The organism is Providencia rettgeri (assembly GCF_001874625.1).
In the GTDB taxonomy this organism is placed as follows: Bacteria; Pseudomonadota; Gammaproteobacteria; order Enterobacterales; family Enterobacteriaceae; genus Providencia; species Providencia huashanensis.
The window spans coordinates 2363151-2824523 of sequence record NZ_CP017671.1 but is presented as its reverse complement, the minus strand read 5'-3'; the positions used below and the strand labels follow the sequence as shown (position 1 = coordinate 2824523).

General features: G+C 38.8%; 426 protein-coding genes, 2 tRNA genes, 13 pseudogenes, 1 riboswitch and 1 other annotated feature (2 of these 443 running past the window's edge). Of the genes and pseudogenes, 216 read left to right on the top strand and 225 right to left on the bottom strand.

Going from position 1 to position 461373, the window contains the following annotated elements; all coding sequences use genetic code 11:
* Together RB151_RS13035 and RB151_RS13030 are read right to left on the bottom strand one after the other, a co-directional pair.
* Positions 1-332, bottom strand: the 5' portion of a protein-coding gene (locus RB151_RS13035) for a sensor histidine kinase (protein WP_042844390.1). It extends 1030 nt beyond the left edge of the window; 332 of the gene's 1362 nt are visible here — the first part of the coding sequence; it begins with the start codon at positions 330-332; the stop codon falls past the left edge of the window.
* Positions 322-993, bottom strand: coding sequence for a response regulator (locus RB151_RS13030; RefSeq protein WP_042844387.1), 672 nt, complete (start codon positions 991-993; stop codon positions 322-324). The genes RB151_RS13035 and RB151_RS13030 overlap by 11 nt, the downstream gene beginning before the upstream one ends.
* Before the next feature lie 170 nt (positions 994-1163).
* Here RB151_RS13030 and RB151_RS13025 point away from each other — a divergent pair, with 170 nt between their 5' ends.
* Entirely contained in the window at positions 1164-1406 is a 243-nt protein-coding gene (locus RB151_RS13025) for a hypothetical protein (RefSeq protein ID WP_129466086.1), read from the top strand.
* A gap of 207 nt (positions 1407-1613) precedes the next feature.
* Here the strand turns inward: RB151_RS13025 and RB151_RS13020 are convergent, their stop codons facing one another.
* A complete protein-coding gene (locus tag RB151_RS13020; protein WP_042844385.1) occupies positions 1614-1871 on the bottom strand; it encodes a DinI-like family protein in 258 nt (85 codons plus the stop codon).
* A 236-nt stretch (positions 1872-2107) separates the two neighbouring features.
* On the opposite strand from RB151_RS13020, the gene RB151_RS13015 reads away from it, so the two are divergent.
* Positions 2108-2641: a GNAT family N-acetyltransferase gene (locus tag RB151_RS13015; protein ID WP_042844384.1), complete on the top strand. Its 534-nt coding sequence runs from the start codon at positions 2108-2110 to the stop codon at positions 2639-2641.
* Positions 2642-2650: 9 nt separating this feature from the next.
* Here RB151_RS13015 and RB151_RS13010 read toward each other — a convergent pair whose 3' ends face one another.
* Positions 2651-3079, bottom strand: coding sequence for a GNAT family N-acetyltransferase (locus RB151_RS13010; RefSeq protein ID WP_042844383.1), 429 nt, complete (start codon positions 3077-3079; stop codon positions 2651-2653).
* 525 nt (positions 3080-3604) lie between these two features.
* Positions 3605-4129, bottom strand: coding sequence for a hypothetical protein (locus RB151_RS13005; RefSeq protein WP_042844382.1), 525 nt, complete (start codon positions 4127-4129; stop codon positions 3605-3607).
* Between the two features lie 398 nt (positions 4130-4527).
* Here RB151_RS13005 and RB151_RS13000 point away from each other — a divergent pair, with 398 nt between their 5' ends.
* Positions 4528-4860, top strand: coding sequence for an MliC family protein (locus tag RB151_RS13000; RefSeq protein ID WP_042844381.1), 333 nt, complete (start codon positions 4528-4530; stop codon positions 4858-4860).
* Between the two features lie 234 nt (positions 4861-5094).
* On the opposite strand, the gene RB151_RS12995 is transcribed toward RB151_RS13000, so the two are convergent.
* Positions 5095-6618, bottom strand: coding sequence for a phosphoethanolamine transferase (locus RB151_RS12995; RefSeq protein WP_052219290.1), 1524 nt, complete (start codon positions 6616-6618; stop codon positions 5095-5097).
* 606 nt (positions 6619-7224) lie between these two features.
* Between RB151_RS12995 and RB151_RS12990 the strand changes: the two genes are divergently transcribed.
* Together RB151_RS12990 and RB151_RS12985 are read left to right on the top strand one after the other, a co-directional pair.
* Positions 7225-7533 (top strand): hypothetical protein, encoded by a 309-nt coding sequence (locus RB151_RS12990; RefSeq protein ID WP_052219272.1) that lies wholly within the window; start codon positions 7225-7227, stop codon positions 7531-7533.
* Between the two features lie 577 nt (positions 7534-8110).
* On the top strand, positions 8111-9289 hold the full coding sequence (locus RB151_RS12985) for a hypothetical protein (RefSeq protein ID WP_048607467.1): 1179 nt from the start codon (positions 8111-8113) through the stop codon (positions 9287-9289).
* 412 nt (positions 9290-9701) lie between these two features.
* Here the strand turns inward: RB151_RS12985 and RB151_RS12980 are convergent.
* The 3 genes from RB151_RS12980 to RB151_RS12970 form a co-directional block, all read right to left on the bottom strand.
* Positions 9702-9778, bottom strand: a tRNA-Pro gene (locus tag RB151_RS12980).
* Between the two features lie 73 nt (positions 9779-9851).
* Complete coding sequence (gene yejM, locus RB151_RS12975) at positions 9852-11567, bottom strand: LPS biosynthesis-modulating metalloenzyme YejM (RefSeq protein WP_042843396.1); 1716 nt, start codon at positions 11565-11567, stop codon at positions 9852-9854.
* Between the two features lie 21 nt (positions 11568-11588).
* On the bottom strand, positions 11589-11816 hold the full coding sequence (locus RB151_RS12970) for a YejL family protein (RefSeq protein WP_004911940.1): 228 nt from the start codon (positions 11814-11816) through the stop codon (positions 11589-11591).
* Positions 11817-12058: 242 nt separating this feature from the next.
* Between RB151_RS12970 and yejK the strand changes: the two genes are divergently transcribed.
* On the top strand, positions 12059-13060 hold the full coding sequence (gene yejK, locus RB151_RS12965; RefSeq protein ID WP_071548178.1) for a nucleoid-associated protein YejK: 1002 nt from the start codon (positions 12059-12061) through the stop codon (positions 13058-13060).
* 136 nt (positions 13061-13196) lie between these two features.
* On the opposite strand, the gene rplY is transcribed toward yejK, so the two are convergent.
* Together rplY and RB151_RS12955 are read right to left on the bottom strand one after the other, a co-directional pair.
* Positions 13197-13478 (bottom strand): 50S ribosomal protein L25, encoded by a 282-nt coding sequence (gene rplY, locus RB151_RS12960; RefSeq protein WP_042843399.1) that lies wholly within the window; start codon positions 13476-13478, stop codon positions 13197-13199.
* Positions 13479-13643: 165 nt separating this feature from the next.
* Positions 13644-15401, bottom strand: a complete 1758-nt coding sequence (locus RB151_RS12955) for a DEAD/DEAH box helicase (protein ID WP_071548176.1) — start codon at positions 15399-15401, stop codon at positions 13644-13646.
* Positions 15402-15624: 223 nt separating this feature from the next.
* On the opposite strand from RB151_RS12955, the gene rsuA reads away from it, so the two are divergent.
* From rsuA to RB151_RS12940, 3 genes and pseudogenes are all read left to right on the top strand, one after another.
* Positions 15625-16332 carry a 16S rRNA pseudouridine(516) synthase RsuA gene (rsuA, locus tag RB151_RS12950; protein ID WP_071548175.1) on the top strand — a complete coding sequence of 236 codons (708 nt, stop codon included), beginning with the start codon at positions 15625-15627 and terminating at the stop codon, positions 16330-16332.
* A 75-nt stretch (positions 16333-16407) separates the two neighbouring features.
* Positions 16408-17534, top strand: a pseudogene (locus RB151_RS12945) (Bcr/CflA family multidrug efflux MFS transporter).
* 681 nt (positions 17535-18215) lie between these two features.
* Positions 18216-18557: a hypothetical protein gene (locus RB151_RS12940; RefSeq protein ID WP_042843404.1), complete on the top strand. Its 342-nt coding sequence runs from the start codon at positions 18216-18218 to the stop codon at positions 18555-18557.
* Between the two features lie 280 nt (positions 18558-18837).
* On the opposite strand, the gene mepS is transcribed toward RB151_RS12940, so the two are convergent.
* Positions 18838-19422, bottom strand: a complete 585-nt coding sequence (gene mepS / locus RB151_RS12935) for a bifunctional murein DD-endopeptidase/murein LD-carboxypeptidase (RefSeq protein ID WP_042843406.1) — start codon at positions 19420-19422, stop codon at positions 18838-18840.
* A gap of 704 nt (positions 19423-20126) precedes the next feature.
* Entirely contained in the window at positions 20127-20726 is a 600-nt protein-coding gene (locus tag RB151_RS12930; RefSeq protein ID WP_048607453.1) for a YrbL family protein, read from the bottom strand.
* Between the two features lie 326 nt (positions 20727-21052).
* Here RB151_RS12930 and RB151_RS12925 point away from each other — a divergent pair, with 326 nt between their 5' ends.
* Positions 21053-21397, top strand: a complete 345-nt coding sequence (locus tag RB151_RS12925; protein WP_042843408.1) for a hypothetical protein — start codon at positions 21053-21055, stop codon at positions 21395-21397.
* Between the two features lie 120 nt (positions 21398-21517).
* On the opposite strand, the gene yeiP is transcribed toward RB151_RS12925, so the two are convergent.
* From yeiP to RB151_RS12910, 3 genes are all read right to left on the bottom strand, one after another.
* On the bottom strand, positions 21518-22090 hold the full coding sequence (gene yeiP, locus RB151_RS12920; RefSeq protein WP_042843409.1) for an elongation factor P-like protein YeiP: 573 nt from the start codon (positions 22088-22090) through the stop codon (positions 21518-21520).
* A 151-nt stretch (positions 22091-22241) separates the two neighbouring features.
* The gene (gene mtr / locus RB151_RS12915) at positions 22242-23486 is read right to left on the bottom strand and encodes a tryptophan permease (protein ID WP_042843410.1); all 1245 of its coding nucleotides are present in this window, start codon (positions 23484-23486) and stop codon (positions 22242-22244) included.
* Positions 23487-23647: 161 nt separating this feature from the next.
* Positions 23648-24088, bottom strand: coding sequence for a nucleotide triphosphate diphosphatase NUDT15 (locus RB151_RS12910; RefSeq protein ID WP_071548174.1), 441 nt, complete (start codon positions 24086-24088; stop codon positions 23648-23650).
* Between the two features lie 164 nt (positions 24089-24252).
* On the opposite strand from RB151_RS12910, the gene fruK reads away from it, so the two are divergent.
* Positions 24253-25188: a 1-phosphofructokinase gene (gene fruK, locus RB151_RS12905; protein WP_042844300.1), complete on the top strand. Its 936-nt coding sequence runs from the start codon at positions 24253-24255 to the stop codon at positions 25186-25188.
* A 95-nt stretch (positions 25189-25283) separates the two neighbouring features.
* On the opposite strand, the gene nfo is transcribed toward fruK, so the two are convergent.
* The gene (gene nfo, locus RB151_RS12900) at positions 25284-26129 is read right to left on the bottom strand and encodes a deoxyribonuclease IV (protein WP_042843412.1); all 846 of its coding nucleotides are present in this window, start codon (positions 26127-26129) and stop codon (positions 25284-25286) included.
* A gap of 100 nt (positions 26130-26229) precedes the next feature.
* Positions 26230-27309, bottom strand: a complete 1080-nt coding sequence (locus RB151_RS12895; protein ID WP_048607451.1) for a YeiH family protein — start codon at positions 27307-27309, stop codon at positions 26230-26232.
* A gap of 193 nt (positions 27310-27502) precedes the next feature.
* Between RB151_RS12895 and yieE the strand changes: the two genes are divergently transcribed.
* The 10 genes and pseudogenes from yieE (at position 27503) to dld (ending at position 40340) form a co-directional block, all read left to right on the top strand.
* Complete coding sequence (gene yieE / locus RB151_RS12890; RefSeq protein WP_042843414.1) at positions 27503-28366, top strand: DNA-binding transcriptional regulator YeiE; 864 nt, start codon at positions 27503-27505, stop codon at positions 28364-28366.
* Positions 28367-28648: 282 nt separating this feature from the next.
* On the top strand, positions 28649-30139 hold the full coding sequence (locus RB151_RS12885) for an amino acid permease (RefSeq protein WP_071548173.1): 1491 nt from the start codon (positions 28649-28651) through the stop codon (positions 30137-30139).
* Between the two features lie 253 nt (positions 30140-30392).
* On the top strand, positions 30393-31532 hold the full coding sequence (locus tag RB151_RS12880) for an ABC transporter substrate-binding protein (protein WP_042843416.1): 1140 nt from the start codon (positions 30393-30395) through the stop codon (positions 31530-31532).
* 100 nt (positions 31533-31632) lie between these two features.
* A complete protein-coding gene (locus RB151_RS12875) occupies positions 31633-32643 on the top strand; it encodes a FecCD family ABC transporter permease (RefSeq protein ID WP_370661204.1) in 1011 nt (336 codons plus the stop codon).
* Positions 32637-33425 carry an ABC transporter ATP-binding protein gene (locus tag RB151_RS12870; protein WP_094301210.1) on the top strand — a complete coding sequence of 263 codons (789 nt, stop codon included), beginning with the start codon at positions 32637-32639 and terminating at the stop codon, positions 33423-33425. Before RB151_RS12875 ends, RB151_RS12870 begins: the two co-directional genes overlap by 7 nt.
* Before the next feature lie 261 nt (positions 33426-33686).
* A complete protein-coding gene (locus RB151_RS12865; RefSeq protein ID WP_071548172.1) occupies positions 33687-35669 on the top strand; it encodes a ligand-gated channel protein in 1983 nt (660 codons plus the stop codon).
* A 360-nt stretch (positions 35670-36029) separates the two neighbouring features.
* Positions 36030-36242, top strand: coding sequence for a hypothetical protein (locus tag RB151_RS12860; protein WP_071548171.1), 213 nt, complete (start codon positions 36030-36032; stop codon positions 36240-36242).
* Positions 36232-37616: pseudogene (locus tag RB151_RS12855) on the top strand (APC family permease). Before RB151_RS12860 ends, RB151_RS12855 begins: the two are co-directional and overlap by 11 nt.
* A gap of 146 nt (positions 37617-37762) precedes the next feature.
* Positions 37763-38437, top strand: coding sequence for a hypothetical protein (locus tag RB151_RS12850; RefSeq protein WP_071548170.1), 675 nt, complete (start codon positions 37763-37765; stop codon positions 38435-38437).
* A gap of 163 nt (positions 38438-38600) precedes the next feature.
* Complete coding sequence (dld, locus tag RB151_RS12845; protein ID WP_048607443.1) at positions 38601-40340, top strand: D-lactate dehydrogenase; 1740 nt, start codon at positions 38601-38603, stop codon at positions 40338-40340.
* A 55-nt stretch (positions 40341-40395) separates the two neighbouring features.
* On the opposite strand, the gene sbcB is transcribed toward dld, so the two are convergent.
* On the bottom strand, positions 40396-41823 hold the full coding sequence (sbcB, locus tag RB151_RS12840; protein ID WP_048607441.1) for an exodeoxyribonuclease I: 1428 nt from the start codon (positions 41821-41823) through the stop codon (positions 40396-40398).
* 333 nt (positions 41824-42156) lie between these two features.
* On the opposite strand from sbcB, the gene RB151_RS12835 reads away from it, so the two are divergent.
* Complete coding sequence (locus tag RB151_RS12835) at positions 42157-43440, top strand: MFS transporter (RefSeq protein WP_071548169.1); 1284 nt, start codon at positions 42157-42159, stop codon at positions 43438-43440.
* Positions 43441-43563: 123 nt separating this feature from the next.
* Positions 43564-43896, top strand: coding sequence for a PTS system regulator TmaR (tmaR, locus tag RB151_RS12830; protein WP_042843427.1), 333 nt, complete (start codon positions 43564-43566; stop codon positions 43894-43896).
* Between the two features lie 138 nt (positions 43897-44034).
* On the opposite strand, the gene RB151_RS12825 is transcribed toward tmaR, so the two are convergent.
* Positions 44035-44727 carry a helix-turn-helix domain-containing protein gene (locus RB151_RS12825; RefSeq protein ID WP_071548168.1) on the bottom strand — a complete coding sequence of 231 codons (693 nt, stop codon included), beginning with the start codon at positions 44725-44727 and terminating at the stop codon, positions 44035-44037.
* 207 nt (positions 44728-44934) lie between these two features.
* Between RB151_RS12825 and RB151_RS12820 the strand changes: the two genes are divergently transcribed.
* Genes RB151_RS12820 through RB151_RS12810 form a run of 3 tightly spaced genes read left to right on the top strand, consistent with a single transcriptional unit; the run spans position 44935 to position 48634 of the window.
* Positions 44935-47265: a molybdopterin-containing oxidoreductase family protein gene (locus RB151_RS12820; protein WP_042843429.1), complete on the top strand. Its 2331-nt coding sequence runs from the start codon at positions 44935-44937 to the stop codon at positions 47263-47265.
* 2 nt (positions 47266-47267) lie between these two features.
* Positions 47268-47816 carry a 4Fe-4S dicluster domain-containing protein gene (locus RB151_RS12815; protein ID WP_187265060.1) on the top strand — a complete coding sequence of 183 codons (549 nt, stop codon included), beginning with the start codon at positions 47268-47270 and terminating at the stop codon, positions 47814-47816.
* 2 nt (positions 47817-47818) lie between these two features.
* Positions 47819-48634 carry a dimethyl sulfoxide reductase anchor subunit family protein gene (locus tag RB151_RS12810; protein ID WP_071548167.1) on the top strand — a complete coding sequence of 272 codons (816 nt, stop codon included), beginning with the start codon at positions 47819-47821 and terminating at the stop codon, positions 48632-48634.
* A gap of 215 nt (positions 48635-48849) precedes the next feature.
* Here the strand turns inward: RB151_RS12810 and RB151_RS12805 are convergent, their stop codons facing one another.
* Positions 48850-49140, bottom strand: a complete 291-nt coding sequence (locus RB151_RS12805; protein ID WP_042843432.1) for a putative quinol monooxygenase — start codon at positions 49138-49140, stop codon at positions 48850-48852.
* A 222-nt stretch (positions 49141-49362) separates the two neighbouring features.
* Here RB151_RS12805 and RB151_RS12800 point away from each other — a divergent pair, with 222 nt between their 5' ends.
* Positions 49363-49653, top strand: a complete 291-nt coding sequence (locus RB151_RS12800) for a colicin E1 family microcin immunity protein (protein WP_048607436.1) — start codon at positions 49363-49365, stop codon at positions 49651-49653.
* 18 nt (positions 49654-49671) lie between these two features.
* Here the strand turns inward: RB151_RS12800 and RB151_RS22970 are convergent, their stop codons facing one another.
* On the bottom strand, positions 49672-50043 hold the full coding sequence (locus tag RB151_RS22970) for a colicin-like pore-forming protein (protein WP_315984921.1): 372 nt from the start codon (positions 50041-50043) through the stop codon (positions 49672-49674).
* Positions 50044-50245: 202 nt separating this feature from the next.
* Positions 50246-53536, bottom strand: coding sequence for a ribonuclease E (gene rne, locus RB151_RS12790; protein WP_048607433.1), 3291 nt, complete (start codon positions 53534-53536; stop codon positions 50246-50248).
* A gap of 540 nt (positions 53537-54076) precedes the next feature.
* Between rne and rluC the strand changes: the two genes are divergently transcribed.
* Positions 54077-55036 (top strand): 23S rRNA pseudouridine(955/2504/2580) synthase RluC, encoded by a 960-nt coding sequence (rluC, locus tag RB151_RS12785; protein WP_071548165.1) that lies wholly within the window; start codon positions 54077-54079, stop codon positions 55034-55036.
* Positions 55037-55091: 55 nt separating this feature from the next.
* On the opposite strand, the gene RB151_RS12780 is transcribed toward rluC, so the two are convergent.
* Positions 55092-55676, bottom strand: a complete 585-nt coding sequence (locus RB151_RS12780) for a Maf family protein (RefSeq protein ID WP_071548164.1) — start codon at positions 55674-55676, stop codon at positions 55092-55094.
* 143 nt (positions 55677-55819) lie between these two features.
* Between RB151_RS12780 and yceD the strand changes: the two genes are divergently transcribed.
* From yceD to umoD, 22 genes are all read left to right on the top strand, one after another.
* Positions 55820-56344 carry a 23S rRNA accumulation protein YceD gene (yceD, locus tag RB151_RS12775; RefSeq protein ID WP_048607428.1) on the top strand — a complete coding sequence of 175 codons (525 nt, stop codon included), beginning with the start codon at positions 55820-55822 and terminating at the stop codon, positions 56342-56344.
* 12 nt (positions 56345-56356) lie between these two features.
* A complete protein-coding gene (gene rpmF / locus RB151_RS12770) occupies positions 56357-56527 on the top strand; it encodes a 50S ribosomal protein L32 (RefSeq protein ID WP_006660802.1) in 171 nt (56 codons plus the stop codon).
* 12 nt (positions 56528-56539) lie between these two features.
* A complete protein-coding gene (gene plsX, locus RB151_RS12765) occupies positions 56540-57580 on the top strand; it encodes a phosphate acyltransferase PlsX (RefSeq protein ID WP_071548163.1) in 1041 nt (346 codons plus the stop codon).
* A 9-nt stretch (positions 57581-57589) separates the two neighbouring features.
* A complete protein-coding gene (locus RB151_RS12760) occupies positions 57590-58540 on the top strand; it encodes a beta-ketoacyl-ACP synthase III (RefSeq protein ID WP_042844304.1) in 951 nt (316 codons plus the stop codon).
* 18 nt (positions 58541-58558) lie between these two features.
* On the top strand, positions 58559-59491 hold the full coding sequence (gene fabD / locus RB151_RS12755; protein WP_071548162.1) for an ACP S-malonyltransferase: 933 nt from the start codon (positions 58559-58561) through the stop codon (positions 59489-59491).
* A gap of 7 nt (positions 59492-59498) precedes the next feature.
* Entirely contained in the window at positions 59499-60233 is a 735-nt protein-coding gene (gene fabG / locus RB151_RS12750) for a 3-oxoacyl-ACP reductase FabG (RefSeq protein ID WP_048607423.1), read from the top strand.
* A 155-nt stretch (positions 60234-60388) separates the two neighbouring features.
* Complete coding sequence (gene acpP, locus RB151_RS12745; protein WP_042843441.1) at positions 60389-60625, top strand: acyl carrier protein; 237 nt, start codon at positions 60389-60391, stop codon at positions 60623-60625.
* A 77-nt stretch (positions 60626-60702) separates the two neighbouring features.
* The gene (fabF, locus tag RB151_RS12740; protein WP_042843442.1) at positions 60703-61953 is read left to right on the top strand and encodes a beta-ketoacyl-ACP synthase II; all 1251 of its coding nucleotides are present in this window, start codon (positions 60703-60705) and stop codon (positions 61951-61953) included.
* Positions 61954-62103: 150 nt separating this feature from the next.
* Positions 62104-62934 carry an aminodeoxychorismate lyase gene (gene pabC, locus RB151_RS12735; protein WP_071548161.1) on the top strand — a complete coding sequence of 277 codons (831 nt, stop codon included), beginning with the start codon at positions 62104-62106 and terminating at the stop codon, positions 62932-62934.
* Between the two features lie 52 nt (positions 62935-62986).
* Entirely contained in the window at positions 62987-64009 is a 1023-nt protein-coding gene (gene mltG, locus RB151_RS12730; protein WP_042843444.1) for an endolytic transglycosylase MltG, read from the top strand.
* A gap of 7 nt (positions 64010-64016) precedes the next feature.
* On the top strand, positions 64017-64643 hold the full coding sequence (gene tmk, locus RB151_RS12725; RefSeq protein WP_048607418.1) for a dTMP kinase: 627 nt from the start codon (positions 64017-64019) through the stop codon (positions 64641-64643).
* Positions 64644-64672: 29 nt separating this feature from the next.
* Positions 64673-65665, top strand: coding sequence for a DNA polymerase III subunit delta' (holB, locus tag RB151_RS12720; RefSeq protein WP_048607416.1), 993 nt, complete (start codon positions 64673-64675; stop codon positions 65663-65665).
* 12 nt (positions 65666-65677) lie between these two features.
* A complete protein-coding gene (locus RB151_RS12715) occupies positions 65678-66469 on the top strand; it encodes a metal-dependent hydrolase (RefSeq protein WP_042843447.1) in 792 nt (263 codons plus the stop codon).
* Between the two features lie 48 nt (positions 66470-66517).
* Positions 66518-66871 carry a purine nucleoside phosphoramidase gene (hinT, locus tag RB151_RS12710; RefSeq protein WP_048607414.1) on the top strand — a complete coding sequence of 118 codons (354 nt, stop codon included), beginning with the start codon at positions 66518-66520 and terminating at the stop codon, positions 66869-66871.
* An 18-nt stretch (positions 66872-66889) separates the two neighbouring features.
* Positions 66890-67288, top strand: a complete 399-nt coding sequence (locus RB151_RS12705) for a YcfL family protein (protein WP_042843449.1) — start codon at positions 66890-66892, stop codon at positions 67286-67288.
* The gene (lpoB, locus tag RB151_RS12700; protein ID WP_042843451.1) at positions 67285-67863 is read left to right on the top strand and encodes a penicillin-binding protein activator LpoB; all 579 of its coding nucleotides are present in this window, start codon (positions 67285-67287) and stop codon (positions 67861-67863) included. The genes RB151_RS12705 and lpoB overlap by 4 nt, the downstream gene beginning before the upstream one ends.
* Positions 67856-68728, top strand: a complete 873-nt coding sequence (locus RB151_RS12695) for a phosphotransferase (RefSeq protein ID WP_071548160.1) — start codon at positions 67856-67858, stop codon at positions 68726-68728. Before lpoB ends, RB151_RS12695 begins: the two co-directional genes overlap by 8 nt.
* Before the next feature lie 54 nt (positions 68729-68782).
* The gene (gene nagZ, locus RB151_RS12690; RefSeq protein WP_042843453.1) at positions 68783-69805 is read left to right on the top strand and encodes a beta-N-acetylhexosaminidase; all 1023 of its coding nucleotides are present in this window, start codon (positions 68783-68785) and stop codon (positions 69803-69805) included.
* A 1379-nt stretch (positions 69806-71184) separates the two neighbouring features.
* Positions 71185-72537 carry an OprD family outer membrane porin gene (locus tag RB151_RS12685; RefSeq protein WP_042843454.1) on the top strand — a complete coding sequence of 451 codons (1353 nt, stop codon included), beginning with the start codon at positions 71185-71187 and terminating at the stop codon, positions 72535-72537.
* Between the two features lie 39 nt (positions 72538-72576).
* Entirely contained in the window at positions 72577-74196 is a 1620-nt protein-coding gene (locus RB151_RS12680; protein ID WP_071548159.1) for a bifunctional metallophosphatase/5'-nucleotidase, read from the top strand.
* A gap of 410 nt (positions 74197-74606) precedes the next feature.
* Positions 74607-75911, top strand: a complete 1305-nt coding sequence (locus RB151_RS12675; protein ID WP_042843456.1) for an NAD(P)/FAD-dependent oxidoreductase — start codon at positions 74607-74609, stop codon at positions 75909-75911.
* Positions 75912-76529: 618 nt separating this feature from the next.
* Entirely contained in the window at positions 76530-77126 is a 597-nt protein-coding gene (umoD, locus tag RB151_RS12670) for a UmoD family flagellar biogenesis regulator (protein WP_042843457.1), read from the top strand.
* 74 nt (positions 77127-77200) lie between these two features.
* On the opposite strand, the gene mfd is transcribed toward umoD, so the two are convergent.
* Positions 77201-80644 (bottom strand): transcription-repair coupling factor, encoded by a 3444-nt coding sequence (gene mfd / locus RB151_RS12665; protein WP_071548158.1) that lies wholly within the window; start codon positions 80642-80644, stop codon positions 77201-77203.
* 277 nt (positions 80645-80921) lie between these two features.
* Here mfd and lolC point away from each other — a divergent pair, with 277 nt between their 5' ends.
* Genes lolC through lolE form a run of 3 tightly spaced genes read left to right on the top strand, consistent with a single transcriptional unit; the run spans position 80922 to position 84065 of the window.
* Positions 80922-82124 (top strand): lipoprotein-releasing ABC transporter permease subunit LolC, encoded by a 1203-nt coding sequence (gene lolC, locus RB151_RS12660; RefSeq protein WP_071548157.1) that lies wholly within the window; start codon positions 80922-80924, stop codon positions 82122-82124.
* Entirely contained in the window at positions 82117-82818 is a 702-nt protein-coding gene (lolD, locus tag RB151_RS12655) for a lipoprotein-releasing ABC transporter ATP-binding protein LolD (protein WP_042843461.1), read from the top strand. Before lolC ends, lolD begins: the two co-directional genes overlap by 8 nt.
* On the top strand, positions 82818-84065 hold the full coding sequence (lolE, locus tag RB151_RS12650) for a lipoprotein-releasing ABC transporter permease subunit LolE (protein WP_042843462.1): 1248 nt from the start codon (positions 82818-82820) through the stop codon (positions 84063-84065). The genes lolD and lolE overlap by 1 nt, the downstream gene beginning before the upstream one ends.
* 55 nt (positions 84066-84120) lie before the next feature.
* Here the strand turns inward: lolE and RB151_RS12645 are convergent, their stop codons facing one another.
* Positions 84121-84672 carry a class IV adenylate cyclase gene (locus RB151_RS12645; RefSeq protein WP_048607406.1) on the bottom strand — a complete coding sequence of 184 codons (552 nt, stop codon included), beginning with the start codon at positions 84670-84672 and terminating at the stop codon, positions 84121-84123.
* A gap of 168 nt (positions 84673-84840) precedes the next feature.
* Positions 84841-85329 (bottom strand): TIGR00645 family protein, encoded by a 489-nt coding sequence (locus RB151_RS12640; protein ID WP_042843464.1) that lies wholly within the window; start codon positions 85327-85329, stop codon positions 84841-84843.
* Between the two features lie 411 nt (positions 85330-85740).
* On the opposite strand from RB151_RS12640, the gene cobB reads away from it, so the two are divergent.
* A complete protein-coding gene (gene cobB, locus RB151_RS12635) occupies positions 85741-86574 on the top strand; it encodes a Sir2 family NAD+-dependent deacetylase (RefSeq protein ID WP_042844305.1) in 834 nt (277 codons plus the stop codon).
* A gap of 48 nt (positions 86575-86622) precedes the next feature.
* Here the strand turns inward: cobB and RB151_RS12630 are convergent, their stop codons facing one another.
* Positions 86623-87333 (bottom strand): SDR family oxidoreductase, encoded by a 711-nt coding sequence (locus tag RB151_RS12630; protein WP_042843465.1) that lies wholly within the window; start codon positions 87331-87333, stop codon positions 86623-86625.
* A gap of 386 nt (positions 87334-87719) precedes the next feature.
* Between RB151_RS12630 and pepT the strand changes: the two genes are divergently transcribed.
* Positions 87720-88955 carry a peptidase T gene (gene pepT / locus RB151_RS12625; protein ID WP_042843466.1) on the top strand — a complete coding sequence of 412 codons (1236 nt, stop codon included), beginning with the start codon at positions 87720-87722 and terminating at the stop codon, positions 88953-88955.
* A 93-nt stretch (positions 88956-89048) separates the two neighbouring features.
* On the opposite strand, the gene RB151_RS12620 is transcribed toward pepT, so the two are convergent.
* The 9 genes from RB151_RS12620 to rluE form a co-directional block, all read right to left on the bottom strand.
* A complete protein-coding gene (locus tag RB151_RS12620; RefSeq protein WP_042843467.1) occupies positions 89049-89648 on the bottom strand; it encodes a LysE family translocator in 600 nt (199 codons plus the stop codon).
* Between the two features lie 343 nt (positions 89649-89991).
* Positions 89992-91116 carry a cupin domain-containing protein gene (locus RB151_RS12615; protein WP_042843468.1) on the bottom strand — a complete coding sequence of 375 codons (1125 nt, stop codon included), beginning with the start codon at positions 91114-91116 and terminating at the stop codon, positions 89992-89994.
* Between the two features lie 262 nt (positions 91117-91378).
* Positions 91379-92836: a two-component system sensor histidine kinase PhoQ gene (phoQ, locus tag RB151_RS12610; protein ID WP_173424794.1), complete on the bottom strand. Its 1458-nt coding sequence runs from the start codon at positions 92834-92836 to the stop codon at positions 91379-91381.
* A 1-nt stretch (position 92837) separates the two neighbouring features.
* Positions 92838-93512: a two-component system response regulator PhoP gene (phoP, locus tag RB151_RS12605; protein ID WP_048607402.1), complete on the bottom strand. Its 675-nt coding sequence runs from the start codon at positions 93510-93512 to the stop codon at positions 92838-92840.
* Positions 93513-93763: 251 nt separating this feature from the next.
* Positions 93764-95134: an adenylosuccinate lyase gene (gene purB, locus RB151_RS12600; RefSeq protein WP_042843471.1), complete on the bottom strand. Its 1371-nt coding sequence runs from the start codon at positions 95132-95134 to the stop codon at positions 93764-93766.
* A 17-nt stretch (positions 95135-95151) separates the two neighbouring features.
* Entirely contained in the window at positions 95152-95778 is a 627-nt protein-coding gene (gene hflD, locus RB151_RS12595) for a high frequency lysogenization protein HflD (RefSeq protein WP_042843472.1), read from the bottom strand.
* Between the two features lie 2 nt (positions 95779-95780).
* Positions 95781-96884 (bottom strand): tRNA 2-thiouridine(34) synthase MnmA, encoded by a 1104-nt coding sequence (gene mnmA, locus RB151_RS12590; protein WP_042844306.1) that lies wholly within the window; start codon positions 96882-96884, stop codon positions 95781-95783.
* Positions 96885-97024: 140 nt separating this feature from the next.
* Complete coding sequence (locus tag RB151_RS12585; RefSeq protein WP_042844307.1) at positions 97025-97474, bottom strand: NUDIX domain-containing protein; 450 nt, start codon at positions 97472-97474, stop codon at positions 97025-97027.
* Positions 97467-98126, bottom strand: a complete 660-nt coding sequence (gene rluE, locus RB151_RS12580) for a 23S rRNA pseudouridine(2457) synthase RluE (protein WP_071548853.1) — start codon at positions 98124-98126, stop codon at positions 97467-97469. Before rluE ends, RB151_RS12585 begins: the two co-directional genes overlap by 8 nt.
* A 543-nt stretch (positions 98127-98669) precedes the next feature.
* Here rluE and icd point away from each other — a divergent pair.
* Positions 98670-99923, top strand: coding sequence for an NADP-dependent isocitrate dehydrogenase (gene icd, locus RB151_RS12575; protein ID WP_042843473.1), 1254 nt, complete (start codon positions 98670-98672; stop codon positions 99921-99923).
* Between the two features lie 146 nt (positions 99924-100069).
* On the opposite strand, the pseudogene RB151_RS23700 reads toward icd, so the two are convergent.
* Positions 100070-100234: pseudogene (locus RB151_RS23700) on the bottom strand (integrase); the annotation flags it as partial.
* Between the two features lie 6 nt (positions 100235-100240).
* Here RB151_RS23700 and RB151_RS24620 point away from each other — a divergent pair.
* Positions 100241-100402: an antitermination protein gene (locus RB151_RS24620; RefSeq protein ID WP_410054826.1), complete on the top strand. Its 162-nt coding sequence runs from the start codon at positions 100241-100243 to the stop codon at positions 100400-100402.
* Between the two features lie 80 nt (positions 100403-100482).
* Here the strand turns inward: RB151_RS24620 and RB151_RS12570 are convergent, their stop codons facing one another.
* A complete protein-coding gene (locus RB151_RS12570; protein ID WP_048607399.1) occupies positions 100483-101193 on the bottom strand; it encodes a tetratricopeptide repeat protein in 711 nt (236 codons plus the stop codon).
* 202 nt (positions 101194-101395) lie between these two features.
* Entirely contained in the window at positions 101396-101551 is a 156-nt protein-coding gene (locus RB151_RS23340; protein WP_158516026.1) for a hypothetical protein, read from the bottom strand.
* 40 nt (positions 101552-101591) lie between these two features.
* Between RB151_RS23340 and RB151_RS12565 the strand changes: the two genes are divergently transcribed.
* A complete protein-coding gene (locus RB151_RS12565; RefSeq protein WP_048607397.1) occupies positions 101592-101813 on the top strand; it encodes a hypothetical protein in 222 nt (73 codons plus the stop codon).
* Positions 101814-102565: 752 nt separating this feature from the next.
* On the opposite strand, the gene RB151_RS23695 is transcribed toward RB151_RS12565, so the two are convergent.
* Positions 102566-102967, bottom strand: a complete 402-nt coding sequence (locus RB151_RS23695) for a hypothetical protein (RefSeq protein ID WP_221081333.1) — start codon at positions 102965-102967, stop codon at positions 102566-102568.
* 1158 nt (positions 102968-104125) lie between these two features.
* Here RB151_RS23695 and RB151_RS12550 point away from each other — a divergent pair.
* Complete coding sequence (locus RB151_RS12550) at positions 104126-104584, top strand: Hsp20 family protein (RefSeq protein WP_042843480.1); 459 nt, start codon at positions 104126-104128, stop codon at positions 104582-104584.
* Positions 104585-104696: 112 nt separating this feature from the next.
* On the opposite strand, the gene RB151_RS12545 is transcribed toward RB151_RS12550, so the two are convergent.
* The 6 genes from RB151_RS12545 to RB151_RS12520 form a co-directional block, all read right to left on the bottom strand.
* Positions 104697-105587, bottom strand: coding sequence for a dihydrodipicolinate synthase family protein (locus RB151_RS12545; protein WP_042843481.1), 891 nt, complete (start codon positions 105585-105587; stop codon positions 104697-104699).
* A 172-nt stretch (positions 105588-105759) separates the two neighbouring features.
* The gene (locus RB151_RS12540; protein WP_048607391.1) at positions 105760-106647 is read right to left on the bottom strand and encodes a MurR/RpiR family transcriptional regulator; all 888 of its coding nucleotides are present in this window, start codon (positions 106645-106647) and stop codon (positions 105760-105762) included.
* Between the two features lie 192 nt (positions 106648-106839).
* Positions 106840-107313: an N-acetylneuraminate anomerase gene (gene nanQ, locus RB151_RS12535; protein WP_048607389.1), complete on the bottom strand. Its 474-nt coding sequence runs from the start codon at positions 107311-107313 to the stop codon at positions 106840-106842.
* 12 nt (positions 107314-107325) lie between these two features.
* A complete protein-coding gene (locus tag RB151_RS12530; RefSeq protein ID WP_042843484.1) occupies positions 107326-108816 on the bottom strand; it encodes a sodium:solute symporter in 1491 nt (496 codons plus the stop codon).
* 51 nt (positions 108817-108867) lie between these two features.
* The gene (gene nanK / locus RB151_RS12525; RefSeq protein WP_042843485.1) at positions 108868-109737 is read right to left on the bottom strand and encodes an N-acetylmannosamine kinase; all 870 of its coding nucleotides are present in this window, start codon (positions 109735-109737) and stop codon (positions 108868-108870) included.
* Positions 109734-110432 (bottom strand): N-acetylmannosamine-6-phosphate 2-epimerase, encoded by a 699-nt coding sequence (locus RB151_RS12520; RefSeq protein WP_042843486.1) that lies wholly within the window; start codon positions 110430-110432, stop codon positions 109734-109736. The genes nanK and RB151_RS12520 overlap by 4 nt, the downstream gene beginning before the upstream one ends.
* Positions 110433-111182: 750 nt before the next feature.
* Here RB151_RS12520 and RB151_RS12515 point away from each other — a divergent pair.
* Positions 111183-111599, top strand: a complete 417-nt coding sequence (locus RB151_RS12515) for a hypothetical protein (protein WP_048607383.1) — start codon at positions 111183-111185, stop codon at positions 111597-111599.
* A gap of 742 nt (positions 111600-112341) precedes the next feature.
* On the opposite strand, the gene RB151_RS12510 is transcribed toward RB151_RS12515, so the two are convergent.
* Positions 112342-112656, bottom strand: coding sequence for a BON domain-containing protein (locus tag RB151_RS12510; RefSeq protein ID WP_042843490.1), 315 nt, complete (start codon positions 112654-112656; stop codon positions 112342-112344).
* Positions 112657-112902: 246 nt separating this feature from the next.
* Complete coding sequence (locus RB151_RS12505; protein ID WP_042843491.1) at positions 112903-113112, bottom strand: hypothetical protein; 210 nt, start codon at positions 113110-113112, stop codon at positions 112903-112905.
* Positions 113113-114041: 929 nt separating this feature from the next.
* Between RB151_RS12505 and RB151_RS12500 the strand changes: the two genes are divergently transcribed.
* Complete coding sequence (locus RB151_RS12500; protein ID WP_042843492.1) at positions 114042-114431, top strand: limonene-1,2-epoxide hydrolase family protein; 390 nt, start codon at positions 114042-114044, stop codon at positions 114429-114431.
* A 68-nt stretch (positions 114432-114499) separates the two neighbouring features.
* Here the strand turns inward: RB151_RS12500 and RB151_RS12495 are convergent, their stop codons facing one another.
* Both RB151_RS12495 and RB151_RS12490 read right to left on the bottom strand, forming a co-directional pair.
* Positions 114500-115342 (bottom strand): MBL fold metallo-hydrolase, encoded by an 843-nt coding sequence (locus tag RB151_RS12495; RefSeq protein WP_071548156.1) that lies wholly within the window; start codon positions 115340-115342, stop codon positions 114500-114502.
* A 201-nt stretch (positions 115343-115543) separates the two neighbouring features.
* Positions 115544-117196 carry a methyl-accepting chemotaxis protein gene (locus tag RB151_RS12490; RefSeq protein ID WP_042843496.1) on the bottom strand — a complete coding sequence of 551 codons (1653 nt, stop codon included), beginning with the start codon at positions 117194-117196 and terminating at the stop codon, positions 115544-115546.
* A 366-nt stretch (positions 117197-117562) separates the two neighbouring features.
* Between RB151_RS12490 and RB151_RS12485 the strand changes: the two genes are divergently transcribed.
* Both RB151_RS12485 and RB151_RS12480 read left to right on the top strand, forming a co-directional pair.
* Positions 117563-117901: a GlpM family protein gene (locus RB151_RS12485; RefSeq protein WP_042843497.1), complete on the top strand. Its 339-nt coding sequence runs from the start codon at positions 117563-117565 to the stop codon at positions 117899-117901.
* A 163-nt stretch (positions 117902-118064) separates the two neighbouring features.
* Positions 118065-118463 (top strand): hypothetical protein, encoded by a 399-nt coding sequence (locus RB151_RS12480; RefSeq protein WP_042843498.1) that lies wholly within the window; start codon positions 118065-118067, stop codon positions 118461-118463.
* A 44-nt stretch (positions 118464-118507) separates the two neighbouring features.
* On the opposite strand, the gene RB151_RS12475 is transcribed toward RB151_RS12480, so the two are convergent.
* Complete coding sequence (locus RB151_RS12475) at positions 118508-119290, bottom strand: class I SAM-dependent methyltransferase (RefSeq protein ID WP_071548155.1); 783 nt, start codon at positions 119288-119290, stop codon at positions 118508-118510.
* 87 nt (positions 119291-119377) lie between these two features.
* Positions 119378-119869, bottom strand: coding sequence for a hypothetical protein (locus RB151_RS12470; RefSeq protein WP_042843500.1), 492 nt, complete (start codon positions 119867-119869; stop codon positions 119378-119380).
* Positions 119870-119995: 126 nt separating this feature from the next.
* Between RB151_RS12470 and RB151_RS12465 the strand changes: the two genes are divergently transcribed.
* Entirely contained in the window at positions 119996-120340 is a 345-nt protein-coding gene (locus RB151_RS12465; RefSeq protein ID WP_042843501.1) for a DMT family protein, read from the top strand.
* A gap of 48 nt (positions 120341-120388) precedes the next feature.
* Here RB151_RS12465 and RB151_RS12460 read toward each other — a convergent pair whose 3' ends face one another.
* From RB151_RS12460 to RB151_RS12450, 3 genes are all read right to left on the bottom strand, one after another.
* Entirely contained in the window at positions 120389-121540 is a 1152-nt protein-coding gene (locus RB151_RS12460) for a pyridoxal phosphate-dependent aminotransferase (protein ID WP_048607374.1), read from the bottom strand.
* A gap of 306 nt (positions 121541-121846) precedes the next feature.
* Positions 121847-122191 (bottom strand): hypothetical protein, encoded by a 345-nt coding sequence (locus tag RB151_RS12455; protein ID WP_042843503.1) that lies wholly within the window; start codon positions 122189-122191, stop codon positions 121847-121849.
* Positions 122192-122387: 196 nt separating this feature from the next.
* The gene (locus RB151_RS12450) at positions 122388-122612 is read right to left on the bottom strand and encodes a HEAT repeat domain-containing protein (RefSeq protein ID WP_071548852.1); all 225 of its coding nucleotides are present in this window, start codon (positions 122610-122612) and stop codon (positions 122388-122390) included.
* 293 nt (positions 122613-122905) lie between these two features.
* Here RB151_RS12450 and RB151_RS12445 point away from each other — a divergent pair, with 293 nt between their 5' ends.
* Positions 122906-123283, top strand: a complete 378-nt coding sequence (locus tag RB151_RS12445; protein ID WP_042843504.1) for a hypothetical protein — start codon at positions 122906-122908, stop codon at positions 123281-123283.
* Positions 123284-123333: 50 nt separating this feature from the next.
* Here RB151_RS12445 and RB151_RS12440 read toward each other — a convergent pair whose 3' ends face one another.
* Together RB151_RS12440 and RB151_RS12435 are read right to left on the bottom strand one after the other, a co-directional pair.
* Positions 123334-123705, bottom strand: a complete 372-nt coding sequence (locus RB151_RS12440; RefSeq protein WP_042843505.1) for a hypothetical protein — start codon at positions 123703-123705, stop codon at positions 123334-123336.
* Between the two features lie 387 nt (positions 123706-124092).
* Positions 124093-124341, bottom strand: a complete 249-nt coding sequence (locus RB151_RS12435) for a DinI-like family protein (RefSeq protein WP_042843506.1) — start codon at positions 124339-124341, stop codon at positions 124093-124095.
* Between the two features lie 584 nt (positions 124342-124925).
* Between RB151_RS12435 and RB151_RS12430 the strand changes: the two genes are divergently transcribed.
* Positions 124926-126386 (top strand): alanine/glycine:cation symporter family protein, encoded by a 1461-nt coding sequence (locus tag RB151_RS12430; RefSeq protein WP_071548154.1) that lies wholly within the window; start codon positions 124926-124928, stop codon positions 126384-126386.
* Positions 126387-126569: 183 nt separating this feature from the next.
* Positions 126570-127463, top strand: coding sequence for an aromatic amino acid DMT transporter YddG (gene yddG / locus RB151_RS12425; protein WP_042843509.1), 894 nt, complete (start codon positions 126570-126572; stop codon positions 127461-127463).
* 63 nt (positions 127464-127526) lie between these two features.
* Here the strand turns inward: yddG and yidA are convergent.
* Positions 127527-128326, bottom strand: a pseudogene (gene yidA, locus RB151_RS12420) (sugar-phosphatase).
* A gap of 235 nt (positions 128327-128561) precedes the next feature.
* Positions 128562-128945: a helix-turn-helix domain-containing protein gene (locus RB151_RS12415; RefSeq protein WP_042843512.1), complete on the bottom strand. Its 384-nt coding sequence runs from the start codon at positions 128943-128945 to the stop codon at positions 128562-128564.
* Between the two features lie 348 nt (positions 128946-129293).
* Between RB151_RS12415 and mgrB the strand changes: the two genes are divergently transcribed.
* Together mgrB and RB151_RS12405 are read left to right on the top strand one after the other, a co-directional pair.
* The gene (gene mgrB, locus RB151_RS23215; protein ID WP_370661207.1) at positions 129294-129425 is read left to right on the top strand and encodes a PhoP/PhoQ regulator MgrB; all 132 of its coding nucleotides are present in this window, start codon (positions 129294-129296) and stop codon (positions 129423-129425) included.
* A gap of 230 nt (positions 129426-129655) precedes the next feature.
* Positions 129656-131038, top strand: coding sequence for an amino acid permease (locus RB151_RS12405; RefSeq protein ID WP_042843515.1), 1383 nt, complete (start codon positions 129656-129658; stop codon positions 131036-131038).
* Positions 131039-131124: 86 nt separating this feature from the next.
* Here RB151_RS12405 and pagP read toward each other — a convergent pair whose 3' ends face one another.
* The gene (gene pagP / locus RB151_RS12400; RefSeq protein ID WP_042843516.1) at positions 131125-131700 is read right to left on the bottom strand and encodes a lipid IV(A) palmitoyltransferase PagP; all 576 of its coding nucleotides are present in this window, start codon (positions 131698-131700) and stop codon (positions 131125-131127) included.
* Between the two features lie 689 nt (positions 131701-132389).
* Here pagP and RB151_RS12395 point away from each other — a divergent pair.
* The 3 genes from RB151_RS12395 (at position 132390) to thiD (ending at position 135800) form a co-directional block, all read left to right on the top strand.
* Positions 132390-133946 (top strand): YjjI family glycine radical enzyme, encoded by a 1557-nt coding sequence (locus tag RB151_RS12395; RefSeq protein WP_094301208.1) that lies wholly within the window; start codon positions 132390-132392, stop codon positions 133944-133946.
* Positions 133918-134784, top strand: a complete 867-nt coding sequence (locus tag RB151_RS12390) for a YjjW family glycine radical enzyme activase (RefSeq protein WP_071548153.1) — start codon at positions 133918-133920, stop codon at positions 134782-134784. Before RB151_RS12395 ends, RB151_RS12390 begins: the two co-directional genes overlap by 29 nt.
* Before the next feature lie 218 nt (positions 134785-135002).
* Complete coding sequence (thiD, locus tag RB151_RS12385; protein ID WP_071548152.1) at positions 135003-135800, top strand: bifunctional hydroxymethylpyrimidine kinase/phosphomethylpyrimidine kinase; 798 nt, start codon at positions 135003-135005, stop codon at positions 135798-135800.
* A 35-nt stretch (positions 135801-135835) separates the two neighbouring features.
* Here thiD and yegS read toward each other — a convergent pair whose 3' ends face one another.
* The 7 genes from yegS to RB151_RS12350 all read right to left on the bottom strand — a co-directional run bounded on the left by yegS (position 135836) and on the right by RB151_RS12350 (position 148225).
* Positions 135836-136735, bottom strand: a complete 900-nt coding sequence (yegS, locus tag RB151_RS12380) for a lipid kinase YegS (protein WP_042843519.1) — start codon at positions 136733-136735, stop codon at positions 135836-135838.
* A gap of 436 nt (positions 136736-137171) precedes the next feature.
* Positions 137172-138557, bottom strand: a complete 1386-nt coding sequence (gene yegQ / locus RB151_RS12375) for a tRNA 5-hydroxyuridine modification protein YegQ (protein WP_042843520.1) — start codon at positions 138555-138557, stop codon at positions 137172-137174.
* 124 nt (positions 138558-138681) lie between these two features.
* Positions 138682-139371 carry a two-component system response regulator BaeR gene (gene baeR, locus RB151_RS12370; protein WP_042843521.1) on the bottom strand — a complete coding sequence of 230 codons (690 nt, stop codon included), beginning with the start codon at positions 139369-139371 and terminating at the stop codon, positions 138682-138684.
* Positions 139358-140761, bottom strand: a complete 1404-nt coding sequence (baeS, locus tag RB151_RS12365) for a two-component system sensor histidine kinase BaeS (RefSeq protein ID WP_042843523.1) — start codon at positions 140759-140761, stop codon at positions 139358-139360. Before baeS ends, baeR begins: the two co-directional genes overlap by 14 nt.
* Before the next feature lie 2 nt (positions 140762-140763).
* The gene (gene mdtC / locus RB151_RS12360) at positions 140764-143853 is read right to left on the bottom strand and encodes a multidrug efflux RND transporter permease subunit MdtC (RefSeq protein WP_048607365.1); all 3090 of its coding nucleotides are present in this window, start codon (positions 143851-143853) and stop codon (positions 140764-140766) included.
* Positions 143853-146975 carry an MdtB/MuxB family multidrug efflux RND transporter permease subunit gene (locus tag RB151_RS12355; protein ID WP_071548151.1) on the bottom strand — a complete coding sequence of 1041 codons (3123 nt, stop codon included), beginning with the start codon at positions 146973-146975 and terminating at the stop codon, positions 143853-143855. The genes mdtC and RB151_RS12355 overlap by 1 nt, the downstream gene beginning before the upstream one ends.
* Positions 146975-148225 carry an MdtA/MuxA family multidrug efflux RND transporter periplasmic adaptor subunit gene (locus RB151_RS12350; protein WP_048607361.1) on the bottom strand — a complete coding sequence of 417 codons (1251 nt, stop codon included), beginning with the start codon at positions 148223-148225 and terminating at the stop codon, positions 146975-146977. Before RB151_RS12350 ends, RB151_RS12355 begins: the two co-directional genes overlap by 1 nt.
* 400 nt (positions 148226-148625) lie before the next feature.
* Between RB151_RS12350 and RB151_RS12345 the strand changes: the two genes are divergently transcribed.
* Positions 148626-149114, top strand: a complete 489-nt coding sequence (locus tag RB151_RS12345) for a hypothetical protein (RefSeq protein WP_071548150.1) — start codon at positions 148626-148628, stop codon at positions 149112-149114.
* Positions 149115-149196: 82 nt separating this feature from the next.
* Complete coding sequence (locus tag RB151_RS12340) at positions 149197-150417, top strand: hypothetical protein (protein WP_071548149.1); 1221 nt, start codon at positions 149197-149199, stop codon at positions 150415-150417.
* A 71-nt stretch (positions 150418-150488) separates the two neighbouring features.
* Here RB151_RS12340 and RB151_RS12335 read toward each other — a convergent pair whose 3' ends face one another.
* The 7 genes and pseudogenes from RB151_RS12335 to purM all read right to left on the bottom strand — a co-directional run bounded on the left by RB151_RS12335 (position 150489) and on the right by purM (position 160213).
* Positions 150489-151844: an MFS transporter gene (locus tag RB151_RS12335; protein ID WP_042843530.1), complete on the bottom strand. Its 1356-nt coding sequence runs from the start codon at positions 151842-151844 to the stop codon at positions 150489-150491.
* 583 nt (positions 151845-152427) lie between these two features.
* Positions 152428-153698: pseudogene (gene mgtE / locus RB151_RS12330) on the bottom strand (magnesium transporter); the annotation flags it as partial.
* A gap of 372 nt (positions 153699-154070) precedes the next feature.
* Positions 154071-155600, bottom strand: coding sequence for an exopolyphosphatase (gene ppx, locus RB151_RS12325; protein WP_071548148.1), 1530 nt, complete (start codon positions 155598-155600; stop codon positions 154071-154073).
* Between the two features lie 4 nt (positions 155601-155604).
* A complete protein-coding gene (ppk1, locus tag RB151_RS12320) occupies positions 155605-157674 on the bottom strand; it encodes a polyphosphate kinase 1 (RefSeq protein ID WP_042843534.1) in 2070 nt (689 codons plus the stop codon).
* Positions 157675-157730: 56 nt separating this feature from the next.
* Positions 157731-158318: a spermidine N1-acetyltransferase gene (gene speG, locus RB151_RS12315; protein WP_042843535.1), complete on the bottom strand. Its 588-nt coding sequence runs from the start codon at positions 158316-158318 to the stop codon at positions 157731-157733.
* Between the two features lie 204 nt (positions 158319-158522).
* Entirely contained in the window at positions 158523-159173 is a 651-nt protein-coding gene (purN, locus tag RB151_RS12310) for a phosphoribosylglycinamide formyltransferase (RefSeq protein WP_042843536.1), read from the bottom strand.
* Positions 159173-160213 (bottom strand): phosphoribosylformylglycinamidine cyclo-ligase, encoded by a 1041-nt coding sequence (purM, locus tag RB151_RS12305; protein WP_042843537.1) that lies wholly within the window; start codon positions 160211-160213, stop codon positions 159173-159175. Before purM ends, purN begins: the two co-directional genes overlap by 1 nt.
* A gap of 354 nt (positions 160214-160567) precedes the next feature.
* Here purM and upp point away from each other — a divergent pair, with 354 nt between their 5' ends.
* The 3 genes from upp (at position 160568) to hda (ending at position 163427) form a co-directional block, all read left to right on the top strand.
* A complete protein-coding gene (gene upp, locus RB151_RS12300) occupies positions 160568-161194 on the top strand; it encodes a uracil phosphoribosyltransferase (RefSeq protein WP_042843538.1) in 627 nt (208 codons plus the stop codon).
* 109 nt (positions 161195-161303) lie between these two features.
* Entirely contained in the window at positions 161304-162599 is a 1296-nt protein-coding gene (gene uraA / locus RB151_RS12295; RefSeq protein WP_042843539.1) for a uracil permease, read from the top strand.
* Between the two features lie 126 nt (positions 162600-162725).
* The gene (hda, locus tag RB151_RS12290; protein WP_042843540.1) at positions 162726-163427 is read left to right on the top strand and encodes a DnaA inactivator Hda; all 702 of its coding nucleotides are present in this window, start codon (positions 162726-162728) and stop codon (positions 163425-163427) included.
* Positions 163428-163571: 144 nt separating this feature from the next.
* Here the strand turns inward: hda and arsC are convergent, their stop codons facing one another.
* On the bottom strand, positions 163572-163928 hold the full coding sequence (arsC, locus tag RB151_RS12285) for an arsenate reductase (glutaredoxin) (protein WP_048607347.1): 357 nt from the start codon (positions 163926-163928) through the stop codon (positions 163572-163574).
* A gap of 12 nt (positions 163929-163940) precedes the next feature.
* Entirely contained in the window at positions 163941-165404 is a 1464-nt protein-coding gene (locus tag RB151_RS12280) for a tetratricopeptide repeat protein (RefSeq protein WP_042843542.1), read from the bottom strand.
* 197 nt (positions 165405-165601) lie between these two features.
* Between RB151_RS12280 and RB151_RS12275 the strand changes: the two genes are divergently transcribed.
* Positions 165602-166666, top strand: coding sequence for an AI-2E family transporter (locus tag RB151_RS12275; RefSeq protein ID WP_042843543.1), 1065 nt, complete (start codon positions 165602-165604; stop codon positions 166664-166666).
* A gap of 52 nt (positions 166667-166718) precedes the next feature.
* Here RB151_RS12275 and bcp read toward each other — a convergent pair whose 3' ends face one another.
* Together bcp and RB151_RS12265 are read right to left on the bottom strand one after the other, a co-directional pair.
* A complete protein-coding gene (gene bcp, locus RB151_RS12270; RefSeq protein ID WP_042843545.1) occupies positions 166719-167189 on the bottom strand; it encodes a thioredoxin-dependent thiol peroxidase in 471 nt (156 codons plus the stop codon).
* A gap of 14 nt (positions 167190-167203) precedes the next feature.
* Positions 167204-167761 (bottom strand): glycine cleavage system transcriptional repressor, encoded by a 558-nt coding sequence (locus RB151_RS12265; protein WP_042843546.1) that lies wholly within the window; start codon positions 167759-167761, stop codon positions 167204-167206.
* Positions 167762-168085: 324 nt separating this feature from the next.
* On the opposite strand from RB151_RS12265, the gene dapA reads away from it, so the two are divergent.
* The 3 genes from dapA to purC all read left to right on the top strand — a co-directional run bounded on the left by dapA (position 168086) and on the right by purC (position 171217).
* Entirely contained in the window at positions 168086-168958 is an 873-nt protein-coding gene (gene dapA, locus RB151_RS12260) for a 4-hydroxy-tetrahydrodipicolinate synthase (protein WP_042844313.1), read from the top strand.
* A 16-nt stretch (positions 168959-168974) separates the two neighbouring features.
* On the top strand, positions 168975-170027 hold the full coding sequence (gene bamC, locus RB151_RS12255) for an outer membrane protein assembly factor BamC (RefSeq protein WP_042843547.1): 1053 nt from the start codon (positions 168975-168977) through the stop codon (positions 170025-170027).
* 476 nt (positions 170028-170503) lie between these two features.
* Positions 170504-171217 (top strand): phosphoribosylaminoimidazolesuccinocarboxamide synthase, encoded by a 714-nt coding sequence (gene purC, locus RB151_RS12250; RefSeq protein WP_042843549.1) that lies wholly within the window; start codon positions 170504-170506, stop codon positions 171215-171217.
* Between the two features lie 66 nt (positions 171218-171283).
* On the opposite strand, the gene RB151_RS12245 is transcribed toward purC, so the two are convergent.
* From RB151_RS12245 to RB151_RS12225, 5 genes are read right to left on the bottom strand one after another with little or no spacing between them, the layout of a single operon-like run.
* Positions 171284-172114 (bottom strand): energy-coupling factor ABC transporter ATP-binding protein, encoded by an 831-nt coding sequence (locus tag RB151_RS12245; protein WP_071548147.1) that lies wholly within the window; start codon positions 172112-172114, stop codon positions 171284-171286.
* Positions 172098-172964 carry an energy-coupling factor ABC transporter ATP-binding protein gene (locus RB151_RS12240; RefSeq protein WP_048607342.1) on the bottom strand — a complete coding sequence of 289 codons (867 nt, stop codon included), beginning with the start codon at positions 172962-172964 and terminating at the stop codon, positions 172098-172100. The genes RB151_RS12245 and RB151_RS12240 overlap by 17 nt, the downstream gene beginning before the upstream one ends.
* A complete protein-coding gene (locus tag RB151_RS12235) occupies positions 172955-173659 on the bottom strand; it encodes an energy-coupling factor transporter transmembrane component T (protein ID WP_042843552.1) in 705 nt (234 codons plus the stop codon). Before RB151_RS12235 ends, RB151_RS12240 begins: the two co-directional genes overlap by 10 nt.
* Positions 173660-174241 (bottom strand): membrane protein, encoded by a 582-nt coding sequence (locus RB151_RS12230; RefSeq protein ID WP_042843553.1) that lies wholly within the window; start codon positions 174239-174241, stop codon positions 173660-173662.
* Positions 174242-174275: 34 nt separating this feature from the next.
* Positions 174276-174701: a PPC domain-containing DNA-binding protein gene (locus RB151_RS12225; protein WP_042843555.1), complete on the bottom strand. Its 426-nt coding sequence runs from the start codon at positions 174699-174701 to the stop codon at positions 174276-174278.
* Positions 174702-175418: 717 nt separating this feature from the next.
* Between RB151_RS12225 and RB151_RS12220 the strand changes: the two genes are divergently transcribed.
* A complete protein-coding gene (locus RB151_RS12220; protein WP_004911348.1) occupies positions 175419-175871 on the top strand; it encodes a DUF441 domain-containing protein in 453 nt (150 codons plus the stop codon).
* A gap of 7 nt (positions 175872-175878) precedes the next feature.
* A complete protein-coding gene (locus RB151_RS12215; protein WP_071548146.1) occupies positions 175879-177900 on the top strand; it encodes a tRNA(Met) cytidine acetyltransferase TmcA in 2022 nt (673 codons plus the stop codon).
* Here RB151_RS12215 and RB151_RS12210 read toward each other — a convergent pair.
* Positions 177881-178072 (bottom strand): YpfN family protein, encoded by a 192-nt coding sequence (locus RB151_RS12210; protein WP_042843559.1) that lies wholly within the window; start codon positions 178070-178072, stop codon positions 177881-177883. The two genes, RB151_RS12215 and RB151_RS12210, sit on opposite strands and share 20 nt — an antisense overlap.
* Positions 178073-178930: 858 nt before the next feature.
* Between RB151_RS12210 and RB151_RS12205 the strand changes: the two genes are divergently transcribed.
* Complete coding sequence (locus RB151_RS12205; protein WP_094301207.1) at positions 178931-179323, top strand: DUF454 family protein; 393 nt, start codon at positions 178931-178933, stop codon at positions 179321-179323.
* Positions 179324-179380: 57 nt separating this feature from the next.
* Here the strand turns inward: RB151_RS12205 and RB151_RS12200 are convergent, their stop codons facing one another.
* From RB151_RS12200 to RB151_RS12185, 4 genes are all read right to left on the bottom strand, one after another.
* Complete coding sequence (locus tag RB151_RS12200; RefSeq protein WP_042844315.1) at positions 179381-180049, bottom strand: M15 family metallopeptidase; 669 nt, start codon at positions 180047-180049, stop codon at positions 179381-179383.
* An 11-nt stretch (positions 180050-180060) separates the two neighbouring features.
* A complete protein-coding gene (gene dapE, locus RB151_RS12195) occupies positions 180061-181191 on the bottom strand; it encodes a succinyl-diaminopimelate desuccinylase (RefSeq protein WP_071548851.1) in 1131 nt (376 codons plus the stop codon).
* A 13-nt stretch (positions 181192-181204) separates the two neighbouring features.
* Complete coding sequence (locus RB151_RS12190; RefSeq protein WP_042843560.1) at positions 181205-181579, bottom strand: ArsC family reductase; 375 nt, start codon at positions 181577-181579, stop codon at positions 181205-181207.
* A gap of 168 nt (positions 181580-181747) precedes the next feature.
* Entirely contained in the window at positions 181748-182368 is a 621-nt protein-coding gene (locus RB151_RS12185; RefSeq protein ID WP_042843561.1) for a LuxR C-terminal-related transcriptional regulator, read from the bottom strand.
* Positions 182369-182992: 624 nt separating this feature from the next.
* Here RB151_RS12185 and maeB point away from each other — a divergent pair.
* From maeB to RB151_RS12160, 5 genes are all read left to right on the top strand, one after another.
* Entirely contained in the window at positions 182993-185272 is a 2280-nt protein-coding gene (gene maeB / locus RB151_RS12180) for an NADP-dependent oxaloacetate-decarboxylating malate dehydrogenase (protein WP_042843562.1), read from the top strand.
* A gap of 128 nt (positions 185273-185400) precedes the next feature.
* Positions 185401-186273, top strand: coding sequence for a ChaN family lipoprotein (locus tag RB151_RS12175; RefSeq protein WP_071548145.1), 873 nt, complete (start codon positions 185401-185403; stop codon positions 186271-186273).
* A 110-nt stretch (positions 186274-186383) separates the two neighbouring features.
* On the top strand, positions 186384-187196 hold the full coding sequence (locus RB151_RS12170; protein ID WP_225832949.1) for an energy transducer TonB: 813 nt from the start codon (positions 186384-186386) through the stop codon (positions 187194-187196).
* Between the two features lie 117 nt (positions 187197-187313).
* On the top strand, positions 187314-189368 hold the full coding sequence (locus RB151_RS12165; protein ID WP_237071444.1) for a S9 family peptidase: 2055 nt from the start codon (positions 187314-187316) through the stop codon (positions 189366-189368).
* A 141-nt stretch (positions 189369-189509) separates the two neighbouring features.
* Positions 189510-191768, top strand: a complete 2259-nt coding sequence (locus tag RB151_RS12160; RefSeq protein WP_071548143.1) for a TonB-dependent receptor domain-containing protein — start codon at positions 189510-189512, stop codon at positions 191766-191768.
* A gap of 62 nt (positions 191769-191830) precedes the next feature.
* Here the strand turns inward: RB151_RS12160 and xseA are convergent, their stop codons facing one another.
* Positions 191831-193198, bottom strand: coding sequence for an exodeoxyribonuclease VII large subunit (xseA, locus tag RB151_RS12155; RefSeq protein ID WP_071548142.1), 1368 nt, complete (start codon positions 193196-193198; stop codon positions 191831-191833).
* A 171-nt stretch (positions 193199-193369) separates the two neighbouring features.
* Here xseA and guaB point away from each other — a divergent pair, with 171 nt between their 5' ends.
* The 5 genes and pseudogenes from guaB to RB151_RS23060 all read left to right on the top strand — a co-directional run.
* Complete coding sequence (gene guaB, locus RB151_RS12145) at positions 193370-194836, top strand: IMP dehydrogenase (RefSeq protein ID WP_042843566.1); 1467 nt, start codon at positions 193370-193372, stop codon at positions 194834-194836.
* Positions 194837-194919: 83 nt separating this feature from the next.
* Entirely contained in the window at positions 194920-196497 is a 1578-nt protein-coding gene (gene guaA, locus RB151_RS12140; protein WP_071548141.1) for a glutamine-hydrolyzing GMP synthase, read from the top strand.
* Positions 196498-196880: 383 nt separating this feature from the next.
* The gene (locus tag RB151_RS12135) at positions 196881-198161 is read left to right on the top strand and encodes a DUF262 domain-containing protein (RefSeq protein WP_042843568.1); all 1281 of its coding nucleotides are present in this window, start codon (positions 196881-196883) and stop codon (positions 198159-198161) included.
* Positions 198158-200110, top strand: coding sequence for a DUF262 domain-containing protein (locus RB151_RS12130; protein ID WP_071548140.1), 1953 nt, complete (start codon positions 198158-198160; stop codon positions 200108-200110). Before RB151_RS12135 ends, RB151_RS12130 begins: the two co-directional genes overlap by 4 nt.
* 384 nt (positions 200111-200494) lie before the next feature.
* Positions 200495-200763: pseudogene (locus RB151_RS23060) on the top strand (tyrosine-type recombinase/integrase); the annotation flags it as partial.
* Positions 200764-200969: 206 nt separating this feature from the next.
* Here the strand turns inward: RB151_RS23060 and RB151_RS12120 are convergent.
* Both RB151_RS12120 and RB151_RS12115 read right to left on the bottom strand, forming a co-directional pair.
* Positions 200970-201821: a universal stress protein gene (locus tag RB151_RS12120; protein WP_042843571.1), complete on the bottom strand. Its 852-nt coding sequence runs from the start codon at positions 201819-201821 to the stop codon at positions 200970-200972.
* A gap of 10 nt (positions 201822-201831) precedes the next feature.
* A complete protein-coding gene (locus RB151_RS12115) occupies positions 201832-203319 on the bottom strand; it encodes a SulP family inorganic anion transporter (RefSeq protein ID WP_071548138.1) in 1488 nt (495 codons plus the stop codon).
* 573 nt (positions 203320-203892) lie between these two features.
* Here RB151_RS12115 and RB151_RS12110 point away from each other — a divergent pair.
* Positions 203893-204762 carry an SDR family oxidoreductase gene (locus RB151_RS12110; RefSeq protein ID WP_071548137.1) on the top strand — a complete coding sequence of 290 codons (870 nt, stop codon included), beginning with the start codon at positions 203893-203895 and terminating at the stop codon, positions 204760-204762.
* 55 nt (positions 204763-204817) lie between these two features.
* Here the strand turns inward: RB151_RS12110 and RB151_RS12105 are convergent, their stop codons facing one another.
* The 3 genes from RB151_RS12105 to RB151_RS12095 are packed head-to-tail and all read right to left on the bottom strand — an operon-like array spanning position 204818 to position 206736.
* Positions 204818-205135 (bottom strand): DUF1634 domain-containing protein, encoded by a 318-nt coding sequence (locus RB151_RS12105; protein ID WP_042843574.1) that lies wholly within the window; start codon positions 205133-205135, stop codon positions 204818-204820.
* Entirely contained in the window at positions 205132-205983 is an 852-nt protein-coding gene (locus tag RB151_RS12100; protein WP_071548136.1) for a sulfite exporter TauE/SafE family protein, read from the bottom strand. Before RB151_RS12100 ends, RB151_RS12105 begins: the two co-directional genes overlap by 4 nt.
* A gap of 3 nt (positions 205984-205986) precedes the next feature.
* Positions 205987-206736, bottom strand: coding sequence for a GntR family transcriptional regulator (locus RB151_RS12095; RefSeq protein WP_042843576.1), 750 nt, complete (start codon positions 206734-206736; stop codon positions 205987-205989).
* Positions 206737-207143: 407 nt separating this feature from the next.
* Here RB151_RS12095 and alr (RB151_RS12090) point away from each other — a divergent pair, with 407 nt between their 5' ends.
* The 3 genes from alr (RB151_RS12090) to rlmA all read left to right on the top strand — a co-directional run bounded on the left by alr (RB151_RS12090) (position 207144) and on the right by rlmA (position 210451).
* The gene (gene alr / locus RB151_RS12090; protein WP_042843577.1) at positions 207144-208376 is read left to right on the top strand and encodes an alanine racemase; all 1233 of its coding nucleotides are present in this window, start codon (positions 207144-207146) and stop codon (positions 208374-208376) included.
* 224 nt (positions 208377-208600) lie between these two features.
* Positions 208601-209338 (top strand): phosphatase, encoded by a 738-nt coding sequence (locus RB151_RS12085; protein ID WP_042843578.1) that lies wholly within the window; start codon positions 208601-208603, stop codon positions 209336-209338.
* A 288-nt stretch (positions 209339-209626) separates the two neighbouring features.
* Positions 209627-210451, top strand: a complete 825-nt coding sequence (gene rlmA / locus RB151_RS12080) for a 23S rRNA (guanine(745)-N(1))-methyltransferase (protein ID WP_042844319.1) — start codon at positions 209627-209629, stop codon at positions 210449-210451.
* Positions 210452-210494: 43 nt separating this feature from the next.
* Here the strand turns inward: rlmA and mntP are convergent, their stop codons facing one another.
* From mntP to pabB, 8 genes and pseudogenes are all read right to left on the bottom strand, one after another.
* Positions 210495-211076, bottom strand: coding sequence for a manganese efflux pump MntP (gene mntP / locus RB151_RS12075; protein WP_042843579.1), 582 nt, complete (start codon positions 211074-211076; stop codon positions 210495-210497).
* A 47-nt stretch (positions 211077-211123) separates the two neighbouring features.
* Positions 211124-211266: riboswitch (yybP-ykoY riboswitch) on the bottom strand.
* A 151-nt stretch (positions 211267-211417) separates the two neighbouring features.
* Complete coding sequence (locus RB151_RS12070) at positions 211418-211876, bottom strand: DUF986 family protein (protein ID WP_042843580.1); 459 nt, start codon at positions 211874-211876, stop codon at positions 211418-211420.
* An 89-nt stretch (positions 211877-211965) separates the two neighbouring features.
* A complete protein-coding gene (locus RB151_RS12065) occupies positions 211966-212817 on the bottom strand; it encodes a PTS mannose transporter subunit IID (RefSeq protein ID WP_042843581.1) in 852 nt (283 codons plus the stop codon).
* 13 nt (positions 212818-212830) lie between these two features.
* Positions 212831-213631, bottom strand: a complete 801-nt coding sequence (locus tag RB151_RS12060) for a PTS mannose/fructose/sorbose transporter subunit IIC (RefSeq protein WP_042843583.1) — start codon at positions 213629-213631, stop codon at positions 212831-212833.
* 82 nt (positions 213632-213713) lie between these two features.
* Positions 213714-214676 (bottom strand): PTS mannose transporter subunit IIAB, encoded by a 963-nt coding sequence (manX, locus tag RB151_RS12055; protein ID WP_215573047.1) that lies wholly within the window; start codon positions 214674-214676, stop codon positions 213714-213716.
* 669 nt (positions 214677-215345) lie between these two features.
* Positions 215346-216710, bottom strand: a complete 1365-nt coding sequence (locus RB151_RS12050; protein WP_042843584.1) for an L-serine ammonia-lyase — start codon at positions 216708-216710, stop codon at positions 215346-215348.
* Positions 216711-216989: 279 nt separating this feature from the next.
* A pseudogene (locus RB151_RS12045) lies at positions 216990-217549 on the bottom strand (CoA pyrophosphatase).
* A complete protein-coding gene (pabB, locus tag RB151_RS12040) occupies positions 217542-218912 on the bottom strand; it encodes an aminodeoxychorismate synthase component 1 (protein WP_042843586.1) in 1371 nt (456 codons plus the stop codon). Before pabB ends, RB151_RS12045 begins: the two are co-directional and overlap by 8 nt.
* A gap of 127 nt (positions 218913-219039) precedes the next feature.
* On the opposite strand from pabB, the gene RB151_RS12035 reads away from it, so the two are divergent.
* Together RB151_RS12035 and yebF are read left to right on the top strand one after the other, a co-directional pair.
* Positions 219040-219219 carry a YoaH family protein gene (locus RB151_RS12035; protein WP_042843587.1) on the top strand — a complete coding sequence of 60 codons (180 nt, stop codon included), beginning with the start codon at positions 219040-219042 and terminating at the stop codon, positions 219217-219219.
* A 191-nt stretch (positions 219220-219410) separates the two neighbouring features.
* Complete coding sequence (gene yebF / locus RB151_RS12030) at positions 219411-219776, top strand: protein YebF (RefSeq protein ID WP_048607312.1); 366 nt, start codon at positions 219411-219413, stop codon at positions 219774-219776.
* A 153-nt stretch (positions 219777-219929) separates the two neighbouring features.
* Here yebF and RB151_RS12025 read toward each other — a convergent pair whose 3' ends face one another.
* Complete coding sequence (locus tag RB151_RS12025) at positions 219930-220160, bottom strand: DNA polymerase III subunit theta (RefSeq protein WP_042843589.1); 231 nt, start codon at positions 220158-220160, stop codon at positions 219930-219932.
* 289 nt (positions 220161-220449) lie between these two features.
* Between RB151_RS12025 and ftnA the strand changes: the two genes are divergently transcribed.
* The 4 genes from ftnA to RB151_RS12005 all read left to right on the top strand — a co-directional run bounded on the left by ftnA (position 220450) and on the right by RB151_RS12005 (position 222884).
* Positions 220450-220953 carry a non-heme ferritin gene (ftnA, locus tag RB151_RS12020; protein WP_042843590.1) on the top strand — a complete coding sequence of 168 codons (504 nt, stop codon included), beginning with the start codon at positions 220450-220452 and terminating at the stop codon, positions 220951-220953.
* Positions 220954-221186: 233 nt separating this feature from the next.
* A complete protein-coding gene (copC, locus tag RB151_RS12015; RefSeq protein ID WP_042843591.1) occupies positions 221187-221573 on the top strand; it encodes a copper homeostasis periplasmic binding protein CopC in 387 nt (128 codons plus the stop codon).
* Between the two features lies 1 nt (position 221574).
* The gene (copD, locus tag RB151_RS12010; RefSeq protein WP_042843594.1) at positions 221575-222471 is read left to right on the top strand and encodes a copper homeostasis membrane protein CopD; all 897 of its coding nucleotides are present in this window, start codon (positions 221575-221577) and stop codon (positions 222469-222471) included.
* Positions 222472-222536: 65 nt separating this feature from the next.
* Positions 222537-222884, top strand: coding sequence for a YebY family protein (locus tag RB151_RS12005; RefSeq protein WP_042843595.1), 348 nt, complete (start codon positions 222537-222539; stop codon positions 222882-222884).
* A 427-nt stretch (positions 222885-223311) separates the two neighbouring features.
* On the opposite strand, the gene RB151_RS11995 is transcribed toward RB151_RS12005, so the two are convergent.
* From RB151_RS11995 to yebS, 3 genes are all read right to left on the bottom strand, one after another.
* Positions 223312-223545 (bottom strand): DUF1480 family protein, encoded by a 234-nt coding sequence (locus tag RB151_RS11995; protein WP_042843596.1) that lies wholly within the window; start codon positions 223543-223545, stop codon positions 223312-223314.
* A gap of 146 nt (positions 223546-223691) precedes the next feature.
* On the bottom strand, positions 223692-226031 hold the full coding sequence (locus RB151_RS11990) for a PqiB family protein (RefSeq protein WP_048607308.1): 2340 nt from the start codon (positions 226029-226031) through the stop codon (positions 223692-223694).
* Positions 226006-227232 carry a membrane integrity lipid transport subunit YebS gene (gene yebS / locus RB151_RS11985; RefSeq protein ID WP_071548134.1) on the bottom strand — a complete coding sequence of 409 codons (1227 nt, stop codon included), beginning with the start codon at positions 227230-227232 and terminating at the stop codon, positions 226006-226008. The genes RB151_RS11990 and yebS overlap by 26 nt, the downstream gene beginning before the upstream one ends.
* Before the next feature lie 132 nt (positions 227233-227364).
* Here yebS and RB151_RS11980 point away from each other — a divergent pair, with 132 nt between their 5' ends.
* The 7 genes from RB151_RS11980 to RB151_RS11950 all read left to right on the top strand — a co-directional run bounded on the left by RB151_RS11980 (position 227365) and on the right by RB151_RS11950 (position 235188).
* Positions 227365-227847 (top strand): GAF domain-containing protein, encoded by a 483-nt coding sequence (locus RB151_RS11980; RefSeq protein WP_042843599.1) that lies wholly within the window; start codon positions 227365-227367, stop codon positions 227845-227847.
* Between the two features lie 110 nt (positions 227848-227957).
* Complete coding sequence (proQ, locus tag RB151_RS11975; protein ID WP_071548133.1) at positions 227958-228647, top strand: RNA chaperone ProQ; 690 nt, start codon at positions 227958-227960, stop codon at positions 228645-228647.
* A 19-nt stretch (positions 228648-228666) separates the two neighbouring features.
* The gene (gene prc / locus RB151_RS11970; protein WP_048607305.1) at positions 228667-230712 is read left to right on the top strand and encodes a carboxy terminal-processing peptidase; all 2046 of its coding nucleotides are present in this window, start codon (positions 228667-228669) and stop codon (positions 230710-230712) included.
* 232 nt (positions 230713-230944) lie between these two features.
* Entirely contained in the window at positions 230945-231667 is a 723-nt protein-coding gene (locus RB151_RS11965) for a cell envelope integrity/translocation protein TolA (RefSeq protein WP_048607303.1), read from the top strand.
* Positions 231668-232098: 431 nt separating this feature from the next.
* The gene (gene htpX / locus RB151_RS11960; RefSeq protein ID WP_042843603.1) at positions 232099-232980 is read left to right on the top strand and encodes a protease HtpX; all 882 of its coding nucleotides are present in this window, start codon (positions 232099-232101) and stop codon (positions 232978-232980) included.
* A 329-nt stretch (positions 232981-233309) separates the two neighbouring features.
* The gene (locus tag RB151_RS11955; protein ID WP_042843604.1) at positions 233310-234692 is read left to right on the top strand and encodes an alanine/glycine:cation symporter family protein; all 1383 of its coding nucleotides are present in this window, start codon (positions 233310-233312) and stop codon (positions 234690-234692) included.
* A gap of 217 nt (positions 234693-234909) precedes the next feature.
* Complete coding sequence (locus tag RB151_RS11950; protein WP_042843605.1) at positions 234910-235188, top strand: hypothetical protein; 279 nt, start codon at positions 234910-234912, stop codon at positions 235186-235188.
* A 189-nt stretch (positions 235189-235377) separates the two neighbouring features.
* Here the strand turns inward: RB151_RS11950 and RB151_RS11945 are convergent, their stop codons facing one another.
* Positions 235378-235599 (bottom strand): DUF2594 family protein, encoded by a 222-nt coding sequence (locus RB151_RS11945; RefSeq protein ID WP_042843606.1) that lies wholly within the window; start codon positions 235597-235599, stop codon positions 235378-235380.
* A gap of 352 nt (positions 235600-235951) precedes the next feature.
* Between RB151_RS11945 and RB151_RS11940 the strand changes: the two genes are divergently transcribed.
* From RB151_RS11940 to RB151_RS11925, 4 genes are all read left to right on the top strand, one after another.
* The gene (locus RB151_RS11940) at positions 235952-237151 is read left to right on the top strand and encodes a sugar transporter (RefSeq protein WP_405127784.1); all 1200 of its coding nucleotides are present in this window, start codon (positions 235952-235954) and stop codon (positions 237149-237151) included.
* A gap of 140 nt (positions 237152-237291) precedes the next feature.
* Positions 237292-237624 (top strand): DMT family transporter, encoded by a 333-nt coding sequence (locus RB151_RS11935; protein WP_042843608.1) that lies wholly within the window; start codon positions 237292-237294, stop codon positions 237622-237624.
* 48 nt (positions 237625-237672) lie between these two features.
* Positions 237673-237978 (top strand): DUF333 domain-containing protein, encoded by a 306-nt coding sequence (locus tag RB151_RS11930; RefSeq protein WP_042843609.1) that lies wholly within the window; start codon positions 237673-237675, stop codon positions 237976-237978.
* Positions 237979-238271: 293 nt separating this feature from the next.
* The gene (locus RB151_RS11925; protein ID WP_042843610.1) at positions 238272-240554 is read left to right on the top strand and encodes an FdhF/YdeP family oxidoreductase; all 2283 of its coding nucleotides are present in this window, start codon (positions 238272-238274) and stop codon (positions 240552-240554) included.
* Between the two features lie 92 nt (positions 240555-240646).
* On the opposite strand, the gene dsbB is transcribed toward RB151_RS11925, so the two are convergent.
* On the bottom strand, positions 240647-241162 hold the full coding sequence (gene dsbB, locus RB151_RS11920; protein ID WP_048607298.1) for a disulfide bond formation protein DsbB: 516 nt from the start codon (positions 241160-241162) through the stop codon (positions 240647-240649).
* A gap of 152 nt (positions 241163-241314) precedes the next feature.
* On the bottom strand, positions 241315-242865 hold the full coding sequence (gene nhaB, locus RB151_RS11915; protein ID WP_042843612.1) for a sodium/proton antiporter NhaB: 1551 nt from the start codon (positions 242863-242865) through the stop codon (positions 241315-241317).
* 221 nt (positions 242866-243086) lie between these two features.
* Here nhaB and fadR point away from each other — a divergent pair, with 221 nt between their 5' ends.
* Positions 243087-243803: a fatty acid metabolism transcriptional regulator FadR gene (gene fadR / locus RB151_RS11910; RefSeq protein ID WP_042843613.1), complete on the top strand. Its 717-nt coding sequence runs from the start codon at positions 243087-243089 to the stop codon at positions 243801-243803.
* A gap of 102 nt (positions 243804-243905) precedes the next feature.
* Here the strand turns inward: fadR and RB151_RS11905 are convergent, their stop codons facing one another.
* Positions 243906-244295, bottom strand: coding sequence for a hypothetical protein (locus RB151_RS11905; RefSeq protein WP_158516025.1), 390 nt, complete (start codon positions 244293-244295; stop codon positions 243906-243908).
* 353 nt (positions 244296-244648) lie between these two features.
* Here RB151_RS11905 and RB151_RS11900 point away from each other — a divergent pair, with 353 nt between their 5' ends.
* From RB151_RS11900 to RB151_RS11890, 3 genes are all read left to right on the top strand, one after another.
* The gene (locus tag RB151_RS11900) at positions 244649-245950 is read left to right on the top strand and encodes a D-amino acid dehydrogenase (RefSeq protein ID WP_048607295.1); all 1302 of its coding nucleotides are present in this window, start codon (positions 244649-244651) and stop codon (positions 245948-245950) included.
* 68 nt (positions 245951-246018) lie between these two features.
* Complete coding sequence (gene alr, locus RB151_RS11895) at positions 246019-247098, top strand: alanine racemase (RefSeq protein ID WP_042843617.1); 1080 nt, start codon at positions 246019-246021, stop codon at positions 247096-247098.
* A gap of 129 nt (positions 247099-247227) precedes the next feature.
* A complete protein-coding gene (locus RB151_RS11890; protein ID WP_042843619.1) occupies positions 247228-247980 on the top strand; it encodes a MipA/OmpV family protein in 753 nt (250 codons plus the stop codon).
* Between the two features lie 84 nt (positions 247981-248064).
* Here the strand turns inward: RB151_RS11890 and RB151_RS11885 are convergent, their stop codons facing one another.
* A complete protein-coding gene (locus RB151_RS11885) occupies positions 248065-248946 on the bottom strand; it encodes a D-hexose-6-phosphate mutarotase (protein WP_042843620.1) in 882 nt (293 codons plus the stop codon).
* Between the two features lie 341 nt (positions 248947-249287).
* Entirely contained in the window at positions 249288-250283 is a 996-nt protein-coding gene (gapA, locus tag RB151_RS11880; protein WP_004911198.1) for a glyceraldehyde-3-phosphate dehydrogenase, read from the bottom strand.
* 355 nt (positions 250284-250638) lie between these two features.
* Here gapA and msrB point away from each other — a divergent pair, with 355 nt between their 5' ends.
* Complete coding sequence (gene msrB, locus RB151_RS11875; RefSeq protein WP_071548132.1) at positions 250639-251052, top strand: peptide-methionine (R)-S-oxide reductase MsrB; 414 nt, start codon at positions 250639-250641, stop codon at positions 251050-251052.
* Between the two features lie 162 nt (positions 251053-251214).
* On the top strand, positions 251215-251472 hold the full coding sequence (locus RB151_RS11870; RefSeq protein ID WP_048607291.1) for a YeaC family protein: 258 nt from the start codon (positions 251215-251217) through the stop codon (positions 251470-251472).
* Between the two features lie 131 nt (positions 251473-251603).
* Here RB151_RS11870 and pncA read toward each other — a convergent pair whose 3' ends face one another.
* From pncA to sppA, 3 genes are all read right to left on the bottom strand, one after another.
* Positions 251604-252230: a bifunctional nicotinamidase/pyrazinamidase gene (pncA, locus tag RB151_RS11865; protein ID WP_042843624.1), complete on the bottom strand. Its 627-nt coding sequence runs from the start codon at positions 252228-252230 to the stop codon at positions 251604-251606.
* Positions 252231-252244: 14 nt separating this feature from the next.
* Positions 252245-253264 (bottom strand): asparaginase, encoded by a 1020-nt coding sequence (ansA, locus tag RB151_RS11860; RefSeq protein ID WP_042843625.1) that lies wholly within the window; start codon positions 253262-253264, stop codon positions 252245-252247.
* A 170-nt stretch (positions 253265-253434) separates the two neighbouring features.
* A complete protein-coding gene (sppA, locus tag RB151_RS11855; RefSeq protein WP_071548131.1) occupies positions 253435-255291 on the bottom strand; it encodes a signal peptide peptidase SppA in 1857 nt (618 codons plus the stop codon).
* Between the two features lie 460 nt (positions 255292-255751).
* On the opposite strand from sppA, the gene RB151_RS11850 reads away from it, so the two are divergent.
* The 3 genes from RB151_RS11850 to RB151_RS11840 are packed head-to-tail and all read left to right on the top strand — an operon-like array spanning position 255752 to position 259287.
* Complete coding sequence (locus tag RB151_RS11850) at positions 255752-256303, top strand: NAD(P)H nitroreductase (protein WP_042843627.1); 552 nt, start codon at positions 255752-255754, stop codon at positions 256301-256303.
* An 11-nt stretch (positions 256304-256314) separates the two neighbouring features.
* Positions 256315-257358 carry a selenide, water dikinase SelD gene (gene selD, locus RB151_RS11845; RefSeq protein WP_071548130.1) on the top strand — a complete coding sequence of 348 codons (1044 nt, stop codon included), beginning with the start codon at positions 256315-256317 and terminating at the stop codon, positions 257356-257358.
* A gap of 3 nt (positions 257359-257361) precedes the next feature.
* Entirely contained in the window at positions 257362-259287 is a 1926-nt protein-coding gene (locus RB151_RS11840) for a DNA topoisomerase III (RefSeq protein ID WP_042843630.1), read from the top strand.
* A 59-nt stretch (positions 259288-259346) separates the two neighbouring features.
* Here the strand turns inward: RB151_RS11840 and xthA are convergent, their stop codons facing one another.
* On the bottom strand, positions 259347-260159 hold the full coding sequence (gene xthA / locus RB151_RS11835) for an exodeoxyribonuclease III (protein WP_042843631.1): 813 nt from the start codon (positions 260157-260159) through the stop codon (positions 259347-259349).
* A 545-nt stretch (positions 260160-260704) separates the two neighbouring features.
* Between xthA and RB151_RS24345 the strand changes: the two genes are divergently transcribed.
* On the top strand, positions 260705-261580 hold the full coding sequence (locus RB151_RS24345) for a LysR family transcriptional regulator (RefSeq protein ID WP_042843632.1): 876 nt from the start codon (positions 260705-260707) through the stop codon (positions 261578-261580).
* A 1-nt stretch (position 261581) separates the two neighbouring features.
* On the opposite strand, the gene RB151_RS11825 is transcribed toward RB151_RS24345, so the two are convergent.
* The 3 genes from RB151_RS11825 to RB151_RS11815 form a co-directional block, all read right to left on the bottom strand.
* Positions 261582-261666 (bottom strand) — tRNA-Tyr (locus RB151_RS11825).
* A 158-nt stretch (positions 261667-261824) separates the two neighbouring features.
* Positions 261825-262673, bottom strand: a complete 849-nt coding sequence (gene purU / locus RB151_RS11820; protein WP_042843633.1) for a formyltetrahydrofolate deformylase — start codon at positions 262671-262673, stop codon at positions 261825-261827.
* 99 nt (positions 262674-262772) lie between these two features.
* Positions 262773-263252, bottom strand: a complete 480-nt coding sequence (locus RB151_RS11815) for a YchJ family protein (protein WP_042843634.1) — start codon at positions 263250-263252, stop codon at positions 262773-262775.
* Positions 263253-263377: 125 nt separating this feature from the next.
* Here RB151_RS11815 and rssB point away from each other — a divergent pair, with 125 nt between their 5' ends.
* Together rssB and galU are read left to right on the top strand one after the other, a co-directional pair.
* Entirely contained in the window at positions 263378-264379 is a 1002-nt protein-coding gene (rssB, locus tag RB151_RS11810) for a two-component system response regulator RssB (protein ID WP_042843635.1), read from the top strand.
* A 166-nt stretch (positions 264380-264545) separates the two neighbouring features.
* Positions 264546-265466 (top strand): UTP--glucose-1-phosphate uridylyltransferase GalU, encoded by a 921-nt coding sequence (gene galU, locus RB151_RS11805; RefSeq protein ID WP_042843637.1) that lies wholly within the window; start codon positions 264546-264548, stop codon positions 265464-265466.
* A 427-nt stretch (positions 265467-265893) separates the two neighbouring features.
* Here galU and hns read toward each other — a convergent pair whose 3' ends face one another.
* On the bottom strand, positions 265894-266304 hold the full coding sequence (gene hns / locus RB151_RS11800; protein ID WP_042843638.1) for a histone-like nucleoid-structuring protein H-NS: 411 nt from the start codon (positions 266302-266304) through the stop codon (positions 265894-265896).
* 530 nt (positions 266305-266834) lie between these two features.
* On the opposite strand from hns, the gene RB151_RS11795 reads away from it, so the two are divergent.
* Positions 266835-267464 (top strand): thymidine kinase, encoded by a 630-nt coding sequence (locus RB151_RS11795; RefSeq protein WP_048607277.1) that lies wholly within the window; start codon positions 266835-266837, stop codon positions 267462-267464.
* A 199-nt stretch (positions 267465-267663) separates the two neighbouring features.
* Here RB151_RS11795 and adhE read toward each other — a convergent pair.
* A pseudogene (gene adhE, locus RB151_RS11790) lies at positions 267664-270353 on the bottom strand (bifunctional acetaldehyde-CoA/alcohol dehydrogenase).
* 465 nt (positions 270354-270818) lie between these two features.
* On the opposite strand from adhE, the gene RB151_RS11785 reads away from it, so the two are divergent.
* The 7 genes from RB151_RS11785 (at position 270819) to oppF (ending at position 279289) form a co-directional block, all read left to right on the top strand.
* Positions 270819-271463, top strand: a complete 645-nt coding sequence (locus RB151_RS11785; RefSeq protein ID WP_042843640.1) for a YchE family NAAT transporter — start codon at positions 270819-270821, stop codon at positions 271461-271463.
* Between the two features lie 549 nt (positions 271464-272012).
* Positions 272013-273635, top strand: a complete 1623-nt coding sequence (locus tag RB151_RS11780) for an ABC transporter substrate-binding protein (protein WP_187265074.1) — start codon at positions 272013-272015, stop codon at positions 273633-273635.
* 99 nt (positions 273636-273734) lie between these two features.
* Positions 273735-275375, top strand: a complete 1641-nt coding sequence (gene oppA / locus RB151_RS11775) for an oligopeptide ABC transporter substrate-binding protein OppA (RefSeq protein WP_042843642.1) — start codon at positions 273735-273737, stop codon at positions 275373-275375.
* Positions 275376-275447: 72 nt separating this feature from the next.
* Entirely contained in the window at positions 275448-276368 is a 921-nt protein-coding gene (gene oppB / locus RB151_RS11770) for an oligopeptide ABC transporter permease OppB (protein ID WP_042843644.1), read from the top strand.
* 14 nt (positions 276369-276382) lie between these two features.
* Entirely contained in the window at positions 276383-277291 is a 909-nt protein-coding gene (gene oppC, locus RB151_RS11765; protein WP_042843645.1) for an oligopeptide ABC transporter permease OppC, read from the top strand.
* 10 nt (positions 277292-277301) lie between these two features.
* Positions 277302-278291: an ABC transporter ATP-binding protein gene (locus tag RB151_RS11760; RefSeq protein WP_042843646.1), complete on the top strand. Its 990-nt coding sequence runs from the start codon at positions 277302-277304 to the stop codon at positions 278289-278291.
* Positions 278288-279289, top strand: coding sequence for a murein tripeptide/oligopeptide ABC transporter ATP binding protein OppF (oppF, locus tag RB151_RS11755; protein ID WP_042843647.1), 1002 nt, complete (start codon positions 278288-278290; stop codon positions 279287-279289). Before RB151_RS11760 ends, oppF begins: the two co-directional genes overlap by 4 nt.
* 77 nt (positions 279290-279366) lie before the next feature.
* On the opposite strand, the gene RB151_RS11750 is transcribed toward oppF, so the two are convergent.
* A complete protein-coding gene (locus RB151_RS11750; RefSeq protein ID WP_042843648.1) occupies positions 279367-279699 on the bottom strand; it encodes an HI1450 family dsDNA-mimic protein in 333 nt (110 codons plus the stop codon).
* 22 nt (positions 279700-279721) lie between these two features.
* The gene (cls, locus tag RB151_RS11745) at positions 279722-281182 is read right to left on the bottom strand and encodes a cardiolipin synthase (RefSeq protein WP_048607274.1); all 1461 of its coding nucleotides are present in this window, start codon (positions 281180-281182) and stop codon (positions 279722-279724) included.
* Between the two features lie 287 nt (positions 281183-281469).
* On the opposite strand from cls, the gene RB151_RS23205 reads away from it, so the two are divergent.
* Positions 281470-281643, top strand: a complete 174-nt coding sequence (locus RB151_RS23205; protein WP_129465958.1) for a YciY family protein — start codon at positions 281470-281472, stop codon at positions 281641-281643.
* Between the two features lie 125 nt (positions 281644-281768).
* On the top strand, positions 281769-282503 hold the full coding sequence (locus RB151_RS11740) for a TonB family protein (RefSeq protein WP_042843650.1): 735 nt from the start codon (positions 281769-281771) through the stop codon (positions 282501-282503).
* Positions 282504-282574: 71 nt separating this feature from the next.
* Here RB151_RS11740 and yciA read toward each other — a convergent pair whose 3' ends face one another.
* Positions 282575-283003 (bottom strand): acyl-CoA thioester hydrolase YciA, encoded by a 429-nt coding sequence (gene yciA / locus RB151_RS11735; protein WP_042843651.1) that lies wholly within the window; start codon positions 283001-283003, stop codon positions 282575-282577.
* Between the two features lie 279 nt (positions 283004-283282).
* Between yciA and RB151_RS11730 the strand changes: the two genes are divergently transcribed.
* Positions 283283-283480 carry a YqaE/Pmp3 family membrane protein gene (locus RB151_RS11730; protein ID WP_042843652.1) on the top strand — a complete coding sequence of 66 codons (198 nt, stop codon included), beginning with the start codon at positions 283283-283285 and terminating at the stop codon, positions 283478-283480.
* Between the two features lie 68 nt (positions 283481-283548).
* Here the strand turns inward: RB151_RS11730 and RB151_RS11725 are convergent, their stop codons facing one another.
* The gene (locus tag RB151_RS11725; RefSeq protein ID WP_042843653.1) at positions 283549-284106 is read right to left on the bottom strand and encodes a septation protein A; all 558 of its coding nucleotides are present in this window, start codon (positions 284104-284106) and stop codon (positions 283549-283551) included.
* Positions 284107-284331: 225 nt separating this feature from the next.
* On the opposite strand from RB151_RS11725, the gene RB151_RS11720 reads away from it, so the two are divergent.
* Positions 284332-286146 carry a SulP family inorganic anion transporter gene (locus tag RB151_RS11720; RefSeq protein ID WP_080750848.1) on the top strand — a complete coding sequence of 605 codons (1815 nt, stop codon included), beginning with the start codon at positions 284332-284334 and terminating at the stop codon, positions 286144-286146.
* Between the two features lie 108 nt (positions 286147-286254).
* On the opposite strand, the gene RB151_RS11715 is transcribed toward RB151_RS11720, so the two are convergent.
* The gene (locus tag RB151_RS11715) at positions 286255-287007 is read right to left on the bottom strand and encodes a YciC family protein (RefSeq protein WP_042843654.1); all 753 of its coding nucleotides are present in this window, start codon (positions 287005-287007) and stop codon (positions 286255-286257) included.
* A 416-nt stretch (positions 287008-287423) separates the two neighbouring features.
* On the opposite strand from RB151_RS11715, the gene ompW reads away from it, so the two are divergent.
* Positions 287424-288074: an outer membrane protein OmpW gene (gene ompW / locus RB151_RS11710; protein WP_042843655.1), complete on the top strand. Its 651-nt coding sequence runs from the start codon at positions 287424-287426 to the stop codon at positions 288072-288074.
* Positions 288075-288430: 356 nt separating this feature from the next.
* Here the strand turns inward: ompW and RB151_RS11705 are convergent, their stop codons facing one another.
* The 8 genes from RB151_RS11705 to RB151_RS11670 form a co-directional block, all read right to left on the bottom strand.
* Positions 288431-290113 carry a ShlB/FhaC/HecB family hemolysin secretion/activation protein gene (locus tag RB151_RS11705; RefSeq protein ID WP_071548129.1) on the bottom strand — a complete coding sequence of 561 codons (1683 nt, stop codon included), beginning with the start codon at positions 290111-290113 and terminating at the stop codon, positions 288431-288433.
* Between the two features lie 563 nt (positions 290114-290676).
* Entirely contained in the window at positions 290677-292836 is a 2160-nt protein-coding gene (locus tag RB151_RS11700) for a filamentous hemagglutinin N-terminal domain-containing protein (RefSeq protein WP_042843656.1), read from the bottom strand.
* Positions 292837-293326: 490 nt separating this feature from the next.
* Positions 293327-294133 (bottom strand): tryptophan synthase subunit alpha, encoded by an 807-nt coding sequence (gene trpA, locus RB151_RS11695; protein WP_048607265.1) that lies wholly within the window; start codon positions 294131-294133, stop codon positions 293327-293329.
* Positions 294133-295323 (bottom strand): tryptophan synthase subunit beta, encoded by a 1191-nt coding sequence (gene trpB, locus RB151_RS11690; RefSeq protein WP_042843659.1) that lies wholly within the window; start codon positions 295321-295323, stop codon positions 294133-294135. Before trpB ends, trpA begins: the two co-directional genes overlap by 1 nt.
* A gap of 76 nt (positions 295324-295399) precedes the next feature.
* Entirely contained in the window at positions 295400-296776 is a 1377-nt protein-coding gene (gene trpCF / locus RB151_RS11685; RefSeq protein WP_048607264.1) for a bifunctional indole-3-glycerol-phosphate synthase TrpC/phosphoribosylanthranilate isomerase TrpF, read from the bottom strand.
* Between the two features lies 1 nt (position 296777).
* Entirely contained in the window at positions 296778-297779 is a 1002-nt protein-coding gene (gene trpD / locus RB151_RS11680; RefSeq protein WP_042843661.1) for an anthranilate phosphoribosyltransferase, read from the bottom strand.
* A 21-nt stretch (positions 297780-297800) separates the two neighbouring features.
* Positions 297801-298412, bottom strand: a complete 612-nt coding sequence (locus RB151_RS11675) for a glutamine amidotransferase-related protein (protein ID WP_042843662.1) — start codon at positions 298410-298412, stop codon at positions 297801-297803.
* A complete protein-coding gene (locus tag RB151_RS11670) occupies positions 298412-299986 on the bottom strand; it encodes an anthranilate synthase component 1 (protein ID WP_071548128.1) in 1575 nt (524 codons plus the stop codon). The genes RB151_RS11675 and RB151_RS11670 overlap by 1 nt, the downstream gene beginning before the upstream one ends.
* Before the next feature lie 26 nt (positions 299987-300012).
* Positions 300013-300114: a sequence feature (Trp leader region), on the bottom strand.
* A 164-nt stretch (positions 300115-300278) separates the two neighbouring features.
* Here RB151_RS11670 and rnm point away from each other — a divergent pair.
* From rnm to aphA, 4 genes are all read left to right on the top strand, one after another.
* The gene (rnm, locus tag RB151_RS11665) at positions 300279-301151 is read left to right on the top strand and encodes an RNase RNM (RefSeq protein ID WP_048607286.1); all 873 of its coding nucleotides are present in this window, start codon (positions 300279-300281) and stop codon (positions 301149-301151) included.
* Positions 301152-301300: 149 nt separating this feature from the next.
* The gene (locus RB151_RS11660) at positions 301301-301921 is read left to right on the top strand and encodes an L-threonylcarbamoyladenylate synthase (protein ID WP_042843664.1); all 621 of its coding nucleotides are present in this window, start codon (positions 301301-301303) and stop codon (positions 301919-301921) included.
* 201 nt (positions 301922-302122) lie between these two features.
* Entirely contained in the window at positions 302123-303040 is a 918-nt protein-coding gene (gene rluB / locus RB151_RS11655) for a 23S rRNA pseudouridine(2605) synthase RluB (RefSeq protein ID WP_071548127.1), read from the top strand.
* A 437-nt stretch (positions 303041-303477) separates the two neighbouring features.
* Positions 303478-304191, top strand: coding sequence for an acid phosphatase AphA (aphA, locus tag RB151_RS11650; protein WP_042843666.1), 714 nt, complete (start codon positions 303478-303480; stop codon positions 304189-304191).
* Positions 304192-304254: 63 nt separating this feature from the next.
* Here the strand turns inward: aphA and RB151_RS11645 are convergent, their stop codons facing one another.
* From RB151_RS11645 to RB151_RS11635, 3 genes are all read right to left on the bottom strand, one after another.
* Positions 304255-306405, bottom strand: coding sequence for a filamentous hemagglutinin N-terminal domain-containing protein (locus RB151_RS11645; RefSeq protein WP_048607259.1), 2151 nt, complete (start codon positions 306403-306405; stop codon positions 304255-304257).
* A gap of 523 nt (positions 306406-306928) precedes the next feature.
* The gene (gene cobO / locus RB151_RS11640; RefSeq protein WP_042843668.1) at positions 306929-307519 is read right to left on the bottom strand and encodes a cob(I)yrinic acid a,c-diamide adenosyltransferase; all 591 of its coding nucleotides are present in this window, start codon (positions 307517-307519) and stop codon (positions 306929-306931) included.
* A gap of 6 nt (positions 307520-307525) precedes the next feature.
* The gene (locus tag RB151_RS11635) at positions 307526-308290 is read right to left on the bottom strand and encodes a YciK family oxidoreductase (protein WP_042843669.1); all 765 of its coding nucleotides are present in this window, start codon (positions 308288-308290) and stop codon (positions 307526-307528) included.
* Between the two features lie 179 nt (positions 308291-308469).
* Here RB151_RS11635 and sohB point away from each other — a divergent pair, with 179 nt between their 5' ends.
* A complete protein-coding gene (gene sohB / locus RB151_RS11630; RefSeq protein ID WP_071548126.1) occupies positions 308470-309516 on the top strand; it encodes a protease SohB in 1047 nt (348 codons plus the stop codon).
* Between the two features lie 95 nt (positions 309517-309611).
* Here the strand turns inward: sohB and RB151_RS11625 are convergent, their stop codons facing one another.
* Positions 309612-309869 carry a DUF2498 family protein gene (locus RB151_RS11625; RefSeq protein WP_042843671.1) on the bottom strand — a complete coding sequence of 86 codons (258 nt, stop codon included), beginning with the start codon at positions 309867-309869 and terminating at the stop codon, positions 309612-309614.
* Between the two features lie 289 nt (positions 309870-310158).
* Here RB151_RS11625 and topA point away from each other — a divergent pair, with 289 nt between their 5' ends.
* On the top strand, positions 310159-312765 hold the full coding sequence (topA, locus tag RB151_RS11620) for a type I DNA topoisomerase (RefSeq protein WP_042843673.1): 2607 nt from the start codon (positions 310159-310161) through the stop codon (positions 312763-312765).
* A gap of 277 nt (positions 312766-313042) precedes the next feature.
* Positions 313043-313567: a superoxide dismutase family protein gene (gene sodC, locus RB151_RS11615; RefSeq protein WP_042843675.1), complete on the top strand. Its 525-nt coding sequence runs from the start codon at positions 313043-313045 to the stop codon at positions 313565-313567.
* 213 nt (positions 313568-313780) lie between these two features.
* On the opposite strand, the gene RB151_RS11610 is transcribed toward sodC, so the two are convergent.
* Positions 313781-315814: a M13 family metallopeptidase gene (locus RB151_RS11610; RefSeq protein ID WP_042843676.1), complete on the bottom strand. Its 2034-nt coding sequence runs from the start codon at positions 315812-315814 to the stop codon at positions 313781-313783.
* 314 nt (positions 315815-316128) lie between these two features.
* Here RB151_RS11610 and cysB point away from each other — a divergent pair, with 314 nt between their 5' ends.
* The 4 genes from cysB to RB151_RS11590 all read left to right on the top strand — a co-directional run bounded on the left by cysB (position 316129) and on the right by RB151_RS11590 (position 322150).
* Positions 316129-317103 (top strand): HTH-type transcriptional regulator CysB, encoded by a 975-nt coding sequence (gene cysB / locus RB151_RS11605; RefSeq protein ID WP_042843677.1) that lies wholly within the window; start codon positions 316129-316131, stop codon positions 317101-317103.
* Between the two features lie 298 nt (positions 317104-317401).
* On the top strand, positions 317402-320074 hold the full coding sequence (gene acnA / locus RB151_RS11600; RefSeq protein WP_071548125.1) for an aconitate hydratase AcnA: 2673 nt from the start codon (positions 317402-317404) through the stop codon (positions 320072-320074).
* A 284-nt stretch (positions 320075-320358) separates the two neighbouring features.
* Positions 320359-320802, top strand: coding sequence for a hypothetical protein (locus RB151_RS11595; protein WP_048607251.1), 444 nt, complete (start codon positions 320359-320361; stop codon positions 320800-320802).
* A gap of 253 nt (positions 320803-321055) precedes the next feature.
* On the top strand, positions 321056-322150 hold the full coding sequence (locus RB151_RS11590; RefSeq protein WP_048607249.1) for a hypothetical protein: 1095 nt from the start codon (positions 321056-321058) through the stop codon (positions 322148-322150).
* A gap of 118 nt (positions 322151-322268) precedes the next feature.
* Here the strand turns inward: RB151_RS11590 and hemB are convergent, their stop codons facing one another.
* Together hemB and ribA are read right to left on the bottom strand one after the other, a co-directional pair.
* Positions 322269-323219 carry a porphobilinogen synthase gene (gene hemB, locus RB151_RS11585; RefSeq protein WP_423810736.1) on the bottom strand — a complete coding sequence of 317 codons (951 nt, stop codon included), beginning with the start codon at positions 323217-323219 and terminating at the stop codon, positions 322269-322271.
* Between the two features lie 223 nt (positions 323220-323442).
* Positions 323443-324039, bottom strand: a complete 597-nt coding sequence (gene ribA / locus RB151_RS11580) for a GTP cyclohydrolase II (RefSeq protein WP_042844326.1) — start codon at positions 324037-324039, stop codon at positions 323443-323445.
* A 216-nt stretch (positions 324040-324255) separates the two neighbouring features.
* Here ribA and RB151_RS23690 point away from each other — a divergent pair, with 216 nt between their 5' ends.
* From RB151_RS23690 to yciH, 7 genes are all read left to right on the top strand, one after another.
* Positions 324256-324543, top strand: a complete 288-nt coding sequence (locus RB151_RS23690) for a hypothetical protein (RefSeq protein ID WP_237071442.1) — start codon at positions 324256-324258, stop codon at positions 324541-324543.
* Positions 324544-324572: 29 nt separating this feature from the next.
* Positions 324573-324812: a phosphatase PAP2 family protein gene (locus RB151_RS23685; RefSeq protein ID WP_237071440.1), complete on the top strand. Its 240-nt coding sequence runs from the start codon at positions 324573-324575 to the stop codon at positions 324810-324812.
* 44 nt (positions 324813-324856) lie between these two features.
* On the top strand, positions 324857-324976 hold the full coding sequence (locus tag RB151_RS24615) for a hypothetical protein (RefSeq protein ID WP_423810729.1): 120 nt from the start codon (positions 324857-324859) through the stop codon (positions 324974-324976).
* Between the two features lie 145 nt (positions 324977-325121).
* A complete protein-coding gene (locus RB151_RS11570; protein ID WP_042843684.1) occupies positions 325122-325439 on the top strand; it encodes a LapA family protein in 318 nt (105 codons plus the stop codon).
* 6 nt (positions 325440-325445) lie between these two features.
* Positions 325446-326618, top strand: a complete 1173-nt coding sequence (gene lapB, locus RB151_RS11565) for a lipopolysaccharide assembly protein LapB (RefSeq protein ID WP_042843685.1) — start codon at positions 325446-325448, stop codon at positions 326616-326618.
* A 46-nt stretch (positions 326619-326664) separates the two neighbouring features.
* The gene (gene pyrF, locus RB151_RS11560; protein WP_071548124.1) at positions 326665-327390 is read left to right on the top strand and encodes an orotidine-5'-phosphate decarboxylase; all 726 of its coding nucleotides are present in this window, start codon (positions 326665-326667) and stop codon (positions 327388-327390) included.
* Positions 327387-327713: a stress response translation initiation inhibitor YciH gene (gene yciH / locus RB151_RS11555; protein WP_042843687.1), complete on the top strand. Its 327-nt coding sequence runs from the start codon at positions 327387-327389 to the stop codon at positions 327711-327713. The genes pyrF and yciH overlap by 4 nt, the downstream gene beginning before the upstream one ends.
* 86 nt (positions 327714-327799) lie before the next feature.
* Here yciH and osmB read toward each other — a convergent pair whose 3' ends face one another.
* The 10 genes and pseudogenes from osmB to RB151_RS11505 form a co-directional block, all read right to left on the bottom strand.
* A complete protein-coding gene (gene osmB, locus RB151_RS11550) occupies positions 327800-328018 on the bottom strand; it encodes an osmotically-inducible lipoprotein OsmB (RefSeq protein ID WP_042843689.1) in 219 nt (72 codons plus the stop codon).
* Positions 328019-328219: 201 nt separating this feature from the next.
* Complete coding sequence (locus RB151_RS11545; RefSeq protein ID WP_071548123.1) at positions 328220-330163, bottom strand: exoribonuclease II; 1944 nt, start codon at positions 330161-330163, stop codon at positions 328220-328222.
* Between the two features lie 138 nt (positions 330164-330301).
* On the bottom strand, positions 330302-330943 hold the full coding sequence (gene nth / locus RB151_RS11540) for an endonuclease III (RefSeq protein ID WP_042843692.1): 642 nt from the start codon (positions 330941-330943) through the stop codon (positions 330302-330304).
* A 20-nt stretch (positions 330944-330963) separates the two neighbouring features.
* Positions 330964-331677 carry an electron transport complex subunit E gene (locus tag RB151_RS11535; RefSeq protein ID WP_071548122.1) on the bottom strand — a complete coding sequence of 238 codons (714 nt, stop codon included), beginning with the start codon at positions 331675-331677 and terminating at the stop codon, positions 330964-330966.
* Positions 331677-332306 (bottom strand): electron transport complex subunit RsxG, encoded by a 630-nt coding sequence (gene rsxG / locus RB151_RS11530; RefSeq protein WP_042843694.1) that lies wholly within the window; start codon positions 332304-332306, stop codon positions 331677-331679. The genes RB151_RS11535 and rsxG overlap by 1 nt, the downstream gene beginning before the upstream one ends.
* Before the next feature lie 9 nt (positions 332307-332315).
* Positions 332316-333400: pseudogene (gene rsxD, locus RB151_RS11525) on the bottom strand (electron transport complex subunit RsxD).
* An 11-nt stretch (positions 333401-333411) separates the two neighbouring features.
* Positions 333412-335871, bottom strand: coding sequence for an electron transport complex subunit RsxC (rsxC, locus tag RB151_RS11520; protein ID WP_071548121.1), 2460 nt, complete (start codon positions 335869-335871; stop codon positions 333412-333414).
* Positions 335864-336478 carry an electron transport complex subunit RsxB gene (gene rsxB, locus RB151_RS11515; protein WP_071548120.1) on the bottom strand — a complete coding sequence of 205 codons (615 nt, stop codon included), beginning with the start codon at positions 336476-336478 and terminating at the stop codon, positions 335864-335866. Before rsxB ends, rsxC begins: the two co-directional genes overlap by 8 nt.
* A complete protein-coding gene (gene rsxA, locus RB151_RS11510; protein ID WP_042843698.1) occupies positions 336478-337059 on the bottom strand; it encodes an electron transport complex subunit RsxA in 582 nt (193 codons plus the stop codon). Before rsxA ends, rsxB begins: the two co-directional genes overlap by 1 nt.
* An 84-nt stretch (positions 337060-337143) precedes the next feature.
* Entirely contained in the window at positions 337144-337584 is a 441-nt protein-coding gene (locus RB151_RS11505) for a DUF2569 domain-containing protein (protein WP_042843700.1), read from the bottom strand.
* 139 nt (positions 337585-337723) lie between these two features.
* On the opposite strand from RB151_RS11505, the gene RB151_RS11500 reads away from it, so the two are divergent.
* A complete protein-coding gene (locus RB151_RS11500) occupies positions 337724-338767 on the top strand; it encodes an oxidoreductase (protein ID WP_071548119.1) in 1044 nt (347 codons plus the stop codon).
* Positions 338768-338824: 57 nt separating this feature from the next.
* Entirely contained in the window at positions 338825-339802 is a 978-nt protein-coding gene (locus RB151_RS11495) for a bile acid:sodium symporter family protein (RefSeq protein WP_042843702.1), read from the top strand.
* Positions 339803-340007: 205 nt separating this feature from the next.
* Here RB151_RS11495 and add read toward each other — a convergent pair whose 3' ends face one another.
* The 3 genes from add to manA all read right to left on the bottom strand — a co-directional run bounded on the left by add (position 340008) and on the right by manA (position 344128).
* Positions 340008-341009, bottom strand: coding sequence for an adenosine deaminase (gene add, locus RB151_RS11490; protein ID WP_042843703.1), 1002 nt, complete (start codon positions 341007-341009; stop codon positions 340008-340010).
* Positions 341010-341199: 190 nt separating this feature from the next.
* Positions 341200-342846, bottom strand: coding sequence for a YdgA family protein (locus tag RB151_RS11485; RefSeq protein WP_071548118.1), 1647 nt, complete (start codon positions 342844-342846; stop codon positions 341200-341202).
* A gap of 106 nt (positions 342847-342952) precedes the next feature.
* Positions 342953-344128: a mannose-6-phosphate isomerase gene (gene manA / locus RB151_RS11480; RefSeq protein ID WP_042843705.1), complete on the bottom strand. Its 1176-nt coding sequence runs from the start codon at positions 344126-344128 to the stop codon at positions 342953-342955.
* A gap of 179 nt (positions 344129-344307) precedes the next feature.
* Here manA and fumC point away from each other — a divergent pair, with 179 nt between their 5' ends.
* Entirely contained in the window at positions 344308-345705 is a 1398-nt protein-coding gene (fumC, locus tag RB151_RS11475) for a class II fumarate hydratase (protein ID WP_042843706.1), read from the top strand.
* Positions 345706-345774: 69 nt separating this feature from the next.
* Here fumC and tus read toward each other — a convergent pair whose 3' ends face one another.
* On the bottom strand, positions 345775-346692 hold the full coding sequence (gene tus, locus RB151_RS11470; protein ID WP_071548117.1) for a DNA replication terminus site-binding protein: 918 nt from the start codon (positions 346690-346692) through the stop codon (positions 345775-345777).
* A gap of 340 nt (positions 346693-347032) precedes the next feature.
* On the opposite strand from tus, the gene RB151_RS11465 reads away from it, so the two are divergent.
* Positions 347033-347272: a hypothetical protein gene (locus RB151_RS11465; protein WP_071548116.1), complete on the top strand. Its 240-nt coding sequence runs from the start codon at positions 347033-347035 to the stop codon at positions 347270-347272.
* Positions 347250-347807, top strand: a complete 558-nt coding sequence (locus RB151_RS11460; RefSeq protein WP_071548115.1) for a hypothetical protein — start codon at positions 347250-347252, stop codon at positions 347805-347807. Before RB151_RS11465 ends, RB151_RS11460 begins: the two co-directional genes overlap by 23 nt.
* A gap of 68 nt (positions 347808-347875) precedes the next feature.
* Here RB151_RS11460 and RB151_RS11455 read toward each other — a convergent pair whose 3' ends face one another.
* On the bottom strand, positions 347876-348442 hold the full coding sequence (locus RB151_RS11455) for a lytic polysaccharide monooxygenase (RefSeq protein ID WP_071548114.1): 567 nt from the start codon (positions 348440-348442) through the stop codon (positions 347876-347878).
* Positions 348443-348528: 86 nt separating this feature from the next.
* Positions 348529-349797, bottom strand: a complete 1269-nt coding sequence (locus RB151_RS11450) for an MFS transporter (RefSeq protein WP_042843712.1) — start codon at positions 349795-349797, stop codon at positions 348529-348531.
* A 115-nt stretch (positions 349798-349912) separates the two neighbouring features.
* Between RB151_RS11450 and RB151_RS11445 the strand changes: the two genes are divergently transcribed.
* From RB151_RS11445 to bioD, 3 genes are all read left to right on the top strand, one after another.
* Positions 349913-350818 carry a LysR family transcriptional regulator gene (locus tag RB151_RS11445; protein ID WP_042843713.1) on the top strand — a complete coding sequence of 302 codons (906 nt, stop codon included), beginning with the start codon at positions 349913-349915 and terminating at the stop codon, positions 350816-350818.
* A gap of 252 nt (positions 350819-351070) precedes the next feature.
* Complete coding sequence (locus RB151_RS11440) at positions 351071-352126, top strand: ROK family protein (RefSeq protein ID WP_237071436.1); 1056 nt, start codon at positions 351071-351073, stop codon at positions 352124-352126.
* Between the two features lie 142 nt (positions 352127-352268).
* On the top strand, positions 352269-352943 hold the full coding sequence (bioD, locus tag RB151_RS11435; protein ID WP_048607224.1) for a dethiobiotin synthase: 675 nt from the start codon (positions 352269-352271) through the stop codon (positions 352941-352943).
* 64 nt (positions 352944-353007) lie between these two features.
* On the opposite strand, the gene RB151_RS11430 is transcribed toward bioD, so the two are convergent.
* From RB151_RS11430 to RB151_RS11415, 4 genes are all read right to left on the bottom strand, one after another.
* Positions 353008-353241, bottom strand: a complete 234-nt coding sequence (locus RB151_RS11430; RefSeq protein ID WP_042843716.1) for a DUF1161 domain-containing protein — start codon at positions 353239-353241, stop codon at positions 353008-353010.
* 43 nt (positions 353242-353284) lie between these two features.
* Complete coding sequence (locus RB151_RS11425) at positions 353285-353653, bottom strand: DUF1283 family protein (protein ID WP_042843717.1); 369 nt, start codon at positions 353651-353653, stop codon at positions 353285-353287.
* Positions 353654-353738: 85 nt separating this feature from the next.
* Complete coding sequence (ydfG, locus tag RB151_RS11420; RefSeq protein WP_042843718.1) at positions 353739-354488, bottom strand: bifunctional NADP-dependent 3-hydroxy acid dehydrogenase/3-hydroxypropionate dehydrogenase YdfG; 750 nt, start codon at positions 354486-354488, stop codon at positions 353739-353741.
* A gap of 74 nt (positions 354489-354562) precedes the next feature.
* Positions 354563-356191 (bottom strand): DUF4139 domain-containing protein, encoded by a 1629-nt coding sequence (locus tag RB151_RS11415; RefSeq protein WP_071548113.1) that lies wholly within the window; start codon positions 356189-356191, stop codon positions 354563-354565.
* Positions 356192-356445: 254 nt separating this feature from the next.
* Between RB151_RS11415 and RB151_RS11410 the strand changes: the two genes are divergently transcribed.
* From RB151_RS11410 to RB151_RS11380, 7 genes are all read left to right on the top strand, one after another.
* Positions 356446-357243 carry a hypothetical protein gene (locus RB151_RS11410; protein ID WP_071548112.1) on the top strand — a complete coding sequence of 266 codons (798 nt, stop codon included), beginning with the start codon at positions 356446-356448 and terminating at the stop codon, positions 357241-357243.
* Positions 357244-357263: 20 nt separating this feature from the next.
* Positions 357264-358172, top strand: a complete 909-nt coding sequence (locus tag RB151_RS11405; RefSeq protein ID WP_071548111.1) for a ChuX/HutX family heme-like substrate-binding protein — start codon at positions 357264-357266, stop codon at positions 358170-358172.
* A gap of 76 nt (positions 358173-358248) precedes the next feature.
* Positions 358249-358599: a hypothetical protein gene (locus RB151_RS11400; RefSeq protein WP_042843722.1), complete on the top strand. Its 351-nt coding sequence runs from the start codon at positions 358249-358251 to the stop codon at positions 358597-358599.
* A 113-nt stretch (positions 358600-358712) separates the two neighbouring features.
* Positions 358713-359360, top strand: coding sequence for a glutathione S-transferase family protein (locus RB151_RS11395; protein ID WP_042843723.1), 648 nt, complete (start codon positions 358713-358715; stop codon positions 359358-359360).
* 162 nt (positions 359361-359522) lie between these two features.
* Positions 359523-360119: a glutathione S-transferase family protein gene (locus RB151_RS11390; RefSeq protein WP_071548110.1), complete on the top strand. Its 597-nt coding sequence runs from the start codon at positions 359523-359525 to the stop codon at positions 360117-360119.
* A gap of 44 nt (positions 360120-360163) precedes the next feature.
* Positions 360164-360394, top strand: a complete 231-nt coding sequence (locus RB151_RS11385) for an ASCH domain-containing protein (protein WP_197679460.1) — start codon at positions 360164-360166, stop codon at positions 360392-360394.
* A gap of 330 nt (positions 360395-360724) precedes the next feature.
* Positions 360725-361003: a VF530 family DNA-binding protein gene (locus RB151_RS11380; RefSeq protein ID WP_042843736.1), complete on the top strand. Its 279-nt coding sequence runs from the start codon at positions 360725-360727 to the stop codon at positions 361001-361003.
* Between the two features lie 31 nt (positions 361004-361034).
* On the opposite strand, the gene RB151_RS11375 is transcribed toward RB151_RS11380, so the two are convergent.
* Both RB151_RS11375 and RB151_RS11370 read right to left on the bottom strand, forming a co-directional pair.
* Entirely contained in the window at positions 361035-361367 is a 333-nt protein-coding gene (locus RB151_RS11375; RefSeq protein ID WP_167363355.1) for a DUF1801 domain-containing protein, read from the bottom strand.
* A gap of 191 nt (positions 361368-361558) precedes the next feature.
* Positions 361559-362128: a DJ-1/PfpI family protein gene (locus RB151_RS11370; RefSeq protein WP_197679459.1), complete on the bottom strand. Its 570-nt coding sequence runs from the start codon at positions 362126-362128 to the stop codon at positions 361559-361561.
* A gap of 81 nt (positions 362129-362209) precedes the next feature.
* On the opposite strand from RB151_RS11370, the gene RB151_RS11365 reads away from it, so the two are divergent.
* Together RB151_RS11365 and RB151_RS11360 are read left to right on the top strand one after the other, a co-directional pair.
* Positions 362210-362749, top strand: a complete 540-nt coding sequence (locus RB151_RS11365) for a TetR/AcrR family transcriptional regulator (RefSeq protein ID WP_071548109.1) — start codon at positions 362210-362212, stop codon at positions 362747-362749.
* 252 nt (positions 362750-363001) lie between these two features.
* Positions 363002-363913: a DMT family transporter gene (locus RB151_RS11360; protein ID WP_423810728.1), complete on the top strand. Its 912-nt coding sequence runs from the start codon at positions 363002-363004 to the stop codon at positions 363911-363913.
* 74 nt (positions 363914-363987) lie between these two features.
* On the opposite strand, the gene RB151_RS11355 is transcribed toward RB151_RS11360, so the two are convergent.
* On the bottom strand, positions 363988-364851 hold the full coding sequence (locus tag RB151_RS11355) for a LysR family transcriptional regulator (RefSeq protein ID WP_042843741.1): 864 nt from the start codon (positions 364849-364851) through the stop codon (positions 363988-363990).
* 111 nt (positions 364852-364962) lie between these two features.
* Between RB151_RS11355 and RB151_RS11350 the strand changes: the two genes are divergently transcribed.
* Both RB151_RS11350 and RB151_RS11345 read left to right on the top strand, forming a co-directional pair.
* A complete protein-coding gene (locus RB151_RS11350) occupies positions 364963-365574 on the top strand; it encodes a GrpB family protein (RefSeq protein ID WP_042843742.1) in 612 nt (203 codons plus the stop codon).
* A 13-nt stretch (positions 365575-365587) separates the two neighbouring features.
* Positions 365588-366199, top strand: a complete 612-nt coding sequence (locus RB151_RS11345) for an FMN-dependent NADH-azoreductase (protein WP_071548107.1) — start codon at positions 365588-365590, stop codon at positions 366197-366199.
* 382 nt (positions 366200-366581) lie between these two features.
* Here the strand turns inward: RB151_RS11345 and RB151_RS11340 are convergent, their stop codons facing one another.
* The 3 genes from RB151_RS11340 to RB151_RS11330 form a co-directional block, all read right to left on the bottom strand.
* Positions 366582-366905, bottom strand: coding sequence for a cupin domain-containing protein (locus RB151_RS11340; protein WP_071548106.1), 324 nt, complete (start codon positions 366903-366905; stop codon positions 366582-366584).
* 35 nt (positions 366906-366940) lie between these two features.
* On the bottom strand, positions 366941-368239 hold the full coding sequence (locus RB151_RS11335) for an MFS transporter (protein WP_042843744.1): 1299 nt from the start codon (positions 368237-368239) through the stop codon (positions 366941-366943).
* A gap of 69 nt (positions 368240-368308) precedes the next feature.
* The gene (locus RB151_RS11330) at positions 368309-369469 is read right to left on the bottom strand and encodes a mandelate racemase/muconate lactonizing enzyme family protein (RefSeq protein WP_071548105.1); all 1161 of its coding nucleotides are present in this window, start codon (positions 369467-369469) and stop codon (positions 368309-368311) included.
* A gap of 240 nt (positions 369470-369709) precedes the next feature.
* Between RB151_RS11330 and RB151_RS11325 the strand changes: the two genes are divergently transcribed.
* Positions 369710-370438, top strand: coding sequence for a GntR family transcriptional regulator (locus tag RB151_RS11325; RefSeq protein ID WP_052219276.1), 729 nt, complete (start codon positions 369710-369712; stop codon positions 370436-370438).
* Positions 370439-370604: 166 nt separating this feature from the next.
* Here the strand turns inward: RB151_RS11325 and RB151_RS11320 are convergent, their stop codons facing one another.
* The 11 genes and pseudogenes from RB151_RS11320 to RB151_RS11270 all read right to left on the bottom strand — a co-directional run bounded on the left by RB151_RS11320 (position 370605) and on the right by RB151_RS11270 (position 382246).
* Positions 370605-371342, bottom strand: a complete 738-nt coding sequence (locus RB151_RS11320; RefSeq protein WP_042843747.1) for an SDR family oxidoreductase — start codon at positions 371340-371342, stop codon at positions 370605-370607.
* 1 nt (position 371343) lies between these two features.
* Positions 371344-371592, bottom strand: coding sequence for an acyl carrier protein (locus RB151_RS11315; RefSeq protein ID WP_042843749.1), 249 nt, complete (start codon positions 371590-371592; stop codon positions 371344-371346).
* A complete protein-coding gene (locus RB151_RS11310) occupies positions 371585-372400 on the bottom strand; it encodes a hypothetical protein (RefSeq protein ID WP_071548104.1) in 816 nt (271 codons plus the stop codon). The genes RB151_RS11315 and RB151_RS11310 overlap by 8 nt, the downstream gene beginning before the upstream one ends.
* A 1-nt stretch (position 372401) precedes the next feature.
* Positions 372402-373640 (bottom strand): beta-ketoacyl-[acyl-carrier-protein] synthase family protein, encoded by a 1239-nt coding sequence (locus RB151_RS11305; protein WP_071548103.1) that lies wholly within the window; start codon positions 373638-373640, stop codon positions 372402-372404.
* A 20-nt stretch (positions 373641-373660) separates the two neighbouring features.
* Entirely contained in the window at positions 373661-375034 is a 1374-nt protein-coding gene (locus tag RB151_RS11300; protein ID WP_042843752.1) for a TolC family protein, read from the bottom strand.
* Complete coding sequence (locus RB151_RS11295; RefSeq protein WP_237071537.1) at positions 375031-376914, bottom strand: ATP-binding cassette domain-containing protein; 1884 nt, start codon at positions 376912-376914, stop codon at positions 375031-375033. Before RB151_RS11295 ends, RB151_RS11300 begins: the two co-directional genes overlap by 4 nt.
* Before the next feature lie 59 nt (positions 376915-376973).
* A complete protein-coding gene (locus tag RB151_RS11290) occupies positions 376974-378146 on the bottom strand; it encodes an efflux RND transporter periplasmic adaptor subunit (RefSeq protein WP_042843754.1) in 1173 nt (390 codons plus the stop codon).
* Positions 378143-380328 (bottom strand): annotated as a pseudogene (locus tag RB151_RS11285) (peptidase domain-containing ABC transporter). The gene RB151_RS11290 and the pseudogene RB151_RS11285 overlap by 4 nt, the downstream one beginning before the upstream one ends.
* 6 nt (positions 380329-380334) lie before the next feature.
* A complete protein-coding gene (locus RB151_RS11280) occupies positions 380335-381291 on the bottom strand; it encodes an ABC transporter (protein ID WP_071548102.1) in 957 nt (318 codons plus the stop codon).
* Between the two features lie 2 nt (positions 381292-381293).
* Entirely contained in the window at positions 381294-381974 is a 681-nt protein-coding gene (locus RB151_RS11275) for a DsbA family protein (protein ID WP_071548848.1), read from the bottom strand.
* A gap of 83 nt (positions 381975-382057) precedes the next feature.
* The gene (locus tag RB151_RS11270; RefSeq protein WP_042843756.1) at positions 382058-382246 is read right to left on the bottom strand and encodes a DUF4762 family protein; all 189 of its coding nucleotides are present in this window, start codon (positions 382244-382246) and stop codon (positions 382058-382060) included.
* A gap of 988 nt (positions 382247-383234) precedes the next feature.
* Here RB151_RS11270 and RB151_RS11265 point away from each other — a divergent pair.
* Positions 383235-385619 (top strand): M66 family metalloprotease, encoded by a 2385-nt coding sequence (locus RB151_RS11265; protein WP_071548101.1) that lies wholly within the window; start codon positions 383235-383237, stop codon positions 385617-385619.
* Positions 385620-385664: 45 nt separating this feature from the next.
* Here the strand turns inward: RB151_RS11265 and RB151_RS24340 are convergent, their stop codons facing one another.
* From RB151_RS24340 to RB151_RS11210, 11 genes are all read right to left on the bottom strand, one after another.
* A complete protein-coding gene (locus RB151_RS24340) occupies positions 385665-386498 on the bottom strand; it encodes a prepilin peptidase (RefSeq protein WP_071548100.1) in 834 nt (277 codons plus the stop codon).
* A gap of 1 nt (position 386499) precedes the next feature.
* On the bottom strand, positions 386500-387720 hold the full coding sequence (locus tag RB151_RS11255; RefSeq protein ID WP_042843759.1) for a hypothetical protein: 1221 nt from the start codon (positions 387718-387720) through the stop codon (positions 386500-386502).
* 14 nt (positions 387721-387734) lie between these two features.
* Positions 387735-388763, bottom strand: a complete 1029-nt coding sequence (locus RB151_RS11250; RefSeq protein WP_042843760.1) for a type II secretion system F family protein — start codon at positions 388761-388763, stop codon at positions 387735-387737.
* A complete protein-coding gene (locus RB151_RS11245; RefSeq protein WP_071548099.1) occupies positions 388747-390291 on the bottom strand; it encodes an ATPase, T2SS/T4P/T4SS family in 1545 nt (514 codons plus the stop codon). Before RB151_RS11245 ends, RB151_RS11250 begins: the two co-directional genes overlap by 17 nt.
* Before the next feature lie 2 nt (positions 390292-390293).
* Positions 390294-390809 (bottom strand): hypothetical protein, encoded by a 516-nt coding sequence (locus tag RB151_RS11240; protein WP_071548098.1) that lies wholly within the window; start codon positions 390807-390809, stop codon positions 390294-390296.
* Positions 390797-391618: a hypothetical protein gene (locus RB151_RS11235; protein ID WP_071548097.1), complete on the bottom strand. Its 822-nt coding sequence runs from the start codon at positions 391616-391618 to the stop codon at positions 390797-390799. Before RB151_RS11235 ends, RB151_RS11240 begins: the two co-directional genes overlap by 13 nt.
* A gap of 10 nt (positions 391619-391628) precedes the next feature.
* On the bottom strand, positions 391629-392171 hold the full coding sequence (locus RB151_RS11230; protein WP_071548096.1) for a hypothetical protein: 543 nt from the start codon (positions 392169-392171) through the stop codon (positions 391629-391631).
* A 3-nt stretch (positions 392172-392174) separates the two neighbouring features.
* Positions 392175-393650 carry a hypothetical protein gene (locus RB151_RS11225; protein ID WP_042843765.1) on the bottom strand — a complete coding sequence of 492 codons (1476 nt, stop codon included), beginning with the start codon at positions 393648-393650 and terminating at the stop codon, positions 392175-392177.
* A 15-nt stretch (positions 393651-393665) separates the two neighbouring features.
* Positions 393666-394118 carry a TcpQ domain-containing protein gene (locus tag RB151_RS11220; RefSeq protein ID WP_052219277.1) on the bottom strand — a complete coding sequence of 151 codons (453 nt, stop codon included), beginning with the start codon at positions 394116-394118 and terminating at the stop codon, positions 393666-393668.
* Between the two features lie 18 nt (positions 394119-394136).
* The gene (locus RB151_RS11215; protein ID WP_071548095.1) at positions 394137-395786 is read right to left on the bottom strand and encodes a prepilin-type N-terminal cleavage/methylation domain-containing protein; all 1650 of its coding nucleotides are present in this window, start codon (positions 395784-395786) and stop codon (positions 394137-394139) included.
* 65 nt (positions 395787-395851) lie between these two features.
* Positions 395852-396586 (bottom strand): type IV pilus major pilin, encoded by a 735-nt coding sequence (locus RB151_RS11210; RefSeq protein ID WP_042843767.1) that lies wholly within the window; start codon positions 396584-396586, stop codon positions 395852-395854.
* Between the two features lie 631 nt (positions 396587-397217).
* On the opposite strand from RB151_RS11210, the gene RB151_RS11205 reads away from it, so the two are divergent.
* Positions 397218-397469, top strand: coding sequence for a hypothetical protein (locus RB151_RS11205; protein WP_042843768.1), 252 nt, complete (start codon positions 397218-397220; stop codon positions 397467-397469).
* Between the two features lie 125 nt (positions 397470-397594).
* Here the strand turns inward: RB151_RS11205 and RB151_RS11200 are convergent, their stop codons facing one another.
* Positions 397595-397858 carry a DUF3811 domain-containing protein gene (locus tag RB151_RS11200; RefSeq protein WP_042843769.1) on the bottom strand — a complete coding sequence of 88 codons (264 nt, stop codon included), beginning with the start codon at positions 397856-397858 and terminating at the stop codon, positions 397595-397597.
* A gap of 159 nt (positions 397859-398017) precedes the next feature.
* Between RB151_RS11200 and mnmH the strand changes: the two genes are divergently transcribed.
* A complete protein-coding gene (mnmH, locus tag RB151_RS11195) occupies positions 398018-399109 on the top strand; it encodes a tRNA 2-selenouridine(34) synthase MnmH (protein WP_071548847.1) in 1092 nt (363 codons plus the stop codon).
* A 62-nt stretch (positions 399110-399171) separates the two neighbouring features.
* Here the strand turns inward: mnmH and RB151_RS11190 are convergent, their stop codons facing one another.
* The 4 genes from RB151_RS11190 to alkB form a co-directional block, all read right to left on the bottom strand.
* Positions 399172-399816: a LysE family transporter gene (locus RB151_RS11190; RefSeq protein WP_071548094.1), complete on the bottom strand. Its 645-nt coding sequence runs from the start codon at positions 399814-399816 to the stop codon at positions 399172-399174.
* A gap of 107 nt (positions 399817-399923) precedes the next feature.
* Complete coding sequence (locus RB151_RS11185; protein WP_042843771.1) at positions 399924-400385, bottom strand: YaiI/YqxD family protein; 462 nt, start codon at positions 400383-400385, stop codon at positions 399924-399926.
* A gap of 394 nt (positions 400386-400779) precedes the next feature.
* Complete coding sequence (locus RB151_RS11180) at positions 400780-401805, bottom strand: threonine aldolase family protein (RefSeq protein ID WP_042843772.1); 1026 nt, start codon at positions 401803-401805, stop codon at positions 400780-400782.
* Positions 401806-401992: 187 nt separating this feature from the next.
* Positions 401993-402628, bottom strand: coding sequence for a DNA oxidative demethylase AlkB (alkB, locus tag RB151_RS11175; RefSeq protein ID WP_071548093.1), 636 nt, complete (start codon positions 402626-402628; stop codon positions 401993-401995).
* A gap of 264 nt (positions 402629-402892) precedes the next feature.
* On the opposite strand from alkB, the gene RB151_RS11170 reads away from it, so the two are divergent.
* From RB151_RS11170 to RB151_RS11160, 3 genes are all read left to right on the top strand, one after another.
* Positions 402893-403282, top strand: a complete 390-nt coding sequence (locus RB151_RS11170; RefSeq protein WP_042843774.1) for a RidA family protein — start codon at positions 402893-402895, stop codon at positions 403280-403282.
* Positions 403283-403309: 27 nt separating this feature from the next.
* The gene (locus tag RB151_RS11165; RefSeq protein ID WP_071548092.1) at positions 403310-404275 is read left to right on the top strand and encodes a threo-3-hydroxy-L-aspartate ammonia-lyase; all 966 of its coding nucleotides are present in this window, start codon (positions 403310-403312) and stop codon (positions 404273-404275) included.
* Positions 404276-404358: 83 nt separating this feature from the next.
* Positions 404359-404988 carry a helix-turn-helix transcriptional regulator gene (locus tag RB151_RS11160; RefSeq protein WP_042843776.1) on the top strand — a complete coding sequence of 210 codons (630 nt, stop codon included), beginning with the start codon at positions 404359-404361 and terminating at the stop codon, positions 404986-404988.
* 10 nt (positions 404989-404998) lie between these two features.
* Here the strand turns inward: RB151_RS11160 and RB151_RS11155 are convergent, their stop codons facing one another.
* Positions 404999-405535 carry a metallophosphoesterase gene (locus tag RB151_RS11155; protein ID WP_071548091.1) on the bottom strand — a complete coding sequence of 179 codons (537 nt, stop codon included), beginning with the start codon at positions 405533-405535 and terminating at the stop codon, positions 404999-405001.
* A 245-nt stretch (positions 405536-405780) separates the two neighbouring features.
* Here RB151_RS11155 and RB151_RS11150 point away from each other — a divergent pair, with 245 nt between their 5' ends.
* Positions 405781-406671 (top strand): alpha/beta fold hydrolase, encoded by an 891-nt coding sequence (locus tag RB151_RS11150; RefSeq protein ID WP_071548090.1) that lies wholly within the window; start codon positions 405781-405783, stop codon positions 406669-406671.
* A 51-nt stretch (positions 406672-406722) separates the two neighbouring features.
* On the opposite strand, the gene RB151_RS11145 is transcribed toward RB151_RS11150, so the two are convergent.
* Together RB151_RS11145 and RB151_RS23335 are read right to left on the bottom strand one after the other, a co-directional pair.
* Entirely contained in the window at positions 406723-407607 is an 885-nt protein-coding gene (locus RB151_RS11145; protein ID WP_071548846.1) for an ATP-binding protein, read from the bottom strand.
* Positions 407608-407850: 243 nt separating this feature from the next.
* On the bottom strand, positions 407851-408009 hold the full coding sequence (locus tag RB151_RS23335; protein WP_158516024.1) for a hypothetical protein: 159 nt from the start codon (positions 408007-408009) through the stop codon (positions 407851-407853).
* Between the two features lie 138 nt (positions 408010-408147).
* Between RB151_RS23335 and RB151_RS11140 the strand changes: the two genes are divergently transcribed.
* Both RB151_RS11140 and RB151_RS11135 read left to right on the top strand, forming a co-directional pair.
* Positions 408148-409305, top strand: a complete 1158-nt coding sequence (locus tag RB151_RS11140) for an iron-containing alcohol dehydrogenase (protein WP_071548089.1) — start codon at positions 408148-408150, stop codon at positions 409303-409305.
* A gap of 594 nt (positions 409306-409899) precedes the next feature.
* Positions 409900-411089: pseudogene (locus tag RB151_RS11135) on the top strand (MFS transporter).
* A gap of 24 nt (positions 411090-411113) precedes the next feature.
* Here RB151_RS11135 and RB151_RS11130 read toward each other — a convergent pair.
* Positions 411114-412280, bottom strand: a complete 1167-nt coding sequence (locus tag RB151_RS11130; protein WP_071548088.1) for an MFS transporter — start codon at positions 412278-412280, stop codon at positions 411114-411116.
* A 523-nt stretch (positions 412281-412803) separates the two neighbouring features.
* Between RB151_RS11130 and RB151_RS11125 the strand changes: the two genes are divergently transcribed.
* Positions 412804-414036: an MFS transporter gene (locus tag RB151_RS11125; protein WP_071548087.1), complete on the top strand. Its 1233-nt coding sequence runs from the start codon at positions 412804-412806 to the stop codon at positions 414034-414036.
* 212 nt (positions 414037-414248) lie between these two features.
* Here RB151_RS11125 and ada read toward each other — a convergent pair whose 3' ends face one another.
* A complete protein-coding gene (gene ada, locus RB151_RS11120) occupies positions 414249-415307 on the bottom strand; it encodes a bifunctional DNA-binding transcriptional regulator/O6-methylguanine-DNA methyltransferase Ada (protein WP_071548086.1) in 1059 nt (352 codons plus the stop codon).
* A 103-nt stretch (positions 415308-415410) separates the two neighbouring features.
* Positions 415411-416589, bottom strand: coding sequence for an MFS transporter (locus tag RB151_RS11115; protein WP_042843779.1), 1179 nt, complete (start codon positions 416587-416589; stop codon positions 415411-415413).
* Positions 416590-416704: 115 nt separating this feature from the next.
* Between RB151_RS11115 and RB151_RS11110 the strand changes: the two genes are divergently transcribed.
* A complete protein-coding gene (locus RB151_RS11110) occupies positions 416705-417601 on the top strand; it encodes a LysR family transcriptional regulator (protein WP_071548845.1) in 897 nt (298 codons plus the stop codon).
* Between the two features lie 5 nt (positions 417602-417606).
* On the opposite strand, the gene RB151_RS11105 is transcribed toward RB151_RS11110, so the two are convergent.
* Positions 417607-418461 (bottom strand): helix-turn-helix domain-containing protein, encoded by an 855-nt coding sequence (locus tag RB151_RS11105; RefSeq protein WP_042843781.1) that lies wholly within the window; start codon positions 418459-418461, stop codon positions 417607-417609.
* A 148-nt stretch (positions 418462-418609) separates the two neighbouring features.
* Here RB151_RS11105 and RB151_RS11100 point away from each other — a divergent pair.
* The 5 genes and pseudogenes from RB151_RS11100 (at position 418610) to RB151_RS11080 (ending at position 423313) form a co-directional block, all read left to right on the top strand.
* A pseudogene (locus RB151_RS11100) lies at positions 418610-419151 on the top strand (GNAT family N-acetyltransferase).
* A gap of 177 nt (positions 419152-419328) precedes the next feature.
* A complete protein-coding gene (locus tag RB151_RS11095) occupies positions 419329-420756 on the top strand; it encodes a Na+/H+ antiporter NhaC family protein (RefSeq protein WP_071548085.1) in 1428 nt (475 codons plus the stop codon).
* Positions 420757-420772: 16 nt separating this feature from the next.
* Complete coding sequence (locus RB151_RS11090) at positions 420773-421762, top strand: D-cysteine desulfhydrase (protein ID WP_071548084.1); 990 nt, start codon at positions 420773-420775, stop codon at positions 421760-421762.
* Positions 421763-421903: 141 nt separating this feature from the next.
* Positions 421904-422425 (top strand): GNAT family N-acetyltransferase, encoded by a 522-nt coding sequence (locus RB151_RS11085; protein WP_071548083.1) that lies wholly within the window; start codon positions 421904-421906, stop codon positions 422423-422425.
* A gap of 21 nt (positions 422426-422446) precedes the next feature.
* A complete protein-coding gene (locus RB151_RS11080) occupies positions 422447-423313 on the top strand; it encodes an SDR family oxidoreductase (protein ID WP_042843788.1) in 867 nt (288 codons plus the stop codon).
* Between the two features lie 197 nt (positions 423314-423510).
* Here the strand turns inward: RB151_RS11080 and yqfB are convergent, their stop codons facing one another.
* Positions 423511-423834, bottom strand: coding sequence for a N(4)-acetylcytidine aminohydrolase (yqfB, locus tag RB151_RS11075; protein WP_042843790.1), 324 nt, complete (start codon positions 423832-423834; stop codon positions 423511-423513).
* A gap of 177 nt (positions 423835-424011) precedes the next feature.
* Here yqfB and RB151_RS11070 point away from each other — a divergent pair, with 177 nt between their 5' ends.
* Positions 424012-424794 carry a GNAT family N-acetyltransferase gene (locus tag RB151_RS11070; RefSeq protein WP_071548082.1) on the top strand — a complete coding sequence of 261 codons (783 nt, stop codon included), beginning with the start codon at positions 424012-424014 and terminating at the stop codon, positions 424792-424794.
* A 53-nt stretch (positions 424795-424847) separates the two neighbouring features.
* Here RB151_RS11070 and RB151_RS11065 read toward each other — a convergent pair whose 3' ends face one another.
* Positions 424848-425768, bottom strand: a complete 921-nt coding sequence (locus RB151_RS11065; protein WP_071548081.1) for an alpha/beta hydrolase family protein — start codon at positions 425766-425768, stop codon at positions 424848-424850.
* Between the two features lie 469 nt (positions 425769-426237).
* On the opposite strand from RB151_RS11065, the gene RB151_RS11060 reads away from it, so the two are divergent.
* Complete coding sequence (locus RB151_RS11060; RefSeq protein ID WP_071548080.1) at positions 426238-427398, top strand: MFS transporter; 1161 nt, start codon at positions 426238-426240, stop codon at positions 427396-427398.
* A 54-nt stretch (positions 427399-427452) separates the two neighbouring features.
* On the opposite strand, the gene RB151_RS11055 is transcribed toward RB151_RS11060, so the two are convergent.
* Positions 427453-428280: a PhzF family phenazine biosynthesis protein gene (locus tag RB151_RS11055; protein WP_042843793.1), complete on the bottom strand. Its 828-nt coding sequence runs from the start codon at positions 428278-428280 to the stop codon at positions 427453-427455.
* Between the two features lie 152 nt (positions 428281-428432).
* Between RB151_RS11055 and RB151_RS11050 the strand changes: the two genes are divergently transcribed.
* From RB151_RS11050 to RB151_RS11035, 5 genes are read left to right on the top strand one after another with little or no spacing between them, the layout of a single operon-like run.
* Entirely contained in the window at positions 428433-429533 is a 1101-nt protein-coding gene (locus tag RB151_RS11050; RefSeq protein WP_042843794.1) for an NAD(P)/FAD-dependent oxidoreductase, read from the top strand.
* 3 nt (positions 429534-429536) lie between these two features.
* Complete coding sequence (locus RB151_RS24335) at positions 429537-430310, top strand: GNAT family N-acetyltransferase (protein WP_042843795.1); 774 nt, start codon at positions 429537-429539, stop codon at positions 430308-430310.
* Positions 430294-430557, top strand: coding sequence for a hypothetical protein (locus tag RB151_RS11040; RefSeq protein WP_071548079.1), 264 nt, complete (start codon positions 430294-430296; stop codon positions 430555-430557). Before RB151_RS24335 ends, RB151_RS11040 begins: the two co-directional genes overlap by 17 nt.
* Before the next feature lie 54 nt (positions 430558-430611).
* Complete coding sequence (locus RB151_RS24330) at positions 430612-430767, top strand: hypothetical protein (protein WP_158516023.1); 156 nt, start codon at positions 430612-430614, stop codon at positions 430765-430767.
* A gap of 12 nt (positions 430768-430779) precedes the next feature.
* On the top strand, positions 430780-431322 hold the full coding sequence (locus tag RB151_RS11035; protein ID WP_042843796.1) for an AAA family ATPase: 543 nt from the start codon (positions 430780-430782) through the stop codon (positions 431320-431322).
* A gap of 80 nt (positions 431323-431402) precedes the next feature.
* Here the strand turns inward: RB151_RS11035 and ddlA are convergent, their stop codons facing one another.
* Both ddlA and RB151_RS11025 read right to left on the bottom strand, forming a co-directional pair.
* Positions 431403-432506, bottom strand: a complete 1104-nt coding sequence (ddlA, locus tag RB151_RS11030; RefSeq protein ID WP_042843797.1) for a D-alanine--D-alanine ligase — start codon at positions 432504-432506, stop codon at positions 431403-431405.
* A gap of 138 nt (positions 432507-432644) precedes the next feature.
* Entirely contained in the window at positions 432645-433523 is an 879-nt protein-coding gene (locus tag RB151_RS11025; RefSeq protein ID WP_071548078.1) for a LysR substrate-binding domain-containing protein, read from the bottom strand.
* Positions 433524-433671: 148 nt separating this feature from the next.
* Here RB151_RS11025 and RB151_RS11020 point away from each other — a divergent pair, with 148 nt between their 5' ends.
* A complete protein-coding gene (locus RB151_RS11020) occupies positions 433672-434286 on the top strand; it encodes a LysE family translocator (protein WP_071548077.1) in 615 nt (204 codons plus the stop codon).
* A 19-nt stretch (positions 434287-434305) separates the two neighbouring features.
* Here RB151_RS11020 and RB151_RS11015 read toward each other — a convergent pair whose 3' ends face one another.
* Together RB151_RS11015 and RB151_RS11010 are read right to left on the bottom strand one after the other, a co-directional pair.
* The gene (locus RB151_RS11015) at positions 434306-434770 is read right to left on the bottom strand and encodes an NUDIX hydrolase (RefSeq protein ID WP_042843800.1); all 465 of its coding nucleotides are present in this window, start codon (positions 434768-434770) and stop codon (positions 434306-434308) included.
* Positions 434771-434793: 23 nt separating this feature from the next.
* Positions 434794-435180: a cytidine deaminase family protein gene (locus tag RB151_RS11010; RefSeq protein WP_042843801.1), complete on the bottom strand. Its 387-nt coding sequence runs from the start codon at positions 435178-435180 to the stop codon at positions 434794-434796.
* 418 nt (positions 435181-435598) lie between these two features.
* On the opposite strand from RB151_RS11010, the gene RB151_RS11005 reads away from it, so the two are divergent.
* Positions 435599-436057 carry a GNAT family N-acetyltransferase gene (locus RB151_RS11005; RefSeq protein WP_042843802.1) on the top strand — a complete coding sequence of 153 codons (459 nt, stop codon included), beginning with the start codon at positions 435599-435601 and terminating at the stop codon, positions 436055-436057.
* A 59-nt stretch (positions 436058-436116) separates the two neighbouring features.
* On the opposite strand, the gene leuE is transcribed toward RB151_RS11005, so the two are convergent.
* Entirely contained in the window at positions 436117-436758 is a 642-nt protein-coding gene (gene leuE, locus RB151_RS11000; protein ID WP_048607183.1) for a leucine efflux protein LeuE, read from the bottom strand.
* Between the two features lie 686 nt (positions 436759-437444).
* On the opposite strand from leuE, the gene RB151_RS10995 reads away from it, so the two are divergent.
* The 5 genes from RB151_RS10995 to RB151_RS10975 all read left to right on the top strand — a co-directional run bounded on the left by RB151_RS10995 (position 437445) and on the right by RB151_RS10975 (position 440119).
* Entirely contained in the window at positions 437445-438146 is a 702-nt protein-coding gene (locus tag RB151_RS10995; protein ID WP_042843804.1) for an AzlC family ABC transporter permease, read from the top strand.
* Positions 438143-438457 carry an AzlD domain-containing protein gene (locus RB151_RS10990; protein ID WP_042843806.1) on the top strand — a complete coding sequence of 105 codons (315 nt, stop codon included), beginning with the start codon at positions 438143-438145 and terminating at the stop codon, positions 438455-438457. Before RB151_RS10995 ends, RB151_RS10990 begins: the two co-directional genes overlap by 4 nt.
* 185 nt (positions 438458-438642) lie before the next feature.
* Positions 438643-439110 carry a DUF1456 family protein gene (locus RB151_RS10985; protein WP_042843807.1) on the top strand — a complete coding sequence of 156 codons (468 nt, stop codon included), beginning with the start codon at positions 438643-438645 and terminating at the stop codon, positions 439108-439110.
* 89 nt (positions 439111-439199) lie between these two features.
* Positions 439200-439661: a type II RES/Xre toxin-antitoxin system antitoxin gene (parS, locus tag RB151_RS10980; protein WP_042843808.1), complete on the top strand. Its 462-nt coding sequence runs from the start codon at positions 439200-439202 to the stop codon at positions 439659-439661.
* Entirely contained in the window at positions 439658-440119 is a 462-nt protein-coding gene (locus RB151_RS10975) for an RES family NAD+ phosphorylase (RefSeq protein ID WP_042843809.1), read from the top strand. The genes parS and RB151_RS10975 overlap by 4 nt, the downstream gene beginning before the upstream one ends.
* Before the next feature lie 8 nt (positions 440120-440127).
* On the opposite strand, the gene RB151_RS10970 is transcribed toward RB151_RS10975, so the two are convergent.
* The 6 genes from RB151_RS10970 to RB151_RS10945 all read right to left on the bottom strand — a co-directional run bounded on the left by RB151_RS10970 (position 440128) and on the right by RB151_RS10945 (position 445608).
* Positions 440128-441018, bottom strand: coding sequence for a LysR family transcriptional regulator (locus tag RB151_RS10970; RefSeq protein WP_042843811.1), 891 nt, complete (start codon positions 441016-441018; stop codon positions 440128-440130).
* Positions 441019-441061: 43 nt separating this feature from the next.
* Complete coding sequence (accA, locus tag RB151_RS10965; protein ID WP_048607175.1) at positions 441062-442021, bottom strand: acetyl-CoA carboxylase carboxyl transferase subunit alpha; 960 nt, start codon at positions 442019-442021, stop codon at positions 441062-441064.
* 106 nt (positions 442022-442127) lie between these two features.
* Positions 442128-442550: a helix-turn-helix domain-containing protein gene (locus RB151_RS10960; RefSeq protein ID WP_042843814.1), complete on the bottom strand. Its 423-nt coding sequence runs from the start codon at positions 442548-442550 to the stop codon at positions 442128-442130.
* Between the two features lie 56 nt (positions 442551-442606).
* Positions 442607-443140, bottom strand: coding sequence for a GNAT family N-acetyltransferase (locus RB151_RS10955; protein WP_225832931.1), 534 nt, complete (start codon positions 443138-443140; stop codon positions 442607-442609).
* A 16-nt stretch (positions 443141-443156) separates the two neighbouring features.
* Positions 443157-444584: an AMP nucleosidase gene (locus RB151_RS10950; protein WP_370661193.1), complete on the bottom strand. Its 1428-nt coding sequence runs from the start codon at positions 444582-444584 to the stop codon at positions 443157-443159.
* A 115-nt stretch (positions 444585-444699) separates the two neighbouring features.
* Entirely contained in the window at positions 444700-445608 is a 909-nt protein-coding gene (locus RB151_RS10945; RefSeq protein WP_048607173.1) for an AEC family transporter, read from the bottom strand.
* 320 nt (positions 445609-445928) lie between these two features.
* Between RB151_RS10945 and RB151_RS10940 the strand changes: the two genes are divergently transcribed.
* From RB151_RS10940 to RB151_RS10925, 4 genes are all read left to right on the top strand, one after another.
* Positions 445929-446696: a basic amino acid ABC transporter substrate-binding protein gene (locus RB151_RS10940; protein WP_048607209.1), complete on the top strand. Its 768-nt coding sequence runs from the start codon at positions 445929-445931 to the stop codon at positions 446694-446696.
* Between the two features lie 67 nt (positions 446697-446763).
* A complete protein-coding gene (locus tag RB151_RS10935) occupies positions 446764-447528 on the top strand; it encodes an amino acid ABC transporter permease (RefSeq protein ID WP_042843817.1) in 765 nt (254 codons plus the stop codon).
* Positions 447515-448237 carry an amino acid ABC transporter ATP-binding protein gene (locus RB151_RS10930; RefSeq protein WP_042843818.1) on the top strand — a complete coding sequence of 241 codons (723 nt, stop codon included), beginning with the start codon at positions 447515-447517 and terminating at the stop codon, positions 448235-448237. The genes RB151_RS10935 and RB151_RS10930 overlap by 14 nt, the downstream gene beginning before the upstream one ends.
* Before the next feature lie 104 nt (positions 448238-448341).
* Positions 448342-448881 carry an NADAR family protein gene (locus RB151_RS10925; RefSeq protein WP_071548075.1) on the top strand — a complete coding sequence of 180 codons (540 nt, stop codon included), beginning with the start codon at positions 448342-448344 and terminating at the stop codon, positions 448879-448881.
* A gap of 107 nt (positions 448882-448988) precedes the next feature.
* On the opposite strand, the gene RB151_RS10920 is transcribed toward RB151_RS10925, so the two are convergent.
* Positions 448989-449447 carry a GNAT family N-acetyltransferase gene (locus tag RB151_RS10920; RefSeq protein ID WP_042843820.1) on the bottom strand — a complete coding sequence of 153 codons (459 nt, stop codon included), beginning with the start codon at positions 449445-449447 and terminating at the stop codon, positions 448989-448991.
* A 103-nt stretch (positions 449448-449550) separates the two neighbouring features.
* Between RB151_RS10920 and RB151_RS10915 the strand changes: the two are divergent.
* Positions 449551-451037, top strand: a pseudogene (locus tag RB151_RS10915) (PLP-dependent aminotransferase family protein).
* Between the two features lie 94 nt (positions 451038-451131).
* The gene (locus RB151_RS10910) at positions 451132-451713 is read left to right on the top strand and encodes a YebB family permuted papain-like enzyme (RefSeq protein ID WP_048607169.1); all 582 of its coding nucleotides are present in this window, start codon (positions 451132-451134) and stop codon (positions 451711-451713) included.
* A 30-nt stretch (positions 451714-451743) separates the two neighbouring features.
* Here RB151_RS10910 and RB151_RS10905 read toward each other — a convergent pair whose 3' ends face one another.
* From RB151_RS10905 to RB151_RS10870, 7 genes are all read right to left on the bottom strand, one after another.
* Positions 451744-452415 (bottom strand): CerR family C-terminal domain-containing protein, encoded by a 672-nt coding sequence (locus tag RB151_RS10905; protein ID WP_071548074.1) that lies wholly within the window; start codon positions 452413-452415, stop codon positions 451744-451746.
* Positions 452416-452436: 21 nt separating this feature from the next.
* Entirely contained in the window at positions 452437-453702 is a 1266-nt protein-coding gene (locus tag RB151_RS10900; RefSeq protein ID WP_071548844.1) for a M24 family metallopeptidase, read from the bottom strand.
* 205 nt (positions 453703-453907) lie between these two features.
* Entirely contained in the window at positions 453908-454255 is a 348-nt protein-coding gene (gene yajD, locus RB151_RS10895; protein WP_042843825.1) for an HNH nuclease YajD, read from the bottom strand.
* Between the two features lie 235 nt (positions 454256-454490).
* Positions 454491-456098 (bottom strand): GMC family oxidoreductase, encoded by a 1608-nt coding sequence (locus RB151_RS10890; protein ID WP_071548073.1) that lies wholly within the window; start codon positions 456096-456098, stop codon positions 454491-454493.
* A gap of 379 nt (positions 456099-456477) precedes the next feature.
* On the bottom strand, positions 456478-457509 hold the full coding sequence (locus tag RB151_RS10885) for a methionine synthase (RefSeq protein ID WP_042843827.1): 1032 nt from the start codon (positions 457507-457509) through the stop codon (positions 456478-456480).
* A 28-nt stretch (positions 457510-457537) separates the two neighbouring features.
* Positions 457538-458515: a DUF1852 domain-containing protein gene (locus tag RB151_RS10880; protein ID WP_048607165.1), complete on the bottom strand. Its 978-nt coding sequence runs from the start codon at positions 458513-458515 to the stop codon at positions 457538-457540.
* A 717-nt stretch (positions 458516-459232) separates the two neighbouring features.
* Positions 459233-459409 (bottom strand): hypothetical protein, encoded by a 177-nt coding sequence (locus RB151_RS10870; protein WP_225832928.1) that lies wholly within the window; start codon positions 459407-459409, stop codon positions 459233-459235.
* Positions 459410-459574: 165 nt separating this feature from the next.
* Here RB151_RS10870 and RB151_RS10865 point away from each other — a divergent pair, with 165 nt between their 5' ends.
* Positions 459575-460081, top strand: coding sequence for a DUF4431 domain-containing protein (locus RB151_RS10865; RefSeq protein ID WP_006661783.1), 507 nt, complete (start codon positions 459575-459577; stop codon positions 460079-460081).
* 112 nt (positions 460082-460193) lie between these two features.
* Here RB151_RS10865 and RB151_RS10860 read toward each other — a convergent pair whose 3' ends face one another.
* Positions 460194-460442, bottom strand: coding sequence for an ogr/Delta-like zinc finger family protein (locus tag RB151_RS10860; RefSeq protein ID WP_071548071.1), 249 nt, complete (start codon positions 460440-460442; stop codon positions 460194-460196).
* A gap of 80 nt (positions 460443-460522) precedes the next feature.
* Between RB151_RS10860 and RB151_RS10855 the strand changes: the two genes are divergently transcribed.
* Positions 460523-461373, top strand: partial view of a hypothetical protein gene (locus tag RB151_RS10855; protein ID WP_071548070.1) — the 5' portion only. It continues 517 nt past the right edge of the window; only the first 851 of its 1368 coding nucleotides appear in the window; it begins with the start codon at positions 460523-460525; its stop codon lies off the right edge, out of view.

Genomic DNA, 461373 nt, shown 5'->3' with positions numbered 1-461373 from the left:
AGCAGTTTATCGTTATTGCGATAATAAACATTTCCTTGTTTATCCCTTACTAACATGAATGGGCGATAGCTTATATCATCCCCATTTTCCATGGCTTCCATATATAAGGCTTGTAAGCTATCAGCTATTTCATTGAATTGTTCAGGGTCATCGGAAACCACGCTGAGTGTTCTAGCGAAACCTTGTGTAATTATATTTTGTTGTTCATTTAATTCGTCATGAATAGCTGGCCAATAATAAAATTGTAACCAGCCAACTAATAACAACCATAAAAAAATGACAGAGGTAATTTGTAAACCGAATGTATAAATAAAAAATGATTTAACCTTCATGGCTGTACTTCTTTTTTAATAAGTAACCAATACCTCGGATAGTAATAATACGCTCTTTTCCTATTTTACGGCGCAGATTATGAATATGAACCTCTAAGGAGTTGCTTTCTATATCATCTACACCAAATAGACGTTGCTCTAAGTCGACTTTTCTAACAACGTTATCGGCATTTCTTATTAATTCATACAATAGTAAATATTCTTTACCAGATAGAAAAAGTAATTGACCATTAAGTGAAACTTGGTGATTAACTGGATTTAATTGTAGGTTATCTAATTGCCATATTTCAGACGAAAACCCAGCCATACGGCGGCTAACTGCTTTAACTCGAGAAATAAGCTCTGGCATTGCAAATGGTTTCGTCAAAAAATCGTCTGCACCTGAATCTAAACTGGAAACCAAATTATCCATTTGATTTCTAGCCGTTAGAATAATAATTGGGATAGATTCCCCCGCATTACGCCATGCAATTAACTCTTGATGACCATCACCATCTGGCAAGCCTAAATCTAATAACATCAAATCAAAATTCCGAGAAGCGAGTTGTTGCTTTGCATCAGCCAGTAGTCGTACCCAACATGGATTGAATCCAGCAAGTTCCAGCCCTCGGCAAAGCGCCTTCCCCAGTTGGAGATCGTCTTCTACTAAAAGGATATTCATTTTATCACCTCTGCTTACAAGTATAAGCATTCAAACACTGACAAACAACATATCTAACTCTTGGCTTAACTAGATTTAAGCTTATCTTAAGGATAGTTTAACCGCTCTTTAAGGTATAAAAAAATAGTCTGTTTATGATTATCCTACATACTAAGAATAAGGGCATTAAAATGAAAAAAACCTTATATGGAGTAGCAATATTCATTGTAATTATCCTGATAACATTGACTTTTATTACTAAAGATTATAATAAAATGCCAGTTGTAAGTATTTCAAATCTAGCGATAAGTGAGATCTCAACTTGTACAGAACTAAAAAAATGTATTTCTCAAATTAAGATTGCAGATAATAAAAAAGATAAAACAAGTTTATTAAAAGTTATTAAGGATTTTTTAAGGAAAAAAATTTACTAATAATAAATGAATGTGATTACGGTATGAATGGGGCTCATGCTAAATACTGGGATAGGGCGTTATAACTTAATTGGAATATAGGCAAAAAGTAGGTTAACAGGCCAATGATTGGGATAAATAGCTTAACAAGCTTTAGTACGAATTTTAGCTTTATAAAAATAAAGGAATGAGTTAGTAGTAAACAGCATTCCTTTATTTAGGTACCGATTATTCTGTAATTTCTTCGGGAACCCAGCCGTCATCCATCCAAATTTCCTCCAATATTTCTTCAATACGAGTTTTATCCTCCGATATTTTTGTACCTGAAATATTTACACGTTGTTGAGAGCTAAAGCCAACTCGAGTGACCATATCTGGGTACTGATTCTGTAGTTTACGTAAGATCTCAGACTCAAGAGCATGTAAAACAGTTGAACTTGGTTTCTGTGGTGCATTTTTATCAAATAACACTTCAATCCGTAACATAATGACCTCTAGTAAGGACTGTATTAATATACAGTATTTTTAAATGTATCAGTGTGAAAAGTCAATATCGATAAGTAAATATTTTATTGGTAAAAATAGAGTCAGAATAATATTAATATAAAACAAAAAGTTAATGTTACTTCTTTCGCTGCTTAGGGCAATAAACGGGTTGTCAGGCAACAAAAAATCCGTATTCTTAAGAAAAAACAGGGTTTATTAAAGTGAGTTTAGTCTAAATGTTACGATCTAGCCGTATGTCGAGGGAAAATATTGAGGAAATAAATGCCATTAATCAACTTTATGATAAGGCATTTCCTTTGTACGAACAGAGAAGTTATCAAGGGCGTAAAGCAGTATTAGGCCAAGATGACTATTACTTATATTACTTTGCTAATAGCTCTATTTTTGTTGGTTTTATAGGTTGCTGGAAAATTAATGATTATTTCTATATTGAGCACTTTGCTATTTCCGCAGAATTAAGAGGGCAAGGATATGGTCAAAAAGTATTGAAACAATTTTGCGGGAATGTAGGTAAAGTTATTCTTGAAATTGACCCTGTAATTGATGAGATAAGCAAAAAAAGGCTCAAATTTTATCAACATTGCGGGTTTCAACGAAATCGATACTCGCATACTCATCCAAGCTATTACCCAGAAAATAAGCCTCATCAGCTCGAAGTATTAAGTTATCCTAGCGCCATTTGTGATGACGCATATCAGCTTTTTGCTCATCAGTTACAACAGAGGATTATGGATAATTCGTTGTTATAATAAGGGTACCTAGATAGTTTTAACTCGGTTATAGTAGTAAATGAGTTCTGGGTCATTATCGTCTAGGTTATCAATATAGCCGCTAGGAACAAAGCCAGTTTTCTCAAGGAGCTTTTGTGTAGCCAGATTTGACTGATTAGTCGATGTGAAAATTTTATCCGTTTTGCTTTGCTCTTTTAATTTATTAATCAGTATGTGACCAAAGCCTTGACGCCGATATTTGTTATTTACCATTAATAATTCAATAAAACCATGTGAATAAAAATGATGGGTTAATACACCATAAGCCAATATTTCATCATTTGCTTCTAATACAAAACACGCATTTTGCTTTACCCACTGCGTGATTTCCAGCAGTCTTTCTGGTGTTGCTACAGTATCAATAAGAAAAATAGCGCTCACATCATGAGATGTGGTTAATCTGAAATTTATATTCATTAGCTATTGTGAGCCTGCCTTTGTGTAAATGGAATCACAGTTTAGTCTTTAGTCCCATGAAATCAATAAGTTGTTATCAATCTATAGAATTATTGTTTTTGGTGACAAGACCGATTATATGATTAAAATAGCAAATAAACACGGCTATAACTATGAGTATTGAAAGCTATAGCGGGTATTAATATCCTCTGATTAACTCACCAACATATGAATCAATAGCGGATTCGATACGCCAACGCTTTATGGATATGTTCCCAAAATATCTATCGATAAGATTGATTTTTAACATTTTTCTCTCACCTTGATCTTGTTTTTAGTACTGTTCTAATTATTTTCACTGTATCGGCTATTGTTAAGTTTAAATACTTACTGTATTTGTATTAATAAAATCTAATATGGTTAAAAACAATATTACAAGATAAGGGGGCTGACAGATGATTAAACTGGAAATAAAACAATAAAAACGCGCCTTATACAATGTAGACCGTTTTTATTGTGAGAGTAAAAAAACAAGGAATAAATCAGTTATTTTACAGGTGGTACTTTTACATCTAGGTCATATAGCCTTAGTATTGAAGGAGCATCATCTACTTCTGAAAACTTAAGCTTCACTTTAGATGCCGCTCTTTTGGGAATACTAATATCACTTTGAACCCCATTTAAATAAGATGTAAACCCATCTTGGTCTAAGATATAAATGTTATTTTTATCATCAAAATTTGTTAAGCGAATTGCTGACTCTGATTTATTTTTTATAGCTAATGTCAGCAGATACTCAGTATCAGCAGTTTTTTCAGATTTTAATACTTTTATCTCAGTGTATTTATTCAGGTTTTCCAAGTCGTAAATGATAATAGCACCATCAACGCTGCTCCCAGAAGCTCTCCCTTCATCAATACCTTCCTTGAATCCGGATAGTGCATCTTTACTTGAACTTGTTATTGATGATGTTATTGATTTCATGCCATCTTTAATGAGGCTAGTGTCATTGTTACTATCAGAGAGAGCGTATGTGGATATAAGTAAAAACATATATGCTAATTTTTTCATTGGTACCCCAAAAAGTTTTTTCAAATTATAGCAATAGCATATGATAAATATATTATGTAATGAGTAGTCTTATTCTTAGATTAATCAGTTGAACAGTCAGCTGTTTTTGAAATGCTCGCATTTTTTCGACACATTGGTTTATTATGTTGGATATTCAAGTTCCTACACCTAGTCACATTTAAATAAGCGGAGCTATGTAGAATTTAAAAAGATGCTCACCTAACTAATTAGTCTGAACTTACTAAACCACTAAGGTATTTTTTGTTCTTTTGGGGGGCTTGATTCTGAATATCGAATATAATGCAGATCTTTGGTTACGGAATTGTCTTATTATTTTACTCAATATAGGAGTTTAAAATCATTAACGGATTTAATACTTTTATATGATGGAGCATTACATGAGTAAAATTAAATTTATCCCTGCTATTATTTTAGCTTCTATTTTCATGGCACAGCCTGCACTGGCCGCTAAAACAGATACTTATAACTGTGAAGGTCAGAAAATTAAAGCGTCATTCCCAAATGATAAAATCGCAGTAATCTTATATTCCGGTGAAATTATAGTCTTGAATGAGGCACCAAGTGCAAGTGGTGCAAGATATACGGGTGAAAGCTTTCAATTGTGGTCTAAAGGTAAGAATGAATTTAATTTAGCAACCATATCAGAGGATGATATTGTAAACGGAAAAACCTCTGACGATAAAGGCCGTACGTGTAAATTGGTTAAATAAATTCAATTACTTTATCAATAACCTTAGTAATAAGGACTACTCTATTAAGAGCCCCCAATTACTGGGGGCTTTATTCGATCGTGTAAAATCTTACCTGTCTATAGACCTAATTGAAAAGTATTCTAAACTAGCCTAGTCAAGGCGAAAATTTCACGTTTTGAAGCACTAGGGTTACCCAGCCGACTAGGCGTTGAACTCATCGACTAAAAACATAAACTAATGGCTACGAATATTTTAGTGATACTGGTATGGGTATTTTATATCATCATTTGGTAGTTTATTAAAATCAATAATGTGTTGATCAAAATCGATCACATTACTTTGCCCTTTGCACTCATTATTGGATAGCATTTTACATGTGGGTTTTATATTATTAGCATTAATACCCAACCACTCTGCAAATAATTGAAATAAATTAAGCCCATTTCTTTGTGCTGATATTATTTCACGGTCAACAGAATTAGAAGATGTAATAAATAAAGGGACTTCAAAATTTTGTTTACGTTTATCACCATGAATTAAATCTTGTTGATTATCAATAAAAGACAGGCCGTGATCTGCAAAATAGAGCATAGACCACGAGTTTTTGCTCTTTAATAATTCTGAATATATTTGAGACAGTAGTAGATCAGTGTTTTTTATACTTTGTACGTAGCAAGATAAATCTTTGCTTTTATAAAACTGCTGATATGAATTTGAAATTCTCGCACAAAATGGTGAATGGCTACCAATCAAATGGATCACAATCAGTTTTTTCTGTGTGGGGTTATCTAAGGAATGTATAAACTTATCAATAACAGGTCCATCCTCAGATGATACATTTGTAGCAATATTTGATTTTCCGCCTACAAAGTAAGTTTGTTCTGCTCTCTTTGCTATAGTTGCAACAGGGCCATCGTGTTTTCCACTTTGTCCTTGTCTAGAAATCCAAGTGGTATAAAACCCAGCCTTATTTGCTAGTGTAATAATATTATTGGGCATTTTGGGATATATTGAAAGACTTCTCGATAACGAGAGATTTGTAGAACCAGCGGCAGAAATATAGTTATTAAAAAATACACCGTTAATGCTATCCATAAAAGGAGTATTGTTGATTGGGAAACCATAATTATGCATAAAGTCACGGCGAACGCTTTCACCAATAATGATAACATAAGTATCATACGGATTGTTTGCACTAACATTGCTAAAAGAGTCATTTCCTTCGATAGATTTTTTTTCTTTTGCTAAGTAATCTAAATAATATAAACTTTCAGTGAAAAACCGAATTTCAGGCAACCCTGATGTTAAAACCAGTTTAATACTATTATTATAAACCGCTTTAACGGGCTGTATTATCGTTATAATTACAAAAATTGATAATGATATAATATTTGTTATTTTCTTTGTATTTAGCTTAAGTTGACATATTAGTATGCCAAAGACAAGAATAAGTACAGATAGGATATAATATTTTAAATTTATATTAGTGATGAAGCCCTTAGCTTCTTCAGTATTTGTATAATAGAAAGATGAAAAAATATTATAATCAGGAGGTCCGTAAAGTACACCAACAGGAAAGTATAAACATGCAATGAAAGAATAGAACAATATGATAGCTATATATAGTTTACGATACTGATTCAGGTATACCATCAGCCCAGTAATTGCGATGACGTAAAATGGCTTAAAATGATAACCCATAGAATAATGTATAATTGAAAAAAATGTAAATAAAACTAATATGCTTAATACCGTTTTACTTTTTAAAAATGACATTGTTTTGCTCATTAATCGTTCAACTAAATAGTAACAGTATTTGTAGTTTATATATCTACATTTATAAAAATAATAAGTAACCTACTATAGTGTAAATTATAAACTGTTCAGTGTTACTTATGTTAGCAAATAAAGTAGCTAGCTAAAAGTGATAAGTTATATTACAGATAAATTTGTCACTTTTGGTGCCTTATCATAATGTTTATCTTATGCTCTCTTATCTCTTTTTAAAGCTGTTGACTTGAAATGACAAGCAAATCTAAAAATGACTTTTAATCAAAGTTATATATAAATCAGCACTATTTATGTGTTATGTGATGGTCAGTACCGGTGAGTATATCTATATACTAGAGATATACTGAGGCTGAGAGTATTCAGAGATGGAAAGGAAATTGCCACTTTATCAGCTAAAATAAATATTGAAGTGGTTTTACTAGGATTTACCATTAGTAAACTTTAGGAATAAGGAGATAACTATAAGTAATTGGTTTATATATAAAAAACATTATGATAGGGGTTAAACCTTAACACTTTAAACTCGTTAATTCGTTTTTTATCGCTAAAGGTAAATCACTTCTAATTCTTAATGATAATTAAAAATTAGAAGTGACAAATTGGATTGAATCACAAGAAGGCGTGAAACTGCTGGTGGGTCCAATTGAGAATGAACATTACCGTACAACAAGCGCAATTATCTATCGCCACTTTGAGTGGCTTGATAACAAAATGAACGTAGGCACACCCGAGTCTGATATCACTCACCCTTCTGATGACTTATTAATGACGATATCTGTGTGCTACTTATTGAACGGTAGGGAAGGTGTTGGTGAGTTGAATGCGAAAGATAGAAAAGTTGCCACTGAACTAGGACAAGAAGAATCTGAACATGTGGAGGAAATAGTAAAAAAGCCATAGAAGCTCAAAAGTGGTTTACTGAGTTTGGGCGCTACAAGGCGGTAAAGCCAAGTGGAAGAGAATATAATTAGAGCTTCCCGATATCCCGGTCCTTAAATTTAATGGTGCTACTAACGAGCTTTTAATTACCTACAGTGTTATTAGTCGCAACTACCGACATGCTGTAATGACCGCCTGCCTATACCTTTATCCCTCTGAGATATCGATCATTATCTTTGTTAAAGCTTACCGCGATAAGTTGTAGAGAGTTTTATGTGGCTATTTTTCACTTGATGAGCAATTCCGTGAAGAATAGTTGAAAGAGCAGGAAATGAAGGGGAAAAATAGGGCACAGGCTCTAGGGTTATTGTGTATGGGCGGTGTTTTGGTGTTATACAGGCCGGTCTTTAAGTGATTTTTCAATGTTGTTATTTATAGTGTATGTACTATTTTTAATTATTATCTTGGTGTTTAACTCTGTTATAACGCATGATTGGTGTAATTTTTTGTTGTAACTTATGTGGTTATTTCATGCTCAAATAGGAAAAGAGCCATATAATTAATAAAACGTGAAATTATTAAAAATAATAGGTCATCTATGAATAAGTGTATAAATGGTTTGTTGTCGGCGGTGGCATTAATACTAGGAGGAATTATAGCTACTTCTCATGCTAATGATTTACGTGTACCTGTGGGAGCAATCGGGTATTTAGGTGAGGTTTCCCCACCTGTGCGTACTGTTTATTTTGAACAGGTTTTAAATAACAGTGATATACTTCCAAATTTCCCATTTATTGAGTTGATTACATGGAAGTGGAGGGAAGGTCCTGATTCAGCATTTGCCTACTATCCTCAAGAAGGAGCCTATGGGATCTCGTTATTTAATGAATTTGATGAGAGCAACCGTATAATATTATTGATAAATGGGGTGTTTTCCACTACATACGCTAGATATAATATTCCTTATGATTGGAGTTCAGGAGTGCGCTGGGAAACTGCATCGTTTTCATTAAGGCATTCTAAAATAAGCTCATCAAAAGGTATGTACCATGTGCCGTACGGTATAAACTATAGTGGTTATTTTGATTTTGGGCTCGAACCTAAGTCAGGTACACCTGGAGTTTTATATACTACTTTTACTCACCCCGCTAAATTTACAGGTGTTATAACAAGTTATTCAGCATATGCTCCACAGCCCTTAAAAAAAGGGCGCTACCTTGCAGATGATACTATTATGATGGCCCACCGAAATAGGTATGGAGATGGATACCCTAAAGATAAATCTGAAGCGGTATTTATTGGTGAGCATCAGTACATGGGGATATTTGTTGTTGATACATGTAAAGTATCCGCAATAACAAACACGAAGATTGATTTCGGGGTACAGTTAGCGGGGACTTATCCAAGTCCTAAGAATTTAGCTAATGCTCTTGCTCAGGTTAATGTTAATTGTCCAGATACTGGTAAGTATTTGATCTCTATTAAGCCAAACAATGCTCTAGTGGATGGAAATTATACTGGAATGGTGCTGGATCCGTTAGATGGAAATTCAGATGATTTGCCTTATATAGCCACATCGATTGATGCGACTGCTAAAGGTGATGAAGTTTGTATTGCTGACTCTTCTCAAGCCATTAATTATACAAAAAGTAAGCAGGTTTATAGCTCCGTTGGGGGAAATTTTATCCAAGGGTTAAACTTTGCTTTATGCGTTAATGGAAAAATAGCTCCAGGAAAATACCGCGGTAGCTTAGATGTCAATTTTCTGGTTGAATAATACAGTTTCTGTATAGCTTATATTCCGTATTAGGCCGCTTATGCGGCCTTTTTGTTCACTTCAATTTGTACTATTGCTAACCTAATACTCAGTGGGAATCTATCACTTCTAGGCTTGTAATCTTAATACGCTTCTTAATTGGGGATTTTGGCTTTATTTTGGTCTTTACGGTTAGTTACCATGAATTAAAACCAGCAGGGGAACGTGAAGCAAATCTTATTAAGTACTTTTTTGTATTAGGTTCATTCCTATCAATGTCTGCAAATAAACACTAATACGCCAGCTTGAGTGGTTGGGGCACTTTGATATTGAAATAGAAACTATTGCGATGGAGTTTTACCCCCATTTTACCCCGCTTAAAATTTAGGCATAAAAAAACCAACCTTAAGCGGTTGGTTTCTCTATAAAAAGTTGGTCGGCATGATAGGATTTGAACCTACGACCCCCGACACCCCATGACGGTGCGCTACCAAGCTGCGCTACATGCCGAACTTTGTTTTATACTACTCAATTTGTCTCTAAAAGCAATAGACTAATGATACGACTGGTTGATATTTAAGCATTAATTCTCATTAAAACGCTTTAATTCTGTGAAAATTTTCAACAGCTCAGCCAAATCTGGTTTTTCGTCTTTTTCGATAGCCCCTTGTTTATCGTAGATATTAAACTGACCATTATGATCCATATAGAGCGTGGCGGTATCGGTAGTAATAACGACATCATCATTGTCACCAGTGATCACCCATGGATAAACGCGTTGATTACTAAACAAATCCTCACCCTGACTATAATCATCAGGCGGGTTGTTTACATGTAATAAACGCTGCATTAACGTGGTCATTACATCTTGATGGCTTGTAAGCTTATCAATCTGTTGAGCGGGTGTATTTGGCCAATAAATAAATAATGGCACTTGCATTTTGTCACGATTGAAGCGTTTATTATTCAACCATTCATTTTCTGCTTTTCCATTGTTATTGTAATTTGCAGTCACGATAACAATGGTATTTTGTAAGCGACCATCACGTTTTAATGTAGCCATCACACTGTTAATTTGTTCATTGGTTTTTGCGCTACCAGGGGCCCCTTTAATATTAAGGAAAGAGAACCAAGGGGAATCGTGTTTCAAATTACTTAGCCAGTGATTCCATTGTGAGATGGTTAAATTGTCGTTATCTGCAGTTTTTGCAGGTAACGAGTAGTCAGATAAAATAGCTTGCCTAAATAAAGGTGAATTGAATCCATCGGTCGAGAATAAACCAAATTGATAACCTTGGTGTTGCAGAGCCGAAATTAAAGCGGATGGATGCCTACCGTTTAAAATGTTATCAAAATAAGTTGATGATATTCCATAGAATAAGCCAAATAATGCGGTATCGTTACGCAAACCCGTTGTATAGTGGTTGGTAAATTGCGTACTAATCTCTTTAAACGCATTAAGTGAATTCATTGAATCCTGCTGGGACTTGTCCCCGAGGTCATCAATCACTAACAACAATAAGTTATAGCCAGCACCTTGGTCATAGTAACTTAACGGTTTTAGTGGGTAGTTTAGTTTCAATGCCGTAGGGCTACCTTGTTGGAATACGCGGTTTTGATGTTCGGTTAAGTTTAATAAACCATACTTATCAAGTAGCTTACGTGCCGTCATTGGTTGCGATAATGGGTAATTATAACGTTGCATAGTAATAGGGCGATAAAAGTTGGCATCAGCCCAAGCATACATAAGGTGTGACATAATAAAAGTCACAATAAAAATACTCGCAAGCGGCTTACCAAAAGTTTGCCGGTTTAGGCTACGAAGTTTTTGCCAGCTCCAAGTGGCAAATAGCATCTCAAGTAGAAAGATAATAGGGATGCTAATAAACATTAACTGCCATTCACGGGCCATCTCCCCCTTGGTTGGGTTGATGACGAGATCCCAAACTTGTGGTGTTAGGTGAAGACCGAACTGACTAAAAACACGTATATCAAAAATTAACAGTGTCATCCCTGCTGTCGCAAGGGCAACACAAAGTAGCCTCAGTAGCCTCTGAGACATCACAATAAAGGTCAGTGGAAAAATAATGAGTAGGTAAGCGGCAAAGACCACAAAACTAAAATGACCTAACCAACTGACGAAAGCATAAACACGGCCAGTTAAGGTATCTGGCCAATCAAAAATAAACAGATAGCTACTGCTTAGTACAAGACTAAGCAGTATATTGAATAGTGCAAACCAGTGTCCCCAACCAATCATGGCAGAGACTTTGTCACGGTAGCGCAGGTGGGTGACCATACTGTTTATTTCATTAATCAATTAGTGTGATTGATCTTCTTTAACAGAAGAAAGTAATGCGTTTGCAAAGGATTCTGCAATCATTTTACGTTGCGCTGGCGCAACAGAAGTATTGAGCAGATTCGTTACCATATTACCTAACACCATAAGGGAAAGGTCAACAGGTGTATGGTTTTTTTCTAACACACTCACGAGGTCAGAAAGTAAACCTTCAACTTTTTCATCACTATAGCGAGATGATTGTGGCATAAATTGAGACATCCTAAATTAATGAAAGCTCCATATCATAGCGTATAGCTGCTGTTTTTTCTTCTTTCTTCGCAACAAATTTTCGTTTAAGTGATAATAATGTTTATTCAGATTCGTAAAGTGCGTATTAGTTCAGCATTTTGAGGTTGAAAAAAGAACAAATGATAGTTTCTATTGCAGAGTGATAATATCAGTGTTTGAATACGCGCGACAATATTTCTGCTATAAAAAAGGAGCCAACAATGAGTCTGGAAATTACCCAGATAGCTTTACATCAGTTGATTAAGCGAGATGAACAAACCTTTGAGGTGATGTTACGGGATTCTTTATTAACAGCGGATGATGTCGTACAGGACATGATGGCAGAATTACACCGAGTCTATAGTGCAAAAAGTAAAGCATTCGGTGAGTTTAATGAAGAAAGTGAACTGGCTGATGCTTTAAAGTTACTGCGTAAAGGTGAAGAAGAGTTTTTAGGTTTCAGCCGTGCGATGACGGTACGTTTAAAGGATGAACTCGCTAAATACCCCTTTGCTGAAGGGGGGATCGTTCTTTTCTGTCAGTATCGCTACCTTGCTGTTGAATATCTTTTGATTTCAGTTTTGAGTAGTTGCGATAGCATGTTTGTCACGGACACTTTAGATTTAGGAACGACACATTATTTAGATATACCTCATGCGGATATTGTCGCTCGTATTGATTTAACCGAGTGGGAAACAAACCCTGAATCAAAACGTTATTTAACCTTTTTAAAAGGGCGGGTAGGGCGTAAAGTCTCTGATTTCTTTATGGATTTCTTGGCGGCTTCTGAAGGGTTAAACGCAAAAGTACAAAATAAGGGGTTAGTTCAAGCGTTAGATGATTTTTGTGACAATGCTCAAATGGATAAAAATACGCGCCAAGCGTACCGCCAGCAAGTCCATAGTTATTGCACTGAACAACTTCAATCAGGCGAGGAAATTGAATTGCAGGCATTGGCAAAAGAGTTGCCAATGGTGGAAGAGCAAAGCTTTGATGATTTCGCACGTCAAAATGATTATCAACTAGAAGAAAGTTTTCCTGCTGATAGAGGAACACTAAAGCAACTGACCAAATTTTCAGGAAGTGGAGGGGGGATCACTATCAGTTTCGATGCTATGTTGATGGGGGAGCGTATTTTTTGGGACCCAGTAACTGATACATTAACTATTCGTGGTACCCCACCTAATTTGCGTGACCAGTTACAACGACGTGGTAGTAAGTAAAATTACTGAAGGGAAATTAGTTCTTTGCCAGAATAGCGAAGGCTAAAAATAAATACCCTAGAAATAAATAACGCCGCAATTGCGGCGTTATTTACTCGGCGTCCCGAAATTTCTAAAGCTCGGCTGTGGGCTTTAATTAAGCGCGCAGGAAGTCAATGTGCGTCACTTTTGGCTTAAATGGGTGACGTTGAACAGCCTGAACTTTTACTTTAGTTTCTTTACCATCGATAACCAGATTCAGAACTTCGTAAAATTCTGCTTTGCTTTCTTGGTTAATGATTTCATCGTGGTTTAAAGTCACAGAGATAGGCTCTTGGTTGCCACCGTAAACGATAGCTGGAAGTTGGTTATCTCTGCGCAGGCGGCGGCTCGCACCCTTACCCTGCTCTTTACGTTCAATTGCATTGATAGTTAACATTACTATTTCTCTATAAAAAGAAAAGATAAATCCTGCTACAGGCGACCCAGCAGCAGGTTCGAGATTTGGCCTAAGAATATTTCATTCAGAGAATGTGATATATGAAGGCGGGCGGCATTTTAACGAAAAATCCGCCATCCAGCAATCATTAAGATCGCCTTAGCTTTAAGATAGGCTGTCAGCAACGCGAAAACGCCCTTGATAATCGAAGATTTTTTCACGTATTTCCCAATAGCGTTCTTTTTTCCGAGCCACGATAAATTGTGGATAACGTAATAATGATTGTTGTAATAAAATATCATTAGCATTATTCCACTTAAATGGAACCCCAGGCGCACGTTGATGTTCGCGTAAAAATCGAAATTCAAAGGCTTGTCGCTGAGCTGGTGTTGTTAAACGAAACCTTTCAGAAACGCTGGTTCCGTCCTCATCATAATAATTAATCTTAAGCCATTCACCTTTTGCATCATGGCCTGTCAACAGTTGCATCCCACCGCAACGTAAAATTAGGGCATCCTTTAATTTTAGTGCAGCTTTTAGCATATCATCAGGGTCAGTGAGGACTTCTTGGCATTGTTGGCAACGACGTGCGGCAATATCATTTTCTGCGCCACAATGGGGGCACTGTTTAAATCGAAAACGGAATTCACATTGTTGTTTTTGTCCGTGTTGATTTTCTTCCCAACCTTGGCAGCGACGACCATAGTGTTCGATAATTTGCCCATCAGAAGTGCATTTCCCCCAAAAAGTATTGGCAAATTGGCATAATGGGCAAAAAACTTGCACGGGTACACTCGTTGAATTGGGTTTACTTGAGCCGACTTCCGGTCGAAATAGGTCATGAGGGTTGCCTGCATAATCTAAAATGAGGCATTTTGTTTTCCCGGTGGCAAGTCGCAGGCCTCTGCCGACAATTTGTTGATACAAGCTTACGGATTCGGTAGGGCGTAAAATAGCTATTACATCAACATGGGGAGCATCGAAGCCCGTGGTTAATACAGAAACATTGACTAAATAATGTAATTGCTTGTTTTTAAAACGTTGAATGATGTCTTGCCTATCAGCAGCGGGGGTATCTGCCGTCACAAGCGCAGCCGTATTTTTAGGTAGATAACCCAGTATTTCCTTTGCATGTTCTACTGTTGCCGCAAAAATCATACAGCCTTGTAATGGCGATGCATACTCAATAATTTGAGAAACGATTTTTGGCGTGATCCTTTGTTGCTTTTTAAGTGATAAATTGAGCTCTTGTTCATTAAAAATACCAGATGAGCTCAGTGAAACCTGACTAAAGTCATATTGCAAAACGGGCATATCCAACCGTTCAGGAGGGACGAGAAACTTATTTTTAATCATATAATGTAGTGGCAATTCATAAATACATTCACGGAAAAAACAGTTTTCATCGCCCCGCACCATACCATGATAGTGGTATTGGTAAATCCAGCCACTGGCAAGCCTATAAGGCGTCGCTGTTAACCCCAAAATACGTAACGTAGGGTTATGAATTTGTAAGGCTTGAATAATTTGCTGGTATTGGCTTTTGTCATTCAGGCTGATACGGTGGCATTCATCAATGATAATTAAAGAAAAGTGAGTATTGAAAGCATCAAGGTTCCGGGCAACCGATTGTACACTCCCAAATACGACCTTACTTTGTGAATCTTTTTGATTCAGTCCAGCGGCAAAAATATCAGCCTGTAAGCCATAAGCGAGGTATTTTCCATGGTTTTGCTCAACGAGTTCTTTAACATGGGCTAACACAAGAACACGACCACGCGCAAGGCGAGCTAACTCTGCGATGACTAAGCTTTTCCCCGCGCCAGTAGGTAGAACAATAACCGCAGGTTGGGTGTGCTTGCGGAAATAATGCACTGTTGCATCAACGGCTTCTTGTTGATAAGGACGTAAAACAAAAGACATATTATTCAGTATAGAGTTAATAAGTTGGGAAAAAGGCGTTAAATTTAATTTAAAACCATGGCTCTGTCTAAAGATCTGAGTTGCTGCTAGGAAACTATCCCTTCACTAGGGTTATTGATATAATGAATTATGTGATAATAATCACAGCAACCTTTCATTCTATATTCTGACAGTTGAGTGCTATTGTACGCCTCACTGGCATTCCATCAAGTTAAGAGAATCTATGCGACTGGATAAATTTTTGTCCCAGCAATTAGGGATAAGCCGCAGTTTGGTAGCGCGTGAATTGCGCTCAGGGCTGGTGACAGTTGATGATGTAATCGTCAAATCGGGAGCCTTTCAAGTTACGATCGACCATGAAGTCGCTTATGATGGCAATGTTCTTGTGCAAGTAACAGGGCCTCGTTACTTTATGTTGCATAAACCCCAAGGGTATATTTGCTCGACAGATGACCCAACGCATCCCACTATACTTTATTTTATCGATGAGCCGCTCGCTCAAAAACTTCATTCAGCAGGGCGCTTAGATATTGATACGACAGGGTTAGTATTGCTAACTGATGATGGGCAATGGTCTCATCGGATTACATCACCAAAACATCATTGTGAGAAAACCTATCGTGTGCAATTAAGTGACGATATCGCAAATGGCGTGGCTGCACAGTTTGAGCAAGGTGTAATGCTTAACGGTGAAAAAACCGTCACTAAGCCAGCGAAACTTGAAATCATTAGTCCGCGTGATGTTAGATTGACGATTAGCGAAGGGCGCTACCATCAGGTAAAACGTATGTTTGCAGCGGTGGGTAACCATGTTTGCGGCTTGCATCGGGAACGAATCGGGGAAATATGGCTCGATGATTCGCTTGAGCCCGGTGAGTATCGGCCGTTAACTGAAGCTGAAATTAACAGTATTAATGTATCACGTAAATAAAATGCAGGAGTTTAAAGAGTGCAACAGCAGCGTTCATCCTATTTGGGGCTGATATTAATTTTAGGTTTATTATCGATGCTAATGCCATTGGCTATCGATATGTACCTACCTAGCTTTCCGACGATGATGCATTATTTTAATGTAGATGAAGGGCGTATTCAGATGACGCTTAACAGCTACATTTTTGGTTTTGCCATTGGGCAACTATTCTATGGTCCGATGGCGGATAGCATTGGGCGTAAGCCAGTAATTTTAGGTGGTGTAATCGTCTTTGCTATTGCATCTGCTGCCTGTGCAATCACGGAATCCATTGAATCATTGATCTGGTTACGGTTCTTACATGGGTTTGCTGCTGCGGCTGCGAGTGTGGTGATTAACGCATTAATGCGCGATATGTTCACTCGTGACGAATTTTCAAGAAGCATGTCATTTGTGGTGTTAGTCATGACGATTGCACCATTATTAGCCCCGATCCTTGGGGAGAACTAATGCGTTGGTTCTCATGGCATGCGATTTTTTGGAGCATTGCAATCGCAGCAGTGATAGCGGTTATTTTAGTGAGTTGTTTTGTGCGAGAGACACTACCTGCCGCTAAACGGCAGAAATTCCATGTCGGCACTACACTCAGGCAGTTTGCGACGTTATTTAGAGCTAAACAGGTTTTGTTCTATATATTAGCTAGCTCATTTTCTTTCGCTGGTATGTTCTCGTTCTTAAATGCGGGCGCATTTGTTTATATTGATTTAAATGGCGTGTCACCGCAGCATTTTGGCTACTATTTTGGTATCAATATTATTTTTCTATTTATTATGACCACAATAAATAGCCGCTACGTTAGGCATTTTGGCGCGGAAAAAATGCTGTACTTTGGCATTATTATCCAATTTGTGATGGGGTTATGGTTGTTAGCGACGACTGCTTTTGCGCTGGATTTTTGGACTCTAGTCATTGGTGTGGCCATTTATGTTAGTGGGATAGCGATGATCACATCAAACGCAATGGCTGTTATCTTGGATAATTACCCACATATAGCAGGGACTGTCTCCTCCTTAGCTGGAACCATTCGTTTTTCAATTGGGGCTCTGGTCGGAACATTGTTATCTTTGATACCCGCTAAAAATGCATGGCCAATGGTTGGGTCAATGGTGGCTTGTGTTGCATTATCCATGCTATTTGTTTTATTGGCGAAAAGAACAAAGTAATTTCATTAATTTTTCAGTTTCACGGATGAAACTGAAAATGTCATAGATGTCTATCCTTCCTTTTGTCCGATTATTCCGAATTGATTCAGTTCATCTCATAAGATACAGCTATTCTCAATGTTTATAGCTACCTTTAATTCGTTAAATACGAATAGTAAAGTAGGGGGATTAAAATATTTGGTGAAAAATGATCTAAATCAATTACCGTTAGTAGGTAATTTGTTAAATTTATGTTTTTTATCACACCGTATTCTTTGCTGTAACAAGTTGGCAAAAATTTGTGCGTACTTCAAAAAATAGCTTAGTTATTGCGGTTTTTATGTCAAAGATGTAAAAAAAAGTTAGGTGTTTTGTGGTGAATGTTGAGTTCAAATATCAAAAAAAATTTAATATTTAATTAATTTACCATAAAAATTGATGTGCAATGATTTGTGTCACAAAAATTTAACGACATGTTGTATTTTTAATGTTATATTTAGGTTTTAGAATTTAACATTACTGTTACTTTTGTGGTTGTTAAAAACTCGGTTTGAACGATGAGTTAGTTTAAAGAGGGTTTTATTCACGTTTAAATAGCATATAAGCGTAATAGGGTTGGTTCGATCCTCGTGTTAGGTCTAGTGGGGCGGTAACCCCCGGGTCACTTGGCTAAATACTAAAATGTTTTAATAGGATATCTTTGTGGAAAAATCAGGTCTTTCGGTGGTGCACAGGCTACCGCAAAGCTACCGCTGGTTATCAGGCAAAATAGGGACTGATGTTGAAGTCGTACCTATGAATGATGTCGATAGCGATAAGCTTGTGGGGCTAAAATTACTTAGTCATGACTGTGCAACAGATTGTATTGCGATGCAGCAGTTATCTGAGTCGTTATCGGATATGCAAATTGCTAATGCTATTTTGGAGTGGCAGAAAGAAGTGTGCTTGTTCATTCACGCAAATGATGAATTAGCAGCTATGTGTCGTTTGAAAGCCTCTGGTGTGGCTATTGCAGAGCTATCATCTGGTTTTTATTGTGCTTAATTTGAGTGCAAATAAATATATATGGGTTATTTATTGATTTACGTTATTGCTAATGTATCGGTGATAGGCGGTGGCGATTTGCTCTGCTGCTAAGTTGCTTTACTAAAATACAGACTGATATTATTAGGCACTTTTGCGTACAGCGTCTCTCATTTTTTTGATGGCGTTAAATAACAACCGCTAGGCTCAGAAATTAAATATGAATTACCAATAAAAAAGCTTCCAGTATCTGTTACTTGGAAGCTTTTTTATTGGTAAGGGGATAAGGTATGGCAGAAAGTTAGGACCCGTTAATGATCCGACGGCTAGCGTAGTACCTTTTGCTCCAGTAGGAATTCGTCATTTCAGAAACAATAACGCCACTGCTTGTGGAGGCGTGAACAAATTTTTCATCGCCGATATAGATCCCAACATGCTTCATTGTGCGACCTGTTTTAAATAAAACGATATCGCCAACTTTTAAATTATTACGTTTTACGCTTTTACCCGAGTACTCTTGTTCTGAGGTTGTGCGAGGGAGTTCCACACCAAACTGTTCAAAAAATGTGCGCTGAACAAAGCTTGAACAATCCACACCTTTTTTGGTTGTGCCACCGAGGCGATAAGCAACACCTTTCCAGCTTGCATATTGGTTCATGATTTTGGATTTAGTATCAACACTTTGTACTAGCTCTTCGAATTCATCTTGAGATGCCATAGTTAAAGAGTCCCCCGCGGAACCATTTAACATACGTACATCTGATTTAGCAGTATTTTGTGTATTCTTAGCTGACTTAGGATTGGTACATGCTGAGAGTGTCACGGCGATAGCAATTGCCGGTACAATGCGCCAAGCATAGCGCTTAAGTTTTTCAGATGTTAACATTCTTATATATATCCCTTACCATTCTTTTATCGCATTATCGTGTAAATAGACACGACAAAATTAAACCTATCCTTGTGAAAAACGCATTTGGCGATAAGAGTGTGTTTTTCGCAAGAAATGTTTATGACAACAATTTATAGCAAACAACCCAAACTAGGTGTTGTACGCTTTAGCCATTTTCAATGACTTATTGAGTATAGAACAGATACCAATATTTACTAAAAGAATTTTACGTGAATTGGTAGCCTAACAAGCCTGAAAATAAACCTTAAAGAGCATACATAAACAAAGCCGAAATGGCGAGGCAATAGGTCTATAATTTACAAAACATTAGATAGAACTGCCTATTCACTATTGGTTTATGTGATTTCTATCATATGTAAGGGCATTTTGCGCGGTATTGCACCGTTTTGAGTAAATAAAGTATGAACTTGTTCACATTTTCTTACGTCTTGTTTCAGTCTATTTACGAAGTAAATGCCTAACATCTACCTCTAATGTAAAGAAGTTTAAATTTATCTAAGTTAGAAAGGTTTTTAGTCATCAAGTCATGCACTAATTATAGGTGGCCGTTAGGTGATTGACTTTAAAAAATCATAGCTACTGTTTATTTATAAGTATTCTGATAACAAAAAATACTTATATTGAAGTTTTGATTAATTTTAAATCTAAAAAATGAATGGTAGTAAGACAGGTATTGAAAACTATATTTTGATTTGAAATTCTCTATAAAGCCGATTTTCAAAATCTGCGAAACGACGATTTAATGTTGAACGCGCAATAGTGGCTGAAAAATAATCTAGGGGGATCAAATTGGCTGAACCAAGGTTATCAATAATAAAAAATTGGCCGTGAGGTTTATAGCCTAATTGATAAACAATATTATAAGTTTTTAGTGCCATTGTTGCTATGGCTTCTTCATAGATTGTTTTTTTAAATTGTTCATAGGCAATTCTCATATTTTTTTTATGTTTTAAAAGTATGTTTTTATTTTTTAGGTAATACTCTAATGTATGTGAAACATTCCCTGTTTTATCTTTAATGAGTTGGAAAACATACCCTAAGCCGAAATTAGTTTCTTGGGTTCCATAATAATGAGAAATAGTGTTGGTACTTAAACTTTTTTTATATAACCGCTTGTAATAGCGTATTTCTCGTAGCGTTTCTTTATCACTTCTCCCATTTAAATGCACTTTGATGCATAAATCATCATACTCTGGATGTTGATAGCAAGCACGTTGCCGACCCGCAGCTATCAACTGTTTGGGGGATAGGTAAATTTTAGTAGCAAGGTTTTTTTTCATATTAATAAATACTTATTTTATAAGTTAAATACAAAAATGATTTGTAAACAATAAATATGACGTTTTTTACAATATATAGGGCTGATTTTAATAGATAAAATTCTAAAGATGTTGCATTTCGTGTGGTAATAAAAAAGTCATTTAAATAGGTGATTTTATTTTGAGTAATAACGATTCAAAAAAATAAAAAACTACGACTATAAATGAAATCACTAATATTTCGTTGAGATTAGTATGTCGTCCTCAGTCACGCAGAGTGAAAAATATTTTAAGTATAAATAAATCACGAAAAGTGACGATAACTTAACTTTAAGAGGGCGATTCTTATGGATAACTCAGTAAAAAAAATTGTAGCGACTATTTTTACAGTAACAGTATTGGTTTCAAGTTTTTCGGCAGTAGCATCAAAAAATAGTGGGATGAAACGTGCTAGCTCTGGTGTCATTTTATTTACAGGAGCGATTGTCGCGCCACCTTGCATGATAGAAGCAACGCCTAAAAGTGTGATAACCAAATGTTGGAGTGATACTGGAGATGAAAAAACGACGTCTGTTGATATTCGAAAACTCAGAGGGCAAACAACACTACTTCCTAATTCAAAGGGAACTCAAGAGTTTAATTGGATAAACAAAGACCATACATTGGGAATCTATACGATTAAATATGATTAAACATGAGTGAAGCCGAAGAGCAGGTCGTTAGGAGGGGATAATGCTAAGTGATTGTGGCATATGCCTATGAACAATTAATTCATAGGCATATAAGGTCATAGGTTAGATAACATATTGTAATTAATCACAACGCCCCATATAACGGCGTTCAGGGATATGGATACGAATTTTTTCGCCACTCGATAAATACTCAGGAACTTGGATAGTAAGCCCTGTAGCCATAGTCGCAGGCTTAGTTCTGGCACTCGCTGATGCACCTTTAATGCTAGGTGTTGTTTCCATTATGACCATATCAACGGTTTGAGGAAGTTCTAAAGCCAAGACTTGACCTTCTATGGTAAGCACTTGCATTCCTGGCAAACCCTCTTCAGGGATGAACAATAGGTCTTCTTCAATATCTGATTTTTTGAACATGTAAGGTGTATAGTCTTCATTATCCATAAAAACATATTCATCACCGTCAATATAAGAAAAAGTCACTCCACGGCGTGTTAACGAAATCGTTTCTAAAATATCATCTCCTTTGAAACGTTCCTCAACTTTTTGGCCAGTTTTGATATCTGTAAAACGCATTTTATACAAGGTACTTGCGCCACGAGCACTAGGTGCTTGAATATCAATATCTTTTACAAGTAGTAATTTGCCATTATAGTTAACTGCTAAACCGCGTTTAATTTCATTGGCCTTGGCCATAAATAACCTTCTTTGGGATTGTCAAAAAGAGTGCGACAAAATTACTCGCAGATAAGCGATTAGGCAAGATGTTGCGGTTAATTTTCGGTGAAAAATTTTATGGGGGAGGGAATGGTGAATATTGCGTAAAAGCGATATTCACCAAAGGCCGTTAATAAATAGGGAGTAAACCAGCTAAAGATAGCAAATGTGCTACAGCATTAATCACACCAAATAAGATAACGAAAACAATAATAAATGTTCCACCAGGTGCTTTATAACTATTATTTGGATAGCGTACACGGCTCGCTTTTGCCATTAGAGCAGGGACAATTACCGCCCAGATGGTTGCTGCTAGCCCTGCAAAACCAATGGCATAAATAAAACCATTTGGAAAAATTAACGCAAGGATGGTAGGCGGTACAAAGGTGACTAAAACAGATTTGAAACGCCCTTGTTGATTGTCCTTAAATTTAAAGAAGTCTGCAATAAAATCAAATAAGCCAAGAGAGACACCTAAGAATGAGCTGGCTAACGCCATATAAGAAAACAAGTTTAGGAATTGTGAAATAAAACTGTTTTTCGTCGAGATATTCATTTGAGTCAACAGGGCATCAATATTATTGCCACTTTCTCTTATCTCAATAAAGGCAGAGCGTGGGATATTGCCTTGGATGGCATACTGCCACAAGATATAGATAACAACCGTAATGGTTGCTCCAAACACTAAACTCATGACTACACTGCGACTGTCTTTATTATAATATTTAACTAGCCCAGGTACATTGCCATGATAACCAAAAGAGGTTAATAAATAAGGTAATGCGGCGAGAGCGTAAGGTAAATACTGATGATCACTTTGTTCAACTTGGTTAAATAAAATGGCAGGAGATGCCGTTGAGATCATCCCACCAATTGACATGATAAATGTGATAACCATACCACCGATTAAAATAGTACTTAACCTATCTACAGCACGAGTAGAAAGCCAAACAATAAAAGCGACGATGAAGGCAAAAATAAAGCCTGCACCCGCTTGTGGAATTTGTATATGACCTGACAAGTTTGCGGTAATGATAGAACTACCCGCGGAAATGTAGGCGTAAGTCAGTATGTAGAGAACAAAGGTGACGGATAAGCTATTAATTGAATTCCAAGTTGTTCCCAACAGGTCTTTGACCATAGTGTGAAAACTGGCTCCAGCAGGGTAATTCATATTTGCTTCTAGGATCATTAACCCCGAAAGTAACATACAAATAAATGTATAGATTAATAGCACGACTGAGCCTGAAAACCATACACCTGAAGTCACCATTGGAATTGAAAACATACCCGCACCGACTGCAGTCCCTGCGATAATCATTGCACCACCCAAGATGGAAGGGCGTTTGTGTTGTGTTGTAGTATCAACGGCCATGGTGGCTCCTAATAGAATGTTTCACTGTACTAGCTAAATGATACGGTAAGCACATGACGTTGTAAATATGGTAAAGGCAATTAAATAGGAAAAAGCGAGTAATAAGAAAGAGATGAATAAAAAACGTACAAACAAAATCGTTTATACGTTAAAGGTTAATATTAGGCTTTATGGTGATAAAGATTCTGGTTTAGCCAAAGGTCAATGGCATTGCGGCTGGCTTCAAAGTGAGGCTCAGGTAATGCATCAGGTGAAACCCACATTAGGCTTTCACATTTGTCTGTTTCCATTATTTGAGGTGCAGCTTCACCATTGTATTCAACATGCATACAGATAGAGACCGTATGCTTCCCTTCTTGTTGATAAGTTTGCAAGTTATTACTGATACCAAATACGGTTGGTGCTTGAATATCAATACCGATTTCTTCTTTTATTTCACGAATAGCGCAATGTTCGAATGTTTCCCCAGGGTCAACATGCCCCCCAAAAATTGACCAGTAAGGGGCATGTTTACTGCTGCGTTTACCCATGAGTATTTGCCCGTGCGAATTGGTGATGATCACACCGACACCGACGACGACGACGTTAACAGGCTCAGACATATTTTCTCCTGATTATTTTATTTTTTAGCGCGCTGATTTTGCCATGGTACAACAGAAAAACAAGCAGGGAAAAATACAAATATCACTGAAAACAATATGCTTTAATGTTATAACTATGATTATATTTTAAGATACGATAATCATGATAAGGGAGATTAGTGGTTATGACTCGCCGGGTTGCTACAATTACATTAAATCCTGCTTACGACCTTGTAGGGCTGTGTTCTACAATCGAAGTTGGTGAAGTCAATTTAGTCAAAACCGCTAGCCTCAATGCGGGTGGTAAAGGTGTAAACGTAGCGAAAGTGCTGCGTGATTTAGGCATTGATATCACAGTTAGTGGTTTTATGGGGAAGGATAACCAAGAAGAATTCCAACATTTTTTCAGTGAAAATGGGATGGCTAATCGCTTTAGTATGGTACCGGGACGTACACGTATTAATGTAAAACTTACTGAAAATAATGGGGAATCAACAGATTTTAATTTTTCAGGTTTTGATGTAAGTAAAGAGGATTGGAACCGCTTTTCTACAGAGTCATTAAATTGGCTAGGCCATTTTGATATGGTTGTCGTTAGCGGCAGTTTACCAAATGGTATTGACCCTGAAGAATTTACTCGTTGGATGACCAGACTTCGGCAATTATGTCCATGTATTATTTTTGATAGTAGCCGAGAGGCCTTGAAAGCCGGTCTTAAAGCATCACCTTGGTTAGTAAAACCGAATAGACATGAATTAGAGAGCTGGGTTGGTAGAAAACTTCCTGATTTAAAAGATGTTATTGCAGCAGCCCATGAATTACGTGATAAGGGCATTTCTCATGTTGTCATTTCATTAGGAGAAGAAGGGGCTTTGTGGGTAAATGCCTCAGGGTCTTGGTTGGCCAAACCACCTCATTGTGATGTGATAAGTACGGTAGGGGCTGGGGACTCAATGGTTGCTGGGCTTGCTTATGGTTTACTCAATGGGGAGTCGAGTGAGCATACATTACGTATGGCGACGGCTATTTCCGCGTTATCAGTTTCTCAGCCCGATGTTGGGCTAAAAAATCGTAATAAATTAGCGGATATGATGGCTAAAATTGAGATGAAATCATTGTAATTGGTGAAAAATAGCCAGTTCGCGGCATTAACAATGTGGTGTTTTCGATATTATAGTCAAGCTCTAGGGCTAACCTAGAGCTTAACAATAAAGTATTAGTTTTGTTGCTGAGATTTCAACCATGCAATTTCTTGCGGCCAAATATCTGGGTTGATCGTTTCTAAAATCAAAGGGATACCATCAAAACGCTTATCTTGCATAATGTAGGTGAATGGTGTGAAGCCAATATTTCCCTCACCTAAACTATGATGGCGGTCAACACGGCTGGCGAATTCGCTTTTTGCATCATTAAGGTGCATTCCTTTCAGAAATTCAAAACCGACAATGTCAGAAAATTGTGTAAAGGTGTTATCGCAATCTTCAATTGTGCGTAAATCGTAACCTGCTGCGAACGCGTGGCAAGTGTCAATACAAACGCCAACACGGCTTTTATCTTTTACACCTTCAATAATTTTAGCTAAGTGAGTGAAGTCAAACCCCAAGTTAGTACCTTGCCCTGCCGTATTTTCAATAACAGCAGTGACACCTTCTGTTTCAGCAAGAGCAATATTAATCGACTCGGCAATTCGAGCTAAGCAGTCATCAACCTCAATTTTTTTTAAGTGGCTTCCTGGATGAAAGTTAAGTAAACCGATGCCTAATTGTTCACAACGTTGCATTTCATCAATAAATGCAACCCGTGATTTTTCCAAAGCTTCAAACTCTGGGTGACCTAAGTTTATTAAGTAACTGTCATGGGGGAGAATTTGCTGTTTGCCATAACCGTATTTTGTACAGTTATCTTTAAACTTGCGGATCACTTCTTCACTTAGTGGTGCGGCTTTCCACTGGCGTTGGTTTTTAGTGAATAACGCGAAAGCCGTTGCTTCGAGTTCATGGGCGCGAATAACAGCCTGATCAACGCCACCAGATGCGCTGACGTGTGCTCCAATATATTTCATTTTTGACTCCTTTTTGTGGGAGTATGCCATTAATAAGCTAATAAATGAAATCAACAAAAAAGCCACCGGTTAAGGTGGCTAATAATAAGAATATAAATCGTTAAAAGATATTTTGGATCATCACATTAATTAATAACCCACCCACAATTAACCAAACAAATAAAATCAATGCCATCAGTAACGGCTTAATACCTGCTTGGCGAATGGCACTAACATGGGTGGTTAAGCCTAATGCGACCATCGCCATTGCGAGTAAAATAGTATCTAATGCGATGATTTGTTGAACTAATACACTAGGCAATAAGTGTAATGAATTAAAACCTGCTACAACGATAAAGAATACAGCAAACCAAGGAATAGTAATTTTGCTTTTTTGGTTGCTTGCCGTTTGATTGTGGCTTGCTTTTCGACTCAAAAAGGCAGATAAAATAATTAAGAACGGTGCAAGCATCATGACACGGATCATTTTAGCGATCACGGATGCATTTTCTGCGTCAGTACCTATGGTGTGACCAGCAGCAACAACTTGTGCAACTTCATGAACCGTTGAGCCAATATAAATACCAAATGTTTCTTCAGTCGCAGGGAACCAACCAAAGTGGGCATTTAATTGGTACATCCAAGGGTAGACAAATATACAGATTGTCCCGAATATGACGACAGTTGAAACGGCAACCGCGACTTTACTTGCGGAGGCTTTTACCACCGGTTCAGTTGCCATGACTGCTGCAGCACCACAAATACTGCTTCCTGCACCAATCAGCAATGTTGTTTCTTCATCAAGACCGAATACTTTTTTACCCAGCCAATAAGCTAATAAGAATGTCGATGTTAATGTTAAGGCATCAATGATGACGCCTGTTGCACCTACATCAGTAATTTGCTGAAAAGTAAGACGGAACCCGTACAGAATGATCCCCGCTCGAAGGAAATAGTGCTTAGCAAATTTAATACCACTGTCACAAGATTTGCTCGCAACAGGATAAAAAGTATTACCAACAACGATGCCTAATAAGATAGCAAGGGTTAATGCACCTAAACCGATATCCATAAACCAAGGCTGTTCGCCGAGGTAAATTGAGATAGCCGTTAAAATACCAGCTAAAATAATGCCAGGTATTAATTTAAAAATAGGATGCAGGCTATTTTGCTCTAAGCTGTTAGCTTCACTTTTATTCATGACAATGCTCTTCATTACCGCTTATAAGATTTGGTAATAAGCATATAATAAAATCAATAATAATTTAAATTCATTATTTGTGTATAATCTATCGAAAAAATTGATTATAAGTTTCTTCTGGAATATTGCTAATAAATCATTAATATTAACAATATTATTACAAATACTAAAAATCACGTTGGGGCTTACCTTTATGCGAATTACACTTAGGCAACTTGAGGTCTTCACGGAAGTATTAAAAAGTGGCTCCACGACGCAAGCATCTCAATTATTAGCACTTTCTCAATCTGCAGTAAGTGCGTCGCTAACGGATTTAGAAGGTCAATTAGGTGTTCAGCTATTTGACCGCGTGGGTAAACGACTTGTTACAAACGAGCACGGAAGGCTTTTATACCCTAAAGCATTAGCATTATTAGAACAAGGGTTAGAAGTCGAGCAATTATTTAAGAAAGAGATGGGCGCCGTGCGTCTCGCAGCAAGTACGACGATTGGCAACTATATGCTACCGGAAATTTTAGCGGGTTATCGTCATGACCACCCTGATATTCCTTTGGAACTGTTTATTAGTAATACAGAAGAAGTTATCAAAGGTGTCATGGAGTTTAGAGCCGATGTCGGTTTAATCGAGGGGGTTTGCCATAGCCCTGAGTTGATTTCTAAACCGTGGTTAAAAGATGGATTGGTTGTTTTTGCTTCACCACAAAACCCACTAGCAAATAAAAAAGTATCACTAAAAGATTTACAAGATGCTCCATGGATTTTGCGGGAAAGGGGCTCAGGGACAAGAGACGTTCTTGACCAACTATTATTTGCTCACCTTCCCGGGTTTCATATTTTAATGGAGCTTGGAAATTCAGAAGCGATTAAACACGCTGTTCGTTTCGGTATGGGGATCAGTTGTTTATCAAGGCGTGTTATTGAAGAACAATTGGAAAATGGTTCATTAGTGGAATTAGAAATAGAAGAACTGCAATTAGAAAGAACCTTATATTTGATTTACCATCGTCAAAAGCACCTTTCGAACGCGATTACTAATTTGCTAGCCTACTGTAATTAAAAATCCTCGTCATCTTTTAACTTGTCGCGTTGTTGGCTGCAATCGACTATCCAAGTCACATACTGGTGTATGCTCCTTGGATAGTCTCATTTGCCGTCTAGCGACAAGCCAAAATATTTAGAGGATTGCAATGAATGTGTTGTGATTGCGATAACGCGTTTTACTTATAATTTGCTACGGATTATGAAGGTATCTTATAACAGCAAAGAGTTGCTTAGTTCTGGCAGTCTATTTTGCTAGAATTCCTCCGATATTAGCTGAATAATAAAATACAGGGAACAAATGTCAGAACAACATACCAATACTATCTCGCAAGGCGGCCCACAAAAGCTACGCCGTGAATTAAAAGCACGCCACCTTGCGATGATTGCTATCGGGGGCTCAATCGGTACCGGTTTATTTGTCGCATCAGGTGCAACCGTTGCACAGGCAGGTCCTGGTGGGGCACTTCTTTCATACGCTATCATCGGTTTAATGGTTTATTTTTTAATGACCAGCTTAGGTGAGTTAGCTGCTTATATGCCAGTTTCAGGTTCATTTGCGACCTATGGTGCTAAGTATGTTGATGAAGGCTTTGGTTTCGCATTAGGTTGGAACTATTGGTATAACTGGGCGGTCACTATTGCGGTTGACCTTGTAGCAGCGCAATTAGTGATGACTTATTGGTTCCCAGATACCCCCGGCTGGATTTGGAGTGCAATATTCCTTGCTATTATTTTCTTGCTAAACTTTATTTCAGTTAAAGGGTTTGGTGAGGCTGAATATTGGTTCTCCTTAATTAAAGTCACTACCGTCATTATTTTTATTGTCGTGGGCGTGTTAATGATTTTCGGCATCATGAATGGTGCAGAAAATGCAGGATGGCATAATTGGGAAATCGGTGATGCACCTTTTGCTGGTGGCTTTTCAGCGATGATTGGTGTTGCAATGATTGTTGGTTTCTCCTTCCAAGGTACTGAACTAATCGGTATTGCTGCAGGGGAATCAAAAGATCCGGCAAAAAATATTCCAAAAGCGGTACGTAAGGTTTTCTGGCGTATTCTGTTATTTTACATTTTTGCAATTCTGATTATTAGTTTGATCATTCCTTATACCGACCCTAATTTATTGCGTAATGACGTTAAAGATATCAGTGTAAGTCCATTTACATTGGTATTTGAAAATGCAGGTTTACTCTCCGCAGCGGCAGTAATGAATGCCGTCATTTTAACCGCGGTTTTATCGGCGGGTAACTCAGGGATGTATGCATCCACCCGTATGTTGTATACCTTAGCGCGTGAAGGTAAAGCTCCGCGTATTTTTGCCCGCCTATCAAAAGGTGGCGTACCACGCTATGCTTTATTAGCTACAACAATTATTGCCGGTCTATGCTTTTTAAGTTCGATGTTCGGTAATCAAACCGTTTATTTATGGTTATTGAATACGTCGGGAATGACGGGTTTTATTGCATGGTTAGGAATTGCGATTAGCCATTATCGTTTCCGTAGAGGGTACATCGCACAAGGTAAAGATCTTAACGATTTACCATATCGCTCAGGCTTCTTCCCGGTCGGCCCTATTTTTGCATTTATTTTATGTTTAACGATTACGTTAGGTCAGAACTATCAAGCCTTCTTAGAAGATAGGATTGATTGGGTTGGGGTAACCGCGACTTATATCGGAATTCCGCTATTTTTAGCCATATGGTTTGGTTATAAAATTGCCAGAAAAACCACATTTATTCGCTATAAAGACATGAACTTTCCAAGTTACAAAGAAAATTTAGATAAATAAAATTCGTATCTTGTTTACTAAAATAGCACCTCCATTGAGGTGCTATTTTTTTATCACGCCAGAATAAAATGTTAGAAGTGCCAAATTAGCAGGTTAATTTGGCAAGATGCATAACTTTTCGATATGGCTCACATAATTTCATTGAGTTAAGTCATGTTAGATTCAATAATCGTATTGATAAGTATTCTTATTTGCTTTATTGTTACCGCAATAAAAAATTCAGTCAATGAGGTTGATGGTGGAGCTTAATACTATGTCGTCGGTAGCCAAGAAATCAGTAGCTAGGTCGGTAGTAAAAGGAATAAGTTTAGCATTATTAGTGAGTGCAAGTTTGAACTCGTGGGCCGCTACTGTAACTGATGTTGCAGGCCGTACTGTTGAAGTCCCTGATAATGTTAATCGTATTTTACTTGGCGAAGGGCGTTTATTTAGCGCTATAGCTCTCCTTGAAGGTGATAAACCCATTGAACGTATCGTAGGCTGGCAAGGGGATTTGCGTAAATTAGACCCGCAAACGTATGCGGTTTATAAAGCGAAATTTCCAGAAATTGATAATATTCCTCTAATTGGTAATACCAGTGCCGATAGTGTCAGTTCAGAAAAAGTATTAACACTAAATCCCGATATCGCCATTTTTGGTCTGTCAGGGCATGGTCCGGGCAAAAATAGTGAATTAGTGAACCAGTTAGAAAAAGCGGGTGTGCCTGTCATTTTTGTCGATTTCCGTGACAACCCATTGAAAAATACATTGCCGAGTATGCGTTTACTTGGTCAAGCGTTAAATCGGGAACAGGTAGCCAATAAATATATCGATTTTTATGAAAAAAACCAAAAGCTAGTCACCGATATTACCGCTAAAGTTCCGGAAGATAAAAAACCGACGGTGTTCATTGAATTAAGAGCCGGTGCTTTTGAAGATTGTTGTGGTACTGCAGGTGACGGTAACATGGGGAACTTTATTGACTTAGCGGGTGGGAAAAATATTGCTAAGGGGGTATTGCCCGGCGCATTAGGTACAATGAACCTTGAGAAGGTCATTGCATCAGACCCCAGTATTTATATCGCATCTGGTGTCAAAGCACCGGGTAGCAAAGATGTTGGTGTTCAATTAGGCGCTCAAGGTACTTTAATTGATGCGAAAGAAAGTCTAAAAAGGGTCACAGAACGTAAAGGCATTAATTCATTATCAGCCATTAAAGATAAGCAAGATTACGCTATCTGGCATAACTACTATAACTCTCCATACAATGTGATTGCGACACAAGTATTTGCTAAATGGTTTTATCCTGAGCAATTTGCGGATTTAGACCCGCAAAAAACACTTGAACAGCTGCACAGTGAGTTTCTCGCAGTAGAACCAAGTGGTGTATATTGGGTCAGCGAAAAGCAATGAGAGTAGGTGGGAATTAATGAGTATTACAAGTGAACCGATAGCAGCTGCAGAGCAAGCCATCAAACAAGCTGATAATGGTGTGAAGCAGCATTATCAAAATATGTTACGCCGTAGGCTAACATGGATTGGGGTTATTGTTGCTGCAATTTTATTATCTTTAATTATTGATTTTACGTTGGGCCCTTCGGGCTTATCTCTTGAACGATTGTGGCAAACCTTGGTAACACCAGAAACGGTGGATGCAGGGACTCGGGTTATTGTTTGGGATATTCGGTTGCCATATGCATTGATGGCTGTTGTTATCGGTATGTCATTAGGGCTTGCTGGGGCAGAGATGCAAACGATTTTAAACAACCCGCTGGCGAGCCCATTTACTTTAGGTGTATCAAATGCGGCGGCTTTTGGTGCTGCTCTAGCCATTGTTTCAGGTATCGCAATTCCAGGGGTGCCTGACCAATGGGTAATATCGGCAAATGCCTTTATTTTTGCACTACTAGCAGCGTTGATGCTAGATGCGGTTACCCGCTGGACTCGAGTTGCTACTTCCGGTGTGGTTTTATTTGGTATAGCTTTGGTATTTACATTTAATGCATTGGTTTCCATGATGCAATTTATTGCGACGGAAGATACCTTACAAGGGCTTGTTTTCTGGACGATGGGGAGCCTTTCAAAAGCGACATGGGTAAAACTGGGCGTGATGGCGCTAGTTTTCGCCTTAGTTTTCCCAATTGCGATGATGAGTTCATGGAAGTTAACGGCCTTAAGGCTCGGTGAGGATAGGGCTATTAGCTTTGGTATTGATGTCCGGCGGCTAAGGCTGACAACGTTATTGCGGATCAGTATTTTGTCTGCATTGGCGGTTGCGTTTGTTGGGCCGATTGCCTTTATTGGGCTGGTTGCACCACATATTGCCCGTTTGATATTTGGTGAAGATCACCGCTTTTATCTGCCAGCAAGTGCATTAATTGGAGCATTAATTTTATCGATGGCATCTATTGCCTCGAAGAACATTATTCCAGGTGTGATTATTCCTGTGGGTATTGTGACATCGTTAGTGGGTGTTCCGTTCTTCTTAAGTATTATTTTACGTCATCGGGGTAATGTATCATGAGTGGTTTGATTATTAACCAATTTAATGCAGGCTACCCAAAACGTGCAGTGATTGAAAACTTATCGACCGATATTTTACCCCGAGGAAAGATCACGGTATTACTTGGGCCAAATGGGAGTGGTAAATCAACATTATTACGCTCTTTAGCTGGCTTAAATAAGGCAACGGGGCAGTTATTATTGGACGGCTTGGATCTCACGCAGCAGAATTTTGCTCAACGTGCGCAAAATGTGGTGTATTTACCGCAAACATTACCTGCGGGGGTTCACTTATATGTTTTAGAGTCTGTGATTGTTGCTCAGCGTGCCTCGGGTGGTTTGAGTAATCAAAATAATAAAGACGAAGTCATGCATTTATTACGCCAACTTGGTATTGAACATTTGGCATTAAGTTATTTAGATCAACTTTCAGGTGGCCAAAAACAATTAGTCGGTTTGGCACAATCATTAATTCGTCAACCAAATTTATTATTATTGGACGAACCTTTAAGCGCTTTAGATTTAAATTATCAATATCATGTGATGGATTTAGTGGCAAAGGAAACTAAACGTCGAAATATAATTACCGTTGTGGTTGTTCATGATATTAATATTGCGTTAAGGCATGCGGAACATGTATTAATGCTTAAGCAAGGGAAACTCATCGCACAGGGAGAGCCTGCTGAGGTTATCACGCCTGAAAGCCTTGCAGAGGTTTACGGTGTAAGAGGGCGTATTGAAAGGTGTTCGCAAGGGGTACCTCAAGTGTTAATTGATGGGCTAGTTGATAAATTAGCAAGTTAATACCGCACAATAAATGATGTGCTTGTGGCGTCGTGCGACAAGCACATTAATAAAGAAAAAGGGGCAATATAAAAAAACAAACGAATTAAATATTAAGATTAATTACCCACAGGAAATTTAATTGATTTATAAATGGTTTTTTACCATGAATTTCTTATGGGTATTTAAATATCCAAATAATAAAAAGCGTTTTTAAAATTTAATGCAATCAATGTGAGCAAATCAATTCATATATAAAAAATATCTCTTGGAGAGTTGGGAATGGTTGTTTTTAATAAAAGAAAAGTTGCAATTAGCATAATTGCCGCTATCGCTGCGACACCTGCATTTGCTGATGACAGTAAAGATAAAATCTATGTAACGACTGCATCAGGTTATCAGCAAAAAATTGAAGATGCCCCAGCATCCATTTCAGTAGTAACGCGCGAACAACTTGAAACTAAAGCTTACCGTGATGTGACTGACGCTTTAAAAGATGTACCGGGTGTTTTAGTTACCGGTGGCGGCAGTAGCTCTGATATTAGCATTCGTGGTATGGATGCTAAATACACCATGATTTTAATCGATGGTAAACGTATTGATACACGCAGCACTCGCCCAAATAGTGATGGTTCTGGTATTGAACAAGGTTGGTTACCACCATTACCCGCCATTGAGCGTATTGAAGTAGTACGTGGCCCAATGTCATCGTTGTATGGTTCGGATGCGATGGGTGGGGTAATTAATATTATCACTCGCCGTGTTCAACAAGAGTGGACCACAAGTTTACGAGCGGATACTACACTAACTGAACGCAAAAATTCAGGTAATACAGGGCAAGGCAGCTTTTACACCTCAGGTCCATTAATTGATGGTTTACTTGGTGTGAAACTACAAGGCCAATATTCGCATCGTGGTGAAGATAAAATCATTAATGGTTTTAATCGCCAAATCATGGCGAGTGGTGGAGCAACGGTATCGTTGACTCCAGATGACAAAAATACCTTCGACGCAGAATTTAAACGTGATAACCAACATCGTGATGACCGTGAGGGTTATACCAGCAAAAGAGGCGACGGTAGCGGTTTTAGCAAATATGAGTTGACTCATATGGCATTAACCCATACGGGTATTTATGATATTGCATCAACAGATACCTATGTTCAATACGATGAGACAAAAAACCCAGGCCGTAAAATGACGGCAGAAGACCTTGTTTTCCGTAATCAAAGTGTCTTTTTATTGGGTGATCATAGTTTAAGCCTTGGTGGTCAATATCGTAAAGAGAAGTTGAAAGACGAAGGTAATAAATTTAAACAGTATAATAAGCTTGAACGATATAGCTGGGCGTTATTTGCAGAAGATGAATGGTTAATGACCAATGATTTTGCGTTAACCGGTGGTATTCGTATGGATAAAGACGAAAACTACGGTTCACACTGGACTCCACGTTTATATGGTGTGTGGCATGCTGATGAACAGTGGACAATTAAAGGTGGAGTAACTACAGGTTATAAAGCACCAAGCTTGCGTGAATCGTCCGCAAACTGGGGACAAGCAACAGGCGGTAGTGCAGGAAATGCCGTTATTTATGGTAATCCTGATTTAAAACCAGAGAAAAGTATTACTGAAGAAATAGGTGTTATTTGGAACAATCAGGATAATATTACTGCTGGGATAACTATCTATAACACTGACTTTAAAGATAAAATTACTGAAATTAGGCGTTGTGAAGAAAATAGTAGTACAGTAAGAGCATGTACAGTAGCTCAAGATGGTGAAGGTGACAAGCCTAACAAACCGTATCGTTTCATCAGCGATAAAGCGAACGTTGATAAAGCAAGAATGCGTGGTGTTGAACTCACCTTCAACTGGCGTATTGTGGATGATTTAAGCTTTGCAGCTAACTACACGTATACTGATACTGAACAAAAAAGTGGTGTAAATAAAGGTAAGCCATTAAATAAACAGCCTAAACATATGGCTAACTCCACATTGACATGGCAAACTACTGAAGATTTAGAAACATGGACGCGTATGAATTTCCGTGGTAAAACCTCTGAATACCAAGGTCGTGGACAAAAAATGTCAAGTGGTACAGCATCTTATGCTTTATTTGATTTAGGTGCGAGTTATCAGCTTAACAAGAACGCGAACATTGTTGGTGGTGTCTATAACGTATTAGATCGCCGAATCGATAATGCGACTTACGGTGCTGAATTAGAAGGCCGTCGTTACAATATCGGTATCAACTACAACTTCTAATCGTATAATTAATCTCGATTAATCCAAACCCTTTGGCTTCTACCAAAGGGTTTTTTGCTGATTAAAACCTGATTAAAACCATAAGAAAAAAAAGTTATAAGCAGATAGGACAAAAAGTCAGAAATAATCAAAATTTCTCATCGAAAATAGGGTGATTTGTTAACAATTTAACTTGCTATTTGTGGTTATGGCGTGCAAAATGCGCGAACTAAAAAATAACTGATGCTTAATCAAATGAAGCATCGGTTTTTTTGTTTTTAGGAACGTTCATTCTAGCGGGGCCGGACATAGAGCCGGAGAGATAATTTTAATATTTACGTGTAGCAAACATTTTACGCTACCGATTTGAGGAATGCTTTTATGGCTTACTTTTTCGCATTCGCAGCAGGGCCAGGCGCTGGCGGCTGCCGTATCGATGACTACGGGGCTCTCGGTGGCTTCGCTCACACGCCTTTCTTCCTTTCTTCGTTTTTCTCTGCCTATAGGCAGATGCAAAGTCTTCCCAGTAACTGTCGATTAAGCCGAAGTAGTATGCAATCGAAAGTTATGGGAGGGCTTGATAATGTCAAATAATACTCCAATTCCATTAGACATTGGTCACAACCAAACCGGTGCGAATAATCGCGTACAACTTGCAAAAACGTTAACGCTTGTACAAGTGGTCATGATAGGTATCGCCTATATCCAACCGATGACCATCTTCGATACTTTCGGTATGGTATCAGATAAGACCGGTGGACACGTTCCAACTTCATACATTATTGCATTAGCGGCGATACTGTTTACGGCTCTGAGCTACGGTAAGCTGGTGAAACGCTTCCCATCTGCTGGCTCAGCGTATACTTATGCTCAAAAATCAATGAGCCCGCATATCGGCTTCTTGGTGGGCTGGACATCTTTGTTGTCCTACATTTTTATGCCAATGATTAACATATTATTGGCTAAAATTTATTTGCAAGACATTTTCCCCAATGTGGAGCCAGCGATATTTGTCGTTGGGCTGGTTATTTTAATGACCGCGGCTAACTTACGTGGTATCAACGTAATCGCCAACCTAAGTACAGTCATTGCGATTATCCAAATTGGGGTAATGGCCGTGTTTACAGGCTTAGTGATCCACGGTGTTTCAAATGGCGAGGGGTCGGGAGAAATTTGGACCTTTAACCCATTTGGTAATGAAAAAACTGAAATGATCCCATTGATAGCTGGGGCTACCATTTTGTGTTTTTCATTCTTAGGCTTTGACGGTTTAAGTTCATTGTCAGAAGAAACGCCAAACGCAGGTAAAGTGATCCCTCGTGCTATTTTCTTAACGGCACTTATTGGGGGGTTATCTTTATTACGGTTTCCTTCTTCTTACAACAATATTTTCCAGACGTATCACGCTTTAAGAATATCAATGAAACTCAGCCAGATATTATGCGCTTTGTTGCTGGTGCATTCTTCCAGTCAATTATTTTGGTATTCTCATGCGTGACAGTATTAGCTTCAGGAATGGCAGCCCACGCAGGTAGTGCTCGTTTAATGTATGTAATGGGCCGCGATGGGGTATTCCCAGAAAAAGTTTTTGGCTATGTTAGTCCAACATGGCGTACACCGGCATATAACGTATTGATGGTCGGTTTCTTAGCGTTAGGGGCAATTTGGTTTGAAATGGATTTTGCGACCGCATTAATCAATTTCGGGGCATTAATAGCATTTACCTTTGTTAATATTTCTGTGATTAGCCAATTCTTTATCCGTGAACGTCGGATGACAGGCTTCAAAAATATTTTGAATTACTTAATTTTACCTGTTATAGGTACACTAACAGTGTGCGTTTTATGGTTAAATATTGAAGAAGATTCAATGGTTTATGGATTGATTTGGACAGCGGTTGGTTTAGTTTATATGGCTATACTGACTCGCATGTTTAAGAGACCGATGCCGCAGATGAGTGATATCTAGTTATTTTCTACTAATGGAATAGCGCCTTTTGGCGCTATTTTTGTTTCAATAATGTATGCAAGTTGTAACTTGTTATCGCGAATATTCTTATTGACTGATATACCCAACTCCTCATAATTCAACTATAAGAATTTTAAGGAGAATTTATGAATCCCTTCCATTTTGATGTTACTGCACAAGAACAGCCTTTTTACAAAATTGATATTCAATACACCCCTTCAAGTTATAAAGAAATGATAACTGATTTTAAAAATAACTTAATTCGTAATTATAAAAGAAAGTTTAAACTTATTAGGTGGGTAGTATTTATTGAGTTATTTTTAATCGCAGCATCATTTATACGCTTTACGTTTGATGACCCGCAATATTTTCATAAAAACATACCTTATTACCACACAGTAATGCAAACAGTGGGTATCACATTTATTATTTTTGGGTTGTTTATATTAGCGTTTAAAATTGGGTTAAAGGGGGCTGTATCATTACAAGAATCGTATCTTAGCAAAGGATTAATTAAAGAGGAGGATATTAATCACTATACTTTTTACCCTGAAGGCTTTGTATTTAATGAATTTAATCAAAATATGAGCCTTTACTGGGATGCTTTGCACTATGTTGCAGTCTACGATACTAGCTTAGTCTTTGCTTTTTGCCCCCCTAAAACTGAAAAAGGTAAATATACCGCAGAGTATGATGAAGTCATCATCCCATTAAAACTGATCCAAGAGAAAGATTACCTTATCAATGCACTAAAAGAGTTGGGTAAACACCATTTTGATTTTGAAGATCAAAGAAAACGTGGAGCTAAAAATGTGAACTGACATACAGTGATAGCGTAAATAGGCTCAGGTATTTTTTGCCTGTTAAGAATTATTTAAGATAAAACGTGTAGCCTATCAACATCATAATATTATGTGATACTGTTGTTACAATGAATAGTTCACAAATCATCATAAACATGAATTCGATTAAGAAGGCACACAAATGAATGATGTAAAAAAACCTGAGAATCAACGATTATTACTCACCCTCAGGAATATTGTTGGTAAGAAAAACATTCTAACAGAACCTCATAAGACAGAACGTTATCGCAAAGGTTTTCGATCAGGCGTTGGGGATGCAATAGCGGTTGTATTCCCTACAACACTGCTTGAGCAATGGCATGTATTTAAAGCGTGTGTTGAAGCCGATAAAATTGTTTTAATGCAGGCGGCAAATACCGGGCTGACAGAAGGCTCAACACCAAGCGGTTATGACTATGATCGCGATATTGTGATCATCAGTACACTACGTTTGAACCAAATACAAGTCCTTCCTGAATTCAATCAAGTGGTTGCGATGCCGGGAAGTACGTTATATGACTTAGAGAAGATTCTTAAACCCTTGGGGCGTGAACCACATTCGTTGATTGGCTCATCTTGTATTGGTGCATCTGTTGTGGGCGGGATTTGTAATAGTTCTGGTGGCTCCTTAGTGCGTAGAGGCCCCGCTTATACCGAGCTTGCGTTGTATGGCCGAGTAAATGATGATGGTAAAGTGGAACTTGTGAACCATTTAGGTATTGATTTAGGGAATACCCCAGAAGAAATACTGACTAACTTACAAAACCGGGGTTATAGCAGCGAAGATGTCCATGTTAGCGAAAAACTAGCTTCTGATCATGAATATGCACAGCGTGTTCGTGATGTTGATGCAGATACGCCGTCTCGCTTTAATGCTGATGAACGCCGTTTATTTGAAGCATCCGGTTGTGCCGGTAAATTAGCAGTATTTGCAGTTCGTTTGGATACTTTTCCAGCGGATAAAAAAACACAAGTATTTTATATTGGCTCAAATAACCCCGATGTTTTAGAAGATATTCGTCGCTATATTTTAAGTGAGTTTAAAAATTTACCCGTAGCGGGTGAATATATGCACCGTGGTTGTTTCGATATTGCAGAAATTTACGGTAAAGATACCTTTTTAATGATAGATAAATTTGGCACGGATAAAATGCCAATGTTTTTCACGATAAAAGGCCGTATTGATGCGGTATTAAATAAAGTCCCATTTTTACCCTCTAATTTAATTGACCGTACTATGCAAGTACTGAGTAAATTATGGCCATCCCATTTGCCGCCGCGAATGAAAGAGTTTCGTGACCGTTATGAACATCATCTAATGCTAAAAATGGCAGGTGATGGGATTGATGAAGCTAAAGTTTGGTTAAAGTCATATTTCGCAACCGCGGATGGTGGTTATTTTGAATGTACCCCAGAAGAAGGTGCGAAAGCTTTCTTACATCGTTTTGCAGCTGCGGGGTCAGCAGTACGATACCATGCGGTACATAATAAAGACGTAGAAGATGTTTTGCCGTTAGATATTGCGTTACGACGCAATGATAGAAACTGGTTTGAAACGTTACCACCGGAAATTGAAAAGTTATTAGTCCATAAACTGTATTGTGGTCATTTTATGTGCCATGTTATGCACCAAGATTATGTGTTGAAAAAAGGTGTGGACCCAAAAGAATTAAAAGAAAAAATGTTAGCGCTATTAGATGAACGAGGGGCGCAATACCCAGCAGAACACAATGTTGGTCACTTATATAAAGCGGCACCACAGTTAAAATCATTCTATAAGCAAGCGGACCCAACGAATACGATGAACCCAGGTTTAGGGAAAACAACGAAACGGAAAAATTGGGAAGGGGATTGCGGTTGTAGCCATTCTAATGAACATTAAAACCACATTAATCTAAAATAAAAATGGGCAACGATTTTGCCCATTTTTTTACAGTTTAGCTAGCCAACTCCATTGCATAATTCACCAGTGCTTTTAATTGCTGGCAACGCTTTTCATCGTGCTGATGTTCAGCAAGTAACATCTGTATTTGTTGCATATATTCTGTTAAGCGTGCTTCACTAAAGTAATCTCTGCGATGTTGTAACCAGCGTTGTTGCTCATCATAGGATAAGGTCGTTGGGAAATTACGTGCTTTATAACGAAAAAATAATTCCTTCATTCGCTTATCTTGAAAACTTAAATCTAAAGCAGGTAATTTTTGTGGAGGTGTTTCACGAATAATATCCATGGTTGACCTGTCCGACGGGCTAAAGAAACCATTATATATTTGTGCATCGACATCAGTGACTTCGTCATAGATTTGTGGCTCACTAAATAGCTCTATTAGTTTATTACGAATATCAGGGTTTTTACGCAGGGTTTCTAAATTACGCATGCAGAGGTCACGGTCTATCCCTGTGCGTAGTGCATCATTGGGTCGAAGCGTTTTTTCTGGTGCTAATATTGGGCACTTATTAATATGCACAAGTTTGACTGGGACAGGAGACGCTCCCGCAAGTTCGGCCTTAGGCGTATACAGGCGGGTACGTAATTGCTGCACATCTAATTCGAGTAATGGGGAGATATCCGCAGATAAGTCACACATAATCACGGCATTGCGGTTGTCTGGGTGCCATGCGAGAGGAGCAACTAGGCTTATATAAGAGCGTAATGCACCGAACATTCCAGAAACATGAACAAGCGGGGCAATATCAACAATATCAATTAGTTGGCTTATTTTGTTTTTGTTTCTCATCTGATAAAAATAATCAAACATCCGAGGCTGAGCGGCTTTCAATAACTTGGCCATATTGATTGTAGCCAGTACATCAGACATCGCATCGTGAGCATTTTCATGGGCAACCCCATTGGCTTTGGTTAGGTGCTCCAAGCGCATGCTTGGTAGGCCATCTTCATTTTCTGGCCATTCAATTCCTTCAGGGCGAAGTGCAAAGCAAGCTCGCAAGGCATCAAGTAAGTCCCAGCGAGAGTTTCCTTGCTGCCAACTATAAGCGTATGGGTCATAAAAATTACGGTAGAAAATATTACGAGTCACTTCATCATCGAAACGAATATTGTTATAGCCCATAATACAGGTATTCGGCACACTGAAAGCATGGTGGATACGCTTAGCAAATTCAGCTTCATTAACCCCTTCGGATAATGCAAGTTGTGGCGTGATACCTGTGATCATGACGGCTTCTGGTTGTGGCAGATAGTCATCAGCAGGTGCACAATAGAAAACCTCAGGTTCTTCAATGATATTAAACTCTAAATCGGTACGAACACCCGCAAATTGGGCCGGCCTATCTAATGCAGGCCGTTTACCAAAGGTTTCATAGTCATGAATAAAAAAAGTGGGCTGTTTTTTATTATCTTGCAACGTTTTCACCGTTTTGATGGGTTATAAGTTGGTTCTGATAGTGATGATTTTGTTGGTATTCACTATGCTTTGTGAGTTAATGATACCTTATCTGCTGTGAAAGCTAAACTCAGACCGCCTGATTTAGTGTGGGACAATGAGGTCATGCCACAATGGGATAATGCTATTTAGTACTCGAACTTCATTCTATTTTTATTGTGAGTTTAGTCACGAATATTTATTGTTAACGTTAACAAAAGTGAGTAACATCACAAATGGCAAGGTTTTTTGTAGTTTCATGAAAATGTTAACCTTAACATTGCGGCAATAAAAATTATTGATAGGTGATTAGATATGAATAGTGGCTCAAAAAAGTATTATGCCTCTTTGAGTGCATTATTGTTTTTTTTCTTTTTTACATGGTCATCTACATTTTCGGTGGTTGCAATATGGCTACGTAAATATGTGGGCTTAGAGGGGTCAGATACGGGGTTTATTTTTTCTTGTATCTCGCTTGTCGCTCTCTGCGCTCAACCTTTATATGGTTTTATACAGGACAAACTAGGGCTACGGAAAAACCTACTATTATTTATTGCTATATTATTAATCGCTTCTGGGCCATTTTTTATGGTTTTTGGGTCGTTATTAAAATGGAACCTAGTGTTTGGTAGTATTCTTGGCGGGCTATTTATTGGGATGACATTCCATGCAGGGATCGGCGTTCTTGAGTCATACACTGAAAGAGTGGGGCGCTTACGAAATTTTGAATACGGTAAGGCAAGAATGTGGGGGTCTTTAGGGTGGGCTGCTGCGACCTTTTTTGCGGGGCGTAATATTAATATTGACCCTGACTATAATTTCATTATGGCGACCATTTCTGGGTTAATATTTTTAGCCATATTACTTAATTTAAAGACAGCTAATGCGGATGCATATAATAGCCTTGAACATGGGAAACCTTCAGCAATAACGGTAGGTGACGCATTGCAATTATTGGCTTTACCCCGTTTTTGGGCATTGATACTGTTTGTCTTGGGGACCTGTATTTATAGTGTTTATGACCAGCAATTTATGGTGTATTTTGCCCATCAATTTCCAGATGAGCAATTTGGCAATGAGATGTACGGTTATCTAAATTCGTTGCAAGTTTTCCTAGAGGCTGGGGGGATGTTTTTAGCGCCATTTATTGTTAACCGTATTGGTGCTAAAAATGGCTTGTTATTTGCGAGTTCAGTGATGGCTTTGCGGATCATAGGTTCTGGCTTAGTTGACGGACCAATCATGATATCAGCAATGAAGCTATTACATGCGGTTGAGCTTCCCATCTTGTTAATCGCTATTTTTAAATATAACAGCCGCCATTTTGATAAACGTTTATCATCAACATTGTATTTAGTTGGGTTCAGTTGTGTAACTTCGATTGTTGCAAGCATTTTATCGCCATTAGCAGGATGGGGCTATGACAAAATTGGCTTTGCGGATACTTATCTTGTGATGGGGGCTTTTGTGGTGGTGACAACGATATTGTCTGCTTTTTGTCTTAGAAGTGACGATATTGGCGATCAACCCATAGATAATGCGCAACAATTAAACGCCCAAGATAAAAGCGATGAAGAAAATTTAGTGCTAAAAGTATAAATCAAGGTACTTTTCGAACGAATAATTAGATAAATATGCGAAACGTACTTGTAACGCGGTAGGATTAGAATGTATTGTGTTAATAGATAATAGGTTTTAAATATTGACTAGAGGGTTTTAAACATGGACAACGCTAGCAAGCCGTCTTTCCAAAATGTACTGGAATTTGTGCGTATGTTTCGTCGTAAAAACAAGATCCGTCGTGAAATTACTGACAATGAGAAAAAAATTCGTGATAACCAGAAACGAGTTTTGTTACTGGATAACTTAAGCGAATATATTAAGCCTGGGATGTCAATTGAAGAGATCCAAGCAATTATTGCAAATATGCGTAGCGACTATGATGACCGTGTTGATGATTATATCATCAAAAATGCAGAGCTCTCCAAAGAACGCCGTGAAATCTCTAAAAAGCTAAAAGAGATGGGGGAGTTACCGAGGATTGATGTTAAGTAAGTGATATTATAAGTGATAAGCCGAGGCAACCTCGGCTTATCAAAGTAACATATTGAATATAAATAATATGTTACAGTATGGTCACTTTAGCATGGGGGCGAGTCAAAAACTAAGTAGCCCCAAGTATTTATCGTTGAACTACTGTAAAATCAAAGTATTAACTCGTTTAATCAATTCTTGAGCTAATCGCTCCATTTCATTTTTATCGATAAAACCCATCGTTACCGCAGCTGCAATCAACTGACCTTCACTATTAAAGACAGGGCATGCGATTGATTGCGCCCCAGGGATCCCCTCTGTTGGTTGATAGCGCACGGCATAGCCTTGCTTGATGATTTTTTCCAACTCTTGCGGGGAGTAATAATTTGATTGAAATTGGTTATCGAACGCAGAGTAAATCAGCCCTGCCGCGCTTTTTTCTATCGGTAATGGGGTGTTGGGTAAAAAATCAATCTCAACATTTTTAAAGCTACGGTTGTACGTCACTAATGAGAGTGCTTTTCCTAAACGTGTGGCGACACCAGTCGAAACGTTTTGCTCATCACGAAATTGAATCAAGCTTTTATTGATGGTTTCTAGATAAGAACTCTCAGGTTTAACAAAATTAGCTAAAAAAGTTAAGTTACGCCCTAAACCATACCGGCTTGTTTGTGTGTCTTGATATAACATTTGTGTGCGACACAATGAAACCAAGTATTTATGTAAACGGCTTTTCGATATGTCACAGCCTTTTGATATATCAGCTGCGCGCGCAATGCCCCCATTTTGAGCAATATAATTTAAAATGCTCACCGCTATATCAACAGAATTAACACCTTGCAGAGAATACATAGATAAACCTCAGTTTAACAAGTCCTCATATTTTACCATGAGTTGCCCTAAGCCGCTAACAACCATCACGCATAGAATACTAATACTAAAGAAGTAGTTAATTTTTACTCATAAATAATGAGTGTATTTGATATTACTCAAGTTCACCATTTGTGAATAAGGTATATATATAGTGAACTTTAAAAAGCAATGTCGAGGTTTACTATAATGAAAACAATAAATGAATTACGAATAAAACGCCGAACTCTATTAAAAGGGCTCGGCGTGGTTGGTTTAGCTACCATAGCTCCTTGTTCTTTCGCTGAGGCGAATAATAATCAACCTTTACCTAGGGTGAGATTAAAACTATCTGACTACAAAACCTTTCGATCAACTTGTGCTATGGAATGTTTGCACTGCAACCTTACAGCGTATACATACCAAGGTAAGTTGATGAAAATACAAGCAACTGAAGGGTTTAATGTTAAATGTTGTTTAAGAGGAATGAGCCGGACTAAATGGGTTTATCATGACCAACGCATAACAACACCACTATTAAGGGTCGGTGAAAAAGGGAAAGCTGAGTTCAAACCAATAAGTTGGGATGAAGCTCTCGACCTTATCGAAAAAAATATCAGAGAAACGATTACCAAATATGGAAATGAAGGGCTATTCATATCGACCCATGCCGGAAATATGGATTCTATTAAAAATGATATGGGTAAAGCGTTTTTTGATTATTTAGGTGGCTCAACAAAGCAAGCGGGCTCTTTATGTTGCTCGGCAGTCACTGCTGCGATGATACCGATGCTAGGGCTACGTTATGCCGATACGCGGGATACCATCGCGGATAGTCGTTATATTTTGTGTTGGGGGAATAACCCAGCAGTGACGATGCAAGCCTATTTTAAAAACTATAACCAAGCCCGAAAAAATGGAGCTCGGCTGGTGGTGATTGACCCTCGTTTTAATGAAACCGCAGCAAAAGCAGATGAGTGGATACCGATTATACCGGGTACTGACACCGCACTTGCTTTGGGGATGATCAAAATTATCATTGAAGAAAACCGTATCGATGAGGATTTTCTCAGGGCTCATACTGGAGCCGTGTACTTAGTTGATGATAAACAACAGCAAGTTAGGCAAGATAATAACGATAAAGACAGTTACTTAGTGTTTGACCTGTTAAGTGGGCAATTGGCTCGCCATGACACACCGAATATCAAACCCGCATTATTCCAAAATGAATTACCGGATAACCTGGGTTACACCACGGTCTTTGAGCAAATTTACCAGCAGGCAAAAGGTTGGGATGTCAAACGTGTTAGTGAAGAAACCGATGTTCCCGTTGAAACTATCGTACGCCTTGCTCGTGATTATTCATCGATTACACCTTCAATGATTGTACAAAATATGTCCGGTGCTCAGCGCACAGAACATGGGGCTTATGTGGCTGCTAGCCAGTTTTATCTTGCACTACTGACAGGGAATATAGGTAAGCGCGGGGCAGGTGTTTGTGATGCGGGTGGTGCTCGGCAAATGGCGAATTTTAGCCCGATAGTGCCACCTGCACCGAATGCCAAAAAAATTACCCCTATTCCTGTTGCTAAAGTCGGCGACTATATTGTGAATGATAAACCTCATCCGATTAATTTTTGGTGGATTATGACCATGGGGGTAATGACGCAATTACCTAACACGAATAAGGTTCGAGAAGCATTGAAGAAAGTCCCATTTGTTGTGGTAGCGGATAATCTAATGAGCTCCACGGCACTGTATGCAGACCTTGTATTACCCGTCACTACAATCTTCGAAGATACCAGCCTAATGGCCGGAGTTCGCAGCCAATATGTACAATTAATGGAAAAAGCCGTTGAACCAGCTGGGGAAGCAAAACCTGATTATTGGATTTTTGCCCGCTTAGCAGAACGATTTGGTTTTGGTGAGGTATTTAATCAACCGATTGAACATTATATCGATGCTTGTTTAGCTGGTTCTGGGATCACTCGTCAGATGCTGGAAAAAGGGCCTGTACGGCCTGTTGAAGGGGATTGGATACCGTTCAAAGATGGTGTTTTTAGAACATCAACCAAGAAAGCACATTTGTTTATTGAAGATTGGCAAAAGAAAAATTTCTCACCTGTCGTTGCTTACTACCAAGTGACTGAATCGGTGAAAGGTTCCCCTGAGTTAGCTAAAAAATATCCTTTAATGGCGGTGCAACGTAAGTTGGCGCGGAGTGTACACTCAAGCCATGGCATGAATGAATGGATACTTGAGGTTCAGCGCAATCAGCCTAATGTGTTAATCCACCCAGAAGATGCAAAACAACGAGGTATTAAGAATGGTGAATGGGCAATTACATTCAATGACCGAGGCGAGCATCGCGCTATCGCGGTAGTGACTACTCATATTAAAAAAGGGGTTATTTCTCTCGATAATGGCTGGTGGGAGCAGCAAGGGGGAAGTAGTAGTCATGTCACGAATGACCAAGTGGAACATTTAGGAACCGGGCATTGCTGCAATAGTACGTTGGTTGATGTGAGAAGGGAGGCTTAGTCATGGCTAAACAATATGGTTTTTTAATCAATACTAAAGATTGTTACGGTTGCCGTACTTGTTCAATGGCGTGTAAGTCGGAAAATGTGACACCACCAGGAGTACTTTGGCGCCGAGTTCGTGAGTTTAATAGTGATGCTCCAAATACCCAAGCATTTATTACGATGTCTTGTAATCACTGCGATGACCCTCAATGCTTAAAGGTTTGCCCTGCGGATACCTATACAAAACGAGCAGATGGCATAGTCGTCCAAGACCATGAAAAGTGCATAGGTTGCCAGATGTGTATTATGGCATGCCCATATCACGCGCCTGTATTTGACCCAGTAGAAGGTAAAACCAGCAAATGTAATATGTGTGCGGAACGGTTAGATGAAGGGTTATTACCAAGGTGTGTGGAATCTTGTCCAACAGGGGCTATCGAATTCGGTGAAATTACAGAACTACGTAAAAAACACACAACAAATTGGGCGCTGTTAGAACAACGTTACAATATGCCAGACCACACTATCAGCAATCCAAATATTGTGATTATTGGTATGGAGGATTAATCATGGATATTAAATATATGGAACTTCCTCTGGTATTTTTTACGGTAATGAGCCAGTGGGGAATTGGCGCTATTCTTGCATTAACTATTTATCAAATGAATGCTAGCAAGGAAAATATTTTATCAGGCGGAGTGCTACGCAGAGCAGTATTAGCGATTTGGTTAATCGAGGTGATCGGCTCTTCTATGTCAATGGGGCATTTGGGAGTACCACTAGAAGCGTATCGCTCCATACTTGGGTTAAGCCATTCATGGTTGAGCCGTGAAGCGGTGACATTTATTTTATTAAATGGTCTTGTCACGTTATGGGCACTCTCGTGTTGGGTATCACCCCAAGTGAATGTGCGAAATCAGTTACTTGGCTGGTTAAGCGCCCTTGGTGGTATTGCGGCTATTTTTGTAACTGCACAAGTGTATTATCAAATGGTTGCGCATCCATTATGGCACACGCCAGCGACGCAAATCGCGTTCATTGGTAGTGCGATTGTCCTTGGTTTTAGTCTAGTTGCCTTATTCGTTATTGGACAAGGGAAACCATTACTATCCATTATCAAAGTAGGGGTGCTGATAGGTGTTATGTTGGTATTAGCTGCGCAAATCATTCGCTTGCAATTACCCGCTAGCCAAGGAGGAAGCTATTTACTGTGGTGGCAAGTTGTAATGAGTATGCTATTGCCATGTATTGTGGCAATGAAAGCATATAAGGAACGACCATCGGTTATGGTAATGGTTTTGGTGATGTTGGCGATTTTTAGCGGAGAATTGGCCGGCCGTGCGCTGTTCTATGGTTCGGTGATGATCCAAGCACCTTGGTTCTAAAAATCCTCGTCATATTTCACCTTGTAGCGTTGTTGGCTTCACACACTCGCCCTAGTCACATACTGATGTATGCTCCTAGGGCCTCGTTTAGTTTGCCGCCTAGCTACAAGTCGAACTATATAGAGGATTATCTAGGTTTTGTCGATATTAGAATTCGGCCTGTAGTGTTGTGCATGGGTTCTCGCCATATGCTGGGGTATGTTTAGCTCATGCACTTATTCAAAGGCACCATTCATCAGTATGATAATAGGATCAGAACGTTTATAGCTGTTGATTAGGGGAACGAGACGTTTGAAATGTTCGCTGGCACAGTGAATATCTAGCGCTTCTTGGTTCGGCCACTCCTCGATAAAAATAAAGTGCCCAGGATCTTTTTGGTCAACATAAAGGTCATAGCTGATACACAATGGTTCTTGTTTGGTCGCAGCGACCAATTCACGGTATAGCGGCATAACAATCTCAATCGCTTCGTTTTGGATAAAATCTTCTGCAATGACTTTCAACATAATGCCATCCTTTGTAATGAATGATAGGTAATCACACATTAACACAAAGTAATTATTAAGTGCTGATGAATCAGTGACTTTAAGATATCAATATATACTAATAACTAGAGTTAATATGAGTTCTTATTCTCATATGGGATTTGCCATCATACTCCAAAGTAAAGTAAGGAAATGGTTAATGAATAAAAAATATTATATTCAAAATATGTGTTGGGCTGGTTTATGGGGGATTTGTTTTTATATTCTTATTTGGGTAGTGAACTCAAATATAAGTCACTGATGTTATTTATTAGTGTTGTTGGTATTATCATTTTCCCATTTGCAAAATGGGCAGTTGAAAGCTTTTTTCTAATGTTTACCACTAGAGAATTTTGGAATAGAGGCTTATTTATGGACACAGCGGGTAAGGCTGGAGGATTAGCCATATATGGTGGTGTCGTATTTTTATTATCTATTCCAATTACGTTGGTTTTTATTATAACTCTATTTATAACAAGATTGTCAGCGAAGTAAATAGCATCTATTTTATGGCTAAATACCAATCAAATTATTTGCTTCTTCGACTAAACTATCATTAATTAATGCGCCTGTCCCTGCAATAATTAAGCCATATCCTAGTATACCAATAGGCCCGCCAAGCAATGCATTAAAAGCGAATCCAGCAAGAGCTGTAGCTGTCATTCCAGCCGCTATTGTTTCTGTTTTAACAAAAAAAGGTCTCCAATTATTAGTGTCGATTGCTTTTATTAATTCATTTGACCAATCAATAAAGTCAATTGCTCGGCTTGTGTATAACATACCCTTACTAGATTTCTTGAAATTTTTTGCAATATCTTCAGCTTTAACTGACTTTAATACTGCTGTAATGGCTTTGCGATCTTTTGCATCAATTTTCCTACTGATATTATTGATATACTTATTATAAGCTTTTAATGCATCCTCAACATCACGGTCTTTTTTCCTTTAGCTTGTCTTCCATAGCTTTAGCCAATTTCTCTGCATTTTCACCGTAAGTATTAAAAACTTCTTTATAAAAATCAGCTGTAAATAAGAAAAGCCTTGATAGTTTCCTATCAAGGCTTTTATGTTTACAGCTAGCTAGTTCTTAGAAATCAGCAGGTTTTGCCATTTCAGAGGTTGCGACGTTTGAAGCAACATGGCCACCTGCGCCACCTTTACCTTCAAAGGTTGAGGCATCGCGTAGGTATTCTTTAATTTCAAATGGCGCACCCGAAGTTTCAGGGGCAGGCGCTTTAGTCATTGGTGAATACGCATGGCGTTTATGTAAGCTTACAGCGACAACAGTTGATTCGGTGACCTTAACGGGTTCAACCTCTTTAACTATTACGGGCTCTTTTGCTGTCTCAACGATAACCTCAGACGTTGATGTTTCTTCAACGAATTGAGTCACAGTTTCATCAACAGCTTCAGTTTGAGCGGGAGCTTCTTCTACAACGAGCTCAGTTGTTTCTGACTTAACAACAGATTCAACAGGAGACTCAATCACTTGCTCTGTTGTTTCAGGCGCTTTCTCGACGATTGCTGTAGTTTCAGTTAGTGTGTTTTCAGATTGAGTCACTTCAACGGCCTCAATCTCAACAGGTACTGCTTCTACTGGTTGTTCATCGGCAGGGGCTTTAACTTCAGCTTCCACAACAGGGGATGCAACCGTTTCTGATACTTCTACCTGAGTAACCTCAACAGCGGTAGCCGTTACAGCAGGAACAATAACCTCTGGCTGTGACGCTGTCACTTTTGTTTTTTCAGCCGAAGAGGCTTCATCAACACTTTGTTGTTCCAGCATTTCTTCATTAGTAATGATCGCCATACCTTCTTGTTGTGGTTGGGCGATAGGATAATGAATAAATACTTTACCTGATGCTAGTTCAGGTGAGGCAACCGCAGCGATTAATGGCATTGGCGACTTATTCAAATGACGCTCATCACGGTAGCGACGACGACGTTGCCCACTTACGCGTAAGTGGCGTGGCGAACGACGTGAACGACGAGGAATGATGGTGTCTTGCTTTTCTTCGTCATCTGCATGAGTGTTTACGCCTTGCAGGTCTTCTGTTTTAACTTCACCTTCAGACTGATTGACAGGCGTTACAACGACAGGCAATGCGGCAAGAGGTTGCGTAGCCACCACTTCCTGTGATGTTTCAACCGAATCTACAACTTGGTCGTTATCGGTAACACGGATTTTCTGTGATAACTGGCGACGTTGGCGACGAGGTGTAACAGGGCGTTGTTGTTCCTCTTTCTCCGCAACATTTTCGACGTTATCTTGTTGAGCATCTTGTTGTGCTTTTGCAGCTTGCTGCTGACGTTTTTCGTCCTGACGGCGACGACGCTCTGCACGTTGCTCACGACGTTGTTGCTGATTATCGCGATTGTTGCTATCAGTTGTTTGCTCATCTTGTTGGCTCGTATTTTTATTATTACGGCCTTTATTACGATTGTTGGTTTCATCCGCAGTCGCATTACGATTATTGCGATTGTCGCGATTGTCACGAGTTTCGCGATTTTCATTATCATCGCGGTCACGACGGTTATTATTACGGCGATCATTGTTACGACGACGATCGTTATTACGGCGGCGGTCATTATTATTGCGAGGTTTCGGTGCTGGTTTCTCAACCACCTTTTCTTCTTCCTCACCAAATAGCTTCTTGAAGAAGGCCGCAATTTTACTGAATAAGCCTGGCGTTGCCTGCTCTGTTGTCACGGGTTTTGCTGGGGTTTTTGAAACGGTTTCTTTAGGTTTCACCGCAGGCATGTCGACAGGTTCTTGCAGGGCAAAAGCCGAAATCGCTGGTTGCTCAGGAAGTTTACGCTCTGCAGTCGTTTCATCAATTTGATTTAACGTTTCTGTCTCATGATATTGCGCTAAATTGTAGCTTAGAGTGTTAACTTCTTCGCCTTTACGAATACGGATCACATGGAAGTGAGGCGTTTGCATTTGGTCATTAGGGACAATCACCACACGCACATGGCTTTGGCGTTGTTCAATATCACTGACTGCTTTGCGTTTTTCGTTTAGTAGATAAGACGCGATTTGGACTGGCACAATCGCGTGTACTTCATGGGTATTCTCTTTTAAGGCTTCTTCTTCAATAAGACGAAGCACAGACAACGATAGTGACTCGTTATCACGAATTGTCCCTGTCCCCATGCAACGAGGGCAGACGTGATGGCTTGACTCACCAAGAGAAGGACTCAAACGTTGACGTGACATCTCCAGTAAACCGAAACGAGAAATACGTGCAATTTGAATGCGCGCACGGTCTTGTCGTACGGCTTCACGTAGACGATTTTCAACTTCACGCTGATGGCGAACCGGTGTCATATCGATAAAGTCAATGACAATCAAACCGCCCAAGTCACGTAGACGTAGCTGGCGAGCAATCTCATCAGCCGCTTCTAAGTTGGTATTGAATGCAGTTTCTTCGATATCACCGCCACGGGTTGACCGTGAGGAGTTGATATCGATAGCGGTTAATGCTTCAGTCGTATCGATGACTAATGCGCCACCTGAAGGCAAACGAACTTCACGTTGGAATGCAGACTCAATTTGCGACTCGATTTGATAATGGCTAAATAAAGGAACATCACCACTATAGTGTTTAATTTTGCTGGCGAAATCACCGCGACCGATAGCTTCAATATGGTTACGAGCCATTTCGACCACTTTCGGGTTATCAATAAGAATTTCACCAATGTCAGGGCGTAGATAATCACGGAACGCACGAACAATAACGTTACTTTCTTGATGAATAAGGAACGGTGCAGGGCGGTTTTCAGCCGCTTTTTGGATAGCATCCCAATGGCGTAAGCGATAAAGTAAATCTTGTTGCAGTGATTCTGCTGATTTGCCTACACCTGCAGTACGGACAATTAACCCCATACCGTCTGGAATTTCTAAAGAAGATAAAGCTTCTTTAAGTTCTGTACGGTCTTCACCTTCAATACGACGGGAAATCCCCCCTGCGCGAGGGTTATTTGGCATTAAAACTAAATAGCTCCCAGCCAAACTAATAAAGGTCGTTAGTGCTGCACCTTTATTGCCTCGTTCTTCTTTATCAACTTGGACAATAACTTCTTGGCCTTCCTTTAACACATCTTTAATGTTAGGACGGCCCTGAGAGTGGTAGTTGCTTGGGAAGTATTCACGAGCGATTTCTTTGATAGGAAGGAAACCGTGCCTTTCAGCGCCGTAGTCAACAAATGCGGCTTCAAGACTGGGTTCAATGCGGGTGATTTTACCTTTGTAAATATTGGCCTTTTTTTGCTCATGACCTGGACTTTCGATATCCAGATCATAAAGACGTTGCCCGTCTACAAGGGCAACACGCAACTCTTCCTGTTGAGTTGCGTTTATTAGCATTCTTTTCATGTTATTACTTACTCAATTATTTTCTTTAAATAAAGAGCAGCGAAAGAATGAGCTACTGTAAACCGATGGCCTCGTGATTTTTACAAAACCGTCTGCCTCGCGGCAGTCGTTCGTATAGAGACGCGCAGTATTCGGTGAACCTGATTTTTAGATTAAAAATTCAGCGTTCTTAATCAGGATGCCGTATGTTATTGAAAACGGAAGTTCCTAACCCAATAAGCTAAAATTCGTTGCTCGCTAATTTATTTGATGTTGCTAAATGTCTTACGCCATTGCTGCATTGTTACGTCATCAAATAAGAAATCCTATATAACGCCAATTTTCGTTTTTTAAACATTTCGGCGACTTCGTATTATTCCATTGCCATAGACATTATAGCAAGTCGATACGGAAGTTATATGGAAATTTTATTTAGAAATAGGATAAATCAGCCAGAAAATAGACAAATTAAAAAAAAAGATAAAAAATTTTGTGGAGTCGGTATGATAGAGAGAGCGAATAAGAGCATATTTTAATCAATTAGAGTTAACGCATTCCCGAATGAATATACAAAACCAAGTTCAATTTATTGAGATCAGCGATGACGAAGCTGGGCAACGCATCGACAATTTTTTGCTCACCAAACTCAAAGGTGTGCCAAAAAGTATGATTTATCGCATTATCCGTAAAGGGGAAGTGCGTGTTAACAAAGGGCGGATAAAACCAGAATATAAATTGCTGGAAGGGGACCAAGTTCGCGTACCGCCAGTTAGGGTTGCTGAGCGTGAAACAGCGCCAGTATCAGCTAAATTAGGGAAAGTGGCAGCGCTTGCTGACTGTATTTTATTTGAAGATGATTATATCTTAGTGCTGAACAAACCTTCTGGAACGGCGGTACATGGCGGAAGTGGGCTCAGTTTTGGGGTGATTGAAGGGCTTAGAGCGCTACGCCCAGAAGCTCGTTTTCTTGAGTTAGTTCATCGCCTTGATAGGGATACATCAGGTATTCTATTGGTGGCCAAAAAACGCTCAGCCCTTAGGGCATTACACGAACAATTGCGCTTAAAGCAAATGCAAAAAGATTATTTAGCGCTAGTTCGAGGAAATTGGCAGTCGCATACTAAGGTCGTTCAAGCGCCGCTACTAAAAAATATCCTCCAAAGTGGTGAGCGAGTAGTAAAAGTTAACAGTGAAGGTAAGCCTTCAGAAACGCGTTTTAAAGTTGAAGAGCGCTTTGAAAATGCAACCTTAATTAAGGCTAGCCCAGTGACAGGGCGTACTCACCAAATCCGTGTACATACTTTATACGCGGGGCATCCCATTGCATTTGATGACCGCTATGGTGACAGGCAATTTGATAGCCAATTGGCGGATACAGGTTTAAACCGTTTATTTCTGCACGCCAGTGCGCTGAAATTCACACACCCAAATACAGGGGAAGAAATGCGCTTACAGGCACCTATGGATGCAGGGTTAACCCGTTGCTTAAAAGTGTTGCGTAACCGTAAAACAGCAATTTAATAGTTTTGGCAGTGACAGAGAGTGAACCCCTGTCACTGCGCCATGCTCTATTTAGTTAATCGCTTAGGGGGTTAACACCGCACTTTCTCAACATTTCTAATAACAATATGATAGGTAACCCGATTAATGTATTAGGGTCTCTTCCTTCGAGCCGTTCAAACAAAGCAATGCCCAATCCTTCAGATTTAAAACTACCAGCACACTGGAAAGGTTCTTCTTTATGCAAATAATGAGTGATTTCGTCATCCGTTAGTTGGCGAAAATAGACATCGAACAATTCACATTGCACATCAAACTTACCTATTTCAGTATTAAGTAAACATAAACCAGTATAAAAGGTAATTTTATTTCCTGATGCGGCTTGTAATTGTTTGAAGGCGTTATCAAAGCTATGAGGTTTGCCAACTATTTTTCCATCAATGACACAGACTTGGTCGGAACCAATGATGAGGTGTTGTGGGTATTGGTTCGCCAAAGCGGCGGCTTTTGCATGGGCTAACCGCATGACCAGTTCTTGAGCCGACTCATGTAAAATAGGCGATTCATCAATGTTAGGTGGAACCGCTAAAAAAGGTAATCCTAATTTTTTTAGCAAGGTTTGTCGGAACTCTGAAGTTGACGCCAAAATAATCGATTTCATGATTTTTCTCGAAACTCGTAGCCAAAAGGGTTAACTCATTTTAAACTATAAAACGCAAAACCTGCGATTTTTTGGTGAAAAGGCGAGTTTACCCCGCCTTTTTCTTTGACTATAGCTCATTACAAAGTTAATATGCGCGCCTTATGCAAAAGGTAAAATTACCCCTGACTATCGATGCGCAGCGTGCAGCTCAGAAAAACCTCGACTATGTCGGGAGTTATACACCTGAGCAAGTTACACGTATTGCCGAATCAGTAGTCAGTGTAGATAGTGATGTAGAAACCGAATTATCATTTAAAATTGATAATCAGCGTTTGACTGTCATTGAGGGGAAATCCCAAGTGGATGTCACCTTAAAATGTCAACGTTGCAGAACTGATTTCAAGCATCATGTCTACGTATCGTATTGTTTTAGTCCTGTCGTCAATGACGAAAAGGCCGAAGCATTACCGGAGCTCTACGAGCCAATTCAAATTGATGAATTTGGTGAAATAGATTTGCTGGGAATGATAGAAGATGAAATAATTCTTTCCTTACCAGTGGTTCCGGTTCATGATTCTGAACACTGTGAAGTGTCCGAAGCGGATATGGTCTTTGGCGAACTGCCTCCTGAGGCAGAAAAACCAAACCCATTTGCCGTATTAGCCAGTTTAAAGAAAAGTACTTAAGGAGTAAGGTCAATGGCCGTACAACAGAATAAACCAACTCGTTCAAAACGCGGTATGCGTCGTTCACATGATGCACTGACTGCTACCCTAGTTTCTGTAGATAAAACTTCCGGTGAAACTCACCTGCGTCACCACGTGACTGCAGATGGTTACTACCGTGGCCGTAAGGTTATCAGCAAGTAATTTGTTGTTACCTTGGCTAATCTAACCATTGCGTTAGATGCTATGGGCGGGGATGTTGGTCCCCGCGTCACGGTGCCTGCTGCATTGCAGGCACTGGCATCTAATCCAGCGCTAAAATTACTGCTAGTCGGTCAACCCGATGCCATTCAACCTTTGCTTGCACAATGTCGTGCAGAGCAACTTTCGCGTGTCGAAATAATCCCTGCGGACGGTGTTATCGCAAATGATGCTAAGCCATCGAATGCCATAAGACAAAGTAAGGGGACGTCAATGCGAGTGGCTTTGGAGTTGGTAAAAACTGGGCAGGCACAAGCGTGCGTGAGTGCAGGCAATACCGGTGCACTGATGGGGTTAGCTAAATTGATGTTAAAGTCGATAGACGGAATTGAACGTCCTGCGTTAATGACCATCTTACCTAATCAGCAAAAAAGCCAAACGGTTGTGCTTGATTTAGGCGCTAATGTCAATTGTAGTAGTGATATGTTAGTGCAATTTGCTGTAATGGGTTCAGTTATGGCCGAAGAAGTGGTCAATATTTCTAAACCTAGAGTCGCTTTGCTCAATATTGGCGAAGAAGAGAGCAAGGGGCTAGATAATATCCGCGAAGCCGCCTCCGTGTTAAAAGAAACAACGTCAATTAACTATATTGGTTATGTAGAAGGTAATGAATTACTGACAGGCAAAACTGATGTATTAGTATGTGACGGCTTCGCAGGTAACGTCTCTTTAAAAACAATGGAAGGTGTCATCCGAGTGATCCTTTCATTGATAAAATCATCAAGTGATCAAAATAAAAAACGCAGTTGGTTGATGCAACTGGCGAAAAAATGGCTAAAAAAACGTTTAATGAAGCGTTTTGGGGATATGAACCCCGACCAGTATAATGGTGCGACTCTGTTAGGATTAAAAGGTATTGTCATCAAGAGTCATGGTGCAGCGAATGAAGGCGCTTTTAAAGCCGCAATTGACCGCGCAGTACAAGCTGTTGAAAAGCAAGTCCCAGAAAGAATAACAGCGCGACTAAATATTGTTTTACCCAGGAGTGATCAATAACCTATGGCTATGTACAGTAAAATCTTAGGAACAGGCAGCTACTTGCCAGCGCAAGTGCGCACCAATGCTGATCTGGAGAAAATGGTTGATACTTCTGATGAGTGGATTGTGACACGCACTGGAATACACGAAAGAAGAATTGCAAACGAAGACGAAAGTGTCTCAGTGATGGGGTTACATGCTGCAAAAAATGCGCTAGAAATGGCTCAAATTGAGGCGGCTGAAATAGGCTTGATTATTGTTGCAACAACATCAGCGACGCATGCCTTTCCAAGCGCAGCTTGCCAAATACAGCAACTGTTAGGTATTAATGATTGCGCTGCTTTTGATGTCGCCGCAGCTTGTGCTGGTTTTACTTATGCAATCAGCATTGCGGATCAGTTTGTCAAAACAGGTATGACGAAGAAAGCCTTGGTGATTGGCGCTGATGCATTATCAAAAACATTAGACCCTGAAGACCGTGGTACTATTATTTTATTCGGTGATGCAGCAGGGGCTGTGGTTATTGGTGCATCTGAAGAGCCGGGTATTATTTCTACTCATCTGCATGCGGATGGTCGTTATGGTGATTTATTAACATTACCTAACCGCAGTCGCTGTTCTGAAGACCCAGCGTATTTAACGATGACGGGTAATGAAGTATTTAAAGTTGCAGTGCGCGAATTAGCCCATATTGTTGATGAAACATTGACTGAAAGTGGTATTGCAAAAGAAGAACTTGATTGGTTAGTGCCACATCAAGCAAATTTAAGAATTATATCTGCGACGGCTAAAAAGTTAGATATGACAATGGATAAAGTTGTTGTCACCCTTGACCGTCATGGTAATACTTCTGCAGCATCAGTTCCAACCGCTTTGGATGAAGCGGTTCGAGATGGCCGTATTCAACGTGGTCAACTGGTGCTTTTAGAGGCCTTTGGTGGTGGTTTCACTTGGGGCTCTGCATTAGTTCGTTTTTAATTAACTGAGAAAATAGACATGACACAATTTGCTATGGTATTTCCCGGACAGGGTTCTCAGTCTTTAGGTATGTTAGCGGCACTGGCTGAGGAAAATCAGCTAGTTGAGCAGACATTCGCTGAAGCATCGGAAGCATTGGGTTACGATCTTTGGGCACTAGTACAAAATGGGCCAGAAGAAGAATTAAATAAAACATGGCAGACTCAGCCCGCATTGTTAGCCGCATCCGTGGCTATCTTCCGTGTTTGGAAAGACAAAAATGGTGCGATGCCAGCGATTATGGCGGGTCATAGCTTAGGTGAATACTCCGCGTTGGTTTGCGCAGGGGTTATTGATTTTAAACAAGCAATTAAACTTGTTGAATTACGTGGCAAATTAATGCAAGAAGCTGTTCCTGAAGGGACGGGTGCGATGTATGCCATTATCGGTTTAGATAACGAATCCATTAAAAAAGCTTGTCAAGAATCTGCACAAGGCCAAGTTGTTTCTCCGGTTAATTTTAATTCACCTGGGCAAGTCGTTATCGCCGGTGAAAAAGCTGCAGTAGAACGTGCAGGGGCTGCATGTAAAGAAGCAGGAGCAAAACGTGCATTGCCGTTATCTGTGAGTGTTCCTTCTCACTGTGCATTAATGAAGCCTGCTGCTGATAAATTAGCCGATGCGTTAGAAAAAATTGATTTTTGTGAGCCAGACTATCCAGTTATCAACAATGTTGATGTTAAAATAGAGCAATCGGCGCAAAATATTCGTGATGCTTTAGTCCGTCAGCTGTATAATCCAGTCCGTTGGACGGAAACAGTAGAATTGATGGCAGATCAAGGTGTTGAACACCTTATCGAAGTAGGGCCGGGTAAAGTATTGACTGGTCTTACCAAGCGAATTGTCTCTAATTTAACTGCCGTAGCAATCAATGATCCTGTATCATTGAGCACTGCTTTAGAAAATAGCTGAGGAAGACATGGGCTTTGAAGGAAAAATTGCACTGGTAACAGGTGCTAGCCGTGGGATAGGTAAAGCGATAGCTTTAACCTTAATCGCACGCGGTGCAACTGTTATTGGGACCGCAACAAGCGAAAAAGGCGCAGAAGCTATTACCGCTTACCTTGATGGTAAAGGTAAAGGTTTAGCGTTAAACGTGACTGATGCAGCATCAATCGAAGAAACTTTGACCAAGATCCGTAAAGAATTTGGTGAAATTGACATTTTGATTAATAATGCAGGTATCACACGTGATAACCTATTGATGCGTATGAAAGATGATGAATGGCAAGATGTTATTGACACCAATCTTTCATCCGTTTACCGTTTGTCTAAATCCGTTTTGCGTGCCATGATGAAAAAACGTTATGGTCGTATTATTTCTATCGCATCTGTTGTTGGGGTGATGGGAAATGCGGGGCAAACAAACTACGCGGCAGCGAAAGCTGGGCTGATTGGTTTTAGTAAATCATTAGCTCGTGAAATCGCTTCTCGTGGTATTACTGTCAACGTCGTTGCACCTGGTTTTATCGAAACTGATATGACTAAAGCATTGACAGATGAACAGCGTGCAGGCATTTTATCTCAGGTTCCTGCTGATAGACTGGGTGATGCACAAGAAATTGCCAGTGCTGTAGCGTTTTTAGCTTCTGACGAAGCGGCTTACATCACAGGTGAAACATTGCATGTCAATGGTGGCATGTACATGATCTAAAGAAATGATGGAACTATTTGCATTATTAGTGTTATCCAACGCTAAATAATGCAAAATAATGGTTCCAACAGTCGGGATTGGGTTGTATCTTTTCCTGTATTTCATAAACTACGAAAACCATCGCGAAAGCGAGTTTTGATAGGAATTTTAATAGTATGAGCACTATCGAAGAACGCGTTAAGAAAATCATCGTTGAACAACTGGGTGTTGAAGAGAAAGAAGTTGTAAATACAGCTTCATTTGTTGATGACTTGGGCGCTGATTCTCTTGACACAGTTGAGCTGGTTATGGCTCTAGAAGAAGAGTTCGATTGCGAAATCCCTGACGAAGAAGCTGAAAAGATCACAACAGTACAGGCAGCGTTGGATTACGTCGGCAACGCATCTAAATAATTGTACGAAAACTTATCTAGGCGATCACTCGATCGCCTATGTTTCCTTTGTAACTTTTCCCTCCTTGGAGGAAATACGTGTCTAAGCGTCGTGTAGTCGTAACCGGACTGGGCATGTTATCTCCTGTCGGCAACACAGTTGAGTCATCATGGAAAGCTGTTTGTGACGGACAGAGTGGTATCAGCCTAATTGAGCATTTTGATACTATTAACCACGCAACTAAATTTGCTGGCTTAGTAAAAGATTTCAATTACGAAGATTTTGGCATCTCTCGTAAAGATGCGAAAAAAATGGACCCATTTATCCAATACGGCATCGCAGCAGGCTTTCAGGCCTTTAAAGATGCAGGGTTGGAAGTAACAGAAGCCAATGCTACTCGGATTGGTGCAGCGATTGGTTCTGGTATTGGTGGGTTAGGGTTAATTCAGGATAACTGTGAATCTCTATTACACGGTGGTCCTAGAAAAGTTAGCCCATTCTTCGTACCGTCAACCATCATTAATATGGTGGCTGGTCATTTAAGTATTATGTACGGTTTCCGTGGTCCCAGTATTTCTATTGCTACAGCCTGTACATCGGGTGTGCATAATATTGGTCATGCGGCGCGTATGATTGCTTATGGTGATGCAGAAGTAATGGTTGCAGGCGGTGCTGAAAAAGCAACAACCCCGCTTGGTGTTGCGGGTTTTGGCGCAGCAAGAGCGTTATCAACTCGTAATGATGACCCACAAGCAGCAAGTCGCCCTTGGGATAAAGACCGTGATGGTTTTGTTCTTGGTGATGGTGCAGGTATCATTATTCTTGAAGAATATGAACATGCCAAAGCGCGTGGTGCGAAAATTTATGCCGAAATTGCAGGCTTTGGGATGAGCAGTGATGCCTACCATATGACTTCGCCTCCAGAAAATGGGGAAGGCGCAGCGCTTGCAATGGAAAACGCACTGAAAGATGCAGGTATTCAAGCAAGTGACGTAGGGTATATTAATGCTCACGGTACTTCGACACCTGCGGGTGACTTAGCCGAAGCACAGGCTGTTGTGTCTGTATTTGGTGAGGGTACTGATGTACTCGTTAGCTCAACCAAATCCATGACAGGGCATCTTTTAGGTGCAGCGGGTGCTATTGAGTCAATCTTTACCATCTTATCATTGTGTGATCAAACTGTTCCACCAACCATTAATCTGGATAACCCAGATGAAGCATGCAAACTGGACTTTGTCCCAGGTCATGCACGCAAGGTTGAGAACATGGAGTATGCTCTGTGTAACTCATTTGGTTTTGGTGGTACAAACGGTTCATTGATTTTCCGTCGTTATCACGGCGAGTAAATAATCTATCACCGTTATTAATTAGCCCTAGTCGCTGAAAGTGACTAGGGCTTTATTTTGCCCATCTCTTTGCACAGCCATTCGCTTTAGTTTATGATGACTCATCTTGTTTACTGTCTGATTTATCAGCTTTTATTATAAGTATTATCAATGTCATATTGGGTTAATGGGCAAGTTTGCCAGCAAATAAGCGTAACTGATCGTGCAGTCTCTTTTGGGGACGGCTGCTTTACGACCGTACATGTCGTTAATCAGCAAGCTAAAATGTTAGATGAGCACATTGCACGTTTGCAGCATGACAGCCAGCGGTTGAAAATAACTCAGCCTGACTGGGGTATGCTGAAACAGCATTTATTGCATATTTGCGCGCAGCAAGTAGAAGATGAACTGGTGCTAAAGGTGATAATTAGCCGTGGTGCAGGGGGGCGGGGTTATAGTTCTAGAGGCTTTAATTCACCAACAGTGATTGTCAGTGTTTCTCCCTTTCCACAAAACTATGTTCAACTACAATGTAAAGGGGCTGCGTTAATCTTAAGTGAGATCCCATTGGCACGTAGCCCATTATTAGCAGGTATGAAACACCTCAACCGGTTAGAGCAAGTTCTTATCAGACAAGAAATTGATGAGTATAACGCGGATGAGGCCATCGTACTTGATACCAACGGCGTTATCGTTGAATGTTGTAGTGCCAATGTCTTTTGGCGAGTTGGTCAAACAGTCTACACCCCAAAATTATCTCATTGTGGTGTGAATGGATTAATGAGACAAAAGATCATAGCACTACTGCAAGATAGTCAGTACCATTTTCAAGAAGTTGAGCGGTTTGCCTCTATTTTGAATTATTGTGATGAAGTGATTATTTGTAATGCATTGATGCCAGTGTTACCTGTACAAAGCATTCAGTTAAGCAAAGGGCAGTCGCCATTACAATTCATGTCGCGTGAATTATTTGAGTATCTCTTTTTGCGCTGCAAAATCTAGTATCTAAAAACTATATCACTATTACCTAAACACTTATTGAAATGGTCAATAAATGAAATTAGCCAAAAAAATCATTCTGATTACTGTGACTCTTACTGCTGTTGTAGCCGTTGCCGTATATTTACAATATCGTCAAGTCATGAACTATGCGAAAACCCCCATTAACTTGACTCAAGAGAAAATTTTAACGGTTCCTACAGGGACTGGGCGAGTTGCATTTGAAGCCTTGCTAGTCAAAGAAAATATGATTGAGCAGGGGAATGAGTTTCAATGGTTATTAAAATTACGGCCGGAACTCGCTCAATTAAAAGCGGGGACATACCGTTTACAACCTGACATGACCGTAGAACAATTATTATCGTTAGTGGTTAGCGGTAAAGAAGCTCAATTTTCTATTCGTTTTATTGAAGGTAACCGATTGAATGATTGGGGTAACATTTTACGTGATGCCCCTTACTTAGAACATACATCGACAGAGATGACACCAGCAGAACTTCATGCGTTTATCGGGTTCAAAGGTGAAGGTACACTAGAAGGGTGGTTATACCCTGACACCTATTTATATACGGCGGGGACAAAAGATACGGAAATTTTAAAGCGTGCATATAAGCGCATGCAAAGTAGCCTTGAAGAAGAATGGCAAGGGCGAGATAGAGACCTACCTTATAAAAATGCTTATGAAATGCTGATTATGGCTTCAATTATTGAAAAAGAAACCGGTGTAGAGAGTGAAAGGTCGCAAGTTGCATCGGTGTTTGTTAATCGTTTGAAGAAAAATATGCGCTTACAAACCGACCCAACAGTTATTTACGGCCTAGGTGATAAGTATGATGGTAAGATTTATCGTAGTGATTTAGACAATTACACACCGTACAATACTTATAAAATTGATGGGTTGCCGCCAACACCGATAGCAATGCCAAGTTTGGCATCAATAAAAGCGGCTGCGCACCCAGCTAAAACGGATTACCTCTATTTTGTCGCAGATGGTAAAGGCGGTCATACTTTTAGTCGCAACTTGAATGAACACAATCGGGCGGTCAAAGTTTATCGCCAATTTGAACAGCAAAAATGATAAAAAAATGAAAAATCAATTTATTGTTATTGAAGGATTAGAAGGTGCAGGCAAAACGACTGCAATCAATACGGTGGTAGATACACTTAATCAGGCGGGTATTACGGATATCGTTTTCACTCGGGAACCGGGTGGGACGCCACTAGCCGAAAAGCTACGAGAGCTGATCAAACAAGGGATTGAAGGCGATAAAGTCACTGATAAAGCTGAGCTATTAATGTTATATGCAGCGCGAGTTCAACTCGTTGAAACAGTGATTAAACCGGCTTTAGCCGCAGGTAAATGGGTTGTTGGTGACCGCCATGATTTGTCATCACAGGCGTACCAAGGCGGCGGAAGGGAAATCGACCTCCAGTTAATGAAGTCGTTACGTGATTTGGTACTTGGTGAGTTTAAACCATCATTAACCTTGTATCTTGATTTATCGCCAGAATTGGGCTTACAACGTGCAAGGTCCCGCGGTGAGTTAGATAGAATCGAAAAAGAATCGTTAGCCTTTTTTGAAAGGACCCGTCACCGCTACCTTGAACTGGCAGCGGAAGATGAAACAATACTGACGGTTGATGCGAGCCAAAATATTGAGCAAGTACAATATGATATTCGCCAAACACTGACCCAATGGCTAGCTAAATAATGATAGGCAAAAAGTAAGGTGTTAATAACATGAATTGGTATCCTTGGTTAAATGAACCTTACCGGCAAATTATAGCGAACTATCAAAGTGGGCGAGGGCACCATGCCTTACTACTTCATTCTTTGCCTGGAAATGGAGCCGATGCACTTTGCTATGGTATTAGTCGTTGGCTTATTTGCCAAGATCGTGAAGGGCTGAAAAGTTGTGGGAAGTGCCATAGCTGCAGATTAATGCTAGCAGGAACACACCCCGATTATCATGTTATTGACGTTGAAAAAGGTAAATCAACGGTCAGTGTTGATGCTGTTAGGAAATTAATTGAAACCTTGAGTAGTCATTCTCAACAAGGTGGCAATAAAGTGGTGTATATTCCTAGAATTGAAGCTTTCACTGATGCTGCGGCGAATGCGTTACTAAAAACGCTGGAAGAGCCTGCAAAAGACACTTATTTTCTATTAAGTAGTGACAAACCAGAGAATTTACTTGCCACAACTCGTAGCCGTTGTTTAAGTCATTTTTTGCCAGCTCCTGACCCACAAATTGCTTTGTATTGGTTACAAAAACAACAGCCAAATGTAGTTGTTGATCACGCAATAACCGCATTGAAACTTTGTCAAGGTGCTCCAGTAGCCGCTCTGGCTCTGTTAGAAGAACATCTTTGGCAAAAACGGAATGCATTATGCCAAAGTATCTCTACAGCATTACAAACGCGGGATATGCTAAGTTTATTGCCACGATTGAATATTGAAGAAGCTTCAGCTGCCCTAAGTTGGTTATTAACCTTACTTTCCGATGCAGTTAAAGTACAGCAAGGTGCGACAACGTTTTGTATTAACCAAGATCATCTTGCACAAGTTATGCAATTGGCCAGTACCATGAACCGTTCTCAATTATTGGAGGCTTATGAACAGTGGCTACATTGTCGTTATCAATTATTGACAGTTCCTGCGCTTAATCAGGAACTTATTCTGACCAATCAATTATTACAATGGGAAGCCTTATTGGCTTCACCTTCATTTTAAAAAGAGTTAAATATGTTTGTTGTTGATTCACACTGCCATCTCGACTGTTTAGATTATGAAAAATTACACACTAATGTCGATGATGTTATCGCTAAGGCATCGGCTCGTGATGTCCGTTTCATGCTTGCCGTGGCAACAACGTTGCCCGGTTTTGAACAGATGAAAAAGCTCATTGGGTTACGTGACAATATTGCTTTTTCATGTGGTATTCATCCACTTAATTTAGACGAAGGCTATGATTTTGAGCGCTTAGCACAATTAGCCGCCGGCCCTGAGGTTGTGGCACTTGGTGAGACAGGGCTTGATTACTACTATCAACAAGAGAATGCTGCATTGCAGCAAGAGTCTTTTCGTCAGCATATCCGTATCGGCCGAGCAGTAAATAAACCCGTGATCGTACATACGCGTGCTGCGCAAAAGGATACGCTAACAATTTTACGTGAAGAACAAGTTAGTGAGTGTGGTGGGGTATTACACTGTTTCACTGAAGACAAAGCGACAGCTAGCGAATTGCTCGATTTAGGAATGTATATTTCATTTTCAGGGATTGTGACATTCCGCAATGCTGAACAAATCAGAGAAGCGGCGCGTATTGTGCCCCTAGATAGAATCTTGGTCGAAACAGACTCCCCATATTTGGCCCCAGTACCGCATCGTGGAAAAGAAAATCAGCCTGCATACGTACGTGATGTGGCTGAATACATGGCGGTGCTGAAAGGGGTTAGCGTTGAACAAATGGCTGAAATTACAACACAAAATTTCAATCGTTTATTTCATTTGAATGTTGGCTCGAATAACGGGTAACTTGTTAACAATATATAAACTAACTATTGGATTAGTAAGGGAATTGATATGGCAGAAGAAACAATTTTTAGTAAAATCATTCGTCGCGAAATCCCTGCGGATGTCGTTTACCAAGATGAGCTTGTCACGGCATTTCGTGATATATCGCCACAAGCGCCTTCACATATTTTAATTATCCCCAATAAATTAATCCCCACAGTAAACGATGTGACGGTGGATGACGAACTGGCGTTAGGGCGTTTATTTACGGTGGCAGCTAAAATTGCCAAAGAAGAAGGCATTGCTGAAAATGGCTATCGTTTGATTATGAATTGCAATGAGCATTCTGGACAAGAGGTATTCCATATTCATATGCATTTAGTGGGTGGTCGCCCATTAGGACCTTTATTGGCTAAATTATAATAGGAAGGGGCTCATACAATGAACCGCATAGTAATACTTGGGCTGATGGCTGTGTTATTAACTGGCTGTTTAAATAACAAACCTCAAGGGTTAGTTTTTAATGAGCAGCAGCGCGTTATTATGGAACCAGCAGTTTTAGCCCAAGGGGTCATTGTTGAGTCCCCCGTGATTAGTGTTGAAAACCACCAAACTGTTGCCACGCTTAGTATGAGTAATTTGCAGCCTGATGCCGTAGAGATTGCGTATCGTTTATATTGGTACGATAAACAAGGGTTGAAGGTGGATACTTCGAGTATCTTACATCAGCAAATTGCAGCGAATTCAACAGAAACTATTCAAGCCATGACCTCCTCATCACGCGCTAGCAATGTGCGTGTCCATGTGTTTTTATCACCTAAGGCCGGAGAAAAACAATGAAACGGATCTTAATGGTTGCGGTAGCAGCTTTAATCTTAGCAGGTTGCCCATCATATCCACCTCAACAGCCGGGAACACAACCACCGATTGTTCCTGTTGAGCCGGATCAACCACCAGAAGTGACACCACCGCCAACGGATGTCGTTCCGACACCGCCAAAACAGCAAACAACTGATTGGGCTGCATCGATAACACCTTTGGTTGGCCAAATGGTTGCTGCGGATGGCGTGGAAAGTGGCAAAGTGTTATTAGTTGATTCAGTGAAAAACAATACGAATGGCTCATTGCCTGTACAGACTATTACATCAACAATGGCTAGCGCAGTTGAAAATACCAATCGTTTCAAAGTAGTCCCTCAAAGTGTGGTAAGTTCTGCACGTAAAACATTAGGTTTATCACAAGAAGATAGCTTAGTGACGCGTAGTAAGGCGATTGGTCTAGGGCGTTATGTACAAGCTGATTACGTGATTTACAGTGTTATGTCAGGTTCAAATAAAGATAAGAGCCTTGAAATGCAACTAATGGAAGTGCAAACAGGCGAAATTATTTGGACTGGAAAGCACAGTATTGATTAACAGACAGTCACTTATTACGCTGTTATCTACCTATTTCCCAGAGATTAAATCAAGTCACTGGGAAATAACGCCGTTAACAGGGTTGTCAGGCGGGAGTTATTTATTGCAGTGTGTGCAGTCTAATCGCACACTTAAATTAGTGGCTCGTGCTAATGGTGAGACTCAGTCTTGTCTATATGTGGATCGCCGGAGAGAAGCGCGTATATTAAGACAATTGCAACCATACACATTTGCACCGATTGTCGTTGGTTATAACGCTCAATGGTTATTGTTGGCGTGGTGTGAAGGCTTGCATCCGGGCCCATCCACATTTTTATCCGCTCATTTTCAATGCCAACTAGCAAATACGCTTGCACAATTACATTGCAGCGCACTATTCGGCTACCGCTTGCAACTGCGCGATGAAATTGCGCATTATGGTTATTTGGTTGATACCAAACGTTTGTCACCACGTTGGAAAAAACTACATCGTCATTTCCTTTCTACTGCATTGCCAAAAACGTTGAAGTTGGCCCCTGCACATATGGATGTTCATCCTAAAAATATCATTAATACTCATACAGGGGAGTTAATGCTATTGGATTGGGAATATGCCGCAAATACTGATATTGCATTTTCGTTAGAAACCTATTTTCAATTTAATAGTCTGACAGATAAACAGCGTCATTTTTTTCTCATGCAATACTGTGATGTGCGAAGTGCTTATCGGGATAAACAACAATTAGCTCAGCACTGCCAGTTATGGGAACCATGGGTAAAATATATGACGTTAATGTGGTATGAAGTGCAGTGGAATAAAAGTCAATTATCGCATTTTTTGGTACACTCGCAGTCATTACGCCACTACTTCGGTTTGTTGGGTTGATAATAAAGTTATCAACGAATAATTTTTGATTTAGTTAAATAAGTGAGGCATGTTATGGGTCCGATAATGCTGGATGTTCAAAGTTATGAATTAGATAACGAAGAGCGTGAAATATTGGCTCACCCATTAGTGGGGGGCTTGATTTTATTTACCCGTAACTTTCATGATGCTGCACAATTACGAGAGCTTGTGCGCCAAATACGTGATGCGTCAAGGCACCGTCTGCTGGTTGCTGTTGACCAAGAAGGTGGGCGAGTACAACGCTTTCGTGATGGTTTTACCGCGCTACCTTCGGCACAGGCTTTTGCTGAGCTAAATAACCCTATGGACGGTGCTAAGTTGGCACAAGAAGCGGGGTGGTTAATGGCAGCAGAAATGATAGCGATGGATATTGACATTAGTTTTGCCCCAGTGTTGGATCTTGGCCATCAAAGTATCGCGATTGGGGAGCGTTCGTTCCATAAAGATCCTGAAATGGCAATGATGATGGCAGAACGTTTTATTAAAGGAATGCACAGTGCGGGGATGAAGACAACAGGGAAACATTTCCCTGGGCATGGTGCAGTTAAAGCTGATTCGCATAAAGAAACACCTCGTGATGACCGTACATTGGAAACTATCCGAGGTAAAGATATGTCGATTTTTAAAGATTTTATCCAACGTGAATTACTTGATGCAATTATGCCAGCGCATGTCATTTACACTCAAGCTGATGAACGCCCTGCGAGTGGTTCGCCATTTTGGTTAAAATCAGTGCTACGGGAACAGCTTGGTTTTAATGGTGTCATTTTCTCTGATGATTTATCGATGGAAGGGGCAGCAATTATGGGGAGCTATCCAGAAAGAGCACAAGCGTCTTTAAATGCTGGGTGTGATATGGTTTTGGTGTGCAATAACCGCGAAGGTGCGGTAAGTGTACTTGATAACTTACCTAAACAGCATGATAGCCAAGCCTCTAAGTTATATCACAGTGGCCGTCAATACAGTTTGACCGAGTTACAAGGGTTGGCTCGTTGGCAAGAAAGTCATCGGCAATTAGTGGATTTACACCAAAGATGGCAAGCACACCGTCAATAACATTAAGGTGAATAAAATATAGCCGGTAAATTAAACTATTTACCGGCTATTTTGCATAAATACGCATTGAAGTGAAAAATAACGACGTATAAGTAGTATGAAAGGGAAGTATAACCACTTTGAAAGTTACCCGTAACGTTATTAATATAATGATTAAATCATCATATTATTATATTAAAAATGTGATGGTAAATTATCTAGCATAATGGTTACATTCAAAAAAATAATTAATTATTCTATTCATTTAAGCTGTAGTCTTTTAAAGGTCAACTCAAAATAATAATCCATAGTTTATTTGTAATGGATACATATATTGATATTGCTAGGTGTTTTTTCAATATAAACAGCCGGATATTTGTCTTATGTATCACTTTCTTTTGGTGAGAGCGCCTATAAGTAAAAAGAAAGTGATAATAGCTATTAATGATAAAAGTTAAGATAAATTTAAATTAGTGGATAGCTAGATAAAACCGATTAACCCTAATGCTTAAATACTCTTATCTTTTTTGTAATATTATTAACATTAATTTTAATGTATAAAAAAACAGTTTTATTCAAATTTTTCATGTCTAGATAAATTAACAGTAAATTAATTATACAAGTATTAAAAAAATCTATGCATATGAGTTTTTTTTAATCAGTATCTAAAGGTTATTTAGGGACAATGTTTATTTTTTAACTATTCACGGTGTACTGCGCTATCAAATATCCCCTCATCTTTATTGTCAGTAATGCTTACAGTGATAAATAAACACCAAAACAAGTGTGATCTTAATCACTATTAGTTGGTTTAAATAATGCAATTTATGTAACGTGTTGTGACAGTGATCGTTTTAATTGACGTAAAATTACGTTAGCATCCACATTATGAATTTTTTATGACAATTTAGAGCAATAACTAATCGATTATAAAAATAACAATAAACTGGATGGTGGCGTTTTAAGTTAAATAATGTTTCTTTGATTGAGATAAGCATTTCTCAGACTATGACTCTGCCTATTAAATAAGAAAATAGAAGCACAACATATAGTGGCGTGTGTATTAACGTTTGTTTAAATAATATCTGAAATATTGTTTCTTAACTAAAATTAACGCGGAATTTGAGTAAAGTAATGGTAGTGAATTATTAAAGGCTATTAGGTCTTTACTATAAGTAGAACGCCTTATTTATGGTAATTAAGTAAACACTAATGCAGTGAAATATCTGTATTGAATTTTTTATTTTAAAAATTGACTTATGTGTTTGAAAGGGATGTATCAGTTTGACTTTAAGTAAAGTTGTTTTATTAAGCTAAAAATAAAAATGGTGTTTTGTTGTTCATGGTTACATGACGCAGCATAAAATTAATTCAAATAATCATTAACTAGGTTAATTTCAATGAAAGTTAAAAATATTGCGCTATTAATGCTTTCTCCTTGCTGTTTAGCAGTCGCAATGGCAAATGCCAGCAATTGGGAAAACACAATTAAAGAAAATTCATTTATTGCGGATTCTGAGTTAGAACTGTCAACTCGTAACATGTGGAAGTACTTAAAAACCGAAAATCGTTTTGATAAAAATGAGCAACGCTATAGAAAACAAGTTGCTAACGCTTGGGGTCAAAACTTCCAAGCTGATTTCAAATCAGGTTATTTTGCTGACGTAATCGGGTTTGATGCTTCTTACTATGGTGGTATTAAACTCGGTGCAAGTAAAGACTTCGCCTCCCGTGCAATTTTATATAACGACGATGGTCACGCTAAAGGCTATAACAAAATCGGACAACGTTATGCGAAAGTAAAATTCGACCTTGACCCTGTTCAATTCCACGGTAAAGCGGGTTGGTTCACACTGAAAAACAAAGGTATTTTTACTAATTCACAACGCCTTTCATTAAACAGTTATAGCGGTTATTACACCAATACTGCAATTGATGACTGGAGCCTAGATTTACTCTATCTCGACAAAAAAGTAATGCGTCGTGATAGTCCAAATATTGATGCTATGTATTTTACTGATGCTAATGGTAAACGACATAAGGTTAATCATGTGATCACTGGTGGTATTAATTACAATACTAAGCCATTGACTGTTCACTATTTCTATGGGCAGGCAGATGATTTATTTCGTCAGCAAGGTCTCGAAGCTAAATATAAGTTAACTTCAGATGTTACGCTTGGAACGCAAATTTACAATCATGAATATGGTAGTGATGGTAAGCGCACCGAAAAAAATGATGCTATCGGTAAGCGTAATTTCGACAAACGAGCATGGCACTATGCAGGAACCGCTGACTGGCGTATTCCAGAGTCACCTTGGACACTCCGCGCTGGTTTAACTTACACTCAAGCAAAAAAAGCAAATGGTGTCGGTCAATTCGCACGTAACCCAATTGGTAATACGCGTGGTCGTTTTAACTCGCCAGCATATGCGGATATCGATTACGTTCGTGATGGGGAAACTATGGTCGCGATGGCTGCCGAATATCGTGTAAGTAAAGAGCTTTCTGTTGGTGCTCGTACCAATTACTCAGAATTTAAATATGAAGGTGAAAGGTTAAAACAAGGTCAATTGGGTCTGTTCAGCTATTGGAAACCAACTGAAAACCTATCCGTGTCATTGAGCGGAGGTTTAGGTTGGCATCACCGCCAAGAGAACGATTATACAACGCCTAAGCTATATGATGGCCATTCACGCCGTGCGCACTCCTTATCTGGTTCAATGACAACCACTTATCGGTTCAAAATGTAGTTGCCAGCAGAGTGAAATTTACAATAAAAGGTAAGATAAATGAAACATAAAATTGGGCTACTCACACTGTTAATTTCAGGTGCTTTACTGGCCGGTTGTGCTCAGAAAACATCGGATACGGTTAAAGTTCAGGTCATTGGTATCAATGATTTCCATGGCGCACTAAAAGCGCCAGGAGATGGTAAGTTAGGTGGAATAGAATCAATCGCCACCTTAGTAAACCAGTTAAGAGCGCAGAATGATAAAACTATTGTTGTTGGTGCAGGGGATTTAGTTGGTGCAAGCCCATTATTGTCATCGATGTTCTATGATGAGCCTACTATTGAAGCATTAAGTGCAATAGGCATGGAAACCAGTGCAGTTGGTAACCATGAGTTTGACAAAGGCAAAGAAGAGCTATTAAGAAAGCAAAATGGTGGCTGTCATCCAACCGCGGGTTGTGTTGGTAAAGACTCATTTGCAGGTGCCGATTTTAACTATTTAGCGGCTAACGTTATTGTAAAAGAAACAGATGAAACTCTGTTCCCATCATATTTCATTAAAGAATTTGATGGTATTCCAATGGCGTTTATTGGCCTAACTTTAGAAGGCACACCTGCTATTGTAACGCCAAGCGGTACCGCTGGATTAGAGTTTAAAAACGAAGTTGAAACTATTAATAACCAAGTGAAGCTATTGAAGGCACAAGGTATTAATAGCATCGGTGTTCTGATCCATGAAGGGGCGACACAGCAAGTTGATACGAAAGTTAAAGATATTAACCGTTGTGATAATATCAAAGGCCCAATTGTTGATATTGTAAACCAACTAGATGGCGCTGTAGACTTTGTGGTCAGTGGTCATACGCATCAAGCGTACAATTGTGAAATCAATGGTAAAACCGTGATTTCTGCACAATCAAATGGCGCATTGCTTTCTCAGTTAAATATTGAAATTGATAGAAATACAAAAGATATTGTTAGCATCAATGCGAAAAATATTCCTGTTGAAACAAAACGTTATGAGAAAAACCCAGAGTTAACGACTTTTGTTCAAAGATATGAACAAATTGCGTTACCTATTTCACAACAAGTGATGGGAACTTTGACGGAGAGTTCAGACAAAAAATTATTGCCAGCGGGTGACTCTACATTAGGTAAAATTATCGCTGATGGTCAACTCTATGCCGCTTCAAGTAAAGAAGCTGGTGGTGCGCAAATCGCCTTTATGAATAGTGGTGGTATTCGTGCTGATCTGAAAGCCGGTGAACTGACCTATGGTGATATTTTTACTGTTCAACCATTCTCAAATGTTGTCGTGACTCAATCTTTAACGGGTGAGCAAATCAAACAGGCGTTAGAACAACAATGGGATCGTGCGCGTCCACAAGTAATGCCTGTTTCTAAAGGTTTTTATTACGAATGGGATGATAGCCGACCTGTTGGTGATAAAGTCATTCAAAAATCAATGAAGTTAAATGGTAAACCGTTAGACATGAAAAAAAGCTATCGAGTTGCAGCTAATGAGTTTTTAGCAACGGGTGGTAGCCGATTCAGCGCGTTTAATCAAGGTAAAGACCGTGTTTACAGTGTGCCTGATAACGAAGCATTGATGCATTATTTTAAAGATAACTCACCAGTTTCAGTCCCAACTGATGTACGTATCAAAAAAATTAACTAGTTAAATCGAACGATATAACAACTAAAAACCCGAAGTGTTTAATCTCTTCGGGTTTTTTCTTTGTTTCAGCATTTATCTCAACCCTTTTTCTTTGGGTTAACAATTAACGGTAGCGTCTATATCAAAAACAATGAGATAATAATTCTCATTATCGTTAACTCGTTGTGAACTTAACTGTTTGAACGATCTCAAGCTGATTCGATTCATTCCTCGTTAAAAATGATTTGACGAATGTGATGGTTGTCATAATAATCAACTAAATTGATATGGATCAATATTTGGTATTACCAATTACCCAGTCATGCTATTCTATTTCATTCATAGTGTAAGGCATGGCTAATTAATGTTATCTAAGTTTTTTATCATAAAAGTGCTTAGATAACATTAATATATTTTGTTTCGAGGGATTTATGACCTTATCTCAACCAAAAATCATCGTCGTCGGGGGTGGTGCCGGTGGTTTGGAACTGGCAACACGTTTAGGGCGCAAATTAGGCCGGAAAAAACGAGCACATATCACACTCGTTGACCGTAATCCAAGCCATTTATGGAAGCCATTGTTACATGAAGTTGCTACTGGTTCATTGGATGATGGGGTTGATGCGATTAGCTATCTTGCCCATGCGCGCCATAATGCATTTAATTTCCAGTTAGGTTCATTGACTAATATTGACCGTGATAATAAAAAAATAGTGCTTGGTGAGCTATATGATAAACATGGTGAATTATTAGTTCCTTTACGTGAGCTTGAATATGATATTTTAGTGATGGCACTGGGAAGCAAGTCGAATGATTTTGGTACCCCAGGTGTGAAAGAACATTGTATTTTCTTAGATAATCCACAGCAGGCTCATCGCTTTCATGATGAAATGCTAAACCTGTTCTTACGCTATTCTGTACGTGATAATGCAGAAGAAAAAGTGAATATTGCCATAGTTGGGGGCGGGGCTACAGGTGTTGAGCTATCCGCTGAATTATATAATGCGGTTGAGCAACTCACTAGTTATGGGTTTAAAGGGCTAGATACCGATGCTCTCAATGTTACTCTGATTGAGGCTGGGGAGCGTATTTTACCTGCTTTACCTCCGCGGATCTCTAGCGCTGCGCATCAGGAGTTAAACAAGCTTGGTGTCAATGTATTGACTAAAACTATGGTCACTAGCGCTGATGCTGATGGTTTGAATACTAAACAAGACGGCAAAGTATTTGCTGATCTAATGGTTTGGGCTGCTGGCATCAAAGCGCCGGATTTCATGAAAGACATCGCAGGTTTAGAAACAAATCGTATAAATCAACTGGTAGTTAAGCCTACGTTGCAAACTACACGCGATGATATGATTTTTGCGATTGGCGATTGCGCCTCATGTGCTAAACCTGAAGGGGGCTTTGTACCGCCAAGAGCGCAGTCTGCACATCAAATGGCAAGTCGTTGTTATGACAATATTTTAGCCATGATGAAAGAAAAACCATTAAAAGATTATGTTTATAAAGACCATGGCTCATTAGTCTCACTATCACGCTTTAGTACCGTGGGCAGTTTGATGGGGAATTTGATGCGTGGAGATATGATGGTCGAAGGGCGTATTGCACGTTTTGTGTATATTTCTTTGTATCGTATGCACCAGATAGCTTTACATGGTTATATCAAAACGGGCTTAATGATGTTAGTAGGGAGTATTAACCGAATTATACGACCCAAGTTGAAATTACACTAGCCGCGATTTGTTAACATATCTAATTGATCTTCATCAAATTTTATGCACCTAGTTATTAATTTGATTAGGTGCATTATTTTTTAATGTGGTTAAATTAACCAATAAAATCAATGATAAAAGAATCATATTGATATCGTATATGAGAGTATTTTTATTTAGTAACGTTAATATTTGTAATAAAAACTATTTAGATCAATTTTAGTTGGTTGGTGATCGATTATATTACAGGCATTACTTATAGAGGTCTAAGTTACTTTATACGGATAATAAAGATGAGTTTAAAACCATATATTGAGCTCATATTATAATCAGTTGCGGTAACATTTTTTATTGATGAAAGATGTATGTTGTAAATATATTGGTATAACTCAGAAAATTTAGAAATCAATAAACTATAATGTATTGATTAATATAGTTAATTTAACCTATTTTATTTATCGCTGAGTCATATCATGGATATTAAACCTCACATTTAATTAATTTAAATCTTATATTAAGTAAAATTTAACAATTATAATTTCGGATAAATCTAAAAAATATATCTAATGCATGTAATGCATCGAATTATCTTGAGTAGCCGTTACAATAGGTCAGTATTAATTTAATAAGGATTGTACTATGAAGCTAAAATTTAAGTTGTTATTAGCAGCTATAGTGGCATGCCTTATTGTATTGTTAGTTGTTATCTTCACGCGTGAGCCTGAAATTAAATTAGCAACCGTATTATCGGTTGAGCCTATCAAATCTAACCGGCTTGTTGAGTACCAAAATTGTACGGTAACTGGGGTTTTAGGTACTTTTGACCAACAATCACTTTCTCGTTTTCACCCTGCGCAAAGCGAATGTAAAATGGTCTTTATGATAGAAGCGCTACAAGGTAAGGGGTTCCCATCCTTGTTTTATGAGCGTGACCCAACCTGTGTATCAGCGCAAAAAATGGAATTAGTTGTGGTTGGCTATGATGTTGTCTACCAAATTGGTAAAACAGTGGGGAAAGTGAGAACTTCCTATGCACCTTCTATGTTTATTCCGTTAAATGAGGAGGGGCGTTTGGTTTTGACATCATCAGCTTCTGTATGCGAAACAATCCGCAGTGATGTCAAAAGCTTATTGCCATTTTATTGTTTACAACCAAATAATTTACCAATTACTGGAAACCCGTCTGCAATATTAGAATTGCAACCAAACCAAAATACTTTTGGTTTTATGGAATAGGTTTAACCAATTTGAATATTCTATTACAGGCAATCTTAATTGATTGCCTGTAACATTTTTACACCTTGAGTTTTTTAGGTTAATTGGTGTTCTTCAAAACTGGTTAATAGTTGTTTTATAAACTCAAGCCGAGTTGTCCTTTCCGCTAAATCATGGAAAAACTTCAGTCGGACGGGACCCTCTAAGCGATAAGTTTGTGGTTGATTTTGTAACAAGCTGATCAAGAAGCCCGGTTCGACTTTATTTTTCTCACTAAACTCAATAAAACCCCCTTTCTCATGGGCTTCAATGCGCTTAATACCTAAAGCTTGAGCTTGCAAACGAATTGCAGCAGACGTTAAAAGGAACTTGCCTGCATCAGGGAGGGTGCCAAAACGGTCAATTAACTCGGTACGTAATTCGTTTAATTCTTGATTATCTTTTGCACTGGCTATCCGTTTATAAAAAGACAGTCGCATATTTACATCGTGTATATAATCGTCAGGCAAAAGAACCGGCATCCGTAGCTCAACTTCAGTTTGTTGGCTAGTTAAGTCTTCCAGTGAAGGTTCACGCCCTTCTTTTAGGGCCTCGACCGCGCTTTCTAACAGTTCCATATATAAGGTAAAGCCAACAGTTGTCATCTGCCCGCTTTGGTCTTCGCCAAGTAATTCTCCTGCACCTCGAATTTCTAAATCATGAGTCGCAAGTGCGAACCCAGCCCCTAAATCTTCAAGTGAAGAAATGGCTTCGAGACGCTTGTGGGCATCTGTTGTCATTGCTTTAGGATGCGGTGTGAGTAAGTAAGCATAAGCTTGGTGGTGTGACCGGCCGACTCGACCACGTAATTGATGCAATTGTGCTAACCCAAAATGGTCAGCTCGTTCAATGATAATGGTATTTGCAGTAGGAATATCGATACCCGTTTCGATAATAGTCGTACATATCAAGACATTAAAACGTTGATGATGGAAGTCGGTCATCACCCGTTCTAATTCCCGCTCCCGCATTTGGCCATGACCAACAACGAAACGAGCCTCAGGGACTAGTTCTTCAAGGCGCGCTTTGGCTTTTTCAATATTTTCAACATCATTGTATAAGTAGTAAACTTGGCCCCCACGTAGTGTTTCACGTAAAATGGCTTCACGTACCACGAGCTCGTCATATTGGCGAACAAAGGTTTTTACAGCTAAACGGCGTGCTGGCGGCGTGGCGATAATGGATAGATCGCGCATACCACTCATTGCCATATTCAGTGTCCGAGGAATAGGGGTTGCTGTAAGTGTTAAAATATCAACGTCTGCACGCATAGCTTTTATTCGTTCTTTATGACGGACGCCAAAGCGGTGCTCTTCATCTACTACCAATAAGCCCAAATCTTTCCATACTAAATCACTTTGTAGCAGTTTATGAGTGCCAATTAAAATATCAACTTTGCCTTCTGCAGTCTCAGCAATAATCTGTTGCTGCTCTTTCGCCGTTTTAAAGCGAGACAACATTTCTATACGCACAGGCCAATTGGCGAATCGGTCTTTGAAATTATCATAATGCTGTTGTGCAAGTAAGGTGGTTGGAACTAAAACAGCTACCTGCTTATTATTGTTGATAGCTAGGAATGCTGCACGCATAGCCACCTCGGTTTTACCGAACCCAACATCACCGCATACCAACCTATCCATAGCTAATGGTTGGCACATATCACTGAGTACAGCATTAATTGCCATCTCTTGGTCAGGGGTTGTTTCGAAAGGAAAACCTTGGCAAAACTCTTGGTACTGTTCTTTATCCTGTTTGAAGGCAAAGCCCGCTTTGGCTGCACGCTGTGCGTAAATATCCAGCAGCTCTGCTGCAACATCACGTACTTTTTCAGCCGCTTTTTGGCGGGCACGTCCCCAGCTATCACTGCCTAGCTTATGTAGTGGCGCATTTTCATCCGCACCACCTGCATAGCGGCTAATTAAATGCAGTGACGAGACCGGAACATAGAGTTTATCTTCACCTGCATAAGTTAAGATTAAGTATTCTGCTTTAATGCCACCGGCTTCTAGGGTGATTAACCCTTGATAGCGACCAACGCCGTGTTCAATATGGACGACGGGTTGCCCCGGACGTAATTCAGCTAAGTTACGGATCAGTGTATCGGTATTAATTGTTCGGCGGTTATCAGTACGACGACGAACAACGCGTTCACCTAACAGGTCGCTTTCGCATATCAACGCTTTATGGGCATCGACTTGAATAAAACCATGCTCAGCTGCGCCGATAGTAATAGCAAAACGGCTATCAATGTGACTTGCGTAATGCTCAATAATTTCAGGGCGAATTTTCAAGCGAGCTAACAGTTCCGTGACTGTTTCACGGCGACCTTCACTTTCCACAGAAAAGATGATCTTGCCATCAAACTGTTCCGTGAATTGACGAAGTTTGTCTAAAGGGGTCTTGCTTTGGCCTTGAGTACTGATGTCCGGTAGCGGTAAATAGTCTAAATTCGTATTAGCGGCTTTGGGAGCTAAAGATTCAGTGGATAATTGAACACGAGGCCATTGTTTTAATGATTGGTTGAGCTGTTCAACGGTTAACCATAAGTCTGTAGGGGGGAGTAATGGCCGCATTGGGTCAACCCTACGGCTATCATAACGTTGCAACGTATCGAGTTGAAAGCGTTCTGCGGCTTCTTGTAGATTTTGTGAAACCAATAAACTAGATGACGGTAAATAATCAAATAACGAGGGCAGAGGCTGTGAAAAAAATAAAGGCTGCCAATATTCGATACCAGTTGGTAACGTATTTTTACTGACTTGCTGGTAAATGTGCTCTGGGTCACGGCGAACGTCAAAGCGTTCCCGCCACTGGCTACGGAAACGTTCAATTGCGTCTTTATCCGTTGGAAACTCGTGAGCAGGGAGGAGATTGATATGGCTAACTTCCTCAAGTGTTCGTTGTGAGTCAACGTCAAAAGTTCGCAAACTATCAATTTCATCATCAAAAAAATCAATACGAAATGGTAATGTACTGCCCATTGGGAATAAATCTAATAACGCCCCACGGGTTGCATACTCGCCATGCTCTAGAACTTGCTCAACATGGCGATAGCCTGCTTTGTCTAATTCGGCACGTAAATTATCACGGGAAAGTTTATCGCCTTTTGCCATGACCAATGCATGGCTAGTTAAAAAATCAGGGGGACAAACTTTCTGCATAAGCGTATTAACCGGAAGGATTAATGCGCCTTTTTGCATAGATGGTAAGCGGTATAGTGTTGATAAACGATGAGAAATGATTTCTTGATGTGGGGAGAAATTGTCATAAGGCAATGTTTCCCAATCAGAAAGGGTTTCAATAGGGTGATGTGTAAATTGTTGAATTTCATCACGTAAGCGCAAAGTATTTTGCATATCACGAGTGACAATAACAACAGGCCCTTGATGACGTTGGATCATTTCTCCACATTCAAGCGCACCAGCCGCCCCGATAAGGCAACCTAAATGGCGGACATCGCCACTACGACTAGGGAGTTCATAACGAAATTTTGACGACATAGAAATCTTTGGTATCTCACAGCGATTAGTTAAGCAATTAAATAAAATTCAATATAATGATAGCCAGTTTTTTTATGATTAATACTTAAATTAACCAATAGATAGTTAAACAATAAAATTCACAATAATACAATCGGTTTTAACTCGTAATTTGTCTGAAAGTCAGACAAAAAGGCACTCAAATAAGAAAAAATACCCGTGAGTGGTTCCATTCATCAATCGTACCCTTTATTATCGCTGAACACTTCGCTTTGGCAACAGGGGCATCATAGACTTCATGCACCAATCTGTCTCATTATTTATAGGTCTACGCTATTTACGTGGACGCGCTGCCGATAAATTCGGGCGCTTTGTTTCCAGTTTGTCAGCAATCGGCATCACACTGGGCGTTACGGCATTAATTACGGTTACATCAGTGATGAATGGTTTCGAGCGATCGCTACAAGATAGCATACTTGCTTATATGCCGCAGGCAATTTTAACCTCAGCATCTGGAAATATCGACCCAGCCCAACACCCCATAAAGGCCTTACAGAATTTAAAAGGGGTTAACCACATAGCTCCCATTGTACAATCTGATGTCGTACTACAAAGCCGCACCAATGTTGGTGTTGGAATGATGGGGGGAATCGAACCAACAGAACCTTCTTTGCTATTAGACAAACTGATTAGTGGCCAACGAGAGGACCTAAAAGCAGGTAGCTACAATGTGTTTTTGGGGAATAAACTGGCGGAAAATTTAGGAGTTAAGCGGGGGGATGAAGTCCGTTTAATCATTCCGGGTGTGAGCCAGTTAACGCCAATGGGGCGTATTCCAAGTCAGCGTTTGTTTAACGTCGCAGGTATTTTCCAAACCAATGGCGAAGCGGATACCAGTGAATTGATCGTTGCGCAGCAAGATGCAGCACGTATGTTGCGTTATCCAGCTGGTCGTATTACTGGGTGGCGTTTGTATTTAGATGAACCTTTAAAAGTGGATGAATTAAGTAAGCAAGCATTGCCTAGCGGGTTGGTATGGACGGATTGGCGAGAACGCAAAGGGGAGTTTTTTCAAGCTGTACGCATGGAAAAAAATATGATGGGTTTACTACTTAGCCTAATTATTGCGGTGGCAGCTTTTAATATTATCACTTCGTTATCACTTCTGGTGATGGAAAAACAAGGTGAAGTTGCAATATTAAAAACCCTCGGTCTAAAACGCTGGCGTATTTTAGCCATCTTTATGATCCAAGGCGCAGGCGCAGGGGTGATTGGCTCACTAGTGGGGACGGTACTTGGTACACTATTGTCTAGCCAGTTAAATTTTATCATGCCACTGATTGGTTTATTACCAAAAGGTGTATCTCTACCGATTGTACTTGATTACTCAGGTATTTTAATTATTGCACTAAGTGCGATGCTGATTTCACTGCTTGCGACGCTTTATCCTTCTTGGCGTGCAGCAGCGGTCCAACCTGCTGAGGCTTTACGTTATGAATAAACAACCACTTCTTGTCTGTGAAAATTTAAATAAAACTTATCAAGAAGGGGCATTGTCTACGCAAGTGCTAAAAAATGTCAGCTTTTCTATGGGGCTTGGCGAAATGATGGCCATTGTGGGGAGCTCCGGGTCTGGTAAAAGTACCTTATTACATTTACTTGGTGGTTTAGATACGCCATCTGAAGGGAATGTAATTTTTCGCGGGCAGCATATTAATCAATTGTCTTCTGATGAACGTGCTGCTATTCGAAATAAGGATTTAGGCTTTATTTATCAGTTCCACCACCTACTACCTGACTTTACGGCTCTTGAAAATGTGGCTATGCCACTGTTAATTGGTGGTGCTGCAAAAGAATTGGCATTGACTAAAGCGACAGAAATGTTAGAAGCGGTAGGTTTGGCACATCGTGCAGGGCATAGGCCTTCTGAGTTATCAGGGGGGGAGCGTCAACGGGTGGCAATCGCCAGAGCGTTGGTTAATGAGCCCGCTTTAGTATTAGCTGATGAACCAACGGGGAATCTTGATTTACGTAACGCAGATGCCATTTTTGAGTTATTGGGGGAGCTAAATCGTACACAACGTACTGCTTTTTTAGTTGTCACTCATGATATGACATTGGCGCGCCGTTTATCCCGCCAATTGGAAATGCGTGACGGGCACTTACAACAGGAAGTTACCTTGGGGGCTCGGTAATGTTTAAAATGCCTCTTACATTATTAACAGCGTTACGCTTTAGTCGTGGTCGCCGTCGGACGGGGTTGGTTTCTTTGGTGTCGATAGTGTCGACATTGGGTATTGTGCTTGGCGTTGCTGTTTTAGTCATCGGCTTGAGTGCCATGAATGGTTTTGAGCGCGAATTAAATAACCGCGTGCTATCTGTGGTCCCACATGGCCAGATATATGCAGTAAAGCCCCCTTATAAAGATTTAGATTTTGCCGAACAAGTCATTCGCAAAACCCCAGGTGTGGAAGCCGTGAGCCCATACATCAATTTTACAGGGTTGCTTGAGCGGGGGGCGAATTTAAAAGCAATCCAAGTGATGGGAGTTTCTCGCGAAACGCAATCGCAAGTTAGTGCATTGCCACAGTTTATCCTTAACGATGCATGGGAGCATTTTGAAGCAGGAAAACAATCCATTATTTTGGGGCAAGGCGTTGCTAATGCGTTGAATGTTAAGGAAGGGGACTGGGTTACAATCATGATCCCCAATACGGATGAAAGTTTGAAAATCCAACAGCCTAAACGTATTCGTGTTCAGGTAACGGGGGTGTTTAAGCTTAGTGGTTTATTGGATCACCAACTTGCTTTAGTGCCGCTTGCGGATGCTCAAGAATACCTTGATTACGGTGATGGCGTGACAGGTTTCGAAATTAAAGCAACAGATCCTTTTATCGCCGATAAGGTGGTTTATGATGCTGGGTTAAAGACAATGCATCATGTCATCGTTAAAAGCTGGATTGGTGATTACGGCTATATGTACAATGATATTCAAATGGTTAGAAGTATTATGTACTTAGCTATGATCCTAGTGATTGGCGTTGCATGCTTTAATATTGTATCGACTCTTGTGATGGCAGTTAAAGATAAAAGCAGTGATATTGCTGTACTACGGACGCTAGGGGCTAAGGATGGGCAAATCCGTGCTATTTTCTTATGGTATGGGTTATTAGGTGGCTTAGTTGGCTCTTTGATTGGTGTTGTATTAGGTATAACGATATCCTTAAATTTAACAACTATAATCAAAGGGATAGAAAAAGTAGTCGGTCACCCAATTCTATCTGGAGATGTTTACTTTATCGATTTTCTGCCTTCTGAATTGCATATGATGGATGTGGTCTATGTTTTAATCACAACGATTATTTTAAGTTTGGTGGCAAGTTGGTACCCAGCTCGCCGAGCAAGCAAATTAGACCCAGCTCGCATCCTTAGTGGTCAATAATCAGTGCACACTCAGCCAATCACCTTAGCAATAGGCTTTAAGGTGATTGGCTTCTTTATTGGGTTTGTGTTTCTAAGAACATTTGTTTATAGCTACGCTTTTCAATCATCGCTTCCGTGAAACCATATGTCATCGCAACACTTAATAATTTGTTATATAAGTGTTTGAGTAAACGACTATCGTCCGTCATGATAGCGAATTCGGCAAACCAACCGATGCCAGCAAGATGGTCTATGGTGATATGAACATCATTCAGGAAGTAAATACTACGAACTTTTGTTGTCACCAAACTACAGTGATAACCTAGTGTTACTAACATATTTTGCACATGTTGGCAGTCATCAATATTAATTGCTTTACATTCGGAAGAACCTGGGCCCTTGACTATCCATAACTTAATCCCTGACGGAACCATCTCACGAACACACATGCTAATATTATTCGCTGCAAGTGGCGAATTTTCACTGTCATAGAAATAATCAGTTTCTGAATTATTTTCAGTAAATGGCTCAGCTTGGTCGGCTTTTATTTTTTGTAGAAAACTCTCAGGGTTTGGTAACCGAAATTTAATTTCAGCTTCATATTTACCGACAAAGTGCTCGCTCATTAAAATATTCCTTATAATCAATAGGCAAGTAGGTGGTTAGGATAGCATAAATGGCGAGTATTCAGTGTGTTAAAGATGCGTTAGAGGGGGCGTTTAATAGCCTATTATTGATAAAATAGGCTATTAAATTAGTTTTAATCAGAGCTGTAGCTATAGGCGGTCATGTTGCTATTTTTTAGTCATTTTATCTAAATAGCCCATGACAAAAGCAGATAAAACAAAGGTTAAATGAATGATCACATACCACATTAGTTTATCGTTCGAAACGCTTTTTAAGTCCATAAAAATTTTCAATAAGTGAATTGATGAAATTGCGACAATAGATGCAGCCACTTTATTCTTCAGTGACGAGGCATCCATTTTACCTAGCCAACCTAACTTTTCACTTTCTTCTGGGATATCCATTTGGGAGACAAAGTTTTCATATCCTGAAAACATCACCATCACTAATAACCCACCGACTAATGCCATATCAATTAATGAGAGCAATGTGAGGATGAGATCTGCCTCTGGTATTGCTAAAATATTCGGTAAAATATGGAACAGTTCTTGAAAGAACTTAATAGTTAATGCCAACAGTGTCAGTGAAAGCCCGAAATAAATTGGCGCTAAAATCCAGCGTGAAGCATACATTGTTTTTTCGAAAAACTTTTCCATGCAATCCCTTTTAATGGTGAATAATCATTACAGCAAAATCGACGAGCGGTATATTAACCGTAGGTAGTCATATCAAGAAGGTTTTTTTTATTGTTTTACAGTTCTAGGGATATTGGGGATTAATATGAAAGAAAGATGTCAGTTTTATGAAGAAAAAGTGACAAGTTCGATGCCCTCGATATTTTTATTTGCATTCGTCATTGTGATGAGTTCTAGTGTGTTAACATTAAGATAGTGCAAAGTTGAATATGTAAATGTGAGATATACTAATAAAAATATATAGAAGCATATTTATTTGTACACTAATGATAAATCAGAGAGTAGAGCCGCTAAATACAGCGTTAAACAAGTACTCGGCCTCGTCTAGGTGTCAAGTTTATTAGTTACATGGATGAAAGGAAGTTTTTGATGTTGCGATTTCGTTATAGATTAAAAAAAGCTCGTAAAAATAAATGTGTACGTCGCCAGCGACTTCGCAACCGGTCTTTTTATATAGATAACAGATTAAATAATATGAAAAATGTGAATATTGTCGTATTGACTGGTGCGGGGATTTCAGCTGAGTCAGGGATCCAAACATTTCGTTCTGCGGATGGTTTATGGGAAGAGCACCGCGTTGAAGACGTTGCAACGCCGGAAGGTTTCGAACGTAACCCTAAACTGGTTCAACGTTTTTATAATGAGCGTCGTCGGCAATTACAGCAAGAAAATATCAAGCCTAATGCGGCGCATTATGCTTTAGCTCAGCTTGAAGAGTTACTTGGCGATCGCTTTTTATTGATCACTCAAAATATTGATAATTTACATGAAAGAGCCGGGAGTCAGCGTATCATCCATATGCATGGTGAATTATTAAAGGTACGTTGTAACTGGTCAAATCAGGTTGTCGAGTGGAAAGGGGATTTATCAGTGGAAGACCGCTGCCACTGCTGTCAGTTTCCACAGCCATTACGTCCACATATTGTTTGGTTTGGTGAAATGCCTATTGGCATGGATTATATTTATCAATCTATTGAATCAGCGACTATTTTTATTTCAATTGGTACATCAGGCCATGTGTATCCGGCAGCGGGCTTTGTTCATGAAGCGAAGTTACATGGTGCACATACAGTTGAATTAAATTTAGAACCGAGTCAGGTAGAAAGTGAGTTTGATGAAAAGCACTACGGCTTAGCCAGTAAAATTGTAGTGGAATATATTAATAAGCTTATTACAGAATTACAGGTAAAAAGCACAACGAAATAAGTCAACTTCAGGCTAAGGGAAACGGTCATTTCCCTTAGCTATTCCTCTTTATACATTTAAATCCATCATCGCCGGCATTGTGATTTCCTTAACACAGGTAGCATTACTGGTGCTTAGGATAAAACGTACTGCATTGACAACATCTTGTAATGGGATCAATTGCCCGTGACTCTTCTCAATAACCTCAGCCACAGGGACAGACAATGGGTATTCTGTAGCAAGATAACCTAAGTTTATGATAGAAATGCCAATTTTATCTTCACGTAATGTTTCCCTTAGCGATTGCACTATTCCCCTTAAGGCATATTTTGTGGCGGAAAATGCAACTTCTTTACCATTATGATTATCTAGCCCCCATGTAGAGCCAATTAAAATTATTTTACTGTTTTCAGCTGAGCGTAAATTAGGTAATAGCATTTTTAAATTTAATAAACAGGCGCTGATATTCGTCTGGATAATATTGAGTAACTCAAGGTCATCAGTTGTTTCAAACTGGTAATCGTCACTAAAAGCCAAGTTTTCCCAAATTCCTACATTGTAAATTAAGGTGTTAATCGGTTGTTCTTTAACCTTATCTTTAATGATATTAGCAGACTGGCTATCATTTAGGTCAGCGGGGAGCCAAGTAAAATTACTTTGCTCAAACGGGGGTTTGGAACGAGAGACGCCGTAAACCAGCTCTTCATTTGTGGGAATACCTTCAACAAGTGCTTTGCCCAATCCTTTACTCACACCATAAATCAAATATGTTTTTGACATAAACGTCCCGATAACTTGAATAAAAATTACATTAATTATTATAAAAAATAATAAACGAAATAATAATGCGTCAGATATAGCACAGTATTAATAAATAATAATAGGTAATTAGTGCAATTGATAAATGATATCTAACTTAATTCACTGTTTTAACTAACAAATATAGGGGGCTAATAAAATAATACAATTTAATTATTCCCCTAACTAGTCTTAGGTATTAAAAATGGTTAGTTGCAAGAGAAAATCAAAATAGTGTGTAAAAAATAAATTTCATTAAAGATTTATTGCGAAAACCTGCAAGCATTAACAGCAAAGCTGATTTGAGACAATAATTGAATCTGTGATCTTTCCCATAATACAGACATTGATATTTGAGGGGGAAGGGTATGGACAAACTCTTGGAGCGGTTTTTTGAATATACGGCTTTTGATACGCAATCAAAATTGAATGCTAAAACAGTGCCTAGTAGTGCCGGTCAGCTAAAGTTTGCACGCGCATTAATGAAAGAACTGATTGACTTAGGTTTCGAAAAGGTAACACTCAGTGATCAAGGTTGCTTGATGGCCTATTTGCCGTCAAACGTTGATTGGGATGTTCCAACTATTGGTTTTATTTCACACTTAGATACGGCACCTGATTTTTCGGGGAAAAATGTTTGCCCACAAGTACTCGAAAATTACCGAGGTGGTGATATTGCCCTTGGGATTGGTGATGAAGTGTTATCCCCTGTCATGTTCCCAGTTTTACATGAAATGATTGGGAAAACATTAATTATGACTGATGGTAAGACGCTACTTGGTGCTGATGATAAGGCGGGTATTGCGGAGATTATTACAGCATTAGTGCGCCTAAAAGGTAACAATATTCCACATGGTAAAATTTGTTTAGCATTTACCCCTGATGAAGAAATTGGGCGTGGCGCTCGCCATATTGATTTCAAACAATTTGATGCATTGTGGGCTTATACTGTCGATGGCGGTGGTGTTGGTGAATTAGAATATGAAAACTTCAATGCGGCGAATGTATCAATCAAAATAGTCGGGAACAATACACACCCTGGAAATGCTAAAGGGGTGATGGTAAATGCTTTAGGGCTAGCTAACCGTATTCATTCGATGTTACCCGCAGATGAAACTCCCGAAAAGACGGATGGATATGAAGGTTTCTATCATTTAACATCGATGAAGGGAACGGTAGAAAAAGCAGAACTGAACTATATTATTCGTGACTTTGACTTGGTAAGCTTCGAAGCAAGAAAGAAAAATATTATTCGAATTGCTGAAAAAGTAGGGGAAGGCTTACACCCGAGCTGTTATATCGAGCTGACATTGGACGATACCTACTACAATATGCACAAAGAAGTAATGAAATACCCACATGTGGTTGAATTAGCAAAACAGGCCATGATTGATTGTGATATTAACCCTATTATTCAACCTATCCGCGGTGGAACTGATGGTGCTCAGCTTTCACATCGTGGCTTGCCGTGCCCAAATATTTTTACTGGGGGGTATAATTTTCATAGTAAACATGAGTTTATCACCCAAGAAGGGATGGAGCAGGCCGTTAGTGTCATTATGCGTATTGCTGAACTTACCGCAATACACGCCCGCCAGTCATGAGGGGCTTAATGAACCTGTTAAGCTCAGTACAATAAGTACTGAGCTGAGGTTATTGAGCAAGCGGGGTAATTTCCGTTTTATGTTATGGGTATTTCATTGCAATAGCACGGATATACCACTTAGTGCGAGTAAAATACCCATCACTAAGTTAAAACGTTTTAATGTACTAGGTTGCTTCAGTTTTTCTCTTAATTTACTACCAAACATTGCCCAAATAGCCACACATGGCCAGTTTATCAAAGCAAATATGATGGCAACTAATAATATTGAGATATAAGGTTCTATCGTATTGGTATACATTGCCATCCCTGATATCGCCATCATCCATGCTTTAGGGTTAATCCATTGAAATAATGAAGCCTCAAGTAATGTTAATGGCTTTATGTCTTGCTGATTTACTTGAGCAATAGAATGGCTGATGGTTGTTTTCCATGCGAGCCAAAATAAATAAATAATACCAATATATTTTAATGTTGAATAAACAAGTGGTAATGATTGAATGAGTGCACCAACACCTAAGCCAACAGCAATAAGCATGATGAAAAAGCCAATTGAAACACCAAGCGAATGTGGTAACGTTTTTTGAAAACCAAAGTTGACCCCTGAAGCAAGTAACATAATATTATTAGGGCCTGGGGTAATGGATGTTACAAATGAAAACAGGGATAAAGCTAAAAAAGTTTCTATATTCATAAAGTTATAATCATTGAAAGGTTATTAATTATTCGCCCAAGCTTAATCGGTCTAAGCAAAAATATTCTAGAATTAAATTTTAAAAACACTTTATCTTTGAGTGCCTATTTGTGGGGCTTAATCTTTTATCAATGTTATTGATACGGAAGTAAAATAAACAGGAAAGCAAACTTTATAGATATTCATAAAGATATCTAAAGGGAAAGGGGGTGGCTTCGGTTTAACTGGGAATGATAATAAAAGTTATATGCTAACTAGAATGTAATGAATAAAATTTAACCCCCAATAATTGTTTTACCAATATTGGGGGTGTTTTCGGTAAATTTAATGTTTATAAAATGGACTAATCATCAAAATACCAATAACCATTATTCACTAATGCGGTAATGAGCGCGATAAAGTTAACGTCATCGATAGCATCAGCTAAAATTTGGCTGTTTACCGCATCATAACGACATAGGCTATCAGCAGCTTCATAGCACTGGGTCTCTAAACATTCACCATTAACAAAAAATTGGTCACCAACACGCAATGCTCGGAGCCCGTTTAGTTTGTATAGGGTTTCCTGTTGTGTTTTTAGCAAGTCATAGATTTCGTCATGCTCATAAGGCGGTTCTGGTGGTGCAATATCTAGTTCATGGCGAGATTGTGAAATGAATTCACCAAGCCATTTACGGAACAGGTCAGGGTCATTAATCAGAGACTCCATCATTTCGCGTAATTTAATTTGTTCCCCTTGTAAAATTTCCGCAGGGTTATCACGGAATGATAAATCTGGGTCGCTGTAACGGTAGCTGCCTAAATCATTCGAAATTAAATGGTCGGCAAAACTACTGATTAACTCACGCGTATTAGGGGCTCGAAAGCCTACTGAATAGTTTAATGATGGCTCAATTGCATAGCCTTCATGCGGGAACCCTGGTGGGATATACAAAATATCACCGGGCTCCATTTCTTCATCAATGATGGCATCAAAAGGTTGAACTTGTAGTAAGTCAGGGTGAGGGCAATGTTGTTTCATCGGGATTTTTTCCCCAACACGCCAACGACGACGACCTTCACCTTGAATAATAAATACATCGTATTGGTCAAGATGAGGGCCTACGCCACCACCAGGAACCGAATAGGAGATCATTAAGTCATCCATTCGCCAATCAGAGAGAACACGAAATGGCTTCATTAGAGCGGAACTTGGATAGTGCCAATGGTCAACGGCTTGGACTAAAATAGACCAATTTTTCTCACCGAGATGATCATAACTCTCAAATGGGCCATGACTTACTTGCCAAATTCCTTCTTTATGGCTGACTAAACGGCTATCAACCTCATCTTCCATCGCCAAACCTGCAAGTTCATCAGGTGAGATAGGATCAATAAAATTTGCAAACCCTTTTTTGATAAGCAGTGGGCGCTTCTGCCAGTGGCTATCCAGAAAACTTTGCCAGTCTAGATTTAGTTTGTAATCCATCTTATTGTCCCTTGGAGCTGTTGAATATTGCTGATGGTGTTACGGCAATACCACAGGCCATAATGGTACGAAATGACCTTTATATATGAAGTAAGTCACTTAGTACTTCTTTTAAATAAATTAGGTTAGCCATAATTATTGAGGGCTGCTATTTATATGAATATAGATAGCAGTATTGGAGCAGCCCCTAGTAATAAGACTCCCTAAATAGTATACCGGAAACGTATCATAAAATAGGGAATAAGTGGGTTAATATCACAGATTAACTATCTTCGATCATAGATTGCTGCCTAAATGTGACGGCTAAGCGAGCACCACCGAGCGGGCTATCACTAATTGTGATCTCCCCATCATATTGGTCAATAATGTCGACCGCGATGGATAAGCCGAGACCTTGGCCTGGACGAAGGGTATCGGCACGTTGGCCTCGAACGAAAATTAAACTGCGTTTGCTTTCCGGGACGCCAGGGCCGTCATCATCAACAATTAACGTTAGGCTATCAGGCCCAGTCACCGCAGTGACTTCGACAAATTCTAGGCAATATTTGCATGCATTTTCCATAATATTACCCATGACTTCCATAAAGTCATTAGGCTGACCGAGCCAAGTGATTTCTGGAGAAACTTCTACTGTGATAGCAACTCCTTTGTGCTGGTAAACTTTATGCAAGGCGCTCGCTAAGCTATCTAATATTGATGGAACAGATGAAATTTCACGCAACATCATGTTTTCATCACCTTGTGTGGAAGCGCGGTGCAAATAGTAGCCGACCTGTTGTGAGATCCTGCCAATTTGTTCAAGCATAATAGGTTCTGCTTGGTCAATATTCATCTGTTTACCCGAACGTAACAAGCGTAGGGTCGATTGTAATACTGCCAATGGGGTTTTAAGGCTATGGGTCAGGTCAGAAAGCGTGGTTCGGTATTTACTATAACGTTTCCGCTCGTTAGTTAATAAAATATTGAGGTTACGGACTAACCCTCGAAGTTCTGAAGGTGGGTTTTCATCGAGTGTATCTCGTTCCCCCTTTTCTAAGCTACCAAGCTGTGAAACTAATGATTTAATTGGGCGTAAGCTCCAATAAGCCGCTAGCCATAATAGTGGGATAACTAAAATTAAATTAGCAAGTAACACATAGCCAAACCATTCCCAGACTAGACCTGTATTTTGCAAGTCTTGTGGAAGTGTATCCACCACGACAATGGTTAGGTTTGGTAGGTTTTCGCTGGCGGCATATTGGCTGACTGATACAGAATGGGTGAGTGGCTCATCATCATTGTCCATATCATCCAGTTTATTATTTAGCTCAGGGTTATCATTAAGCAGTTGACGGGTTTCACGGATGTCAGTATCAATCTCATATAACCCTTCCTTTTTTAGCCAATCATTTCGGATCAGCCTTTCAACGCTAGGCACATCGCGTTGACGCCATAATACTTGCCCTTGATCATCATAAATAATCACTAATGTGGGGTTATTTAACGTGAAGTTAGGGGGAACACGGATATCAATTTTATTATTTTGCCACTGTGCCAAGCTATAAATTAAGTTACTTTGACTACGCAAAAGGGTGTAAGTTGTTTTATCAAAGCTAATTAAATAGCCCAATATGGCAACGATACCGTAAGACAAAGTGAGTGCCAAAATGACCGCAGAGGTTGCACATAAAAAACGTGCTCGAAGCGAAAGGGGCTTAAATTTAAATTTACCTAACTGCATATTAGCCATTCACATCAAAACGATAGCCTTGACCACGAACGGTGACAATTACATCATCACTATGAAATTGCTGTATTTTTTTTCTTAATCGCCCCATTAACACATCGATTGTATGACTTTCTCTTAGTTCAGCATCGGGGTAAAGTTGGCGCATTAATGAATCTTTGCTGACGACTTTGCCATTGTTGCGTAGTAAGGTTTCGATGATGGTATATTCAAATGCGGTTAATTTGACGGCTTCACCGTTAACGGTGAATTCTTTGCGTGATAAATCAATAACAAAATTACCTAGTTCTAATACCTGTGAGGCTAGGCCGCTATTTCTTCGCATCAGTGCCTGCATTCTTGCGACGAGTTCTTCTAGTTGGAAAGGTTTAGTGACGTAATCATCAGCGCCGCTGTTTAAAGCTTGAACTTTTTCTTGCCAGCTTTCACGTGCAGTGAGAACTAAAATTGGGATATTTACATGCGCACCGCGCCAGCGTTTGATCATTGAAAGGCCGTCTTCTTCAGGTAAACCTAAGTCGACAACTGCAATATCAGGGCAACTTTCATGCAAAAAGTAATCCGCTTCTTTTGCGTCTTCAGCGGAATCAACTTGATGACCAAGCTCTTTCAGCTGAACCGTTAGATGGTGGCGAAGTAATGCATTGTCTTCGACGATTAAAATACGCATCTGAAACCCTCACAGTAAGGAAATGATAGTTGCTATTAATGATAATAGTAGCACTATGGTAAAAAGAGTTCTGAATAACAACAAGCGTTTAAGTAAATATAAGTCAAACAAACCCTAAAAATAGCGTATTCTTAGTAAGTCAGCGCGTTTTTGACGTAGGTTATCGACGAAGTTGGCTTTTGGAATTAAGAGGTAAGACAAATCAGTAAAAAAAGGCGGCACAGAGGCCGCCGAAATAGTCTAAATCAGTTTTATTTAAGCTCATCAATAAAAGTGACAGCGTAACCAATATAGTTAGCAGGTGTCATTTCTTTGAGGCGCGCTTTTTCATGCTCTGGCAGTTCTAAACCATCAATAAACTGTTTCATCCCCTCAGCGGTAACACGCTTACCTCGGGTAAGTTCTTTCAGCTTTTCATAAGGTTTTTCAATGCCATAGCGGCGCATAACGGTTTGAATTGGCTCGGCTAAGACTTCCCAATTTTGGTTTAATTCATCCAACAGGTGCTGTTCGTTCACTTCCAGTTTGTTTAAACCTTTCATGGTCGATTGATAGGCTATTAAAGCATAGCCTAAACCTACACCTAAGTTACGTAATACTGTGGAGTCTGTTAAGTCACGTTGCCAACGAGAAACAGGCAGTTTACTGGCTAGGTGACCTAATACAGCATTAGCTAAACCTAAGTTACCTTCAGAATTTTCGAAATCGATAGGGTTGACTTTATGTGGCATTGTAGAAGAACCGATTTCACCAGCTACTGTTTTTTGTTTGAAATGGTTTAATGCGATGTAACCCCAAATGTCACGGTCGAAATCTAACACAATCGTGTTAAAACGTGCGACACAATCAAATAGTTCCGCAATATAGTCATGAGGTTCGATTTGTGTGGTGAATGGGTTCCACTGGATACCTAAAGAGGTTACGAAGGTTTCACTAAACTCGTGCCAGTTAACTTCAGGGTAAGCGACCATATGGGCATTATAGTTACCGACAGCACCGTTAATTTTACCTAAAATCTCAACCTGTTGTAACTGACGATATTGGCGCTCTAAACGATAGGCGACGTTGGCGAATTCTTTACCAATAGTCGATGGTGTTGCTGGCTGGCCATGGGTGCGAGATAGCAACGGCAAGTTGCGGTACTCATGTGCCATCGCTTTAACTTTATCAATTATTTGGCGCCATTGTGGTAATAAGACTTCTTCACGCGCTGTTTTTAACATTAAAGCATGAGAAAGGTTATTGATATCTTCTGATGTACAAGCAAAGTGAATAAATTCAGAGACGGCGTGTAGTGCAGGGATATTTGCCACTTTTTCTTTTAGGAAATATTCTACTGCTTTAACGTCATGGTTAGTTGTACGCTCAATCTCTTTAATGCGCATTGCGTCTTTTTCACAGAAGTTCGCGACAATTTCATCTAAGTAAGCGATTGCGTCATTATCAAATGAAGGAACTTCTTTGATTTCAGCGGTTGCAGCCAGTTTTTGTAGCCAACGAACTTCAACTTGCACACGAAATTTCAGTAAGCCAAACTCACTAAATATAGTGCGTAAAGCGCTGACTTTATCACCGTAACGGCCGTCAATCGGGGATACAGCGGTCAGTGAGGATAATTCCATTGGTAGCAACTCCAGATTTAAAGGTGAGACAAAATATCTTTCGCCTGATTAGCCAGACGATTGCGAGAGAACATTAGTTGGATACGGCTTCCACCTACTTGCTGCCAAAGTACTGCGCAACGAATACCCGCGAGTAAAGTGGCTCTAACTTTAGCCTGTACTAAGGTATTTTTCAGGATGTCAGGGGAGCCTGTAACTTGAATTCGTGGGCCAGCAGGGCTGACAACATCGACATAAATACCAGCAAGCGCATTAAATACACCTTCTGATAGAGGCTCAAAATAGCTAGCTTGCCGTTCAAATTGCTCAATACGTTGACCCAGTTGATTCATCGCTTCCTGGTTTTTATTGAGACGGCGTTCAAGCACCATAATGCTCAACATATAGCGGGTCATTTCAGCAGATAAACCACTATTTCCACCCGTTAACATGCCCAGCATAGCATTTAGACCAGTTTTTAAGTTTGCTTCATCATTACCAAATACATCCAATGTTGATTTTGGATTCATATTGGTGAGGCAATTGACCATGGTTTCGGTGTCTTGGTCTTGACTAATGCCTTCGTGAGCAAGTTTCTGAACCATTGCGCTTGCTTGGCAGATACCCGCTAACGCAAGCGTGATATCATAGTAGTTTTTAGCCACATTTACTCCTGAATACGGGCTTCAATGATGCCGCCGCCGAGACAAACTTCATTTAGATAAAAGACAGCAGATTGCCCTGGCGTAACGGCTGCTACAGGGGCTTCAAATATAACCTCTATGCGGTCTTCGCTTAATGGTGTAATAGTACAAGGGATATCCGCTTGGCGATAACGGGTTTTTACTACACAGCGTAAAGGCTGGGTTAATGTTTCTCTGTCAACCCAATGCAATTGTTGGGCGATTAACCCGACGGACATTAGACGAGGGTGTTCATGCCCTTGTGCAACGATAAGGACATTATTTTGAACGTCTTTATCGACGACATACCAAGGTTCTTCAGAACCTTCTTTAGTCCCACCAATGCCTAAGCCTTTACGTTGCCCTAATGTATGATACATCAAGCCTTCATGCTGACCTATGGTTTCACCATCTACTGTAACGATAGGGCCAGGCTGTGCGGGCAGGTAGCGGCCTAGGAAATCACGGAATTTGCGTTCACCAATAAAGCAGATCCCTGTGGAGTCTTTTTTCTTTGCAGTAATTAAACCAATTTCTTCTGCGATGCGACGTACTTCAGGCTTTTCAAGTTCACCTACTGGGAACAAGCTTTTAGCAACTTGTTGGTGACTTAAGGTATATAAAAAATAACTTTGGTCTTTATTGCCATCTAAACCACGTAATAACTGGCTTTTGCCTGCAATATCACGACGACGGACATAATGGCCCGTAGCGATGTAATCTGCCCCTAAATCTTCAGCGGCAAATTCTAGAAATGCTTTAAATTTGATTTCTTTATTACATAAGATATCTGGGTTTGGTGTACGACCAGCTTTATATTCAGTCAAAAAATGTTCGAATACGTTATCCCAATATTCTGCTGCAAAATTGATGGTATGTAATTCAATGCCTAATTTGTCACAAACGGCTTGGGCATCGGCGAGGTCGGCTGCGGCAGAACAATATTCCGTGTCGTCATCTTCTTCCCAGTTCTTCATAAACAACCCTTCAACCTGATACCCTTGCTGTTGCAGCAAATAGGCGGATACAGAGGAGTCAACACCACCGGACATACCGACGATGACTTTTTTTAGGCTGTTGTCTGACATGGTACTGTTATTTGACATGGAAATAGTCTCAATGCGGAAAAATCAAGCCCCATACTTTAGCATGTTGTGACCTTGTTGCACCAGCGTTTGAGGGGAATATTATTGCTTGATGAAGATTTCACCAAGCAATATGTGGGGCGTTAAAGGTAGTCCTCACCATATGCAGCCAAGATATCAAGGGGGTAGTGGGTTCCTGTCAAGAAACAGCGTAGACTTTCTGCAACTAAGGGCGAACGCAGATATTGGCTTTCTAATATTTCCTGAGCACTAACCCAGTGACAAGCGCTAATATCGCTATCTTGTGGTTGTGTTTCACATATGGACTCTAGCTCGACAGCAAATAAAACACGGATAAACTGAGTCTTATCAGGTGCAATCCATTGGTGGATTTTAATTAACTGTGAGGGGCAAGCGTCAATTCCTGTTTCTTCATATAACTCACGTTTTGCGGCTTGCAAAAGTGTTTCATTTGCTTCTAAGTGCCCAGCGGGTTGGTTCCACGTTGGCTTTTCATTTACCCATTCTTCAACGACTAAATATTTGCCTTGAGCATGTACGATAGTTGCAACAGTGACATTAGGTTTAAACAACATTTACCTCCTTCCATTCACTAACAGAAAGGTTCCCCAAACTGAATTCACCCACTTGGTAGCGGATCAGTCGTAATGTAGGGTAACCAATATTTGCTGTCATTCGGCGGACTTGTCGATTTCGTCCTTCATATAAAGTGATTTTTAGCCAACTTGTTGGGATGTTTTTTCGTTCTCTGATTGGTGGGTTTCTTGGCCATAACCAATCTGGTTCGTTGACGAGTTCGACCCCCGCAGGCTGAGTTAGCCCATCATTTAACTGTAAACCTTGGCGAAATTTGATTAATGCGGTTTCTTCGGGGATACCTTCGACTTGAGCATAGTATATTTTCCCTGTTTTTTTCTCAGGCTGTGTTAAGCGTGCTTGTAATTTGCCATCGTTAGTTAAAATTAATAACCCTTCGCTATCCCTATCTAAGCGGCCCGCAGCATAAATGCCAGTAATAGGAATATAGTTTTTTAATGTGTCTCGACCTTGTTCATCAGTAAATTGAGGCAAAACATCAAAGGGTTTATTAAATAAAATAACTTTACGAGGAGACTGATGGGAAAAAGCGTTAACTGAAGTTGATTTTCGTTTATGCCTTAAATCAGTTGGGCGTTGATTGTATTTATACTTGTTGGTCGCTGATTTATTATTTGGCTTATTCATAATGGCTTTATGGCAGTTTATTGGCATGAATTGGTTCAATGGATATTGATTAACATTAGTGTAGGGGATTTACCCGTAAAAGCCTAGGGATGGATTTTACGTTTTAATGCAATATTTAATTAACAACTTTAAAATCATTTAAAACGATAAAGCCAATTTTCCATTTAAAAATAAACACCTATGATATAATTAAGGTGGCAATTGTGTGATGAGAGCGTGTTTTTAATTTCGGTTAATTTGTTAGTATTAATTAGGTTAAAGAAAGCGTTTATAGCATATTAAGCTATTAGAATTAGTTACCTTAAAAGAACTTTTATCATAATCAATTTTTTCTTTAAATAGGGATAATAAAACTAATCAATTGATTTCAAAGTAGTTATAAATATGTATCCCTTCAACTTATAGGATTGAGCAGTACGTTAAATGCGATCCGCATTGAAGCTTAGATGAGTAATCATTGGCGTTCGACGCAGATTGAAGTAGTATTGACACGTCTCTTACAAAAAATTAACAAGCAAAATACGCAAGTGAAAGGAGAGGTTAATGGAAAGCAAAGTAGTAGTTCCGGCAGAAGGCGCTAAAATTACCATTGATGCAAAAGGCAAACTGAACGTTCCGAACAATCCAATTATCCCTTACATTGAAGGTGATGGTATTGGTGTTGATGTGACACCCGCAATGTTAAAAGTGGTTGATGCGGCAGTTAAAAAAGCCTACAACGGTGAGCGCAAAATTTCGTGGATGGAAATTTACACCGGTGAAAAATCTACACAAATTTATGGTAAAGATGTTTGGTTACCAGAAGAAACCCTCGATTTAATCCGTGATTACCGTGTTTCAATTAAAGGTCCTTTAACAACTCCAGTTGGTGGTGGTATTCGTTCACTGAACGTTGCTCTACGTCAGCAACTTGATCTGTATATCTGTTTGCGTCCAGTTCGTTATTACAAAGGAACGCCTAGCCCTGTTAAGCAACCTGAACTGACTGATATGGTTATCTTCCGTGAAAACTCCGAAGATATCTATGCAGGTATTGAGTGGAAAGCAGGTTCAGCAGAAGCTGATAAAGTTATCAAATTCCTAAAAGATGAAATGGGTGTAACGAAAATCCGTTTCCCACAAGACTGCGGTATTGGCATCAAACCTTGTTCAGAAGAAGGAACAAAACGTTTAGTGCGTGCAGCGATTGAATATGCAATTGATAACGACCGTGATTCAGTGACCTTAGTTCATAAAGGTAACATTATGAAGTTCACTGAAGGTGCATTTAAAGATTGGGGTTACCAATTAGCACTAGAAGAATTCGGCGGTGAATTATTAGATGGCGGCCCATGGGTTAAAATTAAAAACCCTAAAAACGGTAAAGATATTATCGTTAAAGATGTGATTGCAGATGCTTTCTTGCAGCAAATCTTACTGCGTCCAGCAGAATATGATGTTATTGCTTGTATGAACCTGAATGGTGACTATATTTCTGATGCATTAGCTGCTCAAGTTGGTGGTATCGGGATCGCGCCAGGAGCAAACATTGGTTCTGAATGTGCATTATTCGAAGCAACACACGGTACTGCACCAAAATATGCGGGTCAAGATAAAGTAAACCCAGGGTCTATCATTCTTTCTGCTGAAATGATGCTGCGCCATATGGGTTGGACTGAAGCCGCTGACTTAATCGTTAAAGGTATGGAAGGCGCAATCGCGGCTAAGACTGTAACTTACGATTTCGAACGCCAGTTAGAAGGCGCTAAATTACTGAAATGTAGCGAATTCGGCGATGCAATGATCGCACACATGTAATTTATTACGTGGTGTGATTAATAACGGGAGCCTAAAAACTCCCGTTTTATTTTGCCTTGAAAAATTCCTCTACAAAACTCCTGCAAAACTCTTCTGCAAAACAGGCTACAAAATAATCGTTATTTTATAGCTAAAACCTGCCAATTTTATCCTCGATCATCATGATATTTATCTGTCATTACGTAGCTCTTATGGCCCAATAAAGTTTTAGTACCGATGCCTTGATCTCTATATAACCTTTCTGATAAAGAACGCAGCTCATAAAAACTTGGCGAAGTTCCATCTTCCCTCTTCAAATCTGTCTGATCCCTAAGCGGGTGCCGTCATCTGCGGCGTTTAGTGTAATTAGACATTTAGTGCCTGATCTTAACGAAAGGACATGGCGCAGAAACTGGAAGCCGTTCTATGAAAAATTAACGAGCAAATATTTTATTGAAAAGGGGGTAGCTGAATATGCGTTTAGCAAAGTAACGAAATAAATTATTATGGTGCTAACTCAGGAGCTATTTTAAATGAAAATATCGAATCAGCAGAAGCAGAATTAGCACCAGAATGAGTATTACCGCCATTCGGCGCATAATTCATCATAATCCTCAATGCCGTTTAAGCACGCTTTTTTAAATAACTCAGAAGCTTTGTCTTTATCTTGTTTAATCACATCGCCATAATAGTAAAGGTATCCTAATTCTAGCTGAGCATCTGCATAGCCTTGATTGGCAGACTTGATATACCACTCAATGGCCCTAGAGTAATTTTTACTAACACCTTTTCCTTCAAAATACATTTCTGCCAAATAGAATTGTGCCATAGGGTCACCTTGGTTGGCTGCTTTTTCATATTGAGCAAATGCTTTTTTGAGATCCACTGGGACTCCATTGCCAGAATAATACATTCCTGCGATGATATTATGTGCTTGAGGTATTTTACCTTGCGCGGCTTTTTGGGCATATAGCATTGCCTTATCATAGTCTTGTGGAAAATCACGACCTAAATAGTATATTAATGCCATTTGATACTGAGCCTTTGGATAACCTGACTGCGCTGATTTTTCCATCCATTTAAAGACCAGATCTTTATTCTGCTCAACACCTTCACCTTTAGCGTATTGTACTGCTAGTTTATATTGAGCTAAAGCCTCCCCTTTATTGGCTTGTTCGCATACTTTTTGTATATTGAGATCAGGGGATAGCTTAGCGCAATCATGATCCGAACCTGCTGCAAATAAAGAGTAAGTAAACATCATAATTGGCAAATACTTTATTTTTATCATAAATTTTCCGTGTAAGGTCTTTAAGGCCTCTATTTAAAAAACGAATAAAATAAATGTAACTAAAGCCAAATAATAGCTAATTATCAAAACTATTTGAATACACTATAAGCATAGATAATTAGCAAAGTCTTCACATGAATTAAGTGTAAGCAAATGCGGAAAGAGAGTACGAATATGAAGACATGGCTGGCGTTAGTTTTATTTAGTCACCATTTTCTACTTTATTTTTAGTGTTTTCGCGTTGAGCATCTGCCTTAGCTTTGTTACTCAGTATTATCATTGTTACCCACACAAGGAATGCAACCGCTGAAATTACCAAGATACCATCAATCCGTAAAATGACTTCAAAAGTAATCATATACTAATCACTGGTGGCTTTTTCATTTATGGAGACAGTCATGTCAGATAAAAAAGAAATAGCCACCCTATCTATAAAGATCTCAGTCGATAGCGCTGACTTAGACAAGTTGGAAGCGCAACTAAAGCGCATTGAAGGGCTGATGGTTAGCACGGGATTAAAACAGCCAGCAAGTGGTGGGTTTGTTGCGAGCCCGTTCTTTGTTAAAAATGGTCAGTTATCTATTAAAACAAATGCAATGCTTGAACTCAATCAGTTATAACGCCATTTCAAACAACAAAATATTCCAAGGGCTAGGCACTGCACGGTCTTTTTTTGTATATAGCCACCGCAAATCATCAAATCACATAGTCACTTTAATGAAATTGCGGTTGGCTACATTGATACTGTCTATCAATTTAGTGAATTTTAAGGGGTAAGTACACTAATGTGTTAACTTGTTGAAACCTAACTTAGGTTCAATAAACCAGTGAATGGTTGAGTTAAAGGTTAATAAAAGAGCGATGCTGATAGTTGATAGCGTTAGTAGTATGACGACTAATGAGCTATATTCCACATGGAAATAAGTTAGGGTTTGTAAAAAAATAAAACAAATAATAGGATGAATCAAATAAACACCTAAAGCATTGTTTGATAGTTTAGCATATTTATCTGTTGATGAAGCGAAATAAATAATACTAGAACCTAAAACTATACTTATACAGAATTTTAAAATATAAATAACAAAAAAAGATGATAAAAAATCAGCGTGAGTACTGTTTATGATTAATCTATTGATACTTTCCTCATAATAAAGTGCGGCTATAGCCAAGGTTGTGCTGATTACAATTATCAAGTAAGGTTTTTTTCTAAGTGAGGATACTTTTTCATTATTAATAAAATAAGCGATGATAAAGAATGGGAAGTATATAATAATAGAGAAAAATTTTGATAAGTTAATTAAATAGTTGTTGGCTAAATAAGAAAGAACCAATGATACCATCAAAATACAAGATAATATTGAAATGTTAGATTTTAATCTTGGTGGTAATAATAAAAAAAAGCTTGCCAAACAGGAGTGGCTAAAAAAAACCATACTCCATTTTGAGGCTCAAGGATATAAACTTTCAAACTTAATTCGCCTGAAAAGTACAATGGAATTGCATCAACTGTTTGAAATGTTAAGTAAATTATAAAGGATGAAAGTAAGCTAAACTTCAAAGATTTCCACGTAGTATTTTTCGTTACGAATGCAACTATAAATACAAACATAGGAATTAATGTTAAGTCGAAAATATCAATAAGAAATGAAACCTTACTTTTATCAGCTAAATTTAAGTAGAAACTAAAAACAATAAAAGAACTCAATATGAGCTTCAAAGTAGGCCAATGTGGTTGGGTAATGTCATTTGACTCTGGCTTGATTTGTTGTTTCATATGGGTGCTCTTAATAGAAATTAGTTCATTATACTGCATTGATATACTTATTTAAAATGAATTCATTGGGTTAATTCAGAAACAGTTTCAATTTATCTTGAATAAACATTAGCTCTATGAATTTAAACCTAAACTACTGTAATTTATAATTTTTTATTGCCTGAAATCTACATCTATCCTAATATTTACCCTCTACACGCTGAGGGGGATTGATATGCGTAATTGGCTTGGGTACTTAATCTATTTCTCTATTATATTTGCTATAGCAAAATGCTCTATGACTATAGCTCCAAATGCCAACTTCCCGGGTTGATGTTTACCCTAGGAAACATGGGGTTCTTGGCTTGGGGTGACAGTGTTAATTGTCATCATATTTCTAATAACGTATTGCACTTTTACTGTATTCCCACACTATGTGCCACCAACTAATTAACTTCAATTTGCACTCCCTCTAAGCTAATATCATTGAAACTAATTGATGGGATGGTGAGATGAAAGGATACATAGTTACTACCTTGCTAATGATTACTAGCTTTGGTTTTAATGCACATTCGAGCAATAGCATTGACTCATTAGTAGCAGATACAAAAAGGTCTAATTATGGTGATTGGGATTTTATTTATGCTGAAAAAATGAACTATGACTTATGTAAGCTATCAGTAGAGGCTATTTATACGTCTGGTGCAATGGAGCATAAATTAACATCAATAAGTAACCTTAAATACACGTACACATTAACAACATGGACACCAAAACATGTAGTCAGGATTGATTGCAACGGACATGGTGGAAATATAATGATATTGACTGCTGATTATATTGTTCAATAGTTAATCTAGCCTGTCCTTGGTCTGGGTGGTTAAAGATATTTACTGCTCGATATCTAAAAACAGGCGCTTTAAATCGTAAGAATTTGCCATTGTTTACCTCTGCCATCATGATATTTATCAGTTATTTTTTGAGACTTATTCCCCTTAGCGCTTTCTCTTTCAATATAAGTTATACCGTTAGGCGGGGTAGGCTCACCTGAATTCACATCTCTATAATATAAAAATAGGTAAAAATCATGTCATGGGGTTGAAAAATGACAATTCGTTCTTATCTATATTGTGGGTAAGTCACCTTTACCCTAGTTCAATTAATATTGGAGGAGGAATTATGACTAACATTAGACCTTTTTCACTATTTCCAGCAATTTCTGACAATATGTTGTCGAATCGGTTTGATCAGATAGATCGCTTATTTAGCCAATTAACCGGAAGTAAGCCTGTATCAGTACCAGCCCAGACTTATAATCTAAAACAAATTGATGATAACCATTATGAGTTGACGGTTAGCGTTCCCGGATATCAGGAAAGTGATTTAACGGTATCATTGAAAGGAGGGCGCTTACTGGTAGAGGGGAAAAAAGAGGAAAAAATACAGGAGGATAATGAAAAATGGCTCCATCGTGGAATATCACAAGGGCAATTCACTTTGCAATTCGATCTTGGTAAAAATGTAAAAATAGAGAAAGCTAATCTATCCAGTGGGTTACTGGCTATTAATATTGAATATGAACTGCCAGAAGAAGAGAAACCACAAATGATAGCGATTGAGAATAAAGATAATAAATAATCAATCTTAGTTATGTTGATGCAACAGGGCTGCACGTTATGTGTAGCCCTCATTAATTGATAACATGTTAAGGTATAGGCTATTTTATCAACACTGATTTATACCAAACTGACTATAAGAAATCAGCGGCTTTAAACTTCTCTAATACTTTAGCCTTTTGTTCTACAGTTAATGGGCGTAGCGGGCGACGCGGGTTACCTACATCAATACCATGTAATTGCATGGCAACTTTTCCGGCAGCCACACCACCGTATTCCACTAATACACGAATAATTGCAATGACTTTATCCATACATGCGGCGACACCTTGGTAATCACCTATGTTAAATTTTTCAATGATTTCAAGATAGAGGGGTGCAGCATAATTATAGGTACTTCCAACTGCACTTAATGCGCCACATGCTAACCCAGCAGGTATGAATTCATCGACTCCAAATGGGATATCATATTTACCCTCATTAACGCGTATACAGCGTTGGAATTCATACATATCAGGAGAGTTGAATTTCATACCAGATAAATTTGGGATAGTTGTACCCGCGACTTGTAAAAAACTCTCCATATCAATGTTTAAACCAGACATTGTAGAGTGATAGTAATAAAAACCTTTAGATGGGGCATTCTCAGCGGCTAAACGACAATATTCGACTAAATCATCCACATTACTGGGTTTAAAGAAGCAAGGACCAATGACGGATGTGGCACGAATATCTAATGTATCTGCATGACGTGCCAAGTCTATGGTGTCAGCGATACTTAATGCACCAATATGAATAATTAACTCTAATCTTCCTTGGCTAGCCTTAGCCCAGCGCTCAGCCACTTTTTTACGCTCTTCAACAGAACAATGAATACCTTCCCCCGTTGTTCCTAATACATAAGCACCGCTTACTCCACTTGCAATAAGATGTTCTGCGATTTTATCAATGACAGGGTAGTTTACACTACCATCGGCGGCAAAAGGTGTATGAGGCGCAGCAATTAATCCAGAGAGTTTGTTCATAATAAGTCCTTTGGAGGTTAGCTTCTTAATTATTTTGAATTTGGAGTTTAGCTCTATATTAGGGAGCATTAGCTGTGAACGCAATAACGAAATTCGCGTTGAAGGAAGATAAAAATGAAAGTGTGATCTTTAGCTGATTTCTGTTGAAAACCGATAAAAATGCATATTGAATTTAGGCAGAATTAATGCTCTTTAATGCATTGAGTGTCCGTAGTTTTTGTTCTTTTACCATATCAGGCTGAGCTTGAACAAGTAGGGTATACAATAAATCTAAAACAAACAATTGCGCCGTTTTTGTACCAATGGAGTCACCTTGTAATTTCCCTTGGCGATTACCATTAATCAAATGGTAATCAGCATATTCCATAATTTGTGATCCTAAATTATGTGTTAGTGCAATTGTGCATGCTCCTGCTTGTTGTGCAAGTTTTAATGCATGAACGGTTTCTGGAGAATTACCCGAATGGCTAATACCAATGGCGATATCACCTGGTTTTAAGAGGGACGCTTGCATATACATAAAATGGTTATTGGTAGCTGCATCAACACGATAGCCAATACGCATTAGCTTGTTTTTCAGATCTTCTGCGGTGATCCCCGAGGAGCCGACACCACAAATAAAAATATAATTTGACGAAAGCAATGCATTTACTGCCCCCTGTACTTGTTTTATATCAAGTAAATTCAAGGTCTCTGACAGCACGTTGTTGATAGTTGCTTGTAATTTTAAACCAATAGTGTGGATGTCATCTTGCTCACTCACTTCTGCATCCAAAATTGGCGATTCTTCACTATCTGATGTCGCCATTTCTATCGCTAAGTCCATTTTAAAGTCTTGGAAGCCTTTATAACCAAGAACACGACAAAAACGTACAACAGTGGCTTCACCTGCTTTTGTCGCTTGGGAAAGTTGAGCTATGGAAAATTGTGTCGTTTCAACAGGGTGAGACAAGATGTAATCAGCAATGCGCTGAGAAACACGCGTCAGGCTATTTTTCATCGCCCCTAACGTATCGAGTATTTTACCCGGTTTCAGTTTGGAAGCTGCCTGTGTTGTCATGTAAATTACCCTTGGTTGCAGAAGAGAGAGGTGAGACAAATTCTGCGAATAAGAGTACCAATTATAATCAGTTAAAAAAAGCCCTTAGTTTACAATTATGTGATGATGATAAAAACACTTTACTCTAAGAGTATTAATAGACAACTGATTGATACATTAGAAATAAAGTGTTTTCGTTAAAAGCAGACTAAATTAGTTTGCTAATGTATTTAAGCGTACTTTGATAACTGCTTTCTTTACGGTGCTTTTTCCTCTTTTTGAAGTAATACCCGGTTTATGTGGTTCATAAGGCATAAAAATGACAAACATATTTGGTACTAACGATACTGTTTGGCAATATTCGATTGTATCAGCCAGTTGATAGTCATCCGCATCATTATAAGGTGTTACATTTTTAGCGGAATTTTGTATTCCATAATCTATTACTTCGTCACCGGATAGTAATATTTGCACGTCAATATAATGATGATGTAATTCAGCACTCTTTTGTTCACGGCCTTGGGTTTCGAATGTCATTACATTGACAAATGCATTATCACCATCAATAGGGTAGCTTCCCGGTTCTAAAGATGCAGGATTGAGTGCTAATGTTTTTTCGATTAGGTTGCGTAGGACTGAGTTTATTTCAGTCATTGTTGCCACATCGGATACATGACCAAACAACATAAGTAACTCCTATTAATTTTCGTGAATTTCACTATCATCTAGTGACACTTGTTTCGCAGCTGAGAAAAATGGCGCCGTAACCGCCCCCACAATAACCACTGACATTGCACCGATCACGCCATAGAAGAAAAAGTTAAGGTCACTAGCATAACGTGTCGCCAATACCGCAATGATACTTACAATAATACCTGCAGCTGCACTGCCTGCATTCGCTCTTTTAATAAAAATACCTAGCATAAACAGCCCTGTCATGGGACCACCCATTAACCCAATTAGACTATTAAATGCATCCCATATTTCAGACTCATCAGATAAAACTAACCAAATAGTCGCTAAGCTGCTAAATACACCTGCAATAATAATTACCAACCTAGCAATTTTCATTTTCTGTTCAGCAAGGCGCTCAACTTTACTTAGGCGAATATAAATATCGGAATTAAAACAACTTGAAATACTATTTAAGCTACTGGATATACTCGATTGTGCGGCGGCAAAGATAGCTGCGATAATTAGCCCTGAAATACCGATAGGCATCTCTGTGACAATAAATAAGGGCAAAATTCCACCAGTATTAAAACCTTCAGGTAATAAGCTTGGGTTTTGTTTGTAATAGACAAATAGGGCTGAGCCAATGGCAAAGAAAAAAATAGGAACAATAGCAACTAATTTAGCATTAGTAATTAAAGTGCGTTTTGTTTGCTCAATAGAATCAGTAACAATGTAGCGTTGGACTACATCCTGACTTGCAGTAAATTGTTGAATATTTGCAAATAAAAAACCTATCATTAAAACTGGAATAGTACTGTCAGTCCAGCTCCATCGTAATTGTGCATCAGGGAAAAATTTATCGGCTTGAGCAGTTGCAGTATATATTTCACTTATCCCACCATCGACTTTAAAACAGATCACAATAAAGATTAAAACAGCACCGGCAGAGAGTAATAGCCCTTGGATAACATCAGTCCAAATAACACCTTCTATGCCGCCCATCCATGTATAAATAATACATAATAGGCTAATAAGGACAACTAATATAATAGGGTCAATTCCAATAAAAGGACGTAGTGCAAGTACAGTTAAATAAGTGATAATTGCAATTCGACCTATATGGAATAACATAAAGGATAAACTAGCAAATAAACGACTGCGTATATCAAAACGTGCTTCTAAATATTCATAAGCAGAAGTTATTTTTAATTTCCGAAAAAAAGGAATATAAAAATAAAATACTAAGGGCAAGATGGCGATTGCTAAATATTGACCAATAATAAAAGTCCAGTCTGAGGTATAAGCTTTTGCTGGAATTGACATAAAGGTAATTGAACTCAGAGTGGTTGCAAAAACAGAAACCCCAGCAGCCCAACCTGGAACTCGGCCACCTGCACGGAAATAATCATCTGCTGTTTTTTGGCGTTTTGAAAAATAAACACCAACAAGTAGCATTGCTGCTAAATAACCAAACAGTACTGCATAATTAACGAAACCAAAATCATGTAATTGCATTTTTTAGTCCTGCCATATGTAAGGTAGTAGGTAAAATGTACGACAGTTTTTTTATTGTTCTCTAGCCCAGAGAGCTGCGCCCCAAAGCCCTGCATTATGATGATAGTGGGCTGGTAAAACCGGTACTTGTAGCGCAGAAGGTTGCTGTGCAATAGTTGTTTGAATCAGTTCAATATAGCCATTAGCTAACCCAACACTACCGCCAAGAACAACGCAGTCGGCATCTGTTATTGCTTTAATATCTACAATTAAATTAGCGATGGTATTTGCTGAACGTTGAATAATTTCTTTTGCTTGTTTATTTCCCTGGTGATAGGCAGTAAAAATAGCTTTGGCATCATGACCAGCAAGTTCATCGATAGCTTGTGAAGCGATTGCACGACCAGAAGCGATGGCTTCAACACACCCATAACGCCCACACCCACAAATAGGTCCGTAGGGGTCTGCAATGGTATGGCCTAGGTGGCCTGCAACACCTCGCTTTCCGAGTTGAAGTTTCCCTTGTTGAATAAGCCCACCACCAACACCGGTTGATACGGTAATAAATGCCATATCGGAGATGGTTTCATGACGATAATGATATTCAGCCCATGCAGCAGCTTGAGCATCATTTAGTATCCAGCAGGGTAAACCAGTTAATGTGGAAAGTGTTTGTTTCAAATGAAAATCTTTTAAGCCACCTAAATTAGCAGGATTCAATGCGGTCAATATACCGCCACAAATGATCCCTGTTGAAGCTACAGCAACAGCATCAGCATGCGCTTTAAGTGGTGAGGTTATGAGCTTTAATGCTTCATATAGTTGTCGTGGTGAAGCGCTAGCAGGAGTCGTTATTTGAGTGTGTTGTGTGAGTTGGTTATTTGGGTTAATTAATGCAGCCGAAATTTTTGTTCCTCCAATATCAATCGCTAATATATTCATTTCACCAACTCCTGCTGTAACTTTAATGCCTGAGTAAACCAACTACAGACGTGCTCAAGGCGAGTTAATGCCGAACCGACAGTGACAGCCCAAGCCCCAGCATGCATGCCTCTCGCTGCAATAATTGGCGTGTTATAGCGGCCTTCAGCAATGACACGGCAGCCGTTTTCAGCTAAGGCTGTGACTAACTGTAAGTCAGGTAATTTGGGAGGTTCTCCGCCAGTGTAGCCTGACATAGTTGAACCGATAAATTCTGTACCTAATGCATGGCAATACATCCCTTCATTGAAATTTGAGCAATCGGCCATCGCTAATTTACCTAAGTGATGTATGCGAGCGAGTAATTCATTGACAGGAACTGGTCGTAGGCGGTCGGTGCCATCAAAAGCAATGATATCAGCACCTTCTAGCGCTAAGGCATCGACATCACTTAACCACGGGGTGATCCTTATAGGGCTATCCAGTAAATCACGTTTTACAATACCTATAATTGGAACATCAATAAGCGGGCGAGTAGCTTTTAGGTTTTCTATACCTTCGATTCGTACTGCGATAGCACCGGCATTTACTGCAGCTTGAGCCATTGCGGCCACAATTTCAGGCTTGTTCATTGGGCTATTATCAACAGGCTGACAAGATACAATTAGCCCACCTTTTTCTTGAATATCTTTAGTCATTTTTTCAATTAAGACCATATTGAGCTCACTTTCATGAAGTTTAACTCCGATTTATGTTATTTTATGGAGTTAAGTTTCTCAAATGAAAGAGTCGTAATCTGTGAATAAGATCAAATATTAATCCGGAATAATAAGCTCAAGATAAATAACCCAATAAATGAGAAATACATTATTTGGCTTATATTTCAATATGTTTTATGTGTTAAGGCAATACAACAACCCTTTACCATTGCGTATTTTAAATTGAAATAATACACAGTTGTATTCGGTAGGTGGCTTCTAGGTAGCGATATAACGTGAGAATTGAGGTTAATAACGTAATGTATGCTCACGAATATCAATTGAAAGCGTTAAACATTGACGAAATTTTAGTTGTTTAGATAAGAAAAATAACTTCACTTATAGCTTGCGTGAAACTAGGGCTGGGGTTAAACCAACAGTTCTAGTCATCGCTTAGGTTCCTAGAATACAGCGATTTAATAGCTCAATTTTCACTCACAACACATGCTGTATTTTTGAAAGGTATAATAAATAACCTAGCTTTATGACAAGTTTAACAGGATGTCGAACAGTTATAACATTTGAAGAAAAACCAATACTACTCATAATAGTATTGGTTTTTAATTAATTATTATATTTAACAATAATTGTTACATTTAATATGGATATTGGGGCGTCAATATAGTCAGTGAAACCTAGCTTAAAATAAAAGTTTTGCTATTCTATTCATATTCTCACTGTTATTTAATTAGAAGTTAGGAAAGTAGGATGAAATTTAAGCTTGGTAAGGTATCTATATTAAGGGCAATCATTATTATTTTTCTAATGGTGATATCATTTATTTTTGGTATATCAATGACTAAAACGATAAATTTTGACCCTATTGAACAGTCTAAAATCAATGTTGCTAACGTATTAGCATATCCAGATGCCGCTAACTTTAGGAATATGGAATATTTTTTCAGTAAAAAAACACAAAACGGGGGGCGTTTAGGCTATATCTGTGGTGAGGTTTTTATGTTTAATAATGATGATCTACCAGATGGGTTTAAACGTTTTGTTGTCAAAGTATATGAGCCACCTAAGGGGTTAATTCTTCTATCTTTTCCTATTATAGAGGGTGGTGATGATGCCTTACTATCTGAACGAATTGATGATGTCTGGAAACTATTTTGCCATGCGTAAATGCGCCATTTTACCTCTTAATTTAGGGGGTAGGAGACAGCTTATGGTTCTAAGTTCTGAGAAAAAGTCGTATCTTGTTAAATTTAGCGTCTATTTATTGTTTATCATTCAAGCAAAAATATAACAAGGCTCATTTGTAGGCTGGGGGAGAGAAACTCTCTGGAAAAGATGAGAAACCGGTATATTACAAACTAAAAATGGTTCCCTAGGATGGGATGGGTTATTGAACCAAAGAAATAGGGCGAAAATAAGCTTATAATCGTTATGAACAATCTTAAATTTGCATTATAATATCTAGATATATTTTTTATAATGGATGCAGTTTAGTGAAAAATGTTGGTAAATTTCTTAGTTTTATGGTTGTACTGCAGTATTCTTTGACTGCTGTCGTTATTTCACTATCCGCATTACTAATACAAAATTGGTTTTTTTTGTAATGTTAGAATAGGTTTATACCCTATTTATATTAAGAATATAATTTACCTGCCTATTTTTGCCCCCATTGAGGGGGAAGGTCTTAGCAAAATAGACTTAGACTTAGATATTGAATGAGTTTGCTGGGGTTCCTTCATATGAAGGATAGTGGTTTTATTAATGAGATAGTTCTAAAGTTTAGGCGATAATACATAAAAGTTAGCGATAATAAATATAGGTTTTATCTTTGTGTCTCTCATATTTGCTCATTAAATATGAATACGATATCAATAAATGCCTCTTTAAAAGAGGCATTTATTGTTTGTAATTAGCGAATTTTCATAGAGTTAATAACAGATTGTACCCCAGCAACTTTTCTTGTTGTTTCAATCGCTTTATTGACATCTGCTTGAGAGTTAACAAAACCACTGAGTTGGACTTGCCCTTTAAATGTTTCTACACTAATTTGCGTTGATTTTAAGTTTTTTTCAGCAAGTAAAGCTGATTTTACCTTTGTGGTTATGACCGTATCATCAATATAGCCGCCAGTGCCTTCACTTTTAGACGATGGTGCACAAGCTGTTAATGTAATGCCCATAAAGATAACGACCAGTATAGATGATATTGCTTTGAAGGCTTTCATATCAACTTCCCCTTATCAGTAAGTAACATCAGTTTTGCATTGGTTTTGATGTGATACAGAGTAAATGTACAACACTTTATACTTTTGTTAAAACTAAGAACACAGATAACATTGTTAAATATAATTGATGACTATAATTATGGCAAAATTTCATGAGAATTTTTTATGTTTTTGATTACAGTAAACTAATATATTAATATTTTATATTTGTTGATCAGTTTATAGTTATCAATGTCAAGGAGTAAGCTAACCATTGGAGCAGTGTTCAAAACTATGCTTAGCCTGTTTAATAGCATGTTTTTCTATATCCCTTAATGTTAAATTCATGGTATCCAACCCCTTGATATCTATTTTGAAACTATGAGTTGAGTTGTCATCCCCAATTAACGTTATGTTTAAACCAACAATTTTTGTGTTTTCTCCACAAATATTTATTTGTGTTAGGTTAAAACGCATGAGTTCACCTTTTTTATAATATAGCTTGATTATTTAATAATTACTTAAATAATCTACGTTAAGTAAACTTGTATTTCCTTAACAAAGGGTTAGATATTGTAACAAAAAGGAGGGGAGAATTAAAATAAGTACGAAAAAACAAGTTTTACACTGTATGGATAACACCATTTACGGGTGGCTGAATACCAATTTTTTGGTAACGGTTACTATTGGCTATTTTGATTATAAAGAGCATATAAACGTAAATTAGGTTTTATCGGCTGTTGCGTTACTTTTAATGGTGCAAGCAATAGAGCTTGGAAACTATCTATGGATAATATTCCTCCTTGATGATTTTTGCATTTAACGCGTTGGTAAGTTATCTAACTTACCAAGAACAATGGCATATCCGAGATATCTAATATTAAATTGCGGAGTACCTAGCTTGCTTACGCTGAGGGCGTTAGCTAAAAATAGTTACTAATTAACTAGATACAAAATGAGACTAAAGGGGGGATAAGGAGTGAAAAAAAGCCCCTGCAAGCAGGGGTATCTAATGGAAATGTAGATTTATAGTTATTGTTATAGCTGCCTATAGTTTAAATGGGCAACTACAAGATGATACCAGTGATTATGTTTTAAACCAAATTAGAGTATGTGTTTAGATAGAAAAAATTTTTGGGGGATAATTTAGGGAGATTAATGTTGCAAAAACCCGTATTGTGCTGTGCAGTCAACAATAAATGCGACAAATTGGCCGTTATTTTAATGATGATTACCGTGCTATTGTTACAATAGGTGAGTAATAGCAGAACGATTGTTAACAGGAAGGTTGTGGTTAAAATATTACATATGTCAGTATGAAAGTTAATAACTCAGACTTTGGCTTGAAATGAAAAATAAAAGACCCATAACAATTAGGGAATAGCTTTTGTCACTAAGGAAAAATAATGAATAATATGCAACTAGTAAAACAAGCATTGAATGCAGTATTGGGAGAAGATATTGGTTCAAGGTCTGTTGCTCAAAAATACTTTTCAGATGAATATATCCAAATTGTTGATGGTAAAAAAATTAATTTTAATGAGTTTATCGCGCATTTACAGGTACTGAAACAGGCAACTCAGTCTATAACTATAACCATTAAATCGATAGCGGAAGGGGAAAGTTGTGTACATACCCAGCATTTAGCAAAAGCGATTAAAAAAGATGGTTCAGTTAGCGAGTTCGAAGTATTTGCCTGTTTCCAGATTGCTAATAATAAGATCATACGTTGTGAAGAATTAACAAGAATGCTAAAAGGTGCCGGTGCAGACCAAGATTTAGGCTCAAGAACTTAACATTGATTATTTAAATACAAAATAAAGCTCAGTTTAAAAACTGAGCTTTATAAATTCTATGTATGCGATTAACTAGGGTAGGTTAGTTGTAACCCTGCGCCAACTTCTTGAACAGCAGCATATTGGGCTAGGTGTATTTTTGCATTGAGGTCAGTGCAGTGGCATGGGTGAATGTGCATTAAATCTTGCTGATTAAAGTAATTTCCGGTGCATTCTAAAACTTCTTTCGAGGCTTGTTGTAGATGGAACCCTCCGATTACAGTAACTATTTTATTAATCCCTGTTACCTTTTTAGCGTACTCTGTAATATTACAAATTCCTGAGTGGGAACAGCCTGTTATCACAATCAGTCCTTCAGTTGTTTTGATAGCAAGTGCAGAGTCATCAAGGACATAGTCATCAACCTCGTTGTTATCATTATCGAGGGTGGTTCCAATGGGCTCTTGCCCTTCAAAGTTATTTTCCCGAGGGATTTGCCCTAAAAACACGATATTGTTTGAAAGGTAATAAGGTTCAGTCGTTTCAATACAATCAAAATAGGCAGATAAAATATCTTTTGGAGTATTCGCTCCAATCACTTTGGACTGAAATTTTTTTTGTATAAGTGCATCAGGATGGTAAATAAGCTTTTTCGTTTGCTGTGCTTCAATATTACGGCGGTCAAAATGTTGGATTAGGTGCCCTAAGCCCCATGTATGGTCATTATGCCCATGGGAAAGTACAAGATCAGTAATATTAGCAAGGTCGATATTTAAAATGTGTGCATTATCAATAAAGATGTTGGAATAGCCAGTGTCGAATAATATTTTTTTTCCATCGGCTTCGATATGGTAACAAACGCCGGGCTCCCCGCAAAAATAACTATCGATTAAGGTATTGTTGTCGACAAGGACAGTAATTTTTATTGTCATCATTAGCTCATTGTTATTAGTTCAGAAGTCATCGGGATATGTTATATCAGATAAAAAGTAAAAAATATTCAATGACTACTAAATTGACGCTTAGAAAGTAAAGTATTAAAGAGGAGGAACTATGAATAGGTATTGTCAAGGAAATTGCCCTATAAAGAACAATTTCCTTGATGACTGCTATTGTAAATGGTTAAGTTTAGATTAGTCTTTTACCTCACTAACATCACTAGTTTCTAATTCTTCCCCATCTTTAGGCTCAGTATGGAAAATAGAAATAATTTCTTCCAGTAAATCAGATTGAGATTCTAAGGCTTTTAATGATGACTGTAATTCACGGGTCATTGAAGCATTAGCTTGTGTTGTACTATCTAGCTCGTTAATAGCTAAATGAATTTGGCTAACACCGTGAGTTTGTTCGTTGGAGGCGAGAGCAACGCTTTGGATCATTTCATTAATGTTCGATGTATCTTGGGCAATCGAAACGATATTGTCATTTGCATCGGCAGCTAGTTGGAAACAATGATTAATTTTATCATTTGAGTTATTAATCAAGAGCTTAATTTCTTTTGAAGCTTGAGTGCAACTAATGGATAACTCACGCACTTCATTAGCAACCACAGCAAACCCTTTACCATGTTCACCTACTCGAGCAGCTTCAACTGCAGCATTCAAGGCTAATAAATTAGTTTGAAAGGCAATATTATCGATGGTGGAAGTGATTTTGCTAATCTCTTTAGAGAAATCGACGATATCATCCATATTTTCTACGACATCAGAAATCAGTTCATTACTTTTTTCAATTGTGACACTCGTCGCCGACATGAGCTGGCATGACTGGTTGGTATTAGCCGTATTTAATTTAAATGAGGAGTCCAGCTCTTCTACACTCGCCGCAGTTTCCACAATCGCAGCTGCTTGTTGGTCTGCACGAATGGAAAGGTCGTGATTCATTTGAGTAATATCACTCAGTTCAACTTTGATGTGGTGAGTGTTGTCATAAATATTTGTTACAATATCGACTAGCTTACTTTGCATGTTAGAAACATGCTGCTTTAATAGTTTTATTTCAAATAAGCCCCGATTATCAAAACTATGGTAGAGAATACCCTGACTTACTTTTTCAATACCATCAATAACTTGGTTTAATGGTCGAATAAAGAAAAACTGTAAAATAAACCGGATAAACAAGGTTACAAGGGTAATTATCGTCATGATGACTATTAGCCCTATGATGCTTTGTTTATACAGCTGTTCACTCGCTACAGCAATATCGTGATAGTTTGCATTTAATTGCTGATGGTAATTAATGTAGTTTTTTTCGAACGTATCTTGGAACCCTTGGGTGGGCTGATTTAAAAAATCATACGTTTTACCTTGTACTAAAAAGACCGAGAGCTCATTTAAGGCGGCATAGAGTTCTTTATAAGCCTTTTCTAATTCAGAATAAGCTTCACTATTTTTATAGAGAGAAGATGAGGAAAACGCTTTCCAGTAACTATCAGTCTCTACCATTTTTTTATGATAAAACTCAATAAGACTATCAATATCAGTATTGGATGTTTTCATCTTGTTGATGATAAGTAAATGTCGAGAACTGGCGCGGTTTAAGGTGTTTCTAGCTTGTAATAACGATTGCCATGTGTTGTTTAATTCTGTTTGTTCATTATAAATAGTATCGAGTTTAGTTAATGTGGTTTGATACTGCTTTAAAGAACTAAAGAAAAACCAGCAAGTTGAAAGCAATAGAACAATAAGAAGCCCTGAGATTAACCAAACAAGGGTAGTTGTTTTAAAACCGGATAAAGCAAATTTAGCTGAGCTAAATTTAGTTATTTTTGAAGTATCAGACATCATTAATTATTTCCTTTCATACCATCGAGTAGTATGTTTGCACACATACAAATTCCGACTTCTAAACATAACGTTGTTAACCTCGAGCATATTCAAGCAGTCCGATAGCTAAAAAGTTATATGTAGTCACGCGAAAGCATCAGGCGTAGGGACTAATTGAATGTATCGGCACCAATTCCGGATACTTTATATTCAACAATTTGACTTAGCTCATAAAATTGAATAAAAAATAAGTGTTTTTACGCATGCGGGAGGAGTGGTGTTACAAAAGGCAAATAATTTGTGCATTATTGGTAGCTAGAATGTAGTTATCATTCTTTTAATCGAAGATAATCACATTCTAAGCTTAATTTAACTTTTGAGTGTCTTATGTTGTCATTATTTTTTAAATGCATTTTAGGTGCTTTAGCGGTGCTAATTATTGCGTTATTATCTCGTAGTAAAATTTATTATATTGCTGGATTAGTTCCTTTATTTCCTACATTTGCCTTAATAGCTCATGTTATTGTGGTACAAGAACAAGGAACGGAAGCGCTAAAAAAAACAGCTTTATTTGGCTTATGGTCTCTCATCCCTTATGCAATGTACTTATTAACCGTGTATTTGTTTGCAACTAAAATGACGGCCTTGGCAAGCTTAAGTCTTGCTACGGTTGTATGGGTAATTACAGCGATAATATTAGTTTATATATGGCAACTTGCTCAGTGAATTATATTAAAAATAGCCACTAGGTTATTTAAATATATTGACATAAGGTTCCTATATTTAGTGTATTATGTGAAAAAAAGAATTCCATGATTTTAAGAGTCGCAAAATATTAAGGCTAAACTATAATGATATGTAGTGTTCTCCATAGAGCTTTAAGATAAAAATGTTATTAAGATCCTTAGTTTTACTATTAGTCGCTGGTTGTGCGTATATTGCGGGTATTATGACAGAACTCGCATTAGATCCTGAATTAGATACTGAAAGTCGAGTAAAAAGCTCTGTCGAGGATTTTCTTGCTTACCCATCAGCGGCAAATTATAAAAATGTTCAGTACTATGTATTAACAAAAAGTGATGAAGGGGACGAAACAGGTTATTACTGCGGTGAGGTTTTTGGCTTTGAGAATGAGCTACCTCATGGGTATAAAAGATTTATTATACGCTTACATAAAAATAGAGCTGGGAAGGTGATGGTATCCATTCCTTTCGTAGAAAAAACAGATGATATAATCCCCCCTGAACAATTTGAGGCAGTATGGGATAGATACTGCCATAGAGCTTAGCATCCTATTGCTCGTTAACGGTAAGTTAACGAGTTCTTATAAAGCTAATTTGTTTTGATGGCCAAAGTGGCTAAAAAAGTTGGCAAATAATTATCAATAACAAACCGTGGGTTGGGTTGCCAGTCTTCTTCAAAGCCCACAATATGAAAACCTACTTTCAGTTGCCCGCCAATTAAATCAGTTAATGAGTGACCAAAGACAAAAGCGTCTTGGTTAGCTTGTTTTTGTGCTATTTGTTCGGAGGATAAGGTGGCTAGCTCAGAAAATGGCATCTTATAGGATGGTTTAATAATACCTTGTTCATCGTAATGTTTATTTCGTTCTCCAACAAAAACTATTGGATTAAAGAAACTGGATAATAACCGGCCATTAGGTTTTAAAATGCGATAACACTCCTGCCAAACAGGTGTAACGTCCGGAATATACAGATTAGAGATGGGATGGAATATTATATCAAATGTTTCATTCGCAAAAATATCTAATGAGCGCATATCCCCTTGAACTGTTTTCAATGTTAAGTTATCTCTTTCGGCGACTTTTTGGTCTTTTTCAAGTTGCTTTTGAGATAAATCGAAAACAGTGACATCTGCCCCAGCAGCTGCTAATACAGGGGCCTGTTGCCCCCCTGCGGAGGCTAAACACAGGATCTTCTGACCATTAATATTGCCTAACCAAGTTTCATCAACGGGGCTAGGTGTAAGATGGACTTTCCATTTCCCTTGTTTAGCGTCATTAATAGTCTGTGAGTCAACAGGAGTTGACCAAGCTAATTGTAATTCTGCTTGTTTATCCCAAGCTTGTTGATTTGTAGTTATGATATCAATCATAAAGTGTACTCCAAAATACAATAATTTGTTCTAGTGTAATAGATAGACGGAAAAACTGAAACAAAAAAGTGTACCAATTAGTACAATTTAATTTCCTATTACGAGATAATAGTGCGTCCCCTGAAAGTCAAAACTGGCAACGTTATGCATACCTATTTTTAAATGTGCGGCAAGAGACCTGTGGTTAGCCGCATTGATGAAAGCCACAGGTTTTCCGGTATTGAAAGCACATATGTTGTCGTAAAGAGATTTGAGAATATTGTTTCCTCTATAATTAATATCAATACATACAGGGCCATAGAACCAATTGCCATTCATTAGCCCACTGTTTTGTTCAAGAATTAAATGGGCGATAGGGGGTAATGCGGTAGATGTGCTGGCAAAGCTAAATACAACGCCAATAATTTTTTCAGCGTCACGTGCAACAAATGTTGATAAGCTATTGGCATACATTGCACCCACTTTGGGTAATGGGTACTCCCCTAAAAGACCACCTTGCTGAGATTCGGCATTAGCTTGTAATAATATTGCAACTTCAGGGCAATCTGCTTGTGTCATTAATTCATATTTAATCTTCATTATTACCTCTAACAGGGGAAAATAGGTTTGGGCAGATGGAATAAACGCTTTGGGTGGGATAAGATTGTAATGTGATGTTATTCAACTCATAATAGCGGCCTCAAATTTTTGGCTTATTAAAATAGAATGCTAACTAAACTTTACCCCGTATTTTTACTTGTAATTTCAAATGTATTTATGATGTTTGCTTGGTATGGTCATTTGAAATTTACAACGAAGCCGTTGTATATAGTCATTTTTTTTAGTTGGTTAATTGCATTGGTAGAATATTGTTTCGCTGTACCAGCCAATCGGCTAGGGCATCAATATTATACTGCGGCTGAATTGAAAACGATGCAAGAGGTAATAACGCTCTGTGTTTTCGTTCTATTCTCAGTATTGTATTTGGGAGAAAGTTTTACGGTTAACCATGTGATTGGTTTTATTCTTATTTTTGCAGGAGCTTTTTTTATTTTTAAGGGGCCATTTTAATTAATAAAGTAATCGAAAGGCCCCATGAATCCGATAGGTGCTTAGTATTTAAACCCATCCTTTCTTATGAAATTGCTTTAATATAACAACAAATTGCAGCATTTCTTCTGGCGTTCCTAGAGTGAGCCTGTTCCACCCAATAATTGGAGGAAATTCGCGGCCAACCATCACATGAGCATCAGCCATACGTTGTTGATAAGTTTTCACATCACCGTTAACCTTATGAAAAATGAAATTGGCTTGTGAAGGCGCATATTCCAAACCTAATTCATTGAACGCTTTTTCTACTATAATGCGAGATGTGTTATTAGATTTAAGACTATGTGCGATAAATGGTTTATCTTTTAACGACGCTATAGCAGCAACAGCCCCTGCCGTATTGGTATTATCGATGGATAAAAACTCATCAACAGCAGCAATGGTCGCTGGGGAAGCGACACCATAACCAATTCTTAAGCCTGCTAAGGCGAATATTTTTGAAAATGTACGAGTGACAATTAAATTATTTTGACCTTTTTTTACTAATTCTATCGCGCTAGTAAAATTAGGGTCTTCAACATATTCTGCATAAGCTTCATCGACAATAAAAAATAAATTATCAGACTGACTATTCATCCACTTTTCGAGTTGATTGTGAGGTGTAATCATCGCAGTAGGGTTATTGGGATTGCAAATATAAACTATAGATAACCCTTCAAAATCTTTTGTGGCTTGCTCCATTTTCGCTAAGTCAAAAGCAAGCTCTGCGGTTAGCGGGATTTTCGTAACTTTCACACCCAGTGAAAGAGAGTAAAGTTCTGCATAATTAAAGGTTGGGTCCGGCGTCACTAGTTGAATTTTTATTCCACGTTGGTTGGCTCGGTTTGCTAACATTGCGACAGCAGCTTGGATAATTTCTGATGAGCCGTTACCAATACTGATGTGCTTGTCAGATAAACGGTAAAGTTCTGCAATATTAGTTAAGAGTTCAGCACGTGCGGCATCTGGATAACGAAATGCACCCGGTAGTGCGTTAATAACTGCCTCTCTAGCTTTTACTGACATGCCTAACGAATTTTCATTAAAATTAAGCAATAGTGGATGTTGTTCGTCAGGCAAAACAGGGCTATTTGTTTGTGCAATAGATTGATTTGAAAAAGCATTAATTGCAATGCTACCTGCAATCAATGAAGTTGATTTAAGAAATGAACGACGATCCATGATTATTCCCTGAAATTATTATTTTTGAATCTGTTAGGTTACTTAAAATCGTATTAAAGTAAATAATTATTTGCTTTTTTTGATTTTTTATTCACCTAGCAATTGAGGGAATGATCAGGTTTTATCTATATTGATAACGCACTTAAGTGTATAGCATTATGGCTGGCTTTTAGGGGCTCATGTTGGTAATGCAAATATAATTAATTATGTAGTTACGAATTGGCCCTCGTAGTGATAAAAATGCGGTGTGAACCACCGCAAATATTTCTAGTCGAGTTATATCAAGGGGTGGCTTGATATAAAACATTATTGGCCTTGGACTGGTGTATTGGGTGTGATTTCAATAACGGCGACTTTGACCATATATTGTTTCCCGTTTTCTCCTTTAGGGGCATCAACTGCAATTTTTTTCAGTGCTTCATCTGGCTGAGTTGTTTGGATAGCAGTTGAATATTGCATCATTCCTTGATAGCGACCGGTATTGTTAAATTGGCGAAAGTTATCACATGGTCTATTATTATATTGCTGTTGATTTTGATACCCACCACGGTGCCAAGAACCATTTCCGTAGCCATCCCCAGGGTACGCAAATGTAGAAAAACTAACAGCGATTAAACTTGCACTGATAATTAATGGTTTTAATATATTCATGGCTTATCTCCTTTGAAATATTTATTAATTATCATTCTGTCAATATATTTAATTAGTTCAATCGGATTTACTTATCTAAATGAATAAATCACTATTGTGACAATATTTTTCCATTATTTATTCACAATGAAAATATATTGTTAAAACAATTAAGTTAAAGTTAATATTTTCATCGGGTAATTTTTGGTTTTTTATTCTATTGTTTTTTATAGAAAAATTTTGCTAGCTTGCTGAGTGATATAATAGAGGCGACAGCAATATCTTTATTATAATCATCACATAAAACTAATAACCTATCGATTGCATCTTGTTGTTCAATTGAACATTTATAATCACCTAATGCAGTAATTGCTGCTATTTTAACATCATTGTTGTTACCGTAGGTTAAATCAACTAGATTTTTTACAATTTTTTCTTTCATAAATGACTTAGAAAATAATAAGTAGGGGTAACCAGTATAAAACTGAGAAGAAAAATATAAAATGTTTTTTTTATCAATACTAAATATAAAAATATTAATATGAAAAATATTAGTTCTGTCGATTAATTTTGGTGTATCTGAAAAGTGAGGAGTTTTTGTCATTATCTTTAAGGTTTTATCATACTTTTAACGGTATTGAGGGCAGTGAATATCAAAGGCTCAAATTGTTCACAAAAATTGATATGATGCATTTATAATATTCTCAAATGTCATAAATGAAGAAGGGTAGTACGTTGAAACGTATAAAAACAAAATTGTTGATTGTTCTGTTGTTAGCACTTGGTGTGTTTGGCTACCATTCTTATACCAGTATCGGGGATTCTGATGTTAAGAATGAGGCGCAACGTTTGGTTGAAGCGAAGCTGGGTAATGCAAGCAATATTGAGTTTAATGATGTTGAAATAATGCAAAAAGGTGAGTTTAAAGAGGGAGAAAACTACCGTGTGTGTGGGAAATATCATTTACCTTCACAAGAAAACCCTTTGCCGTTTGTCGCAAATGTTATCATCAAGGATGGGCGTTTTTCTGAACATGAACAGTTGATTATAAGTGAAACGCAGGAATTACAACTTTCAATAGAAAGATTGTGTTCTAAAAAAGAAACAGATTAACAAAAAAGAGCTCAAAGTGAAATTTGAGCTCTTTGACTTTAGCCTAGTAATTAAGACTTATTTAATAATAGCTCAGTTTGTAGTTTACAAGCTGAGATTGAATCGTTCAGTGATTTTTGAAAATCTGCTTCGTTAGCAAAATTAGATTTGTTACTGCGTATAGCATCAATGGCAGTGGCTAGGTTTTGACGAAGATCGGATTCAAGAGTTTCTAATTGCTTCAGATCTACATTCTCACTTTTCAATTTAGCAATAGTTGCTTGGGTTAATTCACTATTGGTTTTGTTAGTGCTGTATGCTTCACTTAGCGTTTGACCGGTGATTTCGCAATAATCATTGGCTAATTCGCTTATATTTAAAGGGGCATTTTCTGCCATAGCAAGGACTGGAGTCAGGCAAAAAGCCAGTAATAAACGCTTCATAATCATACCTCTATTTTGCACACGATGAATAGTAACTCTATACAGTATCAGCGAAATACTATAGCAGATTAGACCTAAAACGGGGGGTATTGATAACTTTATAGCATGATTTCATAAAAAAGAGCCAGTATAAATACTGGCCGCTATAATCAGCAAAAGCAATGTAAATGAAAATTACGTTATATACTTTAGCATATAACGATAAAAAATAAAGCGATTTACCATAATTTTAAAAAAGTTAAGGAGAAGTATGACCTTGATCAGACTTTAAACTGCGATAAGGGTAGGGGTGAGTTGAGGCTACACAAATTGAAATCAAAAAATTAACCAGCTGAACACTTTTGTTAAGGTTACAGCTGGCTATGTAATAAAAGGCTTATTGATCAATTATTGCTGTAACCAGTGCCCATGCTTTAAGACATCTTCAACAAGTTCATGCAGCACTATATGGACTTTATTATCATCGTGAAATCCATTAGTTTGGAAAGTTGTTGGCCCACTGTCGTGGGTGATCAGCAAATAACTACCAGGATATACTTCCAAAACCCGGGCTTTTAGCTCATCTGTAAAAGCTTGGTATGATTTTTCTGAGAGTTGAGATGTAGAGTCATCAGACAGCTTTATCGTAATTTCCATATGTTAACCTCTTGTCTAAAAAGCGAAATTTCAATCAGTTTATTGTTAACGCAAAGTATAATCAACTATCTTATTTAGATGATACGAATTGGTCTGGTTGTTCATTGGTTGGTTGATATGATTTATTAAATTTTGATTTTAGATTAAAAATAAATATAGCTTAACCGACTCGTTTAATTATAAGTAATCGTGTTAGCTGTTATTGTATTTAAATTCATTTCTTGCTAATAAGTTAGCGGGAGTTATTAATCTCATTAGTTATGCGATTAAAAAAAAAGCTAAAAATCAAACGTTTGATTTTCTGTAAGTCAAATAGAGGAGGGGTATTTTATCTGTCTGTTTTAAAAGAATTTTGTTGCTATTTTCTCTAAAGAAATGAGTTCGGAATCTCCATTAATAGAAAATGAATGAATAATAAATCGAAAAAAAATTTACATTAAAGATAAAAAAATATAATTTCAAAAAACAAAAAGAAATATTTTATTTTATTTTTTGTTTTCTATTCTTTAATAATTATAAAGAGTAGATGCGTGCTAATTAGCAGCTAATTCTTCATTAGTTAATTTAATAAAAAGGAGAGCGATTTGATAGAACATATAAACACATTAACTAATTTTATTTGGGGTTATTTACTCATTTATTTACTGTTGGGAGCAGGGTTGTACTTTACTATTCGCTCAGGTTTTATCCAAATTAGGCATTTTAGGCATATGTTTGGGGTGTTAAAAAATAGTAAACAGATGGATAGTGCAGGTATTTCATCATTTCAAGCATTGTGTACCAGCCTAGCAGCCAGAGTCGGAACGGGCAATTTAACTGGAGTAGCAATCGCGCTAACCGCTGGTGGACCAGGTGCTATTTTTTGGATGTGGGTTGTCGCATTGCTGGGGATGGCAACTTCATTTGTTGAATGTACTTTAGCTCAACTATATAAAACTAAAGATGACCAAGGTAATTACCGTGGGGGGCCTTCTTATTACATGCAAAAAGGGCTAAATCAGCGTTGGATGGGGGTATTGTTTTCAATTTTCCTCATTATTGCATTTGGTTTAGTTTTTAATGCAGTCCAAGCCAATTCTATTGCACAAGCAACGGCTGTTGCTTTCGATTTTAATCCTGTTTATGTCGGAATTGGTTTAGTTTTATTAAGCGGCGTTATTATTTTTGGTGGGTTAAAATCTATTGCTAAGGTCGCTGAATTAGTTGTTCCTGTTATGGCTACAGCTTATTTATTATTGGCATTTTGGGTTGTGGGGCACCACATAGAGCGGTTACCTGAAGTATTTATGTTGATTATTAGAAATGCATTTGGTCTACAAGAGGCGGCTGGTGGGGCGATTGGGTATGGTGTTGCTCAGGCTATGACTCAAGGTATTCAACGTGGGTTATTTTCGAATGAGGCAGGGATGGGGTCAGCACCAAATGCAGCTGCATCGGCGTCACCTTATCCCCCTCATCCTGCTTCGCAGGGCTATGTACAGATGCTCGGTGTTTTCATGGATACGATAGTGATTTGCAGCGCGACTGCGATTATTATCCTTTCTTCAGGGGTTCTCGATGGTGGTGTCGAAAAAATTAATGGTATCGAATTGACACAGTTAGCGCTATCTTCAGCAGTCGGGAGTTGGGGAAGCACATTTATCGCGATTGCTATCTTCTTTTTCGCCTTTACTTCGATAATTGCAAATTATGCTTATGCAGAAAGTAACATGATTTTTCTAGAGAATAACCATACGGCTGGTTTGTTTATTTTCCGTTTGGCGGCATTGGGGATGGTGATGTTTGGTGCTCTTGCAGAAATGCCATTTATTTGGAAATTAGCCGATTTGTCAATGGGGCTGATGGCAATCACAAATTTGATCGCTATTCTTTTGTTATCGGGTATCGCATTTAAATTAGCAAAAGATTATAAGCAGCAATTAGCGGCGGGGAAAATACCCACTTTTGACATTAATCAGCACCCTGAGTTGAAAAAACAATTTGAAGAAGGAATTTGGGAAAAAGAACAGGTTGATAAATGGGTTGAAAAAGAATCTTCGCGTTAGTGGTTAAAGCTTCATTATGAAATTCTTAGGTGAGAAACCTAAGAATTTTTTTATGTACGATTAGAAAGTAATACCAGTAAAAGATCTTGCATTATAATTCTTTGAGCTATAAGGTTTTTTAAAATATTAAGCGCCACCATTTTTGGTATAAAACATTTTTAGAACTAAATAGCTGGGAATATTATGAAGTTAAATCAGTATGCTGCAACGTTTTACGGGGTCATTTCTATCTTATTATGGAGTACGATGGTTGGGCTGATCCGCAGTGTAAGTGAAAACTTTGGTCCTGTTGGTGGTGTTGCACTCGTTTATACGATTGGCTCAATAGTGTTAGTTCTTGTAATGGGGGTACCAAAAATAAAGCAGTACCCTAAACGCTACTTATTTTGGGGAACGATACTATTTGTATGCTATGAGCTTTGTTTTGTTTTAGCGTTGGGGTTAGCAAACAGTCGACAACAAGCGATTGAGCTGGGTATGGTGAATTATTTATGGCCAAGTTTAACAATTGCTCTCGCAGTTTTTTTTAATCGGCAACGTTTCACTCTATTATTAGCGATTGGGCTAATTTTAGCCTGTATGGGGCTTGTTTGGGTTATTTCAGGGGACCAACCGCTTTCAATTAATGCTGTTCTTGCAAATATTCAAAGTAACCCCCTTTGTTACTTTTTAGCCTTTAGCGGGGCGATTATTTGGTCTTTTTATAGTAATGTGACTAAGCGCATTTCGGGGGGCAATAATGGCATGGTGCTATTTTTCATTTTGACCTCAATCGGCTTATGGGTGCTTTATTTTTTTAGCTCACCAACACCATTTATTATTACTAGCCAAAGTATTTCGCTTTTAGTCGTTGCCGCTATTGCAACAGGGGGAGCTAATGCCTTGTGGACACTGGCTGTGATTAAAGGCAATGTGGCATTTTTAGGAACACTTTCTTACTTTACTCCTGTTATTTCAACAGCTTTCGCTTCAGTATTATTGAGTACTGCATTGACATTCAGTTTTTGGCAGGGTGTTTTTATGGTCACAGTTGGTTCGATTGTCTGTTTTTGGGCGACCCGACAAAAGCGCGTATAGGAGCAGTAGCCCGCAGCGCTTGCGACGTGCGAGCGCTGGTAAAGCGAATGAATTCTAAGCTAGTTAGACATTAATAAACTTATTAATGGCGATAGCAACACCGTCTTCATCATTTGTATTTGTGACAAATTTTGCCATTTTCTGGATAGGCTCTAAAGCATTAGCCATCGCAACTGAAACACTTGCATATTGTAGCATTTCGATATCATTATTTTGATCGCCAATACTCATCACTTTGTCGGGTGTGATTCCTAATTTTTCGCAAATACATTGTAAGGCGGCACCTTTACTTGAGGTTTTTGTCGATATTTCAAGAAAGTAAGGGCTGGTTCGGATTAATGAATAACTATCAAACACATTCTCAGGGATATAGCTAATGCCGACTTCCAGTTTTTCTGGGTGGTCGATGATCATAAACTTGGTAAAAGCGAGCGAGTTATCCATCTCATTAACAGGGCTATATATCAGCGGTGTGTTGGTTAAATAAGCATCGGCAACAGTGTAATGGCTAATATGACGGTTTGTGGTAAACATACAGTTATCTGCGAGGGCATGCATGTGAACGCCGATATTTCTAGCCAGCTCTTCAAAATATTGGAAGTCATCAAAATCTAGCAGGTTTTCAATGAGGTGGCTTGATGGATAACACTACCATTATTACTTATACAATAATTGTCAGAGCTATTTAAACCTAATTCTTTTAAGTATGGGAATATGCCAGAGAAAGGGCGGCCTGATGCTAAGACAATATGAACACCCTTTTGTTGTGCTTGCTTGATAGCGTCTTTTACTGCGGGAGATATTTGGTGCTGGGAATTAAGTAACGTGCCATCTAAATCAATGGCGACCAGTTTGATTGACATCCAATGCCTCCTAAAATTAGTACTTTTCTCCCAGTACCTTACTCCAATTATTTAGAATGTAAATTACCTAACTCGATGTAACAGGTGTGATCAAGAGTATAAGACCGCAAGAAGATACTGGCGAACAGAACACAAGATAATGTGACTGTTCAGAAAACCGATTGAAATGACAATGTTTTATGGCATTAAAACTAAAAATAGTAATAAGCTTTTAATTAATGCGATAAAAACATACTCACTCATAATCACCAGTTAAGTGCAACGGTTGTTTGACATCAAGCTGAATTTGTTCATTTTGCCTGAAATCAAACGGCGTAATGCCATACTCTTTACGGAACATGTACGTAAAATGGGATTGTGAACCAAAACCGAAATCCAAAGCGATATCGAAGATTGATTGGTTGCTGTTACGCAGTAAGTTAACCGCACCAGCAAGGCGGCGTTGGCGTATGTATTTACCTAGTGAAATCCCGGTGACTTCTTTGAAAATTTTTTGCATATGCCAAAGTGAATAGCCAGAGTAAGCCGCGAGTTCTTCTAAGTGGATCACGCGTCCTAAGTGTTCTTCTATCCATTTACTCAAAGCATAAACAAGAGCTAAGTGGTTATCTTGTGGCATCTTATATTATTTCTAGTTTTACGGTAGCAGAAGTATACACAACTTCATTTCACCATGACAAAGGCTGCTTGTGCGGTATTTCTCATTTTTTGGGCAAAAAAAGCACAATCAGAATATGTTAACGGGCAATAGTACTTAAAATGAGCAAGATTTTTGTAAAAACAGGTTAATTGCTTATTTTCCTCAAATTTGTGACCGCAAATTAGAGTAGTATTCATTCTGCGAATGTATTGCAGCTAATGTAATTAGCACAGTCAATGATAAAGCGACCGCGCCTTACCATTGTAATCATTTGAAAAATAAAATCATCATTGATATTTGAAGGAATGTTAGGTGTTTGGTCGTAAAATATTTATTGCTATTATCGTCATCTTAAGTTGCCTTTTTCTCTATCTTTTAGCGATGGACAGCCTTTGCGATCAAGGGGGAGAAAACTTTATTTTTGGTATTTGCGGTGTAACTGACTTGTTACCATTTTGAATTTGCTTTTTAATGCACAATACTTGATATTGAGTCGGGATAATTTTCTGCCAGTATCGTTATGTAATACGATGAAAAATAAAAACAACTAATAACACCTCCAGATGGGCTGTATTAATGTGAAACAGAGCCAGAAGAATGTAGTGTTAATAAGAAAATTCAAATAAACTTGTACGATTATCATAATTTTGGACGATAAAAAGCAAGTAATAGGACGAAAGGGTAAAGTTATGGCGCAACAGCAACAGACGCTAAAGCGGGGATTAAAAAATAGGCATATCCAGTTGATTGCTTTGGGGGGCGCTGTTGGTACAGGGTTATTCCTCGGGATTGCAACAACAATTCAAATGGCAGGGCCATCTGTTTTACTTGGTTATGCATTATGTGGGTTTATTGCTTTTCTCATTATGCGTCAGTTGGGCGAAATGATAGTTCAGGAGCCTGTGGCAGGTTCATTTAGTCATTTCGCATTTAAATATTGGGGCGGTTTTGCAGGCTTTCTGTCTGGGTGGAATTATTGGGTGATGTTTATCCTCGTTGGGATGACTGAACTGACTGCCGCAGGGAAATATATGCAACATTGGTGGCCTGAATTACCTATTTGGGTGTCAGCCGCGGTATTTTTTATCGCAGTAAATGCCATCAATTTAGTGAATGTGCGTTCTTATGGTGAAACAGAGTTCTGGTTTGCGTTAATTAAAGTTATTGCTGTTATTGCCATGATCATCTTTGGTTGTTATTTATTATTAAGCGGTCATGGTGGGCCACAGGCGAAAGTCAGTAACTTGTGGGAGTACGGTGGTTTCTTCGCGAATGGCTTTAATGGGCTAATTATGGCTCTTGCGATTATCATGTTTTCGTTTGGTGGCTTGGAATTGGTGGGTATTACGGCTGCTGAAGCAGAAAACCCAGATAAAAGTATACCCAAAGCGATCAATCAAGTGGTTTACCGTATATTGATTTTCTATATTGGGTCATTAGCGGTGTTGTTAGCGTTATACCCTTGGGTTGACCTTGACGGAAAGACTAGCCCATTTGTGTTAATTTTCCACGAGTTAGGTGATTTACTGGTCGCAAACTCGTTGAATGTCGTTATTTTAATAGCTGCACTCTCCGTGTATAACAGTGGAGCATATGCGACTAGCCGTATGTTGTATGGCTTAGCGCAGCAAAACAATGCGCCAAAATTCCTTTCAAAAGTGAATAAGGGTGGTGTCCCTGTTATGGCTCTACTTGTTTCTGGTATTGCAACTTCAGGTGGGATCTTAATTAACTTTCTGATGGAAGGTAAGGCTTTCGAATTATTGATGTCTCTGGTGGTAACCACATTGGTTCTTAATTGGATTATGATTTGTGTGTCAAACTTGAAGTTTAGAGCTGCAATGAATAAACAGGGCATTGAAACGAAGTTCAAAAGTATTTGGTATCCATTTGGTAATTACCTGTGCCTAGCCTTTTTGCTATTGATTCTAGGGATTATTTTGACGATGGATGGCTTACGTATTTCGGTATTAATTATTCCGTTGTGGATAGCCGTTCTATGGGTCGGTTACCAATTCTCTGGGGCTAAAAAGCAGGGGCTTGCTAAAAAACAACAAACAGAGCAAGCTTAGTTAATTGATTTATATATAAATGGCCGGCAGATAAAAATCTCCGGCCATTTTTTATGGTATCTCATCAGGTCACTAAAAAGGGTTAATTACCATTGCCAACGTAACCAAGCAAATAAGACGTTCCCGTTATTATAGGTCCCTGGGATATAAGTAGCTTGCAGTGAGAGCTTGTCATATTCCACTGACACTAAGGGAAGTGGCGCTGGGATGGGAATATAAAACATGTCCCGACGCGCCGTGACACTCAAGGTAAAACCAGCCCCCATGCGAAAACCATCTATGTCTCCAGGAACCCACATTTTTTGAAATGCATATCCAGCAATCGGTTCCCAGTCATTATGTGAATCTTTGAATGCCATTGCGTAGAGAGCATGCCAATCATTATCCTCATCATAACGATACTTACCCAGACCAAACCCCCAAGGCCTTTCGTTGTATTCGTCTGTTTTCTTTTTGTCATACATTGCACGGTTATGCCACGTGACGGCAGGAACATAGAGTTCATATTTATCGGAGTCCCATGTGTTACTCACGTTGTTGGTAAACTTGTTCCATAAGTTTGTTGATTGACCGTCGGCAATCGCGGGCGATGGTATGCTGATTGCAGCGCCTATAACGAATGATGCGCTTACCATAAATTGTATATTTTTATAAACTCTCATTGTAAATCCAGTTTTGTATCGCAAATATAATAATGACAATTAGCTCGCTAATAATCATAAAACTAGCATTATTATAGTAATTTTGAGCCTAATTATTTTAATTAAGATATACGCAATATCATAGTATTTATTGCCTTGTTAAGGGGAATAACTCAATAGCCATATCAAAACGGTTTAATTTTGAAGGTCCAAAACCATAGGTATTTAACATGAAGTATAATTCTAGCTTATAAAACAACCATTCCAAGAGTCCAATTTTCCTAAAAAAAGCATCAATACTAAGTATAGATATTCTATTGACGAAGTATCAAGTGATAGAAGTGGTAGAAAACGGGATAAAAATGCAGGAGACACCCGTAATGCGAGTGAGTAACAACTTGTAATCTCAAGAAAATAAGTGAATACAGCTAATAATGTAGATGGCGTAGACATTTATAGAAAAAACGATGTAAACAAATCAAAAAAGCATGATGAATGTCAAATAATCAGTAGGCGCAATGGGATGAAATGGAAGTTATAAATAGGAAATACAAACTGCCAAATAGGTGAATGATGATAGGGCTGATTTTCCTTTGATTTTTCAGATGATGAGTCTCATAAAATAGTAATTTTTAACCATTTTAGTGGTAATCATTTCTGGAACGTAGCAGGGAAAACCATCAGTGCCTTAAATAATGAGGACCATCACTATGATGAAGCGCCAGAAACAACTTACTGAATATCAAGCCAAATGTTTGGCGATTACGACAGATAAAATATTATCACCTAAACAAAAATCGAATTTTTTAGCGATAGAAGCGGATAGCCATATTCCTTACCTAGCAACCAGCCAAGCCTTAGCTGATGCATTAGAAAATGGTGTGATTTGCGATATGTATGAAGGGAATGCGCCGTATAAACCTCGCTATGTATTACCTGATTACGCTAAGTACCTTAAGCAAGGTTCCGATTATTTAGAGCTTCCTCCTGCTGCGGATTTTGATGATGCATTAAACCACTTGATGATTGTGTATCATCACGTCCCGTCGGTAACAAATTTTCCTGTATTTCTTGGGTATTTAGACCAACTATTGATGCCTTATGTTGGCGAGCTTACTGAGGAACAGCTGTATCCAAAATTAAAACGATTTTGGATACAGCTAGACCGGACTTTGCCGGATGCGTTTATGCATGCGAATATTGGCCCAGATGACAACCTAATTTGTCGTTTGATTCTACGTATTGACGCAGAGTTAAAACAAGTTGCACCGAACTTAACATTTGTGTACCACCCGCAGCGCACCCCTGAACCACTTTTCCTTCAAGTAATTGAAAATATTTGTGAATGTAGTAAGCCACATATTGCGAATGATATTATTCATAGTGCGGCATTTGATGGCCTAGGTTATGGTATTGTCAGTTGTTATAACTCACTACCGATAGCAGGTGGTGGTAGCACTTTAGTACGGCTAAATTTACGGGAAGTTGCATTACGTAGCCAAAATGCGGCAGATTTTTTAACTGTCCAGTTGAAAAAGTACTGTGAATTGCAAATGGAGTTAATCGAAACGCGTAGTGCATTTTTATTTGAAGGATCTAATTTCTTCCAAACCAGTTTTCTTGTGCATGAAGGGTTAATTGAGCCGCAGCGTTTTACCCCGATGTTTGGGATTTATGGATTAGCAGAAGCCGTTAATATTTTGATGGAAAAAGACGGTATTCAAGGGCATTACGCACCAGATTCCCCTGCATTACCGCTAGCTTATCAAATTAGTGAGCAACTGGCGGATTTCGTTGAAACGACCCCCGTAAAATATGGTTATAAAAACCGAGCAATGCTGCATGCGCAATCAGGGATTAGCTCTGATACTGGAACCACACCTGGGGCGCGTATTCCATATGGGGAAGAGCCAGACCCAGTTTCACATATCCAAACGGTGGCACCTCATCACAAATACTATTTATCTGGCATCAGCGATATTTTGACTATCGATGAAACTATCAAACAAAATCCACAAGCACTATTACAACTATGCAAAGGGGCATTTAGCTGCGGAATGCGTGAATTTACCGCAAACGTAGCAAGTAATGATTTAGTCCGTGTCACCGGGTACATGGTGCGTTTATCTGATATTGAAAAGTATAAAACGGAAGGCTCTAGAAGTAATACAACGTGGTTAGGGGAAGAAGCGACTAAGAATTGTAATATTACCGCCCGTCAGCAACGAGTGATTAGCCATGAGCAATCGATGCGCTATACTGAATAAGGTTATTCCTTTTTCTTGCGTGGATGGCCCCGGTAATCGGCAAGTCATATTTTTGCAAGGGTGTAATTTACGGTGCTTAAACTGCCATAACCCCTATACCATGGCTATTTGTGATCACTGTGGGGACTGCGTTGTAACTTGCCCCCACGGTGCTTTATCACTCATTGATGGTCAAGTCGTTTGGGATAACGTAGCTTGCCAGCTTTGCGATACGTGTTTGCAGACTTGCAGTAAAAACGCGAGCCCAATGACCACGGTTCTTAGTGTTCATAGTGCTATAAATAGCCTATCGAGAAATGTTGCCTTCCTCAATGGGGTCACGGTCAGTGGCGGGGAGGCGACCACTCAGTTGCCTTTTATTATTGATTTGTTTAAAACCATTAAAAACTCACCTGAACTGAATCATTTAACCTGCTTTATTGACAGTAATGGGCATCTTGCTTCTACAGGCTGGCGCAAAGTTATCGAATATACGGATGGTGTAATGATAGACCTGAAAGCATGGAGTGATGAATGTGCATTGCGGTTAACGGGTAGAGATAACCAACGGGTATTTCAAAGTATTCAATTGCTGGCTGAAGCGAATAAATTGTATGAATTGCGCCTATTATTTATTCCGCAGCAAACAGATTATTTACATCATATTGATGAATTAGCGAATTTTTTAACTAGGCTTCCTACGGATACACGGGTAAAAATTAATGCATTTCAGCAACATGGTGTAAAAAATGAAGCGGCTAATTGGCCGTCAGCAACCAAAGTGCAAGTAGACGATTTTGCCCAGCAACTTCAGCGCCGTGGTGTTAGGAATATTTATTTACCTAACGTATATTTATAAGATGAATTAATCCTTTTTATGTGAGATATACCTTTTTAAAATCTAAGTCATTCAATTTCACACACTAATTGCTGGTGTTTGTTAAATGATATGAGACAATCATGGCAATTTATTGTCTGGTTTTAAGCACATTTCCAGTAACTGATAACGGCTAATAGATTTCTAGCGTGAATGTGATTGTTGCATTCATACGCTTTCACATAAAAAGGAGGGCACTCATGAGGATCAACGCATTAACCATCGCTGGGACAGACCCATCTGGTGGGGCAGGTATTCAAGCCGATTTAAAAACCTTCTCAGCATTAGAGGCCTACGGTACCAGTGTGATGACGGCATTAGTGGCTCAGAATACGAAAGGCGTCCAATCAGTACAGGATTTGCCTGCTGAGTTTGTTGCAGCGCAGTTAGAGTCTGTACTTAGTGATGTCCGGATCGATAGCGCTAAGATTGGTATGTTGTTTAATCAACGTAACATCACCGTAGTGGCTGAGGCTCTGAAACAGTATAATATTCCATATGTTGTTTTGGATACTGTAATGGTAGCCAAAAGTGGCGATCCATTACTGCTACCTGATGCGGTTGACTCACTGAGGCAACAGTTAATTCCGTTAGTTTCACTCATCACACCAAATTTGCCAGAAGCGGCTGTATTGCTCGATGAAAAAATAGCGCAAAATGAAAGCCAAATGCTAGCTCAAGGTTATAAGTTACTTCAAAAAGGTTGCCAAGCGGTATTAATGAAAGGCGGGCATTTAAGCGATGCAGAAAGCCCTGACTGGTTGATTACCCCAGAAGGTGAGTGGCGGTTTACTTCTGTTCGTGTTAACACGAAAAATACCCATGGTACTGGGTGTACATTGTCCGCCGCATTAGCTGCATTACGACCTCGTTATGCAGATTGGCAGACGACTGTCACAGAAGCAAAGGCCTATTTGCAGGCCGCGTTAGAAAAAGCGGATAGTTTGGAAGTTGGAACAGGGATCGGCCCTGTACACCATTTCCATGCATGGTGGTGATTGCTAAGCCCTTCTTCAAGGGCTAATTCATTGTATTAAGCTAATAAGTTACATTGCGGCGGTAATCGGCATTGTATTGCACCAGCTTGTACTTTAAACGTAAATGTATCCCCTGAAAGGGGTTCACCGTCTAAGTTTAGTATCATGTCATGGGGAGAGGAAATTTTAATCCATGATAGTTTCTTTTCAATAAGATGCTCATTCTTATCGGTTGAAAATAAATTGGTGAAAAATGCGGGGATCACGTCTCTGGCAGGGATAATCAATAAATTAAGGGCACCATCGTTAATTAATGCTTGAGGGGTAAGTTGTTGCCCTCCACCAGCTTGTTTGCCATTACCAATAGCGATAACTAAAGTTTCGCCTTCCCAGCTAAAGTTGTTGCCTTCAATATGGCAAATATCCGTTTTTAGAGTGTCAGGGCGAAATAGGCCATTAATGACATAAGCCGCACCGCCTAATGCAGATTTTAGCGCTTCGGGAGTTTCTGTGGTGATCCGCGTACCAAAACCGCCTGTTGCCATGTTAAGAAAATAATACTTTTCATTAACCCGTATGATATCAATGGCGACCGACCTGCCTTTTATCGCAAGTGCTAATGCGGCCTCAACATCTAAAGGAATATTTGCGCTGGTGGCAAAGTCATTTGCAGTCCCCATGGGGAGTATACCCAAAGTAGGGCGTGTCTCTGAGGGGAATTGCATCAACGTGCTTGCAACCGCATTAATGGTGCCATCACCTCCAGCCGCGATAATGGTGTCAACACCGTTTTCTATCCCTTGGGCGATAAACTGGCGAGTGTCAGTTTTTTCCCACGGAATACGCACTTGTATTTGATGGCCTTCTTCGCGTAGGTGAGCAATTGCTTTGCGTAATTCGGGGTTATTAGATTGTTTACCATTAAGAATAAGCATAGCTGATTGATATTTACTCATAAATATTTATCCATGCGGCTAATATTTAAAATAAGTATAAAAGAGTTTTGCTTATTTTGTTACAGAAAAAGAGAAAGCAAGAGCATTATAGGAGAAAGAGAAAAAATAACAAAAAAGAAATGGCTAGCTCAAGGGAGATTGAGCCAGCCAAGGAGGTGGTTCCTAGTCTTATTTTATGACTTTCTAGTTCTTCGTTTTCGAGAGTGACTATACGATATTGAATAGCCAATTGATGTGATCTGTTGCATAAAATTGGATATTAGGTGCACTTTTTAATGAAAATGTCAATGACGAGAATGATTATCAAATGAGAAGAGCATGTAAAGTGAAATGAACAACGGTATTATTAGCAAAAAAGCTAAGAATTTGAATAAATAACCTTCAAATTCTTAGCTTGTATATTATAGGATACTTTAGTAAACCTATCTTTATCTAACTAACCCGCAAGGTGGTTTTCTGACTGAGTTTGATGTGGGTCTCGCGTTGTCGCACCAGCAAGGTTGCGGATCAATAAACCAAAATTGACGTCGATATCTTCAGGAATTGGTAGATAAACAATATGACCATTACCCGGAGCGACTTCAACGGCGTCACCTTTGCGGTTTGTTAGTGCTTCTAAGGTAAAGACAATATTGCCAGCAGGTGTCATTATTTCTAGGCTATCACCGACACTAAATTTATTTTTAACGTCGACTTCTGCTAACCCATTAACACGTTTACCGGTAAATTCACCCACAAACTGTTGGGTGTCGGAGACGGAATAGCCATATTCGTAGGTTTGATAGGCGTCATGAGTATGGCGACGTAAGAACCCTTCGGTGTAACCGCGATGTGCTAACCCTTCTAAAGTGGAGAGCAAAGTCGGGTCAAAAGGTTTACCGGCAACAGCATCATCAATCGCACGGCGATAAACTTGTGCTGTTCGAGCACAATAATAGAATGACTTAGTCCTACCTTCAATTTTAAGCGAGTGAACACCCATTTTAGTGAGGTTTTCAACATGCTCAATCGCCCGTAAGTCTTTAGAGTTCATGATATAAGTACCATGCTCATCCTCAAAGGCAGTCATGTACTCCCCAGGGCGCTTAGCTTCTTCAATCATGAAGACTTTATCGGTTGGTGCGCCAGCACCCAGCGTTGGTGCGACATTCTGGACAGGGATCGGCTCATGGATATGAACAATGTTACCGACATCGTCTTCTTTGCCTTCTTGAACTTTATATTCCCAGCGGCAAGCATTAGTGCATGTGCCTTGATTTGGGTCACGCTTATTAATATAACCAGACAACAAACAACGACCAGAATAAGCCATGCATAATGCACCGTGGACAAAAACCTCAAGCTCGATTTCAGGGACTTGCTGGCGGATTTCTGCAATTTCTTCGAGTGATAATTCACGGGATAAAATAACGCGTGTTAAGCCCATTTGTTGCCAAAATTTCACCGATGCCCAGTTAACCGCATTGGCCTGTACGGATAAATGAATATCCATTGCAGGGAAGGCTTCGCGTACCATCATGATAAGACCCGGGTCTGACATAATTAACGCATCGGGGCCCATTTCAATGACTGGGGTTAAATCACGAATAAAGGTTTTTAATTTAGCATTATGTGGGGCGATATTAACGACCACATAAAACTTCTTACCAAGGTCATGAGCTTCTTGGATACCTTTGGCTAAGTTTTCGTGATTAAACTCGTTGTTACGTACGCGTAAGCTATAACGAGGTTGTCCTGCATATACTGCATCTGCGCCATAAGCAAAGGCATAGCGCATGTTCTTCAATGAACCGGCAGGGGATAAAAGCTCTGGTGTAAACATGGTTATTCTCTATCTGATGTCAAGTCAGCACTAACTCGGGAGAGATAGTGTTTTTAAGGGATGGCGATTTTAACTCTATTTCAGTCAAAATCCAAATATCCCACAAAAATAGTATGTCTATTGGTTAGTATTCATCCCACCGATAACCAAGACCATAGATTGAACGTATAAAAGTTTTTTCGCTATCAAGAGATTCTAATTTGCGGCGTAAGTTTTTTACATGGCTATCGATAGTACGGTCAGTAACAACACGGTGATCGTCATACAAAATATCAAGTAATTGGTCGCGCGAAAAAACCGTTCCCGCATTATCAGACATAAATTTCAGTAACCTAAATTCAGCAGGAGTTAACTCAAGTAACTGGGAGCCATAACGAACTTGAAATGCATTTTCATCAATAATCAGTTTGGTTTGGTGTTGTGGCGGAACAATGTTAGGTTGGCAGCGACGTAAAATCGTTTTAACACGAGCAACGACTTCGCGTGGGCTAAATGGTTTACAAATATAGTCGTCAGCGCCAATTTCTAGCCCTAATAAACGGTCTATTTCTTCTGTTTTGGCGGTGACCATAATAATAGGGATATCACTGAATTTACGTAATTCGCGGCAAATTGAAATACCATCTAAGCCGGGTAGCATCAGGTCTAATAAAATGAGCGCGGGCTGATGTTGTTGTACGTAAGGGAGCACTTCATCACCACGCGAAAGTAACGCGGGCTGGTAATTAGCAGCTTGTAAGTAATCATAAAGGAGTTGCCCAAGTTTAGGTTCATCTTCCACTATCAATACGGTCAAATTGCTATTTTCCACCATGGTCACGGCCTTTATCCTTTGATTGAATAGGTAAATTAATGGTTATTTTTACACCGCCTAATGAAGAAGGGGTGGCAGTAATTTCCCCATTATGGGCTTCAACAATATTATAGCAAATGGCAAGCCCTAAACCGGAGCCACCACTTGCGCGATTTCGTGAGCCTTCTGCACGATAAAAACGCTCAAACAAGTGCTGGCATTGTTCAGTGGTTAAGCCGGGGGCACTATCTTGCCAAACAATACAAAGTTGATGTGGGCCTTGTGTCACCTTAATGACTATTTTTCCTTGAGGGTCGGTATAACGCAGGCTATTTTCCATTAAATTATAAAACAATTGGGTTATGCGGTCTGGATCTGCAAACATAATTGCTTGTTCGCTTAATTGCTTTTCAACGGTTAATTGCCTTGTTTCTAAGCGCCAACGAGCTTGCCCAATAGCCATTTCAATCAATGGGATAATATCGGTTGATTGCTTGCGGTAAACTAACGAACCCCTGTCCGATAGGGAAAGTTGGTGCAGGTCATTGACTAACTTAATTAAAGTTTGAGTTTCATTTAGTAATGAATTAATGGTTTCAGGCGTCGCTTGGCGTACGCCATCTTGTACGGCCTCAAGTTCCCCACGAAGCACCGATAACGGTGTGCGCAATTCATGGGAAATATCCGCCATATAATCACGGCGCATTTGCTCGTTTTTTTCAAGAGTCGAAGCGAGATGGTTAAAATCTTTTGCTAATTGGCCGAGTTCATCACGACCTGTATCAGGTACTCGAGTGGTAAAATCCCCATTGGCAAGTTGGTTGGTACCTTCTAACAAGCGCTTGATAGGCTTTAAAAAGCTGCGGGCAAGAAAGATAGTGGCTATCAGTGCGACAAATAGTGATAAGCCAGCGATAACCCAACTAGTATACATTTGTTTACTATCAAACCGTCGGTCCAGTGCACTGCTAATGCCATCTTCATAACTCGCCACTAACCAGCCAACAGTATTACCGTTATTAATGATGATAGGCTCACGGAGTACCTTGTTCGGTAAGGGGGTGTCCCGACCAAAGATCAGAGTATCTTGCGTGTCATAGACCCAAAATATGGTGCGCCAACGTTGGCGCATGGGTCCACGATGCTGTTGGTGTTCAACCGATCTCAAAATGCGAAAGAATGTCCTTTCATCACTAAGGAGAAAGCGCCAGTTACCCGTTTCTTCATACTGATCAGCGAGTGCCGCAGAGACGAGTTCGAGGCGTTGTTGATCGTTTTCTTTAATATAATCAATAAAGCCATGTTGGAAACTCATACGCACACCTTGGTGCATGATCACCACTAACAACAGGCAGGTAGCAAAAATAGCCACAAAAAGTCGGGTACTTACACTATTAAGCCTGATTTTCATGATTACTCTCCACTAACTGCCGTTGGAATTGTTCTTTTACGTTGCCAATATTGTCTTAAACTATCAAAACTTAGGTATACAACGGGGGTGGTAAATAAAGTCAGTAGCTGACTCATAATGAGCCCTCCGACGATTGTGATACCAAGGGGTTGGCGCAATTCAGCACCGTCACCGCTACCTAACATCAGTGGAAGTGCACCGAAAATTGCGGCTAATGTTGTCATGAGTATTGGGCGAAAACGTAACAAACTAGCACGGAATATGGCTTCACGAGCGGTAAGTCCCGCGGTTCTTTGTGCTTGAATAGCAAAGTCGACCATGATGATGGCATTTTTCTTCACAATACCGATTAACAACATAATGCCAATTAAGGCGATTAAACTAAATGGGGTGTCAAATAATTCTAGGGCTAATAATGCACCTACACCCGCTGATGGCAGTGTTGATAAAATGGTCAGTGGGTGAATATAACTCTCATACAAAATTCCCAGAACTAAATACACCGTAACAATTGCGGCTAAAATGAGGAATAATTGTGATTTTAGCGTTTCTTGGAATATTTGTGCGGTACCCGCAAAACTCCCCCTGACTGTTGAAGGAACGCCAAGGGCGGTCATTGTTTTTTCAATTTCGACCATTGCGTCATCCAAGGTATAACCATCGGCTACGTTAAATGCAATGGTCGATGAAGCGGATAACCCTTGGTGGTTAACACTTAATGGAGCATTGGCGGGTTGCCAACGCGCAAAGTAGGAAAGGGGGATCGCTTGTCCCTGATTATTAATCACAAACATTTTGTCGAGGGAACTGACATCTTGGGTGTATTCAGGAGCGACCTCCATCACGACTTTATATTGGTTCATTGCTTCATAAATGGTAGAAATTTGACGTTGGCCAAAGGCATTATTCAGTAAACTATTGGCCTCACGAACATCAATACCTAACTGCGCCATTAAATCCCTATCATAGGTAATGGCCATTTCAGCGCCTTTGTCTTCTTTGTCTGAGTTAACATCGGTTAATTGGGGCAAATCGCCTAATGCTTTACGGATAGCAGGCTCCCAATCGCGTAAAGCAGATAGCTCATCGGCAAGAAGGGTAAATTGGTAACTGGCATTGGCTTGTCGGCCACCGACACGGATATCTTGAACGGGCATCATAAATAAATTAGCCCCAGGCTCATTGGCGAGTTTCAATCTTAACCGGTTGATTACTTGAGCCGAGCTTTCAGTGCGTTCGCTAAGGGGTTTTAATGAAATATACATAAAACCACTGTTCACACGGCTGCCACCCGTAAAACCAGTGACATTATCGGTAGCGGGGTCATCTTTCACTTGTTGCATAAAGCGGGTCATTTTTTCTTTCATGGATTGGAAAGAAATACTTTGGTCAGCGCGGACAAAGCCCATAATGCGGCCAGTATCTTGTTCAGGGAAAAAGGTTTTTGGCACGGTAATATATAAGTAAACATTGAGCCCAATAGTCGCGAATAATACCGCTAGAACACTACGACGATGATTTAATACCCAGTTTAAAGCCACTGCGTAACTTTCTTGTAGGCGTAGTAATACTCGACCAAATCCCCGATGCTTTGCTTTGATATTACTACCGCGTTTCTTCAGCAAATAAGCGCACATCATTGGCGTCAGTGTTAAAGAGATAACCAGTGAAATCCCAATTGCGGTGGCAAGTGTAATTGCAAACTCGCGGAATAAGCGGCCGACCAAGCCGTCCATTAACAGTAGCGGAATAAAAACAGCTACCAGAGAAATACTCATAGAGACAACGGTAAATCCAACTTCGTGGACGCCTCGTATTGCGGCGATAAAGGGTTTAGTTCCATTTTCAATATGGCGAGAGATATTTTCTAACACCACAATGGCATCATCAACCACAAAACCAGTTGCCACTGTCAGTGCCATTAATGATAAGTTGTTAAGGCTAAACCCGCATAAATACATAGCAGTGAAAGTCCCGATCAGCGAAACGGGCACGGCAATCGCAGGGATCAAAGTCGCTCTACCTGAGCGTAAGAACAGCAGAACAACTAAAATAACTAAGGCAACGGCAATCAATAAAGCGCGTTCGACTTCTGCTAAAGATGCACGGATAGTCGGCGTTCTATCTTGTGCGACTTTTAAGTCAATAGCGGCGGGGATCATGTCATTGAATTCAGGCAATTCAGCGCGTATGCGGTTAACTGTCTCAATAATATTGGCACCCGCTTCACGGCGTATAACAATTAAAATAGCGGGTTTGCCATCAGCCATACCCGCCGCACGAATGTTTTCAATAGAATCTTTAACGTTAGCAACATCACTCAATTGGACGGCATTACCATCACGGTAGTGAACAATAATAGGGCGATAGTCTGCCGCTTTTTTTAGTTCATCGTTCGTCTGTACCTGATAGCGTTTTTCATCATCATTAATATACCCTTGAGGTTGACGAACATTGGCGCTGCTAATCGCAGACCGGACGGCATCTAAAGAGACACCTTGGTTAAATAAGGCGGTTGGGTTTAATTCAACACGAACAGCAGGGAGTGAACCGCCCCCAACGGATACTTCACTGACTCCTTCGATTTGTGCGATACGCTGAGCGAGGCGTGTTGAAGCAATATCATAAATTTCACCAGTGCTCATCGTTTCTGATGTCATCGTTAGGATCATAATCGGAGCATCAGATGGGTTGGATTTATAATAGCGTGGGCGACTTGGCATACCGCTGGGCAGTAGTGTTTGTGCAGCATTAATAGCAGCTTGTACTTCACGTGCTGCATTATTGATATCTTTATCTAGGTTGAACTCAAGGGTGATTGTTGTTCGCCCTAGAGCACTACTGGATGTCATTTCGCTGATCCCTGCAATACTCCCCAAAGAGCGTTCAAGGGGAGTAGCCACGGAGGATGCCATTGTTTCTGGTGAAGCCCCAGGAAGTGACGCTGTCACGTTTATCACAGGATAATCTACTTGGGGTAACGGGGAAACAGGTAAAAATAGAAAACTTAAAGCGCCACATAAGGTTATGGCGACGCTGATAAGTGTGGTCGCGACAGGGCGACTGACAAACAGGGCAAAAAAGCGCTTCATTATGACACCTGCGCCTTATTGGTTTGACGGCGTCGCTTAAAATAATGAGAAAGACGGTCAAACAATAAATAAATCACAGGGGTAGTAAATAGGGTTAAAATTTGGCTCATGATAAGCCCACCAACCATACTGATCCCTAAAGGCTGACGTAATTCCGCTCCGACCCCCGTGCTCAGCATTAATGGCAGTGCACCTAACAAGGCAGCCATTGTGGTCATTAATATTGGGCGAAAACGCAGTAAACAAGCTTGATAAATCGCATCATAAGGGGACATCCCTTTTTCACGTTCTGCAGCAAGGGCAAAATCAATCATCATGATGGCATTCTTTTTAACAATACCAATCAATAAGATAATACCAATAACGGCAATGACATCGAGGTCTTTTCCCGCCATCATCAGTGCGAGTAGTGCACCAACACCAGCGGTTGGTAGTGTAGATAAAATGGTAATAGGGTGAATAAAGCTTTCATACAAAATCCCTAACACGATATACATCGCAATAATAGCTGCGGCAATTAACCAAATAGTACTACTTAATGCAGCTTCAAAAGCCAATGTAGCGCCTTGGAATTGTGTGGTAATGGATTTAGGCATGGCAATCTGCGATTCGGCGTATTTGACAGCATTAACAGCGGCTTCAAGGGATGCACCCTCGGCAACGTTAAATGAGAAGGTAACCGCAGGGAACTGGTCTAGGTGATTAATCGCTAATGGGCCAGTACCTTCTTGAATATTGACTAGTGTGCTTAATGGGACCATCGCACCATCAGTCCCTTTTAACCGAACATCGTTTAGTGCATCCATCCCCTGACGGGTTTGGGTATCATGCTCTAAAATGACGCGATATTGATTAGATTGGGTATAAATGGTCGAGATCATGCGTTGGCCAAATGCATTATATAAGGCATTGTCAATTGCAGACATAGTGATACCAAAACGGCTGGCAGTATCGCGATTAACATTAACATAAGCGACTAACCCTTTATTTTGCCAATCGCTACTGACATCGGCTAACTCAGGTTGTTGCTCTAACGCGGTTAATAACTGAGGCACCCAAGTTGCTAATTCATCTAAAGAACCGGCTTGCAAGGTAAATTGATATTGAGTACGTGCCACTTGTGTATCAATGGTCAAGTCTTGCATGGGTTGTAAATATAAATTGATGCCAGAAATTTTGTCTGCTGATTGTTGCAATCGGTCAATAATTGCCACGACACGATCTGCTCGGTCATCTAGTGGTTTTAACGTAATCTGAATACGTGCATTATTAAGTGTTGCATTGGTGCCATCGACGCCGACATAGGTGGTGACATTATCAACGGCAGGGTCGGCTAATAGTTTAGAGACGACCTCTTGTTGTTTTTGTGCCATTGCTGCAAACGAGATAGATTGGCGGCTTTCAATTGAACCTTGGATAATTCCACTGTCTTGTAATGGGAAAAAGCCTTTCGGTATCCACATATAAAGCAATACGGTCAATACCATGGTGCCCACAGCAACTGACAGGGTTAACCATTGGTGATTGAGAATACGTTTTAGCCAAACCGCATAACCGGCCACCATACGGTCAAAAAAACGCTCACAGGCTAATTCAAAACGGTTATGTTTATGTTGCGATTCAGGTTTTAATAAGCGAGCACACATCATCGGTGTTAAAGTCAGAGAAACCACCGCAGAAATTAAAATTGCGACGGCAAGGGTAATGGCAAATTCGCGGAATAGTCGACCAACAATATCCCCCATAAATAATAATGGAATTAGCACAGCCACTAATGAAAAGGTGAGGGAGATAATGGTAAAACCGATTTCCCCTGCGCCTTTTAATGCCGCCACTAAGGGTTTATCCCCTTGTTCAAGGTAACGGGAAATATTTTCGATTACCACAATTGCATCATCGACGACAAACCCTGTCGCAATAGTCAGGGCCATCAGCGTGAGGTTATTGACAGAGAAACCGCAGAAATACATCACTGCGAAAGTACCAACTAAGGAAAGTGGCACCGCAATTCCTGGGATCAATGTGGCTATCCCATTGCGCAAAAACAGGTAAATTACCATTACAACAAGGGCGATTGCCAACATTAACTCAAACTGAACATCACTGACCGAGGCACGGATAGTGCTGGTTCTATCCGTTAGAATATCGACATTCACTGATTTAGGTAAACTTTCAATTAACTCAGGCAATAAGGCACGGATAGTATCTGTCGTTTCAATAACGTTAGCACCGGGTTGGCGCTGTACATTAATAACAATAGCTTGTTGATTGTTAGCCCAAGCACCTAAATAGGCATTTTCAGCACCTTGTACTATGGTCGCAATATCACCAAGTCGGACAGGAGCACCATTTTGAAAAGCCACAATAAGTTTGCGGTAATCATCAAGGGATTTCATTTGGTCATTAGCAGACAAGGTGACTGCACGGGTCGGGCCATCAAAACTCCCTTTTGCAGAGTTAACATTCGCGTTATTAATTGCTAAGCGAATAGTTTCGCTATCTAAGCCTTTTGCTGCCATGGCTTGTGGGTTTAAATTTACCCGTACCGCAGGGCGTTGACCACCGGCTAGTGTCACTAAACCTACACCATTAACTTGGGAAATTTTCTGTGCAATACGTGTTTCGATAATATCTTGAACTTGTGTTAACGGCATCGCATCAGAGGTAACCGCTAAGGTTAAAACTGGTGGATCAGCTGGGTTAACCTTATTATAAATTGGTGGATAAGGCAGATCAGAAGGTAATAGGCTACTCGCTGAGTTTATCGCGGCTTGAACTTCTTGCTCCGCAACCTCTAAAGGTAAGGTGAGTTGGAACATTAACGTGATTACCGATGCACCGCCTGAACTTTGCGATGACATCTGTTTTAAGCCTGACATCTGGCCAAACTGAGTTTCTAGAGGGGCGGTGACCGCAGAGGTCATCACGTCTGGGCTGGCGCCTGGGTAGAGTGTAACGACTTGAATTGTTGGGTAATCGACTTCTGGAAGCGCCGAAACAGGTAAAAAACGATAGCCAATGATCCCTGCGAGTAAAATAGCCACCATGAATAATGTCGTGGCGACAGGGCGTAAAATAAATAAGCGAGAAGGACCACCGCCTTTTGGCATTTCAGGCTGCATTACGCTTTCTCCGCGCTATTTGGTTTATCTTTACGAGGCGTTTGGGCTTTTTTTGCAATACTCTCAGGGTTAACGACTTCTACGGTGGTGCCATCAGTCAGTTTATCAACACCATCCGTAATCACTTTGGTATTCGCTGCTAGCCCACTTTCAATAACCACTTGCTGGCTATCTTGCATCCCAACAGTGACAGCGTGTTTACTGACTTTATTATCGTCACTTAAAACCCAGACATAATGGCCATCGTTACCCATTTGTAGTGCGGCAGTTGGGATGACCACGGCATCTTGCAAGGTTTCGACTTGCATTTTTATATTAACAAATTGATTAGGAAATAATGTTTCATCTTCATTCGTGAAGCGGGCTTTAATTTTTAATGTTCCGGTGGCGGCATCAATTTGGTTATCGGTACTTAATAATTCACCACTAGCGATCAGGGCAATATTATTTCTATCCCAAGCTTCGATTAAAACTTTTTGACCTGAAGATTGAGCTTGTTGGATAGCAGGAATATCCCCTTCAGGTAAAGCGAAGAGCACATCAGCGGGTTGCGTTTGAGTGATCACAACAATCGGAGTTGAAGTTCCTGAGGGAATAAAATTACCGACATCAACAAGTTTTAGGCCAACTCGTCCAGAAATTGGCGCTGTGATTTTACTGTAAGCTAATTGTAATTTTGCATTATCCACCGCGGCTTGATCGACTTTAATACTCCCTTGAGCTTGCAAAACGGCAGCTTTTTGATTGTCTAATTCTTGTTGTGAAATAACGTTACTGCCAGCAAGTTTTTGATAGCGAGTCAAATCTAGCTGTGCATTGGCTAACGTTGCTTTGTCTTTAGCAAGTTGTCCTTGCGCCTGTGAAAGCTGAACTTCAAATGGACGAGGGTCTATTTGAGCCAGTAAATCACCGGCATTGACATGTTGACCTTCAGTAAAATAAAGCTGCATCAGTTGGCCTTCAACGCGGCTAGTGACGGTGACAACATTAGCGGCTTGAACTGTACCGAGCCCCGATAGAAAACGTGGTACCTCTTTTTGCTCTGCCAGTGCAAATTGGACAGGGGCGAGTACCCTAGGTGGACGTCCCATGGCGCTGCGTTGTGAATTAGGTTTTGCCACGTTACTGGCATTAGGCGCTTCAGATTGTTGTGATTGTTGATAAAAATACCAAGAGGCTCCGGCTGCAACAAGGATAGCAACGAAAATAGTAGAACGAGTCAATGTTTTACGGCGATTTTGTTTATTCATTTTGGGTTGGTCGCTCAATACAAAAAAGGAAGCTCAGTGAGTTTTTAGAGCAAAAAAACTAACTGAAAAGAGTTAGTTAGGCATATTAATAGTTTAACGTGATAGGTACAAAGAAAAATGGAGGAAATATGAATAAGTGTCAATTTATGTTTGCTTTGCTGCATATAGTGATTAATTGTTAAGCATAGAACAATTTTAGGACATTCTCCAAAAACAACAAAATCCCAAAAAAGCATTAAAAATCAATCTAATAAAACTTACAGGTTTGATCTGTAAATGAATTAATTTGTTTTATATTAATTAAAAATTAGTTTAATTAATATAAAAATAATAACGTTTGCTCACTCTTTGAAAAGAGTCTAGAAATTTAATAACTGTATATATTAAAAGGAATTAATCAATGATTTTATACGATACTTCAATTTTATCAGACATCATTTATGACGCTAAAACTTTTTCAGCACAAACTCTCGGTACAGAAAAAGACGTAAAGATGAATAAGCACATTAATGCTGCAATGCCTATAAATAATGATAGGAAGGCAGGAGTTGATACTGAGGTAGAAATGCTAGTTTCAGAAGTGAAAGAAATATTTTCTCAAGTTCAGAATTTAAATTTATCTGCACAAGTAGCTAAAAATGTGGAGTCTAACCATATCGAGCGTTATAAAATGAATTTTCCTGAAATGGAAACAATCGGTTCTGAAGCACAAGAAATATTGGCTATGCTTGATAATATTAATTTATTAGACGTACAAACCACAGTACAAAGTGATGTATTGGTTTCAGCATCAAACAGCTTTCCACTAGATGAAGTAACCTCTGTAAACCAAGATAGTGGATTTAAATATATTCATTATGCATTTGAATTACCTATTGCAACACTTTAGTTAGTATTAACAAAATGGTTCCTAAAATTAATATCAAATTAAATTAGGGGCCATTTAATTATTTATCTATAGGAGAGCATATATGGATTTAGTTAAAACTAGGATAGAACAGTTAAAAAAACGAGTAAACCAGCACAAAAAAACAATTGAACTTGAACTGTTACGTAGAAAGATAAATAAAATAAGCGAACAAACAGGTATAGATAAAAATAAGCTAAATAGACGAATTGAGATAGGATATAAACTAGATACTCTTCAACTAAAGTTCGAGAAAAAAAGCGAAAAGCTAATAAAAAAATATACCGAAACATACAATGGCTATATAGAAAAAATCACTAATATTACGCAAAGAATGCCCCAGTATAATGAGGGGTATATAGAAGGTTTTTTAAAAACCACACAAAAAAAGCCGATGAAATGGGAGGGGTATATAAACGAAATTGTAAAAAAATTCGCCAATATACCTACAAAGAAGGATATATATGCTATAAGAATGAATCGTTATTTGACAGAAATTATATCTAGCTATAGAAGTAAAGTACAATACATAGATAACACCTATAATATAAAGCATCATATAAATGATGCTATTCTGATAACCCAAAAGCAACTCTGTTGCAGTGATAATCATCATCACTACCCAAATGAAAGGTCTTCAGCCCCCTTTAATTTTGACACCAATAAATATTATGATGCTCATGTGAGAAAGATGGCTTCTTTTCATGCTAATGCAGAAGTGTACTTCCCAGAAATCGGATATTTAACAGATGAAATACTAATGACTGAACAGGAATTTGATACTAAGAAAAATAGGCTAATTAAGAATTTACTAAAAGAAAAAAAGGAAATTGTAGAGCTTGATAAAGCAGACAGCTATAGCGGTGTTGACTATTTTGGGGATGAGTTTTTGAAATATAAAGAATTTAATGACAATTTGAAAAAAATAGGGGTAGAAATAATAGAAAAAAAGGAAATATTAAAAAGCACGCCGAGTGGAGCTAAGAAAGATGAGCTCTTGAATAAAATTCTATCATTATGTAGCGAACAAAGAAACCTTAAACAACAAATAGCAGAAAAAGAAAAAGATATTAAAAAGTTGATTATAAGAGATAAATTTAACAAACATACGATAGCGTCAATAACAAGTGAGCAATATAAACAATGTGAGCAAATCATGGCTTCATATATAAGCGCTTTTAAGGAAGATGGTTCATCAAGCAGTGATCATTTAGCATCGAGTAGCGATAATACGGGCTTAATACAAAATGGCAGAGTACAGCAAATTATTGGTCTAGATATATAGCAAAATGGAATAAATAAAAACGGTCTGACACCAATATAGGCACATCAGACCGTTTGATGGTAACGATTTAATTACGGTGTTGTACTCGTATTTAAAACGGTAGAGTGGCCTTCACTGTCTTGGTTGTTTGCCGTCCAACCTTTCCATGAAAGTGGTAAAAATGCGACCGCTACAGCTAATAATGATACGCCTGCTACATAGTATGCAGGTGCCATATGAGACTGTTGTAACCATGCGCCCGTCAGGATTGGGGTTAAACCACCAAAAATCGCATAAGCAACATTGTAAGCAAATGACAGCCCTGAATAACGGATTTCAGGTGGGAATGCACGTGTGCTGATAATAGGCGTTGTGGCAATTGCACCAACAAAAAAGCCCATTAAGCCATAGTTAAAAATTAAGCTAGTTGCTGAAATATCTGAAGATAACGATGAATAGAAATAAATCGCGGTAACAGCTAAACCACCCCAAGACAAAGTCATGGATGTCCGAGTCCCTGTTTTATCGCCTAACCATCCCCAGAAAATACAGCCTAAAGTTAAGGTCAATGTCGCAGCACAGTTGGCTTGCAATGCAATATTGCGGTCAATATTGTAGATCCCTTTTAAAACGACATCTGGGGTCATCAAAATAGTGACAACAATCGCTGTTGATAAGGACCAAGTTAGCGCGGCGGTAATCATACAAGCTTGTTTGTGTGATTTAATGACCGTTTTGACAGGTAACTCTTGAGATAATGCTTTTTTCGCGGCTAGCTCTTTAAATATGGGGGTTTCTTGTAAAAAACGGCGCAAATACACGGAGATAAAGCCAAAAATACCCCCGAGAATAAACGGTATACGCCATGCAAAGTCATGGACTTCAGTAGTGGTATAAGAACGCTCAATAATAATGGCCACGATAGAACCAAGTAAAATACCACCTGTAATACCTGACGTTAATGTCCCAACCCCTAAGCCATAACGTTGTTTAGGGGTATGTTCGGCAATAAACACCCAAGCCCCAGGCATTTCCCCACCAATGGCAGCACCTTGCATAATGCGCATCAATAATAGTAATAGCGGTGCTGCTGCACCAATTGTTTCAAAGGTTGGCAGGAAACCGATTACAAAGGTAGGGAATGCCATTAAGAAAATACTTAAGGTGAACATTTTCTTACGACCAATTTTATCCCCAAAATGGGCCATAATAATCCCACCAAGTGGGCGAGCTAGGTAACCAGCAGCAAACAACCCTAAAGTAGCCATTAACGCAAGGAATTCGTTATCCCCAGGAAAAAATAGCTGAGAAATAATTTTTGCGTAAAAAACGAAAATAACAAAATCATAAAACTCAAGCGTACCCCCTAAAGAGGATAAACCTAATGTTTTATAATCTTCTTTACCCAAGGGCCGCGCCGAGGGTTGGCTGGCTGGTTGCGATGTCATAACTCTTTCCTTCTAAAATACTTGAAATATCAGTATAGGATAAATTCAAGATAACAAGCAGTTGCTCAAAATAATGAGTTAATCATATTTATTGGGTGCAGATAAGAGGCATAAACGTTGGATGGGTATAACTTAGTTTAATACACAGTATCTTTTTGCATATGCTATTTATAGCAGGAAATTCTATATTTTGTAAACCGCGGCACCAAAAACAAGAATCATATTCTGGTTAGTTGTCATTGGTTAAATTAAGCACCCACTCTGGCAGTGAATAGCCTTATATGATGTTAATATTATGAAATTTGCAGAATATCGTATATCGAAAACAGGGTTTTATTTAGCTAATTAATATTAATTTAATAATTTCTTACGTTTTTGAATAACAAAAAATATTATAAGAGTTGCTAGGGAAATACTGTGATCCTAAATAGTCATTATTCTAACTAAACATCTTTAGCAAAAATGAACATGACTAAAGAGTCGACAGTGACTAAAAGTTAACAATTTGAAATGTATTAAAGAAAGAGATTACTAGTGATAAAGACGCATGCCCAGAAAGGTAACTGGACATGCATAGAGACAGCTAAACTAAGAAAAGGGTGGCTAAGCCTAGGAAAATAAAGAAACCGCCTGTATCTGTAATTGCAGTGATCATCACACTGGAGCCAATAGCAGGGTCTTTACCTAGTTTTATCATGATTAGCGGGATAAGCACACCCATAATCGCAGCCATTAATAAGTTTAGAACCATAGCCAGTGTCATGACTGCTCCCATCGCAATATCGCCATAGAGGAAGTAGGTAACGACACCCATTATACCTCCCCAAACAATACCGTTAATAAAGGCAACGCCAAGCTCCCTGAGCATTAAGAAAGAGAAACTACCGCTTTGAATCTGGTGAAGCGCTATAGCACGGACAATCATAGTGATAGTTTGGTTACCTGTGTTACCGCCAATACCAGCGACGATAGGCATTAAAGTGGCGAGGGCAACTAATTGGGAAATCGTATCTTCGAACACCCCGATAACTCGGGAAGCGACAAAGGCGGTACATAAATTGATAGCAAGCCATGTCCAACGGGTTTTGACTGCTTGGCCTACGGGAGCAAAGACATCTTCTTCAGGACTTAACCCCCCATACGACGAATACTGTTATCATTTTCTTCGCTGATGTTATCAACGATATCTTCAACGGTGAGACGGCCCATTAACAAGCCATTGCTGTCTACGACAGCGGCGGAAATTAAGTCATAGCGTTCGAACGCGCTTGCTGCATCTTCGCCTTTTTCATCGGGTAAGAAGGTGACGGTGTCTGTTCGCATGACCTCAGCAACGATTTTATCGGGTGATTGTGTTAAAATCGTGGTTAATGGTAATTCACCTTGTAGATAATTATTGTTATCTACAACGAAAATTTTATCCGTTGCTTCTGGGATTTTGCCTCGTTGCCGTAGATAACGTTGAACCGTTTTTAATGCCACATTTGGACGGACGGTGACGAACTCAAAGTCCATCATTTGCCCAACGCTATCTTTTGCGTATTGCAAGACTTCTCGGATGCGGCTACGTAAGCTGGGTTCTAAATAGGTTAGCAATCTACGCATCGTATCGCGGGGTAAGTGTTCCGCGATATAAGCTTGCTCATCAACATGCAGGTTAGCAACTGCGCGCAGAAGTTCTCTATCTGACATATCCTTGATTAGACTGTCCCAGACAGAAACAGAGGCTTCAACTAGCACTTCACCGCGTTCGTTATTATCAACAAGGCGCCATAATGCGAGACGCTCATCGTATGGGAGCATCTCTAAAATATCCGCGATATCAGCGGTGTGCAGGTCAAGAAGTAACTCTTTTACAGTATTGATTTTTTCACTAATTGCTTTGTCATCAATACTGACGTGTTGATCATTTTCAACAAGCGCATGGACGAACTCTTCGTCGTCTAAAAATAACGTCAGAATTTGCTGGCGGATATGCGCCAGTTTTTGTGAGTGCGGGTTTACTGTTGGTACCGCATCGATTGAGAAAGCAGGTTGTGACATTTTAATCCTTAAAGCAATAACAGCGCACAGCGCTTTATATTAATTCGCCTACGAGGGGACGAAATTTATTATCATTATTGTCGCCCATTTAAATAATATTTCAAACAGTTGAATTAAATAGGCAGTGATTTCACAGTAATCAACCAATAAAATCAGAAGAAATCACTACAATAATGGCGTAAGTTACTTGGTTTCCGCACTAATACGTAATGACCAACCAGGAACATCCTCCCAATAATCACTTTCTTTTTCTAAATCCAGGACCATCAAGGCATTCTGCACGAGATATTCCTCTGGTAAATAGAGTGCCCAGTGGCCTTCATCTGTTTCTATTCGTAATGAAGTCGGGGTTGTTGTTGATTGGCGTTGGTTATTTAATAATATGGCAAGCCGCAAGATTTGAATTAGCGGCATAAATTGTTTTCTTTTAAACAGATTAAATTTGGGAATATCGTCATATTTTATGGCTCGACGGTGATTACGGACTAGCGTGGCTAATAATAATTGCTGCTCTTGATTAAAACCGGGTAGGTTAGTGTTTTGTAAAATATAGGCAGAATGGCGGTGCATGCCACTATGATTAATACTTAACCCGACTTCATGCAGCATAACAGCCCAAATCAAAATAGATTCTAGTTGAGGATTAAGCTGTTTGGGGTTTTGCTGACCCCATTGGTAATACAGCTCTTCCATGGTTTTTAGAACGCGCTTTGCTTGTTCTCTATCAATATTATAGTGCTCGGCAAGGCTTAATGCAGTGCGTTGACGGATATCTTGGTGGCGAAAACGGCCTTCCATTTCATACAGAACCCCTTCACGTAAAGCACCATCGGATAACCGTAATTCTTTAATATCTAATGAATCAAATACAGCCAATAAAATAGCCAGTCCTGGAACGAAAACCTGCTTGCGCTCGTTGGACAAGCCGGGAATGTTTAATGCGCTAAATGACTTATATTTCAACGCCATTTGTTTAATTTCAGCCAGTCGTTCTCGAGTAATAATACCGTCTTTATAGCCAAGTTCTTGTAATACACTATGTGTTGCTTTAATTGTGCCAGAAGCCCCCATTGCAACATCCCATGTGTATTTTTTAAATAAAATAGCTGTACTTTCTAATTTTAAACAGGCACAAAGATAAGCACGATTAAAAAAATCAGGGGAAATGGTTTCGTTTGGAAAGTAAGTGCGAGCAAAACTGACGCAACCCATTCTGCGGCTTTCAATGAGTAGTGGCTCAAATTTTTCACCGATAACGATTTCCGTAGAGCCGCCCCCGATATCAAGAACAAGCTTGCGACCTTTTTCCGGCTGGGTGTGCTCAACTCCCATAAAAATTAGCCTTGCTTCTTCTTGGCCTGAAATAATTTCAATGGGATAGGGGATAATTTCTTTGGCGCGTTGCAAAAACTGCTTCACATTGGTTGCAACGCGTAATGAGTGGGTGCCAACAATACAAACATTATCAGGCGAAAAACCCTGCAAACGCTCTGCAAATAAAGCTAAACAAGAAAGCCCTCGTTCCATTGCCTCATCACTGAGTTCGTTGGTATCACTCAGCCCATCAGCAAGGTGGACACGCTTTTTAAGGCGGGTGAGCACTTGTAATGCCCCATTGACAACACGTGCGATGACCATATGAAAACTGTTTGAGCCTAAATCTATTGCCGCAATTTCTTGTGGCCTTGGTGATGATGTTGAAGTTATTGGCATAGTATCAAGCTCTGGTATCTGGTGTTTCAAGTGATTTTAAATATTCATAAACAGCAAGTTGAGAACGTATTTTTCGCTTATTTCCGCGAGGAACATAATGATTACTCAAATCTTTGTCAACATAACGGGCTTTTACTGTATCGCTAAATTGCAATTCTAGAATATCTAAAACACGTTGTTTTAAATGAGGATCAACTAAACTCACTGCAACTTCAATACGATAGTCTATGTTACGAGTCATCCAATCCGCTGATGAAATAAACACTTTTTCGTCCCCTGCATTAGTGAAAACATAGACGCGGTCATGTTCAAGAAAGCGGTCAACGATGCTGGTGACTTGAATATTTTCGCTGTACCCCGATTGACCTGCCACTAAAGAACACATGCCACGGACTAATAAACGAATTTTAACCCCTGCATTAGAGGCATCATACAGTTTATCAGTGAGTTCTTTATCAACTAAATTATTAATTTTTAATGTAATGCCGCTTGGAAGCCCCGAAAGTGCATTGGCTATTTCTTGGTCAATTAAAGCCATTAATTTAATGCGAGTATTTTGTGGTGAGACCATTAAGTTGTCAAAGGTGACTGGGCGGTACGGGTTTTCAATAAAACTAAATACTCGGCGCACTTCATTAGTGATTTGTTCGTTAGCGGTGAGTAATGAATAGTCGGTATATAACCGAGCGGTTTTTTCATTAAAATTACCTGTCCCAATATGGGCATAGCGGATAATTTGGCCTTCTTCCATACGTGAAATGATAAATAATTTCGCATGAATTTTCAGGCCAGGGGCAGAGAAAATAACATGGACACCCGCTTCGGTTAGTCTTTTAGCCCAATGTATATTAGCGGCTTCATCGAAACGTGCTTGCAGTTCAACTACCACTGTGACCTTTTTACCGTTATGGGCGGCGTGGATCACGGAATCAATGATGCGAGAGTCTTTCGCAACACGGTAAATATTGATTTTTATCGACAATACATTAGGGTCAAAGGAAGCCTGACGCAGTAATTCTAAAGTATGCTCAAAGGTATAATAAGGGTAATACAGCAGTACATCACGTTCCCGAATAGCATCAAAGCCATTGCGGAAATTATCAAACCAGCGGTGACGTAACCTTGGTAGAGGTTTGTTTAATAAGTTTTTATTCCCTTCATTAGGGAAGTTAATAAAGTCTTTAAAGTTATGATAGCGCCCACCTGCAATGACCGAGTCGTCATTAGATAACCCCAATTTTTCACGTAACAAAGCAACCATTTCATCAGGCATATCACGTTGATACACAAAACGAACTGGCTCTGCGGTTAAACGTTGCTTTAACGTTGAAGACATAATCTCAAGCAAGCTCGATTCCATTTCTGAGGCGATGTCATATTCGGCATCACGGGTCATTTTCATCGAATAGGCGTTGAGCTCATCATAATCGAAAAAACCTTTAAAAATTTCATCGAGGGTATAACGTAAGATATTATCAATTAATATCATTGATTTACGTCTTTTCGGCTTTTCTGGTGGTAAGTTAACAAACCTTGGAACTTTATCAGATGGAATTTCTAATAAGGCGTATTGAATGTGGTTACCATTAATGATTTCTATCGCAAGATAGGTGTAATCGTCTTTCAGAAACTCGACTAAATCAGTATCTGGATTGATTAAAATGGGGGTGATGTGCTGGCGTAGATTTTGCCGGAAATACTGACGTAACCAAATCTGCTGACGTGGGGAAATTTGCCGTTCATTGATTAAAAATATTTGGTTACGAGCCATCTCAAGTAACAAATCATTATACAGAACGTCAAACTCTTGTTCCTGTTTGGCAACTTTAGATTGGATGCGCTTTAATAAGTGACGGGCACCACTTGCTGAGCCGCGTTCTTCATTGATTAAAATCCGGCGTTTCACATCAGCAAAACGAACTTTATAAAACTCATCTAAGTTATTGGAGTAAATGCCCAAAAAACGCATACGCTCAATAAGAGGGTTACGCTTATCGGCTGCTTCTTGTAAAACGCGCTCGTTAAAAGATAGCCAGCTTAACTCTTTTTCATGATAGAGACGTTCTTGGGACATTATAACTCCGTATTAGACGCTTGTTACTTTTTAAGGCTTTGATTTCAGCCAGCTAACTAAATATGTTGTTTAATCGCTTTATCTTGAGCAACAACACTTTCTGGGTTAGCAGACTGTTGTTTCATCGCAAAATATTGATGCTGGAAAATACACATGCGGATAGCCGTGTGGTAGCGCCCATTTACGAAAAATTCGTCAATCAACTCACCTTCAGTATGAAAGCCTAGTTTATTATAAATATGGATAGCTTTGATATTTTCTTTATCAACAATTAGGTAAAGTTTATATAAATTTAATACAGAGAAAGCATAGTCCATTGCAAGCTTTGCTGCACGACTTGCGTGGCCACGACCTTGATGGCTTGGCGCAATAATAATTTGGAATTCAGAGCGACGGTGAATATAGTCAATTTCAACAAGCTCAACTAAACCCACTTTTTCGCTATCATTCTCAACAATAAAGCGCCGTTCGGATTGGTCATGAATATGTTTATCGTAAAGATCGCTTAGCTCAACAAAGGCCTCATAAGGCTCTTCAAACCAGTAACGCATAACACTGGCATTATTATCAAGTTGATGAATAAATGCTAAATCTTCACGTTCAAGTGGGCGCAACCTAAACGGATGAACTTGCCCGGTAGTCATAAAACACCTCTAAGTTAGTGAGTAAAATGTTATTTATAAAAACGTTGCGTCTAGGATAACATGGTTTTTCGATAAAATAATGACACAGCACAGACAGATCTACTCCTTGTTGAAGAATAGTTCACTTTATGCAGAGGGATTTGATTAACCGCTAAAAATAAAAGAGAAAAGGGCGGAAACTCCGCCCTTAGCTAACAATATAAATTATAGCGTTGATGATGCAATAGAATAACCATTCGGTGGTAAAATTTGGTTGTCTAATAACGCGTTACCATCGTGCATCGACAAACGGCCACTAATAAACCATTCAACAACGATTGGGTAAATGGTATGTTCTTGCGTTTTTACGCGCTCAATAAGAAGTTCTTCGGTATCACCAGTGAAAATAGGTACTTTGGCTTGTAAAATTACAGGCCCACCGTCAAGCTGTTCTGTAACAAAATGTACGGATGTACCATGTTCTTTATCGCCATTTTCCAGCGCCTTCCGATGAGTGTGTAACCCAGGGTATTTGGGCAATAAAGAAGGGTGGATATTGAGCAATTTCCCCGTAAAGTGATTAACGAAAGGTGCAGTTAAAACCCGCATAAAACCAGCTAGAACAATTAAATCTGGCTGGTATTGTTCAATATATTCTAACAGGGCGGTGTCATAAGCTTGGCGGTCGGTATATTGTGTCGCATCAAGGTAGAAGGCGGGTATCCCAGCCTTCTGTGCACGGACAAGACCATAAGCGTTGCCTTGGTTGCTCACAACCGCGGCAATTTGAGCATCAATTTCCCCTGAATGGCAGCTATCAATTAATGACTGCAAATTACTACCACTGCCTGAAATGAGAACAACAATTTTCTTCATTAGCGGATCACAACCTGCTCTTCCCCCACAGGAAGCTCACCAATAGTACCAATTTGCCAAGCTTTTTCACCAAGTTGGGTTAATAATGCTAAAGCAGCTTCAACTTCACTTGGTGGTAAGGCGACGATGATGCCCACACCGCAGTTAAAAGTGCGGTACATTTCGTGGGTACTGACATCACCAGCTTGTTGTAGCCAGTCAAAGACAGCAGGCCATTGCCAGCTATTTCCATCAATAATTGCTTGGGTGTTATCAGGTAATACACGAGGAATATTTTCCCAGAAACCACCCCCTGTGATATGTGCGATTGCATGGATATCACGGTTAGCAATCAGTTCTAATACGTTTTTAACATAAATACGGGTTGGTTCTAATAAATGGTCAGCTAAAGGTTTACCGTCTAATTGTGTGGTTTCCGGATTAGTTTGGCTAACGTCTAAAATTTTACGTACCAAAGAATAACCATTTGAATGAGGACCACTTGAGGCTAAAGCAATTAATGCATCCCCTGCACTGACTTTGCTGCCATCGATGATCTCGGAGCGTTCGACGACACCGACACAGAAACCTGCAACGTCGTAATCTTCCCCATGGTACATGCCGGGCATTTCTGCTGTTTCGCCGCCAACTAATGCACAGCCTGATTGTTTACAGCCTTCTGCGATACCAGTGATAACGCTTGCCGCAGTGTCGACATCAAGTTTACCGGTTGCATAATAATCGAGGAAAAACAGTGGCTCAGCACCTTGAACGATTAGGTCATTGACACACATCGCAACCAAGTCAATACCAATAGTATTATGGCGTTTTAAATCCATTGCTAGACGTAATTTTGTGCCTACACCGTCAGTACCTGATACGAGTACAGGTTCACGATATTTTTGAGGCAGGGAACATAATGCGCCGAACCCCCCAAGCCCGCCCATGACTTCTGGACGGCGAGTTTCCTTTACCACACCTTTAATACGTTCAACCAAGGCGTTACCTGCATCAATATCGACACCGGCATCTTTATAGCTAAGAGAGGTTTTATCAGTCACTACGGCCCCCAAGGCAATTACATTTTGAGAAAATTAACTTCATTAGCATTATTCTAACAGGCTAGGCAAACGTTTGCGATAGCTTTATCAATGAAAATTTTTGTCATTGTCAGGGGAAAAGAAATGACAATATTCAGTAAATAAACATCAGCCAAAAGAAATGAGGTCACGGAGATAGTGATTGCTGTTTATCAAATATCAACTTAGCTGAGATAAGCTATAATATGAAAAAAATGGGTCTAATTGTTGTTGTTTTGACCAAAGTCAAGGGTAATCTAGTGGCAATCGTAGCTAAAAGAGGTATAATCCGGCGATTTTTTTGTCCGCCGACGTCTTAAATAGTAGGAGAAAACCATGAAGATCGTTGAGGTAAACCACCCTCTCGTTAAACATAAACTCGGCCTGATGCGAGATCATGATATAAGCACTAAACGCTTTCGTGAACTGGCCTCAGAGGTTGGTAGCCTACTGACTTATGAAGCAACCGCTGACCTTGAAACTGAAAAAGTGACTATCGATGGTTGGTGTGGTCCTGTAGAAATAGAACAAATTAAAGGTAAGAAAATCACTGTAGTACCAATTCTCCGTGCAGGTATTGGTATGATGAATGGTGTGTTAGACAGTATTCCAAGTGCACGTATCAGTGTGGTTGGTGTTTATCGTGATGAAGAAACACTACAACCAGTTCCCTATTTTCAAAAACTCGCCTCCAACATTGAAGAGCGTATGGCACTCGTTGTTGACCCAATGCTAGCAACGGGTGGTTCAATGATTGCGACTATCGACTTGTTAAAAAATGCAGGTTGTACGTCAATTAAGATACTTGTGCTTGTGGCTGCTCCTGAAGGTATTAAAGCTTTAGAAGCCGTACATCCTGATGTTGAATTATATACCGCTTCCATAGATGAGCGTCTTAATGAAGATGGTTATATCGTTCCGGGTCTGGGTGACGCGGGTGATAAGATATTTGGTACAAAATAATGATAAGCCGACTGAGAAGTCGGCTTTTTTTGATTTATTCGTAGAGAACCACTGTATTTAAAGTGATAAGCCAATTCAGTAAAAAATTGCTAAAAGGGGATAAAATAAAATGACACGTCGCACCATCAGTGTTGAAGAAAGACCGCCATTACTCCAAACCATACCACTGAGCTTCCAGCATTTATTTGCTATGTTTGGCGCAACCGTTGTCGTACCGATTCTGTTTGGCGTAAACCCAGCAACAATATTATTGTTTAACGGGATAGGCACCCTGTTGTATTTATTTATCTGTAAAGGCCAAATTCCTGCTTATTTAGGGTCTAGTTTTGCTTTTATTTCGCCGGTATTGATTTTATTGCCACTCGGTTATGAATTGGCACTGGGTGGCTTTATTATTTGTGGTGTATTGTTTTGTCTTGTTGCATTGATTGTTAAAGTTGCGGGAAGGGGGTGGATTAACGTGATGTTCCCACCCGCGGCTATGGGGGCGATTGTTGCCGTTATCGGTTTAGAATTAGCTCAAACAGCAGCAAGTATGGCTGGCTTATTGCCTAAAGATGGCGCCACAGTCGATAGCAATACACTAATCATTTCCCTGACGACATTATCTGTAACTATCCTTTGTGCGGTTGTTTTTCGTGGTTTTTTATCTATCATTCCGATTCTAATTGGTTTTTTAGTTGGTTATGCACTTTCTTACTTTATGGGCATTGTCGATTTTACACCCGTAATCGAAGCACCTTGGTTTGCAATTCCAACTTTTTATACGCCACGCTTTGAATGGTTTGCTATCTTAACCATTTTGCCTGCTGCATTAGTGGTAATTGCAGAACATGTTGGCCACCTAGTTGTGACTGCAAATATTGTTGAACGGGATTTGATGAAAACACCGGGCTTACATCGTTCTATGTTTGCAAACGGTTTTTCTACTGTAATTTCTGGTTTTTTTGGTTCCACTCCGAATACGACATATGGCGAAAATATCGGTGTTATGGCCATTACTAAGGTATACAGTACTTGGGTTATTGGTGGTGCAGCGGTAATAGCGATATTACTTTCTTGCATTGGTAAGTTAGCTGCGGCGATCCAATTAGTGCCGGTACCGGTGATGGGTGGGGTATCACTCTTATTATACGGGGTAATTGGTGCATCGGGTATCCGTGTTTTAATTGATTCGAAAGTGGATTACAACAAACCGCAAAACTTGATTTTGACGTCAGTGATTTTAATTATTGGTGTCAGTGGGGCGGTGATCCATATTGGTCAAGCAGAACTTAAAGGTATGGCACTGGCTACGATTGTTGGTATTTGTATGGCATTGTTATTCCGTTTTATTACCTTTGTCCGGCCTGAGAAACAGTTTGTGACATCAGAAGTGCAAGAGCTTAATAGTCATAAAAAATAATTCACATTGTTTTCAATACGCCGCTCAAAATATTGGGCGGCAATTGGAAACCGTTCTTATTCATCTCTCCTCGTTTTTTATGGTAAACTGGGAGATGAAAATTGATTTGTACAGCCAGAGGCGCTTCTGAACACACCATCACAGCTTTCATTACCACTATATCTTCCAGATGATGAAACCTTTGCTAGCTTCTATGCCGGGGAGAATGGGGCGTTGTTGTCTGCTATTCAGTCTGCAATTATTCAACCACATGGTAGCTATATCTATTATTGGTCGCGTGAAGGTGGTGGGAAAAGCCATTTATTGCATGCTGCATGTGCTGAGCTTTCTGAACAGGGTGTTGCTGTAGGCTATGTACCACTTGATAAACGTGCATATTTTGTTCCTGAAGTATTAGATGGCATGGAACATTTATCATTGGTTTGTATCGATAACATCCAATGTATAGCGGGTGATGAAGAATGGGAAATGGCTATTTTCAATTTATATAACCGTATTTTAGAAATTGGCCGTACTTGCCTGTTAATTACGGGTGATAGACCCCCACGGCAGATTGAGTTGAAATTACCGGATTTGGCCTCTCGCCTTGATTGGGGGCAAATCTACAAGCTGCATCCACTTAGTGATGAAGATAAAATATGGGCTCTTCAATTACGTGCACGTATCCGTGGTTTTGAGCTTCCTGAAGACGTCTGCCGGTTTGTGTTAAAACGTCTTGATAGAAAAATGGGGACATTGTTCGATATTCTCAATAAACTTGACCATGCCTCGATTGTTGCACAGCGAAAACTCACCATTCCATTTGTCAAAGATATCTTAAAGCTCTAGTCAATATTATTGATTAAATCAATATATAAAACTAAAGGCGATAGACTCATGCATATCGCCTTTTAAACAATGTTTGGTAGAAAAGAAATAACTTAAGTCAAACTCAATAATATATTGAGTACGACTTTTATCACCAAACAGTTTTTATAAAATTTCAAGTACCTGCTCAGGTGGCCGGCCTAAACGTGCTTTATCGCCGTTAACCACAATAGGGCGCTCAATCAGCTTCGGGTTTTCATGCATCGCTTTAATTAGTTGATCCTGTGTTAAGCCGTCATCACTTAAATTCAATTCTTTATATAAATCTTCTTTGGTGCGCATTAACTGACGAGCATCTTTAAACCCTAACATCTTGAGCAGTTTTTTGATTTCACCCGTTGTTGGGGGTGTTTTTAAGTATTCAACCACAGTGGGAACAATGCCTTTTTGCTCTAACAGGGCTAAGGTTTCACGGCTTTTAGAGCAACGAGGGTTGTGGTAAATCTTAATCGAATCCGTCATTATATTAACTCCTTACGGTTTTGCATTTTTATCACGTAATTGCAGTTTTATCAGTGCATCGATTCGTGCATCATAGCGCTGTTGTTCATAACTGCCTAATTTGCTCTTACGGCTAGCATCAGTGAGATAATTAATCGCAGTATCATAATTTCCGCGCAGTGCCATACCTTCAGCATAAGCTGCTAACTCTTCAGTACGGTTACCTTGTTTAGCAGACGCCTCTGCCAGTAGATCCCAACCGATGGGGTCATCTGGATAATCGAAAGTGTATTTATTCAGCAATGTTCTGGCTTCTTTATATTGATGGTCATTAATTAATGCATTCGCAAGATTAACAATAAACACCGTATTTTGAGGGGATTTCTTCAAGGCATTTTGCAAGCGCGTAACGGCTTTTGATACACGCTTTTGCTCAATATCAATATCCGTCATGGTATCGATAAACCAAGGGTTATCAGGCTGTTTAGCTAATAATTCAGCCATGATTTTACCTGCATCTGCGTATTTTTTATCTTGCGACAGAATCAAGGCTTTACCATACTGCGCGGCTATTTGTTCTTGTGCAGAGCCTTTCCCATAATTTTCAATAATCTGGTCTAATGCATGTTTTTGGTCTGAACTATACATTGCCAATATACGGACTCTGGCTAACATAAAATCCAGTGAAGATGGCACGCTGACTTTAGCGTATTGATTTGAACGGTTTCGAGCATCCGCTAAGCGGCTATCTGGTAAGGGGTGCGTTAGCAAAATTTCAGGGGGTTTAGACATATAGCGTGTTTGGTCTGACATCGTTTGCATAAAATCAGCCATTGCATGGGGGTCAAAACCAGAACGCCTTAGTGTTTGTAAACCAATACGGTCAGCTTCTTGTTCATTCGCTTGTGTAAAGCTGATCATGCCTTGTTGCACACCGGCCATCGTGCTTGTCAGTGCGGCAAAACCTGCTTGTGGATTTGCCATCACTAATAATAAAGAACCAATCGTCCCCGCAATCGCAAGAGGGGTGGTACTTTTTTGATCCTCCATCATCCTGGCAAGATGCCGTTGGGTGACGTGTGAAATTTCGTGGGCCATCACCGAAGCGAGTTGGCTCTCATTTTGGCTGTAACGAAATAACGCGGAGTGTAATACGACATTACCGCCAAAATAGGCGTAAGCATTAATATTAGGGTTATTAACGAGATAAAACTTAAACGGTGTTTTAACTGAATCGGCATTCTTTACTAACCGCATACCAAGTTTGTTAACATATTGAGTCAACAATGGGTCGTAAATGAGTGGTGTACTAGCACGGATTTGGCGTGTAATAGCATCACCCATAATAATTTCTTGGTTGATGCTCAGTGTGCCCCCAGCTGTGGTGCCAATATCAGGTAAGGTGTCTTCTATGGCACTATAAGCAGGTAAAACTGCACCGTTCATCAGTGCGGCGATCATGAAAGCCAATAATGGGTGTTTGAATTTTTTCTTCATGAAACGTGAGTATCCCATACAACATTTAAAATTTAGGGTAAGTACCGACTTTATTTCGAGTGTATATAGGGTAAGGCAGCAAATAACTCGAAAAGTTTAAAACATATGATAGCAAAAGCTATCGTTAAATCTGTTCTTCGGTATAATTTTCGATAATTTAAGAACTGTCCTTTGTGTTATTTCCCCAGGAGCTACAAATGCTGGAATTGTTTTTACAGTGGTATCGTCGGCGTTTTGCTGACCCACAAGCCGTTGCACTTTTTACACTACTGGTTTCTGGTTTTGTGATCATTTTCTTTTTCAGCAGTATACTAGCTCCGTTATTGGCAGCAATTGCTTTAGCTTATTTACTCGAGTGGCCGACGCATTTACTACAACGTGCGGGGTTATCACGCTCTTTTGCTGTGAGTATCATTTTGACCCTATTTGCGGGAATAAGTGCCATGGTGATTTTAATTATTGCCCCGACAGCTTGGCAGCAAGGTATTAATTTGATGGCCGATCTACCGAATATGGTTAACCGTTTCAATGAATTTGCACAGAAACTCCCTGAGCAATACCCTGCATTGGTTGATGTTGGCATTATTGATATGATGGCTGATAATTTACGCAGTCGCATGTCAGGTATTGCAGACTCTGTCGTAAAAGCGTCTGTGGCATCACTGATTGGCATTTTTACTTTAGCTGTTTATTTGGTTTTAGTTCCACTGATGACATTTTTCCTATTAAAAGATAAAGAACGTATTAGCCAAAGTTTTTTAAAGCTATTACCTAAAAACCGTTTATTAGTAGGTAAAGTCTGGGTAGAAATGAACGAGCAAATTACCAACTATCTACGTGGCAAGGTAACAGAAATGGTGATTGTGGGTGTCGTCACTTATTTATGTTTTGCGTATTTTGACTTGCGGTACTCAGTATTATTATCAGTGTTGGTAGGGGTTGCTGTTTTGATCCCGTATATTGGTGCGGTAGCAGCAACAATTCCTGTCGTTATTGTTGGGTTATTTCAATTTGGTATTGGTAGTGAGTTTTGGTACTTGATGCTGGCTTATTTAGTGATCCAAGGGCTGGATAGCAATGTTGTGGTGCCTTTGTTGTTTTCAGAAGCCGTCAATCTACATCCACTAGTGATTATTTTATCTGTTGTCGTTTTTGGTGGTTTATGGGGAGTGTGGGGGGTGTTTTTTGCAATCCCATTGGCAACGCTTATTAAAGCGGTTATTCATGTGTGGCCTGAAGACACCAACGAATTAGTAAAATAAGTTTAGAAAATAGTGCTGTATGGCCCATACAGCACTATATAAAGACTAAAAGTTAAGCGTTCGCGGTAATGTATTCGAGGACGATTTCGTGGTGATTGCTGGTTTTGAAATTGTCAAATACGTGTTCTATTTTCCCTGTTGGGTCAATGAGGAAACTGATACGATGAATGCCATCATAGGTTTTCCCCATAAATTGTTTTTCACCCCAAACCCCAAATTGCTCACATACTTGGTGCTCTTCGTCTGATAATAAAGTGAAGTTCAACATTTCTTTTTCAACGAAACGAGAAAGTTTCTCTGGTTTGTCTGTGCTAATCCCTAAAACCTCGACACCTTTCGCTTTTAGTGTGTCCATTTCATCACGCAAACCACACGCTTGAACGGTACAACCTGGAGTCATCGCTTTAGGATAAAAGTAAACTAATACGCGCTGACCCTGATAATCAGAAAGATTGATGATCTCACCATCTTGGTCAGGAAGGCTAAATTGAGGCGCCTTATCACCGGCTTTCAATGGGTTCATTACATATATCTCCGTTAACTCTGCATATTGGGGTTGTTGATAATGCTTATGTTGCCTTTAGCATTTAGCATTGTACATAGTTGTTGAAATTTGTTTTTTATAATTATGCCGTTATCGTCCAACGGGTCGTGTGCAGTAATCTGAATTTCCAGTTGAGCGGGCATATCATTATTGGCTGGTTGAGTCTTAGAAACAAGCTCTGCAATATTACATTGCGAAGTTGTGAATAAATTTGTGAATTGCTCGACAATCCGTGGTGCATCGTCGACAACCACGTTCACCGTTACTGTCGATGGGTAATAGGTTGTTTGAACACTTTGAGTTCTTTTCATGACAATCAGCAAGTCAAGTTCCGCCCCTTTAGGAGGCAATGTCGCCTCTAATAGAGTGATGGCATTCCAACTGCCGGATAACATCATAATAAACGTAAACTCCTTGCCAAACATCGCTAAGCGACTATCTTCAATATTACAGTCACACTCACTAACGAGGCGAGTAATCGTGTTCACAATGCCCGGACGATCTGTTCCCAGCGCAGTAATCACAAGAAATTGCTGTTCAGTCTTAGGCAAAGTCTGTCCCTTAATGTTTTTGATTATGTCAGTTAAACACTTAATTAGAATATAGCAGTAAATACAGTTGTCATAAAACTGACGCCAGATGCAGGTAAGGAAACCATAAAAAATGGCATCTGCCAAGAGAAAGCACACACTCTTGCGAGAAATATCAGCGAATTATTACTTCTATTTAAGTTAATGTCTCTGGCATTAACAAAATTCATTAAAATCTTGCTGTTGGGTGGTTTTCTTCTTGGAAATGAAAAAGTAACATGGGGGTTCAATTATTAAGGGGGTATCGTCATGGCTAATGGAAACGCAAATTATAAAGATTTTTTAATGGGAAGCATTGTTGCAGTTATAACACCGATGGACTCAGCGGGGCGTTTAGATAAAGCCAGTCTGAAAAAACTGGTGGATTACCATGTTGAAAGCGGAACATCTGCCATTGTTTCTGTTGGTACAACAGGCGAATCAGCAACCTTAACTCACAAAGAACATGTGGATGTAGTGAAAGCCACCTTAGAACTTGCTGATGGGCGTATCCCAATTATTGCTGGTGCAGGTGCAAATGCGACAGCAGAAGCTATCTCTTTAACCAATGAATTTGAAAATAGTGGGGTAGTTGCTTGCCTGACGGTAACACCTTATTATAATAGGCCTTCTCAGGAAGGGCTATATCAACATTTTAAAGCAATTTCAGAGAACACTAGCTTGCCACAGATTCTTTATAATGTACCATCACGGACAGGCTGCGATATGTTACCTGAAACCGTAGGGCGTTTAGCGAAATTGGCGAATATTGTCGCAATTAAAGAAGCGACAGGGAACTTAGCTAGGGTTCATCAAATCAAAGAACTGGTTGATGATGATTTTGTACTGTTAACCGGTGATGACGCGACAGCACTCGATTTCATGCAACTCGGTGGAAAGGGCGTTATTTCAGTAACTTCTAACGTTGCTGCACCGCAGATGGTAAAAATGTGTGACTTAGCGCTTGCAGGCAAATATACTGAAGCGCGCGAATTAAACAAAAAACTGATGGGGTTACATCTTCAGTTGTTTGTTGAACCAAATCCAATTCCAGCGAAATGGGGCTGTCATCGCTTAGGCTTGATTACAGATGGTACATTGCGGTTACCTATGACACCGCTAACCAGCTCAGGCCAGCAAAAAGTGGAAGAAGCCTTGAAACTCGCTGGGTTACTGTAAAATTTAGGGAATTTTAATGGCAACATTATTGCAAAAATCGAAGGTTATGAAGGTTGCTGGCCTGTCACTTGTCGTGTTACTGGCAGCCTGCTCCAGCGATCAGCGCTATAAACGTCAGGTCAGCGGTGATGAGGAATACCTCAATGCTGCGCCATTGAAAGTGTTAAATGTGCCACAAGGGCTTACATTACCAGAAGCAAATGGTGAGTATGATATCCCTAAAGCCACATCAACAGGCGCAGTAGGGAAAGCTTTAGATATTCGTCCCCCTGTACTGACAATTTCGCAATTAGCGGGTTCACGCACGGAAGATAGCGCGCAAGCAAGTCGTTTGTTGCTAGAAAATACACCTGAAAATAGTGCTCTTTGGTCACAAGTCACCATGATCCTAGAACAAAGAGGCATCCCAGTTTCATCGAAAGATGATGGCTCTCGCTCAATTGAAACCAATTGGGTCAAGTGGGATCGTGCTGACGAAAACGTGCCTATTGAAAGCCGCCATAAAATTACGGTTAAACCTGAAAACGGCATGATGGCATTAACAGTCACCAGTTTAGGGTTACGCCAAGGTGATGAAACTATTACTGATACTATTGAAGTTCAACGTTATAACAAATTATTGTTAAACGAATTAACTGATAATTTATATACGTTGCGTGATACTTCAAATAAAAACAGTATCCAAAGTGCCTATGGGATCATAGATGTTCAAACAGGTAGTGACGATACAGGCCTTCCTTTAGTCGTTGTCCGTGCGCCATTTGATGCGGTTTGGGAAAGGTTACCTCATGCACTAGAAAGTGTAGGCATGAAAGTTGGCGACCGTTCTCGCTCTAGTGGCTCTGTCACGGTAACTTACAAAGGCTTAAGTAGCTCAGAATGGCAAGCTCTGGGGGTTGATGACCCATCTATCCCTGAAGCGGATTATAAATTGCAGGTTGGTGACTTAAACAACCGTAGTACGCTGCAATTTATCACCACTAAAGGTGTCGCATTAACACAGAAACAAAATGATGAAATGGTCGCGGCATTAAAAGCGGCGTTTAGTAAAGTTCCAACGAATAAATAATTATATTTCATTTTGGTAAAACAAATAAAAACCGTGGCTTGCAATACAAGTCGCGGTTTTTTTATGGGGAATTTTAGGCAAATTGGGTGTGTTCAAATTGGGGCAAAGGGATGAGTTAGCTCATCATAAGTTTATAGATAGATAATCATTTTAAATATTATTGCTATCTTGCCAATATGAGATGCCATAAAACGAATGGACAAAAAATCAGTGTTTATGCTGAAGTAATCGTTTGCGTCCGCCTGAGAATTTTATTATCATAATTAGCGCTAAAATATAAAATATTGTATATCAGTGGGTTAGCATAAGCTTTTACATTGGCGTATAACTAGCTGAAACAGAGTAGAAAATTAACAGTGAACCGTATTTTTAAATGCTTTTTCTTCTGTTAATTATCTTTTCTGTAAAGACAGAATGATGACAGAATTCCCATATCATTTTTTATATAGATTAATCACATCTCTGGAGTGTGTAAGATGCAAAAGAAAGCTGAGTTGTATCGTGGTAAGGCAAAAACTGTCTATACCACAGAGGATCCTGATCTGCTGGTTCTGGAATTCCGTAATGATACATCAGCACTCGATGGTGAGCGTATCGAACAATTTGATCGTAAAGGCATGGTTAATAATAAATTTAACCATTTTATTATGAGCAAATTAGAAGAGGCGGGTATTCCAACACAAATGGAGGCACTGCTTTCTGACACTGAAGCACTAGTCAAAAAACTAGATATGGTTCCAGTTGAATGTGTTATTCGTAACCGCGCAGCGGGTTCACTTGTTAAGCGCTTAGGTGTTGAAGAAGGTATGGTATTGAACCCGCCTTTATTTGACTTATTCTTAAAAGATGATGCGAAGCATGACCCAATGGTCAATGAGTCTTATTGTGAAACCTTTGGTTGGGTTAGCAAAGACAATCTGGCAACAATGCGTGAACTGAGCTACAAAGCAAATGAGGTTCTGAGCAAAATTTTTGCCGATGCTGGGCTCATTTTAGTCGATTTCAAACTAGAGTTTGGTTTATATAAAGGCCAAGTGGTACTAGGGGATGAATTCTCTCCAGATGGTAGCCGTTTATGGGATAAAGCAACCCTTAATAAAATGGATAAAGACCGTTTCCGTCAAAGCCTTGGCGGCTTGATTGAGGCTTATGAAGAAGTTGCTCGTCGTATTGGTGTACCGCTAGATTAATCAATTTTCCATTATTTTAGGTATGGATCAGCCTGCTATTCAGGCTGATTTTGACGAAGAGTTATGTTACTTAAGGGACGATTGGTTCAGAAAATTGGTTACCCAAGACGATGGGGTGATATAAGGTTGTTCCAGTTGTTCCAGTTGTTCCAGTTGTAACTGTTGGCTAAGTGAAATCAGTGTTGGGGCCGGAAGAGACGACTCAACTTGCAGTTTAGGATGACATAATATAGATAATGGCGGCCCATCAGCGATGAGCTCCCCATTTGATAAATGTAAGGTCCGCTGGAAATGGCGTGCTACAAAGTCAAGGTCATGGCTAATGGTGACCACCGTAACCCCTTTTTCACGTTGCAATGTTAGCCAATGCTCGAATCGGCGCATCCAACATGCATCGAAATCACGGCTAGGCTCATCGAGTAATAATAATTTAGGAGAGATAGCCTCTAAACAGGCAACAGCAACCATTCTTCGTTGGCCTGCATGCAAATCTAAAGGGTGTTTATCTGCAACATCAGTGAGGCCACAAGTCTTTAGCGCATGTAATGTACGCGTTTGAATTTCAGCTTTAGCGTATTTTTGCCGCTTTAAACCAAAGGCGATTTCGTCTTTGACTCGACTATGAAAAATTTGTTTTTCAGCTTCTTGAAATAAAATACCGATCTGGTTTGCTCTATGGGGTGCAGTAATGGCACTGAGCTTTTGATTGTCGAGGTGTATATGACCGCTGGTGGGTTGCAATAAACCCGCTAAAAGTCGCAATAGTGTTGATTTCCCCGCGCCATTATCCCCCACTAAAGCTACCCATTCTCCAGAGTATATGGAGACAGATAAGCTCTTAATATTATCATGACTAGAACTTGGCCAACGGTAAGTTAGCTTATCGAGTTGCAGCATACCGCTCCTTAAATGCTTGCACCAGTTGGCTTTCATTATGGGGGATATTACCAACCCAAAGACCTTGTTTGACTAGCTCTCCCACGGCTCGCCATGCGTCTGGCATATTAATAGTTTCAAGTGCAGCAAGAAAAATATCATTCAAGCTGCCGACGGCTTGCATTTTTCCTGCTTCTAAAAATGCTTTACCAGAACTTAATAGCAAAAAAGTATTGCAAAAATGGGTTGCGGGTAATAAATTGCGCTCAAATAACATTAAGCTACAACCAGTTTGTTCGGTGTATTGCTTGAGTTGAATTAAAATATGCTGTGTCGCACTAGGTGTTAACCGACTAAATGCCTCATCGAGTAGCAGTAATTTCGGTTGCATTGCTAAAGCGCTGGCTAAGACGACACGCTGAGCTTCACCACCCGATAAGGTTGAAGGGTGCCGAGTACGTAACGGCTCACAGAAGGTTAAACGGATTGCTTGTTCAACCCGCCTATCTATCTCTTCTAGTGCTAACCCTAAATTTTCAGGCCCAAAGGCTATTTCTTGCTCGACGGTAAAAGCACAGCCTGATAGCTGTAAATGTGGGGATTGTTGAATGAGTTGCCGGCTAGTTGAAGCTTGAATTAATGAGTCTGTTGTCAATGTTCCCTGTAAAACATTGGCGACACCTTCAATTTTCCCACGGATTAAATCATCATGCCAGCCCGCAAGTAGTTGGGCTAATGTACTTTTACCACTGCCATTGCCCCCGTATACACATAGCCACTGGCCTGGATCGAGATGTAAATCTATCGGCCCTAATAAAATTTGCTCTGTTCCTTGTGGAATAAAGCACATTTGTTGCAAATTCACCACCACAGAGCTAAACCACCTTCAATAAAAATAAATATGACTAACCCGTAGCGTAAGGATATTTGCCATAAACTGTCAGCGGGAGGGTTAAGGGTCGTACGGTTAGAGCTGTATCGAAAGCCACGCATATCCAGCGCGGCACTGCGGATACTCAACTCATTGAGTGTATTACTGGCTAGTGGAAATAATAAGGCCGGCAATGATGTGATGCGCTGCCAAATCCCGCCATTTAAGGGAACTCCACGAGCAATTTGAGCTTCACGGATAGTTATCAACTGTTGGCGTAGTTGTTCAACGAGTAATAGTGGACCTGCCAATAAATAGGCAAAGCTTGCAGGCAACCTGCTAGCAAATAGGGCTCGAATAAACCGCTCCGTCGGGACAAATTGCAACCAAAGTTGGGAGCCACTAATAATAGTTAATAACCTAAACCATAATGCCATGGCAAAATCTGGGCGGCTATTTTTCAACGTATCCCCTGTGAGTATCTGGGCTAACCAACCACTATGGATAAGCCAGAGACCTGCCGCCATGGGTATCATAATCCACGCGACAACACGCCAACGATGACGAGCGGGTTGCCATAATAGTAATACTATAAAAGTACTACAACCTAGCAGAGCTAAAGGCCACCCCAAAGGCAAAAATAGTGAACTCGCACTCAGCCAGAGCCAAAGCGTCAGCGAGGTAAACGGGTGCATTTAACTTACCTTAGCCATATTGGGGTAGTTGCGTTGTACTCGCTCCGGCAATTGGCGAACCAGCAGCCAAGCAACAATAGCGGAAATAACTTTATCTGCGATGTTGGCACCTAGAACGGTAATCGCGACTGATTCAAGTAAGTTATCTCCAACGGCATGGAAATAGGCAACGAAAAAATCAGCTCCACTACCCGTCGTCCCTGCAAATAAGTAAGTGCGAATAGGGACAGCAACGAGCATTAATGCAAAGGTAATAATGACCCCGGATAAAATAACTCTAGGTAAGGTGCGAAAACAGCCGGCACGGGCTAACAACCCAGCACTGAGGCCGATCATCATGGCTACGGGGGCAAATGCTGCGGCGATAGGCCCGCTGAGTAATCCCCACAATAAATTGGTTAATAAGCCACTAAACAAGGCGACCCAAGGGCCTGCTAATAACGCACAAATTAGCGTTCCAATAGAATCGAGAAAAATAGGCAGTTTTAACATAGAGCTTAATTGCCCAATAATCATATTAATCGCGATCGAAAAAACAATTAAAGTCAGTGTGCGACTAGAAATAATCGACGTTTTGCTCATGACAACGTATTCCTTGCTATGATGGAATAATAAATTAACGAGAGGTGATAATAAGTTCTTCGTAACCTGAAAGAGGACACGGTTCACGTGTGAAATTGGTTTTTTCAAGTTCACCAATCACCAGTTCTAATGTGGTTCTCACTGTGCAACCGGGCATCATATGGCCACCAAGCACTTTGCCAGTTTCGTCAGCAACCGCCAGATGAAGGTGTTCACCTTGGGCATCCAACGTACCGATTAAAGAGACAATCTCAAATTTACCTGTTGTATGATGCGTTATATCCTGCCCAGCGAAACGTAGAGCAACATTGGTTAAGCTGCCAACACTCCCAGCAATAAACGCAGCTTGCAGACGATGATGTGCAATTTGTTGGCGTAAGGATAAAATCACATCTTCATCGGGTACTAAGCGGATAGCAATAAAACGAGCGTTGGAATAAAGGGGTAAAGGGTGGGTCATATCATTAATCCTAATTATTGTGCTAGTAATAAGTGCCACACAATTTAGTAAATTATCAATTATCTTGGTTTATGACTTTTTATATTAATAACTGATGGATATTATACTCAATAATTACCAATTGTCTGGGAACAAAGGTGTTTGAGTGCATCTTTAGTAAAACGCACTGTAAGTTGGTGTTTATGGTGATGAATATGGGAAAAATGAAGAAATAAAAAAATAAAGAGTTATGAATATCCCGAATATTTAGCTTAAGTTTTATTGCTTACAGGTGGATTTAAACTTAACGGTGTTTTTCTGAGCACGATAAACGGATAACCATGGTTTATGCTAGCGAGTGTTTTCTTTAATATGGATAAATTGCTAAGGGAAATGTCTACTATTCCCGTTTAAACCATCCTCGGATGGTATAGCTTTGGGGATAGTTCAGTATGCTAGATGGGCAATATTCGTATTCATACATGCCTTTAGTTAGAATAAAGCTAAAAATATTAAATAGCATCAATTGATATTAATAAGTAATACAAGTGTAATTACTAGGTTAATATGATGGAAGGAGACAGTCAGTTTTATTATTCATTATAATAATAGGTTAGCAAAAACAAAATAGAGCATGTATATATTTGCTTCTTTGATGATGAGCCAATAACATGTTTTGAAACCAATCATTTTAGCTGTTCGTAAAATAATAATTACGCGTTCTACAGGGATAAATCTATGAGTCATGTTGATCCAACATTAATCATCCTACTGGTATTAGCTGGGTTAGGGATCATAAGTCATAATATGACGGTCACTCTTGCGATGTTATTTTTATTGGTGGTTAGGATAACGCCATTGAATAATTATTTCCCATGGATTGAAAAATATGGGTTAACAATCGGCATTCTTATTCTCACTATTGGGGTGATGGCTCCTATCGCAAGTGGCAAAATAACAGCGAACGAAGTCCTGAGCTCATTTTTAAATTGGAAATCAATCCTTGCCATTGTGATTGGCATTGCCGTCTCTTGGCTAGGTAGCCGTGGGGTGACTTTAATGTCACATCAACCTTCTACAGTCGCAGGGTTATTAGTCGGGACAGTTATTGGTGTCGCTTTGTTCCGCGGCGTTCCTGTAGGGCCGTTAATTGCGGCTGGGATCTTGTCGTTATTAATTGGGAAATCATAACATTACTATGGTTGAACTATTATCTCCCATTGTAGAACAGCTTCGTTTTCTGGGCATGCGGCGTCTTTTGCTCCTTTCAGGAGACGATGCTTGGGTCGAGCAACAACTGATAAACTTACAAGAAACACTAAAGGGGGATTGGTTAACGCTATCCTCTAGCTTACCGAGGGCGGTTCTACCTGAAAATGCACACTTGTTGTTAGGTCGGGAGTTTTTACACGGTATTTTTGACGCGCGTAAAGGCCTACATAGTGAAGCATTGGCAATATTGTCTGGGGCATTGAAGGCTGGCAGTCTGTTGGTTTTATGTACCAAAGAGCCGTCGAAATGGGCAGCCAGTGAAGATGTGGATAGCCTACGCTGGAATGAGCAACACGGTATTATTCCCACTCCTAATTTTGTATCGCACTTACAACACACAATTCACTTATCGGATACCGTATTATTTTACCAGCAGGGGAATACCCCCAGTTTTTCATTGTTGGAAAATAAAACCAAATGGTTGCCAGCAACAGGTCAACCAACCAAACAACAACAAAAAATTATTAGCCAATTATTACATGCTCAAGGTGGTATTTGGGGGGTAATAGCACCTAGAGGGCGGGGGAAATCGACCCTTGCGGGGATGCTAATACAACAATGGCCTGGGGAGTGCTGGTGTTGTGCTCCAGCGAAAGTGGCGACAGAAGTGTTAACACAACGGGCAGGTAAGCCAATTACGTTTTGGTCCCCAGATAATCTTTTGTCGTTTTGTCGCCAGAAAAAAAACATTACTGCAGATTGGTTAATTATTGATGAAGCTTCAGCCATCCCAAGCTATATTTTGCGTGAATTAGTAGAATACTTTCCTCGAGTTTTATTGACGACGACCGTTGATGGTTATGAGGGAACTGGGCGAGGTTTTATGTTGAAATTTTGTGCTAGTTTGCAAAATTTCACAGCACTTCAGCTTGATGAGCCGATGCGTTTTGCTCGAAATGACCCTTTAGAGCTATGGCTTAACCAAGCACTCCTGTTACAAGAACCAGAATGTCAGAAAAATAAGGTTGATGCCATTGAGTATTTAGGGATAACTCAAATGGAATTGGCGGCTAACTATACCCAACTTAGCGCTTTTTATGGCTTATTGATGAGTGCGCATTATCGAACATCTCCTTTAGATTTAAGGCGTTTATTGGACGCAAAGCAACAACATTTTATGGCGGCAAAAGCTGTCGGCCATGAAAGCACTTTCATTGGTGCTGTATGGATGGTAGATGAGGGGCAATTAACTGAAGCGCTAGGCTGGCAAATTTGGGCTGGTTTACGCCGGCCTAGAGGGAATTTAGTTGTACAGTCATTAGCCGCACACAGTTATTTTCCGAATGTTGCTCAATGGAAATCACGTAGGGTAATGCGTATTGCGGTTGAGAGCCATTATCGAAGAAAACAAGTTGGTTTAACATTATTAGAAAAGCAACAGGTTATTGCGAAACAACAGGGTTTGGATTTTTTATCAGTCAGTTTTGGGTTAACCCCTGATTTACTCGCATTTTGGCAAAAAGCAGGTTTTCGGTTAATTCGCATAGGGGACCATAAAGAAGCGAGTAGCGGGTGTTTTACTGCGATGGCAATATTACCGATTTCTAGCCGCGCATCTCAATTTTGTGAGCAAGGTGAATTGTTGTTACAGCGGGATGTAGCTTGGCGTGAGGATTTATCAGTGTTTAATTTACTAGTAAGTGACCAACAGCAGTTAATGGATGAAGATTGGTTAGAACTAGTCGGTTTTAGTGAGTTTAAACGCCCTCTAGCAGCAAGTAAAAGTGCCATTATGCGTTTGTTAACTGTAACTTCAAATGAACTACCTTTGTTAAGTAGGCATTTGCAATCATTAGAGCCGATAACTCAAATTTGCGCTGATATGGCATTAACAGGGAAAAAACAATGGCTACAATTAGCGAGAAAAGAGGTTGGTACACAAGTAAAAAAATACCAACCCGATTTGCTTAGCAAAATAAAACAAAAGATTATTTCTTTTTGTCATTAGGCCAGTCATCCTCATCGTCCCATAAGTGGTTATTATCTTTATGAGGAGGGAGTTCAGGTTTATCATCTAGGTATTTTTTGGGGTCAAGTCTCAGCATTTCTTTTACTGAGTTCCAAATAATACCGACTAGTAAGAGTAAAATTATCCACCAGTAGTCAGCTAGCCATTGCATATTCACCTTCCATTCGTCATTCTTTGAGCTGTCTGTGCGTTGATTTCGCTCAGTTACCCTAGTCACATACGGGTGTATGCTCCTAGGGATGCCTTCTCTTATCGCCTTCATACAACTCAAATAATTTAGAATGGGTATGGAACAGTCATTCTTTGAGCTGTCTGTGCGTTGATTTCGCTCAGTTACCCTAGTTACATACGGGGGTATGCTCCTAGGGATGCCTTCTCTTATCGCCTTCATACAACTCAAATAATTTAGAATGGGTATGGAACAGTCATTCTTTGAGCTGTCTGTGCGTTGATTTCGCTCAGTTACCCTAGTCACATACGGGTGTATGCTCCTAGGGATGCCTTCTCTTATCGCCTTCATACAACTCAAATAATTTAGAATGGATATGGAACAGTCATTCTTTGAGCTGTCTGTGCGTTGATTTCGCTCAGTTACCCTAGTCACATACGGGTGTATGCTCCTAGGGATGCCTTCTCTTATCGCCTTCATACAACTCAAATAATTTAGAATGGGTATGGAACAGTCATTCTTTGAGCTGTCTGTGCGTTGATTTCGCTCAGTCACCCTAGTTACATACGGGGGTATGTGACTAGGCGAGTTTCCTATCACCTTTATTAGAAATTAAACGGCATGATAAAAATATAGCTATACCCGTTAAAATCGGACAATACCTTCAGCACGCTAAAATAAAGGTGATCATAATCATTTCAATCGGCAAAATCGACTTTTCATTACGCCTATTTACCATTACAGTATATCATTGATATTACTATGAGTTACCACAGATTTTGTAAGGTATTTTACCTTAGTATCTGCTTATTTCTTATTCTTTATAAAGGAGGAGGAGTTTTGAAAAAATTGTTCCTCATTACCATTGGATGGTTAGCTGTTGTACTGGCTTTTGCTGGTGTGGTGCTTCCCGTTTTGCCAACAACCCCTTTTTTATTATTAGCTGCTTGGTGCTTCTCTCGCTCATCACCGCGTTTCCATCACTGGTTGCTATATCGTTCGTGGTTCGGTAGTTATATTCGTCATTGGCAAAAACATAAAGGGTTACCAAAGGGGGCTAAACCTAAGGCTATTATTTTAATCTTATTAACATTTTCATTTTCTATTTGGGTTGTTAGTTACCTTTGGTTAAAAATAAGCTTATTGGTACTGTTATGTTGGTTGTTAATGTTTATGTATAGGCTTCCAGTGGTTGATGAACAAATTTCAGGGAAAAATAAGAAGGTTTCATAGACGGGGAATTCCAATCTATGAAACGCAATATAATAGGGGGAAATGTCTTAGCTAGTCTTATACATCTAGGCGAATATAACGCTCAAATACATAATTTAAGTTGTTGATTAGCCAATTTTTACCATAGATCTCTTCTTGCTGTAACACTTGTTTAATCACTTCAGGTGTTAATAATTGCTCAGCTTCATGCGCTAAAGGCCAATAACTAATATGCCACGGTTCGTATGCGACACCAGCATCAATTGCTGTGAACGGGCGATAAAAATCGAATGTTGACATATTTTCAGTAAGCCAATCATTTAGCTCTGCAAGGTAGCCCCCAGCCTCATATTCCCATGGTTCTAACTGCAATGTTTGCCCTGTAGGGATACGCAAAGGGTCATAAACATCAATCTCTGTGCCCCAGTGATGGCGACTGGCTCCGGGTAATGCGGACCAATGCAGAATAGCTTCACATAGTTCCCCTTCAGAAAGTTGGCTGATATCTAATGGTTGACTATGAGTATCAAGAACAGGGCGCAGGCCGGTAAATTTTTCATTCCAAATAAGTTGTTGACGTGAAAAATCACGAAAAGCACTTGCTGACTGTAATTTAAAGCCCGCTTTAGTCGCGGTTTGTTGCATTGCAAGAAACGCTTTTGTTGCATTAAATTGCAAGCGATGTGACCCGCCAAGCGTAACTAAATGGTCTGTTGAGCGGCCAGTTAGCATTTCAATAGTGAGCATATTATTGGTGGTCATAGTATTAACAACTCCATGATCCTCTCATAGATTAAAGCTAATTGTTGTAGGTCATCCACTTTTACGCATTCATCAACTTTATGAATTGTTGCATTTAGTGGGCCTAGTTCAATCACTTGAGTGCCCATTTGAGCGATAAAACGGCCATCCGACGTACCACCACTGGTTGAAAGTTCAGCGTTTTGACCCGTTAATTCATGAATTGCTTGTAATGTAGCGGTAACTAATTCGCGTTTTTCTGTCAAAAAAGGTTGCCCAGATAGTACCCATTCAATTTTATACTCGAGTCCATGTCGTGATAACATTTCAGTGACCCTGTCACGTATTTGTGTGTCAGTCAACTCAGTACTAAAACGGAAATTAAATTGGACAGATAATTCTCCAGGGATCACATTACTTGCCCCTGTCCCTGCATGAATGTTAGCAATTTGCATCGTCGTTGCTGGGAAAAAATCATTACCAGTATCCCATGTGGTGGTCGTAAGCTCATGCAAAAACGCACTTGCGCGGTGAACTGGGTTAGTTGCTAAATGTGGGTAGGCGACATGGCCTTGTACGCCGATGATAGTGAGGTTAGCTGTGATTGAGCCTCTGCGACCATTTTTAACAATGTCACCTAATTGAGCTTGACTAGAAGGCTCACCGACTAAACAGTAGTCGACGCGTTCTTGGCGCTGCATTAAAGTTTCAACGACTTTAACAGTACCGTCTAACGCATCAGCCTCTTCATCTGAGGTGATTAAAAAGGCTAAACGACCCTGATGGTTGGGGTGTTTTTCAACAAATCGCTCTGCAGCGACGACCATTGCTGCGACTGAACCCTTCATGTCGGCAGCACCACGGCCATAAAGATGCTGATTTATAATCGTAGGTGTAAATGGTGGTGTTTGCCACTGAGCACTATTACCCGCAGGGACAACATCAGTGTGACCTGCGAAGGCTAAAGTAGGGCCTTTTGCGCCACGAAATGCCCAAAAATTTAATGTATTCCCAAAGGGCATGGGCTCAATAAGGAAGCCAATTTTGTCTAGGCGTTCAATAAGTAAGGCTTGGCAGCCTTGGTCATCAGGGCTGATTGAAGGGCGAGCAATAAGTTCTTTGGCAAGTTGAATAACCGGACAATCCATTTTAATCACCTGATTATTTAATGAAGTTTTGGTACTCATCCGCATTAAACCCAACTAGATAACGGTTATCAGCGGAAACAAGTACAGGGCGTTTGATCATCGCAGGCTCTGCAAGTAATACCTTTTTAGCGCTATTAGCGTCGATAACGGCATTTTTTTCATCATCAGTCAATTTACGCCATGTAGTACCACGCTTATTAACGAGGATTTCCCAGTCAATGTTATCCATCAGTGTAGAAAGTAATGCATCACTAATTCCATCAACCCGATAATCATGGAACTGATAATCAACCCCATTATCCTCTAAGTATCGGCGAGCTTTTTTTATGGTGTCACAATTTTTAATTCCGTACATAATATAAGGAGAAGCAGCAGGGGTGTTCGACATACAATGGTCCTCAAAAAATAGCGATATACCTTATATAATGCGGGAAAATGCATTGAGGATCTACCCCAAAATGGTAAATAGATATCAAGGTTATTATTTGCTTGCATATAGTTTATTTCATAAATATTAAATGAATTAAACTGAGCGTTAATATTAAATTATATAGATTTATTTTGAGCGCATATATATTAAGCTTGCTTCAAGTCGTGAGCGGACACGTAGCTTCTTAAGAATATTGCGTATGTGAACTTTCACCGTTTCCTCTGAAATAAAAAACAATTTAGCTATTTCCCTATTTTTTAAGCCTAGTGCCATTTTGTGAATGATTTCACATTCGCGTCGAGTTAGTGTTGATAAAGGGTCAGTAGATTGATGCCGTGTAATAAGCAGTTGATATATTTTTTCACTAAACACATGCTGGCCTTCTGATGCTTTTTTCATACTATAAAATAGCATATCTAGATCACTGTTTTTTAATAAATAACCTTGAGCACCGGAATCGATAGCATTATACACATCAGTCTTAATAGTAGATGCAGATAACACTAATATATAACTATTTATACAATGCTTACGAAGTGAGCGTATGGTCTCAAACGTTTTATTCCCTCGAATATTAGTATCAATTATTATTAGGTTAGGGTGTAACTGTGTTGCGACATTCAAAGCGTCGTTACAGCAGCAACATTCAGCAATTATAGTAAAGTAATCATCGGTATTTATAAGTTGACGTAATCCGAAGTGTATGATCGGGTGTTCATCAATAATCATTACTGAATAATTAGACATAGTCGGTTCCTTTGTCATGTCTTAAGGAATATCATATTTTCCATATAGAGAGTGGGCTGTTAAATAATTTATTTAATATATAATTAATATATAATTAATATATAATAGTGTTTTGTCACTATGTATTAGGTTGTTATATATTGCCTGCATTGCTGAAATAAGTTACTGAAATATGTTATGAGAACACGATATAAAAATAATAATCACAAATTTTGATAATACATTAAATTGGTGTAAATAATATCTAATATTTTAATATGATAATGATAAAAAAATAATCATGAAAGTAAAAATAATATTTTCACAATTTAATTTGCATTTTTTTTAAATTGAAGGAGTACATAATGATATATGATTTATATAAAATTAATAAATATCTTAGTCTGTGAGAAATAGATTAATATCTTAAACGTGTTGCTGTTATCACTTTTATTATTGGTAGAGGCAGAGGGACTTTGAATGGATAAAACGATAGCGCAGGTAAGGTATCTGCAGACATATTGCTGATAATATCATCGTAACCGAAAGATTTTTCTGGAAATTGCCAGCATGATCATGATTTGCTAGTGAGATGTGTTTATACTGTTAGCGCTCTTACCTTACCAATTTTGAAAGGACTTGACGATGGATGATAAATTAAAACAAAGTGCTCTTGATTTTCATGAGTTTCCACATCCTGGGAAAATTACTGTTACTCCAACTAAACCATTAACAACCCAGCGCGATCTTGCATTAGCTTATTCCCCCGGCGTTGCTGTTCCATGCCTTGAAATTGCTGAAAACCCACTTAAAGCTTATCGTTATACTGCTAAAGGTAACCTTGTTGGCGTTGTGTCCAACGGTACGGCAGTTCTTGGGTTAGGTAATATTGGTGCTTTGGCAGGTAAACCTGTCATGGAAGGGAAAGGCGTACTATTTAAAAAGTTTTCTGGCGTTGATGTCTTTGATATTGAAGTTGATGAAACAGACCCAGACAAACTGGTTGATATCATTGCTTCGCTTGAGCCAACTTTTGGTGGTATTAATTTGGAAGATATCAAAGCGCCAGAATGCTTTTATATTGAACAAAAACTGCGTGAACGCATGAAAATACCCGTATTCCACGATGACCAACACGGGACAGCGATTATCTGTACTGCTGCGGTTATCAATGGATTACGCATTGTAAAAAAAGAGATTGGTGACGTCCGTCTAGTGGTTTCAGGCGCGGGAGCTGCATCAATCGCTTGTATGAATTTATTAGTCGCATTAGGCTTAAAACGTGAAAATATCACAGTTTGTGACTCAAAAGGTGTTATTTATAAGGGTCGTGACGAAAAAATGGATGTCACTAAAGCGGCCTATGCGATTGAAGATAACGGCCAGCGTACTTTAGCTGATGCGATACCAAATGCCGATATTTTCCTAGGTTGTTCTGGTCCTCGTCTTTTAACGCCTGAAATGGTGAAAACCATGGCAAAAGACCCACTCATATTGGCGCTTGCCAACCCAGAGCCTGAAATTCTTCCACCGTTAGCCAAAGAGGTTCGTCCTGACGCCATTATCTGTACAGGTCGTTCTGATTATCCTAACCAAGTTAATAACGTTTTATGCTTCCCATTCATTTTCCGTGGTGCACTGGATGTGGGTGCGACAACCATTAACGAAGAAATGAAACTAGCTTGTGTGTATGCCATTGCAGATTTGGCTTTGGCAGAACAAAGTGAAGAAGTGGCCTCTGCGTATGGTAATCAGGACTTATTTTTTGGCCCTGAATATATTATTCCTAAACCATTTGACCCACGCTTAATTGTTAAGATTGCTCCTGCTGTTGCAAAAGCCGCTATGGATTCAGGCGTTGCAACACGACCAATCGAAGACTTTGATGTGTATATCGAAAAATTAAATCAGTTTGTCTATAAAACAAACTTGTTTATGAAGCCTATTTTCTCTCAAGCGAAAACAGAGAAAAAACGCATTGTTTTGGCGGAAGGGGAAGAAGAGCGCGTATTGCATGCGACTCAAGAATTAGTTTCATTAGGTTTAGCGTTCCCTGTTTTAGTTGGGCGTCCTAGTGTGATTGAAATGCGCATTCAAAAGCTTGGCCTACATATTGAACTAGGTAAAGATTTTGAAGTAGTAAACAATGAAAATGACCCACGGTATAAAGAGTACTGGCAAGAATACTACCAGATTATGAAACGCCGAGGCGTCTCACAAGAAATGGCACGTCGTGCTGTAATCAATAACCCAACCTTAATTGGTGGGATCATGGTATTGCGTGGCGAAGCGGATGGGATGATTTGCGGTACTGTCGGAAGTTATGGTGAACATTACGAAGTCGTCAAAGAACTATTTGGTTTCCGTGAAGGTGTTCATACCGCAGGTGCGATGAATGCCTTGCTACTACCAACCGGTAACACGTTTATCGCCGATACTTACGTTAATGAAGACCCTACACCTGAAGAGCTAACAGAAATTACTTTAATGGCGGCAGATACTGTACGTCGCTTTGGTATTGAACCAAAAGTTGCTCTGCTTTCTCGTTCTAGTTTTGGTTCTTCGGATTGCGCATCAGCACAAAAAATGCGCGACACACTTGCGATGGTTAAAGCACGTGATCCGCACCTTGAAATTGACGGTGAAATGCATGCCGATGCGGCCTTAATCGAATCAATTCGCAAAGATGTGATGCCTGATAGCCCATTAAAAGGTTCAGCTAACTTATTGATTATGCCTAATATGGAAGCAGCTCGTATTAGTTATAATTTACTGCGAGTGACTAGCTCTGATGGTGTTACTGTAGGGCCAGTATTGATGGGAGTAGCGAAGCCTGTGCATATTTTAACGCCAATTGCTTCAGTACGTCGCATTGTGAATATGGTGGCATTAGCCGTTGTAGAAGCACAAACTAACCCGCTATAGGTTTTGTGTTAATAACTTAACATTATCTGTAAAGACTTCTGTTTTTATAAAATAGAAGTCTTTTTTAATTGAAAATGATTCTCATTATCTGTATTTTGTAGTGTAGACTACAGCATACGGAAAGTATAATGATTTCAATTAGATTAATATCAAAAGTATCCATTTTTATCGTCGGGTTATTCATTATTAGCGGTTGTGTGCAAAAAGTTACACCGTCCATAGTACAACTAGATAATCAACTTACTGGGCCAAATCAATTGGTTGATTTGTCTACAGGAAAACCAATTACGCCTCAACAACTTATCCAGCAACTCGCACAATCCACTTATGTGATTGTGGGGGAAAAGCATGACAATCTGTATCATCACCAAATAGAGCAGTGGGTTGCTCAGGAAATGCAACAGCTTCGTCCTCAAGGCTCTGTGTTACTTGAAATGATTACGCCTTCACAGCAAAACAATATCACCAAGGTGCAAGCTCAGATGCAAAGTAACCTTTATATACGTGATGAAAAGCTACAGGCGGCTGTTAAGTGGAATACTGGCTGGCCTTGGGGCTTATACGGTAATCTGGTAAGGCATTTACTTAGTCAGCCATATCCTTTGTTGAGCGCTAATTTAGATAAACAGGTTATTACAGAGGCTTATGCTAATCCACCTGTACTAAAAGGCCAGTATTCAACGCAGTCAGTAGTACAAGATACAATTCGGAAAACGATTAAAAGCTCACATGGTGGGGAACTTACCGTTGAACAAGTAGAAAAAATGACTGTTATTCAGCAGATGCGTGATCGGGCAATGGCACAAGCGTTAATCAATGCGCCAAAACCTGCGTTGCTGTATGCCGGTGGGTACCACGCAACCCGTGCAATCGGGGTTCCTTTACACTTACAAGATTTAGCTCCTGAAATAGAATTTAAAGTTTTGATTATCTCCGAAGAGGGTAATCAAATTGAAAACTTACATGCTGATTATGTTTGGTATACGCCAAAGAATAATTAATTTCGCATAAGATAAGTAATATTCATTAATTATGCGAATGATTTAACATTAAAGGCAATAAATGCTTTTCATTTACATTTGTTATTGATTATCATTTGCATACTTTTTTTATGATAAGAAAGATGAAAATGGTGGCGATGACTTTAGGTTATGAACAAGCAACAAAAACCAGTAGCTCAGTTGTATTAGCGGTTCTTTTACACATAATGGTTATTGGTTTCTTTATTCGTACTATAGAAGATAAATGGGATGATTACTTACCATCACCTTCAGTGGTAATGGAACTCTCTTTTGAGTCAGAAGCAAAACAATTAACTGAAACTAATATTGGGAAAACACAAGAACTCTCGATAGCAAGCGAAGCAAAGCTAACTCCTGACGATGAGTTTCTTGAACCGGTTGTTCCAGTTAATGAAGATGCTGAATTATTAGTGGCGAAAATTAAAAAAAAGAAAACACAACCAGAGGTCAAAAAAGCACATAAGGAAATTAGTAACAAACGAATAAGTGAAATTGAAAGCGATAATTCAAAAGCGAGTTCTGCCCCGGTGACTAGTGAGGCGGTGGCTAAACAACAAACACAGCGCGTTGCTGCACAAGTTGATAGCAGTTCTCAAGCGGATGATAGCAAACGTCAATGGGAAGCAATGGTACTGGGGCAGTTGAACAAGTTTAAGCGCTACCCTGATGATGCGAAAAGGCGTAATAGAATAGGGCGTCCTATCATAAAATTTGAGGTTGATGCACAAGGTTATGTATTAGACAGTGTATTAATTAAAAACTCCGGGACGCAATCATTAGATAGAGAAGCACAACGTGTCCTTTTGAGAGCTGAACCATTGCCACCACCACCAATTGATATGTTAGTTAATGGAAAGGTAACGGTGAAGTTACCTATTGATTTTAATATCATTAATGATTAATCAGGGTAAGAAATGCTAACACATTTAAATCTATTGTCAGGCTTCTCTCAAGCCGTTAAATTTTGTCTCATTGTATTATTGGGACTACAGACAAACGCAAGTTTTGCGGAGGAAAGAATGATTGCACCAAAGGCACAAAAACAGCCTCATACGATGACTATTCATGGTGATACGCGTATCGATGATTACTATTGGCTGCGGGATGATGCAAGAAAGTCACCAGAAGTTATTGAATACTTAACACAAGAAAACAACTATACACAGCAACAACTTCAATCTGGAAGTTCGTTAAAAAAAGAAATTTATGATGAGTTGTTTTCTCGAGTAAAACAAGATGATGAGTCAGTTCCCTATAATTATAATGGTTATACATACCGTTCACGAGTCGTTGCGGGTAAAAACTATCCGATATATGAAAGACGCCCTATTAATAGTGATGGTGAATGGGTTGTCTTAGTTGATGGTAATGAACGCGCTAAGGGCACCGAATATTATCGCATGGGGGCATTAGCCATCTCGCCGGATAACACCACGCTAGCTATTGCTGAAGATCGCCAAGGGCGTAATGAATTTGCTGTGTCATTTCGCAAAATTAAGGGGGGCGAATGGCAAGAAAATATATTAACCAATACATCAGGTAATATTGTTTGGGCCAATGATAACCAAACACTATTTTATGTGAATAAGGACAAGCAAACATTGTTGCCTTACCAAGTGGTTAAACACCAATATGGTACACAACAAACCCAAGATAAACTGGTGTATGAAGAAAAGGATGACACTTTTTACGTTAGCTTAGCGAAATCGACGTCAAAAGATTTCATTTTAATTGGTATCACGAGTACTGAAACGTCTGAATACCGGTTAATTGATGCTAACCAGCCACAAAATGAAGTTAAAATTCTACAACCACGTCAAACAGGGGTTGAGTATTATCCTGATCATTTCAACGGTAAATTCTATATTCGCTCTAATCACCAACACCCATTATTTGGTTTATACATTGCAGACAATATTTCAGCGCCGTGGTTAAGCTTTATAGCCCCTCGTGATGGGGTAGATCTGGAAGATTTTGCTTTATTTAATAATTGGTTAGTTGTGGAAGAACGTCAAAATGGTTTGGTGAATATCCGCCAAATCAGTTGGTTAACGCATAAAGAAAACCAAGTAAGCTTTGATGACCCAACTTACATGGCGTGGATCGGGAATAACCCTGAGCCTGATACGGATACACTACGCTACGGTTATTCATCAATGACCACGCCATCTTCAGTATATGAAATTAATATGCTGACTCAAGAAAAGCAGCTTCTAAAACAAGAAGAAGTTAAAGATTTTAATAAACAAAATTACCAAAGTAAGCGTATTTGGGTTACTGCACGAGATGGTGTAAAAGTCCCTGTTTCCTTGGTTTACCGTAAAGATCTTTTCAAACAGGGGAAAAACCCATTGTTAGTCTATGGTTATGGCGCTTATGGTTACGGAATTGACCCATCATTTAGTTCATCCCGCTTGTCTTTGCTTGATCGTGGCTTTGTTTACGCGATTGCTCACATTCGTGGTGGTGGTGACTTAGGTAAAAATTGGTACATACAAGGTAAAACAATCCACAAGATGAATACCTTTACTGACTTTATTGATGCAACCAAAGGGTTATTATCAGAAGGTTACGGTAAAGCAGGGCATGTTTATGCCATGGGGGGAAGTGCTGGTGGCTTGTTGATGGGGGCGGTTGTGAACATGGCGCCTAATTTATATGAGGGTGTGGTTTCCGCTGTCCCATTTGTTGATGTGGTGACTACCATGTTAGACCCGTCAATTCCTCTGACGACAGGGGAATACGATGAGTGGGGGAATCCAGAAAACGAAGAGGATTACTGGAGAATAAAAGCTTATAGTCCATATGATAATATCAAAGCACAACATTACCCACATATTCTAGTGACGACAGGGTTACATGACTCTCAAGTTCAATACTGGGAGCCTGCTAAATGGGTAGCTAAATTGCGAGATATTAAACAAGGTGATTCATTATTATTATTAGAAACCAATATGAGTGCGGGGCATGGTGGTAAGTCAGGGCGTTTTAATGCGCTAGACGACATAGCTCGTGAATATAGCTTTATCTTAATGCTTGAAGATAAACCCAAATATTTTCCATATTTAAAATAATAATTAACCTATAAAAATTAGGTGTTCTTAGGGCAGCAACAATATTAATGGCATTGTTGCTGGGCCTTTTCACAGGCACTATTTTGTTCTGTGTTAGCAATGTGAGCGTATGACACTCAGTACGTTTACAGGAATGGTTTAATGAATAATAAAACAATAATTATGGTAGTTGGTATTATTGCCACTAGCTACCAAGGGGTTGCTTTAGCTGAAAATACGCAGCAGAAAAATAAACAGAAAAATAATGTGGTTAATTTTAGCCAGTTAAAAGTTTCGGGTGCGCAGAAACAAACCCCGCTCGTCAAAGCATTAGAAAAACCCGGTGCTTACAATGCGGTTGGTACGGAAAATAAATTACAGTCGATGGACAAAATTATCCGCACGATGCCCGGTACTTATACCCAAATGGATGGCAGCCAAGGAACGGTGAATGTTAATCTCCGTGGTCTGAGTGGTTTTGGACGCGTGAATATGATGGTTGATGGTATCACGCAGAGTTATTATGGAATTTCCCCGAGTCAATATACACATGGACAACAACCAAATAATGATTTTGGCGCTTTAATTGATCCAAATTTTATTGTTGAAATTGAAGTAGAAAAAGGGCAATTAAATGGAGGAAATAGTGTTAACGCTTTAGTAGGGAGCGCAAATTTCCGCACTATCGGTATTGATGATGTGATTTTTAAAGATAATTTATATGGGCTCCGTAGTAAAGCTAGTTGGGGAGATAATGGTCTCGGTTATAATGGAATGGTGGCGGTTGCAGGGAAAACATTATTACAAGATGATGGTTATTTTGGCGGCTTAATTGCAGTTAGTGGCCATAATATTCCTGGTAGTTATAAAAATGGTGATGGGTTTGATAGTGACGAGTTTGCCACTGATTCCACTTTCAAACAAAAGCCCCAATCGCAATTAGCCAAATTGAAATATAAACCTAATGACAGCCATGAATTAGAATTCAGTGGTCGTTTCTTACAAAATAAGCTCACGAGAAGAAAAATTAATAGTGAAGATTATTATATTAAATATAAATATACGCCGCTGAATGAGTTAATTGATGTTGAGGTTTTAGCGAGCCATGGTAAAAACGACCAACAATTTGAAGGTGACTCATTAGGTTGGGCATTAAGGCAAGGTAAGTCTAAAAATATTGGCGATGGACTTAATCTTTCTAATACAAGTCGGTTTTCATATGGTGATGTTGATTTTCAATGGAAAGTAGGTTCTAAGTTATCTAAAACGAAATATGAGCGCGAGGTTAGTTCTGTTATTGACCAAGATACGTTGAACTATAACCCATTCTCGCCAAGTGGGTCGTTAGATCTTGCGAGCGCCTATACACAACTAGAAGCAAAGTATGGTATCTATACAGCAATTTTTGATTTGAACTATATGAATTACCACTTAAAAGGTTTCAAACCTGCATGTGGCGATCAAGATTTTTGTTTTCCACAAGAAGCCGCGACTTTAAATTTACGGGGTAATGGTTTTAACCCCGGAGTTTTATTATCAGCAGAAATTATTCCTGAATTCCAGCCATTTGTTAGTTATGCGCATTCAATGAGAGCACCGAATACGCAAGAGGTTTTTTATTCTCAAGAAGGTGGTAATTCAATGAACCCATTCTTAAAAGAAGAGAAATCACAGACATGGCAAGTTGGTTTTAATAGCTTTAAACCGGATTTAATTTTTGAAGGTGACCAGTTTAATATGAAGGCATTATGGTTCCATACAAAAATTAAAGACTATATTACGAGTAAGCCTTATTTACTTTGTCGCCCAAGATCAAATGCTGAACTGGCTTGGTGTTTGATGAATGATGATGTATGGGACAAAGAATTCCCAGAATTTATGCGTAAAAGCTATATGTATGTCAATGAGCCTCATGATGTTAATCTACGTGGCTATGAATTACAGGCTAATTATGATGCAGGTATAGTTTATTCAACATTATCCTATACCAAAGAAACTGGGGATCAACCTAACTCCATAGCTAAGGTTGCTGATTTTAGTGCGGGAGATTTCACTGAGCTTCCTGATTATTATGTGACCTTGGATTCAGGTGTGCGTTTATTGGATGAAAAATTAACCGTAGGTACAACTATTACATGGACCGGCCCTTCAAAACGAATTGGTGTAGAGTCTATCGTTGATAACGATGGAAATGCACTAAAAGATAAGTATGAAAAACAACCTACAATCATTGATTTATATACAGACTATGAAGTTAATAAAAACGTTAAATTGATGATGACGATTAATAATGTAACGAATAAAAATTATTCGGATGCACTAAATCGTGCAAATTCTACCGCTATTATGGAAGAACGCGGTAAAAACAATGCAACAGCTAGAGGGCGTACTTATATGATTGGCGGACAGGTGCGTTTCTAATCAACGTATCAGTTTAATACCACTTATCTCGTTATTTTTATCGAGATAAGTGGATAAAATAATCATTTCGATACTCTTTTGGCTTTAACCTTTTCAATATGGGTAACTTGGCTTTCAACCCAGCCATCATTAAGGCGAGTTTTCAGTGGTTGGCCGATTTTCACTTGGCTGGTTTTTTTCAACACTGTACCTTTAGCGGTTTCACTGATACTAAACCCGCGAGCTAAGGTAGCTAATGGGCTAACCGCTTCCATTTTTGAACAAGCTACTGCGAAACGTTGGCGGTAACTATTAACCAAACTCGTGACCATATTCTGCAAATGATACTGTGTCTGCTGCAACTGTCGCTGCTGTTTTTGCAATTGAGGGCGCAAATCATTTTGCAGTAAACGGCGATTAACTTTTTCGAATTTAACCGTTGAATTTTGTAGTTGTCGAGTCATCGACTGCGCCAGTTTTTGTTGCAATAAATTAAGCTGGTTATGTTGCCTTGCCAAACGCAATTGCGGGTGCTGTTGCTGTAAACGATGATGTAAACGAGCAAACCTTTGTTGTTGACCCGCCACGTAATAATCCATTGCCATTTCAAGATGTTGCTGTGCTGATTTTATCTGGCGTAGCATCTCTAATTGGTTACGGCTGACTAACTCTGCTGCGGCAGAAGGCGTTGGTGCTCGAACATCGGCAACATAATCCGCAATCGTCACGTCAGTTTCATGACCAACAGCACTAATTATAGGCAGTTGGCTAGCAAAAATAGCCCTAGCAACGATTTCTTCATTAAAGGCCCACAAATCTTCAAGTGAACCACCACCGCGACCAACGATTAATACATCGCATTCCTGACGCAAATTTGCCAGCTCAATCATTCTCGCAATTTGGGCTGGTGCCAATTCACCTTGAACCGCTGTAGGGTAAATGATAATTGGCAGTGAAGGGTCACGACGGCGTAAAATGTTTAAAATATCATGTAATGCAGCCCCGGTTGCCGAAGTGATAATACCGACGCATTTAGCTGGGCTAGGCAAAGTTTTTTTATAGGTGGCATCAAACAAGCCTTGCGCATTCAGAGTTTGCTTTAAAAGCTCAAAGCGTTGTTGTAACAAGCCTTCGCCAGCAGGTTGCATGCTTTCGATGATCAATTGGTAATCACCGCGAGGCTCATACAAAGTCACGGTAGCCTTGACTAAAACTTGTTGGCCATTTTGTGGGCGAAATGTAACACGCGCATTTTGCCCACGAAACATCGCTGCACGAACTTGTGCACGGTCATCCTTCAAGGTCAAATACCAATGACCTGAACTTGGCTGCGAAAAATTAGAAATTTCAGCAGTTAGCCAAATACGGCCCATTTGGTTATCAAGAAGTTCGCGAACCGCTTGGTTTAGTTTACTAACTGAGTAAATAGCACTATTTTGTGATGTCGACATGTGAGCTAGATCAAATTTTAAAACAAGGACTTAATTGATAGATACTAACGTAGCCATTGGAGTTATCAAGTTTTTTTTCAAAAAAAGGCTGGAAGCAACCGATTACGGTGTGTATAATTCCGCGGCAATATTTTATACCTTTCCATAACGCTGCCTGGTGGGATATTGCCTATGTTACGCATTAAAAAAGAAGCACTAACTTTCGACGACGTTTTACTCGTTCCTGCACACTCAACGGTATTGCCAAATACTGCAGATTTATCAACTCAACTGACTGCAAACATCCGCCTAAACATTCCTATGCTTTCTGCAGCCATGGACACCGTTACTGAATCTGATCTTGCAATCGCGCTAGCTCAAGAAGGCGGTATCGGTTTTATCCACAAAAACATGACCATCGAGCGCCAAGCGGAAGAAGTCCGCCGTGTGAAAAAACATGAAAGTGGCGTCGTGACAGACCCTGTTACGGTGACGCCAGATACAACAATTCGTCAGGTACAAGAGTTGTCTGAACGCAATGGTTTCGCAGGTTACCCTGTGGTAGCTAAAGACAATTCATTAGTGGGGATTATTACTGGCCGTGATGTCCGTTTCGTCACTGACCTTGACCAGCCAGTTACTGCGGTAATGACGCCGAAAGAGCGTTTAGTTACTGTGAAAGAAGGCGAAGCGCGTGAAGTCGTGTTACAAAAAATGCATGAAAAACGTGTAGAAAAAGCCTTAGTGATTGATGATAACTTTCATTTGTTAGGGATGATCACCGTTAAAGATTTCCAAAAAGCAGAACGTAAGCCTAATGCTTGTAAGGACGAACAGGGGCGTTTACGTGTTGGCGCAGCCGTTGGTGCCGGAGCAGGTAACGAAGAGCGTGTTGACGCGCTGGTTGCTGCTGGCGTTGATGTATTATTGATTGACTCATCTCATGGTCACTCTGAAGGTGTATTACAGCGTATTCGTGAAACGCGTCAAAAATACCCAGAATTACAAATTATTGGTGGTAACGTTGCGACAGCCGAAGGTGCAAAAGCATTGGCAGAGGCAGGCGTTAGTGCTGTAAAAGTAGGGATTGGCCCAGGTTCTATTTGTACTACACGTATTGTTACTGGTGTTGGGGTTCCTCAAATCACTGCTATTGCAGAAGCGGCAGAGGCATTGGCTGGCACTGGTATCCCTGTGATTGCAGATGGGGGAATTCGTTTTTCTGGTGATATTTCTAAAGCGATTGCCGCTGGGGCAGCTTGTGTCATGGTTGGCTCTATGTTTGCGGGGACTGAAGAATCGCCAGGAGAAACTATTTTATTCCAAGGTCGTACCTATAAAGCATACCGTGGTATGGGTTCATTAGGAGCTATGTCTAAAGGTTCTTCAGACCGTTATTTCCAATCTGATAATGCGGCTGACAAACTTGTCCCTGAGGGGATTGAAGGCCGTGTGGCGTATAAAGGCCGCTTAAAAGAAATTATTCATCAACAAATGGGCGGGCTACGCTCCTGTATGGGGCTGACAGGTTGTGGTACTATTGATGCGTTAAGAACAAAAGCAGAATTTGTTCGTATTAGTGGTGCTGGTATCCAAGAAAGCCACGTTCATGACGTTACTATCACAAAAGAATCTCCGAACTACCGTTTGGGGCAATAATCGATAACGTTTCAGGGTGGTGCGGTTAATTAATACGCACCACCGATTTTATTTTTGACTTGAATTTTTGGAATTCTCCTCAAATGACAACAAATATCCATAAGCATCGCATTCTTATCCTTGACTTCGGTTCGCAATATACACAGCTGATTGCCCGTCGTATCCGTGAAATTGGCGTTTATTGTGAACTCTGGGCGTGGGACGTTACAGAAGAGCAAATTCGAGAATTTAATCCAAATGGTATTATTCTTTCTGGTGGGCCAGAAAGCACCACGGAATCAGATAGCCCACGCGCTCCTGACTACGTGTTCAATGCAGGCATACCTGTATTAGGTATTTGCTATGGCATGCAAACAATGTCAATGCAATTAGGTGGCGCAGTTGAGGTTTCAGGCGAGCGTGAATTCGGCTATGCAAATGTAGAAGTTACTGAGCAATGTGAACTGTTCCGTGATATTCATGATTCATTGAATGAAGCTGGCAAGCCTGTTTTAGATGTGTGGATGAGTCATGGAGATAAAGTGACTGCGATTCCAGCGGACTTCAAAACGATCGCAAGCACACCAAGCTGCCCATATGCCATCATGGCAAATGAGGAAAAAAGGTTCTATGGGGTTCAATTCCACCCAGAAGTTACTCACACACACCAAGGTTTAAATATCTTAAAACGTTTTGTAAAAGATATTTGCCAATGTGAGGCACTATGGACACCAGCGGCAATTATAGAAGACACGGTTGCGCGCTTGAAAGAGCAAATCGGCGATGATCATGTATTGCTGGCACTTTCAGGTGGCGTTGATTCATCAGTAACGGCTCTGTTATTAAACCGTGCAATTGGCAAGCGTTTGACCTGCGTATTCGTTGATAACGGCTTATTACGTTTAAATGAAGCAGACCAAGTGATGGAAATGTTCGAGGGTAAATTTGACTTGAACATCATTCATGCTAAAGCTGAAGATCGTTTCTTAAGTGCATTAGCAGGGATCAGCGATCCTGAAGCTAAACGTAAGAAAATTGGCCATGTATTTATCGAGGTATTCGATGAAGAGTCATCGAAGCTTCCTAACATTAAATGGCTAGCACAAGGGACAATTTACCCTGATGTTATTGAATCCGCCGCTTCAGCGACAGGTAAGGCACACGTTATCAAATCACACCATAACGTAGGTGGTTTACCGGATGACATGAAGTTAGGTTTGGTTGAGCCGTTAAAAGAACTGTTTAAAGATGAAGTACGTAAAATCGGTCTTGAACTGGGCCTGCCATACGACATGTTATATCGCCATCCATTCCCAGGACCAGGCTTAGGCGTTCGTGTACTCGGCGAAGTTAAGAAAGAATATTGTGATTTACTACGCCGCGCAGATGCTATCTTTATTGAAGAACTGCATAAGGCAGATTTATACCATAAAGTTAGCCAAGCATTTACCGTGTTTTTACCTGTTCGCTCCGTCGGTGTGATGGGAGATGGTCGTAAATACGATTGGGTTGTTTCTCTGCGTGCTGTTGAGACTATTGACTTTATGACCGCTCATTGGGCGCATTTACCATATGATTTCTTAGGCCGTGTATCAAACCGCATTATCAATGAAATTAGCGGTATTTCTAGGGTCGTATATGATATTAGTGGTAAACCACCAGCAACAATTGAGTGGGAGTGAGGCTATTATTTAGCCTATTGTTTTATTTGATTTAGTGAGTGCCATTGATGATATTGACTGCATTATCAATGGCATTTTTTATGGTTTAAGGCCGACGCTGAACCGAAGATATAGCAAATACCATGTGACCGTATCAGCAAATGCCATGGTATCGACAACCGGGTGCATTGCAGCGCTGTGCTGATGCCATCGATGCTCGCTTTGATCAGAACCGCTCTCTCGACCTATGCCCCAGATCGTTAAATATGCGCCAGAGGAGCACCTCGTGATAGAAATTGTGAACAAGACAGCCGCCACTCGGAATCGAAGTATCCATATAGGTGAATAAAGTTTGCGGAAAATACGCTGAGAAAATAGAAAAGCGTCAATGAAGGGACATAGGAATGGCGATTAACGGAGAGAACGGTGTTAGTGCAGTCACCGTGGATGAACTACTCAAGCAAGGCCTTCGGATACCGAACTATCAACGCCCATACAGTTGGGATGTATCGACTGCTCTACAACTGGTGGATGATATCAGCGAAGCTCTTCGAGATACCGAACGAAAAGATATTCCCTATGTTTTGGGTGCAATCATTCTTCACGATGATGGTGAGTATCTCAATGTAGTCGACGGGCAGCAGCGCCTGCTGACTTTGCGAATGATTCTTGCGGCCTTAGATCCGATAAATCATCAAATTTCGATGTCTGGTAACAGCGAAACCCCTGTCTCCCTAGTTTGGATAGAGCTTCAAAGGCGCCTGTCGCAGTTGGAAGATAAAAAAGAGTTTTTGGATTTTATCTGTCACAAATGTCAGTTGGTGCGTATTGTGACGGACGATATTGATGAGGCATTTCGTGTCTTTGATTCCCAGAACTATCGCGGCAAACCGCTTGCCCCTCACGACTTGCTCAAAGCACACCACCTGCGCGAAATGCACGATGAGTCCGCAGCTATGAAAGTGGCTGTCGTTGAGGCTTGGGAAGCCGTAAACGATGAGGATCTGGACAGGCTTTTTTCTACTTTTTTATACCGGATATCCAAGTGGTCACGAGGCGAAAGCTCGCTCGAATTTACTATTCGGGACATCGGCATGTTCAAGGGCATTTCATCACGATCCCACAGGTCATTTTCGCCAAATCTGCGATATCACCTTGCAGCACAAGCCGCTATGCCACTTCTAAGTGCATGGTCGGTATCCTCTACACATGATGCACGAAATGCCGGGCGCAGCCGCTTTCAGCTTGATGCCCCGATAATCGCAGGACGCTCATTTTTCGAGATGGTGACATTCATGCTTGACGAATTGAAGATACTGGAACAAGAGGTTATTGACAGAGGTTTCAAAAACTTTGGCCCATCTCAAAGTCGCTACCGCTACGTGTACGAATTGTTCATTGCCGCGCTGCTTTGCTATACAAACAAGTTTGGCGATGAAGATGTAGATGAAGTGCGAAATAGGTTATTCGCATGGGCATATGCCTTGCGGGTCGAGTTACTTCGTGTGCAATTTGTATCTGCTGACAACCGAGCGCGAGGTAAAAACGATGCAAATAAATCGCCTTTTGTTTTGCTACGTAACGCGATGACTGGAAGTGTTGTCCGCAAACTTCCAATAGCAAGTAAGCCATACAGCGATAACCACGAAAAGGAACTCGTTGCTTTTATCAAGGGGCTGCAATGAGCAAGAAGGAGTTGAAACCTGAACTGTTAACAGTAGGCAAGTTATTCACTGACAATTATCTGATTCCTATTTATCAACGGAACTATGCTTGGCGGGCCGAACAGATTGAGCAACTTATTAGCGATATTCAAGACTCGGTAGTAGGGGGCCAGGACAACTATTTTCTTGGGAACCTTGTTGTAATCAAGCGGGGTAGAGAGGATGAGTTCGAGGTCATAGATGGACAACAACGACTTACAACCCTCTATCTGCTTCTGACCTTCCTGGAGCAAGACGGTGAGGGTGAGAAGCCGTCGGTTGGCCATGCAGGCCACTTGCAATATGAGTCGCGCGCACGGGCAACTGAGGCCCTGCTGCGAGTAGCACAGGAGGCGGCTAAGGAGCACGTTCGACCGCAGGGCTCCACGAGTAATGCAGATGCTGGCATTCATGAAGGCTACAGCATCATCAATCAGTTCTTCAAACAAAATGAAAACCTTAATCGCTCACGCGAAAAATTCTCCGATTTCTTGCTAACGAAGGTGACTGTCGTCCGTGCCTCGCTGCCACCCAATACCGACCTCAATCGCTACTTCGAGATCATGAACACTCGTGGGCAGCAACTCAAGCAGGTTGATATTGTTAAGGCTCGCCTGATGAGCAAACTGCCCAATCAATATGAACGCGAATGCTTTGCGTGGGTTTGGGATTCCTGTGCTGACATGGATTCTTATGTCCAGATGTCTCTGACCCGTGGTGACACAAGTTTGCGAAACAAAGTATTTGGTGATGAATGGTCCTGGCTGGAGGTGACCAGCTTCGCTTCGCTAATGGAAAGTCGTCCGCAATCCGGCATTAATTCATCAAGGCAATCCTCCGAAGGGGTATCGTTGTCCTTGGATGAGGCGTTGTCAAAATACGCTAAAGAGCTCGAGTCAAATTCCACTGAAGACGAGGGCAACGAGCGGTTTCGTTCGACTATTGAGTTTCCGGCCTTTCTGCTACACGTTCTAAGAATTATGAAAGGCGATGAGGTCGAAGACGAAGGCCTGCTTGACGACAAGCGCCTCATCAAGTCATTTGACGACGCCGTAAATAATGTACCCGATGCTAAAGCCGATTGGGTGCGTAGTTTTGCATTTATGCTTCTCAAGTGCCGCAACCTCTTCGATGGCTTCATCTTGAAGCGTCAATTCACGGCAAACATCGGTGACGATGGCGATTGGTCTCTCCAGCGACTGAAAAAAGGAGGCGGGGACAAGAAGCCAACCCCGACGTACATCCATGTTTTCTCGGCCAGCAATGGAAGCTTAGAGGAGGACGGGAGTGCTGACCCACATACCCGAGATGTATTGCTGCTTCAGTCCATGCTTCGGATTACCTACACTTCTCCGCGAACGATGCACTGGATTACCAAAGTTCTTCGCTGGCTCTCCGTTAAAGCCCCTCGAGACGTGAAACATGCGGATCTTGCCGATTTGTTGAAGGGATATGCCCGCAGCAAGGTTAAAGAGACATTCTCCTTTGAGAAAGATCAGCAACCACAAGGGTTTGGTATCAGCCGTATCGTCTTTTCGTATCTCGACTATCTTCTGTTGAGTGACTCCTCAAAACGAGATTTCAAATTTCAGTTCAGAACTTCCATTGAGCACTTCTATCCACAGCATCCTGACAAAGAACAGTCGGGCGCGGTTGTTTCAGGTTCTAGCCTTAACCTGCTTGGCAACCTCGCGCTCGTAAGCGTCAGCGCGAACTCAAAATTCAGCAATAGCCTCCCCAGAGCGAAGGCCGAAAACTTCAAGGATACAATTGAACTTCAAAGTCCCAAGCTCAAGAGAATGGCGGAAATCACCCGAAATACAAACTGGGACGATCAGCAGATAACAGCACATCATGAAGCGATGGTGACATTGCTTCGTGATGATGTAAGTCTGGTGGAGGCAAGCGGAAGATCCAACCCAGGGCGTTGACTTCTTTGAATAACCGCTTTTGGACGAATATCCTTTGTGGTGTGCAAGTTGTCAGTCTAAAAGCGTTTTGCGTCGGGCGACACGATCAGTACAGTCTCCAAGTTTTCTTACCATGGTATTTTGTATGGTATCGACATGCAGAGATAATGCTATTTTATTGATTTTATAGTGTTTTAAGACAGCATTAATCATCGAGTGGGAATAATCCTGCAATAAGAATTAGCTGGCACTGACTAGCAAAATAACGATTTAAGCCCATGTAAAAGTGGGCTTTTTTGTTTTTATAGCTTGCCGTATCTGGCACTGATTAGCAGCGTCAAGCACAAGTTGAATGGGGTATTAAAGTTGGTATTATCGCAAGCAGATGCCATTAATGGCAGATAAGAGTCGTTCACCTTTGGTCGCTATGGCGTTGGGGGTATCACTATGGCAAAAGCCCGTGAGTGACTTGGTGAAGCCAAGTGGATGGTCGCCGATGGAAAGTCGCCAGCGAAGGAGAAGGCCCGCAACAGTGACTCATTGCGCGTGAGATTATACTCCAGATATACCGGTAGGCTACTGAGCGAGGCTAGAAGGTTGAGAACCTAGCAGAGTTGGTAAGGCCAGTAAGTATTGCTAGGTTTGAGCAGAGAGATCGAACTCTGACGCCTGAATAAATCAGGGTCATGTACCACTACGCTGAAACTGGCCGAACGATGCCGGAGGACTTTAAGCAAGCCTTGGACACCATTCGGTATGCGATACCGAGCTAATTGCTACGAAGAAAGACGGTCACGGACCGCCTATAATCTACAGAGGGCTAATCAATCTCTCCAATTACAAAGTTAAAAAATACACATTTTTGCAAAGTAGAACAAAGTTAGCGCAAAACAATCATAGGTATTTCTGTTTGCTCAATCATTTCCATTGTATTACTACCTAAAAATATACTTGCTAATTTAGAGTGAGAAAAAGCACCCATCACAAGCATATTAACACCACTGCTTTCTTTGTACTTCATTAAAGCATCAAAAATTTTCCCTTCTAATAAACTAGCTTTCACCTCAAAGCCGCTATTAGTTAATAACTCTTTCGTTTGCTGGAATTTTTTTTCTATGTTTGGTGCGCTATTTTTTACAGTGACTAAATGGCAGGTCAAATCATGTAACAGCCCACCTTCAATAATACGTTGCACGGCTTGGTCCGCAGTTTCTCTGCCATCATAAGCAAGCATAAAGCTTCTAGGTGTTTTAAATGACTGATTCGCAATTAGTATTGGTGTGTGGACTCTACGAATAATTTGTTCAATATGAGAGCCAAGTGTCTTGAAATCTCCAGCATGTTGTTGACCAGACTTCCCAATAATAATGAGTCTTGCATCATTTTCAAGAGCACAAATGGCTTCAACAATACCACTGTGACGCTGTGTTTTTTCAACATCATGGCAACCGTTGGCAACCAAAAGAGCCTTGGAGTGTGCCAAGATTTCCTTACCAAGGGATAAAGCAACTTTACTGCGTTGTTCGTCTAAAGCGGCCATTTCATTGAGAAGTGAAGAGCGGGCGCCAAGGCCAATGGCTCCACTTAAATCTTCTGTAGCTGGTGAGTGATTTTTTTCAATAGCATGCAGTAGCAAAACAGGTTTATTCAACTGTTTAGCAGACCAACAAGCGGCTGCACATACCTGATCAGAAACCGCAGAGCCATCAATACAGGTAATTATCTTATTCATAAGTTTCTCCTTAGTGGCCTGCCATTAATTTTTCAACTTCCTTTGGATCGTTATGGACGCCAAATTTATCAACAATAGTTTCTGTCGCCTCACTCATTCCAATAATTTCAACTGTCGCACCTTCCCGCCTAAACTTAATAACGACTTTGTCTAAAGACGACACGGCAGTAATATCCCAAAAATGCGCTTGGGTTAAGTCAATGGTTACCTTATCAACCGCTTTTTTAAAATCAAAGGAATCAATGAACTGTTCAGATGAGGCAAAGAAAATCTGACCAACCACACGATAAGTACGTGAAGCATCATCAGTTTGCGCTGTTTTAACTACCATGAAGCGACCAATTTTGTTTGCAAAGAATAACGTTGCCAATAAAACACCAACGAAGACACCAATCGCTAGGTTATGTGTTGCCACCACAACAATAACGGTCGTGATCATGACGATATTGGTTGATAATGGATGCTTTTTTAAGTCTTTAATTGATGACCATGAGAAGGTTCCGATTGAAACCATGATCATAACGGCCACCAGAGCCGCCATCGGGATCTGTTTTATCCATTTATCCAAGAATACAACAAGGATAAGTAAAAATAGGCCCGCACTAAAGGTAGATAGTCGCCCACGACCGCCAGATTTTACGTTGATAATAGACTGCCCTATCATGGCACAACCAGCCATACCACCGAGTAATCCAGAGCCAATGTTGGCAATACCTTGACCTTTACATTCACGGTTTCGGTCACTTTGAGTATCCGTCAAATCATCAACAATCGTGGCTGTCATCATTGACTCTAATAAACCTACAATGGCAAGACCTAAGGAATAAGGAAGGATAATCATCAACGTGTCGAAATTTAGTGGCACATCAGGCCATAGAAAAATAGGAAGCGTGTCCGGTAATTCCCCCATGTCACCAACGGTTCGGATATCCAAACCTACGATCATCGCAAATGCGGTGAGAACAACAATACATACTAAGGGTGAAGGGAGAGCTTTGCCGATAATCGGGATATATGGAAATAAATAGATGATAGCTAAACCTATCGCCGTCATAGCATACACATGCCAAGTGACATTGGTAAGCTCAGGCAATTGAGCCATAAAAATTAAAATAGCAAGCGCATTAACAAAACCTGTTACGACAGAACGAGATACAAAACGCATTAGGCTCCCTAACTTAAGGTAGCCAGCAACTATTTGGATCAAACCGGTGAGCAATGTTGCAGCAAGCAAATACTCAAGACCATGCTCTTTTACCAACGTAACCATGAGTAATGCCATTGCGCCTGTTGCAGCGGAGATCATACCCGGGCGACCACCCACAAACGCTATAACAACTGCAATACAAAATGAAGCGTAAAGACCCACTTTGGGGTCAACACCTGCGATGATGGAAAATGCAATCGCTTCAGGTATTAGCGCTAAGGCAACAACAGTACCTGCTAAGAGGTCTCCCTTGATGTTGGAAAACCATTCAAGTTTCATTTTTTCGAGCATAGATAGCCTTATAAACTGAGAGACAATGCAGGCATACAAAATTAAATCGCAACAACGATTAACTTCATGCGCAGATTGTCATATTTTTTACTAGGGGTGAATTTGTTCGACCAAAGACCTGCCATTGGTGGATACGGCATAAAGTGAGTCACGTTGATAAATGTGACTTTAGAGGAGAGTCAGGCGCCTAGGGTGGCGTAATATGCAAAACGAGTTCCTTTCTATAAGAGTTCAGATTATAAAGAATTTAGATTATAAAAATAACTATTCATGATACCGTAGATAATCTGTAGTGGCAACTTAAGGGGGCCCTATACACATAATCAGGCCACTACCAGTTGAGTTTCTGGGGAGCTTAGTAAGAGAAAGCCAACGGAGTATCCCACCGGTTCGCTAAGCGCTCCAGATAGCCATAACGATTTCTTTATTTTTATCGTTTTTAATTACGAGTAATAGTAGATAATTTTGACGGTATTATTGACGGTATCACAGAGCATAGAGTAGGGTTAATTTTGAAAGACGATAATGTCAGTATTCAATTAACTTAATTTGTGGCTACCCTAAGGTTTAAATGTGAAAAAAGTTTTAGTTGCAGGTGCTACAGGCTATTTGGGGCAATATCTCGTTGCAGAATTAAAAAAACAAGGTTATTGGGTCAGAGCGCTTGTCAGGAGACAAAACCAACAAGGGTTGGTGGCTAGTGCCGATCATATCTATGTTGGGGAAGTGACGGAACCGAACACACTGCATGGTGTTACTGAGGGAATAGACGTCGTTATTAGTGCGGTTGGAATAACCCGACAAAAAGATGGTTTGACCTATATGGATGTTGATTATCAAGGTAATATCAACCTATTAGATGAAGCAATAGCTGATGAGGTAAAGCAATTTGTTTATGTTTCAGCTATCGATGGCGATAAAAACCGACACTTAAAGATATTTGAAGCAAAAGAACGTTTTGCGGATGAACTCAAACAATCTTCTCTTTCTTCTATTATCGTTCGTCCCAACGGCTACTTTAGTGATATGGGTGATTTTTTGAAGATGGCAGCTTCTGGGCGAGTTTATTTGTTCGGTGATGGTCATGTGCAAATTAACCCAATTTCGGGTAAAGATTTGGCTGAATTTATCGTTAAGGCCCTTAATCAGGGGCAAGCAAGGCAGGAACTATCTGTGGGAGGGCCTGAAGTGCTTTCTCTAAATGATATTGCCAATTGTGCAGCCCAAGCCTTAGGACAAGATATCAAAATTAGCTATCTCCCTGACTGGGTTCGTAGGGGAAGTATTTTTGCAGTTCGGCATTTCACGCCGCAAAAGTTTTATGGCCCAATTGAATTTTTTCTGACATTTATGGGGGAAAGCCACTTAGGTGAACCTGTAGGAGGTGATCGACTCGAAGATTTTTATCGTAACGAAGTTAACATGCTGAAAAAAAGTAGATAACTGACTTGAAATATCTAGTTCGCTGGGTCAATAGGGAAATAAGCAGGGATCAATATTACAGTTCAATAATAACGCCTGCGGCGATAAAGACGAGTACAAGAGTCGTAATCGCGACATAAACATAATCTCGGTCACGTATAAAAAAGGCTAGCATTAAAATAACGCGTAATACAGGCAAAAGAATAAACAATGCAATGCCCGCACTCACAATGTCAGAGCCATGTAGTGGAAGTAGGGATGTGCCCCAAAATGGTTTTAAAGCGGTTAAGGCTACACCAATGGCAATCAAGGTTGTCGCTAACCATGTTCCGTAGCGAAGTAACAGAGCGATGACTTGGTCCCGTAATTCTAAATACCCTTTCTCAGACTTCATAGTGTCCCAGCAAAAATGTGTATATCAAAAGCGCTCATAAGCATTTGAAATGCTAAAAACGCCAGAATGATGACAAAAAAGATACGCAATTTATCGGCAGGTAGCCCTATAAGTAAGCGTGCTCCGATAATTGAGCCAATAACTGAACCTAAGGCGATAGGGCCAGCAACATTAATGTCAATATCCCCTCGAACAAAATAAGCCCCTGCACTGGCTGCTGCTGTCACCCCAATCATGAAATTGGATGTAGCGCTTGAAACTTTAATGGGAAGGCGCAAGGCGCTATCCATGGCAGGTATTTTGAGTACACCAGAGCCAATTCCTAATAATGCCGAAATCAACCCCGCCCCGTACATGAATATCATCCCAAGAGGAACACGACTGACGTAATAGGGGACTTCCTGCCTAGATTGGCTTTCTGGAAAACTGGAATGTAAGCGTAAGGTTGTAGCCCAGCGAGTTTGATTGATTGGAGTAGCAGCAATGACTTCATATCGGCGAGTTAACATCTGTTTAGCTGAAATTGTGAGGATCAAGGCAAAGAGGCCATACAGTACAGGGGGTGAGATGAGCCCAATTAACAGCACCCCTGTCAAGGCACCAAATGTAGTGGCTGTTTCAAGTACAATGGCTAGACGGGTATTGGTTAGGCGATTTTTGAGAAACTGACCTGCACTACCACATGAACACGCTATGACGGAGACCAGGCTTGCTCCAATGGCGATGTGGATTTCTACACCAAAAATTTGCGTGAGAATTGGCACAATAAAAATGCCACTTGCCATCCCCAGTATTCCACCAAGCGCACTTGCTGCACAAGCCGCGATAAACAGTAATAGAGCGTCCATTATTTAGGCTTTCGGTGAGGTGCGTGGACGACGTGTTAAACGCGTGGCGAAGCTAATCAGATCACCGCGATAGTAGAGCTTTTCATAATCAATGGGCTGGTGGCCTGTGGTATAGGATGTTCGTTCGATTAAAAAGATCGCACTACCTGTATCAATATTGAGAGCAAGAGCGACATTAGAAGGGGCTGTAATAGCTGCAAGGCGATATTCTGCCTCAGTTAATGGGATAGCGTATTTATCTTCGAGTAGAGAAAAGATGGGTTCAGCATCTAAATCGTGTGTGATAATTTTTTCTCCAATTTCTTGAGGGAGATAGGTTTCATCGAAAGACATGGCGATGCCATCGGCAAGGCGGACACGCTGGAGCCGCATTACGGCACTTCCAGGTAAGATGCCAAGTTGCTCAGCTACATGTGTATCGGCAGATACGATTTGCTTGTCTAATAGGCGAGCCGTTGGGATACGACCAAGGGCTTGCATATCCTCAACAAACCCAGTCAACTCAGTGAGTTCTTGGTTGATTTTAGGCATGGTCACAAAGGTCCCTTTACCACGCCGGATTTCAATTTGTTCGCGCAATACAAGGTTCTCAATCGCCTTGCGTACTGTTGTGCGGCTTGCATTAAACCTTTCTATTAGGCGATCTTCGGATGGCAATTGGCTGCCTGGGGGGTATATACCATTGGAAATATCAGCCGCGAGAGCTGATTCGATTTTTGCGTAAAGCGGTAAATGTTCAGGATTAATATTCATACCATCATCATGACATCATGATGTCCTTATGTCAATGTTGTCTATGAGGTGACGAATGTAATTAAAAATAGCCCTATAGAGCCCCAATAATGGGCGAATATGATATGCAAGATAACCATGTGGTAAGCACTAAATAAGCTGCTATCAAGCCACCAAGAAATAAGCCAAATGGATGGTAACAGTGTAATAAATATAAGTAATGGGTTGGGGAGGATTAGGAGCGATAAGAAACATTGATTATGTTTATGCGTACAATGTGACTTTTTATGCATTAAAAGTGAATTATTACTTGTTCAAATTATTCAAATTGATATTATCACGGTGAAATGTATTTATGCAGGTCAACGTCCCCAAAATGAGAACAACAACGGATTGGGGTGAATATCACTATAGTTAAGGAATAATTTGTGGCTTTTCGTTTAAAATATCTTGCATTACTACCGCTATTTGTTGCTACGACAGCATGCCAACAACCGTTTAATACTAATGCTAATGATGTAGCAACACCTGTAGTACAAACCCAATCCGTAGTGGTTAATAACTCATGGATTGAAATCTCACGAGGCGCATTAGAATTTAATGTGCAAAAAGTTCAAGCTCTATTAGGCGATAAATCCTCTCTTTGCGCGGTATTGAAAGGGGATGCTTACGGTCATGACCTTTCATTAGTTACCCCCATTATGATTGAAAACAATGTTCAATGTATTGGCGTAACAAACAACCAAGAATTAAAAACAGTGAGAGACTTAGGTTTTAAAGGCCGTTTAATGCGAGTGAGAAATGCGACTGAGCAGGAAATGGCACAAGCGACACAATATGACACGGAAGAACTCATTGGTAATTTAGCAATGGCGCAACGTTTGAATGCGATTGCAAAACAACAAAATAAAATCATTCCTATTCATTTAGCGCTAAATTCGGCAGGGATGTCCCGTAATGGACTCGAAGTAAGCCATGCCGCTGGTTTGAATGAAGCGAAGCAGATTTCAGAATTACCGCAATTAAAAATCGTGGGAATTATGTCTCACTATCCAGAGGAAGATGAAGCTCAAATCCGTAAAGATCTTGCAAAATTCAAGAAAGGATCACAACAAGTCTTGGCGGTAACTGGAATAAAGCGTGAAGATGTGATGCTGCATGTGGCGAATACTTATGCAACTATTACTGTCCCCGAGTCGTGGCTAGATATGGTGCGTGTAGGAGGGATCTTTTATGGTGACACCGTTGCAACGAACGACTATAAACGTGTAATGACGCTTAAATCAAATATTGCTGCGGTGAATCATTACCCTAAAGGAAATACTGTGGGTTATGACAGAACTTATACTTTGAAACGAGATTCTGTTTTGGCCAATATTCCTGTTGGTTATGCTGATGGCTACCGTCGAGTATTTAGTAATACTGGTCATGCATTGATCAATGGCCAAACTGTTCCTGTGTTAGGAAAAACATCAATGAATACCGTTATGGTGGATGTTACTGATTTAAAACAAGTCAGCCCAGGTGATGAAGTCGTATTTTTTGGTAAACAAGGGAATGCCGAGATAACGGCTGAAGAAGTTGAAGATATCAGTGGCGCACTTTTTACAGAGATGTCGATCCTGTGGGGCGCAACAAATAAACGTGTTTTAGTCGACTAGTTTTAATCTCGAAATATTCAACTTGAACCCGCGATTATCGCGGGTTTTTGCATATTAAATACGATTCCAGATAAAGTGCAATGTATTGTTATAAGTTTATAAAGTATAGGTCTATAAAGTGCTGTTTAGCTTAATTAGTATCGAAACCTTAACCTTGATATGTTAGCTTGAATAAGTCGTTATAAGTGATAAAGCAAATAGAAGAATTAGAAGGATATTATATTATGTATCAAGTTGATTTACATGCGCACACCATTGCCAGCACCCATGCATATAGTACGGTGAGTGAATATTTTACGGAAGCGGCAAGCCGTGGTGTAAAGCTATTTGCGATCACAGACCATGGACCTGAAATGCAAGATGCCCCTCATGAATGGCATTTTGGTAATATGCCTATCTTACCTCGGATTGTTGATGGTGTTGGTTTACTGTATGGTATTGAAGCTAATATAAAAAATAAGCTGGGTGAGACAGACTGTAATGAAAAAATAGCACGTCATCTGGATATTATATTAGCGGGTTTTCATGAGCCGGTATTAGAGCCCCAAAGTTTAGCTGATAATACAGAAGCCATGATTGCAACGATCCGCAGTGGTAAAGTGCAAATCATTACGCACCCTGGAAACCCTAAGTACCCCATCGATATTAAAGCGGTTGCCCAAGCGGCGAAAGAAAGTAATGTTGCTTTAGAAATGAATAACTCATCATTTCTCCATTCCCGAGCGGGTAGTCAAAAGAACTGTTTAGAAATTGCAAAAGCGGTTAAAGACAGTGGAGGTTGGGTTTCGCTGGGGTCTGACTCTCACTTTTCAGGTTACTTAGGTCGTTTTGACCGTGTCATTGAAATGCTGGACTCTATTGATTTCCCACAATCTCAGATCCTGAATGTAACACCACGTCGTGTGCTTGATTTTCTTGAATCTCATGGGCGTAAACCAATCCCTGAATTTGCTGATTTCTAAGTATATTGCTTAGGATATTCTGCAATAAGAATGAAAGCCGCTCAGTCAGATATGAGTCCGGCTTTTATTTTTAGTTCTGCATTAGGTGAAGAATATAATATCAGTTTAATGATAATAAATTAAAAGCAGAGAAAAAAGAGAGCAAAGAAAAATCTGCGCAGGCGGGCAAGTCTGTAAAATAATTTAATGGAATATCGTTAACGTCACGGTGTCATGGGAAATAATTCTATGGCGCTGCATGATGGCTGATATGGTATACTGCTCATTATTTTTAAATCAGTGATGTTTATGAACTATCAATGCCCCCTTTGTTTTAAACCCCTTCAAAAAGTACAAAATAGCTTTCGTTGTGAAGCTAACCACCAGTTTGATTGTGCAAAAGAAGGTTATGTTAATTTATTACCTGTGCAACATAAACGTTCAAAAGACCCCGGTGATAGCGCAGAGATGATGCAGGCTCGTAGGCAGTTTCTTGATGCGGGGCATTATCACCTGATGCGTGACAAAGTTTCAGAAAAAATAGCCCAATTTATTCCGTCATCAAATATGAGTTTGCTAGATATTGGTTGTGGGGAAGGGTATTACACTGATTATTTTGCACAAGAACTGAAAAAGCAAGACGAGCAAGCCACGGTCTTTGGGTTAGATGTGTCTAAAGCGGCAATCCGTTACGCGGCTAAGCGTTATAAATCAGTACATTTTTGTGTGGGGACTAGCCACCGATTACCTTTTGCGGATACAAGTTTCGGTAGTATTGTCCGAATTTATGCACCATGCAAAGGGGAAGAATTAAGCCGTATCTTAATATCTAAGGGGACTCTAATTACCGTCACTCCAGCAGCAGAACATCTGCAAGAATTAAAAGCATTGATTTATGATGAAGTGAAATTGCATCCTGTTAAAGAAGAAAATCTACCTAATTTTGTTCTATTAGACGAAACACGGTTAAATTATAAAATGTCACTGGCAGGCAGCGAAGCTTATGAATTGCTAGCAATGACGCCATTTGCTTGGCGTGCGTCTGAAGAAGTTAAGCAAGGTTTATTATTATCTAATGTGAAGAATTATACTGCTGATTTCTTGATCCGGGTTTACCAATATCAGGGTGAGTAGAACGCTTAAAATTGCCCCCTAAGATAATTAGGGGGCAACAAAATTATGAAGCGTACATAAATAATTCAAGGTGCTCGAATAAGATATTAAACCCGATACCAATTAATACTAATCCACCTACAATTTCGGCTTTTTTCCCTAATAATGGGCCGACATAACGGCCGATCATCATCCCAACAGTCGCCATTATCATCGTCATTAAGCCAATAGTCATTGCAGTATGAACGATGTCTACTTGTAAAAATGCTAAACCAAGACCGATTGCCATTGCATCAAGACTAGTGGCTATCGCTGATAATATTAGGTTTGTTGAGCTATGACTTGACGGCTTTGAACAACATTCTTCATCTTTTGTTTTAATGCTCTGCCAAATCATACGAGCACCTAAAACAAATAATAAAGCAAATGCAATCCAATGATCCCAACGAATGACATATTGACTTGCAAGTATCCCAATACCCCAACCTATAATTGGGGTTATGGCTTCAATGAAGCCAAAAATAAATCCAGTGCGGAGAATTTCTCTGAAGCGAGGTTTATGCAAAACAGCACCTTTGCAAATGGCTACAGCAAAGGCATCCATGGATAGTGCAAGGGCTAAGATAAGGGTAGCGTAAAAGCTCATAACAAGAACCTCGGTTGGGTGTTTCCATATACACATAAATTACCCCCAACCAAAAGGCTTATTTATGTGTCTATGGTCTTGCCAACCGAATCTGGTGTCCGCACCACGTTTGAAACCAAACGAGTATGTTGATACGGACTTTCTGGTATATATATAATACCAGAACAGGCTACTCCCCAATGACGTTGAAAGAAAGATACCACATTTTATTTTAAAGGCAACAATTAATTAATTGTGGATATTAAACGTTAGTGAGAATTATTATCAACTAGGGTATTAAGAAAAAAAAGGTTAATTATAAATTTAATTAACCTTAGTTTTATTATGAATATATATAATGATTATTTATGATTAATTAAAAACTCATAAATTCTTTGCAAATCATCAAGATGAGATACTTTTATGTAAATTTTCTTTTGTTCTAACCCTATTATTAATATGCCATCTTCAGATAAATTCATTGTTTTTATTCTTTCGTATAAAATAAAAGTATTGGCAAAATAAAACCCAGTTTGTTTAAAAAATAGCTTAGGTGTTCTTATAAATGCCAAGTAAATAGACATGAATATAGTAACCAATAATAAGTAAGTGGTTAATAAATTACCATGGCGAACAATATTTGTGTAAATAACAATACATATTAATACAATAAAAATGGTGGCATCAATACGATGTTTTCGTTTTAAGTTGATCTTTAATAACGTTTTGCCTTTCAGTAAATGCTGAATAAATTCGTCATAAATTGCATACACAAGCATGAGCAAAATGATAATAGCGAGAATGGCATCATTGAAAGTCATTGGAGCGCCCTTGGATAAGTAAACATGTGCAGAGCTTAAAATTAAAAAAGGGAGGCTGCAACCTCCCAATTCAAATAATTACAAGAGAATTATGGTGCTAAGAATTTCAGCCAAGCACCTAAGATACCAAGACCGAAGAAACCGATAATAATCCATAATGCATTAACTTTATGGCGTAAGAGCCACATACATCCGAAGGTTAATAACAATGGCACTAAACCAGGCATTAATTGGTCTAGGATCATCTGTACAGTCGTAATATCTTCTACACCTGTAGTTTGGTTTTTGATGCGCGAAACCTCAAGTGGAATATTGACGTGTGTCCACTTGTTTACTAAGGCCCCCATAACAAACAAACCAAGTATTGAAGCTCCCTCTGTTAATTTTTGTAGGAAGCCGCCTCCCATATCTTGAACAATATCGATCCCTTTCTTATAACCATATGAAATTCCATAGTATAAGGTGAGTAACCGTACTAGGTTGAATAAAAAGAAAAAGAGTAATGGGCCGAGTAAACTACCTGTCATCGCGATCCCAGCACCGAGTGCCGCAAAGACAGGGCGTACTGTTCCCCAGAAAATTGGGTCACCGACACCAGCAAGAGGCCCCATGAGACCGACCTTGATACCGTTGATTGCCCCGTCATCAATGTCTGCACCATTAGCGCGTTGTTCTTCCATTGCCATCGTCACGCCAAGGACCGGCGCTGCAACGTATGGGTGCGTATTGAAAAATTCTAAATGGCGTTTAATCGCTTGTTTACGGTCGTCATTATTTTCTGGATAAAGGCGGCGAATAACAGGGATCATTGAATAGCAGAAGCCGAGAGCTTGCATACGTTCAAAGTTCCAAGAGCCTTGGAATAAATTGGAACGCAAAAAAACACCGCGAATATCGCTCTGAGTCAGTTTTTTCTCTGTAGATTGAGTTGTGTCAACCATGATTGCGTTCCTCCTAGTCTAATTCATTATCAAGATTGTTGTTACTATTCCCTTGGCTCACAACAACTTGAGATTTGTTGTATTTAGGGCTGAGTTGGATGTAAAGTACGGCCATGACAACACCAATGACACCCAGAGCAACGAGGTTGAAATCTGTAAAGGCTGCAGTGACAAAGCCTAGGTAGAAGAACGGCATCAGATAGCCTGCACGCATCATATTAATGACCATTGCATAACCAACAACAACAATCATACCCCCAGCGATATTTAAGCCACTTGTGACAACTTCAGGGATTGAACTTAGCAGTTGCTGAACCTCGGATGTCCCTACAGAAACAGCAACAATAAGCGCAGGAATAGCAACGCGCATAGCTTGCAAGACCAGTGCTGAAACGTGAACTACGCTTAGATAAGTCAAGTTACCAGTCGTTGTAGCCCTATCAGCTGCGTGTTGGAACGCAACAGTAATGGTACGTACGATAATGGTTAATACTTGCCCAGCCGCGGCAAGAGGAATGGCTAATGCAATACCAGCACCAATGCTTTGCCCACCGGCGATGACCAAAATGGTTGAAATAATTGAGGCGAGTGCAGCATCAGGTGCGACCGCGGCACCGATATTCATCCACCCCAAAGCTATCATTTCCAAAGTACCACCGATGATGATACCTGTTTTCATGTCTCCCAAAACGATACCAATAAGCGTACAGGCAACGAGAGGGCGGTGAAACTGGAATTCATCGAGGATTGACCCCATCCCCGCGATACATGCAACGATGAAGACCAGTACTATTTGAACAACGGTAAGTTCCATTGTTTAATCTCCTGTAACCAACAAGTTTTAAAATCTGTTTGAGTAATGGATAAAGAACTAAAATAAAAAATTGTATTAAGCATTATTTTTTGAGCTTGCTAATTAAGTCCATCATGTGGACTTTGTTGTCAGATGAAACTTTTCTGACTTCAAGCTCAATATTTTTGTCATTCAAATAATTAAATGCATCGATGTCTTCTTGGTTGATTGAAACCGCATTGGTTACCATGGTTTTACCATCATGGTAAGCCATACCACCAATATTAACGGACTTGATTTCAACACCTTCTTCGACAATACGTTTAACGTCTGTTGGGTTAGTAAACAGCAACATAACACGCTCACCTGCATATTTCGGGTTGTTATAAACGCGAATGCATTTAGCGACATCAACAACATGAGCGGTTACCCCAGGTGGAGCGACTTGTTTGAGTAATGTTGAACGGACTTGGTCTTTTGCTACCTCATCACTGACAACAATAATTCGTTTAACTTGCGTTTCTTTGGTCCAGCGAGTTGCCACTTGGCCATGAATTAGACGGTCATCAATACGGGCAAGGGCTATTACCATATGTTCACCCGGACCAGCTTTGATTGGCGCTGGAGCAGGAGTACTTGGTGCCGCTGCTGCGGGCGCTGTTTCAACTTCTTTGAACTTAAATGAACGAACGCCACCACGACCAGTTTCTAATGCTACAGTGATCAGTTCGCTCAAGGTGGGGTTATCATCACGACACATAAAGGTTTCAACTAGCATTGGAACATTTACGCCAGTGATGATGTCATAGTTTTCATGTTGATTAACGATACGACTTGCGGCATTAAATGGGCTACCTCCCCATGTATCAACTAAAAACAGTACGCCTTTTGAAGTATCTAAATCAGTTAGTTTTTGAGTGTATTTATCAAACAGGGTGTCTGCATTTTCCCCAGGGATAAAATCAATAAACGAAACATTGTCTTGTTCGCCTATTAACATCTCGGTTGTTCGAAGAAGCTGTTCTGCAGCGACTCCGTGTGTACCAATCATAATAGCTATACTCACTATTTTTCCCTCATAGATAGATAAAACGAAATATTATCTGTAGATAAAACGGATGCTAAAGTTAGACTCCTCTTTATCAATTTCCCCTGTATCATAATATTAGCTGAATAATTACAAATTACTCATGGTATCCATAAGCCAGCTACTTATCTTGTTAGTATCGAGTCCATATGTAGCATAACATTTTGTTTTAACCTAAAAACTTGTTTCGCGTCAGAAAAATAAGAATATACCTAAAATCACTTATTAATTTGCGATTATTATCTTTTTATTTGTTTTTTGTTGGGTTTTATTTTTATAAATTTTTAATTGAGTGGATTGTTATTGTGTTACAGGTAACAAAAAATTAAGCAAAAATAGGCTGCCATTGATTTTTTGGTTAAAAAATGGGCGGGTTGGCGGGGGGGTTTGATTGTTGATAAATAATGTAAAGAAGCACTTTTAGCATAAAATAGCATAGCTTCCATTTTGATGCTGTTGATGAAATATATAATAAACAGTAAAAAACAAGGTTTTTTGTGGGGGAAATGATTAATTAAATTTGAAGGTTGTGGTAGGAAAAGACAGTGCTAACCGAATGAGCACTTAATTGCAGATAAAAACGCCCTCAATGCTATCGACTTGATAATAGAATGAAGAGGGCGTTAACGTGTTTACCGTAGGTTAAAACTAATCACATTGCACCTTGATAGCTAAACCACCGCGGGAAGTTTCACGGTATTTGGCATTCATGTCCTTCCCTGTTTCGTACATAGTTTCAATCACTTTATCGAGAGAAACACGAGGTTCACTGGTTCTACGTAATGCCATTCTTGCTGCATTTATGGCTTTGACTGATGCGATTGCATTACGCTCAATGCAAGGCACTTGTACTTGCCCAGCAACAGGGTCACAGGTTAGTCCTAAGTTGTGTTCCATGCCAATTTCAGCGGCGATACAAACTTGCTCTGGGCTGCCTCCAAATAGCTCGGTAAGGCCTGCAGCAGCCATTGAACATGCGACACCGACCTCACCTTGACAGCCAACTTCAGCTCCTGAAATTGATGCGTTCATTTTATATAAAATGCCAATTGCGCCTGAAGCTAAGAAATAGCGCATATACAGCTCAGGGGTAACTGGCTCAATACAATGATTGTAATAAGCTAATACGGCGGGGACGATACCACATGCTCCATTGGTAGGGGCAGTGACAACGCGGCCTCCTGCGGCATTTTCCTCATTAACGGCTAAGGCATACATATTGATAAGGTCGATAACATTCATCGGGTCATTTGAAAGTTTACTTGATGATGTGACCAGTCGATTTAGTGCCGGTGCTCGACGAGGAACGCGTAGCGGACCCGGTAAGACGCCTTCAGTATTTAAGCCACGCTCAATACAAGCTTGCATCGTGTGCCACACATCAGCGAAGTATTCTTCAATTTCTTCTTTAGTATGGAGATCTAGCTCATTTTTCATCATTAAACTAGAAATAGAAAGACCTGATTTTTTGCAATTCAATAATAATTCGTCAGCAGAATTGTATGGATACGACACAGGTTTGCTATCAAGGATGGATTGACCAAAATGTTCTTCATCGACGATAAAACCACCGCCGATAGAATAATAAGTTTTGGTATAAATTTCTTTATCACCATTAAATGCATGAATTGTCATGCCATTCTCATGTAAAGGCAGGTTATCTTGACGAAAATTCATGCCGCCTTCATTTGGAAAGTCAACAACCTGAGTTCCATTAGCTAGCGGGAGTTTCTCTGACTCTTCCACATTTTTGATAAAAGTTGGAATAGATTCAATGTCAACGGTGGCAGGCATATTACCTGCTAGCCCCATAATAATGGCGATATCAGTATGGTGCCCTTTTCCAGTAAGCGATAATGACCCGTAAACATCCACAGAAATACGAGTAACGTTAGGCAATATGCCTTTGCTTACCAAATCATCGACAAATTCTTTCCCAGCTTTCATCGGACCGACGGTATGAGAGCTTGAAGGGCCAATGCCCACTTTAAACATGTCGAAAACGCTTATCACGCAGGACTCCTTAAAAAAAAGATGAAAATATAGTGCTTTATTTTAAAAGGCGCTACTTTACTGTTATTTAGTAGTGTTAACCAGTAAGTTTAAAGTATTTTTTGAAATAAGGTAGTTGAGGAGTGTGAATTGAAGGTAAATAGCACAAAATGTCTGTGAATTGTCTAAAAAGTAGTCAGTATAAAGATGGATATTTTGTAAGATCTGACGCTATATAACGGCTATCTAAAAATATCACACTGTAATAACGGCGCTATATGGTGAATAGTTATGAAAGGCTCAATCTAGTTGTAAAGCTAATTGGTGGATTATTGAGGCAGTCAAACCCCAAACTAACCGCCCGTTATACCAGTAAAAAAAGATGCGACTGTGCCGCCCTGAACGCTTTATATCCACGAATTTATGGCGTTGAAGTGAAAGTGCATCAAACAATGGAACTTCAAAGATAGAAGCCACTTCGCTGGGGTTCGCTTGATATCGAATATTATTAGGTAAAAGCCCAACTACAGGGGTGACCTCGTAGCCACCATAACTTTGGAGTGGGGCGAGTTGGCCAAGTACTTTAACTTTTTCCGGAGGGATCGCCACTTCTTCGTAAGCTTCACGTAAGGCGGTGTTGATGGGTGAGCCATCCTCGGGGTCACTTGCCCCCCAGGAAAAGCCACTTCTCCTGCATGAGAACGTAAGAAAGGGGAGCGTTGCGTAAGAAGTAACGTTGGGTGCGGTTTATTGATTATTGGCAAAAGAACCGCAGCCGATTTACCCGCCTTGAATACAGGCTGGCGGGTTGTCGGCAAAGTAAACTGAAAACGATTGATAAAGTTATTCAGTTCAGTCATCTTTATTTAGTGCTCCTAATACAGGTAAAATCAGGCTTAATTTATCAAATGTCTCTTGATATTCTCTGTCAGCTTGGCTATCAGCAACAATACCACCACCAGCCCAACAGTAAATTTGTTTTTTATAGGTCAATAAAGTACGAATAGTAATATTGCTATCCATATTTCCACAAAAGCTAATATAGCCTATTGCACCACAATATCCATGTCGACGATGCGGTTCTAATTCTTCAATGATTTCCATTGCTCGTATTTTAGGTGCTCCGGTGATTGACCCTCCAGGGAAACACGCTCTTAATAAGTCAGCAGCACAATACTGTGCATCTAATTTTGCGCAGACCGTACTAACCAAATGGTGTACAGCAGGAAATGACTCCACTGCAAATAACTCAGGGACATTCACTGACCCTGGCTGGGCAACTCGGCCAATATCATTACGTAATAAATCGACAATCATGACGTTTTCTGCACGGTCTTTGGTTGAGTTTGCTAATTTTTCTACTTGAGCAAGGTCATCCTGTTCATTTTCTAGACGGGGAAGTGTTCCTTTAATTGGGCGTGTCTGAATATCGCCATCCTGTAAAAAAATAAACCGCTCAGGGGACATGCTAATGACAGCGTTTTCAGGTAAACGAATAAAGGAAGAGAAAGGGGCTTCATTACTTTCTAACAGAGCTAGAAATGCATTCCATTCGTCCCCTTTATACTTAGCTTTAAATCTTTGAGCTAAATTGATTTGATAACAATCACCATTACGTAAATATTCATGAATATGCGCGATGTTTTGGTGATATGTCTCTTCTGACATGTTTGATTGCCAAGGGGACGTTAATTGGAATTTATTTTTACGTGGTTTTTTTTGTGCCTGTAACCAAGCTAACCTAGCTTCAATATCATCATAACTAATTAATGTAGTTGTTTTAGTGTGATGATCAATAATGAGTGCCCATAAATAGATCCCGATGGCCATATCAGGAAATTGTAATTCTGTTTTGGCGAGGTTAGGGAGTTTTTCAATGCGACGACCTAAATCGTAGCTCCAAAGGCCCAATGCACCACCATTAAAGGGTAAATCTATGCATTCATTATTGTTCGACCTGTATTTATTGAGCAATTGTTTTAGCAAATCAAAGGGGTCTGAACCCGAAGTCGTTGAAGGTTGACCTTGCTCTGTGATGGTTGTTTCGCTGTGGTAGGTAGTCAGTGTCGCAATAGGGTCAGCGACAATAATATCAAATCGATTATGTGAATGTTTTGCATTTCCTGAATGTAATAACATTGCCCATGGCAGATGTGCAATAGGCGCAAAATAGTCGATTGCCGCAGTTGGGCGATAAGGTAACTGTTTTTTATTGATAGTCATGTCGATAAATATAATATTCCGCAACAAGTGGATTTGAACAGGTTAACATATATTCTTATCTTAATAATCGAAGAGATGTTAAAATCTTAATTATTGATTTTAGTATTTTACTTATGAGGTTTAAACCATGCTTTCTGGAATACCAGCACTTAATCATGAAGAGCAACAAGAAGCGGTTGAAAGAATTCATCAGTTGATGGCGCAAGGGATGAGTAGTGGAGAGGCCATTGCAATAGTGGCTCAAGAAATTAGGGAAAGCCACCAAGGTAAAGAGCAAATTCACGTATTATTCGATGATGAAAATTAATAATTAGTAAACATACTATTAACATTTATGCGCAGACCTGATAGATTAATATTAGTTAAGTCATTTTATTCATTGATACTAGTTAGAAAATGACCAGTAAGTAACTGGTAAATTTAACATATTCTAATAGGTTTAAATGGGCAGCTAAACTAATCAAAAATCTTTACCTTATATGGGTATCGGAGGGTGCTATGGAAGCAAATCATAAAATTGCTGTTGTTCTGGGGACATGTGCATTGGTTTTTAGTTCGTTTGCTTTAAGCGCAAACGATGAAGAAGGTAAAGCGGAACCCTTTGTCAGTTGTGGTACATTAACTGAACCACAGATTGCGGCTCAGGTTAAAAGTGATTTTATGCATAATCGGTTACCGCGTTGGGCAGAAGAGAAGGCCACGTTAGGTAAAAAGGCAGTTGCATGGGTCAATGATAGTGAAGTGACTAAAACTGAAACAGGCTATACTGTTCCATTGGTGGTGAGAGGGGCAAAATCTGACCTACGTTATTCTGTTTCGGTCGATTGCCAAAATAATACGGTTACCTATAACGCAACTAAATAGGCAGTTAATATTAGTTAACAAAGAAAAGACCCATTTTCTTTCGTATTAATGTAACTAAAGGGGAGCCGAAAAAGGCTCCCTTTTTTAGTGTATGGATCATAAATTTACTTCGTGACCAAATAAAAATATTGGGTAGTAAACCGAGTAATCAATTTAGCGATTTCTGGGTTCATAAGGCATACGCGCAAAATTTTGTGAAAGTTGGCGGTAATAAACCAACCTTTCTCTGAAATACTCCCTTAGGTGCTCGGGCTGTTCCCGTTCGACGGCTTCGGCGATGACGGCGACGTTATAGCGTTCTTTGAATGCAACACCGGAGGCTAAAAGGTCAACGTTGATCTTATCCATTTCATCTTTAGGTAATAAAGCAAGGTTGTAGTTCATTTTGGTTCTCAAAAGTTAATTCTCACTGATTTATTATAATGGGTTAATGAGAAAAAATCTCAATAGAATATTAAAAAATGATGTCGGAAAAATAAAGACGAATGATTGTTATCGTGATAATTAAAATATAAGCCAAGAAAAGATAATGAGATTGATTATTATTGTTTTTAACAAAAGTTATTAATAATCAGTAAATTGGATTTTTTTGTTTTAAGATTGTTTTAGGGTTTTAATTATTGTAATACTGTGCATAATATAAGAATGAACGATTAACTGATAAGGCATAAATATGTTAACTACAGACATGGTCAATAAACTAAATGAGCAATTAAATCTTGAATTTTATTCTGCTAATCTTTATTTGCAAATGAGTGCTTGGTGTAGCGATAAAGGCTACGAAGGTGCAGCTGCATTTCTAAAGTCGCACTCACAAGAAGAAATGGAGCACATGCAGCGTTTATTTGATTACCTTAGCGATACAGGTGCATTACCTTTATTAGGGCAAATTGCAGCGCCTCCTGTTGCTTTCAAATCGATTGCAGATGTTTTCACCCAAACATATGAGCACGAACAATTAATCACACGCGAAATTAACAAACTGGCTCATTTAGCCATGACAACCCAAGACTATTCAACATTTAACTTCTTACAATGGTATGTTGCTGAGCAACACGAAGAAGAAAAACTATTTAAATCAGTATTGGATAAACTTGATATGGTTGGTGAATCTGGCAAGGCGTTATTCTTGTTAGATAAAGACTTAAAAAGCTTATCTGCAGCAACACATATCTAATTTGAAGCACTATCGGTATTTATTAAGTTAATATATCTATTTGAAGTATAAAGACCTTGTCAGGCTTGTGGCTATGAAAGTTTATTTCAATGACCACAAGCCTTTTTCTTTTCATTTTGTGTGAAAACTCACAGGATAGAGGGTCAAAACCTATTTTTAAGCGGTAAAACTGGTTTTTTTCCGTATAATGATTGGTAATAATTCTAAATTCACCTGCAAATTAAGGGGTTACTATGCCAATCTACCATATTAAATCTTCATGGCGTAAACTTAGCGCTATTGCCGTTTTGTTTTTAGGTATGTCCTTCCAACAAGCTTTTGCTCATGCTCATCTTAAAGACCAACTACCAGCTGAAGGTGCCGCGGTAGAGCAAGCACCTGAATCAATTACATTAAGCTTTTCTGAGGGGATTGAAGTTAATTTCACTAAAGTCAATATTGTTGGCCCTGAAAAAAATATTGTCAAAACAGGCAAGGCAGCATTAGACCCAAGTAATGACACTAAAGTTATTGTTCCTGTTGAGGATAAACTCGTTGCTGGTAAGTATGATGTTAATTGGAGTGTGGTCTCTGTGGATGGGCACAAAACAAAAGGGACTTATAGCTTTACAGTGAAATGATATGTCACTAGAAGCTTTTTATACGTTAATTCGTTTTATCCATTTTATCGCTGCAATATTGATGTGTGGTATGTCAATATTTGCAGTGCTTCTCAGTCGTGGGAAGTTTCGCTATTTATTAGTCCGTTACCTTAATAAAGGTATCTTCTTTTGCGCTATTATCACTTCATTAACAACCTTTGGTTGGTTGCTTGCTCAAGCTGGTTTGATGGGGGATGGTTGGGAAGATAGTATCGATTGGGCTATATGGCAGGGGGTGTTTGGCACGTCATTTGGTCAAATATGGCGCTGGCAACTGCTGTTTGCTGTTATCCTCTTGCTGGTTTTATGTATAAAATCCATAAAGCTACGTCTAAACCTAGTATTACTTCTTTCTATTGTCCTGCTTGGTCTCCATGCATTTATTGGGCATGCAGCCATGACCGATGGCGTTATTGGGGCTTTTCATCGTATTAATCAGTTCATTCATCTCATTAGTGCAGCCTATTGGTTTGGTGGTTTATGGCCATTCTTAATTTGTATTCAGTTTTTACGTCATAAACAAGAGCTGGTGCAGGGGATGGATAAACAAATAATCAGTACTATGCGGTTGTTTTCAAAAATTGGGCATGTTGCAGTTGTGCTTGTCATCTTAACCGGGGTTATTAGTGCAATAACGATTTTGCCAGAATGGCCTTTGGCATTTTCGGGCTCTGAGTACCAATCATTGCTTTGGTTTAAAATTATTTTAGTTCTAGGAATGGTAATGTTAGCTTTGATTAATCGCTACTATATCGTTCCAGGCCTAAAACACAGAGGGCGTTTGAACTATTTGATCATTAATAGTTGGGTTGAATTGTTATTGGGTACTATGGCAATTCTAGCCGTTGCTATTTTTGCTACTTATCAACCGATATAGCCAAGTGTTCGTATTTATTTGATAATACAGTGAAGATATTTTTAATATTTAACAAGGTCATTTTAATGAAATATAAACTCATTATTTGCTCATTATTACTTGTTGGAACAATGAGTGCAGCATACTCCGCACCATTGGCAACAGTCAGTAAAAAACAATTTGGTCAGGACTGGCCGTTTATTCGTGAGGAGGTGATGCTTGAGTGCCGTAACAATGGTGCATTGGTCGTCATTAACCCTGCAACATTGATGCAATATCCATTAAATGAGATAGCGACGGAATTAATGGAGAAAAAAGAGATTAAGGCTCAGCCGATTGATGTTTTATTAGCACCTATTGAAACAACTAAAAGTGTTAAAGAAAGAATACAGCCATTAAAAGAGGCCGCTGAAAAATTATGCCCCAGTAAGTAAGGTTACTGGAAATAGGGTTGGTTACGCAGAGGGAATGGTGTTTTCTATTATTTTATTTATATAAATCAGTGTGATATACAATTGAAAGGTTTTGTTGATTACTGGTATAGGTATAACCTATTGAACAAATAGTTCAATATTAGAAAATCAAACAATAAATTGTGTTAATAACATGTGAAATAATTGATAATAAATGTGGTAAGAACGTGAGTTGAAAGCTAGTATTAGGGTGTACTTTGTTACGTCTCAATGGCAATTTTAGCGCACGGCTCTGCCAGAGCCATTTCCCAAGGCCCGGTAATCGGAATCTACCAGGCCTCTTTTTTTGCCTATCGGTTTGTTTGTTAACACACTAGTAATCACCTTTCTATTTGTTCTTACCCATTTATATACCCGAGCTAATAGGCTGTATAACATGATTAACCTACTATGCTAATTTCATGACCCAATGATGATTTTCTTTATCATAGTGATGGCGATAGAGTAAAACAGGTTTTTCATCTAAGGTGGCAGGGATGCTGGTATGTTCGTCCCAACCATCTAATTGCATACAGAAATCGGTATCAGAATCACAAGGGATACTTACCGTATCACTTTTATGTGAAGCCATAACCGCATCATTAATTTCATAGGAAGATATTTTCAATTTCACAAAACACATAATAGCACCTCATTTATCGACGTTATCTATATATACTAAGCTCAACAGAATTAATCATAGTATAAATGGAATTGATTTCCAAAATAAATTTTCACCGATAAACAAGAGAGGGTGCATTATGTTACTTATATGCACCCTTGTAGTGTTTATTTTTTAGGTATTGATGTACCCCAGTTTAAGTAATCACTAGGGGCTTCTAATTTTAGAATGAAATGCTGTTCCGGCTTAGCTTTCGGCGCTAAAGGCACTGTTGGCGGGGTGGCGAGAGTGATACCACCTCGGACAAACTGCTTGAATGTACCGCTTTTCATAACTCCACCAGCCAAACCAAAGGAGAAATTAAAGCCGGATGATTGCCAAAATTCAGTGTTATCACGTACTAAATATTGATACTCCTTGCCAATACGTGTGGCAACATAAACGCGGTCGGAAAGCTCTCCCAAATATAAGCCTGTCACCACACCGACTTCCAGCCCTCTAAATAAAATCGGCGTACCCACCTGAACAGAACCAACATCAGTGGCATCAAGGTAAATGGTTAAACCATCTAAATAACGAGAGTCAGTTATATTGGCAGCTTGTAGTTCAAATTGATAACGGTTTTTATTACTACGTCCAGGCTCTGCACTAATATAAGGTTGTAATATACTGTCAAGGTTATTTAAGCCCGCGGGTGATAACTCAGGGGTTACAACAGCAAAGCGGCTCCCTAGTTTTGTGAATGTGCTGACATACTCTGGATAGAGAATAGCCCTCGCTTGTACCTCTCTTTTATCAGAGGACAGTTTTAATGACTCTATCTGACCAATGTTTATGCCTAAATAACGGATAGGCATGCCTTCAGAAAGTTTGGAGGCATCAAATGTTGTTAAGGTAACTACACTACCAATAGCCTTAGCAGATGTTTCATTAGGGTAAAGCATGTGTTGGCGTGCAGTATTCGCTGTGCCATTACCTATGTTGTCAAAGCTTATTGCTCCACTGATCGCACGGCTCAATGGGGCAGCTTGGACTGTTAAACCATTACTATTTAACTGAACTTTTGCTCCACCTTCAGCCCAAAAAACACTGTTATCAGTCAGTAAATGCCGATATTCACTTGAAATATATACATCAATGGAAAAACCGGATGTAGTGGGTTTAATGGTGGTAATTTTGCCTACTGCAAATTGACGATAAAGTACAACCGACCCGGCTTGTATATCTGGTAATGTCGCTGTATTAAGAGTAATTGTAGTTGGTGGAGATGCCCCTAAAATACCGGCTTTCGCATTGTCATCACTGCGGTATAAAGGGAATTTCTCTGGTAATTTCCCTTGGCTTTGCCCCGCAATTAAGTGTATGCCGCCATCTAACCATTCTTGCGGTGTCGCGCCTTGGAACTGTAGTCCACCAAGCCCCAATTGGACATCAACACGGCTATTGGCGACAAATTTACTGTCTTCACGAATGAGGTGCTTAAACTCATCATATATGGCTATTTTAAAATTGACATTATCGGCGGATAGGTGACGTTGTAACACCTCACCGATTTGAATACCTTTATAAACAACAGGTTGTCCTTTGCTTACGCCATAGGTGTCATTGGCCCATAAGGCAAGAGTTAAAGGGGATTTACCTTCTTGTTCAGCAGCTTTGACAACGGCACGGCTAGATTGTAACACAAAACGTTGGCCTTCTTCCGCTTGGGGGCTGCCTTGCGGTGAGTCAAAAGTAATAGCGCCATTTATGACAGCAGAAAGGCTTTCCATTTTGATATTAGCACCGGATTTAAGGTCAAAACTACCTTGTAAGCCAGATACATTCCAAAATTGGCTGTCTTTACGAACGAGTTTGGCATAGTGTTTTTTGACCACCGCAGATATAGATACCCCTTGGTTATCCGGTAAAATGGTATAATCCGAGATATAACCCACGGGGACTTTTCGGTAATAAATGGGTGAGTTTTCGTTTAATGAACCTAAATCAGGTGCGGTTAAGTGGATTAGAAGTTCACCTTCGTCAATATTTAGTTGTGGTGGCGTGTCTTGTGCCACAAACGAGAATTGCTCTGTCCCAGTGCTTGGCAGCATTCCAATATAGTTACCGCCAACCAATGCATCAAGGCCGGAAACGCCCGCCAATGAGGCTTTAGGTGTAACTAACCAAAATTTTGTGCCTGAAGTTAACGCAGAGCGCATGTCTTTGTTAACACTGGCAGTAACAATAATGGATTTCATATTTTTGCTAATAGCAATTGATTGAACTAATCCAACCTCAACGCCTTGGTAGCGAATAGGTGTTCGATTTGCGACGACACCTGGGGCAGAAGAGAACTCAATCGTAATATCAGTTCCACGCTCAACCCAATGTTGGAAAAGAAGCCAACCAGCTATAAAAATCGCTACCAGCGGTAATAACCAGAAAGGGGAGATACGCCCTCGTTTGCGTAGTGTGGCTTCTGTAGCTTCTTCAGAAGGCTCATTTTGCAGGTTTTGATTTTCCATATGAATCCCATATTAAGCGGCTATCTAACCATTCAACAGCCATGATTGTTAGAATAACTGCTGTACCAAAGTAAAATGCGGCAGGGCCCATAGTAAAAGACATTAATTGATCACGGTTAACTAATGTCATCATTAAGGCAATGACGAATAAATCTAACATTGACCAGCGGCCTATCCATGAAACAAATTTTAGTAGTTTCATACGAAGAACAGGGTCGGTATTGCTTTTTAACTGTATAGAAAATAGTAATAATATCATGATGATAATCTTGATGAAGGGCACTAATATGCTGGCAATGAAGACAATAATGGCAATAGGCCAGTTACCTGAGTCAATTAAGGCTACAACACCAGAATAAATTGTGTCCTCCAAACGCTGCCCATTCAGATAAAAAACTGAAATGGGTAGCAGGTTAGCGGGAAACAATAACACCATGGCGGCAATTAGCGCAGCCCATGTTTTTTGTAAACTATAGGGGTTGCGAGATTGTAATGGCCGATGACAGCGCTGACACTTCCCTTGGGCGTTAGAAGGCCCTGTAAAGTGGCAAGCGGTGCAGGCCAACGCATGTGGTTGTTCCCCTTGGTCATCAATAGGGTAAAACCGACGCCATAGTTCGTCTAAATTCATGTGGATGAGGATCAATAAACTTAAAATAGCCATCGTGATAAAAGCAACTAAACCATTACCTATAAACACGCTGGCGTAATCTTGCATTTTAATTGCCGCTATAACGAGAGCGATTAAGTAAACATCTAACATAACCCATTCTTTGATGTGTTTCAGAACCAGTAAAATAGGGCGAAGGTTTAAATTTATTCGCTGACCAATAAGTAACATTAAAATTAATATTGGCAATAATAGTGGAGCAGCTATCGCACAAAAAGCCACAATACTTGCTGTGAGCGGGTCACCTTGATGATTAATTAAGCGAACACCTTCTATTACATTGGCATTAATTTGACTTCCCAGCAGATGAATAGAAATTAGTGGTTGTAAAAAAGCGATCGGTGCTAGCATCAATAATGTGATAGACAATATGGATAACCGCTTGATTGACCATGACCGGCCATCATTGAGTTGACTAGAACAACGAGGGCAAATAACGACTTGTCGTAAGCTAAATCGCGGAGCGAGGATTTTTTGGTTGCAATGGCTACAACGCTGTAAAATCAAGTCAGTGTGGTTAATGTTGTTCATATTTACTCATTTTAGGGTTTCACTTAGATGTAATCTAGTGTAAAAAAATTTACCTCAAAGTGACAAATTGGTAACCTTAGAGTTACTCTTACAGATGTTTCATTAATTACTTGATTATTACTAAAAATAATTATGGATAAAAAGAAGTATTATCTTGAACTTTCAGATAATCTCTCTGCATTATTAGCAGGAGAATATGATTTAATTGCCACCTTAGCAAATACTTGTGCATTACTGTATGAGCGCTTAGAGGGGGTTAATTGGGCTGGATTTTACCTGAGTAATGGGCAAGAATTAGTATTAGGTCCGTTTCAAGGTAAAGTTGCATGTGTTCGAATACCCTTTGGTAAAGGGGTCTGTGGTACGGCTTTTAGTCACAACCAAATTCAGCGTATAGAAGATGTTCATGCATTCCCAGGTCATATCGCTTGTGATGCGGCAAGTAACGCTGAAATTGTGTTTCCTTTGGTGGTAAATGGGCAAATTATTGGGGTTTTAGATATCGACAGCCCAAATATTAGCCAATTCGACCAAGAGGATGAAAAAGGTTTAAAGCACCTTGTAAACCAGTTGTGTCAACATCTGGCAATGTGTTCTATGCCAAAATATTACTAAATATTGGTCAGTTAAATTAATAGTAACGTGGCAATTGTCAGCAACACGATTATAATGTCGGCTTGTTCATGCCCGTGAGGTTGGCAAAATCGTTGTTATCAGGAAATTTCATGGAAAATCAACCTAAGTTGAATAGTAGTAAAGAAGTTATCGCATTTCTAGCAGAGCGTTTTCCTCGCTGTTTTATCGCTGAAGGCGAAGCACGTCCGTTAAAAGTCGGAATTTTTCAAGATATCGTAGGGTGTTTAACTGAAGAAGACGGTATTAGCAAAACGCAATTACGTTCTGCGTTGCGTATGTATACCTCTAGCTGGCGTTATCTCTACGGTGTTAAAGAAGGCGCAAAACGCGTTGACCTAAATGGTGAAGACTGTGGTGAATTAGACGCAGAGCATATTACTCATGCGCGTCAACAATTAGCTGAAGCTAAAGCTCGTGTTCAAGCGCAACGTGCTGAACAAAAAGCGCAAAAGCGTCCAGCAGCGAAAAAGCCGAGTGAAAAAAACACCCGTAGTCAAGATACCACTAAAGAGAAAGCGCCTCGCCGTCGCCCATCAGACAATAAAGAACGCTCGCAAACTACATCAGCTAAACCCCCCCGTCGTAATAACCCAGCCCCAGAACAGAATCTGAAATCAGTCACTGATATCAACACACTTCAAATTGGTCAATCATTGAAAGTGAAAGTGGGTACTAGTGTGATGGACGCCTCTGTGCTGGAAATTGCAAAAGACGGTGTTAGGGTTCAATTGCCAACTGGACTGGCAATGATTGTACGCGCGGAACATTTAAAGTTCTGATACGGAGGTCAATCAGGTCATGAACAAACTTCTTAAAATTGCACTTGTTGTCAGTTTGGCTACTTTCGGTAGTGCAATTGCTAATACTCAAGCAGTGGCTCCGGTCACTGCGGCTCAGTTACCTGTCTTAAAACAGAGCGCTCAGCACGGCACTGTGAGTGAAAGGGTCACATCAAGGTTCACTCGTTCACATTATCGTCAATTTGATTTAGACAAAGCGTTTTCTGGGAAAATATTTGACCGCTATCTCAATATGTTAGATTTCGGTCACAATGTTTTACTTCAATCCGACGTTGATCAGTATACCAAAGATAAAGGTAAAGTAGGTCAATGGCTTGAGGACGGCAAATTAGATACGTTTTATGACCTGTATAACCTATCGCAGGAACGGCGTTTTGAGCGTTTTAAATATGCATTAGCTCGCTTAGAACAACCTATTGATTTGAACGCGACGGATTCTATTGAAGTTGACCGCTCTAAGTCCCCTTGGCCTAAAGATAAACAAGAACTTGATCGTCTCTGGGACCAAAAAGTACGTTATGACTGGTTGAATTTAAAGCTTTCAGGTAAAGACGATAAAGAAATCAAAGAAAAACTGACTAAGCGATATAACTTTGCTTTGAGACGTCTAACGCAAGCACAAAGTGAAGACGTTTTCCAACTGATTATTAATTCATTTGCACGCGAAATTGATCCACATACGAGTTATCTTTCACCTCGTAATACTGAACAATTCAATTCTGAAATGAGTTTGTCATTGGAAGGAATTGGCGCGGTTTTACAGCAAGATGATGAAAATACGGTGATTAACTCCCTCGTGGCGGGTGGGCCTGCGGCGAAGAGCAAAGAGTTAAAAGTCGGTGATAAAATCATTGGTGTAGGGCAAACGGGCAAACCGATTGTGGATGTAGTTGGTTGGCGCCTTGATGACGTGGTTGCGTTAATTAAAGGGCCAAAAGGAAGTAAAGTTCGGTTAGAAGTTATTTCTGATACCAAAGGGGCGAAGCCTCATATCATCACCATCGTTCGGGAGCAAATCCGCCTTGAAGACCGTGCTGTAAAACTGACTATCAAACAGCAAGGCAAAGATAAAGTTGCTGTGTTAGATATTCCTGGTTTCTATGTTGGTTTAACTAATGATGTAAAAACACAACTACAAAATATCGCGAAAGATAATGTTTCTGCGTTGGTCATTGATTTACGCGGAAATGGTGGTGGGGCATTAACTGAAGCTGTTGCTTTATCTGGTTTATTTATTCCAAAAGGCCCAGTGGTTCAAATTCGTGATAACAATGGTCAAGTTCGTCAAGATGTCGATGATGACGACGTTATTTACTATAAAGGCCCACTGGTTGTTTTAGTTGATCGTTTTAGTGCATCTGCATCTGAAATTTTTGCAGCAGCGATGCAGGATTATGGGCGTGCATTAATCGTGGGCGAACCAACTTTTGGTAAAGGCACGGTACAACAACATCGTAGTTTAAGTCGTGTGTACGACCAAATGTTAAAGCCAGAATGGCCTTCATTGGGTTCAGTACAATATACCATCCAGAAGTTTTACCGTGTTAATGGTGGGAGTACACAGCGTAAGGGTGTGACACCTGATGTCGTGATGCCAACAGGTCAAGATCCTGCTGAAACAGGTGAAAGTTTTGAAGACAATGCATTGCCATGGGATAGCATTCCTCCAGCAAACTATGTACGTGTCGGTGATATTTCATCAGACTTATCGCCAATCAAAACTCAGCATCTAGCGCGGATTAGCCAAGACCCTGAATTCAATTATATCGATGAAGATATTGCGCGCTATAAAGCGCATAAAGAGAGTAAGAATCTAATTTCGCTTAATTATGCTGAGCGTCAAAAAGAAGATAATGAAATCGAAGCAACTAAACTTAAACGTATAAATGAACGAAATGTACGTGAAGGTAAGCCATTACTAAAATCAATTGATGACTTACCAAAGGATTATGAAGGCCCTGATCCGTACTTAGATGAAACGGTTAAAATGGCGATTGACTTGGCAAGTCAAAATACCAAGATGCTATCAGGTAATAATCAATAACTAAGTAAAGTTAAAGCTCATTTTAAATAACAGACCCCATACTTATTTATGATTTGTATGGGGTTTTCTTTTATTTAAAGTCATCGATGATGACTTAATGTCTGAGAAAAAGTTAAAACAGATATTAGATAGTTTTTATCGCCTAAAATAATCGTGTCATTCTAGATTTCTTTACCTTTAATTAATTTATTCTAAACTTTTGATAAGGGTTCTTAATCAAAGAGGCAATACCATGGGTAAATTAGTTATAGGTTTAATCGCAGTTAGTATCATGATGGCTTCATCAATAAACACAGCGACAGCAAGAAACTACCCTTGTTCAGGGAGCAAAGGTGGGGTCGATCGCTGTGAAAGCGGTAAGTTCATTTGTAATGATGGCTCCACTAGCCGCTCAGAACAAGTGTGCACCACATCATTGAAAAATGATATTAACAGTAAAGCGGGTATTGCAGGAGCAACCATTGGCTCTGGTGTTGCCAAGCAATCAAGTAAGCCCTCTATTTCTGATCCAGTAAAGGCAACGGGAGATAGAGCAAATAAAACGGTAAATGAAAAGGTGGCTAAAAAGAGTGATAAGGCATCAGATCCAGCAAAAGCGATAAAAGAAAAAGCAACTAAAGCCACCGATAAAGATTCGGCAAAAGCGATAAAAGAAAAAGCAACTAAAGTCACCGATAAAGATTCGGCAAAAGCGGTAAAAGAAAAAGCAACTAAAGCCACCGATAAAGATTCGGCAAAAGCGGTAAAAGAAAAAGCAACCAAAGCCACCGATAAAGATTCGGCAAAAGCGGTAAAAGAAAAAGCAACCAAAGCCACCGATAAAGATTCGGCAAAAGCGATAAAAGAAAAAGCAACCAAAGCAGCAGATAAAACCTCAAGCAAAACAGTAAAAGAAAAAGTAACCAAAGCAGCAGATAAACAATCAGCGAAAACAACGAAAGAAAAATCAAATTAAACTGAAAGTGTTTGCAACTAACTGTATAATAATGGGTTAGTTAAAAAACAAAGCCATCTTAAGGTGGCTTTGTTTTTCTGAAATAGGCTAATAAAGACTGATATTTATCGATTTAGCGAATAAAGTTGCTGGAAATATAATTAAATGCACGAATAAATTTCCATACGTATAATAACCAGCATTATCATTTTAATATTGGAACAATTTAATGTGAGCTGGTTATAAATTGAGCCTTTAAAAACAATTGGTTAATTTTAATCATTCTTTATTGTGATTGAATAGAGAAAATAGTAACCCGTTTTAGTGGTTTCAATGTAAAGTTATGTTGTTTTTTAATATTTTGATGTTAATTGACTTGAAATAGTGTGAAAAAACCTTATTTATAAAGTAAATTCTACGTGATATTAGTTTTTACCAAGGAATACAAAAAAATGATGAGAATTGCTTTATTCTTACTCACAAACTTAGCCGTTATGTTTGTGTTTGGAATAATCTTAAGCTTAACCGGTATTAGAGGTAGTAGTGTCCAAGGCTTGATGATCATGGCGGGGTTATTTGGTTTTGGTGGTGCATTTATCTCACTGCTGATGTCTAAATGGATGGCTTTGAAATCAGTTGGTGGTGAGGTGATTGAAACTCCTCGCAACCAAACAGAGCAATGGTTAATGTCAACGGTAGAGCGCCAAGCACAACAAGTTGGTATCCAAATGCCACAGGTGGCTATTTACCATGCGCCCGATATCAATGCTTTCGCTACGGGAGCCCGTCGTGATGCTTCGTTAGTCGCAGTAAGTACTGGTTTATTAGAAAATATGAGCCGTGACGAAGCGGAAGCGGTTATTGCTCACGAAATTAGCCATATTGCGAACGGTGACATGGTAACAATGACCTTATTACAAGGGGTTGTGAATACTTTTGTTATCTTTATTTCACGTATTATCGCACAACTCGCGGCAGGCTTTATGTCAAACAGCGATAATGAAAGTGAAAGTAGTAACGGTAACCCTATGGTGTATTTCGCCGTTTCCATGGTGTTGGAAATTGTTTTTGGTATTTTAGCCAGCATTATCACTATGTGGTTCTCTCGTTATCGTGAATTCCATGCAGATGCCGGGTCGGCAAAACTAGTCGGGCGCGAAAAAATGATCGCCGCATTACAACGACTGAAAACGAGTTATGAGCCGCAAGAAGAAGGGCGCTTAATGGCATTTTGTATCAATGGCCGAGGAAAAGCATTTAGTGAATTGTTTTTATCTCACCCACCATTAGATAAACGAATCGAAGCGCTGCGTTCAGGTGAGTATTTAAAATAGTCTAACTTAACTGTTTAGTCGAAATCTAAAAACTAAGCCCAGTAATCATTTTATTACTGGGCTTTTTTTATGGACAAAAGTCCTCTCACTTGTACCAAGAAAGCTGTTAATCAGTAAGAAATTTTAAGCTTAAGATTTATTCACAATTTAACTGTATCGGTAATTAAAACATATTAATCACAAGTGAGCTTTCTCACAATCTTGCATCGTAAGTGGTAATTTTTTAAATTTTTGTTCGCTTTTATTTCATTTTTAATCTTTATTAAATTGATGGTGATTTGTTTAATAAATGTTAATTAAAAAATAAGAGTGATTAACTTGGGGGTAAGATGGAGCTAATAACTACGTGGTTAAGTGAACTCAACGGGATAGTATGGGGCGTACCTATGCTAGTTGGGATTTTAGGCGTTGGTATATACATGCAAATTAGGCTCGCGTTCTTGCCAATAAGGAAAATAGGAACAGGTTTTAGATTATTATTTCAAAAAAACGAGTCACGCGGTGAAGGGCAAATATCGCCATTTAATGCTTTGATGACAGCATTGTCTGCAACAATTGGGACTGGGAATATTGCAGGGGTGGCAACTGCTGTTGTGATGGGAGGACCTGGAGCACTCTTTTGGATGTGGATGACAGCGTTGGTTGGAATGGCAACTAAATACTCTGAAGCTGTACTTGCAGTTCGTTTTCGTGAAGTGGATAAATATGGGCAATATATTGGTGGCCCAATGTATTACATCAAAAATGGATTGGGGCCTAAATGGATTTGGTTAGGTACTCTATTTGCTTTTTTTGGTGCATGTGCAAGTTTTGGCATCGGTAATACTGTACAAGCTAACTCAGTGGCGGATGTACTAGAAAGTAACTTTGGAGTGCATAAGTGGTTAACAGCAGGGGTATTGGTTTTACTTGTTGGTGCAGTGTTGATTGGTGGATTACGCCGTATCTCTGATGTCGCTGGTAAGTTAGTACCATTTATGACTGTCGCTTATTTTGGTGCAGGGTTAATTGTACTTGGTATTTATTTTACGCAAATCCCTGCTGCAATTTCCTTAGTAGTGACGTCTGCGTTTAACCCTGTGGCGGCACAAGGTGGCTTTGCCGGTGCTGCTGTTTGGGCTGCGATTCGCTTTGGGGTTGCGAGAGGGGTTTTTTCCAATGAAGCAGGCTTAGGAAGTGCTCCTATTGCCCATGCTGCGGCGAAAACACAGAACCCTATTCGCCAAGGGCTAATTGCAATGCTTGGTACGTTTATTGATACTATTATTGTGTGTTCAGTCACTGGTTTGACGATCATTATCACTGGAGGGTGGTTGACTAGCCAGACAGGCGCAACGCTGACCGCTTTTTCATTTCAATCAGCAATACCGGGTGGGAATTATATTGTCGCTATTGCGTTAGCTGTTTTTGCATTTACCACCATTTTGGGGTGGAGTTTTTATGGTGAAAAATGTGTGCAGTATCTATTTGGATTAAGGGCTATCAAACCGTTTAGAGTGCTTTGGTTAATCGCTTTACCAATCGGTGCAACCCAATCACTTGATTTTGTCTGGTTATTGGCTGATACGCTAAATGCGATGATGGCAATCCCTAACTTAATTGCATTGTTGTTATTGAGCCCTGTAGTGTATCGACTAACTCGAGACCATATAAAAGATGTTAATGCGGATAGTATTGATATGGCTAAACAGTTATACGATAACAAATCATAAATACCCCCTGTAAAAAGCTTCACTTCGGTGAAGCTTCTTCATTAAATTAGTGTGTATCCTTACCCCTTTTTGGTTAATCATCTCTAAGTGCTTTCAATGGGTTTTATGTAAACCAAACTACGCAATAGGTTTAAATGCGCTATGCTAAGAATAGTTAATCAATTTTCACTTATGAAATATTATCTATTAACTTTTGACTTATTCACAAGGAGACCAAATGGATATTCTGGAAAAAACGTTGGTGTTTGGTAATGATTTTATGACAACGACAAATCCCGCACGACTAGTTGCATTTAAATTTGAAATCTACCGTTCTGAACAAGGTTTTTATCATAGGATCTATAAAGAGGTTGGGATGTCAGGAGCCAATCTTGGTCAATTGTTCAAAGTATGGGCCTTCGAAGAACAAAAATGTTGGGAAAAACAAACTTCAACTACAACACTCGATGAGTACGTGCAGTACTGCCAAGATATTTATAAGCGGAATAATGTTTAATTAATAAACTGTGTTGGTAGATAAAAAAAGCCCCCTTCATAGGGTCTGAAGGGGGAGCTAAATGAATAAAGAATGGTTTAATTCGAGAACTAAGATAGTTGATTTAAAAATTCAAAACTTAGTTATTTGTGCAGTTTAAACCACTCAATAGAATATATATCCTTAAAATAGCATTTATCGCTAAATAATCTATTGGCGATAGGCCGTTTTTATTTGTTCTAACGTGTTTTTATAGGTTTCTGCTTGTTTTTCATCTTCTATGAGTGCGATTTCACGTTGCATTTTGATTAAAATTTTACCTGCATCAGCTTGACCAATAGCTTTAAGCATATGAGTGAGTAAATTTTTTAAACAAGTTATCTCATCAGCTAAAGTATTCACGTCAGGATCAGTAGGGAAATGGTTTTTCATTAACAAGGTCCTTTAAAAATAAAAAATAATCGTGAGATTGTAGCATAAAAAGGAATGATATGTGCTTTCAGATAAATGAGCGTAATAGTTATTTGCTAAACAAGGGGAACCTAGATACGTTAAGGGGGATATAACAGGGAAACCTTCCTGTTTTTGTGCTTGCTGGCGGAAGCCTGACCTTTAAGCCCCACTGAAAGTTGTGATATAATTCACAAAAATGGGTTTTAGCTTAAATAAGAGCTGAATGGTTAATCAAACCCATATCGAATACTAATATCCTTTCGCGGCAACTTTCACAAGCTGTTAATCAGTTAGTGCATTTTACTTGTGGGAAATGAAGGCTAAGATGAATATGACTCAGGTTTCTAGAAGAACAGCGTGGATCCGCGTAGTCGCTCTTGCGGTTGCAGCGTTTGTTTTTAATACAACAGAATTTGTCCCAGTTGCACTACTTAGTGATATTGCACAAAGTTTTGACATGTCAGTCGCTCATACAGGGTTAATGATTACGATTTATGCTTGGGTCGTAGCATTGATGTCGTTACCCTTAATGTTATTAACCAGTAAAATTGAGCGTCGTAAATTATTAGCTTTTTTATTTGTCATTTTTATTGTTAGCCATATTATTTCAGGGTTTGCATGGAGCTTTGAAATACTAATTGGTGGGCGAATTGGCGTTGCTTTATCGCATGCGGTATTTTGGTCGATAACGGCTTCTTTAGCTATTCGTGTTGCACCTGCAGGCAAGAAGGCGCAAGCGTTGGGCTTATTAGCAACAGGTACCGCATTAGCAACTGTTTTAGGGCTACCAATTGGGCGTGTAATAGGGCAATTTTTAGGGTGGAGGGTCACCTTTTTATGTATTGGTGTTATTGCCTTATTTACCATGATAGTGTTAATACGTTTCCTACCCCGTTTACCGAGTGAACACTCCGGTTCGTTAAAAAGTGTCCCCGTCTTATTTAAACGTCCCGCACTGGTGGGGATGTTTGCGTTAACTGTTCTAGCTGTGACTGCTCATTTTACTGCTTACAGTTACATTGAACCTTTTGTCCGTGAAATCGCATTGCAAAGCCAAAATTTTGCGACATTATTGTTACTGATTTTTGGTGGGGCTGGCATTATCGGGAGTGTTATATTTAGTCGTTATAGTAGCAAGTTTTCGTTGTTTTTCTTACCAACAGCAATTGCCCTAATGACGGTGTGTTTATTATTGCTAATGCCTTTAGGCTCAGATGTCTGGTCGTTGATTATGCTATCCGTTTTCTGGGGTATCGCCATGATGTGTATCGGCTTAGGTCTACAGGTTAAAGTGATTGATTTATCTCCTGATGCAACTGACTTGGCAATGTCAATTTTCTCAGGGATTTTTAATATAGGTATTGGTGGCGGTGCGCTACTGGGGAACCTAGTTATTGTTCATATGGGGATGACTAATATTGGTTATATTGGCGGGTGTATTGGTATAATTACATTGATTTTGTGTATTTACTTATTTAAACGCTATAGTCAATCGCTGGAAGATAAAACTGCAGTTTCAACAAGCCATTAGTCAGTTTTGTAAGAAAATTTATAAAAATAACGCTCTGTCTTTCGTAAAGAAAGATGGGGCTTTTTATTGTTCATTATTTGTATAAATAAAAGGTATAGGGTAAATTTTACCGTTAATAATTTTAATAATAAGGAAAATGTATGAAAGGGCTGAGCTTTTTATTTATTTCTATTATCGCTGAGGTTATTGCTACGACAACGCTTAAGGCTTCAGATGGTTTTAGTCGTTTTTGGCCTTCTTTAGTGGTGGTGATTGGTTATGCGGTGTCTTTTTGGGGACTTTCGCAAGTAGTCAAAGTAATGCCATTAGGGATAGCTTATGCGATCTGGTCAGGGTTAGGGATTGTGTTAGTTTCTATTGCTGCAATTTATATTTACAACCAAAAGCTCGATTTACCTGCAATTATTGGTATGCTGTTTATTATAGTTGGTGTTTTAATCATCAATCTACTCTCAAAGAGTGGTACGCATTAATAAGTGCTACAAAATCATTATGTAGAGCGAGTGTTAGCGGAGAAAGAAATGAGACTTAGAATCAATTTGCGGTTACAAACGATAATGTCAATGGTTGCTGCTGGGGCATTCGTTTTCACTTTATCCGCCTGTAGCAGTTCTGGTGGAAATAAAACCGACCAAGCAGATACCGTAGCTGCAAATTATGCTCAACAAATTGTTAATTTGGGCCCAGGGGTACAAGAAGCTTGTGTTTCGGCTGGCGGTTTACCTGCACTTACTCTAGAGTTAAATGGAACTCAAACTGCGGTTTGTCAATTCGCCAATGGTAAACGTTGCGCTGCTGATATTATTCAATCCGGTGCTTGCATATAACTCATCTTTTTATGAAATGTATTAACCTCTTATTAATCGTTAATATGAGGTTGATTACTTATTAAATATTAAACATTAAATTCATAAAATAATTTTAATAATTATTTGTTAGGTTTTATTTTTATTTTAAAACATTCATTTGTCCATCATCTAATTGCGAGCATCTATTTAAGTCCTTAATTTAATTATTGATATTTAATTTTTTAATTACTAGTATTAAATTGTAAAAGCAATTTAGATAATTATAAAAACACAGATAAATACATGTTCTATTTATTAAAGAGTAATGACAAATGAAAAAGAAAATTGAAGAATACACTGGACCTGCCGCCGGTTGGGGGGCAGTTAAAGCTGTTGCAGAAGCATTGCGTGAACAAATGAAAGTGGGTCATGATATTATTGCAATGTTTGATATGAATAAGGTTGACGGCTTTGACTGTCCGGGGTGTGCGTGGCCAGATCCAGTACATACCGCTTCTTTCGATATCTGCGAAAATGGAGCCAAAGCCATTGCTTGGGAGGCCACATCAAAACGTACTACCCCCCATTTTTTTGAAAAACATACAGTAACTGAATTACTTGATTGGGATGATTTTCATTTAGAGAATGAAGGACGTTTAACGCACCCAATGAAATATAATTCATTAACAGATAAATATGAACCGGTCGAATGGGATGATGCATTTCAACAAATAGGAGAGCGTCTGCGGAGTTATTCTGATCCAAATACTGTTGAATTTTATACGTCAGGTAGAACTTCGAATGAAGCGGCATTTTTATATCAATTACTGGCCCGAGAATACGGAACAAATAATTTTCCTGACTGTTCAAATATGTGTCATGAGCCCACAAGTGTTGGGCTAGCTGCTTCGATAGGGGTTGGTAAAGCAACGGTATTATTAGAGGATTTTGATAAAGCGGATTTAATTATTTGTATCGGCCATAACCCTGGGACTAACCATCCACGAATGCTTAGTTCGTTACGTGAAGTTTCTAAACGGGGAGCTAAAATTATAGCGATTAATCCGTTAAGAGAACGTGGTCTTGAACGTTTTACATATCCGCAAGACGTAATAGAAATGCTGACATTAGAATCAACCCCACTTGCTGGTCATTATTATAAAGTGCGGATTGGGGGAGATACAGCTTTAATCAAAGGGGTCATGAAGCGGCTGATTGAGCGACATCAGGCGGCCATTGACTCAGGCGAAAAAGCGCTCCTAGATACCGAGTTTATATCAGCCCATACCGATGGGTATGAAACATTAAAAAATGATTTACTGACGACCAGTTGGGACGATATTTTAAGGGTATCAGGCTTATCGCATGAGTCTATTGATGAAATCGCAGACCTTTATATTGAAGCGAAAAGCACCATAATTTGCTATGGCATGGGGATAACTCAGCATCAGCATGGAACTAAAAACGTACAGCAATTAGTCAACTTATTGTTGCTGAAAGGTAATATTGGGCGAGAAGGCGCAGGGATTTGCCCACTAAGGGGGCACTCTAACGTACAGGGCGACCGTACGGTCGGGATCACAGAAAAACCATCTAAAAGTTTTCTTGATAAAATTGAACAGCGTTTTGGTTTTCGTCCTCCGAGTGAGTTCGGTCATGCTGCAGTTGCCAGTATGCAAGCGATTTATAATGGGAGTGCAAACGCATTAATCTGTATGGGGGGCAACTTGGCGGTTGCCATGCCTGATAAAGATGCCTGCTTTGAAGGCATGAAAAAGCTTGATTTGGCTGTGCATACTGCGACTAAACTTAACCGTTCTCATTTATTAACAGCCAAAAATACATTCATACTACCAGTGCTGGGGCGAAGTGAAATCGACAGGCAAAGTAGTGGAGTGCAATGCGTGACAGTGGAAGACTCAATGTCAATGGTACATGCCTCAAAGGGGTTATTAAAACCTTGTAGCCCTTATTTGAAATCTGAATGTGCCATTGTTGCAGGGATTGCCAAAGCGACAATACCGAATAGTAAAGTTGAATGGGATGCTTTCATTGGTAATTACGACCTGATCCGTGATGCAATGGAAGCAGTATTACCCGGTTTTGATAACTTTAACGCCCGCATCAAAATACCGGGAGGCTTTCACCTTACAAATGCGGCTTCTGAGCGGCGTTGGTTAACTAAATCAGGTAAAGCTAATTTCATTCCAACTGTTGGGGTGATTGAAGACCCTAATTCAGCGGTAAATAGTGAGCTAGTTCTTGCGACATTGCGCAGCCATGACCAGTATAATACGACCATATACGGGTTAAATGACCGCTATCGTGGGGTATTTGGGCAAAGGGATGTCGTTTTTATTAGCGGTGCTGAGGCGCAAAAACAGAAATTAAAAGCGGGGGATAAAGTTAACTTAATTGCGTTAGATAGCAACCAAAAACCGACTAAGCGCCGTTTAGATAATTTAACGGTGGTTATCTATGATATGGCTGACCGTTGCGTTGCGACTTATTTCCCTGAAGCCAATAATTTAATTTCATTGGATAGTTATGACCCGGAATGTGGGATACCTGCCTATAAAAATATCCCAATCAAATTAGAACACGTAATACAGTAATTATGTGTATTTATATTTATCAATCAGATTAAATGTAAGATATCCCCCTAGTTTGAAATTAAAGCTAGGGGGATACAATAAGAAGGTTTAAATCATTTTTTAGCAGGGAAGAATTGGCTAATGGCAACAATAATGGCGATAACAAAATAAACAGCAAAAATACCAATCAACCATTGAGGCATATCAAGCCCTAAAAATGCCCACTGCCTAACCGCGCAGTCACCCGTCGCTTCAAATACTGCTGGAACCCAAGTTTGCAATGGTAGCCAATCAGGGAAGTTCACAAAGAAATCACAAGATGCGAATGGAGAAGGATAGAGCTGGAGCATGGTATGTTCCCAAGAAAGCTCTAAGCCACGCCAAGCAGAATAAACCCAAATAATGATAGCAACCCAACGAATGATAATATTACGTGGTGCAATTGCGCCTATTAAGCCGGCAGCCATAACACCAAGTAATGCAACGCGTTCATAGATACACATTACACAGGGTTGTAGTTTCATCACATGTTGAAAATATAGAGCAGCACACTCGAGCATGAAGGCAGTAAAGGCCATCAATAGCCATGCACCTCTTCCTTGTGAGCAGTAGTTAAAAAATCTGAACATACTTAATATCCTAATTGAGTGATGCGCACATTTTGCCCTTATCAGACGGATAAAAAAAGCACTTAAAGTGAAATAATGCAATTTTAGATAGGGGTTTACGCAAAATTACAAATGAGCCGTATTTGCATACGGCTCATAGTTTATCAGTATAGTTATTGTGCAAATGTAATCAAACCAATACTTTCCATCCAATAGGTTATTGGTACTAGCCATAACTCAACGCCTAATAAGCCGACAATTGTCATGACAATGGTATAAGGCAAAGCCATCCATACCATCCGGCCATATGATAAACGGATCAAAGGTGATAGCGCTGAAGTCAGCAAAAATAAGAAAGCAGCTTGACCATTAGGGGTGGCAACAGAAGGTAAGTTTGTCCCTGTATTAATTGCAACCGCTAGAAATTGGTATTGTTCCATTGATACTAAGCCGTCATTTGCTGCTTTTAGGGCTTCGGTAATATACACAGTCCCAACAAATACGTTGTCTGAAACGGCAGATAATAGGCCATTGAACAGATAGAACAATGACAACTGCGACGATTCAGATGACTGTAATACAAATTGAATAAACGGAGTAAATAGCTGTTGGTCAATGATAACCGCTACAATACTAAAAAACACCGTAAGTAATGCGGTAAATGGTAGCGCCTCCTCGAAAGCTTTACCTAGAGCGTGTTCTTCTGTGATGCCGCAAAAAGCGGTTGCCATCACAATGACCGATAACCCAATTAAGCCAACTTCTGCTAAATGGAAGGCAAGAGCCACAATTAACCAGATACCGATTAAACCTTGAACAATCAGTTGTGCCAGCTCTTTTTTGGTGCGTTTTTCAGTTAGTTTTTTATCGTGCTCGGTTAATATTTGGCGCACGGAAGCAGGGAGTTCAGCTCCATAACCAAATAACTTAAACTTCTCGACAAGAAAGCACACTAATAACCCACAAATAAAGACAGGAATAGTGACGGGCGCCATACGGATATAAAAAGTGATAAAGTCCCAGTTAACATGTTTAGCGATGATCAGATTTTGTGGTTCCCCCACCATTGTCATCACCCCACCAAGGGCTGTACCAATACCCGCATGCATCATTATGCTGCGCAAAAAAGAACGGAACTGTTCAAGTGTTTGTTTTTTTTCTGTGCTATCAATAAAACCATCATTTTGTAAGTCGGTATCGCTGTGTTGGTTAGAAGCATATTGATGGTAAATAGAATAAAAACCAATTGAGACGCTAATGACTACGGCTATAACCGTTAAGGCATCTAAAAATGCAGATAAAAATGCACTCGCCATACAAAATGCAAGGGAAAGGATGCGTTTAGAACGCACGTTTATCAACAGTTTGGTAAAAACGAACAAAAGCAATTGCTTCATGAAGTAGATACCGGCGACCATAAAGATCAACAGTAAAATAACCTCAAGGTTATTGCTTATTTCATGTGAAATTTGTTTTGGTGTCGTCATGCCGATGATCACGGCTTCGATTGCTAATAACCCCCCAGGTTGCAATGGATAACACTTAAGTGCCATTGCTAAGGTGAATATAAATTCAATTACCAATAACCAGCCTGCCACAAAAGGGCTGATAAAATAGAAAACAACAGGGTTTATTATTAGAAATATGATAATTGCTAATTTGTACCAATCTGGTGAATTTCCAAGAAAATTTTTCAAAAAAGCACTTTTTAAACTAAAATCCATTATGGTTCGTTATCCTCTTTATACGGATGTCGTGTAACGTTCTATTACATACTACTCTGATCTTTTATCGATTATAAGCCCATTTGCTAATTGATAATGTATGAATTATATGGGAATTCTATGATTCGTCTCACTCTTTATTTTGAGTCTAACTATATCAGGAGACGACAATCTGGTATGATTTCCCCAATATCCGTCTAAATGTTTGGAATAATAAAAATATGGTTATTAAAGCTCAAAGTCCGGCAGGTTTCGCGGAAGAGTACATTATTGAGAGCATATGGAACAACCGTTTTCCACCAGGTTCAATACTACCCGCTGAGCGTGAACTCTCCGAGTTAATCGGTGTAACACGCACAACTCTTCGCGAGGTGTTGCAACGTCTAGCGCGTGACGGTTGGTTAACTATTCAACATGGTAAACCAACAAAAGTGAATAATTATTGGGAAACATCAGGCCTCAATATTTTGGAAACACTGGCCAGATTGGATCACGATAGAGTGCCTCAGCTAATTGATAATTTATTAGCTGTGCGGACTAATATTGCTGCAATTTTTATTCGTACTGCATTTCGTAATAACCCTGAAAAGTCGTTAGAAGTGTTAGCTGGCCGAGAAAAAGTTGATGATAATTCAGATGCATTTAGTGATTTGGATTATAACGTCTTCCGTGGGCTTGCATTCGCATCAGGTAACCCTATCTACGGTTTGATTATTAATGGCTTAAGAGGGCTATATACGCGTGTTGGGCGTTATTATTTCTCTAATCCTGAAGCAAGACGCCTTGCATTAAGTTTTTACCAACAATTGAGTAATCTTTGCCGTGAGCAAGCATACGATCGCATTATGGATTGTGTCCGAAATTACGGGAAGGAAAGTGGCTTAATTTGGCATAGTATGCAGGGTAATATGCCTTCAGATTTAGCACACACTCGCTAAATTAGGTAATCGATAAGGCATAAAAGCCAGCCCGCATCTTATGTCGGCTGGCTTTTTTACAAGTGAATGATTGACTAGATTAGTAAATACAATATGTATTTACTAGAGTTTGCTAGGACATGTACAGTAGCGAGGGATAGCAATATCTTCGGAATAATCTACATCTTTATTTTCTAACCGAGTAATTATTTTGTTTAATTGCTCACTTTCGCTTAAAACCAAATGTTCACCCTTAGTTACACAATTGAATTGAACTGTAGTTTTAACATAAGAAACTGCCGTTGCTGGGGGGGTACATATAGGAAGGGGCCTTATAGAAAAGCATATATTTTTCCCTTTATCTTTTATCAAATTTCTTTTCATGGTGGGTTCGCAATACTCTTCTGCAATACTTGGGGCTATAGATAGAAAAATTACATTCAGGGCACAAATAATAGGGATGATCTTTTTAGTCATATACTTTCCTTTAACATTTTTAATCGTTTTTTTCATAATGGATTATTATTTGGATAAATAAACTAGGAAAGAATATATTTTTAGTATAAAAATTTAAGTCACGTAATTTGTAAACCCACCCATAAAAGACAGCATTCATTAAATTAAAGTATAAAATATCGAACTTGGTTTTTTTGAGATTAATTATTTTTATTTAAAATCAACTTGATATGTTCTTTTTTGTTTTTGAGCTCTAATTTCACTAGAACAATTAACTTTTTTGTAAATAAAAATCATCAAGTGTTGGTTTTATTATCTATTTTGTTAAAAGTGTTAATTCACCACATTGGCAAATAATTTCTAGAATATTATCCTAAATAATAATTGAATACTTTGCATCTGGGGTGCTTATGAAAGTTCTAGTGTTAGGGGCAGGAGTGATTGGTGTTACAACAGCATGGTATTTAGCTCAAGAAGGCCATGAAGTACTGGTTGTTGATAGGCAGCATGATGTAGCAGAAGAAACCAGCGCAGCTAATGCAGGGCAAATATCCCCTGGTTACGCAACGCCATGGGGGGCACCAGGCATACCACTAAAAGCAGTGAAGTGGATGTTTGAAAAACATGCTCCATTAGCTATTCGGCCTGATGGTACGTTATTTCAGTTGCGCTGGATGTGGCAGATGCTGAAAAACTGTGATATTCAACATTATGCGATGAATAAAAGTCGCATGGTAAGGATTGCGGAGTATAGCCGCGACTGTATTCGGCAACTTAGGGCTGATACGGGGATTGGCTATGAAGCCCGTCAAGGGGGCACATTACAGCTGTTCCGCACAGCTAAACAGTTTGATAATGCTGCTAATGATATTGCAGTGTTACAACAGGAAGGCGTGCCTTATGAGCTTTTAACATCCGACCAACTCATTAAAGCTGAACCTGCATTAGAATTTGTTAAACATAAGCTAACTGGTGGGTTGAGGTTGCCGAATGATGAAACCGGTGATTGCCAGCAATTTACTAAAAAACTCGCTAAAATGGCACAACTAGCTGGGGTTAAATTCCAATTTGGTCAACAGGTTGAACAAATTTTAACGGATGGTAAACGTATTAGTGGTATCCGTATTGATGGCCAAATCGTGCAAGCGGATCAGTATGTTGTTGCTATGGGGTCTTATTCAACATCAATACTACAGGGTCTTGTGCAAATTCCGGTTTATCCATTAAAAGGGTATTCATTAACAATGCCGATTATTGATGAGCAGCGTTCACCCGCTTCTACCATACTTGATGAAACTTATAAAATCGCGGTAACGCGTTTTGATGATCGCATTCGTGTCGGTGGAATGGCCGAAGTTGTCGGTTTTAATCTTGATGTCCTTAAAAAACGCTGCGAAACCTTAAAAATGGTGGTACAAGATTTATATCAAGGTGGTGGTGATATCGAAAAGGCTCAGTTTTGGACTGGGCTTCGGCCTATGACGCCAGATGGCACACCAATAGTCGGGCCAACGGCATACAATAATCTATATCTAAACACGGGGCATGGCACTTTAGGTTGGACAATGGCATGTGGTTCTGGAAAACTGCTGGCGGATTTAATTTCAGGTAACACGCCTGATATTGCTTCGGATGATTTGTCTGTATTTAGGTATCTTGATGGTTTTAATACCAAGCTTGTAAGCAGCGGTCATTTGACGCCAGTGCGTTAAATGGGAGTACATGAAGTTGCAATTACAGTCTATCGCTGATTAAAAAATAATGTATTTAAGGAATTAAGATGCCACGCCCAATTAGTGCGGTTATTCATCTACAAAATTTGCAACATAACTTATCTATAGTACGGCAGCACACAGAAAAGTGTAAAATTTGGTCAGTCATGAAGGCGGACGGTTATGGTCATGGTATAAAGCACATTTGGCCAGCATTAAAAGAAACCGATGGTTTTGCTGTATTAGATCTTCATGAGGCAATTTTATTGCGTGATGAGGGGTGGAAAGGGCCAATTTTGTTATTAGAGGGCTTTTTTCAACCACAAGACTTACAGCTGATTGACCAATACAATTTGACGACCAGTGTCCATAGTGACTGGCAATTAGCGGCTATTGAAAATGCACAGTTTTCTGCGCCAATTTCAGTATATATCAAGTTGAATAGTGGTATGAACCGGCTAGGTTTTTCTCATACTGACTATGAAACTGTAGTCGAACGGTTAGCAGCTATCCCCCATGTAAAAAGCTTAACCTTAATGAGTCATTTCGCAAATTCAGATACAAAAACAGGTGTAACAGTACCTTTTCAACTTATTCAACAGTTTCAACATTTATCATTAGAAACCTGCATTGCTAATTCAGGGGCTGCATTATGGCACCAATACACGCAGTATGATTGGATCCGAACTGGTATTTTATTGTATGGCGCTTCACCTAGTGGCAAATCGGCAGATATTATAGGGTTAGGCCTGAAAGCTGCGATGAGTTTACAATCAGAAGTGATTGCAATCCATGAAATTGAAGCCGGGCAGTCGATTGGTTATGGAAGCAGGTTTACCTCGACTAAACCAATGCGTATTGCAACCGTTGCATGTGGTTATGCCGATGGCTATCCCCGCCATGCGCCTAATGGAACGCCAGTATGGTGCCAAGGAATGCGTTGTGCACTGCTTGGGGCTGTTTCTATGGACATGCTAACAATTGACGTGAGTGATTGCCGCAATTTGCAATTAGGGGATAAGGTTGAACTGTGGGGGCAAAATTTACCTGTTGATGACGTTGCCCATGCAGCGGGGACTATTGGGTATGAATTACTGTGTGCATTAGCAAAAAGAGTTCCTGTATCTTACCAAAACAGCGTAGAATGAATGTTAACCAATTTTGCTGTTTAATTCACATATTTAGCTTTAAATGTGATTTAGGTTATGAGTATTGGGAATAGTTTCGGATTGATATAATATATCAGTGATCCATTTCTCATTTTTTTAGGTTTTTATATGTCTAAAACGATTAAGTTAACCACACTTGCAGTTGCATTGAGTGTGTTATCAAGTACTGTACTTGCCGGTACATGGTCAGTAGGTGCTTCAGTATTGGCGCAATCGACACCTTATAAAGGGATTAAATCCCGTGATTATCTAACTCCAGTTCCTATCGTGAATTATGATAGTGAAAATTTTTACTTTCATACATTAGCTGCAGGTTACTATTTGTGGAATGATCAGCAAGACCAATTATCATTGGATGCATATTATTACCCACAATTTTTCAAGCCTAAAGAAAATGATAACGATGCCATGCGTGAGCTAAACCGCCGTCGTGATACTGTCATGGCGGGTTTAACCTATCGACATAAAGCGGATTGGGGGACATTAAGGTTTAATGGCTCCGGTGATATCTTAGGGATCAGTAATGGCTTACGCGCTGAAGCAGCTTATTTATATGGCTTTGAAGGTGACAAATGGTCTCTGACTCCAGGTGTAGGTATTAAGTGGGATAGTAAAAATCAAACACGTTATGAGTATGGGGTTTCTTCCAAAGAGTCTCGTAATAGTGGGCTAAAACGTTATAAACCAAGTGACAGCTGGTCACCGTACTTAGAGTTGTCAGGTAATTACCGTTTTGATGAAAATTGGACGGCTTTCGCTATGGGACGTGTAGACTTCATGTCGAGTGAAGTTAAAGACAGCCCAATGGTAAATAAAGATGTTTCTGCGATCTTATGGACAGGGGTAACTTATACTTTCTAATTTTACCTTATAAGATTGCTATGAATAAAAAATACCCTCTGAAAGGTAATTTCTATCAGGGGGTATTTTTTTGAAATTAGATTATTAATCTTGTGGTTTATTCTCACGAGTAATCATCACAAGGGATAAACGGGCAGGGTGTTGTGCATCACTTTTCATTGGCACATTGATACAGGCAGTTTCAACGCATACCATTTGTTTATACCCATTATTTGGCATGTCTTGCATGCTACATGATAATTCAGCCCAAGGATTCCAGCAGACAACATCACTGTTATGATAATGGTGAATCTCAATAGTACGAGCCCAGCCGTCATCACGTAATAAACTGTACTCTTCGGGTTCAGAGTAAATGCGGTCAATATGCTTATTGAATTTAAGCGCTTCATTTTCATATACTTCTTTATCCGCGACTTTATCAAAATAGTGACCACCTAACCCATAGACGGTAGCCTTTTGAATATCGCTAATATTGAAGTAGGTGTGAAGTGCCGCTGTAGTTTCGAAGTCCCCATAACTTTCTAATTCGAGCTCACAGGTTTCACCAAGCTTCATTCTCAGGATTAAGGTAAATTCATGAGGCCATAATTTACGGGTATAATCGGTATCTGTGAGTGTAAAGGTTAAAATTACACCATCTTCATGTTCATTATGTGCGGTGAACTGCCAAGGTAAGAGACGAGCAAAGCCGTGGCTAGGAGGGGAAACCGGACCAAACCATGGCCAACAAATGGGGATACCACCACGGATCGCGACACCTTCTTTGAAGGCACTTTCGGAACTTAACCAAAGGCATGGTTTTTGCCCAGCAGGTTGCCAATCAATGAGCTGAGCACCTTGTAAACTGACAGCGCCACAAACTTTAGGATGTGAAACGACAATTAGGGGGAGATCGCCAAGTTGGCGTTGTGTGATATAAGCAGACAGCTGCTTAATAACAGGTAGAGCAAAAATTTTGTCGTGCATGGTATTAGACCTGTGTTAGTGGAACAGAGTTAATACTCGCCATACTTCAAACTGCGGTATTGTTGACTTCGCTCATTCACATCTAGTCATAAACGTGTGTATGCGCTTAGCGACTTATTTGTTGCTTTGCTGCAATTTAGATTATTTAGAGTATCTATTCGCATACTTCAAGCGTAGTGAATAACATTCATTTTAAAACAAGTCATATTGATAGCGTATCGAATAATGGTATTAACGATAAGCGAAGAAGGCAAAATTATGAAGCGTTAATTTTATATTCAATACAGATACAAAAGAGCCGCCATATTGGCGGCTCAATCAGACTTGTTGCTTAACAGTGCTTATTTAGAGATATGAGCAATTAAGTCTAATACTTTGTTAGAGTAACCAGTTTCGTTGTCATACCAAGAAACTAACTTAACAAAGTTATCATTCAGAGCGATACCTGCTTTAGCATCGAATACTGAAGTCAGTTTTTCACCGTTGAAGTCAGTTGATACAACATCGTCTTCAGTATAACCCAGAACGCCTTTTAACTCACCTGCTGCTGCTTCTTTGATAGCATCACAGATTTGAGTATAAGTTGCTGGTTTTTCTAAGCGTACAGTTAAATCAACAACAGATACGTTAGGAGTAGGGACACGGAAAGACATACCAGTCAGTTTGCCATTCAGTTCAGGGATAACTTTACCTACTGCTTTAGCAGCACCAGTTGAAGATGGGATGATGTTTTGAGCAGCACCACGACCACCACGCCAGTCTTTATGTGAAGGGCCATCAACGGTTTTTTGAGTTGCAGTTGTTGCGTGAACAGTTGTCATTAGACCTTCAACGATACCAAATTTATCGTTGATAACTTTAGCCAGTGGAGCCAAGCAGTTAGTTGTACAAGAAGCGTTAGAAACGATTTCTTGACCTGCGTATGCTTTGTGGTTAACGCCCATAACAAACATTGGGGTGTCATCTTTAGAAGGACCAGTTAGAACAACTTTTTTAGCGCCTGCTTGGATGTGTTTACGCGCTGTTTCGTCAGTCAGGAAGATACCTGTTGCTTCAGCGACTACATCAACACCGACTTCGTTCCATTTCAGATTTGCAGGATCTTTTTCTGCAGTCACACGGATTTTTTTGCCGTTTACAACTAGGTGACCATCTTTAACTTCAACAGTACCGTTGAAACGACCATGAGTTGAGTCGTATTTCAGCATGTAAGCCATGTATTCTGCATCAAGCAAGTCGTTGATAGCAACGATTTCAATGTCAGAACGCTCTTGTGCAGCACGGAAAACGATACGGCCAATACGACCAAAACCATTAATACCTACTTTGATAGTCATAGTATTTCCACCAGCTATTTATTCGTGAATTAAGTTGTAGTTAAAGTTACCAAAACCTTGCCAGCCGTCAAGCGGAATCGTGTCAATTATTGAAAAAAATCAATTCTGATACCACTAACTGCTTATTTGTCAGCCACTTTAGTGACAAATACAGCCGCACGTATTATCGGGATTGTGCAGCATAATGAAACCATCTATCAGTGATATATGTGATAGGGTTCACAAATCAAAACGGAAAGTAAGATGCTTCTTAGTTTAGAATAGTTTTACAGAAAATGTTGTTAATTTTTTGTTGATTGAAATTGATGTATGATAGTAATTAAACTCTCTATTTATTTAAATACATGGGTAAATTATGTCAAGTAAAGAAAGACAAGGCATTGATATTTCAGAGCTAAATGAAATGCAGCGTTATGTCACGCAACAGGCGGGCACCGAGCCCCCATTTAGTGGGCAATTATTGCATAACCGTAAAGATGGTGTGTATGAATGTCTGTGCTGTGGTTCACCTTTATTTATGTCTGAGACTAAATTTGACGCGGGCTGCGGGTGGCCAAGTTTCTACCAACCCATCAATGATGACGTCATTAAATACATTGAGGATTTTTCTCACGGGATGCACCGTATTGAGGTACGTTGTCAGAACTGTAATGCGCATTTGGGGCATGTATTTCCTGATGGTCCAGAGCCGACGGGCCAACGCTATTGTATTAATTCAGCATCATTAAGCTTTTTGGATGATGAGGGAGGCGAAAAGGTACGTGGTTAGTGAGCTGAAGCAAGCTGAAGTTGAAAAAAATACCATAGCAATAACGATTCAGCTATATGGGCAAAAATAATAATAACCAAATACGAATACATTATCTTTTTAAGGAGCATTACGGTGAGTGTTGAAGTAAACCCAGAACAACTTGAGCAACTACTAGCGGCGATGACCCCAGAGATTTATGAGCGTCTAGTGACAGCGGTTGAGTTAGGTAAATGGCCTGATGGCGTTGCATTGACTCGCGAGCAAAAAGAGCACAGTTTGCAAATGGTATTGTTGTGGCAATCACGGAACAACCATAACCCAGAGCATATGACTGTTGGGACTGATGGTGAAATTACGATGAAAAGCAAACAAGAACTGAAAGCCTTATTCCAAGGTGAAATGTTAGCAACATTGAAGCCACAAAATAATGATGAATAGGGTAGGTAAGAATTAGTCATCGAAAGAATAATAAAAATACCATTGCGCGAGTGACAGGGTCACAACAAGTTTTCTCAGCATTATCATTGTGATAAGTATTTGAGAAAACTTGTATATACACAAATATTGTCTTAATTTAGGTCGGCAAGGGTGATTAACTTCGCACCTTCCTTTTCCATACTTTGCAGTGCTTTTAAGCTATCATCAGCGGCTAAATTAACGCCTCGGCACCCATCGGTGAGGACATCAACCGTATAGCCTAATTTTAATGCATCTAATACTGTGAACTTCACACAATAGTCAGTGGCAATCCCCATGACTATTAGATGGGAAATATTCTGAGCCTGTAGCCACCCATGTAACTGGGTTTGGCTGACTCTATCGTTATCAAAAAAAGCACTGTAACTATCGACTTGCGGGTTTTCACCTTTGGTAAACACCTGTTCAATGGCTTGCTGGTTCAATCGTGGGTGAAAATTAGCGCCAAGCTCACCTTGCACACAATGTACTGGCCACCAAACTTGGTCAAGGCCATTGAGTTTGCCTATCTCACCGACTTTTGTGCCTGAATTAACAGCAAAGCTCAAGTGTGTGGCGGGGTGCCAATCTTGGCTGGCAATAATGGTGATGCGTTGTTGTGTACAGTGTGCAATGGCTTTATTAGCGACCTCAATGACATGTTCGCTTTCATTAACGGCTAATGCCCCGCCAGTACAAAAATCATTTTGTAAATCGACTAACAATAAAGCTGTTTTCATTGTGCCCCCAGTATTTAGTCATCAGCGTAACTCAGTTCACCGCGTAAGTTATTTTGCATTAATTCACGAATTAATGCAGGTGTGTAATTTTGGCTGAGTAAGTAATGCAATTTACTTAATGCTGCCTCAAATGTCATATCATAACCACTGATCACCCCGGCGTCTGCTAGTGCGTGACCTGTCGCATACCCTTCCATATTGACTCGGCCAGAAATACATTGTGTCAGGTTGACCACAATAATCCCTCTATTAGTTGCTTCGCGTAGTATTCGCAAGAGCTCGGGCTGTTGAGGGGCATTACCCACGCCATAAGAACGTAAAATAAGTGCTTTGACGGGTTGTTGAAGAATATTACGCACAATCTCAATGGATAAGCCAGGATAGAGAGTAACAACACCAATAGGTTGAGGGGTAATCCGGTGAGCTTTAAATTCGCCTATGCCAATGGGAGCTGGACATGTATTAAATGAGCGAATATTTATCCCTGCCTCCATTAAAGGGGAACAGTTTGGGGAACTAAAGGCATCAAAACCATCCGCATGTGCTTTGACGGTACGATTACCACGATACAACTTATTATTAAAAAATAACCCAACTTCATTTATTGGATAATTTGCGGCGAGATATAGGGCGTTTAATAAGTTAGTTTGCCCATCTGAACGCAGTGCCTCTAAGGGTATTTGTGACCCTGTCACTATCACCGGTTTTTTCAGGTTTTCAAACATAAATGATAATGCAGAAGCCGTAAATGCCATGGTATCCGTACCATGCAAAATCACAAAGCCATCATATAGGGGGTAATTCTCGGAAATATCATCGGCGATAAGTTGCCAGTCCTCTGGTGTAATATCCGAGGAGTCTATCAGAGGTTGATGTTCGCGAATGGTAAATTCAGGCATCTCAAGGCGGTGAAACTCGGGCATTTGTGCCAATTGCGCTTGTAGGTGACCAGAAACAGGAATATAGCCTTGTGGCGAATGGCGCATGCCAATGGTTCCACCTGTGTAGACGACATAAATTGATTTTTTTTGCATCTTATTACCTAAATTATCACTGCGCAGTGAAGAAAAATGATTATTAGGATTTTGACGTATTTATTGGTGTATTACTATCGTTAAGTTGCTAATTGCTAGGTTTAAATTAGGTAGTTAACTAGATTGTGAGATAAATCCCCTTCAAACAAGTTGAAGGGGAAAAGGGGCGATTAGTTGATTTCAGCACAGTTAAGGCAAAATGCATAGCGATTTTGCGGGTCATTCATTTTTAGGAAAAATTGTGCTTGCTGGCGAATATCCGTCGCGACTGCGGGAGGTAGGAATACTTGTAGTACATCCGGCATTGCGGCTTGAACATTGGTGGTTAATTCAAGTAGCAGTTGATCCATAAAAGTCAGCTCAGGTTTCATCCAATCTAGCTTAACATCAGTGAGTTTAGCTAGTTCTGCGGCTTTATCAACGGCATTATCAAAATCACCGAGTTGGTCAACTAGGCCATTTTTGAGCGCATCCTGACCTATCCATACACGGCCTTGAGCAATCTTGTCTATTTCAGCAGGGGTTTTGTGACGTGATTTAGCGACCAAACCGATAAATGTATCATAACCATTTTCAATAGTAATTTGCATCATATCGGCAAATTGTGGGCTAATCCCTTTGGTTAGTGAAATATCTGCAAGGGGAGATGTGGATACCCCATCGGTATAGACGCCAATAGAATCTAATGATTTTTCAAACGTATTGATAACACCGAAAATACCAATTGAACCCGTTAAAGTACTAGGGCTCGCAATAATATAATCAGCAGGCGTCGATACCCAATAGCCCCCAGATGCGGCCATGCCCCCCATTGAGACTACAACAGGTTTCCCTGCCGCATGAGCAGAAGCGAGTTCGCTACGGATCAGGTCAGATGCACTTACACTACCACCAGGACTATTAACGCGTAATACAATGGCTTTAATATTATCATCTAGACGAGCATCACGAATTTGAGCTGCAATGGTGTCTCCACCTGCAATACCCGCAGTTTGAGGGCCGTCCATAATCGCACCTTGAACAACGATTACAGCAATATTCCCCCCTTGGCTTGCAGTTGTATTGGCTATTTTCGCTGAGTAATCGTAAATACTGATATTATTAAACTGCTTATCTTCTTTATTCCAACCGAAATGCTTAGAGAGTAAATCTTCAACTTGTTCATTTGTATATAGTTTATCCACTAACCGTTGTTTTAACGCATACTGAGCGTTATCGCCCTTAACAGCACGTAATTGCGATAATATCGCATCTGCACCCGGGAAAATTTGAGCACTGGTCATTTTGCGATTTGTGGCAAGTTCAGATAAATAGTTGTTCCATAAGGCATCTAACCACTGTTGATTGGCTAAGCGTGCCTCTGGTGACATATCGTCACGCATGAGTGGCTCAACAGCAGATTTGTAAGTCCCCACACGGAATATATGACTACTAACCTTAAGCCTTTCTAACAGCGACTTATAGTACATGCTGTTAGTCGCAAAGCCATAAAGCCCTACAGTGCCTTGTGGTGTTAAATAAATATCATCAGCAAAACTTGCAAGATAGTATTGTGACTGGTTATAACTGTTGCCAACAGCATAGACAGATTTCCCAGCAGCTTTGAACTCGTTAATGGCTTTACCGATGTAAGCCAAAGAAGGCTGGTCAGCCCCCGTTAAGTTATCTAAACGTAATACCATCCCTGTAATGCGGTCATCGCTAGCTGCGGTACGAATGGTATCGACAATATCAAACAAGGAGTTTTCTTGCATACGGCTATTTGAGGTGCCTAATAACTCACGACTCATACGGCCGAATGGATCAGGAGCGGAGACTTGGTCAACAATCACACCCTGTAAATCGACATACAATGCCCCGAAATAGTTTTTCTCGGGTTGAGAATCTGATTGATAAAGGGCAATTGAGCCAATCACAACAAAAAACAACACTAGGAAAATAGCATTGAAAACAAATTCTCGGATAAAATTTAACGCTCGCCAGCTAATTTTAAAAATGGTAGCGATGATGTCCCATAATTGACGCATTTTCTCTCCTATCCTGCCTATTTTGCTCCCCAAGGTGACATTAATTCACTGACTGCCAGTTTGGAGGACAAACTATTTGGATACTATTAAAAATTGTATTTAGTATAAATAAGGTGTAAGCCCTTTGTTAGATGAACGAAAAGCTATGGTCTTAAAGCCAATCCGCAACCCGATCATCATTTCTCACTTTCAGTCGGTTAGTATTAATCAATACAATTACTTGGCACTGAAAGCGGTTTTTATGCATAACAAAATTGTGTTACACAAGGTACAATATCTCAATTATATTTTTCACCAGTGACAAATGATACAATTCAATGAATTTATAACGTAATTTACTCAATAATTAATGGTTATATAGTGTAGGCGATTTTCTCTTAGGCTTAAACTAAATATAGTATTGGTATAATTATCTAATTGAATGATTATCATATCAGTTTACTCTTAATCGGAGACAACCATGGATGCTTTAACCCTTTTGTTGAACCGCCGTTCAGCTTCTAGACTCAAAACGCCAGCCCCACAAGGTGAACAGCTTGATAATATACTTGCAGCAGGGATGAGAGCACCTGATCACGGCGCATTGAAACCATGGCATTTTGTGATCATGAAAGATGATGGCATTAAACGCTTCAGTGAACTGCTTGAGAAAGCGGCAATTGAAGGGCAGTTAGGCGAGGATGTTGAAGAAAAAGCTCGCAATGCACCTTTTAGAGCGCCATTAATTATTACTGTGATTGCAAAGCTAAAACAACATCCTAAAATTCCTGAGTGGGAACAATTGGTTGCAGCAAGTTGCACAGTACAAGCTATGCAAATGGCTGCAGTTGCACAGGGTTTTGGTGGAATTTGGCGTTCTGGTTCATGGACTGAAGATGCGGTCGTTCGTGCAGGTTTAGGCTGTGGCGAAAACGACCGAATTGTTGGTTTTCTTTATTTGGGGACACCTGAACTTAAAGCACCTGCAAAAGTACAAGCCCCTGATATGACAGGATTTGTAACTTATTTTTAAAGAGAACAATAATGACTGAGAAAATTAGACTAACACAATATAGCCATGGTGCAGGTTGCGGCTGCAAAATCGCACCAAAGGTTTTAGAACAAATTTTACATACAGAACAAGCTAAATTTCACGACCCCCATTTGTTAGTTGGTAATGAAACTAAAGATGACGCTGCTGTTTATGATTTAGGCAATGGCATTGGCATCATTAGTACCACTGACTTTTTTATGCCAATTGTTGATTCCCCGTTTGAATTTGGCCGTATTGCGGCGACTAATGCGATAAGTGATATTTTCGCTATGGGTGGTAAACCGATTATGGCGATTGCAATCTTAGGTTGGCCAATCGCTAAATTACCACCGGAAGTTGCACGTGAAGTTATCGAGGGGGGACGTGCCGCTTGTGCGGATGCTGGGATATCCCTGGCTGGAGGGCATTCAATTGATGCACCTGAACCTATCTTTGGTCTAGCAGTTACTGGCGTCGTTAATACCGAGTACGTGAAGAAAAATAGCGCAGCAATAGCAGGCTGTGAGCTATTTTTAACGAAACCTTTGGGGATTGGCGTATTAACTACTGCGGAGAAAAAAGGGGTTCTTGCTGAGGAGCACCAACATTTGGCAGCTGAAACTATGTGCCAGATGAATAAACTGGGTGCTGAGATTGCTCCACTTGATGGAGTAACCGCGATGACTGATGTGACGGGTTTTGGCTTGTTGGGGCATTTAAGTGAAATCTGTGAAGGTTCTGGTGTCCGCGCTGAGATTGCTTTTAGCAAAGTACCTAAATTAACGGATGTTGAGAAATATATCGAGGCAGGTTGTGTTCCTGGTGGGACATCACGGAATTTTGATAGTTATGGGCATCTTGTTGGCCCAATGAGTGATATGCAACGTAACTTACTGTGTGATCCTCAAACATCTGGCGGTTTACTTATTGCCGTCAAACCTTCAGAAGTCTCTAAAATTAAAGAGATTGCACAGCAACAAGGTGTTTTGTTACAGTCTATCGGGAAATTATTACCCCATCAGGACAATGTTCCTTTAGTTGAAGTGATAGATTAATTCATGCGTTTGTTTATTGCGGAAAAACCGAGCCTTGCAAGGGCTATTGCTGATGTACTGCCGAAACCACATAAGCGTGGTGATGGTTTTATTCAATGTGGTGATGGTCAAACTGTTACTTGGTGCATAGGGCACCTTTTGGAGCAGGCAGAACCCGATGCCTATGAACCTAGGTATGCGCGTTGGAATTTGCAAGATTTGCCGATTATCCCCGATAAGTGGCAATTAAAGCCGCGCTCCGCGGTAACCAAACAATTAAAAACGATTGAAGCGCTGCTTAAACAAGCAACTGTCGTTGTCCATGCAGGAGACCCCGATAGAGAAGGACAGTTGCTGGTTGATGAGGTACTCGACTTTTTAAAGCTTGATTCAGAAAAACGCAAAAGCGTAAAACGTTGCTTGATTAATGACCTTAATCCACAGGCTGTTGAGCGGGCCATTGACCGCTTAAGAGAAAATCGTGAGTTTATCCCTCTGTGTGTGTCAGCATTGGCACGAGCACGAGCTGATTGGCTCTACGGCATCAATATGACTCGAGCGTATACCTTATTGGGGCAACGGGGGGGCTATCAAGGTGTTCTCTCTGTTGGTCGGGTGCAAACACCAGTTTTAGGGCTGGTGGTCAGGCGCGATGAAGAAATAGAAAACTTTGTTCCGAAAGACTACTTTGAAGTTAAAGCACACATTGTGACTCCGCAAGATGAGCGTTTTGTTGCTGTATGGCAACCTAGTGAGTCGTGTGTCGATTTTCAGGATGAAGAAGGGCGCTTATTTCATCGGCCTTTAGCGGAGCATGTCGTTTCGCGTATTGAAGGTAAGCCGGCGATAGTCACACAGTACCAAGATAAACGTGAAACTGAGATTGCTCCTTTACCTTTCTCTTTGTCAGCTCTGCAAATTGAAGCAGCCAAAAAATATGCACTCAGTGCACAGGAAGTCTTGGATATTTGCCAACGTTTATATGAAACGCATAAATTAATTACCTACCCGCGTTCAGATAGTCGTTATCTACCTGATGAACATTTCGCTGGTCGCCATAGTGTATTAAATGCAATAGCAGTGCATCAGCCGTTACTCACTGAATTTGAACTCCCAGAGTTAGATAAAAAAAACCGTTGTTGGGATGATAAAAAAGTCGATGCTCACCATGCGATTATTCCTACAGCAAAAGCCACTGCGGTAAAACTTACAGAGAATGAAAGTAATATTTATCAACTGATTGCGCGGCAGTATATTATTCAATTTATGGCTGATGCGGTTTATCGTAAATGTACAATTGATTTAGAAATTGAAAAGGGTAAGTTTATCGCTAAAGCACGTTTTTTAGCTGAAGCAGGCTGGCGAGTTGTCTTAGGAAATAAAGAGCGGGACGCTGAAAATGATGGTATGCCTTTACCCATCGTGAGTAAAAATGACGAACTTCTGTGTGAAAAAGGGGAGGTTGTCGAAAGGCAAACACAACCACCAAGGCCTTTTACTGATGCTACTTTATTGTCTGCTATGACAGGAATTGCTCGTTTTGTACAAGATAAAGCATTAAAAAAAGTATTGCGAGAAACTGATGGCCTTGGTACTGAAGCGACGCGTGCTGGAATTATCGACCTATTATTTAAACGGCAATTTTTATATAAAAAAGGGCGTTATATTCATTCATCGCCTGCTGGGAGAGCATTAATTCATGTGTTGCCAGATATGGCGACTTTACCGGATATGACCGCACATTGGGAGTCTGTTCTGACTCAAATCAGTGAAAAACAATCACGTTATGATGATTTCATGCAGCCACTAAGCCAAACGCTGGTGCAATTAATTCATCATGCTCGCCAATTTACGAATTTGCGTACATTTAGAGAGTTACCTCCACCGCCTTCAAAAAGCGGGAAGAAAGCAACGAAAACAAGCAAGAAAACTAAAAAGAAAGTCGAGTAACTAATACAATAAAAGGTGCTATATAGCACCTTTTACTTGCCGTGTACGGTGTTAAATAATTATTTGGTTAAGTTAAACTCAGACCATACAGGGGCGTGATCTGACGGTTTTTCCATTCCACGAATGTCATAATCAATCCCTGTTGCAATACAACGCTCAGCTAACTTGTTAGAGGCGAGTAATAAGTCTATCCGCAAGCCACGGTTATCATCGAAACCTTTTGAGCGGTAATCAAACCAGGAGTAGCAGTCATTGACATCTGGGTTCTTCGCGCGGTAAGTATCGACTAACCCCCAGCCCAGTAGGTTATCTAGCCATTCACGTTCTTCTGGTAAAAATGAACACTTACCTGTTTTTAACCAGCGCTTGCGATTAACATCTCCAATACCAATATCTAAATCGGTTGGACTGATGTTCATATCCCCCATAATTAATAATTGGGAGTCAGCTGTTTGTGTCGACGTTACATAGTGCTGTAAGTCTTGATAGAATTTTTCTTTGGCTGGGAATTTCGTTGGGTGGTCACGGCTCTCCCCTTGAGGGAAATAACCGTTAATTACCGTTAATGGCCCCCGCTCTGTGTGAATATCAGCCATAATAATACGGCGTTGGGCATCTTCATCATCAGTTGGAAAACCTTTTCGTACATCGATAGGTTCATTTTTAGTGAGTAGCGCAACACCGTAATGTGCTTTTTGACCGTGATAAAAAACATGATAGCCCAGTTGGCTCACTTCCTCATAAGGGAACATATCATCATGGACCTTGGTTTCTTGTAAACCAATGACTTCTGGTTGATGTTTTTCTATAATAGCGGCAAGTTGGTGAGGGCGAGCTCGCAGGCCATTAATGTTGAATGATATGAATTTCATGGTTTTTTTATCACCTATGCTTTAATGATTATTGCCTCAGATTCTAACAGATGATGACCACACTGTATAACCCTACATAGCGTACTTTAATTCAAAAATAAATTATGTAGACTACTGTAATAATAGCAGTAGGTAATACATTTGACTGATACTGTATATTATATAAATTAATATCAACGATTTTAATTGTCTATAATTGTTAATTGGGTGAATTATGACTAATTTATTTTTATTGAAAATTAAGATATGTTAAATAATATCTTAATTAAGTATATTTAATTTCATTTAAAGTCAGTTGGTTATTTGTATTTTAATGTGATTTAATAGTCTAGCCATAAAAAATAATTAAGCTAAACAGTATAATATATTGCTTTGCTATGTTGGAAATTATAAAAATACCTTTATGAAATATTGTTACTCATTCAATAAAAAAATTAAGATTGTCTTTTTATTTGGTGAGTTGAATTATGGGCTAATCAACATTTTTTTACTTATATAATTACTCTTGTTGATTAACATTTTAATAATAGAATGGGGTCATAGATATGTTCTTTTCAAGAAAATTAGAGGCGTTTATGGCGGTTGTGGAAAATGGCTCGTTAAGCAAGGCTGCTAGGGTGATGAACCGTACGACACCTCCCATAGCGAAGTCAATCAAGGATTTCGAAACCAGTTTAGGTAAACGGCTTTTTAAGAGAGAAAAATTTGGAATGACATTAACTAAGGATGGCCAGGAACTTTATAATGATCTTAGGGATCTTTATTTACAGGAGAAAGAAATTACTAAAAAACATTTTTCAGGCTACATTGTTAATGAGGCTAATATTTATTATGACTGGGGAAAAGAAGGGCACTTAATCAATTTATATCAAGCAGCTCACCTCAATAATGTACAAGTTAATATATTGAGGTTTAATTATGATGAAGTGGATGAGATTGTTGATTATGATGGTAATACACTTATTCTTAGTTCTGAGGAAGTTGTTAGTGAGCGTTTCTCATTACAAAAAAAAATAGAGAACTCACCATTGGGTATATATTGTCGTAAAGAACTATATGAAAAATACCATTATAACCTTATTGAGCTATTACAAAAAAACACTTGGTTATGTGACCCTGCATTTTATAAAAGTTCGCTAATGAGTGGGTTATTAAAAAAAATTGAGACCACCGATAACAAGATTAGCGTAAGACAAATGGACAATATCGGTTGTTGTCAAAGTTTTATTCAAGATGGTGACTTTATTGGCATTACTGACCATTATCCTGAAGAAGAGTTAATTGATAAGTCATTGATATACGTATCAATAAATAATTTTCTAGGGCAAAGTGAATGTTATGTCTATAAGTCAAAATCACATTCTAGTGTGTTAAATCGTTTTATGGGCGTTGTTGATAAACTGGGAGGTGAATATAACTGAATGGTGGTGGGAGAAGGATTCGAACCTTCGAAGTCTGTGACGGCAGATTTACAGTCTGCTCCCTTTGGCCGCTTGGGTATCCCACCTAATTTTGTATTGCTGTAATCGTTCACAGCGGGCGGCATCATATCAAATGACGCGCCGCTGTAAAGCATTAATTTACAATAAAATACTCGTTTGCTGTTTTTTTGTTCTTAACGCTTGTAATATCAACAATTTATTGTTGTTTAAGCCAGTTTTTGACTTATAAAATAATCGTTCGGTTACCATATACAAATACACGCTGAGCTAATACCCAATATAATGCATGGCTAAGTACATTTTTTTCAACATCTCGGCCAGCACGCATCATGTCATCAGCAGTGAATGTATGGTCTATATTAATCACGTTTTGTGTAATGATTGGTCCCTCATCAAGGTTATCATTTACAAAATGCGCTGTTGCCCCAATAATTTTTACCCCGCGCTCATAGGCTTGGTGGTAAGGTCTAGCACCAATAAACGCAGGTAAGAATGAGTGGTGAATATTGATAATTTGGTTTGGATAATGCTGAACAAATTCTGGTGTTAAAACACGCATATATTTGGCCAGAACCACATAATCAGGCTGATACTGGTCAATTTGAGCTGTCATTTTTTCATCATGTTGTTCACGGGTTAAACCTTCGTGACTAATATGGTGGAATGGAATGCCAAATTGCTCGACCAAGTTCTTCAAGGTGTCATGGTTACCTATAACAGCGGCAATCTCAACATCTAAGCCATCATAAGCACTCTTCATGAGTAAATCACCAAGGCAATGAGCTTCTTTGGTGACCATGATAACAATGCGACGACGCCCAGCTGCGTTTAATTCGCGTTTAGAACCCACAGGCAATGCATCGTCAAGGTCTGCTAATAGAGTTTCATCGTTAAAAATCCCTTCCAGTTCGGTCCTCATAAAGAAACGGCCTGTGCGGTGATCGACAAACTCATTATTCTGTACAATGTTGAGCTGGTGTTTATAGCAAATATTGGTGATTTTCGCGATAAGTCCTTTCGCGTCAGGGCAAATTGTCCTGAGAATTTTCTTTTGTACATTTTTGTGTTGCATGAAACTGTCTAATCCTTAACTAGCAAAGCTTATATAATAAAGCTAATGACAAACTGAGTGTTAAATTTGCGTTGATACAAGTAAATAAACGAGCGATAGCTAACTTGGATTACAGCACTTTTTATATTTTTTGCTAGAACCACAAGGGCATAAGTCATTACGACCCACTTTTGGTGTTATGCCATCTATATAATACCAACGCGAATTTATCCGAATAAAACGGGAACGTTCATGAATAAGTTGTTTATGATCAGCTTTTTCATCAATAAAGCAAGCCGAAAATTCGACATAGCCTTCATCAGGATTTTTAGCATAAGAAGAACTAATAACACAAAGTCCTAGCCATTGTGTCTGTATAAAACTATTGATTAGCTCTTTACGGTATTCTTCGGCATGGCAATCGGGGTGCCATGTCTCAATAAGGTAATCAACATTGTGATGTACATAGGCGCTGTAACGTGAGCGCATGAGTTGCTCAGGTGTCTGGGGAATTGACAAGCCTCGCAAAAAAGGTGAGCAACAATGTTCAAATTGTGCTTCATTACCGCAGCAACATCTATCTTTTGCTTGTGATGGCATAACACTCTCGATAAAAATAAGTATAAGATTGAAAAATCACTATACTTAAATTGTGGGTGAAAAATAATTTTATAGTATGAATAATAGTATTGTTAATTAAACCAGGTCATTGCAGTAGGTATCTTATGAAAAATAGAAAAATACTGATAGTAGAAGACGAAATCACCTTCTGTACAATCTTAAAAAACTACCTTGAGACATTAGGGATAGAGATCTATACCGCAAAAAATGGTCAATTAGCAATAGAAATGATCACAATAAGCCATATAGAACCTGATATCATTCTTTGTGATTTAAATATGCCAGTTATGGATGGCGAAGCATTTATGCGGGAGTTAGTTGCTAGAAATATTAACATTCCGGTGATAGTCATTACAGCAACCACTGACTTTACGCAATTAGACAGAATGTTCCGTTTAGGGGCGACAGATGCGTTATTAAAACCGATAAAAAATTTAGATGAAGTTAAAGTTACCATCCTTTCAGCGTTGTATCCTGAGCAAGACGACTTATCAGAACAAATAGGCGATAATATTTCTGCATTGATGGAAAACAATCCGCAAGACATGCTTACCGTCTTGAAGCAATTGCAGCCGCCAGTACACCAAATAATTAATGGTTATAGAATTAATTATCGCCAACTTAATGAAGCTAATCGGTTTGGTCTGTTGTTAGACTTAGCCGCTATTTCAGATAGCCAAATTGGTTTTTACTGTATAGATACGGAGCGGTCTCATCAAGAAGGCGTCATGGCTGCTTTTTTAATCCGGGTTGTATTTAATGATTTATTGAAAAGCGCCGTTAGCTATCCAGATAAAAAACTACCAAATATTGATAGGATTATTAATCAGATAAATCATTTATTGGAAGATTCCGGTTTTAATGGGCAATTTCCTTTACTGTTGGGGTATTTTAACACGCAAAATAATTCGATCATTATGGCTAGTGCTGGGTTAGAAGCCGATATAACGACAGAAAACTCTCATTTTAAATTGGCAAGAAACCTGCCTCTTGGGACACTCAAGTTTTATCAATCGAATCATTTGGAGATAAAAGGGGCTGTCTGGCAGTGTTTAATACGCAATAATAGCCAAAAAATAAAACTAATGTTTAATCCTGAAAATTAATTCATTCTTAAAAAGTGTTGATAACGCGTTTTAAATAGCCGCATTCGGACTCGTCACTATTTATTTGGGATAATTTCCTGATATACTTCCGCGCACTTGAAATGCATCGCTAACATATTTGAACTATGGGGCTAAGATGCGTAGATATTATCTGGAGTTATGACAAATGACACAACGCAAGGTGCGTAAAGCTGTAATACCTGTTGCGGGCTTAGGGACGCGGATGCTACCGGCAACAAAAGCTATTCCAAAAGAGATGCTACCGATTGTTGATAAGCCGCTCATTCAATATGTAGTCAATGAGTGTATTGCTGCTGGGATCAATGAGATAGTTTTGGTTACCCATTCATCAAAAAACTCAATTGAGAACCACTTTGATACTAGCTTCGAGTTAGAGGCCATATTGGAAGCGCGTGTTAAGCGCCAGTTATTGGATGAGGTGCAATCTATTTGCCCAAGTCATGTTACTATCATGCAAACACGTCAAGGGATTGCGAAAGGGTTAGGGCATGCTATTTTATGTGCAAAACCATTAGTGGGTGAAGAGCCATTTGCTGTCATTTTACCTGATGTGATTTTAGACCGTTATAGCACGGATTTAACAAAATTTAATCTACGTGAAATGCTAGAACAGTACGAATCTACGGGGGCGAGCCAAATTCTGGTTGAACCTGTGCCCGAGCAAGAAGTTTCCAATTACGGTATTGTTGATTGTAATGGCGCAGTTCTGCAACCGGGGGACAGCAAAAAAATTATTCGCATGGTAGAAAAACCAAGTCGTGAAGAAGCCCCCTCCAATTTGTCTATTGTTGGTCGTTACGTTTTATCTGAAAAAATATGGGACGCATTAGCAAAAACAGTCCCAGGTGCTGGTGATGAAATACAGCTAACTGATGCAATCGCATTAATGATGGAAAATAATGAACCTGTAGAGGCTTACCACTTATGTGGTAAAAGTCATGACTGTGGAAATAAACTAGGTTACATGAAAGCATTTGTTGAATATGGAATGCAACATGACACTTTAGGAGATGACTTTACCCAGTGGTTGACAGAATTGTCGGCTTCATTGAACGCGCCGAAATAGAAAACTTATTTCAGTAAATTAATTCAAGGCTAACTAGACAAGTTAGCCTTTTTTATAGATAGAGATGAACTATTAACTATAAAGACTAAGTATTAAGGAGTAGAAGCGACTTTTCTACTCGTTGTTAATTTTACCTCCATGCAGTGCGATAAAAATAGCACTCAGTCACATTAAACAATTGCTTTTGAATTTAATAATGTCTAATTAAAATTACAAATCTTTACCTTGGCGTTTTTATTTAATTGTAAATATTTGATGATTAGTGCAATACCTATTAGAGGCTATAAATTAAGCAAGAATTGCAGGGGGAGCTAGTGGTTATAATGGTTAAGAGACTTTGTAGCTAGAGACTAATATAAAATAATATATAAAGGTACAAACAAAAACACCCTTTTAAAAAGGGTGTTTGGAATAAAATATTAGGCGATTAGATCAAGAAATCATCTAATGATTTGCCTTGTTCTTCAATGGCAACTTTGATTACAGCTGGAGTACGGCCTTGGCCTGTCCACGTTTTAGTTTCACCATTTTCATCAACATATTTATATTTAGCTGGACGAGCTGCACGTTTAGCACGAGTGCTTGTGCCTTTACCTGAATCCATTGTTTGCAGAAGGTCATTTAAATCTACGCCTTGCTCAAGAATCATTTCACGAACTTTTTCCAGTTTACGGTTACGTTCTTCTAATTCTGCACGAGCTTGGTTTTCTTCATCACGACGTTCTTCAACAACGACAGTTAATTTTTCCAGCATTTCTTCTAACGATTCTAAAGTTACTTCGCGAGCTTGAGCACGAAGAGTACGGATGTTATTTAACGCTTTTAATGATTCGCTCATTTTCCTGGTCTCAAATTATTTGTTGGCATGTGTACAGTAATAATAGAATGCTATTTTAAATTCTGCAATAGCTAAATTACTTCTCTAGTTTAAAAGTTATCTTTTACGAATGCAATTTTTTTACAAAAGAAAAATAAAACTTTCGTAGATATATATACCGCTATTATCAATAACTGAACTAATGAAAAAAATAGCAATAAGAAAAAAACTTTGTGATTTAATATTTCGCAGTGCTTGTCGAAAGTCGCATTCTACTTTTACTCAGAATGAATTGAAGGGGGATACTAACTTAAATTTTCTTTTTTTGATGATGAATTTTAGCTTAACATGCTTTAGCTGATACAGTTTATAGTTAATATCAAATTGGTTTTTATTGTATATAAGGTAAGCTTTATTAGCGATAAGAAGCAAAATAATTGTAAAAAGGGTTAAATTTTCAATAAGTAAAGTGAGATAGTGTCATATTGTTAATCTAATGATATGTTTTATGGTAAAATTATTGCGTATATTAATTGTGAGGAAACAGCCAGATGGCTCAGCTTTATTTTTATTATTCAGCAATGAATGCAGGCAAATCAACGTCGTTATTGCAATCATCGTATAACTATAATGAAAGAGGGATGCGTACCGTTATTTTCACAGCAGAGATAGATAATCGCTTTGCTCAGGGGAAAGTATCCTCGCGTATTGGTTTATCTGCTGAAGCGTTGGTTTATTCAACAACGACGGATATGGCAGAGGTTATTAAGCGCGAAAATCAGTTACAGAAAGTGCATTGTGTCCTTATTGATGAATGTCAGTTTTTAACAAAAAAACAAGTTGAAGAATTATGTGACATCGTTGATAACGAGGATATCCCTGTTTTGTGCTATGGACTTCGCACTGATTTTGCTGGGCAACTATTTGCAGGCAGTCAATATTTACTCGCATGGGCAGATAAATTGGTTGAGCTAAAAACCGTATGCTACTGTGGGCGTAAGGCTAATAAGGTATTACGTATAGGAAGTGATGGTATTGCTGTATATGAGGGTGCTCAGGTCGATATAGGCGGTAATGAAAAGTATATATCTGTTTGTCGTAAACACTATTCAGAAGCAATAAAACAAGCGCAAATGATGAATGAAGGGATAATTCCTAAAAAACCAATTCATTTTAGGTAGTTTTATATAGTTATGTGTATGGAAATAAAATAATTATTATAATCTCGTTATGCGAGTAGAAGGTGATATAAAACTAGCTATTAGGAAAAATCATATATATCAACGTTAATATTTAGTACGCCGCAACTCATTTTAAGTCCTCAAAAAAGGCACTGTTTCTATAACAGTGCCTTTGCTAATTTAATAATCTATAAATAAATTATTTTTTAGTGGTTTTCTTTTCAGCTGTTTTTTTCTGAGGAACTTTCTTTTCTATATGTTCGGTAACAGGTGCTGTTGAATGCTCAACAAAATCACGACCATAATAGGAATCCAATAATAATTGTTTAATTTCAGAGATTAATGGATACCTTGGGTTAGCACCAGTACATTGGTCATCAAATGCATCTTCAGACAGTTTATCTACGCGAGCTAAGAAGTCTGCTTCAGGTACCCCTGTCTCACGGATAGATTTTGGAATGCCTAAATCTGCTTTTATTTCATCAAGCCATGCTAATAATTTTTCAATTTTAGCGCCTGTACGATCCCCTGAATCAGTTAAACCGAGATGATCAGCAATTTCAGCATACTGTCGACGTGCGTGAGGACGGTCATATTGGCTAAAGGCTGTTTGCTTAGTTGGATTGTCATTCGCATTGAAACGGATGACATTACAAATCAATAGGGCATTGGCGAGGCCATGTGGAATATGGAACTCTGAACCTAGTTTATGTGCCATTGAGTGACATACCCCTAAGAACGCATTCGCAAATGCAATACCTGCAAGGGTAGCCCCATTATGTACACGCTCCCTAGCGACAGGGTTTTTAGCACCTTCGTGATAGCTGGCAGGTAAATAATCTTTTAATAAACTTAATGCTTTAAGCGCTTGGCCATCGGTAAATTCGTTAGCTAGCACTGAAACATAAGCTTCTAATGCATGGGTCACTGCATCTAGACCGCCAAAGGCAGTTAAAGATTTAGGCATATTCATGACTAAGTTTGCATCAACGATAGCCATGTTCGGGGTGAGTGCGTAATCCGCTAATGGATATTTTTGACCTGTTTTATCATCAGTCACAACCGCAAACGGCGTAACTTCAGAGCCAGTACCCGAAGTAGTTGTAATCGCAACTAGTTTTGCTTTAACGCCCATTTTAGGGAAACGGTGAATACGTTTGCGAATATCCATAAAGCGTAGCGCGAGCTCTTCAAAGTGTGTTTCAGGATGTTCGTACATGACCCACATAATTTTCGCTGCATCCATCGGTGAACCACCACCTAATGCAATAATAACATCAGGGTTGAATGCTTGCATTTGGGCAGCGCCTTTACGTACAACTGTTAATGTTGGGTCTGCTTCAACTTCAAAGAATACGTCTGTTTCAATGTGGTGTTTTTTGAGTACATTGACTACTTCATCAACATAACCATTATTGAATAAATAACCATCAGTGACGATAAAGGCACGTTTCGCACCGTCAGTTGCAATCTCTTCAAGGGCGATAGGTAGGCAACCACGACGGAAGTAGATTGAATTTGGTAGTTTATGCCATAACATGTTTTCAGCTCTCTTCGCCACAGTTTTAGTGTTGATCAAGTGTTTTGGCCCGACGTTTTCGGAAATAGAGTTACCCCCCAAGAGCCACAACCCAATGTGAGAGAAGGAGCTAGTTTGAAGTTGTATAAGTCACCAATACCACCTTGCGAGGCCGGCGTATTAATTAAAATACGTGCTGTTTTCATTTTTTGGCCGAAGTAGTTCACTCGTTCATGTTGATTGTCTTGGTCGGTGTATAAGCAAGAAGTATGGCCAATCCCTCCCATTTCGACTAATTGTTCAGCTTTGGAGACGGCATCTTCAAAGTTTTTACCACGATACATGGCTAAGAGCGGGGACAGTTTTTCATGGGCAAAGGGTTCTGAATCATCAATAACTTTAACTTCACCTATCAAGATTTTAGTCGTGATAGGGACAGTGATGCCCGCCATTTCGGCAATTTTAACAGCAGGTTGGCCCACAATGGCAGCATTTAAATTACCATTTTTTAAAATGATTTCTTGAACCGCTTTAAGTTCTTTACCTTGCAGTAAATAGCCGCCATGGCTGGAAAAACGCTCACGAACTTGGTTGTAGATCTCATCCACAACAACAACGGATTGTTCTGAGGCGCAAATAACGCCGTTATCGAAGGTTTTTGACATGAGAATCGATGCAACAGCACGTTTGATATCTGCTGTTTCATCAATCACAACAGGGGTATTACCCGCACCGACACCAATCGCTGGCTTACCAGAGCTATAGGCTGCTTTAACCATACCTGGTCCACCTGTCGCTAAAATCAGGTTAATATCAGCGTGGTGCATCAATGCATTGGATAATTCAACGGAAGGGGAATCAATCCAGCCAATAATATCTTTTGGTGCACCTGCAGCAATAGCGGCATTAAGTACTATTTCAGCTGCACGATTGGTTGCATTTTTCGCACGTGGATGTGGAGAGAAGATAATGGCATTACGTGTTTTTAGACTAATTAATGATTTAAAAATTGCAGTTGAGGTTGGGTTAGTGGTTGGCACAATGCCACAAATAATACCGATAGGCTCTGCAATCGTTATTGTCCCAAATGTTGGGTCTTCAGATAAAGTCCCACAGGTCTTTTCGTCTTTATAGGCATTATAGATATACTCAGAAGCAAAATGATTTTTTATCACTTTATCTTCAATAATACCCATTCCAGATTCTTCAACAGCGAGTTTTGCTAGGGGGATACGTGCATCAGCGGCAGCGAGAGCAGCAGCACGAAATATTTCGTCAACTTTTTCTTGTGAGAAAGTCGCGAATTCGCGTTGAGCTTTTTTGACACGAGCAACGAGTTCATTGAGTTCGGTAACGTTAGTTACAGACATATAGATTACTCCTGATAAATGTTAAACTTTTTAAGCCAATGAGCAATGTATCGACAAACTGGGCGAAAAAGACTGCCTAAAAGTGAAAGTATAGATAATTCTAATAATAACGCTGCTCATCATCGCCTATTGGCTTAAAAATCTTATTAATCCTGTCTATCAGTTAAGAATAGATTAACAAAATAGGAATTAAATAAAGTGATCTAAATCACGAAAACGCCAAGCTGACACCTTTCAGCAGGCTTATATTCATATACGTTATGTAAGTGTTATTGTTCTATGACTTAATTTAATATGACTAATACATTTGTGGGGAAAAAGTCATTCATTACTCACTAAAATAACAAGGAAATTTAGGTTGTTATAGAAAAAATTATTTCGCGCAAGGAAATTAGCACCAGAGGTGATAAAATTAGAAAAGGTATCAATGCATCTCTTAAGAGAACTGTTTAAGGAAATGGCTGAGTGAGCATCGCATTACTCGATTTATCTGGTTACATTAAATTTTTTATTGGTCTTTTTGCACTTGTAAACCCAGTAGGCATTCTACCTGTGTTTATTAGTATGACTAACTATCAAAGTAATGCAGGGAGAAATAAAACTAATACTGTAGCGAATACTTCAGTCGCTATTATTTTATGTACTTCACTACTCATAGGTGACTCAATACTTCAGTTGTTTGGTATCTCCATCGATTCATTTCGCATCGCAGGGGGGATATTAATTGTGACAATCGCAATGTCGATGATTAGTGGAAAAATTGGTGAAGATAAACAGAATAAGCAAGAAAAAACAGAAACTGCAGTAAGAGATAGTATTGGTGTTGTCCCGTTAGCACTACCACTAATGGCCGGTCCGGGGGCAATTAGTTCTTGTATTGTGTGGTCATCTCGTTGGCATGGTTGGCAAAACTTTTTGGGTTTAGCGCTGACCAGCATTCTCTTTGCATTTTGTTGTTGGTTGCTATTTCGTTCAGCATCTTTACTTGTTCGTTACCTTGGCCAAACTGGGATTAACGTTGTAACTCGTATTATGGGGCTGTTGCTTATGTCGTTAGGGATTGAGTTTATCGTGACAGGGGTTAAGGCGTTATTTCCTGGGTTGTTATAATTTTTATTCTTTTGCCTATCTAGCTATCTTTGTTGGTTGCAGTGGTTTGTTGCAGCCAACATTCCCTCGAATTGTATTTTCTACTTCTGAATACTAACCATTCATATACAGACTACTTTTATTACCCTCAGATGTCCTCAAAATTAGAGTAATTAACAATTACGGATAACAAATATGTTAACTGTAATTATATGTCGCATTTTTTGCTAAAGCAGGGATAAAAAGTAAGAAATTGTGAGCTACGTAAATTTATTCACTATTCTAATTAGTGTTTGTTAATGATATGTTTGGAACCACAAAAAAGGCGATACTGCTTTTTGGGTGCAGTAATTTTTTTATCATAATGTTATTAAAGTATATTTTTTACTTTTGCATGATTATTTGAATATTCATATAAAGTTTTTATGCGCAAAAATGTTAAAAACTTGTTATTGATATTTATTGGGGAGAGCGCTATTTACTTTAATAAACAGCAAACTTGATAGTTATAACAATCAACTAATTTTGTAGAGAAGGCTGCTAATGCAGTGATAGCGCCATCAATTAATCATGAGGGATATGATGATCAAATCAAAAATGGGTTTTGGTGCACTCTCGATATTATTTATTACGCTTCAGGCTAATGCGACAGATACGGCAATTAAGTCACCGCAGGTGATCACGATAAACAATGGCTCAGAAGTCACATCACTTGATCCTCATAAAGTGGAAGGGGTACCAGAAAGCAATATTATTTTAAACTTACTTGAAGGGTTAGTTTACAGCGATATCGACGGAAAAGTAGCGCCTGGGGTCGCGGAAAGTTGGACAAATGACAATTATATAACGTGGGTTTTCACTCTACGGCAAGGGGCTAAATGGAGTGATGGTACGCCAGTTACTGCTGAAGATTTCGTTTATAGCTGGCAGCGGTTATCGGACCCAAGTACAGGGTCTCCTTATTCGAGTTATTTACAAAATGCGTATATTTTAAATGCCGATGCTATTTTAGCCGGTAAATTACCTCCGACGGCGTTGGGTGTTAAAGCGCTTGATCCTCAGCATTTACAAGTGACACTTAGCCATCCAGTTCCCTATTTTGTCGATATGCTTTCTCATACATCATTGAAACCTGTTAATAAGAAGGCAATAGAGCAGCACGGTGAAAAATGGACTCAACCACAAAATTTTGTAGGCAATGGGGCTTATTTACTTGATAAGTGGGTCGTTAATGAACGTATTGTAGTAAAACGTAACCCATATTATTGGAACAATGACAGTAGCCGTATAGACCAAGCTACATTTTTAGCGATTACCTCAGAGGTCAGTGATATTAACCGTTACCGTAGTGGTGAGATAGATATCAGCAATTCTGCAATCCCGCCTGTTCTGTATAAAAAAATGCAGCAAGAAAAGCCGGATGAACTGTATGTTCGCCCTTATTTATGTACATTCTATTATGAAATAAATAACCAGAAACCGCCATTCAATGACCCACGAGTACGTGAGGCAATTAAGCTAGGGTTAGATCGAGAGACAATAACCAATAAAGTTATGGCGCAAGGGCAAGTCGCAGCTTATGGGTTTACACCAACTTTTATCAATAATGGGAATTTTACGTTACCTGAATGGGCCGATTTAACCCAAGAACAGCGTTATAAGAAGGCCAAAGAGTTACTTTTAGAAGCCGGTTATAATAAAGCAAACCCGTTAAAATTTTCATTACTCTATAACACTTCTGATCAGAATAAACAGCAAGCTATCGTCGCAGCCTCTATGTGGAAAAAAAATATAGGGGCGCAGGTGACTTTACAAAACCAAGAATGGAAGACGTCATTACAAAGCCGTCATGAAGGCCATTATGACGTCGCTAGAGCGACTTGGTGTGCAGATTATAATGAGCCTACTGCTTTTCTAAACATGATGTTGTCACAAAATAGTAATAATACTGCATTTTATAGTAATCCTGCTTTTGATGCGTTACTTGCACAGGCTTTAACTGCTCCTGATGACCAATCTCGTCATGATATATATCAGCAAGCTGAAGCCTTGTTGGACAAAGACTCGGCCATAGTTCCTGTTTATTATCGCGTTAGTGCGCGCATGATAAAACCTACGATTAATGGATTTAAAGGCAAAGACCCTCTTGATTATACGGATATTAAACGGTTATATATAAATGAACCTAATTAATAATATCTAAATAATTATAAAAAGTGTTCACTATTCTAGGTTTTAGTGAATATGAACAACACACAATCATAATAAATATGAACGGGAGTAACCGATAAGATGAGTAAATTAATCAATAAATCGATTATTGCACTTAGCGTGACCGCAGGGCTGGCTGTGGGGTCAATAGCGACGAGTTTTGCGGCAGTTGTTCCTGCGGGTGTGGAACTTGCAGAGAAGCAGGTGATGGTGCGTAATAATGGGTCGGAACCTCAATCGTTAGACCCGCATAAAATTGAAGGGGTACCTGAGTCAGCATTAGCGCGGGATCTTTTTGAGGGGATCACAATTGTCGGCCCTGACGGTGAGATTTTACCTGGCTCAGCAGTTAGCTGGGAAAATAAAGATTTTAAAGAGTGGACGTTTAAAATACGTGATGATGCAAAATGGTCCAATGGTGACCCTGTCACAGCAGAGGATTTTGTCTATAGTTGGCAACGTTTAGCAGACCCTGATACGGCATCACCTTACGCAAGTTACTTACAGTATGCACATATTCAAAATGTTGACGATATTATTGCAGGTAAGAAAAAGCCTCAAGAGCTTGGTGTTAAGGCTCTTGATGATAAAACATTAGTTATTTCACTTAGCGAAGCCGTACCTTATATTCCTAAGTTATTAGCTCACTCATCTATGTCGCCAGTGAATAAAAAAACCATCGAACAGCATGGCGCAAAATGGACTCAGCCACAAAATTTCGTGGGTAATGGCGCGTATAAATTAAAAGGTTGGACGGTGAATGAACGTATTGTGTTAGAGCGTAGCCCTAGTTATTGGGATAATGCGAATACTGTGATTGACCAAGTGACTTTCTTACCGATTTCTTCCGAAGTGACTGATGTTAACCGCTATCGTAGTGGTGAAATCGATATGACTTATAGTAATTTACCGATTGAGCAGTTTAAAAGCTTACAACAAAATATGCCAAATGAGTTAAAAGTGAGCCCATATCTGTGTACTTACTATTATGAAATCAATAATGAGAAACCACCGTTTAATGATCCGAAAGTCCGTGAAGCTCTAAAATTATCCATGGATAGAGATATCATTACTTATAAAGTGAAGGCGCAAGGAGATATCCCAGCGTATGGCTTTACTCCTCCATTTACCAGCGGAATGAAAGCTGAAAAGCCTGACTGGTATGCGAATATGACCCAAGAGCAACGCAATGAAAAAGCCAAACAGTTACTTGAAGAGGCCGGCTACAATAAAGGGAACCCATTAAAATTCAATTTACTGTACAACACTTCAGATTTACATAAACGTATCGCAATAGCCGCTTCTTCTATGTGGAAAAAGAATATAGGCGCGGAAGTTAAATTAGAAAACCAAGAATGGAAAACTTTTTTAGATAGCCGACATCAAGGTAATTATGATGTTGCTCGTGCTGGTTGGTGTGCTGATTATAATGAACCGTCATCTTTCCTCAATATGTTACTTTCCTACAGCAGTAATAATACCGTTCACTATAAAAATACAGATTTTGATGCCGTAATGAAAAAAACATTGCAAGTCAAAACAGATGAAGAGCGGGCGGCGCTCTATCAGCAGGCTGAAGAATTACTCGATAAAGACTCAGGTGTTGTTCCTCTTTACTACTACGTTAATACGCGTTTGGTAAAACCTTATGTTGGTGGTTACAGTGGCAAAGACCCGTTAGATAACCTGCATACTAAAGACTTATATATTATCAAACACTAATAAACTTGTTCTGGCTCCATTTAGTGTGGAGCCAGATATTAGCCTAATAGGCAATAGATGTAGGAAAGAGCAATGTTTAAATTCATTTTGCGTCGGTTGCTAGAAGCGATCCCGACGTTACTGATCCTTATTACAATCTCATTTTTTATGATGCGCTTGGCGCCAGGAAGCCCTTTTACAGGGGAACGTAAACTCCCGCCTGAAGTTATGGCCAACATTGAAGCTAAATATCATCTCAATGACCCAATGTATAAACAGTATTTCAATTATTTGATTCAGTTATCCAAAGGGGATTTTGGCCCATCATTTAAATACAAAGATTATAGTGTTAATGACCTCGTCGCTAAGGCTTTCCCAGTGTCAGCAAAGTTAGGTGCAACGGCATTTATTATTGCGGTTCTTTTTGGTGTTTCAGCCGGGGTTATTGCGGCGCTAAACCAAAATACTAAATGGGATTTTACAGTCATGGGGTTTGCCATGACGGGGGTTGTCATCCCCAGCTTTGTTGTAGCACCACTATTGGTGCTGATTTTTGCCATTCATTTGAAATGGCTCCCTGGTGGTGGCTGGGATGGCGGTAACCTTAAACACATGGTTTTACCCATGGTTGCATTGTCATTAGCTTATATTGCTAGTATTTCCCGTATAACTCGCGGGTCGATGATCGAGATTATGCACTCAAATTTTATTCGTACTGCACGCGCGAAAGGGTTACCCCTAAGAACTATTATTCTACGTCACGCATTGAAACCGGCTTTGCTTCCTGTGCTTTCTTATATGGGGCCTGCATTCGTTGGGATCATTACGGGGTCAATGGTCATTGAGACAATTTTTGGCTTACCGGGCATTGGCCAGCTTTTTGTTAATGGGGCACTTAACCGTGACTATTCATTAGTACTAAGTTTAACAATTTTAGTGGGTGTATTAACCATTGCATTTAATGCAATTGTTGATGTGTTGTATGCCGTTATTGACCCTAAAATTCGTTACTAAGCCGGAGAAACGCTATGATATCGAATCAGCAAAATAGTGAAGCTCTGGAGCATTTTTCGGAGCAGTTAGATATTGAAGGGCGCAGTTTATGGCAGGATGCAAGGCGTCGCTTTATCCATAATCGAGCCGCAATCGTCAGTTTGTTTGTGTTATTTTTAATCACAATGTTTGTGATTTTTGCCCCTATGCTATCCCCATTTTTATATGATGATACCGATTGGGAAATGATGTCCATGCCACCAGATATGGCGACGGGGCACTATTTTGGCACTGATGCATCAGGTCGAGATTTACTCGTCAGAGTTGCGATTGGTGGGCGAATTTCCTTAATGGTTGGGGTTGCAGCTGCGTTAGTTGCAGTTATTGTTGGTACTTTGTATGGTTCATTGGCAGGTTATATTGGCGGGAAGGTTGATTCCCTGATGATGCGCTTGCTAGAAATTTTAAACTCATTTCCGTTTATGTTTTTCGTCATTTTATTAGTGACCTTATTTGGTGCAAATATTTTATTGATATTTGTGGCGATTGGTATGGTCTCATGGCTCGATATGGCACGTATTGTGCGTGGGCAAACACTGGGATTAAAACGTAAAGAGTTTATCGAGGCAGCCCTTGTTTGTGGTGTCAGTACGCGGCAGATTATTTTACGCCATATTGTCCCTAATGTTTTGGGGGTTGTTGTGGTATATGCCTCATTATTAGTACCAAGTATGATTTTATTTGAATCTTTCTTAAGCTTTTTGGGGTTAGGAACGCAAGAACCACTAAGTAGTTGGGGGGCTTTGCTCAGTGATGGGGCTAATTCAATGGAGGTTACTCCATGGTTATTGCTGATCCCAGCGGGTTTCTTGGTCATTACACTATTTTGTTTTAACTTTATCGGGGATGGGCTGCGCGATGCTCTTGACCCGAAAGATCGCTAGAGGGAAACACATGTCAAATAATGCAATAAAAACCCCTCTGTTATCAGTAAAAGATCTCAGCGTTAATTTTGCCACTCAAGATGGCAGTGTAACGGCGGTTAATAAATTAAATTTTGAGTTAAGTGCAGGGGAAACACTCGGCATTGTCGGTGAATCGGGTTCTGGTAAATCACAAACTGCTTTTGCATTAATGGGTCTATTAGCTAAAAATGGCCGGATCAATGGGTCAGCGGTATTTAATGGACGTGAAATACTGAATTTAAGGGAGAAAGAATTAAACCGGATGCGGGCCGAAGAAATTTCAATGATATTTCAAGACCCAATGACATCGCTCAATCCTTATTTAAAAATTGGCACTCAATTATCTGAAGTTTTAATGCTTCACAAGGGTATGAGTAAAAATGAGGCTTTTGAAGAGTCTGTTAGGATGCTTGATGCAGTTAAAATGCCTGAAGCGCGTAAACGGATGAATATGTATCCTCATGAATTTTCAGGGGGAATGCGCCAGCGAGTGATGATTGCTATGGCATTATTATGTCAGCCTAAGTTGTTAATAGCAGATGAGCCTACAACGGCGCTTGATGTTACTGTGCAAGCACAAATCATGACGTTGCTTAATGAATTAAAACAAGAATTTGATACTGCGATTATTCTGATCACGCATGACCTTGGGGTAGTAGCTGGCGTTTGCGATAAAGTTCTTGTGATGTATGCTGGGCGAACGATGGAATATGGTACCGCTCGAGATATATTTTATCATCCTTCTCATCCGTATTCTCTTGGTTTATTAGCTGCGGTTCCCCGTCTTGACGGTGATGATGAGAGCCTAGCAACAATACCGGGTAATCCACCAAACTTATTAAGGTTACCCAAGGGTTGCCCATTTTCACCGCGTTGCCAATATGCCACACAGCAGTGTGTGGATAATGAACCCGTATTAACAACCTTTGAACAAACACGTTTACGCGCCTGCTTTAAGCCTATGGAGGAACTTGTATGAGCACTCATGAGAATAGGCCGGTTTTATTAGAGGTGAACGACTTAAAAGTCCATTTTGAGATTAGGGATAAAAAACAATGGTTTTGGCAACCTAATAAAAGCTTAAAGGCCGTTGATGGGGTAACATTGCGGCTGTATGAAGGCGAAACCTTAGGTGTTGTGGGTGAGTCGGGATGTGGTAAATCGACATTTGCTCGGGCATTGATTGGCTTAGTCAAAGCCACAGATGGCACGGTGAGTTGGTTAGGGCAAAACTTATTAGGTAAAAGCGATAAAGAATGGCGGCGTGTACGTAGTGATATCCAAATGATTTTTCAAGATCCATTAGCGTCGTTAAACCCGCGTATGACGATTGGGGATATTATTGCTGAGCCGTTGAAAACGTATCATCCTAAAATGTCACAGCTTGAAGTCACCGAAAAAGTGAAAAAAATGATGATGCGTGTAGGGCTGTTGCCAAATTTGATTAACCGCTATCCTCATGAATTTTCAGGTGGGCAATGTCAACGAATAGGTATTGCTAGGGCACTGATCTTAGAGCCTAAATTAGTGATTTGTGATGAACCCGTATCTGCATTGGATGTTTCCATTCAAGCACAAGTGGTTAATTTGTTGCAAGAATTACAACGGGAAATGAAGTTATCATTAATATTCATTGCTCACGATTTAGCTGTCGTTAAGCATATTTCTGACCGTGTATTGGTTATGTATCTGGGGCATGCGGTAGAGCTTGGTACATATGATGAGGTGTATAATAACCCCTTGCATCCTTATACTCGGGCTCTCATGTCTGCGGTGCCAGTTCCTGACCCCGATAAAGAAAAAAACAAAGAAATTGAGCTACTTGAAGGGGAGTTGCCATCCCCCATAAACCCACCTTCCGGGTGTGTGTTTAGAACCCGTTGCCCATTAGCAGATGAAGAGTGCGCAAAAACACGACCCTTGCTAGAAGGGAGCTTTAAACATGCGGTATCTTGTTTGAAAATTGACCCGCTTTAAGGGATAACATTAATTTTGTTGTAAATAAAACAGAGCGTTTTGCTCTGTTTTATTTGTTAGCCATAGCGGTTATTACGCTATTTTTTCCATAAAATGTGATGAAATGGTTTAGAAGGGTGACGGCTAATTAAAATACGGGCAAAAATATCATTCAGTTCTGCATCAGGGGTTTCAGCCAGCCCAATAACCACTTCACTTAATGCATTTAAATCAACTTGTTCCGTGATGATATTTTGCCAATTATCACTCAAAGGGGCTATTTCTGCCGCCCCTAGTTCTTCAAACTGTAACGCAAAAATGAGTTGATCTGCGGGTTCTAAATGGGTCATTGCACCTTCAAGAAACAGGTCATAAGCAATTTCAATGATGTCATCCTCATCAATTAACCGGGTAAATTGTTTTTCTGTCATGACCTTTCCTAATTAATTCAATTTATAACAATGGACTAAAGAAGTAACAAATACGTTCAACGACACGATTCCAGAAAGGGCGCTGTTCCCATTCTTCAATTTCTAACCGTGTTGAACGAGCGATGTAATCATACTGTACTAGTGTCAGATCGCTACCAAAACTTTTATCATCAATGACCACGGTAATTTCGAAGTTTAACCATAAACTACGCATATCTAAGTTAACCGAACCAACTAGACTGAGCTCCCCATCCACAAGGACGCTTTTAGTGTGCAGCAAACCATCTTCAAACTGGTAAATTTTAACACCTGCTTCTAATAATTCACTATAAAATGAACGGCTTGCCCAGCGTACAAGAAAAGAATCATTTTGACGCGGCATAATGATACTAACATCTACACCGCGCATTGCTGCAGTGCAAATCGCGTGGAGTAAATCATCACTTGGCACAAAATAAGGGGTCGTCATGATCAGTTGTTTCCGAGCGGAAAACATTGCTGTCATTAAGGACTGTTGGATCAGTTCATCGGGGAAACCAGGGCCTGATGCGATAATTTGGGTGGTATGACCGTTTGCTTGCTCAAATGGCATTATATTGCTGTCTGGTGGCGGTGGGAGAACACGTTGGCCTGTTTCCATTTCCCAGTCAAAGGCATAGACAATGCCGAGGGTTGTACTGACAGGACCTTCCATGCGAACGAGAATATCAACCCACTCACCGACGCCCGAATCTTGTTTAAAATAACGAGGATCAACCATATTCATACTTCCAGTATATGAAATATAGTTATCAATAACGATTATTTTACGATGCTGACGTAAGTCCATGCGGCGTAAGAAAAAACGCATTAAATTGACTTTAAGAGATTCAACAAACTCAATGCCAGCAGCTCGCATTTTTGCTGGGTAGTCGCTCCGGAAAAAATGCCAACTTCCTGCTGAGTCGACCATAATACGGCATTTAACGCCACGCTTTGCCGCATTCAATAAAGCTTCGGTAACACCATCGACTAAGCCACCCGGCTGCCAAATATAAAACACCATTTCGATAGAGTGCTGGGCGTTGTTGATATCATTGACAATCGCTTTCAGTGAATCTTCGCATGTAGTTAATAACTGGATTCGGTTGCCTTTAACACCAGCAACTCCTTGACGTTTTTCCACTAATTGAAAAAGTGGCTCAGCGACACGGCTATTTTCGGTTGCAAAGATGTGTTTTGAACTGCGTAAATTTTCCAGCCATGTAGCAACAGAAGGCCACATATGATGCGCTTTATCAACACGGCGTTTTCCGAGGTGGAGTTCACCAAAAGCCACATAAGCAATGATACCGACTAAAGGGAGAATATAGATAATCAGAAGCCATGTCATGGCAGAGGTGACAGGCCTTCTTTTGACTAAAATGCGGACAGTGACTGCTGCAATGATTAGCCAATAAAGGAAAAATAAAAGCCAACTCATAAGTGTATAGACGGTTGCCATAGTGGATCACATGCCTCACTGATAAGGGAATCGGGTTAAAGAAAGACGACCTAGTTAAAAAAACCGTTAGTAAAATATCAACTTAATAGAATTTAGCAAAATTTTGCAGTAAAAGCTTTGTGAAATAGGCAAAATCATTAGGAAATAATGATTGCATATATTGATAATATCAATGAGATATTAAATTGTAAGAGAAACTGTCTCAAAAAGTTCCCCTTGGTTCTTTTTTACAAAAGAATATAATATTTTTTTGACGTTATTTTTTGATGATAAAAGGACAAAATAAAATGAGACGTAGTAGGCATGAAGTGGGGCGCTGGCGGATGTTAAGGCAGACCCTTCGTCGCCGTAGACGCTGGCTGGAAGGGCATTCTAGACGGAATATGCACATTTATACAATGCGCAAAATCGATGTGTACCGTCGTCGCCATTCGCTACTTTTTACTCAATGGATTGAATAAGGTTATTAAAGCGCACATTCACATTTTTCACTTTGTATGACAAAGCTTATTGAATATGATTGCTATTTGCATTTAAACTATTGGGCATATTATTATAGTTAGACTGGTGTAGGTAGAAATTGCATATGCGTTGGATCCGTTGGACTTTAATTATCGTCATTTCATTATCTATTCATGCAGGCCTTGCGATGGCATGGATTTTTAATCAACCTAATTTGGCCAGAGATCCTGAACCAATGACGATAGCAATGATTAGTTTTGCTGCCCCTGAACCTGCATCTGAGCCTGCTCAACCTGTTGAGACGCCAGTAGAGCCAGAGCCGGTTGTTGAACCAGAACCTGTTGTTGAGCCCGAACCGGAGCCTGTTGTTGAGCCAGTCATTGCATTACCAAAGAAAAAACCTGAGGTGAAAAAGAAACCTAAACCTAAACCTAAACAGGAAGAAAAGAAAAAAATTAAAGAAGAGGTCAAGCCAGTAGAAAAACAACTGGCGATGAGCAACTTAAAGTCCGATGCAGATGCGCCTAAAACTAATAATAATGCGGTTACTACAGCAAAAAATGCAGGAACAAGCAGCAAAACCTCGAATAAAAGTGGGCCAAAAGCATTACATAAACAGCCACCAATGTATCCGGACCGCGCCCGTCGTTTAGGTAAAGAAGGGTATGTTAAAGTACGTTATGATATCGACGACTCAGGCCGGGTTACCAATATTGAGTTTGTTGAAGTTTCACCGAAAGGTTTATTTGAACGCGAAGTTAAACGTGCCATGAACCGCTGGGCTTATGAAAAACAACCTGCTAAAGGGTATGTAACGGAGATTTACTTCAAATTGGATGGAACTGTGAGCCAAGTTTAGGCACTCGTTTTTCATAAAAAAAGCACCTTATGCCATTACTGCGCAAGGTGCTTTTTTATAAATAATATCAATTAATCAAACTGTTGTTCTGAACTTGCTAACTGAAAATGTTGTTTTTCTATGGGGAGTGCCCTAGTTGTATTGTCGTCATTGACAGCAACATAGGTGAATACCGCATCAGTGGCTTGATATCGTTGACCAACAGGTGCTGTAGCCACTTTTTTTACCCACACTTCGATATTAATAGTGATTGAGCTTTTGCCTGTTTTTAAGCAACGGGCGTAACAGCAAACGACATCCCCTACCGCAACAGGCTTTTGGAATTTAATACCATTTACAGCGACGGTGACCACACGGCCAAGTGCAATTTCTTTAGCTAAAATAGCACCACCAATATCCATTTGCGACATTAACCAGCCACCAAAAATATCACCATTTGCGTTAGTGTCTGCGGGCATGGCTAACGTTCGTAAAACCAATTCACCGTTTGGTAATTGCATATTTGACTCTTATTAAAAAGGATAAACATATTGATTTGGCATTTATAGCAAATTACATATGTAGTCGTAAACAATAACCATTAAGTTATCCATTGTTTACGCACCTATAATTGATTTAATGTAAAAATAAGAGGGGAAACCCGCCATGTTGCTTCTAAATTCACCAAAAAGATATAGTTATGCAAAGAATAAACAGGAAGTGTGTTTTACGTTTAGTCAACTGATTAGATTGTTTATACTATAATAAATTAATATTGGTAACTCACTGTGGGAGATAACATGAGACTGTTATTAGCAATATTATTACCTTGGTTACAGTTTTTCACGATAGGCCGTCCTTTTGCTGGCATTATTTGCTTGGTTCTTCAAATAACACTTATTGGCTGGCTACCGGCTGCAATTTGGTCAGTATATGCGTTATCGCAATACAATACAGATAAAAAAATTGAAAAAGCATTTGGTGAGAAGCGATATTAATATTTAACGAGTAAAAAAAAACCTGCGAAATAATATTTGCAGGTTTTTTTTGTGTTTTATCACCAGTATTACTCTTCGTGTTTTTCTATCGGCTCTTTAGTCATATTTTTAAAAATATAGACAACGCTCAGTACAGTAAATATCAACGTACCAGCAGTAAGACCAAACACTTTAAAGTTTACCCAAATATCTTGTGCCATCCAAAATGCAACATAGATATTGAGAAGAGCACAGAAAATAAAGAAAATAGCCCAAGCGCTATTTAGTTTAGTCCAATAGCTGTCAGCAAGTTTAATTTCTTGATTACTACCTAACATTCTTTGAATTAATGGTTTTTCAGTAAACCATTGGCTAAACAATAATGCTCCTGCAAAGGCTGCATAAATGATGGTGACTTTCCACTTAATAAAGGCATCACTATGAAATATAAGGGTTAAAGCTGCAAACCCCATTACGATTGCACAGGTGATTTTCGCCACCTTTTCAACTTTTTTATAAATAAGGTATGTCGCTAACAAAGCAAGAGGTGTTGCTACCATTAGTGCGCCACTTGCGTAGAAAATGTCATATCTTTTATAGACGATGAAAAATATGATTAAAGGGATAAAATCAATAAGTTGTTTCATAACAGTGAATAAAGCGCCTCAACGTAAAGATAATGGAGTAGTTTAACTGATTTTGACCATAATTGTTAAAAGTTTGCACCTTTTTACCAATAAATACGCTTTGTTACCAAAGATATTTGCACTATTTTACTATTATTTGACTTACTTCTAGATAAACTTTATTAGTTCAGCTATATATAGTGTTAAAGCTAATTTAACTTACTAATTTATAGGTATTTTTCATCAATGATAAAGGCGAAGCTGTTTGCTTGGATGCCAGGGTTAGAAACGCTGTTTAATTACCAACTTTCAGATCTTGGCCCTGATGTAAAAGCAGGCTTGTCTGTTGCTGCTGTTGCTTTGCCTGTCGCAATTGCTTATGCCGAATTAATGGGGATGAATGCAATCGTTGGGCTTTACTCCTGTATTTTACCCATGTTTTTTTATGCATTATTTGGGACATCCAAACAATTGATTATCGGCCCCGATGCAGCAACCTGTGCGGTGATTGCAGCAGCAGTTGCACCGCTTGCGATGGGGGATGATGATGTCCGTTGGCAATTGGTCATGGTAATGAGCTTCATGACAGGGATTTGGTGTTTGATTGCAGCTAAATTTCGCTTGGGAACATTCGCTGACTTTTTGTCTCGCCCCATATTGCAAGGGTTATTAAATGGGGTTGCATTAACTATTATCGTTAGTCAAATTAGTAAGGTTTTTGGTATCAGTACATTACCAGCCGGTTTTATTGAACGTTTAGTCGCTTTACCTTTAGCATTAAAAGAGACACATATTCCGACATTATTAGTTGCGGTGACGACGTTAGCGATTACGCTTGCGATTAAGCGTGTTCGCAGTAAATGGCCTTCTTTACTCATTGCAATGATTTTAGCCACCGCGGCTAGTGTTGCATTTAATCTTGAGCAATATGGCGTGAGTACTGTTGGTGATTTAGGTGATGGGCTTCCGTATGTTCCGCTGCCTGATTTCCCTCCGGGGCTAATTCGTGATTTGGTTATCCCATCTTTAAACTTAGCGGTGATTAGCTTTGTGAGTTTTATGATGACTGCCCGCAGTTTTGCCAGTAAAAATGGCTACACGGTTGATGCAGACCAAGAACTTAGGGCATTAGGCGTAGCGAATATTGCATCCGCTTTGGCGCAAGGCTTTGCGGTAAGCGCAGCAAGCAGCCGTACTGCAGTGAATGATATGATGGGGGGGAAAACTCAGTTAGTCTCTATTGTCGCGGCTTTAACTATTTTAGCTGTCTTACTTTTTTCAATAAACTTATTAGAATATATTCCGATGCCTGCATTGGGTATGGTACTGATTATTTCGACATTTTCCTTATTGAGCTTCCGTAGTATTTTTTCGATGCGTAAACGCAATCGACAGGCATTTTTCTTATGCGTGTTTACGCTATGCGCTGTACTTGTTGTCGGGTTAATTAGTGGTGTGGGGTTGGCGGTATTATTGGGGTTGTTGCAGTTTATTCGGATAATATTTAGGCCTACAGACCAGTTATTAGGTGTCGATGAACAAGGAATGCTGCATTCTATGGCGCCTGAGAATGGTATTCAACAAATTGATGGGGTTTTAATTTATCGGTTTAATTCACCATTAACTTATTTTAACGTGAATTATTTTAAAGAACGATTAAACAAGCATATAGATAATCAATTAAAAAGGCCTGCTTGGGTAATTGTGGATGCGGCAGTTAGCTTCACGCATAATGATGTGAGCGTATTTTCAGCGCTAAATGATATTGTTACCTCATTGAAAGCCAAAGGGGTAACTCTTGTACTTGCAGGTCGTAGGACTTCGGTAAAACGGTGGTTGGAACAAAATAAAATCAGTCGCTCTGATGATGACTTATTGGTTGTGCCTGATATTTATTTTGCTATTCGACTTATTCAGAGTAAACAGCAAGTACAAATAAAAACAGTTGAAGATAGAAAGTCTGAAGCAGACAGAAAATCGTTAGAGACATTCGATGGTGAAAAAACTGAACCACTGAATTCAAAAATTGACCTAGAGCCAGAACAGCCCAAAGAAGTATGATTAATGTGTTGGTAGGGTGTTTTTAGGAATAAAATACTTGATGGGCCTTATTCGGTGTTTAATAACGCGAAGATAAATGGGGGATTAGATCCCCCATTTACCCTTAGATCAATTCTTAGCGACTAACATGTATAGGCGATAAAAATAAATTAAAGCAAAGGCTGCAACGAAATTATTAAGTAAGAAGGAAACCCCGTTAACAGCAATATGATTCATATTTAAGCTACCCAAGAGAACGCTAACCAGCATTTGTGCAGCCATCCAAATTAATACCATTGGCAATGCAATGCGCCAGTTTGCATAAGCCATTTTCCAACTTTTACCCATAGCACTAAACGGGTTTGTACGCTCACTCATTAAGATAGCAGGGGCTAAAGAGAAGCCAATAGCTAATACAATTCCAGGTAGCACCATGATGGTGATACCTAATTGGATAAGTAAAGAGCAAACAACTAATAGAAGAAACATTGATGGTGCTTTGTTTAAAGATGCGGTGAGCGCCTGAATACCCGATAGGTGTTCACCACGAGACAGACCAGCAATATAAGATAGAGTGCCGCAAATAAGGACTAAACTGCCCAGAGTAACCGAGAGAATTAACCCAAAAGAAACGCGTAAGATACTACTTTTATCTTCTTCTGAAAGGCCTAGTATCCAGTCTTGTAAGCCGGAGTTACCAGACTCAATCATTTTAGTCTGTGCTTGCGCTAGCACGCCTATCATTTGCTCGCTAGGGATCATCATTGCGTAAATCGCAAGGCTTACTACGGTTGCTGACAACACAATAGTAAACAGGCCACTCAATTGGTTTTTAAAAAAATTGACGCTATCACTGATGAGTGAGTTGGCCGAAATGGACATTTAACTGCTCCTATCTACAAACGGGTCAAGAGTTTCAGCCAATTGTAACCGAGTATCAGGGCTAGAGGTAGAGAAAGATAAGAAAATTCGGAATGTTAACAACTCTAATCAGTAAGATATTTGGAGCAATATAAGTAAGTTAATGCGCAAAATCTAAAGATAATTACTTATGTTGTATATTTAATGCATGTTTAAAATGCAGGATTAATATAAATAAATTATAATCAATTTTATATTTTATTGGTTATTTCCTAAAAATTGATTTAAATCAAAATTAAAAAAAATATAAATGAAATAATAAACTCATATTTATCGGGTTGCCTATAAATAAGCAAAAGATGTGATCTTGATTTGAACATCAATTTAAATAATACGGTATATTTTCCTAAAATAAAAACACAGGAATGGGATTGATAATGAAAAAACTCACTGCGCTTGTATTAGCAGCTGCAACTTTAGCTCCAGCAGTTTCTATTGCACATGAAGCTGGCGATTTTCTTTTCCGCGCTGGTACTGCAACAGTCAGACCAAATGTTGGAGGAGATGATGTAAAAATTAATGGTCTAGGTAACCTAGGTACATTTGGTGCTAATAATAATACTCAATTAGGTTTAACTTTTGGGTATATGATCACCGATAATATTGGTGTGGAATTATTAGCTGCAACTCCATTTGAACATAAAGTAGGAACCGGCCCAACGGGTAATATTGCAACAGTAAAACATTTACCACCAACTTTAATGGCTCAATATTATTTTGGTAGTAAAGAAGATAAGTTACGTCCTTATTTAGGTGCAGGTGTTAACTATACCTTTTTCTTTGATGAGAAATTCAATTCTACCGGAAAAAATGCAGGTTTATCTGATCTAGACATGTCAAGCTCTTGGGGCTTTGCAGCACAAGCTGGTATGGATTATATGCTGACTGACAACTGGATGTTAAACGCATCACTGTGGTGGATGAATATTGAATCAGACGTGAAATTTAAAGCGGGTGGTGAGAAGTATAAAGTTGACACTCGTTTAGACCCATTTGTATTTATGTTCGGAGCAGGTTATCGCTTCTAAGTTTTTGATAGGATGCAATGCAGGGTAGTACCTGAATTCTAATGGATTAGATTGCAGTAGGAAATCCGAGAATATTTATATTCTCGGATTTTTTGTTTTTAATGACGTCTTATATTTAATAAAATTACATGAAAGCAAAAATAAAAAATAATTAACACGTAGATGAAGGAGGCTAAGTTATAATCAGTATAATATTTTTAGTGATAGCAAAGGGGGACTTTTTCGATATGTGATTATTTTGGTGCTGTTGAATTTTTTAAAATACAAGATGAAAACGAATAAATTAAATAGTAGGGCATAAAATAAAAAAGGCTGAAAGTAGTGATTTACAGTCAACCTTAAATATTAAATTAATTTTACCAGAACCATTGAACATTTAAACCAGCATTGACACTATTGGTTTCATATTCATCAGGTTTATACAGTGGGACACCTAAAAATAGGTCATAACTGAATATCTTGATATTTCCTCTAACCCCTAAAGCCGTCCCTAATAGTTGGTCATCAGAGTATAAGCCTAAAGGATAAACACCGCCCAATATACGGCCATAATCAATCGCATAATAAGGGTAGAAAGAAAAACCAGGTACGTAGAAATTAAACTCATTACGCAAATAGAAGCCTTTATCACCAATTAATGAGAATTCTTCATCAAACCCACGTACAGTCCAGCGGTTACCTAATGAAAACTGGTCTTGAATAGTTAGGCGATCCGGTGAATATTGTACAAATAATTGCGGGTTATAGCTCATAATGAAATCATCAAAAACAATAGGGATCATACCTGAAATATCAGCGGATAAGACACGTCCCATTGTACTTACATCACCATAACGCATATCCCAGCTTTCTTCCGCACCAAACCAAGGAACATTGCGTTGATAATATATTGAAGCATCAACAGTCGCATTATCAATATTTTGTCTATGGTTAACACCGAGTTTAATACTAGTTAGATCCCGTTGTTGTGAGAGTAGGCTAACATCTTCTAATTTATATTTAGACTTACGCTTTATAAGCTGAAGTGATGCGGTATCTTTAAAAGTTTGCCCCCTAAGAAATACATTACTTGCTGTAGCATTAAAGTATTTGCTATCACCATAATATTTATAGCTAGCCATAGTATCATTAATTGTCTGTTTATACTCACTTTTACTTGCATAAAGTGAGTATAGCCAATAATTGTAAGGGACAGCATAATAGATAGCCGCGTTACTTGTGCTATTGCGAGCTTGGTTTTTTAGGTTTTTACCCGCGCTGACATAGAGGGTATCGTTTAAACTGGTTAAGTTATTGCCATATACCGTTACACCAACCTGATCTTTACCAGTTTGGCGGCTTCCTGAGTTATTATAATAACCACCGACATTGATGTGGGGCGATTTTTCTCGTTGGATAACAATATCCGTTGTGGAAAACTCTTTGCCTGGTCTTAGTTCAATATTAGCTTTGGCGCCAGGGATCCGCTCAAGGTTTTCTAGTCCTTGTTCTATATCGCGAATATTGAGAAGGTCACCTTCTTTTGCGGGCATAATCGCACCTAAGGTAATATAGCTATCACTGTCTTTCGCCAGTTGTACGTTTGAGACTTTACCCGGAATTATTTGTAAGGTTAAAGTCCCATTACTAATATTTTGTTCAGGAATAGTCACACGGGTAGTGACATAACCTGATCTTATAATCTTATCTTGTAAGCCTTTAGCTAAGGTTTCGACGCCATTGATACCTAGACAAATTCCTACCACTTGATTAGCATAAGTTTCTAAAGGTCGCATGGAAGGGAGTTTAGGTTCAGAAAGCAAAATGACCTGCTTCATGTCAAAGCAATCTTTTTCATCGTCAAAAACTAGAATATTATTATCTCGTTCTCTTGTTTTGCTTAATGCGTCTTTTGTTTCTAGTTGAACTTGTTGTTGCCGAGACCTATCTTGGCTATTTTGATTATTGATTTGTTGGTCTAACACCTGAGAGGCATTTCCTGATGCATATAAAGGAAAAGACAACAAGGTTGCCGATAAAAAAAGAAATCGAAAATTCATGAGCACCACATTTTTTAAATTGAAACAATAAAATTGTTCTTATGATTAAATATTGTTAATTAGAAAGGTATGAAAAGTATTTCATTATTTCATATCGGAGTAATCTTGTATTTTTTTATTTTTAATATTATTTCCATATATATATCCCTATAATAAATTTATTGTTGAGTATTAATCGAATTTACGTATGGTTTCATTTGCTATAAATTATGCGATAAAATTTTAATAATTAATAATTAATTATACTAACTGAGAACGGAGGAAATAAAAAAGTAGTTAGTTCCGATATTTCACTCAATATGCAATAAATCTATTGTGAAACTCATTAATTTTAAATGAATCAATCGGTTGCATTTACACTAAATTAGCTTAAATAAGTTTTTTTACTTAATGTAAGAGAGGGGGGTATTTAGTTGGAATAATATTAATTATCAGATTGCCTTAAGATTATTGTGTTGGTATAAGAAATAATGACTAGATGGTCAACTAGGTATTTTTAATTTAAACCACACTCTAATTTGGAGTTAATATTAGGGGGGCTTATGCCCCCCTTGTTAATTTAATTAATAATAGTTATAAGTGTTTAAAACAACCATTGAACCTAAGATTGTTCCATTAGAGCTATTACTAATAACTGGACTAGTGATAGTCGTTGTACCCAATGAAGTTAAACGACCACCGGAGTAATTATCAACACGAGAAAATGCATCAATAGTAAGGTCTTTACCCGCTTGAACTAGACCTGAATTAGAATTGTCTAATTTATTCACGTCTAATTTAATAGTATTTGCACCTTGAATTGTACCATAACGGTTATCAAGATCGTTTCTTAAGGTAATATTAACATCACCACCATTTGATAGAGCATCTTTATTGTGAGCTACGATAATACCGCTATAGTTATTTGCGCTATTAGCTTTGATAGTGACAGAGCCATCTTTAGCATAGATTCCGCCAGAATGTCCTGCTACTCCAAACTTGCTTGCATAACTATTAAATCCGGTAGATCTAGAGTTATTTAAGCTAGTAGTATTAATAACAACATTAGAGTCCGCAGCAATTAATCCTTCATTATTTGATAAGTTTGTAGTTTTAATATCTAAATTATTTCCTTTAATATATCCATTTTGGTTATTTAGGGTATAAGCATTAAATTTAGATTTTCCAGCACTAGCAGATAGAGAACCTTTGTTATTAATGATATTAGCATCAATATTTAAAGCTCTACCACTCGAAATTGCAGCATAGCTATCATTTGTCAAAGTGTCAGAAAGGTTAATATTAGTTAGACCATTCGTTGATTTGATCAGAGAATTGTAATTTTGCAGCGAAGCTGCATCAAGGGTAACTTTTCTTTTAGCAATGATCTGGCTATCACTAGAATTATAGATAGAATCGCGAGCATTAATGGTGACATCGCGACCAGATACAGTAGAGTTATTATTATAGAGTTTCGAGGTGTTTATTGTTAAATCATTACCTGCTCTAATTCCACGCTCATCAACATTTATGACGTTGTTGCGTAGATTATAGATATTATCTATTGTACCAGAAGCCTTAATATTAAGATCGCCGCTATTCGTTCTAATTGAACCATTACTATTGTTGATATTACCTGATGTTACAATACTCATTGCTTGTCGTGCGTTGATAATACCACTTCTATTATCTACTCTTGAAGCAGTTAATTTAATGTTTCCTGCATTTGATTTGATTTGACCATTAACATTATTCAGATCTGAATTATTAGTAATAATGTCAATATCCCCATTAGCAAGGATAGTCGATGAGTTAGACAAACCATTTGCTTTAATATTAATACCACCAGATGAATTCATTCTAGAACTTTGGTTGTATACTAAACCAGTAGAATCAATATTAACTCCGCCAGCGCCTGCAACTAAACTACCTTTATTAGAAACACCTGTACCACTTTCAGTTGAAACTAAGGTAATTTTATTTGCGTACATACCACCCATAGCGGCAATATCAACACCTACGCTAGTTGGGTAACCAACACCTTGTACTTTAGTGACTTGTTTGCCACTCGCATCTACAAAGTTATTACCAGCAACAACATTAACTTCTTCAGCGTGGATATCTCCACGGATTACTGCTGAACGGGCAATAATGTCAGTTGGTGAATCAGATTGTAGACGGCTATTAATAATGATTTGGCCTTTTTCTACGTTATAACCGAGGAGATCACCACCTGCAACGATTGGCTTACCTGTTGTTAAAGTCACACGGTCAGTATTAATAAAGCCGCAATTATCACATGTGATACCTGATGCATTAGCAACGATGACTTGTGCTTTATTAGTTCCAGCCACTTCAATTACACCGCCAAGTACACTGGCTTTATTTGAATTGACTTCATTTAAGATAACTTTAGCAGGTCCATTACCATTATTTAAGTTTAGGTTACCATTGATTTGACCACCTAGAGTGGTATTTGTATTGGCAGCACTGTTATTTAGAATTACACCTTTTTGGTCAACATCGAATTGACTATAAATGTTATGGGAAACGCCTTTATCACTTGCTCCTTTAATATGAACAATTGTTGGGCCGTTAACTTGGTTTAATACACCTGCGCCATTAGTATTTACAACAGCAGCTTGAGCAACGGAAATAGAGCCTAAAATAACAGATACACTTAAAAAGAGTGGTTTGATTTTTAGTATCGGATGTCCGATTGATTTATCAGAATGTTTTTTCATAAAATATTCCTAAATATAGACTATAGATAAAATAAAATAGCTAAAATTATTGCTATTAAAGCGTGAAAATTATGCGTTATATTGGTTTTTATTAAAATTTAATTGTGCTTAAGTCTAATTGTTCAGGAGGTGGGAGATTTAAATGCCATAATGAAATAAAGTGTAGTCTTTTATAACAAATAAAACATAATAACAAATAAAAACAACAAATAACGTTTACTCTGCTACAGATTATTAAGTGAATATACTAAAGTGGTAATACCTAGCTTTAAATTTCCGTAACTAATTGATTGGTGAAAGTTATTTATGCGTATTAAAACGAGGTTAATATTTAATCTAATCATTCCTAATTTTAAAGAAATATATTTTTAATTGGGGTGGAGGGATTTATAAATAGTAGATATGTATTATAAGTATCATTAAAGTTAATTTTCATTTTTAAATAAGAGACCGTTATTTTTAATAACGGTCTCTTAAAAGATAGTTAAAGTTATTTCTGTGTTGCCGATTTCATTTTAAATACAAATTCTGTTAATGTTTTTAGCAGAACATCAGGTTTATTTAGGTTATTTTCAATGATTTTTACTATAGCTGAGCCAGAAATAGCGCCGGCCGCACCATTTTTAATCGCTTCTCTAACTTGTTCCGGTTCTGAAATACCGAAGCCTTGTAATGCAGGCGCTGCTTGATACTGATTTAACTTATCAATCAAGTGAGTTAACGGCATTTCCGCACGTTTCTCTGTACCTGTTACACCTGCACGAGATAATAAATAAGTGTATCCACGGCTATATTGCCCAATTTGTTGTAACAATGCATCATCACCATTTGGCGGGCAAATAAAAATTGGGGCGATATTGTGCGCTAAAGCTGCTTCACGGAAAGCCTTTGACTCATTCATTGGAACATCTGCAACTAATACGGAATCAACACCTGCTTTCTCACAACGGATATAAAAGTTTTCAATCCCATTAGTAAACACCAAATTCGCATATACCAATAAGCCGATTGGTATAGTAGGGTGCTTTTCCCTTATACGGCCCAATAACTCAAAACAGATAGTCGGAGTAATTTCGCTTTTAAATGCGCGTAAATTGGCATTTTGGATCGTAGGGCCATCAGCGAGAGGATCAGAAAAAGGAATGCCTATTTCCAAAGCATCTGCACCACCTGAAATTAATGCATCGATAATTTTTAACGATAACTCAGCATCAGGGTCGCCTAATGTAACAAATGGAACAAATGCACCTTGATTGTTACGGCTTAAACGCTCAAAAAGTTGGGAATAACGTTCCATTAAATTTCTCCTTTGCTGGCCAGAATATCATGCACTGTAAAAATGTCCTTATCTCCACGGCCTGATAAATTTACGATGAGTAATTGTTCTTTATTTGGTTGTTGCTCTGCCATTTTTAATGCATAAGCGAGTGCATGCGATGATTCTAATGCAGGAATAATACCTTCTTTACGAGATAATAACTTGAAGGCATTAAGTGCTTCATCATCGGTAATGGAAACATACTCGGCTCGACCAATACTATTTAAGTGTGCGTGTTGAGGGCCAACAGAAGGGAAGTCTAACCCCGCAGAAATGGAGTAGGACTCTTCAATCTGCCCTTCATTGGTTTGCATCATTGGGGACTTCATACCAAAATATATGCCTACACGACCGTGTTTTAATGGTGCCCCGTGTTGGCCTGATTCGATTCCCAATCCTGCAGGTTCCACACCAATTAATTTGACGTTTTCTTCTGGTATAAATGAGGCAAATAAACCAATCGCATTGGAGCCACCACCAATACAGGCAATAACGGCATCAGGTAAACGACCTTCTTTTTCAAGAACTTGTTGTTTTGCTTCGTCGCCTATCATGCGTTGAAATTCACGTACAATGGTTGGGTAAGGGTGAGGCCCTGCGGCTGTCCCTAATAGATAATGGGCATTATCATAGCTACCAGACCAGTCCCTCAATGCTTCATTACATGCATCTTTGAGTGTGGCGGAACCACTGTACACAGGGATAACTTCAGCTCCCATTAATTTCATACGAAATACGTTAGGCGATTGGCGTTCAACGTCTTTAGCCCCCATATAAATACGGCATTTCATATTTAATAATGCGCAAGCTAAAGCAGTTGCCACGCCGTGCTGTCCTGCGCCTGTTTCCGCAATAATTTCAGTTTTGCCCATGCGTTTGGCGAGTAAAGCTTGGCCTAATACTTGGTTGGTTTTGTGGGCACCACCATGTAATAAGTCCTCACGCTTTAAGTATAATTTGGTCTTTGTACCAGCGGTTAAGTTTTGACAAAGTGTCAGGGCCGTAGGGCGACCTGCGTAGTTTTTAAGAAGGTCGTGAAACTCTTGCAAAAAACTAGCATCATTTTGCGCTTCAATAAAAGCATCTTCTAATTGGTTTAAAGCGGGAATAAGAATTTCTGGGACATATTGTCCACCAAACTCGCCGAAATACGGATCTAATTTGCTCATTGTTTGTTATCCATCTCGTCAATTAAATTGGGTCTAAATATTGTTTATTACTACTAAGGCTATCGTTATCTAGTGGTTAGCTATGTGTTGATTCCGCGAATAAAGTTGATAGCACTAAGTTTATTTTTTGTTCACTTTTAATTCCGGGCTCAATTTCCACCCCTGAATTAAAATCAAGTCCATTACAAAGTAATTTCGATGCTTCAAGGCAATTTTGGGCATTTAGCCCACCTGCGATCATAAAACGTTGATTAACAGATTGCGGGATGGTGCTCCAGTCGAAAGTTTTCCCTGTACCGCCATGGCCATTATCTAGCAACAAAACATCGACACCTTGGGTGTCATAGTGAGACAAATCCACTTGTGACATATCGACTGCTTTCCAGATTTCACAATAACTGGGGAGCAGGTTTCTCAGCGTTGCTATATACTCTTGATTTTCTTGTCCATGTAATTGAACCGCGGATAACGCAAGGCGCTGAGCAATATGAGCAACAAAATCAGCTGACTGATTGCGAAAAACCCCAACGTATTTTAAGGGGGCAGCATGAATAATGTTTTGTGCTTGTGACAGCGTCACTTTACGTGGGGAACCTTCAGCAAAAATTAATCCCCCAAAGCAAGCACCCGCATCTAATACTGCTTTTGCGTCTTGTTCACGAGTTAAACCACAAACTTTATGTTCACCAACTAATAAACGTTGTAGCGCTTTATCAAGATCAGTTTGTTCCATCAACGCACTGCCAATTAAAAAACCATTAGCAAATTGGTTAAGCGATTGAATATGTTGGTGTTGATGAATGCCTGATTCGCTGATAACAATTGTGCCTTGCGCTAATCGAGGGGCAAGCTCACGTGTCCGGTTTAAATCAATGGAAAGGTCACGTAAATCACGGTTATTGATACCCACGACTTTAGATTTTAAAGCAATCGCTCTTTCTAATTCTTCTTCATTACTGACTTCTGTTAACACGCCCATATTGAGTTGATGAGCAACTTGAGCTAAAGCGATATATTCATCATCACTTAGGACTGATAACATCAATAAGATAGCGTCTGCTTGGTAATATCTAGCTAGATAAATTTGATATGAATCAATGATAAAGTCTTTACATAATACAGGTTGCTTTACTGCCTGACTAACAATAGTCAGGTAATCCATATTACCTTGAAAATATTTTTCATCAGTAAGTACGGAAATCGCAGATGCATAAGGTGCATAGGTTTTGGCGATCACTTCTGGGTCAAAATCTTCTCTGATTAGGCCTTTAGATGGAGACGCTTTTTTGCACTCCAAGATAAAAACAGGGCGTTTTGCACTGAGCGCATTATAGAAGCTACGTTGACTAGGCTGAACCTCATCGATAAAGGCACTTAAAGGTTGTTTCGCTTTACGTTCAATGAGGTAGCTGGCTTTATCATCAACAATTTTTTGTAATACGGTTGCTTTCATGTTATTGGTTCCTTGCCGCTAGTGCAGTGACGCGGTCAAATGCTTTACCGCTACGGATAATTGCGAGTGCATGTTCACTATTTTGTTTTAGATTTTCATGGCCATTAATGCGCATTAACATCGCGACATTAGCCGCAACAGCGGCTTCATGAGCAGCTTTACCGTGCCCCTGAAGCAAGTTGCTTAGCAATACGCGGTTCTCATCTGGGGTTCCCCCTTCTAAATCAGTTAACGCATAGGGCGTTAAGCCAAAATCCTCAGCGGTTAACTGATAATAGTGTAAAGCACCATCTTTTAATTCAGCCACTTGTGTGGGCGCGTGTAGTGATACTTCATCCATCCCTCCACTGTGTACCACAGCTGCGCGTGTAAAACCAAGCATCTGTAATGTTTCAGCAACAGGTTTGACTAGTGTTTCTTGATAGACGCCAATAAGTGCGATTGGTGGGCGAGCTGGGTTAATCAACGGACCGAGTACATTAAATAAAGTGCGTGTTTTAAGTTGTGTACGTACCGGGGCCGCATGGCGAAAACCGCTGTGATATTGTGGTGCAAATAAAAAACAGACGCCAAGCTCATCTAGTGCATCGCGCGCACTTTGAGCACTTAGATCAAGAGCAATACCAAATGCGGCGAGTAGGTCAGAAGAACCGGAGCGGCTTGATACGCTACGATTACCATGCTTAGCGACTTTAATACCACATTCTGCGGCGACAAAGGCACTGGCCGTCGAAATATTGATACTATTAGCCCCATCACCACCAGTACCAACAATATCACTGAATGTATAATTAGGGCGAGGGAATGGCTGTGCATTTTCTAAGCAAGCCAGTGCAGCACCTGCAATTTCTTGGGGCTGCTCACCACGCATTTTCATACTGATCAACACCGCAGCTAATTGGGGCTCAGTTAACTCACCTTGGATAATAGCGTTAAATAAAAACTGGCTTTCTTGTTGAGTCAGTGGTTGTGCTTTAAATAATTTGTCATAAATATTTTGCATAATTGGCTCTTTAGTATCCCGTTAGTGCGAATGAGTGGTGGTATTTTCATTGGGTGTAGAAAGAGCCCATGCCACGGTATTTTCTAACAACTGTTTGCCTGTGGTTGTTAAAATAGATTCAGGGTGGAATTGGAACCCACAGACTCGGTCACTATCATTGCGGACTGCCATAACCATGCCATTTGATTGCGCACAAATTGTCAGGCTGCTAGGGATTTGGCTACCAACTAATGAATGGTAACGGGCTACAGAAATTGGGTTTTCAAGATTAGCAAACATGGCGAGTTCATCGTGAGTTGCGATAGAGGATTTACCATGTAATATTTCACCAGCAGCAGAAACAGTCCCACCATAAGCTTCAACAATAGCTTGGTGTCCTAAACAAATACCAATAACTGGAATTTTGCCTTTTACCTGCTGTAAGACTTCTGGCATTGAGCCCGCCGCGCTTGGTTTCCCAGGCCCAGGAGACAGAACTAAAATAGGGGAATCCATATTGTTTAATACTGACAGAATATGCGATGCGCTGACGGTATTACGGTAAATAACCACTTGATGTCCGCCAGAGCGTAGCTGGTCTACCAAGTTATAAGTAAAGGAATCTACATTATCGAGCAGTAAAATATTCGCCATTAAAATAACTCCTTTACTTGGTGTGCTTGGGCAATTGCGCGGATCACCGCTCGTGCTTTATTACGGGTTTCATCTGCTTCAGCTTGTGGTGAAGAATCCAATACGACGCCTCCGCCAGCTTGTACCGTTGCAATTCCATTTTCGACATAGGCGGAGCGAATAACAATGCAAGTATCAAAATCACCATTTCCTTGGAAATAACCAACGGCACCGCCGTATGAGCCGCGTCGTTCCTGTTCATTTTGGGCAATTAACTGCATGGCTTTTACTTTTGGTGCCCCAGTAAGGGTGCCCATATTCATACAAGCTTGATAAGCATGAAAAATATCTAAGTCTTGGCGTAATGTTCCTACAACGTGAGAAACCAAATGCATAACAAAGGAATAGCGGTCAACTTTAGTTAAATTAGCTACATAACGGCTGCCAGCTTCACAAATACGCGCTAAATCGTTACGAGCAAGGTCTACTAGCATGATGTGCTCTGCTAATTCTTTTTCATCTGAGCGCATTGAGAGTTCAATACGGCTATCTAAATCGAGGTCTAAATCTCCCTGCGCATTACGCCCACGAGGACGCGTTCCAGCGATTGGGTAAATTTCCACTTTGCGGGTTTGGGTGGCATATTTCAGTGCGCTTTCTGGTGAAGCACCAAATAGGGTGAAATCTTGATCTTGCATGTAAAACATATATGGGCTTGGGTTTTGCAACTTCAGTTTTTGATATGAAATCAATGGGTGTGCACAAGGCATGGTAAATTTACGTGAGGGGACAACCTGGAAAATATCACCACGGTAAATAGCTTCTTTTAAAGACGTAACGATTGCACCATACTCTTGGTCGCTTTTATTTACTGTCACGGTAAAATTGGGCGCCGACTCAAGGGGAAGCTCAGGTAAAAAAGGGCGGCATGAAACGATAATTTGTTCATGTCTTTGTTTTACGGTTTCTATATTCTGTTGATTATCAGAAAAAATACAGCTTTTGATCCGTGCAGCCTGATTTTGATGGTCGATCACTAAATAATGTTCGGCGACAAAAAAACAATAGTCGGGGCATTGATTAACGCTCTTAACCTCAGGTAAATCTTCAAATCCTGCAACTAAATCGTATGCGAACAGACCACCAACAAATAGTGTTTCAGGTTTAGTCGAATAAGCTTGAGCAATTGTCGGTAGCGCTCTTAAAACATCCAAGCTAGAAGGGGCTTTAAGGCGATTATCTTCATCCAGATCTTGTTTCGGTTGGTTAAATGATACCGTTAATAGATTGTCACTAAGGTCGTGATGAGCTATTCGTCCATTAAGCTCAGCTAATAGCTTTGGTAATAGGGATTGACCATTAGGAGTTAAAGCTTCTATTTCAACACGCTGAGTAAATGCGCGTATACGTAGCGCACTATTAACAATCAGCAAACTTTGTAAATTCGCTTTGTTATTAACCTCGGCAGATTCCAATAACATCGTGGATGGAACCTGCTGACACAGGTGATTAAATAATAATGTTGGGTCTGGCTGATAGTTAATTGGGCTATCCAGATACTTAAAATGTGCTAATGTGGTGTTTTGTTTGTTCATTTTGTTGCCTTACGCTAATTTTAGACATTAAAAAACCCGCCGTAGAAAGGCGGGTTCGGCACTGAGACATACAATAACTATGCGCGTGCGGCTTCCGCCCAATTTGGGAAGTCACGCCACCAACGATTTGTTAGGTTAAATAAAGTCATGATATGCCTCACTGGATAAACTGATTAATTATTGGCGCCAAGCCATCTTACGTACTAGTTAACTGGATCATGTCTTTAGTGTCAAGCACTTTGTTAATTTATTAGGAAAATAGTTGTTAATGGAAATTGGAGAAGATACCACCATGCCGCAAGCAGCAACGTCATTATTGACTCGTTATGATTTACATAGTCATACGATTGCTTCGGATGGGGAGCTAACCCCTGAAGCGTTAATTGAACGTGCGATAACCATGGGCGTAAATATTTTGGCTATCACAGACCATGATACTTGCGATGGTGTATTGCAAGCGAGACGTTATTTGGCTGAAAATGATAGGCCAATTGAACTTATCAACGGCGTAGAAATATCCACTCTTTGGGAAAATATAGAAATACATATTGTGGGGCTAAACTTTTCTACGGAGCACCCCGCAATGATTAAATTGCTGGAAGAACAATCAGCTCGTCGATTAGAACGTGGAATAGAGATGGGGCGTCGTTTGCAAAAAGCTGGCATTGACGATGCATGGGAAAATGCACGAAATATTTCTGCCGGTGGGCAAGTGACTCGTGCGCATTTTGCACAATATATTGTTAAAATTGGTAAAGAAAAAACGATTAACAATGTATTTAAACGTTATTTATCAAAAGGCAAAACAGGGTATGTTCCTGCAAAGTGGTGCTCTATTCACGAATCTATCGAAGCCATTCACGCCGCGGGTGGGGTCGCTGTTTTAGCGCACCCATCTAAATATCAACTATCAAATAAGTGGTTGAAACGCCTTATTGCTTATTTTAAGCAATGTAATGGTGATGCTATGGAAGTTTCCCATTGCCAACAACCTCCAAATGAAAAGCAGTATTTAGCTGAGCTTGCAAAAGTTGCTGAGCTACGAACCTCAGTTGGTTCCGATTTTCATCGACCATGTTCTTGGATAGAACTGGGGCGCAATTTATGGTTACCTGATGATGAACAGGCCGTTTGGGCGCAGTGGGCTGAAGTAAAAAACACCTAATACTTTGATGTATTAACAATGCGGTGTAAAATAACCAGTATGGATAATGATTTATTTCACATAAATCATTTAATTGAATAAATAGATAGTACCATTTATAGGTATTTTGCCGGGTGATGCTGTCGATACTACGAAAAGTAGAGGTATGTATGAGCCAGTTTTTTTATATCCATCCGGACAACCCTCAGACGCGGTTAATTAGCCAAAGCGTTGAAATCCTAAATAAAGGTGGTGTTGTTGTTTATCCGACAGACTCAGGTTATGCAATAGGTTGTCGTTTAGAAGAAAAAGATGCATTGCAACGCATTTGCCGTATCCGCCAACTCGATACCAATCATAATTTCACACTAATGTGCCGTGACCTTTCTGAATTATCCAATTATGCCCATGTTGATAATACGGTATTTCGTTTAATTAAAAATAATACACCCGGTAATTATACGTTTATTTTACGTGCAACCAAAGAAGTCCCGCGCCGTTTAATGAATGAAAAACGTAAAACAATTGGTTTACGAGTGCCTTCTAATCCTATTGCAAGGGATCTACTTGAAGCGGTGGGAGAGCCGTTAATGTCGACCAGTTTAATCATGCCTGGTGATGATTTTACTCAATCTGATCCTGAGGAAATTAGGGATTTATTGGATAAACAGGTCGATTTAGTGATCCACGGTGGTTACATCGGGCAAAAACCAACAACAGTCATTGATTTTACGGATGACACGCCAGTAGTTGCTCGGGTCGGTACTGGAGACCCATCGCCTTTTGAGTAATGTTTAGCTAATAAAACACTGTGTTTATATAGCTAATTATATGAAAATGTATTGAAAGTGCGATATTCTGATAAGTAATAGGGCTTCAAGATAAACCTGTGTATAATACGCGGGTTTACAAATTCAATACTTTTTGGAGAGGGTAAACATATCACTCCCAAAAGTCATTTGACGCCTGTGAAGGCGACAGTAGAGGGTTACATGAGCGCTAAACCGCAAAAAACTGAAAAATTACAAAAAATCCTTGCCCGTTCTGGGCATGGTTCCCGTCGTGAAATCGAAACATTCCTGCAGGCAGGTCGTATTAGTGTTGATGGTAAAATTGCAACATTAGGTGACCGAGTAGAAGTTACAGCAGCAACAAAAATCCGTTTAGATGGCCGTTTATTAGCGATTAAAGAGCCTGAGAAAGAGATTTGCCGTGTTATGGCGTATTATAAGCCAGAAGGTGAATTATGTACTCGCCATGATCCTGAAGGCCGTCCTACTGTTTTTAATCGTTTACCGAAGTTAACAGGGGCTAGGTGGATTGCCGTTGGCCGTTTGGACGTCAATACGAGTGGGTTATTATTATTTACGACAGATGGTGAATTAGCGAATCGGTTAATGCACCCAAGCCGTGAAGTCGAACGTGAGTACGCGGTACGTGTTTTTGGTGAAATTAACGATGCTAAAATTCGCCAATTAACCACTGGCGTGCAATTAGAAGATGGTCCTGCTTCTTTTAAAACGGTTTCATATCGCGGTGATGAAGGGATGAACCAATGGTATAACGTGACGTTAACAGAAGGGCGTAACCGTGAAGTTCGACGTCTTTGGGAATCAGTCGGTGTTCAAGTAAGCCGTTTGATCCGTGTTCGTTATGGCGACATTGATTTACCAAAAGGGCTTCCTCGTGGCGGGTGGACAGAGCTTGGTTTACAACAAACCAATTATCTTCGCGAATTGGTTGAACTAGCACCTGAAACAGAAAGTAAGGTTGCTGTTGAACGAGACCAACGCCGAATTAAAGCGAACCAAATTCGTCGTGCGGTGAAACGCCATACACAAGTTACAGCACGCCCTGCAGCTAAGCGTCAATCATCAAGGCCGACAGCGAAGCGTCGTACACGTATCTAATTTCGTAATAATCATTATTTCATTATTAAAGAAAAGCGCTAAGGGATACCGATGCGCTTTTTTATTCGCGAAAATAATTATGTTAAGTGTGTAGAAGGTTACAGTTAGCACTACTTTAAAGAAATATTAAGTTTTATCACTTATTGAACTAACTTCGTCATAAGACCATCAATTATTAAATTAATGGTCTAGCTCACATTATTATTAAACCCATCAAGAATAGATAACATTTATGAGATACATGTCTCATTTTAATGTAACTAAAAAACTTAGTATTACCTCTCATGTGAGATGTCCCTCACATAATTTCTGCGTTATTTATTGATAGTAATAGAAAAATAAGCAGTTAAACATTTTACTTACACGTTAGCTAGACAGTTTATCCAGATGAATAAAGAATGGTTTTTAAGCGGATAAACCTTGAATAAGGATAAGAAATGAAAAAAATAACACTAACTCTGAGCGCGGTTGCTTTGGCATTAAGTTTTACTGCAACTTCTCAGGCAAAAATACCAATGCCAGAAACAGTCAGCCCTGGTGTGACAGTCGTTGAATTAGCGCAACAGCAGCCTATTCATTGGGTTTCCATTGAGCAAATCAAACAAAGCTTAGAAGGCAAAGCCCCAATGGCGGTTGGTTTTGATATTGATGATACAGTGTTATTTTCGAGCCCTGGTTTTTATCGTGGTAAATTAGAGTTTTCACCAAATGATTTTAGCTATCTAAAAAACCAACAGTTTTGGGAAAAAATGAACAATGAATGGGATAAGTTTAGTATGCCAAAACAGGTGGGTATTGACTTAGTCAAAATGCACTTAGACCGTGGAGATACTGTTTATTTCATTACTGGCCGTACTAAAACAAAAACTGAAACCGTCACTCAATATGTTCAAGAAGGTTTAGCTATTCCTGAAGATAAAATGCAGAAAGTTATTTTTGCAGGTGATGAACCTGGTCAAAATAATAAAGTAAGCTGGATGCATGACCATAAGCTGACTATTTATTATGGTGATGCAGATGCAGATATTGCAGCAGCTCATGAATTAGGTATTCGTGGTATCCGTATTTTAAGAGCGGCAAATTCCTCTTATCAGCCATTGCCGAAAGCAGGGCGTTTTGGTGAGGAAGTGGTGATTAACTCAGAATATTAATTCTGAACGACAATTAATGAAAAAGGAGACGTTTATCGTCTCCTTTCTTATAACTTAAGTAAATTAGTTGGTTACAATAGAATCGATAATGACTCGATTGCCTGTGATGGTACCTGTTGTGCTATTAGTAACGATAGGGCTTGTGACCTTAGTTGTATTTGAAGAACGCAAAGTACCATATTGATTGTTGACCCGATTTTTTGAATCAATTGTCAGGTTTCTACCTGCATCAATGCTTCCTGAGTAATTTTCTAATAAACCCACATCAAGTTTTTGGTTATTAGCGCCTAAGATCTTCCCATAATTATTGTTAAGTGTTGATTTAAGCTTAACATCAACATCATTACGTGAAGCTGAAATATTATTCACGTTTGCAGCAATAGAACCATTAATATTGTAGAGAGTATCCCCTTGAATTTTTACAGTACCATTATTGGTTTGCAGACCACCGTTCTGATCCACCAAGCCAAACTTAGCATTAGCCTGTTTAAAGTCAGCACTATTGTTATTATTCAGATGACTGGTTTCGATGTTTAAATTGTTTTCTGAATGAATTAATCCAGCTTGGTTATCAATATTAAATGCCTTAATGGCTAGATTATTTCCTTTAATATAACCTGAGCGATTATTTAATATATTCGAATTGATAGCCATTTGACCATTATTTGAAATAATAGTGCCAGAGTTATTGATCTGGTTAGCATTGATATTCATTAACCGACCACTGTCTATTTTTGATGATGCATCATTGTTTAATGATACCGATGCATCAATATCCATACGACCATTAGCTGTCTTTATCTCAGAGTTAGTTTGAGTCAAAGACATGGTACTGATCTCCGCACGGCGTTGGGCGATGATTTTGCTATCTGCTAAGTTTTCAATTGATGATTGTGAACTGATAACGGCATCTCTACCTGCAGTGATATTGGAGTTTTGATTTACAACATGCACTGCACTGATATTGATATCACGAGCAGAATTGAACCCTTTAGATGGGTCATTAGGGTTACCTTGATTATCTCGATTATAGATAATATTCATGGAATGGATATTCATATCGCCTTTTGAGGTATTGAATGAGCCATTATCGTTAATCAAAGTATCAGACGTTGAATTTATATTTTGTAATGCGGTGATTGTTCCTCCATTATTGCTTAATTGCCCCAATGTCGTTAAATTAATATCATTGTTGTAAGATGTGATTTCACCCTGATCATTATTGATGGTACCCGTACCTGCAACGGTGATATTGACGTTTTTATTACCAACCAGATGGCCGTTATTCGTTACAGCTGTTGCTTTAATGTTTAAATCTTTAGCGGCATTGACCCTTGCGTTAGTATTATTGACGCTACCTGCGCTATCAATCGTGATGGCACCATTATGAGTAATGATATCCCCCGCATTAGCAACACCCACTCCGCTTTCAGTGGCAATTAATGAGATTTTATTTGCATACATGCCACCCATAGCAGAAATATCGATGCCGACACTAGGTTTAGTGCCAATAGCTGTCGTTGAACCAATAACTTCACCAGAGGCATTGACTTGATTATTACCAGCAACAACGTTGAGACGCTGGGCATCAACAATACCATTAATCGCTACGGAACGAGCAATGATATCAGTTGGAGAATTAGCGTTAAAACTGCCGTTAATTGCGATTTTTCCTTGCTGTACATTATAGTTAGCAATAGAACCATCATTGGCTAGGTTGACTTTGCCTGTCGTCAGAGTCGCGTGATTGGTATTGATAAAGCCACAGTTATTGCAGGTGATACCTGAAGCGTTAGCAACGATAACTTGTGCTTTCCCTCCGGCTACTTCAATCATTCCGTTTAGGGTGGTTGCTGTATTAGAATTTACTTCATTTAAAATCACTTTAGCTCTATTACCACCAGCAACATTACCATTACTACCGATTTTGCCACCAAGAATGGTATTAGAGTTTCCTCCATTGTTATTTAAAATAACGCCTTTTTGGTCAACATCAAATTTACTATACACATTATGAGAGACCCCGCCTTGACTTGGTTTATTAATATAAACAACGGTAGGGCCATTACCTTGATTTAATATACCTGCACCATTCGTTGAGACAATCTCAGCTTGGGCTACTGTTGTTGAACCGACGATCATGGAAACGCATAGAAAGAGTGGCTTAAATTTCAATGTGGGAATATTGAAATTATGGTTTAAAATATTCTGCATATATATCCCTTAAAATAGGTAAGTTTTAATTAAACTAATAATCCTTTCTGGCTGTTTAATTATGCAGGTATATTGATTTTAATAAAATTAATAATATTAACGTGAATATATTGTTTATTGTTTTTCAATAAATAACTAAAACCGCATAAATATAGATGATGATCTATTAACTTCAACCAAAACTCTTAATTTTCAATTTGTTATAATTACTCTATTTCTGTAATACATGGTATTTTTACTCAGGCAATTATACTTAATGAATTGGAATTGATAGGTTAAATTAAGTCGGCTGCATTAATAATTTTTATATTCTTAGCTTATGCTATAAAATATCATTATTTAATGATAAGTCTGAAATGTAATTATTTGAGGGAAAACAACAATACAAGTTAACAATAAATGAAAAACTTTATAAGTTTATTATTATTTTGCACTCTTATTTTGAGTGTCAATAAGGGCTGGCTAGATTGCAGGGGTCATAGCCCAAAAAATGATTGGACTATGACCATTTAAATATTACAAATTACCAGTCAATTCCTTTTTGTGCTTTAATCCCTGCATCAAACGCATGTTTGATAGGCCGCATTTCAGTTACTGTATCAGCCAATTCTAACAAAAAGCGATGACAAGCCCTACCAGTGATAATAACTGATTGGTTTTCTGGGCGGCTTTGTAGTGCTTGGGTGACTTCATTTAGATCAAGGTAGTGGTAGCTCACCATATAAGTTAGCTCGTCTAGAACCACCAAATCGTATTGTGGGTCACTGAGTAATTGTTTGGCATGTTGCCATGTCTCAAGGCAGGCAAGGGTGTCTGTTTCTTTATTTTGGGTTTCCCATGTAAACCCAGTGGACATCACGTAAAAAGGTACGCCTTGTGGTTCTAATAGCTCGCGTTCGCCATTATCCCAACTACCTTTGATAAATTGTATGACACCCGCTTTTTTACCATGCCCAATTGCGCGGCAAACAGTACCAAAAGCAGCGGTCGTTTTACCTTTACCGTTCCCTGTGAAAATAATTAATATTCCACGTTCAATTTGCGCCGCTTCAATGCGCGCATCCACCTTGTCTTTCAAACGTTGTTGACGTTCTTCGTGTCGGCTTTGAGACATAAATTATTACTCCGCTGCACCAGCCTTACGACCTGGTTGTGCATCATAACTTTCCCCTGTTTTACGGAGGCTATCATCACCCATTAAATAAATATAAATAGGCATAATATCAGCAGGGGTTTTCAGTTTAAGAGGGTTTTCTTCTGGGAAAGCACTTGCACGCATGCTAGTTCTTGTTCCTCCAGGATTAATACAGTTTACACGAAGATTACTTTGTTTATATTCTTCTGCTAAAACTTGCATTAAACCTTCAGTCGCAAATTTTGATACGGCATAAGCACCCCAGCCAGCACGCCCTTGTTTACCAACACTTGAGCTAGTAAAGACTAATGAGGCATTAGGTGCGCGAAGTAGCAGAGGAAGTAATGCTTGGGTTAACATAAAGGTAGCATTGACATTAATTTGCATGACATCATGCCAAAGGTCAGTCGGCTGCTCAGTGATTGGTGCAACCACACCGAGCATCCCTGCGTTATGTAAAACACCATCTAAATAGGGTTTTGTATCAGAAATTTTTGCAGCCAATGCATGGCAGTCATCGATAGTAGCAGTGAGTAAATCTAATACATAGCAAGGGGATTTCTTCCCAGATAAAGCGGCGATTTCGTCGCTAACGGTTTCTAACTTGTGCTGTGTTCTACCAACTAGGATTAAGGATGCACCAAAACGTGCGTAAGTGAGAGCGGCTTCGCGACCAATACCATCACCGGCACCGGTTACGAGTATGGTTTTTCCTTTCAGTAGGTCTTGTCGAGGTTGATATAGGAGCATATTCTTTCCTATCATTATGTTTAACATGTATTCTTATCATCGCATTGATTACGATTATTGGCTAATCTAACACAGATATCTACTAATTATATTGTGTTAATGACTGTTTTTTTCTGGTTGTTTACTGACAATCGTGAGATTATTTTTGTATTGAAGATAAATATCAGAAGGATCAAGTTGTGGAGTATTTCTCTTTGTATGGGTTATTTTTAGCAAAAGTCATAACAATCCTTGTGGCTGTTGTTTTGCTAGCTGTTTTTGTGTTTGGTGTTGGTATGCGCCGTCAAGGTACAAAAGGGGCATTAAAAATCACTGATTTAGGTGAAAGCTATCGTGAACGCCAGCGCCAAATGCAGCAAGTAAAAATGAATGAATCAGAACATAAGGTCTGGCTGAAAGCATTTAAAAAACAGCAGAAAGTTAAATCAAAAAGTGAGAAAACTGGGGCAAAACTGGGGCAAACCGGCGTTAAAAAACCGTGTTTATATGTCTTAGACTTTAAAGGTAGTATGGATGCGAGAGAAGTTTCTTCTTTACGAGAAGAAATCAGTGCAATCCTTGCCGTTGCTGACCAGCGAGATGAAGTTTTGTTAAGGTTAGAAAGCCCTGGTGGGATGGTGCATGGTTATGGTTTAGCTGCCTCGCAATTATTAAGGCTAAAAGAAAAAAATATTTCACTGACCATTGCTGTTGATAAGGTTGCTGCAAGTGGTGGCTATATGATGGCCTGTATTGCTGATAAAATTATTGCTGCACCATTTTCTATCATTGGGTCAATTGGTGTTGTTGCACAAATACCTAATATTCACCGTTTACTCAAAAAACACGATGTAGATGTTGAGTTGCACACTGCTGGTGAATATAAACGAACGCTAACCATGCTTGGTGAAAATACGGAGCAGGGGCGTAAGAAATTTGTGGAAGACTTAAATTCAACTCATGAATTATTTAAGCAGTTTGTACATCAAAATCGACCTACCTTAGACATAGCATCTGTGGCTACTGGTGAGTATTGGTATGGTTCACAAGCCATAGATAAGGGATTGGTTGATAAAATTGGCGTGAGTGATGATGTCATTATTAACGCTATAGACACCAAAGAAGTGGTGAGTATTCGTTATGTATTAAACAAAAAAATGATGGATAAATTTATGGGGAGTGCGGCAAATAGTGTTGATAAATTGTTACTCCGCTGGTGGCAACGAGGCCAAAAGCCATTATTATAATTTTAACTGTAACCTCGTAAATAAATCATTTTAGTCCTAAAATTAATTACCGGCCTTAATCGCCGGTAATTTTTATTAAATAGCTTAATAGTTAACTAATTGTTATTACTTAGTTGGTATTGTTCAGATAGAACATGAGCTAGGTGTTTGTACATATTAAAAGCAGCCGTACTTTTTAATGTGGGAATATTATTTTCATCTAGAAAAAATTCCCCTTTAAACACAAAAGTACCCCGATGTTGCTCAACAGCGTTGACAAACATGCCATGAATATAGTCATCATGTTTCTTTATGATATCATTAGCTTTTTCAAGTAACTCTTCTTTTGTAATGATTGGTAGATTATCTTGCATAACATGGCTTCCTTGAAAAAATAATTGGTTGCTTCTAGCATTTTATCAGGTAGAGTGTGTGTTTTTCAATGACAGCTAAACACATTTATTTGGTTAAAATCAGTGAACTAGAAGACTTTGTGTTCTTTTAGAATAACGTGACTGAGTTTATAAGTTTTGTTTCAGCACAAATAATTGTTTAAAAAATTATTGATATATTGTGATTGTGTCGCAATATAAAAAAGAGATTCTCATTTTGCGCATTTTAATGTAGAAATGCGCCATTGTTGATATTTAGGTAAAGGTAAATATGGGTAAAGCTCTTGTTATAGTGGAGTCCCCGGCAAAGGCCAAAACGATCAATAAGTATCTTGGCAGTGGCTACGTTGTGAAAAGCAGCGTTGGCCACATTCGTGATCTGCCGAAAAGCGGCTCTGGTTCACAAACCGGCTCACAAAAGAGTACAGGCTCATCTACCGACAAAACAAAGAAAGTTAAAAAAGATCCTCGTGATGCGTTAGTCAAGCGTATGGGGATTGATCCTTACCATGGTTGGGAAGCGAATTATCAAATTCTGCCAGGCAAGGAAAAAGTTGTTTCTGAACTGAAATCACTGGCAGAAGATGCTGATCATATCTACCTAGCAACGGACTTGGACCGTGAAGGGGAAGCTATCGCATGGCATCTGCGTGAGGTGATAGGTGGTGATGAATCTCGTTTTAGTCGAGTTGTGTTTAATGAAATTACAAAGAATGCCATCACACAAGCTTTTGATAGCCCTGGTGAATTAAATATTGATAGGGTTAATGCGCAGCAGGCTCGTCGTTTCATGGACCGTGTTGTGGGTTATATGGTCTCACCACTTTTGTGGAAAAAAGTGGCTCGTGGCTTATCTGCCGGTCGTGTTCAATCAGTCGCAGTGAAACTGATTGTTGAGCGTGAAAGGGAAATTAAAGCGTTTGTTCCTGAAGAATATTGGGAATTACACGCTGATTTAGCGGATAAAGACATTGCAAATTTACGCATGGAAGTTACGTCGCAATCTGGTAAATCGTTCAAGCCTGTTAATAAAGCGCAAACTACAGCGGCGGTAAAATTGCTTGAAAAAGCACGCTTTGAGGTTATTGACCGCGAAGACCGTCCAACCTCGAGTAAACCGAGTGCGCCTTATATTACTTCAACCTTGCAGCAAGCAGCGAGTACGCGCTTAGGCTTTGGGGTGAAGAAAACCATGATGATGGCACAGCGCCTGTATGAAGCTGGTTACATCACCTATATGCGTACCGACTCAACTAACTTGAGTCAAGATGCATTAGATATGGTTCGTGGCTATATTAATGACAACTTTGGCGCGAAATACCTGCCTAAAGATGCCAACGTATATAGCAGCAAAGATAATTCTCAAGAAGCGCACGAAGCTATCCGTCCTTCTAGTGTTGATGTGTTACCTGATTCACTAAAAGATATGGAAAATGACGCCAAAAGATTGTACCAATTAATTTGGAACCAATTTGTTGCATGTCAAATGACGCCTGCGAAATATGACTCTACGACCTTAACAGTGAAAGCGGGAGAGTTTGAACTGAAAGCCAAAGGGCGTACGTTACGTTTTGATGGTTGGACGAAAGTGATGCCTGCGCTGCGCAAAAACGATGAAGATAAAACGTTGCCACCTATCCAAGTAGGCACGGAACTATCATTAATCGAATTATTGCCTAGCCAGCACTTCACCAAGCCACCAGCGCGTTTTAGTGAGGCATCATTAGTTAAAGAATTAGAAAAACGGGGAATTGGTCGTCCTTCTACCTATGCAGCCATAATCTCGACTATTCAAGATAGGGGTTATGTTAAAGTAGAAAATCGCCGTTTTTACGCGGAAAAAATGGGTGAAATTGTTACTGATCGTTTAGAAGAAAACTTCAACGATTTGATGAACTACGATTTTACCGCACGTATGGAAAATCAGCTCGACCATGTTGCTAATCATGAGGCGGAATGGAAAGCGGTTCTCGATGAGTTTTTCTCTGACTTTAGTACGCAACTCGATGTTGCTGAAAAAGATCCAGAAGAAGGGGGAATGCGCACTAATCCGATGGTTATTACATCAATAACCTGTCCTGATTGTGAGCGGCATATGGGCATCCGTACAGCGTCAACAGGGGTATTCCTTGGTTGTAGCGGTTATGCATTACCACCGAAAGAGCGTTGTAAGAAAACGATCAATTTAATCCCTGAAGATGAAGTTCTTAACGTGCTTGAAGGGGATGATGCGGAAACTAACGCGCTAAGAGCTAAGCGTCGTTGCCCGAAATGTGGCACTGCGATGGATAGCTATTTGATTGATAACCAGCGTAAATTACATGTGTGCGGTAATAACCCTGCGTGTGAAGGTTATGAAATCGAAGAAGGTGAGTTCCGTATTAAAGGCTATGATGGCCCAGTTATTGAGTGTGACAAATGTGGTTCTGAAATGCACCTGAAAATGGGGCGTTTTGGTAAATACATGGGCTGCACCAATGAAGAGTGTAAAAACACACGTAAAATTTTAAGAAGTGGTGAAGTTGCACCGCCGAAAGAAGATCCAGTGCCACTACCGGAATTGCCGTGTGAAAAATCAGATGCTTACTTTGTATTGCGTGATGGCGCAGCTGGGGTATTCCTTGCCGCGAATACTTTCCCTAAATCTAGGGAAACTCGTGCGCCTCTAGTGGCTGAGCTACAACGCTTTAAAGACCGTCTGCCTGAAAAATTAGCCTATTTAGCAGAAGCGCCTGCTGAAGATGGTGAAGGTAATCCAACTGTTGTGCGTTTTAGTCGTAAGACTAAACAGCAGTATGTTTCTTCCGAAAAGAACGGAAAAGCAACGGGTTGGAGTGCTTTTTATGTTGATGGTAAATGGGTTGTCAAAGAAAAGTAACAGGTTACTTTTACGTTAAAAAATCAAAGCCAGTCAGAAATGACTGGCTTTGTTATTTAGAGGTGAATACCGATCTTTGGCCTTATTGAATGGCACTATTGTGATATAACCACCAATTATTAACTAAACTCAAATACAGCACCAAAGCGATAACAGATTTGTGCTAACTTAGATATTGTCATTAATAATGATGATTAAAACAGTACAATTCTTATCTTATGAATGTATTAAGGTAAGTCGATGGAATGATAGATAAACGTTATCCACCGGAGGCAAAATGAAGTTAAAAATGTGTTTACTGGCTGCATTATTTACTGCGGGCACTGCGTATGCGGCTCAATCTACCGTAGTATTAAAAGAGGCAACGCCGACTGGCGATGGTAAAGCAATAGGTGAGGTTGTTATCACAGAAACAGAATACGGATTACTGTTTACTCCTAAATTAGCTGGCTTGCAAGCGGGAGTTCATGGCTTCCACGTCCATGAAAACCCAAGTTGTGAACCCGCAGACAAAGATGGCAAATCTGTCCCTGCATTAAAAGCTGGTGGTCATCTAGACCCTGCAAAAACCGGGGTTCATAAAGGCCCATACGATAATAGCGGTCACTTAGGTGACTTACCCGGTTTAGTTGCTGATAGCCAAGGCAATGCAAACTATGCGGTATTAGCACCACGCTTAAAATCACTGAAAGATGTCCAAGAAAGAGCTCTCATGGTGCATGTTGGTGGTGATAACTATTCTGACAACCCTGAAGCTTTAGGTGGCGGCGGGGCGAGGATGGCTTGCGGCGTTATTAAATAATATTCGTTATATTTCGAGCTGTGGCGTTGTTGGCTACGGTTGTTAACCCTAATCACATACTTTTTGTTATGCTCTTAGGGCTTACAGCATTTGCTCGCTAGTCACAACTCGAATTATTTAGCGTATTTTAGTGAAAAGATAGAACCTTGTTTTCGGTTTCGATGAAGGTTAGAAAAATAAGGCTCGGGTAGTATCCCGAACCTTATTTTTGTATTACCAAATACGAATACGTTGTTCTGGCGCTAAATACAGCGCACTATCTTTATCAACACCGAAAGTTTGGTACCAATCATCAATATTTCGTACCACGCCATTTGCACGGAACTGGTTAGGGCTATGTGGGTCTGTCATAATTTTGTTACGTTCAGACTCTTTATTTGACAGTTCTTGCCATGTACGCGCCCAAGCAATAAAGAAACGTTGTAACCCTGTTGTTCCATCAATAATAGGGGCTTCTCCATTCGGGTAATTTTCTTTAACGAATTGTTTATAAGCACTTAAGGCAATATTGAGCCCGCCAAGGTCGCCAATATTTTCGCCTAATGTGAGTTGCCCATTAACATTTAAATCGTCAACAGCAAAACCATTATATTGTTCAACAAGCTTCTCAGTTTTTTGTTTAAAATGCTCTTTTGCGCTATCGCTCCACCAATTGCGTAACTGGCCAGTACCATCATATAAGCTGCCTTGGTCATCAAAGCCATGGCCCATCTCATGACCAATAACTGCCCCGATGGCACCATAGTTATAAGCAGGGTCAACATTTGGGTCAAAGAATGGCGCTTGTAAAATTGCAGCAGGGAACACTATCTCATTTTGTACAGGGTTAAAATAGGCATTAACCGTTTGCGGTGTCATGCCCCATTCCCATTTACGCACTGGTTGGCCAATTTTGCTGATCATATCATCGTATGACCATGCTAGAACCTGTTTGTAATTCTCTAAGAGGGTATTTGGGTTTAAGTTGATTGTACTAAAGTCATTCCATTGGTCAGGATAGCCGACTTTTACTGTGAATTGTTCTAGTTTTTTTAATGCTTCTTGGCGAGTGGTGTCATCCATCCAGTCATTATCCTTCAGGCGCTCATTAAATGTTCCCCTGACATAACTGACGAGATCTTTAATTTTTTCTTTGGACTGTGGATCAAAGTATTTTTCGACATAAATTTGACCCAATGGCTCACCTTGTAGGGAATTAACTGTTTGTAGTGCGCGTTCTTGGCGAGTTCTTTGTTTCTCTACGCCATTGAGTTTTTTTGAGTAAAAATCAAACTGGGCATCAGCAACGGTTTTATTTAAATAGCGAGCATGCTCACTAATATATTGAAAAGTTAAATAGTCTTTTAATGTTGAAATAGGCGTATCTGCGAAAATTTTTGCTGTTTGTTCAACAGCGCTGTCTGTTTCCACAATGACTTTTTCAAGTTGTTTATCCGTTAATTTTCTACTGCTAATAAATGCACCCCAATCAAAACCTTGGGTATATTTTTTCATTTCATCAAGGGACATCGCATGGTAATTTTTTAGAGTATCACGGCGTGCCTCAGGGCTCCAATGAACGGTGGCAAGAGACTTTTCTAAGTCAAAAATCTTCTGTGCTTTTTGCTCAACACCTGTTTCACCTGCTAACTTCAACATTGTCCCGATATAAGCAATATAACTTTGGCGAATATCTTTCATTTGAGGAGTATCCTCAAGGTAATAATTTCGATTAGGCAACCCTAACCCGCCTTGACCAAGATATAACACGTAAGTATCAGGAGCCTTTGCATCTAAATCGACCCAATAGGAAATCAGTGATTTATAGTCAGGCTGAGTCATTAACGCACTTATTTCATTATGATCTTTAGCTTTTTTGATGGCGTCTAAGTCATGTTGTATTGGGCTGAGACCTGATTTTTCGATGGCTTCCTCATTAAGGTAGCTGAGATATAAATTACGAATATTACGTTGATTATGACTCAATGAATTTTCTGGTATTTTTTGTAACTCATCAATAATAGATTGGGTCTGTTTTTCGGTGTTCAAATACAAGTCAACAAAAGAGTTTATACGTGGCATACCTGTTGGAATTTTGGCTTTGCTTATCCAATCCTCATTTACATAGCGGTAAAAGTCATTCCCTGGGTTGATTGAATCAGATAGGACAATTTTTTGTTGCCCATAAGAGACTTCTTTTGCCAGCAATTGGGGGGCAAAAGAAATAGTAGACATACCAATAATTAAAGCCAAAATATTTATACGCATGTAGCAACCTCTCTTCGTTGAGAATATTGATTTTCACTATTACTCATTAATATTGGTAATGCAGTGGAAATCTTTCCAGTTTGATTTTATCTATTGAATCACATTATGAAATTAAATTAACCCGTCTTTGCAATTTCTTACGACCCTAATGATAGAAGTAAGGTATAGATGAAATTTTATCATCATACTGTTTATTCTTGTTTGAATAATGTTATATTAGTTATATCAAATTGGTTATATATATCTTTTGGTTATAACTAATATTATTTAGCTATAGTGAAAGCCACATAATTAAGCAAGAGGTAGACTGAAATATGAAATTGCAGCAATTACGTTATATTGTTGAGGTCGTTAACCATGACTTAAATGTCTCCTCGACTGCGGAGGGGCTTTTTACTTCACAGCCAGGGATCAGTAAGCAAGTAAGGATGCTTGAAGATGAGTTAGGGATTCAAATTTTTGCCCGCAGTGGTAAACACTTAACTCACGTAACCCCAGCAGGGGAAGAAGTTATACGTATTTCTCGTGAGGTATTGTCTAAGATAGAGGCAATCCGGTCGGTGGCAGGGGAACATACCTATCCTGATAGAGGGAGTTTGAGTATTGCAACCACACATACTCAAGCACGTTATGCATTACCGCCGGTAATCAAAGGTTTTATAGAGCGTTATCCCCATGTTTCTTTGCATATGCAACAAGGCTCACCGACACAAATTGCAGAGGAAGTTTGTAAGGGGAATAGTGATTTTGCTATCGCGACGGAAGCATTGCATTTGTATAGTGACTTAATAATGTTGCCGTGTTACCACTGGAACCGTTGTGTCGTGGTACAAAAAGACCATCCATTAGCCGCGAAAAAAAATGTCACTATTGAGGATATAGCCCAATACCAAATTGTGACTTACACCCATGGCTTTACAGGGCGTTCAGAGCTCGATGTTGCATTTCAAAAAGTCGGCATAGAACCAAAAATTATTTTTACTGCTACGGATGCAGACGTTATTAAAACTTATGTAAGGTTAGGTCTAGGGATCGGAATTATTGCCAGTATGGCTGTTGACCCAATTAGTGACAGTGATTTAGTTGTTATTGATATGCGCGATAAATTTAGCTATAGCACAACAAAAATTGGTTTTAAACGAACCACATTTCTTCGTAGCTATATGTATGATTTTATTTGGCGTTTTGCACCTCACTTAACGCGTGATGTCGTCGATAAAGCAGTCGCATTAAGGCATAATGAGGATATCGAAGAATTCTTTAAAGATATGAAGTTGCCGATTATTTAATTCTTTACTGTAGCTAGGGGGATGGTTACTAATAGCGCTATCTACCTAGCTACAATTTGCTATTCAAGAAGGCTAGTCACTTTATTTTACCTACGCAACTGTTCACTGACCATATATTTTCAATGTATCAATTTCCCTTCTTAACTTAAATTTCCTATGATAAATAGATAGGAATTCAAAATTTGGCACAAAATCTATAAATCAAATTTCTAAAGCAACTATGATTACAATTGGTTAACAAAAAATAAGGGCGGTAGCTAATACCTATCGTTATAGTTATAAAAACCAAGGAGGAGTTATGTCGTTGAGCCTAAAATCAGACAGTGCTTCCATGCTCACTGTTGGAAACAAGCAGTATCATTACTTCAGCTTAGCACGTGCTGCTAAAAAACTTGGTGACGGTTCTAAGTTACCTAAATCTTTAAAAGTCCTACTTGAGAATCTACTGCGTCATATTGATGGAACCTCGGTGGTAGAACAAGACTTACAAGCGATTATTGATTGGCAAAAAAAGGGGCACGCAGACAGGGAAATTGCTTACCGACCTGCTCGTGTACTCATGCAAGACTTTACGGGTGTTCCCGCAGTTGTTGACCTTGCGGCGATGCGTGAAGCCGTTAAGTCTCTTGGGGGGAATGTTGAACAAGTAAATCCATTATCTCCGGTAGATTTAGTCATTGACCACTCTGTTATGGTGGATGAATTTGCCACACAATCTGCATTTGGTGAAAACGTCGAAATTGAAATGAAACGTAATCATGAACGTTATCTATTTTTGCGTTGGGGCCAAAAGGCTTTTAATCGATTCCGAGTGGTTCCACCAGGTACGGGGATCTGCCACCAAGTTAACTTAGAATATTTAGGTAAAGCGGTTTGGTACGAACAAATTGACGGTCAGTTATACGCTTATCCTGATACCTTAGTAGGAACTGACTCCCATACTACGATGATCAACGGGCTAGGTGTACTTGGCTGGGGTGTGGGTGGGATTGAAGCAGAAGCTGCTATGTTAGGTCAGCCAGTTTCGATGCTGATCCCTGATGTCGTGGGCTTTAAATTAACAGGGAAATTATCCGAAGGGATCACCGCGACAGACCTAGTGCTGACGGTAACACAAATGCTACGTAAACATGGTGTTGTCGGTAAATTTGTTGAATTTTATGGTGATGGGTTAGCCGATTTGCCGTTAGCGGATAGAGCGACCATTGCGAATATGTCACCGGAGTACGGGGCAACATGTGGTTTTTTCCCTATTGATGACATTACATTGTCATATATGCGGTTAACCGGCCGTAGCGATGATGAAGTCGCGCTGGTGGAAGCATATAGTAAAGAGCAAGGCTTATGGCGTCACGTTGGTGATGAACCAATTTTCACCAGTACGCTAGAACTTGATATGTCGACAGTTGAATCTAGCCTTGCTGGGCCTAAACGTCCACAAGACAGAGTTGAGCTAAGCCAAGTCCCTAAAGCTTTTCGCGGTGCAGTTGAATTAGAAGTTAATAAGAAAGAAAAAAATGAACAACCGACAGTGAAATATCAAAATAAAACTTTTGAACTCACAGATGGGGCGGTTGTGATTGCCGCAATCACATCATGTACTAATACATCTAATCCAAGCGTATTAATGGCCGCAGGGTTACTAGCGAAAAAAGCGGTTGAAAAAGGGTTAATGCGCCAGCCTTGGGTGAAAACCTCATTAGCACCAGGTTCTAAAGTTGTTACTGACTATCTGGCCGTCGCGGGCTTAACCCCTTATCTTGATAAATTAGGTTTTAACCTTGTCGGTTATGGTTGTACGACTTGTATTGGTAATTCAGGGCCATTACCAGAACCGATAGAAGATGCGATTAAGCAAACAGACTTAACTGTTGGGGCGGTGCTGTCAGGTAACCGTAACTTTGAGGGGCGTATTCATCCATTAGTGAAAACTAACTGGCTAGCATCACCGCCTTTGGTAGTCGCGTATGCATTAGCGGGGAATATGAATATTAACTTGAAGAATGAGCCACTAGGTGTAGATAAGCAGGGCAATGATGTCTATCTGAAAGATATTTGGCCTTCTAGTGTTGAAATTGCTCAGGCAGTGCAGCAAGTTAAAACGGATATGTTCCGTAAAGAATACAATGCGGTATTTGACGGTGATGAGGCTTGGCGTGCATTAGAAGTTGAAAGTTCATCAACCTACCATTGGCAGGCAGATTCAACCTATATTCGCCATCCACCCTTTTTTGAAGGGATGTCAGTTCAACCCGCACCAATCAAAGATATTCATGGTGCAAATATTTTAGCTATCCTTGGCGATTCAGTTACAACAGATCATATTTCACCTGCGGGTAACATCAAAAAAGAGAGCCCTGCAGGACGTTATTTGCAAGAGCATGGTGTTGCGGTTGCGGATTTTAACTCTTACGGGTCACGTCGTGGTAACCATGAGGTGATGATGAGAGGGACATTTGCAAACATTCGTATTCGTAATGAAATGGTGCCAGGGGTTGAGGGTGGCTACACATTGCATATCCCAACAGGGCAGCAAATGGCGATTTATGATGCAGCGATGTTATATCAACAAGACAAACGTCCATTGGCTATCATTGCGGGTAAAGAGTATGGTTCGGGCTCTAGCCGTGACTGGGCAGCTAAAGGGACCAATTTGTTAGGTGTTAGGGTTGTGATTGCTGAGTCGTATGAGCGTATTCATCGCTCTAACTTAATTGGAATGGGGGTTGTTCCTTTAGAGTTTAAAGATGGCGAGTCCCGTAAAACACTAGGGTTAAAAGGTGATGAGCGTATTGATGTTAATGGTCTACAGTCACTTGTGCCAGGGCAAGACATTACCGTTAAAATTACTTACGGCAATGGTGAGGTAAAGGACGTTACCATGCGCTGTCGTATTGATACCTCGACAGAAATGGATTATTACCGTCATGGCGGTATTTTACATTATGTAATAAGACAAATGTTACACTAACTTTTACTGCAATAACGTCTGCATGGTTCGCCCAGCAGACGTTTTTTTTAAATATATTATCTTGTTTATTAATCTTGTTCTTTCTCAATTTTTTCGTTTCGATTCTGGGCTATGGTAATAAATAGATGACCAATTAAAGGGGAATACGATTATCATTATTGCTTAAGAATAGGGTGTAGTTCGCTATAAATCAGTTTCTTTGTTGAAAATAATATAAATGTAATCGCTTCTGCATCAACCATACAGTGATTGAACTTATCGAAAACACTATAAAGGAAATAAATATGGCAGATATCAATGAAACCGATTTCTATAAAGGGGCATTGTGGGCAGCAGACATTTTATTGACGACTTCTCATTTTGATGGGGCAAATGAAGAGGTTCGTGACATTTTAGAGCATATCCCTAATTTATATTCTATCGTTATGAGAACACCAGAAACGGAAGTGCATGACTTACGTTTGTACGCGGATAAAGAATTTCCACTCGGTTTAAATGCAGATTATACCGCTATCACCATTGCTCCATTAAAAGATTATTTTGATATTTTACCAATGCCTGATCAAGACCCTAAGAGTATTACCTTTGAGGTCGAGTATTGGGGAGTGGTCGCAGAAACGTCCTCAGGGAAACAGGATTTATTGATTGCGGGCTTGTTAACACCAGAAGAAGCGCAGAGATATGCACAAGGGTTATCGAAACAGCTAGAGTTACAGCTTGAAAAATAATCGATTGAAAGTGTTTTGGACTTTTTCTGTTTATTTATTCTTCTAAAATGACCAAAAACGGCAATGCTGTGTTTATATACAGTGTTGCTGTATGTGGCATTATAAGAGGCTTCCATATTGTCATTCTGATATATTCCGAAGAAATAATAATTTTTCAAAATAAGTGAATTGTCTCATGTTTGTTAGGTAAATATTCTTGAGGGTGCAATGCATCTGTAAAAATATCATTTACTTAATAAAGGAACATAATATTATGGCAACGATAAGCCAACCCCAGCGTTTTATTAACGCACTCAATAAATTAGAGGTGTCAAGTAAGGTATCAAAAAAACCGCTCAATGAACTGAATAAGTTAGTCGGTAATATTGCAAAGATCACTAATAGTACTGATAGCTCCGAATTTAATAGACTGATGAGTGGCGGGACGGAGGTGTTTGAATCCCGCATAGATAAACTTATCACGAAACTTAATTCACAAAACTCAGGCATGCTTCAAGAGAAGAGTACAAAATTAAATTTTGTCAAAACAACGCTTTTAGCATCAATAGGTGCAAAAGAGAAATGCACATTAGAAACAAAAAAATCGAATTTGATAGAAAAATATAATAATACAAAGAATGAACTTAACGGACTTAAAAATGACATTATCAAGACTGAAGAAAAAATAAATAAGAAGAAATTAGAAATTAAATTTCTCAAAACGCCTGATGCTGTTTCTTTACTGGCTGAGGATCATCAAGGGCTAGTTACTGAAAAAATAGCAGCGGCAATTGAAAACTATAATAAAGGCATTAAGCAACTTGATACGGGTATTGAAAATAACAAAAATAAATCACTAACTAAAAGAAACGAGCTGGTTAAAAAAATTCCTGATATAGGAGATTCATTAGATAAGGCGATAAAGGGAGAAATGTTTAAGGTAGAGAATAGTCGTTTTGTCGGGGAGATAAAGACTACATGGAAAAGCTATCTAACCAGTGATTCCTTTGCGATGAAAAAATTTGGTTTCGAGTTAAAGGACGGACACAAAGAGTTTTCAGGAAAAACCAAGGTTCCAAATCTCGAGGGTCGCAATTTTATGGAAAACGTACAACAATATTTTGTAGCATTAGATAAAATCCAAGAATTACAAAACAAAAAGAATGAACTCAGTACAGAACATGAAAATAAAATTCAGAATTATAGTAAAGAATTGAATGTTTCAGTGCAAAATTACGTACAGGAAAAAATGAATTCATGTACAACTAGCTTAAATAAATTGCAAACTGAGTTAGATAAGCAGAATAAAACAAAAGATATGTATCAAAATCAGCTTGCTGGATTAGGAACAAGCATTACAAGTAATTAAGAGCAACAAAAGGGACTACAACAGTATTCTCGTTAGTCATTAATTGGGTAGGACCTAAATATAAATAGGGTATAGATGGCAACAAATAACCTTGTTGCCATCTATAGACTGATGAAAATTATAACGCCTTGTCTTCGGCTAATTGCAGGGCGAAGTAACTAAAAATTAAGTCAGCTCCTGCACGTTTAATAGAACCTAACGTTTCGAGTGCCACGCGAGTTTCATCAATTGCTCCTGCTTGAGCTGCAAATTTAATTTGAGCGTATTCCCCACTCACTTGGTAAGCCCCAATCGGTAATTGGGTATGTTCACGCAAGTCACGGATGATATCTAAATACGCTCCTGCAGGCTTAATCATTAATGCATCAGCACCTTCACGCTCATCAATTAATGACTCATGTAACGCTTCACGGCGATTCATTGGGTTCATTTGGTAGGTTTTTCTATCACCTTTTAAGCAAGAACCCGCGGCGTCACGAAAAGGGCCATATAATGCGGAAGCAAACTTTGTTGAGTAAGACATAATTGCTGTATCCGTAAAGCCGGCGGCATCAAGAGCTTGACGAATAGCAGCTACCTGACCATCCATTGCTGCGGATGGAGCTATAAAATCAGCACCAGCCCGTGCAGCTGCAACAGCTTGTAACCCTAAGTTATGGATAGTTGCATCATTATCAACAATATGGCCATGCATCACACCACAGTGACCATGTGAGGTATATTCACAGAAACAGGTGTCTGACATAACAATCATCTCAGGTACCGTTTCTTTACAAATTCGGGACATTCGCGCAACAAGGCCATTTTCTTGCCATGCATCGCTACCATTATCATCAAGGTGATGAGAAACACCAAAAGTCATCACAGATTTAATACCTGCATTGGCAATCCGCTCAATTTCATAAGCAAGACGTTTTTCAGGAATACGCATCACGCCGGGCATACTGGCAATCGGCATATAATCATCAAGTTCTTCTTCAACGAAAATAGGTAGACATAAGTCATTAATAGTTAACTGAGTTTCTTGGAATAAAGTGCGGAGCTTTTCTGTTTTACGCAGTCTTCTCATGCGTTGAATGGTTGGCAGGTTGTTCACAATATCTCCTTGTTGTTTGAAAAACAAACTTAAATGATTAAGCGTATTTATCAAGGTAATAATATTGCTAACAGTATAAACCTTATAGAAAGAAAGTGAATATAGCAGTTAATAAATGCAACCATCAGGGTTGTTATATTCGGTGAAAATTTAAAAAGGTATAAGGAAGAGCGTGACGCTCTTCCTGTGAGGGGGGCTATTGGTGCTTAAACAACATATGACCCATTTTTTGTGCTTTTACATCCAAGTAATGCTCATTACTAGGGTTGCGCCCAACAATAAGTGGTACACGTTCAATAACGTTAATACCCGCGTCACGCATCTTTTCGATTTTTTGTGGGTTGTTGGTCAATAAACGGACTTCGTTAATACCGAGTAATTTATACATATCAGAACATAAGGTAAAATCACGTTCGTCAGCTTTAAAGCCTAATTTGATATTTGCCTCAACGGTATCAAGACCTTGATCTTGTAAAGCATAAGCACGGATTTTATTTAGTAAGCCAATATTTCGTCCTTCTTGACGATGGTAAAGTAATACCCCTCGGCCTTCTTTACTAATCTGAGAAAGCGCGGCTTCTAATTGAAAACCACAATCGCAGCGTAGACTAAATAGCGCATCTCCTGTTAAACATTCGGAATGGATCCGGCTAAGTACCGGCTCATTTCCAGAGATATCGCCAAAAATTAACGCTACATGATCACGACCAGTTGCTATTTCTTCAAAACCTACCATTAAGAATTCACCGAAAGGTGTGGGTAGCTTTGCCTCGGCAACACGTTTTAGCTGCATATTTTCATTCATTAGTTAAAGTAACTCTTGCTTAATTAATAACGTTTATCGATATAAAGTACAGTGAGTATAATGTATCGACGATATATGACGTTTAGCATATAGAGGTTGGTTTTCTTTGCACACTACCAATGGTGTATTACTATAACAGAGTTAATAATGGGTGAATGTAATATTTATTGATTTAGTTAGATTTATATTTATGGAATGCATTAAATGAGAAAAACTATTTTGGTCGTTTGTGCTTTTGCGCTGTTGTTGATTATTCCACCCATGTTAATGATTATGGCGGGCTGGCATTGGTCACCAGAAAACCAATCAGGCGTCGGTAAATGGTTACTATGGTTAACTAATTCTGCTGGCGCTCCATACAGCATTTTGACTTCTTTATTATTTATCGGGGCTGTCATTTTCGCGTTTCGTACAGAGAAAACGCATCTGCTAAAAGTTTTACTGGTTGTTATTAGTGTGATCTTACTTCAACAAGGGGTAAAACCCTGCTAAAAAATTCGTTTAAAGAGCCACGGCCTTATGTGGCCTGGTTAGCAACTGAACATCATATTCCAACAACCGAATTTTATGATTTAAAAAGGTCTGAGCGGGCAGCATTAGTTAAAAATACCGTTAAGCAGGATAACACTGTTGCTAAATGGCAACGTAAGCATTGGCAAGCTGAAACAGGGTATTCATTTCCATCAGGGCACATGTTATTTGCTGCTGGTTGGGCTTTATTGCTGATTGCTCTTTTTGGCAGCAACGTCTGTATATATTAGCGATAGGCCTCGCTGTTTGGGCGGAAGGTATCGCATTTAGTCGTATGCTATTAGGAATGCACTGGCCAATTGACATTATTGCTTCAGTAGTCATCAGCGCTAGCTTTGCAATATTAGGGTACGGGGTATTGCAATTTCGTTGGTTTAGAAGCAAAGCAGACTAATCTTTCAGCAAGCAGTGATAGATAGGGTATTTTTAGGTTGAATTAAGCGTTGTATAAAATAAATTACTTTGTCTGAATGCGCTGGAAATGCTACCTTATCAGGTAGATATTATTGAATGAATAAGAACTGATAACGGGAAAAAATGTGAAATACTTTCTGATTTTATTACTAGCTGTCGCATTTTTTATTATTTCGATTACGCTAGGTTCAAGCAATGATCAGGTTATTACATTTAACTACCTGATTGCAAAAGGGGATTTCTCATTATCGACCCTGCTTGCATCACTTTTTGGTGTCGGTTTTGTGCTAGGCTGGTTGGTGTGTGCGGTATTCTATCTGCGCATGGTGGTTAGTCTAAAAAATGCACGTCGTAAAATTAGACGTTTAGAATCACAATTAGGTGCTGGAGAAAGTAATATTTCTGACTCAACCTCATTAGTGACGGCTCAGAACAAGGAATAATCCTGTATGTTCGAGTTGCTGTTTCTGCTGCTACCAGTCGCTGCTGCTTATGGTTGGTACATGGGGCGCAGAAGTGCTCAACAAGATAAGCAACAACATGCGAATCGCTTGTCACGTGATTATGTGACAGGCGTGAACTTTCTATTATCTAATCAACAAGATAAAGCTGTCGATTTATTCCTCGATATGCTAAAAAATGAAGATAGCTCCGCTTTTGAAGCCCACCTTACTCTCGGTAATTTATTTCGTTCACGCGGGGAAGTTGAACGCGCCATTCGTATTCACCAATCGCTGGTGGAAAGTGCGGCGTTATCTTTTGAACAGCGTCTTTTGGCAACTCAGCAACTTGGTCGTGATTATATGGCGGCGGGGGTTTATGACCGTGCTGAAAGCATGTTCCAACAACTCACTGATGAGGTGGATTTCAAACTCAGTGCATTACAATCGCTTTTAAATATTTATCAATTAACGAGTGATTGGACAAATGCCATTGAGGCCGCCGGTAAATTGGTAAAGTTAGGTCATAATGAATTACGTGAACAGATTGCACATTTTTACTGTGAGTTAGCGACTCAACAATTAGCCAGTGATGACCTTGACGATGCCCTTACATTATTAAATAAAGCAGAACAAGCGGATAAAAACTGTGCTCGTGTCTCAATAATGAAAGGGCGGTTATTTATTGAGCAAGGTAATTATGATAAAGCAATTAATGTGCTAAAACAGGTCTATGAACAAGATAGAGAACTTGTTGCAGATACTCTTCCTTTACTTTATGACTGTTATCAACATACAGGGCAATCTAATGAATGGGAGAATTACCTTCGTCAATGTGTTGCGGGTAATTCAGGTGCAATTGCCGAACTCTATCTTGCAGATATTATCGTTGAACAACAAAATCATGAAGCTGCGGCGAGTTACATTAATGACCAAATTCAACGTCACCCAACCATGCGCTTATTCTATCGCTTAATGGACTACCATTTACAAGAAGCTGAAGAAGGTCGAGCAAAAGAAAGCTTGATCTTATTACGTAAAATGGTCGGGGAACAAATTCGCACAAAACCGGATTATCGCTGCCATAAATGCGGTTTCACTTCGCACTCATTATATTGGCATTGCCCGTCTTGTCGCTCTTGGGACACAATAAAACCAATTCGCGGGTTAGATGGGCAGTGACAGCGTCACTTTTTTCAAATAAATATGACTTTTTAAAGGCTAAGAAATGATTTCGTCAACTGAGAACCAGACATATTCGCCAATCATTGTGGCACTTGATTATGAAGATGCTAACGCAGCTTTGGCGTTTGTTGAGCGCTTAGATCCTCGTGATTGCCGCTTAAAAGTAGGCAAAGAAATGTTCACTTTTAATGGTCCTCAATTTGTTAAATCGCTCCATGAGCGTGGTTTTGATGTTTTTTTAGATTTAAAATTCCATGATATTCCGAATACCGTTGCTCGTGCTGTAGCTGCTGCTGCAGAAATGGGGGTATGGATGGTAAATGTTCATGCTGGTGGCGGTGCTCGAATGATGGAAGCTGCCCGCCAAGCACTTGAGCTCTATGGGAAAGAGGCACCGTTGTTGACGGCTGTGACCGTGTTAACCAGTATGGATGAGTCTGACTTAGTGGGTGTGGGTATTAACGTATCTCCTGCTATACATGCAGAACGATTGGCTTTGCTCACTAAAGAATGTGGTCTTGATGGTGTGGTTTGTTCCGCCCATGAAGCACAACGACTGAAAACATTATGCGGCTCTGACTTTAAATTAGTCACCCCAGGTATCCGTCCTGCTGGGAGTGAGGTTGGTGATCAGCGTCGTATTATGACGCCGCAAGATGCAATAAAAGCAGGGGTAGATTATATGGTTATTGGCCGGCCTATAACGCGTAGTGAAAACCCCGCATTGACCTTACAGCAAATCAATCAATCTATTAAAGGTTTAGTATGAGTGAACACAACAGCCGATTGGTCTACAGTACAGATGTAGGGCGTATAGCAGAAGAAAAACCACAAATCGAAAGGCCCAAAGGTGATGGAGTGGTAAGGATACGCCGTGAGACTTCTGGACGTAAAGGGAAAGGGGTTTGTGTGATCACTGGAACTGATCTTGACGATACTGAACTAAATAAACTGGCTGCAGAACTTAAAAAAAAATGCGGCTGTGGTGGTGCAGTAAAAGAGGGTAATATCGAAATTCAAGGTGATAAGCGCGATGTGATAAAACAACACCTCGAAGCCAAAGGTTTTCAAGTTAAATTAGCGGGTGGCTAAAGCCATAAAATAGCGCTCGTAAAGAGCGCTATTTAAAAACTAAGGAGCGTGAATGAAAGTGCGGGCAAAGTGTAGTCAGTAGTGCCTTATTTGCCAACCTGATGACCGATAATCCCACCAATAGCAGCACCACCTACGGTACCTAATGAACTTCCTCCCGTTAGGACAGCACCACCAACAGCACCTACACCTGCACCAATTGCTGTGTTTTTATCACGCTTAGACATGTTGGAACACGCACTGACACTAATAGCGACAGTGGCGATCACCATGAATGATAAAATACGTTTGCTGACTATTTTCATTTTTATAACCCTTAGTGCGTATTAGACAAATCATAAAATACCATGACACGTACAATTACGAATAAGAATAATCAGGAAAATGTTTTGCAAGGACAGCGAAATTTAACGTTTAATGCGAACTTTAACCAAATGACGGATTGTTAGACAAAGAAAAGACCATAAGCATTAACTTATGGTCTTTAAATATTAGCACAAGAATAGTTATTCTGCTGGGCGTGCAACAATATTACGTGTTTCCATACGAACTTCTGCGATAGTAACGTTAATAATATCGTTCAATTGATAGGCTTGTTCACCTTTAATGAGTACAGCCCCGGTTTCTTGGCTACATTGGATTTCATCACGTACACTATGAATAAACGGTGCAGGAACAAATGCGACTGCGCCATTATCCACTAACCGAACTCGTATACCGCCACGGGTGATATCAATGATTTCTGCTGGGAACTTTGTGTCAGTCCCTGCAAATGGTTTTAAGTATCGAGAATATAACCAGTCCCCAACATCACGTTCCGCCATGCGGTTGGCACGACGGCGTTCGGCTAGTTTTATTGATAGTTCCTCTGAGGGTTTATCAGGTGAAGGTTTGCCTGCAATGATGGACTTTAATAGCCGATGGTTAACAATATCGGTATATTTCCGGATTGGGGAAGTCCATGTGGCATATGCATCAAAACCTAAACCAAAGTGTGGACCGGGGTCCGCTTTAACCTCTGCAAAGGTTTGGTAACGACGGATGCGGCTATCAAGGAATTGGGTTGGTTGTGCATCTAACTGACGACGTAGTTGGCGGAAACCTTCTAGGGATAGCAAAGACTCAGCAGTTGTTTCAATACCATGGTCTTTGAGTGTTTGGACAACCTGTTCAATTTGCAGAGGTTCAAACCCCATATGCACGTTGAATACGCCAAAACCTAATTTTTCTTTTAATACAGCAGCTGCGCAGAGGTTAGCGGTGATCATTGCTTCTTCAACAATACGATTTGAGCTGCGACGACGTTCAGAAACGATATCTACTACATTTCCTTTATCATCTAGCACGAAACGATAATCTGGGCGGTCTTTAAAGACTAAAGCATTATTTTCACGCCATTGTAACCGTTTATCAGCCATTTCTTTGAGTAGTTCGATTTGCTGTTTATCTGTATCATTTGCTGGTTGCCAAGTACCTACATTTTCAAGCCAATCAGAGACTTCCTCATAAACCAGTTTTGTTTTTGATTCAACCCAAGCACTGAAAAACTCAATATTATTATCGATACTACCATCTGATTTAATTAACGTTGTACAAACTAAAGCGGGGCGACGTAAATTTGGGCGTAAGGAGCACAGGTCATCAGATAATTTACGCGGCAGCATCGGGATATTGAAACCGGGCAAATAGTTGGTATAAGAGCGCGCTAATGCCAGTTTATCAAGTTCACTCCCTTCGTGGATATAGCTTGTAGGGTCGGCAATGGCGATGAAAAGTTTTAAATCGCCATCTGCTGTTTTTTCAACATACAGGGCGTCATCCATATCCTCAGTGCTTGCGCTATCAATAGTAACGAAATGCAAATGGGTTAAGTCAGTCCGTTCAATGCCTTGATCGTCACGTTCGCTATCAACCATTTGCGGTTCGTCACGGTCTAATTGGTGACGCCGTAACGTTACCCACCAAGGTGCAAAATGGTCATCACCCTCAGTAATGTATTCGGTAATTTCTGCATAAAAGCCTTTATCACCTTTTAAAGGGTGACGGCGCATGTGGGCAACAACCCAATCATCTTGCTTAAATTCGTGGGTAAGGCCGTTAATGGGACGGCAGGAAATCATATCTTTGAGTGAAGGATGGTCGGGAATGACAAATAAGCGATTATCATTTTCTTTTTTCTGAATTTTCCCAACAAACCTATCTAAAAAAGGCTCAACAAGCTCTTCCGGTTCAGCAAATTCACGGTCTTTATCTGTATGAACACTGGCAATTACACGGTCACCGTGCATTACTTTTTTCATTTGTGGAGGTGGAATAAAGTAACTTTTTTGGCCATCAACTTCGAGAAAGCCAAAACCTTTTTCTGTGCTTTTTACCAGCCCTTCAACGCGTGGGGTCTGGGCATGTAACGTCTGTTTAAGTTGCGCGAGCAGTGGGTTGTTTTGAAACATACTTACCGTTTAATTGAGGTTGAGTTTGGCTCTATTGTTACGTAAGACAAAGTCTTAGAGCAAGGAAAAAATGCGTTACAAACAAGATTAGTCGCTAACAGACTGTTTTTCCTATAACCAAATAGAGCCATAACTAAGTTAATCTTCAGGGTATATTTTTTCTTTAAATTCACATAAATCTTCAATAATACAGGAGCCGCAACGAGGTTTGCGTGCAATACAGGTATAACGGCCATGTAAAATAAACCAATGATGGCAATCGACTTTAAACTCTGCAGGAACAACCTTGAGTAGTTTCTCTTCGACTTCAACGACATTTTTCCCCGGTGCAAAATTAGTGCGATTACATACCCGAAAAATATGAGTATCAACCGCAATAGTTGGCCAACCGAACGCGGTGTTAAGCACAACATTTGCTGTTTTACGGCCTACGCCGGGCAAGGCTTCGAGTGCATCTCTATCTTCGGGTACTTGGCTGTGGTGCTTTTCGACTAAAATCTTACAGGTTTTATATACGCTTTCTGCTTTGGTATTAAATAACCCGATAGTTTTAATATATTCTTTAATACCATCGACGCCGAGAGCCATTATGGCTTCGGGGGTATTTGCGACGGGGTATAGTTTTGCCGTTGCTTTATTGACGCTCACATCAGTCGCTTGAGCGGAAAGCAAAACAGCTATCAGTAACTCAAACGGGGAGTTAAATTGTAACTCTGTCGTAGGATGTGGGTTGTTATCGCGTAGACGAGTTAGTATTTCAATACGTTTTGATTTATTCATTGCTCACAATAATATCATTATTAAGAAATATGGCTGCCACAACCTTGTTGTTTTTCATACTCACGAGTGGGTTGTTGGCCCAATTGTAAAGCAGCTCTTTTCTTCATTTTTTCATCAATTAGGTATTTTGCCGCTAATAGCAAGGCTAGGCCAATAAAGGCGCCCGGAGGTAGCATAGCGAGTAAAAAAGGAGAATCAAGGTGTAATACCTCAATACGAAGAGATGTTGCCCAAGAACCTAATAAAAGGTCAGCGCCATCAAATAAAGTTCCATTGCCTAAAACTTCACGAATAGAGCCAAGCACAAATAAGGTCGCTGTTGCTCCTAACCCCATGGCGAACCCATCTAACGCTGATAATGGAACAGGGTTACGCGATGCATATGCCTCTGCACGGCCAATGACAATACAGTTAGTGACGATCAGCGGGATAAAAATACCAAGAGACTCATATAGCCCAAATGCATACGCATTAATTAACATTTGTACTGCACTCACCACCGAAGCAATAATCATGACATAGATTGGAATACGGATCTCTGATGGTACCCAACGTCGCAGCGCAGACACCGCAATATTAGTGCAAACTAAAACTAATGTAGTCGCTAAACCGAGGCCTAGGGCATTTGTTGCTGTTGATGAAACAGCAAGGAGAGGGCAAAGCCCTAATAATTGGACCAAAGCTGAGTTATTTTTCCATAACCCTTGCAGTAACAGGTCTTTAGTTTCACTCATTATTCTTCTCCACAGCTCGGATAATTCGACAGTTGTTGCGGAACATGTTGCATAAAAACGGCGGTGCGTTTAGTGGCGTTGACCACCGCACGAGGGGTTATGGTTGCCCCTGTAAATTGGTCAAACTCGCCGCCGTCTTTTTTAACTGCCCATTTGGGGTCATTATCTGAATTAATCTTTTTACCACTAAAATAGGTGATCCAATCTGAAATGCGTGTCTCAATTTTATCACCTAGACCAGGCGTTTCATGGTGTTCAGTGACTCGAACACCAAGGACTGTCCCGTTGAAATCGGTACCTACTAATAGATGAATTGCACCTGAATAACCATCTAAAGCCGTTGTTTCTAAAGCAGCAGCAACAGGTTCACCATTTTTACGGGCAATATAGAGGTGCCTTGGTTGCGTATTGCCCAGTATGGCTTCATTTTTGACTAAATAACATTCTTTGGTTAAATCATTATCATATAAATTGCTAGGTATAACTTGGTCGAGTAACTTTTTCTGCATAATAGCAGCTTGTTTAGCAATGGTATCTTTAGTTAACGTATAGACAACTGCACTCAGAGCGGTAGTTCCTGCTGCAAAGATAGCTAAGATGACACCATGGCGTCGCATTGTATTTAACATCGGTGGCCCTTATTTATGTCCATGACCGTACGCACGTGGCTGCGTATAGTAATCAATTAACGGTACGGTTATATTCGCCAATAACACTGCAAATGCGACAGCATCTGGATAGCCGCCAAATACACGGATCACCCAAACCAAGAAACCAATTATTACACCAAAAATAATTCGACCTTTAGGGGTTGTTGAGGCAGTCACTGGGTCTGTCGCAATGAAAAATGCGCCTAACATCGTGGCACCTGAAAGTAATTGAACCAGTGGTGGTGCAAAGCGGCTGTCATCAATTAAATAGCTAACTACGGATAAAATTGCCAATGTCCCTAAGAACGAAAGCGGTATGTGCCAGCTAATTATCCGGCGGTTGATCATAATTAAACCACCAATCAGGTAAGCAACGTTGACCCATTGCCAACCAATCCCTGCTAGTGACCCTTGTAAAATAGGTTGCTGTAGTACTTCGGTGACTGAATGGGTCAGCAAACCGGTTTTAAAACTGTCCAGAGGGGTTGCTTGACTCATTCCGTCAACTCCTGTTCGAAGCTGTTCAAGAGAGATACCCGTTAAGGTATGACCATTAAAAATGACGGACAAACTATCTAAGGGTGAGATAGAAAGGTTCTGTAACTCATGTGGTGGAAGCCAATTTGTCATGTGGACAGGGAAAGAGATTAATAACACCACATAACCCACCATCGCTGGGTTAAAAGGGTTCTGACCTAAACCACCGTAACATTGTTTAGCAATAGTAATCGCAAAGAAAGTCCCTAAGACGATAAGCCACCAAGGGGCTAAGGGGGAAGACTAACCCCTAATAATAAGGCAGTGACAATCGCTGAATTATCTTTCAATACAGGAACAATGGGCTTTTCACGTAGCCTAATAGAAACAGCTTCCGTTAATACGGCTGTTAACATGGCTAACAATATTTGGAACAGAGTACCAACCCCAAAAAAATAAATTTGAACTGCGATACCGGGTATTGCAGCTAAAAGTACCCAAAGCATGACTAAACTCGTGCTTTGTTTGTTATGAGTAAATGGTGCACTCGCAATTTTTAAACGGCGATTTTTTGCGTCAATAGGCCTAAATTTCATCTGGTTATCACTTACTCTGTCGTCATTTGTTCATTTTGTTTTTGAGCCTGCTTCGCTTTTACTCGAGCTATAGCAGCAGCAACCGCAATTTTCCGCGGGTCAGTTTCTTCTTCAATAGGTTGTTTTGCGGCTGGAGTTAACTCTTCTTGGGCAACTTGCTCTGCTTGAGCCGCTTTTTTGGCCTTAACACGCGCAATAGCAGCGGCTACCGCTGCTTTGCGTGGGTCGACATCTGTATCGGGAGTTGTTTCTGCCACCGGTTCAGCCGCAGTAGGTTGCTGAGCCGCTTTCTTCGCCTTAGCACGGGCAATGGCAGCCGCTACCGCTGCTTTGCGTGGGTCGACATCTGTATCGGGAGTTGTTTCTGCCACCGGTTCAGCCGCAGTAGGTTGCTGAGCCGCTTTTTTCGCCTTAGCACGGGCAATAGCAGCCGCTACCGCCGCTTTGCGTGGGTCGACATCTGTATCGGGAGTTGTTTCTGCCACCGGTTCAGCCGCAGTAGGTTGCTGAGCCGCTTTTTTCGCCTTAGCACGGGCAATAGCAGCCGCTACCGCCGCTTTGCGTGGGTCGACATCTGTATCGGGAGTTGTTTCTGCCACCGGTTCAGCCGCAGTAGGTTGCTGAGCCGCTTTCTTGGCCTTAGCGCGGGCAATGGCAGCCGCTACCGCTGCTTTGCGCGGGTCGACATCTGTATCGGGAGTTGTTTCTGCCACCGGTTCAGCCGCAGTAGGTTGCTGAGCCGCTTTCTTCGCCTTAGCACGGGCAATGGCAGCGGCTACCGCTGCTTTGCGTGGGTCATCGTGAGTGTCTGGATTGTTCTGCTCAACTTGAGCCGCTGCTAATTTCTCAGCTTGTTTAGCTCGAGCTTGTGCTTTACGTGCTTCACGGGCTGCAATGACAGCACTATTATCTGGTAATTCGCCTGAAATGATTTTAACCGGATCAGAGGCGGTACTTTGTTTTGCTTTGACCCGAGCTAAAGCCGCATTAACAGTGTCTTTACCTGCGCTATCAACTTGTACGGCGGCTTTCTTATGCCGCTCTTCACGTGCTTTCTTATCTCGTTCCATCCGTAATTGCTTAGCTTCAAAACGAAGTTTTGCTTCTGCGGCTCGGCGTTCCTCTTGGGCAATTTCACGAATTTCTGCTTTTTCTTGGCGGTAATATTGAACTAGCGGAATATTACTAGGACAAACATAGGCGCATGCTCCACACTCAATACAGTCGAACAGATTGTGCTTTTGTGCTTTTTCATGTTCTTCGCCTTTGCTAAACCAATAAAGCTGTTGGGGTAACAAAGCAGCTGGGCATGCTTCTACACACAGCCCACAGCGGATACAAGCTTCTTCGGGAGATTCAGCCCCCATTTCTTCAGATGTTGGAACCAACAGGCAATTACAAATTTTAACAACAGGTACATTTAGGTCCGGTAGGGTAAAGCCCATTAATGGCCCGCCCATGATTACCATTTGTTCCGGCTCTGGATTAAAACCTGCTTGTTGTAATAGGTGTTTAACAGGAGTGCCTAAACGAGTCCAAAAATTCCCCGGTTTGCTAATAGCATCACCAGTAACGGTCACTACACGTTCAATCAATGGTTGCCCATCAATAACCGCGCGTTTTATCGCCACTACGGTGCCTACATTTTGCATTAATACGCCAATTTGTGATGAACGGGCACCAGAAGGGACTTCCTTACCGGTTAATATTTTTGTGAGCTGCTTAGCACCACCTGATGGGTATTTGGTTGGTATAACCCGTATGAATATCTGTTGATCTTGTTTGCTCAGCGCGTGTTTTAAAGCGCGGATCGCTTCTGGTTTATTATCTTCAATCCCAATTAAGACTTGGTCTGGGTTTAATAAGTGCTGTAATACTCGGCAACCTTCGATAACTTCCTGAGCATGTTCTTGCATTAACCTATCATCTGCAGTGATATACGGTTCACACTCGGCAGCATTAATAATTAAGGTTTTAATAGCTTCTTTTCCACCTGCTAATTTTGAGGCAGTAGGGAAGCCAGCACCACCAAGACCCGCAATACCCGCTTGCTCTATTTTTTGCAGTAATTCAGCTTGAGACAATTGTGTGTAATCTGCTTCAGGACTCAATGTGCACCAGGTATCATTGCCATCCGATTGAATACGAACACATAGCTCTTTCAAACCTGATGGGTGCGCTGTTACCATCGGTTCAATGGCTGTTATTACGCCAGATGTAGAGGCATGAACAGGTACTGTACGACCCAATCCTTTAGTGAGGGGCTGGCCTTTTAGGACATATTCACCCACTTGCACAATTAATTCACCTTCAGGGCCTAGATGCTGCTGTAATGGTATAATTAACTCATTAGGCACTGAAGCAATACGCATGGGGGTTTGACTTGATTGTAATTTCATTTCAGGCGGATGAATACCGCCGTTAAAATCCCAAATATTCTCTTTTTTTAACCAACTAAACAGCTTAAGCATGAGTATTACCTCTCGCTTGCGTTAATGGCTGTTCATTGGGTTCAACATTAATATTTTTAACGGGAATGGCGTTTAAATCCCATTTCCAGTTAGCGGTAGTCGTTTTCACAGGAACAAGTTCAATACAATCAGTAGGGCACGGGGCAACACACAGGTCACAGCCAGTACATAAATCTTCAATCACAGTGTGCATAGCGCGGGTCGCGCCAACAATAGCATCAACAGGGCAAGCTTGAATGCACTTGGTACAACCAATACAGTTTTGTTCATCAATGATAGCCACTTTACGCACAGGGTTTTGCGCCGCTTCGTCACCATCAATAGGTTGTGGATCAACATTTAGTAGCTCAGCAATTTTTAACATAACTTGCTCACCACCAGGTGCACATTTGTTGATCATTTCCCCATTGTTAGCCACAGCTTCTGCATAGGGGCGGCAACCTGGGTAGCTACATTGACCACACTGGCTTTGGGGTAAAATCGCTTCGACTTGTTCAACGATAGGGTCGGCTTCAACTTTAAAACGCAAAGAGGCATAGCCCAAAATAAGGCCAAATATAAGACCAAAAACGGCTAATATGCCGATAGCAATCCAGACTGACATCATTAGAATTTCACCAAACCACTAAAGCCCATAAATGCGAGTGACATCAAGCCGGCAGTAATTAAGCCAATTGATGAGCCACGAAACGGGGCAGGGACATTGGCAACAGCTAGCCGCTCTCTGATTGCGGCAAATAACACCATTACTAATGAGAACCCAACAGCTGCACCAAAGCCGTAGACGGCAGATTGCATAAAAGTATGGGACATGTTGATATTTAGTAATGCAACGCCAAGAACCGCGCAGTTAGTCGTAATTAGTGGTAAGAAAATACCTAATAAGCGATAAAGCGTAGGGCTAGTTTTTCTGACAACCATTTCAGTAAATTGAACTACTACAGCTATCGCCAAAATAAAGCTTAGCGTGCGTAAATAGATAAGATCGAGTGGAACAAGTATCAGGGTGTCAATCAACCATGAGCTTATCGAAGCTAATGTTAGAACAAAGGTTGTTGCTAACCCCATTCCTATAGCGGGTTCAAGTTTAGTTGACACCCCCATAAAGGGGCATAAACCAAGAAATTTTACAAGGACGAAGTTGTTAACCAACACCGTTCCAATAAAGAGTAGTAGATAATCAGTCATGCTATTGCCTGAAATGAAAAAAGAACAAAAACTGACCTAAGCCAGCTAAACTATCATTATGATATCAAGCAATTTATCTGGCGCTTATCGATCTTGTGTGAAAGTCATTTTTACACGCTGTGAACGTTTTAAGTAAGGGACGAAGAAACCGGCTCCAAGTAATGGCCAGGCAAGCACTTGTAAGGCGGTATTATCATCAATAGGTGAAAATGCAAATGTTTTTATACCTAATAACAATAAGATAAGTAACCAAATAATAAAACGACGTGGAAAATGTTTTGAATGAGCAAACATCAGTTGCAGTACATGAATACTAAATAATGTCATGGCAATTGCGATAGCAAATGATAGATACCATGCCAAGGGAATATAGCTTGCCCAATTATCAACTGTGCTCACAATTTCATAAAATTTAATGCAATACATGACTGTCATACTGCATACGGCTAAAAACGTTAGCAACAGATACATAGCTGGCAGCAGTAACCAGCCAGTGATACGGTTAGCATTATAAACTGAAGACATAAGTAAACATCCATTTTTGCAAAATAGCGGTAGAAGATCCTAGGGTATTTTATAATCCTATCATAGATATATTTGCCATTTAATTCATTCTGATGGTACTTTTTATATCTTTCTGAGTTTGTTTTTGTATGAGGTCAATATGTCTAAACCGATTAAAGTAGGGGTCATAGGTTATGGCTATGCAAGTAAAACCTTTCATGCGCCTTTCTTAGGTTTTCTAAAAGAGTATGATTTAACTGCAATTTCAACGAGTGACCCTAATAAAGTTAAGGCGGATTGGCCAAATGTCAATGTTGTTGCATCTCCAGAAGCTATTTTTGCTGATAATGACATTGAATTAGTGGTGATCCCAACGCCAAATGAAACTCACTTTCCTTTAGCTAAAGCGGCATTATCCGCGGGCAAACATGTGGTTGTTGATAAACCATTTACTCTAGACGTTGCACAAGCAGAACAACTTAAACAACAAGCAGAACAGTCAGGGAAATTGCTTTCTATCTATCATAATCGTCGGTGGGACTCTGGCTTTCTAACTGTCAAAAAAATACTTCAAGATGGTTGTCTTGGTGATATTAAATATTATGAGTCACACTTTGATCGCTACCGGCCAATGGTATGGCAAAGATGGCGTGAAGAGAATATTCCGGGCTCAGGTATTTGGTATGATTTAGGACCCCACTTATTAGACCAAGTACTGCAATATTTTGGTAAGCCGATGGGGATCACCGCTGATCTTGCTATGATCCGCCCGAATGCGAAAGCGGTAGACTACTTTCATGTCATATTACAATATGCAACTAAAAAGGTGGTTTTACACGCGACCACGTTAGCAGCCGCACCTATGCCAATTTATGTTATTCATGGTATGAATGGTAGCTATGTAAAGTATGGTTTAGACCCGCAAGAAGATTGTCTAAAAAATGGAATGAAACCAGAAGGTGAAAAGTGGGGCGTAGATGACAACACTGGAATCGTGACCCTGTCACAAGGTGAGGCGCTTATCACACAACCTTGGCCTAACGAAAAAGGTAATTATGGTGGGTATTACCAAGCTATTTATGATGCGATACGCCATAATAAACCCAATCCGGTCACACCAAGTGAAGCCATTGATATCATGAAGCTTATCGAAGCAGGAATACGTTCAGCAACAGAAAAGCGTACTATTGAATCAATTTTTTGAGTCCACGACCTATCATAAAGCCAGTCTATGTAACTGGCTTTTATTATGGAAAACAGAATGAACCTGCTAGCTAAACTAAGAATAGACCCATTTTTACTTATCATGATAGGCGTTGTAATTATTGCTAGCCTTTTTCCTTGTGAAGGGGAAATAAAAACGGGCTTTCAATACCTAACAACTGCCGCAATCGCATTGTTGTTCTTTATGCATGGTGCAAAGTTATCAAGGGAATCAATAGTGGCAGGTATAGGCCATTGGCGTCTGCACCTGTTAGTTTTTGCGAGCACGTTTATTTTATTTCCTATTGTAGGATTAGGGCTCGCTGTCATCGTTCCTGAATGGATGTCACCCACTGTCTATATGGGGTTTTTGTACCTTTGTGCATTACCTGCGACGGTACAGTCCGCGATTGCCTTTACTTCCGTTGCAGGTGGTAATATAGCGGCGGCGATTTGTAGCGCTTCAGCATCCAGTATTCTTGGCGTATTCCTTTCTCCTATTTTAGTCGGTGCTTTAATGGATGCAGATGGTAGCCAGGCGGTCGATACGCTTAATGCAATTGGCTCAATATTATTACAGTTAATGTTACCATTTGTAGTAGGGCACTTAGCGCGACCTTTAATTGTTAATTGGATTAATCGCCACCGTAAATTAGTCAATATAACTGACCGTTCCTCTATACTATTAGTTGTTTATGTTGCATTTAGTGAAGCTGTCGTTGAGGGAATATGGCAGAAAATCGACGCATTTTCTTTACTGATGATAGTGGTTGTCACTTGTGTCATTTTATTTATTGTCATAGTGGTTAACACATTAGCCGCACGCTTGCTTGGTTTTAGTAAAGAAGATGAGATTACTATTGTATTTTGTGGGTCTAAAAAAAGTTTAGCTAATGGGGTTCCAATGGCTAATGTATTGTTTCCTGCGGCAACGGTAGGGGTGATCTTACTTCCTTTAATGATTTTCCACCAAATTCAGCTGATGGTTAGTGCTGTATTGGCTCAGCGTTACGCTAAACGGTTATTAACTAAATAATATATTATTGACTTGAGGATATGGCACCACCTCAAGTCAATGCTGTTTACTTTTATTCTATTTTAGTTACAACATACTGTGGGTGTTTTTTTATAAAGAACATACATTAACTCTGTGCTAATTAATGGCTTACTAGGGAAAAAGGGCGGGTCAAAATGCAGTGAGTGGAATGGATGAGGGCACCCAGTGTGATGCCCTTTAGTTTTTATCGTTTAGCTGCTTTTTCTGACAGTGCATTTTTCTCATTTGTGGATAAAAATGCGATAGCAAGGCCATTACGTTGAGCTTGCTCGATTTCAGCAGCGGTCAAGCCTGCTTGTGGTGCTGCGACTTCATATTCATAACGTAACTCAATTCCTTGCACTGCTGGGTCATCAGTATTTATTGATGCTAATACCCCATGCTGTAAAAAGGCCTTTAACGGGTGTTTAGCTAATGATGAGACAGTGCTAGTTTGGATATTGGAAGTTAAGCAACTTTCCATACCGATTTGGTGCTTCACTAAATAATCAATTAGAGCGGGGTCTTCAATTGCTTTTACACCATGGCCAATTCGTTGCGCACCTAATACATTAATTGCATGCCAAATACTCTCTGCTCCCGCAGCCTCACCTGCATGAACGGTAATATTTAAACCTGCATCTCTGGCTTTTATGAAGTGAGACTCAAATAATTCCCCTGGAAAACCAAGTTCATCTCCAGCGAGGTCTAAAGCACACAAATGATGGCGATTAGCTAAAAGCCCTTGTAATTCAGTAGAGCAAGCATGCTGCCCAAACGTGCGACTTAAAATTCCGATCAAATTAATTTTGATTTCAAATTGTTTGCAACCTGCTTGTACACCATCAATAATCGCTTCCACGACACCTTCGACAGGTAAGTGGTGCTTCATCGCCATGTAGTAAGGTGAAAAACGAAGCTCTGCATAATCAATCCCCGCATTAAACGCATCTTCTACATTTTCAAATGCAACACGGCGGCAGGCATCTAAATCAGCGAGTACTGAAACCCCCCAATCTAATTTTGACAAAAAACCGACTAAATCAGCTTCCTGTCCTATAATTTGTACATGAGGGCGTAATGCCTCAAGTTCTGTTGCGGGTAATTGAATATGGTGCTGTTCAGCTAGTGAAAGAATAGTTTCCGGTCGGATATTACCATCAAGGTGACGGTGTAAGTCGGTTAAAGGGAGACGGGTATTTATCACGGGATGATCCTTTATCTGTTTTCTTTCCTTATTTTGGCCGTTATTTAGCTAAAAGCAATTGTAAATCACGTAAAATGTGAAACATGATAAAAAATTACATTTAATTTGTGATGTACGTCACCGAAATGTTGGTGATAAAAAAAACGCCAGTCATAATTGACTAGCGTTTTTTCTATTAGCTTGAGTTTGATTAGTTAGCAGGTGTTCCAGCTTGTGGTGCTAACTCAGGCTCATTACCAATTTCTGGTGCGATTTCCGCACCTGGAGCTGGTTGAGCGTCATATTCTAACTCGTCTTCAGGTCCAGACATGATTTTCATCTTAGTCAAGAACTCAGCTAAGGTGTATTTATCATTGTTGAATGTCAGGTCGTTACCAGCGAATTTGATCGTCATTGTTAAATCATTTTCGCTATCAATCATCCAAGGTGATTTTTTCTGTTTAGCTTTTTCAGCGCGTTCTTCATCGGTCATAAACATTTCTTCAAACGGGGAAGAGAACATATCCGAAGTCAACATTTGCTGTACACCTGCAAATTCAGATGTCACCATACCTTTCATTTCTTTTTTAGTTTCAGCATCAACTGGAACGCCTTGGTCTAAAATCATGGCTTGTGTCATGGATTCAATTACCATTGGCTTATTCAGCTTCAGGTTAAAATCAAAAGAAGAAATCAATTGTTTGAATGCTTCATCAACTTTATTAGACATTGCCAACGCGGTGATTTCGTCTTGGTTCCATTTATTGAAAGTGACATTTAAGTCAACAGAGCTTTGGCCAGCTTCATTTTTCCAATATAGCGGGCTAACTGTGAATACAGGTTTGCTTTTCATTAGCTCAGGCAATGTGGTTGACATCATTTCCATGGCTAAACGTTCAGTAGCTTCTGATGGGTCACCAGTTGCTAAACCTTCTGCTAAGGCTTTGTTGTATTGTTCTACAAATTTACCTAATGCTTTAGCATCTAGTTTTTCAATTGCAACAGTGACTTGGCCTGAACCTAAATTTTGTTCTAATGCTTTAATGTCACCAATACTGTAAGAAATGTTGCCTTTAACATCTTCACCGTTGATAGAAGTATCACTGGCGATTTTAAAATCTTTAAATGAGAATTTTGTTTCTGGGATATTGAAGTCTGTATCTGCAATCACAAATTCTTGTGTTCCTGTGTAGAAACCATATTGTGATTTTTTGACATTAGAAACTAATTTTAACCCTTTAACGGTCATTGTTTCTGATTTATCTGCTTTACCCATCACAAAGTTATCAGTGATTATTGATGCATCGACAGACTCTAAGTCTGCTGTAGTTGAAACATCAAATTTAGAGCCGCTAAACGATAGCGAAATATCATCTTTGCTATATTCAACTGGGATAAGCTCTAAGTTAGTATCGATACTTTTGCTATAACCAATGACAGCAGAACCATTAACAAACGGCTTTCCTTTGGTTGCTTCAAAAAGCTCTTTAGTTGTTGCATTATTTGCTAATTCTATTTGAGTAGCAGCCAGTTTTGGCAACAAATTAAACTTAGCAACTTGTGATAATGGGAATGGGCCATGATCAATATTTGTCTTAAATATGATAGAATCATCAGGTGTTACTGAATCAGCTGAAGTAATTACGATGTCAGCTTTAGAAGAGAAAACGCCTTTTTCATAGTTTTCTACTTTGAAATTCAAACCTGCTTCAGGCACATTTACAGCAAAAAAATCGTTGGTTTTGAGGATCACTCTGTCAAGTTCATCTTTTACTTTTGAACCTGTATACCACGATGCACCCGTCCATACAGCGCCCAGAGCTACAATAACACCAACCGCGACTAATGACTTTTTCATTATAAACATCCATCCTTTCAGTACGTTATAAACGTACTTATAAAATTATATAAGTTTTAAATAACCGTTTTTTAACAAAATAAACGGTTAAATACAGAATATGACACTACTTATTAAAAACTCGGGCAAGCTTACCATTGCCGTTAATGGTAATACTTTTCTCATAAGCAGGTAGAAAAACAGACTCACCAGAATCTATGCATATTTCTTCATTACCTGAACGGAAAACTAACTGACCTTCAATACAAAATAAAATTGAGGCTGTATCGTTAGATAGAGTAACCTCCGAGTTGTTTATAGAATATATATTAAATGAAAAATCTTCTACTGGAATATTATATTTCCAGATATTTCCAGATTTTTCGGGGATACTTAATAAATCCTTTGCTGACGTAGGGTTAAAGTCAATATTCGCAATCAGTTCAGGGACATCTATGTGTTTATTTGTTAACCCTGCACGCAGAACATTATCTGAATTAGCCATGACCTCTAATCCAACCCCTTCTAAATAAGCATGCGGTGTTCTTGCATATAAAAACATCGCTTCACCGGGTTGCAGTTCAACAACATTAAGAAGAAGTGGGGTAAATAAACCATTATCTTCAGGGTATAAACTTGCCATTTGCTTTATTGAGTTCCACGGTTCACCTTGGCGACTATTTAAAGCCGCTTTTAGTACTCCAAGTGCGAGCTCTTTTTGTTCACCTGTTAAATTAAGAATTTGTGCAAATAGGCGTGATAGCTTTTCTTCTGTTGGGTCTTGAACAAATAGTTGGATGTCCGGATGAGCCGCTGAAACAAAATCAAGCAATTGTGCTATTTCATTCAATGGACGAAATGCATTCATTGCTTTAAAAGGTGTTAAGGCATAAATTAATTCTGGTTTATGGTTATCATCTTTATAGTTGCGAATAGGTGAGTCTACTGGAATACCCGCTGCATTCTCTTTAGCGAACCCGACCTCAGCATAGGTTTTGTTGGGATGTACTTGTACTGACAGCGGTTGAGCAGCGCACAGTACCTTAAACAAGTACGGTAATCGATGATAAGTTTGTGCAATATGCGAACCCAAATAATATTCAGGGGCACTCTCAATCAAGGTGTTAAGGGGAACAGTTTGATTTTTTTGCGCATCGAGAACTTCTGAGCTCGCTTTGGGGTGAGCCCCCATCCAAAGCTCAGCCATTGGTAGGTGGTTAGGGTTAGGGAGCCCATATAGCTTAGTTAGGGCCGTTTTACTACCCCAATCATAATTTTGGACTTTGTTTATCATTTTAAGCATAGCAAAATTCTCTTTTTTATAAAAATCAACTCATTTCCTTTTCATTACAGTACAATAAGCTCGACTAAGTCTCATAAATGAAATTCAATTTGTGGCATTATACTGCTCGGTTATTTGCTTACCTGCAAGCAGATGATTCTAAAATCAATTATTCTGTATATGTACCTAAGGAGATAGTAATGGCAGCCACTCGCATTGAAAAAGACTCAATGGGACCTATTGAAGTACCTGCTGACCACTTGTGGGGCGCGCAAACGCAGCGTTCTTTAGAACATTTCCGTATATCTGTAGAAAAAATGCCTGTCGCGTTAATCCACGCACTCGCTATCACAAAAAAAGCCGCCGCTAGTGTAAATATGGATCTAGGATTATTAGCCAAAGAGCGTGGCGATGCAATCATTGCTGCTGCTGATGAAGTATTAGCTGGCAAACACCCTACAGAGTTCCCACTGGCTATATGGCAAACGGGTTCTGGTACGCAAAGTAACATGAACATGAATGAGGTATTAGCTAACCGTGGTAGCGAAATCCTCGGTGGCCAGCGTGGTAATGATCGCCTTATTCACCCAAATGACGATGTTAATAAAAGCCAAAGTTCAAATGATGTTTTCCCAACAGCCATGCATGTCGCTGCGGTGGTTGCTATTCGCGAACACCTACTACCTGAACTAAAAGTTTTACACAAAACTTTAGATGCAAAAGCAAAAGAATTCAAAGATATCGTCAAAATTGGTCGTACCCACTTACAAGATGCAACCCCATTGACGTTAGGCCAAGAAATTTCTGGCTGGGCTGCAATGTTAGCACACAATGAAAAACATATTGAGAATTCAATACCTCATGTTTGTGAACTTGCTCTGGGTGGTACTGCTGTCGGTACAGGGTTGAATACTCATCCTGAATACGCAGTTCGTGTTGCGAAAAAAATTGCCGAATTAACGGGTCAGCCATTTATCACTGCACCTAATAAATTTGAAGCTTTGGCAACGTGTGACAGTTTAGTTCATGCTCATGGTGCACTGAAAGGCTTAGCGGCTTCATTAATGAAAATTGCGAATGATGTTAGGTGGTTAGCATCAGGTCCTCGTTGTGGCATTGGTGAAATTGCGATACCAGAGAACGAACCAGGCAGTTCAATCATGCCAGGGAAAGTTAACCCTACACAGTGTGAAGCATTAACAATGCTATGTGCGCAAGTGATGGGAAATGATGTTGCAGTTAATATTGGTGGCGCATCAGGCAATTTCGAGCTTAACGTTTTTCGCCCAATGGTAATTGATAACTTCTTACAATCTGTCCGTTTATTAGCTGATGGTATGCGTAGTTTCAATGAACATTGTGCTATTGGTATTGAACCAAATCGTGAGCGCATTGAAAAATTACTGCATGAATCATTGATGTTAGTAACCGCTTTAAATACCCATATTGGTTATGATAAAGCCGCTGAAATTGCTAAGAAAGCTCATAAAGAAGGGTTAACACTAAAACAATCAGCATTGAAATTAAATTATCTGACAGAAGAACAGTTTGATGAATGGGTTCGCCCAGAAGACATGGTTGGAAGCATGAAGTCATAAACTTTATGGCTTGCTAATATCATGTAATAAACTGAGGAAACACCCATATTGGTAACAATTGGGTGTTTTTTAACGTTCTATATATAAATTTAAACGTGGGATTAATAATTCTACTGGCTTAGCTTTTGGCCGGTTACGTAGTGGGATATTATCTACATGGTAATCGTGTAATTCACCAACTTTTATTTCGGCAACTGTTTTCTCTAGGGCAAAAACAAATAAGGGGGTAGAGCAAGCAAATTGGGTTTGTTTTTGTTGAGAACTATCCCAGACTCGCGCTATCGGCTGAACCTTTACAGGGCGTTGAGTTTTTAAAATCGCATCATGGGGTAACGAGTAGATCAATTGAATATCGCTTTCTATTTGTAATTGCCAATGTTCTTTAGGGATATGTAAAGGGCAGCGACCACTTTCTAAACTTGCTTGTAAACGGCTTAATACGGTTTCTTTGGTCACTTTATTGATGATTTTTTTATTGGCCCATCCAAAATTAATGGTATCAATATCGACTAGAGAGGTGAGGGTGCGATAGGTATTTAATGTTAATAACCCATGAAGGCTTTCTCTAATAAATTCAAAACGTTGAGTTTCATTTATTTGTGTAACGATTGTTTTTATCTGTACTTTTAATTCATTAATCTTTGATATTAACGCATTAAATTCCCGATATGTTTTTAATTCAGTTTGGATACAGATAACACCAGGTAGACGGATAGCCGATTTATTGCTAATTTCTTCAGATTTATTATGGATAAACAGTAGGTTAATTAACTTAATTGTTGCTTCAATAGCGCTATGACTAGTTAATTTTTGAACTGGAATATGGCTAATCTCGTTATTTTCTTCACCTTTGATTATATTAGGTAAAATAAACGTACTTGCTACAAATGGGACGAGTTGAGCTTGTTCTAATAATAAATGACTAAGTTGTTTTATTTCAATCTCTAAGTTATTGAAAGTGTCGATAAGTTTTTGTCTAGGGTTCATTTTTAGTTACAACATTCTGTTTGTGATAAATAAAATGTAGCATTAACAATCATTATTAGCAATTTTTTAGCCAGACTACGGGGGATTTTAGCGAAACTTAACGTTAGCGGGCAGGGGAACTGGTAGCTTTTTCTCTTCATTGGTACTTCAGGATGAGTATTCACCCCTGTACCGATAGCAGTACCATCGATATCTTTTCGATATAGGCTTTGGAATACGCCATTATCCTCGAATAAAATTCAGTAAATTATATATTAAATTGAAAGTGTTAATGTCTTAATTATGGAAATATTAAACATTATAAATGATGTAATACTCACTCAATTTTAAAAGGTAAGGTATGCTGACTATCCCACCGCTGATCCAACCGTTTGTTGACCTTTTTCAAAAAAATACAACTACACAAGCTAATTACCAATACCTTGGTACCATTCAACATATTCAAGATGCTTTACCCGAAGGGGCAACACCAAGTCATCTTCGTTGTGCTTTACAAGGGGAAGGCGTTTTATCTAGTTACAGTACTAATAATGAGAATAATTATTTATGTTCTGTGAATGCGCAAACCGCTATACAATAAAAATAATCAGACTGGAGCCGTTATTCATTTTGACCATAATATAATAAGTTTGATAGACCAAGCAGTTACAGCAACTTTATCACAAATAGCTCCTCAGAATAATAGCGATGTTGTATCAACGCTTACGGGAGGAATTTGGCTTATGGGTGGGGATAACATTGGTGAGCCGGTAAAAAAGGTATTAAACAATCATGGGGTAAATTCATCTAGGGAACAATGGGCGATTTCATCGTGTATACCACATAACTATGGGGTTGTATTGAACTTACAAGATGGAAGTATTAACGCTTTTGAACAACCAATTCACTCAGTTATGCAATTTATTAATCCGTTATTAGCAGAAGCTGAGCATGCTAATAATTTTAATAGTTATTTGAGACCAGAAGTACGTCGAACCAAAGACTTTATGGAACGTTTTCGATTACCCGCAATAAGTGAAAGAGAAAGTGGATTAACATTTACTGAAGGTACAAGGAGTAGCAAGGTAACGGTGGATGATGTTAATAAATACCATTTCAATATACATAACATATAGTATTGAAATGGTTTTAGATATAAATATACAGTTTAGCCTATTACTCAATTTTTGTTATATGAAAAACATTAATCCAATGATAAATCAATAACTTGATAGAATGCCTTTGACGTATCGTCTATCGTCCAAACAGCAAGAACAACCTGATATCCTGTTTGTTCTTGAGGCAACACACAGTTGTGTTTGACTGTGTTATCGGGGGTTTCTATACGGTGAAATTCGCAAAAAGGGGTTAATTCAAATTGAGCACGAGATAAGGGAATATTGGGCTCCCAATCGGGTTTAGTCATAAAATATTCCCATTTGGTCGTTTTATGTTTTGCAGTTAAATACCATTCAAATTCTACATTACGGGTCTTCAGGGGAACAGTCTTCCATCGCTCCGTTGTTTGTACATCGAGCGGTGAAAACTGAGAAAGGCCAGCGCTAGCAATTTCACCATCAGCAGGGCCTTGTTGTGGGAAACCTTTTGGACCTTCTAGTGACTGAGGTTCATATTGAATTTGACCACAATTGGTGTTTACTTCTTTGCGACACAAATACGAACGGCTTTCTGGAGACTTTACATATCCGTGGGGGTAGGCCAAAAAACTGCAGAAAAAAAGGATAGGTACAAGTAGTAATTGTTGTTTCATAGAATTTCCTCGTCATTAATAGAAGAACTATCATCACTAACAACGAGGAGGATCGAAATTTCAACCTTTATTAAATACTAAGATAATTAATCATAACATCCTAATTTCAAACGATAGGCGATGATAATACCGATAAGTAATATTCCAGCAATAAATAAAGCAACACCGTTCCATCCAAAATAAGTCCAAAATACTCCACCTAAGGTGCCTGCAATACTTGAACCGGCATAATAACTAAAAAGATACATCGATGATGCTTGGCCGCGAGCCCGTTTCGCTCTTCGCCCAACCCAACTGCTTGCAACTGAATGTGCTGCAAAAAAGCCCGCCGTTAATACCGTCATACCAGATAGGATCACCCAAATATTTGGGTGTAATGTTAACAATATACCCACTAACATCATACAAATTGCAGAGATTAGTACACTACCTAAACCATATTTTTGTGTGAGACTACCAGTTTTAGTTGCGCTATATGTTCCCGTTAAATAAATGACAGAAAGAAGGCCTACAGTGGATTGTGAGAAATAGTAGGGGGCGTCAAGCAAGCGGTAACCAATATAGTTGTACATTGTCACAAAACCACCCATCAGTACAAAGCCTTCTACAAAGAGCCAAGGCAAACCCCGGTCCCTAAAGTGTAGGTGTAAGTTTACCCATAAATTTTTAGGTTTTAATGAGCTTGCACGGAAATGTTGAGATGGAGGTAATAACCGCCAAAAGCCAATTGCAGCGATCAACGCTAATGTCCCTAAAAGAACAACAGCGACCCGCCATGAATAATAATCTGAAATTACCCCAGTCATTAACCGCCCACTCATACCGCCAATAGAGTTACCGCTAATGTATAACCCCATGGAGAGCGCAACATAACTCGGGTGAATTTCTTCACTTAAATAAGTCATTGCAACGGCTGCGACTCCGCTAAGTGATAGCCCAACCAATGCTCTAGCTATCAAAATACCATTCCAGCTTTGCATTACAGAGCTTAATAAGGTAAATAGTGCAGCACACATCAGTGCAATGACCATGACGTTTTTTCTACCAATGGCATCTGAAATTGGCCCTGTAATTAATAGACCTAGAGCCATTAAACCTGTACTGAGTGATAGCGACAAACTCGCAGTTGCAGGAGAAACATTAAAATCCTCAGACAACATTGGTAAGATAGGTTGAACAAAATATAACAGCGCGAATGTAGCGAACCCAACAGTAAAGAAAGATAAAGTGACACGTAAATATAGAGCATCATCTCTTTGAATATAATGCTTTTTAGGTTCGGTATGGGCAGGGGCGTCCGTTTTTTTCCCTTTGGCTGGTTGCTCAGAAGTCAGACTATTTGATGAATGTTCCATATGTATTCCTTGTCATACCAACTGGTTTGATTTCGATCAAAGAATAGAAATTTTTCAGTTTTTTGTCTAATATATTAATTATACACAATAATACTTTAAAGATATCAAATGAACTATGAGCATAGAACTTCGACACCTTAGATACTTTATTGCTGTCGCCGAGGAACTACACTTTGGCCGAGCAGCAGAGCGGTTGCATATGTCACAACCACCTTTAAGCCAACAAATACAAATACTTGAAGAAAAAATCCATGCGAAATTATTAGAAAGAAATAATCGTAACGTCGCATTAACACCTGCGGGAACGATGTTCTTGAAAGAAGCCTATCAAATTTTGGCTCAGGTTAATGCTGCGGCGACTAAAGCAGCGCGAATGGAAAAAGGCGAACTTGGCGAATTATCTATTGGGTTTACTTCCACCACACCCTTTATGCATAAGGTTACAATGAGTTTACGTCAGTATCGGGAGTCTTATCCTGAAGTTTCTATTCATATGCATCAGATGAATACTAAGCAGCAGATAGCTCCTTTAATTACTGGCCGTATCGATTTCGGTATTATGCGAAATACAGGGTTACCAGAGCAATTAGATTACAAATTATTATTCAAAGAACCTTTTATGGTGGCGGTTTATGAAGGACACCCATTGCTCGAATATGCTGATGTCGGCATTGATATAGAACAACTTGCTAATTACCCATTAGTTTTTTTCGAGCGCGATGTCGGGACTGCATTATACGATGAGATAAACCAGCTATTGACTTCTGCTGGTGTCGTACCAAAAATTTCTCAAGAAGCAGGTGAGGCAATGACTATTTTAGGCCTCGTCTCTGCAGGGATGGGGATTTCAATTATTACTGAGTCGTTTACACGTATGAAAGTTGATGGTGTGAAATATATAAAACTCGCTAATATTAATGCTTCATCTGAGGTTTGGTTAGTTTACAATACGCGTAGAACCTTACCTGCTGCGGCTAAAAAGTTAACCAACCTGTTAATGTCTAATATTGTTGGTGAATAAGTGTGATTAACATCACACTTATGCTGTATGCGAAATCATTAATATGCAGATTAAGGCATAATAACTAATTGCTTTATAAAGGATTTCAATTATTGCCATGGTGAATCAAACGGGTCATATTGACCAGATAAACAATTAAATACGGGGATCGTATATCGAATAATTGATCAACATGGTCCTATTTCGCGTATTGCATTATCTAAACAATCACAACTTGCCCCAGCCAGTATCACTAAAATCACGCGTGAACTCATGGATGCTCATATAATAAAAGAGTTAGAGTTTCCTGTTCTCGGGTTGCGTGGTCGCCCAGCAGTAGGCTTAGTCGTTGAAAGTGAAGGGTGGCAGTTTTTAGCAATCCGTATACAAGACAAGAAAATCACTATTTCACTAAAGGAAATTAACGCTACAACATTAGCTCAAACAGAATATCCTTTTAAACCTATTAATAATGATCAATTTATAAATAAATTATCTGAATTAATTAGTCATTTTTTTGCGAGCCACCAGAGTATATTAGAAAGAGTTACAGCAATAAGCATTCTGTCTGATGGCGTCTTAGATCCTTATACTGGCGTTATCCATCACCATGCTCACTTTAATATTAACCAATTAGCTATTGGCGAATACTTAACTGAACATACAGGGCTACCTATTTATTTACATCCATCAGTGGATGCTTTGGCATTAAAAGATTATTTTTCCCATTTGGCAAAACGAAAAGCAAAAAACATTATTTATCTTCAACTACAAGATGTTGTCAATATTACAGTTCTAAACCATGGTATAACGTTAGATGCTAATACTCAGCGCCCCAATTTATTTGCTCATACCCAGTATAAAAAAACGCAAAACATCCCCTGTTATTGTGGAGGTGTTGGTTGCTTAGAAACACACACATCCCTACCTGCAATATTGCAACAAGCAAATAACTTACTCTGTAATTATTCAGACTCTTACTTGCAACATAATATTATTTCTATTGATAGCATTTGTAGCGGCGTAAAATTAGGCGATACTCTTTGCATTCAACTTATCGACAATATTGCGCAGTTATTGGCAAAACCATTAGCTTTAATGGTCAATGTACTCGGAACCGAATTAATCTTAATCAATTCGCCTATTAATCAAATCTCAGAATTATTTTTTGATAAACTTCATCATTACATCGACCAGCAGTCAATTCCTCTTTACTCATCAAAAATAACAATAGAAAAATCCACGTTAAGTGTTAGTGATAGTGAATCATCATTAATACAACGTGCTTTATATGATGGTTCGCTATTGATGCAGTTATTACAAGGTTAAATTAATTCGATAATCTTTACATTATCCCACACAAAATTGAGCTAACGCAAACTTATCACTTTCCCATTCCAATAAACTGAATCCATATCATTTTTGCAGCTTATTGCTGTGTAAGTCTGTCACTTCAGGATAGAAAAAGACCATGATCAATCTATTTATTACCGGGACAGATACAGATGTCGGGAAGACAGTATCGACGCTTGCCATATTGCAGGCACTAAATGGCCAGGGAATTAAAGCCGTCGGATATAAACCCATCGCGGATCAATGCATTGATACGCCAGAGGGGATAAGAAACAAAGATGCATTATTAATCCAAAGTGTATCTAAAGACCTTGTTTCCTATGATGAAGTCAATCCAGTGCGGATCAGCGATAATTATAGTCACGAAAACAGTATTGATTTCAATCAAATCAAACAAGGCTTAGAGCATTTACACAGCCAATGTGACATGGTTGTCATTGAAGGTAATGGAGGATGGCGATATCTTCTTGATGATAATACGTTTTATGCAGATTGGCTAAAAGGGCAACCAGTAGGTGTTATTCTTGTTGTAGGTATTCAACATGGCTGTGTTAACCATGCCTTGTTAACTGCGGAAGCGATTAGAGCTGACGGACTACCTTTGGTTGGTTGGATGGCAAATCGCATTAACCCTGGGCTCGCACATTACGCTCAAATCATTGAAAGATTACAACACCACATTAAGGCCCCACTAATTGGTGAGATACCCTATCTATTGCGCCCTGAAGAGAAAGAACTTGGGCATTATCTAGATGTGGAAAAACTTCAACAATTTATTGCTATACCCGCCTAACTCGCAAAATAAATAAAGGGCGCGTAAAAATATCGCGCCCTTTATTTTAGCCATTAGAAATCAATCAATGACGTGTATAAATAATTTTATACGAATCATTTTGGCAGTGCCCAACAACTTGCCCTTTAGATGAATCGACCTCATCATTAGGGACTGCGACTAAACTAAAATTGTCAGCAGGTACGCCGTTATTGATGATTTTCTGCTTGATCTCTTCAATTACGCTTTCACATGAAGCTTGTGCAAAAACCGGTGCTAGCGTTAATACTAATAATGGAACTAATAATTTCTTTTGCATTATACCTCCTTGGTAATCAATCCATAAAACAGCAAGCTAGAAATTATGGATTGATTGGACGGCCTGTACTGACATCAAGACAGCGCTTGGTGCTAGGTTCCCAATAAGCATTCAGATTAAGGCTTTTTTCACATTTATCTTTTGCATCAAAAGCGGCATCTATCTTATCAAATTCTTTTTCAGTACGAGTATTGACTTTATTACGTAGCATACGGGTATTATCCCATTGCTCTTTTTCCTGACGCGCTTGCTCTTTGTTAAGGGAATCATCACCTTTACCAACAGAAACACATGTGCTTCCGGCGGTACAGGATGTGGTTGCTTGTGCTGCCAAAGAGGATGTTACCCAAAATAAAGGGAGACAAAAACAAAACGCAGTTAAGCCAGTTTTCAAAGTTTTATGTGGGCTCATGTAAAAATTCCTTACTTGAGTAGGGGCAATAACCAAAGTATAGCCAAAAGTATATGATTGCGTCAGTATAGAATAGTACTAAAAATCAAAGTTGTTTATGTACGGTTAAACCTGCAAAGGTTTGGCATACTGGCATCAATTCAAGTGTATTCACATTCATATGTGCAGGTAATGTTGCCACCCAATAAACCGTTTCAGCGATATCTTCAGGCGTCAAGGCTTCTGCACCTTGGTACGTATTAGCGGCTTTATCATCATCACCTTTAAAACGAATATTGGAAAACTCTGTTCCACCCACTAAGCCTGGTTCTATATCAGTAACCCGGATCTTTTTGCCTTGAAGGTCAGCACGTAGACCTAAAGAAAATTGTTTTACGAAGGCTTTAGTTGCGCCGTATACATTACCGCCTTTATAAGGCCAGCTCGCAGCCGTTGAACCGATGTTAATGATATGACCATGATTATTAGCGACCATACCTTGTAGTACCTCATAAGTCATATTAACTAAACCTTTAGTATTGGTATTAATCATAATTTCCCAATCATCAGGGTTAGCATCAAAAGCAGGTTCTAAACCGAGCGCTAAACCAGCATTGTTAACTAGTACATCAATATTTTTGAGATGAGCAGGCAAACTTGCAACAGCTGATTGAATTGCTTTTCTATCTTGGACATCCAAAGTTAATGGGTAAAATTTTTCACCTAGTTCCTGATGTAGCGCTTCTAAACGTTCTGTTCTACGGCCCGTTCCAATAACGGTATAATTATGTTGAATAAATTTGCGAGCTATAGACTCACCAAAGCCCGATGAAGCACCTGTTACTAATATAATCATGAGAACCTCAAATTGTTATTGTTGTGTCAGCATGTAGCGATTTTAACGCTTTCTAATGTGAACTACAAAAGCTGTTATAATCCTAGGATATGTTTATCCTTAGGGTAACTTAATGTGTAACTAAATGGGATCTGAATCTCTTCATTCGGTTTTAGCCCAACATTCCAAGTTATTTTCCCTGTTTTTTTGTTGATCACAGCGTCTTTATTATCTACATCTGACACTTTTATATCACTGTCTTCACTAATAGGCAGTTGGTCATAAATAGTTAATTTAACAGGGGTTGGATGTATGTTTTTAGCTTTGATGAGATAACTCTCTTTTTGCTCTACCGTTGAACCAATGAAGCTTGGTTTTTTCTTCATTTTTTCATTGTTTTCACGTGAAATCTGAATATTTTTATCGATACCAAAAGGAACTTGTAAAGTATCAGTCAGTCGATTTGCATCGATTTTAACGTTTCCAATATACGTATTTCCATAGTAAATATTGGCATTTCCGTTCAATAAGTTTAGAGCTTGCCAATTTTCAATATCTGCTTGTAAGAAGACATCCTCTGCAAGTTTTGGTGTTGCAGTGTACTTATACTTAGCCGCAATATCTTCTTGTTTAATCGTCAATGAACTTGGCTTGGATGTACTTTTCAGTGTGAAAGGAAGGGTGATTTGATAGTTTAGGCTAATACCGTTATTTGCGGTGGTCACAAAATCAGCAATACCTGACCCAACCTTTTTTTTGCTAGCAGTCATACTTTCTTCATACATAGCAACAGGTGCAGCTGGCATTGGTTTCATACGGACTTGACGTTCCAACTGTTTATTTTCATCATAAATTGACAGACGCCAAGGCTGTAAATCAAAAGGGGTGATATTCTTTGATGGATTAATGGTCGATAAGGTTAGGTCAATATTTTCCCAATCGATACCTGTATTTTGAATGACATCCGCTTTATAAGTTAAAACTATAGGTGATTCTGTGTTCTCACTGCGTATATCATAGCTAGGTGACCAAGCGGCATCCTGTGTTAAATAAGAAAGCTGTAGTTTTGCTGTTGTGGCTTCAGGTGCGTCTATCGACATAACAACCTGTGTTTGTTTGCCAAGGGAAGCCGGCATATTTTGGTCAATTTGAGCTTGTAGCAGTGCTGATTTTTCTTCAAGCTCATCGATAGTGAGTTGATATTTTTGTTGTTCTTGTAAAATTTTCGTCATTTGCTGACGTATAAAGTCTAGCTTTTGGGATGATTGCTCTAAAGATTGAGCATTATTTTCCCCAAAAAAGCGTTGGTCTTTCAATAAGCTTAATTGTTCTTCTCCGACTTTAATCGCAATAATAGCATCTTCTATTTGCTGCATTAATTGCTTCTGTTGAGTTTGAAGTGCCTTGATATTTTCGGGGTAAACAACTTCAGTAGGGACAGTTTGAATATTAACAGAACGAATTATTACATTTTTATCATTTAGGTTAACTGATAACGTACGTGGGTCAACGTTATGGGCTATATTCGTTAAAATTACCTTATTTTGCCCCTTATTAAGTGACAGCGTCACATCATTATCTAATTCAGCCCCGTGTAGAAATACAGTGGCATGATTTAATTTAACTGGTTGATTTAAATTGTTTTTAGCTTCAGCAAACGCATATTGAGACGTAAAAAGTGCCGTCAATATCAAACTACTTGCCAGTCGAGTAGATACGGTCATATATGAACTCCAATAATGATAAAGTTATTACACACGAAATTATGTAACCATCCTATTTAACTGATCTTTTCAGCGATAGCAGATAAAACCGAAAAGTTGATTATAAAAATTAAGTTATTAAACCTAAAAATATCCATAAACAGAAAATAGCTAAAGGAAAATAAAAAAGATTAAGGTAAATATTGAAAGATGTTTTTTCCTTTTGTGGAAAAATAATACATCAAATCTTTTTAAATTGAGAATAGGTGTATTTTATGAATATAGCCCCGACTAGCTCCACATTTTATTACAAAGCTGATCACAATGATGCCACTACAGTTATAAAGACGCTAAATAGTGAATTATTAAAAATTGAAAAGGAGCTTTACAATCAATACGAGCCTAGCCCCGAAAGAAAAAATGAACTGAACAGTAAGGCATTTGAAAATATCAATATAATAGAAGATATCTTAAAGAATAAGGAAGAGATAAATATCACATCAATCAAAAGGTTACAAGAATTAAACGTTATGTATGGTATAGCAGCAATGAAAAGTGGAGATACGGAGTGGGAGAGCTTTGGGTTATCCAAAGAGGTTTTTGAAAATAATGAGAAATTCTTTAACTCTACAGATTGTTTACTTAGTGCCAGTGAACAATTAAAACAAAAGATAGATATAGAAAAAAGACTTACGTACTGGAATACCTGTCAATATAATTTTGCTTATAACATTGTTTATGAAGGAATGTCTGCACCAAGTGATCTAACACAGAATGATTTTCATCATCATTTTGAACAATGTAGCCGAAGTAATATTTCTAACGATATTGCAATCGCAGCAGCAAATGCAAAGTGTGCAGAAAATTTATGTAAATCCTCATTAACTGAGCAACAGAAATCATCTGATATATTAATGAATACAACAATAAGACTCAATAAGTTCTATCATGATTATATAAATACGCCTTCCGCTGATTTAAATGATGACATAAGGTCTGATGCATTTTTTTTAGTCAAAAACTTGTCAGTTTACTTACCTTTTGAAATAAAAGAAAAATTTGGTATTAATTAAATAATATTAAGGAAGAAGAAATGCTCAGTTCTAGGCTTTATTCAGTAAAGGATACCAGTAGTCAATATGGTATTAATCTTGAAGAAAATACCAAATATTCATCATTAAAACATATTCTAGAAAACATAAAAAACATATCAAATAACAATGTAGAAATGAGCACTAGTGGGCCATCAGGGCATTCAATAATCTATACAAATGGTGAGATAAAGCAACCTGCAGCAAATGGTCATTTAATACTTAATCCAAGTGGGATTGACCTACGAGTTATCCCTGGGAAAATTAAAAACGTTAATTACGAAAAAATTAGTGATAATAGATATAAAGCTAATTTAATGTCTCATGATGGAAATAAAGTATTGTCATTAAGTTTTTATTCAAAAGAAGATTTAAACATAAGCTCAAGTGAAATCGTCTCTCAAAAATCAACAATGAAAACAATAAATAAAAGTAATGATATTGAAAACTTATGGAGAAACATGGCTGATGTACACCATTTTTATCCAATGCTACAACAACTTGGAATAAGCAAACTTGAAGCATTCCAAAAAGTACCAAATGACTTGGCAAGAAAAGTAAGTACAGAAAGTTTATTGACAACTTTAAATAAGATACATAACGACAATAAAAAAATGATGATTTTTGTGGGTAATGATTCTGCAATCCAGATCTATACAGGCCTAATAGATAAAATTACTGAAATAATGAATGGCAAAAAAATAGTCATCCACGGTACAACTGAAGAAGGAGGGAAATCAGTAATAAGAATAGCAAAAGATGAGGTTGGTGAAGCTTGGGTTGTTAATAAAAACTCTCGTGATGGGTTTATTACAAGCCTAGAGTTATTTAATAAAAATGAAGAGCATATAGCCCAATTTTATGGAGTTAGGAGAGAAGGGCAAAAGCAAGATGAATACTGGGGGATTTAATGAGGAAATTACCGAATCACTAGCTCATTGATCATTATTAATAGAATTATAAAATAGAAAAATGGTGGATAATCAAATGATAAATAACATTTTTGATATTAAAACATTTTCATCACATCAAGGTACAGATGCAGAATCTGCGCTCTCGGAGCACGAACCAAACATACACCAAAAAATTAACCATATCAGCAATCTCCCACTTGAGCTAAAACAAAATATTGCATTTAGGCTTGATGCTTCAAGTTATGAAAACTTTCGCAATGCATCAAAGGAAATGACAGATGATTTACCGTCTTTTCGTTATATGCTTGCTAGTTTAAAAAATAACAACTGTACTGGCCAATTAAGAGAAGATTATAAATCAGTGCTCTATGGTAACCTTAATCAGCGCTATGACGACCAATTAGATGGTATATGGACCGGGTAGTGATAATGTTAGCAATAGAAGGCTAAACGTCAAAACCTCAAACTAAGATTGAAATATCCTATTTTAAGCATGTAGTATTAGAAGAACATTAAGAAAGCCTTTATGGAGAATTCATGCTAACAGTTTGGGGTCGTAAAACTTCATCTAACGTCCAAGCACTAATGTGGTGTATTGGTGAGTTAGAATTACCTTATAAGAGGCTTGATTTTGGGCATCGCTATGGCGGTACTGATACTGACGAATTTTACCGCTTAAATCCTAATCGTACTGTTCCTGTTATTCAGGATGGTTGCAACCCTCCATTATGGGAAACTGGGGCAATACTTAGGTATCTTGCTAACCGATATGCAAAAGGGAATTTTTGGCCTGATGAAATATTAGCAAGAACCGAGGTTGATCGCTGGATGGAATGGTCAAAGTTGAATGTAGCATTGGCATTTACGGCGCCTATCTTTTGGCAAGTAGCACGCACTCCAAAGGAATCCCAAGATATTAATTCCATCAAACTTGCTATCGACAAATTTGAAAATAATTTAATGATTGCAGAAGAGATATTAGCATCCAGAAACTACTTGGCCAGTGATGATTTTTCACTGGCTGACATCCAATTCGGGCATGTGTTGTATCGTTATTATGATATTGATATAAAAAGAAAATCGCTTCCTTACATTGAGGCTTACTATAAGCGTCTTCTTGATAGGCCTGCATATCGCGAGCATGTTGCTATTTCGTATGATGAACTCCGGCCAGCAAAACCTTAATCTTAGATGTATAAATAGCACTTTATGTGACGCTGTCACTTATTCATCGATAAAATGATGGGTATATCTACAGCTTAAAAATTTAAATCAACACCATAGTGTTGATTTAGTTTTGTTCGTATTAAATATGCAGCGGGCATTTAACTACATAGGTTATTTTTTATGAAAATATATACTTTTCCTAGAAGTCGTTCTCTGAGGGTTTTATGGACATTAGAAGAACTTGGTGTTGACTATGAAACAGTTAGAGTTGATATGTTCAGCGATAAACCTAAAGTTAAATCACCTCATTCACGAGGTAAGGTTCCGTTAATGGTAGATGGGGATGTTTCAATAGAAGAGACATTTGCGATATGTCATTATTTGTGTAATAAACACCCAAAGGAAACGTTCTATCCATCTGATATAAAAGAACAATCAGTTATTTATTCTTATATAAGCTTTGCTTTAACAGATTTAGAATCTCCTACCTGGAATCTACTAAAGCAACTTGTTTTTATTCCTGAAGAGAAGCGTTCTTTATCGTTAGTTGATTACTTTAAAATAGAATCTGAAAATGTAACAAGGCAATTTAAGCTTGATAAAGATAACGAGTGGGTCGCTGGTGACAACTTCACTTTAGCTGATATTTTTCTATCTCATACGCTTTTGTGGGCTAGGTTATGCCATGTTAACCTCAGTCCTGCAATTAATGATTACATTGATAGGGCTATTAGCCGGCGGTCATACATACAAGCCCAGGAAAAAAATAATTTATAAAACAACAAACAATAACATTTTGATTAACAGGAAAAATCACACCAATGAAAGCCATATCTATAGTTTTTCCAGCAGGTAAAAATATTGCGTTAGGAATAAAAACGTTAGAAATAAGAAAATGGGCACCAAACATCGATTGTAATGAAGACTTACTAATTGTTGAAAATCACCATTATCTTTTAAAAGATGGCGATGAAGAAATGGGGAAAGCAGTCGCAATTGTTAAAGTGATATTGATGCAGCCTGTGCATCTTACTATGAAGCAGGTTGGCTAGCTTGGGAACTAACTGATATCCGAGCTATTGAAACCCCAGTAAAAATGATAGCAAAACGTAAGATTTATGAAGTTGAGTTGAGCTAAGATTCAATCCTTACGATTAACCAATTCAGCGATAAAAAAGCCAACATGATTAACCAGCCAGAACGCTGGATTTCTTCATTTCATACTTAGGTTCGCATAATACATATTATGTTAAATAGGATATTGAATTAAGAATCGGTCTTGATAGATCAAGCATTGTTAGTTCCCTATTGACTTAGAGCCGTGTTCAGCTTATTTATATGCGCTCAATGATAACCTAACCTATAACTTCGGATATGCCGTAATGAGTGAATTTAAATCGAAATCCCCTTTACATGGAGTTACACTAGAAATGCAAGTTAATGCATTGGTTGACAGATACGGTTGGAACCAACTTGGGCGTACTATAAAAATAAACTGCTTTAACAAAGATCCAAGTATTAAATCCAGCTTAAAGTTTCTGCGCCGAACACCTTGGGCAAGAACTCAAGTCGAATTACTCTATTTGGATATGATAGAAAATAATTCGATTGATAATACTGACTTAGGTTCTGATGACCCTTGGTGTAATTCACGACATTAAAAATAAACTGTAATTAACTGGCTACTGAAACTTAAGCTGTTTTATTTCTTAGCTTATAAGTAAGAGCCATCTCAATGCATATGGCCAATTCTTTTATTGGCAGCGCTTCATTGATATCTAAGATAATTGCTCGGTTCTTTGAGTAATTAAGTTCAGGAAAAAGCGTTCTAAATGAATCAATTAAGGTGGTTTGACAGTGAACAAAAAGAGCAACGGAGCTCTGATTGAACCGGCCTATTCGTATCGTTGTTCCTGAGCCCGTTTCAATTGTTTGATAACTTGGTTGCCCCCATTTCAGAGTCTCAGTGATTGTTCCTACTTTTTTATTTTCTGCTGCTGTTCTAAAAATCAGCTCTCTAATCATTAATAACACTTTTGGTATTGAATAGGATAACTGCCAAATACCAAATTCACTCTATCATCCGAAATGGTTTTCATATAACTACCGCTAATTTATTTTAAGACATCCTTGTCATACCTATATACTTTAATCTTCCTAGCTGATATTTACATAATATATTCGTTACATTCTGCCCTGTTGTATACTAAATTCAATCAAAGATTCGAGCACACTTTGTTGTCCAGTTGGTAAGACTGGTAATAATGTTTCCCTTCTTTTTCTTTGTCGTATAGCGATTCTATTAGCCATCCAACTAAATAAAGGGCGGAAAGGCAACCACCTGCTGTAGCAACCCTTCCATGACATACAAGAGGTTGCCCTACTGGCTCAAGTTGTGATGCTAATAATGCATTCCTAGCATCTGGATGAGTGGTGGCTCTTCGTTCAGGTAATAGGTTTAATGCATTAAGAATTAAAGTGCCTGCACAAATAGAACCGATATACTGTTTTTCAGGGTTTAATTTAAATTCGGATAAAAAATCTGCATTTTCAATCGCCTTTGGTACGCCATTTTTACCACTACTAAATAATACCGCATCAGCTGAATTCGCTTCAGATAATGCCCCTTGAACATGTATGTTTAAGCCATGTGCTGATCGTAAGCTTGATTTGTTCCCTAATATTTTGACTTGCCAATCTATATGGTTACGGCCAAGAATATCCCACATAAAAAAAAGGTCTATATCCGTAAAATCATCAAATGCAACAATCACAATTTTTTTCATAAATTTATTCCTTTTAGCGGAAATACAAATTAAGCTTTAACGTATCAGAACTTGAATCACCATACACAGACTGTATTGAAAATGAAAAAATTAACGAGAACATCTTGGATTAACGCAGGTTTTAATATTTTGGATAATGAAGGATATACACGTTGTTCTGTTGAGAGAGTTGCTAGGAAACTAGATGTTACCCGAGGCTCCTTTTATCATCATTTTAATGACCGTGAAGATTTTATCCGTTCAATGCTTTCTTGTTGGGTTGTTGAATATACTGATAAAATATTAAATGAACTAGAACAAGAAACGAGTATCAATAAGGTGCTTACAGAGTATATTAATTTCACATCAAGAAAAAAAACAGCAAGAGAAATTTCCATCAGAGCTTGGGCATTACATGACCCTATCGTTGCAGAGTATCAAACGATTGTTGATGAGAAGCGTTTAAATTTTGTTATTAATAAATTAGGAAGCCTACCTATTCCGGCTCAACATGCTCAAACAATTGGTAAATTAGTACATCTTAGTTTAATTGGTGGCACCATATCTGGAGAGAGGTTAAATAATCTAAACTTCAATAAATTAATTTTAAATGGCGTAAAACTTAAAAAATTTTTATTTTAAATAACCCGTTGTTAATGGCATTTACTACCCCTCCTACTCCACCTATCTACAGATAAATGTTGATTAAAACCATAGAACTCTATTGATATTATTGAATTATTCGATTTTCGAATATCATCACACTGATTTATTTGATTTTATAATCAAGTTCAGTAAGTTAAGTTCAATAGCATGATATCACTCTGAATATTAAAAATATTGCTGACTATTTTTAAGATCTAAAAATACCGGCAAGTGAATGAATTTCAGTATATGAAAAATATTATAAGCAATAAAGAGGAATATATGGGAGTAGACAAACTAAAATCATTAGTTATCACTGGTGCTTTTGTTTTACTTTGGGGCAGTGCTGCAATTTTTACTAAGCTAGGAATCGATAATGCTTCTTCTATGATTTTATTAGTATTTAGATTTAGTATCGCACTAATTGTCATTTTGATATTTTGCAGATATAAACAACAATATTTACCTGAAAAAGGAATGATATTACAAACGGCATTGGTAGGAATTATTTTAATCGGTGGCTACTCTATTTGTTATTTTTTATCAATGGAAAATGGTGTTACTCCTGGTCTTATCGCCACTATTATGGGAGTACAACCAATACTTTCACTCTGTATTACAGAACGAAAAATTTATGGCTACAGGTTAGTTGGGTTAATTATGGCGTTATCCGGCCTAATTGTGCTTGTATGGCATAGTTTAATAACTTCCCAGTTACCTATTATGGGCATTGTACTTTCGCTAATGGCACTGTTATTTATGACTATCGGAGCTATTTCACAGCAAAAAATTAAGCAATCTCCATATAGAGTGTTACCGATTCAATACGCTGTCAGTTTGGTACTATGTTTGTTATTCATTCCAATGCAAACTGTACATTTTAATTTTAACTTGAATTTTCTGATATCCATCCTATTTCTAGGTATATTTATTTCCGTTATCGCTCAAATATTACTTTATTATTTATTAAGTAAGGGGAATGTAGTGAATGTAACTAGCTTATTTTATTTTGTTCCGATTGTTACGTCATTGCTTGACTATTTTATTCTTGGGAATAAACCTTCATTATTTGGCATCTTTGGCATGGCTGCAATTATACTGGGGATTATATTGGTTTTCTATAAGCCTAAAAAGGGGGCCCTTAGCCATGTTAGCAGTTAGTTAAAAAAGTAGTAAAACATAAAAAATGGAGGCTCCCTTTAACTAACCAAGTATACGTGTTTTATCTTTCAAACTCATTTAGCTACTCTTAGAGTTTGGATTAGGAGATTATAGAGGCTATCAACAGCTTGATCTCCAAGAGACTGATTACTTCTATATGCTGCGACACCCATTGGTTCCAAAGGCCCTAACCCATGCAATGCGCCTAATATTTCCAGATTGGGGGGAACACTACATTGAGTCAGTACAGCAACGGCCAGCCCACTTTCAACAGCAGCAACCTGCCCTGGCAAGCTCGAACTATTATAAACAATTTTATATCTACGCCCCTGTAATGAGAGCGCATTGATGGCGCTTCGTTTTGCCAAGCTGGTGTGCTCATATACCGCGATCGGTAATGGGTCACGTCGCCAAATTTCAAATTGTGAAGAACCGACCCATACCATAGGCTCATAAAATAATAATGCTCCCTGAGTATTATTTTCTCTTGAGACTAAAGCTAAGTCTATTTCACCCTTTTCTACCTTTGGTATCAATGAGGTAGATTGCTCACAGTTAAGCTCTATTTCAACGGAGCTATGGTATGCGGCAAAACGTTTTAATACAGGGGTCAGATATTTTTCAGCATAATCATCTGGAACACCAAGTCTGATTCGCCCTTCTAGCTCACCACCATGAAATGCAATAATAGCTTCATTATGTATATCCAGTATCCGCCTTGCATAACCCAATAATTTTTGACCTTCGTAGGTTAATTGATGTTGCCGAGGATTACGTACTAACAATTGACAACCGAGTGATGACTCAAGCTTTTTTAGTTGCATACTGACTGCAGATTGTGAGCGATGAATCTCCAAAGCAGCAGCAGAGACAGACCCTGTATTTACTACAGCGACAAAACATTTTAACCAGTCAATTTGTAAGTCTGTATATTTCATAACCAATCCATTCGTAAATCGAATTTATAAATTTCGAATTATTCATTTTAATAAAAAAACCATAGACGATATTATTCTTATCGAAGATGAAATTACATTATAAGGTCATATATGGATAACTCAAAACGACAATATTATAAAAAACACTTAGAACAAATTACTTCTTTTCAAACGAGTAATCCAAATGAAAACCCATGGGTACTAGGAAAACCCAAAACAGAAATAATTGATGTGGTTGATTATGACCCAAACTGGCAGGCGCAATTTAAACAGATTAAACAAAATATACAAAATAAGTTAGGTCATAAGGCGCTTGCTATCGAGCATGTGGGCTCTACCGCAGTCTCAGATCTATCAGCAAAGCCAGTAATTGACATTGATTTAATTGTCAAAAATCCGGAACAAGAACTTAATTATGCTCCTATATTAGAAGAGTTTGGTTTTTTACTAACTGTAAGAGAACCTTCGTGGTACCAACATCGCATGTTTCGCCTTGAACAACCAAGAGTTAATTTACATGTATTCGGGCCTGACTGCCCTGAGCACCTACGTCATATCTTATTTAGAGATTGGTTACGTACACATGCCGATGATAGAAGATTATACGAAGAGGCGAAAAAAATGGCCTCGGTTAAAGTAACCAATGTACAGGTATACAACCAAAATAAAGAAAACGTAATTAAAGAAATATACGACAAGATTATTAAAACAATAAGTGAATAAGCAGAACAATATAATGAAAAAAATTATACTCATTAAATCATCGGTTATGGGAATGCAATCCCATACTAAACGTATGCTTGATTCTTTTGAGCACTCATGGACTGAAAATCATAAGAATACCACCATTATTCAACGAGATTTAATAGCATCTCCTCTACCAATTATGGATGAAGATATTTTTTCTGCGTACTATTCGGTACCAGAGCAGCAACAAAGTGAAAAACAAAAAGAAGCTCTAGCTATATCAGATAAGCTTATTGAAGAACTTAAAATTTCGGAACTAATCGTAATCGCAGCTCCGATGTATAATTTATCAATTCCTAGTCAACTAAAAAACTACTTTGACCTTATTATCAGAGCAGGTTTAACGTTTAATTATGTAAATAACGAACGCATTGGTTTACTTAAAAATAAGAAAGCTTTAATTTTAACAAGTCAAGGTGGATTAAAAAATGCTAATAAATCTGATTATTTTGTTGATTATTTAAGGGATATACTCAGTTTTGTTGGAATTGAGCACACCACTTTTATTGGTGTTGAAGGTATTGCTATGGACACAAGCCGTATTGAGTTAGAGCATATTAATGCTGAAACTCAAATGAAAAATTTCATTAACAATTACTAAATAGCTAGTCTTGAGTAAGAAGAACTGTACTTAATGGTATAAAATGAGATATAAATAACACTAAAAAATCATAATTAACTTAATTAAATTAGAGTCTATTTTTCATAACGCATGAATAAACCTTACGTAAAAACTTTTATTTACCTTAGGTTTGTTAAAGAAAAATACTCTAATTTAAATTTAAGCCACTTTATATTTATATGTTTTTGCAAAAAAACTGAGGTATTGTTGGTGTGTTCAAACAATCGGTTGGTAAAATTCACCTCAAACACCATATGCTTACTATAATACAAAAAGTTTAATAATGTTTTTATAATAAAACGGCCAGCATAATGCGGCCGCTTTATTTATCGGTGATATAATATAAAAGATATTTAGCTAATTAATTGATAAAATCTTCTCTCATAGGAACAAAGATATCTAATATCTCACCATCCAATAAACATTCACATTGGTGTTCTTCATTTGAAGGTACATATATAACATCACCACTGCTTACTACTTTAACTATTGCCCCTACGCGATAGTTAAATGAGCCAGATAAAATATAACTCATTTGTTCATGTTGATGTTGGTGTAACTCACCTAATGTTCCTGTAGCTAAGGATATTTTTGCTATCATCATATTTTTACTACCTAAAAATATTTTCCTTAACGTACCCGGAGCAATATTTTTCGCCATGATGTCTTTATCAAAAATAAACATGTTTTATATATCCAAATAATAATTATAATTAAGAGTTAATTAGTTTGTTCGATTTCATGATCTGCTGGCACAATTGGCTTAATATCTCTTAACATAACCAAATAGACTAAAGCACCGATAGCGCAAGCAATCCCTGATACGATTAATGCCCAAATAAATGACCCTGTAGCAGCAATAATATAACCCGTTACGATAGGCCCTAATATTCCACCACAATTTGATACCGCACTTTGCATTCCACCGAGTACCGAAGTCATATTACGAGGTGCAACATCTCCTGGTAGTGACCAAATCGCGGATGCAGCAAATGCAAGGGCTGCATAAGATAAACATAATAATGCCATCATCAGTGTTGTAGACTCTACGAGACCGGAGAATGCAATACTGGTTGCAATTAACATTCCGCCGACAATAGGTATTTTACGTGCAAGACTGACGTTATTATATTTAATAAATAAATAATCTGTTGTCCACCCACCTAACCATTGCCCAGCGATACCACAAAGAGGTGGCAACATCGCGGCAAAGCCCATTTCTTCTAAACTCATTCCCCTTTCCATCATTAAATAAGCAGGGAACCATGTAATAAAGAAATAAATGGCATAGTCCAACATAAAAAACCCAATACACATTGCTTGTACATTGCGATAGCGGATTAAGTGGTACCATTTCATAGGCTGAATATTATCAATGCCTTCTTTTTTTACCTGACCTTCGCGAATATAAGCAAGTTCTTCAGGGCTAATCTTAGGATGTTGTTCTGGGTCGTGATAAACTTTAAGCCAAGCAAATACCCAAAGTACACCAAGCGCACCACAAATAATAAATGCAGCTTCCCAGCCCCATTTTGCAATGATCCAAACAACTAACGGCATGGCAAAAGCTGTTCCGAATTTTGAACCACTATCGAATAATGCTGTAATGCGGCCACGTTCTCTGTCTGGAAACCATTTTGCCGCAATACCGCTATTACATGGGTAAGCCCCTGCTTCCCCCATCCCCATTAAAATACGAGTAGAAATAAAACTCAGCGGTGTTTTTGCTAACGCAGTTGCAGCTGTAGCTAGAGACCACCACAAGACTGACCCTGCTAACGTTTTTCTTTGGCCATATTTATCTGCAATAAACCCCGCAGGTATTTGGCAAAGTGCATAGCTAAGAAAGAATGCAGACATAATCCAGCCCATCATTTCAGGCGAAATCTGTAACTCTTCTGAAATAGTTGGCGCAGCTGCCGACATTACTGTTCTGTCTAGATAATTAATGACAATAGCAAGAGTCATTAATATCGCTATCGAAAATCTGACTTTAGTACCCTTATTCTTATATGCCATAATAACCAAACCTTTTTAAAAGAATGGAAAGCCAGGCAAATATTATGACTACCTGGCTTATAATATAAGTTATTTAAATAAACGTTCTGGATTTATTGTAAACTTAGCTAATTTATCTATATCAAGCTCAATACCAAGCCCTGGTTTATTCGGAATAGTGAGATACCCCTCCTCGTCAACTTTAAATGGAGTTTTAACAATGCCATCGATATATTGGCTACCGCCAATAAACTCAACAAAATCAACTTGAGGGAAAGCGGCCGCCATTTGCAGGTCGGCAGCCAGCCCCATCGCTGTATTCCATCCATGCCCAACATATTTAACGCCAAATTCATCGGCTAACCATGCAATCCGGCGCTGCTCAGAAATACCGCCAACTTTTGTCACATCGGGTTGTACAATGTCAAAAGCGCCTTGGGATAACCAAGGTAAAAATGCTTGGCGACGAGTTAGCACTTCACCACCGGCTATTGGTACTGGGCTTTCTTTACGTAACACTTTAAAATCTTCGATATCATCAGGTCGCAAGGCTTCCTCAAACCAACCTACTTGATATTCAGCTAACATATGAGCTGTTTGAATAGCCCATTTCAACCCATTTGGCCAGTAAGCATCACTTGCTCCTGCATCAATAAATAGCTGGGAATCTTGCCCTGCCGCATCCCTTGCAGACTCTACTATTGCACGGTCTAATTGATGATCATTACGACGACCAAATGGACCCCAACCAATTTTAAATGCCTTAAATCCAAGTGCTTTATACTCAGAAATAACCTGATGCATGGTCTCTGGCTCTTCCATAAGCAAAGAGCAGTATGGTTGTACCTTGGTACGGTAGTCCCCGCCTAACAATGTGCTTACAGGTAGCCCAGTTGCTTTCCCTAAAATATCCCATAGGGCAATATCAATCCCACTGATGGTGTGCGTTAATGTTCCCCCACGCCCCATCCAAAAAGTATTTTGTCTTAATTTTTCAGAGACACGCTCTGGTTGCAGTGCGCTTTCACCAATACATAATGATGCCAAAATGGGAATGGCTGCCTCTACAAGTCGTCCATCGGTAAACACGCTGCCGTACCCTGTAATACCTGCGTCCGTATGTATTGCCACAATGGCATGAATAGGATCTTCAGGTTTTATTTCATTCGACCACCCCCCTTTAGGGCTCTCGCCAAATAATGGCACAGCAACAATTTCGGTAATTTTTATATCTTCCAACAGATTTAACATGGTTTTTCCTTCTTTAAGCAGAACTGATTTTCAATGCATTAAACATGATTGTATAATTGTATACAATATTCAATAGAGTGAATTGTGATCTAAATCTGGTTTGTAAACCCACCAGCACATAGGTAATTTTTTGTTTTTTAGTGGTCTATTATTTGATGATGTGGTAATTTTGTTGGGTAGGATTTAACATAAAGAAGATAATTAATCTTTTGATTAATAAAAATTTTATAGGCTTTCACTATGATTGACGAAAACAAAAATCGCCCTTTTGATACGCCTTCAAAAGACGATTATTGGCAACCGATTAAAGCAAGAACACTAACCGATGATGTTGTAGATAAAATTGTTGAGGCAGCAACTCGAGGTTATATTCTCCCCGGCGATCGAATTGTCGAAAAAGAAATCGCAGAAAAAATGAATGTTAGCCGGGTCCCTGTAAGGGAAGCTCTACGCATTCTCGAAAGCCAATGCATCGTTATCAATGAACCATTTAAAGGCATTCGCATGGCTCCAGTTTCTGAGGAACGCCTTGATGAACTTATTGAAGTTCGTGTTTTACTCGAATTACACGTCATAAGAAAATTCATTACTGGGAAAAAGCATCTCGATAATCAATGCATTGAAAAACTAAAAGAGTGCATTGATAAAATGACAATGGCGGCAAAATTAGAAGATAGTTATTTATTTTCCCTTAGTGATGTCAATTTTCACCGTACTCTTTGTGAATTGAGTGGCAATAAAACACTCACCTCGTTATGGGAAAACGTATCAAAACAATTAACGATCATCATTGGAATATCAACTTTTACTAAACCAATGGAAGAAATCATCCAGGAACATAAAGTCTTGCTTGATAAAATATGTGCGGGTGATTTGCCTGTTTTAGAAAAAGAAATCAAAGAACATATTCGTAACCAAAACAAAAAGATTAACTTTAATTTGGCCGTTGATAAAAAAAGAGATAAATAATTTTAATAAAAATATATTAGAATATTTTTTCAATCCAAATATAGAGTTATAAATTACCATCTTTTTAAACAATGTAGGCAATGAGTTAACTTGCCTACATTGAATGCTGCCATATATACGATCCCAAAGGCGGTAAATTAATTATAAGTGAAATAAATTTCAAATTTTAAGCCGTAAAACCACCGTCCAATACAAGGGTTTGCCCTGTAAGGTATTGGCTATTATCACTGATTAAAAACTCAACCGCTTTAGCCACTTCGTCTGGTTGACCAAGGCGACGTAATGGAATGTTCTTTAGGATTGCTTTCAGTTTTGCATCAGGGATCGCGTTAGTCATATCACTTTCAATCAAACCTGGTGCTACACAATTTACCCGGACCCCAAACCGGCCTACCTCATGTGCTAAAGAACGCGCAATACCAAACATTGCGGCCTTACTAGCCGCATAAGCCGTTTGCCCGATATTACCTTTTAGCCCAGTCACAGAAGACATCAACACAATAGAGCCATGCCCATCAAGTAACATGGCAGGAACAAGGTGCCGGTTCCAGTTAATGATTGAAATAAGGTTATTATCCATAACATCTTGCCAAATAGCGGCATCTTGATGAATATGAAGAGCATCCTTAGTAATACCAGCATTATGAATGATGGCGCTTGGAGGGCCTAGTGACTCAAGTAACATTAGCGCAAGTTCTTGAACTTGTTGTTCATTTTTCCCATCGCAGGCGTAACCTTTAACCCATAAATCTGAAGGGTTATTCTCTACGATGTTCAACGTCTCAGCCAAGCCTTCTTCACTTCGGCCTGTAAATACAATATTCCAATTTTTATGTAACTCTATTACGAGTGATTGGCCTATCCCACGGCTACCACCTGTAATTAAAATCCATTTAGTAGACATATTATGAGCTAGACTCCTTGCTAATATACTCAATTAATTCCTTGATGGTCATCGTTGAATTTTCGATGAAAAAATCGGCAGTGAGTGCAACGTTATATTCACGTTTAACTAAAACCATCAACTCAACATAATCTAAACTATCAAATTTAATTTGATCGAGTGTTTGGTTAGCGTCAATGTCTTCATCTAAATCTTTTGCATCACAGATCATTTCATTAATTTTAAGATAAATTGTTTGATAATCACTCATTAGTCATCCCTTCATTTAAGTTATTGGTTGAACTTATTTTCAATGTAATCGCACTCGTTATAAATTTACGTTGGTATTCAGCCACCAGCGATAGACAAACCAACAGACCAGAATCAATAGTCCCTGTTACAATCGCTGGCTGAATATCAATATTAAGAGCCACAGTCTTGTCTTCCAGCATTTGTGGTTGTAAAAGCGTAGGATCAAACCGCAGCTCTTGGTGTGTTTGCACAACGAAGTAATCAGAAAAAAGGGTTTTAAATGTGGTGTCTTTAGGTAACCAAACCGCAATATTCTCCTGTTGAAAAAGTGTTTGGTCCTCAATAAGGTATTGAAAAAGTACCGCATCTAAAAACATCCACAATGGCAGCTGTTGAAAATGGGTATCAAACAACTCCTGCTTTTTTACCAGTTCAATTTCATTGATTTTCTTTGCATTTTTAATTGAATAAACCTCAGTTTTTTCTGTGATTGATAAATTACAGGTTATGCATTTTTGGTCATCTGCCGTTAAAATCGCTGAAGTCCCCACTTTACTCCCTGCAACTAACGAGTATTCAATATTGTTCCATAATGGTTGGCGAATTCGGACCACACACTTAACATCACTATTCGCATCAATCTCACTGACAGAAACTTGTTGGCTTGAAAAATGCTTTATATCTAATAATGCACGCATGCCATGTACACTAAGACGCTCCCCTCCGTTAGCTTGAACCCAAGGTAAATCAAAGTGGACCGGGTTATAATCCCCTGAAAATTCTGCCCAACTGTGGGCGTCTTGTAGGCTATAACACAAGGTTTTCATTTTATTTTTCCAAAACAAGTGCGGCATTTGCGCCACCAAATCCAAAACTTAGATTCAACGTTGTTGATACTGCCCCTTCACGATGTTCATTCGGGATATAATCAAGGTCACAATGGGGATCTGGGTTATTTAAATTAATTGTTGCCGGCATCACCCCTGTTTGCATGCTTTTCAAGCAAACAATGGCTTCAAAACTGCCTGCCGCAGCAATCAAATGCCCTGAATAGGATTTGGTACTTGAAATAGGGATTTTATATGCTGCAGATCCTAGAGCCCTCTTCAATGATTCAGTTTCATTTAAATCATTAAGCTGAGTTGATGTACCATGGGCATTAATATAATCGAGCTGTTCTGGGGTAATATTGGCTTGTTTTAACGCTGTTTGAATCGTTTGAGTACGCGCAACACAGTCATCCGCGGGTGACGTAAAATCAAAAGCATCAGAAAAATTCGCATAGCCCGTAATTTCGCCGAGAATGGTTGCACCCCGAGCCAAAGCACTTTCCCGCTCTTCAAGGCATAGTACTGCTGCGCCTTCTGAAAGCACAAACCCACTACGGTCTGCACTAAATGGGCAACTAGCTCGTTCGATATTTTCTGATTCATGGGATAGTGCGCCTAAGATATCAATATTCCACACAGCACAATTACTGCGTAGTGACTCTCCTGCGCCTGCTAGCATCATAGAAGCCTTACCACTTCGAATAACTTCAAATGCATCACCAATGGCAATCGTTCCTGTAGCACAAGCGGCAATAGAGGTATTTTGATAGCCTCGTAAATTCCAATATTGGCTACAAGCTGCCGTCGTTACATTAGGCATTGAAAAAAAACAGTTAAATGGGGATGTCATGCCTGTCTTATTAAACTCATCAATGGACAGGTAACTTTCATCTAACCCAGCCCATCCCGTCCCCATAATGACACCGCAGGATAACGGGTCATAGTGCTCACTAGGTTCACTCTGACCAAAAGCCATTTGCATGGCTTCGCGTGCTGCTGCCATTGTTAAACGCGCATAGCGAGGCAGGCGCCGACGAATAGCAGCGGGTATACCTTTCATACTAGGCTCTTTATCAATTAAGCCTAAGAAATGACTAGAAATATTACTTTCTGTTTTATCAACATACTGATAGCCTATTTTCTTATCCATTATGGCTTGCCAACATTCAGTTACCGTCTCACCTAATGGTGTAACAGCGCCATATCCTGTAACGACAACACGCTTAAATTGTGACATTGGCTTGATATCCTCTCATATTAATTCTCACCACCCTGGGCTAACCAAAGCTGTAACGTGGCATATAAATAATCGTATTGGTTTTGTGCTAATGAATTTTCGATGGACAACAAATCATCTTGAGCCGTTAACAAAGTTTGGTAATTAACAGCGCCTGCTTGATAGCGGTTTGTGGTCAGTGCTAAGCGCTGCTGGCCGAGTGATAATGCCTCGAAAAGCTGTGATTTTTGAGTCTCAGCCATTGTTCGAGCATTAATGGCATTATTAACCTCCATAATGGCGTTATAGGCGCTATTACGAAATTCGATTGCCGTTTGCTGCACTTGCAAATCTGATTGCTCGATTGTCAACCGCACGGTATTCCATTGAATAAAAGGTAATGAAACGGCACTACCAACTACCCGAGTTGGGTCGCTGAACCATTGGCTAAACAATTGGCTCCCTGCATTCAGTGCAGCTTGCAGTGATAAGGTTGGATAAAAACTGAGCCTAGCCACATCTGAGTTGGCGAGCATAGAACGTAACCTTGATTCGATGGCACGCACATCCGGTCGGGTCGAGATCACACTTAACGGTGCTGAATACTCAACAAGCACATTTTGACGAAGATTAATCGGTTTAATATCAATAGATTCAGGCAATACCGTACTGTTAAGCAATAAGGTCAATGAATTCTTTGTATTCTGTTGTTGATTTATAAGTTGCTCTAACTCATTTTGCCGGTTAATTACAGTTTGTTTCGCATGCAATACATCCAACTGTCCGACTTTCCCAGCGTGGTACCAAGATTCTGTTTGTGCTAATATTTTTTCAGCAATCACCTTTCCCGCTATTTGGTTATCAATTTGCCGGTTGAGTAAGGCGATACGCCAATAAAGTTGAGAGGTGGTATTGATTAGCGTTAGTCTTGTCGCTTGGTAATCATATTCACTAGCAACGGCTTCCCATTCATCCTTTTCACGTATACGTGCAAGCTTCCCCCACAAATCTAATTCATAATTCAATGAAAGCCCTGAGCTATAATTTTCTTGTGGGCGGCTACCATGCTTAATAGATTTGGTATTTGAAGCACTGCCTGTAAATGAAAAATCAGGGGTAAGATTGGTATTTGTTAACCCTGCACTGGCACGCGCCAATTTCAATTTAATGCCTGCTAATGCCAAATCATTATTACTTTCCAATACTAACGTAATAAGTTTCATTAATGCTGGGTCATGAAAATTAAGTAATTGAGTCTGGCTATTAAGAGGCTTTTGCGAGCTAATTATCCGTACATTTTGTTGCCACTGGTCTGGCAGGTCCAATTGAGGACGCTGATATTCAGTCCGCATTAAGCTACCGCATCCTGTCAGTAGAAATATTACGCCATAGCCAATAGCCTTGATTATTTTCATTCTCTGGCCAATGCCTCAGTTGGGTTAAGCTTCGCGGCTCTGTATGCGGGAAAATATCCAAACATAAAACCGATTAAAACGGAAAAACCGCAAGCAAATAAGATTGGCGTGAGCGTAAAAACCATCCGAAATTCAACTGCTAAATAAGCAAAAACCGCACCACTCGCTAATGCTCCAGCAATACCAATTACTCCCCCTAACAAACAAATCATGACAGCTTCAATTAAGAATTGAGTCATAATGTCGGAAGGCCTCGCACCAACGGATAAACGGATGCCAATTTCATGTGTACGCTCGGTAACTGAAACCAGCATAATGTTCATCACACCGACGCCTCCAACTAAAAGAGATATCGCCGCAATCGAGGTGATCAACAATGACATTGAATCTGATGTTTTTTGCAAGGTCATCGCAATTTGGTCGTCCGACTCAATGAAAAAATCTTTTGTGCCGTGGGTTTTCATTAAATGTGATTCAACTAGAGAGGTCGCTTGTTTAAGATCTAGCGTATCCAAAAAGTTAACCGAAATAGCTTCGAAGGGCTTATCACCGGTTATTCGTTGTGAAACGGCGGTATAAGGTGCCCAGCCAATCATAAAATTATTGGTCATTTTTGGGCCTGCTTTTTTCGCTATACCGATGATACGCCAAGGTGTCCCATTAATTTGAACCAATTGGTTTAATGGTTCCTCATTTGGACCGAACAAAATATGACGGCTATTATCATCTAAAATAAAAACAGGTTCTTTATTGACGATGTCTAACTGATGGAAGCTATCCCCTTGTATAATGGTGATCCCTTGTCCGGTTATATAGGAATCGGATACTCCATTTAACATAATAGATGAATCTATCCCTTTATAAATAATAGCAGGGACACTTGTAATAACGGGTGAGACCGTAGTAACCCATGGAAGTGTCGCAAGACTGTTGACATCATCTAAAGAAAGCGCCCTTTCTAAATCAGGGCGTTTACTCCCCCAGCCTAAGCCAGGGCGGATCTCTAACGTCGTTTTACCCAACTTACCAATTTCTTCTATAATGGTACGTTTAGCGCCTTCGCCAACAGCAACAGAAGAAACGACCGAGGATATGCCGATAATAATGCCTAACATAGACAAAAATGCCCGCATCCTATGCCCTAATAAGGCACGAAAAGCCATGCGTACTGACTCTAAACCTCTACGCCATAATGAAGCGCGCCCATTGCTGTTAACAACTGGTAAACACGGGGAAATTGCCTCATCTTTCAGCACATTATTCGCATTGTCGGAAATAATTTCCCCATCGCTAATTTCGATGATCCGCTGAGTCTGTTGGGCTATATTTCGGTCGTGTGTGACAATAATAACGGTATGTCCCGCTTGATGAAGCTGATGAAGTACACTCATCAACGCTTTACCACTAGTACTATCTAAAGCCCCTGTGGGTTCATCCGCCAAAATGACTTTTGCGCCATTGACCAGTGCTCGACAAACACTTACGCGTTGTTGTTGCCCCCCCGACAATTGAAACGGTTTATGCGCTAACCGCGTTTCTATTCCCAGTTGCTGGGCTAATAACTGTATGCGTGATTGGCGTTCTTGTTCTGGCATCGCAGTATATAATGCAGGAATAGCAATATTCTCTTCAGCCGTTAAATACGGCATCAAATGATAGCGCTGAAATATAAAGCCTAAATATTGACTGCGCAGTTCAGCGAGCTTTTCGCTATCCGCCGAGTGCACTGCAATACCATTAATATAAATTTCCCCGCGTGTTGGTTTATCCAAACAGCCGAGAATATTCATTAGTGTGGACTTTCCGGAACCTGACGCACCAACAATCGCTAACATTTCGCCTTGGTTAATAGAAAACGATATATCCTTCAGTACCTGAATTCTCTAAGTGCCGGCAAGAAACTCACGATAAATATTTTTTACAGTGATCATAGGAGCCATTAACTTACTCCTATATTATTTGAAACAATAACCTGCTCACCCTCTTCAAGACCCTGAATAATTTGAACAAAATGGCGATCGGTGATCCCAACAACAACCGTTTTAGTCTCGGGTTGATTACCATTAAGTACCGTGATTTCATATTCATTGGCGGCAATTGAACGACCTAAAGCATTAACCGGTATACGCACAACCCCTTTAACCTGAGCAACACGAATAAATACTTGTGCTGTCATAGACGTTTTTAATTCGCGATTTTTATTATCAACTTCAAAGGTCCCTGAATAATATACGGCATTATTCTGTTGGTTATTTGAGCTTGCCATATTCCGTTCTTCTAAAGCTTCTTGAGGCACTGGTTGAACATACCCCATCGTTCCCTCATAACGTTTATCTGGGTCTGCAAGCACATAAAAATATAACGGTTGACCTGAATGTACGGATTGAATATCCGCTTCTGAAATACGCGTTTGAATTTGCATTTTATCCAGATTAGCTAATACCAAAATCGTTGGAGCCGTTTGGGAAGATACTATCGTTTGCCCTTCATTTGCGACAATCCCTAAGACTTCCCCAGCAATTGGCGCTAAAATTTGTGTGTAACTTAAATTTGCATTTGCTGTTTCAACTTCCATTTCTGATTGAACAATTAATGCTTCATTCATTTTGACTTGATACTGCTGCGCTTCATATTGTGCTTGTGCTTGTTCATAATCACTGTCGATGCCAGAACCGTCTTTACGTAATTTTTTTTGTCGTTCAAAGGCTTTTCGATATTGAACTAATATAGCTTCTGAAGACGCTTTTTGGGCTCTAACACTCGATAACTTGGCTATTGCATTACGTAAATCAGATTTTTGAATGGCGGGGTCAATCTCAGCAAGTATTTGTCCTTTGAAGACTTTATCTCCCTGTTTAGCATACAAATACTTTATCTGCCCATTAACCTGAGCACCTACATTCACCTGTACAGAAGGCTTTAACGTCCCGGTTACCATAATGATTTTTTCGATATCACCACGGTCGGCTGTTATCACCGTCATTTCTTGAGCAATATTCGACTCAGTGCGTGTTGTAGCGAAATACACGATAGCAAATAGTGCAGCGGTAATACCGAGCACGATCAGTAGGTTGGAACCCCGTAATTTAAATCGCTGAGCCCACTGTTTCATGGCACTGACTCAGCGAATAAAAGTGGATTGTTCAACTGAGCTTCCTGCTGACCACGGTTGTTATCAATAGTCTTTGTTAGCTCACCATCAATGATTTGATAAACCACATCAAACCTTGAAGTTATCTTATCACTATGTGTCACGACAACTAACGTCTTGCCCATTTCATGGCAATGCTTTTGAATAGCTTGAATAACTTTAGCGGCGGTTTCTTCATCTAGATTAGCGGTTGGCTCATCAAGTAATAATATCGGCCTAGTGCTATACATAGAGCGAGCTAATAATAAACGCTGCCGTTGGCCTAAAGATAAAGCGCTATGGCTCTCGCGAATAAGGGCATTTATTCCCCCAGGGAGGTTATTAACCACTGAATCTAATACTAGGCTTTTTAACAGTTTATTAATGATTTTTTGTTCTTTTTCCTGAATATTCGGTGCAAACAGTGTGATGTTTTCCCAAACTGAGGTATTAAATAAAATGTCTTCTTGGCTTTGTAAACACACTAACTGCGCCAATTGTTGATACACAATCGTATCCCCATCAGAATGACAAAGGCCATGTTGATATGGAATTAACCCTGCAATCACACGCAATAGTGTACTTTTCCCGGCGCCAGACTCCCCGACGATAGCTATTTGAGCGCCTGTAGGTAAATCCAAAGAAACATTTTTAAAATTTGCTTGGCCGGATCATAACTAAAATCAATATGTTCAAATGTTAAATGCGGAGCGCCACCAAGGTGCGACTTAGCGTGGAAATTCGCTACCGCAGGTTCAATTCGCTCTGGAAATAAGCTATTCGCACGTGTATCAATAATATGTAATTGAGATTTATGAATAATCGAATAAAAAATTCGGGTAATATAGGAAGTAAAAATTTGGCGAATAAAGCTATAAGCAAAAAAATCACCAAGGGATATCATTTTACTGGCGACCATTGGGAGTATGACTAACATAAATACCACCATTTCTAGGCTACCGGTCAATTGGTAAAGAGTCCCTTTAACTTGCTCATAAACATTTCTTTTTTGAATACAAGTGAATAAATCCCGACTTAACCATGCAAATTGTATTTTACGTTGCTCTTCCAATCCCCCTGCTTTTATAGTCAGTATCCCTTGAAGGGTTTCCATGAAAAAATCATTCAATGAAGCTGTTTTTAATTGCAATTGTTGGGTATACCAGCGGTCACGAATAATAGCCCAAACACTGATTAACCCCATCACAGTTACACCAACAGATGAAATTGCAGCTAACACAGGCGCTATCCAAAACATAATTGCCAGCGCAATAATGCCAATAACCCAATCTGTACGTAATTGGTTATCAAGCTCTATTTTCTGTGCCATTGCCGATTGCCAAGCCATAAAACGACTAAAAACATCGCCTGGTGCACGCTTTTCAAAAAAGCGTAATGAATTACTCAGTAATTTAGAGAAACCCACTCCACTATTGACTAATACAAAGTGCTTAATAAACCGTTCAGTTATCGCTCTAACACCAAGAGCCAGTAAAGAGGCAAGTACAAAAGCAACAATAAATAACCCATAGGGGAAATCCGCATTTTCAATATCAGAAAATGCTTTATTAACAGCATTACTTACCATTATTGGCATAATAAATAATGTTAAACCAACTAAAAAAGTCAGTAGCATTAACCAATAAATTCCCGAAATAGCACTGGTTTCTTTTAAACTCATTATCCCCAAAGGGCGTTTTTGAATTGTTTGTTGCTCTTTGCGGCCTACCGCTACCGTATTTGCCTCATCTGATTGGCTTTGGTTATTCGGGTCTAAAATAAGTGCATAACCACTAATTTCTAGCTTTAACGCTGAATACGGTAACCATTGCTGACCAATCGCTGGATTGATCACACAGACATTATTCCCTTTCCGATAAGCTAAAATAACAAAATGGTTAGCTCCATAATGCAAAATTGCGGGAAGCGGAATACTTTTTAGCTCATCATGTTCAAAAAGAACGGGAGCAGTTGCAATACCGAAGTCTTTAAGTATTGTCGAAAGTTCTAACAAAGAAGTGCCATGATCTGTCGCAGGATAGCGTTCACGCAGAGTATCAAGTGAAACAGTAACACCTTGCGTATGGGCTAACATAGAAATACATGCTAAACCACATTCATTCGTTTCTTCTTGATAAACAGTATTAGGGATAATCTTGTTCATAAGAGGTCAATGATTAATAAAATAAAGTGAATGGCTATGCCACAAAAGCCAATCATTAGGGTAATCTCGAATCGTTTTTTCAATAATGATTGGCAATTGATTAGCAATATCTGTTGCGTGCACAGGAGGATAAATATTGATTTGTATTCCATTTTTGCAATATAAGTTATAGAAAACGACTTGCGCTGAAATCACTTTGGATAACCGAACAACACCACTATGTAATTTCGCTGGACGATTAAATAAACGGCAAGCTAATTTATTATTTATCCCTTCCCCCGTATGAATCGTATAATCTGGGGTAATATCAGGGAAAATAATCATATTTTTCTGTCCTGATGCCGTTTCAGTCATTAATGTCATTAAATTTTTTGCTAATGACTTATCCTCTTGATGTATTGAGCAATAAGATAAATTAATTCCCCCAAGAATACGGGCGGTATCATCAAATTTAGTTTGCTCAGCACTTGAAGACACAATAACCGTCGCATTTTTAGGTGATGTTCCTGCCCCTACGATAGTAGCTAATACATCAGAAACCATATGCAATGGCGCTAGAATAACGGGGACTTGTTGTTCATGCAGAGGCTCAACAATTTGATTAAGTTTGTGTGTACACGCTTCTATTTGTGACATGATTTGTCTGTTTTGCCCCCAAGTTGCGCCCTCTTCTAAAATATACCGACGTACCGCGATCCATGCGGTATCAATACGCCCTGGTTTATCCATTAAACACTGGTAATTTTGAGTAGCGACCTTAGTTCTATTACGATAATTCCTACCGATAACCCCAAGGCGGCATAATGTATAACTAACTATTAATAATAGTGGTGTAGATATATAACGCAGTAACCACCTAAATAGAGTCACCGCACAGGTATTTAATTTCACAATACCTACAAGTGCTGCGTCAACGACACTTCTAATACCAAAAATTAGCCATACAATAATAAAGCGGCCCACAATTACTCCTGCTTACTCTTTTCTAAAAGTTCTGCCATATACTTAGTAAATTCAGGAAAATCACGGTCTTGATAAACAACATAGCGCTTATTGATAATGAAAGCGGGTGTTGCCGTAATATTGTAGAATTCAGCAATGCTCTCCATATAATCAAGTTTTTCAGCTACAGCTGGGGTATTGCTAATTTCAAGGTACTTTTCAGTATCAACATTATGCTTTTTCAACCATGCCAATAGTTCGACTTGATTTTTAAAATCAACATTATCATTTAAAACAGAATTAAAAATGGCTGAGCGTAAACTAGGCTCAATATTCATTTCTTCTAAAGTCGCAAAAATAGGTGCATAGGCCGCTAGTGGAGTATACTTACTTGCTAAGTGTATTGCTTTGAAATTATCATCATCAGGCAGTTCTTCTGCAAACTTCATGATGGCATCATTATTTATACCGCAGTAATAACATCCATATGACATAACCTCAATAATACTGTTATTTTCTTTTATTGGGCTCGACAATACTTTTTCGGCTGAAATTTCAAAAAATGTTTGCTGACTTTGACTATTATCTTTAAAGGTCTCAAAAATAAAAACATGATAAAACATGACTGTTGTAAGCACAGAAATCATAATGACAAAAAAGGTATATATGATAATCGTTAATTTAGATATTTTTCTATTATTCATTACAGTTTTACCATTGGATTGAAAGCAAAGCATGCAAAGAATCCCTCCTCAGCATGCTTTATAATTATTACATAACAACTAGATTATAAAGGGCATTTACCTGTTGCAGGTTGTGCTTTATAACTTACTTCACCGTGCTTATCAGTACATTTTGTGATCTGTTGGCAGGTTGTCAGGCCAGCACCTACTTTTACAGTATCAAATGATGTTTCACACACTGGCGCTGTTCCACCAATAACTTTTGATGCATCTACTGTATTTAACAATTTCATATAATTTCCTTATTTATTTTTAGCTATTAACTATTAGCTATTAGATAAAATCAATTTAAATATTTCGCCTTAATAACTTTGACTAAGTAGCCAATAAGGCGGTTTGGATTATATGCATAACAATAATATAAGTTCAATTTAATGGGTAGCTATTCAATCCTAAACCCTGCCTATATTCATGTTATAATTATCCTTATTAGGGATTAAGCAGTTTTTTGGTTATTACTTAACTCCACCCCATCATTTATCACAGGTTAAATATTGGAATGATGACAGCATTGGAGTAAAATCAGATAATTGTATTTATTTTTATTTTTCACTAATTTCATGAGTGATACATATAAATATTAACAATTAGAAATATTATTTTACTGATTTAACACATCTAAAAATTTAAATATTTAGGTCAATACAATCTATTACTCCTCATAAGAGTAATAATTTAAAAAGGAGTATTCTAAGGGTTAATAAAAACACCAGTTAAAATTTCACTTATATACTATCAGATACTTTTCACCAAGTTGTCATATTGATAAACATAACCTTAATAATATTAACTTGCATTAACAACATTAATTATAAAGGTAATTGGGTTCATTATTTTCTAATGTGTATAAATAATAATACACTAAAAATTAATATGAGGGAGCCATAAAGGCTAATGTTGAAATAGTAAAAAAATGGAGGCAATAAATTGCCTCCTAATTAGCGAATCATGAAAATGAAAGTTAAACTTTACTTACCTAATAAATATAGCTTAACAGAATAAACATAACAATAATTAATTTACCACATCTTCATTTAAAACAATGTCACTTGAATTTTATTTATTAACTAAAAAAATTAATTATATACTTAAATATATCATATACATATACACAAAAAATCATAATAATATAGATTCAATTTTGGTTATATATCTATTATTAAAACACCCCAAACAACCTCGCATGAAATAAAATCATGCTTTATAAATGAGAAAACTAAAATGGCACATGACAAAACTATAATATTACAAAATAATAAATCATTAGGTTACTTCAATAAACTTATTGTTTCTAAAGGAAATAACTCTCATTTTAATAATAACAAATATAAAAGTGATACAAGCGGTACATTGGCAGGTTCAGTTCATTATGTACAGAATTGTATAATCCCAGCGGGAAAGCATATTCCTGATGATATTCAACCAAGAATAATATCTAATCGAAAAACTATGTTTCTATTCCAACCTAGAGAATTCATAGCGCATAATGATGACGTCAAGTTATTTGTTTTTGATAAACAAAAACGTATTATATTTGAAGCTAAGATGAAAAATCCAAATGAGCTAACGTCAACTTGTGAACCAATCTATGCCAATATTAGTCCTCCCCAACCCCACCCTAATGAAGTTACTATCATTGTTAGTAATGATAAACAATTGCATCAGTTAGATGACCCCGATTATTTTAATGATATTATTCTTAATCATGATACGGTTAAAATAATCACCAGCGATGGTCACTACAATTCATCATTCAAAGTTGAGTCAGATGAAAAATATTCGCGAAAAAAAATCATATTTCAATGTAAATCAACTTATCGATTTTCAGTATTTTTCAATGGTAGAAATGTTGAGTTAGCTACAGGTGACGAACTTACACTCATTAATGTAGATGGCACTTGGTTCGAAATAAATACAGAAAATAACTGTGACCAATTCCTATCAAAAATAGACTATATTGGTAATTGTTGGTCAATTATAGTGCCAAGCCAATTTATTAAGCCTAATATTACCTTACAATTTACACATCAAGATAAAAAAGGAGATATTGAATATATAGATATTGGTGCACCTAATGAGTTACTTCTCCATACTATTGCTATTGGTATGTTAACACCCTATAGGGACAAATTCGAATTTCAACAAATGCATGAATATCATCAGCAATATTTTCAACAAGTCCCCTTATCTCGCTTAACGGTAACAACCTACGATCCTATTTATTTAACCGAACTTATGTTGCATGATGGCCGGCTACTGGTAGGTATTGCTCCTGGTGATGGGGGTTGGCACACCGGCATTATGCGGGAATACATAGCAAAATCGTTAATTGCATCTGGAATTAATTTTGCCAACTACGGCTTTTTCAATGCAGGAAGAGACAAAGCGAGTAACATGGTAACACCACAAATAACCGTACACACCTCTATAGGAAAATATGAAAATGGGTTACAAGTGCACGGCGGTTCTGGTGGTGCAGGTATGGCGACATTAGATGACACTATTCGTAATGAATTTAGTCATGAAATTGGACATAATTATGGCTTAGGGCACTACCCCGGTGGATTTTATGGTTCTGTCAACGCCGTTCCTAGCCAGCGAAATTCAACATGGGGATGGGATAGCCACAATAATTTTTTTATTCCCAATTTTGAAAGCGCAACACGAAATAAACCCACGTATTTACAAAATGAAGGTGAAGGGTTATTCGCACTCCCTTATAAGGAGCACTCTCTCGGCCATGATGCAATGGCTGGGGGTTCACCTATGTATGAAAAATACAATGCATTTACCTTACATACTCCTCATTCACTTAACCAAATTCAACATTTTCTTGAAAGTAAAGCTGTTTTTAATGTTAACTCGGCCACAGGGTTTTCTCGCTGGGATGAAGAATTACAACAAATGAGAGAGTACCGTCATACCACATCAAAATATATTTATAGTGATGTCCCCATAGAAAATGGTAAAGATATCACCGAAGAGCAATTAATAAATATTTTCCAGTTTAATAAAGAAGCTATGATCCACTGTTATAATGGTAGACATGCACCTAATATTATTTTCCCTACCCCCAATAATTACCCGGATTATTTAATTACTATTGATACTTCAGCAAGTTATAGTATTACTCTTCATCTAAATGATACTCAGAAAATTATACATAATAATGAAGTACTACATTATATCTCTGATGGCCGCGAATGGATTATGCATGATGATGATGCACTTCTTAAGGATTTGGTCCCTTACAAGCAAGGTGTTAAGGTGATAACCTTATTAGGGTTACATGACCCCGAAAATAAATTGCCAAGTTATATTTACCCTGCCCTTAATGGTTCTTATGGGATGGTCTATCCAGATGATAGTAATAAACTCGATACAGATTTAGATTACCTCGAAGTCAGCCTTATAACTGGAAGATGTTTACAATTTCAGTTAGCCCCCATTCAAATTAATAGAAATGAAATGAACCAATTTCACGTGAATATCGAAAGAAGTTTACACCCCGTAGAAGCTAGGGTCATTCATAATGGCTCAGTGATTACAAGCCGTAAGATTAATTTAGGTAATGATGACCTAACCTTTACTATCAATTCTAATTAGTTGATAAACTCCTCGTTTATATAAACGAGGAGTTTATGTGGAGAATCACATCATTATATGGAAATAAAAAACTAATACCATTATAGCAAAACAAATAGCAGGTCCAAATGGAATGTAACTTTTTTCATCAATATCATAGTACTCAGCAAACTCTCCTCGATCCGGTCTATAATTAACAGACCTAACAACTAAATAAGTTAATAAACCAAATAATACCGATAACAAAATAAGCCAAGGGATCGCAAATAACCCAATAAAAGTGGCGCCTGCAGCAAACAGTTTGGCATCACCATCACCGAGCCCATCTTTACCTGTCGACAATTTGAACCCCCAAATAACTATTTTAATCACTGACCATACGAGCATACAGCTTGTGACAGATTGCAAAGGAGTTATATTTGTCCAGCTCATTACAGAACTTAATAACCCGAGCCAAATTAACAAATAGTTCAGTTCATCTGGAATAATTAACCATTTAAGATCAATGAAAAATATAACATAGCAAACGGAACATAACCCTAAAAACATCACCAATGTAGCGAGTTCCCTATCAAAATAATAGTAGAAAATAACCAAACCAAAAAAAAAGCCAAAAATAAATTCTGAAAGAGGATAAAGTTTCGATATAGGGCAATGACAATGTCGACATTTCCCTTTTAAAATTAACCAGCTTAATATAGGAATATTGTCCCGTTTATATACTTTATTTTTGCAAGTTGGGCAGCGAGAGCCAGGAAAACTTAATGAAAAATTCCCCGCCTCTCCCCGTGTAAATATTATAATAGGCAAACGATATATTACTACATTGATAAAACTACCAACACAACAGCCTATAATAATGGCAATCACAGTATAATAATAATGAATAAACTCTAACATACTAGTCACAAATCTTCATTATTGAACCGTCTTTTTCATATTTTTTTTGATCAATATATACATTATTATAAGCGTTGATACTGCCTCTAAAATAGGTTATTTTATATTTTCCTCCATGCCCCCATCCCAGATCTCTATCTATTGCATCAATATTGGTATAAATAAAATCTGTTTTTTTAAGGTTAATATCATAAGCACTTAATTTTTTATTTTGACTTATCGCATTGACTAATTGAGCAAAATCCAGATCTCCCGCTTTAAATGCATCCCGTTCTAATTGGTATGCTCTAGAATAAAATGGGTTAGTCGCAAGGTCTCTAATAATAGGGCTTCGGTTCCAGTCCATTGCTAATGTGTATTTTTCCCCTAATGTTATGCTACTTAATACACTTGCATTACCGTATAGCGTCTTGTCAATATCATTATCTGATGCAGATTCCGACCCCCAAGAACTATTACCTTGTCCAGAATAAGTCACACTTGTTAATTCCAGTATAGGCGGAACAGATGATTTTGGGTTATAACCTGTTTTGGCTTTCCACTCAAATGTAACTGTAGGTGCCGGTCTCCCTTTTAGTTCGGGTGGAGATGCTGGTGGGTTTGAATCATAAATATGAATTGTCAGTTTTTTTATTGCGCGTCCGGGTAACCAAATAATATCGTCAGGTTGTCGAAAGTATTCACTACCGCCATAAGTAGTTGGTGCAGCTTGCTGCCTTGGAAAATAGTTAGCGTTGTAAACACCTCGATTTTTGATATAGAGTATTTGGCTATTATAAGACTCAAAAGTACGTTTCCGATCAGTTTTTGTCGGTTTTCCCAAACCTGCATCCGAGATTGACATACCACTGTACTCTCTTGCGCTCATCGGTATGGGCGAAACCTCTTTTTTTGTAGAATAATTCCCAAGTAACGGCGTTCTACCATCAGGTTTCCGTATCGTATCCATTGCAAAAAAATTAGCAATTTTTATAGGAATACCCCGTTCTTCTTCAGTCCAATATTCTGCGGTAACCGATACATTTACTCGATTACTAAATTTAGATGTTAAACCAAAATCACGTAATGTAGAAATAAATATAGGTAATGGCGTCGATGTATTAGCACAAACCGACATTATTGGATTAGAAGCAGTGTTATTAATATAATTAACACCTTTTGTTGTTTTAGCAACCGCTATTATGGGCAGCAGCAACACGGTACAAAAAATTACTTTTTTCATTATTAACCTCTCACTTACATTTGGGACATCTTAGATAACTGATCTGATAACGAAAATAGTGCAATAAACACCCAGATGACACAACCGCCTAATATTAATGTTGAAAATGATTTTAATAATCCTGCAAGCTTATCCATTTTGTCATTAATATTAATTTTTGACTTTTCAGATACTGATGTTAATACATCATGAAATGATGGTAATGCGGAATACAAACTAATATTCAAAAGCTCATGTACATTTAATAACCCTGTATTCAGCGCTTCTCCGTAGTTTTGACCTTTGGCCATATTAACTTTCATAATATTAATATGACTTTTTAACCATCTATTGGCGTTTAAACTCAATATTGTCAATGCATCATTAATAGGGATTTTATTTTTTAACATCCCTGACAAACTATTTAATATAATAGAAGCATTTAATTGTTTGAAAGTAGAAAATGGTACTACTCTGTCCATAAACCTATCCCTAAATAACCCAGTTACATTTGCCATAATAACCCTAGTTATTATCGTTAATAGGATGACTGCTACTAAAATATAAACCCATAACCCATTATATAAAGCCAAGCCAAATTCATATAATGAACTGGTCACAACAGGCCAACGCGTAACCGGTAGTACTCGTTCAAAGGCAGGGAAAACTTTGACCGCATAACCTGCTATCACAATTAAAGATAAAGCCAACATAATCAAAGGAAATGTTATTGATTTGATGACTTTTGACATTAATTGGTCTTTATATTTAATAACCTCAACGATACTGGTAAAGCCATTGGCAAGTGCCCCACTTTTCTCTGAAGAATAGATTAAACTTAATTCACTCTTTGGTACCATCCCATCAAAAACGGATGCAATAGATTCTTTATTCGCCATTTTGTCTAATAAATAATTCAATTTATTGACAAACCCTTTGCCTATAACCGTTTCCCCTTCTTTTTTTAGTTTTATGATTGAATCATAAATCGGAAGGTTAGAGTTAATCATATCAGCACAAAATTGATATAAATATAATCGCTGAGATTTAGTGAATTTTTTCAAAAATTACCTCCATATCTTCTGCTGGAATAGCGCCAAATTCATGAGTAAACCAGTGGTAACAAACTTTATTTTCAATTACTAATAACAGCGTTTTTTCTTTAATTTGAAACCCCTCACCAATTCCTTTTCCAATTAGCCTTTTTTTACGCCAGTGCATATACGCTTCAAGCCAATTATTTTTCGCTATTGCAGATAATTCATCAATTGATGGCCGCATATATTCGATAACGAGTTTACGTCCTTTGATACCCGTATATTTGCAATGCTGGCAGCCATCTTGGTTAAGCACTGATATTTCAATTTCCCGGGAACCGAAAATGGCAAGCTCTGATTTTTTACAGTGCGAACATAGTACTGGCATTAACTTTTGACACTGTAGGCCCGCAATAAAACCAGGTGTACACAGTTTGTCTCCTGTAATACCGAGTGCCGATAGCCGCTGTAATAATGTTACAATGCTCCCTGCGTGAACGGTTGTGAAACAATAATGGCCACTTTCAACTGCACCAGATAATGCATTAGCTGAAATTTTATCTCGTATTTCACCTATCATAAGTACATCTGGATCACGACGTAATGCGGATTTAATCGCGGAATGAAACCCTCCACCATCGACATCTAATACTGAACTTTGTTTGGTACCATAGATATAATATTCAACGGGGTCTTCCACCGTTAAAAAACAACCTTTGTTGTTAAACCGATTTATTTGTAGCCATTCAATAACTGTCTTTAATGTTGTTGATTTCCCCGACCCCGTTGTTCCTGCAATAAAATAAGCACCATATGGATTACTTAGTATTGATTTAATATCTTCAATTTCTACCTCAGATAACCCTGTACTCTCCAATTGAGGGTTAGGGTTAGTATCTATAGAAGCAGGTATAATTCTCAATACACAATGATAACAATCACTTGTCTCTCCAAATATTGGGAAATGTGCATAACGAAACCGGTATTTTTTACCTTTCAAATCATACAAAATATTGGCACTTTGCGGTTGTTGGCGATTCCATGTTGTCTCTTTAGTCGTCGCTTCAACGTTATACAATACAAACACCAATTCATCACAACTAGCAGATGTTAACTGAGAATATAAAATTAAAGAGCCATTAACCCTAAACTCTACTTTTGAAATAACATCCCCACGAGTAATATGTAAATCACTCGCCCCAGTATCAACGGCAACCTGCAATAAACTTTCTAGTTCTTTTTGGACATCACTGGTTTCATATAATAGGTTACTGCTCTTGTCTCGAGTTGCTTTTTCAATAATTTGGTAATATTGAGATTCAGTACTCAACATAAACCCACAAATATTTTTCTTATAAACTGAACGCGTATAATATAAATCCATATATATACTCTCTAGTTTATCAATCTTAATTTTATTGATAACTAAATACTTGGATTTATTATAATCAACAATGATTAAATTTTTTTCAAGCAACTCAAAGTGGCATTTTTCTAATGCCTTCACCCCACCTTCAATACAATTTATGTTAATAAAATCAATTGATTGGAACATTATTAATCTACAACTTTATATTGATTGTTTTTTAGAATAACTCGATATCGCATTCCATTCATACTAAATGGTTTATTCTCACTAACAAAAGAAATGCGGCTATTCTCACTATTCACCACCCCTATTTTTTTTATACCCGCAACATAAGAAATCATAATAACTTTTGGCTTATCCATTGGTTTAACGGGAGTATCCATCAGTTCATTAATTCGTTGCTCCTCGACATCATTATCCATTTCCTTGGTTGCTACAGTTTCTTGACTAGGAGACTCATTTAAAATTTCATTGACCTCTTTTAGTTCTTTTTTTAACTTAGCTAGCGTAATTTGATTTTCAATATGTAATTTTTCTGATTCAAATTGAAGATTTCGTTGCATTAAGTCAACAATATTTTTTTGTTCAATTGATACTTCTTTATTTTCAATGTTTGGTAATTCTATACTTTCTGCTTGCGGATCTGCATAAGCGAACTGTAGGCTTATACCTAATGTTAAAATAGAAAACATTATCTTTTGCATGCAAAAACTCCTGTAACTTTAATATTGTTAACATCTAATTTCTCTATTGATTTAAAAACATAATAATCAATATAAGGTTGACCGTTTAATAAGTAACTAATTTCCAATGGGTTATTTTTAAAAGTCATTTCAAATTTTGCAAATAACAAATTATGGCTATCTGGATACCCTGAACATTTACTTTCTATATTTGACACAGAGGAAGATGGTAATTCATTTAATTTTATCTTTTTTTTCTCGTTATCTTTTGATGAATTGTATGCATAAACATAGTTTATATAGTCATTGCAAGTAGGTACATGCAATTTTGCCTCAGGAGAAGTTATTTTATTTTCCAATCTATTATCAGTATATTTCAATTGTAAATTAGAAAAATCCAAGCTATCTGGGCTAATAATCCCTTCGTAGCGTTCATTGAAAAAAAATTTATCTTGAACATTAAAAATAGCACCAGGCTTTAATTTGTATGAAAATTGACAGTTATCTTCATTACAAGTAAACATATCCTCATTGAAGCCACTTGCTGTAAATGCATAACTACTGAGTAAAATTTGTTTTAATATAATGATAAGATCATCAGCTTGATACCCATGAAACTGAGATAAATAAAAATTTGTAATTTTCTTTTTATCATTGAGAACTAACTGCTGCTGTTGTTTTTCTAATGCCTCTTTTTCTGTTTTTTTATAATGTAAATAATACATTACACCAGAAATGGTGATAATTAATACTATTACAATACTAATGATTAGCATATACTTACTTTTCAATAAGCCATGCTCACGCCAGCCAGAAAGAATATCTTTCATACTAATAACCCTAATATAAGGATAGAATATAAATAATGATTGTGAATATGCTTATACCACAAGCAATTGCCGCTGAAACTTTAATGATTGTATTACGATACTTTTTTTCCTGATTCAAATACTCTTCATAAATTGCATCAAATATATCATCATTAATAACCGTCACATCTAAAGAGCCATATATTGATGTATCTTTTTGACTCAAAATATAGGAGAGCATTCCCTCCGTTATGATTGTATCTATTGGAGAGATTACACAATCATCTTTAATGCATATTAAATAATAATGTGTAATATCACCCTCAACTATAGGAGCATAAAACATGCCATCGCCATAAAGTTCTTTAATATATAAAGCTAATATTTCGTGTAATTTCACTTGCTTAGGAAATAACACTTCCTTCATACCATTACGAGTTTTATACCTAATTTTCCTACATTTTTTTTTGGTTGACTCAAGCCAAAATCGATGCCGATGCTCTTCTGTTTGGCTCGAATCAATCCATATACCACCAATAGTCAGCTTATTCTTTAGTAACTCTGCTAATGTCATGGCTTACTCATTAATTGAAAAGTAATTGTCTATCCCTACAATCATAATAATAGTTGAATTCGCATCTTCACTTTTTAAGATAGCTGATAAAATACCTGCCTTTTGTCCATCAGATTCTGTATTTTCATCATATTTACCAACGATCAGTAAATCACCCGGTTTAATTACAGAAGTATTAAACATTTCCGTTGTTGTATAATTAGGCAGTTGAACATTATCAAATTTTTCTATGCCAATCAGATTTTTACGTGTAAATCCACTAGCAACTTCAATTTTCCCATCAGATAAGGCTCTCGGAGTAATAATAAAACTGCTCCCTGTCACAATTTGATCGGTTGTTAACTGATTCTCAGTAATATCCATATTGGCATTTTTAGTTGAAGTCATGCCAGATACATAATGTTGAGTCTTAGTTAAATTTAGCGGGATTGGCATATTATTACGAGTAATAAAAGACCCACTTTGCAAAATTTTACTTCCAGTTAAATTATAAACAGCGTCAAGTTGTGCGGCTAAGCGAAATTTGGCATTTTCACCACCATGAAAATTTGAATTAGCATTAAGACTTCCAGTTAACTTAGTCAGCAAACTTTGATTAAACCCGACTTGCGTACCACCACTGTTGTAAGAAAAACCCAACTCTGCTTCTAAGTTTTTAGATTTTGACTTGTCGAGTATATAAATTTTATAGCTAACAACAAATTGACGGCTATTTGCTTGTTTGTATTGCTCTAGAACCTTATTGACATGATTGTATTCTGATTGCCTTCCAACAAACGTCAAAATAGATGAGTCTTGAAATATATTATATACCCCTGAAGAGATATATTTATCCATCATATCTTTCACATCTGCCCAGAACGAGGATTTAAATGAGGTTGTTGATTTACCTTTTAATCCGCTAGATGAGGCTGCCTCATTACTTGATATATCTAAACTAGCTTCATAGTTATTATCTGTCCCATAATAATCAAGGTTGATCGCAAAGTTTGAATATAAGTTAACCTCTAGTAAATTATTCTTCTTCAGTTGAATACTTACATCATACAAATTTGATAAATAACCAATAAATTCGTCTAGATTACCTTTAAAATTAATAGTATATACTGTGTTTTTTAATATATCCTCACCAGCCGTAGCTTTCTCAGCCAACTCTTGAGGAGTACTCGCATCAACTTTATAGGTAATTTCCATTTGTTCACCTAACATTTCTAATACGGTATAAATGTTAACAGGTGCATAAGTTGTCAAATTAATTTCTTTATCGAGTACTTTTTTCTGCTGACGATCGTAACTGACTTCTTTTCCTAAATATGATGTACCTAGAGATAAAAATGTCTCTTGTTTGCTACTATCAATATCTTGAAGGTCAGTTACTCTATCAAATAATTCTTTGTCATTATATTTTTCTTCAAAAAAACTACTACATCCTTGAAGCAGTAATGGCAATAGAATATAAACCAATTTACACATTTTCATTGTATTTTCTACTTATCAATTATCAATCACGAGAACATTGTTTTCTTCATAAAACTTCAAATAAAACCCTGCTTTTTGGTAAGACAGTTGTTTACCTAATTTTTCTAAAACTTGTATCCTATCTGTACCATCAATTGTGATCTCATTAAAAATGACAATATCTTTTGGGCTATTCCAAATAAAATCAATGCCATTGAATTTTGTCCACTCTTCAATACTTTGGCTTAAAAGCTCATTTTTCTTTAGTATTAAATGACTCATAACTTCCCGTTGCTCTTCACCCTCTTTTTTATCACCAGTCATTTGTTCTATATTGATATTTTGCTGTTCAGTTTTTGATGAATCAGAAACCGATTTAATTTCTTTCATCGGTTTTAAATTAACCCACCCTTGTTGACCTATTGTTGAGTTAGCAATAGAAGAGAAAGCTAAACTACATAAAATAAACACGCTCATTTTATATTTCATTATATGAATACCTTATTACTAATCATATGAAGTAGAATAATCCCCTTTAATTGAACTGCACCATTCAACTGCCATAATTGATAATGATTTAGGGTTAACATAAGTACTGGAATCCCCGTTCTCTGGATTATTTACACCTAATGATGCACTTATAATCCAAGTCGGTTGAAATGGTGTCGTTGCTGTACCTACAACATAACCGTGTCTAGCCTGTAATACGACGCCTGCCGATAGCCCTACGTGTTTTATTTTGTTTATTCTTGTACTCGACTCGTGAGAGAGGTCAACATCTAAAATATTTTTTTCATCATCAAATACAACTGGCGCCATTGATGAAACTGCGACTGTCAACCTTGGCCATAACCTTACGTCATTAACTACCGGACATAACTTTCTTGGTATAGTAATGACCCCATCCTCTTTGAGATCATCTCCAACATAATTCTCACCAACAATCATACTCTTATTATTGCCTGTAAAACTGTGATAACTTACTTCAGGGACGGTACGATATTCTTTGACTAATTTAGAGCCTTCATAATGACTATCTTCAATAACTACATTAGCGACTAATGTTCCTGCTACTTGATTGCCTTTATTATCTTCTTTGGTGAGTATAAAATTACTGTCATCTAAATATTGAGCATCCGTTATACTGAAGTCTTCGGGTACTTCTTTCAATTCTAAACAAACAGATTTTGCTTTATTTTGAGTATCCCAACATAAAGCAGGCATTTTTTCATTTTTATCTAGAGCGCCACTTGTTAGTACAAGTTTATTTTCATCTTTTGCCATCAAGCAAGGACCATATTGACTATTTTTCGTATTCCAACACAATTTGTCAGTATTAACGGAACCATCTGATTTTAAATATTTCCCTGCTTTACTATTGAAGCTAAAACGTATTCCATAATTATAATTATCATTACTCAAAGCATCAGCATTTAGCGCTAACTCCCCAAACTTGATATTCTTATTATTTCTCTTTAATAACTGCCAATTAGTGTTTTCATTATCTTCTTTTTCTTTAAAAACCATATCTGCTTGAATTAAATATAGAGACTTATCTTTAAATGATTGCATGAAATTATTATATAAATTATCAACATATAAATTTTCTTCTTCTTTCTGTGGGTGGTACATTGCGATAAAATCAGTTCTTTCAATTGTTTTTCTTTTGGTGTCACCAATAAGATCAATTCTTTCTATAGATAAAACAGGCTGTTGACTAATTAAAGGGTCAATTGTACATTTCAAAAATTCTTTTTTTAGTGATAATTCAAGTAGGCTTCCTTGACAAGTTTCATCGGTAAAGTAATTACGTTCACTTCCAATGCCACTTCCCCAATTAAAGTGTAAATTATCATGAGTTAACTCATCTTCAATTTTATAGTTACTCACACGCTTACTGTATTCTGGCTTTTTATTTCCTATTTGAAATAAAGGATTTCGCTTGAGGTTCCCATCTATTGTTTCTAGTTCGTCACTATTAACAAAGTCTATAAAACGATACATTTCATCAACGATTGTATCTGAAATTTGTTGGCGACGGTTATCTTCAATTCTATTAATAATAAAGCGGCTCAATGGAACCATTATCACACCAATAATTCCAAGGACGATAATAACTTCAAGTAATGAATAACCTGCTATTTTACTTTTTTTCATCTTTATTTCTCAAAACCTCTCTAATTAAAGAGAGGTTTTATTAGCGAGTTATTAGTCTCTATTTATTAACGACTACCTAAAATAACTGCGTTAGTTGGCGAATCGACACAAACTGTTGCGATGTCATCTGGCTTAATGTTTTTATTACCATCGGCATGCAATGAGCGCAGGATAGGTGAATCATCTGTTATTTCTACAGCGAGATTTTTTGGTGTTGCAGTCAAGCTACTTGCTCCAGCTGCTGCTACACCGACTTCAACGTAATCCCATAAATTTCCTGATTGGGAAATAACCGCACGGCACTGCTCTTGATTAAGTCCATTTAATTCCACAACAAACCCACGCAGCCCCGTTGCTGGCTGCCCCGTTACTGTCATGGCTCCAGAGATCGCAATAAAGTTATTAGAAATATTATTACGCGCTTCGTCTGTCGAAACTTTGCCTAACTGAACTAAGCGTGCCACAATTGCTGTAGATTCTTTTGCGTCTTTAATTGACTCAAATGTATAGTTCGCAGAATCTGTTCCTGCCTCTGCTGGGTAACCTGGAGCGCGTTGATAAGCTTCTTTAGCTGCAATACGTATTGAGTTTGTATTGCTCACTAAGTCTGAGATTGCACGGCTATCGAATGCACGTTGTGCTAATACGACGACACCTGCTGCAATTGTTCCGACAATGCCTAATACAATGATAATTTCGAGTAATGTCATACCACGCTGATTTTTTACTTCGTGATATTTAGATACTTTTTTTAGGAGTTTCATTTTTAAATTTTGAGTCTGCTGATACACTTTGAACATAGTTATTCCTCAAATATTGATTTGATATATTTTTATAAATTCAATAACATTGATAAATTATATATTATTTAAATTAGTTACTCTCTTTATTAATAGTAACTCTATTTATTACCTTTCAAGATTTTATTTTGTTTATATTAAATGTTTATTGGCCGTATCCTTTTATCACTACCTCTCATTGCAATAATTATTAGTTCAAATTATTTTTCAGTCAACATGGTTTTATTATTATAAATTTAATTGTCGTAATCACCTTGTAATCTTTATTAACTTTTATTTAATATCTTATACATAAAGCATATTTAATATGTATGCACTATTTATCTATTCAGTATATAAAAACACAGAGATTAGGATTATTCCTAATCTATTTTAATTTAATAAGAAATATTCAGTTACATTATTTATGCAAATACTACCGATTAAATATATACAATTAAATAATATTAATATATTTTACTCTTTATTCGGCTAAATACTCCCATTCGGGATAATAAACGTGCTTTGTATATTGCTTATTTATTATCACTTGAGTAATTCTGTTTTTAGTCGAAACACTACTTTTACTACCAATTACCGCTATTACTATCGTTAGTTGTATGGTAAATAGCCCTGATATGAGACTATAAACATGACATATCCAAAATTATCCTTTACTGGCACTTCATTTAGCTCTAATCATGAGTCTACTATTAATTCAAAACCTGCACCAATTGCTAAACAAGATTTGAAAAAGGCAAAATTAATACAAGTTCCTATGATATATATTGATGCATTTGAAAATATTAAAAATGAAGGGTATACCTCCCTCTCCTTCTCTTCATATCTAATCGAAGCGTTAAAAGAAAAAATCATTTGTGATGTCTCTCGATTAGATTCATAGAATTATATTTAACGTTTTAACCTAATAAAAAATCGCGTATTTATTCATGTTCAAATACGCGATTTTTTATTTTTAACTACACTAACAAATAAAATAACCTACTAACTATTCTTACTAATAATTAGTTATCGATAACCTTTTTTATGGTTTGCCGAAGACCAACTGTAAGTTTGGTCACTTGGTATTAATTTATCTTTTTTCTTTTGTGCTCGAAGTTTCTTTGCTTGCTTATCAACTTCAATAGATATTTCGGTAATGATTTGCTTTTTGACTTTATTTTGCTCAGAGTTGGTTAATTCACGGCCAAGTTTTTTTCTTTCTTGCGCCAACTTACTACGAACTTGCATCTTTTGAGTTTCGGTCATCTCTTGGATGGTTAACATCTTCATTATCTCGCCCCTTACTCATATTGAAATACCCAACATCAATATAGCATCATTATACGCCAAAGTACTATTAAGCCTTTTTAATCTTAACATTAAGTGCCAAGTGATAAGATTAGGAGTATAGTTAGCCTTATTGCAACTTTAATGAATACCACAGTTATTATGGAATTAACTCCCTCTTCAAAAAATATTCGGCAATTACTGGCGACTGACAGCACGTTAATTGATGTCAGGGCTCCTATCGAATTTCAACAAGGTTCGATGCCAAGTGCGATTAATATCCCTTTAATGAATGATGATGAACGCAAAGCAGTTGGCACTTGCTATAAACAAGAAGGGTCTCATCAAGCGCTCACATTAGGGCATCAGCTTGTGAGTGGTGAGATAAAAGAAGCACGCTTAGCTGCTTGGAAAGAAGCCTGTCTCAGCCATAAAAGTGGCTATATTTGCTGTGCTAGGGGTGGAATGCGGTCGCATATCGTTCAATCATGGTTAAAAGACATTGGTATTGAATACCCTCTCGTTGCAGGAGGCTACAAAGTATTACGGCAAGCCGCAATTGATGCAATCAATGAATTAACACTACGGCCTATAATTTTAATTGGTGGCTGTACTGGTAATGGCAAAACAACGCTTGTTCATAACTTAGCAAATGGGATTGATTTAGAAGGAATTGCTCATCATCGCGGGTCGTCTTTTGGTCGCACATTACAACCCCAATTTCCTCAAGCCACATTTGAAAATCATTTGGCAGTTATGCTACTGAAAAAAGCAGAACATCATAACCGCTGGGTTTTAGAGGATGAAGGTCGTGCAATTGGTTCTAATAGCCTACCCAGTGTACTCAAAAGTCAAATGGACTCTGCTACTATTGCGGTGGTTGAAGACCCCTTTGATGTACGGCTCGAACGCCTTAAACAGGAATACTTCGACCGTATGACACATGAATTTCTTAATGTATTTGGGGAGGAAAAAGGCTGGCAAGAATACAGCGAATATTTACACCACGGTCTCTTTGCTATTCGTAAGCGTTTAGGTTCACAGCGTGCAATTGAATTAACTCGCTTATTAGATCTTGCTCTTGCAGAACAAAAAGTGACAGGTGACACTCAAGCACACTATTCTTGGTTATGCCCTTTACTCAATGAATATTATGACCCTATGTATCTCTACCAATTAAGCAAAAAACAACAGCGGATTATTTTTCGTGGAACTTATGAAGAAGTTGAATATTGGCTAACGTCTCAGCACTGATTTTAGATCCATATCATACAAATCCCATGCTCAAAACGGTGAAACTGTATAGTTGTCATCTGCTATCTTTTAGCAACAAGTTCAGTTACACCTTGGTAAATGAGCCTTGATGCTAGCGTACCTAGTACTATACCAACCGCTTTTCCTACTATTTTATGAATGCGTGAATACATTCTTCTGACTGACGTCATCGAGAAAGTTTGGCATAAAATGATTCGCCATATTAATGATGCGATGATAATGCCGAACCAAATGACGAGCTTGGTCCATAAAGGAGTAGAAGGTGAAATAGTTGTTGAGAAAATACTCATGAAAAACAAAACTGTTTGCGGATTAGATAAATCAGAAATCACCCCCCGCCTGAAATAAACACCGGAAGGAAAGCTTTCGACAATGTTTTCTGTAGATAAATTAAGCTGCGTCCTATTTTTAAAAACGGTTATGGCATAGTAAAACAGGTATAAACCACCAAGAATTTTGATCAATGAAAATAATGAACCAAATTCAGACATTAGGGTAACTAAACCAAATAGACCTAACCCGGAATAAATCGCATTACCCAATACAACACCATAACCACAAGTTAACCCCGCTTTTTTACCCGAACTTAATGTTGTTTGCACAACAATAAACAGGTTTGCGCCAGGGTTAAAAAAAGTTAAGACAAACAAAAATAGAGTGATAATAATGCTGTGCAAAGGGTCCATAATTTTGTATTCAAAAATTTAGGGATAACCATTATAGACATAAGATTATTAGCAACTCTATTTTAATTTGCATGTTTTCTGAGCTAAATCAGCAAATTTATTTCCTATTATAGACTTAATGACTTTTTACGGTGTAATAACCATTTGTCTAACTCATTTGCAAATTGCTGCCTATCACGTTGATTTAAACTTGCAGGCCCCCCTGTTTGAACGCCACTTGCCCGCATGGTATCCATAAAATCACGTATATTAAGGCGTTCACGGATCGTAGCCTCACTATAACGCTCCCCACGCGGATTCAAGGCAGAAGCTCCTTTTTCCATCACCTCTGCGGCTAACGGTATATCCGCCGTAACAACAAGGTCGCCTACTTGTGCACGTAAGACAATTTCATTATCCGCAACGTCAAAACCTGCAGAAACTTGCAACGTTTTTAAAAACGGTGATGGTGGAACTGTTAAGCGCTGATTGGCAACAAACGTTATTTGCACATTTTCCCTATCCGCCGCACGGTATAAAATTTCCTTAATTACTTTAGGACAAGCATCCGCATCAACCCAAATTACCATTATTGTATCCAGAATAGTCAAAAAATAGGGCTCATGATTATAACAGAGAATAGAAACAACGAGTGTGGATTTATAAGCGAGTCAACTAGAACAGATGAAAACAGGATACAATATTGACAATTTCATCACTATTTTATGTCAGGTTACCCCACCATACTCAGGGTTTTAAAAATAAACGTATTTATTTTCTGTATTGGTGTCTACGCCATCATAATTTTGTTGCGGCCAGTCACAGTGGCCTCTTCTTTTAAGTCTCAGATAGTATATCGACAACAGATAACACCAACCGATAACATTAACTAAAGTAGCTCATTGAACAGCCCGTTATACGTAAAAATAACAGGATAGAGCAACCAATAAAATAAGGTTATCGACTGGTTTACTGACTGTATTTTTAACTTAATGTATGAAAAACTTGTTTAAATTTATCGATATCTTGCTGGGTTGTTGACCAAGCCGTACAAAACCGTACGCACGTTGTTTCCGTTGTGGGGTTACCAATTTTGCTCAGTTGGTAATGCTTTAATAAATTATCAGCAAGGCTGTTTGGTAAAATAACGAAAACTTGGTTTGATTCAACGGGAGCTAAAAACTCAAACCCTTGTTCCTCAAAAAATAAGGCTAACTGAGATGCCATCTCATTCAGGTGATGACCAAGCTCAAAATATAGCTCATTATTAAACAGTGGCTCAAACTGTGCGGCCAATAACCAACCTTTAGCTTGTAATCCCCCTTTTTGCTTGATGCTATAACGAAAATCAGATTTTAATGCTGGGTTCAAAATAACCAGTATTTCCCCCGTTAAAGCCCCTATTTTTGTACCGCCAATGTAGAAAACATCTGTGACTGCAGCAATATCTTCAATGGTTAAATCACTTGCTTTAGACATTAACCCCGATGCAAGACGTGCGCCATCTAAAAAAAGGAGTAACCCATGCTTATCGCAAACCTCACGTAATGCAAGTAACTCATGTTTACGGTAAACGGTGCCTATTTCTGTCGAATTACTGATATACACTAATTTTGGCTGCACACTGTGTTCATCATTATGCTCAGCCAGCACATTCGCAACCAGTGTTGGCGTTAATTTCCCTGATGGTGAGCTCACCGTAATCACCTTATGCCCCGTTGCTTCGATCGCACCAGTTTCATGCGTAGCTACATGCCCACTATCAACAGCGATCACCGCTTGGTGCGGGCGTAAAGCATGGGAGATCACGGTTAAATTGGTAACAGTGCCGCCATTAAAAAAATGAATATCCGCATCAGGTTGTCCAATACGTGCTTTAACTTGCTCAGTGACCCGAGAACAAATTTCATCTGTGCCGTAACCTTTAAAACGTTTTCCTGCTAAGTCATTCAGGGTTTTCATCACTGCTGGATGGGCTATTTCATTGTAATCATTTAAGAAGCTATACATTCATTCACCTATTAATACTGGACAAAACCATTTTATAGCCACTATTTATAGGTGTATCTTATTAATTATTCAACAAAATTTTTATTGGGATGCGTTTCAAGTTGCTTACGTAGCTTTCAATTTTCTGAAGCTAAATATGCAGCTATTTATCACCTATTTCCCCCCTTTAGTTGGAATACAACCGACACTAGTTTTGGGTACGACGAAAAGTTAAATTAAAGCGATAAGGGCCAAGTAGTGGGTGAGTCCCTGCTTTAATACGTCTTATACCATGGTAATTTAACCGTGATTGTCCTCCCCAAACCACCACATCGCCATGTTCTAAATGGATAGCTTGTTTAGCGGCATCCCTTGTTATCCCTCCAAAGTCAAATAGCGCAGGTAGCCCCAAAGAAAAAGAGACAATTGGATGAGAATAATCGGCTTCATCTTTATCTTGGTGCAAAGATAATTTTGCCCCGATAGCATAACGATTAACTAGGCAAGCATCAGGTTTAAACCCATCAAAACCGACGCTATTTGCAGCTGAAGTCGCTAACTGACGGAAAATAGCTGGCATTGATAACCAAGGTAAATTAGTGACAGGGTCACGCTGACTATAACGATAACCTTGTTCATCCGTTACCCATCCCCAATCCCCACAATTAGTCATCGCAACTGACATGTGATAACCACTTGGTGTTTTCATGTGCCTTAAAGGATTCGCCTTGAGTACAAGGTTCAAATCCTTCAATAACCCTTGGCTATGCCCTAATAAAAAGCCTTTTAATAAATAAGCATCAGGGGCAATCTGAATGGTGTTTTCTTCTTCGGAAAATAGCATATCGACCACTTCTCATTATTAGCTGCTAATAAAAATAATACTGCTGCCCGCTATACTACCCCAAAACTTTCGTTAACACCGGATAGTGTCGCTTTTGCTAACCATGTTACTGAAAGATGTTCTTTACATTACTCGAATAGCTTTGCTCACGTTTAAACGCAGACCTCATGTTATTTAGATGGAAAACATTGACCAAACATATAATCTAATATTAGACTAAAATTCCAATGCAAGACCACCGTTGTGATAGATAACAAGGTAAATATGAACCAATCAATTAAATATGCGAATGCCTCTACATTAATTCCCCCTAAAGGGCATTATTCTCATTGTGTTAGCGCTAATGGGTTTGTTTTTATATCGGGGCAATTACCTATTGATGCTTTGGGTAATGCCGCCACAAACATATCTTTTACCGAGCAAACCAAGCTTGTGCTCAATAATTTGCAAGCCTGCCTAGATACCGTCAATTGTACTAAAGCCAACTTGGTGCAAGTCCGTATTTATATTACCGATATGAATAACTGGAATAGTTTTAACCAAATTTATGCTGAGTGGATCGGTAATTACCGCCCCGCTCGTGCTGTTGCTGGGGTTTCAGAGCTCCACTTTGGCGCCGCATTAGAAATCGAAGCCACCGCTGTATACGCTTAAAATTTGATAATTTATTGAGGTAATATCATGACTGAGTTAACTTTGCCAAGCTATCAAGATATTGAAGATGCCGCCCAACGTATTTTAGGTTTTGCCCATAAAACGCCTGTATTAACATCAACCACTGCAAATAAACAATTTGGGGCTGAATTATTTTTTAAGTGTGAAAATTTCCAGCGTATGGGTGCATTTAAATTTAGAGGCGCATTCAATGCGTTAGCACAATTAAGTCCAGAACAAAAAAAAGCAGGTGTTATTGCTTTTTCATCAGGTAATCATGCTCAAGGTGTTGCTTTGGCCGCACAGTTACTCGATATCCCAGCAACAATTCTAATGCCAAATGATTCCCCTGCGGTCAAAGTAGCTGCCACCCAAGGCTACGGGGCTAAAGTTATACACTTTGATAGATATACCGAAAACCGCGAGCTACTTTGCCAACAACTCGCTAAGCAACATGGGTTTACCATTATCCCGCCCTATGACCATCCACATATTATTGCTGGCCAAGGTACTACTGCTAAAGAACTCATAGACGAAGTTGGGCCATTAGATGCCCTTTTTGTGTGCTTAGGTGGTGGTGGTTTGCTCTCAGGCTGTGCTATTGCCACAAAGCAACTACTCCCTGATTGCCAAATATATGGTGTCGAACCACTTGCGGGTAATGATGCACAACAGTCATTTTATCGCGGTGAAATTGTACATATTGATACCCCAAAAACCATTGCAGATGGTGCCCAAACCCAACATTTAGGCCATTATACTTTTGAAATTATTAAAAACATTGTCAATGATATTTTTACCGTTACTGACCCGCAATTAATCGACTGTATGAAGTTTTATGCTGAACGCATGAAAATTATCGTTGAACCAACGGGTTGCTTATCTTATGCAGCAGCTCTGGCTAACAAAGAACGACTGCAAGGTAAACGAGTGGGGATTATTGTCAGTGGAGGGAATGTGGATATTCATCACTTTGCTCAGTTAATATCCTAACCCCATAATTGCCTATCACCTGTTAGATACATTAAAAATAGTTTAAAATTAGGGTTTCGATACAAGATAAATAAGGGAGAATAATGTCAGACCTAAAAGAAAATTCATTACTTGCGCAAATAGATATTATAGCAAAAGGATTAAGCGAAACATTTGCCCCTTTTTGTGAAGTAGTGGTTCATGATCTTAAAAAACCTGAACATTCTATTCTCTCTATTCATAACAATTTATCTGGTCGCCAAATCGGTGAACCTACAACAGAGTTAGGCCTTGCAAGAATTGAGTCTCCTGATTTCCCAAATATCATAGCCAATTATACCAACCAGTTTACGGATGGACGCCCAGTAAAAAGTACCTCGATTGGTATAAAGGATGATTCTGGGCAATATGTCGCTGCGCTTTGTCTTAATTTAGATATGACGCTATTCAGGGGAATGCAAAGTATGTTGTCTCAATTTATCGAAGTGGGAAATAGCCCTATAAAAGAACATATTGAACCCAATGGCACAGAGGCAATTCGCATCCGTATTGACCAATATGCAGCTTCGTTAGCTACCACAGCGCGTACTTTAAAAGCTGAGGAACGGAAAAATTTAATTGAGATATTACGAAATGAAGGCTTACTGGATGTAAAAAAAGCAATGGAGACTGTTGCTCAACACCTTGGGATTTCAAGAGCCTCGGTGTATTTATACGCTAAGAAAGCAAGCTAGTTTTGCTTCCTTAGCCATTTACTTTTTTTAAAATACTTTTAATGCTTATTGGGTAAAAATCATTTACATCAACACCCACATTGATTGCACGTGAACCCAATATTTCTAAGCGTTTACGTTGCTCAGGGTCTTTACCTGAATTATGCACATGCCCATATAAATGAATAGCGTCACGGAAAAAACCTTGCCATTCTAAAATTGGGTAGTGAAATAACACAAATTTTTGCTTTTGGTATTCCAATTCATAGTAGCTTCGTACCCATTCAAATAAGGACGTGTCAAACTCTGGGTCATCCAAAAATTTATCATGGTTGCCCCGTATGAGATATTTCTTCCCAGCTAAACGACGTAATATTTTATTTGCATCACTGCCGTTCCCTTTATATAAAAAATCACCCAATATGTAGATCTCATCATAGTCCGTAACATAAGCATTCCAGTTATGAATTAAAGTATCATTCATGTGGTTAGTGCTTCGAAAAGGTCGATCACAAAGATTAATTATATTAGAGTGACAAAAGTGCGTATCTGAAATAAAGTAAATCATATAAAACCCGAAAAAAGATATTAATTGTCATTATGTTAAAAATGATAGTATTCAAATAAATATGCGCTATCCCCTATATCATAACGTACTTGTAATTAATAACCTTACAGAATTGACCTAAAAATCCAATACCTCCTACATAGAGGTTAGCGTTAATTGTTGATAGTTTTTATCTGTTTTTATCACTCGCATTGGACGCGAAATTGCGGCATAAATAATACAACATTCAAAATATCGGAAACAAAATGACCAATCCTTCCTCAATTTCTCTTTTCTATGATTCATTTGGTATAGCGAAAAACCCTGCTGTTGTGTTGATCCCAGGTTTGGGTGGCCATAATATCAGCTGGACTTCGGCGTTTTGCCAACAAATTGCAGATGCAGGCTTTTATGTTATACGTGTTGATAACCGTGATTCAGGATTGTCTTCCCACATCGAACATTTTCCACCAATCGTTTTAAGTGAATTGATTGGAAAAATGCAAACTGGGGAACAATTTGTTATTCCTTACACTTTATTAGATATGGCTGAGGATATAATTCGCCTACTCGACTTATTATCTATTGATAAAGCACACATAATTGGCCGCTCAATGGGGGGGATGATTGCACAGTTGGTTGCTGCGAATTACCCGCAACGTATACTATCCCTTTGCCCAATTATGTCTTCATCAGGGAACCCCGACCTGCCACAAAGCGAACCCGATGTAATGCAAATGCTGATGAGCCCAAGCCCCAACCCTAAAGAAAATTTAGAGGGGTACTTAAGCGGTCAATTAGCATTTTACCAACGCATTAGTTCCTCTATTTGCCCATTTGATGAAAATTATTATCGGGATTATGTGCTGCAAGCGCTTGCTCGAAATTATTCCCCAGAAGGAACTAAACGGCAAATGGTTGCTGTGGCTATGACGGGTGATCTTCGGCCTTATATCAAAAGTATAGATGTACCAACATTAGTTATTCATGGTTCCATTGACCCTTTGTTCCCATTAGCTGCAGGTCAGGATATCGCAGAGAATATAATGAATGCAAAATTAGAAATCATTGAGGGTATGGGGCATGAAACACCTCCGGCTCTAAACTCGCAAATTGCAACTCTGATTATTACTCATTTAAAGCAGAACCAAGTTTAGCTTGGTTAGTACCTATTTATGGCTCTATAACTGAGCCATAAATATAGGTGATTATAACCATCCTTGTTTTTTATGTTGCGCACAAATGGGGCAAATATTGATGTTTTCTTCCCAAGATGAAAATGGTAGATGGCAAGTATGGCACTGACCATCATAATAGTTAAAACTAATCGGTTCGCTATTTTTAGCCGTATGCGCGTGGACATGAATAGATTGCGGGAAACAAACTACTTGGCAGCTCATACACCCCGTACACCGCTTTTCATCTATTAAAAATTGGTTATTTTCGATGTTTATCGCATGTTCATCACAAACTTTTGCACAAGCACCACATAAAATACAGCTTGCTGTATCAAGCTCTACTCTAAACCAGCTATCCTCAGGGTAAAATTGTTTCCTTGCATTTAACCCCGTTTTTACTTGGCCTTTATCTAACGGTTTCTCGTCCAATTTTTGACGGAATAACATCATTCGACGCCCGGTATCCACCTGTGCCGGCTGTACAATACGTAATTGCCAAATCGGTTCTTGTAGCGTTTTTAACTTTAAATTCAATGAGGCAACTGTTGGCAGCCACTTGTCTACCAAAGGCTCTGCTATCTGTATGCCGCGAATGCCATATTGCCGGTGCCAAACAATTAACTCATCTGCATTGGCGACAGGTTCATCGTGGTTAACCACCAAAAAGTCACCTTGATAGGTTCGTTCATGAGGAGCAATATTCTCAATAGCGTCAACAGGGCAAGAAAATAAACAGTTACCACATTGAAAGCACAGTTCATTATCAATTGCAGCTGCCATATGGCTAAAAGACACCGCACCAACCGGACAACTCGTCGCACAATTGTCACAAATACTATTTTTTAATCGTTTTCTGACACAGTTATTATTAATTGTTGGCTCTGGTGGAAGTTCTAGATTAATAAAACGTCTCATCATTCTGCACTCCCATCGTAGCAATAAATACGAATGTAAAAATCAACATTCACCTACTCAACGCTCACATTTTACCATTAATCTAAGGTTTATTTTAGTACAACACATTGTAGATAAAGATGATTTAGGCTAACTAATATGTCAAAAAACATAAAGATTTAACTATTTCAATCACCTAGTAGGCGGGAACTCATTTATAGTTAAAAACTTTATGTTTTTTTAGCAATAATAACTTATACAGTACTAGTTTATTGGTGCTGCTAACAGTGCATTTCTCATATAACTTTCAACGTGCATGACTGGGTCCCAGCCAGCTTGTATTAGCGCAATACTTTTACGACCAAAACTACTGATTTCATCTTGTATACGCATCCCTGCAAGTGTATTAGCTAAACACCCCATATATCATACAAGTCAAAATTATATGCTGGTTATATATCACTACCATAGCTATATAATTTGTATCTAATACATTTAGGCGCTAAACTTGATTAGTTAACAAAAACCAAGTCCACCCACTTTTAAGGCTAAGGTTTATCTATGAATAACTTCGAATTTTATAACCCAACACGCATCGTTTTTGGTAAAGATAAAATCGCTGAACTTGACAGGCTCATTCCACAAAATGCAAAAGTTCTCATCCTGTTTGGTGGCGAAAGCGCCCGAAGGACAGGTACATTGAATGAAGTTGAGCAAGCATTAGGCACGCGTCAATTTGATCTGTTTGGTGGAATTGAAGCTAACCCTCGTTATGAAACGTTAATTAAGGCCGTTGATAAAATAGAGAAAGAAGGCTTTGATTTTTTACTTGCCGTTGGTGGTGGGTCTGTCATTGACGGTGTTAAATTTGTGGCAGCAGCGGTTAACTACCCTGGTGATAAGTGGGAAGTTGTTACCAACAGAGGCTCTACAATCAAAACAGCTTTACCTTTTGGTACCGTTTTGACATTACCAGCAACAGGTTCAGAAATGAACAAAGGCTCCGTTATTACAAGGGAAGAATTACACTCAAAGTTAGCATTTATGAGCGATTATGTTTTTCCTCAGTTCTCGATTCTTGACCCTGTAAAAACATTTACCTTACCTCCTCGACAAGTCAGTAATGGTGTTGTTGATGCCTTTGTACATATTGTTGAGCAATATTTAACCTATCCTGTTAATGCTAAAGTACAAGACTCATTTGCTGAAGGTTTACTAAAAACGTTAATAGACATTGGTCCTAAAGCACTTGAAACACCTCATGACTATGATATTCGCGCTAATTTAATGTGGGTTGCAACATTAGCATTAAATGGGTTGATTGGGGTTGGCGTACCGCAAGATTGGTCTACCCACATGTTAGGCCATGAAATTACAGTGTTATATGGTTTAGACCATGCACAAACATTAGCTATCGTACTTCCTTCAATGCTGCTCGAAAAACTACCACAAAAACAGGAAAAATTAGCCCAGTACGCAGAAAATGTGTGGGGGGTTACCGCTGGTTCTCAATCAGAGAAAGCCATCAAAGCTATTGAGCTGACAAGAGCGTTTTTTGAAAAAATGCAAGTAGGCACACGCTTTAGTGATTACCAGCTTACCCAAGATGTCATTGAACCATTAGTCAACAGTCTAAAAGCACATGATATGGTCAAGCTGGGTGAACACCAAGATATTACTTTGGACGTTAGCCGCCGAGTGTATACCGCAGCCTTATAACGGCTATGTAAAGGTTGTACCTTCAACCTTTTTAATGAAGCCCGTTAATGTTTTCTTGACCACACTTGCATTGATAGGTGATTATTTCTAATAAACAAAATAATCACCTACTTAATTGTAATTTCAGGTATGTCCAAACCTGTATTACATGATTTTCTTTGCGCTAACCACCTAACCTTGTAGATTGGCTCAATCTAGGTTTATCGGTTATTTGGAGGGGAGATTTTTAATCAGTGAACCACTGTAATACCCCCCCCATCAAACTCGCTAAAGCCATTATTAATCATAATTAGGTTAATCATTTACCTTGATTGAACGCCCATTTGTTTGCATCCATACCTATAAAACTACATCGGCCATAATTAGCCTAAGTTACTCATATTTATCTATCTAGCATATAACGTTTAATTAGATATAAGGGCGCTTTAATTACCAGATTTTTAATTGTGAATGGTAGATTAGCATTAGCAAAATATTGTTTTCGATTCAGAGCATTATTCCCCATTTCTCACTGCTCTAAATTTATGTATTTTATAGCTTACAGACCCTTTTATACAAAATTTTAACAACAATTATGAGTTAGGTTGTGAGCCAATGCTTTCTAAATTTAATATATCAAACAGCGCATTACTTGCATCGTCACTACTCTTAACGATAGGACGTGGCGCAACATTGCCCTTCATGGCAATTTACCTAACTCGAGAATACCAAATGGCAATTGATATTGTCGGTATAGCCATGTCACTGGCAATGGTTATAGGTGTTTTATTCAGTATGGGCTTTGGTATGCTTGCTGACAGGGTTGATAAAAAACGCTGCATGTTATTTGCTGTGTTAGCTTTTATTTTGGGGTTTATCGCTATCCCCACAGTAAATAATGCTATTTTAGTTATCGCGTTCTTTTCTCTTATTAACTGCTCATATTCTGTGTTTTCTACGGTCTTAAAAGCCTATTTTGCGGATACACTCACAGTCTCTTTAAAGGCAAAGATATTTTCCTTAAATTATACCTTTATCAATATCGGTTGGACTATTGGCCCCCCATTGGTACTTGGTTATTAATGTACAGTATTAACTTACCATTCTATTTAGCCGCTATATCAGCTGCTCTACCAATATTTTTTATACAACGTTTTGTACAAAGCATAAAACCAACGCCATTAGAAAACGGAAACATACGTAAATGGAACCCACTGAGTATGCTAAGTGATCAAGTCTTAGCATGGTTTATTTTATCCACATTTTTGGGTTCATTGGTTTTTGGTACTTTTACCACTTGGATTTCGCAATATGCAATTACTGTGGCAAGCAGTGATTTTGCTCAGGTTGTTATTGGGGTAATTTTACCTGTGAATGCAGTCGTGGTCGTTACATTACAATACACCGTAGGGAAGCGTATCACCCCGGATAACCTAAAAAAATTAATGACCTTAGGCAGCTTATTCTTTATTTTAGGCTTAGCAACTTTTATGAATGCACATGAAAATTTATACCTCTGGGCGGCAGGCGCTTTTATTTTTACATTAGGTGAATTAATTTATGCCCCAGGAGAATATATGTTAATTGACAGTATTGCACCGGAAGGCATGAAAGCGAGTTATTTTTCAGCCCAATCCCTTGGGCTATTGGGCGGTGCATTTAACCCTATGTTAACTGGTGTTGTTCTTACTGAGCTTCAGCCACATTTCATTTTTATTATTCTCATGTTTATTACCTTTCTGGCATGGTTATCCATGTTAAACGGGATGCGATTACGCAAAAAACAATTATTACGCACCGTATAGTGCGTTACCGTTAGTGCTCCATCATTAACGGTAACGCCTATTTTTCCTGACCCGTAAATTTAGCGTAGCCATAACGAGAAAAATTGCGCTACTAATTATTAAGATGACTGAAAGTACTAAAGTTGAGAGATTATTTTCAGTCACCAGCAGTGAAAATGCAGGTATTGTAATTAATAAAGCTAAATTATTTATGCTTTCTGAAACAGATAATACTAATCCTTTATTTTTAGTACTCTCTTTAGCCAATAACGAGGTACTGACCGGTGAAGCCACCCCTAATGCTCCCCCTATAAATAACAAGCAGATACAATCACCAACTAAGGGTAATTTTCCTGTAATAAATAACACTAAAGCAACCAATATTCCTAATAAAATTAGGATTAGTTTAGCCGCATCCTGTAGTTTATATTTTGCTATTTTCGCAACCAAAGCATTACCAATGAACAAGCCAATACCAAATAACCCCATAATGATACCAATCTCAGCTGTTTCTAATGCAGTTCTTTGTCTTATAATTTCCCCTGACAATAAAAAGATACTAACTGAAACCCCGTTCCATAATCCCTTTGCTATGATCAAACGTAAAATATTTGCTTGTATTAAGCAGCTCAATGAGTGGGGATAGGTATGGTTTTTTTTAGAACTCGGCAAGATAAACCATGATATAGAAAATGCGAATAAGCCACATAAACTCGTTAATATAAAAGGCGAATACCACGCAAAATATTGAACTAAAATACCCGCTAACATTGGCCCAGTCACAATGCCAACAGTCATTCCCATCATGACACTCCCCATCGCGGCTGCTTGGTTTTCTCTTTTTATCACATCGGCTATAAGGGAAAAAATAACGGGAACTAATGCCGCTGATGCCACTCCCCCTATAACGCGGAAAATTACAGCAACCGAAAAATTAGGCGAAAAAATAATCACCAAACTATCTAGTGATAATAACAATATTGCAGTGAGTAAAATTTTTCGCTTATCTATTCGGTCAGAAAGGTAACCAATTAGAGGTGCTGTGAGTGTATATGCCAATGCATAGGACGATATCAGCCAAGGAATTTGTTCAGACGAAACTTCAAATGCCAGTGCTAGTGGCGACATTATTGAGGACAACATAAATTCTGTAGTCCCAACTAGATATACAATAACAGCAGATAAAAATAATACATTACGATTAGAGGTCATAGTATCCCCTTACGAGTGAAGTAATTAATATGATTTGAGTTTTAGATTTAATAAATTGAGTCTAAATTTAATGAATCGAAGAAATTAGATTTTGGGCTATAAGATGTCAAAATGAACGCAACTCGGCTAAAGTCACATAGTTTGAGGTGAGTGAAATGGGGTATTCTAGGTTAGTAATTAGGTAGGTTTCATCTAATTTAACACTAATTACGAGGCTAATGCAACTTTTAGTTTAACCTTATGGTTAACTATTTCTTATATTTAATTACCTAAACAACCCTCTTTTTAAATACAAATTATTAACATTTCGGTGAGTATGTAATAATGCTTATAAAAGTAACAATGTAATATTTAATTTATAATAAGCCGCTTTTACATCAAAAAAAAGCCCAAAATTATATTTTATAATATGCAAGAAATAACCAATAGATGCTTGTATACATGATTATTAAATGAATTTGTGTAAGTGATTAATTTAACAATTACATGAAAGTATATTTAGACTAGGCAAGGATGTATAAATATGAATATAACAACTCGATTAAAGATAGTTTCATTTTTACAATTTTTTATATGGGGATCTTGGTTAGTTACATTTGCGTCCTATCTTTTCAACACCCTACACTTTAAAGGTGGTGAAATTGGGTTAATATTCAGTGCATTAGGGATATCCGCTCTATGCTCACCAGTTATCATAGGGTTTATTGCAGATAAAATTAATAACCGTAAACTAGTTTATATCGCTTCTCATTTTATTTCTGCTTTATTCTTACTAGCGATGGCTCATAGTCATTCAATAACCCTACTGTTCATTATGACATTAATCCACCTAATGTTTTATATGCCAACAATTTCAATCTGTAACAGTATTGTTTTTGAAATGTTAGAGAAGCAAAAGCTTAGCTCTGATATCTATTTCCCTAAAATACGAGTCTATGGCACAGTTGGCTTTATTGTCGCTATGTGGACTATTAGTCTATTAAAACTTGAAATGAGTTTTTATCAATTATATATCAGTGCTGCTGCATCTATTGTTTTAAGTATTTTTTCTGTTTTCTTTATATCGATTAAAAGAGTTAATACATCAAAAAATAAAAAAATTAGCTGCCAAAATATTATTCAGCTATTTAAAAAAGGTAGAGTCGCTGTATTTCTATTTTTTGCTATGCTACTCGGTTCTGTATTGCAAATAACCAATACCTTTGGTGTTCCTTTTTTGCAAGATATGGCTCTAGCTCCTGAGGCTAAGGGTTCTGTTTTCTCTGCGTATCCAACCATATTCTTATCAATATCACAGTTTTCTGAAATTATTTTTATTCTCCTTTTACCTATTTTGCTGAAAAAAATTAAAATTGAAACGATCCTATTGCTCAGTATGATTGCATGGATTTTACGCTTAGGATTATTTGCTTATGGTGACTTCACCTCCATAGGCACCATCGCCCTCTTCTTATCAATGGTTGTGTATGGCTGTGCATTTGATTTCTTCAATATTGCGGGAGCCCTATTTTTAGAAAAAGAAATCGCCCCTGAATTTCGTTCCACAGCACAGGGCGTTTTCACGACTTTAGTTAATGGGTTCGGTACTTTTTTAGGCGCAGTGCTTTGTGGTTGGGCAATTGAACTCAATACAGTTGAAGGTATTGTAGATTGGAAAACTTTTTGGCTAATATTTACCGGGTACACAGCAAGTTTTACGGCTTTATACCTTATCTATATGTTGTTCACTAAACATAATAAGGCTGAATCTATGTAATTGTTCATAATCACAAGCTCCCAAAGATAAACCTAAATCAACTTTACTCATGACTGCTAATGGGCTGTAGAACGATAAGCTAAGCGATTAGTACTTTAATTTTAAAGTACTGATTAATTTTTTGGGGGACGTCTTTTACACCATCGACTCACATTAAGCTTTAGTTAACTCATCATAAAAGATGACCAATACTAAATGACTTATTATTTAAATCATTTACGTTGAGATTCTTTTAACAATAGTGCTTGTTTACGATCTATTCCCCAGCGGTAACCGGAAAGGTCACCATTATTTCTGACCACGCGGTGGCAAGGTATCGCTACAGCTAATATATTTGCAGCACAAGCACTCGCAACTGCCCTAACCGCTTTAGGTTGGCCTATTTTTTCTGCTATCTCACTATAACTTACTGTTTTACCAGCGGGTATATCACGTAATGCATGCCATACCCGTTGCTGAAATGCAGTACCTCTAATATCTAATGGTAGGTCAAAACCAATTTCGGGTGCTTCAATAAACCCCAAAACTTTCGCAATCACTTTTTCAAACTTATCGTCACCTCCGATAAGATCAGCTTTAGGGAACTTATCTTGTAAGTCTCTCAATAGCTGCTCAGGGTCGTCTCCCAGTAAGATAGCACAGACACCTATTGGGCTTTGAGCAACCAATACAGTTCCTAATGAACAAGCAGCGAGAGCAAAATAAATTTTGCTGCCACCCCCTCCTGATTTCCAAGCGCTTGGGGTCATTCCTAGCCGCTGTATTGCCGTTTCATAAAAGCGGCTGTTTGATTGGTATCCTGCATCATAGATAGCATCAGTAATTCGTTCTTGTTGCTGAAGTTGACCTTGTAATTTTTCGTGTCGCAGACCGTTTGCATAAGCTTTTGGCGTTAAACCTGTGTGCGCCTTAAATAAGCGATGAAAATGGTAACGGCTAATTCCAACGTATTCTGCAAGTTCAGTCAGTGTCAACGGCCGGTTTTGCTGTTCAATGTAACGGCAGGCCTTTTCTATTTTTTCCTTATAAAATTGGTTTAATTGTGCCGTTTTTGTACGTTGACGTTTACCGGGACGATAACCTTGCTTAATGGCTTGTTGCTCATTATCGAAAAACTCAACATTATCTCTATTCGGTAAACGCCCCGCAGCAGAAGGGTGGTTATAAATTAATGATGTTTTCACACCATAAACAAAATGACCATCTGCATTTTTATTACGTTCGACTACGGCTTGCCAACGTTGCTCTGGAGATTTCCACATATTAACCATCGCTATGACCCCTATTCCACTTTAGAATTATTGCGTTAATTATCAACATTGGGCTAGCACAGAAACTCCGAACCTTGCTTTTTAATTATTCAATCGCTACTGGCTAACTACACGCCACTTCCGTTACGAGTTTTGTATTAGCATTTCTGCGAGAAATAACCAGAATAACACTGATGCCTAAAACAGCAATTAACGCCCCAATAAAGCTAATCATTGAATAGCTATAACCATGAGATAATATAACACCCCCAATAGCGGCTCCAATCGCATTACCTAAATTAAAAGCCCCAATGTTAACAGAAGAAGCTAAAGCTTGTGCCCCCGTCGCAGCATTCATAACAAGCATTTGGATTGGTGGTACAATACCAAAACTAAAAATACTCCAAAATAATAAACCAGCACCAGCCCCGATTGAATTTACCGCGATAAATGGAAATATAGCCATACTGGACGCTAACATAATAAAAAATACAATTAAGGTACCAAACAATGATTTATCAGCAAACAGCCCTCCAATATAATTACCAATGGTAAAGCCAATACCAATAATTACTAACATTATGGTGATCATTTGATCTGAAGCTTGGATAAATTCCATTAACATTGGGGTTATATAGGTATAAAGTGTAAACATCGCACTGGCACCTAATACTGTTGAAAGCATCCCTAGCAATACCTGAGGTCGTCGCAGAATAGCTAATTCGCTTTTCACATTCACTTTTTTACCCGTCAGATGGCTAGGTAATGCCAAAACCAAGCTAATAATCGTCAATATACCTAAAGCAGAAATCAAATAAAATGCCTGACGCCAGCCTATCATTTGAGTTAATTTAGTCATTAATGGTACACCACCAATATTCGCTATTGTTAGCCCCATAAACATCGCTGCTATTGCACTGGCTTGTTTACCCGTTGGTACTACACTAGCGGCCACCATTGCGCCTAACCCAAAAAATGCGCCATGGTTTAAGCTGGTAATAAAACGAGAAAGTGACAGTGTCACTAAATCAGGTGACATGGCAGATAATAGATTCCCTATAGTGAATATTGACATTAAAAATATTAAAGCCATTTTCGGTCGTCTATTTGCTAAAAGTAATGTCATGATTGGCGCACCAATCATCACCCCTAATGCATATATCACTACAATAGAACCTACTGATGGTATGTCTACCTGAATATTTTGCGCGATATAAGGTAACATTCCCATCGGTGAAAACTCTGTTGCTCCAATAGCAAACGCACCTATCGCCAAAGCCAATAATGCTGTGTTTATTCTCATTCAAAACCCTTATTAAAATACATTATGAGTGCTGATTAATAACCCGAATTCTTTCATATTGAAACACAATGAAAAAGGCGTTAAGGTGAAAATGACTTTTGCCGGAAATGCAATAATGAAAATAACATTTGAAGAACTGCAAACCTTTATTAGTGTTGTCGATTGTGGCTCAATTACCGCTGCTGCTGAGCAGTTAAACGTCACTGTCTCAACTGCAAGTCGTCTATTACTTAGGCTTGAAGAAAAAGTGGACACCACCTTAATATATCGCACAACACGCTCAATAAAACTCAGTGATGAAGGTGCTGCATTTTTGCGAAAAGCGCGAGAAATTGTTAACCTCACTCAAGAAGCGGAAGAAATGCTATCTGCCCGCCAATCTATTCCCTCTGGCGTATTACGCATTGATGCATCAACCCCGTTTCTCACTCATGTTATTGCACCATTAGTCCCTTTGTTTTATCAGCATTACCCACAAGTTGAACTTGAAATCCATAATTATGAAGGGATAACAAATTTATTAGAAAAACGGATTGATGTTGCCTTCCGTATTGGTACGCTTAAAGACTCTTCCCTTAACGCCACCTTACTTGGGTATAGCCAAAAACGGTTAGTCGCAAGCCCATCTTATTTAAAGCAGTATGGCGTACCACAAAATATTGATGAACTAAATAAACACTGCATATTAGGCTTTACACAGCCTGATACCTTGAATGTATGGCCGATAAAAACCAACGATGAAAAATTGTTGAAAGTTACGCCTAATATTGCAGCTGCAAGTGGCGAGGTCCTATTTCACCTCGCTGTTCAAGGGGCCGGTATTTTATGTTCAGCAGATTTTGTTACGGCGGATGCGCTTGAAAGTGGGCAATTATTACAAATTTTGGAAAGTAAAACTGTGGTGACTCGGCAACCCATTAATGCCGTGTATTATCGCAACCAAACCGTTTCCCCTCGATTACGCTGTTTTATTGAGTTTATAAAAAAATATTCAACTAAAATTGAATCCTGAATCCTCTATTCAGCAACCTTGTCTTTTTTATGTAATGCGTTTTTAAACCTTGTTAACGTCATACCCGTATGGCGTTTAAAATAACGGCATAAATAAGACGTATCCTCGAAGTTTAATTCACTCGCTATTTGCTTAATAGATAATTCACCAACCTCTAATAATGCTTTGATTTCTAGAGTAACTTGTCTATCAATCAATGCTTTAGGTGGGTCATTAAAAAAGGCTTGGCTGATTTTCGATAAATAAAAAGGGGTAATTGCTAATTCATTCGCATAAAACTTCACCTCTTTATGTTGTTTGCAATGAGTCGTAATTAAATCCCAAAAGCGCCAACACAACTGTTCTTGTCGGCTTCTTTCCATCGGTTTATTTAGTTTATTTTGAGCCCCATTGCTAATCTCTAAAAATAGATTTTGTAGGTGATTTTTTAATTGCAATTGCCAATATTCGCCACGGCTTGATACGATTTCAAATAAAATATGCCGCCAGCTTTCAAGTACTGTTTTTTTCCCTGCTGGGATAGTAATAATCGGATATTCATTAAAAAATGAAAACAATTGGTTTGGCAATGAATAAGCGATTTCAGTTGCAAATTTTTTCTCAATCAATAGATACTCAATCTGAAAATTGCGTGATTTAGCCTTTAACATCGCAAAAGTATCATCATATAACACCATGATATCACTTTTGCCAACAGTGTAATGTTTGAAGTTAATATTAAATATCGCTGCCCCTTGCCTGCATATACATACAGTGACATAAGATGGCCTTATTGGGGTCAATTGCATTTCATCCATATTCGTATTACCCAAACAAATCACATCCAATAATTCAATTTGATGTTTTTTTATACGAAGCATCTTTTTCCTCTTTCACCTTCGATTTGTTTAAATCATAGCAAATGAGTTGTCATTTGTACCCAAATTGGAGATGTATTGCCCTTTTTTGTTTTTCATAAATACCTAAAATAGCCTCCAATATCAAATAGGCATGATAAGGAGCTTTAGGATGATACTTAATACCAACAGGTTAGTTTTGCGCCCTTGGCAAGAAACAGATGCAAGTGATTTATATTTTTATGCAAAAGATAAACGAATTGGCCCAATAGCAGGTTGGCCCCCTCATCAAAATGAAGAAGAAAGTCGAATAATTATAAAAATATTTTTATGCGTGAAGAGATCTATGCTGTTACGCTAAAAAATGACAATCGAGCTATCGGTTTAATTGGCCTATCCTTTAACCACGAAAGTAATTTCCCGATTGGTGATAATGATGCAGAAGTGAGTTATTGGATTGGTGTACCATTTTGGGGAAAAGGTTTGATCCCAGAAGCAATGTCTGAAATCATGCGCCATGCCTTTGTTGACTTGAAATTAGATAATTTATGGTGCGGGTATTTTCAAGGCAATCAACAATCTAAAATAGCCCAAGAGAAATGTGGGTTCAAATATCATTCAACCCTCGCCCCACAGTATATTGAGCTCATTGCAGAAACTAAAACAGAAGATATTAGCCGAATTACAGCCCAAGAATGGCTATCATTACAATAATTGTTTATTACTCACCAAGCAGCCATAAATTCAATATGGCTGCTTTCCATTGGTTACTGTTCCCCACGTTTTTCAAACTGCATAAAATTATTCTACCCTGTTATTATTAATGCTATGATTTTTCGATAATTATAAAGTTATAACATTTTTATTTTATAAAGGATCACAGGTAAACACATGCAGGACTATGGTATTTGGACAATTATAACTCCCATTGTGACCATTATTCTGGCTATATTAACTCGCCAGGTAATGCTTTCATTAATGTTGGGGATTTTAGTCGGTTTTACAGTTATTCATGACCACAATCTACTTTTAGGTGTTCAAGGCACTGTCGATGGGATTATTCATACTTTTTCATCCGCAGGTAATACTCGCACCATTGTCTTTATGGTAATGATAGGCGGTATCATGCGCTTGGTAGTTGTCACTGGTGGTGTTCGTGCCCTAGTTCAATTACTCACCAATAAAACTAAATTAATTAAAAACCGTACAGCCACACAACTGTTAGCGATAATCATCACATCTCTTATCTTTATAGAAAGTTCAATAAACCAACTCGTCGCCGGAGCATCGACTAAAAATTTAGCAAGGCAATATGGCGTTGCTCCCGAAAAAATGTCCTACATCATTCAAACAGCCTGTGTTTCGGTGTGTTCATCAGCCATAATTAATGGCTGGGGTGCAGTCATTATGGGGTTAATCGGTGTGCAAATATCTCAAGGCCTAATTAGTGGCGAACCTTTTGATATTTTAATTACCTCTATTGGTTATAACTTGATGGCATGGTTATCCATTATCACAATCTTGTTCTATGTATTTACTAATATTTCATGGGGCCCCATGAAAAAAGCAGAAGATAAATATCAACAAGATTTTGCCTCAGGGAATATCTCTCAGCACCAAGGGCAAAATGACGAAGATGAAATTATTGATCACCCAAACGCACATTCTTCATTAAACTTTTTTATCCCCATTTTATCTACTGTGCTTATGGTACCTATTGCGCTTTATATCACAGGAGATGGAGACTTTAGTAAAGGAAGTGGTTCAACATCTGTATATTGGGGAGTTATGTTTGGAACAGCAGTGTCTTTCTGCTGGTTTATTGGCCGTCGCTTACTAACTATTGATGATTTCTTTAAAGAGCTCTTTATCGGCTATGCCAATATGCTGAAAATTAGTTCTATTATGATCTTAGCGTTCTTAATGGGGAATGTTTCCGCTGAATTAAATACTGGCGCCTATATTGCCGAAGTCACTCATGGCGTTATGGCGCCAGGTTTCTCTATTGGTTTTATCTTTATTATCAGTGCCATCATGTCGTTAGCGACAGGAACATCTTGGGGAACATTTGCCATTATGATCCCCATTGGGGTTCAATTAGGTTTATCCGTAGGAATGCCTATTGAGTATATGATTGGCGCTGCAATTTCAGGCTCTATTTTTGGTGATATGACATCACCAATTTCTGCCGATGCAATTGTTGCTTCGATGGCAACAGACTGTGAACATATTGAGCATATCCGCACTCAAATGCCATATGCATTAGTCACTGCCAGCATTGTGCTCGCCATTTACCTTTACCTTGGTTTCTCTTATTAATTTATTGGGAGTTTAAATGTCTCTTCAACAACAATTAAGCCAATATGCAAAAATAGATTTACTCAACGCACCAACTCCGCTTAACCGGCTTAACAATTTATCGCGTAAATTTCATCGTGAAATTTATATTAAGCGAGATGATATGACCCCCTTAGCGATGGGAGGTAATAAATTACGTAAGCTTGAATATTTGATGGCAGATGCCCTTGCAAAAAAGGCTAAAGTCATCGTAACTGCAGGGGCGATACAATCGAATCATGTTAGGCAAACCGCGGCTGTTGCTGCAATGTACGGTCTTGAGTGTGTCGCATTATTAGAGAACCCAATTCAAAGTGATAACCCTAATTTTCTGCATAATGGGAATAAATTACTAACTGATCTATTTGGCGCCCGTTGCGTCATGTGTGATGAATTAACTGACCCACAGTCACAGATGGAAACGTTAATTGAAACATTAGCGCTTAAAGACACCTATATTGTTCCAGTAGGCGGTTCAAATGCATTAGGTGCATTAGGGTATATTCAATGTGCTATTGAAATCGCGCAACAAAAGCCAAAACATATTGAATTCGATAAAATTATCGTCGCTTCCGGTAGTGCGGGAACCCACGCTGGCCTCGCTATCGGGATACAAGAATTATTATCTCAAAGCCAGGTTATCGGTGTCACCGTTTCAAGAAAGCAACAAGACCAATCCCCTAAAGTAGAGAAGCTACAAAATGAGCTAGCGCAAATGTTTGCGCTTACTCAAACACCAGAAATCCAATTATGGGATGATTTTTTTGCGCCTATGTATGGAATGCCAAATTGCCAAGGGTTAGAGGCAATTAGACTGTTAGCTCAACAAGAAGGTATTTTGTTAGACCCCGTTTATACGGGTAAAGCAATGGCTGGGTTAATTCATTACTTAGAAACGTCAACCGAAAATACCCCCGTATTATTTATACATACTGGCGGTGCTCAAGCCTTATTTGCTTATTCAGATATTAGCCAAAAAATTAAATAACCTACTTTGTGCAAAAGGGCTTATCTGCCCTTTTATCTTGCTTGCATAATCCTTTATATCCAAAAATGCTCTTCCCCCTCACCTCTGTAGCTATCTCACTGCATATTGCTATAAACTGATGATATACAGGAGATAATATTTATGACTCAAGTTTCTATTACACTGAGAAAAGCCACTGAACAAGATGTATCAATACTTAGTGATATAGGTATCAACAGCTATTGCCACCATTTTGCTGCTTTATGGAATAATCAAGATGAGCTATTAGATTATTTAGACCAAGAATATAGCCCAGTTAAAATTATTAATGATATCAACCAACAAAATATTGAATGGTACCTAATAGAACATAGTTCTCCAATCGGGTTAGTTAAGTTAACTCACCAATCTTCCATACCTGAATCCTCAATAACAGGAACACTACTCAACAAACTCTATTTCTCACCCGACGTCACAGGTAAAGGTTATGGAATGATCGTTTTCAGATTAATTGAAAATATTGCCAAACAATCTGGCAGCACAGCATTATGGTTAGATGTTTTGGCTAGCAACGCGAGAGCCATCAAACTTTATCAGTCAAATGGATTACACATCCTGAAGGAAGTGTTATTCAAAAGTAAAACTCAGCAAACACTTGAATATATTATGAGTAAAACACTTTAATTTATTTAATCAGGAATATTTATGAAAAATACTATCCTCATCACCGGTGCTACGGGTCAAGTCGGTAGTTATTTGACCCAGTCATTACATGAAAAAGGATACCAAGATGTCGTTTTAGCTATTAGGGTTCCAAACAAAATAACTAACACCAGCTATCGTACCGTTGTCATGGATTACGATAAGCCTGAAACCATTGAAAATGCTTTACAGGGTATTGATTCTGTTTTCATGATGACTGGCTATACCATTGATATGCTTGTACAAAGTAAAATTTTTATTGATACGGCAAAAAAATCAGGGGTTAAATATATCGTTCATTTAGGTGCTTGTGGCGATGATAATGCGCAAGTTGCTCATTGGGCTTGGCATCAGTTAATCGAGCGTTATATTGAATGGTCTGGAATGCAATATACTCATCTTCGCCCTGAATCTTATATGCAAAATCTATTAGGATACCAAGGGGATAATAACTTACAAAAAGGGATATTACGTTCTTATTTTGGCCATGCTGTATTAAGTTGGGTTGATTGCGCAGATGTTGCCGAATTAGCTGCACATTGTTTACTTGCTCCTGAAAAACATACTGGTCATATTTATCGTCTTGGTTACGAAAATAAAAATTACACTCAGATTGCTGAACTCATCACAGAACAATTAGGTATAACTTTTCAGTATCAAGCAGAAAACCCAGATGAATTTTGGCAACATGCCCTAAATAACAATCTAGAGCTTGCCTATATGAAAAGTATCTATGACCATTATGTAGATTTTACAAATGGTAAGTTAGATCGCACAGGTATTGTTTTTGATAATTTCCAAACCATCACTGGTAAGCCCCCAACCTCATTAAAGCAGTTTATTTTAAAACACCAAAGATACTTTATATGAGCCTCACCCAGCTCACTATGTAATAGTGGGCTAACATTTATTAGTGAACATTTTACCTATAACGATGCCCTTCCTCCAGCTAACAGAGGCAGCAAAAATCACAAAAATTTCTTTTGCAAATGGCCTATGGTATTCGCTACAACCAAAAGAGGCTTTTGATTAAAATAGTAAGCAACTCTAACTCATAATTAATAACTCTATTTTATTAGCCTATAACTAATAACATACAAAGATTGCTCTGTTGGGTAAATTTCTCTAATCAGTTTTTTCAATGTATCTAATGTCATCGCTTCTTGCTGAGCATGGTATTCAGAAATATCATCGTAAGAGATAGGCTGTACCGAAAGAATTTCAATATCCGTATAGTATTTATTTGTTTCTAATGCATATACTTTAACAAAACTACCTGGCACATAATGGCTTTCGCTTTTATCACGAATAGTGATAACTTTTTCTCCTGATACGACTAATGGCAGTAAACGTTCAAAAAACGTGATGGTCTCTGGTGCTGCACTCTTCATACTATTCTCCTTATATTGTCAGTGAAATACCTTATCATAAAAACCAATTTTTAAATCCATCAGCAAATGCAATGGTTCCAATCGTGCTGTCAGAGGCTCAAGCACTATAGCGATTGAATTGTATTATATACAATGTAACCCAAAAGCAACTAGCCGTAATAAATCACAGGGTCTACAATGAATAACAAAGAAGGTTTATTTTACCAACAAGAAAATCATTTTTGGTCAGCAATTTGCTTAGAAACCGCTCATATTGACGACCATGTCATCGCTTATTTTTCTGAGCTTCCTCTGCCTGTTTTTAATTTTATTTATTTACATAAAGACGCAACTATTACAGGCTTTGAAAATGCACGACATTTATTTAAGCAACGCTCTAAACCTTATGTACTAGTCGTTCATGAACAAGCACTTCATCAAGTCAAATCTGAAATTGCCAAATTAAGTTTAATTGCTGATGGTGAATCAACGGCCATGTTTCTTCCTCAAGCATCATTATCTCAATATTCTATAGCACTACCGCTTGCCGCAGATTACCGAATTGAAACCTGTAATGAACAATTAACTAATTGGGCACAACCTTTAATTACAGCTTTCCCAATTGAAGCTGAAGGAGAGGAAAACGATTCAACCGTCATTAACGAATACATTCGTTATCACCAAAGAGCTATGGATAAAAATACAAATATGATGCATTTCGTCTTATTTGATAAGCAACAACCCGTTTCTACTCTAACCTTAACTATAAATGAAAAAACTGCTCGCCTTGATGATATTGGAACTGATGTTCAATACCAAGGCAAAGGGCTAGCGACTCAATTAATTAAACATGCTCTTTTCTTCTGTCATCAGCAAGGTATAGAGCAATGTGTACTCGAAGCGTCATCAGATGGGCTATCTATTTATAAGAAATTAGGTTTCGAACCTATATTCAATTACTACAGTTTTATTGCTGAGTAATCTAATAGTTACACTTTAAAAATTAAGGTGTAACTATTCATCATAGGAAAAGATTAGTTATTGATTGTTTGGTGCCAACTCTGAATATCCCTAATAATTTCCTTGGTATGTAATTGCCCTTTATTATCTTGGAAAAAATGGTCTAACCCTTGATATTGCTTAAAGCTCACATTGGTATTATGGTTTTTTTGTATCATTTTTTCCGTAGCATAAGCATCAACGTTGGTGTCGGCCATAGTTTGGATAACTAAGTGCGGCGTTTTTATCGATTGAATTAATTTTAAATTATCAATGGTTAACATTTCATACCACCACATGGCTCCATGACCACTCACGAACTGGTCTTTTCTTAATTGCTTTTGTTTGACGGCTTTTGCAAACTGTTTAAAACCCTCAATGGAATTATCGACTTCGTCGGCAGGGGTATTATTCTTAATACTGTATAAAACGTCATCGATAAAAAATTGCCCTCCAACGTTAATAGCGACGGAGGCAGTTATAAAATCTACTTTAGACGCAATTAAATTAGTGACTGTTGCCCCCTCGCTCCCCCCTAATAAAATAATATTCCGGTAATCATTCTTTAGCTGCTGTAACACCGCAATATAATTATCCGCCCTTTCTAAAGGGGAATCTTGGGACATATATTCAACGGGGCAATTTTCTTCCGAAACTGGGTTTCCATCAATACCAACTTGCCGAGTCAAGCCTGTTTTTTCAACTAATAAAATATCATTCTTAGGGAATGCGATAGCAAAATTTTTTACCATATTAGGGTTGTTTGTCACGCTTATGCAATCAGACCCTTGCAATAATACTAACAAATCATTTGAGTTTAGTGCTTGTTGCTTAATAACGTAATAATCAACTTTTTTCCCCTCATGGAGTAAAGTTTGCTTTTGCCAGTTATCTCCCTGTGCAAATGCATTTAAGCTGTAAATAGAAAACAAGAAAGCAACAATTTTTAGCTTCATAATATGCCCAAATAAATTTTAGTCAGGTGATTATATTAAACCATCCTGTAAATTAGGTGCTAAAAATGCCTTAATAAAGATATGAATTTAGAAAAATGATAAATAACAATAAAAGTCTAGCCACTGATTAAGCAAGCTATCTTCTATCCAGAATTCCCAAAATAGTTTTTCCCGCCTAATTATTGTTCATACTGACCTAACTAGTCTTATTGACTCATAATACCTGAGAATATTATTCAGTGATGACACTAACCACAAAAAAATTTATTTTTGCGTTAAATTCGCACTAGAACCTTATGATATTGTTTCATTAGTCCCTATGATTAAACCTACTGATGTACACTTAAAGGCAAGTACTTTGATGGCAAAAGAGCCATTATTGTCTTTGATTGCTCTATTCTCCACGAGCAAATTCTCGCTATTTTAAATAATGGTTAATTTTATTTATCTTATTGTAAAGTAATTAAAAATGCACTCTACCCAACAATTAAACGTTAATATTCACGCTGCGCCAGCCAAAAAAGAACAAGTTTCTACACGAATTATCTTTTTTATTGCAGGTTTTGTAACCGCTGCGTGGGCCGCTATAGTGCCTTATATTAAGATTAACACGGCAGCAAATGATGCCACCCTTGGTATGTTACTGCTCTGCTTTGGGGGTGGTGCTCTCGTTGCCATGCCAATGACTGGCGCTCTGGCTGCAAAATATGGTTGTCGGCGATTAATGGTTTTTTCAACAATTGCGTTTTGTTTACTCTTCCCTATTTTATCTTTCATATCGCAAATTAATTTGTTAATAATCGGCTTATTACTGTTTGGTATTTTTATCGGTTTAACAGATTGTGCCATGAATGTACAAGCCGTGATCGTCGAAAAATCATCCGATAAACCCATCATGTCAGGATTTCATGGGTTTTATAGTATTGGTGGTATTGCGGGGGCCGGTACGATGAGCCTAATATTACTCCTCGGCGCTTCAGCAGTGCTTGCATCAGTTATTATCTCTGTAATTGCATTCATTTTACTCATGGTTTGCTATAACGGTCTGCTCCCTTATGCCAATGCGCCGTCAGGGCCACTGATTGCGGTCCCTAAAGGGATTGTGCTCATCATCGGGATTGTTTGCTTTGCCGTTTTTCTTTCTGAAGGTGCAGTATTAGACTGGGGAGCCGTGTTTCTTATTGAGCATCACGGTTTAAAAGAAACCCTAGGGGGACTTGGTTTTGCAGCCTTCGCAACCATGATGACTATTGGCCGGTTATTCGGCGACAAGATTGTTATGCGAGTAGGTTCTGCACGTGTGGTTTTTTTAGGGGCTTTGATTGCTTGCTCTGGTTTTGTTATTGCCGTTTTATCACCGTCTTTAACATTGGCGATCATCGGCTTTGCTTTAGTCGGTGCTGGTTCATCCAATATTGTTCCTGTCATGTTTTCCGCTGCTGGGAAACAAAAAACTATGCCTGAATCACTAGCTGTCCCGGCAATTTCAACCTTAGGTTATTTAGGTATTCTTGCAGGCCCTGCCGCAATCGGTTTTGTTGCCTTTCATCTATCATTAGCCACCTCATTACTGATGATCTCTGCATTACTTATTATTATCGCTTTCGTGACACGTTTTATTCGCGTGTAATCGATTTAACATCATAAGGTGATTGACCAAAGTCAGTCACCTTATGATGCATTCTTAATCCAGTTCTACTGTCCCGCTAATACAGTTAACAACATCACCGGCAACCCAGATCCCTTCATCATCAGCGGTTACATAAATTAACCCATTGCGCCCAATGCACTGACCTTGACCAGCAGTATATTGTTGCGGTAATTTCCCCTGAGGGATTAACCACTGTGCAGCCACCGCATTAAAACTTCCCGTCACAGGGTCTTCTTCGGCTATGGAACAACAAAATGCCCTAACCTCTAATTGTTTATCATGACCTTCAGGGCAAATGGCACATAATCCAATGTCATATCCCTTTAATTGGGAATAGTCAGGTTCAATGTGCAATAGTTTTTCAACAGATTTAAGTTCAATACCAAGCCAACCAGGACCATTATCGAGCCACTTGCAGCCAACGACATCATCATCTGTAAGCCCAAGTGCTTTAAAAATTTTATTTTTTTCTTGTTGTTCTATTTCACCACCACGAATTAGTGGTGGCGCCATAAATGCCAGCTTACCATTTATTCGTTTTATTGTTACTAAGCCCACTCCGCACTCTTGGACTATGGTGTCTAGCGGTCGACCATAAGTTTGCTGCCATACAAAACAACTGCCTAAAGTTGGGTGCCCAGCAAAAGGGAGTTCACCTTCCGTGGTATAAATCCTCACACGGTAATCCGCTTTAGGTGTTGTTGGTTTTAATAAAAAGACGGTTTCACTTAAGTTAGTCCATTTTGCAAATTTATTCATTTGCTCTTCTGTTAAATCGTCAGCCCCTACAACAACAGCCAAAGCATTGCCATCCATTTTTTTAGATGAAAAAACCGTTACTTGCTCAAAAATATACTTCATTTACTTTCCCTATTTTACTTCTATGCTGCATCAATGTTCGAATAATAATGCGCCATTAATGAATTAATCGGATATAATTAAAATAATAGCTTATTAATTGTTGCCTTAACTTTATAGTAGTTTTCATTATATGGCGACTTTCTGGGTAATTTATGCATTCTGAACATAAAAAAACTATTGTTATCGTTGGTGCAGGCATTGTCGGAGTGACACTCGCATGGTATTTATCAAAAGAGAGTGATAGCAAAATTATTTTGCTAGATAAAGGCCATGTTGCTCAAGGGGTAACACAGCACTCTTTCGCATGGTTGAATGTTTCATATGGGCGACCAGATGGTTATAGCCAGCTTCGTCAGCAAGCTTTAGCGAGTTGGCATCAGTTGGAAAAATTAACCCATGGTGAGATAAAAATTAATTGGTCTGGTGCTATCAGTTGGCACAAGACTGATAAAGAAACCCAAGAATTCATCAATAGCCACCAATCTCAAGGTTTTAACATCCAAGCGTTAAACCGTATTGAGTTGCAAGCGATGGAACCTAACTTAAAAATCTCACCTGCTATTACTGCTTTTTGCCCTGATGAAGGTAGCATTGACCCTGTCAATACCACACAAACCTTGTTAAAACTTGCTATTAAACAAGGTGTAACATACTTACCTGAGCACGAAGTATTATCCTTAAATGTTAGTGATAAACGTATTTTAGGAGTCAAGACTAGCGAGGGTAATTTCATCGCAGATCAAACCGTCGTCACTGCGGGGGTTGGAGCAACTGGTATCATTAATTCATTAGGAATAACGCTGCCAGTTTCAGCATCTCCTTCAATTATTGTCCATTTTACGAAACAAGATACCGTCAAAATGGTTCAACATATCATTTCAACACCCGCAATGGAGCTTCGCCCAGAGACTTCTGGTAAAATTGTTTGCGCTGAAGATTATATTGATGAGCAGCCTATACATAGTGCAGTCAATATCGCACAAAATGCCCTTACAACAATCAAGAATTCATTTATAGGTAGTAATACACTAACTCTTGATAAAACTTTCATAGGAATGAGACCTATGCCTAAAGATCAGATGCCAATTGTTGGAAATGTTGCTGATTTTGAAGGTTTATATATTATCAGTATGCACGCAGCAATTACATTAGCGCCTTTGATATGCCAGTTAGCTCAAAGTGAAATATTACATGGTGTAAAACACGCTGCTTTAGGCCCATATCGATTAACTCGTTTTGCATCAGGTAACTGACAAATGAATATTCCGCTTTATTACTTAAGACACTACCAATCGATCGAAAAAACGTTTTGGACTTCAATTTGTGAACATAGTATTCAAATAGCACAGCATACCATTTGCTACTTGACGCCCTTAAACTCCCCTGCGTTTAATTTCATTTATCTGCAACCTGACTCCACCAGCCATGCATTTATGCAGGCACATAACTTATTTATATCACAAAGAAAAAACCACACATTAGTTATCCCTGAAGAAATGTTGCCACAAATTGTGCAACAGGCTGAATCATTAAACTACAAACGTGACAGCGTCACAACCGCTATGGCGTTGACCCTTGCAAAACAGAACGAGGTCACTCTGCCCAATAACCAAGTTGATATCGTACTGGCTAATCATGACTTATCGCTCTGGGCCGCTCCTCTCGTGGCTGCATTTTATTTATCTGAAGAACACGATGAAGTCATTAAAGAGTATGTTCGTTACCATGAAGATGCATTACAGCAAGGTGCGCCACAATTTCACCTCGTATTGCTCGTCAATGGTGAGCCAGCGACTTCAATGACAGTGACCATAGAAGGTACCCTTGCTCGTTTCGATGATATCGGTACTGAGCCGAAGCACCAAGGCCATGGGTATGCTTCACAACTTATTGATTACGCCTTAGCATTTTGCCGCCAGCAAGGTGTCGAACATTGCTTCCTTGATGCCTCAGAAGCAGGGTTTGACCTGTATAAAAAATTCGGTTTTGAGCCCTTGTTCCGCTATATTAACTATGTCTGGTGTAAATAGTTCACGTCATTGGCGTTATTTGCACGACCTCCCTGAGCTGGAACCATTGCTTGTACAGTGGTTCCTTCAAGAGTGGCCCTCCCATTATGGTCCTCTAGGTAAAGGTGATGTTTGGCAAGATATTGCTTCCTATCGCCATCGTGAAGGGGTCGGTATGGGGATCATCGCCTTTGAACATGATATACCTTGTGGTTTTATTGCATTGAAAAGTGATACTTTTTTTTCTGATAACACCGCATTTCCATAGGTTGGTGCTGCATTTGTTATCCCCAGAAAACGAAATCAGGGTATCGGGAAGTTTTTGTTTGAACAACTTGAATGGGTTATTGATAAACAGCAATACCCTCATATTTTTTGTGCAACCACAGTGGCTGATAACTTACTTATTCGCTGTGGATGGCAATTAAATTTATCATTAAGTCAGCCTTCTCTACGTATTTACCACAAATATATCTGACATTTACATTGCATGAAAATTAATATCATTGGTACCAGTGGCAGCGGTAAAACGACTCTTTGCCAACAACTTGCATCGCTATTAAACGTGCCTTCAATCGAATTGGATAGCCTATATTGGCTGGAAAATTGGCAAGGTTCTTCGGATGAAGCGCTTAACCAGAAACTAAGCGCAGCCTTGAATGAATCCGTATCAGGCTGGGTGCTCGATGGAAACTATACACGGACTCAACCCATTAAATGGAAAGAGGTTGATATGGTGGTTTGGCTGGATTATTCATTACCTCGAACCCTTTATCAGTCTATTATACGCACGTTATCACGTATTCGTTCAGGGCAAGAACTGTGGGAAAATACAGGTAATAAAGAAAGCTGGAAGAACGCCTTTTTCAGCCGTGATTCGATTATTTTATGGCAGCTAAAAACATACTACCCAAATAAAAGAAGAAACCTAAAACATATGGCTAATATCAATTTGCGCCATATTCAGTTTGTTCGGCTGACTTCGCCAAAGGAGACCCGCCTATTTTTTGAACATATAAAGTCGCAAATTTAGGAGAGATTAATAGGTTAACGCTGGTAGTCTGGGATCACCTCAGTAGCCATAAAGACTACCGAGGTAGTATAAATCAACGATTAAATTTCATCACATGCTGTTTTCAGCATCGCCGTTTGTTGGAACTTTTCAATGCCTAACTCAATCAAACGACTAATTAATTGCTGATATGTCATACCGCCTTGTTGCCATAGCTTAGGATACATACTGATATTCGTAAAACCTGGCAACGTATTGATTTCATTAATAACTACATCATTATTTTCTGTTAAGAAAACATCAACACGCGACATACCGCTACAATTTAATGCCCTGTATGCCGATAACGCAATCTCACGAATTTTATCACTAACGGCTTCATCTAGCTGAGCTGGAGCAACCACAGAAGCACCATTTTCATCAATATACTTAGTGTGATACGCATAGAAGCTATCATGTAAAACAATCTCACCGCATGGGCTTGCTAGTGGGTTTTCATTGCCTAACACTGCACATTCAATTTCGCGGCCTTTTACTGCGCTTTCAATTAACACTTTAGTATCGAATAAAAATGCAAAATCGAGGGCTTGGTTAAATTCAGCTAGATTACTGACTTTATTAATACCTACTGAAGAGCCTTGATTAGCGGGTTTAATAAACAGAGGTAGGCTTAACTGAGCCACTATTTCATCATAGTTAACTGTGGTGCGCTCACTGTTTAAAACGGTAACAAAGGGTGCAATTTTTAAACCCGCATCTCTTAGTAACCTTTTCGTTACGTCTTTATCCATACAAGCCGAAGAACCTAATACTCCAGGCCCAACAAAGGGTAAATTAGCCATACGTAAAAGGCCTTGTAAGGACCCATCCTCACCTAAATTACCATGGACAATTGGAAATATAACATCGATTTGAGGGAGCGGCTTTGCGTCTTCTAAAGAAATAAATTGTTCGGAAGTCTTGCCTGGAACAATCGCAATACTACGCTTTGGTGTATTTAATGTAATACGAGATGGGTCATCACCATGCAATAAGAAATCGGCTTCGTTATATTCATGCCATTGCCCTTCTTTATTAATACCTAAAAGGCATACATCAAACCTATTGCGATCTAGCCCATTGATAATATTTTTAGCGGACTGTAAAGAAACTTCATGCTCCGTTGACTTACCACCGAAAATAACACCTACCCGTATTTTGCTCATTATCTGCTCCAACATAAGACATAAAACCCAGCAGAGAAATATAGCACGCACGGAAATAGTTATGTCATAAAATCTTTATATGACAGGGGGGTTCGGTGAATTAATAACCAAAATATCCTTTTTTGATAGTTAACTATATTAATTTATGATTGTTTTAATACTTGTATTCACTTGGTCGATTAACCACTGGGTAAAAATATCTGCTGCACTCTTAGGCTTGATGGGTTTTACCGACAATAAATAATACGCTGAGCCATCTTGCATAAACCCATCTGGAGCACAAAGTTGCTTCGATTTAACTTCATCAGCGACCATCAAAAATGATGCCAATGCGACACCTTGCCCTGCTAATGCGGCTTGAATACATAGATAAAAATGTTCATAAGTGATTACCTTATTCCCTTGAAAAGATACCCCTTTCATTTTCTGCCAAGTTTGCCATGCATTTGGCCGCGACGCTGTTGATAACAATGTCGCGTCGCCAATTCCCCCTGCAAAATCTATTTCGGGCCTAATAACCACCCCCATATGTTCAGAGCACACTTTTACCGCACTAATGTGCATATCCCATGTGAAATCATTTCGTCTAAGCGCTAAATCAACATTGGTTTTAGTAAAATCAATAGGCCCTCCAGCGGCAACCAAGTGCACCGTAATATCTGGATAATGTTGATAGAAATCAGTCAACCGAGGAATTAACCACTTCATCGCAATCGTCGGCTCACAAGATAAACTTACCACATTAGAGGTGTTATTTGCGGTGATTTTTTCGACACTTTCTCGCAATTGCTCAAATATAGAAGTGGTTGTTTGTAGTAATAATGCCCCTTCTGCAGTTAAAAAAACAGCTCGGTTTCTGCGCTCAAATAGCTCGACATTAAGGTGTTCTTCCAATAAACGAATTTGCCGGCTAATTGCGCTGTGAGTGACATTTAACTCTTCGGCAGCTTTAACAAAGCTGCCTGCTTTAGCTGCTGCGTCAAAAAAACGTAATGAAGTTAAAGGTGGTAGTTTCATATAGGTAATAAAAACTGACAGATTTATGTCAGGATAAATCGCTTTTTAGTTTTAATCAATCTATTGATAATAAAAAATAATAAGCCAGCTTAGAAAGATAAAACAAAGACTTTTCAGTAAGTTTTTATTACTCATTTAGGGAATTAATATGAATGAAATTATTGCTGTTGCCACTATTACGATTTTGGCCGTTATTAGTCCAGGCCCCGATTTTGCTATGGTGACGCGCAGTAGCTATACCTATGGGGTTAAGACAGGGTTAATTTGTGCGTTAGGTATTGCTATCGGTGTACAAGTACATGTTTTTTACACTATTTTCGGCATTACAGTGATCATTATGAGCTCACCCACTTTATTTTTAGTGGTGAAACTTCTTGGTGTTTTTTATTTGGTTTATATAGGTTTTAAGTCATTTATAAATAAAACAAAGATAACAACAGGTGCTTCCCAAGGTCAGTCGCTATCACATTTTGTCGCGTTTAAAACGGGCTTTTTAACTAATGCGTTAAACCCCAAAACAATGTTTTTTGTTGTTTCTGTCTATAGCCAAGTCATCCAAGTGAATAACTCTGTTTGGTTAAACCTAGGCTACGGGTTATTTATCTCTTTTGCCCATTTAGTCTGGTTTAGTTTAATCGCCCTATTTTTTGCAACCCCAACTGTACGTAATAAAGTACTTAACTACCAACTTGTGATGGATAAGGTTATTGGTCTTTTACTTATCGTGTTAGGGTTATCTTTGTTGTTTTTCAACGTGAGCTAATTTTGCGTTGGCTTGCCAGTCACTGTTGATAATATTCATTGACCATTTTCGCCAACTCAATCACATCCTCAGGAATATTGAGTTTGGCGAGTTGCTCATATGCAACCCATTTGAATGGCGCAATGGGAGGCTGTGCTGGCGACAATAATTCGCACAAATACACCATATCAATATGCCAATGATCCCCTTGCGTTTTATCAGCAATAAATTCTTTTAAAATCGCGAGAGGTAAAGGCAATACTTGTGTCGGAGGAACCCCCTTTACCTTTGATTTAAAAGGATAACTACAATCAATAACCTTGCATTCCAACCCCGTTTCTTCAAGAACCTCTCGAAAAACAGCCTGCTGTGGTTCTTCATTCGCTTCAATATGGCCACCGGGGGGTAACCAAAACCCTAATTTACGATGTTCATGTAATAAAAACTCACCTTTATCATTACGGATCATCGCAGTAGCTGTATAGTGCTTCACTTCATTATTCATTTTATAACCATTCTTTTATTAGATTAACAACGCGCTACCTTCCAGTCATAAGGCATTAACTGTGCTAATGTCACTTGCATATCATCACTCACACCCACAATCGTTTCTTTATTTTTATCCGACAGTTGGGTAAGAAGCTCACGGCATCGTCCACAAGGAGGTACGATACAACCTGATGAGTCAACAGCAACAATAGCTTTAATTACTGACTTACCTTCCTTTAACATATCAGCGACAGCAGCGTGCTCAGCGCAAAAACCCAATGAGCATGCTGAATCAATGCTCACACCACTATAAATTTCACCATCTTCTGTTTCTAATGCAGCTGCTACATGCCCGCTTTCTATATACCCATTAAAGGTTGCGGGCTTTGCATAATTTTTAGCAATTTCTATTAGATGTTTTAGCATAAATAACCCCAGATTTATCTTTTAATTCAACACTATTAAAAACTAATCGAATAAAAACCATCAAGTTTTTCGTGCGTTATTGTAAGCCTAGTCACAACAATATCACTTGCTGTTGTAGGTTAATGATTATTACAACATAGGACGTTAATATCTGTGCTGTTGTGAAAAAATAACCTATAACAGATTTTCGCACTATTGGAGCGACCCAGACTTAATATTTACCCTACATTTGTTACTTCACCAATTAGATGATGGACACGCTATATTGTTGCGAAACCCTAGGTACATACTGGGAATTGCCACATAAAAACGTATAACCATAACAAAAATAAAGTGATAAGTTATATTTATAGGCAAATATTCAGTCTACTAGACGCCCTTTCACCATTACTTATATTATCTGCTCAATAGGGATGCTATGCACTTTATCGTCGTTACACCTCAGGACACACAACTTATTGAACAAATTAGCAGTGCCTTACATCATGAATGGCGGCATTTACCCCCGTGGGAAAATATTTCTGCCATTCGTATGCGGCTAATAGAACGCTGTAGTCATGACAACCCGCAAATACTATCTTGTTATGCGGATAAAAATGGCAATCTCCTTGCTACTGCAAGTACTATTTTGCATGAATTAACGGGTGTCCACCAAGCTACTTGGTGGCTAGGCGAAGTGCTCACAGTCCCTGAAGCCCGCGGACATAAAATGGGCAGTAAACTTATTGAAGAATTATATAACTACTATCACAACCTGATAGGCCAAAGCCTTTACTTATACACTCCGGATATGCAGCAACTCTATCGTCGAATGGGCTGGAAAGATGTCGAGGAACGGATAGTGAACCATGAGCAGGTTACAGTGATGAAACGTTAGTCACCATAAAAATAGCCGATATACCATCGGCTATTAGTAGGTAGTAGGATAATTTATCCCTATGCGGTTAAAGCCAGTTTCACACCAAACATTAGAAACACGGCACCAATACAGCTATTGGAAAATTTGGATAATTTTTTATTGTGTTTCACCATATTAGTCACTGCAACTGCACCAAAAATTAGTAATGATAAATAAATCATACTGCAAGTTTCTAAAATGAGGCCCAGAATGAAGAATGGCACTCCAGCGCTTGGGTAAGCAGGGTCTATAAATTGAATAAAGAACGACACATAAAAAATGATCATTTTGGGGTTAAGTAAACTTAAAAAGACGGCTTTTTTAAATGTCCCTTTAGTGGCAAGGACAATAGAATCAACATCACCCGCCGTGTCTTTTTTATGTAGAACGCTATAGAGTGTTTTAATCCCTAAATAAAATAAATAAGCTGCCCCTGCATATTTTATGACGCTAAAGAATATAGGGGAGGTTTTCACCAATGAAGCGACACCCAAAAATGATAAAAATATGAGTACAGCATCACCAGTAAAAACACCTAACGCTGCTTTATAACCATTTTTTACGCCATATTTTGCACTGCTCGTTAAAACAAATAAAGAATTAGGGCCGGGTACCAGAGTAATAAATATTACACCAATAAGATAAGTCCATAAGTTTGTAATACCGAGATTTTCAAGCATAGTAAACCTGCTAACTCTATAAAAGTTATAACAAAAAATTCACATTCTTTCTTAATGATTACTATGATACAGATCTTCTGTTTTATATGAAAGATATCACTAATTAATAATTTTAATATGGATTTATTATCTACATATAAACAAAAAACCAGCTTAACCAATGAGTCTCTGGCGTCTAAAACAGAATATAAAACCAGAGAGGTCACCCTATTCAGTGGCGTGCTGAAAATAAATTACCAGCGTGTTTTTATTCTTACATTTCATAATTAATTGGAGTTTTAAACTTTTTATGGCCATCTATTAGCAGTAGTGATTAAGTTTGTATTTCAAGATATAACATAACAGCCTGTATTACATAAAAGTAGCTATGGCACTAACATCTATTTATTAAACACCCTATATAAATTAGTATTCCAAATGCCATCTTTCTGCTTATTAGTTGTTATTAAAATAATGCTATCAATAAGTCGCTTAATAAAAATAGCTCATAAACGACTCACTTTTGGGAATGCTATGGAAAGTACCCATTACTTTCATTTACAAGGCCTTGGTGGGCTTGAAATGATCAATGGCACGTAATCAGGTGGATATAAAAGAGCAATCTTGTTTTATCCCATTGAGTTATAAGTCTTTAATATAAATTATATTGCTATAATTATTTTTACTCATAATAGGTATATATCTACATGTATTCTCAACAACATCACTCATGGCAAAAAGCAATGATGAACGGCGCTGTTCACACTGCCCCTCTCAACCTTGCCGTTATTCCATGGGGAGTCCTCGCTGGCTCTATGGCTGTCGAAACAGGGCTTGATTTTTGGCAAAGTCTTGCCATGTCAGCCATGGTATTTGCTGGTGCTGCTCAATTAGTTACACTTGGGTTACTTAATTCTGGTGCTGGTTATATCACGATTATTATCTCGGTTTTCTTTATTACTTCTCAACACTTACTATATGGGTTGACACTGCGACCCCAAGTTAAAGACTTTACAACGCCTCAGCGCCTTAGTATCGGCTTCTTACTGACTGATGAGTTATTTGCGATTAGTGCAGCAAAACGCCAGAGTTTAAGTTTTCCTTATCTCTTTGGTGCAGGTTTTAGTTTTTATCTGGTTTGGTTAATTACCAGTCTTTGCGGGATTGCGATGGCCAATATTGTGGGCGATTTGAGTCGATTACATCTTGATTTTTCTGTGGTTGCAACTTTGCTCGCAATCGTCGTTCCATTAACAAGAAAAATAAGTACACTTTGCGGAGTTATCTTTTCACTCGTTGTCGCTATCATACTTTCAATGTACTCCTTCAGTAGTGCTATTGTTATCGCAGGCGTTGGTGGGATGTTTGTCTCTGTCGCAGTTTCACGTTTATTGAGGGAGGAAAAATGATCTGGTTGTTAATTATTAGCTTAACCGCTATTGTTTTTACTCTGCGCTATATTTTTCTAATCCCCCAATTACCAATACGGTTACCCCTTGTCGTTCGTCAAGCTTTGAGCTATTCGGCTCCCTGCTTATTGACCGCTATTTGCGCACCTGTAATTTTGCTAGAAAACCATGAGATTCGCAGCTTCCCAGACAACCCTTACCTTTGGGGTGCTCTCTTTTGTGTGGTCGTAGCTTCAGTGCTTAAAAATATGCTATTAACCGTTGGGCTTACCTTAGTCTTTTTCTATTCCCTTATTTATTTTATGGGCTAGATAACGCTACATGGGGTAAAGCATCGCTCAGTGCTTTGCTTTATCCTGTTATTCCCTCATAATAGCCACCTCGTCATCGCAAGTTTCTTTTCAAACAATATCTTGTCAGCGTTGTCACGGTAACCATTAATGCAAACAATATGATTGCGTTAATTAATTTTATAAATAATGGATAAAATACAACCATGCTTAATAATTATGTTTTACGTAGTATTCGCTATATGTTGGACTTGAGCGATGCTCAGATGGTTAATATCGTAAAACTAGCAGACCTCACAATTTCAAAAGAAGACATGGTGAGTTGGTTAAAGAAAGATACAGACCCTGAATACATTGAATGTAATGATAATGTAATGGGGCATTTTTTGAATGGGCTGATTTATTATCGCCGTGGTAAAGATGAAAGTCGTCCTGCACCTGAAATCGATACTCGTTTAAACAATAATATTATTCTCAAAAAATTACGTGTCGCTTTTGAACTAAAAGACACTGATATGATTGAAATTTACCAACTCGCTGACTTTCGTGTTTCAAAACCCGAACTAAATGCCATTTTTCGTAAACCCGGGCATAAAAACTACCGTGAATGTGGAGACCAGCTACTTCGTTACTTTCTAAAAGGCCTCACAACGCGTTTTCGAGGCGATAAATAGCCTTTACCAATGGCTATTTTTTAATCTTTCATTTTACACCTTACTGACAATTGTCTATAATAAACAAGACAAATGTCAGGAGGTATTCAATGAGAAACTATATTCCAGCACTCCCAACCCAACCCACCACGCCACCTTTTAAGCCCCTATGGCGCTTTGCTGGCCTACCCGCAGAACGTGGTATCGAACTCACTCATTTCCTACGACAAGGTCTTTCCGTTACGGTGTTAGACAACATTCAAGAATGGTCTGGCATCAGCAAATCTGAATTACTCCGTATTTCAGGTATTAATGAGCGCAATGTGGCAAGGCGTAGAAATGCAGGTCAGCCACTCAATGCCGATGAAAGTGAAAGAATTGCTCGCTTAGTGCGTGTATTTGATGCCGCTGTACGCTTATTCAATGGTGATAAGTCAATGGCAAGTGATTGGTTGAATCACCCCGTGAAAGGCTTAGGACATACGCGCCCTATAGAGTTGATTGCCACTGAAAGTGGTGCTCTTGAAGTTATCGACCTTATTGGCCGCATTGAACACGGTGTTTTTTCATGATTTTATATCGTTTGATTAAATCTGACTTTGCTCATGATGCGTGGTCCGGTCAAGGTGCTAGGTTATACGGTGGGCGCTGGAACCATAAAGGTACGCCCGCTATCTACACATCAACAAGTATTTCATTAGCTGCTTTAGAAATTCTCGTTCATATAAACCAAGATACCGTGCTTAATCATTTCACTTTATTATCAATTGAGATCAACGATAGGTATGTGATGAAGCTGTCAGTAGAGCATCTCCCTGATGATTGGCAGCGTGACCCAGCACCTACCTCCACAATGGACATAGGCACAACCTGGTTAACGAACCAAGACAGCCTAGCCTTAATTGTCCCTTCTTGTATTATTCCTTATGAATATAATGCCATTATTAACCCTATGCACCCGCAATTTCAAAAAGTGACCCAAACCATTAAGCCCCTCGACTTTGCTTTTGACCCACGATTTAACCGGTAGTAAGCTTGTTATATTTGCTGTAATAAATAATTTAAAAACGCAGCTATCTTTGGTGATAATGCACTGCGACTGGCATAAACAGCACGTAACTCAATAGGTGCAGGTTTTATATCACCAAATTCAATCAACTCAAGTACCCCTTGCTGTATTTGCTCACGACAAGCCTCTAACGATAAAATCGCGTAACCTACGCCGTTTGCCGCAGCGGCATTAGCAAGTAACCCACTGTTAACCCGATATGTGCTGTTTATTACTACTTTTTGCTGGCGGTCATGTGCATCAATAAATATCCACGGCTGCCCTTGTAAAGCGCTTAAACTTGAAATGCAAGGCACACTAGCCAAATCAGCCACTGTAGAAGGTTTTCCCGTTTTTTCAATTAATTTTGGTGATGCGACTACCGCACTTGGCCATGATTTAATTAACCGTGAGTGATAACTACTGTCTTCGAGATGGCCCCGATGAAAAGTCAGCAATAAATCAATATCGTCACTGATAACATCTTGTGGTGTTAATTGAGTATCACAATGGATATTTAGTTGGGGATGCAATAATGCAAATTTTGCGAGTAAATCAGCCAATAATAAACTACCAGACTCACTGGGAATAGTCAGCCTCAATGTCCCTGTGAGCGCTTGAGGGTGACAAATTCTCTGGACGACTTGCTCCAATTCATCTACCAGTTTTTGGCTTTGAGCAAATAATATATTACCGGCCTCGGTTAAACGCATTTGCCGCGTTGTTCGCTCAATTAATTGGCTATTTAGTTGATGTTCCAGTTGTTTAATATAACGGCTTACATTTGATGTAGGCATGGAAAGCTGTTTTGCCGCATTCACAAAATTCCCTTGAGTGGCTACCGCAATAAAAACTTTCAATAAATTCAGGTCAACCGTCATATTTCCTCCATGCTCCACAACATATGGGCCTGAACTAATAACATTAACAATAACCGAAATCCATTATTTTTTGATAACGAGAAGCGAGCAATGTGTCTATATCTAATTGAGTTAATTCAGCTAAATCGACCAATAACTGCTGCTTTAAGTGCTCGGCTGCCAATGTATAGTCACGGTGTGCTCCTCCCATTGGCTCAGGTATAATTGTATCGATAATTCCGAGGTCTTTTAATCTAGGAGCTGTCATCCCCATCACTTCCGCGGCTATTTGGGCTTTTTGTGCATCTTTCCATAAAATAGATGCGCACCCTTCCGGTGATATTGCTGCATAAGTACTGTATTCCAGCATATTTATTCTGTCCCCTACACCTATCCCTAATGCACCACCTGAACAGCCTTCCCCTGTTATCACACAAATGATCGGTGTTTTTAAACGAGACATTTCGATAATATTTCGGGCAATAGCTTCAGCTTGCCCTCGTTCTTCCGCACCAACACCCGGATAGGCCCCTGCTGAATCAATGAAAATAATGACGGGTAACTGAAAGCGTTCCGCCATTTTCATTAAACGCAATGCTTTTCGATACCCCTCTGGTGAGGGCATTCCAAAGTTGCGCATCACTTTTTCTTTCGTTGTACGCCCTTTTTGTTGGCCAATAACCATCACAGGCTTACCGTCTAAACGCGCGAGCCCGCCTACCATTGCTTTATCATCAGCAAATGCGCGATCACCTGCAAGCTCTTGAAACTCAGTAAATATTAATGGGATATAATCTAAGGTATAAGGCCTTAATGGGTGCCTAGCTAACTGAACAACCTCCCATGCACCAAGTGATGAAAATATTGTTTTAGTCAATGAGAGGCTTTTTTTCTTTAATAATTGGATTTCTTCATCGAGTTGAATTTCAGATGGGTGGCCTTTTTGTTTAAAGGCGATCAAAGCTGCTATTTTTTCGTTAAGTTCAATAATCGGTTTTTCAAACGCCAAAAAATGAGTTGTCATAATTTCCCTAAAATCGTTACTACAATTTTAGCAGTGTAATCAGATTAGCCATCCCATTCTATACTTGAAATTAGGATTCATTATTATCAAAAGTGGGATAATATAATCAGGGTCCTTTTTTCTTTAACTGGTTTAATTTTAAACGACTTGCCATAATCTTTTGGAAGTTAGGGCATAAAAAATGATTCTCTTCAGGGCAATTAGCAATATGTAAAATACCATTTTTTAAAACTGACAGACTTTGCAGGGTTTGTTCAATCTCATCCGCTTTTGCCAGTAAACTTTCTCGTTCAATTTTAGGGCCCCCTTTATGGTTTAGCATTTCAGCTATTTCTTCAAGTGAGAACTTTGCCTCCTGCCCTAGCGAAATCAAAGATAAACGGGTTATAACTTCTTTGCCATGATAAACCCGTTTTAGCCCTTTTCTGCCTATCGGTTTAATTAACCCTCTTTCCTCATAATAACGAAGTGTAGAGGGTGCCAAACCTGATAACTGGCTAACTTGGGAAATATCTAGCTCATCATACATAAAATAATAACCCGTTATGCAATAAAAATTCATGATTAAATAACTACATCAACTAGTTATGCAATATCTAATTCCTGGCGTAATAATACCGTAATGCAACCGTTCATAAATATTTCACGGTCGACAACATAGCCTACTTTTTCAGCAACACGCAAAGACGCTATATTTCTCGGCTCAATAAAACAAATTGATTGCTTATGTTTTTTTTGTTTTTTTAACCACATTAGAGCGGCGCTCATCGCCTCGCTTGCATAACCTTGACCTTGAAATTCAGGTGCTATTACCCAACCAGCTTCAGGGACACCTTTAACTTTAGGCTCAACCATGCGGTGAAAATCAGCAAAGCCTAAATCCCCTATATACTGCCTCGTGTTTTTTTTGCGCACAGCCCAATAACCAAACCCCAGTAATGGCCACAGCCCTCCATACGCAAGCATTCTCATCCACGATTCACGCTCTGAAGATGGAACGCCACCAATATGGCGTACCATAGATTCTGTTGCCCATAACTTGGTCAGCGCAGGAAAGTCACTTACCTGATGTTTGGATAAAATCAACCTATCCGTTTCAATTTCTGGTATCAAATTCATAGATGGCATCTCCTTGCTATCTAAATGGCGGTTCATCAAAAGTTCTTAATTTCCTAGAATGTAATTTATCCCCTTCTTGCCTTAATAAATCAATAGCACGAATACCTATTTGTAAGTGTTCGGATATCGCTCCTTCATAAAAACTATTGGCTTGTCCCGGTAATTTAATTTCACCATGCAGAGGTTTATCTGAAACGCAAAGCAGTGTGCCATAAGGTACTCGGAAACGATAACCTTGCGCTGCGATTGTTGCACTTTCCATATCCACCGCGACCGCACGGCTTAAACTAAACCGACGTGCGGTTGCAAAAAAACGCAGTTCCCAGTTTCTATCATCTGTGGTAACTACCGTTCCAGTACGTAGCCGCTGTTTGACCAACTCACCAGGCATATTACTTACCTGTTTTGTTGCATCATAAAGAGCACGCTGAACCTCTGCGATACTTGGAATAGGAATATCTGGCGGTAATACATCATCTAAAATATGGTCATCACGTAAATAAGCATGAGCTAACACATAATCACCAATTTTTTGGCTTTCTCGTAAACCACCACAATGACCAATCATTAGCCAGGTATGTGGCCTTAATACAGCAAGGTGATCACAAATGTTTTTTGCATTTGAAGGGCCAACGCCAATATTCACTAATGTGATACCAGAGCCATCTTTTGCAATCAGATGGTATGCAGGCATTTGGAACTTTTTCCATGTTAAATCGGAAGTTGCAATTTGTGGGTCTGCATTTTCATCCGTTAAATAATTATGACCAACACAAGACAAAGCAATATAGCGGCTTTCAGGGTCTCGAATTTGTTCGCATGCCCAGCTCACAAATTCATCCACATAACGGTTATAGTTCGTAAATAAAATATAAGGTTGGACGTGCTCAGGCGGTGTACCCGTGTAATGTTTTAAGCGCGCTAACGAGAAATCTACCCGCAACGCATCAAAATGCGATAATGGCATTTCATCAGTTATTGGGTTTAAACCATCCGTAATATCGTCACTAATATGTGATAAGTCTGTAATCGGAAAATGTGCAGCAAGACGACTGCTCATACTACGGTCTAGGACTAAATCTGAACCATCAATCACAAATGGATAGGGAATTTCTGTTTTGGATGGGCGAACCGTAAAAGATACATCATAGTCTTGTTGTAAAATAGAAAGCTGCTCAACTAAATAAGCCCGAAATAGTTCTGGTTGAGTTATCGTGACAGTATAATTACCGCGTTTAACAAAGCGTGCATAAGCACGTGTTTTTTCACAGTGATCAACTTCCCCTAACCATGTTACGCATAGCTCTGGGTAGGCAAATAAACCATTTTCCCGTTCAGCATTTTCAGGTATGCGGCCATCTTTAACATAAATAGCGATTGCATCTCGTAATGAATCAATTGCATTTGTATATAACAATGAAAGTTTATCCAATACCTCTTCAATTGATAAATTTTCATATTTCTGACATTTATCCAAAGACACACACAACTCCTTATCAGACGAAGTAATCTCCCGATAACATAGTGTATGGAGGCTAAGGTTGCAAAATATATCGCTGTTATTGTATGGCTAATGACAGAACTAGTGGCAAGGTAAAAACCGCCATCACAGTTTGTAATGTAATAATACCTGCCATTAATTGGCTATCACCATTCAATTGCCTAGTCAGAATATAAGCTGTTGGCGCAGTTGGAATAGCAAAAAAAATAACTAATAAAAGAGTTTCAAATTCAGGTAAGGAAAATAAATATGCGATTGATACCGCCAATACTGGCATCGCTAATAAACGTATCAATGTTGAGATAATCAAAGGCTGGAATTCTCTTCTTAAGGTTGCCGTTTGCAAAGCGCCCCCAATGCATATCAACCCTAATGGTAAACTGGACGCCGCCAATAATTTTAATAATTGGCCAGACCCAAATGGCAAACCAATAGGGGATAAATTCAATAGAATACCGACCAAACAAGAGATAATTAATGGGTTTTTAATGATCGGGAATAGAATTTGCTTTATCGATATTTTCTCACCTGATGTTAGGGAAAGTACCGCAATCACATTACAACTAGGGACAAGAATTGCCATTATTACCGCAGCAATTGCAACCCCTTCTTGACCAAATAAATCAGCTATTATTGCCAAGCCTAAGTAGGTGTTAAAACGCGTGATCCCTTGAATATAAGCACCGAAGCGCGGAACCGTAATTTTGAATAAATATTTACATAGCAAAACTAAAAATGAACTTGCCCCTAAGATACAGAATATTGCACTGGCAAGGAAAGTTAATTTAGGGTTATCTAGCGGTGCACTGGCCAAACTATTAATCAACAATGCAGGGAATAGGATAAAATAGTTAAGTTTTTCAGCACTCGGCCAGAAATCATTAGAAAATAAACTTGTACGACGTAAGATAAACCCAATTGCTATTAACGCAAATAAGGGCCATAACACCAATAAAATCTTTTCCATGATAAGTTAATTTATTCAATGAGCTAGCTAAACATGGCAGAAGCTTATCGTTAATGCAATGTTATGGTTAGGTAAAAAAAGCGGTATTGTGAATATCCGTTTTTGTAAGAAGGTTTTTTCATTAAAACTAGAAATACCTCACATTTCCTATTCTTAAATAGTTTTATTTTCTCCGCTAATCTCACTGACAACACAAAACGGTATCCCTCCGCATTATTCAACCTCATATCACAGTACTAATTTATAAATATTGTTTGCTTACAACCTAAAGTTTATGTATTTTTATGCACTATAAATGCATAAATAAAGAGGCTATAATGATGTTTAAAAAATTAGTTTTTGCGGGATGCCTGACACTCGCGGCTTTTGCAGGGAATGTTTACGCTAAAGAAAGTTATACGGTCGGTGCTGGTGGTACATACCGCCCTTTTGAATTTGAAAATAGCCAAAAACAACTGGAAGGTTTTGATATCGATATTATTAAAGCTATAGCGGAAGTTGAAGGTTTTGATGTGAAGTTAATCAATACCCCTTGGGAAGGTATTTTTGCAACTTTATCCTCAGGTGATCGGGACATTTTAATTTCCGGTATCACTATCACAGATAAACGTAAAAATATGGTCGATTTTTCCAACCCTTATTTCCCAGCAGAACAAGCTATCGTTATCAGCGAGTCCTCCAATGTGACTGACCTGAACAGCTTAAAAGATCTCAATGTTGGCGTGGTCAATTCCAGTACGGGGGATATTGTAGTCTCTGAAGTTATTGGCAAAAATAGTACCTCAATCAAACGGTTTGATAATACCCCTCTTCTACTACAAGAACTATTTGAAGATGGTATTGATGCAGCAGTCGGCGATGTGGGTGTGATTAAGTTTTATATCAAAACACACCCAGAGAAAAAATTTAAGCTGATCTACGATAACCATTTTGAAAAACAATATTTCGGTATTGCGGTGGCTAAAGGCAATAGTGAATTACAACAAAAAATCAATAATGGTTTAAACAAAATTGTTGAGAACGGAACTTATAACAAAATTTACCAAAAATGGTTTGATGAGAACGTTCCGCAACTGCCAAAACAATAATAGTTAGTAGAATTTAAAGCCATCGTTGGGTGGCTTTTTCGCGATATAAATCAGGGTGATAATTAAGATGTCTGCGTTTCGTTGGGAAATAATCGAAGAATATGCCCCTTTGTTTGCCGAAGGCGCTATGATGACTATCAAAGCAACCATCATATGCGTTATTTTAGGCTCACTTTGGGGATTAACATTAGGTTTAGGAAGAACAGCTAAAGCTGAACAAGGGATCTGGAAACCTGTTTTACACTATTTCGTTCAATGGCCTGTCCGTTTCTATGTAAGTGCATTTCGTGGCACACCTCTGTTTGTACAAATAATGGTCGTCCATTTTGCCTTAGTACCGCTTTTTATTAACCCACGTGATGGCTTATTAGTCACATCAGGGATTATGTCCATCGATACTGCGCGTATGTTACGCTCTGATTACGGTGCATTTTTATCATGTGTAATCGCAATTACGCTAAACTCAGGAGCTTACGTCTCTGAAATATTCAGAGCCGGTATTCAATCCATTGATAAAGGGCAAATGGAAGCCTCTCGAGCGCTTGGTATGAGCTGGGCTAAAACAATGCGAAAAGTTATCTTGCCTCAAGCTTTCCGCAGGATCCTTCCGCCATTAGGGAATAATGCCATTGCAATCGTTAAGGATTCATCCCTTGCATCAGCTATCGGTTTAGCCGACCTTGCTTATGCAGCAAGAACCGTTTCCGGTGCTTACGCAACCTATTGGGAACCGTATTTAACCATATCAGTAATTTATTGGATGCTGACATTTATACTTGCTCAGCTTGTGCAATATATGGAAAAAAGGTTGGGCAGAAGTGATTTACGTTAATGATTTACAAAAAAAATTTGGTAATACCCATGTATTACGAGGCATTTCATGTGAAGTTCAACCACAAGAAGTTATTTGTATCATTGGGCCTTCAGGCTCAGGGAAAAGTACCTTTTTACGTTGCTTAAATGCATTAGAACGTCCTGATGGCGGCGAAATAAAAGTTAATGGGTTTAACGTCCATGACCCTAAAACTGATTTAAATAAAATGCGTGAAAATATAGGTATGGTTTTTCAGCGTTTTAATTTATTCCCTCATATGACCGTACTTGAAAACCTGATGATGGCGCCGACATTGGTCAAAGGACTAAAAAAGGATCAGGCACTTAAGCAAGCTGAGCAATTACTCGCCAAGGTTGGGTTATTAGACAAAATTGATGCATGGCCTGCGAGTTTATCCGGTGGGCAACAACAACGAGTAGCGATAGCTCGCGCCTTAGCCATGCAACCGTCAATTTTATTATTTGATGAACCCACCTCAGCGCTTGACCCTGAGCTAGTGGGAGAAGTTCTAGCAGTCATGAAAACTTTAGCCAATGAAGGAATGACGATGGTTATCGTTACTCATGAAATGGGGTTTGCACGGGAAGTTGCTGACCGCGTTATCTTTATCGATCAAGGCATCATCCAAGAACAAGGTAGCCCTGAACAAATTTTCAACTCCCCAACAAACCCACGTACTGCAGAATTTTTAAGTAAGGTACTCTAGGCATCACGCCTGCTTATAATTGACTAAGCAGGCTATTCCGATAGTCAGGGTTATCTGTGATAGATAAGCTAAGCATATTATTCTTAGCTAAAGCTGACTAACTTATGGATATAAAAACTCTTTGTAATCAATTTCGCTCAGGCAAAAAATATAAATATGTTTTTTTCTGGGGCCACCAAACAAAACAAAATCACATAACCAAAAGCTGTTTTAGCCAGTGGTACCCTTCCCCATTTATTGTTAATGGTCATCGATTTGCAAGTGCTGAACATTTTATGATGGCGGAAAAAGCACGTTTATTTGGTGATACAGAAACCCTAAATAAAATTATTCATGCACCAAATCCAGGTGCGGCTAAAGCTTTTGGTCGCGAAGTCCGTGGGTTTAAACAAGATGTCTGGGATAAAAACCGTTTTGAGATCGTGGTTGCCGCTAATATGGCAAAATTTTCACAAAATGAAGAACTAAAGCAATTTTTACTTTCTACAAATGAGCGAATACTCGTAGAAGCCAGCCCCGTTGATAAAGTTTGGGGAATTGGGTTAGCTGAAGATAGTGAAAATATCGAAAATCCTCTAACGTGGAAAGGGTTAAATTTACTGGGTTTCGCATTGATGGAAGTACGTTCCCAATTAGCTGATTAACTCAGTTTATTTTTGCATGCTCTCTGATTGAGATGAAAAACCCGTTGTTGCCAAACAACGGGTCAGCAAATAATTAACTGAAATGTAGGATATTTGGCGGCTATTTATTACAAGGCCATTCTGTATTCAATCACGCCGGGCTTTTCTGCCACCCAGTTATACAATTTTTGACCGGGTAAGTTAGTTTCTTGCGTATGCCAATAAAGACGACCACATTGTTTTTCTTTAGCTTGCTGATGTACAAACTCGATTAACTGTTTCCCAACATGACGACCTCGCATTTCAGGTGTCACATATAAATCCTCTAAATAACAAAAATCATTTTCAGCCCAAGTTGACCGGTGATATAAATAATTCACAAAACCAACAACTTTTCCTTCTTCCAGTGCTACAGCACAATACATCGGCTCATTAGCATCAAAGAAGCGCTCCCACGCTTTTAACGTCACCTCTTCTTTTAAATCCACTTTGTAGAATTTTTGATATTCTAGCCAATAAACTAACCACTCAGGGTAATGTTCTGGCGCGACAAAATCGACTGTGACTGGTAATGCTGTTTTATTCATAATAACCCTTCCATCTATTAATTTATAACTTAGTGGGGTTATAGTACATACCAATCTGGTGCTGTATAAGATACACTTTTGTTATTTAAATAGGGTCCACTTTATGCGCCGTAAGCAGCAAGCTCCATTTCCCCTTCTTTTACTTAAAGAGGGTTACATTAAAGAAAATGTTTACCACACAATCCGTGATGCAATTCTGGATGGGCGTATTAATACAGGTATTAAACTTCCCTCAACTAGAGCACTTGCGGAAATGATGTCAATTTCTAGAAATTCTGTGATTGCAGGATTCGATAGGTTAATTGATGAAGGCTATTTGTATACCAAGAAAGGGTCTGGCACTTATGTTTCAGCGAAGATCCCAGACGAATTAGTTAGAACAACAAGTAAGCCTCAAATTATTAATTGCCCTGAATACAATGCACTTAATCTGAACCCTATTATCAGCACACTAGAAAGCTTATGGGATAAATCACGCCCGAATACAAACACACACCAAATGTTTAATATTGGTATTGGCTGTGTAGACCAATTTCCACATGAACTTTGGGGGCGTTTACTGGGCCGTGTATGGCGTAAATCTAAGTCTGCAATCCCTCATTTTAACCATCCCGATGGTTATATGCCGTTAAAAAACTGGTGGCTGACTATGTTCGCTCAACGCGTGGAGTCCACTGTAATGAAAATCAAATTATTATTGTCAACGGTACCCAGCAAGCCATTAATTTAGTTTCCAAAGTTCTATTAAAACAAGGTGATACTGTTTGGTTAGATGACCCTGGTTATGATAGTGCAAGGGCAATACTCACCGCAACAGGGGCTAAAATCGCCGCTATTCCTTCAGATCAGGAGGGAATGGATATCACTTACGCTGCAAAACAATATAGCCATGCAAAATTAATTTACACCACGCCCTCACACCAATTTCCACTAGGAACAACGTTAAGTTTACCTCGGCGCTTGGCATTGCTAGATTGGGCACAACAAAATAATGCATGGATTTTCGAAGATGACTATAACAGTGAGTTTCGTTTTTCATCTAAACCAATTCAAGCATTACAAGGACTGGATAATCACCAACGTGTAATTTATGCAGGCACATTCTCTAAAATGATGTATCCCGGATTCCGTTTAGGCTTTTTAGTTGTCCCAGAAATACTGAGCGAACCTTTTACAATGATGAAATATTACAGTGATAGTCATTGTGGCTACCTAGAGCAAGCGGCCTTAGCTCAGTTTATTCAAGAGGGGCATTATGCACGTCATGTTAGGAAAATACGCAAAATATGTCATGACAGGCAAAACGCATTCCTCAGCGCAATCAACTTATACTTGCCCCATTTATTTGACGTACAAATGACAGACTCTGGTATTCACACTGTTTGCTGGGTCAAAGCAGGTTACGATATTCGGATAATCCTTGAACAATGCCAGCAATTAGGCTTTGGTGCACAACCGTTATCTCGTTATTGTATTGAAAGCCGCAACCACAATGCGATTCTCTTTGGATATGCCGCTCATAATGAGAATGACATCATAAGTAGTGTAAAACGGCTCAGTGAAAAACTAACGAACCTATACCCAACCTAAACAATGGTTATTTTAAGCTTTTATCTGATAGCTTGATTTCTACGAACCATTATAAATGTACCTTAATGACATTATATTTCATTGAGGTAAATTGATGACGACAATAAATTATCCCCATAAATTCGAAGTTGGTGATATTGTATTTACCAGTATCGGAACAGAGTTGTTTCGCCAGATAGCCTCTGCTTCACAATGCTGGAGCAACCATGTCGGCATGATTGTAGGCCATGATGGAGATGACTATTTAATCGCTGAAAGCCGTGTTCCACTATCAACCACAACTACCTTATCCCGTTTTATTTCTCGGTCATCTGATAAGCGCTATAGTGTACGGCGACTCAGACAGTCATTGACCCAAGAACAGAAAAAAGCGTTAGTCGCACAAGTACCACCACGTTTAAATAAATTTTACCATACGGGGTTTAATTATGATTCTTCGAGGCAATTTTGTTCAAAATTCGTGTTTGATATATACCAATCAGCGCTATCTATCCAAATTGGCGAAATTGAAACCTTTGAAGCTTTATTAACCAAAAACCCAAACGCCAAATTAAACTTTTGGAAATTATGGTTTATTGGACACATCCCTTGGGAACGTACAACCGTTACTCCAGCGAGTTTATGGCATCACCCTGAATTATCACTAGTGTACCGTAGCCATCAAGATATCCATTAAAACACCATGTGGAAAGCTATATTCGCCATATTAGTTTTGTATAGAGATAAGAAATGCGTTGCTCGTCATTAAACAAACTTGCTGCATAATTTGTGCTAACAACGCATCATCTATTTGTTCGCGCTCTAATCGCTTGAGTAATGGCTTGCGTGCAACAACAAAGCCTAATACTTGACCGATTAATGTATGGGCGCGAATAATTGCAGTTTGCTCATCAACCGAATGAGCCAATTGAACGAGGCTAGATAACCTAATATGAAAAGGCTCAATAAAATCACGATAAATAACATCATAATTTTCTGTCGGTTCTAACTGCTCCCGAAGGATCAATACTGAGTAATATTCATGTTCAGGTAATAGCAATGCATTACCCAATCCTTTAATCAATAAACATGCCAATTGATTTATTTGCTCATTTTCCACAACAGACTGTGTTTTTATCTTTGCCATCTGATCATCAAATAGCTGAATATTACTCGCTTGGGATAAATCAGCGGCTATTTTTTGGATAACAGCGGTATAAACGCCCAATTTCCCGCCCATATGATACGGAATTGCAGACTGGTTAACTCCTGCATTTTCAGCTAGTTGTCGCGTCCTTACACCATTAATACCATGAAGAGCAAACTGTTTAATCCCTTCATTGATTAACTTTTCTTTGGTTGACTCAGAAGAAAGTGTATTTTTATTGGTTTCAGTCATATCCCGCTGTTATTCCATCAATTAATTATCTGCCCGCATAAGATAAGTTGAATTATGATTCAGTTCAATACCCTGACCTTGACCAACGACGACAGTTCCACCCAAATTACATAAATGGTAACCAAATGCGCAATTAGGTTCAAAGGCAAATGTCATACCTGCTTTTAACACCAGCTCACGACCAGGGTTCGGTAAACGCTCTAATTGGCGATACTTTTGTGCGATAGGTAAAGACTCGATACCCGGCGCAGTACCAAAACCAATTGGCCCATATGGGTTAATACTGTGGATCAACGGGTGAACATGCCATCCTTTTGATTTTAAAAGAGGCTGTTCCATTTTATCGACCACTTCCCCAAAAGTGACACCTTCTTTCAGATTTTCAACGCCTATTTCATAGCATTCCCGTGCGACGGCCGCAGCCTTTTCGAGGTTAGGGTGAATTTTCCCTACAGCGACTGCGGCTTGGTGTTGTGTTTCATACATCCCATACAGTGCAAATATTTCACTCAAGACAATATCACCTTGCTCAATTTTACGCGGTGGCTGTGAACGATATTGCCAAGCAGGTTGCCCCCAACCAATATACTCAGGGCCAGAACCCATTAAAATTTCGGCAGTAAACCCGCCCATGGACAAACACTTGGCTGTCACTGCTGCGGCAATATCGGCTTCTGAGTGACCGACCAACGCAGTTGCGCGCATTGATTCACTCATTGCTTCACCTATCATCGCAGCATATCTTACATGCTCTAATTCCTCGGCACTTTTCACTGAAGCTAACTGGAAAAAATGTTTATACACAGGCACAAAATTAAGTTGAGGTAAGCGTTCTTTGATACCTGTTAACGTGTTATAAGGCATCGCCCCATCAAAATAAAATGGGGGATAAGGTTCCAAACCCACCACACCGATATTCGCATTGGCTGATACCCCTAAATCAACAAATATTTGTGCAATATTTCGCCCTGTTTTACCCACAATAATCTGCTCTGGCGAGATCCATTGTACATCGCCCCGCATCTGCGCTTGCATATGGTCAGCCACCATCATTGGCGCAAATGTCACCACCAGCGGTGCTTTATCTTGATGAAAAATCACGACGGAACCTAAGCGGTCATTAGTAAAGTAGTGGTCAATACAAAAAGGTGCTGGCGCAGCTGACTCCCTATCCCCATAAATCATTAAGACTTCTAGGTCATTTAACTGCATGATTTTCCTTGCTATCCCCCACCTTCTATCACGTTCTTCAAAAGAAAAGGGGCTTGGAACAGTTATTGTATTCATCATCATCTCTCTTTATATTTAATTCATTTGAATGAATTAAATATAAGCCTGAGTAATCCCCTTTGTCAAACAATCATATGAACATATCGTGCGGATCAGGGAATTAAAAAATGGGTATTTAGTGAGGCATTAACGATAGCAAATACACTCAGATAAATGTATTTGCTATCATTGATTAACTATAAGCGCAGTTTTACGACTAAAATTATTTCTTTTTATTTAACATTGATTTTAAATCTGCAAAGGGATTGTAAGTTGCGGCTTCAACATCATCTTGCGCATCCTCCCCTGCGACCACGCGTGTACCGTACTGGTCAGCTTCCGTATACTTGGAGTGTTCATGGTCATGACAAAACAGACACAATAATTCCCAATTACTACCATCTTCTGGGTTATTGGTGTGGTCATGGTCGATATGATGAACCGTTAATTCGCGTAAATTTGAATACACAAACTCCCGAGTACATCGCCCACATATCCACGGGTAAATTTTAAGTGCTTTCTCACGGTAGCCGCTTTCCAAGCGCGCATAGTTTTTTGGGATCACTGCCATTGCCAATCTTACCTATAATAAAAAACAACTTTACGATGATTTCTTTAATATACCCTATCTGGGAACAAAAGGAGAAATGCAAAAAGTAGAATTTTAATCAACTGATCAACGTGCCTGACATATAGAACCACATTAAACACCAGTTACCTATGTCTTGTGTAGCTCAGGTGTTTTTTGATACCCCCCAAAAGTCAGCTGCTGAGACTACCCTCAGCAGACATAACAATAATAAAATTTATTTTCTATCCTCAATAATCATTGCTGCTGCACGCTCTGCAATCATTATCGTTGGCGCATTCGTATTACCACTTGGGATCTCTGGTATGACAGAGCAATCCACCACCCGTAAATTCTTAATACCATGAACCCTTAAACGTAAATCTGTTACCGAATTTGTTGTTTCTGTTCCCATGCGGCAAGTTCCCACGGGGTGATAAACCGTTTTACAAAAATTACGGACAAACTCTTCTAACTGCCGTTCATCATCATATACCGCCGCAGGAGGCATCAAAATATCTTTGCTTACCGCTTGCAATGACGGTGAATTGAGCACTTCTAAACCAAATTTAACTGCTCGTTTGCAACCTTCCATATCTTCAGGCGAAGCAAGATAGTTTGCATGAATTTTTAACGGGGCGAGAGGGTCACGACTACGCAGTAAAACTTCACCACGGGATTTGGGTTGAAGATACCCCACTTTCAATGTAAAACCGTGAGTCGCTGGTAATGGCTCACCAGGAACATCATCCCAGCTATCCAATATAGGAAGAAAATGGATTTGTACATCAGGGCGCCCTTGGTTACAACTGTCTTTAAACGCAGCACCTTCTAATACATTAGAGGCTAATAGCCCACTACGAAAAACCATCCATTCCAGTCCATGTTTAATCGCATTTAGCCCTTGGTCCGCACCAAATAAGCTAATTGGTTGTTTGGTTGTCACGTTAATTGACATATGCAAATGGTCATGAAAATTTTTGCCAACAGGCAGATTTGCAACGGTATCAATACCCAGACTGGAAAGATGTTCTTCTGGCCCAATGCCTGACAACATCAATAGTTTTGCTGACCCCATCGCGCCTGAACAAATAAGAACTTCATTTGTTGCAAACGCTTCTATTTCATGTCCACTTTTCCCTTGATAAGCAACACCAACAGCACAGCCATTACGGATAATAATGCGGTTAACTTGTGCATTCAGTTTTAGCGTGAGTTTTTCGCTATTTTCCACCGATTTTAAATATGTTTTTGAAGTGCTTGCTCTTTCACCATTGTGGGTTGTAGTTTGGTAAAAACCAGTACCCTGCTGGCTTTCCCCATTGAGGTCATTAACATAAGGTAATCCGTGTTCTTGTGACGCACGAATAAATGCCATCGATAGTGGGTGCCGGTACCTGTTCTCACTCACAGGGAGAGGCCCTTCGGTTCCATGATACTCACCTGTCAGGCTTTCGTTACGTTCCGCTTTTTTAAACCACGGGAGCACATCATCGTAACCCCAACCTTCGCAACCATAATTTTGAGCCCAATTATCGTAATCTTGTTTTTGGCCGCGGATATAAATCATGCCATTTACAGAGCTACTTCCCCCAAGAACTTTCCCTTGAGCAATCTGCATTTTACGGTTGTTCGCATGAGCTTCCGGTTCGGTTTCGTAAGGCCAGCTTTTTTGTGCAATAATTTTAGCCACGCCTGCTGGCATACGAATAAACATGTGGTTATCACTTCCTCCAGCTTCGAGAAGTAATACCCTAGCTTGAATGTTCTGAATCAATCGGGCAGCAAGAACACATCCCGCAGAGCCCGCACCGACAATAATATAGTCATATTTTTCTGTATTCATTTCCGATCCACCACCCAAAAGATTAACAATGCATTCCCATTAATTTAACAATAGCGCTTTTGATTTGTTAATGTATGAATAATATTTAGTTAATGTGATTTAAATCAAAAATAATTTCCTACTTTAACTATTTAAAGGGATATTAATTAGTGGCTATATATGGTGTTTTTTACGGATGAATTGACGGTAAATTGACGATAATCAAAACGTCATTAACCCTTTATTAATAGGTTAACATTTAATTAGTTATCCAACGGTGATAGGGAAGAAATGTCATTTAACTATAATTGTATTAAAGAAGCTTCTTATAGGTAAGAAGCTTCTTTAACATGTGATGATAAGAAATAAACCTATTACAAAACTAGGGGATTTAGCGTAACTACTTCGTTGAAAGCTCTCTACGGATGATTTCTGCTCCGGCACTTAACGCATTGAGTTTACCGCTAGCCACTTGACGAGATAATGGAGCCATACCACAGTTTGTCGAAGGGTAAAGTTTATCTGCATCAACAAACTCAAGGGCTTTACGTAATGTGTTCGCAACCTCTTCAGGGGTTTCTATCGTATTTGTTGCCACATCAATGGCCCCTACCATCACTTTTTTACCACGGATCAGTTCGATCAAATCCATAGGAACACGTGAGTTATGACACTCTAAAGAAATGATGTCGATATTCGAAGTTTGCAGTTTAGGAAATGCTTCTTCATACTGCCGCCACTCTGTTCCCAACGATTTTTTCCAATCTGTGTTGGCTTTAATGCCATAGCCATAGCAGATATGAACAGCAGTTTCACATTTTAGCCCTTCAATAGCTCTTTCTAATGCCGCTATTCCCCAATCATTAACTTCATCAAAGAAAACATTAAAAGCGGGTTCATCAAACTGGATAATATCAACCCCTGCCGCCTCAAGCTCTTTTGCTTCTTGATTGAGGATTTTAGCAAATTCCCAAGCCAGTTTTTCACGACTTTTATAGTGGTTATCGTACAGCGTGTCGATCATCGTCATCGGGCCTGGCAGAGCCCATTTAATCGGTTGGTTAGTTAACTGACGTAAAAATTTGGCATCTTCCACAAAGACAGGTTTTTGGCGCGCAACGGCACCAACAACGGTAGGAACACTTGCCTCATAACGGTCACGAATTTTAACCACCTGACGTTTCTCAAAATCAACGCCGCTAAGGTGTTCAATAAATGTCGTCACAAAATGCTGGCGTGTTTGCTCACCATCGCTAACAATATCAATCCCTGCCCGTAGCTGATCGTCCAAAGATAAACGAAGCGCGTCTTGTTTTCCCTCAATTAATTCATCATTCTGTAATTTCCAAGGAGACCAAAGTTTCTCCGGTTCAGCAAGCCATGAAGGTTTCGGTAAGCTACCTGCAGTGGATGTTGGTAATAATATTTTCATAATAATTGACCTTAAATTTTTAAATTAATCAAAGCACGCAGTTAGCAGACCATTGCTCTAGAATATGTTTGTAGGGTTCAATAAAGTGTTCTTCGGTATATTTCCCCTGCTCAATAGCCAGTCGGCTACGCTCTTCGCGGTCATAAACAATTTTTGTTAATGAATAATCTTGGTTCGTCAAACTCGGTTGATAGCATTGCCCTGCGACAGAGTTCGCATTATAAATTTCAGGGCGATAAATTTTCTGGAATGTTTCCATCGTGCTGATTGTGCCAATCAACTCAATATTGCTGTAATCATTCAGCAAATCCCCCGTAAAATAAAAGGCCAACGGTGCAACACTATTTTTCGGCATGAAATAGCGAACCTGTAATCCCATTTTTTTAAAATATTTATCCGTTAATGAGCTACCATTTTGCTGATATTCTATCCCTAATACCGGGTGTTGATTTCCTGTACGGTGGTAAATGTCTTTATTTGATACACTTAAACATATCACTGGCGCCTTGTTAAAGCGCGCTTTATACTCATTTGAATTTACAAAATATTTAAAGATGTTCCCATGCAAATCACCAAAATTTTCGGGAAGGCTAAAGTTTGTTTGGTTTTTATTATGGTCTAGCAATAGAACACTGAAATCATAGTCACGGACATAAGACGAAAAGTTATTTCCGACAAGTCCTTCTATCTTTTTCCCCGTTTTTTTATCGATAATATTAGTTCTTAGTATTTCAATAACAGGAAAAGTATTGGCACTTTTTTCAACGCTCATCTCTACCGAAATAATTTCAATTTCGATTGAATAACGGTCACTTTTTGGGTTATCCCAATACGCTAGTGTATTAAAACGATTATTCATCATCACCAGCGTGTTACGTAAATTTTCTTGACGGTTTTCCCCTCTCGCTAAATTAGCAAAGTTGGTCGTAATGCGAGTATTTTCCGAAGGGTTATAATTCTCGTCGAAAACACTGCTTTTAATCTTAAAGGTAAAATCTTTATTCATCGTGTTTGTTGCATCCTAAGCGCCAAGATGGAAACGGAGCCTCGCTTTTAAAATCACGTTTCCATTTATCAATATTTATGTTGCCAATAAGTTAATGATTTTGAACAACCTAATTTATGCCAGAGCCGATGAATGAGTTAAAGCGACTTAATTTCATTTGGAACATGAGTTATCTTCATGATCAAAAGATCAGCATATAAAGACTGGAATATAAAGTGTTAATCGTGGTATCCAGAAAATGATTAGCTTTTGATTTTGTTGATAATTAACATCTAAGAACTGCTCCACATTTATAACATTTATTTTGATAAGAAACTTTATAATGTCGGAAGATAACCCCTTTTCCAGCGAGGTAATATCAAATTTTGCCATACCTCTTTGTAATTTTAACCATCACGACACCTTTAGTAGAATGCTCGCCTTTGAAGATTTATCTACCTCTACGTGATGATAATGATGATGGGTCACAATTCTCTGGTGTGATCTACTGCTGAAATGACGAAAACTTCGATGTGTGTGATGAAGCTATAAAATATCATCATCAATAATTTTCTCGGTGCTGTTGTTCGAAACTCTATCTTTTGTTGAAAATACCTCATTTGTTAAGCAAATATAAATTTAGTTAAACAATTGATTTAAATGGATTTAGTCAATGGTTGATGTCCACATATTGACCACACTTATAAAGCCTCTTTTGATGAGAGGCTTTATTTTTGCTTATTTTTCAATGGGTGGGAGGAGTTTTTTAGCCTGCTCAATCAAGGTTTCAATTACTTCAAGAGGGATGTTCGGCTCAAAACAAGTTAATGTAAATTGGTGGGTAACATCCGAGTAAAAGACTTCAGCAAGTTGTAACACTGGGTCAGTATTTGCCATAGTTAGTTCAAGATACATACCGTCTCTAACTATGTCGCTGCCTCTTGATAATTCGTATTCAGTATCATCATTAAACATAATTATTTTTCTTTATAAATTAAAATATAACCATCTGTAATTACTCTGGATAACCTTTTTGCTATGATATCCATATAACACATAACATATTATGGGGTACAAGTTTTGATTGATTTTTTATCTAGTAATACTTGGCAAGGAGTCGGGGTTATAACCTCAATCATCCTAGCATTTATAGGGATTTTTCTATCTCAAAATACTCGACATAGAATATTTAGATCGAAGAATACTAAATTTCAAAACAAATCAAATCTTCCTAAAGAGTTATTGGATGGGCAAACTACAACACTTTATGGAAAAGTTCGAGAAGAACTTTTTCCTGGCCCTCCAAATTATGAGTCAATAGATAATGGTGATGTACCTCAATTCTACTGGATACTATATACCAATGAACCAATAAGCTTAGTTGGTAGATGCATAGAAACTAACGAACTACGTGACAATGGTAAGTCCTGCGCCTTTCAATTATGCCTTACTGCTGAAATTTATAATAACCGCTTAGATTTACTCGGAAAGTATGTAAAGGTTGATGGGGAAATTTTCTTTGGTCATACTGGCCACCATAAAACTAAAGCGCTTTTGGATGTTAACTCTATTCAAGTTTTAAAATAGTTCGCTGATTACAGTCTTATGAAGTCTGTATAGCAAGTTAATATCTAAACTGATTTATATTTTCCATAAATTGAAAAGATGAGTAATATGAATACATTCTACTACTCATCCATCAAAACATCTCCACCTGCTTTTCTCCTCGATGTGATCTAGGTAACTCATCCATCGGGATCTCAAAGCCTTCAGGTAACTCTTGTGGAATAGTTTTTGTTAGATAAATCTCCACTGAGGTTATTGTCGTAAAAGAACAGCCACACAGCATATTTTGACATTGGTGATAGCTTCTACGGGTTTCACTGCTCATGGATTTACTGGTTTTGGTATAGGTCACAGCGCCACACAGGGGACAATTGAACGCCATTTTTTAACCTTGGGTTTGGAGTATGCCTTAAGTTAGGTTAATCTATTCATAACAAAAATCAATTAAAAGGATTTTATTATATGTCTAAAGGTTCATATTCTTCTAAAATCACATTATTGATATCCGTATCTGTCCTTATATCACCCATAATATTATTTATTTATCTTAGTACACTGAATACTCAAAATTTCTTTTCTTTTTTATTACAAGAGAGCTACTTATTCCCTTATCTGATATTTATTTCTATCGCTTGGTTTGTTTTTACGTTTATATTTTATAGCCTTCCATTTTTAACATTTAAACTCATTAATCTATCCATTGAAATAACCAATGATAATAATATAAAGCAAAACTTTAGATTATCTATTTGGAGTTATTTATTATCAATATGTATAAGTCCAATTGTAATATTTTCTATGATTTATTTAACGGTGGACCATCCCAAATATGTGACACTCATAGCATTCATGACATTTATAGTAATGGTACTACTAATATTACGATACAAGAACAATGTTAAAATCATAAAAATAAAATTAAATTTTTACAAAATTCTTTTATACAAAGCTATTAGCATTTTATTTTTAACAATTGTTTTTATTATGGTTTATAATTATTTTAGCGAGAAAAAATATCATTTAGCATCTGTGCCTTACTTTCTTTGCCTTTCATTTGTACTAACCGAAACTGTTTTTAATTTCAAAAAAGCCCAAAAAGCATTATTCAACTTAGTAAAAAAGACCTTCCAAACAATAACAAAAACACCTTATTTCATGACGCACCCTAATGAATTTAAAGATATTTTTAGAAGTAAAAAAGGCAACAACCGAATAACAAATCGTGATAGATTTATAATGCTATTATTGTTTTCACTGCTTATCATTCCTATGTCTATACTATCTATCTCTGCATTAGTAAATAACCTTGATGG

What these genes read in the sequence shown, in the direction of transcription:
- RB151_RS11335 (WP_042843744.1), bottom strand. Translation starts at nt 368,239, where the DNA reads ATGGCATATAAGAATAAGGGTACTAAAGTCAGATTTTCGATAGCGATA.
- RB151_RS11010 (WP_042843801.1), bottom strand. Translation starts at nt 435,180, where the DNA reads ATGCTAAAACATCTAATAGAAATTGCTAAAAATTATGCAAAGCCCGCA.
- dapE (WP_071548851.1), bottom strand. Translation starts at nt 181,191, where the DNA reads ATGGATTGTCCGGTTATTCAACTTGCCAAAGAACTTATTGCTCGCCCT.
- RB151_RS11720 (WP_080750848.1), top strand. Translation starts at nt 284,332, where the DNA reads ATGATAAAGGCGAAGCTGTTTGCTTGGATGCCAGGGTTAGAAACGCTG.
- RB151_RS11430 (WP_042843716.1), bottom strand. Translation starts at nt 353,241, where the DNA reads ATGCAAAAGAAATTATTAGTTCCATTATTAGTATTAACGCTAGCACCG.
- RB151_RS11465 (WP_071548116.1), top strand. Translation starts at nt 347,033, where the DNA reads ATGCTGACTATCCCACCGCTGATCCAACCGTTTGTTGACCTTTTTCAA.
- tmaR (WP_042843427.1), top strand. Translation starts at nt 43,564, where the DNA reads ATGGACAACGCTAGCAAGCCGTCTTTCCAAAATGTACTGGAATTTGTG.
- RB151_RS11360 (WP_423810728.1), top strand. Translation starts at nt 363,002, where the DNA reads ATGAAAAATATTATAAGCAATAAAGAGGAATATATGGGAGTAGACAAA.
- guaB (WP_042843566.1), top strand. Translation starts at nt 193,370, where the DNA reads ATGTTACGCATTAAAAAAGAAGCACTAACTTTCGACGACGTTTTACTC.
- RB151_RS11125 (WP_071548087.1), top strand. Translation starts at nt 412,804, where the DNA reads ATGAATATAACAACTCGATTAAAGATAGTTTCATTTTTACAATTTTTT.
- RB151_RS11535 (WP_071548122.1), bottom strand. Translation starts at nt 331,677, where the DNA reads ATGAGTGAAACTAAAGACCTGTTACTGCAAGGGTTATGGAAAAATAAC.
- dld (WP_048607443.1), top strand. Translation starts at nt 38,601, where the DNA reads ATGAATGATGTAAAAAAACCTGAGAATCAACGATTATTACTCACCCTC.
- RB151_RS11460 (WP_071548115.1), top strand. Translation starts at nt 347,250, where the DNA reads ATGCGCAAACCGCTATACAATAAAAATAATCAGACTGGAGCCGTTATT.
- RB151_RS12465 (WP_042843501.1), top strand. Translation starts at nt 119,996, where the DNA reads ATGCTAACTAAACTTTACCCCGTATTTTTACTTGTAATTTCAAATGTA.
- purC (WP_042843549.1), top strand. Translation starts at nt 170,504, where the DNA reads ATGCAAAAGAAAGCTGAGTTGTATCGTGGTAAGGCAAAAACTGTCTAT.
- arsC (WP_048607347.1), bottom strand. Translation starts at nt 163,928, where the DNA reads ATGACGGATTCGATTAAGATTTACCACAACCCTCGTTGCTCTAAAAGC.
- pncA (WP_042843624.1), bottom strand. Translation starts at nt 252,230, where the DNA reads ATGAAAACAGCTTTATTGTTAGTCGATTTACAAAATGATTTTTGTACT.
- tmk (WP_048607418.1), top strand. Translation starts at nt 64,017, where the DNA reads ATGAAAAATCAATTTATTGTTATTGAAGGATTAGAAGGTGCAGGCAAA.
- RB151_RS11725 (WP_042843653.1), bottom strand. Translation starts at nt 284,106, where the DNA reads ATGAAACAACTTATTGATTTTATCCCTTTAATCATATTTTTCATCGTC.
- RB151_RS11055 (WP_042843793.1), bottom strand. Translation starts at nt 428,280, where the DNA reads ATGAAGTATATTTTTGAGCAAGTAACGGTTTTTTCATCTAAAAAAATG.
- RB151_RS12215 (WP_071548146.1), top strand. Translation starts at nt 175,879, where the DNA reads ATGGTTGAACTATTATCTCCCATTGTAGAACAGCTTCGTTTTCTGGGC.
- guaA (WP_071548141.1), top strand. Translation starts at nt 194,920, where the DNA reads ATGACAACAAATATCCATAAGCATCGCATTCTTATCCTTGACTTCGGT.
- RB151_RS12460 (WP_048607374.1), bottom strand. Translation starts at nt 121,540, where the DNA reads ATGGATCGTCGTTCATTTCTTAAATCAACTTCATTGATTGCAGGTAGC.
- lolC (WP_071548157.1), top strand. Translation starts at nt 80,922, where the DNA reads ATGCACCAATCTGTCTCATTATTTATAGGTCTACGCTATTTACGTGGA.
- RB151_RS12340 (WP_071548149.1), top strand. Translation starts at nt 149,197, where the DNA reads ATGGATTTAGTTAAAACTAGGATAGAACAGTTAAAAAAACGAGTAAAC.
- galU (WP_042843637.1), top strand. Translation starts at nt 264,546, where the DNA reads ATGACACAACGCAAGGTGCGTAAAGCTGTAATACCTGTTGCGGGCTTA.
- RB151_RS12165 (WP_237071444.1), top strand. Translation starts at nt 187,314, where the DNA reads ATGATTGCACCAAAGGCACAAAAACAGCCTCATACGATGACTATTCAT.
- RB151_RS11370 (WP_197679459.1), bottom strand. Translation starts at nt 362,128, where the DNA reads ATGAAAAAAATTGTGATTGTTGCATTTGATGATTTTACGGATATAGAC.
- RB151_RS11365 (WP_071548109.1), top strand. Translation starts at nt 362,210, where the DNA reads ATGAAAAAATTAACGAGAACATCTTGGATTAACGCAGGTTTTAATATT.
- RB151_RS11590 (WP_048607249.1), top strand. Translation starts at nt 321,056, where the DNA reads ATGGCAACGATAAGCCAACCCCAGCGTTTTATTAACGCACTCAATAAA.
- RB151_RS11220 (WP_052219277.1), bottom strand. Translation starts at nt 394,118, where the DNA reads ATGAAATATAAAATGAGCGTGTTTATTTTATGTAGTTTAGCTTTCTCT.
- RB151_RS12875 (WP_370661204.1), top strand. Translation starts at nt 31,633, where the DNA reads ATGTTACGCCGTAGGCTAACATGGATTGGGGTTATTGTTGCTGCAATT.
- RB151_RS11265 (WP_071548101.1), top strand. Translation starts at nt 383,235, where the DNA reads ATGGCACATGACAAAACTATAATATTACAAAATAATAAATCATTAGGT.
- rnm (WP_048607286.1), top strand. Translation starts at nt 300,279, where the DNA reads ATGCCGCAAGCAGCAACGTCATTATTGACTCGTTATGATTTACATAGT.
- RB151_RS12235 (WP_042843552.1), bottom strand. Translation starts at nt 173,659, where the DNA reads ATGCACCCGTTTACCTCGCTGACGCTTTGGCTCTGGCTGAGTGCGAGT.
- trpA (WP_048607265.1), bottom strand. Translation starts at nt 294,133, where the DNA reads ATGGAACGTTATTCCCAACTTTTTGAGCGTTTAAGCCGTAACAATCAA.
- trpB (WP_042843659.1), bottom strand. Translation starts at nt 295,323, where the DNA reads ATGAGCAAATTAGATCCGTATTTCGGCGAGTTTGGTGGACAATATGTC.
- RB151_RS11610 (WP_042843676.1), bottom strand. Translation starts at nt 315,814, where the DNA reads ATGCGTATAAATATTTTGGCTTTAATTATTGGTATGTCTACTATTTCT.
- RB151_RS10870 (WP_225832928.1), bottom strand. Translation starts at nt 459,409, where the DNA reads ATGTATCTTGAACTAACTATGGCAAATACTGACCCAGTGTTACAACTT.
- RB151_RS12835 (WP_071548169.1), top strand. Translation starts at nt 42,157, where the DNA reads ATGAATAGTGGCTCAAAAAAGTATTATGCCTCTTTGAGTGCATTATTG.
- sodC (WP_042843675.1), top strand. Translation starts at nt 313,043, where the DNA reads ATGAAGTTAAAAATGTGTTTACTGGCTGCATTATTTACTGCGGGCACT.
- accA (WP_048607175.1), bottom strand. Translation starts at nt 442,021, where the DNA reads ATGACAACTCATTTTTTGGCGTTTGAAAAACCGATTATTGAACTTAAC.
- RB151_RS11300 (WP_042843752.1), bottom strand. Translation starts at nt 375,034, where the DNA reads ATGAAAATAATCAAGGCTATTGGCTATGGCGTAATATTTCTACTGACA.
- RB151_RS11080 (WP_042843788.1), top strand. Translation starts at nt 422,447, where the DNA reads ATGAAAAATACTATCCTCATCACCGGTGCTACGGGTCAAGTCGGTAGT.
- RB151_RS12895 (WP_048607451.1), bottom strand. Translation starts at nt 27,309, where the DNA reads ATGAATAAAAGTGAAGCTAACAGCTTAGAGCAAAATAGCCTGCATCCT.
- baeS (WP_042843523.1), bottom strand. Translation starts at nt 140,761, where the DNA reads ATGAAAATCAGGCTTAATAGTGTAAGTACCCGACTTTTTGTGGCTATT.
- RB151_RS11485 (WP_071548118.1), bottom strand. Translation starts at nt 342,846, where the DNA reads ATGAAAAAGTCATTAGTCGCGGTTGGTGTTATTGTAGCTCTGGGCGCT.
- RB151_RS11105 (WP_042843781.1), bottom strand. Translation starts at nt 418,461, where the DNA reads ATGCTTCGTATAAAAAAACATCAAATTGAATTATTGGATGTGATTTGT.
- yddG (WP_042843509.1), top strand. Translation starts at nt 126,570, where the DNA reads ATGAAGTTAAATCAGTATGCTGCAACGTTTTACGGGGTCATTTCTATC.
- holB (WP_048607416.1), top strand. Translation starts at nt 64,673, where the DNA reads ATGAATTGGTATCCTTGGTTAAATGAACCTTACCGGCAAATTATAGCG.
- RB151_RS11020 (WP_071548077.1), top strand. Translation starts at nt 433,672, where the DNA reads ATGAATGAAATTATTGCTGTTGCCACTATTACGATTTTGGCCGTTATT.
- phoQ (WP_173424794.1), bottom strand. Translation starts at nt 92,836, where the DNA reads ATGCAGTTAGGTAAATTTAAATTTAAGCCCCTTTCGCTTCGAGCACGT.
- RB151_RS10885 (WP_042843827.1), bottom strand. Translation starts at nt 457,509, where the DNA reads ATGAAAATATTATTACCAACATCCACTGCAGGTAGCTTACCGAAACCT.
- RB151_RS12060 (WP_042843583.1), bottom strand. Translation starts at nt 213,631, where the DNA reads ATGGAACTTACCGTTGTTCAAATAGTACTGGTCTTCATCGTTGCATGT.
- RB151_RS10995 (WP_042843804.1), top strand. Translation starts at nt 437,445, where the DNA reads ATGTATTCTCAACAACATCACTCATGGCAAAAAGCAATGATGAACGGC.
- sppA (WP_071548131.1), bottom strand. Translation starts at nt 255,291, where the DNA reads ATGCGTCAATTATGGGACATCATCGCTACCATTTTTAAAATTAGCTGG.
- RB151_RS11840 (WP_042843630.1), top strand. Translation starts at nt 257,362, where the DNA reads ATGCGTTTGTTTATTGCGGAAAAACCGAGCCTTGCAAGGGCTATTGCT.
- RB151_RS10860 (WP_071548071.1), bottom strand. Translation starts at nt 460,442, where the DNA reads ATGGCGTTCAATTGTCCCCTGTGTGGCGCTGTGACCTATACCAAAACC.
- lolD (WP_042843461.1), top strand. Translation starts at nt 82,117, where the DNA reads ATGAATAAACAACCACTTCTTGTCTGTGAAAATTTAAATAAAACTTAT.
- rsuA (WP_071548175.1), top strand. Translation starts at nt 15,625, where the DNA reads ATGCGACTGGATAAATTTTTGTCCCAGCAATTAGGGATAAGCCGCAGT.
- fadR (WP_042843613.1), top strand. Translation starts at nt 243,087, where the DNA reads ATGGTTATTAAAGCTCAAAGTCCGGCAGGTTTCGCGGAAGAGTACATT.
- RB151_RS12485 (WP_042843497.1), top strand. Translation starts at nt 117,563, where the DNA reads ATGTTGTCATTATTTTTTAAATGCATTTTAGGTGCTTTAGCGGTGCTA.
- rluC (WP_071548165.1), top strand. Translation starts at nt 54,077, where the DNA reads ATGAATATACAAAACCAAGTTCAATTTATTGAGATCAGCGATGACGAA.
- RB151_RS11310 (WP_071548104.1), bottom strand. Translation starts at nt 372,400, where the DNA reads ATGAAAACCTTGTGTTATAGCCTACAAGACGCCCACAGTTGGGCAGAA.
- nth (WP_042843692.1), bottom strand. Translation starts at nt 330,943, where the DNA reads ATGAATAAATCAAAACGTATTGAAATACTAACTCGTCTACGCGATAAC.
- yegS (WP_042843519.1), bottom strand. Translation starts at nt 136,735, where the DNA reads ATGAGTAAATATCAATCAGCTATGCTTATTCTTAATGGTAAACAATCT.
- RB151_RS12760 (WP_042844304.1), top strand. Translation starts at nt 57,590, where the DNA reads ATGTACAGTAAAATCTTAGGAACAGGCAGCTACTTGCCAGCGCAAGTG.
- osmB (WP_042843689.1), bottom strand. Translation starts at nt 328,018, where the DNA reads ATGAAAATAGTCAGCAAACGTATTTTATCATTCATGGTGATCGCCACT.
- RB151_RS11040 (WP_071548079.1), top strand. Translation starts at nt 430,294, where the DNA reads ATGTCTGGTGTAAATAGTTCACGTCATTGGCGTTATTTGCACGACCTC.
- mnmA (WP_042844306.1), bottom strand. Translation starts at nt 96,884, where the DNA reads ATGTCAGACAACAGCCTAAAAAAAGTCATCGTCGGTATGTCCGGTGGT.
- rsxC (WP_071548121.1), bottom strand. Translation starts at nt 335,871, where the DNA reads ATGCTTAAGCTGTTTAGTTGGTTAAAAAAAGAGAATATTTGGGATTTT.
- RB151_RS23335 (WP_158516024.1), bottom strand. Translation starts at nt 408,009, where the DNA reads ATGGGGTGTTTAGCTAATACACTTGCAGGGATGCGTATACAAGATGAA.
- RB151_RS11440 (WP_237071436.1), top strand. Translation starts at nt 351,071, where the DNA reads ATGGATGCTCATATAATAAAAGAGTTAGAGTTTCCTGTTCTCGGGTTG.
- RB151_RS11945 (WP_042843606.1), bottom strand. Translation starts at nt 235,599, where the DNA reads ATGAAAAACCATTTCCCTACTGATCCTGACGTGAATACTTTAGCTGAT.
- RB151_RS11925 (WP_042843610.1), top strand. Translation starts at nt 238,272, where the DNA reads ATGAAAAAGAAAATTGAAGAATACACTGGACCTGCCGCCGGTTGGGGG.
- RB151_RS24340 (WP_071548100.1), bottom strand. Translation starts at nt 386,498, where the DNA reads ATGTTAGAGTTTATTCATTATTATTATACTGTGATTGCCATTATTATA.
- RB151_RS11940 (WP_405127784.1), top strand. Translation starts at nt 235,952, where the DNA reads ATGACTCAGGTTTCTAGAAGAACAGCGTGGATCCGCGTAGTCGCTCTT.
- fabD (WP_071548162.1), top strand. Translation starts at nt 58,559, where the DNA reads ATGACACAATTTGCTATGGTATTTCCCGGACAGGGTTCTCAGTCTTTA.
- RB151_RS11115 (WP_042843779.1), bottom strand. Translation starts at nt 416,589, where the DNA reads ATGAGAATAAACACAGCATTATTGGCTTTGGCGATAGGTGCGTTTGCT.
- RB151_RS11065 (WP_071548081.1), bottom strand. Translation starts at nt 425,768, where the DNA reads ATGAAGCTAAAAATTGTTGCTTTCTTGTTTTCTATTTACAGCTTAAAT.
- RB151_RS11995 (WP_042843596.1), bottom strand. Translation starts at nt 223,545, where the DNA reads ATGTGTTTTGTGAAATTGAAAATATCTTCCTATGAAATTAATGATGCG.
- RB151_RS11060 (WP_071548080.1), top strand. Translation starts at nt 426,238, where the DNA reads ATGCACTCTACCCAACAATTAAACGTTAATATTCACGCTGCGCCAGCC.
- RB151_RS12800 (WP_048607436.1), top strand. Translation starts at nt 49,363, where the DNA reads ATGGGGGATTTGTTTTTATATTCTTATTTGGGTAGTGAACTCAAATAT.
- RB151_RS12025 (WP_042843589.1), bottom strand. Translation starts at nt 220,160, where the DNA reads ATGAACTACAACCTTGCTTTATTACCTAAAGATGAAATGGATAAGATC.
- RB151_RS11450 (WP_042843712.1), bottom strand. Translation starts at nt 349,797, where the DNA reads ATGGAACATTCATCAAATAGTCTGACTTCTGAGCAACCAGCCAAAGGG.
- RB151_RS13025 (WP_129466086.1), top strand. Translation starts at nt 1,164, where the DNA reads ATGAAAAAAACCTTATATGGAGTAGCAATATTCATTGTAATTATCCTG.
- yciA (WP_042843651.1), bottom strand. Translation starts at nt 283,003, where the DNA reads ATGCAATTACCAAACGGTGAATTGGTTTTACGAACGTTAGCCATGCCC.
- RB151_RS10945 (WP_048607173.1), bottom strand. Translation starts at nt 445,608, where the DNA reads ATGGAAAAGATTTTATTGGTGTTATGGCCCTTATTTGCGTTAATAGCA.
- proQ (WP_071548133.1), top strand. Translation starts at nt 227,958, where the DNA reads ATGGAAAATCAACCTAAGTTGAATAGTAGTAAAGAAGTTATCGCATTT.
- RB151_RS12500 (WP_042843492.1), top strand. Translation starts at nt 114,042, where the DNA reads ATGAATAATATGCAACTAGTAAAACAAGCATTGAATGCAGTATTGGGA.
- RB151_RS12105 (WP_042843574.1), bottom strand. Translation starts at nt 205,135, where the DNA reads ATGAAGTCTGAGAAAGGGTATTTAGAATTACGGGACCAAGTCATCGCT.
- RB151_RS11255 (WP_042843759.1), bottom strand. Translation starts at nt 387,720, where the DNA reads ATGAAAAAAGTAATTTTTTGTACCGTGTTGCTGCTGCCCATAATAGCG.
- RB151_RS11215 (WP_071548095.1), bottom strand. Translation starts at nt 395,786, where the DNA reads ATGAAAAAAAGTAAAATAGCAGGTTATTCATTACTTGAAGTTATTATC.
- bioD (WP_048607224.1), top strand. Translation starts at nt 352,269, where the DNA reads ATGATCAATCTATTTATTACCGGGACAGATACAGATGTCGGGAAGACA.
- RB151_RS12970 (WP_004911940.1), bottom strand. Translation starts at nt 11,816, where the DNA reads ATGCCACAATCATCTCGCTATAGTGATGAAAAAGTTGAAGGTTTACTT.
- RB151_RS12470 (WP_042843500.1), bottom strand. Translation starts at nt 119,869, where the DNA reads ATGAAGATTAAATATGAATTAATGACACAAGCAGATTGCCCTGAAGTT.
- RB151_RS11085 (WP_071548083.1), top strand. Translation starts at nt 421,904, where the DNA reads ATGACTCAAGTTTCTATTACACTGAGAAAAGCCACTGAACAAGATGTA.
- RB151_RS11160 (WP_042843776.1), top strand. Translation starts at nt 404,359, where the DNA reads ATGTCAGACCTAAAAGAAAATTCATTACTTGCGCAAATAGATATTATA.
- hns (WP_042843638.1), bottom strand. Translation starts at nt 266,304, where the DNA reads ATGAGCGAATCATTAAAAGCGTTAAATAACATCCGTACTCTTCGTGCT.
- mfd (WP_071548158.1), bottom strand. Translation starts at nt 80,644, where the DNA reads ATGTCGTCAAAATTTCGTTATGAACTCCCTAGTCGTAGTGGCGATGTC.
- RB151_RS11445 (WP_042843713.1), top strand. Translation starts at nt 349,913, where the DNA reads ATGAGCATAGAACTTCGACACCTTAGATACTTTATTGCTGTCGCCGAG.
- RB151_RS23690 (WP_237071442.1), top strand. Translation starts at nt 324,256, where the DNA reads ATGAGAAAAACTATTTTGGTCGTTTGTGCTTTTGCGCTGTTGTTGATT.
- RB151_RS11660 (WP_042843664.1), top strand. Translation starts at nt 301,301, where the DNA reads ATGAGCCAGTTTTTTTATATCCATCCGGACAACCCTCAGACGCGGTTA.
- rne (WP_048607433.1), bottom strand. Translation starts at nt 53,536, where the DNA reads ATGAAAAGAATGCTAATAAACGCAACTCAACAGGAAGAGTTGCGTGTT.
- RB151_RS11390 (WP_071548110.1), top strand. Translation starts at nt 359,523, where the DNA reads ATGAAAATATATACTTTTCCTAGAAGTCGTTCTCTGAGGGTTTTATGG.
- rsxB (WP_071548120.1), bottom strand. Translation starts at nt 336,478, where the DNA reads ATGATGTCAGTCTGGATTGCTATCGGCATATTAGCCGTTTTTGGTCTT.
- topA (WP_042843673.1), top strand. Translation starts at nt 310,159, where the DNA reads ATGGGTAAAGCTCTTGTTATAGTGGAGTCCCCGGCAAAGGCCAAAACG.
- RB151_RS10985 (WP_042843807.1), top strand. Translation starts at nt 438,643, where the DNA reads ATGCTTAATAATTATGTTTTACGTAGTATTCGCTATATGTTGGACTTG.
- RB151_RS12930 (WP_048607453.1), bottom strand. Translation starts at nt 20,726, where the DNA reads ATGAAAAAAAACCTTGCTACTAAAATTTACCTATCCCCCAAACAGTTG.
- RB151_RS11625 (WP_042843671.1), bottom strand. Translation starts at nt 309,869, where the DNA reads ATGCAAGATAATCTACCAATCATTACAAAAGAAGAGTTACTTGAAAAA.
- RB151_RS11170 (WP_042843774.1), top strand. Translation starts at nt 402,893, where the DNA reads ATGAACCAATCAATTAAATATGCGAATGCCTCTACATTAATTCCCCCT.
- RB151_RS11455 (WP_071548114.1), bottom strand. Translation starts at nt 348,442, where the DNA reads ATGAAACAACAATTACTACTTGTACCTATCCTTTTTTTCTGCAGTTTT.
- RB151_RS10905 (WP_071548074.1), bottom strand. Translation starts at nt 452,415, where the DNA reads ATGACTGAAACCAATAAAAATACACTTTCTTCTGAGTCAACCAAAGAA.
- RB151_RS11980 (WP_042843599.1), top strand. Translation starts at nt 227,365, where the DNA reads ATGGATAAAAAGAAGTATTATCTTGAACTTTCAGATAATCTCTCTGCA.
- xseA (WP_071548142.1), bottom strand. Translation starts at nt 193,198, where the DNA reads ATGTCGACATCACAAAATAGTGCTATTTACTCAGTTAGTAAACTAAAC.
- pepT (WP_042843466.1), top strand. Translation starts at nt 87,720, where the DNA reads ATGGACAAACTCTTGGAGCGGTTTTTTGAATATACGGCTTTTGATACG.
- alr (WP_042843617.1), top strand. Translation starts at nt 246,019, where the DNA reads ATGCCACGCCCAATTAGTGCGGTTATTCATCTACAAAATTTGCAACAT.
- mnmH (WP_071548847.1), top strand. Translation starts at nt 398,018, where the DNA reads ATGGAATTAACTCCCTCTTCAAAAAATATTCGGCAATTACTGGCGACT.
- RB151_RS11905 (WP_158516025.1), bottom strand. Translation starts at nt 244,295, where the DNA reads ATGAAAAAAACGATTAAAAATGTTAAAGGAAAGTATATGACTAAAAAG.
- RB151_RS11885 (WP_042843620.1), bottom strand. Translation starts at nt 248,946, where the DNA reads ATGCACGACAAAATTTTTGCTCTACCTGTTATTAAGCAGCTGTCTGCT.
- parS (WP_042843808.1), top strand. Translation starts at nt 439,200, where the DNA reads ATGAGAAACTATATTCCAGCACTCCCAACCCAACCCACCACGCCACCT.
- RB151_RS12280 (WP_042843542.1), bottom strand. Translation starts at nt 165,404, where the DNA reads ATGAAGAAAAAATTCAAACACCCATTATTGGCTTTCATGATCGCCGCA.
- RB151_RS12275 (WP_042843543.1), top strand. Translation starts at nt 165,602, where the DNA reads ATGCTGGAATTGTTTTTACAGTGGTATCGTCGGCGTTTTGCTGACCCA.
- RB151_RS10920 (WP_042843820.1), bottom strand. Translation starts at nt 449,447, where the DNA reads ATGAATAAAACAGCATTACCAGTCACAGTCGATTTTGTCGCGCCAGAA.
- rsxG (WP_042843694.1), bottom strand. Translation starts at nt 332,306, where the DNA reads ATGTTAAATACAATGCGACGCCATGGTGTCATCTTAGCTATCTTTGCA.
- RB151_RS11385 (WP_197679460.1), top strand. Translation starts at nt 360,164, where the DNA reads ATGAAAGCCATATCTATAGTTTTTCCAGCAGGTAAAAATATTGCGTTA.
- RB151_RS12190 (WP_042843560.1), bottom strand. Translation starts at nt 181,579, where the DNA reads ATGTCGAACACCCCTGCTGCTTCTCCTTATATTATGTACGGAATTAAA.
- nfo (WP_042843412.1), bottom strand. Translation starts at nt 26,129, where the DNA reads ATGAAATATATTGGAGCACACGTCAGCGCATCTGGTGGCGTTGATCAG.
- RB151_RS12395 (WP_094301208.1), top strand. Translation starts at nt 132,390, where the DNA reads ATGATGAAGCGCCAGAAACAACTTACTGAATATCAAGCCAAATGTTTG.
- RB151_RS12475 (WP_071548155.1), bottom strand. Translation starts at nt 119,290, where the DNA reads ATGATTGATATCATAACTACAAATCAACAAGCTTGGGATAAACAAGCA.
- RB151_RS12220 (WP_004911348.1), top strand. Translation starts at nt 175,419, where the DNA reads ATGAGTCATGTTGATCCAACATTAATCATCCTACTGGTATTAGCTGGG.
- RB151_RS12210 (WP_042843559.1), bottom strand. Translation starts at nt 178,072, where the DNA reads ATGCAATGGCTAGCTGACTACTGGTGGATAATTTTACTCTTACTAGTC.
- RB151_RS11140 (WP_071548089.1), top strand. Translation starts at nt 408,148, where the DNA reads ATGAATAACTTCGAATTTTATAACCCAACACGCATCGTTTTTGGTAAA.
- mdtC (WP_048607365.1), bottom strand. Translation starts at nt 143,853, where the DNA reads ATGAAGCGCTTTTTTGCCCTGTTTGTCAGTCGCCCTGTCGCGACCACA.
- RB151_RS10880 (WP_048607165.1), bottom strand. Translation starts at nt 458,515, where the DNA reads ATGAATAAAGATTTTACCTTTAAGATTAAAAGCAGTGTTTTCGACGAG.
- RB151_RS11225 (WP_042843765.1), bottom strand. Translation starts at nt 393,650, where the DNA reads ATGAAAATGTGTAAATTGGTTTATATTCTATTGCCATTACTGCTTCAA.
- RB151_RS11230 (WP_071548096.1), bottom strand. Translation starts at nt 392,171, where the DNA reads ATGACATTAGCAGAGTTACTAAAGAATAAGCTGACTATTGGTGGTATA.
- RB151_RS11345 (WP_071548107.1), top strand. Translation starts at nt 365,588, where the DNA reads ATGAAAAAAATTATACTCATTAAATCATCGGTTATGGGAATGCAATCC.
- aphA (WP_042843666.1), top strand. Translation starts at nt 303,478, where the DNA reads ATGAAAAAAATAACACTAACTCTGAGCGCGGTTGCTTTGGCATTAAGT.
- RB151_RS11900 (WP_048607295.1), top strand. Translation starts at nt 244,649, where the DNA reads ATGAAAGTTCTAGTGTTAGGGGCAGGAGTGATTGGTGTTACAACAGCA.
- rpmF (WP_006660802.1), top strand. Translation starts at nt 56,357, where the DNA reads ATGGCCGTACAACAGAATAAACCAACTCGTTCAAAACGCGGTATGCGT.
- RB151_RS12335 (WP_042843530.1), bottom strand. Translation starts at nt 151,844, where the DNA reads ATGACATCGCAACCAGCCAGCCAACCCTCGGCGCGGCCCTTGGGTAAA.
- RB151_RS11795 (WP_048607277.1), top strand. Translation starts at nt 266,835, where the DNA reads ATGGCTCAGCTTTATTTTTATTATTCAGCAATGAATGCAGGCAAATCA.
- RB151_RS11425 (WP_042843717.1), bottom strand. Translation starts at nt 353,653, where the DNA reads ATGAGCCCACATAAAACTTTGAAAACTGGCTTAACTGCGTTTTGTTTT.
- RB151_RS11965 (WP_048607303.1), top strand. Translation starts at nt 230,945, where the DNA reads ATGGGTAAATTAGTTATAGGTTTAATCGCAGTTAGTATCATGATGGCT.
- RB151_RS12540 (WP_048607391.1), bottom strand. Translation starts at nt 106,647, where the DNA reads ATGACAACACAGGCAGCTTCCAAACTGAAACCGGGTAAAATACTCGAT.
- RB151_RS11730 (WP_042843652.1), top strand. Translation starts at nt 283,283, where the DNA reads ATGAGACTGTTATTAGCAATATTATTACCTTGGTTACAGTTTTTCACG.
- baeR (WP_042843521.1), bottom strand. Translation starts at nt 139,371, where the DNA reads ATGGTGGAAAATAGCAATTTGACCGTATTGATAGTGGAAGATGAACCT.
- cls (WP_048607274.1), bottom strand. Translation starts at nt 281,182, where the DNA reads ATGGCAACCGTCTATACACTTATGAGTTGGCTTTTATTTTTCCTTTAT.
- ppk1 (WP_042843534.1), bottom strand. Translation starts at nt 157,674, where the DNA reads ATGTCCCAAGAACGTCTCTATCATGAAAAAGAGTTAAGCTGGCTATCT.
- RB151_RS11400 (WP_042843722.1), top strand. Translation starts at nt 358,249, where the DNA reads ATGATAAATAACATTTTTGATATTAAAACATTTTCATCACATCAAGGT.
- bamC (WP_042843547.1), top strand. Translation starts at nt 168,975, where the DNA reads ATGGCAACATTATTGCAAAAATCGAAGGTTATGAAGGTTGCTGGCCTG.
- ribA (WP_042844326.1), bottom strand. Translation starts at nt 324,039, where the DNA reads ATGCAGCTAAAACGTGTTGCCGAGGCAAAGCTACCCACACCTTTCGGT.
- mepS (WP_042843406.1), bottom strand. Translation starts at nt 19,422, where the DNA reads ATGTTAACATCTGAAAAACTTAAGCGCTATGCTTGGCGCATTGTACCG.
- RB151_RS12185 (WP_042843561.1), bottom strand. Translation starts at nt 182,368, where the DNA reads ATGTCTAATTATTCAGTAATGATTATTGATGAACACCCGATCATACAC.
- RB151_RS12450 (WP_071548852.1), bottom strand. Translation starts at nt 122,612, where the DNA reads ATGAAAGAAAAAATTGTAAAAAATCTAGTTGATTTAACCTACGGTAAC.
- RB151_RS12705 (WP_042843449.1), top strand. Translation starts at nt 66,890, where the DNA reads ATGAACCGCATAGTAATACTTGGGCTGATGGCTGTGTTATTAACTGGC.
- RB151_RS10990 (WP_042843806.1), top strand. Translation starts at nt 438,143, where the DNA reads ATGATCTGGTTGTTAATTATTAGCTTAACCGCTATTGTTTTTACTCTG.
- htpX (WP_042843603.1), top strand. Translation starts at nt 232,099, where the DNA reads ATGATGAGAATTGCTTTATTCTTACTCACAAACTTAGCCGTTATGTTT.
- yebS (WP_071548134.1), bottom strand. Translation starts at nt 227,232, where the DNA reads ATGAACAACATTAACCACACTGACTTGATTTTACAGCGTTGTAGCCAT.
- RB151_RS11235 (WP_071548097.1), bottom strand. Translation starts at nt 391,618, where the DNA reads ATGAAAGATATTCTTTCTGGCTGGCGTGAGCATGGCTTATTGAAAAGT.
- RB151_RS11090 (WP_071548084.1), top strand. Translation starts at nt 420,773, where the DNA reads ATGTCTCTTCAACAACAATTAAGCCAATATGCAAAAATAGATTTACTC.
- dsbB (WP_048607298.1), bottom strand. Translation starts at nt 241,162, where the DNA reads ATGTTCAGATTTTTTAACTACTGCTCACAAGGAAGAGGTGCATGGCTA.
- ddlA (WP_042843797.1), bottom strand. Translation starts at nt 432,506, where the DNA reads ATGAGCAAAATACGGGTAGGTGTTATTTTCGGTGGTAAGTCAACGGAG.
- RB151_RS11545 (WP_071548123.1), bottom strand. Translation starts at nt 330,163, where the DNA reads ATGTTTCAAAACAACCCACTGCTCGCGCAACTTAAACAGACGTTACAT.
- yegQ (WP_042843520.1), bottom strand. Translation starts at nt 138,557, where the DNA reads ATGTTTACACCAGAGCTTTTATCCCCTGCCGGTTCATTGAAGAACATG.
- RB151_RS12565 (WP_048607397.1), top strand. Translation starts at nt 101,592, where the DNA reads ATGTCAGATAAAAAAGAAATAGCCACCCTATCTATAAAGATCTCAGTC.
- RB151_RS12495 (WP_071548156.1), bottom strand. Translation starts at nt 115,342, where the DNA reads ATGACAATAAAAATTACTGTCCTTGTCGACAACAATACCTTAATCGAT.
- mntP (WP_042843579.1), bottom strand. Translation starts at nt 211,076, where the DNA reads ATGAGCTTTTACGCTACCCTTATCTTAGCCCTTGCACTATCCATGGAT.
- RB151_RS12505 (WP_042843491.1), bottom strand. Translation starts at nt 113,112, where the DNA reads ATGCGTTTTAACCTAACACAAATAAATATTTGTGGAGAAAACACAAAA.
- RB151_RS12440 (WP_042843505.1), bottom strand. Translation starts at nt 123,705, where the DNA reads ATGAAGCGTTTATTACTGGCTTTTTGCCTGACTCCAGTCCTTGCTATG.
- RB151_RS10975 (WP_042843809.1), top strand. Translation starts at nt 439,658, where the DNA reads ATGATTTTATATCGTTTGATTAAATCTGACTTTGCTCATGATGCGTGG.
- RB151_RS11645 (WP_048607259.1), bottom strand. Translation starts at nt 306,405, where the DNA reads ATGCAGAATATTTTAAACCATAATTTCAATATTCCCACATTGAAATTT.
- pagP (WP_042843516.1), bottom strand. Translation starts at nt 131,700, where the DNA reads ATGAGAGTTTATAAAAATATACAATTTATGGTAAGCGCATCATTCGTT.
- RB151_RS11325 (WP_052219276.1), top strand. Translation starts at nt 369,710, where the DNA reads ATGATTGACGAAAACAAAAATCGCCCTTTTGATACGCCTTCAAAAGAC.
- trpCF (WP_048607264.1), bottom strand. Translation starts at nt 296,776, where the DNA reads ATGAAAGCAACCGTATTACAAAAAATTGTTGATGATAAAGCCAGCTAC.
- acpP (WP_042843441.1), top strand. Translation starts at nt 60,389, where the DNA reads ATGAGCACTATCGAAGAACGCGTTAAGAAAATCATCGTTGAACAACTG.
- RB151_RS11850 (WP_042843627.1), top strand. Translation starts at nt 255,752, where the DNA reads ATGGATGCTTTAACCCTTTTGTTGAACCGCCGTTCAGCTTCTAGACTC.
- pyrF (WP_071548124.1), top strand. Translation starts at nt 326,665, where the DNA reads ATGATTTCGTCAACTGAGAACCAGACATATTCGCCAATCATTGTGGCA.
- RB151_RS11145 (WP_071548846.1), bottom strand. Translation starts at nt 407,607, where the DNA reads ATGAGACGTTTTATTAATCTAGAACTTCCACCAGAGCCAACAATTAAT.
- RB151_RS12170 (WP_225832949.1), top strand. Translation starts at nt 186,384, where the DNA reads ATGATAAGAAAGATGAAAATGGTGGCGATGACTTTAGGTTATGAACAA.
- RB151_RS13020 (WP_042844385.1), bottom strand. Translation starts at nt 1,871, where the DNA reads ATGTTACGGATTGAAGTGTTATTTGATAAAAATGCACCACAGAAACCA.
- pabC (WP_071548161.1), top strand. Translation starts at nt 62,104, where the DNA reads ATGTCATATTGGGTTAATGGGCAAGTTTGCCAGCAAATAAGCGTAACT.
- RB151_RS11070 (WP_071548082.1), top strand. Translation starts at nt 424,012, where the DNA reads ATGAATAACAAAGAAGGTTTATTTTACCAACAAGAAAATCATTTTTGG.
- RB151_RS11095 (WP_071548085.1), top strand. Translation starts at nt 419,329, where the DNA reads ATGCAGGACTATGGTATTTGGACAATTATAACTCCCATTGTGACCATT.
- phoP (WP_048607402.1), bottom strand. Translation starts at nt 93,512, where the DNA reads ATGCGTATTTTAATCGTCGAAGACAATGCATTACTTCGCCACCATCTA.
- RB151_RS12880 (WP_042843416.1), top strand. Translation starts at nt 30,393, where the DNA reads ATGTCGTCGGTAGCCAAGAAATCAGTAGCTAGGTCGGTAGTAAAAGGA.
- RB151_RS13005 (WP_042844382.1), bottom strand. Translation starts at nt 4,129, where the DNA reads ATGAAAAAATTAGCATATATGTTTTTACTTATATCCACATACGCTCTC.
- RB151_RS11130 (WP_071548088.1), bottom strand. Translation starts at nt 412,280, where the DNA reads ATGACCTCTAATCGTAATGTATTATTTTTATCTGCTGTTATTGTATAT.
- RB151_RS12850 (WP_071548170.1), top strand. Translation starts at nt 37,763, where the DNA reads ATGAATCCCTTCCATTTTGATGTTACTGCACAAGAACAGCCTTTTTAC.
- tus (WP_071548117.1), bottom strand. Translation starts at nt 346,692, where the DNA reads ATGAACCCTAGACAAAAACTTATCGACACTTTCAATAACTTAGAGATT.
- msrB (WP_071548132.1), top strand. Translation starts at nt 250,639, where the DNA reads ATGTCAAGTAAAGAAAGACAAGGCATTGATATTTCAGAGCTAAATGAA.
- ftnA (WP_042843590.1), top strand. Translation starts at nt 220,450, where the DNA reads ATGTTAACTACAGACATGGTCAATAAACTAAATGAGCAATTAAATCTT.
- RB151_RS12120 (WP_042843571.1), bottom strand. Translation starts at nt 201,821, where the DNA reads ATGAATAAGATAATTACCTGTATTGATGGCTCTGCGGTTTCTGATCAG.
- RB151_RS10955 (WP_225832931.1), bottom strand. Translation starts at nt 443,140, where the DNA reads ATGAATTTGATACCAGAAATTGAAACGGATAGGTTGATTTTATCCAAA.
- RB151_RS11950 (WP_042843605.1), top strand. Translation starts at nt 234,910, where the DNA reads ATGGATATTCTGGAAAAAACGTTGGTGTTTGGTAATGATTTTATGACA.
- RB151_RS12065 (WP_042843581.1), bottom strand. Translation starts at nt 212,817, where the DNA reads ATGGTTGACACAACTCAATCTACAGAGAAAAAACTGACTCAGAGCGAT.
- RB151_RS12225 (WP_042843555.1), bottom strand. Translation starts at nt 174,701, where the DNA reads ATGACCCACCCTTTACCCCTTTATTCCAACGCTCGTTTTATTGCTATC.
- RB151_RS12865 (WP_071548172.1), top strand. Translation starts at nt 33,687, where the DNA reads ATGGTTGTTTTTAATAAAAGAAAAGTTGCAATTAGCATAATTGCCGCT.
- pabB (WP_042843586.1), bottom strand. Translation starts at nt 218,912, where the DNA reads ATGACTATCAATAAAAAACAGTTACCTTATCGCCCAACTGCGGCAATC.
- RB151_RS11350 (WP_042843742.1), top strand. Translation starts at nt 364,963, where the DNA reads ATGGATAACTCAAAACGACAATATTATAAAAAACACTTAGAACAAATT.
- gapA (WP_004911198.1), bottom strand. Translation starts at nt 250,283, where the DNA reads ATGACTATCAAAGTAGGTATTAATGGTTTTGGTCGTATTGGCCGTATC.
- manA (WP_042843705.1), bottom strand. Translation starts at nt 344,128, where the DNA reads ATGCTTAAAATGATAAACAAAGTCCAAAATTATGATTGGGGTAGTAAA.
- RB151_RS11700 (WP_042843656.1), bottom strand. Translation starts at nt 292,836, where the DNA reads ATGAAAAAACATTCTGATAAATCAATCGGACATCCGATACTAAAAATC.
- RB151_RS11670 (WP_071548128.1), bottom strand. Translation starts at nt 299,986, where the DNA reads ATGAACAAACAAAACACCACATTAGCACATTTTAAGTATCTGGATAGC.
- RB151_RS12415 (WP_042843512.1), bottom strand. Translation starts at nt 128,945, where the DNA reads ATGCCACAAGATAACCACTTAGCTCTTGTTTATGCTTTGAGTAAATGG.
- RB151_RS11050 (WP_042843794.1), top strand. Translation starts at nt 428,433, where the DNA reads ATGCATTCTGAACATAAAAAAACTATTGTTATCGTTGGTGCAGGCATT.
- RB151_RS11870 (WP_048607291.1), top strand. Translation starts at nt 251,215, where the DNA reads ATGACCCCAGAGATTTATGAGCGTCTAGTGACAGCGGTTGAGTTAGGT.
- alkB (WP_071548093.1), bottom strand. Translation starts at nt 402,628, where the DNA reads ATGCTATTTTCCGAAGAAGAAAACACCATTCAGATTGCCCCTGATGCT.
- RB151_RS23205 (WP_129465958.1), top strand. Translation starts at nt 281,470, where the DNA reads ATGAGACGTAGTAGGCATGAAGTGGGGCGCTGGCGGATGTTAAGGCAG.
- RB151_RS11410 (WP_071548112.1), top strand. Translation starts at nt 356,446, where the DNA reads ATGAATATAGCCCCGACTAGCTCCACATTTTATTACAAAGCTGATCAC.
- RB151_RS12530 (WP_042843484.1), bottom strand. Translation starts at nt 108,816, where the DNA reads ATGCAATTACATGATTTTGGTTTCGTTAATTATGCAGTACTGTTTGGT.
- RB151_RS12160 (WP_071548143.1), top strand. Translation starts at nt 189,510, where the DNA reads ATGAATAATAAAACAATAATTATGGTAGTTGGTATTATTGCCACTAGC.
- RB151_RS13000 (WP_042844381.1), top strand. Translation starts at nt 4,528, where the DNA reads ATGAGTAAAATTAAATTTATCCCTGCTATTATTTTAGCTTCTATTTTC.
- mtr (WP_042843410.1), bottom strand. Translation starts at nt 23,486, where the DNA reads ATGGCCGTTGATACTACAACACAACACAAACGCCCTTCCATCTTGGGT.
- rssB (WP_042843635.1), top strand. Translation starts at nt 263,378, where the DNA reads ATGAAAAATAGAAAAATACTGATAGTAGAAGACGAAATCACCTTCTGT.
- RB151_RS11110 (WP_071548845.1), top strand. Translation starts at nt 416,705, where the DNA reads ATGAAAATAACATTTGAAGAACTGCAAACCTTTATTAGTGTTGTCGAT.
- ydfG (WP_042843718.1), bottom strand. Translation starts at nt 354,488, where the DNA reads ATGATTATATTAGTAACAGGTGCTTCATCGGGCTTTGGTGAGTCTATA.
- RB151_RS11320 (WP_042843747.1), bottom strand. Translation starts at nt 371,342, where the DNA reads ATGTCTACTAAATGGATTTTAATTACAGGTGGTAGCCGTGGGATAGGC.
- RB151_RS12100 (WP_071548136.1), bottom strand. Translation starts at nt 205,983, where the DNA reads ATGGACGCTCTATTACTGTTTATCGCGGCTTGTGCAGCAAGTGCGCTT.
- RB151_RS12815 (WP_187265060.1), top strand. Translation starts at nt 47,268, where the DNA reads ATGGCTAAACAATATGGTTTTTTAATCAATACTAAAGATTGTTACGGT.
- rsxA (WP_042843698.1), bottom strand. Translation starts at nt 337,059, where the DNA reads ATGACTGATTATCTACTACTCTTTATTGGAACGGTGTTGGTTAACAAC.
- RB151_RS11715 (WP_042843654.1), bottom strand. Translation starts at nt 287,007, where the DNA reads ATGTCCATTTCGGCCAACTCACTCATCAGTGATAGCGTCAATTTTTTT.
- RB151_RS11190 (WP_071548094.1), bottom strand. Translation starts at nt 399,816, where the DNA reads ATGGACCCTTTGCACAGCATTATTATCACTCTATTTTTGTTTGTCTTA.
- RB151_RS11355 (WP_042843741.1), bottom strand. Translation starts at nt 364,851, where the DNA reads ATGAAATATACAGACTTACAAATTGACTGGTTAAAATGTTTTGTCGCT.
- lolE (WP_042843462.1), top strand. Translation starts at nt 82,818, where the DNA reads ATGTTTAAAATGCCTCTTACATTATTAACAGCGTTACGCTTTAGTCGT.
- RB151_RS12545 (WP_042843481.1), bottom strand. Translation starts at nt 105,587, where the DNA reads ATGAACAAACTCTCTGGATTAATTGCTGCGCCTCATACACCTTTTGCC.
- RB151_RS12355 (WP_071548151.1), bottom strand. Translation starts at nt 146,975, where the DNA reads ATGCAGCCTGAAATGCCAAAAGGCGGTGGTCCTTCTCGCTTATTTATT.
- RB151_RS12675 (WP_042843456.1), top strand. Translation starts at nt 74,607, where the DNA reads ATGACCTTATCTCAACCAAAAATCATCGTCGTCGGGGGTGGTGCCGGT.
- RB151_RS12925 (WP_042843408.1), top strand. Translation starts at nt 21,053, where the DNA reads ATGGATAACTCAGTAAAAAAAATTGTAGCGACTATTTTTACAGTAACA.
- RB151_RS12520 (WP_042843486.1), bottom strand. Translation starts at nt 110,432, where the DNA reads ATGGTCTTAATTGAAAAAATGACTAAAGATATTCAAGAAAAAGGTGGG.
- dapA (WP_042844313.1), top strand. Translation starts at nt 168,086, where the DNA reads ATGGGAAGCATTGTTGCAGTTATAACACCGATGGACTCAGCGGGGCGT.
- purN (WP_042843536.1), bottom strand. Translation starts at nt 159,173, where the DNA reads ATGAAGAAAATTGTTGTTCTCATTTCAGGCAGTGGTAGTAATTTGCAG.
- yajD (WP_042843825.1), bottom strand. Translation starts at nt 454,255, where the DNA reads ATGGCAGTGATCCCAAAAAACTATGCGCGCTTGGAAAGCGGCTACCGT.
- purU (WP_042843633.1), bottom strand. Translation starts at nt 262,673, where the DNA reads ATGCAACACAAAAATGTACAAAAGAAAATTCTCAGGACAATTTGCCCT.
- fabG (WP_048607423.1), top strand. Translation starts at nt 59,499, where the DNA reads ATGGGCTTTGAAGGAAAAATTGCACTGGTAACAGGTGCTAGCCGTGGG.
- RB151_RS12480 (WP_042843498.1), top strand. Translation starts at nt 118,065, where the DNA reads ATGTTATTAAGATCCTTAGTTTTACTATTAGTCGCTGGTTGTGCGTAT.
- oppC (WP_042843645.1), top strand. Translation starts at nt 276,383, where the DNA reads ATGATATCGAATCAGCAAAATAGTGAAGCTCTGGAGCATTTTTCGGAG.
- RB151_RS11930 (WP_042843609.1), top strand. Translation starts at nt 237,673, where the DNA reads ATGAGACTTAGAATCAATTTGCGGTTACAAACGATAATGTCAATGGTT.
- RB151_RS11750 (WP_042843648.1), bottom strand. Translation starts at nt 279,699, where the DNA reads ATGACAGAAAAACAATTTACCCGGTTAATTGATGAGGATGACATCATT.
- RB151_RS12490 (WP_042843496.1), bottom strand. Translation starts at nt 117,196, where the DNA reads ATGATGTCTGATACTTCAAAAATAACTAAATTTAGCTCAGCTAAATTT.
- yqfB (WP_042843790.1), bottom strand. Translation starts at nt 423,834, where the DNA reads ATGAAGAGTGCAGCACCAGAGACCATCACGTTTTTTGAACGTTTACTG.
- yejM (WP_042843396.1), bottom strand. Translation starts at nt 11,567, where the DNA reads ATGGTCACCCACCTGCGCTACCGTGACAAAGTCTCTGCCATGATTGGT.
- RB151_RS11025 (WP_071548078.1), bottom strand. Translation starts at nt 433,523, where the DNA reads ATGAAACTACCACCTTTAACTTCATTACGTTTTTTTGACGCAGCAGCT.
- rluE (WP_071548853.1), bottom strand. Translation starts at nt 98,126, where the DNA reads ATGAATAAGCCAAATAATAAATCAGCGACCAACAAGTATAAATACAAT.
- cysB (WP_042843677.1), top strand. Translation starts at nt 316,129, where the DNA reads ATGAAATTGCAGCAATTACGTTATATTGTTGAGGTCGTTAACCATGAC.
- uraA (WP_042843539.1), top strand. Translation starts at nt 161,304, where the DNA reads ATGACACGTCGCACCATCAGTGTTGAAGAAAGACCGCCATTACTCCAA.
- RB151_RS11005 (WP_042843802.1), top strand. Translation starts at nt 435,599, where the DNA reads ATGCACTTTATCGTCGTTACACCTCAGGACACACAACTTATTGAACAA.
- RB151_RS11780 (WP_187265074.1), top strand. Translation starts at nt 272,013, where the DNA reads ATGAGGGATATGATGATCAAATCAAAAATGGGTTTTGGTGCACTCTCG.
- ada (WP_071548086.1), bottom strand. Translation starts at nt 415,307, where the DNA reads ATGGTTAATATGTGGAAATCTCCAGAGCAACGTTGGCAAGCCGTAGTC.
- RB151_RS12825 (WP_071548168.1), bottom strand. Translation starts at nt 44,727, where the DNA reads ATGTATTCTCTGCAAGGTGTTAATTCTGTTGATATAGCGGTGAGCATT.
- copC (WP_042843591.1), top strand. Translation starts at nt 221,187, where the DNA reads ATGCCAATCTACCATATTAAATCTTCATGGCGTAAACTTAGCGCTATT.
- RB151_RS12130 (WP_071548140.1), top strand. Translation starts at nt 198,158, where the DNA reads ATGAGCAAGAAGGAGTTGAAACCTGAACTGTTAACAGTAGGCAAGTTA.
- RB151_RS11675 (WP_042843662.1), bottom strand. Translation starts at nt 298,412, where the DNA reads ATGGCGAATATTTTACTGCTCGATAATGTAGATTCCTTTACTTATAAC.
- RB151_RS12640 (WP_042843464.1), bottom strand. Translation starts at nt 85,329, where the DNA reads ATGGAAAAGTTTTTCGAAAAAACAATGTATGCTTCACGCTGGATTTTA.
- RB151_RS24345 (WP_042843632.1), top strand. Translation starts at nt 260,705, where the DNA reads ATGTTCTTTTCAAGAAAATTAGAGGCGTTTATGGCGGTTGTGGAAAAT.
- RB151_RS12245 (WP_071548147.1), bottom strand. Translation starts at nt 172,114, where the DNA reads ATGCTGCAACTCGATAAGCTAACTTACCGTTGGCCAAGTTCTAGTCAT.
- hemB (WP_423810736.1), bottom strand. Translation starts at nt 323,219, where the DNA reads ATGAGAAGACTGCGTAAAACAGAAAAGCTCCGCACTTTATTCCAAGAA.
- RB151_RS12510 (WP_042843490.1), bottom strand. Translation starts at nt 112,656, where the DNA reads ATGAAAGCCTTCAAAGCAATATCATCTATACTGGTCGTTATCTTTATG.
- RB151_RS11595 (WP_048607251.1), top strand. Translation starts at nt 320,359, where the DNA reads ATGGCAGATATCAATGAAACCGATTTCTATAAAGGGGCATTGTGGGCA.
- RB151_RS11815 (WP_042843634.1), bottom strand. Translation starts at nt 263,252, where the DNA reads ATGCCATCACAAGCAAAAGATAGATGTTGCTGCGGTAATGAAGCACAA.
- cobO (WP_042843668.1), bottom strand. Translation starts at nt 307,519, where the DNA reads ATGTCTCAAAGCCGACACGAAGAACGTCAACAACGTTTGAAAGACAAG.
- purB (WP_042843471.1), bottom strand. Translation starts at nt 95,134, where the DNA reads ATGGAATTATCCTCACTGACCGCTGTATCCCCGATTGACGGCCGTTAC.
- RB151_RS11395 (WP_042843723.1), top strand. Translation starts at nt 358,713, where the DNA reads ATGCTAACAGTTTGGGGTCGTAAAACTTCATCTAACGTCCAAGCACTA.
- RB151_RS12200 (WP_042844315.1), bottom strand. Translation starts at nt 180,049, where the DNA reads ATGCTCACTATTGAAATGCTAACTGGCCGCTCAACAGACCATTTAGTT.
- yciH (WP_042843687.1), top strand. Translation starts at nt 327,387, where the DNA reads ATGAGTGAACACAACAGCCGATTGGTCTACAGTACAGATGTAGGGCGT.
- RB151_RS12405 (WP_042843515.1), top strand. Translation starts at nt 129,656, where the DNA reads ATGGCGCAACAGCAACAGACGCTAAAGCGGGGATTAAAAAATAGGCAT.
- RB151_RS11635 (WP_042843669.1), bottom strand. Translation starts at nt 308,290, where the DNA reads ATGCTCCTATATCAACCTCGACAAGACCTACTGAAAGGAAAAACCATA.
- RB151_RS11330 (WP_071548105.1), bottom strand. Translation starts at nt 369,469, where the DNA reads ATGTTAAATCTGTTGGAAGATATAAAAATTACCGAAATTGTTGCTGTG.
- RB151_RS12680 (WP_071548159.1), top strand. Translation starts at nt 72,577, where the DNA reads ATGAAACATAAAATTGGGCTACTCACACTGTTAATTTCAGGTGCTTTA.
- RB151_RS11375 (WP_167363355.1), bottom strand. Translation starts at nt 361,367, where the DNA reads ATGATTAGAGAGCTGATTTTTAGAACAGCAGCAGAAAATAAAAAAGTA.
- RB151_RS12955 (WP_071548176.1), bottom strand. Translation starts at nt 15,401, where the DNA reads ATGTCTTTTGTTTTACGTCCTTATCAACAAGAAGCCGTTGATGCAACA.
- RB151_RS11180 (WP_042843772.1), bottom strand. Translation starts at nt 401,805, where the DNA reads ATGTATAGCTTCTTAAATGATTACAATGAAATAGCCCATCCAGCAGTG.
- RB151_RS11035 (WP_042843796.1), top strand. Translation starts at nt 430,780, where the DNA reads ATGAAAATTAATATCATTGGTACCAGTGGCAGCGGTAAAACGACTCTT.
- RB151_RS12810 (WP_071548167.1), top strand. Translation starts at nt 47,819, where the DNA reads ATGGATATTAAATATATGGAACTTCCTCTGGTATTTTTTACGGTAATG.
- RB151_RS11150 (WP_071548090.1), top strand. Translation starts at nt 405,781, where the DNA reads ATGACCAATCCTTCCTCAATTTCTCTTTTCTATGATTCATTTGGTATA.
- ansA (WP_042843625.1), bottom strand. Translation starts at nt 253,264, where the DNA reads ATGCAAAAAAAATCAATTTATGTCGTCTACACAGGTGGAACCATTGGC.
- RB151_RS11205 (WP_042843768.1), top strand. Translation starts at nt 397,218, where the DNA reads ATGACATATCCAAAATTATCCTTTACTGGCACTTCATTTAGCTCTAAT.
- RB151_RS12230 (WP_042843553.1), bottom strand. Translation starts at nt 174,241, where the DNA reads ATGAGCAAAACGTCGATTATTTCTAGTCGCACACTGACTTTAATTGTT.
- RB151_RS11290 (WP_042843754.1), bottom strand. Translation starts at nt 378,146, where the DNA reads ATGAAACAGTGGGCTCAGCGATTTAAATTACGGGGTTCCAACCTACTG.
- trpD (WP_042843661.1), bottom strand. Translation starts at nt 297,779, where the DNA reads ATGCAAAATATTTATGACAAATTATTTAAAGCACAACCACTGACTCAA.
- ompW (WP_042843655.1), top strand. Translation starts at nt 287,424, where the DNA reads ATGAAAAAACTCACTGCGCTTGTATTAGCAGCTGCAACTTTAGCTCCA.
- umoD (WP_042843457.1), top strand. Translation starts at nt 76,530, where the DNA reads ATGAAGCTAAAATTTAAGTTGTTATTAGCAGCTATAGTGGCATGCCTT.
- rluB (WP_071548127.1), top strand. Translation starts at nt 302,123, where the DNA reads ATGAGCGCTAAACCGCAAAAAACTGAAAAATTACAAAAAATCCTTGCC.
- RB151_RS10925 (WP_071548075.1), top strand. Translation starts at nt 448,342, where the DNA reads ATGGATATAAAAACTCTTTGTAATCAATTTCGCTCAGGCAAAAAATAT.
- RB151_RS12005 (WP_042843595.1), top strand. Translation starts at nt 222,537, where the DNA reads ATGAAATATAAACTCATTATTTGCTCATTATTACTTGTTGGAACAATG.
- hinT (WP_048607414.1), top strand. Translation starts at nt 66,518, where the DNA reads ATGGCAGAAGAAACAATTTTTAGTAAAATCATTCGTCGCGAAATCCCT.
- prc (WP_048607305.1), top strand. Translation starts at nt 228,667, where the DNA reads ATGAACAAACTTCTTAAAATTGCACTTGTTGTCAGTTTGGCTACTTTC.
- RB151_RS12885 (WP_071548173.1), top strand. Translation starts at nt 28,649, where the DNA reads ATGTCAGAACAACATACCAATACTATCTCGCAAGGCGGCCCACAAAAG.
- fumC (WP_042843706.1), top strand. Translation starts at nt 344,308, where the DNA reads ATGGCAGCCACTCGCATTGAAAAAGACTCAATGGGACCTATTGAAGTA.
- lpoB (WP_042843451.1), top strand. Translation starts at nt 67,285, where the DNA reads ATGAAACGGATCTTAATGGTTGCGGTAGCAGCTTTAATCTTAGCAGGT.
- yceD (WP_048607428.1), top strand. Translation starts at nt 55,820, where the DNA reads ATGCAAAAGGTAAAATTACCCCTGACTATCGATGCGCAGCGTGCAGCT.
- RB151_RS12345 (WP_071548150.1), top strand. Translation starts at nt 148,626, where the DNA reads ATGATTTTATACGATACTTCAATTTTATCAGACATCATTTATGACGCT.
- upp (WP_042843538.1), top strand. Translation starts at nt 160,568, where the DNA reads ATGAAGATCGTTGAGGTAAACCACCCTCTCGTTAAACATAAACTCGGC.
- icd (WP_042843473.1), top strand. Translation starts at nt 98,670, where the DNA reads ATGGAAAGCAAAGTAGTAGTTCCGGCAGAAGGCGCTAAAATTACCATT.
- RB151_RS11760 (WP_042843646.1), top strand. Translation starts at nt 277,302, where the DNA reads ATGTCAAATAATGCAATAAAAACCCCTCTGTTATCAGTAAAAGATCTC.
- RB151_RS12820 (WP_042843429.1), top strand. Translation starts at nt 44,935, where the DNA reads ATGAAAACAATAAATGAATTACGAATAAAACGCCGAACTCTATTAAAA.
- xthA (WP_042843631.1), bottom strand. Translation starts at nt 260,159, where the DNA reads ATGAAATTCATATCATTCAACATTAATGGCCTGCGAGCTCGCCCTCAC.
- RB151_RS11155 (WP_071548091.1), bottom strand. Translation starts at nt 405,535, where the DNA reads ATGATTTACTTTATTTCAGATACGCACTTTTGTCACTCTAATATAATT.
- RB151_RS23340 (WP_158516026.1), bottom strand. Translation starts at nt 101,551, where the DNA reads ATGATTACTTTTGAAGTCATTTTACGGATTGATGGTATCTTGGTAATT.
- RB151_RS10940 (WP_048607209.1), top strand. Translation starts at nt 445,929, where the DNA reads ATGTTTAAAAAATTAGTTTTTGCGGGATGCCTGACACTCGCGGCTTTT.
- yebF (WP_048607312.1), top strand. Translation starts at nt 219,411, where the DNA reads ATGGAAGCAAATCATAAAATTGCTGTTGTTCTGGGGACATGTGCATTG.
- speG (WP_042843535.1), bottom strand. Translation starts at nt 158,318, where the DNA reads ATGACTACCGGGCAAGTTCATCCGTTTAGGTTGCGCCCACTTGAACGT.
- RB151_RS11935 (WP_042843608.1), top strand. Translation starts at nt 237,292, where the DNA reads ATGAAAGGGCTGAGCTTTTTATTTATTTCTATTATCGCTGAGGTTATT.
- RB151_RS12805 (WP_042843432.1), bottom strand. Translation starts at nt 49,140, where the DNA reads ATGTTGAAAGTCATTGCAGAAGATTTTATCCAAAACGAAGCGATTGAG.
- RB151_RS12350 (WP_048607361.1), bottom strand. Translation starts at nt 148,225, where the DNA reads ATGAATAAACAAAATCGCCGTAAAACATTGACTCGTTCTACTATTTTC.
- RB151_RS11740 (WP_042843650.1), top strand. Translation starts at nt 281,769, where the DNA reads ATGCGTTGGATCCGTTGGACTTTAATTATCGTCATTTCATTATCTATT.
- oppA (WP_042843642.1), top strand. Translation starts at nt 273,735, where the DNA reads ATGAGTAAATTAATCAATAAATCGATTATTGCACTTAGCGTGACCGCA.
- RB151_RS11210 (WP_042843767.1), bottom strand. Translation starts at nt 396,586, where the DNA reads ATGTTCAAAGTGTATCAGCAGACTCAAAATTTAAAAATGAAACTCCTA.
- RB151_RS13030 (WP_042844387.1), bottom strand. Translation starts at nt 993, where the DNA reads ATGAATATCCTTTTAGTAGAAGACGATCTCCAACTGGGGAAGGCGCTT.
- fruK (WP_042844300.1), top strand. Translation starts at nt 24,253, where the DNA reads ATGACTCGCCGGGTTGCTACAATTACATTAAATCCTGCTTACGACCTT.
- RB151_RS12645 (WP_048607406.1), bottom strand. Translation starts at nt 84,672, where the DNA reads ATGAGCGAGCACTTTGTCGGTAAATATGAAGCTGAAATTAAATTTCGG.
- RB151_RS12995 (WP_052219290.1), bottom strand. Translation starts at nt 6,618, where the DNA reads ATGTCATTTTTAAAAAGTAAAACGGTATTAAGCATATTAGTTTTATTT.
- bcp (WP_042843545.1), bottom strand. Translation starts at nt 167,189, where the DNA reads ATGAACCCATTGAAAGCCGGTGATAAGGCGCCTCAATTTAGCCTTCCT.
- RB151_RS11340 (WP_071548106.1), bottom strand. Translation starts at nt 366,905, where the DNA reads ATGTTTATTTTTGATAAAGACATCATGGCGAAAAATATTGCTCCGGGT.
- RB151_RS12715 (WP_042843447.1), top strand. Translation starts at nt 65,678, where the DNA reads ATGTTTGTTGTTGATTCACACTGCCATCTCGACTGTTTAGATTATGAA.
- RB151_RS12070 (WP_042843580.1), bottom strand. Translation starts at nt 211,876, where the DNA reads ATGACTTTCAATGATGCCATTCTCGCTATTATCATTTTGCTCATGCTT.
- selD (WP_071548130.1), top strand. Translation starts at nt 256,315, where the DNA reads ATGACTGAGAAAATTAGACTAACACAATATAGCCATGGTGCAGGTTGC.
- RB151_RS12780 (WP_071548164.1), bottom strand. Translation starts at nt 55,676, where the DNA reads ATGAAATCGATTATTTTGGCGTCAACTTCAGAGTTCCGACAAACCTTG.
- RB151_RS11415 (WP_071548113.1), bottom strand. Translation starts at nt 356,191, where the DNA reads ATGACCGTATCTACTCGACTGGCAAGTAGTTTGATATTGACGGCACTT.
- mltG (WP_042843444.1), top strand. Translation starts at nt 62,987, where the DNA reads ATGAAATTAGCCAAAAAAATCATTCTGATTACTGTGACTCTTACTGCT.
- RB151_RS11315 (WP_042843749.1), bottom strand. Translation starts at nt 371,592, where the DNA reads ATGAGTGATTATCAAACAATTTATCTTAAAATTAATGAAATGATCTGT.
- RB151_RS11505 (WP_042843700.1), bottom strand. Translation starts at nt 337,584, where the DNA reads ATGTCTTCAGTTTATAATGCTAACCGTATCACTGGCTGGTTACTGCTG.
- RB151_RS11245 (WP_071548099.1), bottom strand. Translation starts at nt 390,291, where the DNA reads ATGTTCCAATCAATTGATTTTATTAACATAAATTGTATTGAAGGTGGG.
- RB151_RS12550 (WP_042843480.1), top strand. Translation starts at nt 104,126, where the DNA reads ATGACTAACATTAGACCTTTTTCACTATTTCCAGCAATTTCTGACAAT.
- RB151_RS24335 (WP_042843795.1), top strand. Translation starts at nt 429,537, where the DNA reads ATGAATATTCCGCTTTATTACTTAAGACACTACCAATCGATCGAAAAA.
- RB151_RS12860 (WP_071548171.1), top strand. Translation starts at nt 36,030, where the DNA reads ATGGCTTACTTTTTCGCATTCGCAGCAGGGCCAGGCGCTGGCGGCTGC.
- RB151_RS12455 (WP_042843503.1), bottom strand. Translation starts at nt 122,191, where the DNA reads ATGAATATATTAAAACCATTAATTATCAGTGCAAGTTTAATCGCTGTT.
- RB151_RS11890 (WP_042843619.1), top strand. Translation starts at nt 247,228, where the DNA reads ATGTCTAAAACGATTAAGTTAACCACACTTGCAGTTGCATTGAGTGTG.
- RB151_RS12630 (WP_042843465.1), bottom strand. Translation starts at nt 87,333, where the DNA reads ATGTCAAAAACATATTTGATTTATGGTGTGAGTAAAGGATTGGGCAAA.
- nhaB (WP_042843612.1), bottom strand. Translation starts at nt 242,865, where the DNA reads ATGGATTTTAGTTTAAAAAGTGCTTTTTTGAAAAATTTTCTTGGAAAT.
- RB151_RS12615 (WP_042843468.1), bottom strand. Translation starts at nt 91,116, where the DNA reads ATGGATTACAAACTAAATCTAGACTGGCAAAGTTTTCTGGATAGCCAC.
- RB151_RS12135 (WP_042843568.1), top strand. Translation starts at nt 196,881, where the DNA reads ATGGCGATTAACGGAGAGAACGGTGTTAGTGCAGTCACCGTGGATGAA.
- RB151_RS10960 (WP_042843814.1), bottom strand. Translation starts at nt 442,550, where the DNA reads ATGTATGATGAGCTAGATATTTCCCAAGTTAGCCAGTTATCAGGTTTG.
- nagZ (WP_042843453.1), top strand. Translation starts at nt 68,783, where the DNA reads ATGGGTCCGATAATGCTGGATGTTCAAAGTTATGAATTAGATAACGAA.
- RB151_RS23695 (WP_221081333.1), bottom strand. Translation starts at nt 102,967, where the DNA reads ATGAAACAACAAATCAAGCCAGAGTCAAATGACATTACCCAACCACAT.
- RB151_RS12115 (WP_071548138.1), bottom strand. Translation starts at nt 203,319, where the DNA reads ATGCTCGAAAAAATGAAACTTGAATGGTTTTCCAACATCAAGGGAGAC.
- RB151_RS11705 (WP_071548129.1), bottom strand. Translation starts at nt 290,113, where the DNA reads ATGAATTTTCGATTTCTTTTTTTATCGGCAACCTTGTTGTCTTTTCCT.
- ppx (WP_071548148.1), bottom strand. Translation starts at nt 155,600, where the DNA reads ATGCCAATAACTTCAACATCATCACCAAGGCCACAAGAAATTGCGGCA.
- nanK (WP_042843485.1), bottom strand. Translation starts at nt 109,737, where the DNA reads ATGAATATATTAGCGATTGATATTGGAGGAACAAAAATTTCGGCTGCA.
- RB151_RS11990 (WP_048607308.1), bottom strand. Translation starts at nt 226,031, where the DNA reads ATGGAAAATCAAAACCTGCAAAATGAGCCTTCTGAAGAAGCTACAGAA.
- maeB (WP_042843562.1), top strand. Translation starts at nt 182,993, where the DNA reads ATGGATGATAAATTAAAACAAAGTGCTCTTGATTTTCATGAGTTTCCA.
- RB151_RS12515 (WP_048607383.1), top strand. Translation starts at nt 111,183, where the DNA reads ATGAAATTTAAGCTTGGTAAGGTATCTATATTAAGGGCAATCATTATT.
- RB151_RS11275 (WP_071548848.1), bottom strand. Translation starts at nt 381,974, where the DNA reads ATGAATAATAGAAAAATATCTAAATTAACGATTATCATATATACCTTT.
- RB151_RS12035 (WP_042843587.1), top strand. Translation starts at nt 219,040, where the DNA reads ATGCTTTCTGGAATACCAGCACTTAATCATGAAGAGCAACAAGAAGCG.
- RB151_RS11270 (WP_042843756.1), bottom strand. Translation starts at nt 382,246, where the DNA reads ATGAAATTGTTAAATACAGTAGATGCATCAAAAGTTATTGGTGGAACA.
- yieE (WP_042843414.1), top strand. Translation starts at nt 27,503, where the DNA reads ATGCGAATTACACTTAGGCAACTTGAGGTCTTCACGGAAGTATTAAAA.
- RB151_RS12910 (WP_071548174.1), bottom strand. Translation starts at nt 24,088, where the DNA reads ATGTCTGAGCCTGTTAACGTCGTCGTCGTCGGTGTCGGTGTGATCATC.
- RB151_RS10970 (WP_042843811.1), bottom strand. Translation starts at nt 441,018, where the DNA reads ATGACGGTTGACCTGAATTTATTGAAAGTTTTTATTGCGGTAGCCACT.
- RB151_RS12095 (WP_042843576.1), bottom strand. Translation starts at nt 206,736, where the DNA reads ATGAATATTAATCCTGAACATTTACCGCTTTACGCAAAAATCGAATCA.
- RB151_RS12435 (WP_042843506.1), bottom strand. Translation starts at nt 124,341, where the DNA reads ATGGAAATTACGATAAAGCTGTCTGATGACTCTACATCTCAACTCTCA.
- leuE (WP_048607183.1), bottom strand. Translation starts at nt 436,758, where the DNA reads ATGCTTGAAAATCTCGGTATTACAAACTTATGGACTTATCTTATTGGT.
- acnA (WP_071548125.1), top strand. Translation starts at nt 317,402, where the DNA reads ATGTCGTTGAGCCTAAAATCAGACAGTGCTTCCATGCTCACTGTTGGA.
- RB151_RS12570 (WP_048607399.1), bottom strand. Translation starts at nt 101,193, where the DNA reads ATGATAAAAATAAAGTATTTGCCAATTATGATGTTTACTTACTCTTTA.
- RB151_RS11955 (WP_042843604.1), top strand. Translation starts at nt 233,310, where the DNA reads ATGGAGCTAATAACTACGTGGTTAAGTGAACTCAACGGGATAGTATGG.
- RB151_RS11305 (WP_071548103.1), bottom strand. Translation starts at nt 373,640, where the DNA reads ATGTCACAATTTAAGCGTGTTGTCGTTACAGGATATGGCGCTGTTACA.
- RB151_RS11495 (WP_042843702.1), top strand. Translation starts at nt 338,825, where the DNA reads ATGAACCTGCTAGCTAAACTAAGAATAGACCCATTTTTACTTATCATG.
- rplY (WP_042843399.1), bottom strand. Translation starts at nt 13,478, where the DNA reads ATGTTAACTATCAATGCAATTGAACGTAAAGAGCAGGGTAAGGGTGCG.
- RB151_RS11500 (WP_071548119.1), top strand. Translation starts at nt 337,724, where the DNA reads ATGTCTAAACCGATTAAAGTAGGGGTCATAGGTTATGGCTATGCAAGT.
- RB151_RS10910 (WP_048607169.1), top strand. Translation starts at nt 451,132, where the DNA reads ATGACGACAATAAATTATCCCCATAAATTCGAAGTTGGTGATATTGTA.
- RB151_RS11185 (WP_042843771.1), bottom strand. Translation starts at nt 400,385, where the DNA reads ATGGTAATTTGGGTTGATGCGGATGCTTGTCCTAAAGTAATTAAGGAA.
- thiD (WP_071548152.1), top strand. Translation starts at nt 135,003, where the DNA reads ATGAGGATCAACGCATTAACCATCGCTGGGACAGACCCATCTGGTGGG.
- yeiP (WP_042843409.1), bottom strand. Translation starts at nt 22,090, where the DNA reads ATGGCCAAGGCCAATGAAATTAAACGCGGTTTAGCAGTTAACTATAAT.
- RB151_RS11165 (WP_071548092.1), top strand. Translation starts at nt 403,310, where the DNA reads ATGACTGAGTTAACTTTGCCAAGCTATCAAGATATTGAAGATGCCGCC.
- copD (WP_042843594.1), top strand. Translation starts at nt 221,575, where the DNA reads ATGTCACTAGAAGCTTTTTATACGTTAATTCGTTTTATCCATTTTATC.
- lapB (WP_042843685.1), top strand. Translation starts at nt 325,446, where the DNA reads ATGTTCGAGTTGCTGTTTCTGCTGCTACCAGTCGCTGCTGCTTATGGT.
- RB151_RS11380 (WP_042843736.1), top strand. Translation starts at nt 360,725, where the DNA reads ATGAGTGAATTTAAATCGAAATCCCCTTTACATGGAGTTACACTAGAA.
- nanQ (WP_048607389.1), bottom strand. Translation starts at nt 107,313, where the DNA reads ATGTTGTTTGGTCATGTATCCGATGTGGCAACAATGACTGAAATAAAC.
- RB151_RS12085 (WP_042843578.1), top strand. Translation starts at nt 208,601, where the DNA reads ATGTATCAAGTTGATTTACATGCGCACACCATTGCCAGCACCCATGCA.
- RB151_RS12620 (WP_042843467.1), bottom strand. Translation starts at nt 89,648, where the DNA reads ATGAATATAGAAACTTTTTTAGCTTTATCCCTGTTTTCATTTGTAACA.
- RB151_RS12175 (WP_071548145.1), top strand. Translation starts at nt 185,401, where the DNA reads ATGATTTCAATTAGATTAATATCAAAAGTATCCATTTTTATCGTCGGG.
- oppB (WP_042843644.1), top strand. Translation starts at nt 275,448, where the DNA reads ATGTTTAAATTCATTTTGCGTCGGTTGCTAGAAGCGATCCCGACGTTA.
- RB151_RS10900 (WP_071548844.1), bottom strand. Translation starts at nt 453,702, where the DNA reads ATGAATACAATAACTGTTCCAAGCCCCTTTTCTTTTGAAGAACGTGAT.
- RB151_RS11200 (WP_042843769.1), bottom strand. Translation starts at nt 397,858, where the DNA reads ATGAAGATGTTAACCATCCAAGAGATGACCGAAACTCAAAAGATGCAA.
- RB151_RS12685 (WP_042843454.1), top strand. Translation starts at nt 71,185, where the DNA reads ATGAAAGTTAAAAATATTGCGCTATTAATGCTTTCTCCTTGCTGTTTA.
- RB151_RS11015 (WP_042843800.1), bottom strand. Translation starts at nt 434,770, where the DNA reads ATGAATAATGAAGTGAAGCACTATACAGCTACTGCGATGATCCGTAAT.
- RB151_RS13015 (WP_042844384.1), top strand. Translation starts at nt 2,108, where the DNA reads ATGTTACGATCTAGCCGTATGTCGAGGGAAAATATTGAGGAAATAAAT.
- RB151_RS24615 (WP_423810729.1), top strand. Translation starts at nt 324,857, where the DNA reads ATGCTATTAGGAATGCACTGGCCAATTGACATTATTGCTTCAGTAGTC.
- RB151_RS11240 (WP_071548098.1), bottom strand. Translation starts at nt 390,809, where the DNA reads ATGCAAAAGATAATGTTTTCTATTTTAACATTAGGTATAAGCCTACAG.
- RB151_RS12985 (WP_048607467.1), top strand. Translation starts at nt 8,111, where the DNA reads ATGAATAAGTGTATAAATGGTTTGTTGTCGGCGGTGGCATTAATACTA.
- oppF (WP_042843647.1), top strand. Translation starts at nt 278,288, where the DNA reads ATGAGCACTCATGAGAATAGGCCGGTTTTATTAGAGGTGAACGACTTA.
- yejK (WP_071548178.1), top strand. Translation starts at nt 12,059, where the DNA reads ATGAGTCTGGAAATTACCCAGATAGCTTTACATCAGTTGATTAAGCGA.
- RB151_RS12390 (WP_071548153.1), top strand. Translation starts at nt 133,918, where the DNA reads ATGAGCAATCGATGCGCTATACTGAATAAGGTTATTCCTTTTTCTTGC.
- RB151_RS13010 (WP_042844383.1), bottom strand. Translation starts at nt 3,079, where the DNA reads ATGAATATAAATTTCAGATTAACCACATCTCATGATGTGAGCGCTATT.
- rlmA (WP_042844319.1), top strand. Translation starts at nt 209,627, where the DNA reads ATGAACTATCAATGCCCCCTTTGTTTTAAACCCCTTCAAAAAGTACAA.
- RB151_RS10935 (WP_042843817.1), top strand. Translation starts at nt 446,764, where the DNA reads ATGTCTGCGTTTCGTTGGGAAATAATCGAAGAATATGCCCCTTTGTTT.
- RB151_RS11405 (WP_071548111.1), top strand. Translation starts at nt 357,264, where the DNA reads ATGCTCAGTTCTAGGCTTTATTCAGTAAAGGATACCAGTAGTCAATAT.
- RB151_RS10890 (WP_071548073.1), bottom strand. Translation starts at nt 456,098, where the DNA reads ATGAATACAGAAAAATATGACTATATTATTGTCGGTGCGGGCTCTGCG.